This is a genomic window from Allobosea sp. AAP35, from assembly GCF_001295925.1.
GTDB lineage: Bacteria > Pseudomonadota > Alphaproteobacteria > Rhizobiales > Beijerinckiaceae > Allobosea.
This window is the reverse complement of sequence record NZ_LJHQ01000003.1, coordinates 165,798-527,170: the sequence shown is the minus strand read 5'-3', so window position 1 is coordinate 527,170 and position 361,373 is coordinate 165,798. Positions and strand designations below refer to the sequence as shown.

342 protein-coding genes, 5 tRNA genes and 2 pseudogenes (1 of these 349 only partly in view) are annotated in these 361,373 nt (G+C 66.4%); 162 read left to right on the top strand and 187 right to left on the bottom strand.

Annotated elements, in window-relative coordinates; translation table 11 throughout:
* From IP69_RS03540 to IP69_RS03505, 8 genes are all read right to left on the bottom strand, one after another.
* Positions 1-2,580 (bottom strand): error-prone DNA polymerase (locus IP69_RS03540; protein ID WP_248306686.1); only part of this gene is annotated, 2,580 nt, incomplete at its 3' end.
* Between the two features lie 8 nt (positions 2,581-2,588).
* Positions 2,589-4,130, bottom strand: a complete 1,542-nt coding sequence (locus tag IP69_RS03535; protein ID WP_082358871.1) for a DNA polymerase Y family protein — start codon at positions 4,128-4,130, stop codon at positions 2,589-2,591.
* Positions 4,036-4,926 carry a hypothetical protein gene (locus IP69_RS03530; RefSeq protein WP_082358868.1) on the bottom strand — a complete coding sequence of 297 codons (891 nt, stop codon included), beginning with the start codon at positions 4,924-4,926 and terminating at the stop codon, positions 4,036-4,038. Before IP69_RS03530 ends, IP69_RS03535 begins: the two co-directional genes overlap by 95 nt.
* Before the next feature lie 103 nt (positions 4,927-5,029).
* On the bottom strand, positions 5,030-5,323 hold the full coding sequence (locus IP69_RS03525; protein WP_054141384.1) for a type II toxin-antitoxin system RelE/ParE family toxin: 294 nt from the start codon (positions 5,321-5,323) through the stop codon (positions 5,030-5,032).
* Positions 5,324-5,575 (bottom strand): type II toxin-antitoxin system ParD family antitoxin, encoded by a 252-nt coding sequence (locus IP69_RS03520; protein ID WP_054141383.1) that lies wholly within the window; start codon positions 5,573-5,575, stop codon positions 5,324-5,326.
* Between the two features lie 100 nt (positions 5,576-5,675).
* Positions 5,676-6,701, bottom strand: coding sequence for an ABC transporter substrate-binding protein (locus tag IP69_RS03515; protein ID WP_054141382.1), 1,026 nt, complete (start codon positions 6,699-6,701; stop codon positions 5,676-5,678).
* A 34-nt stretch (positions 6,702-6,735) separates the two neighbouring features.
* Complete coding sequence (locus tag IP69_RS03510; protein ID WP_054141381.1) at positions 6,736-7,512, bottom strand: ABC transporter permease; 777 nt, start codon at positions 7,510-7,512, stop codon at positions 6,736-6,738.
* Entirely contained in the window at positions 7,512-8,405 is an 894-nt protein-coding gene (locus IP69_RS03505) for an ABC transporter ATP-binding protein (RefSeq protein WP_082358865.1), read from the bottom strand. The genes IP69_RS03510 and IP69_RS03505 overlap by 1 nt, the downstream gene beginning before the upstream one ends.
* 164 nt (positions 8,406-8,569) lie before the next feature.
* Between IP69_RS03505 and IP69_RS03500 the strand changes: the two genes are divergently transcribed.
* Both IP69_RS03500 and IP69_RS03495 read left to right on the top strand, forming a co-directional pair.
* Complete coding sequence (locus IP69_RS03500; protein ID WP_054141380.1) at positions 8,570-9,304, top strand: GntR family transcriptional regulator; 735 nt, start codon at positions 8,570-8,572, stop codon at positions 9,302-9,304.
* A gap of 118 nt (positions 9,305-9,422) precedes the next feature.
* Complete coding sequence (locus IP69_RS03495) at positions 9,423-10,715, top strand: amidohydrolase family protein (protein ID WP_054141379.1); 1,293 nt, start codon at positions 9,423-9,425, stop codon at positions 10,713-10,715.
* Positions 10,716-11,161: 446 nt separating this feature from the next.
* Here IP69_RS03495 and IP69_RS03490 read toward each other — a convergent pair whose 3' ends face one another.
* The 4 genes from IP69_RS03490 to IP69_RS03475 all read right to left on the bottom strand — a co-directional run bounded on the left by IP69_RS03490 (position 11,162) and on the right by IP69_RS03475 (position 14,710).
* Positions 11,162-11,359 carry a hypothetical protein gene (locus IP69_RS03490; protein ID WP_054141378.1) on the bottom strand — a complete coding sequence of 66 codons (198 nt, stop codon included), beginning with the start codon at positions 11,357-11,359 and terminating at the stop codon, positions 11,162-11,164.
* 61 nt (positions 11,360-11,420) lie between these two features.
* Complete coding sequence (locus IP69_RS03485) at positions 11,421-13,166, bottom strand: ABC transporter ATP-binding protein (protein WP_054141377.1); 1,746 nt, start codon at positions 13,164-13,166, stop codon at positions 11,421-11,423.
* Positions 13,167-13,314: 148 nt separating this feature from the next.
* Entirely contained in the window at positions 13,315-13,974 is a 660-nt protein-coding gene (locus tag IP69_RS03480; RefSeq protein ID WP_197279639.1) for an aspartate/glutamate racemase family protein, read from the bottom strand.
* Between the two features lie 61 nt (positions 13,975-14,035).
* Entirely contained in the window at positions 14,036-14,710 is a 675-nt protein-coding gene (locus IP69_RS03475; RefSeq protein ID WP_054141376.1) for a ceramidase domain-containing protein, read from the bottom strand.
* 142 nt (positions 14,711-14,852) lie between these two features.
* On the opposite strand from IP69_RS03475, the gene IP69_RS03470 reads away from it, so the two are divergent.
* The 8 genes from IP69_RS03470 (at position 14,853) to lexA (ending at position 22,026) form a co-directional block, all read left to right on the top strand.
* Positions 14,853-15,137, top strand: coding sequence for a YARHG domain-containing protein (locus IP69_RS03470; RefSeq protein WP_054141375.1), 285 nt, complete (start codon positions 14,853-14,855; stop codon positions 15,135-15,137).
* 158 nt (positions 15,138-15,295) lie between these two features.
* The gene (locus tag IP69_RS03465) at positions 15,296-16,807 is read left to right on the top strand and encodes an ATP-binding protein (RefSeq protein ID WP_054141374.1); all 1,512 of its coding nucleotides are present in this window, start codon (positions 15,296-15,298) and stop codon (positions 16,805-16,807) included.
* Positions 16,808-16,985: 178 nt separating this feature from the next.
* Positions 16,986-17,603, top strand: coding sequence for an aminodeoxychorismate/anthranilate synthase component II (locus IP69_RS03460; protein WP_054141373.1), 618 nt, complete (start codon positions 16,986-16,988; stop codon positions 17,601-17,603).
* Between the two features lie 40 nt (positions 17,604-17,643).
* The gene (trpD, locus tag IP69_RS03455; RefSeq protein ID WP_054141445.1) at positions 17,644-18,657 is read left to right on the top strand and encodes an anthranilate phosphoribosyltransferase; all 1,014 of its coding nucleotides are present in this window, start codon (positions 17,644-17,646) and stop codon (positions 18,655-18,657) included.
* Between the two features lie 7 nt (positions 18,658-18,664).
* Positions 18,665-19,477 (top strand): indole-3-glycerol phosphate synthase TrpC, encoded by an 813-nt coding sequence (gene trpC, locus IP69_RS03450; protein ID WP_054141372.1) that lies wholly within the window; start codon positions 18,665-18,667, stop codon positions 19,475-19,477.
* On the top strand, positions 19,474-19,971 hold the full coding sequence (moaC, locus tag IP69_RS03445; protein ID WP_054141371.1) for a cyclic pyranopterin monophosphate synthase MoaC: 498 nt from the start codon (positions 19,474-19,476) through the stop codon (positions 19,969-19,971). The genes trpC and moaC overlap by 4 nt, the downstream gene beginning before the upstream one ends.
* Positions 19,971-21,182 carry a gephyrin-like molybdotransferase Glp gene (gene glp, locus IP69_RS03440; protein ID WP_054141370.1) on the top strand — a complete coding sequence of 404 codons (1,212 nt, stop codon included), beginning with the start codon at positions 19,971-19,973 and terminating at the stop codon, positions 21,180-21,182. The genes moaC and glp overlap by 1 nt, the downstream gene beginning before the upstream one ends.
* A 121-nt stretch (positions 21,183-21,303) precedes the next feature.
* On the top strand, positions 21,304-22,026 hold the full coding sequence (gene lexA, locus IP69_RS03435; RefSeq protein WP_054141369.1) for a transcriptional repressor LexA: 723 nt from the start codon (positions 21,304-21,306) through the stop codon (positions 22,024-22,026).
* Here lexA and IP69_RS03430 read toward each other — a convergent pair.
* Positions 22,020-24,167 (bottom strand): ComEC/Rec2 family competence protein, encoded by a 2,148-nt coding sequence (locus IP69_RS03430; protein ID WP_197279637.1) that lies wholly within the window; start codon positions 24,165-24,167, stop codon positions 22,020-22,022. The two genes, lexA and IP69_RS03430, sit on opposite strands and share 7 nt — an antisense overlap.
* Positions 24,168-24,504: 337 nt before the next feature.
* On the opposite strand from IP69_RS03430, the gene gltX reads away from it, so the two are divergent.
* Complete coding sequence (gene gltX / locus IP69_RS03425; protein WP_054141368.1) at positions 24,505-25,923, top strand: glutamate--tRNA ligase; 1,419 nt, start codon at positions 24,505-24,507, stop codon at positions 25,921-25,923.
* A 274-nt stretch (positions 25,924-26,197) separates the two neighbouring features.
* Positions 26,198-27,487 (top strand): citrate synthase, encoded by a 1,290-nt coding sequence (gene gltA, locus IP69_RS03420; RefSeq protein WP_054141367.1) that lies wholly within the window; start codon positions 26,198-26,200, stop codon positions 27,485-27,487.
* 219 nt (positions 27,488-27,706) lie between these two features.
* Here gltA and lpxB read toward each other — a convergent pair whose 3' ends face one another.
* From lpxB to IP69_RS03350, 14 genes are all read right to left on the bottom strand, one after another.
* Entirely contained in the window at positions 27,707-28,879 is a 1,173-nt protein-coding gene (gene lpxB / locus IP69_RS03415) for a lipid-A-disaccharide synthase (RefSeq protein WP_054141366.1), read from the bottom strand.
* Complete coding sequence (lpxI, locus tag IP69_RS03410; protein ID WP_156323265.1) at positions 28,876-29,715, bottom strand: UDP-2,3-diacylglucosamine diphosphatase LpxI; 840 nt, start codon at positions 29,713-29,715, stop codon at positions 28,876-28,878. Before lpxI ends, lpxB begins: the two co-directional genes overlap by 4 nt.
* A gap of 23 nt (positions 29,716-29,738) precedes the next feature.
* Positions 29,739-30,548 (bottom strand): acyl-ACP--UDP-N-acetylglucosamine O-acyltransferase, encoded by an 810-nt coding sequence (gene lpxA / locus IP69_RS03405; protein WP_054141364.1) that lies wholly within the window; start codon positions 30,546-30,548, stop codon positions 29,739-29,741.
* Between the two features lie 51 nt (positions 30,549-30,599).
* Positions 30,600-31,058: a 3-hydroxyacyl-ACP dehydratase FabZ gene (gene fabZ, locus IP69_RS03400; protein WP_054141363.1), complete on the bottom strand. Its 459-nt coding sequence runs from the start codon at positions 31,056-31,058 to the stop codon at positions 30,600-30,602.
* A gap of 168 nt (positions 31,059-31,226) precedes the next feature.
* Entirely contained in the window at positions 31,227-32,282 is a 1,056-nt protein-coding gene (lpxD, locus tag IP69_RS03395) for a UDP-3-O-(3-hydroxymyristoyl)glucosamine N-acyltransferase (protein ID WP_054141362.1), read from the bottom strand.
* 43 nt (positions 32,283-32,325) lie between these two features.
* Positions 32,326-34,776 (bottom strand): outer membrane protein assembly factor BamA, encoded by a 2,451-nt coding sequence (gene bamA, locus IP69_RS03390; RefSeq protein WP_248306685.1) that lies wholly within the window; start codon positions 34,774-34,776, stop codon positions 32,326-32,328.
* 505 nt (positions 34,777-35,281) lie between these two features.
* Positions 35,282-36,433, bottom strand: a complete 1,152-nt coding sequence (gene rseP, locus IP69_RS03385; RefSeq protein ID WP_054141443.1) for an RIP metalloprotease RseP — start codon at positions 36,431-36,433, stop codon at positions 35,282-35,284.
* A gap of 23 nt (positions 36,434-36,456) precedes the next feature.
* Positions 36,457-37,635 carry a 1-deoxy-D-xylulose-5-phosphate reductoisomerase gene (gene dxr / locus IP69_RS03380; RefSeq protein WP_054141360.1) on the bottom strand — a complete coding sequence of 393 codons (1,179 nt, stop codon included), beginning with the start codon at positions 37,633-37,635 and terminating at the stop codon, positions 36,457-36,459.
* Between the two features lie 9 nt (positions 37,636-37,644).
* Complete coding sequence (locus tag IP69_RS03375; protein WP_248306684.1) at positions 37,645-38,475, bottom strand: phosphatidate cytidylyltransferase; 831 nt, start codon at positions 38,473-38,475, stop codon at positions 37,645-37,647.
* Positions 38,472-39,230 carry an isoprenyl transferase gene (locus IP69_RS03370; RefSeq protein ID WP_054141358.1) on the bottom strand — a complete coding sequence of 253 codons (759 nt, stop codon included), beginning with the start codon at positions 39,228-39,230 and terminating at the stop codon, positions 38,472-38,474. The genes IP69_RS03375 and IP69_RS03370 overlap by 4 nt, the downstream gene beginning before the upstream one ends.
* Before the next feature lie 73 nt (positions 39,231-39,303).
* Positions 39,304-39,867: a ribosome recycling factor gene (gene frr / locus IP69_RS03365; RefSeq protein ID WP_054141357.1), complete on the bottom strand. Its 564-nt coding sequence runs from the start codon at positions 39,865-39,867 to the stop codon at positions 39,304-39,306.
* Positions 39,868-40,019: 152 nt separating this feature from the next.
* Positions 40,020-40,727 carry a UMP kinase gene (pyrH, locus tag IP69_RS03360; RefSeq protein ID WP_054141356.1) on the bottom strand — a complete coding sequence of 236 codons (708 nt, stop codon included), beginning with the start codon at positions 40,725-40,727 and terminating at the stop codon, positions 40,020-40,022.
* Positions 40,728-40,838: 111 nt separating this feature from the next.
* Positions 40,839-41,762: a translation elongation factor Ts gene (gene tsf / locus IP69_RS03355; RefSeq protein WP_054141355.1), complete on the bottom strand. Its 924-nt coding sequence runs from the start codon at positions 41,760-41,762 to the stop codon at positions 40,839-40,841.
* Positions 41,763-41,949: 187 nt separating this feature from the next.
* Positions 41,950-42,960 carry a 30S ribosomal protein S2 gene (locus IP69_RS03350; RefSeq protein ID WP_054141354.1) on the bottom strand — a complete coding sequence of 337 codons (1,011 nt, stop codon included), beginning with the start codon at positions 42,958-42,960 and terminating at the stop codon, positions 41,950-41,952.
* 255 nt (positions 42,961-43,215) lie between these two features.
* Here IP69_RS03350 and IP69_RS03345 point away from each other — a divergent pair, with 255 nt between their 5' ends.
* A complete protein-coding gene (locus IP69_RS03345) occupies positions 43,216-44,388 on the top strand; it encodes a GGDEF domain-containing protein (protein WP_248306683.1) in 1,173 nt (390 codons plus the stop codon).
* Between the two features lie 21 nt (positions 44,389-44,409).
* On the opposite strand, the gene IP69_RS03340 is transcribed toward IP69_RS03345, so the two are convergent.
* The 7 genes from IP69_RS03340 to IP69_RS03305 all read right to left on the bottom strand — a co-directional run bounded on the left by IP69_RS03340 (position 44,410) and on the right by IP69_RS03305 (position 55,328).
* Positions 44,410-45,132: an FkbM family methyltransferase gene (locus tag IP69_RS03340; protein WP_054141352.1), complete on the bottom strand. Its 723-nt coding sequence runs from the start codon at positions 45,130-45,132 to the stop codon at positions 44,410-44,412.
* Positions 45,133-45,238: 106 nt separating this feature from the next.
* Entirely contained in the window at positions 45,239-48,712 is a 3,474-nt protein-coding gene (gene dnaE, locus IP69_RS03335; protein ID WP_054141442.1) for a DNA polymerase III subunit alpha, read from the bottom strand.
* A gap of 457 nt (positions 48,713-49,169) precedes the next feature.
* Positions 49,170-49,868 (bottom strand): ABC transporter ATP-binding protein, encoded by a 699-nt coding sequence (locus IP69_RS03325; protein WP_054141350.1) that lies wholly within the window; start codon positions 49,866-49,868, stop codon positions 49,170-49,172.
* Positions 49,869-49,873: 5 nt separating this feature from the next.
* Complete coding sequence (locus IP69_RS03320) at positions 49,874-51,172, bottom strand: lipoprotein-releasing ABC transporter permease subunit (protein ID WP_054141349.1); 1,299 nt, start codon at positions 51,170-51,172, stop codon at positions 49,874-49,876.
* Entirely contained in the window at positions 51,169-52,500 is a 1,332-nt protein-coding gene (gene proS / locus IP69_RS03315; RefSeq protein WP_054141348.1) for a proline--tRNA ligase, read from the bottom strand. The genes IP69_RS03320 and proS overlap by 4 nt, the downstream gene beginning before the upstream one ends.
* 134 nt (positions 52,501-52,634) lie before the next feature.
* Positions 52,635-53,141, bottom strand: coding sequence for a pantetheine-phosphate adenylyltransferase (gene coaD / locus IP69_RS03310; RefSeq protein ID WP_054141347.1), 507 nt, complete (start codon positions 53,139-53,141; stop codon positions 52,635-52,637).
* A gap of 60 nt (positions 53,142-53,201) precedes the next feature.
* Complete coding sequence (locus IP69_RS03305; protein ID WP_156323264.1) at positions 53,202-55,328, bottom strand: methyl-accepting chemotaxis protein; 2,127 nt, start codon at positions 55,326-55,328, stop codon at positions 53,202-53,204.
* 110 nt (positions 55,329-55,438) lie between these two features.
* Here IP69_RS03305 and IP69_RS03300 point away from each other — a divergent pair, with 110 nt between their 5' ends.
* Positions 55,439-55,624: a hypothetical protein gene (locus IP69_RS03300; RefSeq protein ID WP_054141345.1), complete on the top strand. Its 186-nt coding sequence runs from the start codon at positions 55,439-55,441 to the stop codon at positions 55,622-55,624.
* 62 nt (positions 55,625-55,686) lie between these two features.
* Positions 55,687-57,579 (top strand): ABC-F family ATP-binding cassette domain-containing protein, encoded by a 1,893-nt coding sequence (locus tag IP69_RS03295; protein WP_054141344.1) that lies wholly within the window; start codon positions 55,687-55,689, stop codon positions 57,577-57,579.
* Between the two features lie 63 nt (positions 57,580-57,642).
* On the opposite strand, the gene IP69_RS03290 is transcribed toward IP69_RS03295, so the two are convergent.
* Positions 57,643-58,278: a TetR/AcrR family transcriptional regulator gene (locus IP69_RS03290; protein WP_054141343.1), complete on the bottom strand. Its 636-nt coding sequence runs from the start codon at positions 58,276-58,278 to the stop codon at positions 57,643-57,645.
* A 79-nt stretch (positions 58,279-58,357) separates the two neighbouring features.
* On the opposite strand from IP69_RS03290, the gene IP69_RS03285 reads away from it, so the two are divergent.
* Positions 58,358-59,470 carry an aldo/keto reductase gene (locus tag IP69_RS03285; RefSeq protein WP_054141441.1) on the top strand — a complete coding sequence of 371 codons (1,113 nt, stop codon included), beginning with the start codon at positions 58,358-58,360 and terminating at the stop codon, positions 59,468-59,470.
* 62 nt (positions 59,471-59,532) lie between these two features.
* On the opposite strand, the gene IP69_RS03280 is transcribed toward IP69_RS03285, so the two are convergent.
* From IP69_RS03280 to IP69_RS03270, 3 genes are read right to left on the bottom strand one after another with little or no spacing between them, the layout of a single operon-like run.
* Positions 59,533-59,940, bottom strand: coding sequence for a hypothetical protein (locus tag IP69_RS03280; RefSeq protein WP_248306682.1), 408 nt, complete (start codon positions 59,938-59,940; stop codon positions 59,533-59,535).
* Positions 59,937-60,389, bottom strand: a complete 453-nt coding sequence (locus tag IP69_RS03275) for a DNA polymerase III subunit chi (RefSeq protein WP_054141342.1) — start codon at positions 60,387-60,389, stop codon at positions 59,937-59,939. Before IP69_RS03275 ends, IP69_RS03280 begins: the two co-directional genes overlap by 4 nt.
* Positions 60,390-60,439: 50 nt before the next feature.
* Positions 60,440-61,933 (bottom strand): leucyl aminopeptidase, encoded by a 1,494-nt coding sequence (locus tag IP69_RS03270; RefSeq protein WP_054141341.1) that lies wholly within the window; start codon positions 61,931-61,933, stop codon positions 60,440-60,442.
* Between the two features lie 159 nt (positions 61,934-62,092).
* Here IP69_RS03270 and lptF point away from each other — a divergent pair, with 159 nt between their 5' ends.
* From lptF to IP69_RS03240, 6 genes are read left to right on the top strand one after another with little or no spacing between them, the layout of a single operon-like run.
* Complete coding sequence (lptF, locus tag IP69_RS03265) at positions 62,093-63,286, top strand: LPS export ABC transporter permease LptF (RefSeq protein WP_156323263.1); 1,194 nt, start codon at positions 62,093-62,095, stop codon at positions 63,284-63,286.
* Positions 63,286-64,374: an LPS export ABC transporter permease LptG gene (gene lptG / locus IP69_RS03260; protein ID WP_054141340.1), complete on the top strand. Its 1,089-nt coding sequence runs from the start codon at positions 63,286-63,288 to the stop codon at positions 64,372-64,374. The genes lptF and lptG overlap by 1 nt, the downstream gene beginning before the upstream one ends.
* A 57-nt stretch (positions 64,375-64,431) precedes the next feature.
* Positions 64,432-66,969 (top strand): LPS-assembly protein LptD, encoded by a 2,538-nt coding sequence (locus tag IP69_RS03255; RefSeq protein WP_054141438.1) that lies wholly within the window; start codon positions 64,432-64,434, stop codon positions 66,967-66,969.
* 60 nt (positions 66,970-67,029) lie between these two features.
* Positions 67,030-68,064 carry a 4-hydroxythreonine-4-phosphate dehydrogenase PdxA gene (gene pdxA, locus IP69_RS03250; RefSeq protein ID WP_248306681.1) on the top strand — a complete coding sequence of 345 codons (1,035 nt, stop codon included), beginning with the start codon at positions 67,030-67,032 and terminating at the stop codon, positions 68,062-68,064.
* Positions 68,061-68,930, top strand: coding sequence for a 16S rRNA (adenine(1518)-N(6)/adenine(1519)-N(6))-dimethyltransferase RsmA (gene rsmA, locus IP69_RS03245; RefSeq protein WP_054141339.1), 870 nt, complete (start codon positions 68,061-68,063; stop codon positions 68,928-68,930). The genes pdxA and rsmA overlap by 4 nt, the downstream gene beginning before the upstream one ends.
* Positions 68,931-68,966: 36 nt before the next feature.
* Positions 68,967-69,956, top strand: a complete 990-nt coding sequence (locus tag IP69_RS03240) for a tripartite tricarboxylate transporter substrate-binding protein (protein WP_156323261.1) — start codon at positions 68,967-68,969, stop codon at positions 69,954-69,956.
* A 10-nt stretch (positions 69,957-69,966) separates the two neighbouring features.
* Here the strand turns inward: IP69_RS03240 and gmk are convergent, their stop codons facing one another.
* The 7 genes from gmk to fabD all read right to left on the bottom strand — a co-directional run bounded on the left by gmk (position 69,967) and on the right by fabD (position 76,819).
* Complete coding sequence (gene gmk / locus IP69_RS03235) at positions 69,967-70,620, bottom strand: guanylate kinase (RefSeq protein ID WP_054141435.1); 654 nt, start codon at positions 70,618-70,620, stop codon at positions 69,967-69,969.
* 6 nt (positions 70,621-70,626) lie between these two features.
* Entirely contained in the window at positions 70,627-71,508 is an 882-nt protein-coding gene (locus IP69_RS03230) for a YicC/YloC family endoribonuclease (RefSeq protein ID WP_054141338.1), read from the bottom strand.
* A gap of 165 nt (positions 71,509-71,673) precedes the next feature.
* Positions 71,674-73,047: an endolytic transglycosylase MltG gene (gene mltG, locus IP69_RS03225; RefSeq protein WP_054141337.1), complete on the bottom strand. Its 1,374-nt coding sequence runs from the start codon at positions 73,045-73,047 to the stop codon at positions 71,674-71,676.
* Between the two features lie 196 nt (positions 73,048-73,243).
* On the bottom strand, positions 73,244-74,509 hold the full coding sequence (gene fabF, locus IP69_RS03220) for a beta-ketoacyl-ACP synthase II (protein WP_054141336.1): 1,266 nt from the start codon (positions 74,507-74,509) through the stop codon (positions 73,244-73,246).
* 93 nt (positions 74,510-74,602) lie between these two features.
* Positions 74,603-74,836: an acyl carrier protein gene (locus IP69_RS03215; protein ID WP_054141335.1), complete on the bottom strand. Its 234-nt coding sequence runs from the start codon at positions 74,834-74,836 to the stop codon at positions 74,603-74,605.
* 256 nt (positions 74,837-75,092) lie between these two features.
* A complete protein-coding gene (gene fabG / locus IP69_RS03210) occupies positions 75,093-75,830 on the bottom strand; it encodes a 3-oxoacyl-[acyl-carrier-protein] reductase (RefSeq protein ID WP_054141334.1) in 738 nt (245 codons plus the stop codon).
* A 53-nt stretch (positions 75,831-75,883) separates the two neighbouring features.
* Positions 75,884-76,819, bottom strand: coding sequence for an ACP S-malonyltransferase (gene fabD / locus IP69_RS03205; protein WP_054141333.1), 936 nt, complete (start codon positions 76,817-76,819; stop codon positions 75,884-75,886).
* Between the two features lie 347 nt (positions 76,820-77,166).
* Here fabD and rpsF point away from each other — a divergent pair, with 347 nt between their 5' ends.
* The 11 genes and pseudogenes from rpsF (at position 77,167) to IP69_RS03150 (ending at position 88,338) form a co-directional block, all read left to right on the top strand.
* Positions 77,167-77,637, top strand: a complete 471-nt coding sequence (gene rpsF, locus IP69_RS03200) for a 30S ribosomal protein S6 (protein ID WP_054141332.1) — start codon at positions 77,167-77,169, stop codon at positions 77,635-77,637.
* A 3-nt stretch (positions 77,638-77,640) separates the two neighbouring features.
* Positions 77,641-77,886: a 30S ribosomal protein S18 gene (gene rpsR / locus IP69_RS03195; protein ID WP_038367644.1), complete on the top strand. Its 246-nt coding sequence runs from the start codon at positions 77,641-77,643 to the stop codon at positions 77,884-77,886.
* 171 nt (positions 77,887-78,057) lie between these two features.
* Positions 78,058-79,017: a DUF2232 domain-containing protein gene (locus tag IP69_RS03190; protein ID WP_054141331.1), complete on the top strand. Its 960-nt coding sequence runs from the start codon at positions 78,058-78,060 to the stop codon at positions 79,015-79,017.
* A gap of 36 nt (positions 79,018-79,053) precedes the next feature.
* Entirely contained in the window at positions 79,054-79,617 is a 564-nt protein-coding gene (rplI, locus tag IP69_RS03185) for a 50S ribosomal protein L9 (RefSeq protein WP_054141330.1), read from the top strand.
* A gap of 195 nt (positions 79,618-79,812) precedes the next feature.
* Positions 79,813-80,868, top strand: a complete 1,056-nt coding sequence (locus tag IP69_RS03180) for a 2,3-butanediol dehydrogenase (protein WP_054141329.1) — start codon at positions 79,813-79,815, stop codon at positions 80,866-80,868.
* Between the two features lie 153 nt (positions 80,869-81,021).
* Positions 81,022-82,509 (top strand): replicative DNA helicase, encoded by a 1,488-nt coding sequence (locus tag IP69_RS03175; protein ID WP_054141328.1) that lies wholly within the window; start codon positions 81,022-81,024, stop codon positions 82,507-82,509.
* Positions 82,506-83,636 carry an alanine racemase gene (gene alr / locus IP69_RS03170; RefSeq protein ID WP_054141327.1) on the top strand — a complete coding sequence of 377 codons (1,131 nt, stop codon included), beginning with the start codon at positions 82,506-82,508 and terminating at the stop codon, positions 83,634-83,636. The genes IP69_RS03175 and alr overlap by 4 nt, the downstream gene beginning before the upstream one ends.
* Positions 83,637-83,735: 99 nt before the next feature.
* Complete coding sequence (gene radA, locus IP69_RS03165) at positions 83,736-85,133, top strand: DNA repair protein RadA (protein WP_054141326.1); 1,398 nt, start codon at positions 83,736-83,738, stop codon at positions 85,131-85,133.
* 106 nt (positions 85,134-85,239) lie between these two features.
* A pseudogene (locus IP69_RS03160) lies at positions 85,240-85,806 on the top strand (CvpA family protein); the annotation flags it as partial.
* Between the two features lie 161 nt (positions 85,807-85,967).
* Positions 85,968-87,440 carry an amidophosphoribosyltransferase gene (gene purF / locus IP69_RS03155; RefSeq protein ID WP_054141324.1) on the top strand — a complete coding sequence of 491 codons (1,473 nt, stop codon included), beginning with the start codon at positions 85,968-85,970 and terminating at the stop codon, positions 87,438-87,440.
* A gap of 157 nt (positions 87,441-87,597) precedes the next feature.
* The gene (locus IP69_RS03150; protein WP_054141323.1) at positions 87,598-88,338 is read left to right on the top strand and encodes an SDR family NAD(P)-dependent oxidoreductase; all 741 of its coding nucleotides are present in this window, start codon (positions 87,598-87,600) and stop codon (positions 88,336-88,338) included.
* Between the two features lie 93 nt (positions 88,339-88,431).
* On the opposite strand, the gene der is transcribed toward IP69_RS03150, so the two are convergent.
* From der to IP69_RS03010, 28 genes are all read right to left on the bottom strand, one after another.
* Complete coding sequence (der, locus tag IP69_RS03145; RefSeq protein ID WP_054141322.1) at positions 88,432-89,853, bottom strand: ribosome biogenesis GTPase Der; 1,422 nt, start codon at positions 89,851-89,853, stop codon at positions 88,432-88,434.
* Positions 89,854-90,008: 155 nt separating this feature from the next.
* Positions 90,009-90,671, bottom strand: a complete 663-nt coding sequence (locus IP69_RS03140; protein ID WP_054141321.1) for a tetratricopeptide repeat protein — start codon at positions 90,669-90,671, stop codon at positions 90,009-90,011.
* A 182-nt stretch (positions 90,672-90,853) separates the two neighbouring features.
* Positions 90,854-91,957, bottom strand: a complete 1,104-nt coding sequence (queA, locus tag IP69_RS03135; protein WP_054141320.1) for a tRNA preQ1(34) S-adenosylmethionine ribosyltransferase-isomerase QueA — start codon at positions 91,955-91,957, stop codon at positions 90,854-90,856.
* Positions 91,958-91,965: 8 nt separating this feature from the next.
* The gene (locus IP69_RS03130) at positions 91,966-92,436 is read right to left on the bottom strand and encodes a peptidylprolyl isomerase (protein WP_054141319.1); all 471 of its coding nucleotides are present in this window, start codon (positions 92,434-92,436) and stop codon (positions 91,966-91,968) included.
* Complete coding sequence (locus tag IP69_RS03125; RefSeq protein WP_054141318.1) at positions 92,436-93,077, bottom strand: hypothetical protein; 642 nt, start codon at positions 93,075-93,077, stop codon at positions 92,436-92,438. Before IP69_RS03125 ends, IP69_RS03130 begins: the two co-directional genes overlap by 1 nt.
* Positions 93,078-93,120: 43 nt before the next feature.
* A complete protein-coding gene (locus IP69_RS03120; RefSeq protein WP_054141434.1) occupies positions 93,121-93,675 on the bottom strand; it encodes a peptidylprolyl isomerase in 555 nt (184 codons plus the stop codon).
* Positions 93,676-94,105: 430 nt separating this feature from the next.
* Positions 94,106-94,336: a DUF1467 family protein gene (locus IP69_RS03115; RefSeq protein ID WP_054141317.1), complete on the bottom strand. Its 231-nt coding sequence runs from the start codon at positions 94,334-94,336 to the stop codon at positions 94,106-94,108.
* Positions 94,333-94,740, bottom strand: a complete 408-nt coding sequence (locus IP69_RS03110; protein ID WP_054141316.1) for a RidA family protein — start codon at positions 94,738-94,740, stop codon at positions 94,333-94,335. The genes IP69_RS03115 and IP69_RS03110 overlap by 4 nt, the downstream gene beginning before the upstream one ends.
* An 11-nt stretch (positions 94,741-94,751) precedes the next feature.
* Positions 94,752-95,156 (bottom strand): methylmalonyl-CoA epimerase, encoded by a 405-nt coding sequence (mce, locus tag IP69_RS03105; RefSeq protein WP_054141315.1) that lies wholly within the window; start codon positions 95,154-95,156, stop codon positions 94,752-94,754.
* 92 nt (positions 95,157-95,248) lie between these two features.
* Positions 95,249-96,919: a ribonuclease J gene (locus tag IP69_RS03100; RefSeq protein ID WP_054141314.1), complete on the bottom strand. Its 1,671-nt coding sequence runs from the start codon at positions 96,917-96,919 to the stop codon at positions 95,249-95,251.
* Between the two features lie 180 nt (positions 96,920-97,099).
* Entirely contained in the window at positions 97,100-97,891 is a 792-nt protein-coding gene (locus IP69_RS03095) for a biotin--[acetyl-CoA-carboxylase] ligase (RefSeq protein WP_248306680.1), read from the bottom strand.
* Positions 97,892-97,996: 105 nt separating this feature from the next.
* A complete protein-coding gene (nuoN, locus tag IP69_RS03090) occupies positions 97,997-99,424 on the bottom strand; it encodes an NADH-quinone oxidoreductase subunit NuoN (protein ID WP_054141312.1) in 1,428 nt (475 codons plus the stop codon).
* Positions 99,425-99,435: 11 nt separating this feature from the next.
* Positions 99,436-100,947 (bottom strand): NADH-quinone oxidoreductase subunit M, encoded by a 1,512-nt coding sequence (locus IP69_RS03085; protein WP_054141433.1) that lies wholly within the window; start codon positions 100,945-100,947, stop codon positions 99,436-99,438.
* Between the two features lie 4 nt (positions 100,948-100,951).
* A complete protein-coding gene (gene nuoL / locus IP69_RS03080; protein ID WP_054141311.1) occupies positions 100,952-103,021 on the bottom strand; it encodes an NADH-quinone oxidoreductase subunit L in 2,070 nt (689 codons plus the stop codon).
* Positions 103,022-103,047: 26 nt separating this feature from the next.
* Positions 103,048-103,356 (bottom strand): NADH-quinone oxidoreductase subunit NuoK, encoded by a 309-nt coding sequence (gene nuoK / locus IP69_RS03075; protein ID WP_054141432.1) that lies wholly within the window; start codon positions 103,354-103,356, stop codon positions 103,048-103,050.
* Entirely contained in the window at positions 103,353-103,976 is a 624-nt protein-coding gene (locus tag IP69_RS03070; protein ID WP_054141431.1) for an NADH-quinone oxidoreductase subunit J, read from the bottom strand. The genes nuoK and IP69_RS03070 overlap by 4 nt, the downstream gene beginning before the upstream one ends.
* Before the next feature lie 261 nt (positions 103,977-104,237).
* Complete coding sequence (gene nuoI, locus IP69_RS03065; protein ID WP_054141310.1) at positions 104,238-104,726, bottom strand: NADH-quinone oxidoreductase subunit NuoI; 489 nt, start codon at positions 104,724-104,726, stop codon at positions 104,238-104,240.
* 20 nt (positions 104,727-104,746) lie between these two features.
* Positions 104,747-104,986: a hypothetical protein gene (locus IP69_RS03060; protein ID WP_054141309.1), complete on the bottom strand. Its 240-nt coding sequence runs from the start codon at positions 104,984-104,986 to the stop codon at positions 104,747-104,749.
* Positions 104,986-106,005 carry an NADH-quinone oxidoreductase subunit NuoH gene (nuoH, locus tag IP69_RS03055; RefSeq protein WP_054141308.1) on the bottom strand — a complete coding sequence of 340 codons (1,020 nt, stop codon included), beginning with the start codon at positions 106,003-106,005 and terminating at the stop codon, positions 104,986-104,988. Before nuoH ends, IP69_RS03060 begins: the two co-directional genes overlap by 1 nt.
* A 6-nt stretch (positions 106,006-106,011) precedes the next feature.
* Positions 106,012-108,075 carry an NADH-quinone oxidoreductase subunit NuoG gene (nuoG, locus tag IP69_RS03050; RefSeq protein WP_054141307.1) on the bottom strand — a complete coding sequence of 688 codons (2,064 nt, stop codon included), beginning with the start codon at positions 108,073-108,075 and terminating at the stop codon, positions 106,012-106,014.
* A 10-nt stretch (positions 108,076-108,085) separates the two neighbouring features.
* The gene (locus IP69_RS03045) at positions 108,086-108,292 is read right to left on the bottom strand and encodes a hypothetical protein (protein WP_054141430.1); all 207 of its coding nucleotides are present in this window, start codon (positions 108,290-108,292) and stop codon (positions 108,086-108,088) included.
* Positions 108,293-108,297: 5 nt separating this feature from the next.
* Positions 108,298-109,602, bottom strand: coding sequence for an NADH-quinone oxidoreductase subunit NuoF (nuoF, locus tag IP69_RS03040; protein WP_054141306.1), 1,305 nt, complete (start codon positions 109,600-109,602; stop codon positions 108,298-108,300).
* 10 nt (positions 109,603-109,612) lie between these two features.
* Positions 109,613-110,569, bottom strand: a complete 957-nt coding sequence (nuoE, locus tag IP69_RS03035) for an NADH-quinone oxidoreductase subunit NuoE (protein ID WP_054141305.1) — start codon at positions 110,567-110,569, stop codon at positions 109,613-109,615.
* The gene (locus IP69_RS03030) at positions 110,569-111,759 is read right to left on the bottom strand and encodes an NADH-quinone oxidoreductase subunit D (protein WP_054141304.1); all 1,191 of its coding nucleotides are present in this window, start codon (positions 111,757-111,759) and stop codon (positions 110,569-110,571) included. Before IP69_RS03030 ends, nuoE begins: the two co-directional genes overlap by 1 nt.
* Before the next feature lie 12 nt (positions 111,760-111,771).
* The gene (locus tag IP69_RS03025; RefSeq protein ID WP_054141303.1) at positions 111,772-112,377 is read right to left on the bottom strand and encodes an NADH-quinone oxidoreductase subunit C; all 606 of its coding nucleotides are present in this window, start codon (positions 112,375-112,377) and stop codon (positions 111,772-111,774) included.
* The gene (locus IP69_RS03020) at positions 112,374-112,625 is read right to left on the bottom strand and encodes a hypothetical protein (RefSeq protein ID WP_054141302.1); all 252 of its coding nucleotides are present in this window, start codon (positions 112,623-112,625) and stop codon (positions 112,374-112,376) included. The genes IP69_RS03025 and IP69_RS03020 overlap by 4 nt, the downstream gene beginning before the upstream one ends.
* Before the next feature lie 3 nt (positions 112,626-112,628).
* Positions 112,629-113,213, bottom strand: a complete 585-nt coding sequence (locus tag IP69_RS03015; RefSeq protein WP_054141301.1) for an NADH-quinone oxidoreductase subunit B — start codon at positions 113,211-113,213, stop codon at positions 112,629-112,631.
* Between the two features lie 64 nt (positions 113,214-113,277).
* Positions 113,278-113,643, bottom strand: coding sequence for an NADH-quinone oxidoreductase subunit A (locus IP69_RS03010; protein WP_156323269.1), 366 nt, complete (start codon positions 113,641-113,643; stop codon positions 113,278-113,280).
* Positions 113,644-113,723: 80 nt separating this feature from the next.
* On the opposite strand from IP69_RS03010, the gene IP69_RS21265 reads away from it, so the two are divergent.
* The 3 genes from IP69_RS21265 to IP69_RS02995 all read left to right on the top strand — a co-directional run bounded on the left by IP69_RS21265 (position 113,724) and on the right by IP69_RS02995 (position 116,121).
* Positions 113,724-114,326 (top strand): HdeA/HdeB family chaperone, encoded by a 603-nt coding sequence (locus tag IP69_RS21265; RefSeq protein WP_197279633.1) that lies wholly within the window; start codon positions 113,724-113,726, stop codon positions 114,324-114,326.
* Between the two features lie 2 nt (positions 114,327-114,328).
* On the top strand, positions 114,329-114,943 hold the full coding sequence (locus IP69_RS03000) for a D-Ala-D-Ala carboxypeptidase family metallohydrolase (RefSeq protein WP_054141298.1): 615 nt from the start codon (positions 114,329-114,331) through the stop codon (positions 114,941-114,943).
* Between the two features lie 182 nt (positions 114,944-115,125).
* A complete protein-coding gene (locus tag IP69_RS02995) occupies positions 115,126-116,121 on the top strand; it encodes a sensor histidine kinase (RefSeq protein ID WP_054141297.1) in 996 nt (331 codons plus the stop codon).
* Positions 116,122-116,134: 13 nt separating this feature from the next.
* On the opposite strand, the gene IP69_RS02990 is transcribed toward IP69_RS02995, so the two are convergent.
* The 11 genes from IP69_RS02990 to IP69_RS02935 all read right to left on the bottom strand — a co-directional run bounded on the left by IP69_RS02990 (position 116,135) and on the right by IP69_RS02935 (position 131,926).
* Entirely contained in the window at positions 116,135-116,491 is a 357-nt protein-coding gene (locus IP69_RS02990) for a response regulator (protein ID WP_054141296.1), read from the bottom strand.
* A gap of 223 nt (positions 116,492-116,714) precedes the next feature.
* A complete protein-coding gene (locus IP69_RS02985; RefSeq protein ID WP_054141295.1) occupies positions 116,715-121,814 on the bottom strand; it encodes an Ig-like domain-containing protein in 5,100 nt (1,699 codons plus the stop codon).
* Between the two features lie 122 nt (positions 121,815-121,936).
* Positions 121,937-122,782: a DeoR/GlpR family DNA-binding transcription regulator gene (locus IP69_RS02980; protein ID WP_248306679.1), complete on the bottom strand. Its 846-nt coding sequence runs from the start codon at positions 122,780-122,782 to the stop codon at positions 121,937-121,939.
* Between the two features lie 149 nt (positions 122,783-122,931).
* Positions 122,932-123,786 (bottom strand): peptidase, encoded by an 855-nt coding sequence (locus IP69_RS02975; RefSeq protein ID WP_054141294.1) that lies wholly within the window; start codon positions 123,784-123,786, stop codon positions 122,932-122,934.
* A 404-nt stretch (positions 123,787-124,190) separates the two neighbouring features.
* Positions 124,191-124,267: transfer RNA gene (locus IP69_RS02970), tRNA-Asp, on the bottom strand.
* 202 nt (positions 124,268-124,469) lie between these two features.
* A tRNA-Val gene (locus tag IP69_RS02965) sits at positions 124,470-124,545 on the bottom strand.
* Positions 124,546-125,074: 529 nt separating this feature from the next.
* Positions 125,075-127,501 carry an endopeptidase La gene (gene lon, locus IP69_RS02955; protein WP_054141292.1) on the bottom strand — a complete coding sequence of 809 codons (2,427 nt, stop codon included), beginning with the start codon at positions 127,499-127,501 and terminating at the stop codon, positions 125,075-125,077.
* Between the two features lie 420 nt (positions 127,502-127,921).
* Positions 127,922-129,190: an ATP-dependent Clp protease ATP-binding subunit ClpX gene (gene clpX, locus IP69_RS02950; RefSeq protein ID WP_054141291.1), complete on the bottom strand. Its 1,269-nt coding sequence runs from the start codon at positions 129,188-129,190 to the stop codon at positions 127,922-127,924.
* Positions 129,191-129,474: 284 nt separating this feature from the next.
* Positions 129,475-130,095: an ATP-dependent Clp protease proteolytic subunit gene (locus IP69_RS02945; RefSeq protein ID WP_054141428.1), complete on the bottom strand. Its 621-nt coding sequence runs from the start codon at positions 130,093-130,095 to the stop codon at positions 129,475-129,477.
* Between the two features lie 164 nt (positions 130,096-130,259).
* On the bottom strand, positions 130,260-131,699 hold the full coding sequence (tig, locus tag IP69_RS02940; protein WP_054141290.1) for a trigger factor: 1,440 nt from the start codon (positions 131,697-131,699) through the stop codon (positions 130,260-130,262).
* 142 nt (positions 131,700-131,841) lie between these two features.
* A tRNA-Leu gene (locus IP69_RS02935) sits at positions 131,842-131,926 on the bottom strand.
* A 190-nt stretch (positions 131,927-132,116) separates the two neighbouring features.
* Here IP69_RS02935 and IP69_RS02930 point away from each other — a divergent pair.
* Positions 132,117-133,547 (top strand): multicopper oxidase family protein, encoded by a 1,431-nt coding sequence (locus tag IP69_RS02930; protein ID WP_054141427.1) that lies wholly within the window; start codon positions 132,117-132,119, stop codon positions 133,545-133,547.
* Positions 133,547-133,942: a DoxX family protein gene (locus IP69_RS02925; protein WP_054141289.1), complete on the top strand. Its 396-nt coding sequence runs from the start codon at positions 133,547-133,549 to the stop codon at positions 133,940-133,942. The genes IP69_RS02930 and IP69_RS02925 overlap by 1 nt, the downstream gene beginning before the upstream one ends.
* Before the next feature lie 14 nt (positions 133,943-133,956).
* Here the strand turns inward: IP69_RS02925 and IP69_RS02920 are convergent, their stop codons facing one another.
* From IP69_RS02920 to IP69_RS02905, 4 genes are all read right to left on the bottom strand, one after another.
* Positions 133,957-134,487, bottom strand: coding sequence for a gluconokinase (locus tag IP69_RS02920; protein WP_248306678.1), 531 nt, complete (start codon positions 134,485-134,487; stop codon positions 133,957-133,959).
* Positions 134,488-134,490: 3 nt separating this feature from the next.
* On the bottom strand, positions 134,491-135,549 hold the full coding sequence (gnd, locus tag IP69_RS02915) for a phosphogluconate dehydrogenase (NAD(+)-dependent, decarboxylating) (protein ID WP_082358856.1): 1,059 nt from the start codon (positions 135,547-135,549) through the stop codon (positions 134,491-134,493).
* 127 nt (positions 135,550-135,676) lie between these two features.
* Positions 135,677-135,988, bottom strand: a complete 312-nt coding sequence (locus tag IP69_RS02910; protein WP_054141287.1) for a hypothetical protein — start codon at positions 135,986-135,988, stop codon at positions 135,677-135,679.
* A complete protein-coding gene (locus IP69_RS02905) occupies positions 135,988-136,998 on the bottom strand; it encodes a 1-aminocyclopropane-1-carboxylate deaminase (protein WP_054141286.1) in 1,011 nt (336 codons plus the stop codon). Before IP69_RS02905 ends, IP69_RS02910 begins: the two co-directional genes overlap by 1 nt.
* A 158-nt stretch (positions 136,999-137,156) precedes the next feature.
* Here IP69_RS02905 and IP69_RS02900 point away from each other — a divergent pair, with 158 nt between their 5' ends.
* Positions 137,157-137,621 (top strand): Lrp/AsnC family transcriptional regulator, encoded by a 465-nt coding sequence (locus IP69_RS02900; RefSeq protein ID WP_054141285.1) that lies wholly within the window; start codon positions 137,157-137,159, stop codon positions 137,619-137,621.
* A gap of 125 nt (positions 137,622-137,746) precedes the next feature.
* Here the strand turns inward: IP69_RS02900 and urtE are convergent, their stop codons facing one another.
* The 5 genes from urtE to urtA all read right to left on the bottom strand — a co-directional run bounded on the left by urtE (position 137,747) and on the right by urtA (position 143,671).
* A complete protein-coding gene (gene urtE, locus IP69_RS02895; protein ID WP_054141284.1) occupies positions 137,747-138,442 on the bottom strand; it encodes an urea ABC transporter ATP-binding subunit UrtE in 696 nt (231 codons plus the stop codon).
* Between the two features lie 192 nt (positions 138,443-138,634).
* Positions 138,635-139,486, bottom strand: a complete 852-nt coding sequence (gene urtD, locus IP69_RS02890; RefSeq protein WP_082358902.1) for an urea ABC transporter ATP-binding protein UrtD — start codon at positions 139,484-139,486, stop codon at positions 138,635-138,637.
* A 5-nt stretch (positions 139,487-139,491) separates the two neighbouring features.
* Complete coding sequence (gene urtC, locus IP69_RS02885; RefSeq protein WP_248306677.1) at positions 139,492-140,628, bottom strand: urea ABC transporter permease subunit UrtC; 1,137 nt, start codon at positions 140,626-140,628, stop codon at positions 139,492-139,494.
* Positions 140,628-142,229, bottom strand: coding sequence for an urea ABC transporter permease subunit UrtB (gene urtB / locus IP69_RS02880; RefSeq protein WP_054141282.1), 1,602 nt, complete (start codon positions 142,227-142,229; stop codon positions 140,628-140,630). Before urtB ends, urtC begins: the two co-directional genes overlap by 1 nt.
* 182 nt (positions 142,230-142,411) lie before the next feature.
* Entirely contained in the window at positions 142,412-143,671 is a 1,260-nt protein-coding gene (urtA, locus tag IP69_RS02875) for an urea ABC transporter substrate-binding protein (protein WP_054141281.1), read from the bottom strand.
* Positions 143,672-144,339: 668 nt separating this feature from the next.
* On the opposite strand from urtA, the gene rnr reads away from it, so the two are divergent.
* From rnr to IP69_RS21685, 6 genes are all read left to right on the top strand, one after another.
* Positions 144,340-146,727, top strand: coding sequence for a ribonuclease R (gene rnr / locus IP69_RS02870; RefSeq protein ID WP_248306676.1), 2,388 nt, complete (start codon positions 144,340-144,342; stop codon positions 146,725-146,727).
* A gap of 11 nt (positions 146,728-146,738) precedes the next feature.
* Positions 146,739-147,185: a DUF983 domain-containing protein gene (locus tag IP69_RS02865; RefSeq protein WP_054141279.1), complete on the top strand. Its 447-nt coding sequence runs from the start codon at positions 146,739-146,741 to the stop codon at positions 147,183-147,185.
* Between the two features lie 36 nt (positions 147,186-147,221).
* Positions 147,222-147,956: an NUDIX hydrolase gene (locus tag IP69_RS02860; protein WP_054141278.1), complete on the top strand. Its 735-nt coding sequence runs from the start codon at positions 147,222-147,224 to the stop codon at positions 147,954-147,956.
* A 153-nt stretch (positions 147,957-148,109) separates the two neighbouring features.
* Complete coding sequence (rpmG, locus tag IP69_RS02855; protein WP_054141277.1) at positions 148,110-148,277, top strand: 50S ribosomal protein L33; 168 nt, start codon at positions 148,110-148,112, stop codon at positions 148,275-148,277.
* Between the two features lie 137 nt (positions 148,278-148,414).
* Complete coding sequence (locus IP69_RS02850) at positions 148,415-148,648, top strand: BrnA antitoxin family protein (protein WP_054141276.1); 234 nt, start codon at positions 148,415-148,417, stop codon at positions 148,646-148,648.
* Positions 148,649-148,813: 165 nt separating this feature from the next.
* Positions 148,814-149,020, top strand: a complete 207-nt coding sequence (locus IP69_RS21685) for a hypothetical protein (RefSeq protein ID WP_156323257.1) — start codon at positions 148,814-148,816, stop codon at positions 149,018-149,020.
* A gap of 235 nt (positions 149,021-149,255) precedes the next feature.
* On the opposite strand, the gene IP69_RS02845 is transcribed toward IP69_RS21685, so the two are convergent.
* Positions 149,256-150,632 carry a PleD family two-component system response regulator gene (locus tag IP69_RS02845; protein ID WP_054141275.1) on the bottom strand — a complete coding sequence of 459 codons (1,377 nt, stop codon included), beginning with the start codon at positions 150,630-150,632 and terminating at the stop codon, positions 149,256-149,258.
* Positions 150,633-150,650: 18 nt separating this feature from the next.
* Positions 150,651-151,022, bottom strand: a complete 372-nt coding sequence (locus IP69_RS02840; protein WP_054141425.1) for a response regulator — start codon at positions 151,020-151,022, stop codon at positions 150,651-150,653.
* A 137-nt stretch (positions 151,023-151,159) separates the two neighbouring features.
* Here IP69_RS02840 and IP69_RS02835 point away from each other — a divergent pair, with 137 nt between their 5' ends.
* Both IP69_RS02835 and IP69_RS02830 read left to right on the top strand, forming a co-directional pair.
* A complete protein-coding gene (locus IP69_RS02835) occupies positions 151,160-151,450 on the top strand; it encodes a DUF3572 domain-containing protein (RefSeq protein WP_054141274.1) in 291 nt (96 codons plus the stop codon).
* Positions 151,451-151,482: 32 nt separating this feature from the next.
* The gene (locus tag IP69_RS02830) at positions 151,483-152,802 is read left to right on the top strand and encodes a DNA polymerase IV (protein ID WP_248306692.1); all 1,320 of its coding nucleotides are present in this window, start codon (positions 151,483-151,485) and stop codon (positions 152,800-152,802) included.
* Here IP69_RS02830 and IP69_RS02825 read toward each other — a convergent pair.
* Complete coding sequence (locus IP69_RS02825; protein ID WP_082358853.1) at positions 152,759-153,595, bottom strand: cell envelope integrity EipB family protein; 837 nt, start codon at positions 153,593-153,595, stop codon at positions 152,759-152,761. The two genes, IP69_RS02830 and IP69_RS02825, sit on opposite strands and share 44 nt — an antisense overlap.
* 168 nt (positions 153,596-153,763) lie before the next feature.
* Here IP69_RS02825 and IP69_RS02820 point away from each other — a divergent pair, with 168 nt between their 5' ends.
* From IP69_RS02820 to IP69_RS02800, 5 genes are all read left to right on the top strand, one after another.
* Positions 153,764-154,237 (top strand): RidA family protein, encoded by a 474-nt coding sequence (locus tag IP69_RS02820; RefSeq protein ID WP_054141272.1) that lies wholly within the window; start codon positions 153,764-153,766, stop codon positions 154,235-154,237.
* Positions 154,237-155,016 carry a glycerophosphodiester phosphodiesterase family protein gene (locus IP69_RS02815; protein WP_054141271.1) on the top strand — a complete coding sequence of 260 codons (780 nt, stop codon included), beginning with the start codon at positions 154,237-154,239 and terminating at the stop codon, positions 155,014-155,016. The genes IP69_RS02820 and IP69_RS02815 overlap by 1 nt, the downstream gene beginning before the upstream one ends.
* Before the next feature lie 20 nt (positions 155,017-155,036).
* Complete coding sequence (locus IP69_RS02810; RefSeq protein ID WP_248306691.1) at positions 155,037-156,221, top strand: GNAT family N-acetyltransferase; 1,185 nt, start codon at positions 155,037-155,039, stop codon at positions 156,219-156,221.
* On the top strand, positions 156,218-157,033 hold the full coding sequence (locus IP69_RS02805; RefSeq protein WP_054141269.1) for a 2'-5' RNA ligase family protein: 816 nt from the start codon (positions 156,218-156,220) through the stop codon (positions 157,031-157,033). The genes IP69_RS02810 and IP69_RS02805 overlap by 4 nt, the downstream gene beginning before the upstream one ends.
* Positions 157,034-157,099: 66 nt before the next feature.
* Positions 157,100-157,528: an HIT family protein gene (locus IP69_RS02800; RefSeq protein WP_054141268.1), complete on the top strand. Its 429-nt coding sequence runs from the start codon at positions 157,100-157,102 to the stop codon at positions 157,526-157,528.
* Between the two features lie 9 nt (positions 157,529-157,537).
* Here IP69_RS02800 and IP69_RS02795 read toward each other — a convergent pair whose 3' ends face one another.
* From IP69_RS02795 to clpS, 5 genes are all read right to left on the bottom strand, one after another.
* Positions 157,538-157,915: an AzlD domain-containing protein gene (locus IP69_RS02795; RefSeq protein WP_054141267.1), complete on the bottom strand. Its 378-nt coding sequence runs from the start codon at positions 157,913-157,915 to the stop codon at positions 157,538-157,540.
* Positions 157,912-158,631 carry an AzlC family ABC transporter permease gene (locus IP69_RS02790; protein WP_054141266.1) on the bottom strand — a complete coding sequence of 240 codons (720 nt, stop codon included), beginning with the start codon at positions 158,629-158,631 and terminating at the stop codon, positions 157,912-157,914. The genes IP69_RS02795 and IP69_RS02790 overlap by 4 nt, the downstream gene beginning before the upstream one ends.
* Before the next feature lie 164 nt (positions 158,632-158,795).
* Entirely contained in the window at positions 158,796-159,074 is a 279-nt protein-coding gene (locus IP69_RS02785; protein WP_054141265.1) for a hypothetical protein, read from the bottom strand.
* A 4-nt stretch (positions 159,075-159,078) separates the two neighbouring features.
* Positions 159,079-161,631 carry an ATP-dependent Clp protease ATP-binding subunit ClpA gene (gene clpA, locus IP69_RS02780; protein ID WP_054141264.1) on the bottom strand — a complete coding sequence of 851 codons (2,553 nt, stop codon included), beginning with the start codon at positions 161,629-161,631 and terminating at the stop codon, positions 159,079-159,081.
* A gap of 48 nt (positions 161,632-161,679) precedes the next feature.
* Positions 161,680-162,030, bottom strand: coding sequence for an ATP-dependent Clp protease adapter ClpS (clpS, locus tag IP69_RS02775; protein WP_054141423.1), 351 nt, complete (start codon positions 162,028-162,030; stop codon positions 161,680-161,682).
* A gap of 273 nt (positions 162,031-162,303) precedes the next feature.
* On the opposite strand from clpS, the gene kdsA reads away from it, so the two are divergent.
* The 3 genes from kdsA (at position 162,304) to IP69_RS02760 (ending at position 166,034) form a co-directional block, all read left to right on the top strand.
* Positions 162,304-163,185 carry a 3-deoxy-8-phosphooctulonate synthase gene (gene kdsA / locus IP69_RS02770; protein WP_054141263.1) on the top strand — a complete coding sequence of 294 codons (882 nt, stop codon included), beginning with the start codon at positions 162,304-162,306 and terminating at the stop codon, positions 163,183-163,185.
* On the top strand, positions 163,178-164,392 hold the full coding sequence (locus IP69_RS02765; RefSeq protein ID WP_054141262.1) for an MFS transporter: 1,215 nt from the start codon (positions 163,178-163,180) through the stop codon (positions 164,390-164,392). The genes kdsA and IP69_RS02765 overlap by 8 nt, the downstream gene beginning before the upstream one ends.
* Positions 164,393-164,561: 169 nt before the next feature.
* Positions 164,562-166,034, top strand: a complete 1,473-nt coding sequence (locus tag IP69_RS02760; RefSeq protein ID WP_054141261.1) for a pilus assembly protein TadG-related protein — start codon at positions 164,562-164,564, stop codon at positions 166,032-166,034.
* A gap of 39 nt (positions 166,035-166,073) precedes the next feature.
* On the opposite strand, the gene queF is transcribed toward IP69_RS02760, so the two are convergent.
* Complete coding sequence (gene queF / locus IP69_RS02755) at positions 166,074-166,529, bottom strand: preQ(1) synthase (RefSeq protein ID WP_054141260.1); 456 nt, start codon at positions 166,527-166,529, stop codon at positions 166,074-166,076.
* A 190-nt stretch (positions 166,530-166,719) separates the two neighbouring features.
* Here queF and eno point away from each other — a divergent pair, with 190 nt between their 5' ends.
* Positions 166,720-168,003, top strand: coding sequence for a phosphopyruvate hydratase (eno, locus tag IP69_RS02750; RefSeq protein WP_054141259.1), 1,284 nt, complete (start codon positions 166,720-166,722; stop codon positions 168,001-168,003).
* Positions 168,004-168,007: 4 nt separating this feature from the next.
* Here the strand turns inward: eno and IP69_RS02745 are convergent, their stop codons facing one another.
* Positions 168,008-168,688, bottom strand: coding sequence for a hypothetical protein (locus IP69_RS02745; RefSeq protein ID WP_054141258.1), 681 nt, complete (start codon positions 168,686-168,688; stop codon positions 168,008-168,010).
* A 208-nt stretch (positions 168,689-168,896) separates the two neighbouring features.
* On the opposite strand from IP69_RS02745, the gene IP69_RS02740 reads away from it, so the two are divergent.
* Positions 168,897-169,829, top strand: coding sequence for a DMT family transporter (locus IP69_RS02740; RefSeq protein WP_054141257.1), 933 nt, complete (start codon positions 168,897-168,899; stop codon positions 169,827-169,829).
* Here the strand turns inward: IP69_RS02740 and IP69_RS02735 are convergent.
* From IP69_RS02735 to IP69_RS02725, 3 genes are all read right to left on the bottom strand, one after another.
* Positions 169,809-170,594 (bottom strand): hypothetical protein, encoded by a 786-nt coding sequence (locus IP69_RS02735; RefSeq protein ID WP_054141256.1) that lies wholly within the window; start codon positions 170,592-170,594, stop codon positions 169,809-169,811. The genes IP69_RS02740 and IP69_RS02735 overlap by 21 nt on opposite strands.
* Positions 170,595-170,607: 13 nt before the next feature.
* The gene (tgt, locus tag IP69_RS02730) at positions 170,608-171,786 is read right to left on the bottom strand and encodes a tRNA guanosine(34) transglycosylase Tgt (RefSeq protein ID WP_054141255.1); all 1,179 of its coding nucleotides are present in this window, start codon (positions 171,784-171,786) and stop codon (positions 170,608-170,610) included.
* 92 nt (positions 171,787-171,878) lie between these two features.
* Positions 171,879-172,223, bottom strand: coding sequence for an ArsC family reductase (locus tag IP69_RS02725; RefSeq protein ID WP_054141254.1), 345 nt, complete (start codon positions 172,221-172,223; stop codon positions 171,879-171,881).
* Here IP69_RS02725 and IP69_RS02720 point away from each other — a divergent pair.
* The 3 genes from IP69_RS02720 (at position 172,222) to IP69_RS02710 (ending at position 174,976) form a co-directional block, all read left to right on the top strand.
* The gene (locus IP69_RS02720; RefSeq protein ID WP_156323256.1) at positions 172,222-172,908 is read left to right on the top strand and encodes a phosphoribosyltransferase family protein; all 687 of its coding nucleotides are present in this window, start codon (positions 172,222-172,224) and stop codon (positions 172,906-172,908) included. The genes IP69_RS02725 and IP69_RS02720 overlap by 2 nt on opposite strands.
* Before the next feature lie 313 nt (positions 172,909-173,221).
* Entirely contained in the window at positions 173,222-174,130 is a 909-nt protein-coding gene (locus IP69_RS02715) for a polysaccharide deacetylase family protein (RefSeq protein ID WP_054141252.1), read from the top strand.
* A 189-nt stretch (positions 174,131-174,319) separates the two neighbouring features.
* Complete coding sequence (locus IP69_RS02710; protein WP_054141251.1) at positions 174,320-174,976, top strand: aspartate/glutamate racemase family protein; 657 nt, start codon at positions 174,320-174,322, stop codon at positions 174,974-174,976.
* Positions 174,977-175,006: 30 nt separating this feature from the next.
* Here IP69_RS02710 and IP69_RS02705 read toward each other — a convergent pair whose 3' ends face one another.
* Positions 175,007-175,993, bottom strand: a complete 987-nt coding sequence (locus tag IP69_RS02705) for a GlxA family transcriptional regulator (RefSeq protein ID WP_054141422.1) — start codon at positions 175,991-175,993, stop codon at positions 175,007-175,009.
* 123 nt (positions 175,994-176,116) lie between these two features.
* On the opposite strand from IP69_RS02705, the gene IP69_RS02700 reads away from it, so the two are divergent.
* Positions 176,117-176,947, top strand: a complete 831-nt coding sequence (locus tag IP69_RS02700) for an alpha/beta hydrolase (RefSeq protein WP_054141250.1) — start codon at positions 176,117-176,119, stop codon at positions 176,945-176,947.
* 87 nt (positions 176,948-177,034) lie between these two features.
* Here the strand turns inward: IP69_RS02700 and IP69_RS02695 are convergent, their stop codons facing one another.
* Positions 177,035-177,952: a dihydrodipicolinate synthase family protein gene (locus IP69_RS02695; RefSeq protein WP_054141249.1), complete on the bottom strand. Its 918-nt coding sequence runs from the start codon at positions 177,950-177,952 to the stop codon at positions 177,035-177,037.
* A 191-nt stretch (positions 177,953-178,143) separates the two neighbouring features.
* Entirely contained in the window at positions 178,144-178,356 is a 213-nt protein-coding gene (locus IP69_RS02690; protein WP_054141248.1) for a hypothetical protein, read from the bottom strand.
* A 154-nt stretch (positions 178,357-178,510) separates the two neighbouring features.
* Between IP69_RS02690 and IP69_RS02685 the strand changes: the two genes are divergently transcribed.
* The 3 genes from IP69_RS02685 (at position 178,511) to IP69_RS02675 (ending at position 183,214) form a co-directional block, all read left to right on the top strand.
* A complete protein-coding gene (locus tag IP69_RS02685) occupies positions 178,511-180,925 on the top strand; it encodes a phosphoketolase family protein (RefSeq protein WP_054141421.1) in 2,415 nt (804 codons plus the stop codon).
* A 119-nt stretch (positions 180,926-181,044) separates the two neighbouring features.
* Complete coding sequence (locus IP69_RS02680) at positions 181,045-182,472, top strand: phospholipase D-like domain-containing protein (RefSeq protein ID WP_054141247.1); 1,428 nt, start codon at positions 181,045-181,047, stop codon at positions 182,470-182,472.
* A gap of 19 nt (positions 182,473-182,491) precedes the next feature.
* Positions 182,492-183,214 (top strand): endonuclease/exonuclease/phosphatase family protein, encoded by a 723-nt coding sequence (locus tag IP69_RS02675; RefSeq protein ID WP_082358841.1) that lies wholly within the window; start codon positions 182,492-182,494, stop codon positions 183,212-183,214.
* Between the two features lie 35 nt (positions 183,215-183,249).
* Here IP69_RS02675 and arsJ read toward each other — a convergent pair whose 3' ends face one another.
* Positions 183,250-184,503, bottom strand: a complete 1,254-nt coding sequence (gene arsJ, locus IP69_RS02670; protein WP_248306675.1) for an organoarsenical effux MFS transporter ArsJ — start codon at positions 184,501-184,503, stop codon at positions 183,250-183,252.
* A 4-nt stretch (positions 184,504-184,507) separates the two neighbouring features.
* Positions 184,508-185,551, bottom strand: coding sequence for an ArsJ-associated glyceraldehyde-3-phosphate dehydrogenase (locus IP69_RS02665; RefSeq protein WP_054141245.1), 1,044 nt, complete (start codon positions 185,549-185,551; stop codon positions 184,508-184,510).
* A gap of 132 nt (positions 185,552-185,683) precedes the next feature.
* Between IP69_RS02665 and IP69_RS02660 the strand changes: the two genes are divergently transcribed.
* Together IP69_RS02660 and IP69_RS02655 are read left to right on the top strand one after the other, a co-directional pair.
* The gene (locus IP69_RS02660) at positions 185,684-186,217 is read left to right on the top strand and encodes an arsenate reductase ArsC (protein ID WP_054141244.1); all 534 of its coding nucleotides are present in this window, start codon (positions 185,684-185,686) and stop codon (positions 186,215-186,217) included.
* Positions 186,214-187,110 carry a helix-turn-helix domain-containing protein gene (locus tag IP69_RS02655; RefSeq protein WP_054141243.1) on the top strand — a complete coding sequence of 299 codons (897 nt, stop codon included), beginning with the start codon at positions 186,214-186,216 and terminating at the stop codon, positions 187,108-187,110. Before IP69_RS02660 ends, IP69_RS02655 begins: the two co-directional genes overlap by 4 nt.
* A 65-nt stretch (positions 187,111-187,175) precedes the next feature.
* Here IP69_RS02655 and IP69_RS02650 read toward each other — a convergent pair whose 3' ends face one another.
* From IP69_RS02650 to IP69_RS02640, 3 genes are all read right to left on the bottom strand, one after another.
* Complete coding sequence (locus IP69_RS02650) at positions 187,176-188,423, bottom strand: MFS transporter (protein WP_054141242.1); 1,248 nt, start codon at positions 188,421-188,423, stop codon at positions 187,176-187,178.
* A gap of 47 nt (positions 188,424-188,470) precedes the next feature.
* Positions 188,471-188,788, bottom strand: coding sequence for a metalloregulator ArsR/SmtB family transcription factor (locus IP69_RS02645; RefSeq protein WP_054141241.1), 318 nt, complete (start codon positions 188,786-188,788; stop codon positions 188,471-188,473).
* A 96-nt stretch (positions 188,789-188,884) separates the two neighbouring features.
* Positions 188,885-190,027, bottom strand: coding sequence for an alpha-D-ribose 1-methylphosphonate 5-triphosphate diphosphatase (locus tag IP69_RS02640; protein ID WP_054141419.1), 1,143 nt, complete (start codon positions 190,025-190,027; stop codon positions 188,885-188,887).
* A gap of 159 nt (positions 190,028-190,186) precedes the next feature.
* Here IP69_RS02640 and IP69_RS02635 point away from each other — a divergent pair, with 159 nt between their 5' ends.
* The 7 genes from IP69_RS02635 (at position 190,187) to IP69_RS02605 (ending at position 196,417) form a co-directional block, all read left to right on the top strand.
* The gene (locus IP69_RS02635) at positions 190,187-191,056 is read left to right on the top strand and encodes a PhnD/SsuA/transferrin family substrate-binding protein (RefSeq protein WP_054141240.1); all 870 of its coding nucleotides are present in this window, start codon (positions 190,187-190,189) and stop codon (positions 191,054-191,056) included.
* A complete protein-coding gene (locus IP69_RS02630; protein WP_054141239.1) occupies positions 191,053-191,907 on the top strand; it encodes an ATP-binding cassette domain-containing protein in 855 nt (284 codons plus the stop codon). Before IP69_RS02635 ends, IP69_RS02630 begins: the two co-directional genes overlap by 4 nt.
* Positions 191,904-192,710: a phosphonate ABC transporter, permease protein PhnE gene (gene phnE / locus IP69_RS02625; RefSeq protein ID WP_054141238.1), complete on the top strand. Its 807-nt coding sequence runs from the start codon at positions 191,904-191,906 to the stop codon at positions 192,708-192,710. The genes IP69_RS02630 and phnE overlap by 4 nt, the downstream gene beginning before the upstream one ends.
* A gap of 83 nt (positions 192,711-192,793) precedes the next feature.
* A complete protein-coding gene (gene arsC / locus IP69_RS02620; protein WP_054141237.1) occupies positions 192,794-193,207 on the top strand; it encodes an arsenate reductase (glutaredoxin) in 414 nt (137 codons plus the stop codon).
* Complete coding sequence (arsH, locus tag IP69_RS02615) at positions 193,204-193,935, top strand: arsenical resistance protein ArsH (protein ID WP_054141236.1); 732 nt, start codon at positions 193,204-193,206, stop codon at positions 193,933-193,935. The genes arsC and arsH overlap by 4 nt, the downstream gene beginning before the upstream one ends.
* A 74-nt stretch (positions 193,936-194,009) precedes the next feature.
* Positions 194,010-195,314 (top strand): arsenic transporter, encoded by a 1,305-nt coding sequence (locus tag IP69_RS02610; RefSeq protein WP_054141235.1) that lies wholly within the window; start codon positions 194,010-194,012, stop codon positions 195,312-195,314.
* Between the two features lie 50 nt (positions 195,315-195,364).
* The gene (locus IP69_RS02605; RefSeq protein WP_054141234.1) at positions 195,365-196,417 is read left to right on the top strand and encodes an ArsO family NAD(P)H-dependent flavin-containing monooxygenase; all 1,053 of its coding nucleotides are present in this window, start codon (positions 195,365-195,367) and stop codon (positions 196,415-196,417) included.
* Between the two features lie 57 nt (positions 196,418-196,474).
* On the opposite strand, the gene IP69_RS02600 is transcribed toward IP69_RS02605, so the two are convergent.
* The 3 genes from IP69_RS02600 to IP69_RS02590 all read right to left on the bottom strand — a co-directional run bounded on the left by IP69_RS02600 (position 196,475) and on the right by IP69_RS02590 (position 199,667).
* Positions 196,475-197,242: a GntR family transcriptional regulator gene (locus IP69_RS02600; protein ID WP_054141233.1), complete on the bottom strand. Its 768-nt coding sequence runs from the start codon at positions 197,240-197,242 to the stop codon at positions 196,475-196,477.
* A 303-nt stretch (positions 197,243-197,545) separates the two neighbouring features.
* Positions 197,546-198,214, bottom strand: a complete 669-nt coding sequence (locus tag IP69_RS02595) for a GntR family transcriptional regulator (protein ID WP_054141232.1) — start codon at positions 198,212-198,214, stop codon at positions 197,546-197,548.
* A 49-nt stretch (positions 198,215-198,263) separates the two neighbouring features.
* A complete protein-coding gene (locus tag IP69_RS02590; protein ID WP_054141231.1) occupies positions 198,264-199,667 on the bottom strand; it encodes a flagellar biosynthesis protein FlgA in 1,404 nt (467 codons plus the stop codon).
* Between the two features lie 146 nt (positions 199,668-199,813).
* On the opposite strand from IP69_RS02590, the gene IP69_RS02585 reads away from it, so the two are divergent.
* The 26 genes from IP69_RS02585 (at position 199,814) to soxA (ending at position 228,456) form a co-directional block, all read left to right on the top strand.
* Entirely contained in the window at positions 199,814-200,848 is a 1,035-nt protein-coding gene (locus IP69_RS02585) for a 4-hydroxythreonine-4-phosphate dehydrogenase PdxA (protein ID WP_054141230.1), read from the top strand.
* A 103-nt stretch (positions 200,849-200,951) separates the two neighbouring features.
* Positions 200,952-201,947, top strand: coding sequence for a tripartite tricarboxylate transporter substrate-binding protein (locus IP69_RS02580; protein ID WP_082358833.1), 996 nt, complete (start codon positions 200,952-200,954; stop codon positions 201,945-201,947).
* A gap of 141 nt (positions 201,948-202,088) precedes the next feature.
* On the top strand, positions 202,089-202,577 hold the full coding sequence (locus IP69_RS02575; protein WP_054141229.1) for a tripartite tricarboxylate transporter TctB family protein: 489 nt from the start codon (positions 202,089-202,091) through the stop codon (positions 202,575-202,577).
* Between the two features lie 30 nt (positions 202,578-202,607).
* Positions 202,608-204,119, top strand: coding sequence for a tripartite tricarboxylate transporter permease (locus IP69_RS02570; protein WP_054141228.1), 1,512 nt, complete (start codon positions 202,608-202,610; stop codon positions 204,117-204,119).
* A 182-nt stretch (positions 204,120-204,301) separates the two neighbouring features.
* Positions 204,302-205,525: an iron-containing alcohol dehydrogenase gene (locus tag IP69_RS02565; protein ID WP_054141227.1), complete on the top strand. Its 1,224-nt coding sequence runs from the start codon at positions 204,302-204,304 to the stop codon at positions 205,523-205,525.
* Between the two features lie 19 nt (positions 205,526-205,544).
* Positions 205,545-207,053 carry an NAD-dependent succinate-semialdehyde dehydrogenase gene (locus tag IP69_RS02560; RefSeq protein WP_054141226.1) on the top strand — a complete coding sequence of 503 codons (1,509 nt, stop codon included), beginning with the start codon at positions 205,545-205,547 and terminating at the stop codon, positions 207,051-207,053.
* A gap of 227 nt (positions 207,054-207,280) precedes the next feature.
* The gene (locus tag IP69_RS02555; protein ID WP_248306674.1) at positions 207,281-207,976 is read left to right on the top strand and encodes a GntR family transcriptional regulator; all 696 of its coding nucleotides are present in this window, start codon (positions 207,281-207,283) and stop codon (positions 207,974-207,976) included.
* A gap of 128 nt (positions 207,977-208,104) precedes the next feature.
* Positions 208,105-209,295 (top strand): CoA transferase, encoded by a 1,191-nt coding sequence (locus IP69_RS02550; protein WP_054141224.1) that lies wholly within the window; start codon positions 208,105-208,107, stop codon positions 209,293-209,295.
* Positions 209,292-210,074: an enoyl-CoA hydratase gene (locus tag IP69_RS02545; RefSeq protein WP_054141223.1), complete on the top strand. Its 783-nt coding sequence runs from the start codon at positions 209,292-209,294 to the stop codon at positions 210,072-210,074. The genes IP69_RS02550 and IP69_RS02545 overlap by 4 nt, the downstream gene beginning before the upstream one ends.
* A 208-nt stretch (positions 210,075-210,282) precedes the next feature.
* Positions 210,283-211,200, top strand: coding sequence for an NAD(P)-dependent oxidoreductase (locus tag IP69_RS02540; RefSeq protein ID WP_054141222.1), 918 nt, complete (start codon positions 210,283-210,285; stop codon positions 211,198-211,200).
* On the top strand, positions 211,197-212,120 hold the full coding sequence (locus IP69_RS02535; protein ID WP_054141221.1) for an amidohydrolase family protein: 924 nt from the start codon (positions 211,197-211,199) through the stop codon (positions 212,118-212,120). The genes IP69_RS02540 and IP69_RS02535 overlap by 4 nt, the downstream gene beginning before the upstream one ends.
* A gap of 47 nt (positions 212,121-212,167) precedes the next feature.
* On the top strand, positions 212,168-213,175 hold the full coding sequence (locus IP69_RS02530; RefSeq protein WP_248306673.1) for a TRAP transporter substrate-binding protein: 1,008 nt from the start codon (positions 212,168-212,170) through the stop codon (positions 213,173-213,175).
* A gap of 101 nt (positions 213,176-213,276) precedes the next feature.
* Positions 213,277-213,882 carry a TRAP transporter small permease subunit gene (locus IP69_RS02525; protein ID WP_156323253.1) on the top strand — a complete coding sequence of 202 codons (606 nt, stop codon included), beginning with the start codon at positions 213,277-213,279 and terminating at the stop codon, positions 213,880-213,882.
* A 12-nt stretch (positions 213,883-213,894) separates the two neighbouring features.
* Positions 213,895-215,169: a TRAP transporter large permease gene (locus tag IP69_RS02520; RefSeq protein WP_054141219.1), complete on the top strand. Its 1,275-nt coding sequence runs from the start codon at positions 213,895-213,897 to the stop codon at positions 215,167-215,169.
* Between the two features lie 450 nt (positions 215,170-215,619).
* Complete coding sequence (locus IP69_RS02515) at positions 215,620-218,040, top strand: TonB-dependent receptor (protein ID WP_248306672.1); 2,421 nt, start codon at positions 215,620-215,622, stop codon at positions 218,038-218,040.
* A 61-nt stretch (positions 218,041-218,101) separates the two neighbouring features.
* Complete coding sequence (locus IP69_RS02510; protein WP_054141218.1) at positions 218,102-219,094, top strand: iron-siderophore ABC transporter substrate-binding protein; 993 nt, start codon at positions 218,102-218,104, stop codon at positions 219,092-219,094.
* Entirely contained in the window at positions 219,091-220,134 is a 1,044-nt protein-coding gene (locus tag IP69_RS02505; RefSeq protein WP_054141217.1) for an iron ABC transporter permease, read from the top strand. The genes IP69_RS02510 and IP69_RS02505 overlap by 4 nt, the downstream gene beginning before the upstream one ends.
* A gap of 65 nt (positions 220,135-220,199) precedes the next feature.
* Complete coding sequence (locus IP69_RS02500; protein WP_248306690.1) at positions 220,200-221,186, top strand: iron ABC transporter permease; 987 nt, start codon at positions 220,200-220,202, stop codon at positions 221,184-221,186.
* The gene (locus tag IP69_RS02495; protein ID WP_054141216.1) at positions 221,183-222,022 is read left to right on the top strand and encodes an ABC transporter ATP-binding protein; all 840 of its coding nucleotides are present in this window, start codon (positions 221,183-221,185) and stop codon (positions 222,020-222,022) included. Before IP69_RS02500 ends, IP69_RS02495 begins: the two co-directional genes overlap by 4 nt.
* Complete coding sequence (locus tag IP69_RS02490; RefSeq protein ID WP_054141215.1) at positions 222,019-223,074, top strand: DUF2218 domain-containing protein; 1,056 nt, start codon at positions 222,019-222,021, stop codon at positions 223,072-223,074. The genes IP69_RS02495 and IP69_RS02490 overlap by 4 nt, the downstream gene beginning before the upstream one ends.
* 473 nt (positions 223,075-223,547) lie before the next feature.
* A complete protein-coding gene (locus IP69_RS02485) occupies positions 223,548-224,015 on the top strand; it encodes a (2Fe-2S)-binding protein (RefSeq protein ID WP_054141214.1) in 468 nt (155 codons plus the stop codon).
* Between the two features lie 92 nt (positions 224,016-224,107).
* Entirely contained in the window at positions 224,108-226,315 is a 2,208-nt protein-coding gene (locus IP69_RS02480) for a molybdopterin cofactor-binding domain-containing protein (protein WP_054141213.1), read from the top strand.
* Positions 226,316-226,329: 14 nt separating this feature from the next.
* A complete protein-coding gene (soxX, locus tag IP69_RS02475; protein ID WP_248306671.1) occupies positions 226,330-226,776 on the top strand; it encodes a sulfur oxidation c-type cytochrome SoxX in 447 nt (148 codons plus the stop codon).
* On the top strand, positions 226,739-227,233 hold the full coding sequence (locus IP69_RS02470; RefSeq protein ID WP_054141212.1) for a thiosulfate oxidation carrier protein SoxY: 495 nt from the start codon (positions 226,739-226,741) through the stop codon (positions 227,231-227,233). The genes soxX and IP69_RS02470 overlap by 38 nt, the downstream gene beginning before the upstream one ends.
* 12 nt (positions 227,234-227,245) lie before the next feature.
* Positions 227,246-227,569: a thiosulfate oxidation carrier complex protein SoxZ gene (locus IP69_RS02465; RefSeq protein ID WP_054141211.1), complete on the top strand. Its 324-nt coding sequence runs from the start codon at positions 227,246-227,248 to the stop codon at positions 227,567-227,569.
* A gap of 125 nt (positions 227,570-227,694) precedes the next feature.
* A complete protein-coding gene (gene soxA / locus IP69_RS02460) occupies positions 227,695-228,456 on the top strand; it encodes a sulfur oxidation c-type cytochrome SoxA (protein WP_054141210.1) in 762 nt (253 codons plus the stop codon).
* A gap of 36 nt (positions 228,457-228,492) precedes the next feature.
* On the opposite strand, the gene IP69_RS02455 is transcribed toward soxA, so the two are convergent.
* Positions 228,493-229,770 carry an FAD/NAD(P)-binding oxidoreductase gene (locus IP69_RS02455; protein ID WP_054141209.1) on the bottom strand — a complete coding sequence of 426 codons (1,278 nt, stop codon included), beginning with the start codon at positions 229,768-229,770 and terminating at the stop codon, positions 228,493-228,495.
* A 20-nt stretch (positions 229,771-229,790) separates the two neighbouring features.
* On the bottom strand, positions 229,791-230,186 hold the full coding sequence (locus IP69_RS02450; RefSeq protein WP_197279629.1) for a c-type cytochrome: 396 nt from the start codon (positions 230,184-230,186) through the stop codon (positions 229,791-229,793).
* A 606-nt stretch (positions 230,187-230,792) separates the two neighbouring features.
* Between IP69_RS02450 and IP69_RS02445 the strand changes: the two genes are divergently transcribed.
* The 19 genes from IP69_RS02445 to IP69_RS02355 all read left to right on the top strand — a co-directional run bounded on the left by IP69_RS02445 (position 230,793) and on the right by IP69_RS02355 (position 252,454).
* The gene (locus tag IP69_RS02445; RefSeq protein WP_054141207.1) at positions 230,793-232,040 is read left to right on the top strand and encodes an ABC transporter substrate-binding protein; all 1,248 of its coding nucleotides are present in this window, start codon (positions 230,793-230,795) and stop codon (positions 232,038-232,040) included.
* Between the two features lie 164 nt (positions 232,041-232,204).
* On the top strand, positions 232,205-233,077 hold the full coding sequence (locus tag IP69_RS02440; protein ID WP_054141206.1) for an AraC family transcriptional regulator: 873 nt from the start codon (positions 232,205-232,207) through the stop codon (positions 233,075-233,077).
* On the top strand, positions 233,070-234,080 hold the full coding sequence (locus tag IP69_RS02435) for a branched-chain amino acid ABC transporter permease (protein ID WP_054141205.1): 1,011 nt from the start codon (positions 233,070-233,072) through the stop codon (positions 234,078-234,080). The genes IP69_RS02440 and IP69_RS02435 overlap by 8 nt, the downstream gene beginning before the upstream one ends.
* Positions 234,081-234,082: 2 nt before the next feature.
* Positions 234,083-235,168 (top strand): branched-chain amino acid ABC transporter permease, encoded by a 1,086-nt coding sequence (locus tag IP69_RS02430; protein ID WP_054141204.1) that lies wholly within the window; start codon positions 234,083-234,085, stop codon positions 235,166-235,168.
* Complete coding sequence (locus IP69_RS02425) at positions 235,165-235,968, top strand: ABC transporter ATP-binding protein (protein WP_054141203.1); 804 nt, start codon at positions 235,165-235,167, stop codon at positions 235,966-235,968. Before IP69_RS02430 ends, IP69_RS02425 begins: the two co-directional genes overlap by 4 nt.
* Positions 235,961-238,201: an ABC transporter permease gene (locus IP69_RS02420; protein WP_054141202.1), complete on the top strand. Its 2,241-nt coding sequence runs from the start codon at positions 235,961-235,963 to the stop codon at positions 238,199-238,201. Before IP69_RS02425 ends, IP69_RS02420 begins: the two co-directional genes overlap by 8 nt.
* A gap of 8 nt (positions 238,202-238,209) precedes the next feature.
* Entirely contained in the window at positions 238,210-239,085 is an 876-nt protein-coding gene (locus IP69_RS02415) for a phosphoenolpyruvate hydrolase family protein (RefSeq protein ID WP_054141413.1), read from the top strand.
* A 28-nt stretch (positions 239,086-239,113) separates the two neighbouring features.
* The gene (locus IP69_RS02410; RefSeq protein WP_054141201.1) at positions 239,114-242,044 is read left to right on the top strand and encodes a flotillin family protein; all 2,931 of its coding nucleotides are present in this window, start codon (positions 239,114-239,116) and stop codon (positions 242,042-242,044) included.
* 12 nt (positions 242,045-242,056) lie between these two features.
* On the top strand, positions 242,057-242,494 hold the full coding sequence (locus IP69_RS02405; RefSeq protein WP_054141200.1) for an SRPBCC family protein: 438 nt from the start codon (positions 242,057-242,059) through the stop codon (positions 242,492-242,494).
* A gap of 4 nt (positions 242,495-242,498) precedes the next feature.
* Positions 242,499-242,951, top strand: coding sequence for an SRPBCC family protein (locus IP69_RS02400; protein WP_054141199.1), 453 nt, complete (start codon positions 242,499-242,501; stop codon positions 242,949-242,951).
* Position 242,952: 1 nt separating this feature from the next.
* Positions 242,953-243,774 carry an FAD binding domain-containing protein gene (locus tag IP69_RS02395; RefSeq protein WP_054141198.1) on the top strand — a complete coding sequence of 274 codons (822 nt, stop codon included), beginning with the start codon at positions 242,953-242,955 and terminating at the stop codon, positions 243,772-243,774.
* Between the two features lie 10 nt (positions 243,775-243,784).
* Positions 243,785-244,267: a (2Fe-2S)-binding protein gene (locus IP69_RS02390; protein WP_054141197.1), complete on the top strand. Its 483-nt coding sequence runs from the start codon at positions 243,785-243,787 to the stop codon at positions 244,265-244,267.
* An 11-nt stretch (positions 244,268-244,278) separates the two neighbouring features.
* Positions 244,279-246,036: a molybdopterin cofactor-binding domain-containing protein gene (locus IP69_RS02385; RefSeq protein WP_054141196.1), complete on the top strand. Its 1,758-nt coding sequence runs from the start codon at positions 244,279-244,281 to the stop codon at positions 246,034-246,036.
* Position 246,037: 1 nt separating this feature from the next.
* A complete protein-coding gene (locus tag IP69_RS02380) occupies positions 246,038-247,081 on the top strand; it encodes a molybdopterin cofactor-binding domain-containing protein (protein ID WP_054141195.1) in 1,044 nt (347 codons plus the stop codon).
* 4 nt (positions 247,082-247,085) lie between these two features.
* Positions 247,086-247,970 (top strand): MoxR family ATPase, encoded by an 885-nt coding sequence (locus IP69_RS02375; protein ID WP_054141194.1) that lies wholly within the window; start codon positions 247,086-247,088, stop codon positions 247,968-247,970.
* Positions 247,967-249,079, top strand: coding sequence for a VWA domain-containing protein (locus IP69_RS02370; protein ID WP_054141193.1), 1,113 nt, complete (start codon positions 247,967-247,969; stop codon positions 249,077-249,079). The genes IP69_RS02375 and IP69_RS02370 overlap by 4 nt, the downstream gene beginning before the upstream one ends.
* A complete protein-coding gene (locus IP69_RS02365) occupies positions 249,076-249,960 on the top strand; it encodes an amidohydrolase family protein (protein WP_054141192.1) in 885 nt (294 codons plus the stop codon). Before IP69_RS02370 ends, IP69_RS02365 begins: the two co-directional genes overlap by 4 nt.
* A gap of 13 nt (positions 249,961-249,973) precedes the next feature.
* Positions 249,974-250,822 (top strand): MBL fold metallo-hydrolase, encoded by an 849-nt coding sequence (locus tag IP69_RS02360; protein WP_054141191.1) that lies wholly within the window; start codon positions 249,974-249,976, stop codon positions 250,820-250,822.
* 12 nt (positions 250,823-250,834) lie between these two features.
* Positions 250,835-252,454, top strand: coding sequence for an isochorismatase family protein (locus IP69_RS02355; RefSeq protein ID WP_054141190.1), 1,620 nt, complete (start codon positions 250,835-250,837; stop codon positions 252,452-252,454).
* 341 nt (positions 252,455-252,795) lie between these two features.
* Here IP69_RS02355 and IP69_RS02350 read toward each other — a convergent pair.
* The 7 genes from IP69_RS02350 to IP69_RS02320 form a co-directional block, all read right to left on the bottom strand.
* Positions 252,796-252,870 (bottom strand) — tRNA-Glu (locus IP69_RS02350).
* 162 nt (positions 252,871-253,032) lie between these two features.
* The gene (gene recJ, locus IP69_RS02345; protein WP_054141189.1) at positions 253,033-254,835 is read right to left on the bottom strand and encodes a single-stranded-DNA-specific exonuclease RecJ; all 1,803 of its coding nucleotides are present in this window, start codon (positions 254,833-254,835) and stop codon (positions 253,033-253,035) included.
* A gap of 142 nt (positions 254,836-254,977) precedes the next feature.
* Positions 254,978-255,976, bottom strand: a complete 999-nt coding sequence (gene glpX / locus IP69_RS02340; protein WP_054141188.1) for a class II fructose-bisphosphatase — start codon at positions 255,974-255,976, stop codon at positions 254,978-254,980.
* A gap of 99 nt (positions 255,977-256,075) precedes the next feature.
* Positions 256,076-257,422, bottom strand: coding sequence for a homoserine dehydrogenase (locus IP69_RS02335; RefSeq protein WP_054141187.1), 1,347 nt, complete (start codon positions 257,420-257,422; stop codon positions 256,076-256,078).
* Between the two features lie 51 nt (positions 257,423-257,473).
* A complete protein-coding gene (locus IP69_RS02330) occupies positions 257,474-257,923 on the bottom strand; it encodes a hypothetical protein (protein ID WP_156323250.1) in 450 nt (149 codons plus the stop codon).
* A gap of 189 nt (positions 257,924-258,112) precedes the next feature.
* The gene (locus IP69_RS02325; RefSeq protein WP_054141412.1) at positions 258,113-259,333 is read right to left on the bottom strand and encodes an LL-diaminopimelate aminotransferase; all 1,221 of its coding nucleotides are present in this window, start codon (positions 259,331-259,333) and stop codon (positions 258,113-258,115) included.
* 208 nt (positions 259,334-259,541) lie between these two features.
* Complete coding sequence (locus tag IP69_RS02320) at positions 259,542-259,988, bottom strand: hypothetical protein (protein ID WP_156323249.1); 447 nt, start codon at positions 259,986-259,988, stop codon at positions 259,542-259,544.
* Between the two features lie 32 nt (positions 259,989-260,020).
* Here IP69_RS02320 and phaC point away from each other — a divergent pair, with 32 nt between their 5' ends.
* On the top strand, positions 260,021-261,844 hold the full coding sequence (phaC, locus tag IP69_RS02315; RefSeq protein WP_054141184.1) for a class I poly(R)-hydroxyalkanoic acid synthase: 1,824 nt from the start codon (positions 260,021-260,023) through the stop codon (positions 261,842-261,844).
* A 94-nt stretch (positions 261,845-261,938) separates the two neighbouring features.
* Here phaC and IP69_RS02310 read toward each other — a convergent pair whose 3' ends face one another.
* Together IP69_RS02310 and IP69_RS21680 are read right to left on the bottom strand one after the other, a co-directional pair.
* Entirely contained in the window at positions 261,939-263,276 is a 1,338-nt protein-coding gene (locus IP69_RS02310) for an outer membrane protein transport protein (RefSeq protein WP_082358894.1), read from the bottom strand.
* Positions 263,273-263,608: a hypothetical protein gene (locus IP69_RS21680; protein WP_156323248.1), complete on the bottom strand. Its 336-nt coding sequence runs from the start codon at positions 263,606-263,608 to the stop codon at positions 263,273-263,275. Before IP69_RS21680 ends, IP69_RS02310 begins: the two co-directional genes overlap by 4 nt.
* A 95-nt stretch (positions 263,609-263,703) precedes the next feature.
* On the opposite strand from IP69_RS21680, the gene IP69_RS02305 reads away from it, so the two are divergent.
* Positions 263,704-264,552, top strand: coding sequence for a fumarylacetoacetate hydrolase family protein (locus IP69_RS02305; protein WP_054141182.1), 849 nt, complete (start codon positions 263,704-263,706; stop codon positions 264,550-264,552).
* Positions 264,553-264,668: 116 nt separating this feature from the next.
* Here IP69_RS02305 and argC read toward each other — a convergent pair whose 3' ends face one another.
* From argC to IP69_RS02265, 8 genes are all read right to left on the bottom strand, one after another.
* Positions 264,669-265,604 carry an N-acetyl-gamma-glutamyl-phosphate reductase gene (gene argC, locus IP69_RS02300; protein ID WP_248306670.1) on the bottom strand — a complete coding sequence of 312 codons (936 nt, stop codon included), beginning with the start codon at positions 265,602-265,604 and terminating at the stop codon, positions 264,669-264,671.
* 371 nt (positions 265,605-265,975) lie between these two features.
* Positions 265,976-266,932, bottom strand: coding sequence for an agmatinase (gene speB, locus IP69_RS02295; RefSeq protein WP_054141180.1), 957 nt, complete (start codon positions 266,930-266,932; stop codon positions 265,976-265,978).
* 17 nt (positions 266,933-266,949) lie between these two features.
* Positions 266,950-267,231: a hypothetical protein gene (locus tag IP69_RS02290; RefSeq protein WP_054141179.1), complete on the bottom strand. Its 282-nt coding sequence runs from the start codon at positions 267,229-267,231 to the stop codon at positions 266,950-266,952.
* Between the two features lie 31 nt (positions 267,232-267,262).
* Complete coding sequence (locus tag IP69_RS02285; RefSeq protein WP_054141178.1) at positions 267,263-268,087, bottom strand: DUF4239 domain-containing protein; 825 nt, start codon at positions 268,085-268,087, stop codon at positions 267,263-267,265.
* Between the two features lie 100 nt (positions 268,088-268,187).
* Complete coding sequence (locus tag IP69_RS02280) at positions 268,188-268,940, bottom strand: SDR family oxidoreductase (protein ID WP_054141177.1); 753 nt, start codon at positions 268,938-268,940, stop codon at positions 268,188-268,190.
* 229 nt (positions 268,941-269,169) lie between these two features.
* Positions 269,170-269,649 (bottom strand): 30S ribosomal protein S9, encoded by a 480-nt coding sequence (rpsI, locus tag IP69_RS02275; protein WP_054141176.1) that lies wholly within the window; start codon positions 269,647-269,649, stop codon positions 269,170-269,172.
* A 2-nt stretch (positions 269,650-269,651) separates the two neighbouring features.
* A complete protein-coding gene (rplM, locus tag IP69_RS02270; RefSeq protein ID WP_054141175.1) occupies positions 269,652-270,113 on the bottom strand; it encodes a 50S ribosomal protein L13 in 462 nt (153 codons plus the stop codon).
* Between the two features lie 257 nt (positions 270,114-270,370).
* Complete coding sequence (locus IP69_RS02265) at positions 270,371-270,787, bottom strand: PaaI family thioesterase (RefSeq protein WP_248306669.1); 417 nt, start codon at positions 270,785-270,787, stop codon at positions 270,371-270,373.
* 132 nt (positions 270,788-270,919) lie between these two features.
* On the opposite strand from IP69_RS02265, the gene IP69_RS02260 reads away from it, so the two are divergent.
* The 3 genes from IP69_RS02260 (at position 270,920) to IP69_RS02250 (ending at position 273,920) form a co-directional block, all read left to right on the top strand.
* A complete protein-coding gene (locus IP69_RS02260; protein ID WP_054141411.1) occupies positions 270,920-271,732 on the top strand; it encodes an enoyl-CoA hydratase in 813 nt (270 codons plus the stop codon).
* A gap of 130 nt (positions 271,733-271,862) precedes the next feature.
* A complete protein-coding gene (locus IP69_RS02255; RefSeq protein WP_054141173.1) occupies positions 271,863-272,393 on the top strand; it encodes a CoA-binding protein in 531 nt (176 codons plus the stop codon).
* A 249-nt stretch (positions 272,394-272,642) separates the two neighbouring features.
* Complete coding sequence (locus tag IP69_RS02250) at positions 272,643-273,920, top strand: O-acetylhomoserine aminocarboxypropyltransferase (RefSeq protein ID WP_054141172.1); 1,278 nt, start codon at positions 272,643-272,645, stop codon at positions 273,918-273,920.
* 158 nt (positions 273,921-274,078) lie between these two features.
* Here IP69_RS02250 and IP69_RS02245 read toward each other — a convergent pair whose 3' ends face one another.
* Positions 274,079-275,146 (bottom strand): COX15/CtaA family protein, encoded by a 1,068-nt coding sequence (locus IP69_RS02245; protein WP_054141171.1) that lies wholly within the window; start codon positions 275,144-275,146, stop codon positions 274,079-274,081.
* A gap of 130 nt (positions 275,147-275,276) precedes the next feature.
* On the opposite strand from IP69_RS02245, the gene IP69_RS02240 reads away from it, so the two are divergent.
* A complete protein-coding gene (locus tag IP69_RS02240) occupies positions 275,277-275,486 on the top strand; it encodes a DUF2842 domain-containing protein (RefSeq protein WP_054141170.1) in 210 nt (69 codons plus the stop codon).
* 123 nt (positions 275,487-275,609) lie between these two features.
* Here the strand turns inward: IP69_RS02240 and IP69_RS02235 are convergent, their stop codons facing one another.
* Positions 275,610-276,665 carry a polysaccharide deacetylase family protein gene (locus IP69_RS02235; protein WP_054141169.1) on the bottom strand — a complete coding sequence of 352 codons (1,056 nt, stop codon included), beginning with the start codon at positions 276,663-276,665 and terminating at the stop codon, positions 275,610-275,612.
* Positions 276,666-276,798: 133 nt separating this feature from the next.
* Between IP69_RS02235 and IP69_RS02230 the strand changes: the two genes are divergently transcribed.
* Positions 276,799-278,046, top strand: coding sequence for a GNAT family N-acetyltransferase (locus tag IP69_RS02230; protein ID WP_054141168.1), 1,248 nt, complete (start codon positions 276,799-276,801; stop codon positions 278,044-278,046).
* A 4-nt stretch (positions 278,047-278,050) separates the two neighbouring features.
* Here IP69_RS02230 and IP69_RS02225 read toward each other — a convergent pair whose 3' ends face one another.
* Positions 278,051-280,231, bottom strand: coding sequence for a GumC family protein (locus tag IP69_RS02225; protein ID WP_156323246.1), 2,181 nt, complete (start codon positions 280,229-280,231; stop codon positions 278,051-278,053).
* A gap of 193 nt (positions 280,232-280,424) precedes the next feature.
* Between IP69_RS02225 and IP69_RS02220 the strand changes: the two genes are divergently transcribed.
* Complete coding sequence (locus tag IP69_RS02220; protein WP_054141166.1) at positions 280,425-280,985, top strand: polysaccharide biosynthesis/export family protein; 561 nt, start codon at positions 280,425-280,427, stop codon at positions 280,983-280,985.
* A gap of 19 nt (positions 280,986-281,004) precedes the next feature.
* Positions 281,005-282,168 (top strand): glycosyltransferase, encoded by a 1,164-nt coding sequence (locus IP69_RS02215; RefSeq protein WP_054141165.1) that lies wholly within the window; start codon positions 281,005-281,007, stop codon positions 282,166-282,168.
* 6 nt (positions 282,169-282,174) lie between these two features.
* On the opposite strand, the gene mdtI is transcribed toward IP69_RS02215, so the two are convergent.
* Complete coding sequence (gene mdtI, locus IP69_RS02210; protein WP_282568226.1) at positions 282,175-282,513, bottom strand: multidrug/spermidine efflux SMR transporter subunit MdtI; 339 nt, start codon at positions 282,511-282,513, stop codon at positions 282,175-282,177.
* Positions 282,510-282,881 carry a multidrug efflux SMR transporter gene (locus tag IP69_RS02205; protein WP_054141163.1) on the bottom strand — a complete coding sequence of 124 codons (372 nt, stop codon included), beginning with the start codon at positions 282,879-282,881 and terminating at the stop codon, positions 282,510-282,512. Before IP69_RS02205 ends, mdtI begins: the two co-directional genes overlap by 4 nt.
* 519 nt (positions 282,882-283,400) lie before the next feature.
* Between IP69_RS02205 and IP69_RS02200 the strand changes: the two genes are divergently transcribed.
* The 4 genes from IP69_RS02200 (at position 283,401) to IP69_RS02185 (ending at position 286,780) form a co-directional block, all read left to right on the top strand.
* The gene (locus IP69_RS02200) at positions 283,401-284,951 is read left to right on the top strand and encodes an undecaprenyl-phosphate glucose phosphotransferase (RefSeq protein ID WP_054141162.1); all 1,551 of its coding nucleotides are present in this window, start codon (positions 283,401-283,403) and stop codon (positions 284,949-284,951) included.
* Positions 284,948-286,189, top strand: coding sequence for an O-antigen ligase family protein (locus IP69_RS02195; RefSeq protein ID WP_054141161.1), 1,242 nt, complete (start codon positions 284,948-284,950; stop codon positions 286,187-286,189). Before IP69_RS02200 ends, IP69_RS02195 begins: the two co-directional genes overlap by 4 nt.
* Positions 286,190-286,265: 76 nt before the next feature.
* A tRNA-Pro gene (locus IP69_RS02190) sits at positions 286,266-286,343 on the top strand.
* A gap of 206 nt (positions 286,344-286,549) precedes the next feature.
* Positions 286,550-286,780, top strand: coding sequence for a hypothetical protein (locus IP69_RS02185; protein WP_054141160.1), 231 nt, complete (start codon positions 286,550-286,552; stop codon positions 286,778-286,780).
* A 92-nt stretch (positions 286,781-286,872) separates the two neighbouring features.
* Here IP69_RS02185 and IP69_RS02180 read toward each other — a convergent pair whose 3' ends face one another.
* The gene (locus IP69_RS02180) at positions 286,873-287,493 is read right to left on the bottom strand and encodes an alpha/beta hydrolase (RefSeq protein WP_054141159.1); all 621 of its coding nucleotides are present in this window, start codon (positions 287,491-287,493) and stop codon (positions 286,873-286,875) included.
* Positions 287,494-287,566: 73 nt separating this feature from the next.
* Entirely contained in the window at positions 287,567-288,499 is a 933-nt protein-coding gene (locus tag IP69_RS02175; protein ID WP_054141158.1) for a ring-cleaving dioxygenase, read from the bottom strand.
* 205 nt (positions 288,500-288,704) lie between these two features.
* Between IP69_RS02175 and IP69_RS02170 the strand changes: the two genes are divergently transcribed.
* From IP69_RS02170 to IP69_RS21675, 3 genes are all read left to right on the top strand, one after another.
* Positions 288,705-289,130: a DoxX family protein gene (locus IP69_RS02170; protein WP_054141157.1), complete on the top strand. Its 426-nt coding sequence runs from the start codon at positions 288,705-288,707 to the stop codon at positions 289,128-289,130.
* 85 nt (positions 289,131-289,215) lie between these two features.
* Positions 289,216-290,238 (top strand): LysR family transcriptional regulator, encoded by a 1,023-nt coding sequence (locus tag IP69_RS02165; RefSeq protein WP_349236284.1) that lies wholly within the window; start codon positions 289,216-289,218, stop codon positions 290,236-290,238.
* Positions 290,235-290,378 (top strand): hypothetical protein, encoded by a 144-nt coding sequence (locus IP69_RS21675; RefSeq protein ID WP_156323245.1) that lies wholly within the window; start codon positions 290,235-290,237, stop codon positions 290,376-290,378. Before IP69_RS02165 ends, IP69_RS21675 begins: the two co-directional genes overlap by 4 nt.
* A gap of 63 nt (positions 290,379-290,441) precedes the next feature.
* Here IP69_RS21675 and IP69_RS02160 read toward each other — a convergent pair whose 3' ends face one another.
* Positions 290,442-290,945 carry a ferritin-like domain-containing protein gene (locus tag IP69_RS02160; protein WP_054141155.1) on the bottom strand — a complete coding sequence of 168 codons (504 nt, stop codon included), beginning with the start codon at positions 290,943-290,945 and terminating at the stop codon, positions 290,442-290,444.
* A gap of 192 nt (positions 290,946-291,137) precedes the next feature.
* Here IP69_RS02160 and IP69_RS21670 point away from each other — a divergent pair, with 192 nt between their 5' ends.
* Positions 291,138-291,308, top strand: coding sequence for a hypothetical protein (locus tag IP69_RS21670; protein WP_156323244.1), 171 nt, complete (start codon positions 291,138-291,140; stop codon positions 291,306-291,308).
* A 9-nt stretch (positions 291,309-291,317) separates the two neighbouring features.
* Here the strand turns inward: IP69_RS21670 and sugE are convergent, their stop codons facing one another.
* The 7 genes from sugE to IP69_RS02125 all read right to left on the bottom strand — a co-directional run bounded on the left by sugE (position 291,318) and on the right by IP69_RS02125 (position 296,101).
* Entirely contained in the window at positions 291,318-291,632 is a 315-nt protein-coding gene (sugE, locus tag IP69_RS02155) for a quaternary ammonium compound efflux SMR transporter SugE (RefSeq protein WP_054141154.1), read from the bottom strand.
* Positions 291,633-291,652: 20 nt separating this feature from the next.
* Positions 291,653-292,126: a MerR family transcriptional regulator gene (locus IP69_RS02150; protein WP_054141153.1), complete on the bottom strand. Its 474-nt coding sequence runs from the start codon at positions 292,124-292,126 to the stop codon at positions 291,653-291,655.
* 49 nt (positions 292,127-292,175) lie between these two features.
* On the bottom strand, positions 292,176-292,490 hold the full coding sequence (locus IP69_RS02145; protein ID WP_054141152.1) for an integration host factor subunit alpha: 315 nt from the start codon (positions 292,488-292,490) through the stop codon (positions 292,176-292,178).
* A 189-nt stretch (positions 292,491-292,679) separates the two neighbouring features.
* Positions 292,680-293,657, bottom strand: coding sequence for a beta-ketoacyl-ACP synthase III (locus IP69_RS02140; RefSeq protein WP_054141151.1), 978 nt, complete (start codon positions 293,655-293,657; stop codon positions 292,680-292,682).
* Between the two features lie 12 nt (positions 293,658-293,669).
* Positions 293,670-294,743: a phosphate acyltransferase PlsX gene (plsX, locus tag IP69_RS02135; protein WP_054141150.1), complete on the bottom strand. Its 1,074-nt coding sequence runs from the start codon at positions 294,741-294,743 to the stop codon at positions 293,670-293,672.
* A gap of 115 nt (positions 294,744-294,858) precedes the next feature.
* Entirely contained in the window at positions 294,859-295,428 is a 570-nt protein-coding gene (locus IP69_RS02130) for a YceD family protein (protein ID WP_054141149.1), read from the bottom strand.
* Entirely contained in the window at positions 295,418-296,101 is a 684-nt protein-coding gene (locus tag IP69_RS02125; protein ID WP_248306668.1) for a ubiquinol-cytochrome C chaperone family protein, read from the bottom strand. The genes IP69_RS02130 and IP69_RS02125 overlap by 11 nt, the downstream gene beginning before the upstream one ends.
* A gap of 14 nt (positions 296,102-296,115) precedes the next feature.
* On the opposite strand from IP69_RS02125, the gene IP69_RS02120 reads away from it, so the two are divergent.
* The gene (locus IP69_RS02120; protein ID WP_082358816.1) at positions 296,116-296,610 is read left to right on the top strand and encodes an outer membrane protein assembly factor BamE; all 495 of its coding nucleotides are present in this window, start codon (positions 296,116-296,118) and stop codon (positions 296,608-296,610) included.
* A gap of 68 nt (positions 296,611-296,678) precedes the next feature.
* Here the strand turns inward: IP69_RS02120 and IP69_RS21665 are convergent.
* Together IP69_RS21665 and IP69_RS02115 are read right to left on the bottom strand one after the other, a co-directional pair.
* A pseudogene (locus IP69_RS21665) lies at positions 296,679-296,798 on the bottom strand (EamA/RhaT family transporter); the annotation flags it as partial.
* Between the two features lie 273 nt (positions 296,799-297,071).
* Positions 297,072-299,228: a sodium-translocating pyrophosphatase gene (locus IP69_RS02115; protein WP_054141147.1), complete on the bottom strand. Its 2,157-nt coding sequence runs from the start codon at positions 299,226-299,228 to the stop codon at positions 297,072-297,074.
* Positions 299,229-299,486: 258 nt separating this feature from the next.
* Here IP69_RS02115 and IP69_RS02110 point away from each other — a divergent pair, with 258 nt between their 5' ends.
* Positions 299,487-299,744, top strand: coding sequence for a ribbon-helix-helix protein, CopG family (locus IP69_RS02110; protein ID WP_054141146.1), 258 nt, complete (start codon positions 299,487-299,489; stop codon positions 299,742-299,744).
* Positions 299,741-300,043, top strand: a complete 303-nt coding sequence (locus IP69_RS02105) for a type II toxin-antitoxin system RelE/ParE family toxin (RefSeq protein WP_054141145.1) — start codon at positions 299,741-299,743, stop codon at positions 300,041-300,043. Before IP69_RS02110 ends, IP69_RS02105 begins: the two co-directional genes overlap by 4 nt.
* Positions 300,044-300,065: 22 nt before the next feature.
* Here IP69_RS02105 and allE read toward each other — a convergent pair whose 3' ends face one another.
* The 12 genes from allE to IP69_RS02045 form a co-directional block, all read right to left on the bottom strand.
* A complete protein-coding gene (allE, locus tag IP69_RS02100) occupies positions 300,066-300,866 on the bottom strand; it encodes a (S)-ureidoglycine aminohydrolase (RefSeq protein WP_054141144.1) in 801 nt (266 codons plus the stop codon).
* A gap of 39 nt (positions 300,867-300,905) precedes the next feature.
* Complete coding sequence (locus tag IP69_RS02095) at positions 300,906-302,111, bottom strand: MFS transporter (protein WP_054141143.1); 1,206 nt, start codon at positions 302,109-302,111, stop codon at positions 300,906-300,908.
* 32 nt (positions 302,112-302,143) lie between these two features.
* Entirely contained in the window at positions 302,144-303,139 is a 996-nt protein-coding gene (gene thiL / locus IP69_RS02090) for a thiamine-phosphate kinase (protein ID WP_054141409.1), read from the bottom strand.
* 149 nt (positions 303,140-303,288) lie between these two features.
* On the bottom strand, positions 303,289-303,771 hold the full coding sequence (gene nusB, locus IP69_RS02085) for a transcription antitermination factor NusB (protein WP_282568225.1): 483 nt from the start codon (positions 303,769-303,771) through the stop codon (positions 303,289-303,291).
* On the bottom strand, positions 303,768-304,295 hold the full coding sequence (gene ribH, locus IP69_RS02080) for a 6,7-dimethyl-8-ribityllumazine synthase (RefSeq protein ID WP_054141142.1): 528 nt from the start codon (positions 304,293-304,295) through the stop codon (positions 303,768-303,770). The genes nusB and ribH overlap by 4 nt, the downstream gene beginning before the upstream one ends.
* Positions 304,296-304,336: 41 nt before the next feature.
* Positions 304,337-304,978, bottom strand: a complete 642-nt coding sequence (locus IP69_RS02075; RefSeq protein ID WP_054141141.1) for a riboflavin synthase — start codon at positions 304,976-304,978, stop codon at positions 304,337-304,339.
* Positions 304,978-306,123, bottom strand: a complete 1,146-nt coding sequence (gene ribD / locus IP69_RS02070; protein ID WP_054141140.1) for a bifunctional diaminohydroxyphosphoribosylaminopyrimidine deaminase/5-amino-6-(5-phosphoribosylamino)uracil reductase RibD — start codon at positions 306,121-306,123, stop codon at positions 304,978-304,980. Before ribD ends, IP69_RS02075 begins: the two co-directional genes overlap by 1 nt.
* Positions 306,116-306,613: a transcriptional regulator NrdR gene (gene nrdR / locus IP69_RS02065; RefSeq protein ID WP_054141139.1), complete on the bottom strand. Its 498-nt coding sequence runs from the start codon at positions 306,611-306,613 to the stop codon at positions 306,116-306,118. The genes ribD and nrdR overlap by 8 nt, the downstream gene beginning before the upstream one ends.
* 9 nt (positions 306,614-306,622) lie before the next feature.
* Complete coding sequence (locus tag IP69_RS02060; protein ID WP_156323241.1) at positions 306,623-307,093, bottom strand: PIN domain-containing protein; 471 nt, start codon at positions 307,091-307,093, stop codon at positions 306,623-306,625.
* A complete protein-coding gene (locus IP69_RS02055; RefSeq protein WP_156323240.1) occupies positions 307,090-307,332 on the bottom strand; it encodes a hypothetical protein in 243 nt (80 codons plus the stop codon). The genes IP69_RS02060 and IP69_RS02055 overlap by 4 nt, the downstream gene beginning before the upstream one ends.
* A 76-nt stretch (positions 307,333-307,408) precedes the next feature.
* Positions 307,409-308,710 carry a serine hydroxymethyltransferase gene (gene glyA, locus IP69_RS02050; protein ID WP_054141407.1) on the bottom strand — a complete coding sequence of 434 codons (1,302 nt, stop codon included), beginning with the start codon at positions 308,708-308,710 and terminating at the stop codon, positions 307,409-307,411.
* Positions 308,711-308,929: 219 nt separating this feature from the next.
* Positions 308,930-310,240, bottom strand: coding sequence for an aspartate aminotransferase family protein (locus tag IP69_RS02045; RefSeq protein WP_054141136.1), 1,311 nt, complete (start codon positions 310,238-310,240; stop codon positions 308,930-308,932).
* Positions 310,241-310,342: 102 nt separating this feature from the next.
* On the opposite strand from IP69_RS02045, the gene IP69_RS02040 reads away from it, so the two are divergent.
* Positions 310,343-311,212 carry a LysR family transcriptional regulator gene (locus tag IP69_RS02040; RefSeq protein ID WP_054141135.1) on the top strand — a complete coding sequence of 290 codons (870 nt, stop codon included), beginning with the start codon at positions 310,343-310,345 and terminating at the stop codon, positions 311,210-311,212.
* A 218-nt stretch (positions 311,213-311,430) separates the two neighbouring features.
* Here IP69_RS02040 and IP69_RS02035 read toward each other — a convergent pair whose 3' ends face one another.
* The 4 genes from IP69_RS02035 to IP69_RS02020 all read right to left on the bottom strand — a co-directional run bounded on the left by IP69_RS02035 (position 311,431) and on the right by IP69_RS02020 (position 315,188).
* A complete protein-coding gene (locus IP69_RS02035; protein ID WP_197279625.1) occupies positions 311,431-312,663 on the bottom strand; it encodes a L,D-transpeptidase family protein in 1,233 nt (410 codons plus the stop codon).
* Positions 312,664-312,969: 306 nt separating this feature from the next.
* The gene (locus IP69_RS02030) at positions 312,970-313,482 is read right to left on the bottom strand and encodes a winged helix DNA-binding protein (RefSeq protein WP_054141134.1); all 513 of its coding nucleotides are present in this window, start codon (positions 313,480-313,482) and stop codon (positions 312,970-312,972) included.
* A gap of 204 nt (positions 313,483-313,686) precedes the next feature.
* Positions 313,687-314,139, bottom strand: coding sequence for a DUF6163 family protein (locus IP69_RS02025; RefSeq protein WP_156323239.1), 453 nt, complete (start codon positions 314,137-314,139; stop codon positions 313,687-313,689).
* Positions 314,136-315,188, bottom strand: a complete 1,053-nt coding sequence (locus IP69_RS02020; RefSeq protein ID WP_054141132.1) for an enoyl-CoA hydratase/isomerase family protein — start codon at positions 315,186-315,188, stop codon at positions 314,136-314,138. Before IP69_RS02020 ends, IP69_RS02025 begins: the two co-directional genes overlap by 4 nt.
* A 218-nt stretch (positions 315,189-315,406) precedes the next feature.
* On the opposite strand from IP69_RS02020, the gene hemB reads away from it, so the two are divergent.
* The 7 genes from hemB to IP69_RS01985 all read left to right on the top strand — a co-directional run bounded on the left by hemB (position 315,407) and on the right by IP69_RS01985 (position 321,838).
* Positions 315,407-316,453: a porphobilinogen synthase gene (gene hemB, locus IP69_RS02015; protein ID WP_054141405.1), complete on the top strand. Its 1,047-nt coding sequence runs from the start codon at positions 315,407-315,409 to the stop codon at positions 316,451-316,453.
* Between the two features lie 181 nt (positions 316,454-316,634).
* Positions 316,635-317,174, top strand: coding sequence for a hypothetical protein (locus IP69_RS02010; RefSeq protein ID WP_156323237.1), 540 nt, complete (start codon positions 316,635-316,637; stop codon positions 317,172-317,174).
* Entirely contained in the window at positions 317,171-318,403 is a 1,233-nt protein-coding gene (locus IP69_RS02005; RefSeq protein WP_054141130.1) for a threonine ammonia-lyase, read from the top strand. Before IP69_RS02010 ends, IP69_RS02005 begins: the two co-directional genes overlap by 4 nt.
* 160 nt (positions 318,404-318,563) lie before the next feature.
* On the top strand, positions 318,564-319,037 hold the full coding sequence (locus tag IP69_RS02000; RefSeq protein WP_054141129.1) for an RDD family protein: 474 nt from the start codon (positions 318,564-318,566) through the stop codon (positions 319,035-319,037).
* Positions 319,038-319,111: 74 nt separating this feature from the next.
* Entirely contained in the window at positions 319,112-319,858 is a 747-nt protein-coding gene (locus IP69_RS01995) for an arginyltransferase (RefSeq protein ID WP_054141128.1), read from the top strand.
* A 260-nt stretch (positions 319,859-320,118) separates the two neighbouring features.
* On the top strand, positions 320,119-321,111 hold the full coding sequence (locus IP69_RS01990; RefSeq protein ID WP_054141127.1) for a DUF2336 domain-containing protein: 993 nt from the start codon (positions 320,119-320,121) through the stop codon (positions 321,109-321,111).
* 121 nt (positions 321,112-321,232) lie between these two features.
* A complete protein-coding gene (locus IP69_RS01985; protein WP_156323236.1) occupies positions 321,233-321,838 on the top strand; it encodes a hypothetical protein in 606 nt (201 codons plus the stop codon).
* A 153-nt stretch (positions 321,839-321,991) separates the two neighbouring features.
* On the opposite strand, the gene parC is transcribed toward IP69_RS01985, so the two are convergent.
* Positions 321,992-324,238: a DNA topoisomerase IV subunit A gene (gene parC, locus IP69_RS01980; protein WP_054141125.1), complete on the bottom strand. Its 2,247-nt coding sequence runs from the start codon at positions 324,236-324,238 to the stop codon at positions 321,992-321,994.
* 130 nt (positions 324,239-324,368) lie between these two features.
* On the opposite strand from parC, the gene IP69_RS01975 reads away from it, so the two are divergent.
* Complete coding sequence (locus IP69_RS01975) at positions 324,369-325,160, top strand: DUF1003 domain-containing protein (protein WP_082358806.1); 792 nt, start codon at positions 324,369-324,371, stop codon at positions 325,158-325,160.
* Here the strand turns inward: IP69_RS01975 and recO are convergent.
* The 4 genes from recO to IP69_RS01955 all read right to left on the bottom strand — a co-directional run bounded on the left by recO (position 325,067) and on the right by IP69_RS01955 (position 330,649).
* Positions 325,067-325,810 (bottom strand): DNA repair protein RecO, encoded by a 744-nt coding sequence (recO, locus tag IP69_RS01970; RefSeq protein WP_054141124.1) that lies wholly within the window; start codon positions 325,808-325,810, stop codon positions 325,067-325,069. The genes IP69_RS01975 and recO overlap by 94 nt on opposite strands.
* A gap of 179 nt (positions 325,811-325,989) precedes the next feature.
* On the bottom strand, positions 325,990-328,224 hold the full coding sequence (locus IP69_RS01965) for a bifunctional (p)ppGpp synthetase/guanosine-3',5'-bis(diphosphate) 3'-pyrophosphohydrolase (RefSeq protein WP_054141123.1): 2,235 nt from the start codon (positions 328,222-328,224) through the stop codon (positions 325,990-325,992).
* A 168-nt stretch (positions 328,225-328,392) separates the two neighbouring features.
* Positions 328,393-328,785, bottom strand: coding sequence for a DNA-directed RNA polymerase subunit omega (rpoZ, locus tag IP69_RS01960; protein ID WP_054141122.1), 393 nt, complete (start codon positions 328,783-328,785; stop codon positions 328,393-328,395).
* Between the two features lie 163 nt (positions 328,786-328,948).
* Positions 328,949-330,649, bottom strand: a complete 1,701-nt coding sequence (locus tag IP69_RS01955) for an ATP-binding protein (RefSeq protein WP_248306666.1) — start codon at positions 330,647-330,649, stop codon at positions 328,949-328,951.
* Between the two features lie 243 nt (positions 330,650-330,892).
* On the opposite strand from IP69_RS01955, the gene IP69_RS01950 reads away from it, so the two are divergent.
* Genes IP69_RS01950 through IP69_RS01940 form a run of 3 tightly spaced genes read left to right on the top strand, consistent with a single transcriptional unit; the run spans position 330,893 to position 333,123 of the window.
* Positions 330,893-331,642: a pyridoxine 5'-phosphate synthase gene (locus IP69_RS01950; RefSeq protein ID WP_054141120.1), complete on the top strand. Its 750-nt coding sequence runs from the start codon at positions 330,893-330,895 to the stop codon at positions 331,640-331,642.
* 9 nt (positions 331,643-331,651) lie between these two features.
* Positions 331,652-332,056 carry a holo-ACP synthase gene (gene acpS, locus IP69_RS01945; RefSeq protein WP_054141119.1) on the top strand — a complete coding sequence of 135 codons (405 nt, stop codon included), beginning with the start codon at positions 331,652-331,654 and terminating at the stop codon, positions 332,054-332,056.
* 17 nt (positions 332,057-332,073) lie between these two features.
* Positions 332,074-333,123 carry a DUF2332 family protein gene (locus IP69_RS01940; protein WP_197279622.1) on the top strand — a complete coding sequence of 350 codons (1,050 nt, stop codon included), beginning with the start codon at positions 332,074-332,076 and terminating at the stop codon, positions 333,121-333,123.
* Positions 333,124-333,133: 10 nt separating this feature from the next.
* Here the strand turns inward: IP69_RS01940 and aqpZ are convergent, their stop codons facing one another.
* Entirely contained in the window at positions 333,134-333,859 is a 726-nt protein-coding gene (gene aqpZ / locus IP69_RS01935; RefSeq protein WP_054141117.1) for an aquaporin Z, read from the bottom strand.
* A gap of 143 nt (positions 333,860-334,002) precedes the next feature.
* On the opposite strand from aqpZ, the gene IP69_RS01930 reads away from it, so the two are divergent.
* A complete protein-coding gene (locus IP69_RS01930) occupies positions 334,003-335,121 on the top strand; it encodes a mechanosensitive ion channel domain-containing protein (protein WP_054141116.1) in 1,119 nt (372 codons plus the stop codon).
* Between the two features lie 6 nt (positions 335,122-335,127).
* Here IP69_RS01930 and IP69_RS01925 read toward each other — a convergent pair whose 3' ends face one another.
* Positions 335,128-336,141 (bottom strand): histidine kinase dimerization/phosphoacceptor domain -containing protein, encoded by a 1,014-nt coding sequence (locus IP69_RS01925; RefSeq protein WP_054141404.1) that lies wholly within the window; start codon positions 336,139-336,141, stop codon positions 335,128-335,130.
* 345 nt (positions 336,142-336,486) lie between these two features.
* Between IP69_RS01925 and lepB the strand changes: the two genes are divergently transcribed.
* From lepB to IP69_RS01890, 7 genes are all read left to right on the top strand, one after another.
* Positions 336,487-337,254, top strand: a complete 768-nt coding sequence (gene lepB, locus IP69_RS01920; protein WP_156323234.1) for a signal peptidase I — start codon at positions 336,487-336,489, stop codon at positions 337,252-337,254.
* A gap of 30 nt (positions 337,255-337,284) precedes the next feature.
* Positions 337,285-338,016 (top strand): ribonuclease III, encoded by a 732-nt coding sequence (gene rnc, locus IP69_RS01915; protein ID WP_054141114.1) that lies wholly within the window; start codon positions 337,285-337,287, stop codon positions 338,014-338,016.
* Positions 338,009-338,938, top strand: a complete 930-nt coding sequence (era, locus tag IP69_RS01910; RefSeq protein ID WP_054141113.1) for a GTPase Era — start codon at positions 338,009-338,011, stop codon at positions 338,936-338,938. The genes rnc and era overlap by 8 nt, the downstream gene beginning before the upstream one ends.
* 85 nt (positions 338,939-339,023) lie before the next feature.
* Positions 339,024-339,299: a BrnT family toxin gene (locus IP69_RS01905; protein WP_054141112.1), complete on the top strand. Its 276-nt coding sequence runs from the start codon at positions 339,024-339,026 to the stop codon at positions 339,297-339,299.
* Entirely contained in the window at positions 339,268-339,546 is a 279-nt protein-coding gene (locus IP69_RS01900; protein ID WP_054141111.1) for a helix-turn-helix domain-containing protein, read from the top strand. Before IP69_RS01905 ends, IP69_RS01900 begins: the two co-directional genes overlap by 32 nt.
* Before the next feature lie 88 nt (positions 339,547-339,634).
* Entirely contained in the window at positions 339,635-340,219 is a 585-nt protein-coding gene (gene pyrE, locus IP69_RS01895; RefSeq protein ID WP_054141110.1) for an orotate phosphoribosyltransferase, read from the top strand.
* A 144-nt stretch (positions 340,220-340,363) separates the two neighbouring features.
* Positions 340,364-340,999 carry an NYN domain-containing protein gene (locus IP69_RS01890; RefSeq protein ID WP_054141109.1) on the top strand — a complete coding sequence of 212 codons (636 nt, stop codon included), beginning with the start codon at positions 340,364-340,366 and terminating at the stop codon, positions 340,997-340,999.
* A gap of 19 nt (positions 341,000-341,018) precedes the next feature.
* Here IP69_RS01890 and IP69_RS01885 read toward each other — a convergent pair whose 3' ends face one another.
* From IP69_RS01885 to dapA, 5 genes are all read right to left on the bottom strand, one after another.
* Complete coding sequence (locus tag IP69_RS01885; protein ID WP_054141108.1) at positions 341,019-341,453, bottom strand: hypothetical protein; 435 nt, start codon at positions 341,451-341,453, stop codon at positions 341,019-341,021.
* 14 nt (positions 341,454-341,467) lie between these two features.
* Complete coding sequence (locus IP69_RS21660) at positions 341,468-342,814, bottom strand: PAAR domain-containing protein (RefSeq protein WP_156323233.1); 1,347 nt, start codon at positions 342,812-342,814, stop codon at positions 341,468-341,470.
* Between the two features lie 182 nt (positions 342,815-342,996).
* Entirely contained in the window at positions 342,997-343,470 is a 474-nt protein-coding gene (smpB, locus tag IP69_RS01875) for an SsrA-binding protein SmpB (RefSeq protein ID WP_054141107.1), read from the bottom strand.
* Positions 343,467-344,114 (bottom strand): FMN-binding negative transcriptional regulator, encoded by a 648-nt coding sequence (locus tag IP69_RS01870; protein WP_054141106.1) that lies wholly within the window; start codon positions 344,112-344,114, stop codon positions 343,467-343,469. The genes smpB and IP69_RS01870 overlap by 4 nt, the downstream gene beginning before the upstream one ends.
* Before the next feature lie 54 nt (positions 344,115-344,168).
* The gene (gene dapA, locus IP69_RS01865; protein WP_054141403.1) at positions 344,169-345,062 is read right to left on the bottom strand and encodes a 4-hydroxy-tetrahydrodipicolinate synthase; all 894 of its coding nucleotides are present in this window, start codon (positions 345,060-345,062) and stop codon (positions 344,169-344,171) included.
* Positions 345,063-345,231: 169 nt separating this feature from the next.
* Between dapA and IP69_RS01860 the strand changes: the two genes are divergently transcribed.
* Positions 345,232-347,307 carry a lytic transglycosylase domain-containing protein gene (locus tag IP69_RS01860; protein ID WP_054141105.1) on the top strand — a complete coding sequence of 692 codons (2,076 nt, stop codon included), beginning with the start codon at positions 345,232-345,234 and terminating at the stop codon, positions 347,305-347,307.
* 193 nt (positions 347,308-347,500) lie between these two features.
* Entirely contained in the window at positions 347,501-348,406 is a 906-nt protein-coding gene (locus IP69_RS01855) for an alpha/beta hydrolase (protein ID WP_248306665.1), read from the top strand.
* A 21-nt stretch (positions 348,407-348,427) separates the two neighbouring features.
* Here IP69_RS01855 and IP69_RS01850 read toward each other — a convergent pair whose 3' ends face one another.
* The 6 genes from IP69_RS01850 to IP69_RS01825 form a co-directional block, all read right to left on the bottom strand.
* Positions 348,428-348,724, bottom strand: a complete 297-nt coding sequence (locus tag IP69_RS01850; RefSeq protein ID WP_054141103.1) for a hypothetical protein — start codon at positions 348,722-348,724, stop codon at positions 348,428-348,430.
* Between the two features lie 9 nt (positions 348,725-348,733).
* Positions 348,734-351,124, bottom strand: coding sequence for an OmpA family protein (locus IP69_RS01845; RefSeq protein ID WP_156323232.1), 2,391 nt, complete (start codon positions 351,122-351,124; stop codon positions 348,734-348,736).
* A 269-nt stretch (positions 351,125-351,393) separates the two neighbouring features.
* Positions 351,394-352,767: a porin gene (locus tag IP69_RS01840; RefSeq protein WP_054141101.1), complete on the bottom strand. Its 1,374-nt coding sequence runs from the start codon at positions 352,765-352,767 to the stop codon at positions 351,394-351,396.
* A 415-nt stretch (positions 352,768-353,182) separates the two neighbouring features.
* The gene (locus IP69_RS01835; protein ID WP_156323231.1) at positions 353,183-357,505 is read right to left on the bottom strand and encodes a translocation/assembly module TamB domain-containing protein; all 4,323 of its coding nucleotides are present in this window, start codon (positions 357,503-357,505) and stop codon (positions 353,183-353,185) included.
* Between the two features lie 11 nt (positions 357,506-357,516).
* Entirely contained in the window at positions 357,517-359,481 is a 1,965-nt protein-coding gene (locus IP69_RS01830) for an autotransporter assembly complex family protein (protein ID WP_248306664.1), read from the bottom strand.
* Positions 359,482-359,641: 160 nt separating this feature from the next.
* Positions 359,642-360,394 carry a hypothetical protein gene (locus IP69_RS01825; protein WP_054141098.1) on the bottom strand — a complete coding sequence of 251 codons (753 nt, stop codon included), beginning with the start codon at positions 360,392-360,394 and terminating at the stop codon, positions 359,642-359,644.
* A 286-nt stretch (positions 360,395-360,680) separates the two neighbouring features.
* Here IP69_RS01825 and IP69_RS01820 point away from each other — a divergent pair, with 286 nt between their 5' ends.
* Positions 360,681-361,181, top strand: coding sequence for a DUF4142 domain-containing protein (locus tag IP69_RS01820; protein ID WP_054141097.1), 501 nt, complete (start codon positions 360,681-360,683; stop codon positions 361,179-361,181).
* A 155-nt stretch (positions 361,182-361,336) separates the two neighbouring features.
* A protein-coding gene (locus IP69_RS01815) for a shikimate dehydrogenase (protein WP_054141096.1) crosses the window boundary here: on the top strand, positions 361,337-361,373 show its beginning. It continues 848 nt past the right edge of the window; only the first 37 of its 885 coding nucleotides appear in the window; it begins with the start codon at positions 361,337-361,339; its stop codon lies off the right edge, out of view.

The window sequence follows — 361,373 nt, the reverse complement described above, 5'->3', positions numbered from 1 at the left end:
CCCCCACCCTAGCCCTCCCCACCGCAAGCGGGGGGACGGAATGAGCGGCTCGCCATCCCCAGGCTCCAACCCATTGTCCCAGAAACTGAAATTCACATCCACGGCGCGTGGCTCGACGCCGCCGATCTCCTGCGCCTCGCGCACGATCTGGGCCGGCGCGTAGAAGCCCATCGGCTGCGCGTTCAAAAGCGCGCAGGCGAAGGCGGCCGGGTGGTGCTTCTTGAGCCAGGAAGAAATGTAGACCAGCTTGGCGAAGGAGGCGGCGTGGCTCTCGGGAAAGCCGTAGCTGCCGAAACCCTTGATCTGGTCGAAGCAGCGCTGGGCGAAGCTGCGCTCATAGCCGCGCGCGACCATGCGCTCGACCATCAGCGCCTCGTAATTGCCGATCGAGCCGTCATTGCGGAAGGTCGCCATCGCCTTGCGCAAGCCGTTGACCTCGATGTCCGAGAACTTCGCCGCGACCATGGCGAGCTTCATCGCCTGCTCCTGGAAGAGCGGCACGCCGAAGGTCTTGACCAGCACCTGCTTGAGCTCGTCGGCGGGACCATGCTCGGGCGCGGGCGAGGGATAGGTGACCTCCTCCAGCCCGGCCCGGCGGCGCAGATAAGGATGCACCATGTCGCCCTGGATCGGGCCCGGACGAACGATCGCGACCTGGATGACGAGGTCGTAGAGGATGCGCGGCTTCAGCCGCGGCAGCATGTTCATCTGCGCCCGGCTCTCGACCTGGAAGACGCCGAGCGAGTGCCCCTTGCAGAGCATGTCGTAGGTCGGGCCATCGTCCCGGGGTACGTCGGCGAGGCCTAAATCCAGGCCTTCGTGATGCCTGAGCAGATCGAAGGCCTTGCGGATGCAGGTCAGCATGCCCAATGCGAGCACGTCGATCTTCATCAGCCTGAGCGCGTCGATGTCGTCCTTGTCCCATTCGAGGAAGGTGCGGTCGTCCATGGCAGCGTTGCCGATCGGCACCATCTCGTCGAGGCGGCCGCGCGCCAGTACGAAGCCGCCGACATGCTGCGAGAGATGGCGGGGAAACAGCAGCAGGCGCTGGGCGAAGCGCACGGCGCGCGCGATCGACGGATTGTCCGGATCAAGCCCCGCCTGGCGGATATGGGCATCGGCGATCTCGCTGCCCCAGGAGCCCCATTGCGTCGAGGCCAGCTTGGCCGTGACGTCCTCGGTGAGGCCGAGCGCCTTGCCGATGTCACGGATGGCGCTGCGCGGGCGGTAGCGGATCACGGTCGCGGCGATGCCGGCGCGGTGGCGGCCATATTGCGCATAGATCCACTGGATCACCTCCTCGCGCCGCTCATGCTCGAAATCAACGTCGATATCGGGCGGCTCGCGGCGCTGGGTCGAGATGAAGCGCTCGAACAGCACGTCGCTTTCGGCGGGATCGACCGCGGTGATACCGAGCACGAAGCAGACGGCCGAATTGGCGGCGGAGCCCCGGCCCTGACAGAGAATGCCCTTGTTCTCGGCGAAATCGACGATCTGGCGGATGGTCAGGAAGTAGCGCGCATAGTCGAGCGTCTCGATCAGGGCGAGTTCCTTGTCGATCAGGGCCTGGACCTTGGCGGGGACGCCGTCGGGGTAGCGGATCTGCGACCGCCGCCGCACCAGTTCCGTCAGCCAGCCCTGCGGCGTCCAGCCGGGAGGCACCGGCTCATCGGGATATTCGTAGCGAAGCTGGCCGAGATCGAAATCGATGCGGCTCAGCAGATGGTCGATCTCGGCGATCGCCTCGGGCGCATCGCTGAACAGCCGCGCCATTTCCCGCCCGGTCTTGAGATGACGCTCGGCATTGGCCTCGAGCAGGCGACCGGCCCTGTCGATGGTGACGCCTTCGCGGATGCAGGTCAGCAGATCCTGCAGATCTCGCTGTTCGGGCGCATCATAGAGCACGTCGTTGGTGGCCAGCAGCGGCGTGCGGGTCCAGGCTGCGATGGCTTTCAGACGGGCGAGCCTGCGGCGGTCGTCGCCCTTGCGATGCATGCTGGCGCCGAGCCAGACCGCGCCCGGCGCGGCCTCGTCGAGACGCGCCAGCAGGGCCGGCAGCGCCTCCAGCCGCGGGCCTGGCATGACGATGAGCAAAAGATCGCGCGCATCCGACAGCAGATCCTCGCCATGCAGGACGCACCTGCCCTTGCCGGCCCTCAGATTGCCCTGGCTCAGCAGACGGCAAAGGCGGCCCCAGCCGGCGCGGTTGGCGGGGTAGACGACGATGTCGGGCGTGCCGTCGGCAAAGACGAGGCGGCTGCCGACGACGAGCCTGAACGACCCGACCATGGCCTGGATTTCAGCGGGGGTGAGACCGAGGCCGGAAAAGACCGGGTTCTCGACCCAGACCTGCTCGCCGGGGCTGTCGCCCTCCTTCATCTTCTCGACCGGCGACAGCCCGTCCTTGAGATCCCGCAGCGCGGTCCAGACCCGGACCACGCCGGCCACCGTGTTGCGATCGGCGATGCCGATGCCGCGATGCCCCAGCAGCAGCGCGGTGAGCAGCAGGTTGGGGCCCGGCGATGCCCCGCGCAGGAAGGAAAAATTCGTCGCGGCAACGAGTTCGGCGTAAGCGTTCACAGTTTGAATCATGCGAAGAGACCGTGCAGGAACCAGCGCGGCGGCTCGCCGCCCTCGTACAGGCCGGCCCGAAAGATCCAGAAGCGGCGTCCCTGCGCATCCTCGACGCGGTAATAGTCGCGCAGCGGCGGCTGCGGCCCGTCGCGCCACCATTCCGGCGCGATGCGTTCAGGACCCTCGGCGCGAGCGATCTCGTGCAGCACGCGCCGCCACCGGAACCGCAGCGGCGGACCGTCGGGCACCTCGGCCAGGGTCTCGACCGGCTGGGGCGGCTCGAACAGTTGAAGCGGGCGGGTCGGCGGTTCATTGGGCAGCGGGGCGGGCCAGGCAATGCCGGAAACCGCAGCCGCGACGGGGACCGCCCTCGCCTCCCGGCGCGGATCATGGGTGTCCTGCACCACGAAGCGCAGCACCCGGTCGCGGCCGAAACGCGCGACCAGCCGATCGACCAGATCGGCGACCGCCTCGTCCTCGACGGCCCGCCGGTCGAGCGTCTGCTGCGCCTCGTTCAGCGGTTCGCAAACCGGGACGGCGAGCCGGACCGCGTCGAAACCGAAGCCGGGATCGAGCGGATCGGCCAGGGCGTCGATGCGCTCGCGGTAAAGCCTGAGAATGGCTTTGGCATCGCGGCTGGGACGTCCGGTTTCGAGGAAAAGCCGCCTCACCGCCCCGTCCGTCCGGAAGAAATGGATCTCGAAAGCGCGCCCGCCCTCGCCGCGCTGCTCCAGCACGCGCGCGGCCTCCGCGATCAGCCGGGTCACGACCTCCTCCAGCCCCTGCGCATCGAGCATGGGTTCGGCGAAATGCCGCTCGACGACGCAGGCCGGCGGCGGACGCAAGGGGGTGATGCGCACATCCTCGTAACCGAGCGTGCGCCGCAGCCGCGTCCCGATTTCCGCGCCGAAGCGGGCCGACAGGGCCATGGACGGGCGCACGGCAAGGTCGGCCAGCGTCTTCAGCCCGGCGCGCGACAGGGCGATCACGGTATCCGGGGGGAGGCCCAGCGCCGCGACCGGCAGCGGCCGGAGCCAGGCTTCGTCCTCTCCCACCGGCACGATGCCGCCGGCCCCAAAACGCGACAGGGCATGGGCGGCCTCCGGCGTGCCGGCGATGGCGCAGCGCAGGTCGAGCCCGCCATTCTTCATCCAGCGCCCGATCATGGCCTGAAGCGCCGCCTCGCCGCCGAAGAGATGGGCGCAGCCGGTGATGTCAAGCAGCAGCCCGTAAGGCTGGTCGAGCGCGACGAGCGGCGTGAAGCGGTCGCAGAAGGCCGCCAGCCTGACCAGGAAAGCCTCATCGGCCTCGGGTTCGGCCTCAATGGCGATGAGAGACGGAATCCGGGCACGCGCATCGGCCAGCGTCAGTCCCCGCGTCAGGCCGAGCGCCTGCGCGCGCTGGTCGCAATCGACCAGCCGAAGCGCGTTGCGCACCGTGGCGAAGACGACCAGCGGCGCGTCAGCCGGCCCGCCGGACGCGGGGATCCGCCCCTCCCGCCGCAGCCGGTCGGTCGGCAGGAAAGGGAACCACAGGGCGAGATAGCGGCGTGGCATCGGGGCTGGCTCTGGGCTGCGGGGGGCTGGCGTCACGGCCGGCTTCGGCCTGGCGGTCTCGAACGTCGCGCTCCTGGAAAGCGCACTCCTGGAAAGATTGTCGGTCACGGCTCCACTCCACACGCCACTCACACTCACTCAGGCCGCCGCGATGGCGCAGCAGCCTCACACTGAAAGCCGGATCGCCCGGCGCATTGGCCTCCAGCGCCCGCGACGGCAGGGAGGAAACCTGCCAGCGGGTCGAGGCCGCGCTCGGCTGCGGCGCCACGGCGGCGCGCAGCACAAGCGTCGTCGCGCCAGAGCCCTCCGCCGCCAGCGCAAGACGCCGGCTCGCGGTCAGGTCGAGGTGGCGCGGCATGCCCCAGGGCTCGATCAGCACCGCCCCCAGCGCCGGGCAGCGGGCGGCCTCGGCCCCGGCCCGCAGCACGCCCTCGGCATCGCGCGCCCGCACCAGCAGGATACGGGCGGGGTCGAGCCCGAGTTCGGTCAGCCCCGGCGGATGCAGCCGGCCGACCTCGGCATCGACGACATCCTGTCGGACCCAGAGAATCGGGCGTGTCCCGGCCGCCCGGATCGCCAGCCCGACCGCGAACCCGGTCGCCGCCGCAAGATCGGCCGTGGCGGGGGCATAGACCTCGTGCAGAGCGGCGCGGGCGATGCCGCCGCCCAGCACATCGTCGAGCCCGGCTGCGCCGAAGCTCACCTGCCCCACCGCGACGGGCGCACAGCGCAACGCAGCCTGCGCGAGGTGGCGGCGCAGATCGGCCAGGGCCAAAGGGTCGGGTCTGGTGCGCATGAGAGCTCATGTTCTGTATTTGTTCTTTTATAGAACGAGCCCTGGCGGAAAGGCGAGTCGGAGTTGCCCCTTGAGAACCGAGAGAGCCGGCCGTGCCCTGTGCTTAAAGTCGCACCCAGTCGAGATGACGCGCGCCGTGCAGGATGCGTTCGATGACAAGGGCATCGTCACGGATCGCATGAAAAATCAGATAGCGGCCGTGGACGGTGATCCGAATGCCCGCTCCGTATTCCTCGCGCAGCGGATAGGCTTCCGGCTGATCGACGATCCTGGCGCAATGGGCCCGGAGTTCGGCCACAAAGGACAAGGCCCGCCGGGGACTGTCAGCAGCGATGAAAAGCGCGATGTCTTCGAGATCGTTCTCCGCGGGCGGCGCGAAGCGGCAGGGCCGTGACACCTACTCGACCATCGCCTGAAGCCGGGCTTCGATCCGGTCGAACACCGCATCGGCTGAGGTGGTCGTCGCGCCCGCGCGGCTTTCAGCGATGGAGCGGCGAATATCCGCGACGGACAGTTGGCGCGCCTGTTCCTGATCGTGGCGGATCAGATCCCGCACATAGTCGCTCGCGCTGGCATAGTCCCCGTCGTCGATGCGGCGCTGGACCCAGTCCCGCATCGGATCGGGGAGAGAGATATTCATCGACGCCATCGCCTGTCCTCCTGTTCGGAGGATGGCATTAAATGGCATCAACTGCCATTGAAAATGGGGGTACCGGGTCGGCAAACGACCCGGTACCCCCTTAGTGTGATCAATTCGCCGTGTAGACCAGCTCGCGCTCGGCCTTGGGCGGCAGGAAGGCGCGGGAGAAGATCTCCTCGGGCTTGGGCGTGCGGGCGAGCTGATAGCCCTCGACGATGATGCCGATGGCGTTGGCCATGCGGGCGTCCTTGGTGTCGCCGACGCCGATCTCCTTCATCTCCGGCGAGACGATGAGCTGGTCGAAGGAGTATTGCAGGCGCTTCTTCTCGACCGCCTCGTTGACGAGGTTGTCGAAGGCCATGACCGACTTCATCCCGAGCGCCTGGTCCTTGGCGATCTCCAGCATCGCCTTGTTGGTGGCGCGCACGAGGCCCGCGACGGCCTTGGGGTTCTCCTTGATCATCTTCTGCGAGACCATCAGCCCGTTGGAATAGAGATCGAGCCCGTAATCGCCGAAGGTCAGCCAGTTGAAGTCCTTGTCGGGGTCCTGGCGGTTGAGCAGCAGGTTGAAATAGCTGGTGATGTTGAAGACCAGCGCGCCGTCGATGTCGCCCTTGATCAGCAGCGGCTCCTGCAGGTTGGGCGCCATATTGGTGAGCTTGATCTTGGCCATGTCGAGCCCGTTCTTGCGGGCGAAGACCTCAAGCAGGCGGGTCGTCGGAGTCCCTTGCGCGCCGCCCAGCGTCTTGCCCTCGAGATCCTTGGGCTTGGTGATGCCTGTCGCCTTCTTGCTCGAGATCGCGAAGGGCGGCCGGTTCCAGATCATGTAGACCATGACCGGGTTCTCGCCCGGCTTGGCGGCGGCGTTCTGGATGATGGCGTTGACGTCGCCGAAGCCGGCGTCATAGGCGCCGCCCATGATGCGGGTGACGGTCGCGCCCGAGCCCTCGCCCTGGTCGATGACGACGTTCAGGCCTTCCGCCTTGTAGTAGCCCTTGTCGCGGGCGACGAAGAAGGCGGCGTCCGAGCCTTGCGTCTTCCAGCCCAGGGTGAACTTGACGGTGGTCTCCTGAGCCTGGGCGAGGCTTGTGAAAGCAAGGCCTGCGATGAGCGTGGCAGCGAGTCTTTTCAGCATCTTGGTCCCCTTCTTTGATGTTTCGATTCAGGTTTCAGGCGGCGATGAGATCGTTCTTGCGGGTGGCCCAGCCGGTGACGCGGCCCTCGATCAGCGAGAAGGCGGCGTAGAGCGCCACACCCAACCCCGCGAGGATGAAGAGCCCGGCGAAGACCAGCGGCGTGTTGAAGTTGGAGGAGGCCGACATCATCACATTGCCGATGCCGCGGTTGGAGGCGACGGTCTCGGCCAGCACGGTGCCGACGAAGGCATAGGTGATCGCGACCTTCAGCGAGGCGAAGAAGAACGGCATCGTGCGCGGCAGGCCGACATTCCAGAGGATGTCGAGCTTGGAGGCGCCCAGCGCCTTGAGCACGTCCTCCATCTCCGGCTCGGTGGTGGCTAAGCCCGTGGCGATGTTCACGACGATCGGGAAAAAGCAGATCGCCAGCGAGGTCAGCACGGCAGGCACCGTGCCCGAGCCGAACCAGAGCACGAAGATCGGCACGACCGCGACCTTCGGGATCGACGAGAAGCCGATCAGCAGCGGGTAGACCGTGTCATAGGCCGTGCGCGAGACGCCGATGACAGCGCCCAGCAGCACGCCGAGCGCCACACCGAGCACGAAGCCGGTCATCGTCGTGCCCAGCGTCTGCAGGATATGCGGCCAGAGGATCGGCATGCGCTGAAACAGCGTGGCGAAGATCTGGCTCGGGCGCGGCAGGATCAGATCCGACATGCCCGAGAGCAGGCAGAAGGCTTCCCAACCGGCGAAGAACAGGACGATCAGCCCGGCCGACCAGAATCTCTGCCTCAAGGCGCGGTTCTTCATCAGACGCTCTCCGCAACGGACGGGGCGGCCCGGGCATCGACGATGAGTTCGCGCAGGCGCTGGTTGAGCGCGACGAAATCAGGCTCGAAGGTCATGGCGATGCTGCGCGGGCGGGCGAAATCCACCGCCGCATCATCGATGATGCGGCCGGGGCGCGCGCTCATCACGCAGATGCGGCTGCCCAGGAAACCGGCCTCGCGCAGGTCGTGCGTGACGAGCAGCACGGTCGGGCGATGCGCCAGCCAGAGCTCCTGCATGATCGCCCAGAGCTCCTCGCGGGTGAACTGGTCGAGTGCGCCGAAGGGCTCGTCCAGCAGCAGCAGGCGCGGCTCATGGATCAGCGCGCGGCAAAGATTGGCGCGCTGGAGCATGCCGCCCGAGAGCTGCCACGGGAATTTGCTGGCGAAACCCTTGAGGCCGACCTGGGCAAGCAGGGCATGGGCCCTGTCGCGGAAGGCGCCGTTCTTCTCTTTCGCGTATTGCGAACGGAAGGGCTGCACGATCTTGAGCGGCAGCATGATGTTCCGCTCGATCGTGAGCCAGGGGAGCATGGTCGGGTTCTGGAAGGCCATGCCGACGCGCAGGGCCCGCGCCGCGACCTCGCGCCCGCCGACGACGACCACACCCGATGTCGGCTTCACCAGCCCGCTGGCGAGGCGCAGGATCGTCGATTTGCCGCAGCCTGACGGGCCGACAAGTGCGACGAACTCGCCCTCGGCGATGCGCAGGCTGGTCTGCGCCAGGGCCGGCACCGAATTTGCTCCCTGCCCGAAGGTGACGGAGGCTTGCGACAGTTCGATCGCGGCCGCCGGCGCGACGGCGGCGGCGGCGGCAGCACCCGGCAAGGGCTGCGAGGCAACCAGCGGAGAGGCGTATGACGGCGAGCTGACCATGGCAAAAAGTGCATGCAAAGACGGTGCCAAATTGCATTCCGTCGCCACCCCAATTGGCCGCATCAGGCTGCGTCGGCGCGCTTTCACATTGTTGCGGGCCTGCCGATTGCCGCGGCGCCCGCGAAGGCGCTAAGACGAGACCTCGATCATCTGGATTTTCAACGATGTCGCGCGAGGAGAGCCGGGGTCGCCCCGCGACGGACAAGGTCGGAACCATCTGCCGCGCCCTGCGGCGGGCGATCATCGAACAGGCGCTCGAACCCGGCGCGAAGCTGCCCGAGGATGCGCTTGGCGAGCGCTTCGGCGTCAGCCGCACGATCGCGCGCCATGCGCTGGGGCAGCTCGCAGCCGAGGGTTTGGTGGAGTTGCGCCGCAACCGCATCGCGGTCGTCGCAACACCGAGCTGGCAGGAGGCGCGCGACGCGTTCGATATCCGCATCGAGCTGGAGCGGCTGGTCGTGCGGCAACTCGCCGGACGCCTGACGAAGGCACAGATCGCGCAGCTCCATGCCCATGTCGATGCCGAAGATTCCGCCCGCAACGGGCCCGATCCGATCTCGATCCGGCTCGCGACCGAGTTCCACATCCTGCTCGCGAGCATGACCGAGAGCCCGATCCTGATCCGCTATGTCAGCGAAATCGCCTATCGCTGCTGCCTGACGCTGTCGCTGTTCAGCCGGCCGCATTCCTCAGAATGCGCAATCAACGAGCACCGGATGCTGATCGACGCGCTGGCCAAAGGCGATGCCGAGGAGGTGATATCGCTGATGCACCACCATCTCGATTCCGTGGCGAACCGCGCGCTGGTGGCGCAGTCGCGACCACGTGGCCGCGATATCATGGATATCCTCGCGCCCTATGCCGAGCCGCTGCGGCCACACGCCAAGGCGGCCGGCTAGCGACTTCGCCGCCTGCTCCTGCCCCCCTGTCGCCGCCGACGGCGCGAGCCTTCACGGGAGGAAAGGCGGCATATAAAGTGCATGCAGTTTCTCAGCCTCCCCCAACCGCTCAGTGCAGATGCCAGACGATACCGCCTTCGACCTGATCTTCCGCCAGGCCAGCCTCGCGGGCCATGACCGCCCAGTGGATATCGGCGTCAGGCGCGGCCGATTTTCCGCGATCGCGCCGGTCATCACCTCCGATGCGCCCGAGATCGTCATCGGCGGCCGCGCCGTGCTGCCCGGCTTCGTCGACACTCATGTCCATCTCGACAAGGCCTGTCTGCTCGGCCGCTGCGGGCATCTGCATGGCGGCCTGAAGGAAGCGATCGCAGCCGTTTCGACGATGAAGCGCGATTTCACCGTGGCGGATGTCCATGCACGCGGCGCGCAGGTGCTGGAGCGCGCGATCGGCAAGGGCACGACGCAGATGCGCAGCCATGTCGAGGTCGATCCCCGCATCGGCCTGCGCAGCTTCGAGGCGCTGAAGGCTCTGAAACGGGATTACGCTTGGGCGATCGATCTGTCGCTCTGCGTCTTTCCGCAGGAGGGGCTGACCAACGATCCCGGCACCGAGGAGCTGCTGATCCAGGCCCTGCGCGACGGCGCCGATGCGCTCGGCGGCTGCCCCTACACCGACACAGATCCAAACGAGCAGATCGCCCGGCTGTTTACGCTGGCCACGCGCTTCGATGTCGATCTCGATTTCCATCTCGATTTCGACCTCGATGCGAGTTGGATGCATCTCGACGAGGTCTGCCGGCAGACGGTGGTCCATGGGTTTGGCGGGCGTGTCGCGATCGGCCACGTCACCAAGCTATCGGCCCTTCCGCCAGACGCCTTTGCGCAAGCGGCGGACCGGCTGGCGGAGGCGGGTGTCGCTGTGACGGTCCTACCCTCGACCGACGTCTATCTGATGGGGCGTGCGGCGACACATGACGTGCCGCGAGGCCTGACGCCGGCGCACCGGCTGCTCGCGCATGGCGTCACCTGCTCCGTCGCGACCAACAATGTCCTGAACCCGTTCACGCCCTTCGGCGACGCCTCGCTGCTGCGGATGGCGAATTTCTACGCCAATGTCGCGCAGGTCGGCCCGGAGGGTTTCGGCGCTTGCATCGATCTGGTGACGACGCTGCCGGCCAGACTGATGAACCTCAGGGATTACGGGATCGCCATCGGCAACCCGGCCGATCTGATCGTGCTCGACGCGCCGACCGCCGGTGAGGCGCTGGCAGGGCTCGCCGAGCCGGTGATGGGCTTCAAAAGCGGACGCCAGAGCTTCTCGCGGCCAGTGGCGGAGCTGTATCGGCCGGCGGAGGCAATGGCAGCGCCAGGACGGCTTGCCGTCGCGGGCGGATCAGGCGGTTCCTGACGCTGGCCCATTCTTGGAAGCTCAATACACTACGGTGCCACGCATTCTGGGGCCATTGCCGCGGCCGCGGCATGAGCAGGCGGCGCCGAGAGATGCTGCGCGCGTCAGAACACAGGTCGATCGCGGGGTTTCGCACTGACGCCCCCTCGCCTGCCGCGACGAAGGCCGCGCCGGCGTCACGCCCGCCCCGGCGCCCCGATCATACAAGGGCACGGAATTGGGGGAGCCGGAGCCGATCGGCGCGCCCGCGCCTGGAATGCGGCCGCCACTCGAGCGCAGGCGCAGATCAGGCACCGAATCGGTGATCGAGGGCGGACCCAGTCCCTGGCGCGGGCCGCCGGGGACCAGCGGGCCAGATCCCGGCGTGCCGACGGATTGGGCGCTCGCCGACCAGGAGGCGGCCAACAGGGCCGCGAGCGCGACGGCGCGGACACCAAAGCGGGCCATCATCGCGGTCCCCGATCGCCGGGCGTCGAATTGGGGTTGGGCTCCACCGCCACGCCCCGGTCGGCCTCCCAGGCAGTGGTGAGTTCGACGAGCACGGTGAGTTCCGTCTCGGCGCCGGGTGTGCATTCCGGCAACTGCCCCAGTTCGCGGATCCGGCGCTTGGCGGCCTCGTATTCGGCGTCGCTGCTGATCGTCATGTTCACTCCCTGTCGCGAGGGAAACGGGGCAGAGGCAAGGCTGTTCCCGATTTCCGTGGGCTCACTCCGCCGCCGTGCCCATCGCCAGCCGCAGCGGCGCCCCTTGAGCCTCGTGCAGCGCCTGATAGGGGCCGCCCGCCCGCACGAGATCGTCATGCCGGCCCTGTTCGGCAATGCCGGCCTGCGTCACCACCACGATCCGGTCGGCATGGCGGATGGTAGCGAGGCGATGGGCGATGACGAGCGTGGTGCGGCCCTGCGCGAGCTCGGTCAGGGATTGCTGGATCGCGGCTTCGGTCTCGGTGTCGAGCGCCGAGGTCGCCTCGTCGAGGATCAGGATCGGCGGGTTCTTCAGGAAGATGCGGGCGATGGCGAGGCGCTGCTTCTGCCCGCCGGAGAGCTTGACACCGCGCTCGCCGATGACCGTGTCGAGCCCGGCCGGCAGGTCCGCGATCATCGTCTCGAGCCTGGCGCGGCGGGCGGCTTCCGTGATCTCGTCCTCGCTCGCATCGAGACGGCCATAGGCGATGTTCTCGCGGATGGTGCCGGCGAAGAGGAAGACGTCCTGCTGGACGATGCCGATCTGGCGTCGCAGCGAGGCGAGCGTGAGCTTGCGGATGTCATGGCCGTCGACGGTGATGGCGCCGCCATCAATCTCGTAGAAGCGCGGCAACAGCGAGAGCAGCGTCGTCTTGCCGGCGCCGGAGGGCCCGACGAAGGCGACCGTCTCGCCGGCCGCAACCGACAGATCGACGCCGGCGAGGATCGGCCGGCCCGGCGCATAGCCGAAATCGACTCCGGCGAAGCGAATGTCGCCCTTCAGCGGCGGAGCTTCGATCGCGTCGGGTGCGTCGGCAATGTCGGGCTCGGTGGCGAGCAGTTCCTGGTAGCGCTGGAAGCCGGCAATGCCCTTGGGATAGGTCTCGATCACGCTCGCGATCTTGTCGAGCGGGCGGTAGAACACCCCGACCAGCAGCAGGAAGCCGACGAAGCCGCCGACGCTCAGGCTGCCCTGCACGACATAGTAGGTGCCGGCCAGCATGACCGCGAGCTGGACCATGCGCATGCCGAGATAGTTGACTGCCTGGCTGGCGGCCATGATGCGGTAGGCTTCGAGCTTGGTCGTGCGGTAGCGCTGGTTGTCGCCCGCGAAGAGCGCGCGCTCATGGGCCTCGTTGGCGAAGGCCTGGACGACGCGCATGCCGCCGATGTTCTCCTCCAGCCGCGCATTGAAGGCGCCGACCCGGCCGAACTGGATCCGCCAGTTCTGGGCCATCAGGGCGCCGTAGCGCGCGACGAGGAAGCCGGCGAGCGGCACGATCAGCGCCGTCATCAGCGCCAGTGGCGGATGAACGCTCAGCATCAGCAGGAAGGCGCCGACGAAGGTCATCACTGCGATGAACAGGTCCTCGGGACCGTGATGGGCGACCTCGCCGATTTCCTCCAGGTCCTTGGTGACGCGGCCGACGAGATGGCCGGTCTTCTGCTCGTCGTAGAAGCGGAAGGAGAGCTTCTGGAGATGGTCGAAGGCGCGCCGACGCATCTCCGTCTCGATGTTGATGCCGAGCTTGTGGCCCCAATAGGTGACGATCGCCATCAGCCCGGAATTGACGGCGTAGACGACGAGCAGCGCCAGCCCCGCCAGCATGATCAGCGGCCAGTCGCCGCGCGGCAGCAGCAGATCGACGAAAGCCTTCACCGCCATCGGAAAGCCGAGTTCGAGCAGCCCCGACAGCACGGCGCAGCCAAAATCCACCAGAAACAGGGTCCGGTGCGGCCGGTAATAGGCGAAGAACTCTTTCAGCATGGCGGCCTTCTAGAGCATGCATTGAACCGCTGCCATCCCGGACAAGCCGCGTGAGTGGCGCCGATAGGATCCATCGTAGGGCTCCGGCGCTTGACGATGGATCCCGGGGCAAGCCCGGGATGACGTCGTGCTTTGTAAGGCGCGGGCTCTACCTCACCGCGAGCGTGCCGATGGCCATCGTCACGGCGGCTTGCGTCGGGTCGATGACCGGGATGCCGAGTTCCTGCTCCAGCGGCCGGCGGTGGCGGGCCATGCCGGCGCAGCCCATGACGATGGCACCCGCCCCGTCGATCTCCTTCAGCTCGCGGCCAATCGCGATCATGCGCTCCAGCGTACGATCGCCCGCAGCGGTCTCGGCGACCGACATTTCCAGCGGCCGCTCGCCGGCGAGGCGGTCCATCAGGCCCATCTGGCGGAGATAGCGGATATGGCGCGGGATCGAGCGCGACTTGATCGCGATCACGCCGAAACGGTCGGCCCTCGCGAGCGCGGTGAGCACGCCGCTCTCGGCGATGCCGAAGACCGGGCTCGACGTGCCTTCGCGGGCGACATGGATGCCGGGGTCGGAATAGCAGGCGATGACGAAGGCATCGACGTCGTTCGCAGCCTCGATCTTGCGGCGCAAGGGGATCGTGACGCTGTCGGCATGCTCCTGCGTCTCGACGCCGAAGGGGCCCTCGGTCAGCGTCTCGCAGATGATCTCCGGACCCTCAGCATAGGAGAGCGGCAGCACCGCCTGCCGCAGCCCTTCCGTCACCGCCTCATTGGAGTTGGGGTTGATCACAAGAATGCGGGCGCGGCGGGTCATGGGGACTGGTCCGTTTCGGGGTGGGCGGCGACATGCGCAGACATCATCGTATCGTCGGCAGTCAGCGCCGACTACCAGCGTCAGGCTGGACCGGCCCCTGCAAGATTGCGGCCCTGAGCAGAAGATAGAGCACGGTCGCGTTCAGAAGATGCCAGAGCCAGTGCGTGCCCAGCGGGACAACATCGCAAAGCGGCCGGTCAAGCGTCCGGAAGGTCAGGGACAGGGCGAACACAACTCCGGCCAAGGCGATGAGCCGTGCCGTCGCGGCCTGGTCAGGCCGCTGCCATAGCAGAGCGGCGACCCCCGCCAGCCCAAGCAGAAAGGCGCCATAGCCCGCCGAGCCGCGAAGCTCTTGCGGAAGCGCTGGCGCGAGCAGACCCGACAAAGACAGCGCGAAGGCTACGAACGCGACGGTGCCAAGCCCGGTCGCGACCCATCCCAAGCCGACGAAGCGCGCCAGCGCCAGCCCGAAATAGGAGAAGGCGAAGAGCTGGATCGGCACGACATCGGCGGCCAGCGTCCAGGGCTGCGGCATCGTGTGGAACAGGAAGGAGCCGATGCCGATCGCGAAGACGAGCCCGATCAGGATCAGCGCCGGACGATCGCGGCCTCCGGCCCGCCGCCACAGCAGGAAGGCGGCAAAGGCGGCGATCAGAAAGGCACCGTTGGTCACCGCATTCCATGGCTCGTCCCAAAGATGATCGCCGATCCGTTCGCAATAGGCATAAGCGCGCATGGTGCCAGCCTCCTCGGAAGGAGCCTATCGCCGCCGCACGACTTTCGCGCGACGCGTTCAAGCCCCTACGATGCGACTTGCTGGGCCGCGCTGCCTCGCGCAGATTGCGGTGCATCGGGTCGGCGGCGTCGGGAGATAGGTCATGCGGTACACGCTGATGGTCGGGATCGCATCGCTGGGGACACTCATCGGTATCGCCGCCTTGCCCGCGCCGGTGCGAGCCGAGACCTGCGACGATCTCTGGTACGCCCGCAACGAGATCTACAAGGCGCAAGGGTACTGCTTCCGGACGCGGCGGGGCATCGACGCCTTCGGCAATGCCGGCTGCAGCTATGACAATGCCGAGGACGTGCCGCTGTCGAGCAGCCAGCGCCGGACCATTGCCGATATCCAGCGCGAGGAACGGGCCCGCCGCTGCCCGCGCTGAAACGCCGCCGGCAATTGTTGTGGACGCCGAAACCGGTTTTCGCCGCATCTGCGAGATGGCGTGCTAGAAGCGCCGTCCGCGACGCGCCCCTTCGCCCTCGATCGGGGGCTGGGGCCTCGTGACATAACCGCATCTCCGTTGGGACGCACGATCACGGCATGACGACGGCCATCGACATGGGCTTGAGCAGGAGCGGCGAACCGGCGCTGCTCGACCTTGCCGAGTTGCTGGCGACGCGGCTTCTGGTCCAGGGCAATTCCGGCTCCGGCAAATCGCATCTGCTGCGGCGCCTGCTCGAACAGAGCGCGCCGCTGGTGCAGCAAGCGGTGATCGACCCGGAGGGCGATTTCGTCTCGCTTGCCGACCAGTTCGGCCATGTCGTGGTCGATGCGCAATGCGGTGAGGCCGAGTTGCAAAGGGTGGCACTGCGGGTGCGCCAGCATCGCGTCTCGGTCGTGCTCAATCTCGAAAACCTCGAAGCCGACGAGCAATTGCGGGCGGTGGCGGCCTTCCTCGGCGGGCTGTTCGACGTCGATCGCTCGCTGTGGTTCCCGATGCTGATCGTCGTCGACGAGGCGCAACTCTTTGCCCCCGTGATGGCGGGCGAGGCCTCCGACGAGGCGCGACGGCTCTCGCTCGGGGCGATGACCAATCTGATGTGCCGGGGTCGCAAGCGCGGGCTCGCCGGTGTCATCGCGACGCAGCGGCTGGCCAAGCTCGCGAAGAACGTCGCGGCGGAAGCCTCCAATTTTTTGATGGGGCGCACCTTCCTCGACATCGACATGGCGCGCGCCGCCGATCTGCTGGGCATGGACCGCAAACAGGCCGAGATGTTCCGCGATCTCGAACGCGGGCAGTTCGTCGCGCTCGGCCCGGCCCTGTCGAAGCGGCCGCTGCCGCTGCGGATCGGGCCTGCGACCTCGGTCGATCGCGGCGGCGCGCCGGGTCTGATGCCGCTGCCCGAGCAGGTGCCGGAAGAGGCCGGCAAGTTGATCTTCACGGCCGGAGCCGACGAGGTGATCCCGCTCGCCCGCGTGCCGCGCCCGGCGCCGCGCCCACGGCCGGCCGTTCACGAGACGCTGCGGCAGATCGAAGCCTATCGCCCGACACCCGCACCGGAGCCCGAACCCGAAATCCCGATGGAGCCGGCCGAGCGCGAGGCGATCATGACTGAAATCCTGCGCGAGCTGATGGCCGACCCCGAGGCGCGTTCGCGTCAGGTCGCGGTGCTCTACCAGGATTTCACCGTGCGCTGCCGGATGCGGCGGCTCGGCCGGACGCATTTGAGCCTGGACGAGTTCCGCCGCCGGCTCGCCGTGGCCAAGGCAGGAGCCAGCGACGAGGTCATCGACTCGCCGGGCTGGCAGGCGGCGGTCGAGGCCTCGCTTGCCCTGCCCGACGATCTGCACGGGCTCTTCCTGTTCATCGCGCGCGCTGCGCTGGAAGGCGCGCCCTGCCCCAGCGATGCGGAGCTCGCCCGCGTCTATGGCAGCCATTCGCCGAGCCGTGCACGGCGGCTGATCGCCTATATCGAGGAGCGCGGCCTGCTCGTCTGCCATGTCGATTTCCGCGGCCAGCGCACGCTCGCTTTGCCGACGCTGGGCATCGAGACTGCGCCGGGCCAGGGCTCGGTGCGAACCGCCGGGATGCCGCGCGGGGCAAGAGGCTGAGGGCGGGCGGGCTCGTCATGCTCGGGCTCGACCCGAGCATTTCCGGCGAGAGATTCTCGGGTCTACGCTGCGCTGCGCCCGAGAATGACGGCTATGGTCATTCGGCGCGCCCCGCAAACTTGACCTCCCCGCCCCCAACCGTGCATGACCGGAACCCAAAATCCATGGTCTCACGCCGATGCGCATCCTGCTGATCGACAACTACGACAGCTTCACTTGGAACCTGGTCCACCTGATCGGCGGGCTGGGGGCGCAGGTCGATGTGCGCAGGAACGATGCATTGAGCGTCGACGAAGCGCTTAGCGACGATCACGATGCGATCGTGCTGTCGCCCGGCCCCTGCACACCCAACGAGGCCGGCATCTGCCTCGATCTCGTGCGCGAGGGCGCGGACAGCAAGCCGATCTTCGGCGTCTGTCTCGGGCTGCAGGCGATCGGCCAGGTCTTCGGCGGCGATGTCGTGCGGGCGCCCGTGCCGATGCACGGCAAGGTCTCCCCGATCGAGCACAGGGCGCGGGGGCTGTTCCGCGGCATCAACGGCCCGCTGCAGGCGACGCGCTACCACTCGCTGATCGTCGCCCGGGAGACCTGCCCGGCTGAGCTGGAGATCGAGGCGGAGACGTCGGACGGCCTGATCATGGCGCTGTCGCATCGCAGCCTGCCGGTGCATGGCGTGCAGTTCCACCCCGAAAGCATCGCCTCCGAGCACGGCGCCACGATCCTGCAGAATTTCCTGGATCTGGCGCAGCGATGGCAGCGCGAGCATGAGCCGGCCGCCCTGGCCGGCGCCGTCTGATCCCGATACGCCCTTCAAGTCGCTGCTGCACAGAGTTCCCATGGACGATTTCAAGCCCTTCATCGCCAAGGTCGCGACCGGTGCCTCGCTGTCGCGGGACGAGGCGCGCGACGCCTTCGACACGATCCTCTCGGGCGGCGTCACCAATGCGCAGGCAGCCGCCTTCCTGATGGCGCTGCGCGTGCGCGGCGAGACCACCGAGGAGATCAGCGGCGCGGTCGGCGCGATGCGCGGCAAGATGCTGACGGTGAAGGCGCCGACTGAGGCCATCGACATTGTCGGAACCGGCGGCGATGCCTCGGGCTCCTACAATGTCTCGACCCTGGCTGCGATCATCACGGCGGCATGTGGCGTGCCGGTCGCCAAGCATGGCAACCGGGCGGCGTCGTCGAAATCGGGGGCGGCGGACGTGTTGATGGCGCTCGGTGTCAAGGTCGGGCTCGATCCGGCAGCAACAGAGCGTTGCATCGCGCAGGCCGGCGTCGGCTTCATGTTCGCGCCGACGCATCACGCCTCGATGCGCCATGTCGCGCCGGTGCGCGTCGAGCTCGGCACACGCACCATCTTCAACCTGCTCGGCCCGTTGTCCAACCCGGCCGGGGTGAAGAAACAGCTCATCGGCGCCTTCTCGGAGACCTGGCTGGAGCCGATGGTCAAGGTGCTGGCGAGCCTCGGATCGACCCGCATCTGGGCCGTGCATGGTTCTGATGGCCTCGACGAGATCACCACGACGGGGCCGACGCGGGTGGTCTCGCTCGATGGCGGCAAGATCGAGAGCTTCACGATCGCGCCCGAGGATGTCGGTCTGGCCAGAGCCAAGCCCGAAGACCTTCGCGGCGGCGAGCCGGCCCAGAACGCAGCCGCGCTGCGTGCGGTGCTCGATGGCGAAAAGACCGCCTTCCGCGACATCGCGGCCTTCAATGCCGCAGCGGCGCTTGTCGTCGCCGGACAGGCGGGTGACCTGCGCGATGGGTTCGCGCGTGCCCAGGCAGCGCTCGCTTCCGGCAAAGCCAAGGCGACGCTGGCTTCGCTTGTCGCGAGCTCGAACGCATGAGGCGGCCATGAGCGACATCCTCGCCAAGATCGAGGCCTATAAACGCCGCGAGATCGCAGCCGCCAAGCAGGCTGTACCCTTTGGCCTGATCGAGAGCCGGGCACGGTCAGCGGCCAAACCGCGCGGCTTTGCCGAGGCGCTGAGCGCCAAGCTGGCTCAGGGCCAGCCCGCGCTGATCGCCGAGATCAAGAAGGCCAGCCCCTCGAAAGGCCTGATCCGGGCCGATTTCGATCCGCCGGCGCTGGGCCGGGCCTATGCGGCCGGCGGGGCTGCCTGCCTGTCCGTCCTCACCGACGGACCCTCCTTCCAGGGCCAGCCGGAATTCCTGCAGCAGGCGCGCGCAGCCTCGGGACTGCCGACCCTGCGCAAGGATTTCCTCTACGACCGCTACCAGGTCTTCGAGGCCCGGGCCTGGGGCGCGGACTGCATCCTGATCATCATGGCCGCCGTCGACGATGCGACCGCGCATGAACTCGAAGAGACCGCGATCGGGCTCGGCATGGATGTGCTGGTCGAGGTCCATGACGAGGCCGAACTCGACCGGGCGCTCGCGCTGAAAAGCCGCCTGCTCGGCATCAACAACCGCGATCTGCGCGATTTCAACGTCGATCTCGCCGTGACGGAGCGGCTCGCCGCGCGTGTTCCACCTGAGCGAATCGTCATCAGCGAGAGCGGCATCTTCACCCCGGACGACATCGGCCGGCTCAACCGCGTCGGCGTCGGCACCTTTCTCGTCGGCGAGAGCCTGATGCGCCAGGCCGATGTCGCGGCCGCGACGCGCGAACTCCTGGCGCCCGCGACGCAGGACAGCGCCCCATGAGCGCGCTCAGCCATCTCGATGCGCGCGGCCAGGCCCATATGGTTGATGTCGGCGACAAGGCCGAGACCTCGCGCACGGCCATCGCCGAGGGCTGCGTGGTGATGCAGGCGCAGACGCTGGCGATCGTGCGCGATGGCGACGCCAAGAAGGGCGATGTGCTCGGCACGGCGCGGCTTGCCGGCATCATGGCCGCCAAGCGCAGCCATGAATTGATCCCGCTCTGCCATCCGCTGCTGATCACCAAAGTCGCCGTCGATCTGGAGATCGACGCGGCGCTGCCGGGCATCCGGGTGCGCGCCGAAGTCAAGGTGAAGGGGCAGACCGGCGTCGAAATGGAGGCGCTCACCGCCGTCAGCGTCGCCTGCCTGACCGTCTACGACATGGTCAAGGCCGCCGATCGCGGCATGCGGATCGAGGGCATCCGGCTCGTCCATAAATCGGGCGGGAAGTCCGGCACGTTCGAGGCTGACATGGCTGAGATGGGCTCCGCCTGATGGCGCTGACACCGGTTCCGATCGCGCTCAAGGCGCTGCTCGACAGCGTGCCGGGCCCGACCCCCATCGAGATGCTCTCGCTGGCGCATTGCGCCTGGCGCGTGCTCGGAGCCGATGTCGCGGCGCTGCGGACGCAGCCGCCCTTCGCCAATTCGGCGATGGACGGCTATGCGGTGCGGGCGGACGACCTCACCCCCGGCACGGCGCTGCGGGTGATCGGAGAATCCGCCGCGGGACGTTCCTTCGGGGGCACGCTGTCTCCCGGCGAGGCGGTGCGGATTTTCACCGGCGCGCCGATCCCTGATGGTGCCGACACGATCCTGATCCAGGAAAATGCCGATGGCGTCGGCGAGGCTGAGATTCGCGTGCGCGAAGGCGCGCCGAAGGGCAAGTTCATCCGCAAAGCCGGGCTCGATTTCAGCACGGGCGATGTGCTCCTGCCCGCCGGACGGGCTCTCGACAGCGCCGCGCTGGGCCTCGCCGCAGCAGCCGGGCATCCGCTTCTGCCGGTACGGCGCAAGCCGCTTGTCGCGATCCTAGCCACCGGCGACGAACTGGTTTCGCCCGGCGAAACCGTCGGCCCCGACCAAATCGTCGCCTCGAACAGCTTTTCGCTCGCGGCGCTGGTCGAGCAGGCCGGCGCCACCGCCCTCGATCTCGGCATCGCGCGCGACGACCATGCCGACCTCGCCGCCCGGATTGCGCAGGCGCGGGATGCGGGCGCGGATGTGCTGATCACGCTTGGCGGCGCCTCCGTCGGTGCGCACGACCTGGTGCAGGAGGCGCTGACGCGGGCCGGCATGGCGCTGGGTTTCTGGAAAATCGCGATGCGGCCGGGCAAGCCGATGATGACCGGCCGGCTCGGCGCCATGGTCGCGGTGGGGCTGCCGGGCAATCCCGTCTCCTCGATCGTCTGCGGCCATCTGTTCGTCGTGCCGCTGATCGAGGCGCTGCTCGGCATCCCCATGCCGGCACGCGACCGCAGCGAGCCGGGTATCCTCGGCCGCGACATGCCGGCCAATGACGAGCGCGAGGATTACCTGCGCTCCGACCTCGCTTTGACCGAGGCCGGCTGGGAGGCGACACCGTTCGAGCGGCAGGATTCCTCGATGCTCGGCCTGCTGGCGCGCGCGCAGGCGCTCGCCATCCGCCCTGCCTTCGCGCCGCCGGCTCGCAAGGGCGATCCGTGCCGGTTCATCCGCCTGCGCTAGTACCTGGAGGGTGTCGTTCGGCAAGCGTGCGCTTGCGGAACACAACACGAACAGGTATGATGTTCGTGATTTGTTTCGAATCTGCTGGTCATGGCGGATTCCACCAGCGCCGGCGGGGACCATGCTGACACGCAAACAGTTCGAACTGCTTCGTTTCATTCAGGAGCGCCTGCGCGAAAGCGGCGTCCCCCCCTCCTTCGACGAGATGAAGGATGCGCTCGATCTCAAGTCGAAATCGGGCATCCACCGGCTGATCATGGCGCTGGAGGAGCGCGGCTTCATCCGCCGGCTGCCGAACCGCGCCCGTGCGCTGGAGGTGATCAAACTGCCCGACGGTATCGGCGCCGGTAGCCAGCCCCCGGCTCGGCGCTTCAACCCGTCGATCGTTCAGGGCGGGCTGGGCAAGGATGGCATGGCCACCAAGCCCAGACCGGTCGACTCGGCGCCCGATGACGGGCGCGGCAGCATTTCGATTCCTGTGATGGGCCGGATCGCCGCCGGTACGCCGATCTCAGCGATCCAGAGCCGCAGCCACAGCGTTGCGCTCCCGGCAGACATGCTGGGAGCCGGCGAGCATTTCGCGCTCGAGGTGCGCGGTGATTCCATGGTCGATGCGGGTATTCTCGACGGCGATACGGTGGTGATCCGACGCCAGGACGTCGCCAATACCGGCGACATCATCGTCGCTCTGATCGACGATGAGGAGGCGACCCTGAAGCGCCTGCGCAAGCGCGGCTCCTCGATCGCGCTGGAAGCGGCCAACCCTGCCTATGAAACCCGTGTTCTTGGCCCCGACCGGGTCAAGATCCAGGGCCGGCTGGTCAATTTGATGCGGCGCTACTGAAGCGGCTCCGGGCCTGGCCCGTCGTCGGAGGGCGATGTCACCGCTGCGGCCGGCCGAGACGATGGCGATAGCGGGGGGGCGCTCTGGCGGGTCCAGGGACGGTTACCGCCGGCCTGCTCGGCCGCGTGGCTTCGCCAGCCTTCGGCTCGGGCGACGAGGGCGGTGGCGCCGTCGCGGCCCAGTGCCGTGCGGTCGATCAGGGGGGCCTTGCAGGGCGCGGTCCATGGGATCGGCGTCACCACCAGATCGGCACGCCGGCAATCCTCGATGATGGCGAGCCGTTCGCGGGCATAGGCGACGTTGCGACCGTCTTTCGTCCTGATCACGCAGCCCTGCGCGTCGCAGGCCGCGCCCTGGCGCAAGGACGCGTCGTCTGGGTTGCGGCTGTCGCCATCGGCGGTCAGCCACTGTTGCAGCACGAAACGGCTGGGCTTGCCGGCCACCACCAGCAAGCCGTCGCGTCCGCGCACCGCGATGCCGGAACCGTCCCGCTCGATCTGGATCTCGGGGCGTTCGGGCTTGGCCGCGATCATGACACCGCCGATCAGCGGCAGGATGGCGAGCAGACGCAGCTTGGTGGTCCAAAGCGTCGCCCACAGCAGCGAGGCTGCAAAGCATGACAGGGCGGCAGGACCGAAGGCGGCGATGACCACTGTCGAGTGGTCGATCCCTGCGACCCAGTGTGCGAGTTGCAGAACCACATGCGACGCCAAGCCCATCAGCCACCACGCCGGAGCGTCGAGGCCGAACGGATAGGCCAGCACCCCGAACACCGCCGCCGGCATGACGAAAAGCGAGACGAAGGGCAGCGCCAGCGCGTTTCCGAGTAGGCCGAACGGGTTGAAGGTCTGGAAATGATAGGCGCCGAAGGGCGCGGTCGCCGCGGTCGCCAGCAATGTGGTGACGATGATGCCGGTGACCGCGATCCAGAGCGGACGCAGCGGCCAGGGCAGTGCGGAGGGCGGCTGCGCCCGGCTGCGCTCCTCCCAACGCTCGGCGAAAGCGATCAGCGCCGCCACCGCGCCAAACGACATCTGGAAGCTCGGTCCCAGCAGCGCCTCGGGCTCGCGCAGCAGCACGATGATCGCCGCGAGCGCGAGATTGCGCATGCTCAGCGCCGGGCGGTCGACCAGGATCGCGCCCAGCATCACCAGCGTCATGATCAAGGACCGGACGGTTGCGACCTCGGCACCGGAGAACACGCAATAGGCGGTCGCGCCGGCCATGGCAGCGAGCGCCGCGATCTTCTTGATCGGGAAGCCCAGGGCCAGGGTGCGCGACAGCGCCAAAACCGCCCGCACCAGCCAGAAGATCGTGCCCGCCGCGAGCACCATGTGGAGCCCAGAGATCGAAACGATGTGATAGATGCCGGCGGCGCGAAGGTCGGCATTGGTGGTCTCGGTAATCAGGCCGCGCTTGCCGGTGACGAGAGCGGCTGCCATCGCACCGGCCTGCCCGCCGCCGATCTCCGCGATGCGGCGGGTCAGGGCATTGCGAGCACGATCAACGGTCGCCGCAAGGCTCAATTGCGGCGGAGGCGGATGAGGCGGCGGCGTCAGCGCGATCTTGCCGGGAATGCTGCCGACCGCACCAAGGCCGCGAAAAAAGGCGTCGCGGCCGAAATCATAGCCGCCGGGCCGCGCTGGTCCCGGCGGCGGCAGCAGACGCGCCACCGCCGCGATGTGATCGCCCGGCGAGACGGTTCCGCTGCGCACATTCACCCGCACGCGCCGCGGCCAGGCTGCCGGCTCCAATCCGGCGATGCCGGTCACCAGGATGACGAGGCGCGCGCCGGCGTCACGGGCTTCGACAGCTTCAACGAAGCCAGTGAGCAAGCCGATGCGGGGGCGATCGAGCATCGGCGACGCAACCGTCGCGGTGCGCCAGGTTGCAGCGGCGAAACCCACGAATGCGGCGCAGAGGCCCAGGCAGACCATGAGCGCGATCCGGCGTCGTCGCAGCGCGAAGGCTGCGCCTGCGGCCAGCGCCAGGCCGCTCAAGGGCGCCGCGAGCGCAGGTTCGCTGTCGGCCGCGAAGTAAAGCAGGATGCCGGCCCCCATCAGCACGGGCAGCCAGAGAAACAGCCGGCGGCGCTCGGCTTCGCGCGACAATGCGCCGAACAGGCGGGCGCGCCATGCCATCAGCGTCAGTTCAACGCCGGGGCGACCGCGTACGACGTCGGGCAGGCGCCATGGCAGGACGCCGGCGCGTGTCCCGCGCGGGCTTGCTGGACTGCACTGTCCTGGCGGCGCCGGCTGCATCGACCGCTCCCCAACCCGTGCTCGGCTGCGATGGTGCGGGGCTGCGATCTGGCCCTTAACGCAGGCGGCAAGGGCATGTTACAGGGGCGGCGCCGGATGTCACTTCGCGCCCTCGTGTGGTCTGGCGTCCGGCTCGCCTTGCGTTCCGGTCTCCCGCCCGCCCATCTGTCCTGATCGCTGGGCCGCCCCCTTAGCCCAGCCGGAGTCTTAGCCTTTCATGAGCGATGCCGTCGTCACGCGCTTTGCGCCCTCGCCCACCGGCTTTCTGCATATCGGCGGCGCGCGAACGGCGCTGTTCAACTGGCTCTATGCCCGTCGCCATGGCGGCAAGATGCTGCTGCGCATCGAGGACACCGACCGCGAGCGTTCGACGGAGCCGGCAATCGCCGCCATCCTCGATGGTCTCGCCTGGCTCGGCCTCGATTGGGACGGCGACACGGTCTACCAGTTCGCCCGCGCCGAGCGACATCGCGAGGTCGCGCAGCAGATGCTCGACAGCGGCCATGCCTATCGCTGCTTTGCGACGCCGGCCGAGCTCGACGAGATGCGCGAGCAGGCCAAGGCAGCGGGAAAGCCGATGAAATATGACGGCCGCTGGCGCGACCGCGACCCAGCGACCGCGCCAGAGGGCGTCAAGCCGGTGATCCGGCTGCGCGCGCAGCAGACCGGCGAGACCGTCGTCGAGGATCAGGTCCAGGGCCGCGTCGTCTGGCAAAACGAGAATCTCGACGACCTCGTGCTGCTGCGCTCCGACGGCAACCCGACCTATATGCTGGCCGTCGTGGTCGATGACCACGACATGGGCGTCACTCACGTCATTCGTGGCGACGACCATCTCACCAATGCCGCGCGCCAGACCCAGATCTACCAGGCAATGGGCTGGGCCGTGCCGAGCATGTCGCATATCCCGCTGATTCACGGGCCCGACGGCGCCAAGCTCTCGAAACGTCATGGCGCGCTCGGCGTCGATGCCTATCGGGCCATGGGCTATCTGCCGGTGGCGCTGCGCAATTATCTGCTGCGGCTGGGCTGGAGCCATGGCGACCAGGAGATCTTCTCGACCGACGAGATGATCGCACTGTTCGATCTGTCCTCGATCGGCCGTTCGGCGGCGCGCTTCGACTATGCCAAGCTCGAGAGCCTGAACGGGCTCTACATGCGCCAGTCGGACGACGCCGACCTGCTTGCGGCGCTGAAGGTGATCCTGCCCGAGATCGGTCCCGCGCGGGGCGTACCGGCCACCCTCTCTCCCGAACTGGAAGAGCGGTTCCTGGCCGCGATGCCGGGGCTGAAGGAGCGGGCAAAGACGCTCGTCGAGCTGCTCGACAGCGCCTATTACCTCTATGCGGCGCGCCCGCTGCAGCTCGACGCCAAGGCTTCAGCCCTGCTCGACGAGGCCGGAAAGCAGCGCCTGCCCGGGCTTTCGGACAAGCTTTCGGCGGTGGCCGAGTGGTCGGTCGCGGCGCTCGAGGCGGCGGTGCGGGCCTTTGCCGAAGAGCACGGCCTCAAGCTCGGACAAGCGGCGCAGCCCTTGCGCGCCGCCCTGACGGGGCGGGCGATGTCGCCTGGGCTTTTCGACGTCATGGCGGTTCTCGGACGAGAGGAAACGCTTGCGCGCCTCTCCGACCAGCAGTGAGCAAGACGAAGTGCCGACCCACTTTCGGCTCGGTTGAACACCCTCTGCAAATGGTCTAGGACGCGACGTGCGGCTGCTCCGGCGAAGGCAGGAGCAGGCACAAATATGCTTGAATATCAGTCGGATGAAGCGTTTCTCCTGTCTGGTGGCCCTCGAACCGACACGACCCTGTCATCTCGGTTCGCTCTTACGACGGTAAGGCCCCATGGACCATGATGGACGGGCGCGGCGCGACGACGACTGACCAGCAGCGAGCCTGAAAGGATCGGCATCGATGAGCGGAACCACAAGCCAGCTTCAGATCGACGGCAAGACCGTCGACATGGCGATCAAGACGGGTTCGATCGGCCCGTCCGTCATCGACATCGCCAAGCTCTATGCCCAGACAGGCATGTTCACCTATGACCCCGGCTTCACCTCGACGGCGAGCTGTGAGTCGCAGATCACCTATATCGACGGCGATGAGGGCGTGCTGCTCTATCGCGGCTATCCGATCGAGCAACTCGCCGAGCATGGCGACTTCCTCGAGACCTGCTATCTGCTGCTGGAAGGCGAGTTGCCGACGGCGGTGCAGAAGGCCGATTTCGACTATCGCGTGACGCGCCACACCATGGTGCACGAGCAGATGGCCCGCTTCTTCCAGGGCTTCCGCCGCGACGCGCATCCGATGGCGGTCATGGTCGGCTCGATCGGCGCGATGTCGGCCTTCTATCACGACTCGACCGATATCTCGGACCCGTATCAGCGCATGGTCGCCTCGATGCGGATGATCGCCAAGATGCCGACGCTGGCGGCGATGGCCTATAAGTACACCGTTGGCCAGCCCTTCGTGTATCCGCTGAACTCGCTCGACTACACCTCGAACTTCCTGCGGATGTGCTTTGCGGTGCCGGCCGAGGAGTACAAGGTCAACCCGGTGCTGTCGCGCGCGCTCGACCGGATCTTCATCCTGCACGCCGACCATGAGCAGAACGCCTCGACCTCGACGGTTCGTCTCGCCGGCTCGTCGGGGGCCAACCCCTTCGCCTGCATCGCGGCCGGCACGGCCTGCCTCTGGGGCCCTGCCCATGGCGGCGCCAATGAGGCCGCGCTGAAGATGCTCGAGGAGATCGGCTCGGTCGACAACATCCCGAAATACATCGCCAAGGCGAAGGACAAGAACGATCCCTTCCGCCTGATGGGCTTCGGTCACCGGGTCTACAAGAACTACGATCCGCGCGCCAAGATCATGCAGAAGACCACGCATGAGGTGCTCAACGAGCTCGGAATCAAGGATGACCCGCTGCTGGATGTCGCGATGGAGCTCGAGCGCATCGCGCTGTCGGACAGCTATTTCATCGAGAAAAAGCTTTACCCGAACATCGATTTCTATTCCGGCATTACCCTGAAGGCGATGGGCTTCCCGACCTCGATGTTCACCGCGCTGTTTGCGCTGGCGCGCACCGTCGGCTGGATCGCGCAGTGGAAGGAAATGATCGAGGATCCGTCCCAGCGCATCGGCCGTCCGCGCCAGCTCTACACCGGCGCGCCGCAGCGCGAATACACCCCGATCGGCCGCCGCTAAGGCCGCCATCGCCATCTGCCTGCCAATCAGGGCGCGACGGCTTACCGTCGCGCCCTGATTGTTTCGCATGATTGATATGATTGCCGACGATGACGGCACAATCGCCGACGCTAAGGTATCGCCAAACTTCCCAGTGGTTCCCGATCGCCAAGGCGTCTGGCGCGGCGGTCGAGTAAGGCGCGTTCGCACAGGACGCTAATACTGCGAAGGCCGGCCGCTCTATCGCGACCGGTGCTCGACCAGGGCCAGCGCGGCTTCGACCGCATTGGCCGCGGGGCTGGCACCTGCCGTTTTCATGATCGTCTCGACTTCGCCGAAGCCATCGAGCTGGCTTTGGCGGGCCGGTCCGTTTGCCAGCACCGCCAGGAGTTCGCGGCTCAGCGCGTCCGGCGTCGCATCGTCCTGGATGAATTCGGGGACGACGCTACGGCCGAGAATGAGATTGGGCAGTATCACGCTCGGCAGCTTGATCAGGCGCCTGGCGATCGCCGCCTCCCAGCCCGCGCCGCGATAGGCCGCAACGGTCGGCACCTGCGCCAGAGCGAGTTCGAGCGTCACCGTGCCCGACGCTGCCAGAGCTGCACGCGCGGTCCGAAACGCCGCCAGTTTGCCGGCCTCGCCGACGACGATGTCGGGCTTGACGGCCCAGGATGACGTTGCCTGCGCAATGTCATCCTTGAGATGCGCGACCGCCGGAAGCACGAAGCGCGTGCCCGGCCTCGCTGCCGCGATCCGCGAAACCGCATCGCCGAAAGCCGGCATCAGATGGCGGATCTCCGAACGGCGGCTGCCGGGCAGGACCAGCACCAGCGGCGACGCATCATCGTTCCGAATCGCGGTTTCGACCGCGGTGGGCCTGAGTTCAGCCAGCCGTTCGATCAGGGGGTGGCCGACATAGGTGGTGCCTGGCCCGTGCAAGCGCTCCAGAGCCGCCGGCTCGAAGGGCAGCAATGCCAGGATGCGGTCGACATAGGGTGCCATGCGGCGTGCACGCCCTGAACGCCAGGCCCAGACGCTGGGGCAAACCCAGTGCGCGATCGGAATGTCGGGCGCCCGGGCACGCACCTTCCTGGCGACACGCAAGCAGAAGTCGGGCGCATCGACCGTCAGCAGCAGATCGGGCGCGAAGGCCACGACGCCACGGGCGGCATCCTCCATGCGGCGCAGCAGCAGCGGGAGGCGCGCGATCACGGGACCAAACCCCATCACGGCAATATCGGCCTGGGCAAACAGCGGGACCAGCCCCGCCGCGATCAGATCCTCGCCGCCGACGCCGGTGATGAGGAGCGGCCGGTCGCCAAGTCGCTGGCGGAGGTTTTCGATGAAACGAAGCGCCAGCGCATCGCCCGAAGCCTCGCCCGCGATCACCGCAAGACGGAATGGCGCGCTCATGCGCCGACCCCCTCGACGAAGAGGCCGGCCTGATCGGCGTGTCTCCCCAGGGCAGCCGCATCGCCAACCAGCACGCGTCCGGCGCACAGGCCGATTCCAGAGAGGCCAGCGGCGGCCACGTTGCGCAGGGTTTGAGGACCGATCGCCGGCATGTCGACGCGCAGATCCTGGCCGTCCTTGGGCGCCTTGACCAGCACGCCGTCGCCCTTGGCGATACGCAACCGCCCGGAGGCGACGAGGTCGGCGACGCGTCTGATCATGGCATCGGTGCCTTCCGCCGCCTCGATGGCGATGACGCGATGGTCCGCGAGGATCGCCGCCTGGCCGACGTCGAAGGGCGACAGCGCAGCGAGAAGCTCAAACCCCCGCGCGATCAGTGCCTTCTGCTCCGTCGATGCCGTCTTTCGACCGAGTGCGCCGATCGGAGCCGCCATATCGGGCGCGATATCGGCCGGTCCATGGACGGTGAAGCCCTGCCCTTCGAAAAAGGAAACCACGCCTCGCAGAAGATGATCGTCGCCGCCCCGAAAGGCGCGGGCAAAATGCGGGAGGTACCGAAGCGTCGAGGCTTCCGGGCGCAGGGCAGCGAAGCTCGGGCGCGGGAGGCTGCCGATCAAGACCATGTCGGTAACCGCGCGGCCCCTCAGATCCTCGAGCAGGCGGCCCAACTGGCCCAGTCGATAGCTCTGCAGATCGACTGAGCCGAAGGCCGCCGGATCGGCGGCGCCATCCAGGGCCGCCACGAAGACCGTTCGGCCGCGCTGGGCTGCGACCGCTGCGAGACGAAGCGGAAACTCTCCCGCGCCTGCGATGATCGCCAGCGGCCCGCGCGTCATCGGCGCTGCTGTCTTGTCAGCGCTCACCGATCCGGCGCGTTGACGTCATGGGGAACGCAGATCGCGCGTTCGCCGCCGACGCGGATGAAGTCGAGGATCTCGTGGATCAGCGGATGCGAGGCGAATTCGCTGGCGACGTCCTCGACGCGCTCCGACAAGGTGCCCTCATCGGCGAACAGCAGACGATAGGCCCGGCGCAGTTCATGGATCTGCTCGCGCGTGAAGCCGCGCCGACGCAAGCCCACGAGATTGAGCCCGGCGAGATGGGCCGGGTTGTCGCGCACCATGCCGAAGGGGATGACGTCGTGCATCACGCCCGCGCCGCCGCCGATGAAGGCATGGTCGCCGACGCGGATGAACTGGTGCAGGCCGGTGCCGCCACCGACGATGACGAAATTGCCGACCTTCACATGGCCGGCACACATGACGTTATTGGAGAAGATGACGTTGTCGCCGATCGAGGTGTCATGCGCGACATGGGAGTTCGCCAGGAAGAAGCAGCGGTCGCCGACCGTGGTCTTCATCCCGCCGCCCTCGGTGCCAGGGTTCATCGTCACGCCTTCGCGGATCAGGCAATCGACCCCGATCGTCAGCGTCGAGGGTTCGCCCTTGTATTTCACATCCTGCGGCGGATGGCCGATGGAGGCGAAAGGGTAGATCTTCGTGCGCGCGCCGACCGTCGTACGGCCCGCCACGGCGACATGGCTGACAAGTTCCACACCCTCGGCGAGCACGACATCGGGGCCGACCGTGCAGAACGGGCCGATGCTGACGCCCTCGCCGATGCGCGCGCCGGGATCGACGACCGATAGCGGATGAATGCTGGAACTCATGACAGGAAGCTCAACGGACAGGTTGTCGTCATCTGGCAGTGCGTCATCGGCTCAAACGACCATCGCCGAGAGATCCGCTTCCGCGACGAGCGTGCCGTCGACGCGGGCCTCGCCGCGGTAGAACCAGATGTTGCGCTTGCGCGCGATCTTGGTGAGGTGAAAGCGCAGCGTGTCGCCCGGCACGACGGGTTTACGGAACTTGGCCTTGTCGATCGTCGTGAACAGCACGCTGCTGACGGCCGGATCGGCCTCGCCGCGCGAGCTGACCACGAGCACGCCGGCTGTCTGCGCCATCGCCTCGATCATCAGCACGCCCGGGAAAACCGGACGGCCCGGGAAATGGCCGGTGAATTGCGGCTCGTTGATCGTGACGTTCTTGATGCCGACCCCGGACTCATCGCCGTTGATCTCGACAACGCGATCAACGAGCAGAAACGGGTAGCGATGCGGAATGCAGGCCATGATCTTCTGGATATCGGCCACACCCAGGGCCGTCGTCGCCTCGGTCATCTTGTCCTGCCTCCCGTGCGAGACGTCCCTGCGTTCGCATCATCGATGTCGTGTCTTAGTCATCTCCTCGCGCGGGGCCAACTGTTTCGGCAGCCTGCCGTCGAAGATCGACGTCGTCGCGGCACAAACTTGCCGCATGGACGGGTGAATCAGGAGAGCGGGCCCGCTTCAGCCTTCGGTTCGGCCTTTGCCGCGGTTGGCGACCAGGGACCTCAGCAGGGCGCTCTCGCGTGCCCAGGTCAGGGCCGGCTGTGCCGGATAACCGCCGTATTTCGCGCCGCGCGGAACATCGCCGGCGACGCCGCTCTGCGCCGCCACCTGCGCGCCCATGCCGACGGTGAGATGCCCGGCCAGGCCGACCTGCCCGCCGAGCACGACGAAGTCTTCCAATGTCGTCGAACCGGCGATGCCGACCTGCGAAACGATGACGCAATGGCGCCCGATGACGACGTTGTGGCCGATCTGGACGAGGTTATCGATCTTCGTCCCTTCGCCGATCACGGTGTCGCGGCTGGCGCCGCGATCGATGCAGGTGTTGGCACCGATCTCGACATCGTCCTGGATGATGACCCGGCCGATCTGCGGCACCTTCATATGGCCGCGCGGGCTCATGGCGAAGCCGAAACCGTCCTGACCGATGCGCACGCCTGGGTGGATGATGACGCGATTGCCGATCAGGGTTGCCTGGAGCGTACAGCCAGGCCCAATCGAACAGTTGCGGCCGATTCGGACCTGGGGGCCAATGACGGCATGCGCGGCGACGATGGTGCCCGAACCGATCTCGGCGCCAGGCCCGATGACGGCGCCGGGATCGACCGTCACTCCGGCTTCGAGCACCGCCGTCGCGTGAACGAAGGCCCCTGGCGCCACACCTTGCGATGCGAAGGCCGAGCCCGGCCTCAAAGCAGAGGGGAAGAAGCGGGCCAGCACCTTGGCGAAGGCATGATAAGGCGCCGGCGACACAAGAGCGGTCGTACCCGCAGGGACTCGCTCGGCAAAACGCGACGAGACCAGGCACAGCCCCGCCCCGGTCGCAGCCAGCGCGTCGGTATATTTGGGGTTGTCCATGTAGGCGACATCGCCCGGGCCAGCATTCTCGAGCGCGGCGGCGCCGGTGAGCGGACGCGAGGGATCGACCCCCTCCGGCAGGGTGGCACCCGAAATAGCAGCGACCTCGCCGAAATCAAGCGAGGTCGCGATCGGAAAAAAGAGGGGTTCTGACATTGAATGAAGGTCCGGAGCGGGGCGCGGATCGCGCCCCGCCGCGTCAGAAGCGGGTGCCGCCGGAGAAGCGGAAGGCCTGCAGGCGATCGCCGCCGTACTTGCCGCTAACTGCCTGACCGTTGACGATGGCCGTGCCCCACTGGCCGTCATCTTTCGACAAAGCGTAGGCGTAATCAAAGCGAATCGGACCGAGTGGCGACTGCCAGAGCAGGCTGACGCCAACGGAAGAGCGGATGACATTCTTGTCGCGGACGCAGGCCACGTTCGTCTGGGCCGTCTGGCCCGGCGATAGAGCAACGTTGAACTGACGACCCGACGAACCGGCCGGGCACGCGCTGGCCACCGCCGTACCACCGTCATAGTTGAACAGCGTACCAGCATCGGCGAAGACCGCACCGCGCAGACCGAGATCACGCGGCAGACCCCAGATCGGGAACTGCACCTCGAGCGAACCGCCGAAATAGCTGGTGCCGCCGAGCGCGTTCGCGGTCGGATCGTTCAAGACGTCGCGCGGGCCGATACCGGACGGCGCGAAGCCGCGCACCAGGGTCGGTCCGAGGAAGTAGTGGTCGATCATGCGCAGATCACCGCTAGTGGCCTGCACGTGACCACCCTGCAACCGGGCGAAACCGACGACATCGTCGAAGATCTCTTTGTAATAACGACCATCAGCCGAGATACGCAGGAACTTCGAGTCGCCGCCGAGACCCGCGAATTCGGGCTTGATCTCACCAATGAAGCCGTTGCGCGGGTTCTGGTTGCTGTCGAGCGAATTGTAGTTGAAGCCGAGGCCGACCAGCGAGGTCAGCGTCGTGCCCGCCGCTTCCTTGACCGCGATCGTCGCCTCGCCGTTGGTCAAGCAGTTGATGCTCGTGCTCGCACCCAACGCACCGGGCGTACCCGGCGTGATCCCACCGATCGGAACACTACAGTCGTTGTAGGGCCGATCAACTGAATTGGGGATCTCGATTTCGGTCGAGTAGATCGAGTAGCGCGGCGTGATCGAGAATTCTTCCGTGATCGGGAAGGTCAGACGAACCGTACCGCCGGTAACGCGGCTTTCAAAACGACCGGTGTTGTAGTTGTCACTGAACTTCGAGAACAGATCGAAGCCCGCCGCAATGCGACGACCGAGGAAATACGGCTCGGTGAAAGAGAAATCGACGCCCTGGGTGCGCTGGCCCAGCGTGCCGGCGATGCGGACGAACTGGCCACGACCGAGGAAGTTCGATTCGGCCAGCGCGACTTCGCCGATCACGCCGTCGGAGGTCGAGTAACCACCCGAGATCGAGAACGAACCGGTGGCCTTGTCCTCGACATCGATGTTGACCACGACGCGATCGGGCGCGGAGCCGGGCTCGTTGGTGATCCGGACCTTGTTGAAGAAACCGAGATTGTTCAGGCGGCGCTCGGCGCGATCGACGAACACCTTGTTGTAGGCATCGCCTTCACCAAGATCGAGTTCGCGGCGGACAACGTAATCGCGCGTGCGGGTGTTGCCGCGCACATTGATGCGTTCGACATAAACCCGCGGGCCTTCGTCGACGACATAGGTGATACCGATCAGGCGACCCGCCGAGTCCCGGTCGCCGCGCGGCCGGACCTGAGCGAAGGGATGGCCGCGACGCGACACCTCGGTGGTGAGATTGACCAGCGACTTCTCGACCGCCTCAGCATTGTAGGTGTCGCCGGCGGAGGTGACGACATAGCTCTGGAGGGCAGCGGAATCGATCTCGCGCAGGGTCGAATCGACCGCGACGTTGCCGACCTTGTATTGCGGGCCTTCGCTGACGGCGACATCAATGACCCAGCCGCCCGCGCTCTCGTCGAAGCGCGCGGTATTGTTCACGATCTGGAAATCGGCATAGCCGTTCTTGAGATAAAAGCGCCGAACCAGCTCAAGATCAGCGGCGATGCGGTCGGGATCATAGACGTCGGAGGTCTTGATCCAGCTGAGGAAGTTCGACTCGGTCGAGCTCATCAAACCGCGCAGGCGGCCATCGGAATAGATCTGGTTGCCTTCGAAATTGATCGACTTGATGCCGGTCTTGCCGCTCTCGTTGATCGTGAAGACGACGTCCGAGCGACCGTTGGGCAGCGGCGCCATGCGGCCGCTGACCGAGGACAGGCCGTAACCTGCACGACGGTAGACCTCTCTCAAGCGCGCAACGTCGGCATCGATCAGCGCCTGGCTCATCGGACCGCCGGCCTTCGACTGGACCTGCTGGAGCAGAACCTCGCTCTTCAGACGACGGTTGCCCTCGAAGGCGACGCGGTTGATCGAGTCGCTCTCCTGAACGGAGATGACGGTCTGGGAGCCACGGCGGCTCACCTGGACATTCGTGAACAGCCCGGTGGCGAGAAGACTGTCGCGAATCTCCTGCGGGCCACCCTGCCCCGACGCATAGGAGCGGATCGTCTCCGCATCGACGCGCCTGTTGCCCTGGACAATCACGGCCTGCGCGAACACCACGCCACCGCTAACGGCCAACATAAAGGCCGAAAGTCCGACTGATCGAGAGAGCCGCATTCTGAAGGACCGGCTCTTTTGGGTCGACGTCATCGGGTCGCCTATTCCATTTCTCAGGTCACCACCCCAGATACGGGGGCAGCCACCAGACAGGGGGCCGCACGGGGACATTGCAGTCCAATCGCTTCTACAAAGTTTCCCGCAGGGTGCAAACCGGCATTGTCGTTAACAAATTATTTTTAAGCCCCTCGTTGCCATGAGGCCACGCGTGCTGCCGTGATTTTGCCGCAAACTGACACGGAAACGCCAGTTCCCGTGGCTCGCGCTGGGCAAAACATCGTGTGATGTGAACCATGACAAGGCGACTGCGAAGCGTCGAAACCGCCGCAATCCGTTAACACTGCGCTACCCAAGGCCTGGCGGCGAAAGCCGCTGAACACGGGTGGCGACCGCCGGTCTTTGCGCTTGTCAGGGTGTCGTCGCCTGCGCATGCAACATGGCGCGCGACGAACCCGCCGGCCGCGCGGTGCTAGAGCAGTGAGCGGACGTGGACGAGGTCGTTCCAGGTCACAAAGAGCATCAGCATGAGCACAAGGCCGAGGCCGAGCTTGAAGCCGATCTCCTGGGCGCGCTCGCTCAACGGCCGGCCGCGCAGCGCCTCGAGGGCGTAGAACATCAGATGCCCACCATCCAGCATCGGGACCGGGAACAGATTCATCAGCCCGATCGAGACCGACAGGATCGCGGCCAGGTTCAACAAACCCAGCAACCCGCCATTCGAGGCGACGAGGCCGGACACCTGCGCGATCCGAATCGGGCCCGAAAGCTGGTCAACCGACTCCCGGCCGCTGACGAGTTTGGCGAGATAGTCATAGGTGCGTTCGACGACGAACCAGGTTTCGGTCACGCCGAGCTTGGCCGATTCGACCAGGCCGAATTGCTGGGTCGTCCAGTCGCTGGCCTGACGCGAAGCCTGCACGCCCAGGACGCCGATGCGCTGCTTGCCCACCGGTGTGCTTTGTTCGACGAGCGCCGGCGTCACCGGCAACGTCACCATGGCACCGGCGCGATCGACCACCATCGAGAGCGTCTCGTTGGGTCGTGTCGAAATCGCACGCTGCATATCGGCAAAGCTGCCGATCGGGCGGCCGTCGATCGATACGACGAGGTCGCCAGAGAGCAGCCCGGCGCGTTCGGCCGCGCTGCCGGCCACGACCTGATCGACCCGCGGCGTCAGGACCGGCTTGCCGAAGACGTAGACAGACGCAGCGAAAATGAAGATGGCCAGCAGGAAATTGGCAATCGGCCCAGCTGCGACGATCGCGGCCCGCTCGCCGATGGACTGCGCGGGAAACGACCGCTCGCGCTGCTGGGCCGTCATCGTCTCGATCTCGGCAGAATCAGTTCCAGCCGAGGCCGCGTCGGCATCGCCGGAGAATTTGACGTAGCCGCCCAGCGGCACCAGGGCGAAGCGCCAGCGCGTGCCGTGCTTGTCGTTGAAGCCGAAGAGCTCGCGGCCGAAGCCGATCGAGAACACCTTGACATCGACGCCGCACCAGCGCGCGACGAGGAAATGGCCGAGTTCGTGGACGAACACGACGATCGTCAGCACAAAGAGGAACGGCAGAAGGTAGCCCAGCATGAACGCGCCGGCGTTCCAGAGTGTCGCCACGAAATCCATCATCATCTCCAGGTCCGCCGGCCTTAGGTGACAGCGAAGGGCGCTCGCGACAAGAGCGCCCGCGCGCGGTTTCTCGCCTCATGGTCAATGGCGAGGGCGGCCTCGACATCGACGGGAGCGGCAGAGTCATGCCCTGGGCCGGCACAGACGGCTTCGACCAGGGCCGCAATGCCGGGAAAAGCGATGCGCCCTTCGAGAAAGGCCGCGACCGCGACCTCGTTGGCCGCATTGAGGATGGCCGGCATGGCGCCGCCGGCAGCCAGCGCCGCGATGGCGAGGCCGAGCGCCGGGAAGCGCACAAGATCAGGCCGCTCGAAGGTCAGCGGCGCGGTCATCGCCAGATCGAGGAAGCGAGCGGGCGGTGCATCGAGCCTGCCGTCGATGCCGAGACAATGGGCGGCGGCGACGCGCATGTCCGGCAAGGCCAGGCCGGCGCTGACCGAGCCGTCGCGAAAGGTGACGAGGCCGTGGACGATCTGCTGGGGATGAACCAGCACCTCAAGTTGCTCGGGCGCCAGACCGAACAGGAAGCAGGCCTCGATCAGTTCGAGCCCCTTGTTCATCATGCTGGCGGAGTCGATCGTGATCTTGGCGCCCATCGCGTAATTGGGGTGCGCCAGCGCCTGCTCCGGCCGCGCCTGGGCGATCTGCGCCGCGCTCCAGGTCCGGAACGGGCCGCCCGATGCAGTCAGCGTCATGCTGCGGATGGCGGAGATCGGTTCGGCGCCCAGCACCTGAAACAGCGCATTGTGTTCGGAGTCGAGCGGCAGGATTCGCGCGCCGACAGCGAGGGCCCGGGCCATGACGGCGGCGCCGGCGCAGACGAGGCTCTCCTTGTTGGCCAGCGCGACGACGCGACCTGGCGTCAGCGCGGCGAAGGTCGCCTCCAGCCCGGCGGCGCCTGAAATCGCGCTGACGACGATGTCGCTGTCGATCGCCACCGCGTCGAGCACGGCCGAACGCCCCGCCCCCGATGCGATCCCGGTGCCAGAAAGCGCGGCGGCCAGCGCCGGTCCCGCCGTCGCATCGGCCAAGGCGGCAAAACGGGCTCCGGTCTCGACCGCGACCCGCGCCAGCCCTGCCGCATCGCGCCCCGCGACCACCGCGCCGATGCGCAGGCGCTCGGGATTCTCCGTGACGATGTCGCGGGTCGATTTGCCGATGGAGCCGGTCGCTCCCAGAAGCGTGACGGTGCGAAGCATGCGCGCGTTTCAGGGTTGGAGATGAGCGACGAACAAGGCGATGCCAGCAAAGACAAGCACTGCCCAATAGCCGTCGAGCCGATCGAGAAAGCCGCCATGGCCGGGGATCAGCCGGCTCGAATCCTTGGCGCCGAAGCGGCGTTTGAGCGCCGATTCGAACAGGTCGCCCATCTGGCTGAAGACCGATGCCGCAAGCGAGCCGCCGATGACCCATCCGGGGCCGACGATCGGTGCCGCCGCAGGCGTCGCCGCCCAGACAATATAGCCGCATAGGGTGCCGGCAATCGCCCCACCGATCGCGCCCGACCAGGTTTTTCCAGGGCTGACGCTCGGCATCAGCCTGGGGCCGCGGAGTTTGCGGCCGGTGAAATAGGCGGCGATATCGGTGGACCAGACCACCGCAAAACTCCAGATTACGAGCGCCAATCCGAGTTCGGGCAAGGCGCGCAGAGCCGGCGCGATCAGCGCGAAGGCGAGCGCATAGGCGACACCGCAAAGCTGCAGTGCGAGCCGGCCGCCGACCCATGGGGTTGCCATGGCGCCAGACAGGGCGGCCATGGCAGCGACACCGGCCAGCGCCGGCTGACTTGCCGGGGAGAAGCCCAGTAAGAGGCCCGCCACAACCACGGCGATCGCACCCGCGATGGCGTGGTCGCGGCCCGCCATGGCGAGCCATTCATAGGCGACGAGCCCGGCGACCAGGATCCAGACGATCCGAAACGGCCAGCCGCCCCAAGCGGTGGCTACCAAAATCACCGCGGCCATCACCAGCGCCGAGGCGACCCTCAGTCGCAATTCGCCCTGGCCCGCTCGGGGCGAGACAGGGACTTGCTCGGTCACGCCGCGCCCACCTTCCGGTCGAGCGCCTCGGGCACCCCGCCGAAACGGCGCTCGCGGCGGGCGTATTCGGCGAGAGCGGCCTCAAGCGCGGCGCGATCGAAATCCGGCCAGAGCACGGGGGTGAAGACGAACTCGGCATAGGCCGCCTGCCAGAGCAGGAAATTCGAGATGCGGGTTTCGCCAGAGGTGCGGATCACCAATTCCGGATCGGGCAGATCGGCGGTGTCCAGATGCAGACCCAGCATGTCTTCATCGATCGCGGTGGCATCGATCCGCCCGGCGGCGGCATCGGCCGCCAGCCGCCGCGCCGCGCGGACGATCTCGTCGCGGGCGCCGTAATTGAAGGCCACGACCAGCGTCATACGGGTGTTGTCGCGGGTTGCCGTTTCGGCGTGTTCGACGAGCCGCACGAGATCGGGCGTCAGGTCGTCTCGGCGCCCGATGATGCGGACCCGCACGCCCGAAGCCTTGAGTTCGGCGAGGTCCTTTTCAACGAAGCGCCTGAGCAGGCCGAGCAGGAAGGAGACCTCGGTCGCGGGCCTGCGCCAGTTTTCGGTGGAAAAACTGTAGAGAGTCAGAACCTTGACGCCCAGTTCACCGGCATTCCTGACCGTGCTGCGCAGCGCCTCGAGCCCACGCCGGTGGCCCTCCTGCCGCGGCAGGCCGCGCATCTGCGCCCAGCGGCCATTGCCGTCCATGATGATGGCGACGTGGACAGGAGGGTTGGATTGTCCCGGGCGATGGCCTGCTGACATGCTCGATATGCCTCATTGGGCCTTCAGTCGGGAAAGTCGGTGGCGTGTCACTGGTGCCTTGTCACCAACAGCATCAGACGCTGAGGATTTCCTTTTCCTTCGTCGCCAGCGCCTGGTCGATATCGCCGATATGCTGGTCGGTGAGCTTCTGCACCAGGTCGGACTGGCGTGTCACGTCGTCCTTGGTGAAAGCGCCGTCCTTCTCGACCTTCTTGATGATGTCGATGGCGTCGCGGCGAACATGGCGGACGGCGATCTTGGATTCCTCGGCATATTTATGCGCGACCTTGACCATTTCCTTGCGGCGCTGCTCATTCAGCTCCGGAATGCGGATGCGCAGCACCTGGCCTTCCGTCTGCGGGTTCAGGCCGAGATCCGATTCGCGGATGGCTTTTTCGACGGGGCCGACCATGCTGCGGTCCCAGACCTGAACGCTGAGGAGGCGCGCTTCTGGAACGCTGACGGTGGCGAGCTGCGCCAGCGGCTGGCGCGCACCATAGGCCTCGACCTGAATCGGATCGAGCATATTCGCCGAGGCACGGCCGGAGCGCAGCGACGCCAGGTCGCCCTTGAAGGACTGCAGCGCGCCCTGCATGCGGCGCTTCACGTCGGCGAGATCGAAAGTCGTCTGGGCCATCGTCTTATAGACCTTGAACTGTTGCAGCGCGCGATCAGCGAAAATGAGGCTTTCCGCCGGCGACGCTGCAAGATCGGATTGGCATTGTCGGATAATCCGGCGACCATGGCGGGGGGCCCGGCCAGGGTCAAGAACATCGTGACGCGGAGCGGTTAAGGCGTGACATAGGTTGCCCTGCCCTCGCCGCGCAGCACGGCAGCAAGCATGCCGGCTTCCGCGATCGAGAACACGACGATGGTCAGCCCGGCGTCGCGCGCCAGGGCGAAGGCGGCGGTATCCATGACCTTGAGGTCGCTCCGGATCGCCTCTTCATGGGTCAGGGTGTCGTAGCGGGTCGCCGCCGGGTCTTTCTTGGGATCGGCGGAGTAGACGCCATCGACCTGGGTCGCCTTGAGCAGATGGCTGCAGCCGAGTTCGGCCGCACGCAGCGCCGCACCGGTGTCGGTGGTGAAATAGGGGTTGCCGGTCCCGCCACCGAGCACAACGACCTTGCCGTTGGTGAGATGGTCGAGCGCCCGCTTGCGGGCATAACTCTCGCAGAGCGACGGCATCGGCACGGCCGACATGGCGCGGGCCGGGGCACCGGCGCTTTCGATGGCATGCTCGAGCGCGAGCGCGTTCATCACCGTGCCGAGCATGCCGATCGAATCGGCGCTGGTCCGGTCGAGGCCCTTGGTCAGGCCCTGGACACCGCGGAAGAAATTGCCGCCGCCGACGACGATGGCGATCTCGACGCCCTCGCGCGAGGCATTGGCGATGTCGGCGGCCAGAGCCGTCAGCGTGCCGCCATCGAGGCCGGATCCTGCTTGTCCTGCAAGAGCTTCGCCGGAGAGTTTAACGAGAACACGATTGGGTCTCAACGAATGTACTCCCTGCCTGCGGCGGAGTTATCGCCCGCCTGCATCGTTCTCTCACAAAAAAGGCCGCGCAGGGCGCGGCCTTTTCACGACTGTCTCGTCGAAGTAACGGGCTCAGCCCGTGGTGCCGCCGGCCGCGGCGACTTCAGCGGCAAAGTCCGTTTCTTCCTTCTCGATGCCCTCGCCAAGCGCATAGCGGGCAAAGCCGGTGAGCGCGACCGGAGCGCCGACCTTGCCCTCGATCTCCTTGAGGATCTGGCTGACTGACTTTGAGCCGTCATGGATATAGGCCTGCTCGAGCAGGCAGTATTCCTTGGCATAGCTCTTGAGGCCGCTCTCGGTGATCTTCTCGAGCACGTTGGCGGGCTTGCCGGCGTTCTTCTCGGCCAGAATCGCCTTCTCGCGGGCCAGCACCTCGGGATCGACCGAAGCGAGGTCGAGCGCGATCGGGTTGGTGGCCGCGACATGCATGGCGAGCTGACGGCCGAGCACGGCCAGTTCGTCAGCCTTGCCGGTCGATTCGAGCGCGACGATGACACCGATCTTGCCGAGCCCGTCGGCGACCGCGCCATGGACATAGGAGCCGATCACGCCGGCCGAAACCTTCAGCTGCGCAACGCGGCGCAGGGTCATGTTCTCGCCAATCGTGGCGATGGCGTTGGCGATCGCCTCCTGGACAGTGCCGCCGCCCGGATAGTGATGGGCCAGCACCGCTTCCGCATCGCCGCCGCGCTCCAGCGCGACATTGGCGATGCCATGAGCGAGCGCCTGGAATTCCAGGTTGCGGGCGACGAAGTCGGTCTCGGAGTTGAGCTCGATCACGACGCCGCTATGGCCGGAGATCGCAACCGCGACGAGACCCTCGGCGGCGACGCGGCCGGCCTTCTTTGCGGCCTTGGCAAGGCCCTTGGTGCGCAGCCAGTCGATCGCGGCCTCGATGTCGCCATCGACGGCCGAAAGCGCGGTCTTGCAGTCCATCATGCCCGCGCCCGTCTTGTCGCGGAGTTCCTTCACCATTCCGGCGGTGATCGCAGCCATCTCTATCGTCCTTGTCTGTCGTGCGGCGCCCGATAACGGCTGGCCGCGGAAATCATGCCTCCAGCCCCCGATGGGGAAACGCCGACGCTCCGTTTCCGGTCGTCGGCGCTGGTCGGCGTCAGTCGCAGTTCAATGCAGCAATCGGATTGCGACGCGCCGATGACGCGCCGCAATCGATATTCAAGCCTCAGGCGTCGGCGAGTTCGCGCGACTGGATGATCCAGCCTTCGCGCTCGATGCGGCCGGCGAGCTTCAGGTCCTGATCGACCTTGGTCACGTCGGCAGGCGCCATGGCGGCAAACTGCCAGAAGTGGAACAGACCGCCATCGTTGAGCTTCTGAACGAGCTCGGGGCCCATGCCCGAGAGCTTCATCAGATCGTCCGGGGCGCCACGCGGCGCGGTCAGCAGCTCGAAGGGCACGCCGGCATCCGCAGCGGCCGGCTCTGCGAGCGCCTCCTCGATGATCATCGGGGCCTCGGCAGCGCCAAGATCGACGCCATGGTCGCCCGAAGCGCGCGAGATGCCATCGATGGCCGAACGGGCAACGAGATCGCAATAGAGCTGGATCGCGCGGCCGGCGTCGTCATTGGCGGGCACCGGGAAGGTAATGCCATCCGGATCCGAGTTCGAGTCGATGATGGCTGCGACCGGGATGCCGAGGCGCTGGGCCTCCTTGATCGCGAGCGCTTCCTTGTTGGTGTCGATGACGAAGATCATGTCGGGCGTGCCGCCCATGTCCTTGATGCCGCCGAGCGCCTTCTCGAGTTTGTCGCGCTCGCGCGCCAGCATCAGGCGCTCCTTCTTGGTCAGACCGGTGCCGCCGCCGCTCAGCAGCTCGTCGACCTTGCGCAGGCGCTGGATCGAGGCGGAAATGGTCTTCCAGTTGGTCAGCATGCCGCCGAGCCAACGCGAATTCACATAATACTGGGCCGAGCGCTTGGCGGCATCGGCGATGGCGTCCTGCGCCTGGCGCTTGGTGCCGACGAAGAGAACGCGGCCGCCGCGAGCAACGGTGTCCGACACCGCCTGCAGGGCGCGCGACAGCATCGGCACCGACTGCGAAAGATCGAGGATGTGGATGTTGTTGCGGGTTCCGAAGATGTAGGGCGACATCTTCGGGTTCCAGCGATGCGACTGGTGGCCGAAATGCGCTCCAGCCTCGAGGAGCTGGCGCATGGAGAAATCTGGCAGTGCCATGGTCTGTGACGTCCTTAACCGGTTGAGCCTCTGGGGTGCGAATAACCAAGCATGAGCTGCAAGGTCACCGGAACGTCTCAGGTCTGAGACGGTGCTCCCCATGTGGGATGGGCAGCGCCATACAGGGGAAGCGCTGCGAATGCAAGGCGCCACCGCTGCTTGCTCGCCATTGTGCCGAGCACATCGTCATTCTGCGCTCGGGTTTCGACTCTGTTCACCGGGCTCTGCTAAAGGCGGAGCAACTGGTGGGACAGCGTGACATTGCTCCTTGATCTGCGCACGATCTACGCGGTGGCTGCGGCCACCTCTATCATTCTCGGCTGCATGCAGCTGGGCGCCTTTGCGACGGGTCGCTTCCAGCGTTGGCCGCTGTGGTGGGGGCTCAGCAGCCTGCTGATCGGCTTCGGCATCTTGCTGACCACCTTCCGCGGCACGATCTCCGATGTAGCGTCGATCGGGCTGTCCAACACGCTGACCTGGGCCGGCTATCTGATGGTCCTGGTCAGCGTCCGCAGCTTCGCGGGACTGCGACCGATGCCGATCCTGTATGTCACGGCCGTGGTCGGCGCCTCGCTGCTGCTGCTGCTGTGGATCGAGCCGGAGGGCTTTTCGAACCGCGCGGCGCTGATCTCGCTGCTGTTGGCCAGCTGCGACGTCGCCGTGGCGCGCGAAGGCGTCGGCCTGGCACGGCGCGAGAAACTTCGGTCGGCCTGGATCCTGGTCGTGCTGTTCCTGCCGACGGCGGGCCTGTTCTTCGCCCGCTCTGTGCTGGCGATGTTGGGTCAGCTGGGAACCGAACTTTTCCCAGCCGGCCCCGTACCGCTGCAATGGACTTCGGTCGGTGCTGCGGCCCTGCTGATCATCCGCAGCAACGCGCTCATGCTGCTGGCGACCGAGCGCAGCAGCAACCAGCTCGTCGCACTCGCCCAGCATGATGCCTTGACCGGCGCCATGAACCGCGCCGGCCTCGAGCAAGCCATGCAGCAGTTCACCGGCCGCCTGCGCCAACCGCGGCGCGTCGCGCTGCTTGTGGTCGATATCGACCACTTCAAGGCGCTCAACGACACGCATGGCCATGCCGCTGGCGACGAAATCCTGCGTCTTTTCGCCGAGGTTGCCCGGGGCGAATTGCGCAGCGGGGACATCGTGGCGCGGCAAGGGGGGGACGAGTTCGCCATCGTCCTGCCGGGTATCGAACTCGCCGAGGCGATGCGCGTCGCCGAAAGGCTCCGCAAGGCCTTTGTGACGGCCGTTACGGACCGACCCGGGATCGCGCGCGCTCCGACGCTGAGCATCGGCGTCACCGAGGGCGACGCCGCCGCTCAAACGCTTGATGCGCTGCTGCGCGAAGCCGACGAGGCGCTCTATCGCTCGAAGCGGACGGGGCGGGACCGGGTGCTGCCGCGGCTGGAGGCGATGGCCGTTTAAAGCCAGCGCCAGCGCGCCGGTTCAACGTCCGGCGGAGCGCGTCATCCGGGTCATGCCCTTGCGGGCGGCGAACATACGGCCATAGACGTCGCCGGCCAGATCTGGCCGGTAGCAGCGCTGCTCCAGCAGCGGATCCCAAATATGCTCGACCGTATCGATCAGGTCGAAATCGGCGTGCAGCCGGGCCTCGAGCTGGAGGCGGTTCTTGCGGTTCTGATATTCCAGCAAAACCAGCGAGGTCCTCGACAGGTCGATCGCCTCGAGCACGTCGCCCTCGCCGCCTTCGATGTCGATCTTGACGATATCGGCCGATGCCAGGCTGGCGGGATCGACGACCGCGACCTCGTAGCGTTCAACCATGGCGCCATCGACGAAGGTGTCGCCCGCATAGGAAGCCAGCCCCGATTCGCCATCGCCGGCGAAGCGGCTGACGAAGCTCGCCGTCTTCGCGCCGCCGGGAAACAGCGCGGCATTGACCGCAACAATGTCGCGCCGCAACTGCGTGTTGCGCTGGAGCAGCTCGAACGTGCCTGGATGCGGCTCGTAGGACGTCACCAGGCTGCCCGGCCAGCGCGCCGTCGCCCACAAGGCGAAGGAACCGACATTGGCGCCGATGTCGAGGATCTCAAGCCCGACGCCGTCATAGCCGGTCTCGTATTCGCCTTCGAGAACGTCCTTGATGGCCCAGTGCATCGCCTCTGGCACGAACAGGCTCATCGGAATCTGCGCGACATAGTTCTTCACGGCTGCCCCCCGGCATCGAGACGACGCGCCACCGTTCCGGCAGGCTTTGACGTCGGATCGTCAGAATGCATTGCCGGCTGCCGCGCACAAGACCAGCCTGTTCGAATTAACGCAGTTCGACGCTGACGACGCCGGGCGCGGCCCTGACCGCGTTGGCGATCTGCTGGTTGACCGGATATTTGCCCGGCAGTTCGATTTCGACCTCCTGGGCGCCGTCGTCGAGAATCATCACCAGCGCGATCTTGCCGTCGGCCTTGAGGCCGTCGCCGCGCGGGCGGACGCGCTCGGCGATCGAGGCCAGGGCCTTGTCGTCGCGCAGATAGACCAACAAATCCTGCTTCTGGCGCGCGGCGAGATCGTCGAGGACCTCGACATCCTCGATGCGCGGGCGGACATCCTCGCCGTCGAGCACGGCCGAAAGCCGCAGGACGAGCGCCCTGCCCGGCTCAAGCAAATCGCGGTGGCGCTGCAGACCTTCCGAGAACAGGATCGCCTCGAACTGCCCGCTGGGATCGGACAGGTTGACGATGCCCATCTTGGAGCCGGACTTGGTGCGCCGCTCGGACTTGTCGATCACCGAGACCGCGACCTTGCCGACGCCGGTGCCGTTGGCGCGGACCATCTGGGCAAAATCGGCGAAACGCTGCACCCGCAGCCGCTTCAGGACATGCTCGTAGTCGTCGAGCGGATGGCCGGAGAGGAAGAACCCCACCGCGTCATGCTCGCGCTTGAGTCGTTCCGCCGGCGCCCAGGGCTCGACGGGGGGAATGCGGAAGGCCTCCTGCACCGAGCCGCCGCCGAACAGTTCCGACTGGCCACCGAGCGCAGCGTCGCGGGTGCGGTTCGAGAGCGCCAGCATGCCGTCGATCGCCGCCATGGCGCGGGCGCGTTCGGGCTCCAGCGCATCCATCGCGCCGGCCGCGATCAGCGCCTCGATGGTGCGCCGATTGACCAGCTTGGTGTCGATCCGACGGGCGAAATCGGCAAGGTCCATGAAATCCCCGCCGGCCCGGCGCGCGGCGACGATCGATTCGACGGCCGCCGTGCCGACACCCTTGATCGCACCCAGCGCGTAATGGATCGCACCCTCATGAACGTCGAAATCGACGCCGGAGCGGTTGATCGCGGGCGGCAGCACCTTGATGCCGAGGCGCTCGGCATCGCGGCGGAATTCGGAGAGCTTGTCGGTGTTGCCCATGTCCAGCGTCATCGACGCCGCCAGGAACTCGACCGGATAATTCGCCTTCAGGAAGGCGGTCTGGAAGGCGACGACAGCGTAGGCCGCCGCATGGCTCTTGTTGAAGCCGTAATCGGCGAATTTCGCCAGAAGATCGAAGATCTCCGAGGCGATGTCCTTGGTCATCCCGCCCTCGACGGCGCCCCTGACGAAGCGGTCGCGCTGGGCGTCCATCTCGGCCTTGATCTTCTTGCCCATGGCCCGGCGCAGCAGGTCCGCCTCGCCGAGCGAATAGCCCGAGAGCGCCTGCGCCACCTGCATCACCTGCTCCTGGTAGACGATGATGCCATGCGTCTCGGAGAGGATCGGCTCCATCTTGGGATGCAGATAGGTCGGCGCCTCCTGCCCGAGCTTGCGGCGGCAATAGCTCGGAATGTTGTCCATCGGGCCCGGCCGGTAGAGCGCGACCAGCGCGATTAGATCCTCGATCCGGTCTGCCTTCATCTCGACCAGCGCCTTGCGCATGCCGGCGCTTTCCACCTGGAACACGCCGACGACCTCGCCGCGTGCCAGCATGGCGTAGCTCTTGGGATCGTCGAAGGGCAGGCTCGCCAGATCCACTGCGATGCCGCGCTGGGCGATCAGCTTCACTGCGGTCGAGAGTGTCGTCAGGGTCTTGAGGCCGAGGAAGTCGAACTTCACCAGACCGGCCTGTTCGACCCATTTCATGTTGAACTGGGTGACCCGCATCCCGGTGCGCGGATCGACCGAAAGTGCGACGAGTTCTTCCAGCGGCCTGTCGCCGATCACGACGCCCGCTGCGTGGGTCGAGGCATGGCGGTGCAGGCCCTCGAGCTTCTGGCCGATCTCGAGCAGGCGCGCGACGATCGGCTCCTCTTCCGCCGCCTGCTGGAGCTTGGGCTCGCCGGCGATCGCATCCTTCAGGGAGATCGGCTTGGCCGGGTTCTGCGGCACCAGCTTGGTGAGGCGGTCGACCTGGCCGTAGGGCATCTCCAGCACGCGGCCGACGTCGCGCAGGACGCCGCGCGCGAGCAGCGTGCCGAAGGTGATGATCTGCGCAACGCGCTCCTCGCCATAGCGGTGCTTGACGTAGTCGATCACCTCTTCACGCCGGTTCTGGCAGAAGTCGATGTCGAAGTCGGGCATCGAGACGCGGTCTGGGTTCAAGAAGCGCTCGAACAGCAGGCCGAAGCGCAGCGGATCGACATCGGTGATCGTCAGCGCATAGGCAACGAGCGAACCCGCACCCGAACCACGGCCGGGACCGACGGGGATGTCATGATCCTTGGCCCATTTGATGAAGTCGGCAACGATCAGGAAGTAGCCGGGAAACTTCATCCGGGTGATGATCGAGAGCTCGAAATCGAGCCGCTTTTCGTAGGTCTCGACGCTGTAACCCTCGGCGGGGCCATGCTTGGCCAGCCGGGCGGCCAGGCCCGCCTTGGCCTGGATCTGCAGCTCGTCGGCCTCGTCGCGGCCCTCCTCCCCGAAGCGCGGCAGGATCGGCTTGCGCAGGCCCACCCGCCAGGTGCAGCGCATCGCGATCTCGACGGTGGCCGAGAGCGCCTCGGGCAGATCGGCGAAGCGGCGCTTCATCTCGGCGCGGCTGGTGAAGTAATGCTCCGGGGTCACCCGGCGGCGCTCGCCATCCGAGACGAGCCGCCCCGCCGCGACCGCCAGCAGCGCGTCATGGGCATCGTAATCGGCTGGCTTGGCGAAGAAGGGCTCGTTGGTGGCGACGATCGGCAGATCGGCGTCATAGGCGAGACGCAGCAGATGCGCCTCGACGACGTCGTCCCCATCGCCGCCATGGCGCTGGATCTCGACATAGAGTCGATCGCCAAAGAGCTGAGACAAGGCCGAGAGGCGCGCGCGCGCCTGCGGAACCTGGCCGTTGCGCAAAGCAAGATCGACCGGGCCGCCATGACCGCCGGTGAGTGCGATCAGGCCGTCATGATGCGCCGCGATGCGATCGAGATTCGACAGCGGCTGGCCGGAGCCGCCGCTCGCCAGCGCGGCTTCCGTCACCAGCTTCATCAGGTTGCCGTAGCCGGTCTCGTTCATCGCGAGCAGGACCAGATGCGGCGGGACCTGCTGGATCGTCTTGCGGCTGCCCTCGGCCTCGTCGGCGAAATCAACCGCCAGTTGCACCCCGACGATCGGCTGGACACCAACGCCGACAAGCTTTTCGGAGAACTCCAGCGCGCCGAACAGGTTGTTGGTATCGGTCAGAGCCAGCGCCGGCTGGCCGTCGGCCGCCGCCATCTTCGCCAGCGTGCCGACCATCAAGGCGCCCTCGAGCAGGGAATAGCTCGAATGGACATGGAGATGGACGAAGCCGACCTCGGAGAGAACGCGCGTGTCGCCCGGTTCGCGTGCCATCATCCGCCCTGCGCTGGTCTGCCTGAACGGCGAGTCGCCTGCCGCCATCGGAGGTCTTTATGGAGCGGCGCGTCATCCGGCGTCCATGGCGCGGATCGTCGCCTCTGTGGACATTCAGATGTTGGGCGCTGAGAGCAGTGCCGCCCAGACCCAAATCATGCCCAGGAACAATCCCAATGATGCAATCTCCGCGATACCCGCTGCCAACTTGCGCGCTACGGTCATGGCCATCTCCTGCGTTTCTGCTATGTTCAGATTAGTTCATGTTTTGTTCCCGTCAATGTCGAAGCGTGAGTTGCAGGGCGCGCATAGCAAATGCGGTTAACGAAGGGTAAAGGATCGAAGGCCGGGAAGATCGCCCGGTCGGCGGCCGCTTTGCAGTTCGCGCCACCGGACCGGGTCTCATCTCCGCGATAGGCTTTGGCTGCGCGGCGCCCTGAACGCCGGGCCGGGCGCGTCAGAGCGGCACGACATGCCCGTCGCGGATCGTCACCTGACGGTCCATCCGGCGGGCGAGATCGAGATTATGGGTCGCGATCAGCGCCGCCAGCCCCGAGGCGCGCGCCAGCGCCACCAGCGTCTGGAAGACGTGCAAGGAGGTGTGCGGATCGAGATTGCCCGTGGGTTCGTCGGCCAGCAGCAGACGCGGCGTGTTGGCCACCGCGCGGCCGATGGCGACACGCTGCTGCTCACCGCCGGAGAGTTCGCCGGGCAGATGGTCGAGCCGCTCGCCCAGACCCAGGAAGGTCAGGAGTTCGGCCGCCCGCTCCTGCGCCAGCTGCTTGGACAGACCGCGGATGCGCTGCGGCAGGACGACGTTCTCCAGCGCCGTGAACTCCGGCAGCAGGTGGTGGGCCTGATAGACGAAGCCGATCTCGGTGCGGCGCAGGCGCGTGCGGCCCTTGTCGTCGAGCTTGGTCGTCGGCAGGCCACCGACGAAGACCTCGCCGCCATCGGGCCGCTCGAGCAGCCCGGCGACATGCAGGAGTGTCGATTTCCCGGTGCCGCTGGGGGCGACGAGCGCGACGAGTTCTCCGGGCCAGAGCGCGAAATCCGCTTTGCGGAGGATCTCGAGCGGGGCGTCGGTCTGGGGATAATAGCGCTCGACCTGGGATAGGAAGAGCGCGGGTGTCTCGCGGGGCGTGGTGTCGGACATGCGCCTCAGCCCATCCTCAAGGCCTGGACGGGGTCGAGCCGCGCCGCCTTCCAGGCCGGATAGAGGGTCGCCAGCAGCGACAGGACGAGCGCCATCAAGACGACGCTGGTGACCTCGCCCCAGTCGATCACCGAGGGGATGTCGCTGAGGAAGCGCACCGTCGGGTCCCAGAGATTGGCTCCGGTGATCCAGTTCAGCGCGGCCATGATGACCTTGATGTTCTTGGCGAAGACGATGCCGAGCGCGAGCCCCGCCAGCGTGCCGAAGACGCCGATCGCCGCGCCCGTGATCAGGAACACCCGCAACACCGTGCCGCGCGTCGCGCCCATGGTCCGCATGATGGCAATGTCGGCAGTCTTGTCCTTCACCAGCATGATCAGGCCCGAGACGATGTTGAGCGCCGCGACCAGCACGATCAGGGTCAGGATGATGAACATGACGTTGCGCTCGACCTCAAGCGCGTTGAAGAAGCTGCGGTTGCGCTGGCGCCAGTCGGAGAGAACGAGCGGGCGCGGCGCATCGGCCTCGATCGCGTCGCGGACGGCCTGCGTTCTGTCTGGATCGTCGACGAAGATCTCGATGACGTTCACATCGCCTTCGCGGTTGAAATAGGCCTGAGCCTCGGTCAGCGGCATGAAGACGAAGGAGGCGTCGAATTCGGTCATGCCGATCTCGAAGATCGCCTGGATCGGGTAGGCCTTGATGCGGGGCGCGGTGCCAAACGGGGTCGAGGCGCCCTTGGGCGAGATGATGTTGATCGAATCGCCGGCCTGCAGGCCCAGCGAATCCGCCAGCCGCTTGCCGACGGCCACGCCGCCGGCACCGTCGAAGCCATCGAGCGAGCCGCGCCGGACATTGCCGCCGACGAAGGGGATCGCCTTGATGTCGGCCTCGCGGATGCCACGCACCAAAACGCCGCCATTGCCGGTCTGCGAGGAGGCGAGCGCCTGCCCTTCGACCAGCGGGATGGCGAGCTTGACGCCGGGGATGGCGCGCAGCCGCATCGAGACCACGTCGTAATCGTCGAGCGGGCGATCGATCGGCGTGGCGAAGATGTGGCCGTTCACGCCGACGATCTTCTCCAGCAGTTCCTTGCGGAAGCCGTTCATCACCGACATCACGATGATCAGCGTCGCGACGCCAAGCAGGATGCCCAGAAACGAGAAGCCGGCGATGACCGAGACGAAGCCCTCGCGCCGGCGGGTGCGCAGATAGCGACCGGCCAGCAGCCATTCGAAGCCGGCGAAGGGCTTCGTGCCGGTCGGGGTTTCGCTCTGGCGATCCTGATCGCTTGCGAGGCTCACGCCGCCTTGCCCTTGAAGCGGGCGAGCGCCTCTTCGAGCGAAACCGTCTCGCGCTCGCCACTGGTGCGGCGCTTGATCTCGACCTTGCCCTCGGCCAGCCCCTTGGGGCCGACGATGATCTGCCACGGCACGCCGATCAGATCGGCGGTGGCGAATTTCCCGCCCGGACGGGCATCGGTGTCGTCGTAGAGCGCGTCATAGCCGCGCGCCATGAGCGCCTCATAAACCTGCTCGCAGGCCCCGTCGGTCGCGGCGTCGCCGGCCTTGAGGTTCAGAACCGCGACGTCGAAAGGCGCAATCTCGTCGGGCCAGATGATGCCGGCGTCGTCATGGCCGGCCTCGATCAGGGCGGCGACGAGGCGGCTCGGGCCGATGCCGTAGGAGCCCATATGGACGGGCAGGTTCTGGCCGTCGGGACCCTGGACGGTGGCTCCCATCGGCTCGGAGTATTTCGTGCCGAAATAGAAGATATGGCCGACCTCGATGCCGCGTGCCGAGAGCTGGCTCTCGGCTGGAATCGCGTCATAGGCCGCCTTGTCGTGCATTTCCTCGGTCGCGGCATAGAGGCTCGTCCATTTATCGACGATGCCCTTCAGCCCTGCGACGCTGTCGAAATCGGTGTCGGCGGCCGGCGTCTCGAAGTCGAGATAATCCTTGTGGCAGAAGACCTCGCTCTCGCCGGTCGAGGCCAGCACAATGAACTCGTGGCTGAGGTCGCCGCCGATCGGCCCGGTGTCGGCGCGCATCGGGATGGCCTTCAGGCCGAGCCGCGCGAAGGTACGCAGATAGGCGGTGAACATGCGGTTATAGGCATGGCGGGCGGCGTCCTGATCGACGTCGAAGGAATAGGCGTCCTTCATCAGGAATTCGCGTCCGCGCATCACGCCGAAACGGGGGCGGACCTCGTCGCGGAACTTCCATTGGATGTGATAGAGGTTCAGCGGCAAGTCCTTGTAGGACTTCACGTAAGAGCGGAAGATGTCGGTGACCATCTCCTCATTGGTCGGCCCGAACAGCATGTCGCGTTCATGCCGGTCCTTGATCCGGAGCATCTCCTTGCCATAGGCGTCGTAGCGCCCGCTCTCGCGCCAGAGATCGGCGGATTGCACCGTCGGCATCAGGATTTCGATCGCGCCCGAACGGTCCTGCTCCTGCCGGACCACGGCGCTGATCTTGTTCAGGACCCGCAGGCCCAAAGGCAGCCAGGAGTAGATGCCGGCGGCCTGCTGGCGGATCATGCCGGCACGCAGCATCAGCCGATGCGAAACGATCTCGGCTTCCTTGGGCGTGTCGCGCAGTATCGGCAGGAAATAGCGGGAGAGGCGCATCGGACAAACTCAATCGGGGAAGATGCGCGAGGAGCGGCGCATCGAGTCACTTCGCCAGAGACACCATCGCTTTGCACAAAATGCAAACCAAAATCCGATCCCGCCCTTGCAATGGCAGGTTCGGCTGTCGCGGCTCAGCGCTGGGCGAAACGATCCTTCAACGCCTGGACCACGGCGGCGGGAGCGAAGGGCGTGACATCCCCGCCCATCGCCGCAATCTGCCGCACGAGCGTCGCGGTGATGTGGCGCACAGCCGCCGATGCCGGCAGGAACACCGTCTGGATATCGGGCGCCATGACTGCGTTCATGCCCGCCATCTGAATCTCGTAATCGAGATCGGAGCCATCGCGCAGGCCGCGCATAATGATCGTGGCGCCGGCCCGCCGCGCGGCATCGACGGCGAGATCGTCGAAGGTCACGACGTCGAGCGTTGTCCCGGTCGCTGACAGGAGGGGGGTGGCCACCTCGCGCAGCAGGGCTGTGCGGTTCTCGGCGCTCAGGAGCGGCGTCTTCCCGGGGTGAACGCCGATCGCCAGCACGAGCCGGTCGCATAGCCTTGCGGCGCCGGCGATGACGTCGATGTGTCCATTCGTGACCGGATCGAAGGAGCCGGTATAGAAGGCGGTGCGGGTCTTTGCCATCGGTGTCATGCTTCAGCGATAATCGCTGGCGCCCTGCGCGACAAGCCGCCGAGCGTCCGGTCAGGCCGCCCGGACCTGGACGATGAAGCCGGCCACCCGGGACTTCAGCGACTGCGCGAGTTCGGTGAGCTCAGTCGAGGCGCGGGCGACGGCGGCGGCGGCGTCCGATGTCTGATGCGACGCCGCCGAGACAAGGCTCGTGGCCTCACCGATCCGGCTGAATTCGCGTGTCGCGAGCCCCACATCCTCGACGATCGCATGGGTCACGCCGTGCTGGCGGCGCATCGTCTCGGCCGAGCGCCGGACCGCCTCGCTGAGACCGCCGATCATATCGCGAATGCCGGCGATGGCCTCGACGGTGGCTGTCGTCGCAGCGTTCATGGTCGCGATCTGCCTGGTAATGTCGTCGATGGCGCGGGCCGTCTGGCCGGAGAGACCCTTGACCTCGGAGGCGACGACGGCAAAGCCGCGCCCGGCCTCCCCCGCGCGTGCAGCCTCGATCGTGGCGTTGAGCGCGAGCAGATTGGTCTGGGCAGCGATCTCGGAAATCAGTCCGATCACGTCGGAGACGCGTGCGGCGCCGACAGCGAGCTGCTCGACGACGCTGCCCATCTGATCGGCATGATCCTTCGCAGAGCGGGCCGACCGATCCGAAGACTGCACGTCGGCGTCCAGCTGGTCGATCGCCCCGCGCAGATCCTTTGCGGCGCTTTCAATCGAGCGGATGCTGGCGACCGCGCGGCAGGTCGAGCCGTGAACCGTATCGGCATTGGCCTGGGTTTCGTTGGCTCCGCCAGACAATTCCTTTGCCGTGACGCTCAGCTGTTCGGCGGCAGCCGACACCGAAGCCGTGACCCCCATGACCGACCGTTCGAGATCGCTCGCCAGATCGGCCAGCAGGATCGAACGCTGAAAATCGGCTTCGCGCTCCCGCTCCTCGCGCTCGCGCAGGCGCTGTGCTTCGTCACCCATCATGTTCTGGCGAATGCGCGCGACGGCGGCGGCGATCGCGCCGATCTCGTCGCGGCGGCGTTCACCCGGGATGCGCAGATCGGTGCGCCCTGCCGCAATGCCCGCCAGCGCCTCCGCCAGGCCGGAAATCGGCCGCGCGACCGACAGACCGAGAAACAGGGCGATGATCAACACGGGGCCCAGCACTGTCAGACCACTGATCAGCAGGGCGCGATCGAGCTCACCAACGACGGCAAAGGCTTCGCGTTCAGGCTCCGTCAGCCAAAGCAGCCAGGTGTTGCCCGCCACATTGACCTCGCGGCCGCCTGCAACCAGCCGCTCTCCATCGTGGCTGGTCAGCTTCAGCAGGGTATTGCGGCTTTCCGCCAGGCGGCGCTGATCGAGGGTTTCGCGCGGCGCGGTCCCGACGCGGCGCGCGGCCGGGTTCGAGCGCATGAAACCATCGGCTCCCACGACATAGGTCGCAATGCCGTGCGACGTCCCCGCGATCGAGGTCAGCACATTGTCGATAAACATGGTGCTGACCGAAACGACGATGACGCCAATCGGCTCGCGTGAAACCGGATTGTAGAAGCGTTGCGCCAGAAAAGCGCGTGGTTCGCCGCCCACGAGATCATAGGGTGCAAAATCCGCAGTCGACAGCGTGTCGTCGACGGCTGTCCTCGCTGCTGCAACGACTTTCGCAAATGCGGAGCCCGCGATTTCAGGATCGGTTACCAACCGTCCGAATTCCGCTCCCTTGGTGACGCTGTAAACGACGCGCCCCATCGGCGAGACCAGATAGATATCCGCATAGTCGAACTCCTTGGCCGCAGTGCGGAAGGTTTCGTGGAACACGGTATGGCGCTGAAGATAGCCATTGCTCTGGCCGCTGCCGGTCCGATCGATGGGTGCGAGAGATGCCGGTCCCGCCTCTCGCTGGAAATAAGACAGGATGCCGGCACGCTCGTCGCTCAACTCCATCCAGCCCATGATCTCGTCAAGAGACGACACCAGATGCGCGCTGCGGGCTTTCACGGAAATTTCGCTGGTCAGACGCTGCCAGCGGCGCTCGAGCGCCTTCGCACGCCCCTCCGCCATGATCGTGAGGCGCTGATGCACCGCTTCATCAGCCCAATTGGTCACAGCGCGGTAGCCCGACAGGCCCACGGCCAACACGGCCAGGCAGGCCAAAAGCAGCATGGCAGCAGGAAGCTTGACCCTCAGGCTCGACAAGTCGTGGAACTCCGGATTCCGTAACGTAATCGCACCGGAACACCAAAACTCATCGCAGTTAATTTTGCCTGAAGTCAGCCGATCAGGAAGAGTGGACCAGGCTCGCCAGCATGACCACGCTGCCGGCCAAGACTGATAGAAAAACCAACGACGAAGCGGCGAGCGACCGCCTGCTTCGGCTTAATGCGTTCAGATCGAACCGCATGGATATTGACCCCCGAATCGAACTATCTCACATGACCTTGGGTGATCGCGCCGCCGGGCCGCGAAATGGCGAGATCATGGCGGAAGCGTGACTGGGCCAATGCACTCGTTTTCGTGATTGCGTTGGCCCGGTGTTCACGTCAAAACCCCGGCCATGCTCACCATCAACGACATCACCTATCGTCTCGGCGAGAGATTGCTGCTCGACCATGCCAGCGCCTCGCTGCCGGATGGCTCGCGCGTCGGGCTCGTCGGCCGCAACGGCACCGGCAAGACGACGCTCTTCCGGATGATCACGGGCGATCTCTCGCCCGAAGGCGGCAATATCAGCCTGCCGAAGGGGCGGCGCATCGGCGGCGTCGCGCAGGAGGCGCCGGGCGGGCCGGAAACATTGATCGAGGTCGTGCTCGCCGCCGATACCGAGCGTGCGGCGCTGCTGGCCGAGTCGGAGACGGCCACGGATCCCCTGCGCATCGCCGAGATCGGCACAAGGCTGGCCGATATCGATGCCCATTCGGCACCCGCCCGGGCAGCCACCGTGCTGCATGGGCTGGGCTTCAACGAGGAAGCGCAGCAGCGGCCCTGCTCGGACTTCTCAGGCGGCTGGCGCATGCGCGTCGCACTTGCCGCCGTGCTATTTTCCGAGCCCGACCTGCTGCTGCTCGACGAGCCGACCAACTATCTCGATCTCGAGGGCACGCTGTGGCTCTACGACTATCTGGAGCGCTATCCGCATACCGTGCTGGTCGTCAGCCATGACCGCGAATTGCTGGACACCTGCGTCGATCACATCCTGCATCTGGATGGCGGCAAGCTGACGATCTATCGCGGCGGCTACACCTCCTTCGCCAAGCAGCGCGCCGAGAAGCAGATGCAGCTCTCCAAGGCCAAGGAGAAGCAGGACGCCGAGCGCAAGCATCTCCAGGCCTTCGTAGACCGCTTCAAGGCCAAGGCCTCGAAGGCCCGCCAGGCGCAGTCCCGCGTCAAGCGGCTGGAGAAGATGGGCACGATCGACACCATCGTCGATCGCGACGTCCAGCCCTTCAGCCTGCCCGGCCCCGAGCGGCCGCTGGCGCCCCCGATGATCGTGCTCGACAATGCCAGCGCCGGCTATGGCGAGCGCACCGTTCTGTCGAAGCTGAACCTGACGCTTCTGCCCGACGATCGCATCGCGCTGCTCGGCTCGAATGGCAACGGCAAATCGACCTTCTGCAAGCTGATCGGCGGGCGCATGGCGCCGCTGACGGGCACGATGCGCAGCTCGTCGAAGCTGGAGACGGCCTATTTCGCCCAGCACCAGCTCGACGAATTGCGGCTGGAGGACACGCCGGTCGCCCATCTGCGCGACCTGATGCCCGACGCGCCCGAGGCCAAGGTGCGCTCCAAGGCGGCGCAGATCGGCTTTCCGGCGGCCAAGGCCGAAACACCCGTCAAGAACCTCTCGGGCGGCGAGAAAGCGCGGCTGATGCTGGGGCTCGCGGCTTTCGGGGGGCCGCATCTGCTGATCCTCGACGAGCCGACCAACCATCTCGACATCGACAGCCGCACGGCGCTGGTCAACGCGATCAACGACTATCCCGGCGCCGTGATCCTGGTCAGCCATGACCGCTTCCTGATCGAGTCCTGCGCCGACCGGCTCTGGATCGTCGGCGACGGCACGGTGAAGAATTTCGACGGCGACATGGAGGATTATCGCAGCCTCGTGCTCGGCGGCGCCAAGGCGGCCAGGCGCGAGAAGGCGGCGGCCGAGAAGGCTGTGCCCGAGGCCGCCGCCGGTGGCGGCAAGGCCGAGGAGCGCAAGGGCGCGGCAGTCAAGCGCGTCGCGCAGGGGCCGCTGCGGCAGAAGCTCAACCTGGCCGAAGCCAGGATCGCCAAGCTCACCGGGCTGATCGAGAAGGTCGACGGCGTGCTTGGGAACGGCTCGGCCTTCGCCCGCGACCCCGACAAGGCGCGCGAACTGTCGAAGCAGCGCGCGGTTCTGGCCAAGACGCTGGAGGCTGCCGAGGAGGAGTGGCTGGAGCTGAGCGCGGAGCTGGAAAGCGCCTGAGCCTATCGCTGACGGTTTCCTGATCCCGGGCCGAACCCTTCCATAGGCTCAGCAGCCATTTGCTCAGCCGCCATTGCGGATGAGTTCCGGCGGCCAGGCCGCCATCGCCATGCGCGCGATCCCCAGGAGCGTGTCGCGCGAGGCCCCGTCTCTCGCCAGGGTCGACAACCCCTGGATGACGGCCATGACATGCCCGGCCAGGGCATCCGGCTCGGCGTCGCAGGGCAGTTCCCCCATGTCGATGGCACCCGCGATCCTGTCCCGCAACCGGTCCTGGATGGCCCCCCGCATCCGCGCGAGCTCAACCTGAACGTCGCGCGCGGCGGCCGAGCAGCTGATCGCACCCGTCGCAAGCAGACATCCTGGCGGCGTGGTTTCGCCGGTGAAGGCGATGGCGGATCCGGCGAGCAGGCTCCAGGCTGCGGCCTTGGCCGTGTCGGCGTCGTCGATCAGCTGCTGAGCGGTGACGGGACCCGAGAGGTAGCGACGAACCGCTTCCAGGAAGAGCTGCTTCTTGTCACCGAAGGCGGCGTAGAGGCTTGGCGGCGTCACGCGCATCGCGGCCGTCAGCTCGGACAGCGAGGTGGCCTCGTAGCCATGCCGCCAGAACAGCAGCATTGCCGCATTGAGCGCCGCCTCGCGGTCGAAGGACAACGGTCGGCCGGGCCGGCGGCCGGCGGATGGAGACGAATATTTCATAGCAATCATTATACAATCGTTGACGTGCCGGTTCAACCAGCCTACAGATTTCATAGTGATCAATATGAAAATGTCCTCGATGTCCCTCACCGATTTTCGCACGCTTGGCCGCTCCGGTCTCGCCGTCAGCCCCCTCACCCTGGGGACGATGACGTTCGGCACGGCTCGCTGGGGACAGGACGAAGCCGGCAGTCGGGCGGTGTTCAACGCCTATGTCGACGCCGGTGGCAACGCCGTCGACACGGCGGACGTCTATGCGAGCGGCCGCTGCGAGGAGATGCTGGGCGGTTTCATCGCGGAACGCGGTCTGCGCGATCAGATTGTCTTGGCAACGAAATCGGGGTTCTGCGTGGGCGCGGGCCCCCATTCCGGCGGCAACGGCGCCAAGCATGTCCATGCCGCACTTCATCGTTCGCTGACGCGTCTGCGCACGGATTACATCGATCTGTACTGGATCCATGTCTGGGACGGCCTGACACCGGCCGAGGAGATGCTGGAGACGATGGCCGGGCTCGTTCGATCCGGCAAGATCCGCTACTGGGGCATCTCCAATGCGCCGGCCTGGTTCGTCGCGAAACTGGCAACGCTGGCGGCCCTTCGCGGGCAGCCGGGGCCCATCGCCCTGCAGTATTTCTACTCGCTCGTGAACCGCGATGTCGAAGACGAGCACATCCCGCTCGCCGCTGAGTTTGGTCTTGGGTTCGTGCCTTGGAGCCCACTCGGCTACGGCCTGCTCACGGGCAAGTATCGGCGCGAGGTCGTTGAGGCAGCCGGCCCGCGGGCAGCGGGACTGCCCTCGGTCGCGTCAACCGGGCAAGACGAGCGACCGATCGACGACAAGCGCCTCGATGGCCCCAACCCGTTCGGCGACAGCCTCTTCACAGAGCGCAACTGGGCGATCGTCGAAGCGGTGCGGCGCGTCGCGGAGGCCATCGGCCAGTCGTCAGCCCGCGTCGCGTTGTCCTGGGTGATCGGCCGTCCCGAGGTCGCGACCACACTCATGGGCGTCAGCCGGCCGGAGCAGATCGCCGACAACAGCGCGGCGCTCGATCTCGTCTTGTCGCCGGACGACCGAGCAGCGCTGGATGCGGCCAGCGCCTCGGCCGAGCCCCGGATGCTCTATCAGCTGTTTGCCCCGGCGCTGCGCCGCGAGGTCGTATTCGGTGGCAGTTCGGTCAGACGTCTGGGCTGAATCGCGTTCCCGGCCCATGCCGGTCGGACCGGGCGGGGTCGCGATGGATCGAGACCGCCGCCTTACCCCTGACCCGGCTTGACGATCCGGCTCAGCCTGTTGTCGGTGAACATGTAGATCTCGCGGCCGCCGGGCTCGGCGTAGAGCACCTGCGTCTCGCGCTGGCCCTTGCCGCTCTCGCCGATCAGCACGTCGGTGGGTTTGGCGCCCTTGAGCGTGACCAGCTCGCATTCGGTGATGCCCTCGGCGATCGCGGACGGCGGCGGGCTGCCGGCGGCGGCACCCGTGCTGCACTCGCCATCGGCCGTCAGCCCGATGGGCGCGGCCCGCGGCGGAAGGGTGATCGCGGCAGCGGCCGTGCGGGTGGTGGTTTCGCCCCCGCGCGTGTCCGAGGTGAAGGCGAAGCCGCCCATATCGACGGAGCATCCGCCGAGCGCGGCGGCGCAGAGCAGCAATACAGGCAATCTCACGCTTTTTTCTCCCAACGGCCGGTCTCGTCCTGCTGCCAGTAGCTGGCGGCGAGGCTCAAGGCTTTGGCCTTCTTCCAGTCCTCGCGCGCTGCCGTCAGCGCGTCGGGGTCATCACCATCGAAGATCAACACGACGCGTTCGTAATCGGCCATTGCGTCGGGAATACGGACACCCTCCGCGCAGATCCGGATCTGGGCCCCGTTTGGGTTGTGCGACTGCGTCGTCAGCACAACGGGATTTTGCGCCGCGTCGGCTTCCATCGCCGTGACATGGGGCAGGAAACTTTCGTCGGAATAGGTCCACAGATGATCGTCGACCGCGCTCAGCCGCTCCTGGCTCGACAGTTCCACCACGACCTTCTGCCCGCGCGACAATGCGCGCTCGACGATCGTCGGCAGCACCTGCTCGAGCGGACGCGACTGGAGATGGAAGAACAGGATCTCGGCCATCAAATGCCTTTTCGCCGCATGGGCTTGCGCGCGTTCCCTATCAGCTTGAGTCAGCCCTCGTAATGTTCGGAAACGAGCCGGTCGAGAAGGCGTACACCCCAGCCCGAGCCCCAGGAGCGGTTGGTCTCCGAATTGGGCGAACTCATGCCGGTTCCGGCGATGTCGAGATGAACCCAAGGGGTGTCGTTGACATGGCGCTGCAGGAACTGCGCGGCGGTGATCGAGCCGCCATGACGGCCGGCCGCGTTCTTCATGTCGGCAAATTTCGAGTCGATCATCTTGTCATAGGCCTTGCCGAGCGGCATGCGCCAGACGGTCTCGCCGGTTGCCTTGCCGGCCGCCGCCAAACGCTCGCTCAACTCGTCGTTGTTTGAGAACAGCCCGGCGTGCTCCTGCGCCAGCGCGACCAGGATCGCGCCGGTCAGCGTCGCCAGGTTGATCATGAACTGCGGCTTGAACTGCTCTTGCGTGTACCAGAGCACGTCGGCCAGGACGAGGCGGCCTTCCGCATCGGTGTTGATGATCTCGATGGTCTGGCCCGACAGCGAAGTGACGATGTCGCCGGGGCGCTGAGCGTTGCCGTCGGGCATGTTCTCGACAAGGCCGATGATGCCGATGGCGTTGACCCTGGCCTTGCGGGCCGCCAGCGCATGCATCAACCCGACCACGCAGGCGGCGCCCGCCATGTCGCCCTTCATATCCTCCATGCCGGCGCCGGGCTTCAGCGAGATGCCGCCGGTGTCGAAGGTCACGCCCTTGCCGACGAAGGCGATCGGCTGCGTGCTGCCCTTGGCGCCGTTCCAGCGCATGATCGCGACGCGGCTTTCGCGACGCGAGCCCTGGCCAACGGCCAGAAGCGCGCGCATGCCGATCTTCTTGAGCTGCTTCTCGTCGAGGATCTCGACCTCGACACCGAGTTTGCCGAGCTTGGCGGCGCGATCGGCGAACTCCTCCGGATAGAGCACATTGGGCGGCTCATTGACGAGCGTGCGGGCCAGATCGACGCCGGCGGCAACCGCCTCCGCCGCCTTGAACACCTTCTTGCCGACAGATGGCTCCGGCAGGCGCAGCGTCGCCGTGATCGGTTCGGCCTCCTCGGGTTTCTTGCTCTTGGTTTTGTATTCGTCGAACACATAGGAACGCAGCCGCATCCCGAGCGCGATCTCGCCGGCATGCTCGGCACCGAGCGGCCCCTCCGGCAGCGCCATGATCACGTCGGCACTGCGGCCATGGCCCAGCCGGCCCGCGATGGCGCCACCCAGCTTGACGAAATCCAGCGTGGCGCGCTCAGCCTCCGGGCCAGTGCCGACCGCGATCAGGCGCTCATAGCCGGCACCGTCGGGCGCCAGCAGCGTCAAGCCGGCAAATGCCTTACCCTTGAACCGCTCGGCCGAGGCGGCGCGCGCGAGCAGGCCATGGGCGCCCTCGCCCAGCCACTCCTCCGCCGCCTTGGACGGGGCCAGCGTGTCGGACAGAAGGATCACGAGGTCCTGCCCCCCGATGGCGTTGAGGGGTTTGATCTCGAGCTTCAGGCGCTGCGACATGGTCGGCTCACGATGTTGCGAGGGAGGCGTGGAGGCGGGGTGAAACGAAACGGCCGCAAACGATTCCCGTTTGCGCCTTGATTGCGCCTATACCATAGGGTGTTTTCAGCGAACCACCAGCGCAGGGCCTGCCCGCGTTGCCCCACGGGAAGGCCAAGCGTGCTGCTCCAGCGTCTCGACCGCTACATCCTGAAGATGGCGACGATCGCATCGATCGTCCTGCTGATCGGGCTGACCAGCGTGATCTGGGTCACACAGGCGCTGCGCGAGGTCGATCTGATCACCGGCAAGGGCCAGACGATCCTGATCTTCTTCACCGTGACGCTTCTGTCGCTGCCCGCGCTGATCGCCGGCATCGCGCCGGTCGCGCTGTTCATGGCGACGCTCTATACGCTCAACCGCCTGAATGGTGATTCCGAGTTGATCGTCATGAACGCCGCCGGCGTCGCACCGCGTCGCATCGCACGGCCCTTCATCGTCCTGACGATCGCGGTCTCGCTGCTTGTGGGCTGGATGTCGTTTTCGGTGATGCCGGCGGGCTTCCGGGCGCTGCGCGACCTGATCACACTGATCCGGGCCGATTTCGTCGCCAATGTCGTCAAGGAAGGTCAGTTCGTCTCGCTCGATTCCGGCGTCACCTTCCACTATCGCGAACGCTCGGGCGACGCGCTGGTCGGCATCTTCATGCAGGACCGGCGCGATCCTAGCCAACCCTCGATCTATATCGCCGAGCGCGGCCGCACCGTCGAGGTCGATGGATCGAGCTTTCTGATGCTGGAGAAGGGCACCATCCAGCGCGAGACCAAGAACACCGACACCACCTCGATCATCTCGTTCGAGCGCTATGCGCTCAATCTCTCAGCCCTGTCGGGGGACGCCACCGGCGGCGCCGGTGAAGGGGATGGCGACAAGGTCGTCTACAAGCCGCGCGAACGCACCACCTGGCAGCTCCTGAACCAGGATCCCAACGAAAGTTACTATAAATATCAGGAAGGTCGCTTCCGCGCCGAGCTTCACAACCGGCTTGCAGCGCCGCTCTATCCGATGGCGTTCATGCTGATCGCGTTTGCCTGTATCGGCGAAGCGCGCACCACGCGCCAGGGCCGCGCTCTTGCGATCCAGGCTGCGATCCTGATCGTCGCGGCCACCCGGATCGGGGCCTACATGGCCTGGACCGCCAGCGTGCGGTCGCCGCTGGCGGCAGCCATGCTCTACATCCTGCCGCTGGTTGCGATCGCTCTTGCTTCGGCAATGATCCTGTATGGCCAGCGTCTGCGTCCCTTGCTGGCGACAGCAGCGGCGCCTCTGATCTTGCCCTTCGCCGGGTTGACCGCTCGGTTCAGGCGCGCTTGATGCTATTGGTCTCGACCTTCGGACGCTATCTGACGAAGCAGTTCGCACGCTCGATCCTCGGCGTGTTCGGAACATTCTTCTTCCTGATCGGCACGCTCGATTTCGTCGAACTGATGCGGCGCGCTGGCGATTCGCCTGAGGCGACGACGCCGTTGATCGTGCAGCTCGCGCTGTTTCGGGTTCCCAGCGTGGCGGAGCAGATCTTCCCCTTCGCCGTCCTGTTTGGCGGAATGTTCGCGCTGCTGACGCTGAGCCGAAAACTCGAGCTCGTCGTGGCGCGGGCCGTGGGTGTTTCGGCCTGGCAGTTCCTGCAGCCGGCGGCCCTCGTCGCCGGCGCGATCGGGCTGGTCTCGATCCTGATCTACAACCCGGTCGCGGCCGAATTGAAGCGCAAGGCGACGGCGCTCGAGACGCGGCTGTTCGTGCGGGCAGCACAGCCCAGCAGCACGCCCGAGATCTGGCTGCGGCAGCGCAGTGTCGATGGGCAGGCCATCATTCGCGCGGCTGGCGCGCTGCCGGACGGCAACGGCCTCTCTCAGGTCGCCATCTTCAGCTTTTCGGCTGGAGGCGGCTTCAGCGAGCGCATCGATGCCCGTCAGGCCGTGCTCCAGCACGGCTACTGGGAGCTGACGGATGCCCGCGTTATCTCCGCCATGGAAGAGCCGCAAACCTACAAGAACTATCTGTTTGCATCGACGCTGGAACCGGAACAGGTGCGGCAGAGCTTCACACCGCCGGACGCTGTCGGGTTCTGGTCGATGCCGGCTGTGATCGAGCGAACACAACGGGCAGGCCTCGATACCACCCGCTATGAGTTGCGCTATCAATCGCTGCTGGCCAGACCGCTTCTCCTGATCGCTATGGTTCTCGTGGCCGCATCCGTTTCCTTAAGATTTTTCAGGTTTGGTGGCGTGACCAGACTGGTGATAGCTGGTGTCGCTGCGGGCTTCATGCTGTATGTGGCGACGCAGCTGTCGGAGGAGCTCGGCTCGTCGGGCATCGTCAACCCGGTGATCGCGGCGTGGCTGCCGGCAACCATCGGGGCGATGCTGGGCTCGCTGGCTCTTCTCCATCAGGAAGATGGGTAATCGTACTGTGCTTATGGTTAATTTAGGATTGAGCGTATGGTGCCGGGCGTGAAGCGGATGGCTCGATTTGCCGCGGCCACCGCCCTGGCCTCAAGCCTCGCCTATGTCCTGGTCGCGGCTGGGGCTGCTTTTGCGCAGACGCCGCCTGTCGCCAATCCGCAGGACCGCATGGTCGTCGATGCGCGCGAACTCGTCTATGACAACGACAAGAAGACCGTATCCGCTGTGGGCGACGTGCAGATCCTGTATCAGGGCCGCACGATCGAGGCTGACAGGGTTACCTATGACCAGGCCGGCAAGCGCGTGGTCGCGACCGGCAATGCCCGCATCACCGAGGCCAACGGCACCGTCATCACGGGCGACCGCTTCAACCTGACGGATGATTTCCGCGACGGCTTCATCGATTCGCTGCGCGTGGTGAACCCCGACAAGACCCGCTTCAGCGCGCCGCGTGCCGAGCGCACGGATGGCGAGACCTTCATCTTCGAGAAGGGCATCTACACGGCCTGCGAACCCTGCAAGGACAACCCCGAGCGGCCGCCGCTCTGGCAGGTCCGCGCGGCGCGGATCATCCACAAGAAGGCCGAGCAGACGATCTACTACGAGGAGGCGCGGCTCGAGTTCGCAGGCGTGCCGCTGGCCTATATCCCGTATATGTCGGGGCCGGATTCGACGGTGAAGCGCAAGTCCGGCTTCCTGTCGCCGAAATTCCTCAACACCACCCCTCTCGGCTATGGCATCGGCCTACCCTACTTCATCAATCTGGCGCCGAACTACGATCTGACGCTGACGCCGACCTACCTGACCCGTCAGGGACTGCTGGGCCAGGTCGAGTGGCGCCATCGGCTGATGAACGGCTCGTACACGATCCGCGCATCGGGCATCTTCCAGCAGGAGAAGGAAGCGTTCCTGGCGGCCCCGCTGGGCCCGGGAGACGACACGTTCCGCGGCTCTGTCGAGACCAACGGCAAGTTCTTCATCAATCCGCGCTGGACCTTCGGCTGGAATGCGTCGATGTCGACGGATCGTTGGTTCTACAAGAACTACCGCATTCTCAATGAAAGCCTGAGTTCGGCGACCTATCTCCAGGAAGCGATTTCGACCGTGTATCTGAACGGTCAAAGCGCGAGCGCCTTTTTCGATCTTCGCGGCTATTACTTCCAGCCCCTCACCTCGACGGACTGGCAGAAGCAGCAGCCGGTCGTTTTGCCGGTGATCGACTACAACAAGCGCGTCCACAAGCCGAGTTTCCTTGGCGGCGAACTGACGTTCAACGCCAATGTCACCCATCTGACGCGCGACGCGGCGGCCTTCCAGCAATTGCCTCAGCAAAGTGCTTTTCTGATCAGCGGCACGACGAGCGACGGCACCGGCTACTCCCTCTATGACGGCTGCGCGGTCTATCAGAAGAACACCTGCCTTGTTCGAGGACTTGCCGGAAACGTGGCGCGAGCCACGGCCGAGGTGTCCTGGCGTCGCAACATCATCGATCCCATCGGTCAGGTCTGGACGCCCTACGCGTCGGTGCGCGCCGATATCTTCTCGGTCAACCCCGACACGAGCGGCTACCCGAACGACCGTGTCCGTTCGATCGTGGACACCTCCGACGAGATCTTTGGCCGGGCCATGCCGGCGATCGGCCTGATGTACCGCTACCCCTTCGTCGCCAAGACCGGATGGGGTACCCACATCATCGAGCCGGTGGCGCAGATCGTGGCTCGTCCCAACGAGACCAACAGTCTTCGCGTCGCCAACGAGGATGCGCAAAGCCTCGTCTTCGACGCCAACAACCTGTTCGAGTGGAGCGGCAAATTCTCGGGCTACGATCGGGTCGAGGGCGGCACGCGGGCCAATATCGGGGCGCTTTATACCGGGCGCTTCGGCAAGGAGGGCTTTGCCAATCTGCTGCTTGGGCAGTCCTATCACCTCGGCGGGCGCAATTCCTTCGCCAGCGGTGACCTGGTCAATACCGGCCTTAATTCTGGGCTTGATACCGACACGTCCGATTTTGTCGCCCGCGCACAGATTTCTCCGATGCAGGGGCTGTTCTTTACCGGTGCGACACGGCTCAACCAGACCACGTTCGAGACGCAGCGCATCGATGCGGCCGCGACCTATACCAACAGTGTCGTCACCGCCTCGATCGGCTATGGCCGCTACGAACCGCAGCCAAGCCTCGGCATCTTCCGCCGCCGCGAAGGCGTTTCGCTGAACGGCTCGCTTCTGGTGACGCCGAACTGGCGTCTGCGCGCCGGCGTGCTCTTCGATCTGGACAAGTACAAATACGACCGCGAGGTCAGACTGGCCCAGTACACCGCCTGGCAAGCCTCGCCCGCGACCGTCGCCGTGCCGAAATACACCGATACGGGCTTGTTCCAGACGGCCTCCACGTCCTTCGGCATCAACTACACGGACGAATGCACCGTCTTCGATGTGAGCTATTCGCAAAGCTATGCCGACCGCCAGTCGGGCGCGACGAAGGATACGCGCACGGTGATGTTCAGGCTCGAACTGAGGACGCTTGGCGAATTGAGCTACCAGCAGAACCTCGGCGGCGCCGCGACGACGGGCGACGGCGTTACCTCCAGCCAGTAAGCGCGGCCAAAGCACTGGCGCCGGGACGAAGACGAAAATCCCATGCGCCCGGAGTCCAGGATGCCTTCGCAGTTGCCGATGCCGTTGCCGCCGATCGCCCTGACCCAGGGTGATCCGGCCGGGATCGGACCTGAAATTACCCTGCTGGCCTGGCAACAGCGCAAGGAGCGCGCGCTGCCGCATTTCGCCTGCATCGCCGATATCGAGCAGCTGTCGCGCCTTGCAAAACGGCTGGGGCTCGATGTGCCGCTTGCCGCGTGCGGCTGGGATGACGTCGAGCGGCAATTTGCAACGGCGCTGCCCGTGTTTCCTCTCGCGGAGGCTGTCGCCGCAGAACCTGGACAGCCCGACCCCGCGACCGCCGCAGGAACGATCGCCTCGATCAAGCATGCGGTCGCGGCAGCGCGTTCGGGGAAGGCCGCCGCGGTCGTCACCAACCCGATCGCGAAATCGGTGCTCTATGCGGCAGGCTTTGCTCATCCAGGCCATACCGAGTTTCTCGCTCACCTCGCGGCCGATGGCGGCCCCGCTCCGCTGCCGGTGATGATGCTGTGGTGCGACGCACTCGCAGTCGTGCCGGTCACGATCCATGTCCCGCTACGCGCCGTGCCGGATCTGCTGACGACGGAGATGATCGTGGAGACCGGGCGCATTGTTGCGCATGCGTTGACCCGCAGCTTCGGCGTCGCTTCGCCGCGGCTGGCGCTGGCTGGACTCAACCCGCATGCCGGGGAGGATGGCGCGCTGGGCCACGAGGACGCCGCCATCGTGCGCCCGGCCATCGACGCGCTGCGTTCTCTCGGCATCAATGCCAGTGGCCCCTACCCGGCCGACACGATGTTTCACGCGCGGGCGCGCGCCGGCTATGACGCGGCGTTGGCGATGTATCATGATCAGGCGCTGATCCCGATCAAAACGATCGCCTTCGACGACGGGGTCAATGTCACGCTCGGCCTGCCCTTCATCCGCACCTCGCCCGACCACGGCACGGCGTTCGACATCGCCGGAAAGGGCATAGCCCGGCCCGACAGCCTGATCGCGGCGATCAAACTGGCTGCGCGGATGGCAGCCCGGCATCAACAGGCGATGATATGAGCCAGATCGACACGCTGCCGCCTTTGCGCGAGGTGGTCGAGCGCCATGGCCTGATGGCGCAGAAGTCACTAGGCCAGAATTTTCTCTACGATCTCAACCTGACCTCGCGGATCGCTCGCGCAGCCGGTGCGCTCGAGGGAGAGACCGTGGTCGAGATCGGGCCAGGGCCGGGCGGGCTGACGCGGGCTCTGCTCGCCAATGGTGCGGCCCGCGTGATCGCCATCGAGCGCGACCGGCGCTGCCTGCCGGCGCTGCAGGAAATCGCCGAGCATTATCCAGGCCGGCTCGAGGTCGTCGATGGCGATGCTCTGGCTGTCGATCTGTCGGCCCGTCTCGAAGGCCGACCTGCCCGGATCATCGCCAACCTGCCCTACAACATCGGCACCCCGCTTCTGGTCGGCTGGCTCAGCGGCGAAGCCTGGCCGCCCTGGTGGACCTCGCTGACGCTGATGTTCCAGCGCGAGGTCGCCGAGCGGATCGTGGCGACGCCCGAGCAGCGCGCCGATTATGGCCGGCTTGCGGTGCTGTGCAACTGGCGCTGCGAGACGAAGATCCTGTTCGACGTACCCCGCAGCGCCTTCGTGCCGCCCCCCAAGATCACCTCGGCGGTGGTGCATCTCCTGCCGCGGCAGGACCCGGAGCCCTGCGACCGGCGCCTGCTCGAACGGATCACGCTCGCCGCCTTCGGGCAGCGCCGCAAGATGCTGCGGCAGAGCCTCAAGGCGGTTCTCGCGGAGCCGGGAGACTGGATCGAGGACGCCGGGATCGTGCCCACCGCGCGCGCCGAGGAGGTGCCAGTGGCAAGTTTTGTGCGTCTGGCGAACGCCCTGCCGCGACATCTGCGCCAGGGTGACGCGCCGGCCTGAGCGAGCGCATCGCCATCAACCGTCGGAGACGCCGCCATGATGCCTGCCAGACCGTCGCTGCTGAAGATCGGCCTGTGTGTCGCCGTCGCGATACTGGCCTCGCCTGCCGCGGCGCAAACTTCGGATTTTCCCAACAGGCCCATCCGGATCGTCGTCGGCTTTGCGGCCGGCGGGGCGCCCGACGCGCTTGCCAGAATCGTGGCGGAGAAGTTGACCCAGCGCTGGGGCCTGGGCGTGACGGTCGAGAACCGGGTCGGGGCGCAGGGCAACACCGCGATGGCGGCCGTCGCCAAGGCCGAGCCCGACGGACACACGCTGGCGCTCATGCCGGTCGGCAATGCCGCGGTGAACCCCGCGCTCTTCGCCAATTTACCTTATGATCCGGTCAAGGATTTCGCGCCCGTCACGCAGATCGCCAGCGTCGAGAACGTGCTGGTCGTCTCTGCGGCTTCACGGATCACCTCGTTGCAGGACCTGGTCGCGCGCGGACGCGCCGGCACCGACAAGCTGACCTATGCATCGCCGGGAGCCGGAAGCCTGGCTCATCTCGCGGCGGAACTGCTGGCGCGATCGGCCGGCTTCAGCATGACGCATGTGCCCTATCGCGGCGTCGCGCCGGCGCTGACCGACGTGATGCGCGGCGATGTCGATCTGATCGTGGCGCAGCTCTCGACCGCCAAGCCCTTGATCGACGCGGGCCAGCTGCGCGCGCTCGGGCTTGCCAGCAGCCAGCGCAGCGCGGTGTTGCCGAACTTGCCGACGATCGCCGAGGCGCTGGCGCTGCCCGGCTTCGAGGCGGTGTCCTGGTATGCACTGATGGCGCCTGCCGGCACGCCCGCTCATAGCGTTGCGCGGCTGAACCAGGCGGTAGCCGACGCTCTTCGGGCGCCTGATGTCGTGGCTGCGTTGGCGGCACAGGGCGCCCAGCCGATCGGCAATTCCCCCGCCGCGCTTGCTGCCGTCATCGCCGCCGATACGCTGCGCTGGGCCAAGGTCGTGCGAGAGGCCGGCATCCAACCCAACTGAGGCGAAGCCTTCAGGGCAGGGTCTCCGTCAGCAGTCGCTCGACGAAGGCGCCGAGCCCCACGGCGCGGCTGCGCTTGAGCCGCTCGGCCGCGAGGATCGAGCGGACGGCCTCATAGGCTTTTTCGAGATCGTCGTTGACGATGACATAGTCGTAGACGCTCCAGCGCGCGATCTCCTCGCGGGCATTGGCCAGCCGCCGGGCGATGACATCGGGCGCATCCTCCGCCCGGCGCACCAGGCGCGAGCGCAGCTCGGCCATCGAGGGCGGCAGGATGAAGATCGAGACGACATCCTCGCGAGCCCGCTCGAGGATCTGCTGCGTGCCCTGCCAGTCGATATCGAACAGCACGTCGCGACCGGCCTTCAGCGAGGTCTCAACGGGCTTGCGCGGCGTGCCATAGCCATTGCCGTGCACCTCGGCCCATTCGAGCAGCTCGTCGCGCTCGCGCATCTGGTCGAAGGTTTCGCGGTCGATGAAGTGGTAATGCACGCCCTCGATCTCGGAGGGCCGCTTGGCGCGCGTCGTCACCGAAATCGACAGATCGAGATTGGTTTCGCTCGGCGACTTCGACAGCGTCCGAGTCAGCGTCGATTTTCCGGCCCCAGACGGCGAGGACATGATCATGATCAGCCCGCGGCGGGCCGGGCGCGCGATATCGGGCATCAACACTCACTCCACATTCTGAACCTGCTCGCGCATCTGGTCGACGACCGTGCGCAGTTCCAGGCCGATGCGGGACAAGCCGGCATCACCCGCCTTGGCGCAGAGCGTGGAGGCCTCGCGGCCGAACTCCTGCGAGAGGAAATCGAGCTTGCGGCCGATCGGACCGCCCTGCTCCAGCAGCAGGCGCAGCGCCACGACATGGGCCTGGAGCCGGTCGATCTCCTCGCGGATGTCGGCCTTCACCGCCAGCAGCGCCGCTTCCTGATGCAGGCGCTGCGGGTCGAGCGCCTGGCTTGCCTCCAGCAGCGCCGCGACCTGCGAGGCGATGCGCAGCCGAATCGCATCGACGCCGCGAGCCGGATGGCTCTCGGCCTGGGTCGTGAGGCGGGCAATCGCCTCCAAATGGCCATTGAGAACGGCTTCGAGCGCGCGTCCTTCGCTGGCGCGCGCCTCCTTCAGCCCGAGCACGACCGCTTCGAGCCCTGCCAGAACCGGCGCCTCGAGGACGGTCAGCGCGTCCTCGCCGTCTTCGGCGAGTTCGATCACGCCGCGGATACCCAGCAACCCGTCATAGGATGGGGGACGGACCGTTTCGGACGCCGGCAGCCGCGCGATCGATTCGAGCAGGGCCGCGAGCACGGCCTCGTTGATGCGCGGACGTGGGGGCCCGGCATCGCTGCTGATCTGCAGATTGACGTGGAGCGTGCCACGGGCGAAGGCGCCAGTCAGGCGCTTTCGCGCAGCTTCAGCCAGGATCTCGAAGCCCGGCGGCACCCGCACGCGCAGATCCAGCCCTCGACCGTTGACGCTGCGGACCTCCCAGGCGAAGGCGTGGACACCCACAGTCCCTGCCGCCCGAGCAAACCCGGTCATGCTTTCGATGGCCATGTCACTTCGGTCTCCCCACCGCCTGATGCGGCGGGACCCTAGTGGCGGGACATACCGGGGGCAAGCGCACCACCGCCGGCCCGACCAGGAAGATGGGGACCGCGACCCGTTAATCGATCTCAAACCGAAGCCACTGGAGTGCCCGCACTCCAGACAGACGGCCGCCTAGGGTCTGAGAACCGGGATCCGCTGGGGCGAATTCAGATCGAAGGTCTTGTTCAGAAGCGGGTCTCGCGGGGTCCCCTCCGATGCGTCGAAAGCACGCGCGCGCGAAGCGCCCGCGAGGCTTGCGCCCTGTTGGAGCGCCGGCCCGCCGGCCCGGCGGTTGCCCGGGACGGGCCAGGTCTCAATGGCTTCGCCCTCGGCCGGTGTCGGAGCTTCGGTGCGCTGATCGGGGGCCGCCGGCGGCTCGACCTTGTCGACGGAGGCCTCGGCCGGCGGCTTGCCCGGCTCGCGGCGCGCCGCCTCGATCTGGCGCCAGCGCCCGACATTGCGGTTGTGCTGTTCGAGAGTCTCGGCGAAAGCATGCCCGCCGCTGCCATCGGCGACGAAATAGAGATCCTTGGTGCGGGAATGGTTGACCACCGCTTCCATGGCCGCGCGGCCAGGATTGGCAATCGGTCCCGGCGGCAAACCATCGATGGCGTAGGTGTTGTAGGGCGTCGGCTGCGTGATCTCGCTGCGCAGGATCGAGCGGCCGAGCGTGCCCTTGCCGCCGACGATGCCGTAGACGATCGTCGGGTCGGATTGCAGCTTCATCTTGCGGTTAAGCCGATTGATGAAAACGCCCGCGACGCGCGGCCGCTCGTCGGCACGACCCGTTTCCTTCTCGACAATCGAGGCCAGAACAACGAGTTCCTGAGGGGTCTTGATCGGCAGGTCGGCGGGTTTACGCTCCCAAATCCGGGCGAGCACCGCGCGCTGGTCGCGCGCCATGCGGTCGATGATCGCTTGCCGGCTGAAGCCGCGCGGTATCCGATAGGTATCGGGCAAAATCGAGCCTTCGCGCGGTACCTGGATGATATCGCCGGTGAGGAGTTCATTCTCGCGCAGGCGGGCGACGATCTGCTCGCTGGTCAGGCCTTCCGGCACGGTGATCGAATGCTCGACCACCTTGCCGTCGGCAATGATGTCGAGGATTTCCGCCTGGCTGATCCGCGCCTTGAACAGATATTCGCCAGCCTTGAGCTTCGTCCAGTTGCCGCTGGCCAGCGCCGAAATCCGGAAGGTCCAGGGGTGCTCGATCATGCCTTCCCGCTGCAACAGATCGGCAATCTCGGTCAGGCCACTGTCCTTGGGGATGATCAGGACTCGGTCGTTCGCCAGCGGTCCGGGCGCACGGCTCTGGGTGCCGACCATGACGAAGCCCGCGCCGGCCAGTCCCGCAACGACCAGGACGGCCGTGAACAGCCCGCTCATCATGGCGATGAAAGGGCTGCTGCGCCGGCGGCGGCGGGCTTTCGGCGGAGGCGCGGGCGGCGCGACCGGCTTCAGGGCCTCGCTGGGGCTTTTCGGGGCGACGCGGGGCGAATGATTCACGGCTGTAGCGCTCGCAGTTTCACTTCATCACGGCAGGATCACCGGTCGGGCGCAAGCCGCCGAACCGGGCACACTCAGCTGACAGCTGATGCAATAGAACTGCATTCTCGGTGCTCGCGAAAGCGAATTCGTGACCGACAGCTGTCGCGCACTCTAGTGAAGAATATGGCGAAAGCGCGCTTTGCGGTGCCGCCGCCTACTCCTTGAAACGCCGCATCACCAGCGAGGCATTGGTCCCGCCGAAGCCAAAAGAGTTCGACAGCACGACGTCGATATCCCGATTCTGCGCAACATGCGGCACGAGATCGAGATCGGTTTCGACGGAAGGGTTGTCGAGGTTGATGGTTGGCGGTGCGATCTGGTCGCGTATTGCGAGGATCGCGAAAATGGCCTCGACCGCCCCGGCCGCTCCGAGCAGATGGCCGGTCGCCGATTTGGTCGAGGACATTGCCGGCTTCTTCGGCGCGTTGGCGAGCAGCCGCTCGACGGCGCGCAGTTCGATCTCATCGCCAAGCTGCGTCGAGGTGCCGTGCGCGTTGATGTAATCAAGTTCGGAAGCTGCAATGCCCGCCCGGTTCAGCGCCATGGCCATGCAACGATAGGCGCCATCGCCATCCTCGGCCGGCGAGGTGATGTGATAGGCGTCGCCTGACATGCCGTAGCCGACGACCTCCGCATAGATGCGCGCGCCGCGGGCCAAAGCGTGTTCGAGTTCCTCGAGCACGACGACGCCAGCACCCTCGCCCATCACGAAGCCGTCGCGATCCTTGTCATAAGGGCGCGACGCCTTCTCGGGCGTGTCGTTGAAATTCGTGGAGAGCGCGCGACAGGCGCAGAAACCGGCGATGCCGAGACGGTTGATCGCCGATTCGGCGCCGCCGGCGAGCATCACGTCGGCATCGCCGAGCGCAATCATGCGCGAGGCGTCGCCGATGGCATGCGCGCCCGTGGAGCAGGCGGTCACCACGGAATGATTGGGGCCCTTCAGGCCGTATTCGATCGACACGTAGCCGGCAGCGAGATTGCTCAGGCGGCCCGGAATGAAGAAGGGCGACAGCCGGCGCGGACCGCGCTCCTTCAGCAGGATCGAGGCTTCGTAGATGCCGCCGAGGCCGCCGATGCCGGAACCGATGGCGACACCCGTCGCGATCTGGTCCTCGTAGCTTTCAGGCTTCCAGTTCGCGTCCGCCAGCGCCTGCTTGGCGGCGGCCATCGCGAAGACGATGAAGTCGTCAACCTTGCGCTGCTCCTTGGGCTCCATCCAGTCATCTGGATTGAAGGTCCCGTTCGAGCCATCGCCACGCGTGATGTTGCAGGCGATGCGCGCCGGCAGATCGCTGCAGTCGAAGCTGGTGATGGGGCCGGCGCCACTGGCGCCGGCCAAAATACGAGACCAGGTCGGTTCTACGCCGCAGGCGAGCGGCGAGACCATGCCAAGTCCGGTCACGACGACACGTCGCATCGGGAAACTGCGTGAAACCATGATGCTTTCTGCAGCGGCCGGCCTGGAAACGATCGATCAGGCTGTCCTTATCGATCAGGCGACCTTGATCGATCAGGCGGCCTTGGAGAGGAACTTGACGGCGTCGCCGACGGTCACGATCGTCTCGGCGGCATCGTCGGGGATCTCGACGCCGAATTCTTCCTCGAACGCCATCACGAGCTCGACCGTATCGAGGCTGTCAGCCCCAAGATCCTCGATGAAATTGGCGCCATCCACGACCTTCTCAGGCTCGACGCCGAGATGCTCGACCACGATCTTCTTCACGCGCTCGGCGACATCGCTCATGGGTCTATTCCTTAAAGATTGAAACACGCAACGCTGGATCGCGCCGCATATAGGGACAGTCACTCCTGAATCCCATCTCATCGAAACGATGTCGACGGGTCGGAACGCGAAGCCTGCACAAACGCAACAACCGGGTTCCCGTCAAGTCCCCCGAACAGAGCATCGCACCCCGACGGCGCTAGTTAACACACGCGATGGGGACTGGCGAGAGCGTCCGGGCGGGCAAGGCCATTGCCCAGGATTTGTTTCAACATGTTCAGATCATTGTCATTCCGCCGTTCACATGCAGCGTTTGCCCGGTCACATAGCCGGCCTCCGCGCTGGCGAGATAGGCCACGGCGGCCGCCACATCGGCGCCGGAGCCGAGGCGCCCCATGGGAACGTCGGAGAGGATGCCCTCGCGCTGCTTGTCGGTCAGACCTTGCGTCATCGGCGACTCGATGAAACCCGGCGAGACGACGTTGACGGTGATGTTGCGGCTGGCGACTTCGGCGGCGAGCGCCTTCGACATGCCGATAAGCCCGGCCTTGGAGGCGGCGTAATTGCCCTGTCCCGGATTGCCAGTGGTGCCGACGACGGACCCGATTGAAATGATGCGGCCATAGCGGCGCCGCATCATCGACTTCACCGCTGCCCGCGACAGCCGGAAGGCCGCCGTCAGATTGACGGCGATGACGCTGTCCCAGTCGTCGTCCTTCAGGCGCAAGAAGAGATTGTCCTTGGTCACGCCGGCATTGTTGACGAGGATGTCGAGCCCGCCGAGCTTCTCCTCGGCAGCCGGCACCAGCGCCTCGACCGACTCCTTGTCGGCAAGGTTGCAGGGCGTGATCACGACCCGCTCGCCAAGCTCGGCCGCCAGCGCCTCGAGTGCCTCCTGGCGCGTGCCGGACAGAGCGACGGTGGCGCCCTGTGCATGGAGCGCGCGCGCGATCGCCCCGCCCAGCCCGCCCGTAGCGCCGGTAACCAGAGCCTTCTTTCCCGTCAGATCAAGCATCGTCTCCCCTTTCGGCGTTCTGCCGTTATGGCTCCTTGGAGAGCCCTGCCCGTTCAGGGCTTGTAACCTGCGATATCATCGGCCGTTCCGACCGAGATCGGCGTCGCGCCGGTGGCGATGCGCTTGACCAGCCCGGTCAGCACCTTGCCGCTGCCGACCTCGACGAACCGCGTGACGCCGGCTGCCGTCATCGCCTCGACGCATTCGCGCCAGCGCACCGTCCCGGTAACCTGCGCCACAAGAGAGTCGCGGATCGCAGCCGGTTCGACCAGCGGGGCGGCGCCGACATTGGCCATCACCGGCACGACGGGCGCCAGCATCGCGACCTTGCCGAGGGCAGCCCGCATGGCCTCGGCAGCCGGCAGCATCATGGAACAGTGGAAGGGCGCCGAAACCGGCAACAGCATGGCGCGCCGGACACCGCGTTCCCCGGCCAGCACGATCGCGCGATCGATCGCCGCCTTGGCGCCCGACAGCACGACCTGCCCGCCGCCATTGTCATTGGCGACCTCGCAGACCGCGCCCTGCGCCGCATCGGCCGCGATCGCACGCGCCAGATCGAGATCAGCCCCGAGGAGCGCCGCCATCGCGCCCTCGCCCGGCGGCACGGCCTGCTGCATGGAATCGCCGCGAATCCGCAGCAGACGCGCCGCATCCGCGATGCCGAAGGTGCCCGCCGCCGCCAGCGCCGCATATTCCCCCAGCGAGTGGCCGGCGACGAAGGCCGCATCGCGCTTGAGGTCGAGGCCGGCTTCCGCCTCGAGCACACGGATCACCGCCAGGCTGACGGCGAGCAGCGCCGGCTGAGCATTGGCGGTCAGGGTCAAGGTCTCAAGCGGCCCGTCCCACATCACCGCCGAAAGCTTTTGCGAGAGAGCCTCATCGACCTCGTCGAAGACGGCGCGCGCGACCGGATAGGTCTCGGCCAGGCTCTTGCCCATGCCGACAGCCTGGGAGCCCTGGCCGGGGAAGAGGAACGCGGTCGTCATTCGGCAGGCCTTTAAGATACAGAGGATTTCAGCGGATTCACGGGGCTGTCACACTGCCTTTGCAGTCAAGTCAAGCGCGAAGCGCGAATATTCACCCCCCCAGCGCGGTCGGAAAGCCGATTTCGGTTGCATGGCGGGCATCGAGCCTGTAACGACCGGGTCCTGTTTGTTCGGCCGGAGGCTGAACGGATGGCGTCGCGCGCCCATTTTTGGTGAGGGCGCGTCGCAGGCTCCAGACGGGAGCCGTCATCCCGTGTCTCCGCCTTCGATGAAATCCTGTCGGGCCTTATCCAGGGCTCGGAGGGCTCCGCGCCGAACGAAACAGGGTGAAACAAGGAAGGCCAACCATGGCATTGTACGAGCATGTTCTGCTCGCGCGACAAGACGTCAGCGCGCAGCAGGTCGAGACCCTTGTCGAGACGTTCAAGGGTATCATCGAGGCGAATGGCGGCTCGGTCCCCAAGGTCGAGTACTGGGGCGTGAAGTCGCTGGGCTATCGCATCAAGAAGAACCGCAAGGCGCATTATTCGCTGCTGAACATCGACGCTCCCTCCGCCGCCGTGCTGGAGATGGAGCGCCAGATGCGCATCAACGAAGACGTCCTGCGCTTCATGACCATCAAGGTCGAAGAGCTCGAGGAAGGCCAGTCGGCCATGCTTCAGAAGCGCGACCGCGATGATCGTGGCGATCGGGGCGACCGCTTCGACCGTCCCGGCGGCGGTGATCGTTTCGACCGTGGCGGCGATCGCGGCCCGCGTCGCGACCGTCCGCGTCGCGACGACGAAGCTGCTCCCGAAACCACCGGCGCGGAGGCCTGAGCCATGTCGACTGCATCTGCTGGCGCACGCCGCCCCTTCTTCCGCCGTCGCAAGTCCTGCCCCTTCTCGGGCGAGGGCGCTCCGAAGATCGACTACAAGGATGTGCGCCTGCTTTCGCGCTACATCTCCGAGCGCGGCAAGATCGTGCCGTCGCGCATCACGGCGGTCTCCGCCAAGAAGCAGCGTGAGCTCGCCCAGGCGATCAAGCGCGCGCGCTTCCTCGGCCTGTTGCCCTACGTCATCCGCTGAGCGGATCTGATACCCGGCCGGTGGCGAGCGATCGCCGCCGGTTGACCTCGTCTGGTCGCCTAACCCAACACGTCGCCCGGTGGTGAAACTCCCTCGGGTTCGTTGAGGCAAACGCCTCTCACCCTGCCCGGCCGATGTGGCCCGGGAGCAGCGGGACAGCAGGACACAAGAATGATTCCGATCGTCGGCATCGGCGCGGGCCTCGTGGCGGCCCTGCTTTTTTCAGTGGTGATCACCGGATCGCCGCTGGCCGTACTGTTGTACTCCGCCGCCCCCCTTCCGATCCTGATCGCCGCGCTCGGCTGGAACCACCGCGCCGGTCTGTTTGCCGTGGCCGCGGGCGCCGTGGCGGTTTCGTTCGCGCTCAGCCTGCCGGCCGGCTTCGCCTTTGCCTGCATCATCGCGCTGCCGGCATGGTGGATCGCCTATCTTGCCTTGCTGGGGCGGACGGATGGCGAGGGCGTCGTCGAGTGGTATCCGCTCGGCAAGCTGATGGTCTGGATTGCCGGCACCGCAACGCTGGCGACGATCGCCAGCGCGCTGGTGATGACGACCGATTACGAGGCCTATCGCGCGGTCATCGCCCGCATCGTCGAAAACCTGCTGGCCGAAATGGTTCGCAGCAAGATGCTGAACCTGCCGGAGGGCACGACGCAGGCCGAACTGGCCGCCAATGTCACGCCGCTGCTCGTGCGCGCCGTGCCGCTTGGCATCGCGGCCTCGCTTGTCAGCACGATCACCGCCAATCTCTGGCTCGCCGCCAAGACCGTGCAGCTTTCAGGCCGTTTGCCGCGCCCCTGGCCCTTCATCCCCTCGGCGAGCCTGCCACGCCAGGCCCTGCTGCTGATGCTCGCCGGCTTGGCGGTCGCCACGTTCGACGGTTTCATGGGCCTGGCTGGCGTGGCGCTGGTCGGCGCGCTCCTGGTCAGCTTTACCTTCACCGGCCTGGCAATGCTGCACGATCTCTCTCGCGGCCAGGCCTGGCGCACACCGATGCTGATCAGCGTCTATGTCGCCCTCATCGTGATGCAGGCCGTGCTGACGCCGCTGCTGGCGCTCGCCGGCATTTTCGACACCCTTCTCGGTCTGCGCAAGCGGGCTGCGATGCCGCCCCCGCCTCCCAAGGCCTGACATCCCACACGAACCGCTCTCAAAGGAGACTACACCATGGAAGTGATCCTGCTCGAACGCGTCGCCAAGCTTGGCCAGATGGGCGAAGTCGTTCGCGTGCGCGACGGCTTCGGCCGCAACTTTCTGCTCGCCCGCGGCAAGGCGCTGCGCGCCACCGAGGAGAACCGCAAGCGCTTCGAAAGCCAGAAGATCGAGCTCGAGACCCGCAACCTCGAGCTGAGGTCGGAGGCCGAGACGGTCGCCGAGACGCTGGACGGCCTCAGCGTCGTGATGCTGCGCCAGTCGGGTGAATCGGGCGTGCTGTACGGCTCGGTCTCGACCCGTGACATCGCCGAGGCGCTGGTGGCCGAGGGCTTCCATGTCGCCCGCAGCCAGATCACACTGAACGCGCCGATCAAGACGCTCGGCCTGCACACGATCCCGGTCGTGCTGCATCCCGAGGTGTCGGTCACCGTCACCGTCAACATCGCCCGTTCGGCCCAGGAGGCCGAGCGCCAGGTCCGCGGCGAGGACGTCACAGCCCGCGAGGCCTTCGACCTCGACGATCTCGGCCTTGAGGTCGGCGCGGCTCTGGCTGAAGCCGGCGAAGACGACCGCTGAGATTAAGCGCGGCCTTCAAGGCCTGTTTGGAAGGGCGCCGCGAACCATCGCGGCGCCCTTTTTCATGCCTCGGCAGAGGCGCGGACGCCGTGGCCGCACAGCCGCTCTCGGTTCGTCGCATGCGCGAGATCAAGGCGCGTCGTCGCTGCCTCCTCCATGAGAGGCGTGCTGGGACGACACAAAGGACAGACGCCGATGAAAGCCGCATGCTGGCACAAGGCTCACGACATTCGCGTCGAGGAGGTGCCCGAACTGGTGCCCGCAGCCGGGCAGGTCAAGATCAAGGTCGCCTGGGCCGGCATCTGCGGCAGCGACCTGCACGAGTATCTCGCCGGTCCAATCTTCGTTCCGGTCGCGCAACCCCATCCGCTCAGCCATGATCGCGCACCGATCGTCATGGGGCATGAATTTTCCGGCGAGGTGGTCGAGGTCGGCGCCGACGTCACGCGAATCCGCCCCGGCGACCGCGTCGTCGTCGAGCCGATCCTGAATTGCGGCGTCTGCGACGCCTGCCGGCGGGGCAAATACAATCTATGCGACAAGCTCGGGTTTCACGGCCTGTCGGGCGGCGGCGGCGGCTTTGCCTGCCACACCGTCGTGAACGAGCGCATGGTGCATGTCATGCCGGAGGGGCTGTCCTTCGAACAGGGCGCGCTGGTCGAGCCGGCCGCTGTCGCGCTTCATGCGGTGCGACTCAGCAGCCTCAAGGCGGGCGGCACGGCGGCCGTGTTCGGGGCGGGCCCGATCGGACTGCTTCTCGTCGAGGCGCTGCGCGTCGCGGGAGCCTCGGTCATCCATGTCGTCGAACTCTCCGCCGAGCGCGGTGCCAAGGCGCTCGAACTCGGGGCGACGAGCGTCACCGATCCTTCCCAGGAGGACCCGGTCGCCAAGCTGCGGGAACTAAGCGCTGGGGGCGTCGATGTCGCCTTCGAAGTCACGGGCGTGGCCAAAGTGCTGCAGCAATGCATCGAGTCCACCCATTACGAAGGCGAAACCGTGATCGTCTCGATCTGGGAGAAGGAAGCCGCGTTCCAGCCCAACACCGTCGTGCTCAAGGAGCGCGTGGTTCGCGGGATCATCGCCTATCGGGATATTTTTCCCGCTGTCATGGCCTTGATGATGAAGGGCTTCTTCCAAGCCGAGACGCTGGTGACCAAACGCATCGGGCTCGACGACATCGTCCAGCAAGGCTTCGAGGCGCTGGTGCGCGACAAGCGGCACATCAAGATCCTGGTCCAGCCGCCGCAGTGAGGGGCTGGCGTCCCGCCGACCACACGCAAGGATTTCGGTCCGCGACGCCGATCGCGGGCCGAAGCTGTGGACAGCGGGCAGAGTTGCGCCTAAATCTTGCGTTCCTTTTTTGTTCCCGTTCCGCCACGGGGCGATTCTGACCTATCGAAGGCCATGGCCACAGCAACCGCCCTCGTCACCCGCCTCGAAACCCGCGAGGCCGAATACCGCGTCCAGCCCCACAACATCGAGGCGGAGCAGGCGCTGCTGGGCGCGATCCTGGTCAACAATGACGCCTTCTACCGCGTCTCCGACTTCCTGCTGCCGGACCATTTCTTCGAGCCGATCCATCAGCGCGTCTTCGAGCTGACCTCGAGCCTGATCCGGGCCGGCAAGATCGCGACGCCGATCACGCTGAAGACCTTTGTCGGCGAGATGGACCTCGGCGGCATCACCGCCTCGCAATATCTCGCCCGCCTCGCGGCCGAAGCGACGACCGTGATCAATGCCGGCGACTATGGCCGCACGGTCTATGATCTGGCGATCCGGCGCCAGCTGATCGGCGTCGGCGAGGATCTGGTCAATGTCGCCTATGATTCGCCCGTCGATGCCGCTCCGCGCGAGCAGATCGAGGAGGCCGAGCGCAAGCTCTACGAGCTCGCCGAGAAGGGCCGCTACGAGGGCGGGTTCCAGAAATTCGACGGGGCGCTCTACACCGCCATCGACATGGCGGCCAAGGCCTATCAGCGCGCCGGCGGCCTGTCGGGCATTTCGTCGGGCCTGCGCGATCTCGACCACCGCATGGGAGGACTGCAGCCCTCCGACCTGATCGTGCTCGCCGGCCGCCCGGCCATGGGCAAGACCTCGCTGGCCACCAACATCGCCTTCAACATCGCCAAGGCCTGGCGCGGCGAACGCCAGACCGACGGCACGATCAAGACCGTCGATGGCGGCATCGTCGCCTTCTTCTCGCTGGAAATGTCGGCCGATCAGCTCGCGACGCGTATCGTTGCCGAGCAGTCGGGCATCTCGTCCTACAAAATCCGGCAGGGCCGCATCACCGAGGCCGATTTCGCCAAGCTGACCGATGTCGCGGCGCAGATCGAGAAGCTGCCGCTCTACATCGACCAGACCGGCGGCATCTCGATCGCCCAGCTCGTCGCCCGCGCCCGCCGGCTGAAGCGCCAGAAGGGGCTCGATGTCCTGTTCATCGACTATCTTCAGCTGCTCTCGGGTTCCAACAAGAACGGCCAGAACCGCGTGCAGGAGCTGACCGAGATCACGACCAGCCTGAAGGCGCTGGCCAAGGAATTGGCCGTGCCGATCGTGGCGCTGTCGCAGCTCTCGCGCCAGGTCGAAAGCCGCGACGACAAGCGCCCGCAATTGTCCGATCTGCGCGAATCCGGCTCGATCGAGCAGGACGCCGACGTTGTGATGTTCGTCTATCGCGAGGAATACTACCTCAAGGGCAAGGAGCCCCGCCCCGGCACCGAAGACCACAACAAATGGATCATCGAGATGGAGGCGGCCCATGGCGTGGCCGAGCTCATTATCGGCAAGCAGCGCCATGGGCCGACCGGGGCAATCGCGCTGCAATTTGACGCCGAAGTGACACGCTTCTCCGATCGCGCTGACGACATGCGGCTGCCGGATCGCGAATGAGTGCCTTCGACACGCCAGACGCGCAGACCTGCGGCACGATCCTGACGATCGATCTCGGCGCGCTCGTCGCCAACTGGCGCGATCTTCAGGCCCGGGCGGGCACCGAAGCCGCCGCCGTGGTCAAGGCGAACGCCTACGGGCTTGGCATCGAGCCGACGGTCACGGCGCTTGCCGCCGCCGGCTGCAGGAGCTTCTTCGTCGCGCATCTGTCAGAAGGCGTCCGGGCGCGTCAGGTCGCGCCCGATGCGACGATCTACATCCTCAACGGTCTCCTGCCCGGCAGCGGCGGCTCCTATGCCGCGCATGATCTGTCGCCGGTGCTGGGCTCGGTCGAGGAGGTGCGCGAGTGGGCAGCCTTCCATGCGAGCGGCGCGAATCTTCGCCCGGCTGCGCTGCATGTCGATACGGGAATGAACCGCCTCGGGCTTTCTGTCGGCGAAGGGCTCGCCTTGGCGCACGAGACCAACAGCACGCTGGCCGCCGCTGGCATCGGTCTGGTGATGAGCCATTTTTCGTCGTCGGAAGACGAGGCGGACCCGGCCAATACACGTCAAATGGCGGCCTTCGCCGCCCTTGTCGCCGCCCTCCCCGGCATCCCGGCTTCGCTGAAGAACTCGTCGGGGCATTTCCTGAACGCGTGCCCATCCTACCAGCTCACCCGGCCGGGCTATGCGCTCTATGGCGGCAACCCGACGCCGGGGCAGCCCAACCCGATGCGACCCGTCGTAGGACTGACCTCGCGCATCCTGCAGCTGCGCGAGGTCGAGGCTGGAACGCCGGTCGGCTATAATGGCCGCTGGACCGCCCGGCGCCGCAGCCGGCTCGCCACCATCTGCCTGGGCTATGCCGACGGCTATCCGCGCAATGCGAGCGGGACCGATTCCAGCGCAGGCGGCTCGGCGATCGTCGGCGGGGTGATGTGCCCCTTCGTCGGCACAGTCTCGATGGATCTGGTCATCCTCGATGTCACGGATGCGCCCGCAACGTCGGCCAAGCGCGGCGATCCGGTCACGCTGATCGGCGGCGCGCTCGATCTGGAGGCGGTCGGCGCCGGCGCCAAGACGATCGGCTACGAAATTCTGACCAGCCTCGGCCGCCGGCATGCGCGGCGCTATGTCGGGGTTTAGGGTGAGCCGTTTTTCGCGCGTCATGCTCGGGCTTGACCCGAGCATCTCCGGCTCGAGATTCTCGGGTCTTCGCTTCGCTTCGCCCGAGAATGACGCCTGATGGCCAAGCGCGGCCCGACCTATACCTGCCAAGCCTGCGGCGCGGTCTATCACCGCTGGCAGGGCAAGTGCGATTCCTGCGGGACCTGGTCGTCGCTGTCGGAGGAGGCGCAGGCTGCGCCGGTGCAAGGCGCACGAGCCGCGTCGAGCGGCAAGGCAAGGGGCCGTGTCTTCGCGCTGGAGAGCCTGAAAGGCGACACGCAGGATGCGCCGCGGATCGTGTCGGGGATCGGCGAGCTCGACCGCGTCACCGGCGGCGGCTTCGTGCCGGGTTCGGTTCTGCTGATCGGCGGCAATCCCGGCATCGGCAAATCGACCCTGCTGATGCAGGCCTGTGCGGCGCTCGCTTTGGCAGGACGGCGCGTCGTCTATGTCTCGGGCGAGGAATCGACGGGCCAGGTCCGCTTGCGCGCCGAGCGGATGGGCCTGGCCGAGGCACCCGTCGAGCTCGCGGCCGAGACCAATGTCGAGGACATCATCGCCACGCTCGGCCAGGGCGCCCGCCCTGCCCTCGTCGTGATCGATTCGATCCAGACCATGTGGTCGGGCGAGGTCGAGAGCGCGCCGGGCACAGTGACGCAGGTGCGGGGTTCCGCCCAGTCGCTGATCCGCTACGCCAAGACCAGCGGCGCCTGCCTGATCCTGGTCGGCCATGTCACCAAGGACGGCCAGATCGCCGGGCCCCGCGTGGTCGAGCATATGGTCGATGCCGTGCTCTCCTTCGAGGGTGAAGGCGCGCACGCCTTCCGCATCCTGCGCGGGCAGAAGAACCGCTTCGGCGCAACCGACGAGATCGGGGTCTTCGAGATGACGGGCATGGGCCTGTCGGAAGTGACAAACCCGTCGGCGCTGTTTCTGGCGCAGCGCGACCAGGCCGCGCCGGGCGCAGCCGTCTTCGCGGGGATCGAGGGCACGCGACCCGTGCTGGTGGAAATCCAGGCGCTGGTCGCGCCGACCTCGCTTGGCACGCCACGCCGCGCCGTCGTCGGCTGGGAGAACAGCCGGCTGGCGATGGTGCTGGCCGTGCTCGAAACGCATGGCGGCCTCCGGCTGGGGCAGCACGACGTCTATCTCAACGTCGCCGGTGGCCTGCGGGTGAACGAGCCGGCGGCCGATCTCGCGGTTGCAGCCGCTCTGGTGTCCTCGCTCACCGGCGCGATCCTGCCGCCCGAATCGGTCTATTTCGGCGAAATCGCGCTGTCGGGCGCGATCCGGCCGGTCTCGGTGGCCGGGGCGCGGCTGCGCGAGGCCTCCAAGCTTGGATTTGAGGCAGCACTGATGCCCTCTGGCGGCGCCGATGCGGGCGATGGCAGTGGCCTCAATCTGAGGCGTTTCGGCCATGTCACGGAACTCGTTGCCGATATTGCCGCCAACGCGCCTCGCAAGGATGTGAAATGACGGTTTCGCAATAGTGACGCAGACGGCACGAGCGCGTATAGCAAAGCCCATGCGGCCAGCCCATCTGTTGCAGGCCATTCCGAGACCCTAAAGAAGCGGCTCCTCCATGCCTGTGACCATTCTCGATCTCGCTGTCATCGGCGTGGTTTTGATCTCGGCTTTGCTGGCGGCCGTGCGCGGTCTCACCCGCGAGGTGCTGGCGATCGTCTCCTGGGCAGCCGCGGCGGCGGTCGCCTGGGTGTTCCACCCGCAGATGCTGCCGATCCTGAAGCAGTACATCCCAAACGACACAATAGCGCTGATCGCCTCGATCGCCTCGCTGTTCCTGGTCACGCTGATCGTGGTGTCGCTGGTGACGGCGCGGATCTCGGATTTCGTGCTCGATTCGCGCATCGGCGCGCTCGACCGGACGCTCGGCTTCGTCTTCGGCGCGGCTCGCGGGGTGCTGCTCGCAGTGATCGGCTATCTCTTCTTCGCCGCGCTGATGGGCGACAAGAACATGCCGATCTGGGCCCGCGACGCCAAGGCCAAGCCGATGCTCGAGGAGACCGGACGCTCGTTGCTCACGATGCTGCCGCAGGACGTCAACGCCGATTTCATCAAGAAACTCCTCAATCCGAGGGCCGAGGGCGAGCCTGTTGACGCCCCCGCCGAGGAGCCGCGTTCGCCGGCCAACCCAACGGTGGACCCGCAGCGCCGCACCGAGGCCCCCAATGCCCCCGACCGACAGGCACTGCAGCGTGCCATCGACGCCACCCGTCCGACCACGCCTGCCCCAACACGTCCCTAATTCGCGCGTAAGGACAGTTGCGTCCCCCGTGCAGGAGCCTTGATATGATCTCGACCACCGAGACTGAGGCCGCTTTCGATCCTTATGCCGACCGTCTGCGCGAGGAGTGCGGCGTGTTCGGGATCTTCGGGCATGCCGATGCCGCCGCGCTCACCGCGCTCGGCCTGCATGCGCTCCAGCATCGCGGCCAGGAGGCTGCCGGCATCGTGTCCTTCGACGGTGCGCGCTTCCAGTCGGAGCGGCGCCTTGGACTGGTCGGCGACGCCTTCTCCGAAGCCTCGGTCATCGACAAGCTCAGGGGTACGCAGGCGATCGGCCATGTGCGCTATTCGACGACCGGCGAGACGATCCTGCGCAATGTCCAGCCGCTGTTTGCCGAATTGCATGGCGGCGGTTTCGCGGTCGCCCATAACGGCAACCTCACCAATGGGCTGACGCTGCGGCGCAACCTCGTGCGCGACGGGGCGATCTACCAGTCGACCTCCGACACCGAAGTGCTGCTGCATCTCGTCGCCCGCAGCCGCAAGCCGCGCTTCATCGAGCGTTTCGTCGAGGCGATCCGGCAGATCGAGGGCGCCTATGCCTTTGTCGGCATCACCAACAAGAAGCTCATCGGCGCACGCGACCCGCTGGGCATCCGCCCGCTGGTGCTGGGCGAGCTCGACGGCGCACCGATCCTGACATCCGAGACCTGCGCGCTCGACATCATCGGCGCCAAGTTCATCCGGGAGATCGAGAATGGCGAGGTCGTCGTCATCTCCGAGAGCGGGATCGAGAGCCACAAGCCCTTCCCGCCTGTCGCCGAGCGGCCCTGCATCTTCGAATACATCTATTTCGCCCGGCCCGATTCGATCGTGAAGGGGCGCAGCATCTATGAGCGCCGCAAGGCGATGGGCGCACAGCTCGCGGCCGAGGCCCCGGCGAATGCCGACGTGATCGTGCCCGTGCCCGATTCCGGCGTGCCCGCCGCGCTGGGTTTCTCGCAGGCGAGCGGCATCCCCTTCGAGCTCGGCATCATCCGCAACCACTATGTCGGCCGGACCTTCATCGAGCCGACGCAGAAGGTGCGCGAGCTCGGGGTCAAGCTGAAGCATTCCGCCAACCGCTCGGTCGTCGAAGGCAAGAGCATCGTGCTGGTCGATGATTCGATCGTGCGCGGCACGACCTCCTACAAGATCGTCAAGATGATGCGCGAGGCCGGGGCCCGCGAGGTGCATTTCCGTATCTCCTCCCCGCCAATCACCCATCCCGACTATTACGGTATCGACACGCCCGACCGCGAGAAGCTCCTGGCGGCGACCCATTCGCTGGAGGAGATGCGCGAGTTCGTCGGCGCCGATTCCCTGGCGTTCCTCTCGGTCGACGGGCTCTACCGCGCCATGGGCCATGAACGGCGCGATCCGCTGCGGCCGCAATTCACCGATCACTGCTTCACCGGCGATTATCCGACATTGCTGACCGACGTGATCGGCGAGAGCGCCAAGCAGCAGATCTCGCTCCTCGCAGAGGCGGGCTGAGGACATTCCACCTTTGTCGCCGTCATTGCGGGCGTAGCGAAGCGAAGACCCGGAATTCATTCCGGAACACTATCCTATCAGGTTCAGGCATGGATCCCGGATCGGCGCGGCTACGCCGCTCGTCCGGGATGACACTTTCATCTGGAAAAGCACCGCCATGGACACTCCTCTCTCCGGACGCATCGCGCTCGTCACCGGCGCCTCGCGCGGCATCGGGCGGGCGGCTGCTCTCGCCTTCGCGCAGGCCGGCGCCCATGTCATCGCCTTGGCGCGCACCAGCGGTGCGCTGGAGGAACTCGACGACGAGATCCGTGCAGCGGGTGGCGCGGCGACGCTGGTGCCTCTCGACCTCGGCGATGCGCCGGCGATCGAGAAGCTCGGCCCGGCGCTGCTGCAGCGCTGGGGCAAGCTCGACATCCTGTTCGCCAATGCCGGCATCCTGGGCCCGCTCTCGCCGCTGACGCATGCCTCGCCCAAGGAATGGGCCAAGGTCTTCGACACGAATGTCACCGCCAATTGGCGCCTGCTGAAATCGCTGGAGCCGGCACTCCAGGCTTCGGATGCTGCCCGCGTGATCCTGATGTCCTCAGGCGCGGCGCATAAATGCTCGGCCTATTGGGGGCCCTATTCGATCTCCAAGGCAGCCGTCGAGGCGATGGGGCGGACCTACGCCGCCGAGACCGCGACGACGCCGCTGAAGGTGATGATGGTCAATCCTGGGCCGCTGCGCACGCGGATGCGGGCCGAGGCGATGCCGGGCGAAGACCCGCTGACGCTGAAGACGCCGGAAGACCTGGCGCCGCATCTCGTCGCAATCGCCTCGCCGGACTGGGCTGAGACGGGGAAGATCTTCGACTTCCCGCAGGGCAAGGTGCTGACGCCGCAGATGCCGCTGTAGCCCGCGGGCGTCATGCTCGGGCTTGACCCGAGCAGCTCTTGCAGGAGATTTTCGGGTCTGCGCTTCGCTTCGCCCGAGAATAACGGCGGCTCCCTACCCCGCCCGCTTGTTCTTGTCGTAGGGGTTCTCGCCGCCGCGCGTGTGCAGGCGGATCGGCGTGCCCGGCAGGTCGAAGGCCTCGCGCAGATTGTTGACGAGGTAGCGGGTGTAGGACACCGGCAGATGGTCGAGCTGGTTGCCGAACAGCGCGAAGGTCGGAGGGCGGGCCTTGGCCTGCGTCATGTAACGGACCTTGATGCGCCGGCCGGCCACGGCTGGCGGCGGATGGGCCGAGAGCACACCTTCGAGCCAGCGGTTGATCTTCGCCGTCGAGACGCGGCGATTCCAGACGTCGTAAGCCTGAAACACCGCCTGCATCAGTCGGTCGATGCCCTCGCCGGCCAGCCCCGAGAGCGGAATGATCGGCACACCGCGCACCTGTGCGAGCAGATGCGTGGCCTTCTCCTTGAGCTCGGCGAGAAGGCCGTTCTTGTCGGCGACGAGATCCCATTTGTTCAGGCCGATGACGACGGTGCGGCCCTCGCGCTCGGTGAAGTCGACCAGCGTCAGGTCCTGCTTCTCAAAGGGGATGGTGGCGTCCAGCAGCACGACCACGACCTCGGCGAAGCGGATGGCGCGCAGCGCATCCTGCACCGACATTTTCTCCAGCTTCTCCTCGATGCGAGCGCGCTTGCGCATGCCGGCCGTATCGAAGAGTTTTACCGGGCGCCCGCGCCATTCATAGTCGACCGAGATGGTGTCGCGGGTGATGCCGGCCTCGGGTCCGGTCAGCAGGCGCTCCTCGCCAATCATGCGGTTGACCAGCGTCGACTTGCCGGCATTGGGGCGGCCGATGATGGTGACGCGCAGCGGCTTGTTGGGGTCGTTGTACTCCGCCTCCTCATCGACGAAGGCGGCCGGCGCCTCGACCCAGCGCTTGTCGCCATAGCTCTCGTCGAAGGGCTCTTCCTCCTCCGGCTCGACATCGACATAAGGCGCGAGCGCCTCCAGCAGGTCGGACGTGCCCTCGCCATGCTCGGCCGAGAACGGCACGGGATCGCCCAGGCCAAGCGCATAGGATTCGAAGATGCCGTCGAGACCCTTCTTCCCTTCCGCCTTGTTGGCAAGCAGGATGACCGGCTTGCCGGATTTGCGCACGAGATCGGCGAAGGGCTGGTCCATCGGCGTCAGGCCGAGCCTGGCATCGATCATGAACAGGATGACGTCGGCCTCGTCGATGGCGGTTTGAGTCTGCGCGCGCATGCGGCCGGCGAGCGAGGCCGGATCGGCCTCTTCGAGCCCGGCGGTATCGACGATGTTGAAGCGCAGATGGCCAAGCGAGGCCTCCCCCTCGCGCCGGTCACGCGTCACGCCCGGAAGATCGTCGACGAGCGCAAGCTTCTTGCCGACGAGCCGATTGAACAGCGTCGACTTGCCGACATTGGGGCGGCCTATGATGGCGACGGTGGCGGTCATTCTACATTATGTCCTGTTACGCCGTCATCCCGGACAAGCTGCGAAGCGGCGCCGATCCGGGATCCATGCCGGAGCCTTTGCCTGAAAGGTTCAGGCATGGATCCCGGGTCTCCCTGCGGTCGCCCGGGATGACGGCGTCCGTAATCTAAGGTCGGTCAGTTCTTGGTCTCGACGGGCCCGCCGCGCACCAGCGCCAGATAGAGTTCCGTGCGCTGGCGCAGCACCGCAGGCGATTGCGGGTCGGTCACGATGGCATCGAACCAGCGGCCCGCGTCTTCGAACAGATTGGCCTTGAGCGCGGCGATGCCGAGGAACTCACGGGCCGAATGGCGCCAGACGCCTTGCGCGGTCGCCAGCGGCTCCAGCCCCTGCCGAAGCTCGGCATAAGGCACGAGGTCGACCCGCAGCATGCCGGCGCGCAGACGGGCGAGGTCGCGATAAAGCTGCGGCAGCGCGCCGTCGGCGGCGATCAGGTCGAACGCGGTCGCGCCCACGGTGGCATCGCGCTTGGCGGTTTCCGCCGCGAGGCGAAAGCGGGCGATTTGGCGGTATCCGGTCGGCGCGCTGGCGACGAGACCACCCAATATCGTTTCGGCTTCCGAGCCGTTGCCGTCGCGCGAAGCCTTCAGCGCAGCCTCAAGCCGGCCGCCGACGACCTGCGACGCTTGCTGCTCGCGATAGAGCCAGAACTGCCAACCCGCGACGGCAAGCACAGCGAGAACCGCCAGGCCTGTGAAGAGCCAGCCATATTTCTTCCAGAGCTCCGCCGCCTTGTCGCGGCGGACTTCCTCATCGATCTCGCGGAAAATATCGGCCATGGTCCGTCAGTATTCCTGTGTGGTGGTGCCGGGTAGCATTTTCAGTCGCCAATGGCGAGCCGGAACAGGATTTTCCTGCGACGGGTCGCTGTCGTTATTGCGAGCGCAGCGAAACAATCCAGAGACGTCAAGCATCCCCTTCTGGATTGCTTCGCTGCGCTCGCAATGACGAAAGACGCCCGTCAAAGCCTCGATTGATCGGGCTCTGCCCGATGCAACAGGCTGCCATCGCCATAGGAGTAGAAGCGATAGCCGCCCGCGATGGCGTGCGCATAGGCCCGCTTCATCACATCCAGCCCGCAAAAGGCCGAAACCAGCATGAACAGGGTCGAGCGTGGCAAATGAAAATTGGTCAGCAACAGATCGACGGCCCGGAAGCGATAGCCAGGCGTGATGAAGATCGCGGTGTCGCCTGAAAACGGGGCGATGACGCCATCCTCGCCCGTAGCGCTTTCGAGGAGCCGCAGCGAGGTGGTCCCGACCGCGACGATCCGCCCTCCCCTTGCACGGACGGCGTTCAGCGCCGAGGCCGTTGGCGGCGAAACACTTCCCCATTCGGCATGCATGCGGTGATCGTCGGTGTCGTCAGCCTTCACCGGCAGGAAGGTGCCGGCGCCGACATGCAAGGTCACCAGATGGCGGGTCACGCCGCGGGCTTCCAGCGCCGCGACAAGCTCCGGCGTGAAATGCAGGCCCGCGGTCGGCGCCGCAACCGCCCCATCGGTGCGGGCATGCATCGTCTGGTAATCGCTCGCATCGGCCGCGTCGGTGGCGCGTTTGCCGGCGATATAGGGCGGTAGCGGGAGTTCGCCCAGGCGCGCGATGGCCTCGTCGAGATGAGGACCCGACAGCGCAAAGCGCAGTTCGACTTCCCCGCCATCCGCCTTGGCGACAACCTCCGCCTGCAGCCTGCCGAGTTCGCAGGCGGCGCCCTCGAGCGCATTTTCAAAGACGATCGTCTCGCCCAGAGCCAGCTTCTTGGCCGGCCGCGCGAAGGCGAGCCAGCGATCCTGGGCCTCGCGCTTGTGCAGCATGATCTCGACGCGCGCCGAAGTCTCGCCCCGGGCGCGGCGGCCATAAAGACGCGAGGGGATCACGCGCGTGTCGTTGAGCACGAGTGCGTCGCCCGGCTCAAGCAGACTTACGAGGTCGCGGATGCCGCGATCCTCGAACAGCTTAACCGCATCGGGCCGGACGACGAGCAGACGCGCCGCATCGCGCGGGCTGGCGGGCCTCAGCGCGATGCGGTCTTCGGGGAGGTCGAAATCGAAAAGACCGACATCCACGGTCCGGCTCAGGCGACGTCGGCCAGGACCTTCATCGAGACGATCGAATCGGGGTCGCGCACGGGCTCGCCGCGCTTGATCTTATCCACGATCTCCATGCCTTCGACGACCTGGCCCCAGGCGGTGTACTGCTTGTCGAGGAAGCGTGCGTCCTCGAAGACGATGAAGAACTGGCTGTTGGCCGAGTTCGGGTTCTGCGAGCGGGCCATCGAGCAGACGCCGCGCACATGCGGCTCGGCGTTGAACTCCTGGGCGAGGTCGGGGTGCTTCGAGCCGCCGGTGCCGGTGCCGTGCGGGCAGCCGACCTGCGCCATGAAGCCGTCAATGACGCGATGGAAGACGATGCCGTCATAGAAGCCCTCGCGAGCGAGCAGCTTGAGGCGTTCGACATGGTTGGGCGCCAGGTCGGGGCGCAGCTTGATCACCACCTTGCCCTTGGTGGTTTCCATGACGAGGGTGTTCTCGGGATCGTGGGACATCAGATCGGCCTTTCAGTGGACGGCGCGCGGCCGTGGAAGCGGATGGACAAAGGTCGTCCCGCGATAGCGGCTCCCAGCGCCGGGGACAACCTCATTGGTGTGCAGGCCTGGACCGCCGCCACCACCGAATCGACGAAGCGCCGGCGTAGATCGGGATCGGATCTTTTCGTTTCCCAGGTCACGCGGGGTTGGCCGAAGAGCGTGCCGTCACGGCGCAGGCTGAACCGCACGGTCGCCATCACGCCGCTGTCGGCGCCGTCGAAGGCGGGGGGCGTCCAGCAGCGTCGCAGGGCCGGTCCGATATCGCCCAGACGATCGAGCGCGGCGCTCTTGAAGGATTCCGTCGAGGGGTCGATTCCGCCGACGACGCCGATTTCGCCGCTGCCGGAACGCGGTGGCGGCTGTGTTCGGCGGTCGCCGCTGCCGGGCAGATCGTCCCCTCGAAACGGCCCACCGACACCCGGGACATAGCGCTGTCCGCTCGGCGGCGGCAGAACCGGGTTCTGCGACCCCGATGGCGGCGGGAGGACCGGATTTTGCGAGCCAGAGGCGGGTGGCAGGCCAAAATCGCGGGTTTCCTGCGTAGTCCCGGGGCCGACGAACGACAGCGATAGAGAGCAGATCAGACTTGCGCGAACCAAAAGGCTTGCGCGAAATCGGTCAACCGCCCGACCCGCGCGCATACTACTTGGCGTCGGCCTGCAGGCGCATCCGGTCGATCTTGTCAGGGCCCGAGACCAAGCCGCTGCCGGGAGCGCCCTTCTTGATCTTGCGAACTGCATCCATCCCCGAAACGACCTCGCCGAAGAGCGTATACTGCCCGGTCAGCGAGCCGCAGCCCTCGAAGCAGATGAAGAACTGCGAATTGGCCGAGTCGGGCGATTGCGAGCGCGCCATACCGACCGAACCCACCTTGTAGGGTGTCGGGGTGAACTCCGCCTTGATATTGGGCAGATCGGAGCCGCCGGTGCCAGTGCCGGTCGGATCGCCGGTCTGGGCCATGAAGCCGTCGATGACGCGGTGGAAGACGATGCCGTCATAGAAGCCGCGCTTGGTCAGCGCCTTGATCTGCTCGACATGCCTGGGCGCGAGATCAGGCCGCAGCCGGATCGTGACCGGGCCGCCCTTGGTCTCCATGATCAGGGTGTTGGCGGGATCGGGAGCCTGTGCCCCCGCCGGCAGCGCGGCCAGGCCGAGCGATGTCAGGACAGCGAGGGTGGCAAGCGATGTGCGCAGCATTGTCATCTCCGTGACACCGGTGATCCGGCGGGCATCTCATCTTCGCGGGTCGTAGCGGCATCCTGGGGCCAGAACAAGGCACCTCAAGGGTCAGAAGCGCATGATGTTGCACCGCACAAGTGCATCACAGAATAAATTTGCAAAAAGTTGAGGCGGCACCTGCTCAAACTGATGACAAACGTGTGGCGATCGGTTATCAAACTCTTGCTGGACACGCTTTGTTGATCGAAGCTCCGCGGACCAGGTCTCGGGAGGACAAACGCCCGCCTAGTATACGAGTCGCACGCAAACAGACGCGCGCCGTTACTGCGGTAAAAACAGACTAGCGAGGGCAAGGCTTCGGCCTTGCCTTTTTCTTTGTCTGTTATCGGCCTTGCTCCGGGGAGCCCGCCGGCCAGGATCCCCTCGCAGCGCCGCGGATCCCCGTCCGTCAGAGATCCAGCGCTGCCCAGCCATACCAGACGAACAGGAAGACGACCGCCGCGATCAACGAGGTGATCACCGCCTTGCGCAAAAGCCCCGGCAGCGCAGGCGCGCCGGGCTCGGTGCCCGCGACGACGTCGCCGGTCTCGACCTGGCTACGGATGCCGAAGGGCAGTACCGCGAAGAGCACCGTCCACCAGATCACGAAATAGACCGCGAGCGCGCTGGCGATTGTCATGACGATGGGTCCTTGTCGCTATCGCCGGCCAGGGCGATGCAGGAGAAGGCGACGCGGGCCTGCGTCGGCACGCCGAAGCGTGCCGTATGGCGCGCTGGCAGCCCGCGCGGGAAATGCTTCACATATTCGGCGTTGCAGGCCGCGTAATCGGCCGGGTCAGTGATGAGCATTGTCATCTGCACGACGCGATCGAGCGCGCTGTCGGCCTCCGTCAGGATACCGGCGATATGCACGAGCGCGTTGCGCACTTCGTCGGCAGGCGTCTCGCCACGATCGATTCCGCGCAAGGGATCATGTGGCGCGGAATGGCCGGAGACGAAAACCAGGCCTCCGGCGCGGGTCGCGGCGCTGAACGGGCGGGCCGAGCCCGGCTCCGGTTCGCCAAAGAAGGTTATGTCGGACATCTGTACCACAATCAGGCTTGTTCGAGCTCGACGAGCGTCCCGTTGAAATCCTTGGGATGGAGGAAGATGACGGGCTTGCCATGGGCGCCGATGCGCGGCTCGCCGGTGCCCAGCACGCGCGCACCACTCTCCGTCAACCGGTCGCGGGCGGCGATGATGTCGTCGACCTCGTAGCAGATGTGGTGGATGCCGCCATCGGGATTGCGCGCGATGAATTTTGCCACCGGCGACTCGGCCCCCAGCGGCTCGAGCAGCTCGATCTTGGTGTTGGGCAGTTCGACGAAGACCACGGTGACGCCGTGTTCCGGCTGCGGCAAGGGCTGGGAGACGCGCGCGCCGAGCGTGTCGCGATAAAGAGCGGTGGCGGCGGCAAGATCACCGACGGCGATGGCGACGTGGTTCAGGCGTCCGATCATGGGGGGCTCTGCTTGGGCAAGGGGCGAATGGCGAGTGACGCGTGGCGAGACCATCTCCGTTCTATCATTCGCCACTCGCCATTCGCCACTCGCTAAACCTCGATCACCAGCGCATGCACCAGCGGCTTCTTGCCCCACTCCTCGTTGACGGCGCTGCGCAAACCGCGCTCCAGCGCGTTGCGAAGCGCCTCCGGATCGCGGCGGCGCGCCTTGGGAATGCCGTCGATCAGTTCCGACACGGCCTCGGCGACATATTCGTCGAAGCCGCTGCCATCGCGCGTATAGGGCGGCAGGCCGAGAACGGCGATCTCGGGATCACCGGCGAGCCCGCCCTTCTGATCGATCGCGACCGCGACCGAGATCATGCCCACGAAGGAGAGCCGGCGGCGCTCGGGAATCGTCTTCTCCAGCGCATTCACCAGCAGATTGCCGTCCTGGTAGAGCCGGCCATGGTTGACCTCGTCGATCTTGCTGGCGCCCTCGGGGGTGATCTCGACCACATCGCCATTGCCGGCGCGCACCACGATCTTGACGCCGAGCCCGCGGGCGAAGGTCGCATGCTCCGACAGATGCAAATCCTCGCCATGGGCTGGGATGACGATCTTGGGCTTGAGCCAGCCATAGAGCCTGGCCATTTCCTCGCGGCGGGGATGGCCGGAGACATGGACCAGATGCGTCCGGTCGGTGATGATCTCGATATTGTCGCGGGCTAGCGCGTTCTGGATCGCGCCGACGGCCTTTTCATTGCCGGGAATGGTGCGCGAGGAGAAGATCACGCGGTCGCCCGGCGTCAGCGTGATCTCGGGATGATCGTCGGAGGCGATGCGCGACAGCGCGGCGCGCGGCTCGCCCTGGCTGCCGGTCAACAGGCAGACGACCTTGTCGCGCGGCAGGTAGCCATAGGTGTCGGCAGAGCGGAACGCCGGGATGCCGTCGAGATAGCCGCATTCGCGCGCGACATCGATGACGCGGTCCATGGCGCGGCCGACGACGACGACCTCGCGCTGATCGGCCATGGCGGCTTCCGCCACGGCGCGCAGGCGCGCGACATTGGAGGCGAAGGTGGTGACGGCGACACGACCCGGCGCCGAATGCACCAGTTCCTTGATCTTGGCGGCGACATCGGCCTCGCTCGGCGAGGTGCCGTCGCGCATGACGTTGGTCGAATCGCAGATCATCGCGAGGACGCCCTCGTCGCCGAGTTCGCGCAGGCGCTTCTCGTCGGTCGGCAGGCCGACCTGCGGCGTCACGTCGATCTTCCAGTCGCCAGTGTGGACGACGAGGCCGACGGGTGTGCGGATGGCGAGCGCGTTCGATTCGGGGATCGAGTGTGCGACGGGTACGAACTCGATCTCGAAGGGGCCAAGCTTGAAGCTGCCGCCCTGCGCGATGATGTTCATCGGCACCTTCGGCGCGCCCGGCTCCGACAGGCGGCGCGTCGCCAGCAGGCCAGCTGCGAATTTCGTGCAGTAGACCGGCGCCCGCAGGGACGGCCAGAGCGCGGCGAGTGCGCCGATATGATCCTCATGGGCATGGGTAATGACGATGCCCAGCAGGTTCGCGCGCTCCTCGATGATGTAGCGCAGGTCCGGCAGCATGATGTCGACGCCCGGAACCTCCGGACCGGCGAAGGACAGGCCGCAATCGACCAGGATCCATTTCCTCCGACCTTCCGGTCCAAAGCCGTAGAGGGCGGCGTTCATGCCGATCTCGCCGAGGCCGCCGAGTGGAACGAAAACAAGCTGGTCTTTGGAACGGGTCACGAAACATCCTGACTGAAAGCGGGGCGCGGGGCAGCGCCGATATCGAGCGGGAGCCCTACCACGCCACGACACGAGGCTCCAGAGCGGCGGCAGGTCGTCATGGCGAGCACCACCGAGCCATCGAGACGGTTTTCGCTCTACCGTCCTGGATTCCTTCGCTCCGCTCGCAGTGACGTTGGATCAGGCTCGTGGCTCATCCAAGGGCGGCTGCCCGAAGAAGAGATCGCCGGCATCGAATTGGCGCGGGCCGGCCGCGGTCTCCAGTAGCAGCCGCCCCGTGGCGTCGATGCCGGAAAAAACGCCGGTGACGGCGCCCTCGGCGGGCCTGATCGTGATCGTCTGCCCCAAGAAAGCGGCCCGTTCGAGCCAGGCCTGCCGAATGGCCGCGAAACCGCCCCCCGATTGCCAGGTTGCGAAGCGTGCAGCCCAGGCGTCGGAGAGTGCGGCGAGTGCGGCCTCGATCGTCGCTTGCGGCGCATGCGCCTTGAGGAAGCTCGCCGGATAGGGTGTGCCCTGCGCGCAGGAGGCGATGTTGATGCCCAGTCCGGCGACGACGGCAAACCGTCCTGCCCCGCTTTCGCCCTCGAGCAAAAGGCCAGAGCATTTGGCGCCGTCGATCAACAGATCATTGGGCCATTTCAGCCCGAGCCTGGGATCGTTGAGACCCGTGACCTTCGCTGCGGCGTCATGGAGCGCCAGACCCGCGACGAAGCCGAGCTGTGGCGCGCGCACCGGCTCGCAAGGGTCGACCAGCAACAGGCTGGCGTAGAGATTGCCGGGCGGCGAGGTCCATTGCCGCCCGTGGCGGCCGCGACCGGCGTTCTGGCTGCGGGCGACGATCCAGAGCTGACCGGGCTCGCCCTGCTGAAGCGCGCGGCGCGCCTCCTCCATTGTGGAGCCGACCTCTTCGCGAACAACCAGCCGGTAGCCGGCGGCACGGGCGGCTTCACCGAGCATGAGACGGGTCGTCATTCTCGGGCGCAGCGTAGCGAAGACCCGAGAATCTCCGGCCGGATGAAACACCGGCGACTTCGCGTCCTGAGATGCTCGGGTCAGGCCCGAGCATGACGGCCACACTCAAAACAGCGACTTCGCCGCAGCGCCAGCCGAGTTCAGCAGCGGGGCGGGCAGCAGCGACAGCGCCAGGACGAACAAAGCCGAGACCAGGAGCACGGCGCGCACGCCGATGTCGCCCTTCTCGAAAGCGGGCTTGGCCTCGTCGAAATACATCAGCTTGACCAGCCGCAGATAATAATAGGCGCCGACCACGCTGGTGACGACGCCGATGACGGCGAGCACATAGAGCTTGGCGTCTATGGCGGCCAGGAAGACGTAGAACTTGGCCCAGAAGCCGGCGAGCGGCGGAATACCGGCGAGCGAGAACATCATCATCGCCAGCGCGAAGGCCATCCAGGGATTGGTGCGCGACAGGCCGGCAAGCTCGCCGATCTCCTCGACCGCCTTGCCGTCGCGGCGCATCATGAGCATGCAGGCGAAGGCGCCGAGCGTCGTGGCGAGATAGATTGCCATATAGACCAGCACGCCCTGAACGCCGCTCGCTGTGCCGGCGGCGAGGCCGACCAGCGCGTAGCCTATATTGGCGATGGAGGAATAAGCGAGCAGGCGCTTGATGTTGCTCTGACCGATCGCAGCAAAGGCGCCAAGGCCCATCGAGGCGATCGCGATGAAGATGACGATCTGCTGCCATTCGTGCAGCGCGCCGGGGAAGGCGCCGACGAAGATGCGCACGACCATCGCCATCGCCGCCATCTTGGGGGCGGAGGCGAAGAAGGCGGCGACCGGGGTCGGCGCGCCCTCATAGACGTCGGGCGTCCACATATGGAACGGCACCGCCGAGATCTTGAACGCGACGCCGGCCGCGATGAAGACGATGCCGAAGATCAGGCCGATGCCGGGGTTGCCGCCCTGGACCGCCGCGGCGATGCCGCCATAATTGACCGTACCGGTGAAGCCGTACACCAGCGAGGCGCCATAGAGCAGCATGCCCGAGGAGAGAGCGCCGAGGACGAAGTATTTCAGGCCGGCTTCGGTGGATTTGGGATTGTCGCGGTCGAAGGCGGCGACGACATAGAGCGCCAGGGACTGCAGTTCGAGGCCGACATAGAGGCTGATGAGGTCATTGGCCGAGATCATCATCATCATGCCGACCGTCGAGAGGACGATCAGGATCGGGAACTCGAACCGCATCGTGCCGTCGCGACGCAGCGAGTCCGAGGAGAGCAGGATCGCGGCGGCCGCGCCCAGCAGCGTCAGCACCTTGAAGAAGCGGGCGAAGCTGTCGACGACGAAGCCGTCGTTGAAGGTCAAAACCCTGCCCTCGCCCGAGAGCACCAGCACCAGCGCGAGCGCAAACAGCGCCAGCGCCGCGCCTTCGAGCAGGCGCGTGGCGCGTTCGCCGCGGATGGCGCCGTACAGCACCATGGCGATGGCGCCCAGCGCGAGGATGATTTCCGGAAGCGCCGGGCCGAGAGCGGGCAGAGCCATCCTGACAGACCTTACTGAACGACCAGCATCGCCGTTTTCGCGGCGGTGAGTGCGGCCTGATAATTCTTGATGAGGGCTTCGGTCGGCGCCGCGAAGGCGTCGAGGATCGTACCCGGGCGGATGCCGTACCAGACCGTGAGGAGCACCAGCGGAACCAGGATCACCATCTCACGTGGATTGAGATCCAGGATGGCCTTGAGCTCGGGCTTGACCAGTTCGCCGAACATGACGCGGCGGTAGAGCCACAGCGCATAGGCCGCCGAGAGGATCACGCCGAAGCAGGCGATGAAAGCGACCCAGGGGTTGGCCCTGAAGGCGCCCATCAATGTCAGGAACTCGCCGACGAAGCCGGCCGTGCCGGGCAGGCCGACATTGGCCATCGTGAAGACCATGAAGATTACGGCATAGACCGGCATGCGGTTGACCAGGCCGCCATAGGCGGAAATCTCGCGCGTGTGCATGCGGTCGTAGATGACGCCGACGCAGAGGAAGAGCGCGCCCGAGACCAGCCCGTGGCTGACCATCTGGAACATCGCGCCCTGGATGCCCTGCGGCGTCAGGGTGAACAGGCCCATCGTGACGAAGCCCATATGGGCGACGGAGGAGTAGGCGATCAGCTTCTTGATGTCCTCCTGCATCAGCGCCACCAGCGAGGTGTAGACGATGGCGATGACGGAGAGCGCGAAGACGAAGGAGGCGAAGTAGTCCGAGGCTTCGGGGAACATCGGGATCGAGAAGCGGATGAATCCGTAGCCGCCCATCTTCAACATGATCGCGGCCAGCACGACGGAGCCTGCGGTCGGCGCCTCGACGTGGGCGTCGGGCAGCCAAGTGTGAACCGGCCACATCGGCATCTTCACCGCGAAGGAGGCGAAGAAGGCCAGCCACAGCCAGGTCTGCATGCCGGCGGGGAATTTATGCGCCAGCAGCGTCGGGATGTCGGTGGTGCCGGCATGCCAGTACATCGCCATCAGCGCCAGCAGCAGCAGAACCGAGCCGAGCAGCGTGTAGAGGAAGAACTTGTAGGAGGCATAGACGCGCCGCTTGCCGCCCCAGATGCCGATGATCAGGAACATCGGGATCAGGCCGCCCTCGAAGAACAGGTAGAACAGCACGAGGTCGAGCGCCACGAAGACGCCGATCATCAGCGTCTCCAAGATCAGGAACGCGACCATGTATTCGCGCACGCGCTTCGTGATCGAGGTCCAGGACGCCAGGATGCAGAACGGCATCAGGAAGGCGGTCAGTACCACGAAGGGGAAGGAGAAGCCGTCGACGCCGAGCTTGAACTTGATGGCCTCGGAGACCCAGGCATGGGTCTCGACCATCTGGAAGCCGGGATTGGCGGGGTCGAACTGCGCCCAGGCGAAGCAGGCGAGCACAAAGGTCGCGACGGTGGCGGCCAGCGCCGCATAGCGCGCATTGGAATCGACCGAGGCCTCGTCCCCGCGTTGCGCGAGGATGAAGGCCGCGCCGACCAGCGGCAGGATCAGAAGACCGGTGAGTATACCGAAACCGAACATCATCTCACCCGCGCGCCACGAGATACCAGGTCACGAAGCCTGCGACGCCGATCAGCATGGCGAAGGCGTAGTGATAGACATAGCCGGTCTGGAGCCGCACGACCCGGTCGGTGACGTCCACGACCCGGGCGGAAATGCCATCGGGGCCCATGCCGTCGATGACGAAACCGTCGCCCTTCTTCCAGAGGAATTTTCCGATCCACATCGAGGGCTTCACGAACAGGAAGTCGTAGAGTTCGTCGAAATACCACTTGTTGAGCAGGAATTTGTAGAGGGCCGGATTGGCCGCGGCGAGCTTGGCCGGGACGTCGGGGCGCAGCACATACATATAAAGCGCCAGAGCGAAGCCGATCAGCATGGCGACGAAGGGCGACCAGATCACCCATTTCGGCACCTCGTGCATCTCGTGCAGGATGTGGTTGTCCTTGCCCGTGAAGAGCGCGCCCTTCCAGAAGCCGTCATAGCCGTCGCCGATGAAGACGCCCTTGAAGGCGAAGCCGGCAGCAATAGCGCCGAGCGACAGCACGGCGAGCGGGATCAGCATCACCAGCGGGCTCTCATGGGGCTTGTGGTCATGGCCGTGATGATCGCCATGCACGTGTGCGCCATGAGTGTCCTCATGGGCCGGCGGAGCGTGGTCGGGATGGCCGCTCAGGGGCGCGTCAGCGTGACCATGCGCATCAGCGGCGTGCGCGTGCCCGTCAGCACCGTGGCCCGTCCAGCGCGGCTTGCCCTCGAAGGTCATGAAATAGAGTCGCCAGGAATAGAACGAGGTCATGCAGGCTGCGACTACCAGCAGCACATAGGCGTAGGACGCGACGAAGCCCTTATGCGCAACGGCAGCATAGGCGCTCTCGATGATCGCATCCTTCGAGAAGTAGCCGGCGAGCAGCGGGAAGCCGGTCAGCGCCAGCGTGCCGATGGTCATGGCGGCGGCCGTCAGCGGGATGTGCTTCCGCAATCCGCCCATGTTGCGCATGTCCTGCTCGTGATGCATCGCATGTATGACCGAGCCGGCGCCCAAAAACAGCAGCGCCTTGAAGAAGGCATGAGTGAAGAGGTGGAAGACGCCGGCCGAATAGGCCCCAACGCCGAGCGCCACGAACATGTAGCCGAGCTGCGAGCAGGTCGAGTAGGCGATGACGCGCTTGATGTCGTTCTGCACCAGGCCGATCGTGGCGGCGAAGAACGCCGTCGTCGCGCCGATGACGATGACGACGGTGAGCGCGACCGGCGCATATTCGAAGATCGGTGACAGGCGCGCGACCATGAAGACGCCGGCGGTGACCATGGTGGCCGCATGGATCAGCGCGGAGACGGGCGTCGGGCCCTCCATCGCGTCGGGCAACCAGGTGTGCAGCAGGAACTGGGCCGACTTGCCCATGGCGCCCATGAACAGGAGCAGCGCGGTCAGGGTCAGCGCGTTCCAGTCATAACCGAGGAAGCGGAAGGTTCTCTCGGTCAGCCCGGCGATCTGCGGGAAGATGGTGTCGAAGGCGACCGAGCCGGTCAGCACGAAGACCAGGAAGATGCCGAGCAGGAAGCCGAAATCGCCGACGCGGTTGACGATGAAGGCCTTCATCGCGGCCGCGCAGGCGGAAGGCTTCTGGTACCAGAAGCCGATCAGCAGATAGGAGGCGAGACCGACGCCCTCCCAGCCGAAGAACATCTGCACCAGGTTGTCGGCGGTCACCAGCATCAGCATGGCGAAGGTGAACAGCGACAGATAGGCAAAAAAGCGCGGCCGATGCGGATCCTCATGCATGTAGCCGATCGAATAGACATGCACGAGCGAGGAGACGGTGTTGACGACGACGAGCATCACCACGGTCAGCGTGTCGATGCGGAAGGCCCAGTCGACCTGCAAGCCGCCCGAGGCCATCCAGGTCGCGACCTGGATACGGGTGGTGCCGGCGCCGAAGCCAACATTGAAGAAGGCGATCCAGGACAGGACCGCCGAGACGACCAGGAGGGCCGTGGTGACGATCTCCGAGCCGCGCGCGCCGATCAGCCGGCCGAAGAGGCCGGCGATCAGGAAGCCGATCAGGGGGAGGAAAACGATCGCGTGATACATGGGGCGGTTCCGGGCGCGGGCGCGCCTCAGCCTTTCATCATGTTGATGTCTTCCACCGCGATCGTGCCGCGGTTGCGGAAGTAGACGACGAGAATGGCAAGCCCGATGGCGGCTTCGGCCGCGGCGACCGTAAGCACCAGCAGCGCGAAGATCTGTCCGACGATGTCGTTCAGGAAGCTGGAGAAGGCGACGAAGTTCAGGTTGACCGCCAGCAGGATCAGCTCGACCGACATCAGGATGACGATGACGTTCTTGCGGTTGAGGAAGATGCCGAGCACGCCGAGCGTGAACAGGATCGCGCCGACGGCGAGGTAATGGCCAAGCCCGATCATCAGACCGTCTCCTCCGGCAGGGCGGCGCCCGATTTCACCTGCTTGACATCCATCGCGGTCGCCTTGGTGCGGGCGTTCTGCTGGACGATGTCCTGGCGCTTGACGCCGGGGCGCTCGCGCAAGGTCAGCACGATGGCGCCGATCATGGCGACCAGCAGCACGAGGCCGGCCGCCTGGAAATAGTAGATATACTGCGTGTAGAGCACCCGCCCGATCGCCTCGGTGTTGGTGATGCCGGCGGGGATGGCCGCGACCGGCGCTCTGACGATCTGCGGGTCGATGACCCAGGCGCCGACCACCAGCAGCAGTTCGACCGCGAAGATCAGCCCGATCAGCGCCCCGATCGGCAGGTAGTTCAGGAAGCCTTGGCGGAACTCGGCGAAATCGACGTCGAGCATCATCACCACGAAGAGGAAGAGCACCGCGACAGCGCCGACATAGACGACGATCAGCAGCATCGCCAGGAACTCGGCCCCGAGCAGCAGGAACAGGCCGGCCGCATTGACGAAGGCCAGGATCAGGAAGAGCACCGAGTGAACGGGATTGCGCGAGGTCACCACCATGAACGCCGAAGCGACTGTGATGCCTGCGAAGAGATAGAAGAAAGCCGCTGCGGCATTCATCTCGGTCAGCCTTTCCGCCAATCGGGGCGGCTCTCGTTGTCAATCACGTCCGACTCTCGTCGAGGCGCCGTTTGGAGCGTCTATAGTCAGGCCCACCGGCTGCGACAACCGCGCGACGGGTCTGGCTCAGTCTCGTTCCCACCCTCTCCGTCATTCCGGGCGAAGACCCGGAATCCATCGTAGAGAGCGGTGCCCTCCGATGGATTCCGGATCAGCGCTGCTGCGCAGCTTGTCCGGAATGACGTCGGAGATGGTCAATTCTCACCGATACGGCGCATCCATCGCGATGTTGCGCGCGATCTCGCGCTCCCAACGGGCGCCGTTCGCCAGCAACCGGTCCTTGTCGTAGAACAGCTCCTCGCGGGTCTCGGTCGCAAACTCGAAGTTCGGTCCCTCGACGATGGCATCGACCGGGCAGGCCTCCTGGCAGAAGCCGCAATAGATGCACTTGGTCATGTCGATGTCGTAGCGCGTGGTGCGGCGCGTGCCGTCGTTGCGGCGCGGGCCAGCCTCGATGGTGATCGCCTGGGCCGGGCAGATCGCCTCGCAGAGCTTGCAGGCGATGCAGCGTTCTTCACCGTTAGGATAACGACGCAAGGCATGCTCGCCGCGGAAGCGCGGGCTGAGCTGCCCCTTCTCGAAGGGGTAGTTCAAGGTCGCTTTCGGCTTGAAGAAATAGCGCATCGACAGCGCGAACGCGCCGACGAACTCCTTCAGCAGCAGACCCTTGGCGGCTTGTGCGAGCGACATCGCCTTCTCGTCCTTCCAACTCAGCCAAACACCGTCTGGCCGATGAGATAACCCAGCACCGGCGTGACGCCGATCATCAGCACCATCAGCGCCACCCTGACCAAACCGATGCGACGCTCGTAATCGTCGCGCTCGGCCTGGGTCTGCGATCGATCGGTCCGGCGCAAGGCCCCGATGACCACGCCAGACACGATCCGGTATTCCACGATCCCCAGCACGAGCCCGATCAACGCGCCGATCAGGCCGGCCGAGACCGCCATCAGCGCACCGGACCCCAGCCCGTGAGCTGCAGCACGAAGGCCACCACCACGACCGAGACCAGCGACAGCGGCAGGAACACCTTCCAGCCCAGCCGCATCAGCTGGTCGTAGCGGTAGCGCGGCACGAAGGCCTTCACCATTGCGAACATGAAGAAGACGGCGCAGACCTTGAGCATGAACCAGACCACGCCTGGCACCCAGGTGAAGGGCGCTACGGGGAACGGCGGCAGCCAGCCCCCGAGGAACAGGATCACCATCATGGCGCACATGGTCATGATCGCCACGTATTCGCCGAGCATGAACAGCAGATACGGGGTCGAGGAGTATTCGACCATGTAGCCGGCGACGAGCTCCGATTCCGCCTCGGGCAGGTCGAAGGGCGGCCGGTTCGTCTCCGCCAGCGCCGAGATGAAGAAGATCACGAACATCGGAAACAGCGGCAGCCAGTACCAGCCGAACATCCCGAACCGGCCGTTCTGCGCCTCGACGATCGCCGAGAGGTTCAGCGAGCCGACGCAGAGCAGCACCGTGATGATCACGAAGCCGATCGAGACCTCATAGGAGACCATCTGCGCGGCCGAGCGCAGCGCGCCCATGAAGGGGTATTTCGAGTTCGAGGCCCAGCCGGCCATGATGATGCCGTAGATGCCCAGCGACGAGATCGCCAGCACATAGAGGATGCCGACATTGATGTCGGCGATCGCCCAGCCTTCGGCGACCGGAATCACCGCCCAGGCCGACAGGGCCAGCAGGCAGGTGACCAGCGGCGCCAACAGGAAGACGCCCTTGTTGGCGCCCGACGGAATGATCGGCTCCTTGAAGGCGAATTTCAGCAGATCGGCGAAGCTCTGGAACAGGCCGAAGGGGCCGACCACGTTGGGGCCGCGCCGCAATTGCACCGCCGCCCAGATCTTGCGATCGGCCAGCAGGATATAGGCGATGAAGACCAGCAGGCAGGCGATGAGCAGGAAGCTCTTGCCCAGCATGATCGCGAGATCGAGAACGAGGTCCCAGTTCATGGCCGCTTACTCCGCCGCCTGCTGCAGCCGGCCCGAGGCCAGCGCCGAACATTCGGCCATCACGGCGGAGGCGCGCGCGATCGGGTTGGTCTGGTAGAAATCGGCGATCGGCGAAACGAAGCCCGCCTTGTCGGTGTTGCCGCCGAGATCGGCGAGCTGGCCGAGCCCGGTGGCATCCGCCGTCTGCAGCGTGTCGAGCGCGGCGAAATGCGGATGCGCCTGATAGAGCGTCTTGCGCAGTCCCGACAGCGAATCGAAGGGCAGCGTCTGGCCCAGCGCGGCCGAAAGAGCCCGCAGGATCGCCCAGTCCTCGCGGGCATCGCCCGGCGGGAAGGTGGCCCGGTCGGTCATCTGCACGCGGCCTTCGGTGTTGACGTAGGTCCCGGACTTCTCGGTGTAGGCCGAGCCCGGCAGGATAACATCGGCGCGATGCGCGCCCTTGTCGCCATGCGTGCCCTGATAGACCACGAAGGCGCCCGCCGGCACCTCGATCTCGTCGGCCCCGAGCAGGAACAGCACGTCGAGGGCACCGGGTGCGAGCATGCCGGCGACGTCGAGGCCGCCCTCTCCCGGCACGAAGCCGAGATCGAGCCCGCCGACGCGGGAGGCGGCCGTATGCAGCACGCCGAAACCGTTCCAGCCGTCCTTGACGACGCCGAGCGCACGGGCCGCCTTGGCTGCCATGGCCAGGATCGCTTCGCCGTCCGGGCGGGCGAGAGCGCCCTGCCCGATCAGCAGCATCGGCTTCTGACGGTTGGCCGGCGCGTGATCGACGAAACCAGCGAGCGTATCGGGACCCGCGCCGAGATAGGCGTAGTCATAGGTCAGATCGACCTTCTCACCGATCAGGCCGAGCGTGAAATCGCCGCGCAGCCAGCGCTTGCGGATACGCGCGTTTAGGATCGGCGCCTCCTTGCGGGGATTGGCGCCGATGATCATCAGTGCATCGGCCTGCTCGATTCCGGCGATGCCGGCATTGAGAATGTAGCTGGCGCGGCCGAACTTCGGATGCAGCTTGGTGCCGTCCTGACGACAATCGAGATTGGCCGAGCCGAGTGAGCCCATCAGGCTCTGGAGCGCGAACATCTCCTCGACTGCGGCGAGATCGCCGGCGATCGCGCCGATCTTCGCCGGGCTTGTCGCCTTCACCTTTTCCGCGATCAGCGCAAAGGCTTCAGTCCACGACGCGGGGCGCAGCGCTCCGTTCTGGCGGATATAGGGCCGGTCGAGCCGCTGCGTGCGCAGGCCGTCGACGATGTGGCGGGTCTTGTCGGAGATCCACTCCTCGTTCACCGCCTCGTTCAGGCGGGGCAGGATTCGCATGACCTCCTTGCCACGGGAATCGACGCGGATGGCCGAGCCGACGGCGTCCATCACGTCGATCGACTGCGTCTTGGTCAGCTCCCAGGGCCGGGCCTTGTTCTGATAGGGCTTCGAGGTCAGCGCACCGACCGGGCAGAGATCGACGACGTTGCCCTGAAGCTCCGAGGTCATCGCCTGCTCGAGATAGGTGGTGATCTCCATGTCCTCGCCGCGCCCGATTGCGCCGAGATCCTGCCCACCCGCAACCTCCGTGGTGAAACGGACGCAGCGCGTGCACTGGATACAGCGGTTCATCGAGGTCTTGACCAGCGGGCCGATATATTTGTCCTCGACGGCGCGCTTGTTCTCGGCGAAGCGCGACGTGTCGGCGCCATAGGCCATGGCCTGGTCCTGGAGGTCGCACTCGCCGCCCTGGTCGCAGATCGGGCAGTCCAGCGGGTGGTTGATCAGGAGGAACTCCATCACCCCCTCGCGCGCCTTCTTGACCATGGGCGATTTGGTCGAGACCACAGGCGGCTCGCCATTGGGGCCGGGGCGCAGGTCGCGCACGCCGATGGCGCAGGAGGCCTGCGGCTTGGGCGGGCCGCCCTTCACCTCGACGAGGCACATGCGGCAGTTGCCGGCGATCGAGAGCCGCTCATGGAAGCAGAAGCGCGGCACCTCGGCGCCCGCCGCCTCGCAGGCCTGCAGGACCGTGTATTCGGCCGGTACGTCGACTTCGATGCCGTCGATGATCAGTTTGGTCATCAGCTTGCCTTCACCGCACTTCCGTCGGATCGAGCCTGCGCTCGATCCGATCCAGCCGCTCATCGATCCGATCGACACGCCGGTTCATCGCCGCCATGCCCTCCTCGACCGAGGTCATGCGCACCTTCAAATTGTGAACGTCCTCACCGACGCGATCGAGCTTGGCGTCGATACGCCGAAGCATCACCAGAACGATGTTGTCGGGCTCGTCACTCATCGTCGTCACTCCGCCGCCATCAGGCGCACGGGCTCGCTGTGCGGGTTGACGGCATAGTCGTCGATGCGCTGTTCAATCTCATGACGGAAATGCGCGATCAGGCCCTGGATCGGCCAGGCTGCGGCGTCGCCGAGCGCGCAGATGGTGTGGCCCTCGATCTGCTTGGTGACGTCGAGCAGCATGTCAATCTCGCGCTTCTGGGCGCGGCCTTCGACCATGCGCTCCATGACGCGCCACATCCAGCCGGTGCCCTCGCGGCAGGGCGTGCACTGGCCGCAGCTCTCATGCTTGTAGAAATGGCTCAGGCGGGCAATGGCGCGGATGACGTCTGTCGACTTGTCCATCACGATCACGGCGGCCGTGCCGAGGCCCGATTTCAGCTTCGAGAGCGAGTCGAAATCCATCGGCGTGTCGATGATCTGCTCGGCCGGCACCATCCGCACCGAGGACCCGCCAGGAATGACCGCCTTAAGGTTGTCCCAGCCGCCGCGCACGCCACCGCAATGCCGCTCGATCAGCTCGCGGAAGGTGATGCCCATCACCTCCTCGACATTGCAGGGCTTGTTCACATGGCCCGAAATGCAGAACAGCTTGGTGCCGACATTGTTGGGGTTGCCGAGCGAGGAGAACCACGCCGCTCCACGACGCAGGATGGTCGGCGCGACCGCGATCGATTCGACGTTGTTCACCGTGGTCGGGCAGCCATACAGGCCGACATTGGCCGGGAATGGCGGCTTCATCCGGGGCATGCCCTTCTTGCCCTCAAGGCTTTCGAGCAGGGCCGTCTCCTCGCCGCAGATATAGGCGCCTGCGCCGTGATGGACATAGAGATCAAAGGGATAGCCGTGGATGTTGTCCTGGCCGATGAGCCTGGCCTCATAGGCCTCGTCGACGGCGCGCTGCAGCGCCTCGCGCTCACGGACATATTCGCCGCGGATATAGATGTAAGCCGCGTGCGCGCCCATGGCGAAGGAGGCGATCATGCAGCCCTCGACCAGCGTATGCGGGTCGTTGCGCATGATCTCGCGATCCTTGCAGGTGCCTGGCTCCGACTCGTCGGCATTGACGACGAGATAGTGCGGGCGCCCGTCATTGACCTTGGGCATGAAGGACCATTTCAACCCGGTCGGGAAGCCAGCGCCGCCGCGCCCGCGCAGACCGGACTTCTTCATCTCGTCGATGATCCAGTCGCGGCCCTGCTCGAGCAGGAATTTGGTGCCGTCCCAGGCGCCGCGCGCCATGGCGCCCTTCAGCGACAGGTCGTGAAGGCCGTAGAGATTGGTGAAAATCCGGTCGCGATCGGCGAGCATTGTCTCTACCTCACTTCACCGGCTTGTCGGCGGGGGCTTCGGCCGGTTTGGCCGATTCCGCAGCCGACTTGGCATCGACCTTGCCATTAGCGGCGGGCGTGTCATTGGCGGCGCTCGTGGGCTGGCCCGGCTCCGAAGGCTTGGGGCGCCCGGGCGCCGCAGTCTCGGTCGCCGGCTTTGTTGCAGCGGCCGCGGTGGCGTCGGCCTTGGTCATATCGGACTTGTTCACATCGGTCTTGGCTGCCTCGGCCTTCTTGGCCTCGGCCTCGGCGGCGGCCTTGGCGGCGGCGGCTTCGGCTGCCGCCTTGCGCTGCTCGGTGACGCGCGCCTGCCAGTCGCCCGCGCCGATCACCGTGCCGTCATAGAGTGCCGGATCCTTCAGCGTTTCGCCTCCGCCGAGCGGCTCCGAGCCGGAGCGTCCGGTTTGCGAGCCGGTCTTGACCGGACGGCCGTGCCGGAGATCCTCCAGCAGGGCGGTGAAGTTCTCCGGAGTCAGATCCTCATAGTAATCGACATTGATCTGCGCCATCGGAGCATTGCAGCAGGCGCCGAGGCATTCGACCTCGAGCCAAGAGAGCTTGCCGTCGGCGCTCACCGTCGATTGCGGGCCGATGACGTCGAGGCAGACCTTTTTCAGCGCTTCCGCACCGCGCAGCGCGCAGGGCGTGGTGCCGCAAAGCTGGACGAAATATTCACCGACCGGCTGCAGGTTGAACATGGTGTAGAAGGTCGCGACCTCCATGACGCGCATCGGCGCCATGCCGAGTTTGCGCGCGACCGCCTCGATTGCGGCGCGCGGCACCCAGCCATGCTGTTCCTGGGCTTTCCACAACAGCGGGATTACCGCCGAGGCCTGGCGGCCCTGGGGGTACTTCGCGATCTGCTGGTCGGCCCAGTTCTCATTCGCCGCGTCAAAAGCGAAGGAAGCGGGCTGAACGTGATCGGGGGCGAGACGACGGACGGACATCAGCGGTCAACTTCACCAAAGACGATATCGAGGGAGCCCAGGATCGCGGAGACATCCGCCAGCATGTGCTTGCGGCACATGAAATCCATGGCCTGGAGATGGGCAAAGCCCGGCGCCTTGACCTTGCAGCGATAGGGCTTGTTGGTGCCATCGGCGACGAGATAGACGCCGAATTCGCCCTTGGGGGCCTCGACAGCGGCATAGACCTCGCCCTGCGGCACCTTGAAGCCCTCGGTGTAGAGCTTGAAGTGGTGAATCAGCCCTTCCATCGAGCGCTTCATCTCGCCACGCTTGGGCGGCACCATCTTGCCATCGAGCGACGAGATCGGGCCACCGCCATCGGCGGACAGAAGCTTCTCGCAGCACTGCTTCATGATGCGCACGGACTGGCGCATCTCCTCCATGCGGATGCAGTAGCGGTCGTAGCAGTCGCCATTCTTGCCGACCGGAATGTCGAATTCCATCTCGTCATAGCATTCATAGGGCTGCGATTTGCGCAGATCCCAGGCGGCGCCGGAGCCGCGCACCATCACGCCCGAAAAACCCCATTTCCAGCAGGTCTCGAGATCGACCACGCCGATATCGACATTGCGCTGCTTGAAGATGCGGTTGTCGGTCAAAAGGCCTTCGAGATCGTCGCAGACCTGCAGGAACGGATCGCACCACTCGGCGATGTCGTGGATCAGCGAGGTCGGCAGGTCCTGATGCACCCCTCCGGGCCGGAAATAGGCCGCATGCATGCGCGAGCCCGAGGCGCGCTCATAGAAGATCATCAGCTTCTCGCGCTCCTCGAAGCCCCAGAGCGGGGGCGTCAGCGCGCCGACGTCCATCGCCTGCGTGGTGACGTTGAGGATATGCGAGAGGATGCGGCCGATCTCGGAGTAGAGCACGCGGATGAGTTGGCCACGGCGTGGCACCGTGACGCCCATCAGTTTCTCGACCGCCAGGCAGTAGGCATGCTCCTGATTCATCGGCGCGACATAGTCGAGACGATCGAAATAGGGCAGCGCCTGGAGATAGGTCTTGGCCTCGATCAGCTTCTCGGTGCCGCGATGGAGCAGGCCGATATGGGGATCGACGCGCTCGACGACCTCGCCGTCGAGTTCCAGCACGAGGCGCAGCACGCCATGGGCGGCCGGGTGCTGCGGGCCGAAATTGATCGAGAAGTTCCGGATGTTATGCTCTGACATGGCCGGCTCCGATCACGCCGTCTTCGCTTTTTCGTCGCCCGGCAGCACGTAGTCCGTGCCCTCCCAGGGCGAGAGAAAATCGAAGTTGCGGAATTCCTGGTTGAGCTTCACCGGCTCGTAGACGACGCGCTTCTGCTCGTCGTCGTAGCGAACCTCGACATAGCCGGTCAGCGGGAAGTCCTTGCGCAGCGGATAACCCTCGAAGCCGTAATCGGTGAGGATACGGCGCAAATCGGGATGGCCGGAGAACAGGATGCCGTAGAAATCGTAGGCCTCGCGCTCGTACCAGTTCGCCGCCGGGAAGACCTCGATGATCGAGGGGACAGGCGTCGCCTCGTCGGTCTGGACCTTCACGCGGATGCGGCGGTTCGAATAGGGCGCGAGCAGGTGGTAGACGACGTCGAAGCGCTTCTCGCGGCCGGGATAGTCGGCACCGGCGATGTCAGTGAAATTCACGAACCGGAAGCGCCGGTCGCTGGCGAGCGTCCGCATCACCTCGAGGATCGACGCAGCTTCGGCATGAAGAGTCAGCTCGCCGAAGGCGATGACGGCCTCCGTCACGGCGCCCGGCAGCGCCGCCTTGATCTCTTCACCGAGTGCTAGGAGCGCTTCGCTCACTTGTGCAACTCCAATTCGCGGACCTTGGCTTCGAGCGCCTCGATGCGCTCCTCGAACTCGCCGGTGAGCAAGCGCGTCATCAGCGTGTCGGATGTCAGCGCATGCTTGAACGACGTCATCTGACCCTCGATCTTCGCCAAGCGGTGCTCAAGGAGATCGAACCGAACCGAATGCTGGTTGTGAAGCGCAGCGTTCTCCGTCCGCATTTCGCGCAGCATCGGCATGATCATATCAATCGGATCAGCCATGGCTCACCTCTCGATCGTGCCGGTGCGGCGAATCTTCTTCTGCAGCAGCAGCACGCCATAGAGCAGCGCTTCCGCCGTCGGCGGGCAGCCCGGCACATAGATGTCGATCGGCACGATGCGGTCGCAGCCGCGCACCACCGAGTAGCTGTAGTGGTAATAGCCGCCGCCATTGGCGCAGGAGCCCATCGAGATGACATAGCGCGGCTCGGGCATCTGGTCGTAGACCTTGCGCAGGGCCGGCGCCATCTTGTTGGTCAGCGTGCCGGCCACGATCATCACGTCGGACTGGCGCGGAGAGGCGCGCGGCGCGAAACCGAAGCGCTCGACATCATAGCGCGGCATCGAAAGCTGCATCATTTCGACGGCGCAGCAGGCGAGACCGAAGGTCATCCACATCAGCGACCCCGTCCGCGACCAGTTGATCAGGTCGTCGGTCGCGGTGACGAGGAAGCCCTTATCAGCCAATTCGCTGTTGATCGCGGTGAAAAACGGGTCGCGCTGACCGACAGGCAGACCATCGGGCCCGAGCAGGCCCTTGGGCGCTGGCGCGACGAGCGGATCGCCGCGGTCGATCGCTGTTGTTGCCATTTTCGTATCCTCGTGAACCGTAACTGTCAGATATGCCGCGAGCTTTGGGCTTGCGAGGCGACAGTTAGTCCCACTCCAGCGCACCCTTGCGCCACTCATAGACGAAGCCGACGGTCAGCACGCCAAGGAAGAGCATCATCGACCAGAACCCATACCAGCCAAGCCCGCCGAAGGCGACCGCCCAGGGGAATAGAAACGCGACCTCGAGATCGAAAATGATGAACAGGATCGCCACCAGATAGAACCGGACATCAAACTTCATGCGCGCATCGTCGAAGGCGTTGAAGCCGCACTCATAGGCCGAGAGCTTTTCGGGATCGGGGTTCGAATAGGCGATCGCGAAAGGGGCGACCAGCAGCGCCAGGCCAATGAACGCGGCGACGCCGATGAAGATGACCAAGGGCAGATAGTCGTTCAGCAGGGATGGCACTGGAAGAGCTTGCATGGACGATCCCGCTCCCAACGGACGACGGCGGCGCGCCGTTGGTGTCGATTAGACCTGTCATTAGAATGAAGCAAGACTTCGCCGCACCGCAGCATCGCGCAACCGGGTTGTATGCGACGCAGGCGCGGCCTTTTTCGCAACCGATTTCGGACCAGGGTTTCGATCGCGCCGGATTTTCGCCGCATATCGCGGGCTTCTCGCTGGCAGATGCTGGCGTGACGCGACACACTCGCCGCGAATCGCTTCCTGGCAATGCAAGTCCAGGCGGTGCAAGTCCTGGCGGTGCAAGCCGCGCATTTCGTGAAAGGCGCCCAATGCGCGCGCGTTCCTGGTTTCTTTCGATGGTGACCGTTCCGAAAGGCGCAGTGCCGTTTCTTGCAGCATCGACCCTGCTGCTTGTGTCGGTTGCGTCCGGTGTCCAGGCCGAGGGCGTTGATTTGACCCGGGCCAGATGCACCGATTTCACCGCGATGAGCGAGAACGACCAGACCCAGCTCTCGCTGTGGTTGGCGGGCTACTTCGCCGGAAGCGCCATGCGACCTTTGCTCGACCTCGAAAAGATCACGGCCGCGCCGACAGCCTTGATGGCGTTGTGCACCAAATCGCCAGAACTGGCCCTCGTTGGCGCCGAGACCCGTGCGATTTTCATCCCGGCGCCGACACCCTGATCATGCGGCTAGCCTCCGTCGCCGGCATCGTGCTGGCGCTCTCCTGTGTCGCGACCGCGTCCGCGCAGGACGGGCAGATGATGCGCGCGCCCTTTCCACCGCAGCGGCCCTTCGATCTGGATCTGTTGGGCAGTCCGACACTGCCCCCGATCGTCGTACCGCCCCCCGCCGAGGCGGCCGAGCCGTCGCCCCCTGGCGCAACCTCGCCGATGATGGCTGAACCTGACGAGGATCAGGGGCCCGAATGGCCGCAATTGACGCCCGGTCAAAAAGCCGGCGCAGAACCCGCATTCGACCCCAATGAAAAACCCGACAGGCCGGGAATCTCGACGGATCCCGGCACATCGACCGCCTGCCTGCCACAGCGGTTGAAGCTTATTCTCGCCAAAATCTCGGACAAATATGGCGCAGTCAAAGTCACCTCGACCTGGCGGCCGCTCTGGCGGGCACGGCGCGGTTCCTATCATCGCCGCTGCGAGGCGGTCGATTTCCGGGTACCGGGCGTTCGTCCCCGCAGCGTGATGGAATGGGTTCGGGCCCTGCCGGAGGTTGGCGGTCACAAGGTTTACTGGAACGGCATTCTCCATGTCGATACGGGGCCGCGCCGCCCTTGGTGAGAAGACGAGACAGGGCAGGTTTCGTCAGTGGCGCCGCTCCCCGACCCTGCCCTGTCAGCGTCAGCGTGAGGCATCGACCGCATCGCCTGTGTCTGCCCCGGGCACGAGTTGAGCGAAGAAACGTGGCTGTTTAGCGGCTTGTCCTCTAGAGATCAGGCCGCCCTGTCACCGCCGAGTTCGTCATGCCGCAAAACACCTCTCTCGAATGGGACGCAGCCAGCCTGCGCCGGGCGGTTCGCGCCGCTGGCGTTGCGCTGTGGGCGTGGAATGTCGACGATGACGGGTTCGCCATGGACGAGCAGGCCTTCGCGATGTGGGGCGTGCCCTATAGCGACGAGGTCAGGTTCGAAGATCTGTCCGCTCACATTCACCCCGCCGACAGGGACCGGGTTCGCGCGGCCTTTACGGCAACGCGCGGGATTGTGGGCCCCTATGAAATCGATTTCCGCATTCTGGTCGGCGACGAGATCCGCTGGATTTCGGCGCGCGGTCTCGGCAACGATTCAGGGCTGCACAAGGGACTGATGTACGGCGTCTTCCTGGATGTCACCGGGCGCAAGCAAGCCGAAGAGGGGCACGAACTGCTTGCAGGCGAAATGAGCCACCGGGTCAAGAACCTGCTGGCGATCGCCATGGGGCTGACCCATATCACGTCGCGTTCGACAAGCACGGCTGCCGAGATGGCGTCGGATCTGACGGGGCGGCTGGCGGCGCTGGGGCGGGCCCATGACCTGGTTCGCCCCCTGCCCGGGCATCAGGGCACCGCCGCCCTGCTGGGCGACCTGCTGTCGATCCTGCTTTCGCCCTATGAGGACATGGGTGCCTTCAGCGGGCGTATCCGGGTGGCCGTTCCCCGCATGGGTGTCGGTGAGGCGGCCGCGACGGCGCTGTCGCTCGTCATCCACGAATTGGCGACGAACTCGCTGAAATACGGCGCACTGTCCGCCGACGCCGGTACGCTTGATGTGTCGGGTGCCTCCGACGAGGATGAGACCACGATCGTCTGGACCGAGCGTGGCGGCCCCTCGGTCGAACCGCCCAACGGCGCCGGTGGCTATGGCAGCAAACTGGTGGTCCGCAGCATCTCCGGCCAGCTCGGCGGTTCGATCGACTACAACTGGTCGGCGGAAGGCGTCATCGTCAATCTCAAGCTGAAGACCGCAAAGCTCGCCGAATGATTGCCCGAAGGCGTCAGTCGATTTTCGCAAGAATTTCGAGAAGCTGCGCTTCGCGATAAGGCTTTGGCAGGAACACGGTTTCGGAGGGCATTTCGGACGTCTGGGGCGTCAGGCGGCCCGATGCCAGGATCAGGACGATCGGCGGCCAGCGTTTGCGGATGGCGTGGGTGAGCTTCAGGCCGTCCATCGAGCCCGGCATCTCGATATCGGTGAACACCACGCGAATATCCTCGCGCGATTCGAGCAGAACAATCGCTTCGTCGGCGCTGGAGGCCTCAAGCACCTCATAGCCCGCATCTTCGATCATCCCTACGGCATCCATACGGATGAGGGGCTCGTCCTCGACGACCAGGACAACGGGTTTGGACATGGTAGCTCCAGGTTACCTCACGCCAACTGCCTGAGACCCGCATGGTTGCGTAGCCTTGGCACCAAATCAGCAACTTATCGTTAACCGGATCTATCGGCCCCCGACGGTGACGGATCGTCCACAGTGCTGTTGGGAAGGATGGCGAGTCTGCTGGCGCACACCTTTTGATGGGAAAGGGGCGCCGTTGCGGGCGCCCCTTTTTGGTTTTCAACAAGCGTCCTAATCAAGCGAAGCGGAAGTCGTCCTGCGCGAGGCTCGCGATTTGAATGCCCTTCAACGTCAGCGTGGTGTCGGCGTCGATCGTGAAGACGGTGTCGGCGCCGACCTGGGTGGCGGCGTCGATCGCCTCGTCGAAATCGGCGAAGAGGGCCGTCGAGAACTCAATCACATCGGCGCTCGTGCCGGCGGTCTTGAAGTCGGTGATGCTGTCCTTGCCGAAGCCCGCCGCGAAGACGAAGACGTCGTGGCCGGACCCGCCGGTCAGGATGTCGTCGCCTGCGCCGCCCTCGATCCGGTCGGCACCCGAGCCGCCGTCGATGATGTCGTTGCCGGCGCCGCCGAGCACGATGTCGTCGCCCGAGCCGGCATCGACGATGTCGTCGCCCGAACCGGCCTCGATCACGTCGTTGCCGGAGCCGGCCTTGATCGTGTCGTTGCCGGTGCCGCCGAAGATCGCGTCATGGCCGGAGCCGCCGTCGAGCATGTCGTCGCCCGCGCCGCCCCAGAGCATGTCGTCGCCGGCCCCGCCCTTGAGCGTATCGCTGCCCGCGCCGCCGTCGAAGGCGTCGGCGCCGTTGCCGCCGGTGACGATGTCATTGCCGGTGCCAAAGAGCAGCTTCTCGATGTTGGTGAAGCTGTTCGTGCCGATGCCGTTTCCGGAAGCCTTGCCCGCCGCGAAATCGACGGTGATCGGCCCGGTCGCCTGCGAGAGGTCGAGGGTGTCGATGCCCGCGCCGCCATCGATGATGTCGTCGCCGGCGCTGGCCACGAAGCGGTTGTCTCCGTCATCGCCGAGCAGGATATCGTTGCCCGCGCCGCCGATGACGGTCTCGATCGAGACCAGCTCGTCCGCGCCGGCCTCGTCGCCCGACGCGGTTCCCGCCGCGAGATCGACCCTGACGCCGGCCGTGTCGGTGGAGTAATCGGCCGTGTCGATGCCGTCGCCGCCGTCGAGGAGATCATCGCCGGCGCCACCGATCAGAACGTCGTCGCCTTCGCCGCCTTCGAGCGTGTCGTCGCCTTCGCCGCCCTTGAGCAGATCGTCGCCGGCCTCGCCGAGCAGAGTATCGTCACCCTCGCCGCCGTCGATGACGTCGTTGCCGACGCCGCCCGCAACCTCGTCGTCGCCGTCTTGCGCGGCGATGACGTCGTCACCCGCCGTGCCGACAAGCACGTCGTCGCCAGGCGTGCCGAGCGGGACATAAGGGGCGACCGCGACGATCACGGTTGCGCTCGCCGTGCCGCCCTTGCCGTCGGAGACGGTGTAGCTGAACGACGCGTCGCCTGAGAAGCCCGCCTCGGGAACGAAGACGATGTTGCCCTGAGGATCGAGCGTGACGGTTCCGCCGGTGCCCGCCGCGACCGACAGGATCGTCAGCGTGTCGCCGTTGACGTCGCTGTCATTGGCGAGCAGGGCGGCTGAACCGATGGTCAGCGCCGCGCCATAGTCCGTGCCGAGGCCGGAATCATCGGCCGCGACGGGGGCTGCGTTGGGCGGGGCGATGGTCAGGCTGACCGTGGCCTGGGTGGTGCCGCCGCGTCCGTCATTCACCAGGACGGTGAAGCTGTCCTCGCCGGTGAAACCGGCCGTCGGCGTGTAGCGGTAGGTGCCGTCGGTGTAGACGAAGACCGAACCGTGCGACGGGCCCTGCATGAGGCTGAAGATCAGCGACGCGCCGGCATCGGCATCCGCGGCCGTGACCTGCCCGGTAACGAGCGTGTTCATCAGGCCGGTTGCCTCGGCATTCACCGCCGTCGGAGCCTGGTTCATCGGCAGCGTGTCGCCGGCATCGGCGATCTTGACAAAATGGACGTCGTCGAGCGCAACGCCCGCTCCCCAGGAGTCCTTCACGCCGGTGTCGATGAATTCGAGCCGGTTGGTGCCGTTTCCGGAACCGCCGACGACCTCGAAGCTCAGCGTCGTCCAGCTCGCGCTGGTCTGCGGCGGCAGGCCGTTGAAGATGACCTCGCCGTTCCACAGGACGGTCACGCCATCGTCGTAGCGCCCAACGTCGGAGTCCGACAGCGCGAAGCTGAAGCGATAGGTCGCGCCGGTTTCCGCTTCGGTGATCGTCTGGCCGATCCGGTTGCGAGCCGTCTGGCCCGCGCCGTCCAGGTCGATCCAGAACCGGCCATCCTTGGCGACGACGCCGCCATAATTATCGAGGTGCTGCTCGATGCGCTTGAAGGTGACGTTGTTCCAGCCGAGGATCTGGCCATCGGTGTTCCGGTACCCCCAATCGGAGCCGCCGTTGTAATTGCCGGACTGGCTGATGTCCTCGAAGCTGCCGTTGACGATGAGATCGGTGCCGATCGCCACCGACGAGTTCGAGGATTTGACCGTCAGATCGACCGTCGCCGTATCCTTGCCGCCATGCCCGTCATCCACCAGGAAGGTGAAGCTGTCGGCACCGCTGAAACCGGCGGTCGGCGTGTAGCGATAGGTGCCGTCCGTGTAGATCAGGACCGTGCCATGGGCCGGCCCCTCGGCAAGGCTGTAGACCAGCGAAGCTCCGGCATCCTGATCCGAGGCGGAGAGCGTGCCGGTGAAGACGGTATCCTTCAGGCCTTCGGCCTCGCCGTCCACGGCCGTCGGGGCCTGGTTCACCGGCAGGGTGTCGCCGGCATTGGCGACCTTGACGAACTTGACCTCGTCCAGCGCCGCGCCGGCGCCCCAGGAATCCGAGACGCCCTTGTCGATGAATTCGAGCCGGTTGGCACCATTGCCGGAGCCGCCGACCACATCGAAGCTCAGGGTTGTCCAGCTGGCGCTGCCCTGCGGCGGCAGGCCGTCGAAGATCACCTCGCCATTCCACAGCACCTTGACGCCGTCGTCATGATTGACGGCGTCGGAATCGGAGAGCGAGAAGCTGACCCGATAGGTCGCGCCGGGTTCGACATGCGCAATCGACTGGCCAATCCGATCGACGGTGGTGCCGGTCTGCGAATGATCCATGTCGATCCAGATCCGGCCATCCTTGGCGACAACGCCGCCATAATTGTCCCAATGCTGCTCGATGCGCTTGTTGTTGACGTTGGTCCAGCCGAGGATCTGGCCGTCCTGGTTGCGGTAGCCCCAGTCGCTCGGGCCGTTGTTGCCGGAGGATTCGCTGAGATCCTCGAAGCTGCCATTGATCATGAGATCGGTCCCGAGGAGGATTCCCTCGGCGACCGTCAGGGTAACGGCTGACTCGACGATGCCGCCATGGCCGTCATTGACCAGGTAGCTGAAGCTGTCGGCGCCGGTGAAGCCGGTCGCCGGGGTGTATTTGTAGCTTCCGTCGGCGTTGAAAACGAGCGTGCCATGAGCCGGGCCGTCACCGAGACGGTAGGTCAGCACGTCGCCATTGGCGTCCGTGGCCACGACCTTGCCCTCGAAGGGGATGCCCTGGCTGATCGTCAGGTCGACATCGGGCGTCTGTGGCGCGACATTGCCAGGCGTCGGAAGCACCGGATCGGCGATCTTGACGAGGCGGAGGTCGTCAAGCGTGGCACCGAAGCTTGAGCCTGCGCCCTCGAAGACGAGCTTGTTGGAGCCGTCACCAGTCCCGCCGGCGACCAGGACGTGGAACTTGTCCGCGGTCGCGGAGGGCACGCCCTCATAGACCACCGCGCCGCCCCAGAGCACACGCACACCGTCATCGCCCGAGGGCAGGTCGGCCAGCGAGAAGCTCAGGCGATAGGTGGCGCCGGTTTCGACGCTCTGGACAGGGTAAGACAGGGTGTCGTCCGGGAAAGCGCCCTCGGCGATCAGATCCGTGCCGACCGCGACCGTCGAGGGAATGGCAAGGCTGGGCGCGTTCGCCAGCACGGCCTGGAGCTCGGGCAGAACGGCGGCGACTTCGGCATCGCTGCCCTCCACGGCGAACGCCGCAAGCTCGGCACCCGTGAAGGTGAAACCGTCGGCGGTGGTGATCGAGGCGGGCTGATGGGCCGGGTCGACGCCATCGAGCAGGACGAGCGCGTCGCTGCCGGAGCGGATGATCAGGTTGTTGCCGTTGCGGATGACACTGACACTGGCTGGAGCGACGCCCTCGAAGACGATCGTGCTGGAGGCGTCGAGCGAAACCAGGTCGATGCCGTCGCCGGCGCGGAAGATCACCTGGTCGCCGGTCGCGACAATCACGTCGTTGCCTGCGCCGCCGGTGAGCACGTCAATTCCGTCGCCGCCGGCGAGATAGTCACGGCCCGAACCGCCGATGAGCTTGTCGTTGCCGGCCCCGCCGAAGAGCAGATCATTGCCGGCATCGCCATAGAGCACGTCGTCGCCGACGCCGCCGCGGACGATGTCATCCCCCGACATGGCATAGATCACGTCGGCGCCGACGCCGCCGTTGATCTCGCTGCCCAGATCGGTGCCGTAGGCGACGGTGGCGTTGTTGAGGAGCTTTTCGAGCGCAGGGCGCGACAGCTGCGTGTTGTCGTTGATGATGCCGTCCACGCCCAAGTTGAGGGCGTTGCGGACATCGGCCTCGGTGCCGGCGACGGTCCAGCCATTGACCTTGAGCCCGGCAGCCTGGGCCGCGGCGACCGTCTCCGCCGTGATCAGGGCCATCTGCGGCGCCAGCGCGTCCAGCACGCCCATCGAGCCGGTGGGGCTCGTCACATCGGCGATCTTCGCGTCGGTGATGTTGTTCGTCAGCCAGACGAGGGGGAGATCGATCTGGTACTTCGTTTCCATCAGGTCGCGGATGACGTTGTGGTCGGTCGCGAAGGTCTGGAAGACGAGCCGCTCGGGATCGACGAAATCACTGGCGACGAGCTTTGAAAGCAGGGCGTCGTAGGTCGCATAGCCGGTGCTCTTGGTCTCGATCAGGATGCCGAGCTTCCGGCCGGTCTCGATCTCCATCTGCTTGGTCAGCGCGATGACCTGCTCGAGGGTGACGACGCCGGGAACCACGGCCCGGACCTCCGCCAGGGTCATGTTCGCGATGCCGCCGGGAAGGTCGTCGTGATAGCTGACGAGCGCACCGTCCTTGGTCAGGCGGAAGTCGGTCTCGATGAAGTCCGCCCCGTATTTGAACGCCCAATGATAGGCGTCATACTGGTTGTCCGTATAAGGATTGGTGCCGCGATGGGCGTACAGAACGGGCATGTCAGCCATGACTCATCTCCAGAAATAGGCAGCGTCGATCGTTCCCGGCAGCAGGTTTGCTGCGGGCATGAATGAAAAACGGGTTTTGATGGCGGGCCGCGCCTTGTCCGGAGCAGCCTCGTGACTTTGGGCTACGGCCTCACGGCCGGCTCCGTGCTTTTGACGAACCGAACGCCGGACTGGTCCAGCATCTGCAGGATCGCCGCCGGCGGATCTGCCTCGCAGAACACGGCAGTGACCTGATCGATGCGCCCGCCATGGACATGGGCGGGACGCGCGAATTTCGAGGAATCGAGGACGAGGTAGGATTTGCGGCAGTGGCGCAGCATCGCCTCGCGGGCGCGCACCTCTTCTTCCGAGAAATCGAGCAGGGAGCCGTCCTCATCGATCCCGCCGACACCGAAAATGGCGATATCGACCTTGTAGGAGGCAAAGAAGCTCTCGACCGTCGAGCCGCAGACGTCGAGATCGCCGCCGCGGACGGCGCCTCCGGCGATCGCCAGCGAGAAATCCGAGTTCTGCCCGACCATCATCGCCAGCGGCAGATTGTTCGTGACGATCTTGAGCTGCCGATGCGACAGCAGCGCCTCGGCGACGAACTGGGTGGTCGTGCCGATGCCCAGCGAGATCGACTCGCCATCGCCGACCCAGCTCGCGACAGCCGCCGCGATGCTCTGTTTGGCTTCGCGATTCAGCACGCGACGATCCTTGAATGTCAGATTTCCGGACCTGGCCAGGCTCTCGATGCCGCCATGTCGCCGCCTGGCGACGCCTTGATCGCAGAGCGCGACGAGGTCGCGGCGGATCGTCTGCGTGGCGACGGCAAAATGCGTGGCCAGCTCTTCGACGCTGATGAAGTCCCGGCTGCGCAGCATATCGGCAATCGCCAACTGCCGCCGGTCGGAGCCCATCGCCGTGTTCAAATGAATGTCGCTCGTGTTCATATGATTGCGATAGGCCGGCGCTGTGACGCTCATGCGACGGTTAAGCGATGTTTAAAAATTCATACCCATCGAGAACGCTGGATCGCATCGGAGCGGGAGCGCGAGGCGCTTTCCCGGGCCAAGATCGCCCCCCAATCCAGGCGAGGCCACGCCTAGCTTTTCCAATCGGCGCGGTTCCAATCCTACTCGTTCAGCAACCTCAGCCGCGTCAGCCGGCTCGGATTGCTCTCGGCCAACAGGATGTCGCCGCCGGGCATGCCGTAGATGCCGTGGGCGCCGTTCAGGAAGGGCCGGCAGCGGCCGAGCCTCTCGCCGCGCGGGCCGATCTTCTGCAGCGTCGGTTGCGTGTCGGTGACATAGGTGTTGCCGTGTTCGTCGCCCCAGATCGCGACAGGGTCGCGGAAATGGCTCCAGGTCGCGAGGTGCTCGCCATTGCGGTCGAAGACCTGGACGCGGTTGTGGGTACGATCGACGACGACGACGCGGCCATCGGCATGGGTCCACAGCGCATGCGGCCAGCCGAACTGGCCCTCGCCCGCGCCGTGCTCGCCCCAGCTCTGGAGATGGACGCCATAGGCCGAGAAGCGATGGATGCGGCTCGCGGCATAGCCATCGGCGACATAAATGTCGCCCCAGGCCGAGACATGCACATCGGTGGGGTGGTTGAAGGGCGAGAGCGGCTCGCCACGCTGGCCGAGGCCACCCAGGCGCTCGCCTGCCGCCGAGCAGATCACGATCTCATGCATGTCGCGATCGACGCAGAGGATGCGTCCCTGAGCATCGGCGGTCAGCATATGGGAATCGGCGATGAGATCGCCGCCCCAGCCGCCGAGATAGTCCCCTTCCGGCGAGAGTTCGATCACACGCGGATCGTCGGGTTGCGTCAGCGGATCATGCCGCAGCATGACGAAGATGTGCCCGCGGGCATCGACCGTCACATCGGTGACGAAGCCGGCATTCTGCGGCCAGGAGCCAAAGGGCCGCTCGATCAGGTAACGGGCGTCGCCGAGGGCGACGATCAGCTCGGGTTTAGGCAAGGCGTTGTCCTATCGTGAAACGGCTGGGCTTCGCGTCATTATCGAGCCGGAGTGCGGCAGCGCCAAAATTTTCCAGCGAAATTCTCGGCCGCACCTTGTCATTACCCTGCTGAATGAAGCCAGCGACAATCCGCAACAGCGTGTCGAAATAGCAATGATCCTCAAGCAGGCCCGAGTTGTCTGATCAGCAACTGCCATGCCAACCACCGTTGCAGATCGGACGCCCGACCGGCGCGTGACGCCCTCCGGGCCCTCTGCTAAAAAATGGGGGAAAATCATGCTGCGCAGAGCGCATCTTCTTCCGAACCAGCGACGTCTGCCAGCTTATTGCCCAACTTTACAGCAGCGCATGTTCACAGCTCGGCGAGCCGTTTCTACAAGCTTTTGATTTGATGGGAACATAATGGCGCGGGCGACGGGGCTCGAACCCGCGACCTCCGGCGTGACAGGCCGGCACTCTAACCAACTGAGCTACGCCCGCGCAGGGCAGTGAGGGGCTCGCCCTCAGCGGGGTTGGGATTATGGCGCGGGACGGAAAGTGTCAAGCGCCAAGCGCCGGCAAATCGTCGTGTCGGTGGATTTGCGCTGGATGGCTCGCAGATGTGTCGAACGAGGGCGGGCTCGTGCGATCAGGTCCGCCGCCTCCGCTGCGCGTTTTCAGCGACAAGTTGCCGTGTCATGGCTGGTGGGCGGTGACGGGCTCGAACCGCCGACCCTCTCCGTGTAAAGGAGACGCTCTACCAACTGAGCTAACCGCCCCTGCCATGTGGGTTTAAGGCCTGATGCCGCGGGCATCAAGCGCCGCGACCGCTGGGACTTGCCTGGCGATCCCGCACAGCGATTCGGACGCGATCGACTGGTTGCCGACCGATCCACCCTTCACCACAGCCCGTCTGCTCGGTGCCCGGCAGGGCCTGCTGATCATTACGTGCCCGCATCGCGGCCGGCGGCGACATCGAAGTGGCGAGCGCAGCATTCTCACCTGGGCCGCCGCCTATGATACGGCCGGACCGGAGCAGCGCAGCCGCGTTGGGCACGAGGCCTGGCTCGCCTTACAGACCACACCGGTGCTGAGACTCGATTCAGCCACCCCGCTGATGGATTCGGTGGCCGCCGTGCAAGCTGCCCTGAGATAGGGAACGTGCCCCCGGGCATGCCCGCGATTCCCGACGGGGGAGCCACCAGACGTCATGGCGGGCAATCCTCCCTCACCGGCACGAGCACCCGGCGAAACAAAGCCGCCGGCGCTCTCGCGCCGGCGGCTCATCACGGTTCAGAAACGACGGGCTCAGTGGGCGATGACGCCCGACGCATCCTCATCGACAGCCTTGGCAGGGACCGCCTTCAGATCCTCTTCCCAGACGATCGGCGCCGGGACCCGGGTCAACGCGTGCTGAAGCACCTGCTCCATTCGCGAGACCGGGATGATCTCCATCCCCTCCCTCACGGATTTCGGCAGATCGACGAGGTCCTTGGCGTTGTCCTCGGGGATCAGCACCTTCTTGATACCGCCGCGAAGCGCCGCCAGCAGCTTCTCCTTCAACCCGCCGATGGGCAGCACCCTGCCCCGCAGCGTGACCTCGCCGGTCATGGCGACGTCGCGGTTGGTCGGGATTCCGGTCAGGACAGAGACGATCGAGGTCGCCATGGCGATGCCGGCTGAAGGCCCGTCCTTCGGGGTCGCCCCTTCGGGAACGTGGACATGGATGTCGCGCCGATCGAACAAGGGCGGCTCGATGCCGAAATCGACAGCGCGGGAGCGGACATAAGAAGCCGCCGCCGAAATCGATTCCTTCATCACCTCCTTGAGATTGCCGGTGACGGTCATCTTGCCCTTGCCGGGCATCATCACGCCTTCGATCGTCAGAAGCTCGCCGCCGACCTCGGTCCAGGCCAACCCGGTGACAACACCAACCTGGTCTTCGGTTTCCGCCATGCCATAGCGATAGCGCGGCGGGCCGAGATACTCCTCGAGCAGTTCGGTGTTGACCGCGACCTTCTTCTTGTCGGTCAAGACGATGTCCTTGACCGCCTTGCGGACGGTGTTGGACAGCTCGCGCTCGAGATTGCGGACGCCCGCCTCCCGCGTGTAGCGGCGGACCAGCGTCTGCAGCGCGTCGTCGTCGATCGACCATTCCTTGGATTCGAGGCCATGCTTCTTGATCGCGTTGGGGATCAGGTGACGCCGCGCGATCTCGGTCTTCTCATCCTCGGTGTAGCCGGCGATGCGGATGACCTCCATCCGGTCCAGCAGGGCCGGCGGGATGTTCAGCGTGTTGGCCGTGGTCACAAACATGACGTTCGACAGGTCGTAATCGACCTCGAGGTAATGGTCGTTGAAGGTGCCGTTCTGCTCGGGATCGAGCACCTCAAGAAGGGCCGCCGACGGATCGCCGCGAAAGTCCTGACCCATCTTGTCGATCTCGTCGAGCAGGATGAGCGGATTGGCGGTCTTGGCCTTCTTCATCGACTGGATGATCTTGCCGGGCATCGAGCCGATATAGGTGCGCCGATGTCCGCGGATCTCGGCCTCGTCACGCACGCCGCCGAGCGACATGCGCACGAACTCACGGCCCGTGGCCTTGGCGATCGACTTGCCAAGCGAGGTCTTGCCGACGCCCGGAGGGCCGACGAGGCACAGGATCGGCCCGGCGAGCCGGTTGGTGCGCTGCTGCACCGCGAGGTACTCGACGATGCGGTCCTTGACCTTGTCGAGGCCGAAGTGATCGTCATCGAGCACCGCCTGGGCCGCAGGCAGGTCCTTCTTGATCTTCGACTTCTTGCCCCACGGAATGCCGAGCATCCAGTCGAGATAGTTGCGCACGACGGTGGCTTCGGCCGACATCGGCGACATCTGGCGTAGCTTCTTCAGCTCCGCGATGGCCTTGTCGCGGGCCTCCTTGGAGAGCTTGGTGCCGGCGATGCGCTCTTCGAGCTCGGCCAGTTCGTCGCGGCCCTCCTCGCCGTCGCCGAGCTCCTTCTGGATCGCCTTCATCTGCTCGTTGAGATAATATTCGCGCTGGGTCTTCTCCATCTGGCGCTTGACGCGCGAGCGGATGCGCTTCTCGACCTGGAGCACCGACATCTCGCTTTCCATCAGCGAGAGGACCTTCTCAAGCCGATGTGCGACATGGGTGATCTCGAGCACCGCCTGGCGGTCCGCGATCTTGACCGCCAGATGCGAGGCGACCGTGTCGGCGAGCTTGGAGGGCTCGTCGATCTGCGAGACGGCGGCAACGATCTCGGGCGAGATCTTCTTGTTGAGCTTCACATAGCTCTCGAACTCGCTGACGACGGAGCGGCCCAGCGCCTCGATTTCAACCTTCTTGCCCTCTTCCTCCGCGAGGCCGACAGCCTCGGCCTGATAGAAGGCCTCGTCGGCGACATAGGCCGTTGCCTTGGCGCGGCCGACGCCCTCGACCAGCACCTTGACGGTGGAGTCGGGCAGCTTGAGCAGTTGCAGCACGCGGGCGAGCGTACCGATCTCGTAAATGTCCTTGGTTTCCGGATCATCGTCTCCGGCATTTTTCTGCGTGGCGAGGAGGATCAGGCCATCGGTCTTGACGACCTCCTCGAGGGCACGGATCGACTTCTCGCGGCCGACGAAGAGCGGCACGATCATGTGAGGGAAGACGACGATGTCGCGCAGGGGGAGAACCGGATAGAGGCCAGTCTCACCGGAAACGAAAGGAGCGCGGGGCGCCGAGCCAGTCATGACTTTTCCTTTGTGGTTGCGCCCGGCGCAGCCCCAAGATGGGCGAAGCGTTCGGACGTTTGCGATCGGGGCGACCATTCACCCCATCCGCCCCCGCGCGCCGCACCCTCAACAGGCATGCGACTCTCGCGGGTGAAGCTAAAGTGGAGACTTCCGCGCCGGCTTTCAAGCGAGCCGGCGGAGGTTGACCCCAGAAGTTTGCAGCGCGTCAATTTGCACCAGTACAGAGTGCGGCCTGACTTCGCATCAGCTAGGCGCTGGGTACCCAGTTCTTATGCCAGCATACGCTCGATACCGCCAAGCAGACCAATCCTCCGATACGCAAAACGCGCGCCAACGGCGCGCGTTCAATGTCTCCACAACTAAGAGCATTCGGACAGGGCCCGCGCAGATCGCAAAGAGACCTTCGCAGTCGCGCCTTCAGGCCGACGCCGACTTGGCCTCGTCTTCGCGCTCCGAATAAATAAACAGCGGCCGCGACTTGGACTCAACCGCCTCGGGACCGATGACGACCTGTTCGACCCCGTCGAGACCCGGCAGTTCGTACATCGTCTCCAACAGGATGCCCTCCATGATCGAGCGAAGGCCGCGCGCGCCGGTCTTGCGGTCGATCGCCTTGCGGGCGATCAGGCTGACCGCCTCGTCGGTAAAGGTCAGCTCGGTGTCCTCCATCTCGAACAGGCGCTGATACTGCTTCACCAGCGCATTCTTCGGCTCCGTCAGGATGGTCTTCAGGGCCGCCTCGTCGAGATCCTCGAGCGTCGCCAGAACCGGCAGACGGCCGACGAATTCCGGGATCAGACCGAATTTCAGCAGATCCTCAGGCTCGACCTCGCGGAAGATCGCACCGGTGCGGCGCTCGTCGGGACCCTTGACGGAGGCGCCGAAGCCGATCGACGTGCCCTTGCCGCGACCCGCGATGATCTTGTCGAGGCCGGCGAAGGCACCACCGCAGATGAAGAGGATATTGGTGGTATCGACCTGAAGGAACTCCTGCTGGGGATGCTTGCGCCCGCCCTGCGGCGGCACGGAGGCAACCGTGCCTTCCATGATCTTGAGCAGGGCCTGCTGGACGCCCTCACCCGAGACGTCGCGCGTGATCGACGGATTGTCGGATTTGCGGCTGATCTTGTCGATCTCGTCGATGTAGACGATGCCGCGCTGCGCCCGCTCGACATTGTAGTCGGAGGCCTGGAGCAGCTTGAGGATGATGTTCTCGACATCCTCGCCGACATAGCCGGCCTCGGTCAGGGTCGTGGCATCGGCCATGGTAAAGGGCACGTCGAGAATGCGGGCCAGGGTCTGCGCGAGCAGCGTCTTGCCCGAACCGGTCGGCCCGATCAGCAGGATGTTGGACTTCGCCAGCTCGACATCGTTGTGCTTGGACGCATGCGACAGCCGCTTGTAGTGGTTGTGGACCGCCACCGAGAGCACCTTCTTGGCGTGCTCCTGGCCGATGACATAGTCGTCCAGAACCTTGCGGATCTCCTTGGGGGTCGGGACACCATCCTTCGACTTCACCAGCGCGGATTTGGATTCCTCGCGGATGATGTCCATGCAGAGCTCGACGCATTCGTCGCAGATGAACACGGTGGGCCCCGCAATAAGCTTGCGAACCTCGTGCTGGCTCTTGCCGCAGAAGGAGCAGTAGAGCGTGCTCTTGGAATCGCCGCCGCTGACCTTACTCATCGTCCATCTCCATTCTCGGAGCCGGAGTCCACACCAGCCAAGGCGGATGCAACCGTCGTCTCTCCGTCATAATAAGGCGCCCAGTTCACGCGGTTCAGGTTAACGCGCCGTTCCGGCACGCCTGAATTCACGCTTGATCCACAACCGGATCAGCCTGAGGCACCTTCGGGATCATCCCGCTTTTATCCGATTCCCCATGCAAACACGGGGCCGGTCCGCTTTGCAATATGTGCATTGGCCGCGGCTACGCCAACCCACAGGCCGCGCATCGCGGCCAAGCTGGATCAGGCGAGTTCCTCGGGGCGCTTGTCGATGACCTTGTCGATCAAGCCGAACTCGCGCGCCTGCTCGGCGGTCATGAAGTTGTCGCGCTCGAGAGCAGCCTCGATATCGGCATAGGTCCGGCCGGTATGCTTGACGTAGATCTCATTGAGGCGGCGCTTCAGGCTCTCGACCTCGCGGGCGTGGATCAGGATATCCGTCACCTGGCCCTGGAAGCCGCCAGAAGGCTGGTGGACCATGATACGAGCGTTGGGCAGGGCAAAGCGCATGTCCTTGGCGCCAGCGGTCAGCAGAAGCGAGCCCATCGAAGCGGCCTGGCCAATGCACAAGGTCGTGACCGGGCAGCGGATGAACTGCATCGTGTCGTAGATCGACAGGCCCGAGGTCACCACGCCGCCGGGCGAGTTGATGTAGAAGGAGATTTCCTTCTTGGGGTTCTCGGCCTCGAGAAAGAGCAGCTGCGCCACGATCAGCGAGGCGGAATAATCCTCCACCGGTCCGGTCAGGAAGATGATGCGCTCGCGCAGCAGGCGCGAATAGATGTCGAAGGCGCGCTCGCCGCGGCTCGACTGCTCGACCACCATCGGGACGAGATTGTTGTAGGTCTCGATCGGATCGCGCAGCATGGAGATGTCCTTGGGTGGAGGAGCCGGCATTCGGCGTTGGATCGAATCGCGGCTGTCTTGAGGAGACACCCACATAAGCACGCCAAAGGCGGCTGAAAAGAGAAGCGCCGCCCGGCACGGGGCCGAGCGGCGCAATTGTTTGATTTAAGGTTTCCGGGCCCTCAGGCCGACGCGTCGTCGGTGCTCGCCTCGTCGATCTTCTCGGCCTTCTTCGCCTTCTTGGCAGCCTTGGCCGGCTTCGCCTCGGTCGCGCCATCGGCGTCCTCGTCGGCATAGAGCGCCTCGCGGGAGACCGACTGGTCCTCGACCTTCACCTGACCGAGCAGATGGTCGACGACCTTCTCCTCGAAGATGGGGGCGCGGATTTCGGCCAGCGCCTGCGGATTCTTGCGGTAGAACTCCCAGACCTGCTTTTCCTGGCCGGGGAACTGGCGGGCGCGCTCGACCAGAGCCTGCGTCACTTCGTCATCAGAGATCTGGACCTTGGCCTGCTCGCCGATCTCGGCCAGCACGAGGCCCAGGCGCACGCGGCGTTCGGCGATCTTGCGGTAGTCGGCCTTGGCGGCGTCCTCGGTCGTGCCTTCGTCCTCGAAGGACTTCTTCGCGTCCTTCATATCCGCCTCGACCTGGCTCCAGACGCTGGCGAATTCCTGCTCGACCAGGGTCGGCGGCAGTTCGAAGGTGTATTTGCCGTCGAGCGCGTCGAGCAGGCTCTTCTTGAGCTTGCGGCGCGACTGCTGGCCGAAATCGCGGCCGATCTGCTCGCGGATCGCGCCCTTGAGCGCATCCAGCGACTCCAGCCCGAAGGCCTTGGCCAGTTCGTCGTCGATCTTGACGGGCTCGGGAGCCTGAACCTCGGTGACCGTGACCTCGAACTCGGCAGGCTTACCGGCCAGCTGCTCGGCGGTGTAGTTCTCCGGGAAAGTGACCTTGACGGTGCGGGTCTCGCCGGCCTTGGCGCCTTCGAGCTGCTCCTCGAAGCCGGGGATGAACTGGCCGGCGCCGAGATCGAGCGGAATGCCCTCGCCCGTGCCACCGTCGAAGGGCTTGCCCTCGAGCGTGCCGACGAAGGAGATCATCAGACGGTCGCCGCTGGCGGCGACGGCGCCCTCGCCCTTGTCGGCGAAGGTGCGATTCGAGGCGGCCATGCGCTCGAGCGACGAATCGACATCGGCGTCGGGCACCTCGGCGACCGGCTTGACCAGGGCGACGTCGGACAGATCGGCGAGTTCGATCTTGGGCAGGACCTCGAGCGCGACGGTGAAGGCGAGATCGCCCTTGGCCTCCATCGCGGCCTCGATCTCGTCCTTGTTCTCGGGGAACTTGATCTGCGGCTCGAAGGCGAGCTTCAGGCCGTTATCGGCGACGATCTTCTGGTTGGCCTCGTTGACCGCATTCTGCAGCACATCGGCCATGACCGAGCGGCCATAAAGCCGGCGCAGATGGCCGACCGGCACCTTGCCGGGGCGGAAGCCGTTGATCTTGGCCTTGCCCTGCAGGCCCTGGAGGCCGTCATCGAGCCGCGTCTTGAGGTCGGCGGCGTTCAGCACCACCTGAAATTCGCGCTTGAGGCCCTGCGAGAGGGTTTCGGTCACGTTCATCTTTTTCGATCCGTCAACAGCTCGTATTTCAATGTCCAAAGCGCGACGCCGGGAGACCGCCGCCGCGCTCGCGAAATTCCTAACCCGGCAGCGGACGATTCACGCATCATTGCCGTAAAGCCCGATGCGATCGCACACTTGGTGGTGCGGGCGGAGGGACTCGAACCCCCACGACTTTCGCCGCTGGTACCTAAAACCAGTGCGTCTACCAATTCCGCCACGCCCGCCGGCCCGATGGCGCCAGCACACGCATACACGCAGCGCGGCCATCATGGGGCGTCGGTGCTATACGCACTTCAGGCGGGCCATGCAGCAAAAAAATGACGGTTCTGCAAAACACGCCGGGCCGCGCCGCTGACAGTATCGCGCAAGACCACCCTCTCGCCTTCGAACGCCGACGCCTTTATGCCCATCATCATGACCGAGCGATCCACACGCCCCGCCCCGCTGACGCGCCGTGCTGCCCTGGCCGGCCTGTGCGTCGCAAGCCTTCCTCCTCTTGCCGACAGCGCCATCGCGCAGCAAGGCGCACCTGCGGCTGCCGTGCCCGCGCCCGGACGGACGCTCACCGCCGGGCCGGCCAAGGCGAGGCTGCGTCCCGCGCCGGCGCTGGAGACCGAAATCTGGGCATTCGATGGCAAAACTCCCGGGCCGGCCTTGCGGATCAAGCTGGGCGAGACCTTGCGCCTGACGGTCTCCAACAAGACGCCAAGCCCCCTGAGCCTGCACTGGCAAGGTCTGCGCGGCGAGGCCGCGATGGACGGGGTCGGTGGCTTCAGCCAGGCGCCGATCGCACCCGGCGAAAGTTTCACATATGTGCTGACACCGCCCGATTCCGGGACGATTCTCTATCGGCCGCTCGTCATCGGCGGCGCATCCGAACCGGCTGGCCGGGGCTTGAGCGGGCTTCTGGTCGTCGAGGAACCGGACCCGCCGGCGGTCGATCTCGACTTGCCCGTGCTCGTCACCGACTGGCTTCTGGCCGACGACAATGCGCTCGTGCCCTTTGCCGCAACCAGTCCGGACGGCGCCGCGGCCGGACGGCTTGGCAGCTGGATCACGGTCAATGGCGGCTCGCCGCCGCAGCGCGTCTCGGTCGCGCCGGGTGCGCGCATTCGCCTGCGCCTCGCCAATGCTTGCAGTGCCCGGATTATGCGGCTGCGCTTTGACGGGATCAAAGCGGTCGTCGTCGCAGTCGACGGGCAGCCGACCGAATCCTTCGAGCCCGTGCGGGCGCAGCTGCCTTTCGCGCCTGGCACACGTTACGATCTCCTGGTCGACATGCCCGGCGAGGCCGGCGCGACGGCCATCGTCACGGCACTCGTGGGCGCGGGCGTTCCCCTGGTGCGACTCGTCGCGGAAAGCACCGCTAAACCGGCATCGACCGCGCCGATGGCGCTTAAACCCAACCCGACCTTGCCGGCAGCGGTGCGGCTGCAGGATGCGCAGCGTCCGCAGATCGTGATCGAGGGTGGCGCAAAGGTATCGCCCGATTTCAAGCTCGACCTGACCGGCATCGACGCCGCCCGCCCGTGGCGGATCAATGGGGGCGTTGGCGATGCGGCTGGCAAGCCGCTGTTCAGCGTCAAGCGCGGGACGCCGATCGTGCTCGCGATCGACAACCGCACTGCCTTCTTCCAGCCGCTGCATGTCCATGGCCATTGCTTCCGGCTGCTGCACCCGCTCGACGATGGCTGGGAGCCCTATTTCCTCGACACGGTGCAGATCCCCGACGGCAAGCGGCTGCACATCGCCTTCATCGCCGCCAATCCCGGGCGCTGGCTGATTTCCTCGACGGTGCTGGAGCGCTTCGACCGCGGCCTGTGGACCTGGTTCGAAGTGACCTGATGCCGACCCTGCGGCGCGGCATGCGCTGGCTGATGGCGGCGTTCTATCTCGCCGCCGGGATGCTCCATCTTATCCGCCCCGAGAGTTTCCTGCCGATCGTGCCGGGCTGGGTGCCGGCGCCGCGCGAGATCATCCTGCTGACGGGCATCGCCGAGATTGCCGGCGCGATCGGGCTGCTGATTCCCCGCTTGCGCAAGGCCGCCGGTATCGGGCTTGCGCTCTATGCGTTCGCCGTCTTCCCGGCCAACATCAAGCACGCCTTCGAAGGGGTTGTTCTGACAGCGCTTCCGTCGAGCTGGTGGTATCATGGCCCGAGGCTGGCCGCGCAACCTGTTGTGATCTGGTGGGCGCTCTATGTCGGTGGCGTCACCGACTGGCCGTGGCGCCGACGGTGACTGTTTAACGCGACTCAATCCAGCCCCAGCCGCGCCATCACATCGGCCACGATCGCCTCTTTCGAGGATTCGACGGAGACGACGAGCGGGCTTTCATCCTCGCCCGGTTCCTCCAGCGTCGCGAACTGGCTGTCGAGCAGCGCGGTCGGCATGAAATGATGCTGGCGTGAGGCCATGCGCTCGCCGATCAGCGCGCGCGAGCCCTTGAGATAGACCAGTGCGACGTCTGGCCTGTCGCCGATGATGACGCTTCGATAGGCACGCTTCAGCGCCGAACAGGTGACAATGCCGTTGCGGCCGGACCCACGCAGATCGTCGATCCAGGCGGCGATGGCCGCGAGCCATGGCTTGCGGTCGTCGTCATTCAGTGGCGTGCCGCCGGCCATCTTGGCGACGTTTTGGGGCGGGTGGAAGGAATCGGCGTCGCGGAAGGGCCAGCCGAGTTGCCCGGCCAGCCGCTCGCCGAGCGAGGTCTTGCCGGAGCTGGCGACGCCCATGACGACGATGACGGCCGGCTTAGGCCGCGCGCTTCTCGCAATGGCCACGGCTCAGCCCTGCTTGTCGGCAGAGGTCGTCACGAGGACAGGCTCGGCGCCGACCGCGACCGGCCCGGTCGGAAGCAGCGTTCCCGGCTTGGGCTCGACATGGCCACCGAAGCCGGCGCGCATGGCCGACAACACCTTCTCGCCGAAGGTGTGATCGACGCGCGAGCGGAAGCGGGCAAACAGCGCCGAGGTCAGGACCTCGGCCGGGGTCGCGGTCTCGACGGCGGCATCGACCGTCCAGCGGCCTTCTCCCGAATCGGAAACGGTGCCGGAATAGGCGGCGAGATCGTCATCGGCGGCCAGAGCCTCGGCGGTCAGATCGAGCAGCCAGGAGGTCACGACCGAGCCGCGACGCCAGACCTCGGCGATCTCGGCGGTGTCGAACTCGAAACCGTATTCGGGCGGCAGGCCTTCCTTGGCGGAGGCGTTGCGCAAAATGTCGAAGCCCTCGGCGAAGGCCTGCATCATGCCGTATTCGATGCCGTTATGGACCATCTTGACGAAATGGCCGGAGCCGACCGGGCCGCAATGGAGATAGCCCTGCTCGCTGGTTGGGTTGCGCCCCTCGCGGTGCTTCGTCGCCTCGATCTCGCCCTTGCCAGGAGCGAGCGTCGCGAAGATCGGCTCGATACGGTCGAACGCCTCCTTGGCGCCGCCGATCATCAGGCAATAGCCGCGATCAAGCCCATGCACGCCGCCCGAGGTGCCGACATCCATGTAGTGCAGCCCCTTGGCCGCGAACTCTCGCCCCCGCCGGACATCGTCCTTCCAGAAGGCGTTGCCGCCGTCGATCAGCGTGTCGCCAGGCGACAGCACGCCGCCGAGCTCGACAAGCGTCGCCTCAGTGATCTTGCCGGCAGGCAGCATGACCCAGATCGCGCGCGGCGCCTGGAGCTTGGCGACCATGTCCTTGAGGTCGGAGGCGACGACCGCTCCATCCGCCGCGAGTGCGACGCCCGGTTTCGGATCGCGGTCATAGACCACGCAATCATGCCCGGCGCGCATCAGCCGGCGCACGATGTTGCCACCCATCCGGCCGAGGCCGATCACTCCAAGCTGCATCGCGCGAACTCCCGCTTCGCCGGCGGAACATGCCGCCAAGCCTTTGAGGGGTTCTTGCATTCTCTCCACAGCAACGACAAGCCGGGAGATGCGGGAGCGCCATGCGATGCCTCCGCGATCCTCAGTTTCAGGGGAACATCAGGGCGAGCGGCTCCATCGACCAGATCGGCTGGACACGCAGGATGCGGGTACGGGTCGCCTCCGACAGAACGCCCTCGTTCCGCCAGCGCTCAAGCAGGTCCGTGGCCGCCGCAGCCTTCGTCAGGCCGATCGCGACGACGTCACGATCGGGTTCGCCCGGGCCACCCGCCTCCGTTGCCACGAAGCTCAGCCTCGCTTGCCCGGCCAGCGCCAGCGCGCCAACCCGCTCCAGCAGGGCGGCACGCTCGGGCGCCCTGCCCGCCTCGAACTCCACCAGGACGACGACCTCCATCGCCATCAGCCGTTGCGGAAGGTGTAGCTGTAGCCGTTGATCGCCGGGACGCCGCCGAGATGGGCGTAGAGCACCTTCGAGCCGGCCGGGAATAAGCCCTTCTTCACCAGGTCGATCATGCCCTGCATGGATTTCCCCTCATAGACGGGGTCGGTCATCATGCCCTCCAGCCGCGCCGAGAGGCGGATCGCCTCGATGGTTTCCTTGGAAGGGACGCCGTAGACAGGGTACGCGTAGTCTTCGTTCAGGACGATGTCGTCTGCGACGATGTCCTTGCCTCCGATCAGGGCCGAGGTCTTCTGCGCGATGTCGAGCACCTGCGCCTTGGTTTGGGCGGGAGTGAAGGAGGCGTCGATGCCGATGACGTTGCGCTGGCGGCCGTCCTTCGCGAAGCCGACGACCATGCCGGCATGGGTCGAGCCGGTGACCGTGCAGACCACGATGTAGTCGAACTGGAAGCCAAGCTGCGCCTCCTGCGCCCTCACCTCCTCGGCGAAGCCGACATAGCCCAGGCCGCCGAACTTGTGGACCGACGCACCGGCGGGAATCGGATAGGGCTTGCCGCCCTTGGCCTTCACATCGGCCAGCGCATTCTCCCAGCTCGCACGGATACCGATGTCGAAGCCTTCGTCGACGAGTTGCACATCGGCGCCCATGACGCGCGAGAGCAGGATGTTGCCGACGCGGTCATAGACGGCGTCCTCATGGGGCACCCAGCTCTCCTGCACGAGCCGGCACTTCATGCCGATCTTGGCGGCCGTCGCGGCAACCATGCGGGTGTGGTTGGACTGCACGCCGCCGATCGAGACCAGCGTGTCGGCGCCGGACGCGATCGCGTCGGGCACGATGTATTCGAGCTTCCTCAGCTTGTTGCCGCCGAAGGCGAGGCCGGAATTGCAATCCTCGCGCTTGGCGAAGAGCTCGACCTGGCCGCCGAGATGGGCGGACAGACGCGGCAGCTTCTCGATCGGCGTCGGGCCGAAGGTCAGCGGATAGCGCTCGAATTTGCTCAGCATGGCGACCGGTTCTCCATCGTTTTCGATGGCAAAACCTAACAAAATGAGCCTGGAACGTCCTTTCGAAATGAGGCCAGCTCATACTCATATAAATCGATGATGAGGCTTTTCATCTCGCTGATCGTCCGTAAAATCGGGCCAAACTGAAAGGTTCTTTCATGGCCGCGAAACTCGACCGGACCGACCTCAAAATCCTGCGCCTGCTGCAGTCGGATGGGCGCCTCGGCAATGCCGAGATCGCCAAACGGGTCAACACCAGCGCCGCCACCTGCCACCGCCGGATCCAGCGCCTGTTCAGCGAGGGCTACGTCACCTCCGTGCGCGCACAGATCTCGCCGACCCATGTCGAGATGGGAACACTTGCCTTCGTCGGCGTGGTGCTCGACCGCTCCACGCCCGAAAGCTTCGGCGATTTCGAGGCCGCCATCCGGGACATGCCGGCGATCCTCGACTGCCACATCGTCGCCGGCGATTTCGACTACATCCTCAAGATCCGCGTCCGCGACATGGCGGACTTCAACAAGCTCCACGCCGACAAGCTGATCGCGCTGCCGGGCGTGCGGCAGACGCGAACCTTCTTCGTGATGAAGGAGGTCGTCGATAACGCGCCGCTGGCGTTTTGACCGCAGGCGTCATTCTCGGGCGCAGCGAAGCGCAGACCCGAGAATCTCGGGACGAGATGGAGCGGATCGCAACGTCATCCGGCCCGAGATGGTCGGGTCAAGCCCGACCATGACGACAACGCATTTCACACCTGAATCAGCCGCTGCACCTGATTGGCGTCGAGGTCCTTCATCGGGCCAGACAGCACGACCTCGCCGCGGTCCATCACGAACATCGTGTCGGCGAGGTCGCGGGCGAAGTCGAAATACTGCTCGACCAGCACGATCGCCATGTCGCCTCTGGAGCGCAGATAGTCGATCGCGCGGCCGATATCCTTGATGATCGAGGGCTGGATGCCCTCCGTCGGCTCATCCAGCACCAGCAATTTGGGCCGGGTGACCAGCGCTCGCGCAATGGCGAGTTGCTGCTGCTGACCACCCGAGAGGTCTCCGCCGCGCCGACCCAGCATGGATTTCAGCACGGGGAAAAGGTCGAAAAGTTCGTCGGGGACGTAGCGCTCCCGGCGCGGCAGCGGGGCGAAGCCGGTCTCGAGGTTTTCCTTCACGCTGAGCAGCGGAAAAACCTCGCGGCCTTGCGGCACGAAACCGATGCCGGCCCGCGCCCGGTCCTCTGTTCGCAGCGTCGAGATGTCCTGCCCGCCGAAGGAGATCGAGCCTGCGCTGATCGCCTGCTGGCCGACGATGGCGCGCATCAGCGTGGTCTTGCCGACGCCGTTGCGGCCCATCACGCAGGTGACCTTGCCGGCCTGCGCCGTGATCGAAACGCGGCGCAGCGCCTGAGCGGCGCCGTAATGGAGGTCGATGGCGTCGACGGTCAGCATGAGGGCGATCCATCAGTGGCGTCGCACGGACACACCGCGTCATCCCGGACAAGCCGCGCAGCGGCGCAGATCCGGGATCCATCATAGAGCAGCGACGGCGCTCCATGATGGATCCCGGAGCTCCGCTTCGCTGCGTCCGGGATGACGGCGCAGGTGGAAGGCCGGATCGTACGAGACGAATGAACAGTCATCTCACCGTCCCAGATACACTTCGACGACGCGCTCATTGGCGCTGACCTGGTCGAGCGGGCCCTCGGCCAGCACCGAGCCCTCGTGCAGCACCGTGACCTTCACGCCGAGTTCGCGGATGAATCCCATGTCATGCTCCACCACGATGACCGAATGATCCCTGGCGATCTCCTTGAGCAGGACGGCCGTCTCGGCCGTTTCGCCATCGGTCATGCCGGCGGCGGGTTCGTCGACGAGCAGGAGCTTGGGGTCCTGCGCCAGCAGCATGCCGATCTCGAGCCATTGCTTCTGGCCATGCGAGAGCGAGCCGGCGAGACGGTCGCGGGCATCGCCGAGTTTGATGATGCCGAGAATGTCGTCGATGCGCTTGGCCTGCGCGGCCGCCGTCTTCCAGAACAGCGTCCGGGCGACAGAACGCGGCGCCTTCAGCGCCAGCAGGATGTTGTCCTCGATGGTGTGGAAGTCGAACACGGTGGGCTTCTGGAACTTGCGGCCGATGCCGAGATTGGCGATCGCCGCCTCGTCGAGCTTGGTGAGATCGATCGATCCCCCAAACATCACCGTGCCGACATCGGGTTTGGTCTTGCCGGTGATGATGTCCATCATCGTCGTCTTGCCGGCGCCGTTGGGGCCGATGATGGCGCGCATCTCGCCGGGCTCGATTGTCAGCGACAGGCCGCGGATGGCCTTGAAGCCGTCGAAGGAGACGCTGACGCCATCGAGATAGAGCAGCGAGGAGGTGAGAGCATGGCGCGAAAAAGTGGACGCCGGTTTTTCGCCAAGGCCATGCTCTCGAATGTTTGAATCGATCACGCCTTTGGCGTGATCTTTGGCGCCGGGATTGGCAGCGGTCATGACATTCACTCCGCCGGGGCCGGTTCGGGGGTGGCGGCCGGCGCCGGCTTGCGGCGCTTCTCCCAGAGTTGCTGCGCCGTGCCGAGGATGCCCTTGGGCATGAAGATCGTGACGAAGACGAAGAGCGCGCCGAGCGCAAACAGCCAGTAGGGCGCCATGAACCCCGAGGTGAACACCGTCTTGGCGTAGTTGACGACGACGCCGCCCAGCGCCGCCCCGACCAGCGTGCCGCGCCCGCCGACCGCGACCCAGATCACGGTCTCGATCGAATTGGCGGGGGCGAATTCGCTGGGGTTGATGATGCCGACCTGCGGCACGTAGAGCGCGCCCGCGACGCCGGCCATGCAGGCCGAGACGGTGAAGACGAAGAGCTTGAAGCGGTCGACCCGGTAACCGAGGAAGCGCGTGCGCGATTCGGCGTCGCGGATCGCGATCACGACCTTGCCGAGCTTTGAGACGACGATGCCGCGCGCGATCAGGAAGCCGGCGATCAGCATGACGCAGGTCATGGAAAACAGAGCCGCGCGAGTCGCTTGCGCCTGGACGTTGAAGCCGAGGATGTCCTTGAAATCGGTCAGGCCGTTGTTGCCGCCGAAGCCCATGTCGTTGCGGAAGAAGGCGAGCAGCAGGGCGTAGGTCAGCGCCTGGGTAATGATCGAGAGATAGACGCCGGTGACTCTGCTGCGGAAGGCGAACCAGCCGAAGACGAAGGCGAGCAGGCCGGGCACCGCCAGCACCATCAGCATCGCGAAGGGAAAGGACGAGAAGCCGTACCAGTACCAGGGCAGTTCCTGCCAGTTCAGGAAGACCATGAAGTCCGGCAGGATCGGGTTGCCATAGGTGCCGCGCGAGCCGATCTGGCGCATCAGATACATGCCCATGGCATAGCCGCCGAGCGCGAAGAAGGCGCCATGTCCAAGGCTCAGAATGCCGCAATAGCCCCAGACGAGATCGAGCGAGATCGCGAGCAGGGCGTAGCAGAGATATTTGCCCCAGAGCGACATGGTCGAGGTGGGGATGTGGAACGCCGAGCCCGCCGGCACCAGCAGGTTGAGCGCCGGGATCAGGATGGCGAGGCCGGCGATGATGGCGAGGAAGATGGAGCCGCCCTTGTCCATGTTCTGCAGGAAGAAGCGCGACATCATGCTTCCACCGCCCTGCCCTTGAGCGCGAACAGGCCGCGCGGGCGTTTCTGGATGAACAGGATGATGAAGACGAGCAGCGCGATCTTGCCCAGCACCGCCCCGGCATAGGGTTCGAGCAGCTTGTTGGCGACACCCAGCGTCATGGCGGCAACCAGCGTGCCCCAGAGATTGCCGACCCCGCCGAAGACCACGACCATGAAGCTGTCGATGATGTAGCTCTGGCCGAGATTGGGGCTGACATTGTCGATCTGCGAGAGCGCGACGCCGGCCAGCCCCGCCACGCCCGAGCCGAGCCCGAAGGTCAGGGCGTCGACGCGGCCGGTGCGGATGCCCATGGCCGAGGCCATGCGCCGGTTCTGGGTGACGGCGCGCATCTGCAGGCCGATCGGCGTCAGCTTCAGGATTGCCAGCAGGGCGGCAAAAACGAGGATCGCGAAGACGATGATCCAGAGCCGGTTCCAGGTGATGGCGAGCTGGCCGATCTCGAAGGCACCCGACATGAAGTTCGGCGCGCCGACCTCGCGGTTGGTCGGCCCAAATGCGGTGCGGACCGCCTGCTGCAGGATCAGGCTGATGCCCCAGGTCGCGAGCAGCGTCTCCAGCGGGCGGCCGTATAGGAAGCGGATGACGCCGCGTTCGATGGCGATGCCGACCAGCCCTGCCACGATGAAGGCGAGCGGCACGGCGATCAGCAGCGAATAGTCGAACAAGCCCGGCGCGCTGGTGCGGATGACCTCCTGCACGATGAAGGTGGTGTAGGCGCCGATCATCACCATCTCGCCATGGGCCATGTTGATCACGCCCATCACGCCGAAGGTGATCGCCAACCCGATCGCCGCCAGCAGCAGCACGGAGCCGAGCGAAAGGCCGTACCAGAGGTTCTGCCCGGCCCGCCACAAAGCGAGCTTGCCTTCGATGTCCGAGACCGCGCGCGCCTGCGCCTCCTTCAGCGAGGCCGACGACTCGGCGGGCAGCGAACGCAGCGTCGCCAGCGCATCCTGGTCGCCGCGTTCGCGCAGCACGTCGATGGCGGCGATGCGGTCGAAGGGCGGTGCATCGGCCTTGGCGACGAGGATCGCGGCCTGGGCCTGGCGCAGCGCTGCCTTGGCCCGCGCGTCGGTTTCCTTGGCGAGGGCACCCTCCAGTACCGGGAGCAGCGCGGCATCGCGGGATTTGAAAACGGCTTCGGCCGCTAGGATGCGCCTGGCCGTGTCGGGATCGAGCAGGCCCAGCCCGCCCAGCGCCGCCTGGATGCCACGACGCACGCTGTTGTTGAGGCGGACGGGGGCGAGCCCGGGCGGCGCGGATGCCAAAGCCGCGCCCGTCCTGGCGTCGATGAAGCGGCCATCCGTGGTGCGGATGACGACGGGCCCGCCACCGGCCAGGAGACGGCCCTCGGCCAGGGCCTCGATGATCGGGGCGGCCTGCGGATGGGCGCTGGTGATCAGGATCTCGATGGCGCGGTTGGTGTCGGAAAAGCTATCGGCGCCGAACCGGGCGAAGGCATCGTCGCCACCCTGCGCGGCGGCTGCGCCCGGCTGAAGCGCAAGCAGCGTCGCAAGCGCAAGGGCGCGCAATAGGCTGGACAGGATCCGCATGGGCTCGTTTTCGGTGTTGCTTGGGTCGGCGGGCCGGCCGGGCGGCGGCACTTCGTGTCGGTGTCGCGTTGCGGTACCGAGCGCTCCCGGCCTCAGCCGGGAGCGTCGCTTGATGTCGAGGGACGGCCGGGCCTTATCGAGCCCGTGTCGCCCCTCCCCCTCTTGACCTCAGCCGGCTGCGCTCACGCGCCGCCGCACTTGCCGGACTTGACGTTGAAGTTGCCGCACTTCTTCTCGACCCAGTCGCCGATCAGGTCCTTCGACCCGTCGAGATGCTTGGACCAGGCGTCGCCCGGCACGAGATCGGTCTTGGAAACGACGTCGAACTGGCCATCCGCCTTGATCTCGCCGATCAGAACCGGCTTGGTGATGTGGTGGTTGGGAAGCATCTTGGAGATGCCGCCAGTCAGGTTGGGGGCCTCGATACCGGGCAGCGCATCGATGACCTTGTCGGGATCGAAGCTCTTGGCCTTCTCGACCGCCTTCACCCACATGGCGAAGCCGATGACATGGGCCTCCATCGGATCGTTGGTGACGGCCTTGTCGTTCTTCTTGTAGGCCTTCCACTGCTTGATGAAGGCCTCGTTCTCGGGCGTCTTGACCGACTGGAAGTAGTTCCACGCGGCGAGATGGCCGACGAGCGGCTTGGTGTCGATGCCGGCGAGCTCTTCCTCGCCGACCGAGAAGGCCACGACCGGGATGTCGGTCGCCTTGACGCCCTGGTTGCCGAGTTCCTTGTAGAACGGCACGTTGGCGTCGCCGTTGATGGTCGAGACCACGGCGGTCTTCTTGCCGGCGGTGCCGAATTTCTTGATGTCGGAGACGATCGTCTGCCAGTCGGAATGACCGAACGGCGTGTAGTTGATCATGATGTCCTCCTTGGCCACGCCCTTGGCGAGCAGATAGGCCTCGAGGATCTTGTTGGTCGTGCGCGGATAGACATAGTCGGTGCCGGCCAGCACCCAGCGCTGGACCTTCTCTTCCTTGGCGAGATAGTCGACCGCCGGAATCGCCTGCTGGTTGGGGGCGGCGCCGGTGTAGAAGACGTTGCGCTCGCTCTCCTCGCCCTCGTACTGGACGGGATAGAACAGGATCGAGTTCAGCTCCTTGAAGACCGGCAGCACGGATTTGCGCGACACCGAGGTCCAGCAGCCGAACACGGCCGAGACCTTGTCCTTGGTGATGAGCTCGCGGGCCTTCTCGGCGAAGAGCGGCCAGTTCGAGGCAGGATCGACGACGACGGCCTCGAGCTTCTTGCCCAGCACGCCGCCCTTCTTGTTCTGCTCCTCGATGAGCATGAGCATGACGTCCTTCAACGTCGTCTCGGAGATCGCCATCGTGCCCGAAAGCGAGTGAAGGATGCCGACCTTGATGGTCTCCTGCGCCGCCGCCGGCAGCCAGGAACCCAGAACAGTGGCGCCCGCGAGAGCGGCGCCCAACATAACGCGACGTGTGGTGTTCACGGACATATCCCCCGAACCATTCCTGGTTTGCCGCGCCCTTGAGCAGGCTGCGGCGGGCCTCCCCGGCCCGAGGCAGCCTGCTCGCAAGCGACGTGCCAACGGCACAACCGGACGTTACGGAACCACAAGTCTCTGCCGCATGACGGAGTTTGGCGATATTTCCTGCCGCCGAAGCTCCCTGCCACGCAAAGATCATGCGGCGCTGGGTTTTTTGCTTAATTAGTAATCACGTCCGTTGCCGGCAAATCAGGCAGACAGCTTCGCGCCGCGTGATTTCCTCGCAAACGCCGCCGATTTCCACCGTTCCGGCAGCGCGTTTTTTGACATTTACGCCGGCCTGAGAATCGCCCTAGCCTGTCTGCGTCGGTAACAACTGAAAGGAGGTGATCCAGTGTCTCATTGTCATCAACCGCTGGTTCAAAGCGGGCGGACCTGGGCTCTTTCCATGTGGGGTTCTTGTTACGCGTGAGCTTTTGACCTTCAGGCCCGGTTACCGGGGCTGCGGTACGGCAATGGAAGGGCTGCCCGAAAGGGCGGCCCTTCTTCCGTTGCAGGGACGCAGTTGCGCCGTGGTTCTGGCGTCGCGGCGGCGCGCATGCCACATCAGGGCATGATGATGAATCCAAGCCTTCGCGAGAACCGCCCCGTTGGTCGCACCTGAGCCCAGCCGCGAGGCGATCCTCGCCTTCATCGAGTCCGAGCGCGAGGCCGGTCGCGCGGTCGGCCGGTCCGACATCGCCAGGGCCTTCGGCCTGTCGGGCGGCGGCAAGATCTGGCTGAAGCGCCTCCTCAAGGAACTCGAGGAAGAGGGCGAGACCGGCGGCGACGGCGTCGAGCGGCCGGTGCATCCGCGCGGGGCCCTGCCCCCCGTCCTGCTCTGCGAGATCAAGGGCAAGGATCGCGACGGCGACCCCTACGCCGCGCCGCTGGAATGGAACGAGGCGGATCAGGGCGCTCCGCCCAGGATCCTGATCGAGCGGCAGCGCGAGTTCCGGGCCAAACGCCATGCCGCCCCGGCACCCGGCATGGGCGACCATGTCCTGCTCAAGCTGACGCGCCTGAAAGGCGTCGAGGGCTATCCCTATTCCGGCCGCGTGCTGAAGGTGATGGGCAAGGGCAAGGCGCAAGTGCTCGGCATCTTCCGCGCTTTGCCCGATGGTTCGGGGCGGCTGATCCCGATCGACAAGAAGTCGCAAGGCCGCGAGGCGCTGATTCCGAAAGGACAGACCGGCGACGCCGAGGATGGCGACCTGGTCTCGGTCAGCTTACGCAGCGAGAGCCGCTTCGGCCCGCCCGAAGCGCAGGTCAAGGAGCGGCTGGGCTCGATCAAGTCGGAGCGCGCCGTCAGCCTGATCGCGATTCATGCCCATGGCATCCCCAATATCTTCCAGCCCGCGACGCTTGCCGAGGCGGAGGCCGTGCGCGAAGCCGGAACGGCAGGACGCGAGGATTGGCGCGACCTGCCGCTGATCACCATAGACCCGGCCGACGCCAAGGACCATGACGACGCGGTCCATGCCGCGCCCGACGAGGATCCGGAGAACCCGGGCGGCTATGTCGTCACGGTGGCGATCGCCGATGTCGCGGCGTATGTCCGGCCGGGCTCATCACTGGACAAGGAAGCGCTGGAGCGCGGCAACTCGGTCTATTTCCCCGACCGCGTCGTGCCGATGCTGCCGGAGCGCATCTCGAACGATCTGTGCTCGCTGCGCGAGGGCGAGGATCGGCCGGCGCTCGCCGTCCGGCTCGTGCTCAAGGCGGACGGCTCGAAGAAGAGCCATTCCTTCCACCGCATCCTGATGCGCTCGGCGGCGAAGCTGTCCTACCAGCAGGCCCAAGCCGCCATCGATGGCCTTGGCGACGAAAAGGCGGCCGCCATTCGCGAGACGATCCTGATGCCGCTCTGGGCGGCCTATGGCATCGCCGCGCGCGGTCGCGACGGGCGCCAGCCGCTCGATCTCGATCTCCCCGAGCGCAAGCTGATCCTCAAAGCCGACGGCTCGGTCGACCGCGTCATCGTGCCGGAGCGGCTGGCGGCGCATAAGCTGATCGAGGAGTTCATGATCCTCGCCAATGTCGCGGCGGCCGAGACGCTGGAGAAGGCCGGCAGCCTTCTGATCTATCGCTGCCATGACGAGCCCTCGGTCGAGAAGATGCGGGCGCTGGGCGAGGTTTTGGCCTCGATCGGCATCAAGCTGCCGAAGGAGGGCGCGCTGCGGCCGGTGCTGTTCAACCGCATCCTGGGCATGATCAAGGGCTCCGAGAATGAGACCTTCATCAACGAGGTGGTGTTGCGCAGCCAGGCGCAGGCCGAATATGTCGCCGAGAATTACGGGCATTTCGGCCTGAATCTCCGCCGCTACGCGCATTTCACCTCGCCAATCCGGCGCTATGCCGACCTCATCGTCCATCGCGCCCTGATCGCGTCGCAGAAATTCGGCGATGACGGCTTGCCCAGAGGCACGACGCTCGACGCGCTGCGCGAGGTGTCGACGCGGATCTCGGCGGCCGAGCGCCGCGCCATGGCGGCCGAGCGGGAAACCGTCGATCGGCTGATTGCGCATTTCCTCGCCGACCAGATCGGCTCGTCCTTCGACGGGCGCATCGGCGGGGTCCACCGCGCCGGGCTCTTCATCAAGCTCGATGGCACGGGCGCCGACGGCTTCATCCCCGCCTCGACGCTGGGCGCGGATTATTACCGCTATGACGAGGCCATCCATGCCCTGATCGGCGAGCGCACCGGCGAGAGCTTCCGGCTCGGCGACCGCGTCCATGTCAAGCTTGTCGAGGCGGCGCCCGTCGCGGGAGCCCTTCGCTTCGAATTGCTCTCCGAAGGCCGGGCTGTGACATCGGAGCGCTCTGGCGGCCGGACAGGGCGAGGCCCATCTGCGGGACGGGGCAAGGCCGGTGCCTCGGTTGGAAGCCCGTTCCGAAGCGGCGCCGGGAAGCCCGGCCCGTCCCGACCCGGCAGGGCCAAGCCGGGCGGATCGGGCAAATCCAAACCCGGCAAGTCCAAACCCGGCAAGAGGCGTTGACGAGAGGCGTTATGGGTATCGAGTTTCACACATCGGTCGATCACCCTGCGCCGCGCAGCGTGAGCCAGGCGATCACCCGCGGCCTGCGCGGGCGCTGTCCGCGTTGCGGCGAGGGCCGCCTGTTCAAGGGCTTCCTGAAGCCGGTGGATACCTGCGCCGCCTGCGGTGAGGCGATGCACCATCAGCGCGCCGACGATCTGCCGCCCTATGTCGTCATCACCATCGTCGGCCATGTCGTCGTCGGCGGTTTGCTGATGGCCGAGAAATACGCCGACTGGTCGATGGGCCTGCATATGGCGATCTGGCCGGCGCTGACGGTGATCCTGTCGCTGCTGCTGATGCAGCCGGTCAAGGGCGGCGTCATCGGGCTGCAATGGGCGATGCGCATGCACGGCTTCGGCGGCATGCCGGACCTGCCCGAGCGGCAACCCCTGCCCTCCGCGGCTGGTCAGGCGTGAACGACGGCATCAGCACCCTGCCATGAGCAAACTCGCATGAGCGACCACGCCGTCACCCTGACCCAGGCCGAGCGGATTCGCGTAGCGACCAACATCCGTCCCAAGGATGCCGCGACGATGATGATCCTCGACCGCAGGGCCGCGAAGCCGCGCATCCTGATGGGCAAGCGCCACCCGAGCCATAAATTCATGCCCGGCAAATATGTCTTTCCCGGCGGCCGGGTCGATCCGGGCGACCGGCACATGGCCGCGACCGGCGCGCTCGCGCAGATATGCGAGGACCGGCTCTGCGCGCGCACGCTGCGCCCGACGGCTTCGAAAGCGCGCGCGCTTGCCCTGGCGGCGATTCGCGAGACCTTCGAGGAGACCGGCCTGCTGTTCGGCACGGCCGAGTATGGCGCTCCGGACAAGCCGCCCGCGGGCAGCTGGAGCGACTTCGCCGGGCATGGCATCTTCCCTGATCTTTCGGCCGTTTCCTTCGTCGCCCGCGCGGTGACGCCGCCGCGCCGGCCCAAGCGCTTCGACACGCGTTTCTTCACAGTGGACGCTGCCGCCAGCGCCAGGCAGGTCGAGAATGTCGTGGGGCCCGATTCGGAACTGGTCGATCTGGTCTGGGTCGATTTCGACGAGGCCAGGCAACTCGATCTGCCGACGATTACCAAGGTGATCATCCAGGAGGTTGAGGCGCGCATCGCCGGGGGCTTCGCGCCCTATCTGCCGGTGCCCTATTTCTGGGAAAAGAACGGGCGCTTCGTGCGCGAGGAACTCTGACGCCGGCCTTGCCAAAACCGCACGGCCTCGGCATTGCGCCTTGACTTCGACCGGCCTTTCCGGCATTCCGACCGCCGACGGTTTGCCGGGCTCGCCCGGCCTTTATCATTTCCCGTGGGCCTCACCAGCCCCGCATGGTTCGAGGATATCCCCATGGCCAAGGCCGTGACCATCAAGATCAAGCTGCTTTCGACCGCCGACACCGGCTACTTCTACGTGACGAAGAAGAACTCGCGTACTATGACCGAGAAGATGTCGATGAAGAAGTACGACCCCGTCGCGCGCAAGCACGTCGAGTTCAAGGAAACCAAGATCAAGTGAGGCGCCAAGATCAAGTGAGGCGCACTGCCTGACGACCTGGCCCAACGATTCAAAACCGCCCCTTCAGGGCGGTTTTTTCGCATCTGGACCGGCGCTGCGCTCAGCTGCCCTTCCCTTCTCAGGACCGTCGCCACGCCATGAGCATCGACCGCACCCGCCGCCCCGTCAGCGCCCGCGACAAGGCCGAAGCGCTGTTCAGCGCCGCCGCGACGAAGGTCGCCCCACCTGCCATCAAGCCCCCCGCCGTGCCCGGGGCTCGCGAACTCGTCTCGCTGCGCCTCGACAGCGACGTGCTCGCTCATTTTCAGGACGACGGCCCAGGCTGGCAGGATCGGATCAACATCGCACTGCGTCGCGCTGCCGGTCTTTAGGGGCCGCCCGCAGCGAGGTATTCCTCCGGAGCGCCACCTGTTTCACGCGGCTGATTTGTCACACCTGGCGACGTTATCGGTGCGGAGATTGCATCCTGCCCATGCCGTGGCCATCTGAGCCAGTCGTCGGATCCACGACCGATCCTCTTCAGTCGGAGCCTGAGCGTGACCAGCATTGATCCTGAACCGGAAGCGGAACCGCGCCGATCGACCCATGGACCCGGCCGCCGCGTGCTGAAGATGCTGGTGGGGATCGATTCCGCGCGCCTGCTGCGCACCCGTATCGGCGCGGCACTCGCGCTAGTCGGCTTGCTGGCAGCCTTCGCCGTCATAGGCTACGGCGTGCCGGCCCTGCTCTCGCAGTACTTCTGAGCGATGTGAAGGTGGCCGGCCGGCAGCAGGTCTGAGGAGGCCAGATTGTCCGCAGCCGGCCGGCCGAGCCCCCCGGTTTCCCAGGAGATGCGGCGGACCTGAGCACCCGAGGGGCATCACGAGGCAGCGGAGGCCGCTGCGTCTGGAAAACCCTTGCAGCAGGCCTGCGGCGAATCAATCGAATACAGTCGATTCACCATTGTTCATCGACGCTTAACCTTACCGCATAACCAGTTCAGGCCGCGCTGGCGGCGATGACCCGGTTGCGGCCGTTCGCCTTGGCCCGGTAGAGCGCATCGTCGGCGCGCTTCATGATCTCGGCCGACGAGCCATCGCCCGCGCGGCGGCTGGACACGCCGATCGAGACCGTCACGGGAATGGTACGGGTGTTGCCCTGGATGCCGAAAGGGGCGGCCTCGACGCGCTCGCGGATGCGCTCGGCGACCGCGTAGGCGGCGTCGAGTGCCGTGTCAGGGAGGACCACGACGATTTCCTCGCCGCCCATCCGCGCGACAAGGTCGATGCCGCGCGTGCAGGCGCGAACGCGGTCGGCGAATTCGCGCAGCACCTCGTCGCCGGCATCGTGACCCCAGCTGTCATTGACCGATTTGAAATGGTCGATATCGAGCACCAGCAGCGCCAGCGAGCGCGCGCGCAGCGCCGATTCGTCGAACATCGTGGCCATCCGGCTGTCCATGTAGCGCCGGTTGTGGAGCCCGGTGAGCTGGTCCATCACCGCCATCTCCATCGAGGACTGCACGCTGTCGCGCAGTTTTTCGGTGAAGCGCTTGCGCCGGACTTGGGTGCGGACGCGGGCAACGAGCTCATTGCGATCGATCGGCCGGATCAGGAAATCGTGAGCGCCGATTTCGAGGCCACGCAGGATGCGGGTGCGATCCTCGGCCTCGCCCATCATCAGGACTGAGACATTTCGTGTGCGCTCCAGCGAGCGAAGTTGGCTGCACAGACGCAGGCCATCGTAATTCGCCAGATCCAGGCTGACGACGACGCTGTCGAAATCCCCCTCGACGGCGCGCAGCAGCGCCTGCTGCGGATCGGCCTCGATCTCGACGATATGGAAAGCCGACAGCGCGCTCTCCAGCCGCTCGCTGACGCGGGGCCTGTCCTCAACCAGAAGAATGCGCCCGTTGAGGCCGGTCTCGGAGGCTGCGGCTGCAAGCGGGTCGGCAATACCGAGGCGGCGTGAGGCCAGCGCGCGGTTGCGCAGCTCGTCGGTCATCGACTTGAGCCGCACCAGGCTGCGCACCCGGGCAAACAGGGCGGTGTCGTCGAGAGGCTTGGTCAGGAAATCGTCGGCGCCCGCATCCAGCCCCTTGAGCCGGTCGGCCGGCTGGTCGAGCGCCGTCACCATCACCACGGGAATATGCGCGGTCGTCGCCTCGCTTTTCAGGCGGCGGCAGACCTCGAAGCCGTTCATGCCAGGCATCATCACGTCGAGCAGAACGATGTCGGTCTCGCCGCGTTCGCAGATCGCCAGTGCATCCAGCCCGTTGAGGGCGGTCACGACATCAAAATACTCCGCCGAAAGCTTCGCTTCCAGCAGCTTGACGTTGCTGATGATGTCGTCGACGACGAGGACGCGCGCTGACATGGGTTTGCTTTCGGGCGTTCAGGCCGCGCCGGCATAGGCACGGACGGTCTCCAGAAATTTCGCAACCGAGATCGGTTTCGAGAGATAAGCCTCGCAGCCCCCCTCACGGATGCGCTCCTCGTCGCCCTTCATCGCAAAGGCGGTGACCGCGATGACGGGAATCGATTTCAGGTCGTCATCCTCCTTGATCCACTTCGTGACCTCGAGCCCCGAAACTTCGGGCAGCTGGATGTCCATGAGGATCAGGTCGGGGTGATGCGTGCGGGCGAGTTCGATCGCCTCGATGCCGTCAGCCGTCTTCAGCGTGGCGTAACCATGCGCCTCGAGCAGGTCGTTGAAGAGCTTCATGTTGAGCTCATTGTCTTCGACGATCAGAACCGTCTTCATGATGCCGCCCTTCATTTGCGCCACGAACTGCGCGGAGAGCCCCCGGGTTGTTCAAGCTGGCAGCCTCGTTGACAGATGTTCTAGCATGACAGCCGTTGACGAAACGCAAACCCGACACAACACACGGAGCATTTGACGCGATGGCCCGACTGCCGACCCAACAGGATGCTGAGACGCTGGCCTTGCGCGCCCTGGGCTTCCTGGCGGCCGAGCCGGAACGGCTCGAACCGTTCCTGGCGACGACAGGGCTTGGGCCTGCCACGTTGCGGGCGGCTGCCAGCGAGCCGGGTTTCCTCGCCGCCGTTCTCGACCATATCGGCGGCAGCGATTCGCTCCTGCTCGAGTTTGCCGGAAATCTGGGGGTGAGTCCGGAAGCGGTTGCGCTGGCCCGCGACCGGCTTGGCGGACCGCCCTCCGGCGAGGCGCCTTGACCGAGCGCCTGTCAGGGGCGGTGCGGCGCGTTTTGTGCCGCGACTGCCTAAACGATCATGATGGCGATGTGACCGAGCCGCGGCGCTGCCCGGCCTGCGGCTCGCCGCGGCTGCTGCGCCACCCTGAGCGCGATGCCTTGAGCCTCGCGCATATCGATTGCGACGCTTTTTATGCCGCCATCGAGAAACGCGACGATCCGTCCCTGCTGGACAAGCCGGTGATCATCGGCGGCGGCAGGCGCGGCGTGGTTTCGACCGCATGCTACATCGCCCGCACCTATGGCGTGCGCTCGGCCATGCCGATGTTCAAGGCGCTCAAGGCCTGCCCGGAGGCGGTCGTGGTCAAGCCTGACATGGCAAAATATGTCGCTGTCGGCCGCCAGGTGCGCCTGCTCATGCAGGAGCTCACGCCGCTGGTCGAGCCGATTTCGATCGACGAGGCCTTTCTGGACCTTTCGGGCACGCAGCTGCTGCACCATGCCAGCCCGGCGATCACGCTGGCGCGCTTCGCCCGGCGCATCGAGACGGAGATCGGCATCAGCGTCTCGATCGGCCTCTCCTATGCGAAATTCCTGGCCAAGGTGGCCTCCGACATGGACAAGCCGCGGGGGTTTTCGGTGATCGGGCGGGCAGAAGCCGTCGCGTTCCTCGCCGCCAAGCCAGTCGGGCTCATTCCCGGCATCGGGCAGGCCAGTGCGGCGAAACTGGCCGCGGCCGGCTTCCGGCTGATCGGCGATCTGCGCGAGGCGCCTGTAGAAAACCTCTTCCGGCTCGCCGGCAGGGACGGGCCGCGCCTGAAGAACCTTGCCAACGGCATCGATCCGCGTCGTGTGACGCCGGACCGCGAGACCAAGAGCGTCTCCAGCGAGACCACGCTCGATGTCGATCTGGCGCGCTTCGAGGAGCTCGAGCCGGTGCTCTGGCGGCTCTGCGAAAAGACCTCCAAACGCCTCAAACATCAGGAGCTTGCGGGGCGTACCATCACGTTGAAACTGAAGACGGCGGATTTCCATTCGATCACGCGCGCCAGCCGCCTGCCCGAGCCGACACAGCTCGCGGCGCGGCTGTTTGCCGCTGGGCGCGAGCTCTTGCGGCGTGAATGCACGGGCGCGCGTTATCGCCTGATCGGCATCGGCGCCAGCGATCTCGCCCCGCCCGAGGATGCCGACCATGGCGACCTCGCCGATGTGGCGACGCCGCGCCTGAAGGCGATGGAGGGCGCGCTCGATTCATTGCGCGCACGCTTCGGGGACGCGGCGATCGGCAAGGGCCTGAGCCTGCGCCTGCCGCGGCGCTCGGAGGGCGCGGCTACTTCGCGCAATCCGCCTGAGGCAGAAGATCCAGACGCGTAAGCGTGCCGCGCAGGGCGAAACTGCCATAGTCGAGCCGCACCGCGCCGGTCACGCCGTTCTCGTAGAGCTCGAACGCAATCGTGTAGCTCGGCGTCGTCTCGCCCGAGCCGACCTTGAAATACGACATCGTGACCGGCCAACGCGCGAGGCTTTCGAATTCGGGCCGCTGCAGCGGCGCCTCGGCGGGCTTGGCCTCGATCTTCCGGCCGATGACGGACAGCGTCTCATAGACGTCCTTGCCGCCATTGGCGCCGTCATAGAGGCGGACATTGAGCGTGCTCTGGCCGGCGCGCGCAGCCTGGATCACCGCCTTCATCTGTGCATTGGGGAACAATGCCGCTGCGGCCTCGCGATGCGTCTCGGGTTTGGGGATGGTCAGCTTGACCTCGAAACCCTCGCCGGCCTTGCTGGCGATGCCATCCACCGTCTCGGTCGGCGCACCGGCAGCGGAGCTTTCGGTCTTGAAGCGGTAGCTGGCGCCGTCACCGGCCTCGAAGCTCGTGGTGCGGGCGTCGATGACGCGCGGCCCGCTTTCGCCGCTCTGCAACTGCGTCACCTGGCGAAACGACAAGGCGTAGCCCTCGCAGGCGTCGCCGGTGAAATCGAAGGCGATGCGGCCGCGCGCCGATTCAATGTTTTTGGTGGCCTTGCCCGCGTCGAGAACGAGATCATAGACCGCCCGGTGCGGGACCAGGACGACGCGATCGGCCGCTTGCGGCTGCGCGAGCGCCGTTCCGTTCCACAGCGCCGCAACGGCGAGCAATCCCGCAAGGCCTGGAGCGTTCGTCGTCATGGGGCACGCCGCTTTCGTTGGTACTGCACCGAATCTAGGTGCAATGCCGCGATGGCGCAAACAAGGCGGCGGCGGAGCGGATCGGCGCCTTAACGTCGCGCCTGGCTGCGCTTGCGGGCGCGCCGGTCATCGGCCATGAAAGGCATCTGCCCCGGTGGAGTTGCCCCGATGAATGCCGTCGATACCAAGCTCGCCGAACTCGGCATCACCCTGCCCACGCCGGCCGCTCCCATCGCCAATTACGTGCCCTACGTCATCAGCGGCAATCTGCTGGTGATCTCGGGGCAGCTCTGCTTCGGGCTCGATGGCAAGCTCGCCGACGCCCACAAGGGCAAGCTCGGTGGCGAGATCTTCAACGAGGCCGGGCTCGAGGCGGCGCGGCTATGCGCCATCAACGTGCTCGCCCAGGCCAAGGCCGCACTCGGGGGAGATCTCAGCCGGATCACGCGCTGCGTGCGCCTGGGCGGGTTCATCAACGCCGCCCCGCATTTCGCGGCGCTGCCGGCGATCATGAACGGCGCGTCCGATCTGATGGTCGAGGTGCTCGGCGACAAGGGGCGCCATGCCCGCTCGACGATCGGTGTCGCGCAACTGCCGGCCGATGCTGCCGTCGAGGTTGAAGCGATGTTTGAGATCGCCTGATGCGGGACCGGCCCCTGCACGACCATGCCCATTCCGGCCTCGGCTGGCTGACTGCCCGGCCGATCGCGCATCGCGGCCTGCACGATGCGGCGGCGGGCGTCATCGAAAACAGCATTCCGGCGGCGCAGGCGGCGATCGCGCGCGGCTACGGCATCGAATGCGACGTCCAGCTCAGCGCCGATGGCGAGGCCATGGTGTTCCACGACTTCGTTCTGGACCGCTTGACCGAAACGACCGGCGCGGTCTCGTCGCAGACGGCCAAGGCGCTCGCCGCGACCGTTCTGAAGGGCTGCCAGGGCCAGATCCCGACACTGTCGGCCTTTCTCGATGCGATCGGCGGGCGCGTGCCGCTGGTCATCGAGATCAAGAGCCGGTTCGACGGCGATCTCGCCTTGACGCGCCGCGCCGCCGAGATCGTCGCGGGCCACAGCGGCCAGCCGATCGTGTTCAAGTCCTTCGATCCCGACATCGTCACGGCGCTGCGCGAGATCGCTCCCGCGGTCCCGCGCGGCATTGTCGCGATGAATGATTATTCCTCGGCCGACTTTGCCCATCTCGATTCCAGCGAGCGGCGCGCCATGGCCAACCTGCTGCATTTCGACCGAAGCCGGCCCGATTTCCTGTCCTGGAAAGTGGCCGATCTCGAAAGCGCCGCGCCCTATCTCTGCCGCACCGCGCTCGGCCTGCCGCTGATGAGCTGGACGGTGCGGACGCCGGCCGATCGCGAGATAGCAACGCGCCATGCCGACCAGATCGTGTTCGAGGGCTTCACGCCTTGAGCAGCGGCGAGGGCGGCGACCTGCGGGTTCGCGTCGCGACCTCGCTCAAGGCCGTGCCGGCTGCCGCCTGGAACGCCTGCGCCTGGTCCGACGCGCCCGAGCGCTCGCCTGCAGGCCATGACCGCGAAAACCCCTTTATCTGCCATGAATTCCTGAGGGCGCTGGAGGAAAGCGGCTGCGTCGGTGGTCGCTCGGGCTGGTCGCCGGCCTATCTCCTGGTCGAGGATGAGGCGGGCGCGCTGCTTGCCGCGACGCCGAGCTATCTGAAGAGCCACAGCCAAGGCGAGTATGTCTTCGACCATGGCTGGGCCGACGCCTATGAGCGGGCGGGCGGTCGCTATTACCCCAAGATCCAGGTCGCGGCTCCGTTCACCCCGGCAACCGGGCCTCGCCTCCTGGTCGCGGCTGGGGGCCGCGCCAAGGAAGCCCGGGCCGGTCTCATTGCCGGGCTGGAGGCCTTGCGCGACCAGACCGAGGCCTCATCAGTTCATGTCACTTTCGCGCAGGAGCCCGAGATCGCGAGCTTGCGCGAGGCGGGCTATCTCGAACGCCACGACCTGCAGTTTCATTGGCAAAACGAGGGCTTCTCCGCTTACGATGATTTCCTGGCGACGCTGGCCTCGCGCAAGCGCAAGGCCTTGAAACGCGAACGCCGCGAGGCGTTGTCCAATGGCATCACGGTCGAAGTGCTTTCTGGCGCCGACCTCACCGAAGCGGTCTGGGACGATTTTCACTCGTTCTATGAAGATACCGGTGCGCGAAAATGGGGCCGCCCTTACCTGAACCGCGCCTTCTTCTCGGCGGTCGGGACGGCCATGGGCGAGCGCATCGTGCTGATGATGGCCAAGCGCGAGGGCCGCTATATCGCCGGCGCGATCAATTTCCGCGGCGCCAACACGCTCTATGGCCGCAATTGGGGATGCGTCGAGGACCACCCCTTCCTGCATTTCGAGCTCTGCTACCATCGGGCCATCGATTACGCGATTGCGCACGGGCTCGTCCGCGTCGAGGCGGGTGCGCAGGGCGAGCACAAGCTCGCGCGCGGCTATCGGCCGGTGGTGACGCGCTCGCTGCACCAGCTCGCCGACCCCGGCCTGCAGCGCGCGGTGGCGCATTTCCTCACTCGGGAACGACAGCAGATCGCGCAGGCGCAAGAGGCGCTGGCGGCGGAAAGCCCTTTCCGCAAAGCCGGCGATGCCCCGTGAGTGAGCCTGCCTCGCCCCTGGCAGCCGATCAGCCGCAGGCTTTCTGCACGGATGACGACCTCGGCTACCAGCGCAGCCGCACGGTGTTCGCCGCTGGCGCCGCGGTGAGGCTGGACGAGCCCTATCGTCTCGCGCATCTTCCCCTGGTCGCGCCGGCCCATCCCGGCGTGATCGCGCGGCAGGAGGGCCGATCCTACGAGATGGGCCGGCATGCGCGGATCTATTCGCTGGTTCTGCCGGTCGACGGTACTGTGCTGGCGGCAGCCGAACCCTTCCTGCGGCTTGACGACGCGATGCGGCGCGCGCCCTTCGCCCACAAGATCGCCTGGGACATCCTGCCGCGCCGGGCCGACCGGCTGCATGCAACGCTGTGCGGCACGCTCTCGACGGGAGACGCGCCCGCCATCGACGCAGCCCTGCGCGAGACGATCGCGAAGTTGGGGCCCTTCGAGGTCGAACTGCGCGGGCTGTTCTGTGGCAACGTCAATCTCGGCCGGCTCTATCTGCGGGCCTATCCTGAGAGGCGCGACGGATCGAACCCGATCCAGGCGCTCCAGGCCGCCTTCGGCCGCCCGCCCGGCGACCTTTATCTGGTCGGGCTCTACAATTTGACCGACGATCTCGATTCGCGGGAGACCGCTGCGCTGTCGGAGATGATCGGGCGCTGGTGGGACGTGCCGCTGCTGCGCTGGACGGTCCGGGATCTCTGGGTGCTGGGCGCCTGCGACGATCTCGTGCTTGATGCCGAGATCGCAACGACACTGGAGCTGCACGCCGGCGCACCGCGCCCCGCTCCTCGTCTGCAGCCTTGACGACACAAGCCCGCTCGCGACAGGCTGACGGCAATGACCCCGCCCCTCACCTGCCCGGGACCGCGCATGACCGCCTATGACGAATCCAATGTCTTCGCCAAAATCCTGCGCGGCGAGTTGCCGTCGCAGACCGTCTACGAAGACGCGCAGACGTTGGCGATCATGGACATCATGCCGCGCGCCGACGGGCATGTGCTGGTGATCCCGAAGGTCGCCTGCCGCAACCTGCTCGATGCGCCCCCCGAGGCGCTGGCGGCGGTGGCCCTGACCACGCAAAAGCTCGCCCATGCCGTCACGGCCGCCTTCGACGCCGATGGCGTGACGATCCAGCAGTTCAACGAGGCCGCCGGCGGACAGGTGGTGTTCCACCTTCACGTCCACGTCATCCCGCGCCATGACGGGCAACCGCTGCGGGCCCATACCGGTGCGATGGAGAAGCCGGATGTTCTTGCGGCGAATGCCGAGCGGATCAGGACTGCGCTGAAAGCGTCCTGATCGCGCCGCTCACGGCGTCAAAAGCCAATAGGCGCCGCCGATCAGCGCCGCCTCCCCGGCGAGCACCGCCAGCATGACGCGGCGGCGGTCGAACAGCATGATGCCAAGCGTGACCGCCAGCGCCCCGACTCGCAGCGCCAGCGGCACGGCCGCCAGCGCGCCGGGCGGCGCCACGATCAGCTTGGCGACGATGCCGGCGAGCAGCGCTGTCGCCACCGCCCGCACCCATTCGAGCGCCGGCGAATTGGCATCGAGACGCCGCGAAAATGCGACCGCGAGCCAACGCCAAATCTCGGTCGGCAGCACGGCAAAGAGCAGGAGCGCCAGAAACGGCCAGAACGGCCCGTCCAGCCAGGGAATCGGCTGGGTGATCAATGGCTGCGTCATGCCGGCTTCCGTGGCCGCAGCAGGAAGGCGAGCGTCCCGGCGATCAGGCCGGCCACGATCAGGTCGAAGCCGCCGCCGATGAAACGGGCGCAGATCGGCGCGAGCACGAGCCCGAGCAGGATGGCGGCGACATCGCCGCGATGGCGCACCCCAGCCGACAGCGAAGCCAGGAAGAAGATCGGGGTCAGGCACATCAGCCCGGCTGCGAACGGGATCGGCAGCGCCCCAATCAGATAATAGCCGAGGAAGGTGCCAAGCGAACTCATCGCCATGCAGGCGTTGGCGAAGCCGAGGAAATAGGCCACGCGCTGCGGCGGCGGCACATGGGGTAGCCGGCGAAGCCCCTCGGTCCAGGCCGTCACCGCGACATAATGCGCCAGCAGCAGCTGCATCCAGACGCTCTGGCCAGGACGGCGCAGCAGCGGCAGAATCGCCACCGTCATGGGCAGGAAGCGCAATGAGGCGAAACCGACCGCGATCGCGATCGCGCTCCAGGCGGCGCCGGCGGCGATGGAGGCGAAGAAGATGACCTGGGACGGGCCGGCCCAGACCAGCATGGTCGAGAGCACAGCGACCTCGACGGGATAGCCGACATCGCGCGCCAGCGAGCCGACGCCGATCAGGCCGAAGCCAACGACCCAGGCCGGCAGCGACAAGGCATCGCGCATGCCGGCGAGCGCGACACGCCAGGCGCTCCACTCGACGGATACACTCATGAAGGGGTCGGCAAGTGGCCGTCTCGCGGTCGGGAGGAATCGGGCCTGGTCGCCGTGATGGCGAGCTGGCGCCTCTCCCTAACGCGCCGTTTCAACCGCTCCGAGCCCCGGCAGCGGGTAGTCGGCTCTGCGCCTGCTGCAACGGGGAGACGGCGCGGGCGCGTTCAGCGCAAGCCCTTGAACAGGATGCCAATCAGCTCATTGCCGAAGTCGATCAGTTCCTTGGGAATACCGCCGACCGCCTTCACCCCGAGATAGATCAGGTAGACGAAGGCCGGCACGAGGATCCAGCCGAGGACTTCCTCGAAAATCTTCCGCCGGCGCCGGCGCCGGTCGCGCTTCTCGAACCAGCTCAGCTTCTCCTTGTGCCGCGCAGCTGCCCGCTCCGGCGCAGGCTCGGCCGCGTGGGCGAGCAGGGTGTCAGTTTTTCGCCTGAAGAACACGGTCTCAAGCCTTCGTCAGCGGGACCTTGGGGACGGTCCGAACAGCGCGCTGCGCCTTTGGCGCCTCGGAGACCTTGCTCCCGCCGTCCTTGCCGCCACCATCGCCCTTGCCGCCAGCCGCCGGCCCGCTGCGACGCGGGCCCGCGGAAGCCGGCTTGGCCCCGCCGGCCAGCTTCGCGCGCGGCTTGCGCTCGCGCTTCTCGCCAGCGGCAGCGACATCCTTCTCCGGCTTGGGCTTGACCGGCCCGTCGGGGAATTCGAGCCCCAGCACCTTGATGCCGGTTTCCGACTGCACGACCACGACCCTGACCGCACCGCCATTCTTGAGGCGCCCAAACAGCACCTCGTCGGCCAGCGGCGTCTTGATCGTCGACTGGATCAGACGGGCCATCGGGCGCGCGCCCATCGCCTCGTCATATCCATTCTCGACCAGCCATTCGCGCGCCTCGTCGGAGAGCTCGATCGTCACGTTGCGGTCGGCGAGCTGGGCCTCGAGCTGGAGGACGAACTTGTCGACAACGCGAGACACGACCGTCTTGGGCAGATGGCCGAAGGAGATCACCGAATCGAGCCGGTTGCGGAATTCCGGCGCGAACAGCTTGTTGATCGCCTCGGTATCGTCGCCCTCGCGCTTCTGACGGGTGAAGCCATAGGCGTTGCGGGCCATGTCGGCGGCTCCGGCATTGGTGGTCATGATCAGGATGACGTTCCGGAAATCGACCTGCTTGCCATTGTTGTCGGTCAGCTTGCCGTGGTCCATGACCTGCAGGAGAATGTTGAACAGGTCGGGATGGGCCTTCTCGATCTCGTCGAGCAGCAGCACGCAATGGGGATGCTGGTCGATCTGGTCGGTCAGGAGGCCGCCCTGGTCGAACCCGACATAGCCGGGAGGCGCGCCGATCAGCCGCGAAACGGTGTGGCGCTCCATGTATTCCGACATGTCGAAGCGGACGAGTTCGACGCCCAGCGACAGCGACAGCTGGCGTGCGACCTCGGTCTTGCCGACGCCGGTGGGGCCGGCGAAGAGATAGCAGCCGATCGGCTTCTCGCCGTCGCGCAGGCCGGCCCGGGCGAGCTTGATCGACGAGGACAGAGCCTCGATCGCCTTTTCCTGACCATAGACGGTGCGCTTGAGCGTGGTTTCGAGGTTGCGCAGCACCTCGGCATCATCCTTCGAGACGGTCTTGGCCGGGATGCGCGCCATGGTGGCGATCGCCGCCTCGATCTCCTTCACGCCGATCGTCTTCTTGCGCTTGCTTTCCACCACCAGCATCTGCGAGGCGCCGGTCTCGTCGATGACGTCGATCGCCTTGTCGGGCAGTTTGCGGTCATGGATGTAGCGCGCCGAAAGCTCCACCGCCGCCTTGATGGCGTCGTTGGTGTAGCGCAGCTTGTGGAACTCCTCGAAATAGGGCTTCAGGCCCTTGAGGATCTCGATCGTATCGGGGATCGAAGGCTCGTTGACGTCGATCTTCTGGAAGCGGCGCACCAGCGCCCGGTCCTTCTCGAAATACTGGCGGTATTCCTTGTAGGTGGTCGAGCCGATGCAGCGCAGCCCGCCGGAGGCGAGCGCGGGCTTGAGCAGGTTCGAGGCGTCCATCGCCCCGCCCGAGGTCGCGCCGGCACCGATCACGGTGTGGATCTCGTCGATGAACATGATCGCCTTGGGGTGAGCCTCGATCTCCTTCATCACCTGCTTGAGGCGTTCCTCGAAGTCGCCGCGATAGCGCGTGCCCGCCAGCAATGTTCCCATGTCGAGCGAGAAGACGGTCGCGTCCTCGAGCACCTCGGGCACCTCGCCGCGGATGATCTTGAGGGCGAGGCCCTCGGCGATCGCGGTCTTGCCGACGCCGGGATCGCCGACCAGCAGCGGGTTGTTCTTCTGCCGGCGACAGAGGATCTGGATGGTGCGCTGGACCTCGGCCTCGCGGCCGATCAGCGGATCGATGCGGCCGTCGCGCGCCTTGCGGTTGAGATTGACGCAATAGGCGTCGAGCGCGCTTTCCTTCTTCTTCTTGTCCTTGTCGGCGTCGTTGCCAGGCTCGCCGGCCCGCGAATCACGCTGCTGCTCGGGCTCCTCGTCGGCGCCGCGGATCGGGCGCGGCTCGCTCGCGCCCGGGCGCTTGGCGATGCCATGGCTGATGTAGTTGACCGCGTCGTAGCGGGTCATGTCCTGCTCCTGCAGGAAATAGGCGGCGTGGCTTTCGCGCTCGGCGAACATCGCGACGAGCACATTGGCGCCCGTCACCTCCTCGCGACCCGACGACTGGACATGGATCACGGCGCGCTGGATCACGCGCTGGAAGCCGGCTGTCGGCTTGGAATCGTCGCGGCCATCCGTCACCAGATTGGCGAGTTCGGCATCGACATAATCGACGAGGTTGCGCCGCAGCGTGTCGAGATCGACGCTGCAGGCGCGCATCACCGCAGCCGCGTCCTGATCGTCGACCAAGGCGAGCAGCAGATGTTCGAGGGTTGCGTATTCGTGGTGGCGTTCGTTGGCGAGCGCCAAGGCCCGGTGAAGCGCCTGTTCGAGACTGCGCGAGAAACTCGGCACGGATTGCGCTCCTATTCCGATAAAAAAGGGGTGAGCGAACTCAAGACGTTACTTCTTCTCCATCACGCATTGGAGCGGATGCATGTGCTTGCGCGCAAGGTCCATGACGAGGGTAACCTTCGTCTCGGCGACTTCATAGGTGAACACGCCGCATTCGCCGACGCCGTTCTGATGCACATGCATCATGATCTGCGTCGCGGCGGCGCGGTCCTTCTGGAAAAACCGTTCGAGGACGTGAACGACGAACTCCATCGGGGTGTAGTCGTCGTTGAGGAGCAGGACCCGGTACAGGTTGGGCTTGCGGGTTCGGGTCCGGGTCAGGACGGCCGTGCCCGCGCCGGTGCCGTCGCGTCCGCCGTTGTCAGTGGGCACCGAAGGCTTCCGGGGGCGATCGGCCATGACGCTGGCACCGGCATCGGCAAGCGGCGGACGCACCACGGCGTCGCTGGACCCCGTGATGTCCCCTGCCCCCATCGTCTCGACTGACATCGTTCTCAAAATCGGTCCCTGGCGCTTCCCACCCGACATAATGCCTCGTAGCCGAATTTACAGACCTCGTTGCCGCTCCGCCAGTCCGTTCGACAGGATATCTCAGCTTATCGTTCAGACGAGCGGTTGACCTTGACCCCGCGCCCCTGCCGGACATAAGCCCGGCGCGTTCGCCCTGAGGAGATGCTGCCCGTGCCCGCCAACGCCATCGTCACCATCGGCGCCGATCTGAGCTCTCCCGTCCAGTTCGGCAATGCGATGCCGCTCGCCCTCATCGCCGGCCCATGCCAGATGGAAAGCCGCGCGCACGCGCTGGAAATGGCCTTCGCGCTCAAGGAAATCGCCGTTTCGCTCGGCATCGGGCTCGTCTTCAAGACCTCCTTCGACAAGGCCAACCGGACCAGCGTCAGGGCGCAGCGCGGCATGGGACTGGCGGCAGCGCTGCCGGTCTTTGCCGAGATCCGCGAAGTGACGGGTCTACCCGTCCTGACCGACGTGCATGAGGCGGGCCAGTGCGCGGCGATCGCGGAGTGCGTCGATGTGTTGCAGATCCCGGCCTTCCTCTGCCGCCAGACCGACCTGCTGGTGGCGGCGGCGCTGACGGGGCGGGTCGTCAACGTCAAGAAGGGGCAGTTCCTCGCCCCCTGGGACATGGTTAACGTCGCCGCCAAGATCACCGAGAGCGGCAACCCCAACGTGATGGTCACCGAGCGCGGCGCCTCCTTCGGCTACAACACGCTGGTCTCCGACATGCGGGCGCTGCCGATCATGGCGCAGACGATCGGCGCGCCGGTGATCTTCGACGCCACGCATTCGGTGCAGCAGCCGGGCGGCAAGGGCTCCTCCTCCGGCGGCCAGCGCGAATTCGTGCCCGTGCTGGCGCGGGCGGCGGTGGCGGTGGGGGTCGCGGGTGTCTTCATCGAGACGCATCCGGACCCCGACAACGCCCCCAGCGACGGGCCCAACATGGTGCCGCTTTCCGCCTTCCCTGCGCTGATCGCAGAGCTGCAAGGCTTTGATCGACTTGCTAAAGCCAGGGTCGAGCCTACGCTGGCTTATGTCTGAAACGCCGCATCCGGCGCCGGCCCCCGCGCCGGCTCCCGTATCGCTTGCCCCGCTGATCCTGGTTCTCGGAGCCTGCGGCTTCGCATCGACCTTCACGATGCGGATCATCGACCCGCTGATCCCGACGCTGGCCGGCGAATTCGGCCGCAGCGTGCCGCAGATCGTGATGATGGTGACCGGGTTCTCGCTGGCCTATGCGCTGGGCCAACCTTTCCTCGGCCCCCTCGCCGATGCGATCGGAAAGATCCGTACGATTCTGATCTGCCTGCTGGTGCTGGCGGTTCTGTCCGCCGTCGCGGCGTTCTCGACCTCTTTCGAGATCATGTCTGTGGTGCGCGGCGTCACCGGAATCGCATCGGGCGGCATCATACCCGTCGCCATGGCCGCGATCGGCGACCGCGCGCCGATGCAGGAGCGCCAGATCGCGCTTGGACGCTTCCTTGTGCTGATGATCATCGGGCAGATGGCGGGTTCGGCCTGCTCGGGCCTGATCGCGACCCAGGCGGGCTGGCGCGCGGCTTTCATCTCCGCGGCGGTGGTGGCATCGCTGGCGGCCCTGCTCGTGACCATCGTGCTCAAGCCGCGCCGCAACGTGGCCCGGCAGCGGCTCAGCATCGCCGGCGCACTTGGCAATTACCGGACGGTGTTTGCCAACCCCCGGACCAAGCTGCTGTACGGGCTGGTGATCGTCGAGGGCATCCTGCTGTTCGGGATCCCGGCCTATGTTGCCGCGATCCTGTTTTCGCGTTCGGGCGTCGGCCCGGCCCAGGCCGGGCTGGTGATCGCCGGCATGGGCTTCGGCTGCCTGGTCTACGGGCTGCTGACGCGCATCCTGGTCGAGCGGCTCGGACCCAGGCTGATGACGCGCACCGGCGGCGTGATCTGCGCGCTGGGGCTGGCCCTGTTTGCCTTCGACTGGCCGTGGTGGAGCGCCATCCCGCTGTTTGCCCTGCAGGGTTTCGGCTTTTTCCTGCTGCACGGCACCTTCCAGGCGCAGGCGACGGAGCTCGCGCCCACCGCGCGCGGCTCGGCGATGGCACTGTTTGCCTGCTGCTTTTTCCTTGGACAGGCTGCGGGCCCGGTGGTGATGGGGTTCGCGATGCATCTGATCGGCAACAGCGCCGCGATCCTGCTGTTTGCGGCGGCCATCGCGTTGTTTGGCTATGCCACGCCGAAAATCATGCCGATTGCCGGCAGCCGGACGTAAACCGTCCGGAATGGCTGAACAGGCCCGTGTTTCGAAGGTTCGCGGAACGGAATCTCAACATCTGCGCGTCATAGCCATGATCTCATGAGCAACTGAGCGCCGCCACGCCCGTCACAGCGGCACTGCGCGGCCTGGAGCCAAGAGAGATGCCGCGATGAGCCAGTCCTTGATGGATTCGTTTTTTCGGCTTGCCTGCCGTTTTCGCAAACAGGAATCCGGCGCGACCGTCACCATGTTCGCCTTTGCTGGCGTCGTGCTGATCGGCATGGCCGGCGTCGTGATCGATTACGGTCGTCTGACCAAGGCCCACACCACCTTGCAGGCCGCGACCGACGCGGCAGCGCTGGCGGCGGCGCGCCTGCCGAGCAAGGACGCGGCCGCCATGCGGACGGCGGCGAACAATTTCTTCGTGGCCAACACCACCAATATCGACGGCACCAATGTCCAGATCACGAAATTCGGCTTCGAGGAATCGACCGGTACCGTCTTGGTCGAGACCAGCGGTGTGCTTGACACCTCGCTGATGTCGATCGCCGGCATCAGGACGATGGGGTTCAGCTCGAAATCGGCCGCGGTGAAAGAGGTGACCGGCACGGTCGAGATGGCGCTCGTCCTCGACAACACCTGGTCGATGTCAGAGAGCGCCGGCGGCAGCGACTCCAAGATCACCGTGCTCAAGGCGGCGGCCAAGAACCTGATCGAGACCGTCCTCAAGGAGGGCGGAGCCAATGTGAAGATCGGCATCGTGCCCTTCGCCGATTACGTGAATGTCGGCACGGCGTACCGGGGCGAGTCATGGATTTCCGTGCCGGCGGACACGTCGTCCACAAGCACCAGGACCTGCAAAAAGCACACAACGAGAAATGTTTGCACCAAGGGCGCTCCAGCCACCTGCACGCGGACCATCGACGGCGTCAGGGAGAACTACGATTGCACACCCCAGACATGCCAGATTCAGACGGTTCCGGAATACGAGACGTGCAGCGGCGGTGGAACGACGCATAATAAATGGTTCGGGTGCGTCTATACGCGCAACAACGGCTCGAACCTGCTGTTGCCCGACCAGTCAACCGGGACCCTTTACAAAGGGATCCAGCAGACCAGCCAGACCTGCCTGAACCCGATCGTGCCGCTGACGAACAACAAGTCGACGCTGACAAGCGCGATCGACGGCTTGATCATCAATCGCGGCAGTTACAAGCCCGCGACGTATATCCCCGACGGCATGGTCTGGGGCGTCAACGTCCTGTCGTCCGAGGCCCCGTTCTCGGAAGGCAAAGTCTATGACACGGCCAACAAGCTACCGCGCAAGGCGCTGGTGCTCATGACGGATGGGGACAACAGGCGGATCTTCAACAACGCGAAAGGCGACCACTCCGACCTCAGCAACAACGCCGCGACGAGGGCGACGCAGGTGACGAAGGTCAACAACGACACTCTGCGCGTCTGCACCGAGGCCAAGGCGCGCAAGATCGAGGTTTTCACCGTTGCCTTTGCTGTGACCGATGTCGCCGCCAAGACGATGCTGCAGGGCTGCGCGACCGATGCCGCCCATTATTACGACGCCACCGACGCGGCCGCGCTCGCCGCTGCCTTCCAGGCCATCGGCCAGTCGCTGACCAGCCTGCGCCTGTCGCAATGAGCCTGCCCTGACGGCTCCGGCCCGACGGGCCGGGGCTGGTCAGCGCCCGCGATAGGGCGCGACGCCCTGGTCGGGCAACCACAGCCCCTTGGGCGGCTCGCCGGTCTGCCAGAACACATCGATCGGGATGCCGCCGCGCGGATACCAGTAGCCGCCGATGCGGAACCATTCGGGCTCGAGCAGATCGACCAGTCGCTTGCCGATACCGACCGTGCAATCCTCATGGAAGGCGCCGTGGTTGCGGAAGGCCGCGAGATAGAGCTTCAGCGACTTGGACTCGACCAGCCACGCGGCTGGCAGATAGTCGATCACCAGGATGCCGAAATCGGGCTGGCCGGTGACCGGACAGATCGAGGTGAATTCCGGACAGGTAAAGCGCGCGAGATAGGATGTGCCCTGATGCGGATTGGGCACCCGGTCGAGCCGTGCCTCTTCCGGCGAGGCCGGCATGGCCGTGGCGTGTCCGAGCTGCAGGCTTGAGGCGTCGAGGGTCATCGGCGGGCTCCGTTTGTCGAACGCTCGGCTCAATCGGCGGAATTGCGCTCCGTCACGATGGCCAAGCTCTTTGCGAATGGGTTGGGGCCTTTACCGCTTCGGACCGCCAAACGCCACCCGGCCCTTCCGTTGCGCGTGCGCCTTGGTTAGAAGCGCGGCACCCACCGTCACGCCCGCCACGGAGCTCCCCATGACCGCGATCATCGACATCATCGGCCGCCAGATTCTCGATTCCCGCGGCAACCCCACGGTCGAGGTCGATGTCGTGCTGGAGGACGGCTCGATGGGCCGCGCCGCGGTGCCGTCAGGCGCCTCGACCGGCGCGCATGAGGCGGTCGAGCTGCGTGACGGCGACAAGAGCCGCTATCACGGCAAGGGCGTGCTCAAGGCGGTCGAGGCCGTCAATGTCGCCATCGCCGAGCAGCTGGTCGCCATGGACGCCGAGGACCAGGTCGCGATCGACGAGGCGATGATCGAACTCGACGGCACGCCCAACAAGAGCAAGCTCGGCGCCAACGCCATCCTGGGCGTGTCGCTGGCCGTCGCCAAGGCCGCCGCCGAGGCCGCCGGCCTGCCGCTCTACCGCTATGTGGGGGGCACCTCGGCGCGCGTCCTGCCCGTGCCGATGATGAACATCGTCAATGGCGGCGCCCATGCCGACAACCCGATCGACTTCCAGGAATTCATGATCATGCCGATCGGCGCGCCGTCCTTCTCGGAAGGGCTGCGGATGGGCTCGGAGATCTTCCACACGTTGAAAACGAAGCTTCACGAGGCCGGCCATAACACCAATGTCGGCGACGAGGGCGGCTTCGCGCCCAACATCAAATCGGCGGAAGCGGCACTCGATTTCGTCATGTCCGCGATCGAGGCCGCCGGCTACAAGCCTGGCGAGGACATCGCGCTGGCGCTCGACTGCGCCGCGACCGAGTTCTTCAAGGACGGATCTTACGTCTATGAGGGCGAGCGCAAGAGCCGCGATCCCAAGGCCCAGGCGAAGTATCTCGCCAAGCTCGTCGGCAGCTATCCGATCGTCTCGATCGAGGACGGCATGTCCGAGGATGACTGGGAGGGCTGGAGGGCGCTGACCGATCTCGTCGGCTCGAAGTGCCAGCTGGTCGGCGACGATCTGTTCGTGACCAACGTCACGCGCCTGTCGCGCGGGATCAAGGAGAAGACGGGCAACTCGATCCTGGTCAAGGTCAACCAGATCGGCACGCTGACCGAGACGCTGGCCGCCGTCGAGATGGCGCAGCGCGCCGGCTACACCGCGGTGATGTCGCACCGCTCGGGCGAGACCGAGGATTCCACCATTGCCGACCTCTCGGTCGCGACCAATTGCGGACAGATCAAGACCGGCTCGCTCGCCCGCTCGGACCGGACCGCGAAATACAACCAGCTCCTGCGCATCGAGGAAGAGCTCGGCGCCCAGGCGGTCTATGCCGGCCGCGCCGCGCTGAAGGCGCTGGCCTGAGGCCTCACAGGCGCGGCAACAGAGCCGAGGCGCGCGAGAGCGTCCAGATCCCGGCCGCGCCGACGAAGCCGACCGCTCCGGACATCGCGTCGCCGACGCGGGCGACCGGGGCGGGCATCGGAACCCCGAGCAGCCGGAGCCGTGACGGCGACACCGCGCCATCGAGCGAGGCCGCCTGCACCTGGACAGCTGGCGAAATCGGCAACGGTGCGGCCTCAGCCGTCACGACCGCCCGCTCGATCACCGGACGCCGGGGCGGCAGCGATTGGGCCTGTTGGCTGCGAGCGCGCGGCTCGCTGGCAGCAACGGGGCGGGACGGCGACACGACGGCGATGTCGGTGGCTGCCGCCGCCCAGTCGAGCGCCATCGGCATCACGATCGCGGCCGGGCTGAACAGGCCCTGACCATCGTGGGCCGGCAGGCCGGGCTGAATGCCTGGGGCGTCCTGGTGGCGCGCACGGATCTTCCCGTCGGCGGCCACCGGCAAGGCCCAGCCGTTTTCGACGCCAGCGCCGATTTCAGCCGACTCTGGCGCGCCTGCGGAGCGCCAGAGCGACACGCCGGCGGGGAGCGCAAGCAGCGCCGCGGCGATGGCGGATGCAGCGACCGAGATCGCCGCCTGATTGCCGACGCCGCGCAAGAAGCCAGCCGTGGCCGAGAAGACAGAACGCGTCATGTCCGACATTATCCTCCGTGAATGATCGCCATAGACATCTGCGCTCGGGCTCCAGCACGGCCAAAGAGGGGAGCAATTGCGGTGATTTGTCTCCGATTGTTTCCCAGGGTCATGGACACGTGTTGCCGGCGCGCCATGTTGCGCGCGCGAACAGAGCGCGCGGGCGTCATGCTTCGCGCAGGCTAACGCCGCCCTCGGGATCGCGCGATAGGAGGGCATGGACCAGATCGCGCCCTTAACCGACACCGACCACGGCCGCGACAAGCGCCTCTGGCGGCTGGCCTTTGCCGGCATGGTACTGGCGATGCTGATCTTCGGCGCGAATTTCGTCGTCAGCCGCCATGCCGTTCTCAACGGTCTCACTGCTCACGAACTTTTGGCGATGCGCTTCGGCATCGCGGGGATTTTGCTGCTGCCGACCTTCATTGCGGGAGGCGTCAGGACATGCGGCGGCATCGGCTGGCGACGCGGTACGCTGCTGGCGATCATGAGCGGCTTTCCGATGAGCTTCCTGCTCCTGACCGGCGTGACCTATGCGCCGGCCGCCCATGGCGCGACGATCGGGCCGGGCCTAGTCACGGTGATCAGCATCATCGGCAGCGTGGTCTTGTTCGGGGCGGTGATCACGCGCCAACTCGTGCTTGGCATCGTGGCAGTCCTGCTGGGGCTGGTCGCGCTCGGCATCGCTGGCACGACATACACCAACCCCTCGATCCTGTTCGGCGATCTCTGCTTCGTCGGGGTCGGACTGATCTGGGGGATGTATCCGCTCTTGGTCCAGATCTGGCGGCTCGACGCGCTGAAGGTGACCAGCGTGGTTGCTGTGCTGTCGATGGTCTACCTGCCGTTCTACGCGCTGTTCTTCTTTCGCGGCTTCGACGTCGCGCCCTGGTGGGTCATCGTCCTGCACGGCATCAACCAGGGCGTGTTGAACGTCATCCTGGGGCTGTGGCTTTGGAGCCTGGCGGCGCGCCGGCTCGGGCCTGCTGTCGCGGGACGCTTCCCCCCGACGATTCCCATCATCGGGACGCTGCTGGCGATCCCGGTGCTGGGTGAAATCCCCTCCGGGCTTCAGGTCGCGGGCATCGCCTTGATCATCGCCGGACTGTTCATCGCCTCCTGGCGGCGCTCAGCGCGAGCGGCGGCTTAAGCGCATCAGGCCCAGGTTCCAGAGCATGGCGATGGCGAGCGCCAATGTCAGCGACCACGCCGAACCGAGCGGGACCGCCGTGAGATGGATGCTCGCCAGCGCCAGCCCGAAGCCGATCAGCGCCAGCGCGCCATTGGCGAGGACGGCCGCCGTCGCAGGCCCGCCAATCCGCGGCTGAAGCATCGCGATCATGCTGCTGAGCACGATGGGCAGCGCCGCCAGCGACCCCGACCAGCCTGGACCGACATGGGCGCTGAGTGTCGTCACGGTTCCAGCCAGGATCGCCACGAAGGCGGCGCGCATCGGGATCAGATACCACGGTCGGCTCGGCGGGCTCTTGGGCCTCGCCGCGAGATAGGGCCGGAACAGCCAATGAAGCCCGCCGTAAACGACGACCGTGGCGGCCAGCATTGTGGCAAAGGACGGCTCAAGCCCGCGCAGAAGGGCAAGCGTCGCGGCCCAAGCCGCCAGCGCGGCCAAAAGACAGATGAGGGTACCGAAGCGCTGGGCGAGCAGAACATAGGTCAGGCACAAGCCCGCATTGGCGAGGTTGGAGGCCATGCCACCCAGCGCGCCCTGCGCGATGAAGGCCGCATCGTGATCGAGCGTCAGAAAGACGAAGACCGGCCCCGCCGAGATCGGCAGCGTCGCGATCAGCGCCGCGATCATCGGCCCGCTGCGCTCGGCCAAAATCGAGCAGCCGACAACGACAGCGGCCGCCGTCGCCATCTTGAAGGCCAGCATCAGGAGCCAGGGGTCGATCATGACCCGATGTCGCTCAAGCCGGCCCGGACGTGTCGCCCCTCGCCCAGCCCTCCTTGGTCTCGGCCACGAAGTCAGCCAGACGGCCGGCGGCGATGGCGGCGCGAAGGCCCGCCATCAATTCCTGGTAATAGGCCAGGTTGATCCAGGTCAGCAGCATCTTGCCAAGCATCTCCTCGCATCTGACGAGGTGGTGGAGATAGGCCCGCGACCAGCCATTGGCGGCGGGGCAGGAGGAGCCCTCGTCGACCGGTCGGGAATCGTCGGCATGCTTGGCATTCTTGAGGTTCATCCGGCCAAAGCGCGTGAAGATCTGGCCATGGCGGCCGGCGCGGGTGGGCATCACGCAATCGAACATGTCGATGCCGCGACAGACAGCCTGGACGATGTCGTCGGGCGTGCCGACGCCCATCAGATAGCGCGGCTTTTCGACCGGCAGATGCGGCTCGACCGTCTCGATCATCGCCAGCATCACGTCCTGCGGCTCGCCGACCGCGAGCCCGCCGATGGCGTAGCCCTTGAGGTCCATGGCGACGAGTTCACGCGCGCTCTCGACCCGCAAAGCGGGAACCGAGCCGCCCTGCACGATGCCAAAGAGCGCCCGGCCCGGATGGTGGCCGAAGGCCTCCTTGCAGCGTTGCGCCCAACGCAGCGACAGCCGCATCGCCTTCTCGGCGACCGCGTCCTCGCAGGGCAGCGAGACGCATTCATCGAGCTGCATGACGATATCGGAGCCGAGCAGGTTCTGGATCTCGACCGAGCGCTCGGGGGTGAGCATGTGCTTGGAGCCGTCGATATGCGAGCGGAAGGCGACCCCCTCCTCCGTGAGCTTGCGCAGATTGGCGAGCGACATCACCTGGAAGCCGCCGGAATCGGTCAGAATCGGGTGCGGCCAGTTCATGAAGCGGTGCAGGCCGCCAAGGCCCGCGACCCGCTCGGCGCCCGGGCGCAGCATCAGGTGATAGGTGTTGCCGAGCACGACATCGGCGCCGAGCGCCCTGACCTGATCGGGATACATGCCCTTGACGGTCGCGGCCGTCCCCACCGGCATGAAGGCCGGCGTGCGGATCACGCCGCGCGGCATGGCGATCTCGCCCGTGCGGGCGGCGCCGTCGCGGGCGTGGAGTCGGAAGGTGAAGTCGGTCGGGCCGGGCTGCGGCGGCGCCGGCTGCGGAAGGTCGGGCTCATCGGTCATGCCCGCGAGGTAGCGCAGAGCGGCCTTGCGGGAAAGAGGCCGGCTGGCGACCCTCCCCTGCCTGGAAGGCAGGCGCTTGGGTTGGCAGCGTCTCAGATCAGCGCCGCCTCGTAAATCTCCGGCTTGAACCCGACGATCGTCCGGTCGCCAAGATCGAGCACCGGACGCTTGATCATTGCCGGCTGGGCCAGCATCAACGTGATGGCCCTGTCCGCATCAAGGCCCTGCCTGTCGGCATCGGGCAGGGCCCGGAAGGTGGTGCCGGCGCGGTTCAACACGACCTCCCAGCTATGCTCCGCGACCCAGCGCGCGAGCGCGTTGCGATCGATCCCGCTCGCCTTGTAGTCATGGAAGGCGAAGGCGACGCCCCTGGCATCGAGCCAGGCGCGCGCCTTCTTCATGGTGTCGCAATTCTTGATGCCGTAGAGAGTGATCATGTTGGCCCCGATCGTGCGGATTCGTCCGGCGCGGCCTCTCGAGCCTACCCGCCTGCAACCGCGCTTTCGCCCGTCATCGCTCCCCGGATCAAGGAGATTTCGCATGTCGACGGTCGAATTCGCGAGCGACACGGTGACAGTTGCCAAGCCGATCGGCCTGTCGCATCGGCGCTGGAAGGGCCACCCGCGCCCCGGCATCGATTTTCCCGACATCAACACGGTCTGCGAAGACGCGGTCCAAGTGAATCGCATCGTGGCAAATCTGCTCCCGGTCCTGCGAGAGGACACGCAGATCATCGCGGGGATCGATCTTGGCGGCGCCGCGCTCGCTGGCGCCCTGGCCGCCTCGCACGGGGCCGGGTTCGTGCATGTCCGCAAGGTCGGATCGCTGCGCACCGACATCATCCGCAGCGTCGTCGCGAACCATGAGATCGGGCATGGGCTGGCGCTTTCGAAAAACGTCCCCATCGCCGGTCGGCGGGTCGCGATCGTGGATGACTGTCTTCTGAGCGGCGCAACCGCCCTGGCCAGCATCCAACTGCTGCGAGAACTGGGCGCGCTGTGCGATCAGGCACTGTTTGCGTTCGAGATCGAGGGGCTTGGGGGCGCCCGCCTGTTGGCTCAGGCCGGCGTCGAGGTTCACGCGGTGGCGATCGTTCCGCCGCAGGAGCCCGCCAGCGGCTGAACCAGCCGGCGACATTTCAGCTGCATAGTTCACGCCAAGGGCTGTGCCCGCGAAGAGCCGCTTGATGGCGGTTTGGGCCACGATGACGTTTCCGGCCCGAGCGAAGTAACCGACTATCTGTCTGCTCGTCCTTCAAGCATATTGGCTCTCGCGTTGAGATCGTTGATGATCTCAACGGGGTTGCCTCTCGGAACGCGTCGATCAGGAGCTTGTCGATCTCTATGCCGCAAAACATCGAGGCAAGCCACGACCATGCCATCGCGGCGGCGTTCGCCATGCTCATGATCAGCTTGCGGCGGAAAGCTGATCATTGATGCCACCAGCCCTTCGGACCGACCGGGACTTCCGCGGCTATGGCGGCCAACCGCCCAATCTCCCCTGGCCGAACGGCGCGCGGCTGGCCCTCTCCATCGTCGTCAATGTCGAGGAAGGCGCGGAGCTGTCCATCGGCCAGGGCGATGAGCGCAACGAGAGCGTCTACGAGGTGGAGGAAGAGGTCACCGGCGTCGGGGATCTCTGCATGGAATCGCATTTCGAATACGGCCCGCGCGCCGGCTGGCCGCGCATCCGCGCCATCCTGAAGCGTTATGGCGTCAGCGCCACCGTGAACGCCAGCGGCCGCGCTGTCGCGCTCTCTCCCTGGCTGGCGCAGCAGGCTGTTGCCGACGGGCATGAAGTCGCAGCTCGCGGCTGGCGCTCCGAGCGTCATGCCGAGATGGGCGAAGCACAGGAGCGCGAGGCCATCGCGCTGGCGGTTGCAGCCATCACGGACGCCATCGGCACGCCACCCGTCGGCTGGCAGACCCGCTCGGCGACCTCGATCAACACCCGCCGACTCTTGAAAGAACACGGCGGCTTCCTGTATGATTCCAATGCTTACAACGATGATATTCCCTATATGGTCGAGGTTGGGAGTGAAGGGCATCTGGTGCTGCCATCCGCCTTCGACACCAACGACATGCGCTTTCAGCGCGGCGGCGGCTTCGTTTTCGGCGAGGATTTCGCGCGGTACTGCATCGATGCTTTCGACCGCCTCTATGACGAAGGTGCGGTGACGCCGCGCATGATGTCGGTGGTGGTGCATCCGCGCATCATCGGCAGGCCTGGACGCATCGTCGGACTGGAGCGCTTCCTGGCCCATGCGGCGTCGAGATCCGGCGTCTGGTTCGCGCGGCGTGATGCGATTGCGAGGCACTGGCTGAGCGCGCTCGGCAGGCGCTGATGCGTTGCCTCTTTGCGACCGTTCAGGGCGCGGTGCCGGTGCCCCACCGCAACGGCGAGGGCGGTGCAGGCTCATCGCCGGGTTTCACCAAACCCCAATGGCGGGCGGCTAGCCGTGTCGGTTGTCGGCAATCTCGCGGCCATGCGAAGATCGCGCGGGTCATGATCCCAGCCTTGCCGGAGAGCCCTGATGCGCCTGCTCCTGATCAACCCCAACACCGATGCCGGCACCACCGGCATGATGCGCGCCATCGCCCAGGCGGCGGCGGCCGCCGGCACGGTGATCGAAGCAATGAGCGCGCCTTACGGGGTGCGGCTCATCACCGATGAAGAGGCGCTGGCGCAGGCGGCCAAGGCCATGCAGGCGCTGACGGGCGCGATCACCACCGCCCTGCCCGATGGCGTCATCATCTCGGCCTTCGGCGATCCCGGGCTGGCGGCGCTGCGGCTGCGCCTCTCTTGCCCGGTCACCGGCATCGCCGAGGCCGGCATGGCGGAGGCCGGCTCGGGCCGGCGGCCCTTCGCGGTGGTGACGACCACGCCCGATCTCGTGACCTCGATCACGAAGCTCGCCCAGGCCTATGGCCATGGCGCGACCTTCCGGGGCGTCGCGCTGACGAAGGGGGACGTGCATGCGGTGATGGCCGATCATGCGACATTGGTGGAGGCGCTGGCCGAGGCCTGTGCGGAGGCCATCGAGACGATGGGCGCCCAGGCCCTGGTCATTGGCGGCGGACCGCTCGGCCAGGCGGCGCAATCGCTCAATCTGCGCTTTGCCATCCCGGTGATCGCGCCGATCCCCGCTGCGGTGCGGCTGGCGCAGCAGCGGGTTTTGCGCGGGCATTGAGCGGGCTTTTGGGCAGCTTTGAACGCTCGCTCACCCGGCGGCCACCCCGAAGCGGTGCCGGTAGTCGGCCGGCGACAGGCCGGTGACGCGCTGGAACAGCTTGCGGAAGGCTGCGGCATCGCCATAGCCGACCTCCCAGGCGATCTGCGCGACCGGGCGCCGACTCTGCTCCAGCGCCTCGCGCGCTTTCGTGATGCGAATCTGCTGGGCGTATTCGGTCGGGCGCAACGAGGTTGCCTTTCGGAAGCGGCGCAGGAAGGTGCGCTCCTCCAGCCCGGCCCTCTGCGCTAGCCCGGGCACGGCATGGTCTTTGGCACCAGTCGCCTGGAGCCAGTGCTGGACCTTGAGAATAGCGGCATCGCCATGGTCGAGGCGGGGCACGAAGCCGCCATAGGGAAGCTGCGAGCGCCCCGGCGGATCGACCAGGAGGAAGCGCGCCGTGGCCAGCATGATGCTGGGCCCCAGCAGCCGCTCGACCAGCGTCAGGCCGAGATCCGCCCAGGCGAGAATGCCGCCGGCCGTGATGATGTCGCCGTCGTCGATGACCATCCTGTCGGTCTCGACGCGTATCGCCGGAAAGCGCGCCGCCAGCGCCTCCGCGAAGGCCCAGTGGGTCGTGGCCGGGCGGCCTTCGAGCAGGCCCGTCTCACCCAGCACGAAGGCCCCGGCGCAAACCGAGCAGAGTGTCGTTCCTGCGGCATGTCGCTCCGACAGCCACGCGGCAAAACCATCCATCGGCTGCATCTTCGCGGGCATGATCAGGCTCGGCGGCGCGATCAGATGGCCCGGCGCATGCGGCGTGCCCGGATGACTGTCGTAGACGCAGACGATCTGCGCCTGTTTGCCGCTCTGCTGCCAGTGCGTCACACGGATGACCCGTGCGCCGGGCCCAGCACTGGCCTCGCTCATCTCGCCGGCGATGCGGAACAGGTCCGTCAGCCCATGGACGGCCGCGAGCTGGACGTCGGGATAGAGAACGATGCCGATCTCGGCAGCGATGGTCGTGTCTGTCGTCATCTTGTCAGTTTTGCCACGGTACATTGTCGGTTCTGCCAAGCGCCATCCTGCATGGCGAGCCCTATAACGTCCATATCGAAGGGCGACGCTCCTGCCGCCCTTGAGAGCCGAAGGAACGCGACGATGAGCACGATCACCACGAAGGACGGCACCGAGATCTTCTACAAGGACTGGGGTCCGAAGGACGCTCAGCCCATCGTGTTCCATCATGGTTGGCCGCTGAGTGCCGACGATTGGGACAACCAGATGCTCTATTTCCTCCACAAGGGCTTCCGGGTGATCGCGCATGACCGCCGCGGCCATGGCCGCTCGACGCAGACCGCGACCGGCAACGAGATGGACACCTATGCAGCCGACGTCGCCGAGCTCGCCGCCGCGCTCGACCTGAAGAACGCCATCCATATCGGCCATTCCACCGGCGGCGGCGAGGTCGCGCATTATGTCGCCCGCGCCGAGACCGGCCGCGTCGCCAAGGCCGTGCTGATCGGCGCCGTGCCGCCGGTCATGGTCAAGTCGGAGAGCAATCCCGGCGGTCTGCCGATCGAGGTCTTCGACGGCTTCCGTGAAGCGCTGGTCGCCAATCGCGCGCAGTTCTATGTCGATGTGCCCGCGGGCCCGTTCTACGGCTTCAACCGCGACGGCGCCAAGGTCTCGCAAGGTGTCATCGACAACTGGTGGCGGCAGGGCATGATGGGCGGCGCCAAGGCGCATTACGACTGCATCAAGGCCTTCTCGGAAACCGATTTCACCGAGGATCTGAAGGCGATCGATGTTCCCGTGCTGGTCATGCATGGCGAGGACGACCAGATCGTGCCGATCGCCGACTCGGCGCTGCTGGCGATCAAGCTGCTCAAGCACGGCACACTGAAGACCTATGCAGGCCTGCCGCACGGGATGTGCACCACCCATCCCGAGGTGGTGAACCCGGATCTGCTCGCCTTCATCCAGGCCTGATCGGCGACGACCGAGGCCATCGCGACGCCTCAGGGCGCCATGCCGTCGATCGGCGGCATGGCGCCCTGCGAATGCGGGGGGCGTTGGCTACTTCGCCCAGCGCAGGGCCAACGGATCGAGCGCGCGCGCCAGTTCGATCAGGCCTTCGCGGGTCTTGGGATGCAGCGGGGTCAACGGGTGCCGCACGGCCTCGCTCTTGATGACCCCGCCCTCCTTCATCACCGCCTTGGCCGAGCGCAACCCGCACTGGCGGTTCTCGTAATTGATGATCGGCAGCACCCTCGCATAGAGCGCCGCCGCCTGCTCGCGGTCGCCTTCGGCATGGGCGGTGAGGATCGGCTTGATCAGATCGGGGATCATCGCTGATGTCATCGTGCCGGTGGCGCCGGCGTCGAGATCGGCCATCAGGGTGATCGCCTCCTCGCCGTCGAAGGGCCCGGCGACCGCCTCGCCGCCGGCCTCGATCAGCGCGCGCAGCTTGTTGGCGGTGCCGGCGACCTCGATCTTGAAGTAGCGGACGAGCGGCACCTCCCTGGCGAGGCGGATCATGAAGGGCACGGTGAGCGTGACGCCCGAGAGCGGCGCGTCCTGCAGGATGATGGGGATGCCGCAGGCATCGGCGACCTGCTTGAAATGCTCGATCATGCCCTGCTCGTCGGCTTTCAGGAGGGCGCCGTGATAGGGCGGCATCATCATCAGCATCTTCGCGCCGGCGTCCGCTGCTGCCTTGGCACGGCTCGCGGCGATGCGCGTCGAGAAATGCGAGGTGGTGACAATCACCGGCACGCGGCCGGCGACCTGCTCCAGCGAAAGCCGCATCACCTGGTCGCGCTCATCATCGGTCAGCAGGAATTGTTCGGAGAAGTTGGCCAGGATGCAGATGCCGTCGACACCCTGATCGACCATCAGGTCCATGACCCGTCGGTTGCCGTCGAGATCGAGATCGCCATTGTCGTGAAAGATGGTCGGGGCGATCGGCAGGATGCCCTTATAGGGTTCGGTCATCGTTTCTGTCCCTGTTCTCTCTTCTTGTCGCGATTCTGTCGCGTGATCGCGGCGCAGCAGTCGTCGCCGCGCCGTCTGTCTTACCGAGGTGGCGTGCCCCCCGGCAGCCCCGTTGGCGCAAGCCCGAGCGGCAAAACTGCCGACGTCGCGCGCGCGAGCAAGGCTGACTGGCCGCACTGCCCGGTGGGTCGTCAGTCGCCCGGCTCGCGCTGCGCTCTTGCCGCGTCGAGCCGCGCGACTGTCTCGTCGAGGCTTTCGCGGACGCCGAGCAGGAAATCCTTGCCGAAGGCGATGATCGTGTCGGGCGGCTGGCCCTTGAAGGTGTAGACCGCGCTGACCTGATCGGGGTTGACGTAGACGGGCTTGCCGTCGGCGGGCGAGGTGAACTGGCAGAGCTTGGACATGGAACTCTCGCGATTCGCTGCAGTTGCGCAGCTATACGACGGGTGCCGCGATCCCGCGATCAGGGCTCGCGCCATTCGACGGTGATTGCGCTGGATCAGGGCGCGCGGCCAGACGGCGTGGTCCCTTCCGCCGGCAACCGCGAAGGACATCGTCATGAGCCAAGCCATGCAGAGCCAGACCCCGCCGAGCCCAGCGACGCTGAACCCGGAAGAGCTTTCGCTGATCCACCGCTACTGGAGCGCGGCGAATTACCTTTCGGTCGGCCAGATCTACCTGCTCGACAACCCGCTGCTGCGCGAGCCGCTAAAACCGGAGCACGTCAAGCCGCGCCTGCTCGGCCATTGGGGCACGACGCCGGGGCTGAACTTCATCTACGCGCATCTCAACCGGGTCATCGCGGCTCGCGACCTCGACATCCTCTATGTCTGCGGGCCGGGCCATGGCGGGCCGGGCATGGTCGCCAACACCTATCTCGAAGGCTCCTACACGGAGACCTATCCCGACATCACGCAGGACACCGAGGGGCTGCGCAAGCTGTTCCGGCAGTTTTCCTTTCCCGGCGGCATCCCCAGCCACGCCGCGCCGGAGACGCCGGGTTCGATCCATGAAGGCGGCGAACTCGGCTACGCTCTGGTGCATGCTTTCGGCGCTGCCTTCGACAATCCCGAACTGATCGTCGCCTGCGTCATCGGCGATGGCGAGGCCGAAACCGGGCCGCTCGCCGCCGCCTGGCATTCGAGCAAGTTCCTCGATCCGGTGCATGACGGCGCCGTGCTGCCGATCCTGCATCTGAACGGCTACAAGATCGCCAACCCGACGATCCTGGCCCGCATGCCCGCCGAGGAGTTGCGCAGCCTGCTCGTCGGCTACGGCTATGAGCCCTTCTTCGTCGAGGGCAGCGAGGCGGAGCCCATGCACCAGCAGATGGCCGGCACGCTGGACATCGTCTGCGACCGGATCCATGCGATCCAGGCGAACGCGCGAGCCGGAGAAGGCGCCAGGACACGCCCGCGCTGGCCGATGATCGTGCTGCGCAGCCCCAAGGGCTGGACCGGGCCCAAGACCGTCGACAACAAGAAGGTCGAGGGCTTCTGGCGCTCGCATCAGGTGCCGATCGCCAATGCGCGCGGCGATGCGGCCCACCTGGAGCTGCTCGAAGCGTGGATGGCCGGCTACCAGCCCGAGACGCTGTTTGAGCCCGATGGCCGGCTAAAGCCCGAATTGCGGGCGCTCGCTCCGTTGGGAACACGCCGGATGGGTGCCAATCCCCACGCCAATGGCGGGCTCTTGAAGCGCGAGCTGAACCTGCCGGATTATCGCAACTACGCGCTCGCGCTGCCCGGACCGGGCGCCGTCAAGGGCGAGGCGACGCGGGTGATGGGCGCCTTCCTGAAGGATGTCGTCGCGCTCAACGCAGACGCCCGCAATTTCCGCATCATGGGGCCCGATGAGACGGCGTCGAACCGCCTCGATGCCGTGTTCGACGTCACCGAACGCGTCTGGATGGAGGCGGTCCTGCCCGAGGATGTGCATCTGGCGCCCGAGGGGCGGGTGATGGAGGTGCTGAGCGAGCATCTCTGCCAGGGCTGGCTCGAGGGCTATCTGCTGACCGGTCGCCACGGCCTGTTTTCCTGCTACGAGGCCTTCATCCACATCGTCGATTCGATGGTGAACCAGCACGCCAAATGGCTGAAGGTCTCGCGCGAGATTCCCTGGCGCGTGCCGATCGCCTCGCTGAACTATCTCCTGACCTCGCATGTCTGGCAGCAGGACCATAACGGCTTCAGCCATCAGGATCCGGGCTTTCTCGACCTGATCGCCAACAAGAAGGCCGACACGGCCCGCATCTACCTGCCGCCGGACGCCAACACCCTGCTCTGGGTCACAGACCATTGCCTGCGGACCTATGACCGCATCAATGTCATCGTCGCCGGCAAGGCCCCGGCGGCGCAATGGCTGGGCATGGAGGATGCGGCGAGCCATGCCGAAGCCGGCATCGGCATCTGGCACTGGGCGGGCAGCGAGCGTCGCGGCGCACAGCCCGACATCGTCATGGCCTGTGCCGGCGACGTTCCCACGATCGAGACCCTGGCCGCCACCGCCCTGCTGCGCGAGGCGCTGCCGCAGCTTTCCATCCGCGTCGTCAACGTGATCGATTTGATGACGCTGCAGAGCCGCAAGCAGCATCCGCATGGGCTCAGCGATCCTGATTTCGATGCGCTGTTCACGCAGGACCGCCCGGTGATCTTTGCCTTCCATGGCTATCCGCAGCTGATTCACCGGCTGACCTACAGCCGCGCCAACCATGGCGGGCTTCATGTCCATGGCTACCAGGAGGAAGGCACCACCACGACGCCCTTCGACATGCTGGTGATGAACGGGCTCGACCGCTTCCATCTCGCCATTGCGGCGATCGACCGGCTGCCGGGGCTGGGGTCCGATGCGGCAGCGGCGCGCCAGCATTTCCACGACCGGCTGATCGCGCATGCGGCCTATATCCGCGAGCATGGCGAGGATATGCCCGAAATCCGGAATTGGCGCTGGCCCCAGGCCGGTGCGGCGGGCTGAGACGGGCGCAGGGTCGGGCATCGGGCCGGCACCCGCATCGCGGCGCCTTCTGGCGAGCCAGGCGCGCGCCCCGTCTTTGCCGATTTCAAAGCGCGTCGGTTTCATAGTATCGGGGCGGCATGGACCTTGCCGCGCTGCCCACGAGCCTCGTCGATCATGGCCCCCTGCTGCTGAGCGTCGGCCATGTCGCCACCGCCGGCGTCGTGACGATCCATGCCTTGATGCGCAAGCGCGACGTGCCCGCGGCGATTGGCTGGATCGGGCTGGCCTGGCTCTCGCCGATGTTCGGGCCGCTCTTGTATCTGGGCTTCGGCATCAATCGGGTGAAGCGCCGCGCCCGGCGCCTGCGCGGCACCGATGATGGCGGCCCGGCGGCGCCGGAGACGGTCGTGATCCCCGCCGGGCCGACCGGCAGCCTGCAACTGGCGGTGCGCCAGATCACCGGCTCCGATACGCAGCCCGGCAGCGTCAGCGCCGTGTTGGATTGCGGCGACGAGGCCTATCCGAAGATGCTGGCGGCGATCGAGGCGGCGACGACAAGCATCGCGCTCTCGACCTTCATCTTCCGCAACGACGAACTCGGTCAGCGCTTCATTGCGGCGTTGACGCGGGCGCATCGTCGCGGCGTCGCGGTACGGGTGCTGATCGACGGATTTGGCGGCGGCTTCCTGTTTTCGCGCGCCTATCACGCGCTGCGCCGCAACGGCGTGCCCGCGGCACGCTATCTGCATTCGCTGCTGCCCTGGAAAATGCCGCTCCTCGACCTGCGGCTGCACAAGAAGATCCTGCTGCTCGATGGTCACAGCGCTTTCATCGGCGGTCTCAACATCGGGGCGGAGAACATGCTGGCGACGCGCCCGGCCGATCCCGTCCGCGACGTCCATTTCCTCGTCGAAGGGCCGGTCGTGCTGCAGGTGATGAGCAGTTTCCAGGATGACTGGGCCTTCTCGACGGGCGAGATACTCGAGGGTCCGCTGTGGTTTCCCCCGATCGAGACCCGCAGGTCGGCACCGGCGCGGACGATCTCGTCGGGCCCCGACCAGAGCGTCGATCAACTGCTGATGGTCCTCTTGTCGGCCATCAACAGTGCCTCCTCGTCGCTGCGGATTGCCACGCCCTATTTCCTGCCCGACGAACAGGTCATTACCGCCCTGCAACTCGCCGCGCTGCGGGGCGTCGCGGTGGATATCGTCATCCCCGCGCGCAACAACCATCGGCTGATGGGCTGGGCGATGCAGGCCCATATACGGCCGCTGCTCAAGGCCGGCTGCCGAATCTGGCGCTCGCCCCGACCGTTCGATCATTCCAAGCTCGCAACCATGGACGATCACTGGTGCCTGATCGGCAGCGCCAACTGGGATGCCCGCTCCTTGCGCCTGAACTTCGAGATCACGATGGAGTTCTATGACGGCGACCTGGCCCAGCGCCTGTCACGCCTGATCGACAGCAAGCGCGGCGGTGCCGTGACGCTGGAGCAGATCGACGCGCGCTGGCCGATCGTGAAAATTCGTGATGCGGCGGCGCGGCTGCTGATGCCCTATCTGTGATGGCGATGAGCGAGGTCCCGTGAAGGTCGCATCCTACAACATCCACAAATGCCGCGGCACGGATCGCCGCGTCCGACCCGACCGGATTGTCTCGGTCCTCGCCGAGATCGGTGCCGACATGGTGGCGCTGCAGGAGGTCGATCGCCGCTTTGGACAGCGCACCGGGCTGCTCGACCCGGCCGCGATCTTGCGCGAGACCGGCCTGCATCTCCTGGTCCAGTCCGATGTCGTCGATGGTCATGGCTGGCACGGCAATGCGCTTTTGGTGCGCGGCGAGCCTTTGTCCTATCGCCGCTTCCGGCTGAAGCTGCCTGGCGTCGAGCCGCGCGGCGCGGTGGTCGCCGAACTCGATCTCGGCGAGGGCCGGTTTCGCGTGATCGCGGCGCATCTGGGCCTGCTGCGCCGCTCGCGCATCGACCAGGCCACGGCGCTGCTGCACGCCTTTCTCGAGTTGACGCCGATGCCGACGATCCTGCTCGGCGACTTCAACGAGTGGCGCCGCAGCCGCCGCTCGGCGCTCGATGTCCTCGTGCCGCATTTTTCCGACATGAAGCATCCGCCGAGCTTTCCCTCGCGCCGGCCGATGCTGCCGCTCGACCGCATCCTGGCCTGGCCGGAAGGATTGATTTCGGAACTCGCGATCCATGACAGCCCGCTGGCGCGCAAGGCCTCCGACCACCTGCCGCTGACGGCGCGCATCGATATCTCGCGCTGGCAGCAGGGAATCGAAACCGCCGCCTGACGGTCAGGCGAGAAGGTGCGCCGACCGGGTCGACTTCAGCCGGCCTGGCTGCGCACCGGTGTCACTGCGGCGCGGCCTGGCAGCGCCATCGTCGCGATGAAGCAGGCCGCCAGCATCAGCCCCGAACCGAGCAGGCAGGCTTGGATACCGCCCGCCTGGTAGAGCAGCCCCGACAGCAGCGTTCCCAGGAAACGGCCGAGCGCATTGGCGGCATAGTAGAAGCCGACATCCTCGGCCGACTTCTCCGACCCGGCATAGGCCAGGATCAGATAGGAGTGGACCGACGAGTTCACCGCGAAGGCGAAGCCGAACAGGCTCAGGCCCACGACGAGCACGAGATCGGGTCGCAAGCCCACCCCGCCGGCCAGCAGCGCTGCGATGGCGAAGGGGATGATGGCGAGCGCCAGCGACCAGAGCCGCGCGGCCGGGACTTCGCTCGACAGCCCGTCGGGGCTGCGGCGGATGAAGGCGGGCGCTGCTGCCTGGATCAGGCCGTAGCCGATCGTCCAGACCGCCAGGAAGGTGCCGACCAGCGTGAAGGTCCAGCCCGAGGCGTAGAGGAAGACCGGCACGCCGACGACGAACCAGACGTCGCGGGCGCCAAACAGCGCGACGCGGGCCAGAGCCAGCAGGTTGACGGCGCGATTCTTGGCGAAGAGTTCACGCGCCGATTTGCTCGCCTTGGCCTTGCCCATCTGGGCCGGCAGGAAAGTGAGCACGCCAAACAGGATCAGCGCCAGCATCGCCGCCATCGCCCAGAGCGCACCGCGGAAGCCCAGCGCTTCCAGCAACAATCCGCCGAGAAAGAAGCCGATGCCCTTCATCGCGTTCTTGGAGCCGGTGAACCAAGCGACCCAGCGAAACAGCCGGCCCTCGGCGTCTTCAATGCGGGCCGCGGCCTCGGCGACCTTGATCGCGGATTTCGAGGCCGTCTTGGTCAGATCCTTGGCGACGCCGCAGATGCCCTGCGCCATCACCACCCAGGCGACGGACGCGGCCGCCGTCCAGTCGGGCGACAGGCCCGAGAGCAGCAGGAAGCCGAGGATCTGCGTCACCAGCCCGATCGCGAGCATACGGGTGATGCCGTAGCGCACGGCAAGCCAGCCGCCGATCAGATTGGCGGCGATGCCGGCCGCCTCGTAGAGCAGGAACAGGAAGGCGAGCGTGAAGGGCGAGTAGCCCAGCCGGAAGAAATGCAGCAGAACGAGCATGCGCAAGGCGCCGTCGGTTAGGGTGAAGCCCCAATAGGCGGCAGTGACGATGGCGTAGTTGCGCGAGCCCTCGGTCAACGGCTCAGATCCCGATCTGTTCGAGATGGCAGGCGAGATCGACCATGCGGCAGGCATAGCCCATCTCATTGTCGTACCAGGCATAGACCTTGAGCATGGTGCCGTCGGTGACCAGCGTCGAGAGCCCGTCGACGATGGCGGAGCGCGTATCGCGCTGGTAGTCGATCGAGACCAGCGGCCTGGGCTCGAAGCCGAGGATGCCGGCCAGCGGCCCCTTGGCAGCCGCCTCGAACAACGCGTTGACCTCGGCGGCAGTCGTCGGCCGCTCGAGTTCAAAGACGCAGTCCGTCAGCGAGGCGTTGAGCACCGGCGCACGCACGGCATGGCCGTCGAGCTTGCCCTTGAGTTCGGGATAGATCAGCGCGATGGCGGTGGCGCTGCCCGTCGTCGTCGGCTGCAGCGAGAGCATCGCCGAGCGGGCGCGGCGCAAATCCTTGTGAGGCGCGTCGACGACCACATTGGTGTTGGTCGGATCATGGATGGTGGTGATCTGGCCGTGCCGGATGCGCAGATTCTCATGCACGACCTTCACCACCGGTGCGAGGCAGTTGGTCGTGCAGGAGGCAGCGGTGACGATCGGGTGCGTGGCGGGATCGTAGAGATGTTCGTTGATGCCGACGACGACGTTGAGGACCGAGGCGTCCTTCACCGGCGCGGCGACGATGACGCGCTTGGCGCCGCGCTTCAGATGGCCCTCCAGCGCAGCCGGCGTCAGGAATTTCCCGGTGCAATCGAGCACCACATCGACGCCGAGATCGCCCCAGGGGATGTCGCCCGGTGCGGCCTCAGCCGAGAACCCCAGCCGGCGCTCGCCGATCGTGATTGCATCCTCGCCTGGGCTTGCGATGCCGCCGCGCCAGCGGCCCTGCATGCTGTCGAATTCCAGCAGATGGGCGATTGCGGCCGCCCCGCCCTTGATCTCGTTGAGATGGACGATGTCGAGGCGGTTTCCGGCGCGCGGGTCGTCGCTCTGCCGCTCGGCCGCGCCCAGCGCCGCCCGCAGGGCCAGGCGCCCGATCCGCCCCATGCCATTGATTCCGACCCGCATGTTTCCAAGCTCCCTTCGCTGTCGCAGCATCGTCCATGCCCCGGATGACGACAATATGTCAACATGTCGGTTGACTCCGACATGATTGACGATCACATTATGTCGACCCTAACCGACATAACGAGATCAATCATGGAAACGTCCCCCCTCAAGGTTTTGTTCGTCTGCAAAGGCAATCACGCCCGCTCGATCATGGCGGAATCGATCATGCGTCGGCTGCCGGGCGACAAGTTCACAGTGTTCAGCGCCGGTTCGCAGCCACGGCCCGAGGTCAACCCCTTCGTGGTGCGGCTGCTCAAATCGCTGAATCATGATTTGACCGGGCTCGCGCCCAAGAGCTGGGACGAGTTCGCCAAGGCCGGCGCGCCGGATCTCGATTTCGTGTTCACGCTGTCCGAGACCGCCGCCAACGCGGTCGCGCCGGATTGGCCGGGCAATCCGACGACGGCGCTGTGGACCCTGCCCGATCCCGCCGCCTTTGAGGGCGACGACGTTCAGAAAGCGCTTGCCTTCGCCGACGCCTACCGCATGCTCAACAACCGCATCTCGATTTTCGCGAGCCTGCCGCTGGCGACGTTGCAGGGCATGGCGCTGCAGCACCGGCTCGACGCGATCGGCAAGGATATGGGGCGGACCGCTCCGCTGCAGAGGGACAACGCTGCGTGACAGCCAAACCAGCCGCTTCGCGGCTCGACTCTCCCGACGCCGTGGCCCTGCTCGGGGCCCTGGCGCAGCCGACGCGGCTGGAGATCTTCAAGCTGCTGATGCGTTATCGCCCGCATGGGCTTGCAGCCGGCGATATCGGCCGGCTGCTGGCGGTGGCGCACAATACGCTGTCGTCACATCTGGCCTCGCTCGAGCAGGTCGGATTGCTGGCTTCGCGGCGCGAAGGCCGCCACATCATCTTCGCCGCCCAGGCTTCGCGTGCCGATGCGCTTCTGGTCTTCCTGTCGGAGGCGTGCTGCACCGAAGCTCCGGCGGCCTGCGCCCCGCAGCGTTCGGTCGTTCCGGCACGCCGGGAATATGTCGCCAGCGACCGCCCCTTGCGGGTCCTGGTCGTCTGCACCGGCAATTCGGCGCGCTCGATCATGGCCGAGGCGGTTCTCAACCGGGAGGGCCTTGGCCGAATCGAGGCATTTTCGGCCGGCAGCCGCCCGCAGGAGGCACCGCATCCGCTGGCGCTGGGCCTGCTCGGCGAGTTGGGCTATGACGTCGGCGCGATGCGGTCGAAATCCTGGGACGAGTTCCTGGGCGCCGACGCGCCGGAACTCGACCTCGTCATCACCATCTGCGACGACGCGGCAGAGGCGACCTGCCCAAGCTTTCCGGGCGTGCCGATGCGAGTCCATTGGGGCCTCGACGACCCCGCCGCGACCGCGGGCCCGGACTCCGCCCGGCGGGCCGCTTTCGTGCAGAGCTACCGGGATCTGACCGCTCGCGTCAGCGCCTTCGTCAACCTGCCCTTCGAGCACATGCGGCTGCAGGACCTCCAGCCCGTGATGGCCGCGATCGGCCGGATGGATGGGGCGACCCAAAAATCGCTGGCCACTGCCGCCTGAGCGCCGAGGCGTCGTCGTCAAACGAAGACGATGGTTTGCTCGCTTTCATCAGGCCCGGCAGCCGCTTAGCTCTCGACACGGACAGGCGCGGCGACGGGATAGCGCGACAGCAGGAACAGCGCGACCGCCGCCGCCCCCGACAGCGCGATCAGCAGCAGCGTGCTCGGCAACAGGCCGGCGCGCTCGACCATGACGGCGAAGGCCACCGGCGCCGCAGCCCTGATGGCCAACCCTGGCGCCGAGAGCTTGCCGAGCATCGCGCCATAGCCGGCCGGCCCGAACAGCCGCAGCGGCACGGTGCCGCGCACGATCGAGCTCAGCCCCATGCTGATGCCATAGGCGATGGCAAACAGCCCCGCCAGCGTGGCCGTGGTGCCGCTGACGAGCAGCAGCGCGAAGCCGATCGGCATCAGCGTTGCGGAGACCCAGGCCGTCGTCGTCGGCTCTAGGCTGGTGCCGAACAGCATCTCGACCAGCCGTCCGGCGACCTGCGAGGGGCCGACCATCGCGCCGATGCCGACAGCCAGCGCGGCGCTGAGGCCCAGCCCCTGCAGCATGGTCAGCATATGCACCGCCATCGCCGAGACGACGAAGCCCTGCAGCGAGAAGGCGAGCGCGAGCAACAGGAAGGCGCGCGTGCGCGCCGTTCCGACGAGATAGGTTTCCGGCGCCGCATCCGGCAGCGCGGACGGCCCTTTGGCGACGGGCTTGAGAGCGCCCCCGGCGGGCAGAAGGGCCAGGTGCAGGGGCAGGCACAGCGCCAGATAGCCGAGCGCGTAGATCTGGTAGATCGCCCGCCAGTCATATTGCGTCAGCAGGGCCGTCGTCAGCGGCCAGAACAGGGTCGAGGCGAAGCCGCCGATCAGGGTCAGCTTGCTGATCGCCCGACGCGCGCCTGATCCGTGAGCCTGGGTCAGCGCCGTGAAGGCGGCGTCGTAGAGCACCAGCGTCGAGACGATCTCGAGCGCGATCATCGCGGCATAAAAGCTCACCGGCTCGCGCGCCTGCGACAGGGCGTAGAGCGAGGCGGCCGAAAGGACCGTGCCCAGGCTCATCATCGCCCGCGTGCCGTATCGATCGATCAGACGGCCCGAAAACGGCGCGGCAATGCCACCCGCGAGCAAGCCGGCGGCGAAGGCACCATAAGTCCATTCGGGCGCCCAGCCGAAGCTCCGGGTCATTTCGGGGGCAAGCACCGCGAAGGCATAATAGAGCGTGCCATAGCCGGCCACCTGGGTGGCGCCGAGCGCGCCGATGAGGCCCAGACCACCGCGCGCGGCGGGCTGGCGAAGCGGGGTGGGCAGGGTCGTCATCAGGCGGTCGCAAGCTCCATCGCTCCAGAGGAGCCTCATCATCGGTCTCAGGCAGCGTCCGGCTGTGCCGGCTGGCAGCGTTCATCGACACAGCATTCGGCGACGAGGAACCCGACCAGCGCGTTCATGACCTCGTAATTCGCCCGGCAGATCAGCGTCCGGCTCTGACGCTCCTGTGTCACCAGCCCGGCCATGATCAGTGCCTTGAGATGGAAGGACAGGGTCGACTGCGCGGTCGCAAGCCGCTGCTGGCACTCGCCGACCGACAGACCGGCGGGGCCAGCCCGCACCAGCAGGCGATAGAGCGCGAGCCTCGTCGGGTTACCGAGGGATTCCAATCTGGCGGCAGCGTCGATCATCTCCATGCCGGCATGGATGTCGCAGGCCCGCCGTGCTGTCAATCGATAAATCCAGATGTGTCGATTGGTGTGGAGTCCGACTGAGCTCGTCCGTGGTTTTCCTCAAGCCAGCACGGCCTGATCGCTCAGATGGACCAATTTTCCCGCCGCGATCACCGCTATGACGCGCGGCTGCTCCTTGTCCTCGACCAGCACGAGATCGGCGCGCTTGCCGGGCGCGATCACGCCGCGATCATCCAGACCGAATGCCTTCGCCGGCGCAGCCGAGACCAGCGACCAGGCCTGCGCGAAGCTGGCCGCGCCGTTTCGAGCGAGGAGGAAGGGCGCCAGCAGCAGCGCCGGATAATAGTAATCGGAGGCAAGGATGGTGCAGAGGCCGGCGCGGACCATCGCCTCGGCCGAGGGGCAGCCCGTATGCGAGCCGCCGCGCACGACATTGGGCGCGCCGAAGACGATCGCCTCGCCTTCGGCTGCGGCCTCGCGCGCGGTCGCCTCGTCGATCGGGAACTCGGCCACCGTCACGCCGAGGCCGCGATACCAGCGCCGCATCTCCGGCGTCATGTCGTCATGGGAGAGCATCGGCACGTTGTGAGCGCGCGCCGCCGCCGCCAGCCGCGTCAGCGAGGCGGCGACCTCGTCCTTGCGGGCATAGACGCGTTCGACCAGCGCGGCGAAGGCCTCTGCGGTCAGCCCCGAGCGCTCGACCATCTTGCCGACCTTGTCGGGGCGGTGCCGCGTCTTCAGCGTGCCCTCGGTGTGGTCGTTGAAGGCAAGGAGCCCGACCTTGCCCGTCGCGAGCCAGGCCAGGATTTCGGTCTCTGCATTGAGGTTGAAGGTCTCGTGGCGCAGATGGAAGCGCGTGTCGGCGCCGAATTCGGGGGCCAGCGCATCGATGCGCGCGAACAGATGGCGCGCATTCTCGGCGCTCCGCAGGCCCGGCTCCCAGGACCAGGTCACGCCATGGAAGGCCGTGGTGATGCCATTGGCGAGCAATGCGCGATCGGTATCGCGGAGCGCCAGATCGATGTCGAAGGCGACCTTGGGGCGCGGCATGATGTGCCGCTCGAAAGCGTCGCCATGGCAGTCGACGATCCCCGGCAGCACCAGCAGGCCCGTCGCATCAAGGCGCAGCGTGCCCGACGGCGCGGGCGCATCGAGCGCTGCGATCGAGGCCCCGTCGGTCAGGACATCGACGCGCGTGAGTTCGTCGAGCAGGGCCGTTCCGCCGGTGATGTAAATCGCCATCTCGCCGTCTCCTGGCCTGCGGCCGCCCGCCGGGGACCGGCCCATGACGCGCGTCGGTGACGGAAGGATGACAACGAGCGTCATCAAACCGAAGCCGGTCCGTCACGGCTGCGTCATCGCCCGGGCTTACCGCCGCCATCCAACCAAAGGAGAAACGCGATGCTGAAGAAGCTTGCCTGCGCGCTCGTCACCGCCGCCTCGCTCATATCCGCCCCTGCCGTCCAGGCGCAGGACGCGGTCCGCTTCGCCGTCACCGACATCGATGGGGCGGAATCGCTGCAGCGCGAATTCGGGCCCTTCAAGGCGGCACTGGAGAAGCTGACCGACGTCAAGGTCCAGTTCTTCGCCGTCTCCGGCCGCACCGCCGCCGTCGAGGCCATGGCCGCCGGCCAGGTCGATTTCGTCCTGACCGGGCCAGCCGAATATGTGGTGTTCAAGGCACGCACCCAGGCCGTGCCGGTGGTCGGCTGGCAGCGTCCCGATTATTTCAGCCAGGTCGCGGTCCTGGCGACCGGGCCGGTGAAGAGCGTCGCCGATCTCAAGGGCAAGACGATCTCCTTCGGCGAGATCGGCTCGACCTCGCAGCATCTGGGCCCGGCGCAGGCGCTGGCCGATGCCGGCCTGAAATACAATGTCGACTACAAGCCGATCTTCGTGAAGCGCAATGTCGCCGTCGAGGCGATGAAGCGCGGCGACATCGCCGCCATCGGCCTCAACCTGACCCATCTCCAGCGCATCCGCGAGAGCGACACCAAGACCGGCTTCTTCGTCGTGGCGCGCGGGCGCGATCTGCCCAATGACGTGATGATCGCCAGCCCGAAGGTGAAGCCCGAGATCGTCGCCAAGATCCGCAAGGCCTTCCTCGACCATGGCACCGATCTGATGAAGGCGGTCGTCACCGGCACCGACGACAACCGCAAATTCGCCGGCGGCGTCTTCCTGCCCGAGGTCAAGGACTCCGATTACGACTATGTCCGGGCGATCTACGCCACGATCGGCATCACCGAATTCAGCAAGTTCATCGAGTGATACCGACCGGTTCCGACACCACCGCGACGACGGGGGAACCCTCCCCCGTCGTCGCCATCTCCGGGGTGAGCAAGAGCTTCGGCCCGCGCCGCATCCTGCACGGCCTCGACCTCGCGGTGCCGGCCGGGGAATCGCTCGCCCTGATCGGCGCGAACGGAACCGGCAAATCGACGCTGCTGCGCATGATCGTGCGGCTCGCCGAGGCCGATGCCGGCCAGATCCGCGTGCTCGGCGAGACGGTCGGCGGGTTGCGCGGCATCGCGCTGAAGCGCTTCCGGGCCCGGGTCGGCGTCGTCTTCCAGAAGCACAACCTCGTCGCGCGGCTGAGCGCGCTGTCCAATGTGGTGCATGGCGTCCAATCGCGGCAATCGGGTCCGCGCGCCTGGGCGCAATCGCTTGCCACCGCCGAAGTCCGTGAGGAGGCCATGGCCTGCCTCGATGCCGTCGGGCTTGCCGACAAGGCTATGCAGCGCGCCGATTCCCTGTCGGGCGGCCAGTCCCAGCGTGTCGCGATCGCACGGATGCTGATGCAGCGCCCGGAACTCGTGCTGGCCGACGAGCCCGATGCCAGCCTCGATCCGCGCGCCGGGCGCGAGGTGATGGAGCTTCTGTTCCGGCTGACCCGCGACAAGGGGCTGAGCCTGATCTTCGTCTCGCACCATATGGCGCATGCGCTGCGCTTCTCCGACCGGATCGTCGGTCTGGGTCGCAGCGAAAGCGGCGGCGGCATCGCGCTCGACCGCCGGGCCCTGCATTGCAACGAGGCCGAACTCGCCGCCTTCTTCGAGGCGCCTGACGAGCCGAGCGACAACATCGAGCCGGCTACCAGGCCGCTGGCGGTGCTGACATGAGCCTGTCCGCCTCACCCCGCCTGGCTGCCACGACCGACCGCTTCGCCCGCCCCAGCGCCACGACCTTCATCGGTACGTTCCTGGCGCTAGCGCTGGTGATCTGGTCGTTCAGCGGCTCCGAACTGTCCGCCGAGAAACTAATCCGGGGCGTGCCCTATATGGGCAACATCCTGGGACGGATGTTCCCGCCGGATCTGTCTCGGCTCGATTCGATCCTGTGGTCGCTGGCCACCACCTTCCAGATGGCGGTGTCGGGCTGCGTTCTCGGGCTGATCCTGAGCTTCCCGCTCGCGGTGCTGGCCGCCGAGGGGCTCTCGCCCCACCCGATCGTGCGGACGCTGGCGCGGGGCCTGATCGCGTTCTTCCGCACGGTGCCGGACCTGATCTGGGCGCTATTCTTCGTCATCGCGGTCGGCCTGGGGCCGGCAGCCGGCGTGCTGGCGTTGATGATCGACACGATCGGCTATGCCGGGCGCTTTTTCGCCGAGGCGATGGAGGAGACCGACAAGGGCCCGCGCGAGGCGCTATCGACCATCGGCGCGAGCAAGACGGGGCTGATCTTCTCGGCCGTGGTGCCCAACGCCATGCCCTCCTTCATCGCGACCTCGCTGTTTTGCGTGGAGAAGGCGACGCGGGCCTCGGTCGTTCTCGGCCTGGTCGGTGCCGGCGGCATCGGTGTCGAGCTCAAGGTCGCCTTCGACCTGTTCGACTACGACACGGCGCTGACGATCATCCTGGCGGTGTTTGCGCTGGTGGTGGCGGTCGAGCAGATCGGCGGCTCGCTGCGGCGCCGCATCATCTAGCGCCGATGGCGGCAGGCGCGACCAGCCTGTCGCCCATCGAGCCGTCAAGCCGCCGTCGGGGAGATCGCAAGAGGAGGCTCGTCATGGCCGTCACGATCTATCATAACCCCGCCTGCGGAACCTCGCGCAACGTGCTCGCGATGATCCGTCAATCCGGCGAGGAACCCAGCGTGATCGAATATCTCAAGACCCCGCCGAGCCGCGAGACTCTGATCGGCCTGCTGGCGGCGATGCAGCTGCCGCCGCGTGCTCTGCTGCGCGAGAAGGGCACGCCCTATGCACAGCTCGGTCTCAGCGATGAAAGCCTGCCCGACGACGCGCTACTCGATGCGATGATGGCACATCCGATCCTGATCAACCGTCCCATCGTGGTCACCGACAGGGGCGTCGGTCTCTGCCGCCCCTCGGAGACGGTCCTCGATCTGCTCGACCATCCGGTCGCGCGTTTCGTGAAGGAGGATGGCGAGGTCGTCGGCGCGGCGAGAAAGACGCCATGACCAACGCGTCTCCCGACGGCCGCGACCTGCCCAACCTCACGCCGACGCAGCTCGCACCAATCGACGTCGCGGCGCTTGGCGGCCCTGATGCCCCCGCTCACAAGCCGCGCATTCTCGTGCTCTACGGCTCGATCCGGGAGCGCTCCTATTCGCGTCTGGCTTCCGAGGAGGCCGGCCGCCTGTTGCGCTTTCTCGGCTGCGAGGTCCGCACATTCGATCCGCGCGACCTGCCGCTGCCCGATGGCGCCGAGCCCGATCACCCCAAGGTCGCGGAGCTGCGCGATCTCGCCGACTGGGCCGAGGGCATGGTCTGGGTCAGCCCCGAACGCCATGGCGCGATGACCGCGATCATGAAGGCGCAGATCGACTGGATTCCCCTGAGCCTCGGCGCCAAACGTCCGACGCAAGGCAAGACGCTGGCGTTGATCCAGGTCAGCGGCGGCTCGCAAAGCTTCAATGCGGTCAACCAGATGCGCATTCTCGGGCGCTGGATGCGGATGATCACGATTCCAAACCAGTCCTCGGTGCCGAAGGCTTTTCTCGAATTCGACGAGGCCGGCCGGATGAAGCCCTCCCCGCTCTATGACCGCATCGTCGATGTCTGCGAGGAGTTGGTGAAGTTCACGCATCTGACGCGGGGGCGCTCCGGCTATCTGACAGACCGCTACTCGGAGCGGATGGAAAGCGCCGACGCACTGATGGCCCGCGTCAACCAAAGCGCGATCTGACCCGCAGGCTGGCCATTCCGGCAGCGACAGCCTATCCCCCCGCCATTGACCGCGCGTTTTCCACGGACAGCTTCATGCTCGCACTCACCATTTTCGTGATGACGCTCGTTCTGGTGATCTGGCAGCCGAAAGGGCTCGGCATCGGCTGGTCGGCGCTCGGTGGGGCTGCGGTTGCCATGCTGGCGGGTGTCGTCGGCTGGGCGGATGTCGGCACGGTCTGGCACATCGTCTGGGACGCAACCTTCACCTTCGTCGGCCTGATCGTGATCTCGCTGATCCTCGACGAAGCCGGCTTCTTCGCCTGGGCGGCCTTGCATGTCGCGCGCTGGGGCGGTGGCAACGGACGGCGCCTGTTTCCGCTGGTCGTGCTGCTGGGGGCGGTGATCGCCGCCTTCTTCGCCAATGACGGCGCGGCGCTGCTGCTCACCCCGATCGTGCTGGCGATCCTGCTGCGGCTGAACTTCCCGCCGGCCGGCGCCATGGCCTTCATCGTCGCCTGCGGCTTCGTCGCCGACACGACCTCGCTGCCGCTGGTGATCTCCAACCTGGTCAACATCGTCACGGCCAACTTCTTCCAGATCTCATTTGGGCGCTATGCGGCGGTGATGGTGCCGGTGAACCTCGTCTCGCTGGGCGCGACGCTGCTGGTCCTCTGGCTGTATTTTCGCCGGGATATCCCCGCCACCTATGCCGTCGGCGATCTCGAGGCGCCCGCCGCCGCAATCCGGGACAAGGCCGTGTTCCGCGCCGCCTTTCCGCTGCTGGGGCTGCTGCTCGTGGCCTATTTCGCGACCGCCCCGCTCGGTATCCCGATCGCCTTCGTCACGGGTGCGGCCGCGCTCATCCTTGTCGCCATCGCCGGGCGCTGGCTGTCGGGGGGCAAGGGCGCCGTGGTCTCGGTCGAGAAGGTGCTGCGCGGGGCGCCCTGGCAGATCGTGCTGTTCTCGATCGGCATGTATCTCGTGGTCTACGGGCTCGGCAATGCGGGGCTCACCGACATCGCGGCCGGCGTTCTGGTCTGGCTCGCCGGCCAGGGCAGCTTCGTCGCCACGGTAGGCACCGGCTTCGTCGTCGCCGTGCTGGCCTCGATCATGAACAACATGCCCGCCACCCTGGTCGGCGCGCTCGCCATCGACCGCGCAGCGGTGGCGCCGCTGACCCAGGAGCTGATGGTCTATGCCAATGTCATCGGCAATGATCTCGGGCCGAAATTCACGCCGATCGGCTCGCTGGCGACCCTGCTCTGGCTGCATGTCCTCGCCGGCAAGGGCCAGACGATCAGCTGGGGCCAATACATGAAGGTCGGGCTCGTCATCACGCCGCCGGTCCTGTTCGTCACCCTGGGCGCGCTTTGGCTCTGGCTGCCGGTGGTGTCATAACCCTGGCGCCGTCGACGACGCTGGACACGGCCTCGCGGAGGAGAGCCGGCATGGACGAACCGCTGGATGTGGTGGTGATCGGCGGCGGCCAGGCCGGGCTTGCCTGCGCTTATTTCCTGCGCCGGGCCGGCCTGCGCTTTTCCATTCTCGACGGTGAGCCGGGGCCCGGCGGCGCCTGGCGCCATGCCTGGGATTCGCTGCGGCTGTTCTCGCCGGCGCAATGGAGCTCGCTGCCGGGCTGGCCGATGCCGGCGAGCCCAGACGGCTACCCCGCGCGCGATGCGGTGATCGACTACCTCACCCGCTACGAGGCCCGCTACGGCTTCAACATCGAGCGCCCTGTCGAGGTCGAGGCCGTCGCGCGCGAAGGCGACGGGTTCTCGATCGCGACCGATAGCGGCCCGAGGAAGGCCCGCGCCGTGATCAGCGCAACAGGCACCTGGCGCCAGCCGTTCTGGCCGGACTATCCCGATCAGGCCCTTTTTGGAGGGCGCCAGATCCACTCTGCGGATTACCGCACGCCGACCGAATTCGCCGGCCAGCGCGTTCTCGTGGTGGGTGGCGGCAATTCGGGGGCGCAGATCCTGGCGGAGCTGTCGCTGATGGCGGATGCCACCTGGGTGACGGCGACGCCGCCGTCCTTCCTGCCCGATGAGGTCGATGGGCGCGTGCTGTTCGAACGCGCGACGGCGCGCTGGCAGGCCGCTCAGGAAGGCCGCACGATCGACCTGCCGGTCGGCGGCTTTGGCGATGTGGTGATGGTGCCACCCGTCAAGGAGGCGCGCGAGCGCGGCGTGCTGCACGCGGTCGCGCCTTTCACCCGCTTCACGCGGGACGGAGTGGTCTGGCAGGACGGGACGGCGTCTCCCGTCGACGCCGTGATCTGGTGCACCGGCTTTCGACCTGCTCTGTCACACTTGGCGCCGCTCGGCGTCGTCGGCGAGGATGGCCGCGTCGCCACGGATGGCACGCGCTCGTTCGCCGAGCCGGGGCTCTGGCTCGTCGGCTATGGCGACTGGACCGGAGCGGCCTCCGCGACCCTGATCGGGGTGATGCGGACGGCGCGTTCCACGGTTGCCGAGATCACGCAGGCGCTGGCCTGATCCCGGCCGGCCACAGCACGCGCCATGGGGGTGGCCGTCACGGTCCGGCATGCAAGATCAGACGGCATCAGCCGGCGGGTCGATCGTTGGATGTTTTTGCAGCGGAGGCGGCTGCTCGCCCGAGAGGGCCGCAACCAGCCCGGAGAGACCATTGCGCACATGCTGGCGCAGCGCCTCGCCAGCTTTAACAGAATCGCGCGCGGACAGGGCATCGAGTATGCCCTGGTGTTCCTGGATCGCCGCCTTCCAGCGCGTCGGCCAGAGGTTGGAGGAGTAGCGCGCGCGATCGACCCGCAGCGCCAACAGATCCCACACCCAAAGCAACACGGGGTTGGCGGCGATCTCGACAATCTTGCGGTGAAACGCGGTGTTGGCCTCGAAATAGCCCGGCAGTTCGTCGCGGGCGTGATGCAGCCGCATCCGGTAATGCAGCAATCCGATCTCGGCGATCGCCTCTTCCGTGATATTGCGCGCCGCCAGTTCGCCCGCCAGTCCCTCGATCGTCGTCACCACGTCGATCAGCGCGGTGACATGGTCGAGATCGAGCTCTGCGACCACGGCCGACTGGTTCGGCAGCGCATGCAACAGCCCGTCCTGGATCAGCGTCTTGATCGCTTCCCGGACCGGGGTGCGCGAGACCGCCAGCTGTTCGCAGATCTCGCGCTCGTTGAGCTTGGCGCCGGGAGCCAGCACGCCCGTGACGATCAGATTGCGCAACTGGGTCACCACGCCGCCATGCAGCGCGCCCTTCCTGCGACCACCGTCGAGAGTCGGGGTGCGTGCGATCAGCGCGGCGAGCGGCGTCGGGATCTGGGAGAGCGTCATGTCGGGACGATCATCATTGGGAGGAGGGCATTGCGATGTGGGCGTGCCCGCATGGGCGAAAACCTGTCCGGTTGCTTGATTGCCGCTCTTGCTTGCATGCAAATTCCGGCCCCTTCAAGTGAGGGCTGCAGGCCGACGCGTCAAAGGATACCCATTCGCGACCATTGTCGACCTGCCTATGCCCATCGCCGCTGTTGGCCGTGGTCGGCCCCCGCCGCGTGCTCAAACTCAGCGACCGGCCGGCCGACGCCGCGTGAACGGCCGCAGCACCGTCATGGTGGTCACCCTGTTCGACGGCAAATCCTAGACGATGACCTCGCTGACGCGGGTCAGCGTATGGTCCATGTGCTTGCCGATCTCGAAAGCGAGCGCCTCGCCGTCCCGCCGGCTCAGGGCTGCGACCATCGCCTCGTGCTCGGCCACGGCACCGGCCCATTTCACCGGCCCCTCATTGCCGATGAAGCGCAGACGCTTGATCCGCGCCTGCAGCGTCTCGTGCATCTCCATCAGCACGGCATTGCCGGCGGCGGCGACGATCGCCGAATGGATCGCCTGGTTGAGCTTGAAATATTCCAGCCGGTTGCGCTGCTCATAAAGCTCCATCATCCGCTGATGCATGGCGGCGATCGCCTCGATCTGCGCATCGCTCGCCTGCGCGCAGGCGATGCGGCCGCCGAGCTGTTCCAGGGATTTGGTGACCTCCAGGATCTCGCGCAGATCACGCACCGAGAAGCGCCGGACCACGGCGCCCTTGGCGTGCTGCATCTCGACCAGCCCCTCGCTGGCGAGGCTCTTGATCGCCTCGCGCAAAGGCGTGCGCGAGACGCCGAGCTGGGCTCCGACCGCGCCCTCATTGATCCGCTGGCCCGGCTCCAGCCGGCCCTCGATGATCATGTCGCGCAGGCGCTCCAGCACCTCGTCGTGCAGCGTGCGTCGCTGGATGCGGGGATAGGCCTCGGCAGCCTCGCTCATGGGCTTGGTCGCTCCTTCTTCGGGGTTACGCCATGGCCACAAGGCGCTGTCAACGCGGCGCTGTATCGCCGAAGAACATCGTATCCTGCCGGATGCGGACCGCCAGCAGCGGCGAGGCATCGTCCACTGCCACATCGCCGAGCTTGATCGCCTCGCCGGCACGGACCGGCCGCACCAGCGTCGCATCGGCCACGAGATAGAACGGGGCGGGATCGCCCTCGCGCAGCGGACCGGCCGGCACCATCGCGCCGCCGACATCGGCGATGCTGTGATGATGGCCGCCCATGCTCAGCACGGTGCCGGCCGGCAGATCAGCCTCCGCCACCGCGACGAGATCCTGACGCGGCCGGTAGTCCGTGCCGTAGCGGGACAGGCCCAGTCCGGCGGCATCGAGCAGCGACGTTGCCGCCTCCAGCCCGAGCAGATGGCGCGGCAGATAGAGCGCGGCGGTGTGCCCGCCGGATGCCACGACATGCCCTTTCTCGGCTAGCAGCGCCCAACTGGCCGGATCCTCACAGCGGACCGTGACGAAAACGCCACCGGCGAAGCTCGCCTCGTCGGCCAGACGCAGGTGATGGAAGACATCGACCCGGCGGGTGCCATTGAGCAGACCACCCTGCCCGCGCTCGCAGAACAGGTCGGCCAGTTCGTTGATGCGCGCTGGCGGTGCATGGAAGCGAGCCGTGTCGGCACCAAGCCCAGTCGCGTTGGCCACCACCGTCATCTCGCAAAGATCGGGCACGGTGCGCAGCGGAAAGGCCGTTCCCAGCACGGCGGCGCGGGCTGCGGAGCGCGCGACTGCGTCAGCACCGCCGAGCGACCACTGCTCAGCAAGCTCAGGCAGCGGCCGCGTCACGCCGTTGCAGGTCACGTCGCCCGTCTTTGGGTCGAAAACAAAATCATACTCGCTGGATTTGCCGGCGCCGATGACGTCGAAGCCGAGCAGCTCGGCCCAGGTCACGAGACCGATCAGAAGGCTCGGCTGGTCGCCATCGACGGGGGTGACAACGACGCCCTTCTCTGCTGCCAGACGGGCAAGCCCCGGCCCGACGACCGAATCGGCTTCCTTGGAGACGAGCGCGACATGGCGGCCGGCCTCGATCGCCAGCAGCGCGTGGCGGGCTGCGGCGACGGGTGCGCCGGTGGCCTCGATCAGGATGTCGAAGGGCAGGTCGATGACGATCGAAAGCGAATCGGCCGCCACGCGATGACCGGCTTCCCAGGCCGTGCGCGCCTCGGCGGCTGTGGCACAAAGCGCAATTTCGCGACGCGCGATCCCGGCGGAGGCGAAGGCCTCGCCCGCGGCCTCGGCGGTCCTGTCCACGGCGATGCGCGCATTGACGAGCGGAATGCGGGCGGCCTGGGTCAGGAATGAGCGGCCGAAGCTGCCGCTGCCGACCAGGCAGGTCTCGATGGGCCGCGCGATGCGCGCATAGTGCTGATGGAAATTCACGAAGGCTCCTCCTGTCGGAAAGAGTCTTACTCCATTCTTGTATGCAAGAATAGCGAATGCCCGAAATATATGCTGCATGCAGCATACTTGCCGGCTCAAACCTCACATGATACCGATTGGGCAAGGAAACGAAGTCAGGACAAACCATGTCGGATCAAGACAGCGCGCGGCCAGTCATCGTGGTTGCCATGGGGGATCCGTCCGGCATCAGCCCGGAACTGACCGCGCGGATCCTGGCCGAGCCGGACCTTCGCGACGCCGCCCGTTTCGTCGTCTTCGGCGACCGGCGCCTGCTCGATCTCGGCATTGCCGACAGCGGCGTCGACCCGCAGGTCGAGACGATCGCCGACGGCACGCCGCTGCCCAACCAGGACAGCCGCCCGGTCTTCATCGATCTCGCCAACCATGATCCCGCCGATCTGCAGCGCGGCGTTGCCACGCTGGCCGGCGGCAAGGCCGCGACCGATAACTTTCGCCGCGCGCTGCGTTTTGCCGCTGCCGGCCATGCCGACGGGGTGTTCTTCACGCCCTTCAACAAGGCGGCGATGCGCTACGCCTATCCCGGCTATGACGACGAGATCCGTTTCGTGCGGGATGCGATCGGCTTCGAGGGCCCCGCCAGCGAGTTCAACATCCTCGACAAGCTCTGGAACGCGCGCGTCACCTCGCATATCCCGCTCTCGGAGGTCGCCGCCAACATCACCCAGGAGCGCATCCTGCGGGCGTTGACGCTGGCGGACGCCAATCTGCGGCTGGCCGGCTTCAATCCGCCGCGCATCGCGGTCGCGGGCATCAATCCCCATGCCGGCGATGGCGGCAATTTCGGCCGCGACGAGATCGAGACGATCGAGCCCGCGGTCAAGGCGGCCAAGGCCCAGGGCTTCACCGTCGAGGGCCCCTTTCCCTCCGACACCGTGTTCCTGCGGGCGAAGAACGGCGATTTCGATGCCGTTTTGACGATGTACCACGATCAGGGCCAGATCGCGATGAAGCTGATTGGCTTCGACAGCGGCGTCACACTGATCGGCGGCTTCCCCTTCCCGATCTGCACGCCCGCCCATGGCACGGCCTATGAGATCGCCGGCAAAGGCGTCGCCAATCTCGGCGCCTGCCGGGCGGCTCTGGCGCTGGCCATCAAGATGGCCAAGGACGGCAAGGCGAGGGCCAAGGCCGCCGCCTGACGACCGACCCCTTCAGACACCACCACCGTTTCCAAGACCGCCGCGCAAGAGCGGTCGTGAAAATCGCTCATCCAGGGACGAAACGCATGCAGGGAGACAGCGCATGAAGACCTTCAGCATCACAGCCGCGATCACGGGCGCCATCGCTTTCGGGGGCGCCGGCGCGGCCCAGGCCTGGCAGCCGACCAAGCCGGTCGAGTTCGTCGTTACCTCCGGTGCCGGCGGCGGCACCGATAATTTCGCCCGCATGATCCAGTCGATCATCAGCAAGCACAAGCTGATCGATCAGTCGATCGTGGTCGTCAACAAGGGCGGCGGATCGGGCGCGGAAGGCTATATCCACGGCAAGGGCGGCAAGGGCGACGCGCACCGGGTCATCTTCGGCACCAACAACGCCTATCTGCTGCCTTATGTCGCCAAGCTTGGATACAAGTTCAGCGACCTCACCCCGGTGGCCGCGCTGGCGCTCGACGAGTTCCTGCTTTGGGTGAAGGGCGATGCGCCCTATGCCGACGCCAAGAGCTTCGTCGAGGCCGCCAAGGCCAAGCCGATGGGCTTCAAGATGGGCGGCAGCCAGTCGAAGGATACCGACCAGACGCTGACCTCGATGATTCAGGACGTCACCGGCGTCAAGATGATCTACGTCCCGTTCCAGGGCGGCAGCGCGGCGGCCGTGCAGCTGGCCGGCGGGCATATCGACTCCAACGTCAATAACCCCAACGAGAATATCGGCCAGTGGAAGGCCGGACAGGTCAAGCCGCTCTGCGTCTTCTCGCCGGTGCGCCTGGCCAAGGGCGAGCCGGTGTTCGACGGCAAGGGCTGGGGCGACATCCCGACCTGCAAGGAATCCGGCCTCCCGATCGAGACCTTCCAGATGCCGCGCACCGTCTGGCTGCCGGCCGAAGTCCCCGCTGACGCGGTCACCTTCTATGAAGGCGTGCTCGAGAAGGTCAGCCAGACGCCGGAGTGGAAGGAGTTCGTGACGCGCACCGCGCAGACCGGCCGTTTCATGAAGGGCAAGGAACTGACCGACTTCGTCGCCAAGGACGATGCCGCCAACAAGAAGGTCTTCGAGGCCGAAGGCTGGATCGCCAAGTAAAGACGCCGCTCGCCGTCATTGCGAGCGTAGCGAAGCAATCCAGGGCTACGCGCTCTACGCCCCCCCCTGGATTGCTTCGTCGCTTCGCTCCTCGCAATGACGTGGCGCTCGACAGCAAATCCGATCACGAGGAAACCGCCCATGATCACGCGCTTCTGGGCCGAGACGGCGACCGCTTTGGCGACGCTGCTGTTTGGCCTCGTCATCGTCTATGGGGCGCTGGAATTCGGCACGGGCTGGGATTCCTCGGGTCCGCAGCCCGGCGCCTTTCCTTTCTACACCGGGGCGCTGGTGGCGCTGGCGAGCCTCGGCACGCTCGTCGTCACGCTGGCTCAGCGCCTGCGCGGCGCGGCAATCGTCAACGAGGTCTTCCTCGATCGCGAGCGCGCCGGCCGCGTCCTGTCGTTCTTCGCGCCGCTGCTGGCGTTTGTGGTGATCACCGCCTTCGCCGGCATGTATGTCGCCACCATCGCCTACCTGCTCTACGCGATGCGCTTCCAGGGCGGCTATGGCTGGCTGGTTTCGATCGCCAGCGCGGTGGGCGCAGCCTTCGTCTTCTATGTCGTGTTCGAACGCTTCTTCCAGATCGGGCTGCTGAAGGGCCCGATCGAGCGGATGCTCGGCTACTGATCCGCAACCGTTCGCAACGAGGACGCTGCCATGGATAACATCGCCTCGCTGATGCACGGCTTCTCCGTCGTGCTGACGACCCACCATATCCTGCTGATGATGGCGGGCGTGCTGCTGGGCATCCTGGTCGGCGTCCTGCCCGGTCTCGGCGCACCCAACGGCGTCTCGCTGATGCTGCCCTTGACCTTCACCATGGACCCGGTCTCGGCGATCATCCTGCTGACGTCATTGTACTGGGGCGCGCTGTTTGGCGGCTCGACCACCTCAATCCTGTTCAATATTCCAGGCGAGCCCTCCTCGGTGGCGACGACCTTCGACGGGCACCCAATGGCCAAGCAGGGCCGGGCGACCGAAGCTTTGTCCTTCGCCTTCCTGTCGGCGGGCTTCGGCGCCATGGCGGGCGTCATCCTGATCACGCTTCTGGCCGGGTGGGTCGCGAGTTTCGCACTGCGCTTCTCTTCGCCCGAATATTTCGCGGTCTATTTCATGACTTTCGCCAGCTTCATCGGGCTCGGCGGCGCGTCCCCCTTCAAGTCGATCGTTGCGATGGGCGTGGGCTTCGCGCTGGCCTCGATCGGCATGGATTCGGTCTCGGGCAATGTCCGCCTGACCTTCGAATTCGATGTGCTGCTCGCCGGCATCTCGTTCCTGATCGCCGTCATCGGCCTGTTCGGCATCGGCGAATTGCTGCTGACGATGGAAGAGGGCCTCAAATTTGACGGCGTCGCCGCCAAGGTCAGCGTCCGCGACGTGCTGCGCACGGCGGCCAAGCTGCCGCGCTACTGGGTCGCGCTGCTGCGCTCCAGCGCCATCGGCATCTGGATGGGCATCACGCCAGGCGGGCCGACGGCAGCCTCCTTCATGAGCTATGCCATGGCCAAGCGCTCCTCGCGCAACCCGGACAAATTCGGCAAGGGCGAGCCCGAGGGCGTGATCGCACCTGAAACCGCCGACCACGCCGCAGGTTCTGCTGCGATGCTGCCGATGCTGGCGCTCGGTATTCCGGGGTCGGCGACAGCGGCGGTGATGATGGGCGGCCTGATGATCTGGGGCCTGAATCCGGGCCCTATGCTGTTCATCGAGCGGCCCGATTTCGTCTGGGGGCTGATCGCCTCGATGTATCTCGGCAATGTCGTGGCGGTCATCGTCGTGCTGGCGACGGTGCCCATCTTCGCCTCGATCCTGAAAATCCCGTTCTCGATCGTCGCGCCGCTGATCGTGATGATCTGCTTCATCGGCGCCTATACGGTGGCCAGCAAGGAGTTCGACATCTGGGTCGCGCTGGCCTTTGGCATCGTCGGCTATGTGTTCAAGAAGCTCGATTACCCGATCGCCCCGCTCGTGCTCGCCATGGTCATCGGCGACAAGGCCGAGGACGCCTTCCGCCAATCGATGATCTTCAGCCAGGGCTCGCTCTCGATCTTCTGGTCGAACGCGCTGGTCTCGACGCTGATGGGCATCGGCTTTGCCCTGCTCCTGCTGCCGCTGCTCGGCACGTTGCTGCGCCGTATGTTTGGCCGGACATCGACAGTTCCCGCCTAAGCCAGGGTGACCGATCAGCGTGCCAACGGGCGTCCCAGCCGAACGGCCGGGGCGGTTCGATGATCGTCGCAACGATCAGCCCCCCCCTTGCCCGAAATCCTAGATCATATAGGATTCGCGGCAATGGACCGCGCGATGGGAATGCGGTCTGCTGATTTGCCTGACGGGAAAAGGTTGACGCCATGTTCGGAGCCCTGCGACTGCCCGATACGATCCTCTTCGGCGAGGGCAAGCGCCGTGCATTGGGGAGCGCGGCCGCCCGGCTCGGCCGCCGGGCGCTGATCTGCACCGACAGCCGCCTCTCGGCGCAACAGGAGTTCTCGGAGGCGCTGGAAGACCTGCGCACTGCGGGTGTCGCGGTCCATGTCTATGACCGCACGATTCCCGACCTGCCGATCGAATGCATCGAAGACTGCGCGCGCGAAGCGACGGCGTTTTCGCCCGAACTCGTCATCGGCATCGGCGGCGGCAGCTGCATGGATCTGGCCAAGCTGGTCGCGGTCGTGCTCGCCCATGGCGGGCCGGTCAGCAATTATTACGGCGAATTCGCCGTGCCGGGCCCGGTGTTGCCGCTGGTCGCGGTGCCGACCACTGCGGGCACGGGCTCCGAGGTCACGCCGGTCGCGGTCGTGATGGACAGCGGGCGGGGTTTGAAAATCGGCGTCGCCAGCCCCCACATCATCCCGCGCATCGCGATCTGCGATCCCGCGCTGACCATGACCTGCCCCGCGCGCCTGACCGCCTGCTCGGGTGCGGATGCGCTGGCCCATGCCGTCGAGGCCTTCACCAGCAAGCGCCGCCCGGCCGATCCGCTGCTGACTGAACAGCAGGTCTTCGTCGGCAAGAACGTGCTATCGGACCATTTCGCCCGGTTGGCCGTCACGAACGTCTTCCGCTTCCTGGCGCGCGCCTGTCGGGACGGCTCGGATGCCGAGGCCCGCGAGGGGCTGATGCTGGCGTCGCTGGCGGCCGGCTGCGCCTTTGGGACAGCGGGCACCGCAGCGGCGCATGCGCTGCAATATCCGGTCGGCAATCTCACCCATACCGCGCATGGCGACGGCGTCGGCGCGCTTCTGCCTTATGTGATGCAGTTCAACCGCAGCGCCTGCACTGAGGATCTCGCGGATCTCGCGGGCATTGTCGGGCTCGGCGAGGCGGGGATGGGCGCGGCCGAGCGCTCGCAGCTTTTCGTCGACGCGGTCGCGGAGCTGTTTGCTTCGGTCGGCGTCCCTAAAACACTCGCCGAGCTCGGGCTGGCTCCCGGCCATGACGATGAGATTGCAACCGGCGCCCTCAAGGCCGAGCGCCTGGTCAAGAACAATCCGCGTGCGCTCGATCTCCAAGCCATGCTCGCCATCACCCGCGCTGCCTTTACCGGCGATCGCGCAGCCCTGCTGAACGCCTGAAGCGACAGGACCCAACGCCATGCATGCCAAGACCGAATATGAGGCCCCTGCCGGCCAGGACTATGTCGTCTCCGGATTCACCGGGGAAGGCGGCTTCCCGATTCCCACCGACCATCTGATCGGCGCCGGCTGGACGCCAGGCACCGGCACGGGCCGCATCGATGTGCTCGATCCTTCGACCGGCACCGTCCTGACCTCGGTGGCCGACGCCACGGTCGCCGACGGGATCGCGGCCGTCGACGCTGCGGAAGCAGCGGCTGCCAGCTGGGCGCAGACACCGCCGCGTCAGCGGTCCGTGATCCTGCAGCGCTGCTATCAGGCGATGGTCGATCAGGCGGACTGGCTGGCCCGGTTGATCTCGCTGGAGAACGGCAAAGCTCTCGCCGATGCCCGCTCCGAAGTGCTTTACGCCGCCGAATTCTTCCGCTGGTATGCGGAGGAGGCCGTGCGCATCAATGGCGAGATCGCGATGGCGCCGGCCGGCGGCAACCGCATCCTCGTGCAGTACCAGCCGATCGGCATCGCGCTGTTGATCACGCCCTGGAACTTCCCGGCGGCGATGGCGACGCGCAAGATCGCCCCTGCCCTTGCGGCCGGCTGCACCTGCATCCTCAAGCCGGCCGAGGAGACGCCGCTGACGGCGCTCGCCGTCGGCGAGATCCTGCGGCGCGCCGGTGTGCCGGCCGGAGTCGTCAACATCGTCAACACCTCTGAGCCGGCGGGCCTCTGCCGCGCTATCCTGCATGACAAGCGCGTGCGCAAGCTCTCCTTCACGGGCTCGACGCAGGTTGGCCGCATCCTGCTGCGCGAGGCCGCCGACAACATCATCAGTTGCTCGATGGAGCTGGGCGGCAACGCCCCGTTCCTTGTTCTCGACGATGCCGATATCGAGGCGGCGCTCGATGGCGCGATGATCGCCAAGATGCGCAATGCCGGCGAGGCCTGCACGGCGGCAAACCGGTTCTATGTCCAGCGCGGCATCTACGACGCCTTCGTGGACAAGCTGGTTGCGCGCATGGAAGCGCTGAAGGTCGGCCCCGGTGCCGATGCCGCCACGCAATGCGGCGCGATGATCAACCGCGCCGCGATCGACAAGATCGAGTCGCTGGTCGCTGATGCGCTCGCCAAGGGCGCCACGCTTCGCCTGGGCGGCGTCACCGGCCCTGGTCCGGGGCTGTTCTACCCGCCCTCGGTCGTCGCCGATCTGTCGCGCGACGCCGCGATCCAGCGCGAGGAGATTTTCGGGCCGGTCGCCGCCGTCACGCCCTTCGACGATGTGGAGGACGCGATCCGCATGGCCAACGACACCGAATATGGGCTGGCAGCCTATGTCTATACCGGCGATCTCAAGGTCGGGCTCCAGATCTCCGAGCGGCTTGAGTACGGCATGGTCGCGCTCAATCGCGGCCTGGTGTCGGATCCCGCCGCCCCCTTTGGCGGCATGAAGCAGAGCGGGCTCGGGCGCGAGGGATCCCATCACGGTCTGCTCGAATTCACCGAGACCAAATACATCGCCGTGAGTTGGTGAGGCTTCCCGGGACACGGCGCGCTGGCTCCGTGTCCCGAATGCCGTGAGGAAGACGATGCGATCGGCCAGGTCGCGGCATCGACGGGGTTGGAGCGCCAAGGGAAGCCCAATATCCTATAGAATTCCCTCTCAGGTTTTCACCGATGGTCGCCAAGACACCCGCATCGCCCGCTTTTTCCCGGCTCCTCACGCTGAGGGAGCAGCCGCTCACCTATCCGAAATCGCTCGTGGAACTCGCATATGAGCAGCTTCTGTCGATGCTGGTGACGATGAAGATCGCGCCCGGCGCCCATATCGGCATCGAGGCGCTGTCGCGGGATCTTCAGATCTCGCCCACGCCGATTCGGGAGGCGCTGACCCTGCTCGAGGCCCAGAAACTCGCCTACAAGATTCCCAATGTCGGCTTCCGGGCGGCCGATCTGCTGACCGGGCCGGAAATCGACGATCTGTTCGAGATGCGCCTGCTGATCGAGCCCAAGGCGGCCGCTTTCGCCGCGCTGCGCAGCAGCCAGGAGCATTTCGACGCGCTGACGATCCTGTCGGACAACATGGCGCGTGTCGCCGGCGGCGAAGAGACCGATTACGCCCAGTTCGCCGAGGGCGATGCCAGACTGCACCACCTCGTCGCCCAGGCCAGCGGCAATCGCTTCGTTGCGCAGACGGTCGAAGGACTTCACGTTCACCTCCACATCTTCCGCTTTCTGTTCCGCACCAACGCGCCCGAGCAGGCCTTGCAGGAACATGCTGCCATCGTCCGTGCGCTGCTGGCGCGCGACGCAGACGCAGCCGAGGGCGCGATGCGTGACCATCTCGAAGCGTCGCGACAGCGGATGGCACGCGCGCTCGCGCGCCATGACGTCGCGACGCCCGATCGCGAAGGCTCAACGCCGCGCCGCATTGACAGCAGCGAACGCTGCCCGTAATCCTATAGGATATGCAGAATAGCGCATACAAAGATCGGCGGCGTCGATAGGCGCCGCCCAATAAGCCCGCGCCAAGCGGACAGCGTCTTCAGCACAGATGCGAAGGCGATCACGGGAGGAACTGAACGATGGCACTGCCACTCGCGGGCATTCGTGTGCTCGACGTCACGCAGGTGATGGCCGGCCCCTTCTGCTGCATGCTGCTGGGGGATATGGGCGCCGACGTCATCAAGATCGAACAGCCGGGCACCGGCGATTCGACCCGTCAGTCCATGGGTTTCCGCCTGAAGGGCACCGACAGCCCAGGCTTTCTGGCGCTTAACCGCAACAAGCGCAGCATCACGCTCGATCTCAAGCAGGAGGAGGACCGGGAGGTTCTCTACGGGCTGGTGCAGACCGCCGATGTCCTCGTCGAGAATGCCCGCCCCGGCGTCGCCGCGCGTCTGGGCATGGATTACGAGACGCTGCGGGCCATCAATCCGCGCCTGGTCTATGCCAGCATCTCGGGCTTCGGCCAGACCGGCCCCTGGTCGCAGCGACCCGGCTTCGACCTGATGGCACAGGCGGTTTCCGGGGTGCTCAGTTCCAACGGATTTCCGGGCATGGAGCCGGCCAAGAACTCGATTCCCGTGGCCGATCTCGGCGCCGGGCTGTTCAGCGCCTATGCGATCCTGAGCGCGATCATCGGCCGCCAGACCTCCAATGTCGGCCAGTTCATCGATTCCTCCCTGTTCGAGGCGGCGCTGGCCCTCTCGGTCTGGGAGACGACCGAACTTTGGGGCACCGGCCGCTCGCCGATCCCGATCGGCTCCGCGAACCGGATGTCGGCGCCCTACCAGGCCGTGGAGGCCTCGGATGGCTGGTTCGTCATCGGCGCCGCCAATCAGGGGCTCTGGCTCAAGCTGATCAAGACGATCGGCTGCGAGGCGCTGCAGGAGGAGGAGCGCTTCGCGACGAACGCCAACCGCATCGCCAACCGCATCGTCCTGATCGAGACGCTGGCGCCGACATTCCGCACCCGGACCAAGCAGGAGTGGATCGACGCGCTGATCGAGGCGGGTGTGCCGGCCGCGCCGATTCTGGATTATGCGCAGGCCGTGGAAAGCGAACAGGCCGTGGCGCGCGAGATGGTCAAGACCATTCCCCATCCGGTCGAGGGCGAGTTCAAGGCGCTCGGCTTCCCCGTGAAGCTCAGCGGGACGCCGCAGGAAATCCGCCTGCCCCCGCCCCTGCTCAATCAGCATGGCGACGAGATCCGCGACGAGCTTCTGCGCAAGGGACTGCTCAAGCGCGCCCGACAGCCGGAGGCCGCACAATGACGGGGCCGCGCATCGTTTTCGAAACCGTCGATGGCGTCGCCCATATCCGATTCGACAATCCCCAGGCCTTCAACGCCCTGACCAAGCAGATGTGGCTGGACATGCGCGACGCCGCGCTGGCCATTGCCGCCGATCCGGCCGTTCGCGTCGCGGTGTTCCGCGGCACGGGCGGCAAGGCCTTCGTCTCGGGCACCGATATCTCCGGCTTCGCCAAGTTCACGGGCGGCGCCGACGGCGTCGCCTATGAGCGCGAGATCGACGAGTGCATGCGGGCGCTCGACGCTATTCCAGTCACGACCATCGCGGTCGTCGATGGCTGGGCTGTCGGTGGGGGGCTCAACATCGCGGCAGCCTGCGACTTTCGCATCGCGACGCCCGATGCCCGCTTCGGCTCGCCGATCGGTCGGACTTTGGGCAACTGCCTGTCGGCGCTCAGCCTGGCGCGCATCGGCGGCGCGATCGGCGTGGCGATGGCGCGGCGCATGGTCTTGCTGGGCGAGATCGTCACGGCGCCGGAGCTTGTGGCAGGCGGGTTCCTGCTGCGTGTGGTCGAGCGCGAGGCAATGGATGATGAGATCGAGGCCTTGTGCCGTCGCGCCGCCGAGAACGCGCCGCTGACCACCCGCACGACCAAGGAAACGCTGCGGCGCATGACGCTGGAGGCGCTGCCCGATGTCGATGCGCTGATCGAGACGGTCTATGGCAGCGACGATTTCCGGCGCGGCGTGCAGGAGTTCCTCGCCAAAACCAAGACGCTACCGACCTGGACGGGGCGCTAAGCGGATCAACGGGCCAACCGAAACCCACGTCAACATCGCGCACCGAGCCCCAGACCGCTCGCTCTGCTGACATCTCAAATCTGGCATGCAAGATTGTCGTCACGAGACGAACCATGCCGAAGGGAGACAAATTGATGGCCAAGATCACAATCTGGCATGACCCATGGCATGCAACCGGCGCCGGCCGCCGTGACGGGAGGGTGTTCGCATGAGCGCCTCGCCTACCCTGCCCCGGATCGGCTTTATCGGCATCGGCATCATGGGCGAAGCCATGGTGCGGCGGCTGCTGGACCTCGGCTACCCCGTCACCGTCTGGAATCTCGAGCCGGAGCGGCTCGACACCGTGGTCCCGCATGGCGCGGTCGAGGCGGCGAGCCCCGCCGAGGTCGCGGCGGCGAGCGACATCGTCATGCTCTGCGTCCTGCATATGGCGGCGGTCGAACGCTGCATCCTGGCCGAGGACGGTGTCGCCGCGGCCGGCCGTGGTCCGGCGCTGGTCATCGACTTCTCGACCGCCGACCCGGACGGCACCCGTCAGGTGGCAGCGGCGCTCAAGGAGCGCACCGGCGCAGGCTGGATCGACGCTCCGGTCTCGGGAGGCCCGCAACTCGCCCGCACCGGTGGCATGACCGTGATGGCCGGCGGGTCGGAAGCCGATTTCGCCAAGGCGAAGCCGATCCTCGACCAGATGGCCGGCAACGTCACGCTGATGGGCCCGGTCGGCGCCGGCCAGACCACGAAGATCATCAACCAGGCGATCGTCGGAACCGGCTATGTCGTGATGGCCGAGGCGCTGATGCTGGCGGAAGCAGCAGGGATCGACGCCGCGCGGCTGCCGCAATGCCTCGCCGGGGGCCATGCCGATTCAAGCCTGCTGCAGCGACTCTACCCGCAGATGCAAGCCCGCGCCTTCGAGCCGCCGTCGAGCTACGCCCGCCAGCTTCTCAAGGACCTCAAGGCCGTTTCCGCCTTCTCCCGCGATCTCGGGCTCGACCTCAAGGTGATCGAGCAGGGCGTGCAGCGCTACAAGGACTATGTCGCACTCGGCCACGAGATGACGGATTCGGCGGCGGTGGTGAAGCTCTACGAGCACGACGCGGCCCAGCGCGCGGCGGGCAAGCCATGACGGCCGCGGCGAGGTTGACCCAGCCTGACCGGCCGCGCGCCGTCATCGACGCGCATCACCATGTCTGGGACCTCGCCAACGATCTCCCCTGGCTGAAGCACGAGCGCGTTCCGTTCCGCTACGGAGACTATTCCGCGATCTGCCGCGACTACATGCCGGTGGATTATCGAGCCGATATTGCCGGCTGGCCGGTCGTGGGGTCGGTCTATGTCGAAGCGGAATGGGCCCGAGACAAGGCGGCCGACGAAAGCCGCTGGGTCGCGGCCGTGTCGAAGGCGGAAGGGCTGCCCTCGGTCGTGGTCGCCTGGTGCGATCCGGCGTCCTCGGATGCCGCCGCGCTGCTCGCCTCCCACGCATCCGTCTCGATCGTTCGTGGGATCCGGCACAAGCCTGCCGCCACCTCGACGCCGACCGAGGCGAAGCGCGGCGCGGCCGGCTCCATGGACGATCCCGCCTGGCGCCGTGGCTATGGGTTGCTGGCGCAACACGGCCTGTCCTTCGATCTGCAGACGCCGTGGTGGCATCTCGACGCGGCGGCCGATCTGGCCAGGGATTTCCCGGCGACCCAGATCGTGATCAATCACACCGGCCTTCCCGCCGATCGCTCCCCGGAGGCGCTTGCGGCCTGGCGGCAGGCCCTGGAACGGGCAGCCGCCCAGCCCAACGTCGCCCTCAAGATCTCGGGACTGGGCCTGCCGGAGCGTCCCTGGACGATGGCGGCCAACGCTCCGATCATCCGCGATGCCATCGCCATCTTCGGCCTCGACCGGACGATGTTTGCGAGCAACTTCCCGGTCGACAGTCTTGTCGGCGATTTCGATACGATCTTCTCGGGCTTTCTCGCCGCGACGGCGAGCTTGCCTGGAAGCGACCGCGACCGGCTGTTTCACGACAACGCCCGGCGCATCTACCGGCTGTGAGCCGCCGAACCAACAAAGCTCATCATAAAAAAGCGGAGGAGGAACACATGACCAGAATGAACAAGAGGCAGACGCTCAAGAGCATGGTCGCGGCGCTGGCGCTCGCGGCGGGTTTTGCCGCCCCGGCGGCGGCCCAGGTGACACTGCGCTACGCCCATGTCGGCTCCGAGGGCGACATCCAGTACTGGTATGCCGAGGAATTCGCCAAACGCGTCCAGGCGCGCACGGACGGCCGCGTCAAGGTGCAGGTCTTCCCGAATTCGCAGCTCGGCGGGGCGCAGGAGACGGTCGACGGCGTGCGCAGCGGCGCAATCTCGCTTGCCCACCACGAATTCGCCTCGCTGTCGCGGCTGATGCCGGAGATGGCGGCCTTCGCGGCCCCCTTCATTTATCGCGACGGCACACATGCGATGACCGCCACCGACCCGGCGAATTCCGAGATCATGAAGGAGATGTCCGAGAAGCTGGTGAAGCAGGCCAATATCCGCATCGTCGGGCGGCTCTATCGCGGCGCCCGCCAGATGACGGCGAAGATGGCGGTCTATTCGCCGGCCGATCTCAAGGACAAGCGCTTCCGCGGCGTGCCGCTGCAGCTCTGGACGACGATGATCAAGGGCATGGGCGCGGTGCCGACGCCGGTCGAGGTCGCCGAACTGCCGACCGCCTTGATGACCGGCATGGTGATCGGCCAGGAAAATCCGCTGACCATGATCAACGCCAACAAGCTCTATGAGGTACAGAGCCATGTGATGCTGACCGGGCATATGCAGAACGTACTGCCGGTCTTCATCAACGAGCGCAGCTGGCAGTCGATCCCCGAGAAGGACCGCGCCGTCGTCGCCGCCATCGCGGCCGAGGTCGGCGAGGAAACGCTGAAGCGCGGGCTCGAGGCCGAGGTCAAGCTGATCGACGAGCTCAAGAAGAAGGGCATGACCTTCATCACCGAGAAGGACGGGCTCAAGGTCGACGAGTTCCGCAAATCGGTGAGCGCGCAGGTCAACACCGACTTCCCGACCTGGGCACCGATCATCGCACGCATCAGCGCCATGAAGTGACGCCGGGCGCCGGGGCGCCACGCCCCGGCTTTCGCCTTCCTGCGACGGTCTCGGTCTTGCCGAGCCGTCTGCCGCTCCTCGATCCCGCGAAGAGACGCCTCTTGCAAAGCCCCGCCATCGCCCCTGACGTTCCTGTCACCGTGACGAGTGTCGACAGCCGGACCTACGCGATCGACCGCGCCGTCGAGCCGGTGCGGTGGCTGTTCCGCTGGGGCAGCCTGGCGATGCTGATCGCCATGGTGTCGCTGCCCTTCATCCAGGTGGTTTCGCGCGAAATCTTCGCCACGCCGATCATCGGCGTGGAGGAACTGGCGCGCTTCATGCTGATCTGCGCGGTGTTCCTGGCCCTGCCCTATGTCATCTCGGCCGGCGCCAATATCCGGATGGAGGAAATCGTCTCGATGCTGCCGGGCGGCGTCGTGCGTGCGGCGAAGATCATCGGCGCGATTGCAGCAACCGCGACCTTCGCGGCGATCACCCTCGCGAGCTTCGTCGCCATCGGCGGCAATCTCGACAATTCGACCCCAACCCTGGGCATTCCCTACTGGATCTTTCTGGGCGCGGCCTGCCTCAGCTTTGCGATGAGCACGCTCGAATGCGCCATCCAGACCGCCAAGGCGATCCAGGGACGGCCGCTTTACGTCACCTTCCCCCAGGAGCACGAGCCCGAAGACGAGCTCGATCTGCCCGACGACATGAAGCACTGAGGGCGGACAGTCATGGCGATCACCATCATCCTGGCCTTCGTGGCGCTGTTCATCTTCGGGTTTCCGGTCGTGGTCGCGATCGCGGTCCCTGCCCTGCTCTATGTCCTGCTGTCGGGGTTCCCGCTGGAACTGGTCGCGCAGCGCATGACCTATGCGCTGGATTCCTTCCCGCTGGTTGCGGTTCCGGTCTTCATCTTCGTCGGCAGCCTGATGAACCAGGCGGGCATCACCAGCCATATCTACCGATTCGCCCATACGCTGGGGGGGCGCGTGCCGGGCGGCCTGGCGCAGGTCAATGTCATCGGTTCGCTGGTGTTCTCGGGCACGTCGGGCGCCGCGCTCGCCGATATCGGCGGCCTCGGTCGCATCGAGATCCGCGCCATGGTCAGGGCCGGCTTCACCCGGGCCTATTCGGCCGCCATCACCGGAGCATCGGCCGTCGTCGGGCCGATCTTCCCGCCCTCGATCCCGCTGATCATCTACGGCTCGGTGACGAGCGTCTCCATCGTGCAATTGCTGATCGCGGGAATCGTGCCGGCGCTGCTTTATGTCGCCATGCTGATGGCGACCGTAGCCTGGCTCGCCAAGCGCAACAACCATCCGCGCTCGAAGCGCTGGCCGACCTTCCGCGAGCTCTGGACGACCTTCTGGCCGGCAGCGCCCGCGCTGATGACGCCGCTCCTCCTCGTCGGCGGCATGCTCGGCGGCTATTTCACCCCGACCGAGGCCGCCTCGATCACGGTCGCCTACATCCTGCTGATCGCGATGGTGTTCTATGGCGGGCTGACCTGGCCGCGGCTGCGCTTTGCCCTGTTCGATACGGTGAAGACGACCTCGGCCGTGCTGATCATCGTCTCGGCTGCCGCCCTGTTCGGCTGGATTCTAACCATTGAGCAACTGCCGCAGAGCTTCACCCGCAGCCTGCTCTCGATCTCGACCGACCCGATCGTGCTGCTGCTGATCGTCAACGTGCTGCTGATCATCGTCGGCATGTTCCTCGACAGCACGACGGCGACGCTGCTGGTGGCACCGCTGGTCTCGGCGCCGCTGGTGATGGCGGGTGTCGATCCCGTGCATCTCGGCATCATCTTCGTCTTCAACCTGATGATCGGCCTGTTGACGCCGCCGCTCGGTCTGGCGCTGTTCCTGCTGTCGGACATCGCCAAGACGTCGATGCCCGCCGTGCTGAAGGCGGTGATGCCGTTCTACATTCCGCTCTTCGGCGCGCTGGCGATCATCACCTTCTGGCCGGACCTGACGCTGTGGCTGCCCCGGATGCTGCGCTGAGGGCGGGCGGCACCGGTCCGATCGATACCGTCCACCGGTAAATCCGCGGCTCACCCTCAGGGCCTCGGCCCCGTTCTCCCTGCGGTCGCCTCGGTACCGGTCTCTTCCCTGTCTCTACCCGCCATGCCTTCCGTCCAAGCCGGGGTCGAAACTCTGGCGAAGCTGCGCGTGAGCGAGCGACCGATGGCTATGCCTTTTCCATCGGCTCACGCGACGCCTGCCGCCGCCCACGCGCGAACAGGATAGAGGCCAGCAAAAATCGCAAGATCTACAATTTAATCATTCTAACTTGGATATTAGAATAGTTCTATTTCTATAGTTTTGTGAGACCTTGCAAATACAGAAGCACAACTGTTAAACGGTCCTCTCGCGGTTGACTGCATGTCCTTATCGATTCCTGCATCACCGCCTTCCATCAATACATCACGACAGTGACGAAGGGTTTGCGAGATGTTCTGCGTCGAGGCCAAGATTTCCCGCAAGGATGCGACCCGCCACCATCGTCGTCTCGACACGATTATCGCAGGATACGGAGCGAGCCACGTCGCGATGGCCGTGCATCTGGCCGGCGGCGTGATGGCGGGTGTGCTCTTCACCTCATCGGCCATCGCCCATACCAGCGGCGCGCCGACGGGCGGGACCCCGTCAATGATGCATCAGCATCCGGCGCAGGCCTCGGCAGCGCGTTCGGGACGTCTGGTCGCGGTCGAAACGCCCCTGCACGGGCTGCGTGGGCCCGACGCCGCAGTCGTGCGCCCCTCGATCCGCTATGCGCAGGCGGCTCCGGCGCCACGCGCGGCCTCGGATGTGATCGACCTGCAGACGATCGAGGTAACGGGCGAGCGCAGGCCCGGCGAGTTGCCCCCCGCCTATGCCGGCGGGCAGGTCGCACAGGGCGGATCGCTCGGCATCCTGGGCACCAGCAATGTGCTCAACACGCCGTTCAGCACAGTCAATTTCACCGAGAAGCTGATCGAGGACCAGCAGGCGCGAACCGCCGCCGACACGCTGATCAATGATTCCTCGGTGCGCCTGACCACCGGCAGCAACGGCTTCGACGACACCTTCCAGATTCGCGGCTTCCAGGTCGGTTCAGCCGACACAGGCTTCAACGGCCTCTACGGGCTGATCTCGTCCAACCGCGCCGCGGCGCAGTACATCGCGCGGATCGAATTGCTGAAGGGCCCGGGCGCGCTCGCCAACGGCATCCCGCCGAGCGGCAGCATCGGCGGCGCCATCAACATCATCACCAAGCGGGCGCCCGACGAGGCTTTCGTGCGCGTGACGCCGACCTTCATCAGCAGCGGCAATTTTGGCACCCATGTCGACGCCAGCCGCCGTTTCGGCGCCAACAAGGAGTGGGGCGTGCGGGTCAACGGCCTGGTGCGCAGCGGCGAGGCCTCGATCGAGGACGGCAACCTGCGTACGGGACTCGGCTCCATCGCTCTCGACTATCGCGGAGAGCGCCTGCGCTGGTCGCTCGACGCGATCACCCAGAACGACGACACCAAGAACTTCCGCCCGCAGATGACGCTGCAAACGAACATCCCGTTCGTCCCCCGCGCCCCGGACGCACGCGGCAACTGGTATCCCGGCACGAAGCTGAAGCAGCGCGACCACACGATCGCGTCCTTCGTCGAATATGATCTGACGGAATGGCTGACGGCGTTCGGCGGCATCGGCTATCGCAAGGGCACGAACGACCAGACCTTCCCGGATTCGCGCGTCGCCGGCTTCACCAGTGGCGCGGATGCGCTCGGCAATTTCAGGCTGGTCAACGCCTATTACGATTCCTACACCGAGACGGTCAGCGGCAATATCGGCCTGCGGGCGCGCTTCGACACCGGCCCGGTCAAGCATTCGCTGAGCTTCGGCTTTACCGGCTATGGCCAGGAATCCGGGAACGCCTATGTCGCTAACACGGCGGCCCAGTCGGTCCCGTCCAACCTCTACAACCCGGCCGCGCTGCCGACGGTGACCGGCACGCGGCAGGATCCGCGCAAGGCCTCCTACCAGACGCTGACCAGCTACGCGGCCGCCGACACGATGTCGTTTCTCGACGAGCGGGTGCTGCTGACCGTCGGCGTGCGCCATCAGCAGGTCACGACGCAAAGCTACAGCACGGCCACCGGCGCCCGGACGACCCGCTACGAAGGGAATGCCACGACGCCGCTCGCCGGCATCGTGATCAAGCCCTGGCAGAATGTCTCGCTCTACGCCAACTACGCCGAGGGCCTGACGGCGGGCACTATCGTCGGCGCCGGCTACAGCAACACCGGCGCGGTGCTGGCCCCGTTCAAATCGGACCAGCAGGAAGTCGGCATCAAGGTCGATTGGGGCCGCATCACCACGACCGCCGCGCTGTTCCAGATCTCGCGGCCGAGCCAGGTCCGCACCGCCTCCAATGCGCTCGCCTATGATGGCGAGCAGCGCAACCGCGGCCTCGAACTCTCCGCCTATGGCGAGATCGTCCCGGGCCTGCGCGGCCTGGCCAGCGCGACCTTCCTGAAGCCGGAGCTGACCTCGCCCACCAACCCGCTCGAACGCGGCAACGACGCCGCCGGCGTGCCGAATTTCACCGCCTCAGCCGGGCTGGAATGGGACACGCCCTTCGTCCCCGGATTGTCGCTCAACGGACGCGTGATCTACACCTCGGGCTCCTATCTCACCACGGCCAACACGGTCGAGTTCCCGGATTGGACACGGTTCGATCTCGGCGCCCGCTACACCACGACGATCTATGAGCGGCCGGTCACCTTCCGCTTCAATGTCGAGAACGTCTTCGACAAGAACTACTGGCTCACCACCGGCAATTTCGTGACCGTCGCGTCGCCCAGGACCTTCGTCGGCTCCGCGACCGTCCAGTTCTGATCGAGAACCGGTGGGACGCCTTCGTCGCCCCACCGAACCCTTTCCGGCAGGAGCCTTCGCCATGCTGACATTCTGGACCGCGCTGCGGCTCGCCATCGGCCTCGCAGTCCTTGCAGCCACCGGCACAGCCGCGCAGGAGGCGACGACCTATCCGATGACCATCAAGCACGCCCTTGGCACGACGGTGATCAAGAAGAAGCCCGAGCGCGTCGCAACGGTTGCCTGGGCGAACCATGAGGTGCCGCTGGCGCTGGGCGTCGTCCCGGTCGGCTTCGCGCGGGCCAATTTCGGCGATGACGATGGCGACGGCCTGCTGCCCTGGGTCGCGGCGCGGCTGAAAGAGCTACCTGCTGCCAAGCCGGTCCTGTTCAACGAGGGCGACGGCATCGATTTCGAGGCCGTGGCCGCCACCCGCCCCGACATCATTCTCGCCTCCTATTCCGGCCTGACGCAGAAGGACTACGCGCTGCTCAGCCAGATCGCGCCGGTCGTCGCCTATCCCGAGGCGCCCTGGTCGACCGATTGGCGCGACATGATCCGGTTCAACAGCCGGGCCATGGGCATGGCCGCGCAAGGCACGGCGCTGATCGCCCGGATCGAGACAGAGATTGCCGGCACCGTCGCGCAATATCCGGAACTCTCCGGCAAATCGGCGATGTTCATCACCCATCTGAGCGCGCAGGATCTGAGCAAGGTCAGCTTCTACACGGCCAATGACACAAGGGTGCGGTTCTTTGCCGATCTCGGGCTGACCTCACCGAAGAGCGTCGTCGAGGCTACCATGCCCGGCAAATATTCGGGCTCGATCAGCACCGAGCGGATCGACATGTTCGACGATGTCGACATCCTCGTGACCTATGGCAGCGCGAGCCTGCTCGACGCGCTGGCGAAGAACCCGCTGACAGCCAGGATGCCGGCCGTCTCGAAGGGCGCGCTCGTCCTGCTGGGCCGCAATCCCACGGGGACGGCCGCCAACCCGACGCCGCTCTCGATCTCCTGGGTGCTGAAGGATTACGTGGCACTTCTGGCTGAGGCAGCCCGCAAGTCGAAATGACCGCAACGACCGCGCCCATGCTGTCGCCGGGAGGCGCGAGCGCCCGGCGCCACGCCATCCGTGGCGTGTCCCTGCTCGGATTGCTGGCCGTGCTCGCGCTTCTCGCCGGGCTCTCGGTCACGGTGGGGACGCGCGCGGTCGGCTCGGCGGATATCCTGGCGGCAATCGGCGGCCACACCGACAGCCTCGGGCAGGCAGCGGTGGCGGTTCGCATACCTCGCACGCTGCTGGCACTTCTCGCCGGCGGGGCGCTGTCTCTGGCCGGCGCGGTGATGCAGGGCGTCACGCGCAATCCGCTGGCCGATCCCGGCATTCTCGGGGTCAATGCCGGCGCGGCGCTGGCCGTCGTCATCGGTGTGGCCTGGTTCGATATCGCCTCCAGCGAAGCCTATCTCTGGCACGCAGTGATCGGGGCTGCAGCTGCGACGGTCTTTGTCTATGCCGTCGGCTCGCTGGGACCGGGCGGTGCGACGCCGCTCAAGCTGACGCTGGCGGGCGCTGCGACCTCCGTCGCCTGCGCCTCCTTCGTCATCGCCGTGGTGCTCCCCCGCGCCGACATCGCCGGCGGCATCCAGTCCTGGTCGGTGGGCGGCGTCGGCGGTGCGACCTTCGAGCGGCTGGTCCCTGCGCTGCCGTTCCTGATGGCCGGCTTCATCATCAGCCTGCTGTCGGCCCGAAGGCTGAACTCACTGGCGCTGGGAGACGATCTTGCGGCCGGGCTGGGCGAGCATGTCGCGGCCTCGCGCGCGATCGCCTCGCTGGGTGCGGTTCTTCTGTGCGGAGCGACGACGGCCTTGTGCGGGCCGATCGGCTTCGTGGGACTGGTCGTGCCCCATCTCTGCCGCCTGCTGGTGGGCGTCGATTACCGCTGGCTGCTGCCTTTTTCGGCTTTGGCAGGGGCCTGCCTGCTGCTCCTGGCCGATATCGTCGGGCGTGTCGTCGCGCGGCCCGCCGAAATCGAGGTCTCGATCATCACGGCGCTGATCGGTGCGCCGGTCTTCATCTGGATCGTCAGGCGCAAGAAGGTGCGCGAGCTGTGACCACGCCCGTCTTCGCCATCGACGCGTCGCCGACGACCCGCATCGCGGCCGGCCGTCAGCGGCGGCTGAACCGCCAACGGCTGACGATCGCTGTCCTTGCATTGTCGGCCGCGCTGATGGTGGCGCTGACGCTGACGCTCGGGCAATCCTTCACGCCACCCGCCACCGTGCTGCGTGTGCTGCTGGGCGAGGACGTCGCGAGCGCCGGCTTCCTCGTTGGCACGCTGCGGCTGCCGCGCGCCGTGCTGTCGCTCCTGGCGGGGATGAGTTTCGGGTTGGGCGGGGTCGTCTTCCAGATCCTGCTGCGCAATCCGCTCGCCAGCCCCGACATCATCGGCATCACCTCGGGCGCCAGCGCGGCGGCCGTCTTCGCGATCATCGTGCTGTCGCTCGACGGACCCGTGGTGTCCCTCGTGGCGGTTGCGGCGGGGCTGGGCGTCGCGCTGCTGATCTATGCGCTCGCGGTCCGCAACGGGGTGGCGGGCACGCGCCTGATCCTGATCGGGATCGGCGTCTCGGCCATGCTCAACAGCGTGGTCGCCTATATCCTCTCGACGGCGCCCGCCTGGAACCTGCAGGAGGCGATGCGCTGGCTCACCGGCAGCGTCAACGGTGCGCAACGCGGCGATGCCTATCTGCTCTTGGCGGCGGTGATCGTCTTCGGCGGCGTGCTGTTCAGCCAGCGCCGCGATCTCGAGATCATGCGGCTCGGTGACGACATGGCGGCCGGTCTCGGCGTGAGGGTCGCGCGAACACGAATCGCCGTCATCTTCGCCGCCGTCGGCCTGATCGCCTGCGCGACGGCCGTGACGGGCCCGATTGCCTTCATATCCTTTCTGTCAGGCCCGATCGCCGCCCGCATCGTCGGCGGCGGCGCATCCCTGCTCCTGCCATCGGCGCTGATCGGGGCCTTGCTGGCGCTCGCCGGGGACTATGCCGGCCAGTTCCTGCTGCCGAGCCGCTACCCGGTCGGCGTGGTGACCGGGGCCCTGGGCGCTCCCTACCTGCTCTACCTGATCATGCGCATCAATCGCAGTGGACGCTCGCTATGACGGCACGCTTGGGCCCCGCCCTGACCACAAGCCAGCTTTGCGCTGGCTATGGTGGCGCCGACATCCTCCACGAGCTCGATGTCGATGTGCCGCCGGGCCGGATCACCGTGATCGTCGGGGCCAATGCCTCAGGCAAATCCACACTGCTGCGTACCATGTCGCGCCTCCTGAAACCCAGCCACGGCCAGGTCCTGCTCGACGGAAAGGCGATCCACGGGACGCCAACGCGCGAACTCGCCCGCATCGTCGGATTGCTGCCCCAGTCGCCGATCGCGCCCGAGGGCATCACCGTCGACGACCTCGTCCGGCGCGGCCGGCATCCCCATTCGCGGCTGTTCTCGCGCTGGAGCGCCCAGGACGAAGCGGCCGTGGAACAGGCGCTCATCGCCACGCGCATCCTCGACCTGGCGGAGCGGCCGATCGACGAGCTGTCCGGCGGACAGCGCCAGCGCGTCTGGATCGCCATGGCGCTCGCCCAGCAGACCAGCATCCTGCTGCTGGACGAGCCCACGACCTTCCTCGACATCAATCACCAGATCGAGATCCTCGATCTGCTCGTCGATCTCAACCGGGCGCGCGGCACCACCATCGTGATGGTGCTGCACGATCTCAATCTCGGCGCCCGCTATGGCGACCATCTCATCGCGCTGGCGAATGGGCGCCTCCACGCCGCAGGGCCACCCGAACAGGTCCTCACGCAAGCAAATGTGCAAGCCGTGTTCGGACTTCAAAGCCACATCCTGACCGATCCGACATCGGGCAGACCGATCATGCTGCCGATCGGGCGGCACCGCATGCTGGGCGACCCTCACCCGTCCGAGGAGACGACGCGATGAACACCAATCAGTCTTATGAGCTGGCGGGCATGGCGCTCCTGGCGAACGCCGGTCACATGCTCGACCAGATCTGCGAACATTTCGTCGAGCATGCCGAGGTCGAGCGCACCGCCGATCTCGCCTTGCTGACCAGCAAGCTCGGCACCGCGCGCATCCGGCTGCGGGACCGAAAGCTGCTGATCGATCTGGCAGCTCCGAGCGAGACGGCCCTTCAGGTCGCGCGCAACAGCATCGCCGAACACATGTTCTATTTCGCGAAGGACGAGCCGCTCAATCTGACCTGGTCGCACACCGCACCGCTCGGCGAGCTGCGCAATTTCCATCAGGCGGTGGTCGTCGGGGCGGACAACATCACGCCTCAGATGAGACGCGTGAGACTGTCCTGCGCGGACGTTGCCCCGTTCGTCGACGGCGACATGCATGTGCGCATCGTCGTCCCGCCGAAAGGCCGGCAGCCGGTCTGGCCGGGCTATCGCAGCGACGGCCGCATCGCATGGCCCGAAGGCGATGACGCATTGCTGGTGCGCCCCTACACGATCCGCGCCGTCGATATCGAGCGCCGCGAACTCTGGATCGACGTCTTCCAGCATCCGGCCGCGGGCGTCGCCACGCCGGGCGGAGACTTCGCCCGCGATGCGCAGGCCGGCGATCTGGTCGCCCTGCTCGGACCGGGAAGCGGAACTGTGCCGAAAGCCCGCTCCATCCTGATGATCGGCGACGAAAGCGCCCTGCCCGCCATCGCCCGCATCGCGGCCGAGGTCGAGGCCGGCACCGAGATCCGGGCGATCATCGAAGTTCTCGACGCGGCGGAAGAACAGAAGCTGCCGTCAGCCGGGCAACTCGACATCCGCTGGCTGCATCGCCGCAGCTATCGGGACGATCAGGCTGGCAGGTTGCTGACAGAAGGGAAGGCGGCGATCGAAACCACCGATGGCTCTACCTTCATCTGGGCCGCCTGCGAAAAGGACGATGTGCGCGCGATCCGCTCACTGCTGAAGCAGCGCGGCCATGACAAAAAGAACATGTATGTCGCTTGGTACTGGGAGGCGTAACAGCGGACCCTGGCGGCCTTGCTGCGCGACAAGGTGCCAGCTTAACCCGCTGCTGCCGCGCCGCGACCGGCGGGCGAAGCCGGCATTCAGCCTGCCCTCAGTCTAGGCAGAGCACTGCCGCCCAATTGACGGATCGCAAGATCGCCCGGACTTCCCGCGTGATAGCCAAACCACACAGATACACTTCATCGTGAAGCCGCGTCAGATTTTGTCATGCCTCGGTCGGCATGCTGCGAAACATGTCGCGACAGCGTGCCAAACCAGCGTCCCGATAGTTTCGAGCACGCAAAAAGCCAGCGATCGCGTTTCCCTGCAATGAGGCTGGCGAGACGGCGGCCATTGGCTTGCCCGCAGAATTGAGTTTCAATTCGTTCCAATTCAACGGTGGCCGCATGTTTGGCGACAGGCCGGAATTGACGGCGAGGCGCGTTGGCACTCTCGCCGTACGTCTTGTGGAGACCGGGAGGTTTACGATGGCGAAGCTTAATGTGAACGGCAAGATGCTGGATGTCGAAGCGGCCGGCGACACGCCGCTGCTCTGGGTCATCCGCGAACAGATCGGCCTCACGGGGACGAAATATGGCTGCGGCGTCGCGCAATGCGGTGCCTGCACGGTGCATATCGATGGCGTCGCGACGCGCGCCTGTGCGCTTCCGCTCGACGCGGTGACGGCCGAGCAGAAGATCGTCACGATCGAGGGGCTCTCGCCAAACGGCACGCATCCGGTCCAGCAGGCCTGGATCAAGCATGAGGTGCCGCAATGCGGCTTCTGCCAGAGCGGCATGATCATGGCGACCGCCGCTTTGCTTCAGGCGAATCCCAAGGCGACGGAAGCCGACATCGCCGCCGAGATCACCAATATCTGCCGCTGCGGCACCTATGCGCGGGTCAAGACCGCGATCCTCGACGTCGTCGCGGGCGGAACGCTCGGCCGCGGCTGAGTTTTCGCCTGTTTCGCATTCCCCGCGCGGGGTCGATGCGGCACGTCCTGGAGACAGCCGCTCCCTCGCGTCCAGCAGATCCGGAGGACGACATGATATCCGCTTCGACCACATCTCAGAAGAATGCCGCCGCCCGCGCTGGCCTGTCCCGGCGCGGCATGCTGGCCGGCTCCGCAGCGGCAGCCGGGGCCTTCAGCTTCGGCTTCGCCATTCCCTTCGGCGAGGCGCAGGCGCAGGGCGCCGTGCCCGAGATCAACGCCTGGGTCGTGATCCATCCCGACGACAAGGTGGTGATCCGCATTGCCCGCTCTGAGATGGGTCAGGGCACGCTGACCGGCCTCGCCCAGCTCGTCGCCGAGGAGCTGAACTGCGACTGGGCCAAGGTCACGACCGAGTACCCGACGCCGGGTCAGAACGTCGCCCGCAACCGCGTCTGGGGCAATTTCTCGACCGGCGGCAGCCGCGGCATCCGCGAATCGCATGACTATGTCCGCAAGGGCGGCGCGGCGGCCCGCACCATGCTGATCCAGGCGGCGGCGAACGAATGGAAGGTGCCGGCGGGCGAATGCACGGCCGAGAAGAGCGTGATTACGCACAAGGCCTCGGGCCGTTCGCTGCGCTATGGCCAGGTCGCGGCGGCTGCGTCGAAAATCGAGGCGCCCAAGGCTATGGCGCTGAAGGATCCCAAGGACTGGACCATCGCCGGCAAGCCGCTGGCGCGACTCGACACGGCACCCAAGACCAATGGCAGCAAGATCTACGGCATGGATCTGAAGATGCCGGGCATGCTCAACGCCGCGATCAAGGACTGCCCGGTCTTCGGCGGCAAGGTGAAGAGCTTCGACGCCGCCAAGATCAAGGACATGCCGGGCGTCAAGCACGTCCTCCCCGTCGGCGACAGCGCCATCACGGTCGTCGCCGACACCTGGTGGCAGGCCAAGACCGCGCTCGACGCGCTGCCGATCGTCTGGGACGAGGGGCAGCACGCCAAGGTCTCCAGCGCGAGCCTGGCCGAGTGGCTGAAGGAAGGGCTAGACGCCCCCAACGCCGTCGTCGGCAACCAGAACGGCGACGTCAAGGCGGCATTCTCCTCTGCTGCCCGCACCATCGAGGCGGTCTATTCCTACCCGTTCCAGAACCATGCCTGCATGGAGACGATGAACGCGACGGCGCTCTACACGCCCGAGAAATGCGAGGTCTGGACGCCGACGCAGAATGGCGAGGCGGCGCTGGCCGCGACCGCCGAAGCCTCGGGCCTGCCGATCGCCAAATGCGAGGCCTACAAGATCGATCTCGGCGGCGGCTTCGGCCGGCGCGGCGCGGTGCATGACTGGGTTCGCCAGGTTGTCGCCATCGCCAAGCAGATCCCCGGCACGCCGGTGAAGCTGATCTGGTCGCGCGAGGAGGACATGCTGCATGGCCGCTTCCACCCGCTGACCCAGTGCAAGATGGTCGGCGCACTCGACAAGGACGGCAATCTGACCGGGCTGCACATGCGCATCTCCGGCCAGTCGATCGTGGCGGGGATCTTCCCGCAGAACATCCAGAACGGGAAGGACCCGGTCGCCTTCCAGGGGCTCAACCCGCCCGGTCCCGAGGCCTCGATCGGCTACACGATCCCCAATCTTCTGATCGACCACGCCATGCGCAATCCGCATGTGCCGCCGGGCTTCTGGCGTGGCGTGAACCTCAACCAGAACGCGATCTATCTGGAATCCTTCCTGGACGAGCTGGCGCATGCCGCCGGCAAGGACCCGCTCGAGTTCCGCCGTGCCCTGATGAAGAACCATCCCAAGCATCTCGCCGTGCTCAATGCCGCGGCCGAGAAGGCGGAATGGGGCAAGCCGCTGCCGGCCGGTGTCTTCCGCGGCATCTGCCAGACCATGGGTTTCGGCTCCTATGTCGCGGCCGTGGCCGAAGTCTCGGTTAGCGACGACGGCAAGCTCAAGATCCACCGCATCGTCGCGGCGACCGATCCCGGCCATGTCGTCAATCCCGCCCAGGTCGAGCGCCAGGTCGAGGGTTCCTTCGTCTACGGTCTCTCCGCTTCGCTTTATGGCGAGATCACGATCAAGGACGGCCGCGTCGAGCAGGAGAACTTCGACACGTACGAGGTGATGCGGCTGGAGGCGATGCCGGCGGTCGAGACGGTGCTGGTGCCCTCGGGCGGCTTCTGGGGCGGTGTCGGCGAACCCACGATCGCGGTCGCGGCGCCCGCCGTGCTGAACGCGATCTTCGCCGCCACCGGCAAGCGCGTCCGCAACCTGCCGATCAAGAACGCCGACCTGAAGAAGGCGTGAGGGCGACGGCAGGAGTGCTATCGCGTCTGGCGCTCGCCGGGGCCGTTCTGGCATCCGGCGGCGCTTCGACTGCTTCGGCACTTGAGACCTACGCCATCGTCGGCGACGCGATCCCGGCGCCGCTCGGTAGACTGGTCGGCAACGCGGCGCGCGGCGAAGTGCTGGTCAAGGATCGCGAGCGCGGCAATTGCCTGATCTGCCATCAGGGTGCGGACCCCTCCGAGCCCTTCCAGGGCAATATCGGGCCGCCGCTGACCGGCGTCGGAGCGAGGCTCGACGCAGGCCAGATCCGGCTGCGGCTGGTCGATGCCTCGCTTGTGAACCCGCAGACGGTGATGCCGCCCTATTTCCGGACGGAAAACCTGCATGATGTCGCCCTGCCATACCGGGGCAAGCCGGCCCTCTCGGCCCAGGAGATCGAGGATGTCGTCAGCTATCTCGCCACGCTCAAGACGTTCTGAAGCTGGGCTCGACCGTCGCTGCGTGCTTGCGGGCGCGGCAGCCGGTCTGCTGGTCTCGGCCCTTCCGGGGCGTGCGGCCACCGAGCCATCGCCTGACCTGGCGCAGCTGATCGCGCGCGTCACCGAAGGCGTGGCGCCCGAGCGCGGCCGCATCACATTGTCGATTCCAGCGCTCGCCGAGAACGGCAACTCCGTCGACACCCGCATTTTGGTCGAGAGCCCGATGACGGGGGCCGATTATGTCCGCTGGATCCATCTCATCGCCGAGAAGAACCCGTTTCCGGACATGGCGCGCTTCCATCTCGGCCCGCGCGCCGGCCGTGCCGAGGTCTCGACCACGCTGCGGATCGCCCAGTCCCAGAAGGTCGCGGTAGTTGCGGCGCTGAGCGACGGACGCTTCGTCATGACCGATGCCGACATCGTCGTGACGCTGAGCGCCTGCATCGACGGCGGTTGAGGAGACACACGAATGAGCTTCAACGCCCGCATCACCATGCCCACCGAGGCAAAGGCCGGCGAGATCGTCGAGATCAAGGTGCTGACCCGCCATGCGATGGATCGCGGCGGCCAGTCCGACGGCAAGGGCGGCACCGTGCCGCGCAAGATCCTGAACCGGCTGACCGCGACCTATGCCGGCGAGCCGATCTTCCGTTTCGACATGCACACCGGCGTCTCCGCCAACCCCTTTGTCTCCTTCACGACGCGGGCGGTCGCGACCGGCGACATCATCTTCGAATGGCGCGAGGACGGCGGCGCGACCTACACCCGGACGGCCAGGCTGACCGTGACGTGAGACGATCGCCGTCATTCCGGACAAGCCGCGAAAGCGGCGCTTCTCCGGAATCCATCATGGAGCGCGATTCGTCGAAGGGATCGGCCTTACGATGGATTCCGGGCCTCCGCTTCGCTGCGCCCGGAATGACGTGGTTCCTTTCCGCCATCGTTGTGCTTGTTCTGCCGTTAGCGTCCCCCGCCCTCGCTGAGATCAAATCCGGCTCCGACTTCCTTTCCCCCGAACTGCGCCGGCAGCAGGCCGACGAGACCCGCAACCCGGCCTTCTTCTGGGTCGAGCAGGGCCGCGAGCTGTTCAGCCGCAAACCGGCAGGCGAAGGGCAGGCCTGCATCGCCTGCCATGCCGACCCTCAGCAGAGCCTGCGCGGCACCGCGACGCAGTATCCGCAGGTCGATGCGGGGACCGGCAAGCTGCTCAACCTCGAGGGCCGCATCGAGCAGTGCCGCGTCGAGCGGCAGAAGCAGCCGGCCTTCGGCCATGAGACGCCCGAACTGCTCTCGCTGACCGCCTATCTCGCCTCCCTCTCGCGCGGCCTGCCGATGCAGGTGAAGACCGATGGCGCCGCCACGCCCTATTACGAGGCAGGCAAGGCCTTCTTCGAGCGCCGTCAGGGCCAGCTCAACCTGTCCTGCCAGCAATGCCATGACGGCCTCGTCGGCCAGAAGCTGCGCGGCGACACGATCAGCCATGGCGCGGGCACGGGCTACCCGGCCTATCGGCTGGAATGGAACGATGTCGGCTCGCTGCATCGGCGCCTGCGCGCCTGCTCGCTCGGCGTCCGCGCGACCCAGTTCGACTACGGCGCGCCGGAATATCTCGCGCTGGAGCTTTACCTCGCAGACCGCGCCAAGGGGCTGCCGGTCGAGACGCCGGGAATGCGGCGCTGAGGGCCACCCAACGCAGCGACGTGGCAGGATCGGCTGTCAGGTGAACATGTCGGCGCAGATGGCGTCATACCAGGCCATATTCTCGGCCTGGGTTTGCTTGCGGGTCTCGGCGCTCTCGCCCGGCTGCGAGATGAAGGTCTCGACCGCGGAGATGCGGCCGTCCCGGGGCTCGTAGCGGCCGCCGACCTTGATGGCATCGTCGGTGTCGATCAGGCTCCAGCAGGTATTGAGATAGCGCGCGGGGAAGGTCTGAGCGCCGACGAGTTCGCCGCGCAGGATCATCGCCGCGACCTTGGCCTGGCTGTTGGCCGAAAAAGCCGATTTCGGCATGTCACCGGCATGGCAGGCATCGCCGAGCACGACGATGGTGGGATCGACCACCGACTTCATCGTCGCCGGGTCGATGGTGCAATAGCCGCCTGCTGGCGCCAGCCCGGCATCGCGCGCGATGGCGCCGGCCATCTGGGCCGGGATGACGTTGACGAAGGCGCAATTCTCGTAAGTCTCGAAGCCGGTGACGACCGTCCCCGTCTTTGGATCGACCGATGTGATGCCGTCATGCACCTTCGGGCCGAGCCATTCGATCATCGCGCCATAGCGCCTCTCCCAATCCGGCATGAAGAGGCCCTGCTTGGAGAAGCTGTCCTTGGGATCGAGGATGATGATCCGGGCCTTGTCGCGGCCGGTCCGCTTCAGCACATGCGCGAACATCGAGGCGCGCTCATAGGGGCCGGGAGGGCAGCGATAGGGGTTGGGCGGGGCGATCATCACGATCGTGCCGCCGTCCGGCACCGCATCGAGCTTTTCGCGGATCAGTTGCGTCTGCCGGCCGGGCTTCCAGCCATGCGGCATGAGCTCCTCGGCTGCCTGCGACCAGCCGGGGACAGAATCGTAGTTCAGGTCGATGCCGGGCGAGAGCACCAGCCGGTCGTAAGGTAGCCGACCGCCATCGGTAAGCACGACCTCTTTCCTGTCCCGGTCGATCTGCGTGGCGCGGCTGCGGACGAGCGCGATGCCATAAGCCGAGGCCAGCCTGTCGTAGCGATGGACGATCTCGTCATAGCGCTTGAAGCCGCCGATGTAGAGGTTGGAGTGAAAGCAGGTCTGGTAGGTCTCGTTCTCCTCGACCAGTGTCACCGAGATCGCGTTCTGGCTGTCCCTGGCAAGATATTTCGCCGCCGTTGCGCCGCCCGGCCCGCCGCCGACGACGACCACGCGCGGCCGGGCCTGGCCCAAAAGGGCGGGCGCGGCGAGCGTGCTCGCGGCCAGCAGAGCGCCGGTGCCTGCTATCAGATCGCGTCGCGAGGTTTTCATGGAAGCTGCCATCCGCGCGGTCAGGGTTGAGGCGTCAACGCGCCGAAATAGGCAGCCAGCGCGGCCATCTCCTCGCGGCTCAAGCGCGCGGCGACTGCCTGCATGACCTGTCCATCGCGCTGCTTCCGGCCAAAGGCGCTTAGCACTGCGACGAATTGGTCTTCGGGCCAGCCAACGATCGGTGGAATATCGGCGTCCCGCGGGCCGGAAGGTTGGTGACAGGAGACGCATTCGGCGGCGAGGTATTGGCCGAGACCGATGTCGCCGGCGGCTCTCAAAGGCGTTGCGTGGATGAGCAAAACCGTGACGCAGAGCAGAGCGACCCTCAAGCGATGCAAAGCCCTATGAAGCTGGTTTTCGTTCCGATCCACGCCGGTGCCCTTGTCGCCGCGCTCTTGTCCAGATCGCGAATTCAAGATCGATACCGACGTGCTTTTGGACCAATTCAGGCCGGAGGTCTTTCACGATCATGTCAGGCGGCCGATATAGGTTTTCAACAGGCCACTCGTTTTGTCGGAACGGGTGCTGTGCGAAACGTTCTGCCTTGAGGCAGCTGCCCGAGGGAGGACACGACCTCGCGCCAGGCCCCTTTCTTTGGATTGGCCAGACCGGGTCGAACGGTGCCGGCGCCCGGCCGCCGACCCGAAATCAGGTCGGCCAGGCAATCATTGGTGTCGGACAGCAGGCACCGCACCGCTCGAGCGTGGCGACGCGGATGGCGGGAGCGATGTCAGGCAGTCACGACCAGCTCTAGCGCATCACGCGTGCGGTTGCTCGCGTCGAGGACGAGGCGGAAAGGGTCGTCGTCGGTCCCGCGCCTGCGGCGTTCAGAAGGTTCGCAAGACGGTCTGGCAAGTCATCTTGCGGCTGACGACCGCAGCCCAAAAAGCAGACCCAGCGCAATATTCTCCACCTTGGCAGCGTCTCACGCTATGTTACCGTGCGTTTAGAGCGGATTTAAAAGCCGCCACCGGCTTCGCCGTAGTGACCTTCGGCGCGGCCAGCACGCAGGGAGGAATACGATGCGAAAGACGCTTGCGGCCGCTGTCGCGGCCTGTTTCGTCGCGGCTTCACCAGCCGCGATCGCTCAGGAGAAACTCAAGATCGGTGTGATGGCGACGCTGTCGGGCGCTTTGACGTCCGGCGGCGAAGACGGTGTCCGCGGCGTCCAGATCGCGGCCAAGGAACTCGGCAACAAGATGGCCGGGCGCGAGTTCGAATTCATCATCACGGCCACCGACGCCAGCCCGGATTCCGCGCTGCGCGCCGCCCGCAAGCTCGTCGAGCAGGACAAGGTGCAGCTCATCATCGGGCCGCTTTCCGGCTCCGAAGGCATCGCCATGCGCGACTACAGCAAGACGGTGCCCAACCTCGTCATGATCAACGGCTCGTCGGGCGCGCTCGAGACGACCTTCGTCAACCCCTCGCCGAACTTCTTCCGCTTCAACAGCGACGGCGCGATGTGGATGGCCGGCCTCGGCGAATATGTGCTGAAGGACAAGGGCTTCAAGAAGATTTCGGTCATCGCCGAGGACTATTCGTTCCCCTACACGCAGGTCTTCGGCTTCGCGCTCGGCTATTGCCGCGCCGGCGGCGAGATCACGCAGCGCCAGTGGGTGCCGCTCGGCACCAAGGATTTCGGTTCGGTGATCGCCAACATCCCCGACGATGTCGATGCTGTCTTCCTCGGGCTGGGCGGCGGCGATGCCGTCAACTTCCTGAACCAGTACAGCCAGACCGGCGGCAAGGCGAAGTTCATCGGCGGCTCGATCATGGTCGATCAGACCGTGCTGTCATCGAAGGGCGCCGCCAAGAAGCTGCTCGTCGGCACGCCCTCCTCGGGCGGTGTCGCTGATGCCTGGGACGATCCGCGCTGGAAGGCTTGGGTCAAGGCCTATCAGGACGCTTTTCCCGCCGATAAGCGCTTTGCCAGCCCCTCGCTCTTCGCCACCAACTACTACAATGCCGTGAAGGCGCTGGCGGTCGCGATGGAGAAGGTCAAGGGCGACATCTCGGATGGCGGCGCCAAGCTGCGGGCCGAACTCGCCAAGGTCGAGCTCGATGCGCCCAACGGCAAGATCAAGCTCGACGACAACCGGCAGGCCATCGCCACGACCTTCATCACCGAGGTCGCGGAACTGCCCAACGGCGATCTGACCAACAAGTTCGTCCGGGCGGTTCCCGACGTAACGCAGACGCTGGGGCTCTCGCTCGAAGCGTTCAAGGCCGTGGGTCTGCCCTCGCGGACCAATCCGGAATGCAAGAAATAGGCGCCTGAGCGCCCGCCGAAGGGGGAGAACGCGCGATGCGCGCCCCCTTCACTCCCCGTCTTGTCCCGACCCGAGCGCCCGCGAACCGATCTCGCGACGCAAAGGGGGGAGGCTTGCCTGATGAGGCAAAGCCCCCATCGCCGGATCATCATTCGCGAGGTGTCATGAGTCGCGCAGTTGCGGTCTGCCACGGTCCCTTCGGCCGGGTTGCGATTTACGATCTCGACCGACCGCTGGTGCTGCATGCCCATCGCGAGGCGCATCTGATCTTCTTCCTCGAAGGCTCGCGCGGGCTCGTCACCATCAACGGCCGCACCACGCTCGTCGATCCCTTCATGGGGGTGGCGATCAACCCCTGGGAGCCGCACAACTTCGTACCGGAGCGTGCAGGCGCACTCGGCCTCTTCCTCGTCGTCTATCTCAAGCCCGAATGGTTGGCGACGCAGACCATGACGCCGCCCGGCTCGCTGGCCTTCCCGGCCTCCGAACTGGTGATCACGCGCGAACTCGCGTCATGGCGCGACGAGGTGGTCGAGATGTTGCTGTCAGCGCACCGCGAACTCAATCCCGCCCCGGTGCTGATGGCGCTGGCCCAGGCCTCGAGCGAGCCGATCGGCCAGGAACTCGCCTCCGCACTGATCCATGTCGCGCCCGAAAGCGCACTCGACCGGCGCGTGGCGCGGGCGCGGCGCCTGATCGAGGCTCACCCGGCCCATGAGGGTGCGCTCGAGCGCGTCGCTCGCGAGGCCGGCCTGTCGCGCGCGCATTTCTTCAAGCTGTTCCGCGAGCAGGTCGGCGTCACCCCGACCGTCTTCGCCAACACCGTGCGCCTCGATGCCGCGCTCGACCGGCTGGTCCTGTCGAGCGACCCGGTGACGGGGATCAGCAATGCGCTCGGCTTCTCCTGCCAGAGCGTCTTCACCCGCTTCTTCACCGCGCATATGGGCATGGCGCCGCGCGATTATCGCCGGGTCCTGCGCCGCGTCGGCCAATTGCCGCTGCAATCTCCGACAGCGCTGCGGGCCTGCCATGTCTGATGTCATCGCCCGCCGGCCGATCTGGTCGCTCATCATCATCCTCGCCGTCGCGATCCTGGTCTGGCTCGTCTTTTCGATCTGGACGCCGGGAATGGAGGCGATGTTCGGCCGCAAGCGCGTGTTCCTGAGCGCGCTGTTCAACGGCATCACGCTGGGCGCGCTGTATTTCCTCGTCGCCAGCGGCTTCACGCTGATCTTCGGGCTGATGCGCAACGTCAATCTGGCGCATGGCTCGCTGTATCTGTTCGGCGGCTACCTCGGCTACAGCATCGGCGAATGGAGCGGCTCCTGGCTGGTGGCGCTCGTAGTCGCCTTTCTGGTCGTGGCGCTCGTCGGCGTCCTGATGCAGGTGCTGCTGTTTCGCTGGATGGAGGGCCAGGACCTGCGGCAGACGCTGGTCACCATCGGCCTCTCGATCATCTTCGCCGACCTGCTGCTGTGGAATTATGGCGGCGACACCTTCCAGGTCACGGCGCCCGACTGGCTCTCGGGTCCGGTCACGCTGCCCTTCGCGGTCGCGCTGCGCAGCAATGGCGAGGCGGTCATGATGACCTATCCGCTGGTGCGCATCGCCATTCTGGTCGGCGCGATCATCCTCGGCGTGCTGATGTGGCTCGCGCTCAACCGCACGCGGGTCGGCATGCTGGTGCGGGCGGGCGTCGATGATCGCGACATGCTGTCGGCGACCGGCGTGCGGGTGCAGCTCGTCTTCGTGATGGTGTTCGCCTTCGGGGCGGGGCTGGCGGGCTTGGCCGGCGTCGTCGGCGGCACCTTCCAGTCGCTGCAGCCGGGCGAGGACACCCGCATCCTGTTGTCCTCGCTCGTGGTCGTCATCGTCGGCGGGATGGGCTCGATTCCGGGAGCCGCCGTCGGCGCGCTCATCGTCGGGCTCGCCGAGCAATTCGGCTCCGTCTACATGCCGACCTATGCCGTGATGCTGACCTTCATCATCATGGTCGCGGTCCTGGCAGTGCGGCCCGAAGGCCTGGCGGCAAGGCGCTAACGATGGCGGTCGCGGACCTCAACCTGGCACAGCAAGCCCGCCCTCGCGAGAGCTTCAGCGACTGGGTGGCGCGCCGTGGCACGGCGTTCTGGGTCGTCGCTGGATTGCTGCTTCTCATGCCGGCGATCGCGAGCCCGTTCTGGCTGGTCCAGATCATTGCCTATTCCATGATCCTTGGCCTGATCGCACTGAGCCTGATGTTCCTGGCCGGCTATGGCGGCATCGTCAGCCTGGTCCAGATGACGGTGGCGGGGTTTGCCGGCTACCTCGTCGCGATCCTGGGCGACAGCGCGATCTCGCAGATCAGCCTGCACTGGCCGTGGTGGCTGGCCGCGCCGGTCGCGATCCTGGTCGCGACGCTGTTCGGCACGCTGAGCGGCGCGCTTTCGGTGCGCACCGAGGGCATCTACACGATCATGATCACGCTCGCGATCGCCTCGGCGTTCTACTACCTGACATTGCAGAACTACACGATCTTCAACGGCTTCAGCGGCTTCAACGGCATCCTGCCGCCGGTTTTCCTCGGCATCGACTGGGGCCAGCAGGTGCCCTTCTACTACCTGACGCTCGCCTGCGCGGCGCTGGCTTATGGCGCCGTGGTCTATGTCTCACGGGCGCCTTTCGGGCTCGCCTTGCAGGGTACGCGCGACAATCCCCGCCGCATGGCCGCGCTGGGCTTCGACGTCGTGGCGCACCGCATCGCGGCCTATACCTTCGCCTCGCTGATCGCGGCCTCAGCGGGCGTGCTGCTGGTCTGGTATCAGCGCCAGATCTCGCCCGGCACGGCCGGGGTCGGCCCGGTCGTCGACATGCTGATCATCGCGGTGGTCGGCGGCCTGAGCCGCCCCATCGGCCCCTTCATCGGCGCGCTGGTCTATGTGCTGCTGCGCACCTTCTCGCTCGATGTGCTGGAGGGTGTCGGTCTCGACGGGCGGCGCTACCAGTTGCTGATCGGGCTGGGCTTCCTCGTCATCGTGCTGTTCTCGCCCGACGGGCTGATCGGCATCTGGCAGCGGCTGCGCGACCGCTATCGCCGCAGCGGCGATATCCGCGACAGCCAGATGGGATCCGGCGGAGGCACGCCATGAGCGCGATCGCCACACGCGAACGGCTGACGGCGGCGGGCTCGGCCAATGCGCTCGAACTGCGCGGGGTCTCGCGGCTGTTCGGAGCGCTAGCGGCGCTGACCGATATCACACTCTCGGTGAGGCCCGGCGAAAGGCGCGCCGTGCTCGGCTCCAACGGCGCCGGCAAGACCACGCTCTTCAACTGCATCACAGGTGATTTCGCGCCGAGCTCCGGCGTCATCCGCTTCTTCGGCGAGGATGTCACTGCCTTCCCGCCGCAGGAGCGCATCCGGCGCGGCCTGCGCCGGACCTACCAGATCTCCTCGCTCTTCGTCGGGCTGTCGGTGCTCGACAATGTCTATCTGGCCTGCCGGGGCGTCTCGCGGAACCGCTTCTCGATGCTGCGGCCACGCCGCGACGATGCGCTGGTCCATGCCGCCGAGACGCTGGTGGAGGCCGTGCACCTTGGTCCCGTCAAGGACAGACTGGTCGGCGAGCTCGCCTATGGCCAGCAGCGCCAGCTCGAGATCGCGCTGGCTCTGTCAGGAGCGCCGCGCTTCATCCTGTTCGACGAGCCGGCGGCGGGGCTGTCGCCGACGGAACGGCGCGACCTCGTCCATATCCTGACCTCGCTGCCGAGCCATATCGGCTACATCATCATCGAGCACGACATGGATGTGGCGCTGCGCGTCGTCGAAAGCGTGACGATGATGCACAATGGCCGAATCTTCAAGGAAGGCGCGCCCGAGGAGATCGAAACCGACCCCGAGGTCCAGGAACTCTACCTGGGAGGCGGTCATGTCGGAGGTGGTCATGGCTGAACGCCTCAAGGCTCCTCCAGGCGTCGGCGTGCCGATCCTGCAGATCGCGGGTCTCAACGTTTTCTACGGCCGCTCCCATGCGGTGCAGGGCGTCGATCTCACGCTGCAGAGCGGCGTGCTCTCGGTCGTCGGCCGCAACGGCATGGGCAAGACGACCATGTGCAAGGCGATCATGGGGCTGGTGCCGATCAGCTCCGGCTCGATCCGCTTCTTCGGCGAGGAGATCGCCGGCCGCAGCCCCGCCGAGATCGCGCGGCTCGGCATCGGCTATGTCCCGCAGGGCCGTCGGCTCTGGCGTTCGCTGACGGTCGACGAACACCTGCGCCTGATGCAGCGCGGCAAGCGCGGGGCCTGGACGCCGGAGCGGATCTACGAGGCTTTCCCGCGGCTCGCCGAGCGCCGCAACAATGGCGGCGCCCAATTGTCCGGCGGCGAGCAGCAGATGCTGGCGATCAGCCGCGCGCTGCTGATGAATCCACGCCTCCTGATCATGGACGAGCCGACTGAGGGGCTCGCGCCGGTCATCGTCGCCCATGTCGAGGAGATGCTGGTGCGCCTCGCCGATCAGGGCGACGTCGCCATCCTCGTGATCGAACAGAATATCGGCGTCGCCACCGAGATGTCGGACCCCGTCGCCATCATGGTCAATGGCCGGGTCAACCGCATCATCGCCTCGGCGACGCTGGCGGGTGATCGTGAACTCCAGCAACGCCTGCTCGGCGTCGGCCGTCACGGCCATGACGAAACGGATGGGGCGCAAAGCGAGGCTCAGGCTCCCGAGAGCGGGGCGGCTCGCGCGCCCTCCCCGCCGACCGGGCCGCTGCGGGTCTACAACGCCAATCCGGTGATCCCGACGCGCTGGTCGCAGCCGGTGCCGGCAGCGCGCATCGAGGCGCAGGCGCGCACCATCTCGCGGCCGACCCTGGCGACGCTCGACGGCCGGGCCGTCGCGGATGGCCGGCGCCAGGCGCCCTCGGCCAGCGGCGAGCCGCATGTCATCGTCGTCGGCACGCTCGACACCAAGGGCGACGAGCTGCGATTCATCCGCGATCTCGTGCAGGCGGAAGGGGTGCGGGCGCGGCTCGTCGACATCTCGACCTCGGGCCGCAGCGCTGGCGGCGACGTCCCCCCCCAGGAGATCGCGCTCGCCCATCCGCGCGGCTCGGCCGGCATCGCATCGGGCGACCGCGGCGCTGCGGTCGCGGCGATGACGCAAGCCTTCAAGGCCTGGCTGCCGCGCCAGCAGGGCGTTCTCGGCGTGATCTCGGCCGGCGGCTCGGGCGCGACCGCGATGGTGACGCCGGCGATGCAGGACCTGCCCATCGGCCTGCCGAAGCTGATGATCTCCACCATGGCCTCGGGCGATGTCGGGGCTTATGTCGGCGCCGCCGACATCACCATGATGCATGCCGTCACCGATGTGCAGGGGCTGAACCGCGTCTCGCGCCTGGTGCTCGGCAATGGCGCGCGGGCGATGGCCGCCATGGCCAAGTCGCGGCTGGCCGACTTGACCAGACCGGCGACGACGCGGCGCGGCGAGCCTGAGAAGCCGCTTGTCGGGCTGACCATGTTCGGCGTGACGACGCCCTGCGTGCAGCAGGTCGGTAAGCTGTTGGAGGCCGAGTGGGAGCCGCTGGTCTTCCACGCCACGGGCACGGGCGGGCGGGCACTGGAGAAGCTGGTCGATTCCGGGCTGGTCGGCGCCGTCATCGACGTCTCCACCACCGAAATCTGCGACATGATGATGGGCGGCTTCCTGCCCGCGACCGAGGACCGGTTTGGGGCGATCATCCGCACCCGCATTCCCTATGTCGGCTCGGTCGGCGCGCTCGACATGGTCAATTTCTTTGCCCCCGAGACCGTTCCCGAGCGCTATCGCGGCCGCAACCTTTACCCGCACAATCCGCAGATCACGCTGATGCGCACCACGCCTGACGAGAATGCGCGGATGGGGCGCTGGATCGGCGAGCGGCTGAACCTGATGGAGGGGCCGGTGCGCTTCCTTCTGCCCGAGAAGGGCGTCTCGGCGCTCGATGCGCCCGGCCAGCCCTTCCACGATCCCGTAGCGGACGCCGCGCTGTTCCAGGCGCTGGAACAGACCGTGCGCCAGACGCCGACCCGGCAGCTGATCCGCTACGCGCATCACATCAACGACCCGGCCTTCGCCGCCGCCCTCGTGCAGCAGTTCCGCCCGCTGCATGCCGGGCGCCGACGCGAGCGGGCGAAGGCATGAGGAGCAAGATGGTGAGCTTCGACAAGAAGAGCCTGCTGAAGCGCTTCCGGGCGATGGTGAAAGCCGGAGAGCCAATCGTCGGCGGCGGCGCCGGCACGGGGCTGTCGGCCAAATGCGAGGAGGCCGGCGGCATCGACCTCATCGTGATCTACAATTCCGGCCGCTACCGCATGGCCGGGCGCGGCTCGCTCTCAGGGCTCATGCCCTATGGCGACGCTAATGCGATCGTCATGGAGATGGCGGCCGAAGTGCTGCCGGTGGTGAAGACCACGCCGGTCGTCGCCGGCGTCTGCGGCACCGATCCGTTCCGGCGGATGGATGTCTTCCTCGACGAGGTCGCGCGCATCGGCTTCGCGGGGGTGCAGAATTTCCCGACCGTCGGGCTGATCGACGGCGTCTTCCGCAAGAATCTCGAAGAGACCGGCATGGGCTACGGCCTCGAGGTCGAGATGATCAGGCTCGCCAACGCCAAGGGCCTGCTGACGACGCCTTACGTCTTCTGCGAGGACGATGCGCGGGCCATGGCGCAGGCCGGCGCCGACATCATCGTCTGCCATCTCGGCCTGACGACGGGGGGAGCGATCGGCGCCGAGACCGCGCTCAAGCTCGCCGACTGCCCGGCGCTGGTCGATGCATGGGCAGCCGCCGCGCTCGCGGTGAAGAAGGACGCGCTGATCCTCGTCCATGGCGGGCCGGTCGCCGAGCCGGCGGACGCCGATTTCATCATGAAAAACACCAAGCACTGCCACGGCTTCTACGGCGCTTCCTCGATGGAACGGCTGCCGGTCGAGGTCGCGATCCGCGAACAGACCCGCGCCTTCAAGCGCATCGGGCGCGATCTCACAGTCAAGAAGCCCGCCGGCAAGGCGGGCAAAGCGAAATGACCCAGGCTACGGGCGGGAGGATGAGGACATGACGGGACAGCTGATCGGATCGCTGATCCTCTGGCTGATCGTGGCGGTGATCGTCATCGCCATCATCGTCTATCTGGTGAACTGGCTGTATCGGCGCTCGTCGAAGGAGGTCTCCTTCGTCCGCACCGGCCTGTTCGGCGAACAGGTGGTGATCAATGGTGGCGCCTTCGTGCTGCCGATCATCCACGACGTCACGCCCGTCAACATGAACGTGCTGCAGCTCGCGGTGACGCGGGCCAACAACGACGCGCTGATCACCCGCGACCGGATGCGCGTCGACATCGACGCCGAGTTCTATGTCCGGGTGAAGCCGGAGCGGGACTCGGTGTCCGTCGCCGCCGCGACGCTGGGCCGGCGCACGCTCCAACCCGACCAGCTTCATGCCCTCCTGTCCGGCAAGTTCATCTCGGCGCTTCGCACCGTCGCCTCCGAGATGACGATGGAGGAGATGCATGAGCAGCGCGGAATGTACGTCCAGCGCGTCAAGGAGGCTGCCGCCGAGGCGCTCGACCAGAACGGGCTCTTGCTCGAATCGGTGGCGCTGACCGATCTCGACCAGACCGATCTTCAGTATTTCAACCCGTCCAACCGCTTCGACGCCGCCGGTCTGACGCGGATCATCGAGGAGATCGAAGACAAGCGGAAGCTGCGCAACGACATCGAGCAGGATTCGATGATCCGCATCCGCACCCGCAACCTCGAGGCCGAGCGCCAGGCGCTCGACATCGAGCGCGACAGCGAGGCGGCCCGCCTCGAACAGCAACGCGAAATCGAGATCAAGCGCGCCGTCCAGCGCGCCGAGGTCGCCCGCGAGCGCGCCGCCCGCGACACCGAGGCCGAGCAGGCGCAGATCCTCTCCCGCGAGGAGATCGAGAAGTCGCGCATCTCCAATGAGCGCGCGATCAGCGAGGCGCGCATCGCGTCCGACCGCGACATCCGCCAGCAGGAGATTGCGAGGACGCAGGCCGTCGAGGAGGCCGAGATCGCCTCCCGCGAACTGATCGAGAAGGCCCGCATCGCCAATGAACAGGCGATCAGCGCAGCCCGCATCGCCTCCGAGCGCGACATACGGCAGAAGGAGATCGAGCGCGCGCAGACGCTGGAAGCCGCCGAGATCGCGGCTCGTGAAGCCACGGAGAAAGCGCGCATCCTGCAGGAGAGCGCGATCAGCGCCGAGCGCATCATCCGCGAGCAGGAGATCCGCAATCGCGAGATCGAGCGCACCCGCGTGCTCGACCAGGAGGATATCGCGGCGCGCGAAGCGGTCGATACCGCCCGCATCGGCCAGGAGGAGCGCGTCCGCGCGCTCGGCATCGCCCGCAACCGTGCGCTGGACGAGGCCGAGATCGCCGCTCGCGAGGCGGTCGAGAAGGCCCGGATCGCCCAAGAGAACGTGCTGACGGCCGACCGCATCGCGCTGGAGCAGCGCAAGCGCCTGCTGGAGATCGAGCAGAGCGAGACGATCGAGGCGGCCGAGATTTCGGCGCGTGAGACCGTGGAGAAGGCGCGCATCAGCCAGGAGCGCATCGTCGCCAGTGAGCGCATCCGCCGCGACGAGGACATCCGCAATCTCGAAATTGCCCGCAACCAGGCGATCGACACCGCCGAGATCGCGGCCCGCGAGGCCACGGAAGCCGCACGCATCGCGCAGGAGAAGGTCGTCGCAGCCGAGCGGATCGCCGCCGAGCTCTCGACCAAGGAGCTGGAGATCCGCCGCAACGCCGATCTCGACACAGCCGAGCTGAAGCGTCGTGATACCGTCGAGCGTCAGCGCATCGCCACCGAACTCAAGCTGGACGAGGAGCGCATCGACGCGGCGAAATCGCGCGAAATGCTGCAGATCGCCCAGAAGAAGGCGGTCGAGGTTGCGGAGGAAGACCGCGCGATCGTGCTCGCCGCCAAGAAGGTCGAGCGTACGGATGCCGACAGCGCGCTGCGCCAGGCAGAGATCACCGCCAGGCAGCAGGTCGAGACCGTCGATATCGTCCGCGAGCAGGCGCTGGAGACCACGCGGATCGAACGCCGCCGCGCGCTGGAACAGCTCGAGATCGCCCGCACCCAGGCGCTGCAGGAGGCGCAGATCGCCTCCAACGAGGAGGTCGAGCGCGCCCGCATCTCGTCGGATCGGGGGCTCGACGAGGCCCGTGTCGGGCGCCAGCGCGAGCTGCGCAAGCTGGAGATCGCTAGGGAGCGCGATGTCGAGGCCGCCGCCATGGACAAGGCGATCGCGCTCTACACCAAGTCGCTCGAGGAATCCGCCGCCCAGGCCAATGCCGAGATCGCCCGCGCCAAGGCGGTCGAGGCCGAGGAAAACGTCAAGACGGTGCGCGAGAGCGAGGGCGCGCGGCGGCGCAAGACCGTCGAGGTGCTGCTGGCCGAGAAGGCGGCCGAGGAATCCAACATCGCCGCGGCGGCCGACAAGATTCGCCGCACCGTCGAGGCCGATGCGCAGAAGCTGCTCTACGAGGCCGAGAACGTGCTCACCGACGGCTCCCGCTACGGGCTCTTCCGTCGCCGCCTGCTCGACAAGATCGAGGGCATCGTGCGCGAGAGCGTCAAGCCGATGGAGAAGATCGAGGGCATCCGCATCCTGCATGTCGACGGCCTCGCCGGTGGCGGCGGTTCGGGCGGCGCAGGCGGGGCGGCGCGCTCGCCGACCGATGAGGTCATCGAATCGGCGCTGCGCTACCGCGTCCAGGCGCCGATGATCGACCAGGTGCTGAAGGAGATCGGCATCGAGGGCGGCAACCTCGCCAAGATGGGCGGGCTGATGCGCGAGGCCTCCGACATGCAGCGCGTCGCCAAGGATGCGCAGCCGGCCAAACCGAAGGATGGCGGCGAGACGAAGAGCGACGGTCAGAGCGGCGGCGATCCCAAGTCGGGCGGCGGGGGCAGAGCGCCCAAAGCCGGCCCCGGCAAGACCTCCTGAGGCTGAAGCATCATGGCCCGCGTCTACGTTTCCAGCGTCATCTCCGCCCCCGCCGCCAAGGTCTGGGCCCGCGTGCGGGATTTCAACGGCCTGCCGAACTGGCACCCTCGCATCGCCGAAAGCCGGATCGAGAATGGCGAACCGGCCGACAAGGTCGGCTGCATCCGTGCCTTCTCGCTGCGCAGCGGCGATCGCCTGCGCGAGCAGCTGCTCGGCCTCTCGGACTACGACATGTTCTGCACCTACGCGATCCTCGACTCGCCGATGCCGCTGACGAACTATGTCGCGACGCTGAGGCTGACGCCGATCACCGACCAGGAGCGGACCTTCATCGAGTGGTCGGCCGAATTCGACTGCGCGCCCGAACGCGAGGCGGAGCTGATCGAGGGCATCGGCACCAATGTCTTCCAGGGCGGCTTCGACGCGCTCAAGCGCGCATTCGGGGGATGAGACCATGCCCCATGTCGTCCGCAGCACGATCATCGACGCGCCGGTCGACCTGCTCTGGTCGGTGCTGCGCGACTTCAACGGCCATGACCGCTGGCACCCGATCGTCGCCCGCAGCGAGATCGAGCGCGGGCACCCGTCCGACAAGATCGGCTGCGTGCGCCGCTTCTGGCTGCAGGACGGCAGCGAATTGCGCGAGCAGCTCCTCACGCTTTCGGATCTCGAAATGACCTTCAGCTACTGCCTGCTCGATACGCCGATCCCGCTGTTCAACTACGTCGCCCATGTCCGGCTTTTGCCGGTGACCGACGGCAACCGCGCCTTCTGGCACTGGGAAAGCCGCTTCACCACGCCGCCCGGCCGGGAAGCCGAGCTCGCCCGCATCGTCGGCGACGAGGTCTACACCAACGGCATCGAGGCGGTGCGCCGCCTGCCCGAACTGGCGAGGGAGGCCGTCTGACATGCTCGATGTGAGAAGCTGCACGACCCTTTCGGAGGCCGCCGGCATCCTGTCGGGCGACCGGCAGGCGGTGCTGATCGGCGGCGGCACGCTGGTCATGCGCGATGTCAACGAAGGCCGCCTGACGGAGGGCACGCTGCTTCGCGTCACCGATCCCGCCTTCCGGCGGATCGAGGCCGGCGGCGGACGCATCGAACTCGGCGCGGGCGTGACCATGGGGATGATCCTGGCGAACCGGGAGCTTGCCTTCCTGCATCCTGCGGCGCGCGCCATCGGCGGACCGGCCGTGCGCAATATGGCCTCCGTCGGAGGCAACCTGTTCGCTCCCGCGCCTTATGGCGATTTCACGGTCGCGTTGCTGGCCCTCGACGCGCAGGTTGTCCTACAGGCGGGTTTCGGCTCCGGCCGGGCGACGCCGCTGGAGGAGTTCCTGGCCGCGCGCGAGCGCTCGGGATCGGCGCTGGTCACATCCGTGCAGTTCTCGCGGCCGGCCAATCCGGGGGACTTCCACTTCCGCAAGATCAGCCGGGTGAAGCCCAAGGGCATCTCGGTCCTGTCGATCGCCGCGCATCTGCCGCTGGCCGGCGGGCGCGTCGCCCAAGCGCGGGTCGCCTATGGCGCGATGGCGCCGACGCCGATCCGCGCGCGCGGCGTCGAACGGGCGCTGGAGGGCAAGAGCCTGGATGCCGCCGCGATCGCCGCCGCGAAGACGGGCGCGCTGGAAGGCTGCCGCCCTGCCACCGACGCGATCGCGAGCGAATGGTATCGCCGCGAGGTGCTGCCCGTTCATCTCGGCCGGCTGCTCGCCGGCGAGCCCCGCTGAGGAGCGCGCCATGGCCAAGATCCCCGTCCAGTTCCGCCTCAACGGCACCGACCGCGCCGCCTTCGTCGATGCGCCCGAGACCCTGCTCAACACGCTGCGGCGGAGCCTCGGCGATTTCGCGCCGAAATATGGCTGCGGCCAGGGGGCATGTGGCGTCTGCACCGTGCTGATCGACGGCGAGCCGCATCTGTCCTGCCTGACGCTCTCGGTCGCCTGCGAGGGCCGGCAGGTCGAGACGGCGTCCGGGATGGCTGATGGACCCGAACTGCACCCGCTGCAGGCCCAGTTCATGGAGCATTTCGCGGCGCAGTGCGGCTTCTGCACGCCGGGCATGCTGACGGCGGCACGCGCGCTGCTCGACCGGAACCCCAACCCCACCCGCGACGAGGTGATCGAGGCGATCAGCGGCAATATCTGCCGCTGCACCGGCTACGAGCCGATCGTCGCGGCGATCCTCGCCGCAGCCGGTTCGCCCGGCCTGCGCCGCGCCTGAGGGAGGCCGACATGCTAGAACTCCGCAAGGACCTCTTCGCCGACGAGCGCGACGACAATCTCAACGTCATCGGCAAGGGCATCCAGCGTCAGGACATGCCCGGCCATGTCACCGGGCTGACGCGCTATTTCGACGACCATGCCTTCGACGGGATGCTGCATCTCAAGGTGGTGCGCAGTCCCCATGCCAGCGCCCGCATCCGCTCGATCGATATCGCGGCGGCGGCGCGCGCACCGGGCGTGAAGCGCGTGCTGCGCGCCGCCGACGTGCCGGTGAACAAGAACACGCTGCTCAGCCTGATCAATTTCGGCAAGGACGACGAGCCCTCGCTGGCGGTCGACCAGGTCCACTACAAGGGCGAGCCGGTCGTCGCGATCATCGCCGAAACCGAGGCGCAGGCACTCGCGGCCAAGAAACTGGTGCGGATCGACTATGAGCCGATGCCCGCCGTCTTCGACGTCGAGGAGGCGCTGAAGCCCGGCGCGCCTGTCGTCAACGAAACCTATCCGGCAAACTATTTCGAGTATCACGAGCGTTTCGACCATCAGAAGCTGCGCTTCGGCGATGTCGAGCGCGCCTTCGCCTCGGCCGACATGGTGCTGGAGCACCGCTACCAGATGTCGCCGATCGAGCATGCGCCGACCGAAACCAATGGTTCGATCGCCGCGCCCGAGCAGAACGGCCGCTTCGTGGTGCATTCCTGCGCGCAGGGCCTGTTCTTCGCGCTTGGGACCGCGGCCAAGATCGTCGCGGTCGAGTCCAACCGGCTGCATTTCATCGGCGGCACGGTCGGTGGCGGCTTCGGCGGCAAGGTCGATTCCTTGACCGAACCGCTGGCGGTGCTGGGCGCGATGGTGACGGGGCGCCCGGTCCGCTTCGTGCTCGATCGCGAGGAGGAGATGCTCTACGGCTCGCCGCGCGGGGCCGAGCGCATCTACATCAAGGATGGGCTGATGCGCGACGGGCGCATCGTTGCCCGCCAGATCCGCAGCTATTTCGACGCCGGCGCTTATACGCGGCTCTCCAGCTATGCCGCGATCAAATGCACGGCGCATCTGCCAGGGCCCTACTGGATCCCCAACGTCTCCTCCGACGTCCATGTCGCCTACACCAACCGCTGCCCCTCCACCGCCATGCGCGGCTTCGGCATCACGGCGGTGGATTTCGCGCTGGAGGTCCAGATGGACCGGCTCGCCGAGGCCGCCGGCATGGACCCGATGGAGTTCCGGATCCTCAACGCCTATCGCGACGGCGACATGAAGCCGCATCGGCGCAAGGCCTCGAACACGGCGTTGATCGAATGCGTCCAGGTCGCGGCCGGGAAGGCGAACTGGCCGATCTCGGAACAGGGCAAGCGGCAATCCTCTCTCACCGGCGGCGGCGCCGGCGAGCGCGCGCAGATTCCCGCCACCGTGCTCGATGCACGCGGCCAGATCGGCCGGCCCGACACGCGTCAATCGGGCCCGACGCAAACCCTGCCGGCCGGCACCTCGCGCATCGCGCCGAGCAAGCAGCCGGTGATGGAGGGCGCGCGAGACGGCCGCGCCGCGCCGACCCAGGTGCCGCGCTACGAACCGGCCCGGACAGCGACGCAGCCGCTGGCACCTGCGGCCTATGCCCCGCCGCCCTCGCCGTACCAGCCGGTGGCGGGCCGCCAGCCCCCGCCCTACCAACCGCCCCCAGCGCCGCCCTCGCCCGCTCCGGCGCCGGCCACCCAGACCCAGCATGGCGCGGTGCGCTTTTCATCCGTCTTCGGCAGGAGGCGCTGACATGGCCCGTCACCAAGGTCGCGGCATGGCGTCCGTCAATTATCCGATCGGGATGAATCTCGGCGGCGATCCGAGCCAGGCGCTGATCCATTCCAACCCCGACGGCAAGTTCACCGTCGCGCTCTCGGCGATCGATCTCGGCCAGGGCATGAAGCAGGTCTCGCGGCAGATCGCGGCGGAAACGCTCGGCGTGCCGGTCGAGGACGTCTATGTCGACACCGCCGACAGCGACACCGGCCCCCATGACATGGGCTCCTTTGCCTCGCGCGGCACGCATCGCATGGGCAATGCCATCATCGTCGCGGCGCGCGAGGCCCGCGGCGTGCTGCTCGAGGCCGCGGCCGAGGAACTGGAGGTCGATGCCGGCGACCTCGTCACCGACGGGCGCGGCAACATCCATGTTCGCGGCGCGCCATCCCGCTCGATCACGGTCAAGGCGACCGCCCAGGCGGCGCAGTTCAAGCAGGGCAAGACCATCGCCGGCCGCGGCATCTTCCTGATCCCGCTCTCGGCGGTCGATGCCGAGACCGGCGAGATGAACCCCAACACCGCCTTCGCCCATGCCTGCCTGGTGGCGGACGTCGCCGTCGATGACGAGACCGGCGAGGTCGAAGTGCTCAGGATGACCAGCGCCTATGAACTCGGCCGCGTCATCAATCCGCGCATGGTCGAGCAGCAGCTTGTCGGCGGCGCCTGGATGGGCATGAGCCACGCGCTGTTTGAGACACCCGAGCCCTATTATCCGGACCCGGCGCACGGCCCGCGCGACTTCAACGAATATCTGATGCCGGGCCCGGGCGAGATCGCGCCCTATCACGTCACGGTGCTGGAGCGCCCGGCGCCGGACGGGCCGTTCGGCGGCAAGGGGCCCGGCGAGATGTGCGCCAATCCCGTCCTGCCGGCGATCGCCAACGCGGTCTACAATGCGGTCGGCGTGCGCGTCGACGAACTGCCGATCACGCCCGAAAAGATCCTGCGCGGCCTGAAGGCCAATGGCGGGGTCAAGCCCGGCCCGCGGCGCGGCGGCCCCGTGAACTGGCGGTGACGGCATGGCGCTGAGGACCACCGTCGCCGGCATATCCAGCCCCGAGGACTTGGCCCAGGCCCTGACGGGGGCGATGTATCTCGCCGATGACGGCATCGCCACCGCCGGCTATCTTTCGCTCGCGCTCGGCAAACCGCTGCTGCTCGAAGGCGCGCCCGGCGTCGGCAAGACCGAGGCCGCCAAGGCCATCGCCGGCATCCTTGGGCGCCAGCTCATCCGCCTGCAATGCTTTGAGGGAATCGACGCCTCTGCCGCGCTCTATGAGTGGAACTATCCGCGCCAGATGCTGGCGATCCGCCAGGCGCGGGAGGGCGAGGCGCTCGACATCTACCGCGACGATTTCCTGATCGAGCGGCCGATGCTGACGGCGCTGCGCCGGCCGGAATCCACCGTGCTGCTGATCGACGAAATCGATCGATCGGACCATGAATTCGAGGCCTTCCTGCTCGAATTCCTCTCCGATTTCTCGATCTCGATCCCCGAGCGCGGGACCTTGCGCGCGGCCGAGCGACCGGTCGTGGTCCTGACCTCCAACCGCACCCGCGAGCTGCACGAGGCGCTGCGCCGCCGCTGCGTCTACCATTACATCGCCTATCCCGAGCCAGAGCGGGAGGCCCAGATCATCATGCTGCGCTCATCCGCCGTAGCCGAGGGCACGGCGCGCGCCGTCGTCCACGCCATCGGGCTTTTGCGGCAGGAGCCGCTGGCCAAGCCGCCGGGCGTGGCGGAAGCCGTCGACTGGGCGGAGGCCGCGACCGCGCTCGCCCAGGCCGGCGCGCCCTGGCCGGAGGCGTTCCGCCGCTCGCTGGGCGCCGCGATCAAGGACGAGGAGGATTTCGTCCACTTACGCCCCCGCCTGCCGCTGATCATTCCGGGGCTGGCGGCATGATCGCCCCACTCCCCGCAGCCGCGCGCCTGTTCGTCGCCTTCCCCACGCTGCTGCGCGGCCATGGGTTCTCTGTCGCTCCGGAGCAGACGACGAGCTTCCTGATGGCCGTCGAGCTGCTCGGGCCGCGCAGCCTCGCGCATGTGCGCAAGGCGGCTGTCGCGACGCTCGCGCCCCATCCCGAGCAGCGCGACCTGTTCGACGCGCTGTTCGACCTGCATTTCCTCGGCGCCCTCGCAGAGCCCGGCGATGAGGATTTCGCGCCCGACGAGGAGATGGCGGTCCAGGAGGATTCCGGTTCGCGCGAGATCCTGGTCGGGGAGGAGGTCAACGAGACCGGCCAGGCGGCAACCGGCGCCGAGGCCTTGTCGGTGCGGGCCTTGCAGCCGCTGGACGAGAGCGAGACATTGCGCCGCTTCGCCCGCGCGCTGCCGGCCGCCCTGCCCCGGCGGCGCGGCTACCGCCATCGCGGCGCACGGCGGGGCCCCAGCGTCGATCTCGCCCGCAGCCTGCGCGCGGCGATCCGCCATGATGGCGAGGTGATGAGCCTGAAGAAGCTCCGGCGGGTGACCCGTCCCCGCCCCATCCTGCTGCTGATCGACGTCTCCGGCTCGATGAAGCAGCGCAGCGACGCAAATCTTGCGCTGGCACATGCGATCGTCCAGGCGACGTCCAGGGTGGAGGTCTTCACCTTCGGCACGCGGCTGACGCGGGTGACCCGGGCGCTACGCCGCAAGCGCCGCGAGCAGGCGCTGGCCGAGGCGTCGGGGCTGGTCGCCGACTGGGATGGCGGCACCCGCATAGGCGACGCGCTGCAGGCCTTCCTCGCCGTGCCGCGCTTCGCGTCTTACGCGCGCGGCGCGGTCGTGGTCGTGCTGTCGGACGGTCTGGAGCGCGGCGACCCCGCCGCGCTGGTGTCGGCCGTGACGCGGCTTGCGGCGCGAGCCCACCGCATCGACTGGCTGACGCCGCTCGCCATCGACCCCGGCTACCGGCCGGAGACCGAGGCCTTGCGGTTGATCGCGCCGCGCCTCGCCAGCCTCGGCAATGGCGCCAGCACGGCTCGGATCTGCCGCCACATCCTTTCGCTCGGAGGCTCGGTCGCGGCATGATCCCAATCGTCGATTCGCATTTCCATATCTGGCGCCAGGCCGACCTGCCCTGGCTCGTTGGCCCGATGCAGCCGCGCATCTTCGGCCCCTATGAGCCGATCCGGCGCGACTACCCGGTCGCGGAATATCTCGCGGATTGTCGGCCCTGCGGCGTGACCGAGGCCGTTTATGTCCAGGCCAACTGGGCGCCCGCGCTTCATCTCGACGAGGTCGCTTTCGTCTCGCAGGCCTCCGACGAATCCGGCTTCCCGATCGCCATCGTCGCCTATGCCGACATGCTTGCAGAAGACGTCCGGCCGCAGCTCGATGCGCTGGCGACGAACCCGCGGGTGCGTGGCGTGCGGATGCAGTTGCACTGGCACGACAACCCGCTTTATCGCTTCGCCAGCGGCGCCGATCTCTGCCGGGACCCCAAGCTGCAGGCCAACATCGCGCTCCTGGCAGATTACGGCTTCAGCTTCGATCTGCAGGTCTTCGCTCCCCAGATGGAGGGGGCGGCCGAACTGGCGTTCAACTGCCCGAAGGTAAATTTCGTGCTGCAGCATGCCGGGATGCTGGAGGACCTCTCGCCGGAGGGCGTCGAGCACTGGCGGGACGGCATGCGGGCGCTGGCGGGCCAGCCCAACATCGTCAGCAAGCTCTCGGGGCTGGGCACCTTCCTGCGCCGCAACGACCCGCAGCACATCACCTTCGTCGTTCAGGAGACGCTCGCGCTCTTTGGCGCAGAGCGCTGCTTGTTCGGCTCGAATTTCCCGATCGAGAAGCTCTGGACGACCTATCCGGAGCTGATCGGCCGCCATCGCGCCGCCGTGCCGGAGGGCGCGGCGGCCTCTGTTTTCAGCCAAACCGCGCGGCGGGTCTACCGCCTCGCCCAGCACTGACGGGAGAACCTCCATGGCGCTCGAAATCAAGATCCTCGACTATGGCGACATCGAGCTGGAATCGAGCTTCCTCGTGCTCGGTCGCGATTGCGGCCGTACCCGCCGCGTCCCGACCTATGGCTTCCTGATCCTCGGCGGCCCCTGGCCGGTGGTCGTCGACACCGGCTACCGCCACAACCAGATCATGGAGACGCTCGGCATGCGCGGGCTCCAGTTCCACGAGAACATGATCGAAAACCAGCTCGCCAAACACGGCGTCCGGATGGGCGATGTGCGCTACGTCATGCACACCCATCTCCATATCGACCATGCCGGGAAGGATGAGCTCTTCTCGATGAACACGACGGTAATCCTCAACCGGCGCGAGCTCGAATACTCCGTCTCGGGGCTGATGCACCCGCAATATCCGGCCCCCGACATCAAGCATTTGATCGACCGGCTGCACACGCGCGACGCGCTGCGTTTTGAGGATCTGGAGCTGTCGGGGATGATCGAGCTGTTCCCGGGGTGCTATCTCGAAGCGGCCGGCGCCCATACCGAGGGCTCGATGAACGTGCATGTCGACACGGTCGAGGGCCGCGCCATCCTCTGCGGCGACGTGATCTATGATTTCAACGACCAGATCGTCACGCCCTTCCACGAGATCAGCGCCAACGAGCCGCGCACCACCGGCAATCACGGCGTCTCCAAGCGCGAGGAGAAGGCCGCGATCAAAAAGCTGCTCTCGGCCGGCAAATTCCTGCTGCCGGTCCATGACAAGCCGGCCAAGATTGCACATGGCCAGGTCGTCGGCCGCATGGACATGGCGGTTCCCGGGCCGGTCGTGCAGTCGCTGCCGCCGCGCAACTGGTTCGCGGCTTAAGGGCCGGCCGCGATGACCACACATACAGCCGTCCGCCCGGCCTTCGCCGACCTCGTCGATCTCTGGGCGCCGGTCCGCCAACTCGGCACCGGCTTCGATTTCTGCGAGGGGCCGGTCTGGCATCCGCGCGAGCAGCATCTGCTGTTCTCCGACATGCCGGGCGATGTCCGCCGTCGCTGGGACAAGAGCGGCGTGCGCGAGGTCAAGCGGCCGGCCAACAAATGCAACGGCATGACCTATGATGCCGAGCTTAACCTGATCGTCTGCGAGCACGCGACCTCGTCGCTGATCCGCGAGCGGCCGGATGGGCAGCGCGAGGTGCTGGCCTCGCATTTCGAGGGGCAGGAACTCAACAGCCCCAACGACGTCGTGGTGAAGTCGGACGGGTCGATCTATTTCTCCGACCCCTGGTATGGCCGCATGCCGGTCTTCGGCGTCGAGCGGCCGCGCCAGCTCGGCTTTCAGGGCGTCTATCGCATTCCCCCCGGAGGCGGCGAGCCGCAGCTCCTGGTCGATCGCTATCTCTTCGACCAGCCCAACGGGCTGTGCTTCTGCCCGACGGAGGACAGGCTCTTCGTCAACGACACGGTGCAGCACAACATCCGCGTCTTCCCGATCCTGGCCGATGGGCGGCTTGGGCCGGGTCGCATCCTCGCCTCGGGCATCGTTTCGGCCTCGGAGCCCGGCGTCCCCGACGGGATGAAATGCGATGCGCAAGGCAATCTTTGGGTCTGTGGCCCCGGCGGCGTCTGGGTCTACACCATCAAGGGCGAGCTGATCGGCAAGCTGCGCGTGCCGGAACTCGTCGGAAACCTCGCCTGGGGCGGGCCGGACTGGCGCACGCTGTTCCTCACCGCAACGCATTCGCTCTACGCAGTCGAGACCAAGATCGGCCCGCGCATGGAGCCCTTCATGAAAGCGGGGGGCGGCACGGTGCGCGGCGGCAGTCCCGCATCCGAGCCGGTCTCGGGCGTCAAGCCTGCCGCGACGGTCGCCCCCAGCGGCGCAAAGAAGGCTGCTGCCGGCTATCACCTCGATCCCGCGCGCTGCGCGCTCATCATCCAGGACATGCAGAACGATGTCGTGATGGAGGGCGGGGCCTTCGCGTCGTCCGGCTCCCCGGAGCATTGCAGGCAGCAGAACGCCATCGCCAACGGCGCGAAGCTGGCGCATGCGGCGCGAGCGCGCGGCATTCCGGTGATCCATGTCTGGTTCGTGGTCGAGCCCGGCGCGCCGGGCGTCACCATGAACGCGCCGCTGTTCGAGGGGCTGGCCGACGCCAAGGCGCTGGTGCGCGGGACCTGGGGCTGCGCGCCCGTGCCCGGGCTGGAGGCTCAGGCCGGCGATCATGTCGTTGAGAAGTGCCGCATGAGCGCCTGGGAGGGCACGCGACTCGAAACCGTGGTCAAGGCGCTGGGCCGTGACGTCGTCATCGTCACGGGCGCCTGGACCAACATGTCGATCGAGCACACGGCCCGCACCGGTGCCGACAAGGGCTATTTCATGCTGGTACCGGAAGATGCCTGCTCGACGATGAACGCCGAATGGCACGCAGCCTCGGTCAATTACGCGCTGCAGAATGTCTGTGTCGTCACCGATGTCGACGCCGTCATCGCCGCGACCGACGGGTGATGCCGTATTCAGCGTGTTTGTACACCAGGGTCAGGGACGCCACATGCCGTGACAGCTGGCCTTCGCAATGCCCTGAGGCGTGCCGTACACGGCTGGTCTCGCGACTTGCTCACAGCCATCATCATACATCGCGAGGATGACAGAGAAACGATTTGTGCGTTTGACCAGGCTAAGAGCGGATGCCTCGGAATGATCGGCAGCATTCTTGCCGCCGGGCGGAATGCAAACTGCTCGACCGAAACCGCTTTCGCCCGCACCGACTTCCCACCGGTGTAATGAGCCGATCTGAGCCCACAGAACGAAGCTATTCTCTTTGAAAATCAATGACTGAGCCACATGAGTGGCGCGACCTACGGGAGTCGAACCCGTCTCCCCAGCGTGAAAGGCTGGTGTCCTAACCGATAGACGAAGGTCGCGGGCTTCAGAACCGCGCGCGGTTCCTGTCGAAGCGGGGCGAGGTATAGTGGCAGCGTTCCCACTCCGCAAGCGTCTGTTTCGCGTTCTGCCCAGCTCATCCTGCGACACAGGGCCCTCCCCGAGGCCGCGCGCCCAAAGGCCGGCACAGTCGTCGGGCCAGGTCAGGTCGGCCTGGCGAGATCGAGGACGCGCAGTTCGGCGGTCTCGTTGCCACCCCAGCGGTTCAAGGTCAGCGTCGCGGCAAGATGGACGCTTTCGCCGCGCGCCGCCATCAGGGCCCGCCCCAGGGGCTCGCTGGCGACGCGGAATGCGATGCCGCCGACGCTTCCGCCATCGCCGCTCCTGAGCTTGACCCGGACATGCCCGCCGCTGCCGATCTCGACCACATCGGTCAGGCGATGTGCCGGAAAGACGAAGACCGGCTCGGGGCTGCCCTGGCCGAAAGGGCCGGCCTTGTCGATCTCGGCCAAAAGGCGCGGGGTGGCGCCGCCGGCGCTGAGCGCCGCGTCGATCAACAGCGCCTGCGAATCGCCGGCGACGGCAACCTCGGCCGCCAGGCGTTCGATCAGGAAGGCGTGGAAGGCGACATCCTGCCCCGGTGCGAGGGTGACACCCGCCGCCATGGCATGCCCGCCGCCCTTGACCGCGAGTCCGGCCTCGACGGCCTCCCGCACCGCGCGCCCCAGATCGACGCCGGTCACCGAGCGGCCCGAGCCGGTGGCACCGCCCTCCCCGTTCAACGCCAACGCAAGGGCCGGCCGGCGAAAACGCTCCTTCAATCTGGCGGCCACCAGCCCGACGATGCCGGGGTGCCAGTCCTTCGATGCAGCCAGCAGGACGGGCAGGTCGGCGTCGCGCAGCAGCGCGTGGTCGGCCTGCGAGGTGGCCTCGATCACCGCCTGGCGTTCGATCTCCTGGCGCTCCTGATTGAGGCGGTTGAGTTCGGCGGCGATGCCGCGCGCCTCGATTTCGTCCGTCGTCAGCAGGAGTCTGGCGCCGAGCCCCGCATCGCCGATGCGCCCGCCGGCATTGATGCGGGGACCCAACAGGAAGCCGAGATGCCAGGGTTGGACCGGCCCATCGAGCCCCGCCACATCCATCAGCGCGGCCAGACCCGGCCTCGCCCGGCCGCGCAGGATCGACAGTCCTTGGCGGACGAAGGCGCGGTTGAGGCCCTGCAGCGGCACGACGTCGGCAACTGTCGCCAGCGCCACGAGATCGAGCGCCGCCAGAAGATCGGGCTCGCCCCCCCGCGCCGCCCAGACGCCCTGGCGCCGCAGTTCGGCGCGCGTCGCCACCAGCGCCACGAAGACGACGCCGGCGGCGCAGAGATGGCCGAGCCCCGAGAGATCGTCCTGACGGTTGGGATTGACCAGCGCCTCGACCTCCGGCAGCCGCTCGGGCGCCTGGTGATGATCGAGCACGACGACGTCGAGCCCCAGCCGCCTTGCCTCCGCGAGCGGCTCGTGGCTGGTCGTGCCGCAATCGACGGTGACGAGCAGCGTCGCGCCCTCAGTGGCAAGTTGGCGGATGGCCTCGCTGTTGGGGCCGTAGCCCTCGATCAGCCGGTCGGGAATATGGATGCGCGGGCGCGCGCCGGCATCCGACAGAAATCCTGCCAGCAGCGCCGCCGAACAGGCGCCATCGACGTCGTAGTCGCCGAAGATCGCGACCTGCTCCCGCGCGACGACGGCTTTCGCGAGCCTTTGCGCGGCGGCGTCCATGCCGACCAGGGTGTTGGGATCGGGCAGGAGGTCGCGCAGCTTCGGTTCGAGATAGATCGCCGCCTCGCTGGCCTCGATGCCTCGCCCCGCCAGCAAGCGGGCGAGAATGTCGGGAATGCCCTCGATCTGCGACAGCGCCTCGGCGCGGCCGAGACCAGCGGCGTCGAGCCGGTCGCGCCAGGGACGACCCAGCGCGGAACGGGTGACGCCGAGAAAGGCGCGGGGAGGTTCGAGACTCATGCGTGGAGGGCGTCGCGCAGGCGCGGGCTTCCGTCAACTGTGCCCGCCTGGCGGGCGCCCGATTCAGGCGCAATCCGCAGCGGCGCGCAAACGAAAACGGCCGGGCGAAGCCGGCCGGATCGCCTCTGGCTTGAAGCAGGCTTCAGTCGAGATTGAACTTGCTGAAGTCGCGATGCTCGCCATGGATACGGCGGACCGTGCCGGTGATCGAGCGGTAGACGATCGTCTCGGTCTCGATGACCTCGCGGCCGAACTTGACGCCCTTCAGCATGCCGCCGTCGGTGACGCCCGTCGCGCAGACGATGGTGTCGCCAGAGGCCATCTCTTCCATGCTGTATTTCTTGTTGGGATCGGTGATGCCCATGGTCAAGGCGCGCGCGCGCTTCTCCTCGGTGTCGAGGATGAGGCGGCCCTGCATCTGGCCGCCGACGCAGCGCAGCGCCGCCGCCGCGAGAACGCCCTCGGGCGCGCCGCCGATGCCGAGATAAAGGTCGATGCCGGTCTTGTGCGGCTCGGTGCAGTAGATCACGCCGGCGACGTCGCCATCGGTGATCAGGCGGATCGAGCAGCCGGTCTTACGGACCTCCTCGATCAGCTTGGCATGGCGCGGGCGGTCCATGATCAGCGTCGAGATCTCGCTGGGCTTGACGCCCTTGGCCTTGGCGAGCGCATAGATATTGTCGGTGGCCGAGGCATCGAGATCGACGACGCCGCGGGCATAGCCCGGGCCGATGGCGATCTTGTCCATGTAGACGTCGGGCGCGTTGAGGAGCTTGCCGGCCTCCGCCATCGCCATCACGGCGATCGAGTCGGGCATGTCCTTGGCGCAAAGCGTCGTACCCTCGAGCGGATCGACGGCGATGTGGACCTTGGGGCCCTGCCGGGTGCCGACCTTTTCGCCGATGAAGAGCATCGGTGCCTCGTCGCGCTCGCCCTCACCAATGACGATCTCGCCGTCGATCGCGAGCCGGTTCAACTCGCGACGCATGGCATCGACCGCCGCCTGGTCCGCCGCCTTCTCGTTGCCATGCCCGCGCAGGCGGGCAGCCGAGACGGCGGCCCGCTCGGTGACGCGCACCAGTTCCATCGAGAGATAGCGCTCGATGATCTGGGAGGAGGAAATGCGGAGATCTTCGGACATGGGTGGCTCCCTTGAGGCGAGTGGCGAATGGCGAAATGGCGACGATGGCGGACGCGGATCGACCTGAGAGTGGGCTTTCCACTCGCCATTCGCCACGCGCTACTCCCGTTCGATCCGGATGACTTGCGGAGGTTCGGCGACATGACCATCGGCGGAAACCTTGTCGAGCGTCGCGCGGATCGCGGCCTCGCTGGTCGCGTAGGTGATCAGCACGACGGGCACGGGCGCGCCGGAGCGGCCGGCGGGGTCCTGAGCGGCGGCGGCGGCCGAGCGGCGCTGCACGATGCTTTCCAGCGAGATGTCGGATTGCGCCATGCGGGTTGCGATGCCCGCTGCCGCGCCCGGCCGGTCGATGACGGAGAGGCGGACATAATAGCCGCCCTCATGACGCTGCATCGGCGCGCGCGCCGCAGTCTCGAGCCGCGCGACCGGCAGGCCGAACGGCAGACCCGCCGTGCCGCGCGCGACATCGGCGATGTCGGCGACGACGGCTGACGCGGTCGGATCGCCGCCGGCACCAGGCCCGATCAGCGTCAGTTCGCGCACGGCGTCGGCATCGATGGTGACGGCGTTGAGGACGCCCATCACCTGCGCGATGGCCGACGACTTCGGTACCATGGTGGGGTGGACGCGCTGCTCGATGCCGGTCTTCGTGCGTTCGGCCACGCCGAGCAGTTTGATCCGGTAACCGAGTTCGTCGGCCATCTTCAGATCAAGCGGAGTGATTGAGGAAATGCCTTCGACATGAATCGCTTCGGCATCGATCTTCGTGCCGAAGGCGAGGCTGGTCAGGATGGCGAGCTTGTGGGCGGTGTCGTAGCCCTCGACGTCGAAGGTCGGGTCGGCCTCGGCATAGCCCAGGCGCTGCGCGTCCTTGAGGCAGGCCTCGAAGGTCAGCCCTTCCAGTTCCATGCGCGAGAGGATGTAATTGCAGGTGCCGTTCAGGATGCCGTAAAGCCGGGTCACGGTATTGCCGGCCAGGGCCTCGCGCAGCGTCTTGACGATGGGGATGCCGCCGGCCGACGAGGCCTCGAAGGCGAGCGCAACGCCGTTCTCCTCGGCCAGGGTCGCCAAAGCGGTCCCGTGATGGGCGAGCAGCGCCTTGTTGGCGGTGACGACCGATTTGCCGGCGGCGAGCGCCGCCTCGACGGCCGCTTTCGCCGGGCCGTCGGAGCCACCGATCAACTCGACCAGGCAATCGATCTCGTCGGATGTCGCCAGGGCGACCGGATCGTCGAACCAGGTCAAACCATTGAGATCGATCCCGCGATCACGCGTGCGATCGCGGGCGCTGACGGCAGTGACGACGATGGGCCGGCCGCAGCGCTCGCTCAGAGCTTTCTCCTGGCGGCGCAGGATGCCCAGCACAGAAGCGCCGACCGTACCGAGGCCGGCAAGGCCGATACGCAGGGGCTTCGAGACGGTCTGGACGGTCGTGCTTGTCATGGGCGCGGGGTCGCATGAGGGGGGCGTCGAGTCAACGCCGCACCCATCGCCTCATCCGAATCGGCAAACGACCTCGGCCGCGAGGCGCCGCAGCTTGCCATCGCCGAAGGTCAGATGGACGCGCAGGAGATTGGTGCCGAAGGCGGTGGTCTTGATGGTGCGCAGCGCCTCCAGCGTATCGCCGGTCCAGGTCGTGGCTGTCTCCATCACGGGCGTCCAGAACCAGGGCTGGGGCGGGACGATCGTCGCGGCTTTCAGAATGGATTCCGCCGCCGCCTGCTCGATCCCGGCCGGGAGATGGCGCGATACGACCTCGGTGGCGTCGCGGCCGCATTCGCGCGCCGTCGTCGCAGCCAGCACATCACCGACCAGGGGAGAGGTCGTCTCCGGCACGCGGCCGCGGGAAAAATCCAGCGTCGCAACGAGGCAGACGAGCGCAAACAGAATGACGCCCCCCGCGAGCAAACGGCCCTTGCTGATCATCGCGTATGAAAGCCCCATTCCGGACATGCTGGTCCGTTTGACGGGGTTCCCATGTTTCGGGGGCGGGGTCCAGAGGAAGCCTTCCATCATTCTCGGGCGCAGTGCAGCGGATGCCAGAGCGTCTCTTACAGAAGTTGCGCCAGCCCGAGGCGTCGCGTCATGCTTTTCGGTCAAGCCCGAGCGTGACGTGCGAGCGCTAAAGCGCCCCTACCCCGCCCTGGGCATCTGGATGACGTTATGCAGCGTGTGATCGGCGCCCTTGAGGAAGCGGCCGACATTGCGGGCCGCCTGGCGGATGCGCTGCTCGTTCTCGACGATGGCGATGCGGACATAGTCGTCGCCATGCTCGCCGAAGCCGATGCCCGGCGCGACCGCGACCTCGGCCTTCTCGATCAGGAGCTTGGAGAATTCGAGCGAGCCGAGATGGCGGAATTTCTCGGGGATCGGCACCCAGGCGAACATCGAGGCTGCGGGCGCCGGAAACTCCCAGCCCGCCTTGCCGAAGCTCTCGACCAGCGCGTCGCGACGCTTGCGGTAGATGTCGCGCATCTCGCGGATGCAATCATCCGGGCCATTGAGAGCAGCCGCGGCCGCGACCTGGATCGGCGTGTAGGCGCCGTAGTCAAGATAGGATTTCACCCGGGCGAGTGCCGCCAGCAGGCGCTCATTGCCGACGGCGAAACCCATGCGCCAGCCGGCCATCGAGAAGGTCTTCGACATCGAAGTGAACTCGACGGTGACATCCATCGCGCCCGGCACCTGCAGCATCGAGGGCGGGGGATCGTTCTCGTCGAAATAGACCTCGGCATAGGCGAGGTCCGAGAGCAGGATCAGGTCGTGCTTCTTGGCGAAGGCGACGAGGTCGCGGTAGAAATCGAGCGAGGCGGTGTAGGCGGTCGGGTTTGCCGGATAGCAGGTGACCAGCGCGATCGGCTTGGGCACCGAATGGATCATCGCCCGCTCCAGCGCCGGGAAGAAGGCCGGCGTCGGCTCTGCCGGCACCGAGCGGATGACGCCGCCCGCCATCAGGAAGCCGAAGGCGTGGATCGGGTAGCTCGGATTGGGCACCAGCACGACGTCGCCAGGGCCAGTGATAGCCTGCGCCATGTTGGCGAAGCCTTCCTTGGAGCCAAGCGTGGCGACGACCTGCGTGTCTGGATTGAGCTTCACGCCAAAGCGGCGTTCGTAATAGCCGGCCTGGGCGCGGCGCAGGCCGCCGATTCCCTTGGAGGCGGAGTAGCGGTCAGTGCGCGGCTTGCCCGCCGTCTCGATCAGCTTCTCGATAACGTGCTTGGGTGCCGGCAGATCGGGATTGCCCATGCCGAGATCGACAATATCGACGCCCTTGGCGCGTTCGGCGGCCTTGATCTTGTTGACCTGCTCGAAAACGTAAGGCGGCAGGCGCTTGATGCGATGAAAATCGGCCATCTCGAACAGTTCCCTTACCGGATCCGGCATATCTCGAACGGGGCGCGGCTCCACTCCGGCACCCCTGCTTATCGGCGGCCCCAACGGTGACGATTCAGATCGTTGCGCCGCATGCCGCTCTCATCGCATCTTTGTTCACGAGAGGCTGAAAAACGCAAGATTCATTCAGGCGGAAGCGCCCGGGCTCCGCGAGCGCAGGATGCAACCTTCAGTTGGTCGGCAAAACTGCCGGCTTGGGCGGGGGCGTCGCGCCCAGTGCCCTTGCCTGGTTCCCGGCGGCTTCGTTTGAAATGCGCTGAGCTTCCAGTTCGGCTTCCATCGTCTTGAAATCCGCCACCGGCCGGCGGGGTGCCGCGCGCGTGATCGTGGAGCCGACGGGCACGTAATCCGTTTCGATTGGCCGCGATTCCTGAACGAAGGGCTTGGCTTCCTGCGGCGTGGTGGCCATGCCGGCCGCCTCCGCGACGACCTTGCCGGCCCCGCCCGCGCATCCGGCCGCGCTCATTGCCCCTGCGACCACGATCAGCAGCGGCAGAAACGACATCCTGGTCGGCTGATGGAACGGCATGAGGTGATCCGGCTTGGTTGATGAATTCTCTTTGTAATCGATATCCGCTACGTCCTTAATAGGACCAAAATGGGGAGCAGGCTGCATCCTCGCCGAAGAATGCGACGGGGGAGAACGCAATGAAGCGGCAGGCGGACGACAAGCCGGGGGATGCGGACGCAGCCACGGGTGCACCGGTGCCGGATTTCGACCAGTTCGCGCAGAATATGGGCCGGCTCGTCGAGGAATACGGCAAGGTCACGGCCGCCTATCTCAAACCCATCGAGCGCGGGGAGGCCAAGGGCGGCCAGGCCGACGAGGCCAGCGAGATGGTCAAGACGCTCGGCCGCGTCGCAGAGCGCTGGGTGTCCGACCCCCGCAAGATCATCGAGGCGCAGGCCTCGATCACCGGTGACTTTCTCAACCTCTGGAGCACCATGCTCAAGCGCGCGAGCGGCGAGGACGCCAAGCCCGTCGCCGAACCCGATGCCCGTGATGGCCGCTTCGCCGATCCCGAATGGTCGGGGCATCCGATGTTCGACTTCGTCAAGCAGGCCTACCTGATCGGCACGCGCTGGGCCGAGTCGATGGTCGACAAGGCCGAGGATCTCGACCCGCACACCCGCGAGAAGGCGCGCTTCTATGTGAAGCAGATCGCCAGCGCGCTCTCGCCCTCGAATTTCATCGCGACCAACCCGGAACTCTTGCGCGAGACGCTGCGGCAGAATGGCGAAAACCTGGTGCGCGGCATGAAGATGCTCGCCGAGGATGTCGAGGCCGGCCGGGGCGAACTCAAGATCCGCCAATCCGATCCCGGTGCCTTCAAGATCGGCGTCAACATCGCCTCGACCCCGGGCAAGGTGGTCTTCCGCAACGACATCATCGAACTGATCCAATACGCGCCGTCGACGCAGACCGTGCTGAAGCGCCCTCTCCTGATCGTGCCGCCCTGGATCAACAAGTTCTACATCCTCGATCTCAACGCCGAGAAGAGCTTCATACGCTGGGCCGTGGCGCAGGGGCTGACCGTGTTCTGCATCTCCTGGGTCAATCCGGACGAGCGTCATGCGAACAAGGATTTCGAGAGCTATATGCGCGAGGGCGTCTTCGCGGCGCTCGATGCGATCGAGCAGGCGACGGGCGAAAAGAAGGTCAGCGCGATCGGTTACTGTGTCGGGGGCACGCTGCTTGGCGTGACGCTCGCCTATATGGCAGCGACAAAGGACAAGCGCATCGACAGTGCGACCTTCTTCACGACGCAGGTGGATTTTTCGCAAGCCGGCGAGCTTGCGGTCTTCGTCGACGAGGACCAGATCCGCGCGGTCGAAGAGCAGATGACCAAGAGCGGCTATCTCGACGGCTCGCGGATGGCGGGCGCCTTCAACATGCTGCGGCCCAACGACCTGATCTGGTCCTATGCGGTCAACAACTACCTCAAGGGCAAGGCGCCGATGCCCTTCGACCTGCTGTACTGGAATGCGGATTCGACCCGCATGCCGGCCGCCAACCACTCCTTCTATCTGCGCAACTGCTATCTCGAGAACAAGCTCTCGAAGGGCGAGATGACGATCGGCGGCAAACGCCTGAACCTGAAGAAGGTCAGGATCCCGATCTACAACCTCGCGACGCGCGAGGACCACATCGCGCCCGCGCAGTCGGTGTTTCTCGGATCGCAATGCTTCGGCGGCCCGGTCGATCATGTGGTGGCCGGTTCGGGGCATATCGCCGGCGTGGTCAACCCGCCCGCCAAGGTGAAGTACCAGTACTGGACCAGCGGGCCGCCGACGGGTGCCTATGGGGACTGGATCGCGGGTGCCAGCGAGCATCCTGGCTCCTGGTGGCCGCACTGGTTCGCCTGGCTGGAACGGCAGGCGCCCCGGCGCGTGCCGGCGCGCGAGCCCGGAGCCGGCAAGCTGCCTGCGCTGGAGGATGCGCCAGGCAGCTATGTGCTGATGAAGGCGTAACGCCCGGGCAAGCCGTCTCCGGAACAGCAACCCACAAACCAGAAAGCCGGCCCGCGAGGACCGGCTTTCTTCGAGCGTTCAGGAACGGCGTGGCTCAGAACTTGCGCACGACCGGCTGGGCGGGGATCGCTTCCGCCGGATTGTCCCAGCGATAGGTCAGGCCGGCCGAGACGATGTGGATATAGGGCTTGGCCTCGGCGGAGAAGAAGACCGGACCCTGCTGCGGGTGGGTGCCGCCATAGTTCACCGAAGCCTTGGTGACATGGATGTAGGTATAGCCAAGGTCCAGCTTGAGCTTGTCGCTGACCTGATAGCTCGCACCCGCCGAGAGCCAAAGCCGGTCATTGTCCGAGATGAAGACCGTGCGATTGGTGTCGTTGACCGCCGAAAGCTCGTAGGCGACGCCGGCGCGCAGTGTCAGCGCCTGGTTGTACTTGTACTCGACGCCGCCGCTGAAATACCAGCTGTCGTCATAGACGAAGTTGAGGCTCGAGATCGGCAGGCCGCTGATCTGGCTGACGATCGGGATGCGGCGGAAGCGGCTCCAGTTCGTCCACTCGACACCGAGATGAGCCTGCCACTGGTCGTTGATGACCTGCGACACGCCGAACACGACGGAGTCGGGCAGATTGAGATTGGCCTTGATCGGTGACACGCCGGCAACGGTCGAGATCGTCCCCTCCAGCGTCTGGCGGATCGAGGAGCGGTAGGCGAGACCGATCGTGGTGCCCTGCATTGGCGTCAGCGTCGCACCGACCCGGAAGCCGTAATCGATCGAATCGCCCTTCAGAATCTGGTTGGGCGCGTTGGGGCCGATCGCCGTCGCCAGCGTGGCGCCCGTCGCGTTCTTGAGGCTGGTCTTCAGGTACTGGACCTGGAAGGCGGCACCGATCGAGAGCCAGTCATTGACCTTGTAGCCGATGGTCGGCGAGACGTTGATGGTGCGCAATGTGGCGGAGCGACCATAGACCTGACCGGCATAAACCTGATCGTCGGCCTTGGATCGCAGGCCGAACGGCGCGCCCGTGGTCAGGCCGACCCAGAACCGGTCGGTCAACTGCCAGGCCGAATAGGAGGCGGGGATGAAGGCCCCATCGCCGCCGATGTTGCCGCTGCCGTTCTGGATCGGGCTCAGCGGACCGACGGGCGAACCCAGCCGGGTCGGCGATGTCGGATCATAGGAGGCGTTGGCATAGAGATACGTCACGTTCCACTGGCTGTTGCGGCCGGGAAACATGGTGATCGTGGCCGGGTTCCAGGCCATCGCGCCCATGCCGATGCCGCCGGACGCCGCGCCCGCATAGGCCATGCCGAGACCCTCGGCGCTCTGGCCGCTGCGGATCGCAAAGGAGCTGGCCTGGGCCGCTCCCGCAACCATGAGCGCGGCTGCCGAGACCGTAGCAACTGCTGCTGTGCGAACAAAGCCCTTCATGAGATCCATCCCGTGTGTCGTTTCTTGGAAGCTGATTTGCTTCGCTGAACACGAACATGGACCGAGCCGTTTGCCGCCGCAATCCCGCCCTCGACGCCGCAATTACGCCGCGCCAACGCCGCTTTGACGGGTCGCTTGGTCGAAAAGGCCCAATATTGTCGATTATTTGCCTTGCCGGCTTCGACGCATGGGCCAAAAGGATGGTTTATATACGAACTATCCCCGGTTTCCGGCTTAGGCTGTGCCGAATTGTTCGGCTGCGCACAAAACCCGGGCACGCAGCTTTCATGATCCTCGTGGCATTCGCGCAACAACATGACCGGCATCACCATGCAGCGGCGCCATGCGCAGGAACAGGCTTGTGTTTGCGCCTGCCATCTTGTCAGGATCACGCCCCAATTAGATCGTTTGAAACGGGGGAAACGACGTGAAACTGCTACGTTACGGTGCGCTTGGCCAGGAAAAGCCGGCTCTTCTCGATGCGAAGGGCGTCATGCGCGACCTCTCCGGGGCGATCCCGGACCTCGCCGGCCAAGCCTTGTCGGCGGCCTCGCTGGCTAAAATTCGGGCACTCGACCCCGAATCGTTGCGGGTGGTTTCCGGGTCGCCGCGCATCGGCGCCTGCGTCGGCGATGTTCGCAATTTCATCGCGGTCGGGCTCAACTTCGCCGACCACGCGGCTGAAACCGGCGCCGAGATTCCCAAGGAGCCGATCCTCTTCAACAAGGCGCCGAGTTGCATCGTCGGGCCCCATGACGACGTCATCATCCCCAAGGGTTCGGTGAAGACGGACTGGGAGGTCGAACTGGCGATCGTCATCGGCGATGGCGGCTCCTATATCCCGGAAGACAAGGCGATGGCCGCGATCGCCGGCTTTGCCGTCTGCAACGACGTCTCGGAGCGCGAGTTCCAGATCGAGCGCGGCGGGCAATGGGCCAAGGGCAAGGGCTGCCCGACATTCGGGCCGCTCGGCCCCTGGCTGGTGACGGCCGACGAGATCGCGGATGTGCAAAACCTCGCGATGTGGCTCGAGGTCGATGGCGAGCGCGTCCAGAACGGATCAAGCAAGACGATGATCTTCGGCTGCGCCTATCTCGTCCACTATATCAGCCAGTTCATGCGGCTGGATCCGGGTGATGTCATCACCACCGGCACACCGCCGGGCGTCGGGCTCGGCTTCAAGCCACCACGCTTCCTGAAGGGCGGCGAAATCGTCAAGCTCGGCATCGAAGGGCTCGGCGAGCAGCAGCAGCACTTCAAGGCCTATCAGGGCTGAGGCGCGACGATCGTCATGCTCGGGCTTGCCCCGAGCATCTCAGGCCGCACTGGCGCCTCAATCTGACAGAGATGCTCGGGTCCGCGCTCAGCGCGGCCCGAGCATGACGGCGTGAACTACTTCTCCGCCAACCCCAGCATCAGCCGGATGTTCTGTACGGCGGCACCCGATGCACCCTTGCCGAGATTGTCGAGCCGCGCGACCAGCACGGCCTGGCGCAGATCGTCGTCGCCGAAGACCCGCAGCTCCAGCTTGTTGGTGTCGTTGAGCGCTTCCGGCTCCAGCTTGCCGCCCGCCTGCACTGCGGGCACGACGCTGACATAGGTCGAGCCGGCATAATGCTCGGCCAGCGCATCGGCGAGATCGGCCGCCTTGGGCTTGCCCGGCAGCAGATCGAGATGCAGCGGGACCGAGACCAGCATGCCCTGGCGGAAATTCCCGACCGAGGGGATGAAGATCGGCCGGCGTGTCAGCTTGGCATATTGCTGCAGTTCGGGCAGGTGCTTGTGCTGGAGGCCCAGCCCGTAGAGCTCGAAGGCCGGCGCGATGCCGGCCTCATAGGCCTCGATCATGCTTTTTCCCCCGCCGGAATAGCCGGAGACCGCGTTGACGGTGATCGGGTGGTCGGGCGCGATGAAGCCGGCATCGACCAGCGGCCGCAGCAGCGCGATGCCACCAGTCGGATAGCAGCCAGGATTGGAGACGCGGGTCGAAGCCGCGATCCGGGCGCCATGGCCATGCTCGAGTTCGGCAAAGCCATAGACCCAGTCGGGCGCAACGCGATAGGCGGTCGAGGCGTCGACGATCTTGGGCGAGTCGTCGCCGAGTTCGTCGGCGAGCGCGACCGATTCCTTGGCGGCATCGTCGGGCAGGCAGAGCACGACGAGATCGACATCGGCCATCATCTGCTGGCGCGCGGCGGGGTCCTTGCGCTTGTCGGGGTCGATGCTCTTGATGACGACGCCCTGCATCGCGGCGAGGCGCTCGCGGATACCGAGCCCGGTGGTGCCGGCCTCGCCGTCAATGAAGATGGATTTCAGGTTCTGGCTCATCGGGACCTCCAAGACCGGCATGGACAAGATGCTTGGTCGGCTTCAGGCATAAAAAAACCGCGCTCAGGGCGCGGTCGCGGGCGTTCGGACATCAAGCCGAGCGTCATCGCGGGCGCGCTAGGGCGGCCGGTGCGGTGCGACGTCGGGACAGTATCGTGGTCATGATCGGGATATGAGGGAGGGCGGACGCGCTGTCAATTGCACGCCGTCATTCTCGGGCGGCGCAAAGCGGCGACCCGAGAATCTCCGGATCGAGAGGCTCGGGTCGAGAGGCTCGGGTCGAGCCCGAGCATGACGGGCGCAAGGGCCAAGGATTTGAACCGCTTGCACTGGGAGGCTGCCAAACCGATTCCAATCCCTCACATCAAGATTCAACCCACCCTCTTCAACGCCAGCGCCTGGATATAGTGCTGCACCAGCGCCGCCCCCGCGATCGCGGTCGTGTCGGCATGGTCGTAGGGGGGCGAGATCTCGACCACGTCCATGCCGCGAAAGTCGAGATCGCGCAGCCCCCAGACCATGCGCAGCGCCTGATCCGAGGTGAAACCGCCGGCCACCGGCGTGCCGGTGCCCGGCGCGAAGGCGGGGTCGAGCGCGTCGATGTCGAAGGTCAAATAGGCCGGCCCCGCCCCCACCCGCTCGCGGATGCGCGCGATCGTGCCGGCGACACCGAGCTCATGGGTGGCATAGGCGTCGAGCACGGCGATGCCGCAATCGCGCGGCGCCACGGTGCGCAGGCCGATCTGGATTGAGCGGTCGGTGTCGATCAAGCCCTCGCGCACCGCCTCCAGCACGAAGGAGCCATGGCTGATCGCGCCGATGCCGTCGTCCCAGGTGTCCTGATGCGCGTCGAACTGGACCAGCGCGAGTTTGCCATGGCGGGCGACATGGGCGCGCAGCAGCGGCAGGGTGATGAAATGGTCGCCGCCCAGCGTGACGAGATGGGCGCCCGCCGCAAGGATGCCCGCCGCCTCCTGCTCGATCGCTCGCGCACAGCCCTGCAGATCGCTGCGTGGCAGCAGGCAGTCGCCATAATCGACGGCGCTCAGGCGCTCGAACGGGTCGATCCGCGAGGGGTACTGCGCATCGCCATCGAAGATCGCGCTGGCGCGGCGCAGGGCCTGGGGCCCGAAACGCGTGCCTGGGCGGTTCGAGACGGCGAGATCGAACGGCACGCCCCAGATCACCAGATCGCAGCCCGAGACGTCCTTGGAATAGCGCCGCCGCATGAAGGAGAGCGCGCCGGCATAGGTCGGGTCCTGGGCGGGGCCGCGCCTGTCGCCGGTGAAGGCGTGGTCGATTGGCGGCGTCTCGGCGGGTTCAGTCATGAGGATGATCCGTGACGTCAGGGCTTGCGGCCAACGAGCCAGACATACAGGCACCAGGGCAGGATCAGCGCCAGCCCCGACAGCACCATCCGCAGGACAGTCCAGCCGACGGGGTTCTGCAGGGCGCGTCCGTCGAGTTCCGGCACGCCATGAATCAGCCCGAGCGCGAAGGCCGGCGCGAGGAAGATCACCAGCGCATTGCCGATGCGACGTCCGCGCGGCAAATCTCGCCGCGCCAGCGCGATCAGGGCCGGCACGGCGATCATGCCGAAGGCGATGAGGATCAGGAGGACGCGCATGGGTCGGGGTCCGGGCGGTTGGAAGGGTGTCTCATGGCTGCGCCTGCGGCGGTCGCGACATGAGTTGAGCACGCAGATCAAGCGTCGCGATGCTGCGTTCGATCGGAGACGGATCGGCACTCTGATCGCCAAGGAAGGGCCGGTCCATCACGAAGAGGAGTCCGATCAGGAGACCGATCCCGCCGGAATAGCCGGCCAGCGGCAGGATCACGGCCCAGCGCGGCACGATCATCGCCGCCTCGGCTGTCATCAGGAGGAGTAGAAGCACCACGGCAAGCCAGAAGGTGTCAGGCAATCCGCCGGCTGCGGCCGCTTCGATCTGAGACTGGACATCGCCCACCGCTTCAAGGCCGGCGGAGATCAGTTCGAGCGCGCTGCGGTCTCCCGCTGACGCGATGGCAAGAGCGTCGATACGCTCCGACAGAAGACCGAGAGCCGTGCCGACCTCGGGGCTCGCCTTCTGGGCGCGCATCGCCGGCCAGCCCCGATCGACCAGGATGCGGGCATACTCGCGCACTGCCCGGCGGGCATCGGCGCTCTCGGCGGAATCGATACGACCCAATGCGCGGTCGAGTTGCAGCAGATTCATCGCCTGGCTCTCGACCAATCGGCGCGCATCATGCAGGCGATTGACCGATTGCAGCAGGAGGAAGGCGGTGAAGATGCCGGTGAGCGGGCCGATCAGCTTGAAGGCATCGAGCGCGGCCAAAGACCGCTCCGCGTTCGGCTTCAGGCGAAACAGGTTATGCGCCACCCAGGGCGCTGCCACACAGATCCCCAGCGCCAGCATCACCGCCAGGCTGATCAGCACGGTGGAGTGTATCTGATAGAGCCATGCGGCCATCGCTTCGCTCATGTCCCCGCTGCAAGGCTGTGGGGCGGAGCTATAGCCGCCGCGCGCCCCAGGGCCAACCGCCGCGTCGCCGCCTGCGGCGATCGCGGCATGTCGGCAAAGGCTACCGACCGCCGCCGACGCGCAGGATCGAGCCGACGACGTAGGAGGCCGCGTCCGACAGGGCAAAGAGCACCACCTCCGCCACCTCTTCGGGCTGGGCGGCGCGCTTGATGGGGATCGTCGGCGCGATGCGGGCGACGCGGCCGGGCTCGCCCGAGGACAAAGCGTGGATCTCGGTCTCGGTCATGCCCGGCGCCACCGCATTGACCCGGATGCCTGAGGGAGCCAATTCCTTGGCCATGCCAAGCGTCAGGGAATCGATCGCGCCCTTGGAGGCCGCATACCAGACGAACTCGTCGGGCGAGCCGAGGCCGGCGGCGATCGAGGAGATGTTGACGATGGCCCTGCCCTTCGCCGCGTCGTTGGCGAGTAGCGCGCGGGTCGCCTCGCGCGCGACCAGGATCGCGCCGGTGACGTTGACGTCGATGCAGGTGCGGATGGTCTGCGGGTCGGCGTCGGCCAGCTTGCTCGCCGGGCCGGTGATGCCGGCATTGTTGACGACATGGGTGAGCGGGCCGAGCGCCGCCTGCGCCTGCGTGAAGACGCAGGCGATGTCTGGCTGTTGCGACATGTCGCCCTGCAGCGCGACCGCCCTCGCCCCCGCCGCCTCGCAGGCCGCGACGACCTTGGCCGCCGCATCGCCATTGGCCTGATAGTTCACCGCGACGTCATAGCCGCGCTGCGCAGCCATGATGCAAATGGCGGCGCCGATGCCCCGGCTGCCGCCGGTGACGAGGAGGACGGGACGGGACATGGGCGGCTCCTTGGGTGGTCGCTTTTCAAACCCGAGCCCACATCCTGAGGAGCGGGCCGAAGGCCTGCGTCTCGAAGGATGCTCCAGATGCCACTGGCGCCTGCTGGAGCATCCTTCGAGACGACCGCTTCGCGGCCTCCTCAGGATGAGGGCTGAGCCACGGCAGTGAATACGAAAAGGGCGGCCCTTGCGAGCCGCCCTTTGCACATGACCGGTGATCGAAAAACGATCAGCGCTTCGAGAACTGGAAGCTGCGGCGGGCCTTGGCCTTGCCGAACTTCTTGCGCTCGACGACGCGCGAGTCGCGGGTCAGGAAGCCTTCCTTCTTGAGCGGGCCGCGAAGCTCGGGCTCATAGAAGGTCAGGGCCTTGGAAATGCCGTGGCGCACCGCGCCGGCCTGGCCGGAGAGCCCGCCGCCCTTGACCGTGACGACGACGTCGTACTGGGTCAGGCGATCGACGAGCTGCAGCGGCTGCTGCAGGACCATGCGCAGCACGGGGCGCGCGAAATACACCACCTGGTCACGGGTGTTGACCGTGATCTTGCCGGTGCCGGGCTTGATCCAGACGCGGGCGATGGCGTTCTTGCGCTTGCCGGTGGCATAGGCGCGGCCCTGCGCATCGATCTTCTTGACGTGGACGGGAGCCTCGGGCTGGGTCGACGTCGCGACCTGGCCGAGCTGCTCGAGAGACTGAAGAATCTCGGCCATGGTCAGACCCTCGCATTCTTGCTGTTGAGCGCGGCGACGTCGAGCGCCTCCGGCATTTGGGCTGCGTGGGGATGCTCGGCGCCCTTATAGACGCGCAGATTACCGAGGATCTGGCGGAACAGCGGGCCGCGGGGCAGCATGCGCTCGACGGCCTTCTCGACGATCCGCTCCGGGAAGCGGCCTTCGAGAATGAACTTGGCCGAACGCTCCTTGATGCCGCCGGCATAGCCGGTGTGGTGGTAATAGACCTTCTGGTCGCGCTTGCGGCCGGTCAGGACGATCTTGTCGGCATTGATGACGATGATGTTGTCGCCGCAGTCGACATGGGGGGTGTACGCCGGCTTGTGCTTGCCGCGCAGACGCAACGCCACAACCGCGGCGAGACGACCCACGACGAGCCCGGAGGCGTCGATCACAACCCACTTCTTTTCGACATCGGCGGGCTTGAGCGAGATGGTCTTCATCGCGGGCACCCTTCGGAGCGTTGAAAAAAGGACAAGCCGCCGGAGGACCGGCGGCGGTGTGAACGGGGGATAGGGGCAGGCCACTGCGGTGTCAAGCGCTACTCGACGCTCGCGACCCGAAAAACGCATTGTTTTCAGCGAAATACCGAAAACGGTATTCGGATACCGCGTCGCCTCATTCGTCATGCCCGGGCTTGACCCGGGCATCTCAGGCCAGAGATTCTCGGGTCAAGCCCGAGAATGACGACGCGTCCGCCTCAGCGCTCGGCCGGAATCGAATAGGTCCCCGTTGCGTGGGCGACCATCTCGCTTTCGCCTTGCGAGAACAGCGCGACCTCGCCCACCGCCAGCCGCTTGCCGAGCTTGAGCAGCTTTGCGTCCCCGATCAGGGCCGTCGGTCCGGGCTTGCGCAGGAAATTGAAGTTGAGGCTCGTCGTCACCGCCAGCGCGACGGGGCCGATCTGGCCGAGGATCGCGGCATAAAGCGCGACGTCCGCCAGCGCCATCATGGTGGGGCCCGAGATCGTCCCGCCCGGCCGCAGATGCTTCTCATGATAGTCGCAGCGCATCCGCGCGCTCATCGGCCCGACCTCCTCGACGAAATAGGTGCGCCCGCCGAGATGAAGCTGCGGGAAGACCTCGTCGAGGAAGCTCTCGAGCTGCGAGGCCGTCATGAGAGGGGTCGTGTCGCGAAGAGGCATTGGGCGTTCCGGCGCAGGCGGGGATGAGGACATGCCTCTTGCAGCATGAGGGGACGCGGCGGACAATACGGCAAAACGCACAGGGAAACGCCAAAGGTCACCGCCATGAACGCCCATGTCCACCCAGACGCGGCCCCAGCGCTGCGACGCGAGGATGCCGACGGCATCACCGTGCTTACGCTCGACCGGCCGCAATCGCGCAATCCGCTCAGCGAGGCGATGCTGGCGGCGTTGCGCGATGCCTTCACCGCGATCGCAGCCGACCGGAGCGTCAAGGCCGTCGTGCTGACCGCGGAAGGCCCGGTGTTCTGCGCCGGCCACGATCTCAAGGAAATGAGCGCGCACCGCACTGATGCCGACCGGGGCCGCGCTTATTTCACCGATATCCTCGCGCGCTGTTCGGGCGTGATGCAGCAGATCACCGCCCTGCCCCAGCCGGTGATCGCCGCCGTCGAGGGCACCGCGACCGCGGCCGGCTGCCAGCTCGTGGCGAGTTGTGACCTTGCTGTTGCGGGCGCAGGGGCCCGTTTCTGCACGCCGGGCGTCCATATCGGCCTGTTCTGCTCGACGCCGATGGTGGCGCTGACGCGCAATCTCGGCGCCAAGCACGCGCTGGAAATGCTTTTGCTCGGCGAGATGGTCCCTGCCGACGAGGCGCACAGAATGGGGCTGGTCAACCGCGTCGTGCCGGCTGGCGGCGCGCTGGCCAAGGCGCAGCGGCTGGCGGCGGTGATCGCGTCCAAGTCTCCGGCGACGATCCGGATCGGCAAACAGACCTTCTACGAGCAGCGCGAGATGGGGCTGGCCGCAGCCTATGACCATGCCAGCGCGGTGATGGTCGAGAACATGCTGGCGCGCGATGCCGAAGAGGGAATCGGCGCCTTCGTCGAGAAGCGTGCGCCGGCTTGGGAGGGGTAGCGCGGGTGCTGTATTGACGTCATTCTCGGGCGGAGCGAAGCGCAGACCCGAGAATCTCTGGCCGGAGATGCTCGGGTCGAGCCCGAGCATGACGTCCCTTTCATCCCCGCCGCCTCACCCTTGGAAATTCATGACCCACGACGCCTACCCCGACAGCCAGATCCGCGAGATCCTCAAGAGCGTGAAGCGCATCGCGCTGGTCGGCGCCTCCGCCAGCGAGGCGCGGCCCTCCTGGATCGTGACGAAATACCTGATCGATCGCGGCTATGACGTCGTGCCCGTCAATCCCGGCCTGGCCGGCCAGACCCTGCTCGGCAAGGCGGTCTATGCCTCGTTGAAGGACGTCCCCGGCGTGATCGACATGGTCGAGATCTTCCGCAACTCGGAAGCGGCGGGACCGATCACCGACGAGGCGCTGACGCTCGATCCCCTGCCGAAGGTGATCTGGATGCAGCTTTCGGTGCGCAATGACGAGGCGGCCGCGCGGGCCGAGGCGAAGGGCGTCACCGTCATCATGAACCGCTGCCCCAAGATCGAATATGGCCGGCTCTCCGGCGAGATCGGCTGGCAGGGCATCAATTCGCGGCTGCTGTCGTCGAAGAAGCCCGTGCTCGCCGGCAAAGGCTTCCAGAAGCTGACAATCCACCGCCCGGGGACGTGAACGGAGGACCACGCAGGCCTTCCATCGTCATTGCGAGCGCAGCGAAGCAATCCAGGGCCGTCAAGCGCTACGTCCTCCTGGATTGCTTCGTCGCTTCGCTCCTCGCAATGACGGGTGGTGGGGATCAAGGCCGTTGCGTCCGCCGCCCCCTCGCGGCCGCCTCCCAACGCCCGTCGAATTGACGCCATCGGGAGCGTTCGTTAAAACGAACGCAATGTCGCGCATTCAGAAGATCGCAGGGAGTTGACGATGACCGACCGCGCCCCAGGGTTCCATACGCTCGCCATCCATGCCGGCGCCGCGCCCGATGCGGCGACCGGCGCGCGCGCCACGCCGATCTACCAGACGACCTCTTTCGTCTTCGACGATGTCGACCATGCCGCTTCGCTGTTCGGGCTGCAGGCCTTCGGCAACATCTACACCCGCATCGGCAACCCGACCAACGCCGTGCTGGAGGAGCGCGTCGCGGCGCTGGAGGGCGGCACGGCGGCGCTCGCGGTCGCCTCGGGCCACGCGGCCGAGTTCCTGTGCTTCCACGCCCTGATGCAGCCCGGCGACGAGTTCGTCGCGGCCAAGAAGCTCTATGGCGGCTCGATCAACCAGTTCAATCACTCCTACAAGAACTTCGGCTGGAACGTGATCTGGGCCGATTCCGATGATCTGGAGGCGTTTGCCGCCGCCGTGACGCCCAAGACCAAGGCGATCTTCATCGAATCCATCGCCAATCCCGGCGGCGTGGTCGTCGACATCGCCGGCATTTCGGCGATCGCCCGCAAGCACAACATCCCGCTGATCGTCGATAACACCATGGCGACGCCGTACCTGATCCGCCCCTTCGAGCATGGCGCCGACATCGTCGTGCATTCGCTGACCAAGTTCCTCGGCGGTCACGGCAATTCGATCGGCGGCATCATCGTCGATGGCGGCTCGTTCAACTGGGTCGGCGATGAGCGCTACCCCATGCTCTCCAAGCCGCGGCCCGAATACAACGGCATGGTGCTGGCCGAGACCTTCGGCAATTTCGCCTTCGCCATCGCGACCCGGGTTCTCGGCCTGCGCGACATGGGCCCGGCTCTGTCGCCCTTCAACGCCTTCATGATCCTGACCGGCATCGAAACCCTGCCCCTGCGCATGCAGCGCCATTGCGAGAACGCGCTCGCCGTCGCCACGCATCTGGCGCAGCATCCGGCGGTGGAATGGGTCAGCTATCCCGGCCTCCCCGGCGACCGCTATCACGAGCTCGCCAAGCGCTACTGCCCCAAGGGTGCGGGCGCGGTCTTCACCTTCGGGCTGAAGGGCGGTTACGACGCGGGCGTCAAGCTCGTCACCGAGCTGAAGCTGTTCTCGCATCTGGCCAATATCGGCGACACGCGCTCGCTGGTGATCCACCCGGCCTCGACGACGCATCGCCAGCTGAGCGACGAGCAGAAGACCGCGTCCGGCGCCGGTCCGCAGGTGATCCGGCTCTCGATCGGGCTGGAGGATGTGCAGGATCTGATCGACGATCTGGATCAGGCGCTGGTTTAGGCGCTGTCATTCCGGGGCGTCGCACAGCGACGAACCCGGAACCCACGACTGGGTGAGCCAGTATTCACACCGCTCCGTCGGCAGGGGACCCACGACCGGTCACCCAGTCGTGGGTTCCGGGTTCACGCCTGCGGCGTGCCCCGGAATGACCGGGAGGATCAGCCGCGCGCGGCGCCTTCGGTGCGCGTCACATGCACCACGCCCATCGCCAGCACGAGGAAGCCGAGCGCCTGGTGGGCGAGACCGGCCCAGAGCGGGACGACCAAGAGCAGCGTGACGATGCCCAGCACCGATTGCGCGATCACGAGACTGGAGATCGCCGTGGCGCGCTTGGCCCCACCCGACCCCGGCGCGGCCTTGCGCAGCGCGAGCATGTGCCAGAGCGCCAGCGCCAGCAGCAGATAGGCGCCGACGCGGTGGTTGAATTGCACCAGCGCGGCATTGTCGACAAAGTTTTCCCAGAAGGCCGGACGCACGAACAGCGTCTCCATGCCCGGCACCAGCGCGCCGTCCATCAGCGGCCAGGTGTTGTAGATGAAGCCGGCGCGCGAGCCCGCGACGAGCCCGCCGAGCGCGATCTGCCCGAAGAGCAGCGCCAGCAGCAGCCAGGCCATGGTCCGGCCGCGCGCGGGCTCGGCCCGGCGCGGCGGCGTCAGCCAGGTCGCGAAGGCGACGACAGAAGCAAAGAACAGCGCGGCGAAGGTCAAATGCAGCGTCAGCTTTACAGGAGCGACAGCGACCATGCCGGGCTGCAGGCCCGAAGCCACCATGATCCAGCCGATCGCGCCCTGCAGGCCAAGCAGCAGGCCCATGCCAAACAGCACCAGCGTCTGGCGCCAGGGCAGCAGGCGCAGCGCCGCCACCACGAGGAAGCCGCCGAGATAGACCAGGCCGATGAAGCGGCCGAGCTGGCGGTGGCCCCATTCCCACCAGTAGATGAACTGGAATTCACCGAGGCTCATGCCCTGGTTGAGCAGCTGGTATTGCGGGCTCGCCCGATACTTGGCGAATTCGCTCGCCCAGGCTTCGGCCGAAAGCGGCGGCAGCGCGCCGGTGATTGGCTTCCACTCGGTGATCGACAGCCCCGAGCCGGTCAACCGGGTCGCGCCTCCAACGATCACCATGACGAAGACCAGCGCCGCCACGGCCCAGAGCCAGCGGCGAATATGGGCATGGCTGGTGGCCGGCAGGGCGGCAGGTCGGGCTCGGTCGAGGGCGATCGTCACGGTGGCGGGGCCTTCGGTCGCAAGGGCTGGCGCTTCACAAGCGGATTGGCAGGTGACAGATAGTCGGCGCGCCGGGGCCCGACAACGCCCGCATTGCCGCAGGCTGGCTGGCGCCAGGGAGATCGCCCCGATGAGACAGACCCACCGCAAGCTGATCGGCGCCGTCGTCATCCTCGTCTTCGTCTGCGTCTATGCGCTCGTCGCGATGGCACTGGCGCAGGGGCGCATCACCACCGCGCCGCAGGCCGTGCAGACGATCGCCTATATCGCGCTCGGGCTCGCCTGGGTTCTGCCGCTCCTGCCGCTGATCAAGTGGATGGAGCGGAAGGACCGGGCCTGAGAGGCGCAGCCGTCATTCTCGGGCGCAGCGCAGCGGAGACCCGAGAATCTCTTGCCGGAGAATCTCTTGCCGGAGAACCTCCAGTGAGAGATGTGCTCGGGTCCATCCCGAGCACGACGCCTTTTAACCCCCCACATTTACCCGCCGCCCCCGGTTCCAGAGCCAGAACGGCAGCCCCGACAGCAGCGCCCTTACGGCCGCGTCGCTCTGGTGCAGGCCGTTGAGGGAGACGCGCGGCAAGGCGTGCAGGTGGTTGGCATGATCGGCGAAGAGATGGCCCGGCCGCGTCGTCACGGCGCTGGCGAAGCCAGCCTCCCGCGCCAGCGCGAAGTCGCGCGGGCTGGCCGAAGTCGGATCGCCGACGGGATAAGCAAAATGGCGGATGGGAACACCTAACTCGGCTTCAAGCCGGGTCCTGCTGTCGGTGATCTCGTCGCGGGCGAAAGCCTCTTCATGCTTCGCCAACATTGGGTGGCTCAGCGTGTGCGCGCCGATCGTCACGCCTGGCGCGCCGGCCAGGGCCCGCAGCGTCTCCCAGGGCAGGCATTCGCGCTCCACGAGGGCGGCGGCATCGATCCCCGCCTGAGCGGCAAGATCTGAAATCGCTGACAGCAGAATCGCTTCCGGCTGTTGGCGCAGACGCCAGTAGAGCGCCTCGAAAGCGCGTTGCTTGTCGGAATCGCTCGCCGTCCGCGCCGCGAAGGGGCCGGCCGGCAGGGACAGCGTGATCGCAGGCAGAGCCCTGATCGCCTCCTCCAGCTCCAGCCACCAGAGCCGCGCGCTGCGGTCGGCGAAGCCCGTGGTGACGAAGAGAGTCCAGGGCGCGCCATGTTTTGCCAGCACCGGCCAGGCGTGCTCGACATTGTCGCGGTAGCCGTCGTCGAAGGTCAGCGCGACGAAGAAGCGTTCCGTGCGGGGTTGCGAAAGGCGCAGCACCGCTTCCTCCAGCGAGACCAGATCGTAGCCCTCGGCGCGGATCAGCGCGAGCGCGCGGTCGAGAAACTCCGGCGTGATATCCAGCAGACTGTTCGGCTGGAAGGTCGCCGGGCGCTGCGGCCGGACATGGTGCAATGTCAGGATGACGCCCGCGCCCTGCGCCAGCCCCCTGCCCCAGCGATCGGCGCCGGTGGCCGCGATCGCCTGGAAAATCGCCGAGAAGGCATGGTGGCGCAGGTTCATCTATCGCTTCCGCAGCAACCGCTCGCTAACGCTGTTTGCCAATCCCGGCCGCACAGCGCCGCGATCTTGCCCAGTCCGTTCACAATAGCGGGTTAAGGACACGCATCGTCGCCCATCCGAGGTCCGGCCCTTCATGTCAGCCCTGGTCGAATCCAGCTCTGCCGCGACGCATCGCACCGCCGCGCCGGCGAGAAGCGAAGACGGCCGGGGGGTCGAAGCCTGGCACAGCCTGTCGGTGACCGCCGACATCGCCGCGGTCGAGGCCGAGTGGCGCGGTCTCGAAGCCCATGCGCTGCTGACGCCCTATCAGGCCTATGGCTGGGTGCGCCCTTTCGTCGAGACCGTCGGTGCAGCCGAGCGTCACGATGTCAGGCTCGTCGTCTTCCGAGCCGAGGACGGCGCGCCGCTGGCGATCCTGCCGCTCGTCATCACCCGCCGCCACGGCATCCGCTTCGCTGAATTCATCGGCGGCAAACACGCCAACTATCATATGGGCGTGTTCGCGCCTGATCTGGCCGCAAGGCTCGATGGGGCCGCTGCCCGGCTGATGCTGTCGCAAGCGGCAGCCGCGATCGGCGGTCTCGACGCCTTCATCTTCGTCAACCAGCCAACGGAATGGCAAGGCATCGCCAATCCGCTGGCGGCACTGGCCGCAGGGCCGAGCCCGAGCGGAGCCTACAAACTCGCGCTCGTGCCCGGCGATGCGGAGGGCTCGCTGCGGCGCTCGATGAGCAGCCACGCCCACAAGAAGCTCAAGAACAAGCGCAACCGCTTCGCCACCTTCGGCCCCTCCGAGGTCGTCCGGGCGCGCGAGCCGGCCCAGATCGCGCGGGTGATCGATGCGTTCCTGCGCCAGAAGGCCGCGCGTTTCGCGATGATGGGCGTGCCCGATCCGTTTGCGTCGGCCGCCATCCGTCGGTTTCTGGAACAGGGCGCGCAAGCCGACGCAGACCGGCAGCCGGTGCTGGAGCTATATTCGCTGGATGTCGCCAGCCAGTCGGTCGCGACCTATGTCGGTGCAGTCCAGGCGGGTCGCTTTTCGGGCATGGCCACGTCCTTCGCGATGGACAGCGACATCGCCAAGACCAGCCCGGGCGAGATCCTGCTGATCGAGTTGATCAAGCTGAAATGCCGCGAGGGGATCACCGTCTTCGATCTCGGCGTCGGCGAGGCGCGCTACAAGACGACGATCTGCAACGAGCGCGACGATCTGGTCGACAGCTTCCTGCCGCTGACGGCGAAGGGGCACGCTTTCGCGCTGTTCAGCCGCGCCAAGCGCGAGGCCAAGCGGCGGATCAAGGCCTCGCCCGTGGCGCTCAAGCTGGCGCACCGGGTCTCGGGCTGGCTCAACCGCGGCCGTGAACGCGGGGGCGAGGACTAGCCGGTCAAAGGGCTGCGGGGTCGCGCTCGCGCAGGTCGCGCATCGGCACGGTGTCGGGCGCGTCCAGCATCAGCGTCACCGGTGCCTTGGCGAGATCGGCCAGGCGATAGGCGGCCTCGACCGCATGGCCATTGCCGAGCTGGCCGGCCATGACGAGCCCGCCCTGCGCCCGTTTCGCCAAAGGAGCCAGAACCGGAGCGGCATCGTTCGAGGCGGCGGCGACCAGGACCCAATCATAGGTCTCGCACAGCGCGTCGAGCGCGACCTCGACCAGATCGGGCGCGGCCAGCACGGCGTCGCGGCCTGCGCGGCCGGGGCCGATGCGATGCAGCCTGGAGCCGGTCTCGCGGGTGATGATGTCGGAGAACAGCGCCTCGCCAGCCAGAAGTTCTGAAAACCCGGGCTGGCTGCGGTCGTCATCGGCGAGATCGACGATGATGCAGCGGCAGCGCTGCGACAGGAGTTCGGCGAGCGCATGGGGCGTGGTCGAGCCGTCGCCTGCGCCATCGAGCACCAGCACCATCGGCGCCATGCCGCGGGCCGGCTCCTCGATGCGCTCGGCGAGATCGGCCAGCGTCTGTTCGGGATGGGCGAGATCGAGCGTGATCTGGCCGAGACGACCGCCATGGGTGAGCAGGCCGGCGACGCGCTCGCGGCGCAGATCGCTGGGCGTGTCTTCGGCCCTCGTCGCAGCGGCGCTGTGGGCGCCGACCCAACCCGGTGCCCGGCGCGGCTGCGGGATCGGCGCATCGCGGCGGCCGTTCATCAGCTCGCGCGACACCACGGTGGCCAAAGAGGCCAGGAAGGTCGCCAGCGTCGCCACCAGCACCGTCGGCAGCTTCTTGGGGAAGGACGGTTCGGTCGGCTCCACGGCACGCGAGATCACGCGGGCGTCGGCGGGCGTCGCATTCTGGGTGTCGCGGGCGACCGCCTCGCGATAGCGCAGCATGTATTGCTCGAGCTGCTCGCGCAGGGTGCGCGCCTCGCGCTCCAGCGCGCGCAGCTGGACCTCGCTGTCATTGCCGGTCGAGACGCTCTTCTTCTGCCCGTCAAGTGCGGCGGTGAAGCTCTCGACGCGCTGGCCGGCGATCTTGGCCTCGTTCTCCAGCGTGCGGACGGTGCGCTCGGCAGCGGCGCGAAGCTGGCCTTCGAGATCGGCGAGCTGAGCGTTGAGCTCCTTGATGCGCGGATGCTCGGAGAGCAGGTTGCGCGATTCCAGCGCGAGCTGGGCGCGCAGCGTGACGCGCTGCTCGATCAGCCGGCGGACCAGCTCATTGTTGGCGACATCGGGAATTTCGAAGGTGCGGCCCTGCTTGATGGCGTCGCGGATGAGGCCGGCCTTGGCCTGCGCCTCGGCCTGCTGGCTGCGGGCCGCCGAGAGCTGGGTCGAGAGATCGCCGAGCTGCTGGGCGTTGATCGTGGTGTTGTTGGCGCCGACGAGCAGACCGTTGCGCGAGCGGAACTCCTCGACCTTGGCCTCGGCCTCGGCGAGGCGCTGGCGCAGCGGCTCGATGGTGGTGGACAGCCAGGAGGAGGCGCTGCGGGCCGAATCCTGCTTGGCGGCCTCCTGCAGCTCGAGATAGGCGTTGGCGATGATGTTGGCGCCGCGAGCGGCGAGCTCGGGGTCCTGCGAGGTGAACTCGACCGCGACGATGCGCGAGCGCCCGACCGGGAAAACCAGCAGCCGGTCGTAATATTTTTCCAGCACGCGATCTTCGGGCGAGCGGTCGGCCGGGTGGCCGCCCAGGCCGACCAGCACGCCGATTTGGCGCAGCGCGTTCAGTGCGCCGGCACCGGAATCGAACTCGGCATTGCCGACGAGACCCATGCGCTTGATCGCCTCGCGGGCGAGGTCGCGCGACATGATGATCTGGACCTGGCTCTGCACCGCCTCGCTGTCGAACTGGCCCGAGCTGTCGGGCGAGGACTGGCCCGGGAGGGTGAAGAAGCCGCCACGGTTCTCGAGCAGGATGCGCGCTTCGCCCGTGTAGCGCGGGGAAACCAGGTTCACCGCCACGAGGGACAGACCCAGGACCGCAACCGTCGGCCCGATGATCCACATCCGGCGGCGCTTGATCGCAGCCCAGAGCGCCGACAGGTCCAGCATGTCGCCACGGTCGTCGCCGCCGCGTGCCGCCGGCTCGCGGAACTGCTCCCTGACATGGCTCTCGGTCTGAGCGGTCATGATCCATCCATTCACGCAAAACTCTCGCGCCCCGAACAGGACGCAGCGTGAATGAAAGCGCAGTAAGGTTAGTGCGGGGTTAAGAACACGGCGACGTGACTTGTCGTCCGGGTTCGCCGCATCTCGCTGAAGTCATTTGTTAACCATATCGCGCCCATGCTCCGCGAGGGTTTTCGCATGGGTATTGCTTGTGATGAGTCGACGTCTCGCCTCTCTCGCCTTGGCTGTCGCCATGACGGCTGGCGCCTGCGCGCCCCGCTATGTCGCGTCCGACTATACGCTGGCGCAGCAGGCCGGCCCCTATCGCCTGGCCAGCGGCGACCGTTTGCGCGTGATCGTCTTCGGCCAGGACAATCTCTCCAACATCTATGCCGTCGATGGCTCCGGCCGGATCTCGATGCCGCTGATCGACACGGTCGAGGTTCAGGGGCGCACGACCCAGGAACTCGAGAAGGCGATCGAGGCCAAGCTGCGCGGCGGTTTCCTGCGCGAACCCAAGGTGTCGGTGGAGGTCGATACCTACCGCCCCTTCTTCGTACTCGGGGAGGTTACCAATTCCGGCCAGTTTCCCTATGTGAACGGCATGACCGTCCAGACGGCGGTCGCCATCGCCGGCGGCTTCACGCCCCGCGGGCAGCGCGCTTACGCCGAAGTCACGCGACAGGTCGAGGACCAGCTCGTCACCGCGAGCGTCCCGATCACCTATCCCGTGCAGCCCGGCGACACGATCGTCATCAAGGAACGCTGGTTCTGATAGCGGCCGGAGAGCTTCGATGACGGACGCGCCTGCGCAGCGGCTGCGGATCCTGCATGTCTTCCGGGCACCGCTCGGGGGCCTTTTCCGGCATGTGCTGGACCTTGCGCGGGGTCAGGCGCTGCGCGGCCACGATGTCGGCATCTTCTGCGATGCGACGACCGGCGGCACGCGTGCAGACGACGTCTTCGCCGAACTCTCTGGCCTGCTGACGCTCGGCATCACCCGCGTGCCGATGTCGCGCTACCCCAGTATCCTGGATGCAAGGGCCCAGTTCAGCGCGATGTCGGTCCGCAAGACACTCGATCCCGACATCGTGCACTGTCATGGCTCGAAAGGCGGGGTGTATGGCCGGCTGCCGGCACTGTTCAGCCCCAGACGACGCTATGTCACCGCCTACACGCCTCATGGCGGCAGCTTCAACTACAAGCCCGGCGGGCTGGAGCACCGGGTCTATATGACGGTCGAGCGGAGGCTCGAGCCTGCCACCGACATGTTCCTGTTCGAGAGCCGCTTCATCGCGGGGCGCTTCGAGGCCTATATCGGGCATATGCCGCGCACCGATCACCGCATCGTGCTCAACGGCATCTCCGAGCCCGAATTCGAGCCGATCGATCATTCCGGCGCGACCTTCGATCTCGTCTATCTGGGCGAACTGCGTTCGGCCAAGGGCATCGACACACTGATCGACGCGCTGAGCCTGCTCAAGAACCGCGACCGATTGACCCCGCGCATCCTCATCGTCGGCTCGGGCCCCGACGAGGCTGCGCTGAAGGCGCTGACCTTGTCTCGCGGCATTGCCGAGCAATGCGTGTTCGAGCCGCCAGGGCCGATCCGGCGGGCCTTGTCGCGCGCCCATGTCATGGTCGTGCCGTCACGGGCTGAATCCCTGCCCTATGTTATTCTGGAGGCGGCTGCCGCAGCGCAACCGCTGGTCTCGACCGATGTCGGGGGCATCAACGAGATCTATGGGCCGCAGCATCGCGACCGGCTGATCCCCACCAACGATCCCTTAATTCTCGCAAACGCCATCGCCAACGCGCTGTCGATGCCGGAAGACGAGCGCGCCGCCGAGGCCACCGATCTCGCCCGGCATGTGCGCGAGAACTTCCAGCTCGACGCGATGATCGACGGCGTCCTGGCAGCGTATCGCGTCGCGATGGGCAAGCGCAGGCGGGCCTGAGCGCGCTCAGGCCAGCTTGAGTGCGACGACGCCGACGATGACCAGCGCAATCCCGGCCCAGCCCGTCGGCCGGATCCGCTGCCCGAAAGCAAGCGCGCCGACGATCGCCGTGATCACCAGCCCCGCCCCGCCCCAGACGGCGTAGGCGACGGAGAGATCCATGCCCTGGATGGCCTGGGCGAGTGCCGCGAAGGCGCCGATCACCAGCGCGATGCCAAGCAACCCGAACATGCGATGGCGCAGGCCGTCCGAGAGCTTCAGCAGGCAGGAACCGGCGACTTCGAGCACCACCGCCAGCGCCAGCCAGGCGAAGGCGAGCGACGGTGGCAGCAGGGGAGCCATCATGCCAGCCTCCCCTTGGGCAGCTCGACCCGGGGCTTGGCGGCCGGCGCCTCGCCGACACCGCGCTCAAGCAGCAGGATGCCCGCCAGGATCGCCGCCAGCGCGACGACCCGCTCCGGTGTAAGATGCTCGCCGAACAGCAGATGGCCGATGATGGCGATGCCGACGATGCCGAGCCCCTCCCACACCGCATAGGCAACGGCGAGGGGAATCACGCGCAGCGCGATCGAGAGCAGGGCAAAAGACAGTCCGATCAGGGCCAGCGGCAGGAACGCCACCAGCCAGGGAGCCGAAACGACCGACTTCAATGCGGCCGTCGCGACGATCTCGACGGCGATCGCCGCGAGCAGGAAGAACCAATGGGAAGACATGTTGCACACGGGCAGAGCCGACGAAGGGCGTCGCGGGGGCGATGCCAGGCAGCTCAGCAAAGGTTAGGGTTTGGAATCAGCGTCCGGATCGAAAAGGCTTCCGGTGGGACCACCACGAAAGCAGCACGGCAACCTGGCATCGGCCGAAACGGCCGAAAACATGATCGCGCAGCAATGTGCTTCTCAGACACTCATCGAGGAGCCGTATAGCCTCGACAATGCTTTACGTCAACCTGAAACGACTTCAACCTCCCTTGAGACGCTTCGCAACGCGTCGAAAACGCGTGAGTTCGACTGCGCCAATACACTGGCGGGCCAAGGAAAATTCGTGTTTTTTCGCTGGCGCCCCGTCGCAGCGGAAACGCCTGCGCCGCGGCGGGTTTCCTGCGAAACAGCGAGCGGTCCGGTTAAGGCTTCCGTGAGCATTGTCGGCTAAGCCCACAACAAGATCAGGGGCCGGTGACGACAACGGATCCGGCGCCGAAATCGACCAGGGTTGCAGCGACCAGGGATGTGACGATGGGTGCCTTCGATGTCCGCGATCTGATGAAGGCGGATGCCGCCGCATCGGCGACGCCGGAGATGTTCGGTTCGACCGGCGGCGGAACACGGGCCTTTCACCCGCTCGCAGAGCGGATCGCGGCGATCCCGGTCAAGCCGACGCTGTCTCCGGTGATGATCGAGGGGCTGGTGCGCCTGCTCGACGTGCTCGCCGTGGTCGGAGCGGCCAGCCTGATCTACTGGCTTTACGCCGCAGGCCATGTCGAAAACACCCTGCCCTATCAGATCACCATTCCCGCGCTCGCAGTTGGCGCCTTGGCCGTGTTTCAGGCGCTGCATCTCTACCATGTCGGCGCGCTGCGGAACTTCATCGCCATGACGGTCAGGCTGATCAGCGGCTGGACCCTGCTGTTCCTGATCACGCTTGCCGTGTTTTTCTTTCTCAAGGCGGGCGACCAGGTCTCGCGCGTCTGGCTGCTCGGCTTCTATGGCTTCGGTGGCGCCGCGCTGCTCGCAGAGCGCCTGCTCGTCACATTGGGCGTGCGCCATCTGACGCGCTCGGGCCGGCTCGAGCGGCGCACCGCGATCGTCGGCGGCGGTGAGGCCGGCGAGGCGCTGATCCGCGCGCTCGAAGCGCAGCGCGACACGGGCCTGCGAATCTGCGGCGTCTTCGACGATCGCAACGACGATCGCTCGCCCGATCTCGTCGCAGGCTATCCCAAGCTCGGCACGATCGACGACCTCGTCGAATTCGCACGGCGCACCAAGCTCGACCTCGTGATCTTCACGCTGCCGATCTCGGCCGAGGCGCGGCTGCTTGCCATGCTGCGCAAGCTCTGGGTGCTGCCGATCGACATCCGCCTCTCGGCACATATGTCGAAGCTGCGCTTCCGGCCGCGCTCCTATTCCTATTTCGGCGCGGTGCCGGTGCTCGACGTCTTCGACCGGCCGATCGCCGACTGGGACATCGTGGTCAAATGGGTGTTCGACAAGATCGTCGGCACGCTGGCGCTGATCCTGCTCTCGCCGGTGATGCTGACGACAGCGATCGCCATCAAGCTCGATTCCAAGGGCCCCGTGCTGTTCCGGCAGAAGCGCTACGGCTTCAACAACGAGCAGATCGAAGTCTTCAAGTTCCGCTCGCTCTATCACGAGATGAGCGATTTCACGGCCGCCAAGCAGGTCACCAAGGACGATCCGCGCGTCACCCGCGTCGGCCGCTTCATCCGCAAGACCTCGCTCGACGAATTGCCGCAGCTGTTCAACGTCGTCTTTCGCGGCAATCTCTCGCTGGTGGGGCCGCGCCCCCACGCCCTTCACGCCACGGCTTCGAACCGGGCCTATGAACAGGTGGTCGACGGCTATTTCGCGCGCCACAAGGTGAAGCCCGGCATCACCGGCTGGGCCCAGGTCAATGGCTGGCGCGGCGAGACCGACACCGAGGACAAGATCCAGCGCCGCGTCGAGCATGATCTCTACTACATCGAGAACTGGTCGGTGCTGCTGGACCTCTACATCCTGGTGAAAACGCCGTTCTCGCTGATGACCAAGAACGAGAATGCTTATTGAGCGCGCTGGCTGACAGGACCGGGGCGGCATCGGGTCGGCACGGCCCCCTGATTGCCCATGCCTCGATCCAGCGCGGGGCGCTCTGGCTGCTCGGCGCGTCGAGCGGGCTCGCCCTGATCGAGCCGTCGCCCTACGAGTTCGTCTTTCTGCTCGTCGTCTTCGCCTTCCTGCTGACCGGCATCAGGCTGTCGCAGAGGCTGCTGCCGCTGATCCTGCTGCTTTTGCTTTATAATCTCGGCGGCGTTTTTTCGCTCATCCCCTGGATGGACGAGGCGCCGTCGGTGCGCTTCACCGCCGTCTCCGTCTATCTGATGATCACCGCGATCGTGCTGGCGGCGATCATGGCCGAGGACACCGCCAGCCGGATCGAAACCCTGCGCAAGGGCTGGATGATCGCGGCCTGGTATGCGGGGCTGGCAGGCATCCTCGGCTATTTCGATGTCGCCGGCCTGGGATCCGTCTTCAGCTACGCCAGCCGCGCTTCCGGCACGTTCAAGGATCCTAACGTCCTTGGACCCTTTCTCGTTCTGCCGATCGCCTTCACGCTGCAGCATGTGCTGACGGGGCGAACCAGCCTCCTGCGCGGCCTTCTGGTGATGAGCGTGCCCTTGCTGGCGCTGTTTTTGACCTTTTCGCGCGGGGCCTGGGCCCATCTCGTCGTCTCGCTGCTGCTGATGACGGCGCTGACCTATCTCGCCTCCGGCAGTGCGCGGCAGCGGGGACGGATCGTGGGCCTGTCCCTGCTGGCGATCGGGCTGGCGGTGGCGGCGCTCCTGATCGCGCTTTCTTTCGAATCGATCCGTTCGGTGTTCGAGATCCGCGCCTCGCTGGAGCAAAGCTATGATCTCGGCGTCACCGGCCGGTTCGGAAGCCAGCTGCGCTCGATCCCGCTGCTGCTCGACGCGCCCAACGGCTTCGGCCCGCTGCGCTTTCGCTTCATCTTCCCCGAGGATCCGCACAACGTCTACATCAACGCCTTCGCCTCCTATGGCTGGCTCGGCGGTATCTCATGGCTCGCGCTGACGTCCGCGACCTGCCTCATCGGCTGGCGGCTGGTGTTCCGGCGCAGCGCCTTGCAGAATCAGGCTATCGTGCTGTGGTCGGTGCTGTTCGTCACGATCCTGCAGGGCCTGCAGATCGACACCGACCATTGGCGGCACCTGTATCTGATGCTCGGCCTCGTCTGGGGCCTGGCGGCGTTGCCCCGCAACACAGCTCGGGACAGGGCGGATGTCTGAGATCCCGCCATCCCTGTGCAACAATCCCGCAAAGCTGATTGCATCCGCGCGAGCCCGCCCCTATAAGCCGGTTCGTCGGAGCGTAGCGCAGCCCGGTTAGCGCACTTGTCTGGGGGACAAGGGGTCGGAGGTTCGAATCCTCTCGCTCCGACCATTTCGTACCATCGCATCCCCAGCGATTGCCGCGCGGCTGTGCCCGGCGACTTCGTGTCGGCTTGTTCGACGCCCTTCAAGCGCCAGTCATCGAGCATCATTCCTGACAAATTCGATGCCGGCGCGATATCGCATCATCCGGCTCGTATCGCAGCGCAATAGCGGTTAAGCTTGCGTCTCTCAGCGTGTGACAGAAGGACGAGAGCGATGGCAGGGGAAAACCGGGGAACACGCGCCTGGCACGACGTCAACAGCGTCCAGGAAGCGCCTCGCGAAAAGCAGAAATCCAGCGGCCGCATCGCGGCCGAAGAAGCGGCCGCGCGCAAGAAGATCGACCTGCTGAAGGCGCAGCGCCTGGCCAGACAGGCGGCCGAGCCGCCGGCTCCGCCCGCGCCGGCCAAGACCTCCAAGCGCAAGCCGGCAGCGCCGGCGACCTGACCGCTTGAAGCCGACGGCGCCGACAAGCTGAACGACGAAGGCGGTGCACGGGCGCTGCCTTCGGTTACGCGCGGGCGCCGCCCTCAGATACGTCAAGCCGCATCCAGCCAGCCCTTGAGCAAGCCGATATCCGGCTGTGACAGGCCATGCCCTGCCGGGAGCACGCGATGATCGACGCTGGCGCCGTTGCCCGAGAGCGTGCGGGCCAGCCGCTTTGCATCATCGCCGGGGATGATCGGGTCCATTGCTCCCGACAGGATCAGAACGCGCTTGCCCGACAGATCAGTCTGCGGCGGTTGCGCGAAAGGCGACATGGCCCGTAGCAAAGCGGCTCCGGCCAGCGCCTCCGGCCGCAGCAGCAGCAGGCTGGCGGCGATGTTGGCCCCATTCGAGAAACCGACCGCGATCGGCGCGGCCAGCCCGTGACGTTCGCGTGCGAGCGAGACGAAATCGGCGAGTTCATGCGTGCGGCGGCGCAGATCGTCCTCGTCGAAGACGCCCTCCGCCAGACGCCGGAAGAAGCGCGGCATCGCGCCTTCCAGCACCTTGCCGCGCGGGGACAGCAGGGCCGAGCCTGGCGCGACCGCCCGGCCAAGCCCCAGCAGATCGCGCTCGTCCCCGCCGGTGCCGTGCAGCAGCAGAAGCGGCGGCCGGTTCGCATCCGAGCCGGGCTCGTAGACATGAACAAAATCGGTGGTCGCGGCGGCGTCCATCGGGAATCTCCTTATTTCTGTGACGAGCGCCCTGCCCGGCCGCAAGGCCAGGCAGGGCGTCGGGGCGGCGCTTTTAGACCAGCGCCGGCAGGACGGCTTCGATCCGGGCGCGCTGGCTTTCCAGCCCGGCCGGGAGCTTCAGTGCGTGGCCGAGCGTCTCGGCGGGCTCGTCCACGGCAAAGCCCGGCGCATCGGTCGCGATCTCGAAAAGCACGTGGCCGGGCTCGCGGAAATAGACGGAGCGGAAGTAATTCCGGTCGCGCTGCTCCGTCGTGCGGATGCCGTGGTTCTCCGCGAGCTTGCGCACCATCTCGTCCTGCGCCGCATCATCGGCGGCGCGGAAGGCGATATGGTGGACCGAGCCCGCGCCCTGGCGCGCCGGCAGGAAGCCGCCGGCAACGCGCAGATCGACGATGTCGCCGAAAGGCGCGCCTTCGGCCCGGTAGCGAACCAGCGTGTCGTCGCGGCCGATCTCGTGAAAGCCGAAGACGTCGCTGAGAATGGCACCGGTCGGCGCCGCATCAGCAACGAGAAGGCTGACGCCCTGAAAGCCGCGGATGGCGTATTCCAGGGGCACGTCGCTGCCCGCCCAAGCGGCCTCAGCCTCAATGCCGGACACTCCGACCAGCGCAAGCCGCATCCCGTCGGGATCGCGGAAGGCCAGCACCGTTTCGCCAAAGCGCTTCACCGGCGCGTCATGGGGAACGCCCTGCGCGACGAAACGATGCGCCCAGTAGCCGATCGCGGCGGCCGGAACCCGGAAGACGGTTTCCTGCGTCTCGCCGACGCCGAGCCGGCCAGGTGCGGCATGCTCCCAGGGGAAGAAGGTCAGGATCGAGCCCGGCGCAGCGGCGGCGTCGCCATAATAGAGATGATAGGTGCCGGGATCGTCGAAATTGACGGTCTTCTTGACGAGACGCAGACCGAGCACGCGGCCGTAGAAATCGAGATTGCGGCGCGCCGGTCCGGAAATCGCCGTGACGTGATGAATGCCGTTGATCTGCATGACGAAGGTCCTTCCAACGCTGTTGGCCAAGGGCGGCTGCCCTGTTGGCGAGGAAGATCGGCCCTGTCGGCCTAAAGCGCCAGAGCGAAACGGTTGCGTTGATGCAATCTCATCATTGGTATTTCGCTGTTTGCATTGCGATCGAGCTCGGACGATCTGTTGGTCCGAGACCAGCCCGGTCCCGTTGTTCTGGAGACTTTTCGTCATGATCGACCATCGCCTCGCTCCCTACGCTGCCTTGACCCTGCGCGTCGCACTCGGCGTCATGTTCATCGCCCATGCCTATCTCAAGCTCGCGATCTTCACGCCCGCCGGCTTTGCCGGCTTCCTCGGCCAGGTCGGACTGCCCGCCTTCCTCGCCTGGCCGATCATCCTGGCCGAACTCATTGGCGGTCTTGCGATCCTGACCGGTTTCTATGGCCGCTATGTCTCGATCGCGCTGCTGCCTGTGCTGCTGGGCGCCCTGATGGTGCATGCCGGCAATGGCTGGGTGTTCAACGCCTCCAATGGCGGCTGGGAGTATCCGGCCTTCCTGGCTCTCACCGCGCTGGCCCATGGCCTGCTCGGCGACGGGGCGCTGGCCCTGAAATCGGCACGCCTGCCGACGCTGGGTGCGCCCGCCGCCGCCTGAACGACCGCGTCATTGCGGCGACCGCTTCGCCGTCATCGGGCCCCCCCGGCCTTGATGGCGGCGAAGTCCTGTCGGAGAGTGCGGCATGACCGCGCCGACCAAACCACCCCTTTCCCAGCAGCTCATGGCCAAACCGCCTCTCACCAAGCTGGCGCAGACGAAAACGCTGGCCTGGGACGATTTTCGCCTGATCAAGGCGATCGCGGACCGGCGGGCTTTGCCCGCGGCCGCCGCCTCGCTGGGACTCAACCATTCGACGGTCTTCCGTCGTCTCGGCCAGATCGAGGACGGGCTCGGCGTCAAGCTGTTCGAGCGCCATCGCAGCGGCTATGTCGCGACGCCTGCGGGCGACGAGATGGCGCAACTCGCCGGACGGGTCGACGACGACATCAGCGCCTTTGCGCTGAAGCTCGCCGGCCAGGAGATCAAGCCGGCCGGTGAGCTGCGCGTCACCACCAATGATTCCCTGCTGGTCGACCTTTTGACCCCGGTCTTCGCCGGCTTCCTGGCGCAGTGCCCCGATATCCGCCTTGATGTGCTGCTCAGCAACCAGGCACTGAACCTGTCGAAGCGCGATGCCGATGTGGCGATCCGCGCCACCGACAATCCCCCCGAAACGCTGGTCGGCCGCAAGGCGGCGCGGATTGCCTGGGCGCTTTACGGGCGGGCCGGCGACTTTGCGGAGGCCGGGCCCGTCGAGATCGAGAGCCTGTGGGAGCATAGCTGGGTGTCGCTCGGCGAAGGCTTCAACGGGCTCAAGGCGGTGCGCTATCTCGCCTCGCATGTCGCGCCCGAGCGCATCGTCTACAAGGTCAACACCGTGCTGGGCCTCGCCGAAGCTGTCGAGGCCGGCATCGGCATCGGCTTCCTGCCCTGTTTCATCGCCGACACGAAGCCCGGCCTGACCCGGCTGGCGGCTCCCGATCCGGGCTTTTCAGCCGATCTGTGGCTGTTGACGCATCCCGATCTGCGTCATTCGCCGCGCGTTCGGCTGTTTCTGGATTTCATGGCGGGGGAATTGGGGCGGATGAAACCGTTGATCGAGGGCGCCATGGCGCTTTCGCCGCGCGAGCCGCGTGTCGCGATCAATGAGGGGATGCCCGCGTGAGCAGCGACTGGAGTTTTTTGCCCTGGCTGCTGTTCGGGTCGATCCCGCTGGGGCTCGTCTTCGCCGGTTACTGGGCGCGCGGGCGGGCCGGCGACAAGCCGCCCAAAGTTCCGCCCGGCGATCCCGGCAACCCGATGTGACAGCAAAACACCCGCGATGGCAGCCATCGCGGGTGTCGTCGTGCCAGTGAAAGCGATGGAGGATCAGGCCGCCTTGCGGTTGATGCCCGATTCCGCCAGCTTGGTCAGCTTGTCGTCGGCGCTGTGTTCCTCGTCGAGGTTCTGCTGCAGCAGGGCCGCGCAATCGTCGCGCCCGAGCTGCTTGGCCCAGGCGACCAGCGTGCCGTAACGGGCGATCTCGTAATGCTCGACCGCCTGGGCGGCGGCGATGATGGCGGCGTCGAGAACGCGCTTGTCAGCGACTTCACCGGCGACCTCGTCGGCCTCCTCGAGGATGCCGTCGATGGCCGGGCAATTGACCGCCTTGGCCTCGGCACCATGCTGCTTGAAGACCTGCTCGAGCCGCGCGATATGCCCCTGCGTTTCGGTGCGATGGGCTTCCAGCCCCTGCTTGAGCGAAGGGTCGGTCGCCTTCTCGATCATCTTCGGCAGGGATTTGTGAATCTGCTTTTCAGCGTAATACACGTCCTGCAGCTGATGGACGAACAGGTTGTCCATCGTCTCGATGTCTTTTGAAAAAAGTCCCATGTCGCTCTCCTGTCGCGTGTCGCTGTGATGAGCCGGGGTCGACATGGCGCCTGGCCATTGCCTCCCCTTCTCCAGCGAACGTCCGCGACCGGGTTGGGTTCCCCATGACATTACCGGTCCGTCACGGCTCGGTGATGCGCGACCGACCCGATCCGGGTTCCTTTGCCGCGCCGGTTGCTCTAAACTTATCGCATGGAATTGCTCGTTCCCTTGATGATCGGCGTAACGCTGATCTGGCTGATCGGCCGCGGCGTGCCGTGGAACGCAAAGCTGATGACGCTGGTGGTGACGCTGGCCGTGATCGTGCTCATCGTCGCGATCGAGCGCGGCGGCTACTGGCCCGAAGCCCTGCAGCGCCGCTAGAACGGCGCTTCAGGCGACGAGCTTGAGGCCGATGATGCCGGCGACGATCAGGCCGATGCAGGCGAGGCGCAAGGCGGTCGCCGGCTCGCCAAGCAGGACGACGCCAAGCGCCGCCGTCCCGACCGTGCCGATGCCGGTCCAGACCGCATAGGCGGTGCCCACCGGCAGCGACTTGAGGGCAAGCCCCAACAGGCCGAGGCTCACCGCCATGCTGGCCAGCGTCAGCACCGTCGGCACAAGCCTGGTGAAGCCTTGGGTGTATTTCAGCCCGATCGCCCAGCCAACCTCGAACAGACCGGCGATGAAAAGGTAGAACCAGGCCATGATGGCGGCGCTCCTGCCCGTCAGGCGCTGTCGGCAGGCGGCTGGAGGGCCCGGTCGAGAATGCGCTTGCACTCGCCGAGTTCGGCCATCACCGCCGTCAGGAGCGTGATGTCGTCGAGACCCCGCGGCACAGATGCACGCATCGGCCCGGGATTGGCACCCGGCCCCGGATGGCTACCGATCGTGCTCTTTTCACCCGCAGGCGGCGGGCCGATCGGTCCGCCCCGCCCAATCGCCTGGACATGGCGCGGCCCCTGCTCCTTGAGGATGCGCTGCAGGCCCTTGATCGTGTAGCCCTCGCCGTAAAGCAGCCGGCGGATGCCCTTGAGCAGGGCGACGTCGTCGGGGCGATAATAGCGCCGTCCGCCGCCGCGCTTGAGCGGCTTGATCTGGGAAAAGCGCGTCTCCCAGAAACGCAGGACATGCTGAGGTATGTCGAGGTCTTCAGCGACTTCGCTGATGGTCCGGAAGGCATCTGGGCTCTTGGTGTCCATGTCGGCCTCGGTGTCGCCGTTGTGGAACGCCCCACTCACTGATCACGGCTCACGCGTCTTCGCCTTCACCCGACTGCCCGTTGATGCGGGCCTTCATGACGTTCGACGGCTTGAACACCATCACACGACGCGGCTCGATCGGGACTTCGACGCCAGTTTTGGGATTGCGCCCGATCCGTTCCCCCTTGTCGCGCACGACGAAGGAGCCGAACGAGGACAGCTTGACGTTCTCGCCGCGGGCGACCGCATCGCAGATCTCGTCGAGCACAGCCTCGACGAGCTTGGACGACTCCGTCCGCGACAGGCCGATCTTCTGGTAGACGGCCTCGCACAGGTCGGCCCGCGTTACCGTTTGCCCCGCCATTCATATCCTCCAAGGCGTTATCTCGGCCGGCGGGTCTACCACCTGCCTTTCGCCATTACGGACGAGGAACGCTAGGCGCAGCCGCGGGCCGGGTCAATGCTCGAGCGCGCGCTGATGCGCTCGCCCTGTGAAAATTAAATGAAAACAGCGCGATAATCCGTCAAATGCGCCGGGAATCCGCCTCGGGGGCTACCAGCGGATCAGCGCCGACCCCCAGGTGAAGCCGCCGCCCATCGCCTCGATCAGGACCAACTGGCCGCGCTTGATGCGGCCGTCGTGATGGGCCTCGGCCAGCGCCATCGGGATCGAGGCAGCCGAGGTGTTGCCGTGGCGATCGACCGTCACCACCACCCGCTCGCGATCGATGCCGAGCTTGTCGGCGGTGGCGTCGATGATGCGGCGATTGGCCTGATGAGGCACGAACCAGTCGATGTCGGCGCCGCTCAGCCCTGTCTGCTCGAAGGTGTGGCGCACGGTCTCGGCGAGGTTTTGGACCGCGTGGCGGAAGACCTCCTTGCCCTCCATGCGCAGGAAACCGACCGTCTTGGTCGAGCCAGGCCCGCCATCGACATAAAGCTTGTCCTTGTAGCGGCCATCCGAGCGGATATGCGTCGTCAGTACGCCCCGATCGGCGAGCGTGCCGTCACCGGGCGCAGCCTTCATCACCACGGCGCCGGCGCCGTCCCCGAAGAGGACGCAGGTGGTGCGGTCCTCCCAGTCGAGAATGCGGGAAAAGGTCTCCGCACCGATGACGAGCGCGGCCTTCGCCGCCCCCGTGCTGAGAAACTTGTCGGCGGTGGCGAGCGCGAAGACGAAGCCCGAGCAGACGGCCTGCAGATCGAACGCCGCGCCATGGCTGATGCCGAGTGCCGCCTGGATCTGCGTCGCGGTCGCGGGAAAGGTGTGGTCGGGCGTCGCGGTCGCCACGATGATGAGATCGATCTCGGCGGCGTCCATGCCCGCATCGGCAAGGGCGGCCTGCGCCGCCTTCAGGCCCAGGGTCGAGGTCGCTTCGTTTTCGGCTGCGACATGGCGCTGGCGGATGCCGGTGCGCTGGACGATCCAGTCATCGGTCGTGTCGACGCGCTGCGCCAATTCGGCATTGGTGACGATGCGCGCAGGGAGATAGGAGCCGCAACCGGCGATCTGGGAACGCAGAATAGACAAGATCGGTCTTCCCTATTGGACGACGGCTGCCTGCACAGCCGTTTCCGCCTGAGCCGACGCTTCCTGCCGGGCCGACGCCGCCACCATCTCGCGGACTTTCGCCATCAGGTTCTCGCGCGCCATCTCGTAGCCAAGTTCGGTCGCGCTGGCGAAACCGACCGCATCCGTGCCGCCATGGCTCTTGATGACGATGCCCTCGAGGCCGAGAAACACGCCGCCATTAACCTTGCGCGGATCCATCTTGTCCTTCAGCGCCGCAAAGGCGCCGCGCGCGAACAGATAGCCGATCTTGGCCATCAGCGAACGGCTCATCGCCGCCTTCAGATAGGTACTGATCTGGCGAGCGGTACCCTCCGCCGTCTTCAGCGCGATGTTTCCGGTAAAACCTTCGGTGACGACGACATCGACCGTGCCCTTGCCGAGATCGTCGCCCTCGACGAAACCGTGATAGCTCATATTCGGCAAATTGAGTTCGCGCAGGATGCGACCGGCCTCCTTGACGGCCTCGACGCCCTTGATCTCCTCGACGCCGACATTGAGCAGGCCGACCGTCGGCCGGTCGAGATCGAAGATCACGCGGGCCATGGCCGCGCCCATCACCGCGAGATCGACGAGATGGCGGGCATCCGCGCCGATGGTCGCGCCGACATCGAGCACAACGCTCTCGCCGCGCACCGTCGGCCACAGGCAGGCGATGGCGGGACGATCGACCTCGGGCATCGACTTCAGGCAGAACTTTGACATCGCCATCAGCGCGCCGGTGTTGCCGGCGGAGACGGTGACGTCGGCCTCGCCGGTCTTGGTGGCGTCGATGGCGCGCCACATCGAGGATTTGTAGCGGCCATAGCGCAGCGCCTGGCTCGGCTTGTCGTCCATCTTCACCGAGACGTCGGTGTGGTGGAACGTCGTCACGGCCTTGAGCTTGGGGTGCTGGTCGAGGATCGGCAGAACGAGCCCCTCGTCGCCGAAGATGACGAAACGCGCATCCGGGCGGCGCTCCAAGGTGAGCGCGGCGCCGGGGATGACGATGGCAGGGCCGTGATCCCCGCCCATCGCATCGAGCGCGATTGTAACCGGTCGTGTCATGGAGTGATGGTTGATCCCAGGAGCGGCCGACCTGCGTTCCGGGGCGGCTCGATGCGGGCGGGACAATAGCGACTTGGGCGTCCGCCGCAAGCCACGTTAAAGCCGCCGGTGCGCGTCATTCGCTGCGCTTGAGACGCGCCAGCGCCGCAAAGGGCGATTCGGGCGGGGCTTCGGGTGCGGGTTCGGCGAAGCTCGCGCCGGGTTTGCGCGGATAGGGATCGAGCCCCAGCGCGAGAAATTCGAGCGTCACGGCGCCAAGATCGATCACGCCGTCGATGATCGGCTCGGGCGGATCCTCCTCGTTCAGCCTGACCTCGAGTTCGATGGCGCCAGCTTCGAGTTCGGGGCTCTTGCGCCGCGGGTTCATCGGCTCCTCGGGCGCGAAATCGAGCTTGAGCGGCACGGTCAGCGTCACCGGGAAGGCATCGAGCGTGACGGCGCAGGTCTGGTGCAGACGGGCCGTCATCTCGCCCTCCAGCTTGACCTTCTGTCCGCTGCGCGTGAGCACATAGCGCGCCTCGAGTGCCTCGACCGAGGGCAGATCGAGCATGCGGGCGATGCCGGCAAGTTCGCTTGCCTCCGCCCGGACCGCGATGTGAGAGCCGCGCAGCTTGATCTCGTCGACGCGGATCGGCCGCTGCAGGGGCAAGGGTGCGGATGGGGGCAAGGGGGTGTCAGTTGCCATGGTCGGTCTCGCCGGGCTGCAGCGCCGGAAACAGGGGGGCTTCTGCCAAAATGGCCTCCAGATCGCGCTGCGCCAGCCGGGTTTGGATCCGGCGGGCATAAGCAGCGAGATGGGCTGCTCCTTCCCCACTGGACGCCTGAGGCGCCGCATTGCGGCGCAGGGCCTCGGCCAGCTCTGCGGGGTCTTGTGCCAGCAGTGCCGCCTCATAGGCCTGGACGCGGCCGTAGAACATCTGGCCGATCTTTTTCATGCGCTTGGGCACCGCGATGTCGCTGGTGCCGCTGTTGCGGACGCCAAGTTCGAGATAGGCAAAACACGCATCGACAAGATCCTGGGCCACGTCACCGGCAGGGGCCGGCAGTTCCCGCAGCCGCCGCATCACCAGGAAGACATGCAGCGTCAGCGATTCGAAGCGTCCTTCGAAATCATCGGCGATCCCGCCGTCGAGATAGAGCGCAGGCTGGCGCGAGGCGTCGACGATACGGGTAAACATCGCATCGACGGGTGACGGCTTGACCTCGCGCTTGCCGAATAAACCGAACATGGGGCTTGTGCTTTCCCGGCGGGCGGCGCGGAGAACGTCCTTGCCTTGCCAAAGCCATCCTCGGGCGTTACGCCAACCTCCACCTGTTTGACAAGCGGCGCGGGCCTTGGCCCTTTGCCGCAGCGCCACTGGATGCCGTCCGCATGATTGCCGTTTCCCGCCGTACTGCCCTGCTCGGCCTTCTCGCGACAACCTCCCTGGCTCTCGCCGGCTGCGGTCCCAATGCCGGCGGCTTCAAGCTCGCGACCTCGTCGGGCATGAACGAAGAGTTCAAGCGCGGCTTTGTCGCCGACGAGGCACTGATCGCGCAGGTCAGGGTCGGCATGGATGTCCAGCAGGTGCTGTCGACGCTGGGTACGCCTTCGACGACATCGACCGTCGGCAACCGGACCTTCTATTACATCAGCCAGACGGTCTATCGGCGGTTCCAGTTCCAGGAGCTGACCGTCGTCGACCAGAAGGTGCTGGTGATCTATTTCAACAAGGCCTTCAAGGTCGAGCGCATTGCCAATTACGGGCTGCAGGACGGCGTGATCTTCGACTTCATCAGCCGCACCACGGCCACCGGCGGCGAGGAGCAGAGCTTCCTGCGCAACCTCTTCCGCGGCGTGACCCGGTTCAACCCGCTGGGGTCGTAACCCCCGGCAAGCTCTCAGACGACCAAGCCCGCGGCTCTCGCCGCGGGTTTTTTATTGGACTGTTCGCCTCAGACTGGCGCGGGCGGCGTGCGCACCGGCAGCGTCATCGCCAGGACGCCGCCGACCACGAGAACCAGCCCGGCCCAAGCCGTGGGGGCAAGGGTCTCACCCAGGAAGACCATGCCGATCAGGTGAAAATAGATCACGAAGGCCAACGCCGACCCGCCCTGGGATGAGAAGCGGCAACGGCATGCGTGGTCATGGTGGTCTCCCTGGCTGGAGACGTCATGACAGCGAAGCCGAGGAATGGCTCGGGGGAACGCTACGGTCGCGGCGGTAGCTTCCTGAAGCGATCAGCGCGGCAGCTACGTTGATTCAAAGATCGGCGGTAAGTGACTGACAGAAAACGAAAACCCCGCGGATTTCTCCGCGGGGTTCGTCGTCGTGGCGGGCGATGTGGCTCAGCTATGCGCCAGGATCGCCAGCAGCAGCAGCGCGATGATGTTGGTGATCTTGATCGCCGGGTTCACGGCGGGGCCCGCCGTGTCCTTGTAGGGGTCGCCGACGGTGTCGCCGGTGACGGAGGCTTTGTGCGCCTCCGAGCCCTTCATGTGGCGCACGCCGTCCTTGTCGACGAAGCCGTCCTCGAAGGACTTCTTGGCATTGTCCCAGGCGCCGCCGCCCGAGGTCATCGAGATCGCGACGAAGATGCCGGTGACGATGACACCCATCAGCATGGCGCCGACGGCCGCGAAGGCCTGGTTCTTGCCGGCAATCGCATTGATCGCGAAGAAGGTCACGATCGGCGCCAGAACCGGCAGCAGCGAGGGGATGATCATCTCCTTGATCGCCGCCTTGGTCAGCAGATCGACGGCGCGGGCATAATCGGGCCGCTCGGTGCCGTCCATGATGCCGGGCTTCTCCTTGAACTGGCGCCGGACCTCCTCGACGACGGAACCCGCCGCACGCCCCACCGCCGTCATGCCCATGCCGGCGAAGAGGAAGGGGATCAGGCCGCCGAGCAGCAGGCCGACGACGACGTAGGGGTTGGACAGCGAGAAATCGACGACCACGCCACGGAAGTACTGGAAGGTGGTCGAGCCCGCCTTGTTGGCCTCGCCGATGAAGAAGTTGAGGTCCGAGGTGTAGGCGGCGAAGAGGACGAGCGCGCCGAGACCCGCCGAGCCGATCGCGTAGCCCTTGGTGATGGCCTTGGTGGTGTTGCCGACCGCGTCGAGCGCGTCGGTGGACTGGCGCACCTCCTTGGGCAGCCCCGCCATCTCGGCGATGCCGCCGGCATTGTCGGTAACGGGGCCGAAAGCGTCGAGCGCGACGACCACGCCGGCCAGCGCCAGCATGGCCGTGGTGGCGATGGCGATGCCGAAGAGACCGGCCAGGCCATAGGAGACGATGATGCCGGCGATGATCACGATCGTCGGCAGCGCAGTCGATTCCAGCGAGACCGCGAGGCCCTGGATGACGTTGGTGCCGTGGCCGGTGACCGAGGCCTGGGCGATCGAGACCACCGGGCGCTTGCCGGTGCCGGTGTAATATTCGGTGATGACGACGATCAGCAGCGTGACCGCCAGCCCGACCAGTGCGCAGGCAAAGAGCCCGCCCGAGGTGAAGGTGACGCCCTGGACGGTGGTGAAGGAGGCCTCGAAGCCGCCGAACATCAGATAGTTGACCGCTGCGATCGCGCCGATCGAGAGCACGCCGGCCGCGATGAAGCCCTTGTAGAGCGCGCCCATGATCGACTGGTTGGCGCCGAGCTTGACGAAGAAGGTGCCGATGATCGAGGTGACGATGCAAGCCGCGCCGATCGCCATCGGGTAGAGCATCATGGTCGGCAGCGTCGCCTGACCGGCGAAGAAGATCGCGGCGAGAACCATGGTCGCGACCAGCGTCACTGCATAGGTCTCGAACAGATCGGCCGCCATGCCGGCGCAGTCACCGACATTGTCGCCGACATTGTCGGCGATGGTGGCGGGGTTGCGCGGGTCGTCCTCGGGGATGCCGGCCTCGACCTTGCCGACGAGGTCGGCGCCGACATCGGCGCCCTTGGTGAAGATGCCGCCACCCAGGCGCGCGAAGATCGAGATTAGCGAGGCGCCGAAGCCCAGCGCCACCAGCGAATCGATGACGACGCGGCTTGAGGGCGAGAAGCCCAGCATCGAGGTCAGGATGCCGTAATAAACGGCGACGCCCAGCAGGGCGAGGCCCGCAACCAGCATGCCGGTAACCGCGCCGGCCTTGAAGGCGACGTCGAGGCCGTCCCCCAGCGACTGCATCGCCGCCTGGGCGGTGCGGACATTGGCGCGCACCGAGACGTTCATGCCGATGAATCCGGCCAGCCCTGAGAGCACCGCGCCGATCAGGAAGCCGATGCCGACCCATTGGCCGAGAAGATAGATCAGGACGACGAAGAGCACGGCGCCGACCATGGCGATGGTGACGTATTGGCGCTTCAGATAGGCCTGCGCGCCCTCGGCGACAGCGGCGGAAATCTCCTGCATGCGCTGGTTGCCAGCGTCACGCTTCATGACGTCGGCATAGGCCCAGACGCCATAGGCGATCGACAAGGCACTGAGTAAGATGATGACAAGCAAGGCTGACATGCGGTTTCCTGACCTTGAGCTTCCGACCGATCGGGAGCGCTGTCGCCCCTCGTTTTGCCGTTTTGGACGGCGGGCCTAAGAAATCTGGGCCGAACGACTGCTCGGCCCGCGTCGCGTCGCCCGCGTCAGGCGAATTTGTGGCAAGTTTCGTCCGGAAGCGCAAACGCTGCGACGCGCGATCGCTGTTATCACTCCGTCGAGCATCGCGGCCGCGACCACGTTGTGCTAGCGTGTGTACATGCGATGAGCGGAGCATTCATGAGCAGCGCGACGATGACCATTCGCCTGAGACAGGACACCAAGGATGCGCTCGGTCGTATCGCCGCCGCGACACGCCGGACGAATTCCTATCTCGCGGCCGAAGCGATCGAAGCCTATGTCGCGCGTGAGCAGGCCATTGTCGAAGGCGTCCAGGCCGGTCTCGAAGACCTGGAGGCCGGCCGGACGGTCGCGCATGATGCGGCGATGGCACGTCTCGAAGCAACGATCGCGACTGCCGAGCGCGCCAAGAGATGAGCCGACGGGTCGAATGGTCGTCCAGCGCGATCGACGATTTCGATCTCGCCATCGCCCATATCGCCCAGGACAACCCGGCCGCCGCGCGCAAGGTCGCACTTGGGATCGGTCGCTCCGCCTCCGCGCTTGGCACTCACTCGACCGGGCGGCCGGGTCGCATTCCCGGGAGCTATGAGAAGAGCGTCACCGGCCTGCCCTATGTGATCGCCTATGCGGTGCCCGACGATACCCGGATTGTCGTGCTGCGCGTCATCCACACGTCCCGAGACTGGCCACGGGGCGGCTGGCCGCAGGCGTAGAGACAGGGTCGCGTTCTGCTTGCTACAATACCACGTCGCGGTTGACGTTCTTGTAGAGCAGGTAGCAGGCGTCGTCGAAGCCGGTGGGGTAGAATTGCTGCGGGCAGTAGCCGCCCATCCAGATGAAATCCTGCGCCCAGATCTCGTGCCAGTCCCGGCCAAGGAAATAGAGCCCCTGCCCTTCCAGCATGTAGAGCCCGTGTTCCATCACATGGGTCTCGACATCCGGGAAGCAGGTGCCGGGCTTGAACCACATCAGGTTCATCTCGAAATCGAAGCGCAGATCGCCATAGGGCAGCAGGAACTGGAAGCCGCGCCCTTCCATGCCGGTGTGATTGGTGAGCGGAACCGCGTCGCGGTGCGACAGGATCGGCTCTGGCACGGCCAGCCCGGGTGCGGGTTCATAGCGCTTGCGCAAGGCGAGCACGCGAACGGGCCCCGCGCTCTCGTTGCGCAGGCTGAAGGACGTTCCAGGCGGGACATAGGCGAAGGCCCCGGCCGAAAAGGCGGTAGCCTCGGTGCCATCGATCGCAAAGGCCGCCTCGCCCGAGAGGCCGTAGTAGAAATGCTGGATGCCCGCCTCGGCAAAGGGCGCGCGCGTGCCGCCACCCGGCTCGATCTCCAGCACATATTGTGCGAAGCGCGCGCCCAGCACGGGCGCGGCCAGGATCCGAACGATCGTCTTCTCGAAATGCGGCAGACGGCTGACGAGGACGCCTTCCGGCGGCATGAAGGCGTAGTTGCGCGCCACCACGCCTCGGTTATGGCCGATCGCGCCAACAGCGGGGCGTCCTTGAACTTGCGGAAGTTGGTGGGGGCGCATCGCTTCTGTCTCCTGCTCGTGTATCCATTCTGGCAAGGATCAGGCCGGGGCGACGGGCTTCTGAAACGCCTGCCAGGCCACCAGCGCCAAGGCGATCGCGACGGGCGGAAAGACCAGCCAGTTGACGCTGTCCCAGCCGCCGGCATGGAGCAACCCGCCCGACGAGAAGGAGGCGATGGCGACGGAGCCGAAGACCAGGAAGTCGTTGGCGGCCTGGACCTTCACCCGCTCCTTGGGCCGGTAGCAGTCGGTCACCAGCGCGGTCGCGCCGATGAAGCCGAAATTCCAGCCGACCCCGAGCACGACGAGCGCGATCCAGAAATGCGCGACGCTGATCCCCGACAGGCCAATGATGGCGGCCAGCGCCGTCAGCAGCAGGCCCGCCACCGTCACCTGCGCCTTGCCGAAGCGCGCGATCAGCCGGCCGGTGAAGAAGCTCGGCCCGAACATCGCCAGCACATGCCATTGGATGCCAAGCGCGGCATCGCCGACCGAATGGCCGCAGCCGACCATGGCGAGCGGGGCTGCCGTCATCACGAAGCTCATCAACCCGTAGGCGACGAGTGCCGCCGTGACGGAGGCGATGAATTTCGGCTGGCGCATGATTTCGGGAAGCGGCCGGCCACCGCTCTGCACGACGGCGGCGACCGGCGGAGCCCGCAGCTGCAGGATGACCAGGATGGCGATCAGCGCCAGGCACCCTTGCGCGAGGAAGCTCGCAGCGAAGGGGGCGTCGGGGGTGAGATCGCGCGTCCAGTAAACCGATTGCGGGCCGATCACGCCGGCCGCGATGCCGCCGATCATGACCCAGGAGATCGCGCGCGGGCGGAAGCTCTCGGTGGCGGAATCCGCCGCCGCGAAACGATAGCTCTGCACGAAGGCGCCGTAGAGCCCGCAGGCAAAGGTGCCCAGGCAGAACAGCCAGAACAGCCGTGTGCTCGCACCGGCAGCGGCGACGCTGGCGGCTATCGCGCCGATCAGCGCGCCGAGCAGATAGCCGTTGCGACGCCCGAAGCGTCGCATCAGCATGGCAGCCGGGATCACGCCCACCGCGATGCCGAGCTGCATCAGGCTGACGGGAACGGTCGCGAAGGTCTGATCCGTGACGAGTTGCGAGCCGACGATGCCGCCGAGCGAAATCACGATCGAGGGGCTGGCGCCGCCGAGCGCCTGGGCGCAGGCGAGAACGACGGCGTTTCGCTTGGCCAGCGTATCGCCATCATCGACCCGGACTTGGTGGTTCATGCGTCTGCCGCCCTCAACGGCACGCGCCGTCTTTAAAAGTGAGCGAAGGAGCCCTGCGCGAAGCTGCGCGCCCTGCCCTGTTCGCTGTATCTCGCCACGCCCGCCTCGCCGGTCACGCGACCGATCGGAGTCAGTGCGATTCCGGCTGCCTGCGCCGCCGCGACCAGAGCAGGATATTCCTTTTCCGAGGTCGTGCAGAGAATTTCGTAGTCGTCGCCGCCGGTCCAGGCCAGTTCCGCCAATGCGGGATCGGCCATGATCGCAGCGCGCGCCACCACTGAGAGCGGTACGGCGTCGAGATTGATCTCGGCACCGACGCCGGATGCCTTTAGCAGCTTGGCGAGGTCGCCGACGAGCCCGTCTGAAACATCCATCGCGGCGCTCGCATGAGCCTGCAGCGGACCTGCGAGATCGAGACGCGGCTGCGGATGCAAATAGCGATCGGCCAGAAAGGCGCGGTCGTCATCGCCCAGCAGAAAGACCCAGTCCGGCTTGTCAGGGCCGTGAACCTTGAGACCGAGGGCGCCGTCGCCGATCGTGCCCGAGACCAGCACGACGTCGCCGGGCTTGGCGCGCGAGCGCGGCACCATGCGCCCGGCCGGCACGCTGCCGAAGGCCGTGATCGAGATCATCAGCGGGCCGGGCGTCGACACCGTGTCGCCACCCAGCAGTAAACAGCCGCTGCTCGCTGCCAGAGCCGACAGCCCGGAGGCGAAATCGGCCAGCCAGGCCTCGCTCCACCCTTTGGGCAGCACCAGCGACAGGACAAACCCGTCCGGCCTTGCGCCCTTGGCCGCGAGATCGGAAAGGTTGACTGCCAAGGCCTTGCGGGCGATCGAGCCCGGCGGGTCGTCAGCGAAGAAATGCACGCCGGCCACCAGCGCATCGACGGTGATGACGACCTCGTAGCCCCGCGCCGGCCGCAACAGCCCAGCATCGTCGAGCAGGCCGAGGCCGCCGGGCCCCGCGATCGGGGCGAAATGGCGGGCGATGACCTCGAATTCGCCGGGTCTCGTCTCGACTGCCATCGCGTCCATCCTCAGCCCTCATCCTGAGGAGCCGCGAAGCGGCGTCTCGAAGGATGGTCCAGCGGTCTCCGGAGCCTTCTCGACCATCCTTCGAGACGCGTTCCTGTGGAACGCTCCTCAGGATGAGGGCTGAGGAGGTTCACAGACCATCACGCCGCAGGCGCATCGAACTCGTCGGCACGGAAGTCGCGGGCAAGCCGGTCCAGCACCGCATTGACCATGCCGATCTCCTCGCCCTCGTAGAAGGCGCGTGCGACCGCGACATATTCCGAAATCACGGCACGTGCCGGCACATCCTTGCGGAAGGCGAGCTCGTAGGCGCCGGCTCGGAAGATGGCGCGAACCACAGCCTCGACGCGCTTCAGCGGCCAGCCAGCCGCCAAAGCCTCATCGACCGAGCGATCGACCAGGCGCTGTTCACGCACGACGCCGCCGAGCAGATCGCGGAAGAAGGCGATTTCGGCCTGGGGAAGCTCGATGTCCTCAACCGATTTGCCGATCCAGAAGGCCTCGAACTCGGCCATGGCCTCGACCACGCCACGCCCGCCGATCTCCATCTCGTAGAGCGCCTGCACCACGGACAGGCGCGCGCCCCGGCGCAGTTCGGCCCGGTTCGATTCCGGCCGGCTCACTTGGATTGCTCCGGGGAGCTGGACTGCTCGCCCAGCGAACGCTTGTAGCGCAGCACGGCCAGCGCGGCCTCGGCCGCGCCGCCGCCCTTGTTCATCTCGGAGCGGTTGGCACGGGCCCAGGCTTGCGCCTCGGTCTCGACGGTGAGGATGCCGTTGCCGAGAGGCAGGGCAAAAGCCACGGAAATATCCATCAGCGCCCGCGAGCTTTCGCCGGCGACGATGTCGTAATGGCCGGTTTCGCCGCGGATCACGGTGCCCAGAGCCACCACCGCCTCGTAGGGGTCGACCGCCTCGTCGGCGGCACGCATCCCGATGATGATCGCCGAGGGGATTTCCAGCGCGCCGGGCACGGTGACGACATCGACGCGGCACTGGGCCGCATCCAGCACGTCGAGCGCGCCTTCGAGCAGTTCGTCGGCGAGCGTGTCATAGAAGCGGGCCTCGACGACGAGGACGCGCGCACCGTCCAGCGGGGCGGCAGGCATGGCGGCCTTCTCAGCCGAGATCTGCCGGGGTCCGGCCATGGTTCTTGTCCTTGTCGAAAGTATGAGGCCGCTGGTTAGACCTAGCTGCGCGCCTCTGCAAGCCGCGCGGCATAACGGGCCATCAGATCGACCTCGACATGGACGGGATCGCCCGTCTTGCGCTGCCCCCAGGTGGTCACCGTGAAGGAATGCGGAATCAGCAGCACGGTGAAGACGTCGTCCTCGACGCTGTTGACCGTCAGCGAGGTGCCATCGAGGCAAATCGAGCCCTTGGCGGCGATGAAGCGCGGCAACCCTTGCGGCGCGCGGATATGAAAGCGCGCGGTGGCGCCCCAGGGCTCGTCGGGATCAGGCGCGATCGGCTCGATCTGGAGGATCTCGCCGACGCCGTCGACATGGCCGGTGACGAGATGGCCGCCGAGTTCGTCGCCGACCTTGAGCGAGCGTTCGAGATTGATCGCGGTGCCGGGCTCCCAGGTCCCGACCTGTGTCTTCGACAGGGTCTCGGCGGCCGCCTCGACCTGGAAGATGCAGCCCGGCTCGCCATCCTCGCGCGGCCGCAGGGCCGTCACCGTCAGGCAGACGCCGCCGCAGGCGATCGAGGCGCCGATCGCGATGCCGTCCGCCTCATAGGGGCTGGCGATGGCCAGCCGCTTCAGGCTCGGGCCCTTGCGCTCGGCCTCGACGACGGTGCCGATGGCGGTGACGATGCCGGTGAACATCAGCCTGTCCTCGTGAAATGCTCGAAATGGTCGTGACCGATGAACGCGGTCTCGGCAAGGACGTAGAGATCGGGGTCGGCCAGCAGCGCCGCAAGAGCCGGGCGCACGGCGACGATGCCGGCCTGCCCCAGCGCGTTCGGCGAGGTCGAGACCACGACCTCGTCGAGCAGTCCTGCGAGTGCCATCTTTTCGGCAACCGTCGGGCCGCCTTCCGAGAAGATGCGCGTGATGCCGCGCATGCCTAGCAGTTGCAGCGCCTCGGTGAGATCGAGATGGCCGTCCGGACCGGCGCCGACGCGCATGACCTCGACGCCGGCGGCGACAAGCGCCGTCTCGCGATCGACCGGAGCGGCCTCCGTCGCGATTACCCAGACGGGGACCTGCGCAACGGTCTTCACGAGCTGCGAGCTCAGCGGCAGCCGCAGATGCGAATCCAGGATGATCCGGATCGGCGAACGCCCCGCCATGCCCGGCAGGCGCACGGTCAATAGCGGATCATCGGCCATGACCGTGCCGATGCCCAGCATGATCGCGTCGTGATGGGCACGCTGCAGCTGGACCCAGCCATTGGCGGCGGGGCAGGACACCGCAATGCGCGCGCCGCCCGGCCCGCCGGCATAGCCATCCGCCGTGCGAGCGATCTTGAACGTCACCATCGGCCGTCCGCGCGTCACCCGCAGCACATGGCCGCGATGAGTGGCGTGCGCCTCTTTCGCCAGGATGCCCGTCGTCACAGCGATGCCAGCCGTCCGCAGCAGCGCGAAACCGAGGCCCTGGAACAACGGGTTGGGATCGGCCATGGCTGCGACCACACGCCGGACGCCAGCCAGGATCGTGCGCTCGACGCAAGGGGTGGCGGCGCGGATCGTGCGGTGCGAGCAAGGTTCCAGCGTGACATAGAGCGTGCCGCCGGCCGCCCCCTGCGGCCCCGCCCGGTCGAAGGCATCGGCTTCGCCATGGGGACGGCCGCCCGGCTGGGTGCGACCGCGCGCGACGATGACGGGGCCGTCGGCGGTGTCTTGCGTGACGATGGCGCCGACGGAGGGGTTGGGCCAGGTCGTGCCCTGGCCGCGCGCGCCGAAGGCCAGCGCCTGGCGCATGAAGGCCTTGTCGGTTGCTGCCTGCGCGCTGCCCGGATCAGTCATCGGCGCGCGCTGACGGGGCTGGCGCTTCGCCTACCTCTTCATCGGCATTGAGCTGGCCCAGGATCTCCTCGAAATCGCGAGCCTCGCGGAAGTTCTTGTAGACCGAGGCGAAGCGGACATAGGCGACGTCGTCGAGCGCCTTCAGCCCTTCCATGACCAGTTCGCCGATGGCGGAGCTGGCGATCTCGGCCTCGCCGGAGCTTTCGAGCTGACGCACGATGCCATTGACCATGCGCTCGATCCGCTCGGGCGCGACCGCGCGCTTGCGCAGCGCGACCTCGATCGAGGTCTGCAACTTGTCGCGGTCGAAGACGGTGCGCCGGCCCGAGCGCTTGACCACGGTGAGTTCGCGCAATTGCACCCGCTCGAAGGTGGTGAAGCGGCCGCCGCAATCGGGGCAGACGCGGCGCCGGCGGATCGATGCGGAATCGTCGGTGGGGCGCGAATCCTTCACCTGCGTGTCGAGGGAGCCGCAATAGGGACAACGCATGGCGGGCTTTCAGGGGTTCGCGACGGATGCGGCGGTCTCGTCGCCGAGAGCAGCGGCGAGATTGGCGCTGGACCATGACGGCCAGCCGGTGCCGGCGAAATCGCGGTCGTGAGACCAGATGTCGGCGTCGTAGGCCCACGCCAGCGCGAGAATGTGGGCGTCCTTGACGCTGCCGTTTCTGGATGCGGCCGCGTTGCGGAGAGTGTCTGCTGCCTGCGTCAGTGAGTCTCGATAGCGTGCTTCCTGCGGGACCTCCATCAGACGCAACACATTTTTCGCGTCATCTTCGGCATCTGGCGCGCGATCGCGCAAATGCCAGAGTACGGCCGTCAACTCCGCGACCGATTCCACCGAAAACAGCAGACGCCGGCGTGTCACAATCCTATCCCAGACCCCACGCAGCCTGAAGCCCAAAACCATCGATAGAACGATGTTGGTGTCAACAACCAAAGCAGCCGAAGGTTTGCGGCCGGCGGTCACTGTTCGCGCGCGTCGAGGAACTGCTCCAGCCAAGCCTTCGCGTCTGGGCTCAATTGGGCATGATGCGCCTCGATCTGGTCAAGAACACGCGTCCAGGCCTCCGGATCCGGCACTCTCAGCGGTGTCAGAAACGCGACGGTTTCCCCGTCGCTCTGGATCGGAACAGCATGCGGCAGCGCCTTGATGGTCGCAGCCGACATCTTCTGCAACTCTCGCATTGTCACAGCTTGCTTGCTCATACCGACCTCCAGCGCAGGCTTGTATGTAACCCTGTAGGGCAGCAAATTCAAGCCGTGCTTGCGTCTGAACGTTCTCTCAATAGATCGGGAAGCGCCCGGTCAGCTCAAGCGCCTTGGCCTTCACCGACTGCTCGGTCGCCGCGTTGCCCTCTTCGCCATTCACCGCCAGGCCGTCCAGCACCTCGGCGATCAACTCGCCGACCTTCTTGAACTCGGCAACGCCGAAGCCGCGCGAGGTCGCCGCCGGCGTGCCGAGGCGAATGCCGGAGGTGACCATCGGCTTCTCCGGGTCGAAGGGGATGCCGTTCTTGTTGCAGGTGATGTGAGCGCGGCCGAGCGCGATCTCGGCGGCCTTGCCGGTGACCTTCTTCGAGCGCAGGTCAACCAGCATCAGATGGTTGTCGGTGCCGCCGGTGACGAGGTCGAAGCCCTTGGTCTTGAGCGTGTCGGCCAGGGCCTTCGCATTCTCGACGACGGCGCGGGCGTAGATCTTGAACTCGGGCTGCAGCGCCTCCTGGAAGGCGACGGCCTTGGCGGCGATGACATGCATCAGCGGCCCGCCCTGGATGCCGGGGAAGATCGCCGAGTTGAACTTCTTCGCCAGCGCCTCGTCATTGGTCAGGATCATGCCGCCGCGCGGGCCGCGCAGGGTCTTGTGCGTGGTCGTGGTCGCGACATGGGCATGCGGGAAGGGCGAGGGATGGGCGCCGCCCGCGACGAGGCCGGCAAAATGGGCCATGTCGACGAAGAGCCAGGCGCCGACCTCGTCGGCGATGGCGCGGAAGCGGGCGAAATCCCAGTGGCGGGCATAGGCCGAGCCGCCGGCGACGATGACCTTGGGCTTGTGCTCGCGGGCGAGGCGCTCGAGCGCGTCATAGTCGATGAGCTGATCGACGACGCAGACGCCGTAGGAGACGACGTTGAACCATTTGCCGGACTGGTTGACCGGCGCGCCATGGGTCAGGTGCCCGCCGGCGGCGAGATCGAGACCCATGAAGGTGTCGCCGGGCTGCATCAGCGCCATGAACACGGCCTGGTTGGCCTGGCTGCCGGAGTTCGGCTGGACATTGGCGAAGCCGCAGCCGAACAGGCGGGTGGCGCGCTCGATCGCTAGCTTCTCGGCAATGTCGACGAACTGGCAGCCGCCATAATAGCGCCGGCCGGGATACCCTTCCGCATATTTGTTGGTCATCACCGAGCCCTGCGCTTCGAGCACGGCCCGCGAGACGATGTTCTCCGAGGCGATCAGCTCGATCTCCTCGCGCTGGCGACCGAGCTCGAGTTCGATGGCGCGGGCGATCTCGGGGTCGGAATCGGCGAGCGAGGCCGCGAAGAACGCGTTCGAGAGGTGGTGCTGGGCGGCGGCGTCATGGCTCATGGCGAGGCTCCATCGGCGCTGGATCGTCGCAAGGCCGAAAGGCGTTACGAGCCCAGGCGGCATGCGGTTGCGAAGGCTTGCGGAATCCGCGCGCGCGATCCCGCCATTGCGGGTCCCGTAGCATTCGCGGCGCGCCTTTTACAAGCACGAAGCCGGCGACAAGAGCGCGCAAGCGGAGCGACAATGAACCGCTTTGTCCGCAGCGCGAGGCCTGTCGTCTCAGTGCGCGGCGACGGCCGCGGCGATCGAATCCGACATGATCTCCAGGCCGCGATCGATCTCGGCGTCGGAGACCGTCAGCGGCGGCGCGATCCGGAAGACGCCGCCCATGCCCGGCAGCTTGACGATGTTCATGCTGAGGCCGCGTCGCATCGCCTCCTCCATGATCGCAGCGCCCAGCTCGAAGCCCGGCGCCTTGGTCTGGCGGTCGGCGACGATCTCCAGCCCGAGCAGGAGGCCCCGGCCCCGGACATCGCCGACGCAATCGTATTTCTGCTGGAGCGAGAGCAACCCCTCGCGCAGCCTGGCGCCTCGCGCGCCCGCCTGCGCCACCAGCCCATCGCGTTCGACGACGTCGAGCACCGTGACGCCGACGGCGGCCGGCAGCGGATCCGAGACATGGGTGGTGTAGAACAGGAAGCCACGTTCATGGGCCTTCTGCTCGATGGCCTGCGTCGTCATCACGGCGGCGAGCGGCAGGCCGGCGCCCAGGGTCTTCGACAGGGTCATGATGTCGGGGGTGACGCCGTCGCGCTGGAAAGCAAACATGTCGCCAGTGCGGGCGATGCCCGTCTGGGCCTCGTCGAGGATCAGCAGCATGCCGCGCTCCTCGCATTTGCGCTTCAACGCGGCGAGATAGCCCGGCGGCAGCTCCAGGATGCCGCCGCTCGACAGGATCGGCTCGGCAATGAACGCCGCGAGGTTGCCGGTCGACTGGCTGTCGACCAAAGCGAAGGCGTCGTCGAGCTCGGCCTGCCAGTCATTGGAGCCGTCGGGATGCGTGAAGCGCGGGCGATAGGAATTCGGCGCTGGGATGACGAAGGAGCCGACGGCGGCCGGTCCATAGCCCTTGCGCCCGGCGCTGTAGGTGGCCGAAGCCGCCGCGCCGGTCATGCCGTGCCAGCTCTGCGCGAAGGCGACGATCTCATGGCCGCCGGTGACGAGCTTGGCCATGCGGATGGCGGCCTCGTTCGCTTCGGCCCCGGTGGTGAGCAACTGAACGCGGTCGAGCCCCGGCGCGAGCGCCGCGAGGCGCGCGGCCAGATCAACGACCGGGCGCGACAGCATCCCGCTGAAGAGATGGGCGACCGACCGCATCTGCCGGTCCACTGTCGCGACGATGTCGCGATGGGTATGGCCCAGCACGGCGCTCATCTGGCCGGAGGTGAAGTCCAGGATCGCACGGCCATCGGCGTCATAGACGAAGCTGCCTTCCGCCCGCTCGACGATGATCGTCTCGAAATCGGGCCCATAGCGCGTCAGGTGCTTGTCGGCAGCTGCCCAGAAGGCGGGATCGGCGTTGAGCGACATGGCAACCACCTCGGACAGGGGACGTATGTCCCATGGTTAGAGGCGCCGACCGCAGTGCGCAAATTGATAGTCTTGCAAGCCGATATCGAATAATTTGATGGCATGCGCATGCTCGATCTCGGATTGCTGCGGAACTTCGCCGTCGTCGCGCGGGCGGGTTCGATCAGCGTCGCCTCATCGCAGGTCGGGCGGACGCAGTCGGCGCTCAGCATGCAGATCCAGCGCCTCGAAGCCCTGACCGGCCAGCCCCTCCTCCACCGGACCGGGTCGGGCGTGAGGCTGACCACGGCCGGTGAAAAGCTGCTGGCGCATGCCGAGGCGCTGCTCGCCCGCCATGACGAGATCCTGGCCGACATGCGCGGGACCGGCCTCAAGGGATCGGTGAGCCTGGGCTGCCCGGAGGATTACGCGACCGCGTTCCTGCCGGACCTGCTCAGGGGCTTTTGCGCGCAGCACCCCGATGTCGAGTTGCGCATGGTGTGCGCGCCGACATCGGAGTTGCGGCCCCTGCTCCATCGGCGGCAGATCGAGATGGCTCTGGTCTCGCTGCCGGACCCTGACGCCGGCACGGCGCTGCGGCGCGAGGATTTCGTCTGGGTCGCGAGCGAAGCGCAGCCGGAGATCCTCTCCCAGGACAGCCTGCCGCTGGCGCTGTCGGCGCCGATGACGCTGGATTATCGCGCCGCCTGCGCCGCGATGGAGGCGATCGGCCGGCGCTACCGCATTGCGTTTGCCAGCAGCAGTCTCGCCGGGCTGATCGCGATCGCGCGCTCGGGCCATGCCATCAGCGTTCTCACACGGATGGCCGTTCCGCCCGACCTGCACATCGTCTTGGGCGGATTGCCGCCGCTGCCGGCGATAGGGATCGCGCTGGAATTCTCCGCATCGCGCCCCTCGCCTCCCGCCATCGCATTGGGCGAGCATATCCGCGCGGTCCTGCCGACGCTGGGCGTGGCTGGCGGTACCGTCTGATCCGAACCACCGTCGGGCCAAGCCGTCGCAAGCCACGACGGGCCACGACAGCGCTCCATGATGGATCCCGGCCTGCGCCGCTGCGCGGCTGGTCCAGGATGACGGCGCGGAGGTTTGAGAGCGGGTTCCCGAGCGCGACGTCGTCGCGGGCGTCCCCCCACGAAAAAACCCGCCGTCTCCGGCGGGTTTCCTCGTCTCACACGGCCCGTGAAAGCCGCTCAGATGTCCTGTTCGCCCTGGAGCGCGGCGACGGGGGCCGGGCCCATGCCGTCCTTGTTGTAGATGTCGTCGCGGAACTGGACGCCGCCATCGGGCGTCGCCCAGGCGGTGACATAGACCCAGTAGCACGGCACCGGGGTGCTGATGCGGGCGTTCACGCGCTCGCCCGAGGCGATCGTGGCGTCGATCTTGGCGCGGTCCCAGCCGGGGGTGTCCTTGAGCAGCCAGGCGATGTAGTCGCGCACGTTCTGGACGCGCATGCAGCCCGAGGAGACGAAGCGGAAATCGTCGCCGAAGATGCCCTTGGCCGGGGTGTCGTGCATGTAGACGCCGTGCGGGCTGGGAATATTGATGCGTACGAAGCCCAGCGAGTTGAACTCGCCGCCGGGGTCCTGCCGGAAGGTGTAGCGCGTCGCCTCGTCGGAGTTCCAGTTGACGCGCTCGGGCGCGATCTCGCCCTGCGGCCCGATGATGCGGATCTTGTTCTCGGTGAGGTAGCTCGGCTCCTTCCTCATCTTGGGGATGAGGTCCTTGCGGATGATCGAGGCCGGCACGGTCCAGGTCGGGTTGAAGTTGACCTCGGGGATCTTGGTCGAGAGCAGCGGCGACTGGCGATCGACCTTGCCGACGCCGGCGGCATGGCGGGTGGCGACGACGCCGTTCTCGACGGTCTCGACCATCGCGGCCGGGATGTTGGCGACGACATAGCGGTTGCCGAGATTGCCCGACCAGGAGCGCAGGCGCACCACATTGGTCTCGAGCTGGCGGATGCGCTGCTCGATCGGAACGTTCAGCGCGGTGACGGTGGCGCGGTTGATCGCGCCGGTCGTCGACAGCCCGACGCGGGCCTGGAAGTTGCGCACGCCCGCCTCGACATAGGAATCATAGACGGGGCTGTTGCCGGTGTTGGCCGGAAGGTCGCCGGTGATGATCAGGCGCTGGCGCAGGGCCACGACGCCGGGGCCCTTCGAGCCCACGGCCATCTTGCCGCCGAGCTGGACGGCGGGCCAGCCGCCGCGGGCGGCGAGATCGCGGTAGGCGATGATGGCGGCTTCCGTCGCCTGCAGCGATTCCGGCGACAGCATCGGCGTGTGCGAACGGGCGACCGCGTTGCGGGCTCCCGAATCGTAGCTCTGGCGCCACTCCGCCTGCTGGGCAAAGGCTGGCACGGCCGTGGTCGCGGCGGCGCCCGAAAGCAGCGCCATCACTGTCTCGCGGCGGGTCAGGCTCATCGTCGGCATCATGTCCCTCTCGAACTCAATTCCATGCGCCCGGGCGCACACACACCAAACGGTGGCCGCTCCATGCGGGCCGCCGTCTTCCATGCGACGCTGCCGTAGCACAGTTAATGACGCGTGATGAGAGCGGCGATTTTAGGGCATGGCGTCGATGTCGCCGCCGAATGGCATCGGGTGCGGGAGGCCTCTCGAACGGGAGGGCCATCGCCGGCCCGAGGCAATGGCAAAGCTCCCCGGCGGAACCGGGGAGCTTGTCAGACCAGGCGCGTTTCGTCGAAAGCCGGCGATCCTGCCGCTCTTTTAGAGCTTGTAGCGGATCTGGTCGGTCCAGAAGCGCTCGAGCCGCAGCAGGGCGTTGTTCATCCGCTCGAAGTCGTCGGCCGCGATGCCGCCGATCTGCTCGACCGTGCGGACATGCTTGTCGTAGACGCCCTTCACGAGATTGTGCACCTCGGCGCCCTTCTCGGTCAGGCTGATGCGCACGGAACGACGGTCGATCCGCGAGCGGGCATGATGGAGATAGCCGAGCTCGACCAGCTTCTTGACGTTGTAGGAGACGTTCGAGCCGAGATAGTAGCCGCGCGTCCGCAACTCGCTGGCGCTGAGCTCGGCATCGCCGATATTGTAGAGCAGCAGGGCCTGGACGCTGTTGACGTCGTCGCGGCCACGGCGCTCGAACTCATCCTTGATCACGTCGAGGAGCCGGCGATGCAGCCGCTCGACGAGAGTGAGTGACTCCAGATAAAGCGGCTTGACCTTGAGATCCGCTTCTTCCGACTTGACGACGACCGAAGTCTTGACGCTCGCTTTCATGGTATTACCCGCCTGTTGACTGTCGGCCGGGATTGTTTCCCGATCCGCTTCTGAGAAACACCATAGGCGGGGCGGATGAAAACGAGTTTAAATATCAGGATGAATCAGGGATTTACCCCTTTGGGTGAATGCGAGGTGAAGCGGGAATTGCTTAAGCTAAAGCGTTTGTTACCGCGGCGCGTCGCAATGGCGCGCCGGCTTGCCTCAGCTGCCTTCGTTTTCGGCCGCCCAGGTCGCCAGGAAATAGGTCAGGATCGCGGCCACATAGGCCCCTGCGAGCCAGGGGGTCATCGGCAGCAGGCGCGGGAAAAAGAAGGCCAGCAGCAATTGGCTGATGGCTGCCAGAAGCCAGAGCACACCGCCCCAGGTCGAGGTCAGCCAGAGACCGACGGCCGCGACGAGATCGATCACCGCGAAATAGACGGTGATCGCCTGGAATGACAGCAGGCGCGCCTCGAAGGGCGGCTCGCTCTCGCCGCCGATCCCGAAGATCACGGCCCAGGCGAGCAGGCCCTTGGCGAGCCAGAGCACGGACAGGATGCGCAGCAGCCAGACGAGGACCGTCCGCCAGCGCGTCGCGGCCGTCTCGCCATCCCGAGATCCGTCGATCTGAACCCCGCGGAGAACGTCCGCCTCGCCACCCGAGCCCAATCTCATCCCTCCAGCGCCAGTTCGCCCGCGCCGAGCGGCGCGAAATAGGCCTCGATCGCAGCGGGATCGAGCGCGTCCAACGAGGCCGGCCGCCATTGCGGCGCCTGATCCTTGTCGATCACGACGGCTCGTACGCCCTCGTAGAAATCATGGCCATGGGCAATGCGCGAGACGATGCGGAATTCGGTTCGCATCGCTTGCGCGAAATCCATACCCCCGCCGCGCCGCATCTGCTCGAAGGCGATGGCGACGCTGGTCGGCGATTTGGTGGCGAGCGTCTGGCGCACCTTCGCCGCGAAGGCGCTGCCGTCCGCCGCCGCATCGAGCCGCGTCAGCACGTCCGACAAGCTGTCGGCGCCGAAACAATCCGCGATGACCGGCTGTTCGGCGGCGAGCTTCGGCGGTCCCGGATCGAGGGCGTATCGAACGAGAATTTCGTCGAGCGCCTCGCGCCGCGTGAGGGCGTCCAGCAGTTCCGGCATCCGCGCGCTGGGGACGGCGTGGGTCGCCAGTCCGCAGGCCAGCGCATCGGCGGCGCCGATCCGGTCCCCGGTCAAGGCGAGATAGGCCCCCATCGCGCCGGGCAGACGCGGCAGCGCATGGGTCGCGCCGACATCGGGGAAAAAGCCGATCCCGACCTCGGGCATGGCGAAGAGATAGCGGTCGCCGGCGATTCGGTGGCTGCCATGCAGCGAAATCCCGACGCCGCCCCCCATGACGATGCCATCGATCAGCGCCACATAGGGCTTGGGATAGGCCTTGATGCGCGCGTTGAGGATGTATTCCTCGCCCCAGAAGGCGAGCATCTCGTCATGCCGTCCGGCACGGCCGAGATCGTGCAGCGCGCGAATGTCGCCACCGGCGCAGAAGGCCTTCTCGCTCGTGCTGGTCACCACGATGCGCTCGACCTTCGGGTCGTTCTCCCAGGCATCGAGCGCCCGGCTCAGTTCGCGCACCATCGGCAGGGTCAGCGCGTTCAGGGCCCTGGGCCGGTCGAGAATGACCATGCCGGCCGCGCCGCGCAGTTCGCACAGGATATCCGGGTTCTGGGACATGCGGCTCGGCTCCCCTTTGCGCGGCTCGGTTCTGTGCCGGGGCGACGACGCTTGTCAAACCTGGCCGTCTCCGTTTGCACACCAGGCAGGACGCCATGCCGCCACAGCCTCTTTTTTGGAACGGTTCCGATGTGCTAGATGTATCCGACCTGCTTTGCCCGGCTTCCCAAGCCCCCGGCCCGGCCGGCAGCATCTCGCCCACGGAGGCATGATTGGACATCCGCAACGTACGGCCTTTCCCCGCGCCCCAGGCTCGCCTGGACATCGACACGCCCTCGCTCGGCTTGACGCGTCGGCTGCGCCGCAACCGCAAGGCGGACTGGTCGCGGCGGCTGGTGCGCGAGACGCGCCTGACGACGGACGATCTGATCTGGCCGCTGTTCCTGATGGACTCCAGCGAGGCCCGGACGCCGGTGGCCTGGATGCCGGGCGTCGACCGGCTCAACATCGAGGAGGCTGTGCGCCAGAGCGTGCATGCCGCCTCGCTGGGCATCCCGGCGATCGCGCCCTTTCCCTTCGTCGACAAGGCGCTGCGCGACCCGACGGGCTCGGAGGCGCTGAACGCCCGCAACCTGATGTGCCGCGCCGTGCGGGCGATCAAGGCCGAGGTGCCGCAGATCGGCATCATCTGCGACGCCGCGCTCGACCCCTACACCTCCCATGGCCATGACGGCGTGATGGAGGGCGAGCGCATCCTGAACGATGCCAGCGTCGCGATCCTGGTCCAGCAGGCGCTGGCGCTCGCCGATGCGGGCGCCGATGTGATCGCGCCGTCGGACATGATGGACGGGCGCGTCGGCGCGATGCGCGGCGCGCTCGATGCCTCGGGCCATGAAGACGTGCAGATCATGGCCTATGCCGCGAAATACGCCTCGGCCTTCTACGGCCCGTTCCGCGACGCGATCGGCACCAACGCCACGCTGATCGGCGACAAGCGCACCTACCAGATGGACCCGGCCAATTCCGACGAGGCCATCGCCGAGGTGGCGCTCGATCTCGAGGAGGGCGCCGACATGGTGATGATCAAGCCCGGCCTGCCCTATCTCGACATCGTGGCGCGGGTGAAGGACCATTTTCGGGTGCCGACCTTCGCCTATCAGGTGTCGGGCGAGTACGCGATGATCATGGCGGCCGCCGGCAATGGCTGGCTCGACGGCGAGCGGGCGATGATCGAAAGCCTGATGGCCTTCAAGCGCGCCGGCGCCGACGGGGTGCTGACCTATTTCGCGCCGAAGGTGGCGGAGAAGCTGAAGGCGATGGGCTGAGGGCTGCACCCGGTCGACGAAGCTTCACGTCATCCCGGACAAGCCGCGAAGCGGCGCCGCTCCGGGATCCATCATAGAGCGCCGCCGTGCCCTACGATGGATCCCGGAGCTCCGCTTCGCTCCGTCCGGGATGACGTTGCGTGTTTCAATGCCGCATGGCGACCGCTACGCTCCCTACCACATGCGCCCTCTCCTGTTCCCGATTCTGCTGGCCCTGGTGCTCGCCTCCTGCGGCGAGCCTTTCGAGCCCGCTCAACTGAAGCTGTGCCGGCAGGCGATCCCGGCGCTGAACCGGCCCGACACCCCAATTGCGATCGAGACGACGGGGCCGGGTCCGCGGCCCCACACGCTTCGCATCACCTATGTCGCGGGGGCGTCGAACGGCCCGGCGCGACGGCGCAGCATCGACTGCCTGTTCGCCGGCGACGGACAGGGCTCGCGACGCGGCGCCCTGATCGGCATAGCGTCCGACGGTCAGCCGATGAGCGAGGCGAGCTTCTATCTGCTGAGGCGCTTCTATCTCGAGAACCGCGACGAACCGCCCCCCGATCCCGGCGCGCCGACGGCACCCGGCCGCCCGCCACGCGAGCCGATGATGCGCGTGCCCGATGATCGGGCACCGATCCCGCGTCGCGCCGGCACGAGCGAAATGAGGCCCGCCGACCGGCCCATCCCGCCGCGACCGAACATCGACCGCAACGAGACGGAAATCCCGCCATGAGCGAGCCCTTCGCGATCACGCCCGAGGACGTCGAGGAGGCCGCGCGCCGGATCGAGGGTCATGTGCTGCGCACGCCGCTGGTTCCGGCGCCCAGGCTCTCGGCGCTCACCGGCGCGACCGTGCTGGTCAAGCACGAGAACATGCAGGCCACCGCCTCCTTCAAGGAGCGCGGCGCGGTCAACAGGCTGCTGGCCCTGGACGAGGATGAGCGCGAGCGCGGCGTCATCGCCATGTCGGCCGGCAATCATGCCCAGGCGGTCGCCTATCACGCGCGTCGCTTCGGCATCCCGGCGACAATCGTGATGCCGCAGACGACGCCGCTGGTGAAGGTCGAGAACACCCGTTCCCACGGTGCCCATGTCGTGCTTCATGGCGAAACGCTGCATGAATCAGCACAGAAGGCGCGTGAACTGGCTCAGACCGACGAACTCGTCTTCGTCCATCCGTACGACGACCCCGCCGTGATGGCCGGCCAGGGCACGATCGCCCGCGAGATGCTCGATGACGAACCCGATCTCGATGTTCTGATCATCCCGCTGGGCGGCGGCGGCCTCATGGCCGGAAATGCGGTGGCGGCCAGGGCACTGAAGCCCGGCATCGAACTGATCGGCGTCGAGGCCGAGCTCTACCCGTCCTTCTTCAACGCCATCAACGCCGAGGACCGGCCCGTCGGCGGGCCCACGCTGGCCGAGGGCATCGCCGTCAAGACCGTCGGCGTTCAGACGCTGCCGATCGTCTCCAGCCTGGTCTCCGATATCGTGCTGGTGGGTGAGGATCTGATCGAGCGGGCCGTCTATGCCTATGCCAGCCTGCAGCACAGCCTGGCTGAGGGGGCGGGCGCGGCCGGACTCGCCGCCATGCTGAAGGAGCCCGGGCGCTATGCCGGGCGCAAGGTCGGGCTCGTGCTTTGCGGCGGCAATATCGACACGCGGCTCCTGGCGGCGATCATGGTGCGCGAACTCGAGCGCGAGGACCGGATCGTCGCCTTCCGCCTGACGACCAGCGACCGGCCGGGCCTGCTCGGCAAAGTCGCGAGCCTGCTCGGCGATGAGGGCGCCAATATCCTCGAAGTCAGCCATGGCCGGCTTTTCCTCGATGTGCCGGCCAAGGGGGTGACGCTCGACGTCACGGTCGAGACCCGGGGCAGTGCGCATTCGGCCGCCATAGAGGCGGCACTGCGCGAGGGCGGCTTCGCGCCGCATCGCATCCTGCCGCGCGGTCTCGTTTAAACCCGCGCCACGGCGCGCTTTCTGTCCGACGAACCAGGTCGGGCGCTGACGACCTCCCGCCTTCGAAATCGCTCACACACGGCCTTGCAGAACCGCGATGGTGATCAGACATTAAGGGCGCGGAGGAGCCCATCCGCCCATGACAGGATCAGACACACCGATGAGCGACACACGCTACAGCCAGTCCCCGATCGTCTCGGTCGGCGAGCGCCCCGTCCAGGACGTCAGCGGCGTGCTGGGCTCGCGGATCTTCGCTTGGATCGGCGATATCATCGTCCTGGCCATCCTGGGCACGCTGGTCTGGCTCGGGCTCGGCGTGCTCGGCATCGTGACCTTCGGCGCGACCTGGCTCCTGATCCCGATCGCGACGGTGGCGACCGCGCTGGGCTATGCGGCGCTGACCATCGGCGGGCCGCGCCAGGCGACCTGGGGCATGCGGATGGCAGGCCTGCGCGTCGAAACCGCCAGCGGCGGCCGGCCCGACGGCCTGGCTGCGGCGGTGCATGCGCTGCTGTTTTACGTCGCGGCCTCGACAGTCGCGCTGTGGGTACTCGACATCCTGTGCGGCGTCGTCCGCAGCGACCGGCGGCTGGGCCATGATCTGCTCACCGGGTTGGTTATCGTGCGCGCGTGAGATCAACAGGCGCTTGTTGCCGGCACGTCTGCTGATAGACTGCTGCGCCAGACCCTTGCCGGAGCCAAGCTGCCGTGACGCGCCCGTTGCGGGATGCCCCGCAATTCTATCTGACGTCGGCGACCACGTGCCCCTATCTGCCGGGGCGCGAAGAGCGCAAGGTGTTCACCCATCTGGTGGGCGGCCGCGCGCGCGATCTCAACAACGTGCTGAGCCAGGGCGGTTTCCGGCGCTCGCAGAGCATCGCCTATCGACCAGCCTGCGAGACCTGCCGGGCCTGCATCTCCGTTCGCGTGCTCGTCAACGAGTTCCGGCCCTCCCGCAGCTTCCGGAAGGTGATGGCGCGCAACAGCGATCTGATCGGCGAGGGTCTGCCGCCGCGGCCGCGCTCGGAGCATTATTCGCTGTTTCGTTCCTATCTCGACGAGCGCCATCCCGATGGCGGAATGGCGACGATGTCGGCGCTGGACTTCGCGATGATGGTCGAGGACACCCATGTCGACACCACGCTGATCGAATACCGCCGGCGCGGGCCCGATAGCGGCTTCACCGGGCGGGGCCGAGGCGATCTTTACGCGATGGCCCTGACCGACACGCTGAGCGACGGACTCTCGATGGTCTATTCGGTGTTCGACCCCTCCCTGATCGCGCGCTCGTTGGGGACCTTCATGGTGCTGGACCACATCGAACGGGCGCGGCGCCTGCGACTGCCTTATGTCTATCTCGGCTATTGGGTCGATGGTTCGCCGAAGATGGCCTACAAGGAACGCTTCCAGCCGCAGGAGCGCCTGATGGCACAGGGCTGGGAACGCGCCGAATAGGCCGCATTCGGCCTGGGCTGCGCCCGGCGACCGTGCCGATCCTGACGGCTGAAACCTGGACCGATCTGCTGCGCGCCGGCGTTCGTGGCAAGGGCCTTCAGACCACCATCGGCAGAACGGCGGTCCGCGACCGCAGTGCCCTTTGGTCGGATCACGCACAGTCATCTTAAGGATCGATCAATCGCTCTGCGCTAGATTGCGGCATTCAACTTTGCCCGGACGACGCAATGTTCAATTCATTGACCCGAATGCCAGCGGAGATGTCGTCGGATTCCCGGCGGCAACTGCTCAATGCGGTCACCGATCTGTTCCTGCTCGACGACGCGCCCAATGAAGCCTCCCAGGCGCATTACGGCGAGATCGCGCTGCGCTCGCTGCCGCATCTCGAGACCGGTTCTCGCCGGGACTATGCGACGCGCGTTGCGGCCGCCCCGGCGCTGCCACGCGATGTCGCCGTGACCCTGGCCTCCGACCCCGATGCGGATGTCGCGCGGCTCGTCCTGAAACTGTCCCCGGTTCTGACCGACACCGATCTCGCAGCCATCGCTGTCAGCCAGTCGCAGCATCATCTGGTGGCGATCGCCGAACGCGCCCGCCTGTCGGAAAGCGTGACCGATATCCTGGTCGAGCGCGGCGACCGTCAGGTCCTGCACACAGTCAGCGCCAATGAAGGCGCCAGCCTGTCTGAAAAGGGCTTCGACAAACTGGTCGCGCGCGGCGGACAGGACGGCCAGATCAGCCTGGCCCTCTCGGCGCGCTCCGACCTCACGCCCGACCGGGCGCAGCGGGTGATGCGCATTGTCGAACAACTGAGCGAAGAGGGCGGCCTCTGGTCCAAGCCGGGCAGCGAGGCGCTGACGCTGGCGCGTCAGGCCCGCCAGCAGCGGCTCGAGATCAAGCTGCTCCTGGTGGATCTCGCAGCCGGCACGCGCCCGCTCGACGAGATCGTCACGATGCTGGCCGACGAAGACCGCGCCTTCCACCTCGCGCTCGTCTTCGCCCAGGTGGCGAGCCTGAGCACCGACCAGGCCCTGCGGGTGCTGATGCAACGCGACGCCAGCGGCATCGCAGTCGCATGCCGGGCGCTCGGCGTTGGGAGCGCGGCTTTCGAGGCGGTCCTGACCCTGCGGGCTCGCAGGCTGATGTTCGGCAAGGCCGCGACCGAGGACGATCTGCGCGCCTATGCGGCCCTCGACCCCGCCATGGCCGAGCGGACGATGCGCTTCCTCAAGCTCAAGACCAAGCTGTCCTGAAGACCGGCCTGGCCCGTCGTCGCGCCACAAATCCGCGACATTCGCTCCCCCTCATGCTAACTTCGAGTGATGCGGCGATGGGCGCGGGCCCTGGCGCGACGTGGCGAGGATGCATCCGACGGTGAGATTTCCGCTGCTTTCCGGCGCGCTTTGCGCGGCCATGTTTTCGACCGGCGCAGCCCAGGCGCAATCCTGGCTGCCATTCAGCGGCTTTGCACCGCTGCCCTCCTTTGCCTGGTCGGAGCCGACCGTGGCCCCTGGCGGGGTCAAATGGGAGGGCTCCTACGCCCGCATCTCGACGGGCTTCAACGTCACCACCTCGAGGCGCATGGGCACGACCGCCGGGCCGACCTTCGGTCTCGAAGCGGGCGTGATGAAGCGCGAGGGCGATTTCGTCTATGGCATCGTCGGCGCACTCGACTATATGCCGGCGCTGGGCGGCTATGGCACACCGGGCTTCGGCCAGGCAGCCTACACGCGCGACTTTTCCGGAGCCTTCCAGATCAAGACGGGGGTTCTGGTGACGCCCGAGGTGCTGCTCTACACCAAGGTCGGCATGATAGCTGCCAACGAGACTTACCGCTTCGGCGCGACACCGTGGTCGGCCCCATTCTCGCGCAGCGACATCGCGGTCAGACCCGAGGCGCGGGCCGGCGTCGAATGGGCGGTGACCAACAATCTGACGCTGGGACTGGAAGTCGGCGTCGTCGGCCAGGCGATCCGCTGAGAGTTTGATTCAGGCGGTTGCGGGATTGATTCAGGCGGCGCGCGTAAGCTTCTGATCTCACGCGTCGTTCTCGGGCTTGACCCGAGAATCTCGTAACCAGAGACCTCTGGTTTGAGAGATGCTCGGGTCAAGCCCGAGCATGACGACCAGCCGCTACCCCCCGAATTTGTTGTTCTTCGGGAACCCCTTCGGCGGTAGCCGCCCTGCCTCGCCGCGATGGCCGAGCCATTCCATCAACTCGCTCTGCGCCACGGTCCAGGTCCGGCCCGAGGTGTCGCGCCAGGTCAGGCCGTCCGCCAGCTTGAAGACCTTGGCGTCGGAGACGCCGCCATCCTTGTAGCGCTGCAGCCGGACGCCCTTGCCGCGGCCCATCTCGGCGACCTCGGAGAGCGGGAAGCAGACAAGCTTGCGGTTCTGGCCGATGATCGCGACATGGTCGCCCTCGGCGGGCGTCGCCAACAGCGCCTCAACGGGCATCTCGACATTGAGCACCTGCCGGCCCTTTCGGGTGTTCGCGACGATGTCGTCTGTCGGCGCGACGAATCCGCGCCCGTCGGTCGTCACCATCAGGAGCTTGAGGCCGGGGCGATAGGGGAACGCCGCGATGATCTCGGCATGCTCCTCCAGCTCGATCATCAGCCGGATCGGATCGCCGAAACCGCGCCCGCCGGGCAGCTTGGCGGCCTCCAGCGTGAAGACCTTGCCATTGGTCGCCAGCACCAGGATCTTCGCCGTCGTCTCGGTGAAGAACGCCGTCTTCAGACCGTCATCGCCCTTGAAGGTGAGCGTCGACTGGTCCTGGACATGGCCCTTGAGCGCGCGGATCCAGCCCTTCTTCGAGATGACGACGGTGACCGGCTCGCGCTCGACCATCGCCTGGGCGAGGTCGATATCGGTGGTGTCGGGCATGTCGGCGAAGGTGGTGCGGCGCTTGCCGATTGCGGTCTCCGGGCCGAACAGCTTCTTCACCGCGCGGATGTCGTGCTGGATCAGCTTCCACTGCACGGGTTCCGACGCCAGCAATTCCTCGATCTGGCCCTTCTCGACGGTGAGTTCGTCGAGCTCGGTCTTGAGCGCCATCTCCTCCAGCTTGCGCAGGGCGCGCAGGCGGGTGTCGAGGATGGCGTTGGCCTGAACCTCGCTGAGCTCGAAAAAGCGCATCAGCTCGATCTTGGGCTCGTCCTCCTCGCGGATGATCTTGATGACGCGGTCGAGGTCGAGATAGACGATCAAGAGGCCGCGCAGGATCTCCAGCCGCTTCTCGATCTGGCCGAGCCGGAAGCGCGAACGCCGCAGCAGCACGTCGCGGCGGTGGTCGAGCCAGGCGCGCAGGGCCTCGTTGAGGCCGAGCACACGCGGCACCAGCCCGCCGGTCAGCACGTTCATGTTCATCGAGATGCGCGCTTCCAGCTCGGTCAGCCGGAAGAGCGATTCCATCATCAGCGTCGGATCGACATTGCGCGCGCGCGGCTCGATGACGACGCGGATGTCCTCCGCCGATTCGTCCCGGATGTCGGCGACCAGCGGCAGCTTCTTCTCGTTGAAGAGTTCGGCGATCTTCTCGATCAGCCGGCCCTTCTGGACCATGTAGGGAATCTCGGTGACGATCGCGACCCAGGTGCCGCGGCCGAGATCCTCGACATGCCAGCGCGCCCGCGTGCGGAAGGCGCCGCGCCCGGTGCGATAGGTCTCGGCCATCGAGGCGCGGCTCTCGACGATGACGCCGCCGGTGGGAAAATCCGGCCCCTGCACGAAAGTCATCAGCTTTTCCGACGGCGTGTCGGGATGCTGGATCAGATACAGCGCGGCGTCGCAGAGTTCGGCGGCGTTGTGGGGCGGGATCGAGGTCGCCATGCCGACCGCGATGCCCTGCGAGCCATTGGCGAGCAGGTTCGGGAAGGCGGCGGGGAGCACGATCGGCTCCTCGTCTTCGCCGTTGTAGGTCTCGCGGAAATCGACCGCATCCTCATCAATCCCGTCCAGCAGAAGCCGGGCGACTTCGGTCATCCGGGCTTCGGTGTAGCGATAGGCGGCGGCGTTATCGCCGTCGATATTGCCGAAATTGCCCTGGCCGTCGACGAGCGGGTAGCGCTGGGCGAAATCCTGCGCGAGGCGCACCAGCGCGTCATAGACCGACTGGTCGCCATGCGGGTGGAACTTGCCGATGACGTCGCCGACGATGCGGGCGCATTTCTTGTGGACCTGGCCGGGGTCGAGCCGCAGCAGGCGCATCGCATGGATGATGCGGCGGTGGACGGGCTTCAAGCCGTCGCGCGCATCCGGCAGGGCGCGGTGCATGATGGTGGAGAGCGCATAGGCGAGATAGCGCTCTTCGAGCGCCGTCTTCAGGTCGATGCGCTCGGATTCGTCCTCCGGCGGCGGATCGACCGGCTTTCCCATTGTTTGCTCACCCCAGCTCTCATTTCGTCCGCGCCTCTATCGCATGGCGCGAATCACCCCGCTAGAACGATGGCGGGCGATATCCCCCTATACAATCGATCGCCGCACGCGCGAGACAACGGAGAGCCGCATGACGAGCCATGATCACAGCGCGGACAATGGCACCTGCTCCTTGACGGGGCAGACCGTGCCGAAGCGCGACCTCATCAGCCTCGATGCGCTGCGGCCGGCGCTCGCCGATGCGATCCGGCAGGACCATCCGGAGTTGCCGGCGCATGCGCTGATCGGCCAAGACCAGGTCGCGCTCTACCGCTCGCGCTATGTCAACGCGATGCTGGCGAGCGAACGCGGCGAGATGAACGACCTCGACCGGCAGGTCGCCGAAAGTCTGGCCCGCTCCGAGCTCATCACCAGCAACACCGATGACGAGATCGACCGCGACCGAACCTTCGGCCAGCGGCTAGCCGACCATGTCGCCAGCTTCGGCGGGAGCTGGGCTTTCCTGATCTCGTTTGGCGTCATCATCGCCTTCTGGATGTCGATCAACCTGCTCGGGGCCACCCATTTCGACCCCTATCCCTTCATCCTGCTCAACCTGCTTCTATCCTGCGTCGCCGCCGTGCAGGCACCGGTGATCATGATGAGCCAGCAGCGGCAGGAGGAGAAGGACCGCGCGCGAGCGCGCAACGACTACCAGGTCAACCTGAAGGCGGAGCTCGAGATCCGGCATCTGCACGAGAAGATGGACCATCTGGTCAACCGGCAATGGCAGAGGCTCGCCGAGATCCAGGAGGTGCAGATCGAACTGCTCCAGGAACTGCGCAGCGCTCAGGCCTCCGACGCGACCGAGGCGCGCGCCGCGATCTCGACCAGCCGCGCCCGCTCGGGCGGCTCGGCCAAGCCGCGCGGCTCGAAGACGTGACGGCGCAGGAAATAGCCGGTCAGCGCAAAGCCCGCCGTGAGATCGGCGGCTGAGGGCTGGCGGGCGCCCTGCCCTTCGCTAAGGAAGGGCGGCAGCGCCAGCAGCCGATCGCGATAGGGCTCGGCTTCCTTGCGGCTGACAGCCTTGCCTGATTTCGGCGAGACATGGCTCAGATCGTCAGGCGAACCGGTGACGGCGCAGCGCGCGAGGTCCAGCCCGAAGCCGAGTTCGGCCAACATCGCGATCTCGAAGCGCACGACCAGCGCCGGCGCGAGGCCGGGTTCGTGCAGATGCTCGACCATCACCGCCAGCGCCCCATGCAGCCCGGGATGCGGGTCCCGCTCCGGCAGCAGACGCAGGAGGGCTGAAATCGTGGCGAGCCCGTAAAGCGCGACCGGCGCCTCGATCAGCCGCGCCGCATGCGAGGCCAGCAACTCGACCTTGTATTCGCCGAGATGCTCGTCGAGCCGCGCCCGCCAGGTCAGCGACACCGCGTTGCCGGGCTGGAGCACGGGCTGCTGCTTCGACGAGCGGCCGCCGCGCACCAGGCCGAGATGGCGGCCATGGTCCCGTGTCATGGCCTCCAGGATCACGGCGCTCTCGCCATGCCTGCGGATTCCGATGATCGTGGCCTCGTCGCTCCATTCCATGGTGAGGGTTTAGGGCGGACCGCGCGACGCTGCAATTTCAGGCGCGCCGTCAGCCCAGCCGAAGCGAAGCGGAGCGCCGGGATCCATCATAGAGCACAGCGGAGCCCTATGATGGATCCCGGAGTTGCGCGGCTTCGCCGCTGATCCGGGATGACGCGGGGGATGGTTGGGAAGCCCCCCTACCCCACCACCCGCTCGACCTTGCTGATCACGCGCTTCTCGCGCAATTCGCTGATGATGGCGCTGAGATGCTTCAGGTCCCAGACCGTCAGGTCGATGACGACGTTCGTGAAGTCAGGGTTGGGGCGGTGCATCGCCACGGCGTCGATATTGCCGTCATGCTCTGCGATCGTTGTGGTGATCTGCGCCAGCGAGCCGGGCTCGTTGATCGAATGCAGCGAAATCCGCGCCGGGAAGCGCTGCGGCGCCTTGTCGTCGAGATCCCAGCGGACATCGAGCCAGCGCTCGGGCTCATTGTCGAAGGCGGCCAGCGCCGAGGACTGGATCGGGTAGATCGTCACGCCCTCGCCGGGCGTCAGGATGCCGACGATGCGGTCTCCCGGCACGGCACCGCCATGGGGCGCGAAGCGCACCGGCAGATCGCCGCCGAGGCCGCGGATCGGGATCGCGTTGTCGTCGGGGCCCTCATCTGCGGGTGTCTCGCCCGGCAGCTTGAACTTCAGATTCTCGCCCTGGCGCAGTTCGAACCAGCCCTTGCCGTTGCCGGTGGTCGCGCCGGCGGCCCTGGCTTCGGGCGCTCCGCGCTTCTCGGGCTCGAGGTCGGGGTAGACGGCCTTGACCACGTCGCCGGAATACATCTCGCCGCGCCCGACCGCCGCCAGCACGTCATCGACGGCCGTACGGGCGAGGCGCTTGAGGGCTGCCTTGAGCTTCTCGTCGGTGAAAGGACGCTCGGCCCGGTGGAAGGCGCGCTCCAGGATCTGGCGGCCCAGCCCCGAATACTGCCGGCGCACGGCGGTGCGGGTGGCGCGGCGGATCGCGGCGCGGGCCTTGCCGGTGACGACGAGCGATTCCCAGGCGGCCGGCGGCGTCTGCCCCTCGGCGCGGGTGATCTCGACCTCGTCGCCATTGGCGAGCTCGGTCAAAAGCGGCGCGATGCGGCCGTTGATCTTGGCGCCGACCGCGCTGTTGCCGACATTGGTGTGGATCGCATAGGCGAAATCGATCGGGGTGGCGCCGCGCGGCAGCGCGATCAGCCGGCCCTTGGGGGTGAAGCAGAAGACCTGGTCGTGGAAGAGTTCGAGCTTGGTGTGCTCGAGAAACTCCTCGGGGCTGTCGCCCTCGGCCAGCAGATCGACGGTGCGCCGCAGCCATTGATAGGCGCGGCTCTCATCGGCGTATTGCGCGAGATCGGTGGTGCGACCGTCCTTGTAATGGGCGTGGGCGGCGATGCCGAATTCGGCGATGCGGTCCATCGTGTCGGTGCGGATCTGCAGTTCGACGCGGCTGTGGCCGGGGCCTACCACGGTGGTGTGGATCGAGCGGTAGTCGTTCTGCTTGGGTGTCGAGATGTAGTCCTTGTAACGGCCGGGCACCATCGGCCAGGTCATGTGGACGATGCCGAGCACGCGGTAGCAATCCTCCGGCGTCTCGACGATGACGCGGAAGCCGAAGATGTCGGAAAGCTGCTCGAAGGAGATGGATTTGCGCTCCATCTTCTTCCAGATCGAATAGGGGCGCTTGCGCCTCCCTGAGACCTCCGCCTGGATGCCGCTGGCGGCGAGCTTGTCCTTCAAATCCTTCTCAATCGCGCCGATGACCTGGCCTTCGCGCTCGGTGACCTCTTCCAGCCGCTTGGTGACGGTTGCATGCGCTTCCGGCTTGATATGGCGGAAGGCCAGTTCTTCCAGTTCCTCGCGCAGCTCCTGCATGCCCATCCGGCCGGCGAGCGGGGCATAGATTTCCGCAGTTTCCTCGGCGATGCGCAGGCGCTTTTCGGGCGCCATGAAGTGCAGGGTGCGCATGTTGTGCAGCCGGTCGGCGAGCTTGACCAGCAGGACGCGGACGTCGTCGACGATGGCGAGCAGGAGCTTGCGGAAATTCTCGCCCTGAGCGGCCTTCTTGGAGACCAGGTCGAGCTTCTTGATCTTGGTCAGCCCATCCACCAGCCGGCGGATATCGGGCCCGAACATGCTCTCGATCTCTTCGAGCGTGGCGGCCGTGTCCTCGACAGTGTCGTGCAGGACGGCGGCGACGATCGTCGCGTCATCGAGCTTGAGATCGGTGAGGAGGGCCGCGACTTCGAGCGGATGGGCGAAGAACGGATCGCCAGAGGCACGCTTCTGGGTGCCGTGCGCGCGCATGGCATAGACATAGGCCCGGTTGAGCAGGTCCTCGTCGGTGTTGGGATTGTAGCTGCGAACCCGGTCGACGAGTTCGTATTGCCGCATCATGGCCATGCGGGCCCTCTGTCACGCCTGCCTGCTTCGGAGTCGGTCAATATCGGCGCGACGCAAGCAGGCAGCAAGGCGTATTCCCTGTTGGGGCCATGGAAAAAGCCCGGCTGGGCCGGGCTTTCACGGAACTGGTGAAGAGAGCATTGGCAATAAGCCGCTGGAGGATCAGTCCTCGTCGTCGGCGCTCTCGGTCGGGGGCACGAGGCCATCGAGGCCGCGCAGCAGGTCGTCCTCGCTCATGCGGTCGAACTGGACCTCCGAATCGGGGGTCGAGGCGCTCTGGCCGGGCGCTGCGAGCAGCGGCACGGTCTCGGCCTCGGGCTCGTCGACCTCGACATGCTTCTGCAGCGAGTGGATAAGGTCTTCCTTGAGATCCTCGGGCTTGAGCTTCTCGTCGGCGATTTCGCGCAGCGCGACGACGGGGTTCTTGTCGTTGTCGCGGGAAACGAGAATCGCCGAGCCCGACTGGATCATCCGCGCACGATGGCTGGCGAGGAGAACCAGCTCGAAGCGGTTGTCCACCTTGTCGATGCAATCCTCAACGGTAACGCGAGCCATGGCGCGGCTCCTTCTGATCTTTAGCGATGCAGGGAAGATGATGTGAGCCGGCCTTACAGCCAAAGCGGACGAGATGCAAGATTTGCGTGCCGCCCTGGCGCGCCGTCCCCCTCCCCCGCTTGCGGTGGGGAGGGAATTGAGGCGGTCGGCGCGCTCGCCCGGCTCACCCGCGCATCCGCCTGACCATCTCGTCCAGCCCTGGCTCGCGGCGGCCCTCGACCCCCGCGACAAGGTCCATGGCCGGCAGTTCATGGCGCGGCACTTCGGCAAAGCGCATGCGCATGGTCGTGGCAACGCCCTCGCCGAAGGCGATCGCCTCGCGATTTCCGACCGAGGACAGGAATTTGAGCGTGCTCGCCGAGGCGTCGGAAATCGCGGAGCGGATGATCTGCTGATCGACCTCGTTGGCCAGGCGCATGGCGAAGATGGTTGAGCATTGCGACAGGATGGTCGGATCGAGTTCGCCGGGTCGCTGCGTCACCACGCCGAGATAGGCGCCGTATTTGCGGCCTTCCTTGGCGATGCGGGCGATCGCCTGGCGCGTCGGCAGGAAGCCCAGCGACTGGTCGGCCGGGACGTAGCGATGGGCCTCCTCGCAAAGCAGCAGGATCTCGTAAGTGCCCTGGCTCGCCATGGCGAGGTCGAAGGCCAGCCGCGCCAGCACGGAGGCAACCGCGTCGACGACCTCCGAGGGCAGTCCGCCAAGCTGGAAGACCGTGATCGGCCGGCCATGATGGGGCACCCGGAAGATCTGCGCCACCACCGGCGCCATCGTCTCCATCATGTTGGCGCGGGCGAACATGAACTGGTAGCGCGGATCGCCATGCAGCGTCTCGAGGCGAACTTTGAGCGAGCGCAGCGAGGGGCGCGGCCAGCGCATCTCGTGCAGGCCGATCAGTTCGTCGATGATGGCGATCGCATCGATGATCCTGTAGGGCGTGGGCATGTCGCCGGCACTGCCCGCGCCGTCCTCCCGGCGGGCCATGCCGGCATCGAGCGGGCGTTTCAGCAGGGTCGAGTTGAGATCGCGCATCGGGTTGCGCTGGGTGCCGCCGCGATAGCGTTCACGCGCCGCGGACACGACCTCGCGCAGGATGTCGGCCTCCTCCTCGAAGGCCGCCCGGCCACGGAAGAGAACCTCGGCGAACTCCTCGAGCTTGAACATCCAGAATGGCAGATCGAGCCCTTCTGCGTCGATCGACAAGGCCCGGTCGGGAAAGGCGCCGGCATATTCGTTGTGCGGGTCGAGGATCAGCACGCGCAGCCGCGGCCGGGCGGCGATGGCCTTGCGCAGCAGGAGCGCCACAGCGCTCGACTTGCCGACGCCGGTTGTGCCGAGCAACGCAAAATGGCGCGCCAGCATGTCGTCGATGCAGACGGTGGCCGGGATCGTCGGATCCTGGGTCAGCGCGCCGATGGCTACGCCGTTGCGCGAGCCCAGATCATGGACGAGCGCAAGATCGCCGGTGCGGATGCGATGGGCGATGGCCCCGATCGGTGGATAGGTCGAGATGCCGCTCTGGAAGCGGACGCGATTGTCGGGCGTCTCGGTGACCTCGCCGAGCAGTTCGACCTGAATGTGGATGACGTTGTCGGTCGCCTCGTCCCAGACCGGGCTGACGGCGTGCATCTCGTAGACCAGCCCGACGATCCGCGTGGCGCCGAGATTGATCGAGATCATCCGGCCGACCGTCCAGGATTCGGGATCGAGCCCGGCCGCGCCGGCAACCGTGCTGGCGATCGTTGCCCGCGAGCCGTCGCAGGAGACCACCCGCCCCAGCGAGCGCCTGGCATCCTGGCTGCGATCGCGCCTGTCGGCGGCCACCTCGTTTTCGAATAGCTCCGATTTCACAGCAAGCTGCACGGTCGATGGTCCCTGACTTCCGGTCTTCCCCCAGCAGCGATCGTCCCACCAAGCCGTTACGATAGCCTTAGCCGGGATCCGGCCGGCCGCCGCCGCTGCCGACGGGGTTAGAAAACCGCCAACAGGGCCCGTCGCAGTTTCGCGATTTCCCGCGACGCAGTCTCCAAGCGTGACCAAGAGGCGCCTTGAGCGCGGCCGCCGTTCTCGTCTATGCACGCTGTCATCTTTGGGGAGGGACGATCCATGGCAGACCGGCTGCGATTGGGCGTGAACATCGATCATGTCGCGACCGTGCGGAATGCCCGCGGCGGCGCCCTGCCCGACCCCGTGCGTGCCGCGCATCAGGCCGTGGCCGCGGGCGCCGACGGCATCACCGCGCATCTGCGCGAGGATCGCCGCCATATCCGCGATGCCGACATGGCGCGGCTCGCCACCGAACTGACCAAGCCCCTGAACTTCGAGATGGCCGCGACCGAGGAGATGATCGCGCTGGCGCAGCGGCTCAAGCCTCATGCCGCCTGCCTCGTGCCGGAGAAGCGCGAGGAGCGCACGACCGAGGGCGGGCTCGACGTCGTCGGCCAGCACAACATGCTCGCGCCGCAGATCGTCCGGCTGCGGGAGGCCGGCTGCCGCGTCTCGCTCTTCATCGAGGCCGACGAGGCGCCGATCGCGATGGCGGCGAAGCTCGGCGCTCCGGTGGTCGAGCTGCACACCGGAACCTGGTGCCATGCGGTTGCCGACGGGCATCACGACAAGGCGCGCGCCGAGTTCGCGCGGCTGGCGAAAGGCGCGGCGTTCGCGGCGTCGCTGGGGATCGAGGTCCATGCCGGGCATGGACTCGATTTCGACACGGCGCGCCAGCTCGCCGCCGTGCCGGACTTCGCCGAGTTCAACATCGGCCACTTCCTGATGGGCGAAGCGATCTTCGTGGGTCTCGACGCGGCCATTGGCCAGATGCGGCAGGCCATGGACGAGGGACGGGCCGCCGGCTAGAGCTGAGCCATGATCCTGGGCATCGGCTCCGACCTCTGCGACATCGACCGCATCGCGAACTCGCTGGAGCGGTTCGGCGAGCGCTTCACCCACCGCGTCTTCACAGCCGGAGAGCGCGCCAAGTCCGATCGCCGGTCGACACGGGCTGCGTCCTATGCGCGGCGCTTCGCGGCGAAGGAAGCCTGCTCCAAGGCGCTCGGCACGGGGTTGCGCGCCGGCGTGTTCTGGCGCGACATGGAGGTCGTCAACCTGCCCGGCGGCGCCCCGACAATGAAGCTGACGGGCGGCGCGGCTGAGCGCCTCAAGGCGATGACGCCGGCCGGCCATGAGGCGTTCGTGCATGTCTCGATGACCGACGATCCGCCGATGGCGCAGGCCTTCGTGGTGATCGAGGCCCGGGCGCTGCCGGCCTGAGGCGGAGACCGACAGACATGCAGATGGCGCGAGAGGCGCAGGTTCGCGCGGCCTTTGCGGGCCAGGCCGATGGCTGCCGGCGCATGGGGTCCCCCTTCACCGCCCTGGTTTGCGACCTGCTCGGCGAACGTCTCGATCCATCCAGCAGCTTCGGCAACCGGATCCTGAACTGGCGCGGCGAGCCTCGTGACGATGCGCTGGCCCTGAGAGCCGCCGGCGGACTCAACGCGCTGGCCCGCTCCGGCCGCGACGCAGGGCTGGCGGCGCTGTATCCGCCCAACCAGCCCGACGCCGAAGCCTTGTGGCACGGCCTGGCTCGCGCCATCGCCGCGCATGACGCCGTCCTCACTGCCGCTCTCGACAGCGCCCCCCAGACCAACGAGGTCAAGCGCTGTGCGGTGCTGCTGGGCGGCGCGCTGCTGATCGCCCGCGACACCGGGCTACCGCTCGACCTACTGGAGATCGGCGCCAGCGCGGGGCTCAATCTCGGCTTCGACGGCTATCGCTACGAACTTGGCAACAGCCGCTGGGGGCAGCCGACGGCCTCGGTCACGATCCGCAGCGACTGGCGCGGGTCGCTGCCGCCGATGGAGGCGCCGCTGACCGTCGCCAGCCGCCGCGCCTGCGATCTCAACCCGCTCGATCCGGGGAACCCTACGGATCGCGAGCGCGTGATGTCCTATATCTGGCCGGACCAGAGCGACCGGATCACCACGACAGGATCAGCCTTCGATGCGGCTGCCGCCCAACCCTGGCGCGTCGAACAGGCGGATGCGGCGGAATGGGTCGAGGCCAGGCTGGCCCTGCCGCAGCGCGACGGCATGGCCCGGGTGCTGCTCCACACGATCATGTGGCAATATCTGCCGGCGGCGACCCAGCAGCGCATCGCGCAGGCCATGGCCCGCGCGGGCGAAGCCGCCACGCGCACGCGCCCCCTCGCCTGGTTGCGGATGGAAAGCGACCACCAGAGCGGGAGCGCGGCCGTGACCCTGACCACGTGGCCGGAAGGTGGCGAGCGCGAGATCGCACGCGCCGACTTCCACGGCCGCTGGGTGGAGTGGCGCTGAGAGCGCCCTTTTACTCCGCCGGCGCGGTGCCCACGACCTGGCCGCTCGGCTCCTCGCTGAGCCAGCGATAGGCGATACCGCCGAGCGCACCGCCGATCAGCGGCGCCAGCCAGAACAGCCAGAGCTGCTGCAGGGCCCAACCGCCGACGAAGAGCGCCGGGCCAGTGCTGCGCGCCGGATTGACCGAGGTGTTGGTGACGGGAATGCTCACCAGATGGATCAGGCAGAGGCCGAGCCCGATCGCCAGCGGCGCGAAGCCGGCCGGCGCCTTGCCATGGGTCGCGCCCATGATGATGAAGAGGAACATCGTCGTCATCACCACCTCTGTCAGGAAGCCGGCGACGAGGCTGTATTTGCCAGGCGAATGCTCGCCGTAACCATTCGAGGCGAAGCCCTTGGCGAGCTCGAATCCCGGCGCGCCGCTCGCGATCAGATACAGCACGCCCGCCGCCACGATGCCGCCGATGACCTGCGCCACGACGTAAGGCAGGATCTGGCTCGTCGGAAAACGGCCACCGGCGGCCAGGCCGACGGTCACGGCAGGGTTGAGATGGCAGCCCGAGATGTGGCCGATCGCATAGGCCATGGTGACGACCGTGAGCCCGAAGGCGAGCGAAACCCCGAGCAGGCCGATGCCGACCTGCGGGAAGCCCGCCGCGATGACCGCGCTGCCGCAGCCCGCAAAGGTCAGCCAGAACGTGCCGATGGCTTCCGCTGCGTATTTCTTGCCGTTCATGATTGTGTCCCCCCAATCCGATCCTTCGATCGTGACTCCCGCGTTCCGATAGGTCAATCGCGGCTTGGGCGGGTGGGACGGGCGATGGACCTCGATCCATCCTGCTGCGTTGCACCATGAACCCGCATGGCCAAAGGGAGCTCATGGACACCGCGATCTGGCTGGGTCAAACCCCGTTCTTCCTGCCGAGCTGGCTGATCAGCCTGGCGATCTTCGCCGGTGCCATCGCGCTTGCGATCGTGGCGCATCGCATCGTCTTCGCCGTGGTGAAGCGCCTCGTCGCCGGCATGGATCTGTTCTGGCGGTCGCTGGTCTCGCGCACCCGCGGTCCGACGCGTTTTGCCGTGATGACCATTGCCATGGGGTTCGGAGCCAGCGTTTCGCCGCTGAGCGCCGACCAGGCGGCCCTGATCCGTCAGGTGCTGCTGCTGTGCTTCATCGCCCTGATCGGATGGATCGCGACCACGGCGCTGCATATCTGGACGACCGTCTATCTGCGGCGCTTCAAGCTCGATGCCGACGATAATCTTCTCGCCCGCAAGCATGTCACGCAGACGCGCATCCTGCGCCGGGTCGGAGACATCCTGATTGTGATTATCGGTGTCGCGACGATGCTGATGACCTTCGACAGCGTCCGGCAATACGGCGTCAGCCTGCTCGCTTCGGCGGGGGCCGCCGGTCTCGTCGTCGGCCTGGCGCTGCAACCGGTGCTGAAGAACATCTTCGCCGGCATCCAGCTGGCGGTGACGCAGCCGATCCGCATCGACGATGCGCTGCTGGTCGAAGGCGAGTGGGGCAATGTCGAGGAGATCACCTCGACCTATGTCGTCCTGCGCCTGTGGGACTGGCGGCGGATGATCCTGCCGCTCAGCTATTTCATCGAAAAACCGTTCCAGAACTGGACGCGCGACAATGCCGCGCTGATCGGGACGGTGATGCTGCATCTCGATTACGAGACGCCGATCGCCGCTTTGCGCGCGAAGGTCGAGGAGATCGCGGCCGCATCACCGCTGTGGGACAAGCGCGTGGTGAATGTGCAGGTGACCGATTTCGGGCAGTCGACCATGGAGGTGCGCATCCTCGTCAGCGCCAAGACGGCGCCGAGGGCCTTCGACCTGCGCTGCGAGGTCCGCGAGAAGGTGGTCGCCTTCCTGCAGCAGGAGCACCCGCGGGCGCTGCCGCGGCTGCGGGCCGACACCGTGTCAGAGCGCGCCGGCTCGCCGGGCGCGACGGCGCGAAGCCCGGACATGGCGGCGCATTGAGCAGCGTCAGATGGGAAAGTCGACCTGCGTCGCCAGACCTGGTCCCGATCGCCGCGTGATCGTCCCCTTGAGCTGCTTGGCCAGCGCCTCGATGATGCGGTTTCCGAGGCCGTGTCCCGCCTGCGCATCCTCGGGGACGTCGGGCAGGCCGATGCCGTCATCGGCGATGGTCAGGACCGCCCTCGCCTCATCGGCGCGCTCGATCCTCACCGTGATCAGACCGCTGCGACCCGCCGGAAAGGCGTGCTTGAGCGAGTTGGTCACGACCTCGGAGACGAGCATCGAGATCGTCGTGAGCTTGCGGATATCGAAGCTCATTTCCGGCACATCGACCTGACATGAGACACCCGTCACGCCGCTCGCCTCGATGACGTCGGAGCACAGATCGATGAGATAGCTGCCGATCGGCAGATCGACCTGGCTGGGGTCGTGAAGGCGGCGATGGATGCGCGCCATGGTCTCGATGCGTCCGCGGGCCTCGTCGATGATCGCCGGGGCCGCTGCAGGGTCGGCCAGGATGCGCCGCCGCGACATGTTGAGCAGGCTGGCGACGAAGGCCATGTTGTTGGCGACACGATGCTGCAGCTCCTCGAACATCGTGCGCTGCTGCTCGGCCAGCGCGGTCGAGACGCCCTTCTCGACCTCCAGCCGCTGCATCGCCTTGGTCATCGCGTGGATGAGGGCGATATCGACGACGACAATGAAGACGTAAAAGGCGAGCGCAAAGCCGCTCTGCCAATCCAGCACGAAGCCGACGGGTGGGATGAACCAGTACCAGGCGGCCAGCCCGGACAGGGCGGCACACAGCACCCCGGCGCGCGTACCGCTCACGAAGGTGGTCAGGATCACCGCGGGGAAAAAGGTCAGGAACGGATAACCCGGTGGCAGCGTACCCTCGAGCGCATAGCGCAAAAGCACGGCGAAGCCGGTGATCGCGCCGGCCAACCCCCAGGCCAAAAGAGGCGTCCGGGTCGAGCGCAGACGTGACAGGGCGGAGGGCAAGCGGTCGAAGGACTTCACGGGGACCTGGGCGGGCGGTCGATGGAGGAGCAGGCTGGCATGCGAGGCGGGATCGAGCAACGGTGCGCGTGGCCTATTGGCGGATGTGCATAAAGCGGTTCTGCGCCGGGTCCATGTGAAAAGACGCATTCCCTGAAATAGGCTTGCCCCGTGAACGAACCGTTGCGATAGCAGCCAGGTGCGCAAAGCCTTCTTCCCAGGCGATGACGCCTCCGCCGCCAGAACCCATCGAGCATCGGACCATTGCCTTCCCCGGCCGCCGGGGCACTCCTGGCGGCGTGACATTGTCTGCGGAGGAACATTCCGCTAGACCGCGCGCTGGACCACCGTCCCAGGAGCGCCCGCGTGGCCAACGACGTCGATACCAAGAAGAAGACCGCCAAGGACGAGGGCGGCGTCCTCGAGACGATCAAGGTCGTTGTCCAGGCGCTGCTGATCGCGCTGGTGATCCGGACGCTGCTGTTCCAGCCCTTCAACATTCCGTCCGGATCGCTGATCCCGACGCTGCTGATCGGCGATTATCTCTTCGTCTCGAAATACACTTACGGCTATTCGAAGCACTCGATCCCGTTCAGCCCGCCGCTGTTTGACGGCCGTGTCTGGGCGGCTGAGCCCAAGCGCGGCGACATCGCCGTGTTCAAGCTGCCGACCGACAATTCGACCGACTACATCAAGCGCGTCATCGGCCTGCCGGGCGAGCGCATCCAGATGATCGACGGCATCCTGCACATCAACAACCAGCCGGTGAAGCGCGAGCGCATCAGCGACTTCGTCACCACCGACAATTGGGGCCGCAGTACACCGGCAATCCAGTATCGCGAAACCCTGCCCAACGGCACCACGCACCAGATCATCGAACGCGAGGGCGACCGGGGCAGCTTCGACAACACGCCGGTCTTCGTCGTGCCCGCCGGGCATTTCTTCATGATGGGCGACAACCGCGACAATTCGCTGGATTCGCGCGACCGCAGCGTCGGCTTCGTACCCTTCGAGAATTTCGTCGGCCGCGCCGAGATCATCTTCTTCTCGATCGAGGACGGCGCCTCGGCCTGGAAGCTCTGGGAATGGCCCTGGACGGTTCGCTGGAACCGTCTGTTCAGCGCGATCAAGTGATGAAGATCTGCAAGTGATGAAGATCCGCAAGTGAGCAAGGCCGGTGAAAGCGGGCGCAAGGCGCCCGATACGGCCCGCCTGCAAGCGACGCTGGGGCATGTCTTTGCCGATCAGGGGCTGCTGACCACCGCCCTCACCCATATGAGCGCGGAAGGCCCGCGCCTGGAAAGCTATCAGCGGCTGGAATTCCTCGGCGACCGCGTGCTGGGCCTGAGCATCGCCGACATGCTGTTCATGCGCTATCCGCTCGCGGCCGAAGGCGACATGTCGCGAAGGCTCGCCGACCTCGTGCGCAAGGAGACCTGCGCCGAGGTTGCGCTGGCCTGGGACCTCGGCGCCTTCATGCGTCTCGGCGAAGGCGAAATCCTCGGCGGCGCACGCAAGAACAAGGCGATTCTCGCCGATGCCTGCGAGGCGATCATTGGTGCGGTCTTCATCGATGGCGGCTATGCTGCGGCGCGCGGCCTGGTCGAGCGCGCCTTCGGCGAGCGGCTGCTGAAGCCGGTGCGGCCGCTGCGCGATGCCAAGACCGCCTTGCAGGAATGGGCTCAGGGCCAAGGCTACCCGACGCCGACCTACACCGAGCGCGGCCGCTCGGGGCCAGACCATGCCCCGGTCTTCCGCGTCGCGGCGCGGATCGCGGGTCTGGTCGATGCCGAGGCCCAGGGACAATCGAAACGACTGGCCGAGCAGGCTGCGGCGGAAGCCTTCCTGCGGCGCGAAGGCCTGTGGAGCGAAACGATGGAGAGCGACAATGGTTGAAGCGGAGATGGGCACGATTGCCCCTGCGCCGACGCGCTGCGGCTTCGTCGCGCTGATCGGTGCCCCCAATGCCGGCAAGTCGACGCTGCTCAACCAGTTGGTCGGCGCCAAGGTGTCGATCGTCTCGCGCAAGGTGCAGACGACGCGCACGCAGGTGCGCGGCATCGCGCTGTCGGGCCCGATGCAGGTGATCTTCGTCGATACGCCGGGCATCTTCCAGCCCAAGCGCCGGCTCGACCGCGCCATGGTGACGAGCGCCTGGGGCGGCGCGACCGATGCCGACCTGATCGGCGTGCTGATCGATGTCGAGCGTTTCGACAACGAGGAGAACACCCGGCTGCTCGAAAAGCTCGCCGAGCTGAAGCAGCCCAAGTTCCTGATCCTCAACAAGATCGACGTCATCGCCAAGGACAAGCTGCTCGAGATCACCACCAAGGTGAACGCGCTGGGCACCTTCGAGACGACCTTCATGATCGCGGCTTTGACCGGCTACGGCGTCAAGGACATCCTGACCTGGCTGGAGACAAGGCTGCCGCTCGGGCCCTGGCTCTATCCGGAAGACCAGATTTCCGATGCGCCGCTGCGCTTCCTCGCCGCCGAGATCACCCGCGAGAAGATCTTCGAGCGGCTGCATGACGAGCTGCCCTATCGCTCGACGGTCGAGACCGAGCAGTGGCAGCAGCGGCCCGACGGCTCGGTGCGCATCGAGCAGACGATCTATGTGGAGCGCGAGGGCCAGCGAAAGATCGTGCTCGGCGAAGGCGGCCAGACGATCAAGGCGATCGGCCAGAAGGCCCGCATCGAGATCGCCGAGGCCGCCGAGGCGACCGTGCATCTGTTCCTGTTCGTGAAGGTGCGCGAGAACTGGAGCGACGACCCGGCGCGCTATCGCGAGATGGGGCTGGAGTTCCCGAAGGGCTGAGCGCGGACGGGACTCGCCGGCCTGCACCGGACCGGCTCGTGAGCGATTTGCGGTCAGTACTGGAATCCCGTAATCTTTCACCGCGATGACGGAAGACAGGTTCGACCCTTCCAAGGATGCGGCCAACCGCGACAGGCACGGCGTCGCTCTCGCATTCGGCGACGAGATCTTCGCTGACGACGACCACCTGATCCTCCCCTCGATCCGCGAGATCGACGGAAAGGAGCGCTACAAGGTGGTCGGCATGGTCGGAGGGAAGCTGTTTGCGGGCATCTTCGTCTGGCGGGGTGATCGACCTCGCTTCATCTCGGTGAGAAGGAGCAACAAGGGTGAAGAACGCGCCTATCGAATTGGCTTCTGATCCAGCCGACGCTGAGGATTTCGACGTCACCGCCGAGGCGCTGGACCGCGCCCAGCGCGCCCGCCTGATCCGCCGCACACGGACGGGGCTGGGGCTTTCGCAGGCCGATTTCGCCAGCCGCTTCCGGGTTCCCGTCGGCACCTTGCGGGACTGGGAGCAGGCCCGGACCACCGCACCCGATTTCGCCATCGCCTATGTCCGCGTGATCGGCAAGCATCCGGAGATGGTGGCGAAGGCGGTCGCCTGAGGGGGCCACCACGGCCTTGAGTTTTGCGCGCCGATGCCTTTTATCGCGCACACCAAACGATGCACGACAGAACGATGACGGGGCTTCCATGACCGACGAAGAGGTTCTCGCCGAATTCCGCGAGGCGGGCGCGCTACTCGAAGGGCATTTCATCCTGTCGTCGGGCCGGCGCAGCGGCGTCTTCCTGCAGAAGATGTTCGTGTTCCAGGACCCGGTGCGCACCGAGCGGCTGTGCAAGGCGCTCGCCGCCAAGATCGAGGCGCGCTTCGGCAAGATCGACTATGTCGTCTCGCCGGCGGTGGGGGGCATTGTGCCGGGCTACGAGACGGCGCGGCATCTGGGCGCCAAGGCCGTCTTCGTCGAGCGCGAGGGCGGCAGCTTCACGCTGCGGCGGGGCTTCACCTTGCCGGAGGGCGCGCGCTGCATCATCATCGAGGACATCATCACCACGGGGCTGTCGCTGCGCGAATGCCGGGACTCGGTGATGGGCGAGGCCGGCACCATCCTCGGCGCCGCCTGCCTGATCGACCGTTCGGCCGGGCGCGCCGAACTCGGCATGGAGCTGGTCAGCCTGATGGAATACGCCGTGCCCGACTATGCGCCCGATGCGTTGCCGCCGGAACTCGCCGCCATTCCCGCCACCAAGCCCGGCAGCCGGGGTCTAAGCGCCTGAGGCCGCCTCATCGTTTGCCGGCTGCGGCGAGAGGTCACAGAACGCCCTGACGCGTCACGCCGGATTGCCGGCGATCAGACATGGTTCGACTGCCTTTATTTTTCATTTTGCGTGTTCAAAGCTTTTTCAGACGGAGTAATTTCAATGGCGGCCGACCCGCGCATCGCGCTTTTCATCGATGGGGCCAATCTCTACGCGACCTCGAAGCAGCTTGGCTTCGACATGGATTACCGCCGCCTGCTGCGTGAATTCCAGGGGCGCGGCAATCTGATCCGGGCCTTCTATTTCACCACGCTGATCGAGAGCGAGGAGTATTCCTCGATCCGGCCGCTGGTCGACTGGCTCGACTACAATGGCTACCGCGTCATCACCAAGGCGGCCAAGGAGTTCACCGACGCCACCGGGCGCCGGCGGATCAAGGGCAATATGGACATCGAGCTGGCGATCGAGATGCTCGAGCTCGCGCCCCATCTCGACCAGATCTACCTGTTCTCGGGCGATGGCGATTTCCGCCCGCTGGTCGAGGCGGTGCAGCGCAAGGGCGTCAAGGTCTCGGTGGTCTCCACCGTATCGACCAGCCCGCCGATGGTCTCCGACGATCTGCGCCGGCAATGCGACGAGTTCATCGACCTCGCCCAGCTGATGCAGAAGATCGGCCGCGACCCCTCCGAGCGCAATGCCCGCAGCAGCGCTGCGCCGGGCGCTCCGGTGACGCCGGGCAATCCCGGGCTGGAGCGGCGCTACGGCATCCGGCAGGGCGACGAGCCGGTCGAGGGCTGAGTTCCGCGGTAGGCAGAGCTCAGTTGTCGAACTCCAGCACAATTTTCGTGAAGCAGTTCTTCTTGTTTTGGTCGAACCCGAAGCTGACCTTATGGTTGCCAACGACGTAGCTGTAATAGGTTGGCGCAGCCGGCGGCGCACGCGGGGACGGCGGCGTGAACGCGAAATTCTTCCCGAAGGCTTGGGTCACCGCCGCTTCTTTCAGACAATGCTTGTTGACGTCGACCGACACGATCAGAAGCTTGACCAGCCCATTGGCGCGACGGACTCGCATCTCGATCCCTGAGACGAGCCCCCCACGGACGGGCGAATTGCTCCTCAACACGTCGAAGGACGGGTTGGACTGTTCGTCGAGCCGATGAAAGCGGCTTTCGAGATGCTGGGCGAACAGCGCCGGCCCGGCCTTCGGGTTGGCGCCGAGCTCCCTCACGAGGTCAATGACCGGATCACTCATGGATCGCCCTTCCGTCACGGCTGGGGATGTTCATCATAAAACTTCTTGTACGTCTCGCCATAATATTCCCGATAGGTCTTTGACGGATCGGTGCTGGGATGCTCGCCGTCGGCGAATACGTCGGCGATCTCCTTGCGCGCCTTATCGCGGTCGGCGGGATCAGGATATTTGTCGGCGATCGCCTGATACTTGTCCGTATTCGTTCCCGAAATTCCAATATCCGGCCCACCCGCGTCGTTGATCTCCGTGCGCACCTGTGCGTTCGTCAACGTCGCCTCGCCTTCGTCCTTCAGCCCGCTTTCTGTATTACGGCTGACGTACTCGTCCCGTGTCAGACCCGTATGCGGAACATACGGATCGGCCGTGTATAGCGCGTGGCCCGATTCATGCGCGAGCGTCTTGGTGATCGACGCCGTGTTGCCCTTATCGTTGGGGTCGATGACGATTGTCTTTCCAGGCTTGTCGCAGAATGATCCCTTGCCTGGCTCGCCGTATTTGATGGTCCAACCTTCATCCTGCAGCTTCTTCAGATTGGATTGCAGCGTCGGCGACTTGGCCGCGAGTTTGTCAACGTCGGCGCCCAGTCCGGTCTTGACTGGGGGATTCACGGCAGCGTCCCACGCCGACCGAAGAAGGTCGAGACCTTTATGGATCGCAGCGAGGACAGAGGCGGCGACCTTGGTGATGAGGCTCTTGAGTGCCTCCTTGACCCTCGCCACTACCTCTCTGACGAAGGTGACGATATCGCCCAACAGCGAGATAGCGGCGGCGACCGCCTGCTTGATCATGTCGGCGAGCGCGCCGAACAGAGCGCCCAGCCCCATCCCGCCTACGCCGGCGGGCTTGCCGATCAACACCGTCGGCAGTCCCATCACGATGGGATCCAGCGGCCCTAGCGCCTCGAGCACATTATCGCCCACCGAACAGGCCGGCAGCCCGTTGATGAGCACCGAAGGACTGCCGTCGATCACCATGCCGGGGCCGTGCGGAATGGGCGGAGGGACGGGCGTCAGGCAGATATGCGTGTCAGGCATTCCCCCCAGCGCGGCCGACGCGGCGCCGAGGGCCTTCATCACCGTGCCCATTGCCGTGGAAGCCAGATTTTTGGCTGCGATCTCGAGCGCCAGCGCTGCGGGCGCGCCCGGTGTTCCCGCTGCGGCCTTGGTGGCCGTCTCGGCAGTCGTTATAACCGCGTCCGACACGGCCTTGGCCGCCTGGAGCGCCATTGCGGCGAGGGCAGGAAGGCCTCGCCAAGCCGGTATCGATCCAATGTGGACGTTCATCGACCCAATACCGGGCGTCAGAACCCCCGGCAGCGGGTGCGCCACCTTGTCGCCCACGCGTGCCGCCGGGTTGCCCATCAGCGATTTCCGTTAAATCGGCCGATGGAGGCTAAAACAACGGTATAGATCGCGTCAACAATAGCTTGCACGTATTACAGGGCCTGGCGTCAATTTCAGCATGGGCCGACGATGAGTATCGTTGATTGTGATTTGTCGGCTAGCTAGAGAGCCGTCGTCGTACAAGAGCGAAGCATCGCGCCTCACGCACCGCCCTTCAGAATCCTTGCCTTGTCGCGGTTCCAGTCGCGGTTCTTTTCGGTTTCGCGCTTGTCGTGCAGCTTCTTGCCGCGGCCGAGGCCGAGTTCGACCTTGGCCCGGCCCTTGTCGTTGAAATAGACCTTGAGCGGGATCACCGTATAACCGTCGCGCTGGATCGCGCCCATCAGCTTGTTGATCTGCTTGCGGTGAAGCAGGAGCTTTCGCGGGCGCTTGACGTTGTGGTTGAAGCGGTTGGCCTCGAGATATTCCGGGATATGGGCGTTGAACAGGAAGAGCTCGGTGCCCATCGGCCCGGCATAGCTCTCGCCGATCGTCGCCCGGCCGCTGCGCAACGACTTGATCTCGGTGCCCTGCAAGGCGATGCCGGCCTCCAGCGTCTCCATGATCTCGTAATTATAGCGCGCCTTGCGGTTGTCTGCCGCGAGCCTGAAGCGTTCCGGATCGAGCTTGCTCATGCCGTGCCGCCCAGCGCATGCGTCCTGACGAGCTGCGCCATCACTTGGGATTCCGATTCAGGATCGGCGCTCAGACCGTCGAGAACGCTGTGCTTGTCGGCCTCGGGCCGATTCTGGCTGAGCTTGAACTTGCCGACCAGCGCGGCGATCTCGATCTCGATGCCGACGATGCCGCGCGACAGCGCATTGATGAAGGGCGCGGGCGCATCCGTCACCGCCCAGGGCTCGGCGCGCGGCCGCTCCTGCTGCGCGGTCAGCGCTTCCAGATGGGTGTGGAGCCAGACCCCGTCCTCGATCGCGCGGGCAGGGCCGCGCGCCTGCACCGTGACGTAATTCCAGGTCGGCACGACCTTGCCATGCTCCTGCTTGGAGGCATACCAAGCCGGCGTGACATAGCGCTCGGTGCCGGTGAAGATCACCAGCGTCTCGGCTCCCGCGGCGATCGCCTTCCATTGCGGGTTGGGCCGCGCGAGATGGGCACGCAGCACGCCCTGCTCGCCCTCATCGGCATGCAGGACGAAGGGCACCGGATTGGCGATCAGACCGCCCTCGCCCATCGTCACCAGCGTCGCCAGCGGATGGGCGCGCATGACGTCGAAAAGCGCGTCGCGATCCTCGACCTTGAAGTGGCTGGGCTCGTACATCGTCTGGTTCCCTGGCGTCGGCCGGGGCAACCGGACTGACGCGACATTCCCTATCTAGGCATTCAGCAGGCCGGCGAACACCATCGCCTCGCGAATGACCTTGCCCGTCGGCGCGGTGACCGGCAACAGCGGCAGGCGGACCTCCTCCTCGATGCGGCCGAGCAGGGCCAGACCATGCTTGGCGCCGGCGAGGCCGGGTTCCTTGAAGATCGCGTCATGCAGCGGCACGAGACGGTCCTGGACCTTGAGGGCACCGGCATAGTCGCCCTTCAGCACGGCGGCCATCAGCTGCGCGCACAATTGCGGCGCGACATTGGCGACGACCGAGATGCAGCCATGGCCGCCGGCCGCCATATAGGCCAGCGCGGTCATGTCCTCGCCCGAGAGCTGGATGAAATCCGGACCCATGGCGTGGCGCTGCTGCGAGACGCGGGCGAGATTGGCGGTCGCGTCCTTGACGCCTGCAATGTTCTTCAGCTCGTAGAGCCGCGCCATCGTCTCGACCGACATGTCCACGACCGAGCGCGGCGGGATGTTGTAGATGATGATCGGGATGCCGATCGCATCGTTCACCGCCTTGAAGTGCTGATACATGCCTTCCTGGGTCGGCTTGTTGTAATAGGGCGTGACCACCAGAACCGCCTGGGCGCCGGCCTTCTCGGCATGAACAGCGAGATCGATCGCCTCGGTGGTGTTGTTGGAGCCGGCGCCGGCGATGACGGGCACCCGCCCCCCGGCTTCAGCGATCACGATCTCGACGACGCGCTTGTGCTCGTCATGGGAGAGCGTCGGGCTCTCGCCGGTGGTGCCGACCGGCACGAGACCCGAAGAGCCGCTCTCGATCTGCCAGGCGACGAGCGCGCGCAGCGCATCCTCGTCGATCAGGCCGTCCTTGAACGGCGTCACCAGCGCGGGTAGCGAACCGGTGAAGGCGGAATGCTTGGTCATGACGGCGGCGTCCTGGCGTGAAGCGAGCGGCGAGAGGGCGACACACATAAACCGTCCCCCGCGGCCCGCAAAGCCGGCTCGCCATAAAAAGGCGGCGGCGCATGGTTAAGACTTCATAAACCCGCTTCCGCGAGCATCACAGGCTACGCGTCCGACCGTGGAGCCTGCCATGGCCTCGCCTGCCATCCGTTTGCGGATGATCTGCCTTCTGTTGCTGCCGATTCTGGCCGCCGTGCCAGCGATCGCGGCCGATGATGCCGGAAACCCCGGGCAGCTCGACGAGATCGGCATCATCGATGTCGGCACAACGGGTTCGCTGCCACCCGATGCCGGCGCCGATCAGCGCCCGCAGGATATCGACGACGACGCCGTCAAGAGTGCGGTGCTGGCCTATCGGCGCGGGCAGCTGCGCGAGGGCGACGCCATCGCCGCCACGATCGCCGACCGGGCGACCCGCATTGTGCTGGAATGGGTCGCGATCCGCGCAGGCGCGAGCCTGATTCCGTTCGCGCGGATCGACGCCTTTCTCAAGGACCACCCCAATGGCCTGGCAACGTCGGTGTTTCGCCGCCGGGCCGAGGAGATGCTGATCGCCGAGAAGAAAAGCCCGGCCACCATCCGCGCCTTTTTCGACGGCCGGCAACCGGTCAGCCCGGCGGGCCGCATTGCGCTGGCGCTGGCGCTGAAGGCCGAGGGCCAGACCGAGGCGTCGCACGCGCTGGCTCGGCAAAGCTGGGTACAGGACCATCTTGGCGTGCCGCTGGAGAAGATCGCGCTCGATGCCTTCGGCGAGGCACTATCGGCTGCGGACCATCGGCTGCGCGCCGAACGCTATATTTTTGCAGGCAATGCCACGGCCGCGCTTCGCAATGCGGCCCGCGTCTCGGCCGATTATGTCGTGCTGGCGCGGGCGCGGCTTGCCAGCGGCCGGGCCAAGCGGCCGATCGCGCCCTCGCTGATTTCTGCGGTGCCGGCTTCGGTGAAGAGCGACATCTCGTTTTCCTTCCTGCAGGCGCAGCAGCTGCGGCGCGAAAACAGGCCCGTGGAGGCCGCTCAGGCGCTGGCGGAGATCCCGCGCAATCCGGCCCTGCTCGGCGACGGCGATGGCTGGTGGATCGAGCGGCGGCTGATCGCGCGCGAACTGCTGGACGACAACGATGCCGCCCGGGCCTATGCCGTCGCGGCCGGGCATGGCGCCGAGGATGCCGCCGAGCGTATCGACGCCGAATGGCATGCCGGCTTCATCGCGCTGCGCTTTCGCGATCAGCCCGGCATCGCGCTCGAGCATTTCAAGGAAGCCAGCCGGCATGCCGAGACACCGATCTCGGTGGCGCGCGCCGCCTATTGGCAGGGGCGCGCTCATGAGGCGATCGGCCAGGCGCAGGATGCGCGAGCCGCCTTCGAGCGCGCGGCGCAGCACCCGATCGCCTATTATGGCCAGCTGGCGCGCGCCCGGCTTGGCCTGCCCGATCTGCCGCTGCGGCGCTCAGCCGCCGGTTCGCTCCAGCATCTACCCAGCCATCGCGGCGTGGGGCTGCTCTACCGCATTGGCGAGCGCGATCTCGCGGTGAGGCTGCTGACGGACCTTGCCCAGCATCTGCATGCCACGCCGGCCCTGGAGGCGCTGGCGGCCATCGTCCAGCGCGAGGGCGACACGCGCGCGCTGTTGGCTCTGGGCAAAAGCGCGCTGCAGCGCGGCTTTCCGCTCGACACAGCCGCGTTTCCGATTTCGGGCGTGCCGGAATTTCCGGTGCTGGGGGACCCGATGGAGCGCGCCATCGTCCATGCGATCGCCCGCCAGGAGAGCGCCTTCGACCCGACCGCGATCTCGCATGCCGGTGCGCGCGGGCTGATGCAGATGATGCCGGCGACCGCGCGCGAGACGGCGCGGCGCGCCAACCTCCCCTTCGACTGGCCCAGACTGGGACGCGACGCGCTCTATTCGGCGCAGATGGGCGCTGCCCATCTCAACGATCTGCTGAAGGAATGGCGCGGCTCGTATATCCTGACATTTGCCGCCTACAACGCCGGATCAGGAAATGTCCGCAAATGGATCGCGGCCTATGGCGACCCGCGCCACGCGGATGTCGACGCCGTCGACTGGGTCGAGCGCATCCCGTTCTACGAGACGCGCAACTATGTGCAGCGGGTGATGGAAAACCTGCAGGTCTACCGCCAGCGGCTGAACCAGCGCACCGCCTATCTGATCGACCACGACTTGAAGCGCGGCGGGCGGCGGGATTAGTGTTGCGGGTGGAGTTCATTCGATGTCGTCATTTTGGGCGCAGCGAAGCGAAGACCCGCAATCCATCGGAGCGCGCCCTTCTGGCAAAGCCGAGTTCGACGATGGATTCCGGAGCGTCGCGGCTTGTCCGGAATGACGGCGCAATGGTGATAGCGGTCGAAGCCCCCCAGGGGGCTCTCGGGATGAGGGTTGAGTGTTGACTGCGACGACGCCCGACACCGGCTTCACCTCGTTCTACACCAGCGCGCGAGACGGCCTGCGGCTGCATGCGCGCGATTATGGGCCGCTGGCCTCGAATGCCTTGCCTGTCGTTTGCCTGCCGGGTTTCGCGCGCACGGGTGCGGACTTCCACGAACTCGCGCTGGCGCTGTCGCGGGACGAGGCCAAACCCCGTCGCGTGCTGGCGCTGGATTATCGCGGGCGGGGTCTCTCGGCCTATGACAAGGATTGGAAGAACTACGACATCCGCGTCGAGCTCGACGATCTGATGCAGGTGATGGTCGCTGCCGGCATCGAAGCGGCGGTGTTCGTGGGCACCTCGCGGGGCAGCCTTCTGACCATGGCGCTGGGCGCCGCCCGTCCGGCCATGATCAAGGGTGTCGTGCTGAACGACATGGGGCCGATTATCGATGCGCGCGGCCTTCTGCGCATCCGCAACTATGTCGGCAAGCTGCCCCTGCCGCGCAGCTTCACGGAAGGCGCCGAGATTCTGAAGCGCCTCTCGGACCAGCAGTTCCCGCTGTTCGGCGATGCCGAATGGGAACTGATGGCGCGCCGGACCTGGACGGACCGCGACGGCACGCTGAAGCCCGATTACGACGCGAACTTGATGAAGGTCCTGGAGGAACTTGATCTCGAGGCTCCGCTGCCGGTGCTGTGGCCCTATTTCGACGGGCTCAACGAAGTGCCGATGCTGGCGATCCGGGGCGCGAATTCCGACCTGCTGGGCGAGAAAACCCTCACCGAGATGGGCGAGCGCCATCCCGATTGCGAAACCTTCACGGCGCCAGGCCAGGGCCATGCCCCAATGCTTGGATCCAAGGACATGGTGCGCCGGATCGGCCGCTTGATCACCCGCGCCGAACGCAGGGCGGCCTGAGCCAGGTGTGCCGGGGCGCGGTCAGGCGGCCGGGGGATCGTCCGTCGCCCGGGTGCCGCGCAGCAGGCTGGCCACGACACAGCCGCCGGCATAGACGCCGGTGAACAGCAGGGCCGTCTCGACCCAAATCGCCGGCTCGCCATTGAGCAACTGCAGCCATGTCAGCGCGGCGCCGATCCCCCAGAGCACGGCAAACCAGCCCGCGACGGCGCCGCCGACGCGAAGCCTGCCGCCGTCATGGCTGATCCAGCCCATGACGAGGCCGATCATGAAGGCGGCGGCGAGGAACCAGACGAACTGGCCGGCCAGATACAGCATGGTCGCCCCCTATTTCGCGACGGTGAACTGGACGCGCCGGTTCATCGGTCTGGCATCGGGCGCGCCATGCGGCACCAAAGGACGCTCCGTGCCGAAGCCGCGTGTCTCGAGCCTCTCGGGATCGACACCGCGCCGCACCAGTTCATTGCGCACCCGCAGCGCCCGGCGGGCGGACAAGTCGAGATTGTTGAAGCGCCGGCCCTGTCCGTCGCTGTTCGCGTGACCCTCGATCGTGATCCGGGCGCCCGGGCATTGCTGCAGGATCGCCACAGCCTCCCCGATCACGCGCTCGGTCTGCGGATCGAGCGTCACGACCGTCGTCCCTTGCGCGAACAACACCGTGTTGCGCTTCGTCAGGGCGTCGAGATCGTTCTGACAGGTCGCGGGCGCATCGACGACGCAGCCGGTCTGGCGCAGGCTAATGGCGGTGTCGGCCTGGAAGCCAACCGGCAGGCCGTTGCCGGCGCTGGTCTCGACCTCGCGCTGGATCAGGTCGCGGCAGGTCAGGCCCCGGAGCGTGACACGATCATCGACCAGCGTCGCGGATCCGAGATCGAGCCGCAGCAGGTTGGCGACAGCGACGCCCGCCGCCGTGCCGAAACCCTTGGGGGCGCCCGGCAGAATCTGCGTCTCGTCGGTGAGTTTGCCCTTGAGCGCCGAGACCGCGACGAGGGCCTGAACGGCTTTGCGGGCGGCGATGTCGGGCAGATATCCCGACAGGGTCAGTCCGGTCCGATCGGCTGAAATCGACAGCGCATAGGGACGCACCGCGACGGCGGCAGCGCCCTCCCCCGCAAGGCTCAGCCCTGCCGGCAGGGGCTGCCGGCGCAGCGCCGCATCGAGCCGTAACCAGGCTGCGCCATCGGCAACTTCGCCCCTAACGCCCAGCGCGTCACCGGCGAGCGAGACCGAACCCTGCTTCAAGGTGCCAAGCAGATCCAGCGCGAACGCGGTCGCGGGCCCATAATCGGGGGCGTCACGCAGATTCGGCTCGAGTGCCAGGCGGTCTGACACCGTCGCAGACGGCGCGGCTGCACGTGCCTTAGCGACAATGGCTTGTCGCGCTAGCTCGCTCGGTACCATCCCCTGGAGAGACACACCCTCCTCACCGATCGTTGCGGACCAGATGAGCGCGACCGCGGGTCGCGGGGCCGGCGGCGGAACGCTTGCCTGAACAGGCGGCGTCGCAGCAGGCGGAAGCTCGGATGGCAGGAACACCGGCGCCGGAATCTCTGGAAGCGGCGGCATCAGGCTTTCGACAGGAACGGATGGCGCCACCGGCGGCGGCGGTGGTGTGTCCGACGGCAAGAAAACCGGCGCCGGGATGTCCGGCAGCGGCGGCATCAGGGTCTCAATCGGCGGAGGCTCGGGCGGGCAGGCGATCGAGGCCTGCGCGACGGAATCAGGGCCGTCGCCCTGCGCGATCTGCAGCCGCAGCGCCTGGCACGCCTCGAACGTTTCAGGCCCGTCACCGGAAAGCGCGTAGACATCGCCCGTCAATTCGGCTTTGCCCTGCCTCAGCCGGGCGAGATCGGCCACGGCGCGGGTGACCCTCACCAGAAAGGCGGGCGGTTCGCCGGCGGCGGGCTTCAAGCCATCGTCGATGCCGCCGGCGTTGGGGAAGGCGCGGCCGAGAAGCGTAAGGATCTGCTGGCGGACATCGTCCGAAGGATAAAAGCCTTCCAAACGCAGCCTGTCATCGGCGAGGCGTTCGAGGCTCCAGCGATAGGGCAAGACAACCGGCGGCTCGAGCGCACAGGGCACCGCCTGAAAGCCATCGGCCGCCAATGAGTTCGCTGCTGCCTGCAGCGCAAGGTATTGCTCCGGCGTCTGCGCCCTGCCCTCTATGCAAAGACGCTGATCGTCGAGGGCGACCTTGCCGCTGGCGAGTTTCGGCAGCTGCGCGATCACGGCAGACAGCTTGCCCTGAAAACCCTCTGGCGCACCGAAGGCCAGGCTCTGACGGTCCTCGATCCTGAGCCCCGGCAGGGCGGCGCTTGCCGCCGCGACGGCGGCGCGAGCGGTGTCCTCATCGGGCACGAAGCCGTTGAGCGTCACCACCTCGCCCTGGCGCGTGGCCGACCAGCTATAGGGTTTTTGCGCAACGACCTGCGACAGCCCGCCGAGCGCGCGCCGGACGCCGGGTTCGGCCCGCAACCGCGCGATCGCCCGGGCTGCACCATCTGCCGACAGCGCCTCGCCGCTGATCGTGACGTCCCGGCCATCGACCAAGGCGGTCACGGGGCGCGCACCGGGCGCCTCGCCGGCGACTGACGACGCGGCCTCGACGGCGCGACGACCGACATCGCGCTCGATCGTCTCGTCCAGCAACAGGTTGGCGACGCCCCAGAGCAGCACCAACGGCACCAGCCCCCAAAGCCAACGTCCCGCCCCAGCCATCCCGTCTCCCCCAAGATGTCCCCAAGGACCTTGCCGATTTCGGCACCGGCCCTCGTCTTTCGCGTGGCACGCCCCACAGAACCGGGCGCGGTGCATCTGGCAAACGTCGCATCGCCCGCGAATTGTGTCCCAAACAAGACCTGAATCCTACAAGACGTCTGGGAAGCCGGCTGTCAAGGCATCGATGCGACCAACAGGGAGTACCTGGCCCCAAACGCAAAAAGCCCCGGGTTTCCCCGGGGCTTTCCGTTCAGATCGCGGTGAGGCGATCAGAAGTCGCGCTGGATGCGGAAGCGGCCAGCGATGGCGTCGTCGGACTTGACGAGACGGCCACCAGCGGCCAGCGGCAGACGCACGCCGGCGTTGTTGGCCTGCAGGACAGCCTGCTTCAGCTCGGTGCGGGTGTAGAGAACCTCGACGCCGATATCCAGGCCGGAAACCGGCGACCAGATCAGGTTGGCGCCGACGATCAGCTCCTTGGGGTCCAGCGGACGCGAGACAACACCGGGAACCGCCTGGGCGGCGAGGGTGTAGCCAAGCTTCAGCTCGGAGTACGAACCGAAGAGCTCCGAACGCAGCTGCGGGGTCCAGAAGTGACGCAGAGCAGCGACGAACGACCAGCCGGTGGCCGAGTCGGTGTTGCCGAGAGCGTTGACGCCGAAGTCACCGACGAGCAGCTGAGCGCCGCCGACCGAAGACGTCTGACGACCGGAGCCGAACTGACCGCCCCAACCGAGATAGCCGAGAGCGCCATCGGCGTAGGCAGCCTGCAGGAACAGGGTGTCGCCAGCAGCCAGCATCGGCAGGTTCAGCTTGACGCCGCCCTGGATGGCGAAGCCCATCTCATCCTTGGAGCCGTTGAACAGGATGCCGGTGTTGGAGATGTTGCGCTGGGTGAGAGCACCCGACAGCTGAGCCGAGCCCCAACCCTGATCGACGCGCAGCGAAGCGACGACATCGGGGAAGTCCTGGCCGAGCAGGGTCGAACCAACGGCGCTAACAACGCCGTTTTCACGGCCGCCGGTGCCGGTGTTACGATCTTCGAGCGAGATCGTGGCCGAGAAGCCCGAACCGAAGGTGGCGGTGTAGGCCAACAGGTTCAGACGGCTGTCAGCCGTGCGCAGGGTCGAGAACGAGAAGTCGTTGGCGTAGAAGTCGAAGAACGACTGAGCGCGACCAGCGGTGATCGGGCCGAACTGGACGAAAGCCAGGTCGAGGTTCGAACCGGTGGCAGAAGCCGTGTTACGGCCGGTACCCGGAGCGATGATGCCCTGGTTGCCGCCGATGGTGCCGGAGTAGAAGCCCGACGACACGGTCAGCTCATAGCGGAAGAAGGTGCGCAGCGTGCCATAGGCAGTCGCGGTGCGGGCATCGACGTTCAAACGGCCGCGCGAGCGGGTGCCGTAAGCGTCCTGCGTCTCACCGTAACGGGTGCCGACGGTGTACTCGGCGCGAACACGGCCGCCGATGCGGAGGCAGGTCTCGGTGCCGGGGATGTAGAAGAAGCCAGCGCCGTAGGCAGAGCAGACGCGGACGTATTCGACGGGAGCTGCCTTCCGCGAGGGAAGATCGGCAGCGTGAGCCCCGGCAACCGCGGCGAAGCCGGCGGCGGAACCGAGGAGGAGGCTCTTAACGAGCTTCATTGGTAACCTCCAAAAGAGTTTCGAGACCCTCGGGCTTCGGCCGCTTCATTGGTGACTGGCCCCAGGAGACCCAACCACTGAAACGACCTGTTCCCGGCCTTTCGCCCGCGTCCCTGACCATTCAGAGGCGAAGACGAAAAACAGCGACCGGGAACGTCCCGACGCAGGTTCACCATACGAATGCGGGGGGGGCGATCAACCTTCATCACGCCGCCGAGAGGTCCCGAGGGGTGCTTTGGACCCCGGTGTTGCAGGCAAGTCACGCTTTGACCGCTGAAATTAACCACTCGTTAACTGCACCCATCCGGCAAGGCGTTTTTTGCGGCGTTCCGAAGCGGAATCGCTGATCTCCGCTTGGAGTTCGGAGGGCTTCGGCGGGGCGCGATTCTCCGCCGACAAGCCGATTGGCCGCGCCTCAGTATTCCCACTCGGCGCCGACGCCGACCGAGGCGCTGCCATCGGCATTGGTATCGGCCTGGAGCTTGATGCGGCGGGTGACGTCGATGCCGACCGATACGCCGCTGTCTTCCGGACGGGCGCCGGCCTTCACGCCGATCGTGACGTTGTCGCTGATCGCACGCGAGAGGCCGACGGTCGGCCCCCCGGCGCCAACCTGGATGTCGAGATTGTCGACGCCGAGCGATTTGCGCAGCCGCTCGAAGGAATCGTCGCCGCCGCCACCGGCGAACTGAGCCGCCGTCTGCGCCAGCTGCAACGCCTGGAAAGGCGAGAGCGAGCCCGAGGCCCGCGCGAACAGCAGCCGCGACAGAACCTCGTCCTGGGGAAGATCGGGGGTCGAGGTAAACGCGAATTCCGGCTGATCGGCCGGGCCGGAGACGATGATGCGGGCTGTGACATCGGCAGCGCGGGTCTCGGCGACGAAATCGAGCTCCGGAATCACCCCGCCGCTGAAGGCCAGACGCCCACGGCTGAAATCGAGGCGCTGGCTCAGCACGGTCAGGCGCCCGCGCCGCAGTTCGAAGCCGCCATCGAGCTGCGGCGACGCCAGCGTGCCGCCGACGCGGAGCTGGCCGCCGAGTTCGGCATCGATGCCGCGACCGCGCACGAAGACGCGGCCGGGCGCGGACACCGTCAAAGCCAGAGCCGCATCGAAAGCCGGCGTCGGCCGCGCGCCGCGCACGGCCGGGCGGGCGGCGCGCTTCTGGGCTGCGAGACGGGCGGCGGCCGTGCCGGTGGGGCGGATATGCTTGATGCCGTCAACGGGGCGCAGCGAGCCGGGCAGACGGTCCGGCACGGCGACCTCGATCGAGAGGACATCGATGCGCCCACCGATCTGCGGCCTTTGCGCCAGGGGCCCGGCGAGTTCGAGGTTCAGATTCGCCACCGCCGTGACGAGGTCGCTGGAGAGCAACTGGGCGCGGTTGCCCTGGATGCGGATCTGGCCCGGGAAGCCAGCCGCCGGATCGAGTGCCAGCCGGCCGCTGGCCGAGAGCGTGCCGCCATTGGGCGTGGCGGCGCTGGCGCGCTCGATCACGATATTGTCGCCGGTCGCCGCGACACGCGCCGTGATCGCCGTCAGGCGGATGCCCTGCAGCACGTCGGTGAAGCTGCCATTGGTCAGCGCCGCCGATCCGCTGAGGCGCGGGGCCGACAGGGAGCCGGCGGCGCGCAGATCGAGCGCGACCGCGCCGGTGACGCGACGCCCCTGCGCTCCGATCAGCGGGTTGGCGAGGGCGGCATCGAGGCGGCCTTGCGCGGTCAGGTTGAGCGTCCCGAGCGCATCAAGCGGCGCCGTTCCGCGAATCGTCAGGTTGGCGCCGCGGCCGGCGTTGATCGTGGCGTTGACGCTGGTCTCGTCGCCGGCGAGGGCGCCCTGCCCGGTGATCTCGATCGGCGCCAGGCCGGCCTGGCGGGTCTGCGGGGTGACAAGGCGGCTGATCCGCACGTTCCAGGGCCCGCTCAGATTGCCAGGCGATCCGCCGATCCGGGCCTGCGCGTTTAGCGTGCCGGCGAGATCGAGCGAAGGTGCGAGGATGCGGGCGGCCGAGAGCGGCACGTCGCGTGCGGTCAGATTGAGGTCGAGCGCCTCTCCGGCGCGGCCGTCCAGAGAGAGGCGACCCTTCTCGATCGCCAGCGCCAGACCGGCGATCTCCACGCCTGTCGCCGGGAAGCTGAAGGTCGCCGGGCTGGCGAGCGCGATGCGGCGCCCATCGCGGCGCGCCTCGAAGGAGGACAGTTCGAGACGCAGCGGTTCGGCGGGTACGAGCCGGCCGGCGCCGTTCAGGGCAAAGCCGCGCGCGGCGGCGCTGAGCGTGAAGGCGCTGGCCTCGGGCGAGCCCCTTGAGTCGAAACGGATCGCGCTGATCGCTTCGCCCGCCACGACGGCACGATCGATGGCGAGCGCGGCGTCAAGCGTCGGGCTGCCATAGACATCGGTCGCGGCGGCGGTGAGATCGAGCCGGTCGATCGCGACGGAAGGGCCGGCGAGCTTGGCGCCCCTGGCCGTCAGATCGAGGTTCTGGCGACCATCGACGACCGCGAGCCGGATATCTGCGTCGAGTTGGCCGCCGAGCTTCGTCAGGGCCAGCGCCGAGAGGTCGTCGAGATTGCGCGCAGCCAGCGTCAGGCGGCCATTGGCGCGGCTCGTCGGATCGAGCGTCAGCGCGCCATTCAGGCGCACCGCGCCGATGGCGAGATCGAGCGCCGAGAGATTCCAGCCATCGCCCGGCAGGCGCGCCAGCGCGAGCGTGCCCGTGGCGGGCTTGGAATCGATCTCGCCATCCAGCGTCAGGCGTGTGTCGAGCGCGCCCTGGAGATCACGCACCACCGCATCGATGGCCAGCCGCGGAATCGGGCGGGCGAGCGCTGTGGCGTTCGCGATGGCGATGCGGGCGGTCGCGTCGAGCCTGTCGCGGGGGCCGGTGATCTGCGCGGTGACGTCGCCGCGGCCCGAGAGGCGCGGATCGGCGCGCTTGAGATCGGGCATGGCCAAGGCGAGCTTCAGATCGGAGGACTGTCGCCCGATGCCGCCATCCGCGGTGAAGGCGGCATGCTGGCCGGCGACCCGCAGGCCAGCGACCGTGAGATCGCCGGCGAGCGCGCGGACCTGCCCGGCCAGCGTCAGATTGCCGGCGAGCAGCCGATCGAGCCTGGCATCGCCGGTGGCGAGACGATCGCCGCGGCCGGTCAGCGTCGCGGCATAGTCGTCGCGTCGGGGCGTCGCGTCGATCTCGGCGCCAATCTCGGCGCGGCCGGCGAGCGGGCGCCCGGCCAGGCCGCTCAATCGCGCGAGATCGGGCAGCACCGCCTGCAGGCGCCCGAGCACCCGGGCATTGCCAGCCTTGCCGGTATAGTCGAGCTCGACGCCTGAGAGCGTCAGCCGCAGCGTCTCGAAATCGGCTGTGCCGTCATCCTGGGCGACACCGCGCAGCGTGAACGTCACGCGTTCGCCGACGGCGCGGGCGAGCGCGCGATCGACAAGCGTGATTCCGGTGGCCTGGCCATCGGCAGTCAGGTTCACGCGGGTGCCGGGCTCGCCGATCGTTCCCGTCGGCGTGGCATTGAAGCTCATGCCCAGCTGCGAGAAGCCGCCCGCCGGCAGCTTCGCATCCTGCGCATCGAGCGTGGCGACGACGGTGGGCCCCGCAACCGGACCCTTGATCGTGGCGTCGAAGGCAAGCTTGCCGATCTCTGTGCCCGAGGTGACCGTCTTGCCCTCCGCATTGGGGCGGGCGGCAGCCGTGACGCGCAGATCGAGCATCTTGTCGGCGGTGTAGCGGCCGAGCACGTCGAGCCGTGCCAGTGCCGAGACCAGCGCCATGTTGCGGATGTCGATGCCGCCCTCGTCAGCAAAGCCGACCGAGCCGTCGAGCCGTGTCGAGCCGGCGAAGACCGGCGCAACGGGCGCAGGCATCAGCCCTTCGATCCGGGCATCCAAAGCGAGATTGAGCTTGCGCTCGGTTCCGGTGCGATCGAGCCTGGCATCGCCGCGCGCGCCAATGGTCGGGCCCGCGTTGAAAATGAGCGTCGAGCCGAAGGAATCGAGCGGCCCGTCGCCGCCGAGATCGAGCGTCACCGGCGGCTCGCCGGGCAGGCCGGCAACCTTGGAGATCAGGCCGCCCGCAGGCTCCTCGAGCTTGATGGCGAGTGTCAGCCGCGTCGTGTCGGGCACGAAGGCGATATTGACGTCGAACTGGCCGGGCGAATCGAGGCGGCGCGCCGCGAGTTTCAGATCAAGACCCTCGCTCGGCGGACCAAGCGAGGCGGACCCGCTCGCGCTCAGCGTCGCTGGCACGCCAAAGAGCGGCTCACCCAGCACAAGTTCGTTGAGCTGAAAGGCGCGAACGATCACCTTGAGCGGCAGTTCGGGCAGGATCGGCTGGTCGCTGGGGGGCGCGGCGCCCGGGGGCTGCGGCGACTGCCGGCGCAGGACTTCGAGCCGGCCGATCTCGAGCCGGTCAATGTCGAGCCGGCGCAAGAACAGCGCGCTGCGCGTCCAGATCAGCCGCACCCGGTCGAGCCGCAGCCAGGGCCCGTCGCGATCCGACAGCACGATATCGCGGATCTCGACATCGGATGAGAGCGCGCCGTTGACGGCTCCGATCGAGACCTGGCTGGTGTCGCTCGACAGGGCCTTGGAGATCAGGTCGGCGACGACGCCGCGATCGGTCTGGGCGTTCTGGGCGAACCCGCCAAAATGGGCGGAGGCAAGGACACCGGTAACGACCAGCGCGGCCAGAAGCGCCAGGCGCGGCAGGTTCAGGCGAAAGCGGTTCATGAAGCGGCGCATCAGAAGGACTGCCCGATGCTGACATAGAGCGCGACGGGCTTGTCGCCCCTGCGCGGATTGAGCGGAGCTGCGACATCGACGCGGATCGGGCCGATGGCGGTGTAGTAGCGCAGGCCCAGACCCGCGGCCATCTGCAGACGCTGCTTGAAATCGGGGACGCTGCCCTCGAAGGCGGTGCCGGCATCGAAGAAGGGCACGATACCGATCGTGTCGGTGACCTTGATGCGGGCCTCGACCGAGGCCTCGAACAGGCTGCGGCCGCCGGTGAGACGGTTGAGCGGGCCCAGCGGCGAGAGCGTGCGATAGGCATAGCCACGCACCGAGCCGCCGCCGCCGGCATAGAAGCGCCGCGTCGATGGCACCTCGTCGAGATCGGCGCCCGCGATCGAGCCCAGCCCGACGCGGCCGGCCAGCACGTAGCGGGCATCTTCGTCGAGCGCGTAATAGGCCGAGAACGCGGCCTTGCTCTGGAACAGCCCCACGGTCGAGCCGAGGAACGTCGGATAGGGCGTGACCGAGGCGGTGGCGCGGTAACCGCGGGTGGCATCGAGCAGGCTGTCGGTCGAATCGTATTTGACCGAAAGCGGGATGCCTACGAGCGTGTAGTCGACCTGGCCGAGGACATCGCTGGTCTGGCCCTTTTCGACCTCCAGACCGGCCGAAATCGAGAAGGTATCGCTGAAGCGGCGCTGGATCGCGGTGGTAACGTTGCCGTAGCGCGCGGTGTAGCCGCCGAAGCGGTTGGTGCCGACCCGCTGGCGCGTGGCGACGCCGTCGAGCAGCCAGTCATAGCGGCTACCGCCCAGCGCTGGCTTCAGGAAGCTGAAGGAGAAGCGGCCGCCGAGATCGGAGCGCTCGAAATCCTCGAATTTGGTGATCTTGCTGCCGTCGATGCGCGGAGCGAGGAAGACATCGCCCTCGAGCCGCAGGCGCTCGGCGCCGCCGAACAGATTGCGGTGCTCCCAGTAGGTCTTCACCGCCGGGCCGTCGATGGTCGAATAGCGGGCTGCAAAGCCGATCAGGCGCTTGGGCCGCTCGGTGACCTCGACGAAAATCGGCAGGTTGCCGGCACGGTCCAGGCTTTCACCCTCGCGGATGCGGACGGACGCGATGGCGGGGATGGTGGCGATGGATTTGCGCGTGTCGGTCAGGGCCTTGGGCGAATAGGGATCGCCCGGCTCGAGATAGATGAAGGAGCGCACCACGGCGGGGGGAATGTCTGCGGTATCGCCGAGTGTGACGTCGCCGAAGCCCGCGACCGGGCCCGGCTCCACGACATAGGTCACGTCCATGATGCGCGCGGCGTGATCGACGACCGGGCGCAGTTCGACCACCTTGGCGAGCGGGCGCGACTGGGCGCGCAAATGATCGACCAGCGCGGCCTGGGCCGCTCGCAGGGCCGATGCGGTGGCCGGATCGCCGGGATCGAGCCGTGTGACCTTCTGCGGGTTGGCGATGGCGGGGGCACCGGCAACGCCACGCTCGGTCACCGCGATCTCGCGCAAGCCGAAGACCGGGCCGGGCGTCACCGCAACCGCGATCGGCACAGCCTCGCGATTGCGGTGGCTTTCGAGCGCGCGGATCAGCCGGGCGTCCGGCTCGGCACCGACCTTGAGCGTCACGCCATCGACGACGAGCGCGACCTCGGCATTGAAATAGCCTTGCGACCACAACGCATCGACCAGCGGGTTGAGATCGGCGGCCATGCGGCGTGCCAGCGTCTCGCCATCGGGCGGCGCATCCGCGCGCAGGCGATAGAGCAGCGAGGCATCCTGCAGCGTGCGCGTCAGCGCCTTGGCGTCGTCGGCCTCACCGAGATTGAATTCGAGGCGATAGGGCAGCGTCGCCGCGCTGGGAGCGGGCGGCTCGTCCTTTTTGGTGAACAGTCCGAAGACGTCCAGCGAGGACAGATCGAAGGCATGCGCCGGTCCAGCCCGCATGCCCAGGAGTGTGGCGAGCGCCAAACCGCTCAGCGCTGCTGCGCCGCTCGCCCTCCGACAAAACCGCATCCGTCCTCCAAGCAACCCCCCGCTCGACGCAACAGGACCGGAACTTCGATGTTCCAAGCCCAACCTTAGATAGCCGACCTTGAGCCGCAATCTACGACGAATTCGAGTGACATTGCTAACGAAGCGTTAGCGATACACTTCCCAGCGGGCTCAGCCTCGTCTCGATCTCGCCCTTGCCCGGCGACAAAACGCCGCCGCAGAGGCTGCCTGTCGTCACGATCTGGCCGGCGCAAAGACCGCCCATCAGCTCGGTCTTGCGGTTCGCCCAAGCCAGGAAAGGCGCCATCGGATCGCCGTTTCCATGGACCGCCGGCTGGTCGTAGATCGTGACGCCGTTGAGCGAGATGAAGCAGCCCAGCCCGCTGAGGTCGTCGAGCACCGTCATCTCGAGTTCGGGGCCGAGGTAGTAGCCGCCATGGCCGAGTGCGTCCGCCAGCCACAGCGCAAACGGCACGCCCTGCCAGTTGGCGAGGCGGCTCTCGACGATCTCGATGCCGAGATAGGCCTTGTCGCAGTGGCCCAGCAGTTCGGCGCGGGAATAGGGCTGGCCCGGGCGCATCGGCACGTCCTTCGAAAGCCGCAGCGCGATCTCGATCTCGACGCGCAACTCGGCGCCGATCGCACCGTCATAGACGTCGCCCGGCGCGAGCCAGGGGCCCGGCATCAACCCGGCGACCGGCAGGCCATCCTCGGCGATGGCGACTTTCCAGCCCGCCTCCTGATGGCCCAGGCGCCTGGCGATCTGAGCCTGGATTTCGAGCCCTTCGAGAAGAGCTCCCGGAACCGGCTGGGCCGCCATCTCGATCAGCGACTTGTCGCGGCGGGCGGCGACCAGCGCGTCGCGCAGGGTCTCATTCGTGGTTGGCATTCCGTCTCGTCCCTGTCGCTGGTCCGGCTCTGCGGCCGTCACGTCTTCGCTACCCTGCACGAGCCCCGTCGTCGATGCCACCCTGCTAGACGGATGGCAGGTTGCAGCCAAGAGCCTGAGAGGTCTTCCTCCGGCATGGTCTGTCAGCATGTTGAGCTTCGAACACCACCTCTTCAACCTCCGGAAGGATGACGTCGTCAGCGTTGCTAGCCGGTTTTCGCGGAACCATGGCCGCCCACCGGGGTTCCCCGAATTGGTTCCCCAGACAAGGAGGCTTGTGCCCAGGATGAAATGGCTTCGATGGATCGCGACCGCCGCCCTGCTGCAGGTTGCTCCCGCTGTCGCGCAGACGGCAATGCCGGCCCAGGATTTCGCCGCCCGCGCCGCCGTGGCGTCGATGGTCGGGATCGAATCGGCGACCCTTGCTCTGCACAAGACCGGTTCTCCTGAGATTAAGAGCTTTGCTCATCGTCTCGCCAATGTTCACGGCGTGGCCGGAAGCGGGCTGCGACAGATCCTGGCGCGGCGCTCCGACATCGCCCTGCCCCAACGCCCGGAGGGCCGCCATCTCGACCAGCTGCGCGATCTTGCCGCGATGCAGGGCCCGGAGTTCGAGCGCGCCTATGTGGCAGCGCAGCGGGCGGCGCAGGCCGAAACGCTGGCGCTGGTGACGACCTACAAGGACAGCGGCACCGACCCCGAATTGCGCGCCTTCGCCGAGGAAACGCTGCCCACGCTGCAGGAGCTGAACGAAAAGGCCCAGGCGCTGCCGATGCCGCCGCAGTAAGGGCGGATTGCCGTCTCTTCCCCGCCCTCTCCCTCCTCTGGCCCGCCGATCCCAGGTCGGGTATGGCGATCCTGCGGGTCTCGCCAAGGGGCGAGCGCCCCGGGAACCTTCGGCCATATGCGCCGGGGTTGGGCATGCCAGACGGGGACGAGACGATGCAGGGCTACCCTATCGCCAACCGCACAAAGCGCG

Coding starts and splice junctions, on each gene's coding strand:
- arsH (WP_054141236.1), top strand. CDS start 193,204: ATGACCAACGCGTCTCCCGACGGCCGCGACCTGCCCAACCTCACGCCG.
- IP69_RS01835 (WP_156323231.1), bottom strand. CDS start 357,505: ATGAACCGCTTTCGCCTGAACCTGCCGCGCCTGGCGCTTCTGGCCGCG.
- IP69_RS02215 (WP_054141165.1), top strand. CDS start 281,005: ATGACGGACGCGCCTGCGCAGCGGCTGCGGATCCTGCATGTCTTCCGG.
- IP69_RS02025 (WP_156323239.1), bottom strand. CDS start 314,139: ATGAGATTGGGCTCGGGTGGCGAGGCGGACGTTCTCCGCGGGGTTCAG.
- IP69_RS01975 (WP_082358806.1), top strand. CDS start 324,369: ATGACGAGCCATGATCACAGCGCGGACAATGGCACCTGCTCCTTGACG.
- lexA (WP_054141369.1), top strand. CDS start 21,304: ATGCTGACACGCAAACAGTTCGAACTGCTTCGTTTCATTCAGGAGCGC.
- IP69_RS02700 (WP_054141250.1), top strand. CDS start 176,117: ATGAGCACGATCACCACGAAGGACGGCACCGAGATCTTCTACAAGGAC.
- IP69_RS02235 (WP_054141169.1), bottom strand. CDS start 276,665: ATGAACCTGCGCCACCATGCCTTCTCGGCGATTTTCCAGGCGATCGCG.
- IP69_RS02575 (WP_054141229.1), top strand. CDS start 202,089: ATGATCACGCGCTTCTGGGCCGAGACGGCGACCGCTTTGGCGACGCTG.
- IP69_RS02695 (WP_054141249.1), bottom strand. CDS start 177,952: ATGACCGAACCCTATAAGGGCATCCTGCCGATCGCCCCGACCATCTTT.
- IP69_RS01905 (WP_054141112.1), top strand. CDS start 339,024: ATGACGGAAGACAGGTTCGACCCTTCCAAGGATGCGGCCAACCGCGAC.
- IP69_RS01950 (WP_054141120.1), top strand. CDS start 330,893: ATGGCAGACCGGCTGCGATTGGGCGTGAACATCGATCATGTCGCGACC.
- acpS (WP_054141119.1), top strand. CDS start 331,652: ATGATCCTGGGCATCGGCTCCGACCTCTGCGACATCGACCGCATCGCG.
- arsC (WP_054141237.1), top strand. CDS start 192,794: ATGGCCGTCACGATCTATCATAACCCCGCCTGCGGAACCTCGCGCAAC.
- IP69_RS02420 (WP_054141202.1), top strand. CDS start 235,961: ATGGCTGAACGCCTCAAGGCTCCTCCAGGCGTCGGCGTGCCGATCCTG.
- IP69_RS01965 (WP_054141123.1), bottom strand. CDS start 328,224: ATGATGCGGCAATACGAACTCGTCGACCGGGTTCGCAGCTACAATCCC.
- IP69_RS02035 (WP_197279625.1), bottom strand. CDS start 312,663: ATGAGCCTGACCCGCCGCGAGACAGTGATGGCGCTGCTTTCGGGCGCC.
- allE (WP_054141144.1), bottom strand. CDS start 300,866: ATGCGCCCCCACCAACTTCCGCAAGTTCAAGGACGCCCCGCTGTTGGC.
- IP69_RS02250 (WP_054141172.1), top strand. CDS start 272,643: ATGACCGACCGCGCCCCAGGGTTCCATACGCTCGCCATCCATGCCGGC.
- mce (WP_054141315.1), bottom strand. CDS start 95,156: ATGATCGGACGCCTGAACCACGTCGCCATCGCCGTCGGTGATCTTGCC.
- glyA (WP_054141407.1), bottom strand. CDS start 308,710: ATGAGCCATGACGCCGCCGCCCAGCACCACCTCTCGAACGCGTTCTTC.
- IP69_RS03290 (WP_054141343.1), bottom strand. CDS start 58,278: ATGAAATATTCGTCTCCATCCGCCGGCCGCCGGCCCGGCCGACCGTTG.
- lpxI (WP_156323265.1), bottom strand. CDS start 29,715: ATGACGCGCGGGCCGCTGGCGATCATCGCAGGCGCGGGAGAGTTTCCG.
- IP69_RS03230 (WP_054141338.1), bottom strand. CDS start 71,508: ATGGCCATCGAAAGCATGACCGGGTTTGCTCGGGCGGCAGGGACTGTG.
- IP69_RS02800 (WP_054141268.1), top strand. CDS start 157,100: ATGACCGCCTATGACGAATCCAATGTCTTCGCCAAAATCCTGCGCGGC.
- IP69_RS21660 (WP_156323233.1), bottom strand. CDS start 342,814: ATGGGCAACCCGGCGGCACGCGTGGGCGACAAGGTGGCGCACCCGCTG.
- IP69_RS02765 (WP_054141262.1), top strand. CDS start 163,178: ATGTCTGAAACGCCGCATCCGGCGCCGGCCCCCGCGCCGGCTCCCGTA.
- IP69_RS02465 (WP_054141211.1), top strand. CDS start 227,246: ATGAGCTTCAACGCCCGCATCACCATGCCCACCGAGGCAAAGGCCGGC.
- IP69_RS02565 (WP_054141227.1), top strand. CDS start 204,302: ATGTTCGGAGCCCTGCGACTGCCCGATACGATCCTCTTCGGCGAGGGC.
- IP69_RS02165 (WP_349236284.1), top strand. CDS start 289,216: ATGACCGCGCCGACCAAACCACCCCTTTCCCAGCAGCTCATGGCCAAA.
- IP69_RS02495 (WP_054141216.1), top strand. CDS start 221,183: ATGACGGCACGCTTGGGCCCCGCCCTGACCACAAGCCAGCTTTGCGCT.
- IP69_RS03285 (WP_054141441.1), top strand. CDS start 58,358: ATGTCCCTCACCGATTTTCGCACGCTTGGCCGCTCCGGTCTCGCCGTC.
- IP69_RS02685 (WP_054141421.1), top strand. CDS start 178,511: ATGAGCCAAGCCATGCAGAGCCAGACCCCGCCGAGCCCAGCGACGCTG.
- IP69_RS02815 (WP_054141271.1), top strand. CDS start 154,237: ATGCGGGACCGGCCCCTGCACGACCATGCCCATTCCGGCCTCGGCTGG.
- IP69_RS01940 (WP_197279622.1), top strand. CDS start 332,074: ATGCAGATGGCGCGAGAGGCGCAGGTTCGCGCGGCCTTTGCGGGCCAG.
- soxA (WP_054141210.1), top strand. CDS start 227,695: ATGACGTGGTTCCTTTCCGCCATCGTTGTGCTTGTTCTGCCGTTAGCG.
- IP69_RS01840 (WP_054141101.1), bottom strand. CDS start 352,767: ATGAAGCTCGTTAAGAGCCTCCTCCTCGGTTCCGCCGCCGGCTTCGCC.
- thiL (WP_054141409.1), bottom strand. CDS start 303,139: ATGGCAGTCGAGACGAGACCCGGCGAATTCGAGGTCATCGCCCGCCAT.
- IP69_RS02240 (WP_054141170.1), top strand. CDS start 275,277: ATGAGACAGACCCACCGCAAGCTGATCGGCGCCGTCGTCATCCTCGTC.
- IP69_RS01870 (WP_054141106.1), bottom strand. CDS start 344,114: ATGTACGAGCCCAGCCACTTCAAGGTCGAGGATCGCGACGCGCTTTTC.
- IP69_RS02530 (WP_248306673.1), top strand. CDS start 212,168: ATGACCAGAATGAACAAGAGGCAGACGCTCAAGAGCATGGTCGCGGCG.
- IP69_RS03175 (WP_054141328.1), top strand. CDS start 81,022: ATGGCCACAGCAACCGCCCTCGTCACCCGCCTCGAAACCCGCGAGGCC.
- IP69_RS02220 (WP_054141166.1), top strand. CDS start 280,425: ATGAGTCGACGTCTCGCCTCTCTCGCCTTGGCTGTCGCCATGACGGCT.
- IP69_RS02520 (WP_054141219.1), top strand. CDS start 213,895: ATGGCGATCACCATCATCCTGGCCTTCGTGGCGCTGTTCATCTTCGGG.
- IP69_RS02425 (WP_054141203.1), top strand. CDS start 235,165: ATGAGCGCGATCGCCACACGCGAACGGCTGACGGCGGCGGGCTCGGCC.
- IP69_RS02110 (WP_054141146.1), top strand. CDS start 299,487: ATGAGCAGCGCGACGATGACCATTCGCCTGAGACAGGACACCAAGGAT.
- urtB (WP_054141282.1), bottom strand. CDS start 142,229: ATGCGGATCCTGTCCAGCCTATTGCGCGCCCTTGCGCTTGCGACGCTG.
- IP69_RS02725 (WP_054141254.1), bottom strand. CDS start 172,223: ATGATCACTCTCTACGGCATCAAGAATTGCGACACCATGAAGAAGGCG.
- dapA (WP_054141403.1), bottom strand. CDS start 345,062: ATGACCAAGCATTCCGCCTTCACCGGTTCGCTACCCGCGCTGGTGACG.
- IP69_RS02585 (WP_054141230.1), top strand. CDS start 199,814: ATGTCGGATCAAGACAGCGCGCGGCCAGTCATCGTGGTTGCCATGGGG.
- IP69_RS03240 (WP_156323261.1), top strand. CDS start 68,967: ATGATGCCTGCCAGACCGTCGCTGCTGAAGATCGGCCTGTGTGTCGCC.
- IP69_RS02145 (WP_054141152.1), bottom strand. CDS start 292,490: ATGGCGGGGCAAACGGTAACGCGGGCCGACCTGTGCGAGGCCGTCTAC.
- nuoF (WP_054141306.1), bottom strand. CDS start 109,602: ATGCTCGCCGATCGCGACCGGATTTTCACCAATCTCTACGGCCTTCAC.
- IP69_RS02280 (WP_054141177.1), bottom strand. CDS start 268,940: ATGTCCCGTCCCGTCCTCCTCGTCACCGGCGGCAGCCGGGGCATCGGC.
- ribD (WP_054141140.1), bottom strand. CDS start 306,123: ATGACTGATCCGGGCAGCGCGCAGGCAGCAACCGACAAGGCCTTCATG.
- IP69_RS03460 (WP_054141373.1), top strand. CDS start 16,986: ATGCGCATCCTGCTGATCGACAACTACGACAGCTTCACTTGGAACCTG.
- IP69_RS02925 (WP_054141289.1), top strand. CDS start 133,547: ATGCCGACCCTGCGGCGCGGCATGCGCTGGCTGATGGCGGCGTTCTAT.
- dxr (WP_054141360.1), bottom strand. CDS start 37,635: ATGCTTCGCACCGTCACGCTTCTGGGAGCGACCGGCTCCATCGGCAAA.
- IP69_RS02860 (WP_054141278.1), top strand. CDS start 147,222: ATGAGCGACCACGCCGTCACCCTGACCCAGGCCGAGCGGATTCGCGTA.
- der (WP_054141322.1), bottom strand. CDS start 89,853: ATGACCGCCACCGTCGCCATCATAGGCCGCCCCAATGTCGGCAAGTCG.
- IP69_RS02595 (WP_054141232.1), bottom strand. CDS start 198,214: ATGAGCGAGGCTGCCGAGGCCTATCCCCGCATCCAGCGACGCACGCTG.
- trpD (WP_054141445.1), top strand. CDS start 17,644: ATGGACGATTTCAAGCCCTTCATCGCCAAGGTCGCGACCGGTGCCTCG.
- IP69_RS02265 (WP_248306669.1), bottom strand. CDS start 270,787: ATGACGGCCTCGCAGCTCGAGAGCTTCCTCGACGAGGTCTTCCCGCAG.
- queF (WP_054141260.1), bottom strand. CDS start 166,529: ATGACCCTCGACGCCTCAAGCCTGCAGCTCGGACACGCCACGGCCATG.
- IP69_RS02545 (WP_054141223.1), top strand. CDS start 209,292: ATGACGGGGCCGCGCATCGTTTTCGAAACCGTCGATGGCGTCGCCCAT.
- coaD (WP_054141347.1), bottom strand. CDS start 53,141: ATGGCAAAGACCCGCACCGCCTTCTATACCGGCTCCTTCGATCCGGTC.
- IP69_RS02285 (WP_054141178.1), bottom strand. CDS start 268,087: ATGAGCGAAGCGATGGCCGCATGGCTCTATCAGATACACTCCACCGTG.
- IP69_RS02075 (WP_054141141.1), bottom strand. CDS start 304,978: ATGTTCACCGGCATCGTCACCGCCATCGGCACCGTCGTCGAGGCCGAG.
- IP69_RS02030 (WP_054141134.1), bottom strand. CDS start 313,482: ATGAAAGCGAGCGTCAAGACTTCGGTCGTCGTCAAGTCGGAAGAAGCG.
- IP69_RS02760 (WP_054141261.1), top strand. CDS start 164,562: ATGGATTCGTTTTTTCGGCTTGCCTGCCGTTTTCGCAAACAGGAATCC.
- IP69_RS02415 (WP_054141413.1), top strand. CDS start 238,210: ATGGTGAGCTTCGACAAGAAGAGCCTGCTGAAGCGCTTCCGGGCGATG.
- IP69_RS02360 (WP_054141191.1), top strand. CDS start 249,974: ATGGCGCTCGAAATCAAGATCCTCGACTATGGCGACATCGAGCTGGAA.
- IP69_RS02795 (WP_054141267.1), bottom strand. CDS start 157,915: ATGACGCAGCCATTGATCACCCAGCCGATTCCCTGGCTGGACGGGCCG.
- mdtI (WP_282568226.1), bottom strand. CDS start 282,513: ATGATGGCTCCCCTGCTGCCACCGTCGCTCGCCTTCGCCTGGCTGGCG.
- IP69_RS02335 (WP_054141187.1), bottom strand. CDS start 257,422: ATGACAAGCACGACCGTCCAGACCGTCTCGAAGCCCCTGCGTATCGGC.
- IP69_RS02600 (WP_054141233.1), bottom strand. CDS start 197,242: ATGACGCTCTCCCAGATCCCGACGCCGCTCGCCGCGCTGATCGCACGC.
- IP69_RS03150 (WP_054141323.1), top strand. CDS start 87,598: ATGGACACTCCTCTCTCCGGACGCATCGCGCTCGTCACCGGCGCCTCG.
- IP69_RS02260 (WP_054141411.1), top strand. CDS start 270,920: ATGAACGCCCATGTCCACCCAGACGCGGCCCCAGCGCTGCGACGCGAG.
- IP69_RS02985 (WP_054141295.1), bottom strand. CDS start 121,814: ATGGCTGACATGCCCGTTCTGTACGCCCATCGCGGCACCAATCCTTAT.
- tsf (WP_054141355.1), bottom strand. CDS start 41,762: ATGGCTGCGATCACCGCCGGAATGGTGAAGGAACTCCGCGACAAGACG.
- IP69_RS02865 (WP_054141279.1), top strand. CDS start 146,739: ATGGGTATCGAGTTTCACACATCGGTCGATCACCCTGCGCCGCGCAGC.
- IP69_RS02410 (WP_054141201.1), top strand. CDS start 239,114: ATGACGGGACAGCTGATCGGATCGCTGATCCTCTGGCTGATCGTGGCG.
- IP69_RS03275 (WP_054141342.1), bottom strand. CDS start 60,389: ATGGCCGAGATCCTGTTCTTCCATCTCCAGTCGCGTCCGCTCGAGCAG.
- IP69_RS02690 (WP_054141248.1), bottom strand. CDS start 178,356: ATGTCCAAGCTCTGCCAGTTCACCTCGCCCGCCGACGGCAAGCCCGTC.
- phnE (WP_054141238.1), top strand. CDS start 191,904: ATGAGCCTGTCCGCCTCACCCCGCCTGGCTGCCACGACCGACCGCTTC.
- lptG (WP_054141340.1), top strand. CDS start 63,286: ATGCTATTGGTCTCGACCTTCGGACGCTATCTGACGAAGCAGTTCGCA.
- nuoE (WP_054141305.1), bottom strand. CDS start 110,569: ATGTCCGTCCGTCGTCTCGCCCCCGATCACGTTCAGCCCGCTTCCTTC.
- IP69_RS03130 (WP_054141319.1), bottom strand. CDS start 92,436: ATGTCCCACGATCCCGAGAACACCCTCGTCATGGAAACCACCAAGGGC.
- fabF (WP_054141336.1), bottom strand. CDS start 74,509: ATGCGACGTGTCGTCGTGACCGGACTTGGCATGGTCTCGCCGCTCGCC.
- IP69_RS02980 (WP_248306679.1), bottom strand. CDS start 122,782: ATGAGCGTCACAGCGCCGGCCTATCGCAATCATATGAACACGAGCGAC.
- IP69_RS02005 (WP_054141130.1), top strand. CDS start 317,171: ATGAGCGAGCCCTTCGCGATCACGCCCGAGGACGTCGAGGAGGCCGCG.
- lon (WP_054141292.1), bottom strand. CDS start 127,501: ATGACTGGCTCGGCGCCCCGCGCTCCTTTCGTTTCCGGTGAGACTGGC.
- IP69_RS03520 (WP_054141383.1), bottom strand. CDS start 5,575: ATGGCGTCGATGAATATCTCTCTCCCCGATCCGATGCGGGACTGGGTC.
- IP69_RS02550 (WP_054141224.1), top strand. CDS start 208,105: ATGGCACTGCCACTCGCGGGCATTCGTGTGCTCGACGTCACGCAGGTG.
- gmk (WP_054141435.1), bottom strand. CDS start 70,620: ATGCCCGATATCGCGCGCCCGGCCCGCCGCGGGCTGATCATGATCATG.
- IP69_RS21265 (WP_197279633.1), top strand. CDS start 113,724: ATGAAGCAAGACTTCGCCGCACCGCAGCATCGCGCAACCGGGTTGTAT.
- IP69_RS03480 (WP_197279639.1), bottom strand. CDS start 13,974: ATGACCCGCCGCGCCCGCATTCTTGTGATCAACCCCAACTCCAATGAG.
- glp (WP_054141370.1), top strand. CDS start 19,971: ATGGCGCTGACACCGGTTCCGATCGCGCTCAAGGCGCTGCTCGACAGC.
- fabZ (WP_054141363.1), bottom strand. CDS start 31,058: ATGACCGAGGCGACGACGGCCCTGGGTGTGGCCGATATCCAGAAGATC.
- IP69_RS02180 (WP_054141159.1), bottom strand. CDS start 287,493: ATGGACGCCGCCGCGACCACCGATTTTGTTCATGTCTACGAGCCCGGC.
- lpxB (WP_054141366.1), bottom strand. CDS start 28,879: ATGAGCGCGCCATTCCGTCTTGCGGTGATCGCGGGCGAGGCTTCGGGC.
- IP69_RS02255 (WP_054141173.1), top strand. CDS start 271,863: ATGACCCACGACGCCTACCCCGACAGCCAGATCCGCGAGATCCTCAAG.
- IP69_RS03140 (WP_054141321.1), bottom strand. CDS start 90,671: ATGGCCGATATTTTCCGCGAGATCGATGAGGAAGTCCGCCGCGACAAG.
- rpmG (WP_054141277.1), top strand. CDS start 148,110: ATGGCCAAGGCCGTGACCATCAAGATCAAGCTGCTTTCGACCGCCGAC.
- IP69_RS02825 (WP_082358853.1), bottom strand. CDS start 153,595: ATGACGACGAACGCTCCAGGCCTTGCGGGATTGCTCGCCGTTGCGGCG.
- IP69_RS01820 (WP_054141097.1), top strand. CDS start 360,681: ATGAAATGGCTTCGATGGATCGCGACCGCCGCCCTGCTGCAGGTTGCT.
- IP69_RS02010 (WP_156323237.1), top strand. CDS start 316,635: ATGCGCCCTCTCCTGTTCCCGATTCTGCTGGCCCTGGTGCTCGCCTCC.
- IP69_RS02150 (WP_054141153.1), bottom strand. CDS start 292,126: ATGGACACCAAGAGCCCAGATGCCTTCCGGACCATCAGCGAAGTCGCT.
- IP69_RS02040 (WP_054141135.1), top strand. CDS start 310,343: ATGCGCATGCTCGATCTCGGATTGCTGCGGAACTTCGCCGTCGTCGCG.
- IP69_RS02230 (WP_054141168.1), top strand. CDS start 276,799: ATGTCAGCCCTGGTCGAATCCAGCTCTGCCGCGACGCATCGCACCGCC.
- moaC (WP_054141371.1), top strand. CDS start 19,474: ATGAGCGCGCTCAGCCATCTCGATGCGCGCGGCCAGGCCCATATGGTT.
- clpX (WP_054141291.1), bottom strand. CDS start 129,190: ATGAGTAAGGTCAGCGGCGGCGATTCCAAGAGCACGCTCTACTGCTCC.
- IP69_RS02505 (WP_054141217.1), top strand. CDS start 219,091: ATGACCGCAACGACCGCGCCCATGCTGTCGCCGGGAGGCGCGAGCGCC.
- IP69_RS02705 (WP_054141422.1), bottom strand. CDS start 175,993: ATGACGACAGACACGACCATCGCTGCCGAGATCGGCATCGTTCTCTAT.
- IP69_RS02835 (WP_054141274.1), top strand. CDS start 151,160: ATGGCCCGACTGCCGACCCAACAGGATGCTGAGACGCTGGCCTTGCGC.
- recJ (WP_054141189.1), bottom strand. CDS start 254,835: ATGAGTCTCGAACCTCCCCGCGCCTTTCTCGGCGTCACCCGTTCCGCG.
- IP69_RS02440 (WP_054141206.1), top strand. CDS start 232,205: ATGAGTCGCGCAGTTGCGGTCTGCCACGGTCCCTTCGGCCGGGTTGCG.
- clpS (WP_054141423.1), bottom strand. CDS start 162,030: ATGGCCGATCGCCCCCGGAAGCCTTCGGTGCCCACTGACAACGGCGGA.
- recO (WP_054141124.1), bottom strand. CDS start 325,810: ATGGAATGGAGCGACGAGGCCACGATCATCGGAATCCGCAGGCATGGC.
- IP69_RS03120 (WP_054141434.1), bottom strand. CDS start 93,675: ATGCTGCGCACATCGCTTGCCACCCTCGCTGTCCTGACATCGCTCGGC.
- proS (WP_054141348.1), bottom strand. CDS start 52,500: ATGCGCCTCTCCCGCTATTTCCTGCCGATACTGCGCGACACGCCCAAG.
- IP69_RS02320 (WP_156323249.1), bottom strand. CDS start 259,988: ATGCAGCCTGCTCCCCATTTTGGTCCTATTAAGGACGTAGCGGATATC.
- IP69_RS02740 (WP_054141257.1), top strand. CDS start 168,897: ATGGACCAGATCGCGCCCTTAACCGACACCGACCACGGCCGCGACAAG.
- IP69_RS02930 (WP_054141427.1), top strand. CDS start 132,117: ATGACCGAGCGATCCACACGCCCCGCCCCGCTGACGCGCCGTGCTGCC.
- IP69_RS01845 (WP_156323232.1), bottom strand. CDS start 351,124: ATGGCTGGGGCGGGACGTTGGCTTTGGGGGCTGGTGCCGTTGGTGCTG.
- IP69_RS03530 (WP_082358868.1), bottom strand. CDS start 4,926: ATGCGCACCAGACCCGACCCTTTGGCCCTGGCCGATCTGCGCCGCCAC.
- IP69_RS03490 (WP_054141378.1), bottom strand. CDS start 11,359: ATGACGATCAGCAGCGACGCCGAATACGAGGCCGCCAAGCGCCGGATC.
- IP69_RS02665 (WP_054141245.1), bottom strand. CDS start 185,551: ATGCGGGTCGGAATCAATGGCATGGGGCGGATCGGGCGCCTGGCCCTG.
- IP69_RS02790 (WP_054141266.1), bottom strand. CDS start 158,631: ATGAGTGTATCCGTCGAGTGGAGCGCCTGGCGTGTCGCGCTCGCCGGC.
- IP69_RS02370 (WP_054141193.1), top strand. CDS start 247,967: ATGATCGCCCCACTCCCCGCAGCCGCGCGCCTGTTCGTCGCCTTCCCC.
- IP69_RS02290 (WP_054141179.1), bottom strand. CDS start 267,231: ATGCGCGTCCTCCTGATCCTCATCGCCTTCGGCATGATCGCCGTGCCG.
- parC (WP_054141125.1), bottom strand. CDS start 324,238: ATGGGAAAGCCGGTCGATCCGCCGCCGGAGGACGAATCCGAGCGCATC.
- IP69_RS03535 (WP_082358871.1), bottom strand. CDS start 4,130: ATGCCACGCCGCTATCTCGCCCTGTGGTTCCCTTTCCTGCCGACCGAC.
- lpxD (WP_054141362.1), bottom strand. CDS start 32,282: ATGTCAGAACCCCTCTTTTTTCCGATCGCGACCTCGCTTGATTTCGGC.
- IP69_RS02650 (WP_054141242.1), bottom strand. CDS start 188,423: ATGACGACCCTGCCCACCCCGCTTCGCCAGCCCGCCGCGCGCGGTGGT.
- rseP (WP_054141443.1), bottom strand. CDS start 36,433: ATGGATTTCGTGGCGACACTCTGGAACGCCGGCGCGTTCATGCTGGGC.
- IP69_RS02170 (WP_054141157.1), top strand. CDS start 288,705: ATGATCGACCATCGCCTCGCTCCCTACGCTGCCTTGACCCTGCGCGTC.
- IP69_RS03465 (WP_054141374.1), top strand. CDS start 15,296: ATGACGACGGCCATCGACATGGGCTTGAGCAGGAGCGGCGAACCGGCG.
- IP69_RS02020 (WP_054141132.1), bottom strand. CDS start 315,188: ATGTCCCAGAACCCGGATATCCTGTGCGAACTGCGCGGCGCGGCCGGC.
- era (WP_054141113.1), top strand. CDS start 338,009: ATGGTTGAAGCGGAGATGGGCACGATTGCCCCTGCGCCGACGCGCTGC.
- IP69_RS02055 (WP_156323240.1), bottom strand. CDS start 307,332: ATGAGCAAGCAAGCTGTGACAATGCGAGAGTTGCAGAAGATGTCGGCT.
- IP69_RS02640 (WP_054141419.1), bottom strand. CDS start 190,027: ATGGCGATTTACATCACCGGCGGAACGGCCCTGCTCGACGAACTCACG.
- IP69_RS01990 (WP_054141127.1), top strand. CDS start 320,119: ATGTCGTCGGATTCCCGGCGGCAACTGCTCAATGCGGTCACCGATCTG.
- IP69_RS02570 (WP_054141228.1), top strand. CDS start 202,608: ATGGATAACATCGCCTCGCTGATGCACGGCTTCTCCGTCGTGCTGACG.
- IP69_RS02605 (WP_054141234.1), top strand. CDS start 195,365: ATGGACGAACCGCTGGATGTGGTGGTGATCGGCGGCGGCCAGGCCGGG.
- IP69_RS02710 (WP_054141251.1), top strand. CDS start 174,320: ATGCGCCTGCTCCTGATCAACCCCAACACCGATGCCGGCACCACCGGC.
- IP69_RS03070 (WP_054141431.1), bottom strand. CDS start 103,976: ATGAATGCCGCAGCGGCTTTCTTCTATCTCTTCGCAGGCATCACAGTC.
- IP69_RS03295 (WP_054141344.1), top strand. CDS start 55,687: ATGCTCACCATCAACGACATCACCTATCGTCTCGGCGAGAGATTGCTG.
- IP69_RS03255 (WP_054141438.1), top strand. CDS start 64,432: ATGGCTCGATTTGCCGCGGCCACCGCCCTGGCCTCAAGCCTCGCCTAT.
- gnd (WP_082358856.1), bottom strand. CDS start 135,549: ATGCAGCTTGGAGTGATCGGCCTCGGCCGGATGGGTGGCAACATCGTG.
- IP69_RS02990 (WP_054141296.1), bottom strand. CDS start 116,491: ATGTCCAAACCCGTTGTCCTGGTCGTCGAGGACGAGCCCCTCATCCGT.
- alr (WP_054141327.1), top strand. CDS start 82,506: ATGAGTGCCTTCGACACGCCAGACGCGCAGACCTGCGGCACGATCCTG.
- bamA (WP_248306685.1), bottom strand. CDS start 34,776: ATGTTGGCCGTTAGCGGTGGCGTGGTGTTCGCGCAGGCCGTGATTGTC.
- fabG (WP_054141334.1), bottom strand. CDS start 75,830: ATGCTTGATCTGACGGGAAAGAAGGCTCTGGTTACCGGCGCTACGGGC.
- urtD (WP_082358902.1), bottom strand. CDS start 139,486: ATGACCGCTGCCAATCCCGGCGCCAAAGATCACGCCAAAGGCGTGATC.
- IP69_RS03030 (WP_054141304.1), bottom strand. CDS start 111,759: ATGTCAGAGCATAACATCCGGAACTTCTCGATCAATTTCGGCCCGCAG.
- IP69_RS02490 (WP_054141215.1), top strand. CDS start 222,019: ATGAACACCAATCAGTCTTATGAGCTGGCGGGCATGGCGCTCCTGGCG.
- IP69_RS02365 (WP_054141192.1), top strand. CDS start 249,076: ATGATCCCAATCGTCGATTCGCATTTCCATATCTGGCGCCAGGCCGAC.
- IP69_RS03430 (WP_197279637.1), bottom strand. CDS start 24,167: ATGGCATGGCGCGCCCGCCTGTTCGGCGCATTGTCGCGCGAAGCCGAG.
- IP69_RS02610 (WP_054141235.1), top strand. CDS start 194,010: ATGCTCGCACTCACCATTTTCGTGATGACGCTCGTTCTGGTGATCTGG.
- IP69_RS03470 (WP_054141375.1), top strand. CDS start 14,853: ATGCGGTACACGCTGATGGTCGGGATCGCATCGCTGGGGACACTCATC.
- rsmA (WP_054141339.1), top strand. CDS start 68,061: ATGAGCCAGATCGACACGCTGCCGCCTTTGCGCGAGGTGGTCGAGCGC.
- IP69_RS03495 (WP_054141379.1), top strand. CDS start 9,423: ATGCCAGACGATACCGCCTTCGACCTGATCTTCCGCCAGGCCAGCCTC.
- IP69_RS03060 (WP_054141309.1), bottom strand. CDS start 104,986: ATGGCGGTCTCGGCCGGCCTGATCGGCGCGTTGATCGGGCTCGTGCTG.
- IP69_RS02720 (WP_156323256.1), top strand. CDS start 172,222: ATGTTGGCCCCGATCGTGCGGATTCGTCCGGCGCGGCCTCTCGAGCCT.
- IP69_RS02715 (WP_054141252.1), top strand. CDS start 173,222: ATGCCACCAGCCCTTCGGACCGACCGGGACTTCCGCGGCTATGGCGGC.
- IP69_RS02645 (WP_054141241.1), bottom strand. CDS start 188,788: ATGGAGATGATCGACGCTGCCGCCAGATTGGAATCCCTCGGTAACCCG.
- IP69_RS03015 (WP_054141301.1), bottom strand. CDS start 113,213: ATGGCAACAACAGCGATCGACCGCGGCGATCCGCTCGTCGCGCCAGCG.
- IP69_RS02910 (WP_054141287.1), bottom strand. CDS start 135,988: ATGGCGATGGAGGTCGTCGTCCTGGTGGAGTTCGAGGCGGGCAGGGCG.
- IP69_RS02485 (WP_054141214.1), top strand. CDS start 223,548: ATGGCGAAGCTTAATGTGAACGGCAAGATGCTGGATGTCGAAGCGGCC.
- kdsA (WP_054141263.1), top strand. CDS start 162,304: ATGCTGCCCGTGCCCGCCAACGCCATCGTCACCATCGGCGCCGATCTG.
- ribH (WP_054141142.1), bottom strand. CDS start 304,295: ATGGCCGGACCCCGGCAGATCTCGGCTGAGAAGGCCGCCATGCCTGCC.
- IP69_RS02430 (WP_054141204.1), top strand. CDS start 234,083: ATGGCGGTCGCGGACCTCAACCTGGCACAGCAAGCCCGCCCTCGCGAG.
- IP69_RS02130 (WP_054141149.1), bottom strand. CDS start 295,428: ATGGCAACTGACACCCCCTTGCCCCCATCCGCACCCTTGCCCCTGCAG.
- urtA (WP_054141281.1), bottom strand. CDS start 143,671: ATGTTGGGCGCCGCTCTCGCGGGCGCCACTGTTCTGGGTTCCTGGCTG.
- IP69_RS03095 (WP_248306680.1), bottom strand. CDS start 97,891: ATGACGACCCGTCTCATGCTCGGTGAAGCCGCCCGTGCCGCCGGCTAC.
- IP69_RS02045 (WP_054141136.1), bottom strand. CDS start 310,240: ATGTCGCTCAACGCCGATCCCGCCTTCTGGGCAGCTGCCGACAAGCAC.
- IP69_RS02185 (WP_054141160.1), top strand. CDS start 286,550: ATGGCAGGGGAAAACCGGGGAACACGCGCCTGGCACGACGTCAACAGC.
- IP69_RS02105 (WP_054141145.1), top strand. CDS start 299,741: ATGAGCCGACGGGTCGAATGGTCGTCCAGCGCGATCGACGATTTCGAT.
- IP69_RS02375 (WP_054141194.1), top strand. CDS start 247,086: ATGGCGCTGAGGACCACCGTCGCCGGCATATCCAGCCCCGAGGACTTG.
- IP69_RS02095 (WP_054141143.1), bottom strand. CDS start 302,111: ATGAACCACCAAGTCCGGGTCGATGATGGCGATACGCTGGCCAAGCGA.
- IP69_RS03215 (WP_054141335.1), bottom strand. CDS start 74,836: ATGAGCGATGTCGCCGAGCGCGTGAAGAAGATCGTGGTCGAGCATCTC.
- IP69_RS03270 (WP_054141341.1), bottom strand. CDS start 61,933: ATGTCGCAGCGCCTGAAGCTCGAGATCAAACCCCTCAACGCCATCGGG.
- rplM (WP_054141175.1), bottom strand. CDS start 270,113: ATGAAGACCATCTCGCTCAAGCCCGCCGATGTCGAAAAGAAGTGGGTT.
- IP69_RS03000 (WP_054141298.1), top strand. CDS start 114,329: ATGCGGCTAGCCTCCGTCGCCGGCATCGTGCTGGCGCTCTCCTGTGTC.
- IP69_RS03085 (WP_054141433.1), bottom strand. CDS start 100,947: ATGTTCGGTTTCGGTATACTCACCGGTCTTCTGATCCTGCCGCTGGTC.
- IP69_RS02200 (WP_054141162.1), top strand. CDS start 283,401: ATGGGTGCCTTCGATGTCCGCGATCTGATGAAGGCGGATGCCGCCGCA.
- IP69_RS02455 (WP_054141209.1), bottom strand. CDS start 229,770: ATGAAAACCTCGCGACGCGATCTGATAGCAGGCACCGGCGCTCTGCTG.
- IP69_RS02000 (WP_054141129.1), top strand. CDS start 318,564: ATGAGCGACACACGCTACAGCCAGTCCCCGATCGTCTCGGTCGGCGAG.
- IP69_RS02445 (WP_054141207.1), top strand. CDS start 230,793: ATGCGAAAGACGCTTGCGGCCGCTGTCGCGGCCTGTTTCGTCGCGGCT.
- rpsR (WP_038367644.1), top strand. CDS start 77,641: ATGTCGACTGCATCTGCTGGCGCACGCCGCCCCTTCTTCCGCCGTCGC.
- IP69_RS02355 (WP_054141190.1), top strand. CDS start 250,835: ATGACCACACATACAGCCGTCCGCCCGGCCTTCGCCGACCTCGTCGAT.
- IP69_RS01850 (WP_054141103.1), bottom strand. CDS start 348,724: ATGCTGTATCTGGCCGGCCAGTTCGTCTGGTTCCTCGCCGCCGCCTTC.
- IP69_RS02160 (WP_054141155.1), bottom strand. CDS start 290,945: ATGGGACTTTTTTCAAAAGACATCGAGACGATGGACAACCTGTTCGTC.
- fabD (WP_054141333.1), bottom strand. CDS start 76,819: ATGACGACCGCGTTCCTCTTCCCCGGCCAGGGCTCCCAGGCTGTCGGC.
- IP69_RS02735 (WP_054141256.1), bottom strand. CDS start 170,594: ATGATCGACCCCTGGCTCCTGATGCTGGCCTTCAAGATGGCGACGGCG.
- IP69_RS01825 (WP_054141098.1), bottom strand. CDS start 360,394: ATGCCAACCACGAATGAGACCCTGCGCGACGCGCTGGTCGCCGCCCGC.
- nuoL (WP_054141311.1), bottom strand. CDS start 103,021: ATGTATCACGCGATCGTTTTCCTCCCCCTGATCGGCTTCCTGATCGCC.
- IP69_RS02400 (WP_054141199.1), top strand. CDS start 242,499: ATGCCCCATGTCGTCCGCAGCACGATCATCGACGCGCCGGTCGACCTG.
- IP69_RS02325 (WP_054141412.1), bottom strand. CDS start 259,333: ATGGCCGATTTTCATCGCATCAAGCGCCTGCCGCCTTACGTTTTCGAG.
- rplI (WP_054141330.1), top strand. CDS start 79,054: ATGGAAGTGATCCTGCTCGAACGCGTCGCCAAGCTTGGCCAGATGGGC.
- gltA (WP_054141367.1), top strand. CDS start 26,198: ATGAGCGGAACCACAAGCCAGCTTCAGATCGACGGCAAGACCGTCGAC.
- IP69_RS03510 (WP_054141381.1), bottom strand. CDS start 7,512: ATGAAGAACCGCGCCTTGAGGCAGAGATTCTGGTCGGCCGGGCTGATC.
- IP69_RS02745 (WP_054141258.1), bottom strand. CDS start 168,688: ATGTCGGACATGACGCGTTCTGTCTTCTCGGCCACGGCTGGCTTCTTG.
- phaC (WP_054141184.1), top strand. CDS start 260,021: ATGAAGCGGCAGGCGGACGACAAGCCGGGGGATGCGGACGCAGCCACG.
- IP69_RS02680 (WP_054141247.1), top strand. CDS start 181,045: ATGGACCTTGCCGCGCTGCCCACGAGCCTCGTCGATCATGGCCCCCTG.
- IP69_RS03485 (WP_054141377.1), bottom strand. CDS start 13,166: ATGCTGAAAGAGTTCTTCGCCTATTACCGGCCGCACCGGACCCTGTTT.
- IP69_RS03110 (WP_054141316.1), bottom strand. CDS start 94,740: ATGTCCGACATAACCTTCTTTGGCGAACCGGAGCCGGGCTCGGCCCGC.
- argC (WP_248306670.1), bottom strand. CDS start 265,604: ATGAGCCAGAACCTGAAATCCATCTTCATTGACGGCGAGGCCGGCACC.
- IP69_RS02205 (WP_054141163.1), bottom strand. CDS start 282,881: ATGTCTTCCCATTGGTTCTTCCTGCTCGCGGCGATCGCCGTCGAGATC.
- IP69_RS02330 (WP_156323250.1), bottom strand. CDS start 257,923: ATGGGGCTTTCATACGCGATGATCAGCAAGGGCCGTTTGCTCGCGGGG.
- purF (WP_054141324.1), top strand. CDS start 85,968: ATGATCTCGACCACCGAGACTGAGGCCGCTTTCGATCCTTATGCCGAC.
- pdxA (WP_248306681.1), top strand. CDS start 67,030: ATGCCTTCGCAGTTGCCGATGCCGTTGCCGCCGATCGCCCTGACCCAG.
- nuoH (WP_054141308.1), bottom strand. CDS start 106,005: ATGAACTGGGACCTCGTTCTCGATCTCGCGATCATGCTGGGCAAGAGC.
- IP69_RS03045 (WP_054141430.1), bottom strand. CDS start 108,292: ATGAGTGACGAGCCCGACAACATCGTTCTGGTGATGCTTCGGCGTATC.
- radA (WP_054141326.1), top strand. CDS start 83,736: ATGGCCAAGCGCGGCCCGACCTATACCTGCCAAGCCTGCGGCGCGGTC.
- urtC (WP_248306677.1), bottom strand. CDS start 140,628: ATGTCGCGCTTCTTCCTGCAGAACATGGACAAGGGCGGCTCCATCTTC.
- urtE (WP_054141284.1), bottom strand. CDS start 138,442: ATGCTGACCGTCGACGCCATCGACCTCCATTACGGCGCCGCTCAGGCG.
- IP69_RS02850 (WP_054141276.1), top strand. CDS start 148,415: ATGAGCATCGACCGCACCCGCCGCCCCGTCAGCGCCCGCGACAAGGCC.
- nuoN (WP_054141312.1), bottom strand. CDS start 99,424: ATGGCTCTGCCCGCTCTCGGCCCGGCGCTTCCGGAAATCATCCTCGCG.
- IP69_RS03325 (WP_054141350.1), bottom strand. CDS start 49,868: ATGTCCGACACCACGCCCCGCGAGACACCCGCGCTCTTCCTATCCCAG.
- IP69_RS01860 (WP_054141105.1), top strand. CDS start 345,232: ATGGCCTCGCCTGCCATCCGTTTGCGGATGATCTGCCTTCTGTTGCTG.
- IP69_RS02115 (WP_054141147.1), bottom strand. CDS start 299,228: ATGTCAGCCTTGCTTGTCATCATCTTACTCAGTGCCTTGTCGATCGCC.
- IP69_RS02510 (WP_054141218.1), top strand. CDS start 218,102: ATGCTGACATTCTGGACCGCGCTGCGGCTCGCCATCGGCCTCGCAGTC.
- IP69_RS03500 (WP_054141380.1), top strand. CDS start 8,570: ATGTCGCGCGAGGAGAGCCGGGGTCGCCCCGCGACGGACAAGGTCGGA.
- IP69_RS02845 (WP_054141275.1), bottom strand. CDS start 150,632: ATGTCAGCGCGCGTCCTCGTCGTCGACGACATCATCAGCAACGTCAAG.
- IP69_RS02580 (WP_082358833.1), top strand. CDS start 200,952: ATGAAGACCTTCAGCATCACAGCCGCGATCACGGGCGCCATCGCTTTC.
- IP69_RS03350 (WP_054141354.1), bottom strand. CDS start 42,960: ATGGCACTGCCAGATTTCTCCATGCGCCAGCTCCTCGAGGCTGGAGCG.
- aqpZ (WP_054141117.1), bottom strand. CDS start 333,859: ATGAACGGCAAGAAATACGCAGCGGAAGCCATCGGCACGTTCTGGCTG.
- IP69_RS03515 (WP_054141382.1), bottom strand. CDS start 6,701: ATGCTGAAAAGACTCGCTGCCACGCTCATCGCAGGCCTTGCTTTCACA.
- pyrE (WP_054141110.1), top strand. CDS start 339,635: ATGACCGACGAAGAGGTTCTCGCCGAATTCCGCGAGGCGGGCGCGCTA.
- IP69_RS01885 (WP_054141108.1), bottom strand. CDS start 341,453: ATGAGTGATCCGGTCATTGACCTCGTGAGGGAGCTCGGCGCCAACCCG.
- IP69_RS02995 (WP_054141297.1), top strand. CDS start 115,126: ATGCCGCAAAACACCTCTCTCGAATGGGACGCAGCCAGCCTGCGCCGG.
- IP69_RS03370 (WP_054141358.1), bottom strand. CDS start 39,230: ATGTCAGCAGGCCATCGCCCGGGACAATCCAACCCTCCTGTCCACGTC.
- IP69_RS02175 (WP_054141158.1), bottom strand. CDS start 288,499: ATGCAGATCAACGGCATTCATCACGTCACGGCGATTTCCGGACCGGCG.
- IP69_RS01890 (WP_054141109.1), top strand. CDS start 340,364: ATGGCGGCCGACCCGCGCATCGCGCTTTTCATCGATGGGGCCAATCTC.
- eno (WP_054141259.1), top strand. CDS start 166,720: ATGACCGCGATCATCGACATCATCGGCCGCCAGATTCTCGATTCCCGC.
- dnaE (WP_054141442.1), bottom strand. CDS start 48,712: ATGGCACGCGAACCGGGCGACACGCGCGTTCTCTCCGAGGTCGGCTTC.
- frr (WP_054141357.1), bottom strand. CDS start 39,867: ATGGCCCAGACGACTTTCGATCTCGCCGACGTGAAGCGCCGCATGCAG.
- rpoZ (WP_054141122.1), bottom strand. CDS start 328,785: ATGGCTCGCGTTACCGTTGAGGATTGCATCGACAAGGTGGACAACCGC.
- IP69_RS02385 (WP_054141196.1), top strand. CDS start 244,279: ATGCTAGAACTCCGCAAGGACCTCTTCGCCGACGAGCGCGACGACAAT.
- smpB (WP_054141107.1), bottom strand. CDS start 343,470: ATGAGCAAGCTCGATCCGGAACGCTTCAGGCTCGCGGCAGACAACCGC.
- IP69_RS02470 (WP_054141212.1), top strand. CDS start 226,739: ATGTCGTCAGCTATCTCGCCACGCTCAAGACGTTCTGAAGCTGGGCTC.
- IP69_RS02435 (WP_054141205.1), top strand. CDS start 233,070: ATGTCTGATGTCATCGCCCGCCGGCCGATCTGGTCGCTCATCATCATC.
- IP69_RS21680 (WP_156323248.1), bottom strand. CDS start 263,608: ATGGTGATGCCGGTCATGTTGTTGCGCGAATGCCACGAGGATCATGAA.
- IP69_RS02395 (WP_054141198.1), top strand. CDS start 242,953: ATGCTCGATGTGAGAAGCTGCACGACCCTTTCGGAGGCCGCCGGCATC.
- IP69_RS02380 (WP_054141195.1), top strand. CDS start 246,038: ATGGCCCGTCACCAAGGTCGCGGCATGGCGTCCGTCAATTATCCGATC.
- IP69_RS02560 (WP_054141226.1), top strand. CDS start 205,545: ATGCATGCCAAGACCGAATATGAGGCCCCTGCCGGCCAGGACTATGTC.
- IP69_RS03300 (WP_054141345.1), top strand. CDS start 55,439: ATGACCACGCTGCCGGCCAAGACTGATAGAAAAACCAACGACGAAGCG.
- speB (WP_054141180.1), bottom strand. CDS start 266,932: ATGACTGAACCCGCCGAGACGCCGCCAATCGACCACGCCTTCACCGGC.
- IP69_RS03115 (WP_054141317.1), bottom strand. CDS start 94,336: ATGACAATCGCCAGCGCGCTCGCGGTCTATTTCGTGATCTGGTGGACG.
- IP69_RS02635 (WP_054141240.1), top strand. CDS start 190,187: ATGCTGAAGAAGCTTGCCTGCGCGCTCGTCACCGCCGCCTCGCTCATA.
- IP69_RS02310 (WP_082358894.1), bottom strand. CDS start 263,276: ATGAAGGGCTTTGTTCGCACAGCAGCAGTTGCTACGGTCTCGGCAGCC.
- IP69_RS02905 (WP_054141286.1), bottom strand. CDS start 136,998: ATGCTGAGCAAATTCGAGCGCTATCCGCTGACCTTCGGCCCGACGCCG.
- gltX (WP_054141368.1), top strand. CDS start 24,505: ATGAGCGATGCCGTCGTCACGCGCTTTGCGCCCTCGCCCACCGGCTTT.
- IP69_RS02660 (WP_054141244.1), top strand. CDS start 185,684: ATGGAAACGTCCCCCCTCAAGGTTTTGTTCGTCTGCAAAGGCAATCAC.
- plsX (WP_054141150.1), bottom strand. CDS start 294,743: ATGACACGACCGGTTACAATCGCGCTCGATGCGATGGGCGGGGATCAC.
- IP69_RS02540 (WP_054141222.1), top strand. CDS start 210,283: ATGAGCGCCTCGCCTACCCTGCCCCGGATCGGCTTTATCGGCATCGGC.
- nuoI (WP_054141310.1), bottom strand. CDS start 104,726: ATGTCGCTCGCACAAGCCGCCAAGGGTCTGCTGCTGAAGGAGTTCGTC.
- trpC (WP_054141372.1), top strand. CDS start 18,665: ATGAGCGACATCCTCGCCAAGATCGAGGCCTATAAACGCCGCGAGATC.
- IP69_RS02820 (WP_054141272.1), top strand. CDS start 153,764: ATGAATGCCGTCGATACCAAGCTCGCCGAACTCGGCATCACCCTGCCC.
- nuoG (WP_054141307.1), bottom strand. CDS start 108,075: ATGACCAAACTGATCATCGACGGCATCGAAGTCGACGTACCGGCCGAA.
- IP69_RS02535 (WP_054141221.1), top strand. CDS start 211,197: ATGACGGCCGCGGCGAGGTTGACCCAGCCTGACCGGCCGCGCGCCGTC.
- IP69_RS03020 (WP_054141302.1), bottom strand. CDS start 112,625: ATGGCTGATCCGATTGATATGATCATGCCGATGCTGCGCGAAATGCGG.
- IP69_RS03475 (WP_054141376.1), bottom strand. CDS start 14,710: ATGCGCGCTTATGCCTATTGCGAACGGATCGGCGATCATCTTTGGGAC.
- IP69_RS02390 (WP_054141197.1), top strand. CDS start 243,785: ATGGCCAAGATCCCCGTCCAGTTCCGCCTCAACGGCACCGACCGCGCC.
- IP69_RS03190 (WP_054141331.1), top strand. CDS start 78,058: ATGATTCCGATCGTCGGCATCGGCGCGGGCCTCGTGGCGGCCCTGCTT.
- IP69_RS02405 (WP_054141200.1), top strand. CDS start 242,057: ATGGCCCGCGTCTACGTTTCCAGCGTCATCTCCGCCCCCGCCGCCAAG.
- IP69_RS02515 (WP_248306672.1), top strand. CDS start 215,620: ATGTTCTGCGTCGAGGCCAAGATTTCCCGCAAGGATGCGACCCGCCAC.
- IP69_RS02225 (WP_156323246.1), bottom strand. CDS start 280,231: ATGACCGCTCAGACCGAGAGCCATGTCAGGGAGCAGTTCCGCGAGCCG.
- IP69_RS21670 (WP_156323244.1), top strand. CDS start 291,138: ATGGAATTGCTCGTTCCCTTGATGATCGGCGTAACGCTGATCTGGCTG.
- lpxA (WP_054141364.1), bottom strand. CDS start 30,548: ATGAGTTCCAGCATTCATCCGCTATCGGTCGTCGATCCCGGCGCGCGC.
- tig (WP_054141290.1), bottom strand. CDS start 131,699: ATGAACGTGACCGAAACCCTCTCGCAGGGCCTCAAGCGCGAATTTCAG.
- nrdR (WP_054141139.1), bottom strand. CDS start 306,613: ATGCGTTGTCCCTATTGCGGCTCCCTCGACACGCAGGTGAAGGATTCG.
- IP69_RS03505 (WP_082358865.1), bottom strand. CDS start 8,405: ATGGTCAGCTCGCCGTCATACGCCTCTCCGCTGGTTGCCTCGCAGCCC.
- sugE (WP_054141154.1), bottom strand. CDS start 291,632: ATGGCCTGGTTCTACCTTTTCATCGCCGGTCTGTTCGAGGTTGGCTGG.
- tgt (WP_054141255.1), bottom strand. CDS start 171,786: ATGACCGATGAGCCCGACCTTCCGCAGCCGGCGCCGCCGCAGCCCGGC.
- rpsF (WP_054141332.1), top strand. CDS start 77,167: ATGGCATTGTACGAGCATGTTCTGCTCGCGCGACAAGACGTCAGCGCG.
- IP69_RS02900 (WP_054141285.1), top strand. CDS start 137,157: ATGGCCGCGAAACTCGACCGGACCGACCTCAAAATCCTGCGCCTGCTG.
- IP69_RS01930 (WP_054141116.1), top strand. CDS start 334,003: ATGGACACCGCGATCTGGCTGGGTCAAACCCCGTTCTTCCTGCCGAGC.
- rpsI (WP_054141176.1), bottom strand. CDS start 269,649: ATGGCCGAGATTCTTCAGTCTCTCGAGCAGCTCGGCCAGGTCGCGACG.
- IP69_RS02120 (WP_082358816.1), top strand. CDS start 296,116: ATGATTGCCGTTTCCCGCCGTACTGCCCTGCTCGGCCTTCTCGCGACA.
- IP69_RS02480 (WP_054141213.1), top strand. CDS start 224,108: ATGATATCCGCTTCGACCACATCTCAGAAGAATGCCGCCGCCCGCGCT.
- glpX (WP_054141188.1), bottom strand. CDS start 255,976: ATGTCCGAAGATCTCCGCATTTCCTCCTCCCAGATCATCGAGCGCTAT.
- IP69_RS03180 (WP_054141329.1), top strand. CDS start 79,813: ATGAAAGCCGCATGCTGGCACAAGGCTCACGACATTCGCGTCGAGGAG.